Raw genomic sequence first — 461,373 nt, 5'->3', positions numbered from 1 at the left:
AGGCATTTGCACCCAAAACGTCATAGAGCCGGCCCCTGGAATGTAGGCATGACTTGCGGCGATGGTAAATTCAACTGCCCGCCCTGCAATAGCAAATGTGAGTACGTCACCGATGTTAAGTCCAAGATCTGTTAATACCTCCTGCTCAACAGAGACTTGTTGCCACTGCTGTGCGTCATCGCTCCACCACTGGCCGCTGATAACCTTATTGTTTGCAGGTAGGTTGTCTGTCCAATGTAGCCGTATTGCTTGTTTGAAGGTGGCTAAGCTCTCGCTTGGTCTGGTTGCAAAATCGTCTAGGCGCTGTTGGTTAATGCGAGTTAGTGTGGCGTATACAAAAGGCTTTCGTTGACGTAGTTGCGCGTCATGCGCGTTTGCCCATTGCATTACAGAATCCATCTGTTTTTCGTTCGCTTGCGAAATCACTAAGTTGCCATCGAACTGGCGGTTATATGAGTGCATCGTATTGCCAAGGTCACGCAGCAACATCAACGTAAACAACAGCAAAAATGCGCACAATCCCACACCCATAATTTGTGTAGATTTGCTAACCAACCGTTTTCTCATCATGAATGTCGTGAAGGGAATAAGACCTGAATATCGTTTTGTGATTACTTCGCCTAGTGCGAGGCTTAACCAGCTGACAATTGCGATAAGGAAAATACAGCTCGCCATAGAACCTAATACCATAGTGGTTAATAGGCCGTTGTCTGAGTATGAAAACGCAACAAAGGTAATGGCAACGAGAGTACACAGAACACCTAAAAAACTGCGCTTTTTAGTGGGAAGATTAAAAACAAGTTGTCTAACAGAGGCGTGTTTTAACGATAGCCAAACGGGTAGCTGAAATAATGCTACAAGTAACGCACAGCCTATAAAGGAAAAAACGGTTGTTGCGATATTAGGTTTCCAGAGTAAAGACGGCAACGAATCAGAGAGCCAACTTACCAACGCCCAATGACTCCACGTAGCGACAATTAACACTACTGGAAACAATAGAAGTAGGTGAAGTACCCACTTAACCAAAGATATATAAAAGCCTTGTGCTCGCGAAGCGCCTACGCTCATGCACACGGCGGCGAAGAATTGCTCTTTTTTTATTTGAAGGCGAGATATTTGAAAGATAGCGATAGACGCCATAAACAGTAATAGCACCGATGCTAAGCCTATGAAATTCTCGGTGCGTTGCCAAAAAAGGGCTAATGGATGCACGCCATTACGATGGCGTAACTGAGCACTTAATAAGGTGCTATTTTGATATGCGACAATACGTTTAAGCTGTGCATCGTTGGCATTCATCTGATAGCGATACTCAATATTGTCATCACTGAACCCCAGTTTATTAAAGTCGTCTTTGTGAAGTAGCGCACGCATATCCACATTGTGACCCTCTAAAAGTCTGTCGGGCTCATGCTGCACTATATGTGAAACGACTAACGACAACCGGCTGATGGATAAGCGTTCTCCAACGTCAACGCCTAGACTTGAAGCTAGACGAGAGTCAATCCATAGGGTTCCAGGCGTTGGAGGTGAAAGCGAAGGATAGGGGGCCTGAGCCAAAGCGTCAGATACTTGTAATTGCCCCTTAAGTGGATAGCTATTACCTACTGCTTTAAGCGTTACTGACTGCCAGCGCTCTTTATAGGTTAACGTTGTCTTTATACTTTGGGTGAAAATGAACGCATTGCTCTGTGCTTTCAACTGTTCAATGTGTGAATCTGGCAGTGCACCAAACGTTGATATGACTGCATCTGCACCAAGTAAGTTAGCCATGTTGAGTGACAAATGGTTTTGCACTGATTCACTGGCTAAGGTTAGGGTGATAATAAACACCATCATTATTGCTTGGGTCATCTGCAGCAAACGGTAATGCGATGATGCGATATCGTCTAAAAATAGGCGCCATGCTAGAGGAAAAGTGAGTTTACGCACAATGCTCTCCTTGTATTAAAGGATTTTTCCATGAGCATTTGCCTTCATTAAACTGCAGTTGATGCATAGCCTTATCGGCTAACTGCCCACTGTGCGTTACCAATATCAAGCTTGCGCCATTGTCTTTACAACACGCAAAGAGTAGATCTGCGATTTCCTTTGCACTTTGTGAGTCTAAGTTTCCTGTAGGCTCGTCAGCAAAAATAAATTTAGGCGAGAACGCTAACGCTCGCGCTATTGCAACACGCTGTTGCTCGCCACCACTCAGTTGAGAAGGCTTGTGAGTCGATCTGTGTGCTAGTCCTACTTTTTCCAGCCATTGTTTAGCAATGTCGGTTGCCGCTTTATTGCCTCTAAGTTTAAGCGGAAGGGCCACGTTTGTAAGCGCATCAAGTTCAGGAAGTAGGTGAAATTGTTGAAAAATAAAGCCAATTTCTGAACGCAGTTCATTTATGGAGTAGGTCTTGGTTTCACTGCAGCCTACCACGCTTCCTTTGGTAGGTGTCTCAAGTCCTGAAGCCAGCATCAACAAACTTGACTTTCCTGAACCTGATGGGCCGGTGATGGCATACGACTCGCCTTGTCGGATGCACAGATTTATATTTTTAAACAGAACAATGTTTCGCGATTCGGCGCGAAACGATTGTGAAACGTCTCGCAGTTCAATCCATGAGTTGTTGTGCTTTGACATAATATCTACCCCAATCAATTTTGACGTTAGGGTAAACGGGTAAGCGTGAAATGGATGTGAAAGCACACATACTGGCATTTCACATTTGCTTCACAGCTAAATTGGTAGCGTTAGGGCACGGTAACGAAATAAATGGTTATTATCATGTTCAATAAAACTAAACGCTCTATAGTTTGTATCGCACTGCTATGTTCCAGTCTCTCTGGCTGCCATGTTTTTAACTCACTTCGAATGATGCAGATTAACGACGATGTTGAACCTGTTTACACTGCACAGTCAAAAATTACGCTAGATGCAGAATATGCGGGGGAAAAACCTTACGTCTATGCAACTGTTAATGGAGAGAAGCTATTATTCTTGTTAGATACAGGCGCGCGCTTTCTTATCTTAATGGACACCCCAAAAGTTCAGCAGCTCAATTTGCCTCGCGGATTTGACCTGGCGCTTACTGGATGGGGCGAAGAAGGCAATAGTCAAGCTTATCAAACGGATATTGAGCGCATCGATTTAGGTGGGGTGTATTTCGATAATATGAAAGCGGCTATGATCCCCGTATCCCAGACACATTATTATCTGCGAGAGGATGAAGCCATTTACGATGGCGTGATAGGACACGATATGATGCGTCACTTCACGTGGGAATTTGATGCAAACGCAAATACTATTGTGTTGTCACAAGACGCTTACCAGCCCAGTGAAAAGGCGACTCGATTAGACATGAGCAGCTTTTTAAATAAGATTTCTGTAGATGGCGAGCTGGCATTTAATGACACTGTGAGGGTAAACGAGCCCTTCATCATAGATACTGGCAGCCGTCACTATGTAAAACTTAGTACCGCCTATGTTGAGTCTAACGACATCAGCATTACTTCAAGGCGCGTTCGAGCCGCTGATTTTGGCTTAAGTGGTAAGGTAGAACACGATAGAGTAACGTTACCGCAACTAGCGCTTGGCGATATCAAGATAGATAACGTTAAGGTGAACCTCATTCCAAGCGATGATGAAGATGACTGGTGGGTATTAGGTAATGCGCTAATGAACCAATTTAAAACAGTTATTGATTACAACAACAATGCGTTTTACTTAGAGCCACAAAAGCCATTTGTTACCGACTACAACTTACTAGGGTTAGAGTTACGAAAAATACGCAGTGGCGATTTTGTAGTGCGCTACGTGTTCCCAAATTTACCTGCCACTGAAACTGATTTGCAGGTAGGGGACATCGTAACCCATATTGATGAGAAAGCGGCTGCTTCAATTTCGCTTAGTGACTACAACGACCTTGCGTCGATGTCTGGTGCGCATCAGGTGTGTATTTCGCGCGATAGCGCTTGCTTTACTATTCACGCTAAATCTATTGCTGGTTACTCCACTGAGCATTAGTTTACCGTACAACCGAGCCTTAGCCAAATAAGAAAGCCCCTACAAAAGGGGCTTTCTAGGTTTCGTTCTATGCTTCTTAGTTACTCAGCAGGAGCTTCATCTTTTGATGTATTGCTGTTTAAGTGCATAGGCTCTGTGCTTACTGACTTAGGAGCAACCTTGGTGGTGCGAGTAATAATGTCACTCTTGCCGGTAACCAAGTCTTCCAATGTACCGTTTTCTGCATCAACCAAACCTACTTCGCGAAGCATGGAGTCAACTAAAGGCGCATTTGCGCGGTAGTTGAGGGCTGCTTGCGTAACTTGATCAGCAAGTCCCGTTCCTGCACTTGCAACGCTGTGCTCACCGTTAGCTGAGCCGCCAGTGCCATAGCCTTGCAGAATCTTGATACCTTCAATGTTTTCGATAGGTTTAACCGCTTGGGCCACAAGTTCAGGCAATACTTTAAGCATTGCCAATGCTTTTTGTAGCTCAATTTGCTCATTCTTAAGCGTATTTTCGGCTTCGTATAGCGCCTGTTTACCTTGTGCTTCAACGGCTAACACTTTTTCATCAGCTTCTGCTTGTAGCATTTTTGCATCAGCAGATGCTTTTGCTTCGGTCAAAATCGCCGCCGCAGAGTTTTCCGCCGCTTCTTTTTTCGCTTGTGCTTCAACCGTAATACCTACCGCTTCACGCTCAGCTTCTTTGCGGGCATCAATAACTTCAATTTGTTTTCTACGCTCTGCTTCTGCCACCGAGCGCGCTGTTTTAACCGCTTCTTCCTTTTCTACTTTTTGCTTTTCGGCATCAGCCGCTTTGGCGCGTGCAGCAGACTCTTCTTCTGACTTAACGGCAACGGCAATTTGTTTCACCTGTTCAGATACTTCAACTTCTTGCTGTTGGCGTATACGTGCTTGTTCTAGGGCCTGACGCTTCGCAATTTCTTGAGTTTCAATTTCACGAGATTTCTCAATTTCTGCCGCTTCGATAGCGCGGTTTTTCGCTATTTCAGCTTCGCGCTCTTCACGCTCTTTCATTTCACGCTGTTTCGCAATTTCTGCTTTCTGCTCTTGACGCTTAAATGCCAACACTTGTTCTTGCGTTAGGCGAGCTTCTTCTTCATCACGTTTCACTTCAAGCGACTGCTTTTCTGCAGCAAGATTACGTTGTTCAATCAGAATACGGTTTTCTTGTTGAATATCGTTGGTTTCTTTGCGCTTTTCTTCAATGATTTTAGCAAGACGCGCACGACCCTCTGCGTCGAATGCGTTGTTTTCATTGAAAAATTGTAGGTCTGTTTGGTCAAATCCAGTCAAGCTTACTGATTCAAGCTCCAAGCCGTTCTTTTCCAAATCGTTAGCGACACTTTGTTGTACTTTTTGCACAAAATCAGCACGCTGTTCGTGCATTTCTGTCATGCTCATTTCTGCTGCTACTGCACGTAGAACGTCAACGAACTTCGACTCCATCAGTTTTTTAACTTCCTCTGCGCGTGTAGTCCGCGTACCTAACGTTTGAGCGGCCATCGAAATACCATTGGTATTAGGCGCTACGCGCAGGTAAAAGTCCGCTTTTACATCAACGCGCATTCTGTCTTTGGTAATAAGCGCATCTTTTTGAATTTTCTCAACTTCAATACGCAAGGTATTCATGTTAACCGGAATAATTTCATGCACTACTGGCAGTACAAGTGCACCGCCATCTTTAATGACTTTCTCGCCGCCTAAACCCGTTCTTACAAAGGCAGTTTCCTTTGTTGCGCGTTTGTACAATTTGGCAAAAATAAGCCCAATAACAATAAGGCCTATTACAATGGCACCGGCAATAAAGAGTATTGACGGCAAGCTAGATGTTTGAAGAGTATCCATACTTTTATCTCTTTTTAGGTTATTGGTAGCGCGTTGCTAACCAGCTTCGTTCATTTTTTTGAACAAGAATGACACGCTCGCCTTGTGCAAAGAGCTCTTTTTCTTCAAAAGGCTCAACAAGCACAAAATGAGGCTGTGAATAGTTATCTGTAAATTTTGCTTCTGCGGGGTTTCCTCGTGAAGCGCGGCCAATGGTGATCTCGGCAACCGCGCCAACAAATTCGTCACTGCTAATTGCGCTCGATTCGATAGAAGGGAGGATGTGAGCAATAACTAACACGGTTTTTGATGTCACTAACAAGCTCAACACCAAAGATACTGGAACAGAAATAAACCCCGGTAACGCAGAGGATATGAGTAGTGACGTTACGCCATTTAGAATGAAGCCTACAAGGCTGAATAAGGTTAACAGTACAATTAACCACACCAGAAAAGGAACGCGGTTTATGTTCAGCCAACTTGCGAATTCAGAGCCAAGTACACTGTCGCTATCCATTTCGCCTAAATCGTCGCCCATACCTAATAAACTTATGCCAAAGAGCATACTGACAAGTTCGAGAAACAGGACGATAATCACTGCACACAGCGCAATACTGAACCAAAAGTTAGCAGGGGAAAGAAGGATATCTGTCATTTACACCGTCCGTGATGAGCAACATTGAAGCTCTTTTATACCACAGACAGATATTTTAGCCAGTGATAAACTTTAGAACTTTAGCATAGTATCCGCACACATCTTACCAACTGATTAGCCTTTAAAAAATAAAAAGCAGCAAGATTGAATGCTGCTTAATATTTAGATTTGTACCTGCAGGTTTTTGCATGCAAACACTACACTTACCAAGTGTGATTTGCCCGCTCACAATAAATTAATGAGTATGTGCTTCGCCGATAGCATGGCCATCCGTGTCGTAGTAGCCACTAGCTCCCGCTTCAATGAAACCTTGGTTTACCATATTTGTTAAAAATGGATCGGTGTGATCATCGCCAATGTCGGCATAGTCAGTTGACTGGTATGCGTCTCTTTTGGCAAAAAATGCAGCGGCATCGATGTTGTAATCCACTGTTTCTAATGACCATATTCGCGTGCTGCGCTGTGAGGCTACCGAAAAGTGCTTAATCAATTTTTGATGAGGTAACCATGATAGTGAATATACCGTTTGCCCTTGTTTAAGGGTGTAGTGTTGTACTGTGTCACAGCCTTTCTCGTCTGTTTTGGTTAGCGTCATTTTTTCTAAAAGGGTGTCGCTAATAAGCTGGTAGCGATATGAAAAGTCATTTTCTCGCACACCGTGAATGGTTTCACCGCTTTGATATTCAATGGCACGCTCGTGGGCATCAAAGAAGCGGGTTGGTTTTATTAACTTGTTGCGCACGAGTGTCCAAGACTCTGTAATTTTTGTCGCGGGGTACTCGTGTGCTACCTTGTTGTCATTACGCCACAGCTTCATGCTTGTTGTGCGAGGAGATTTATTTACTTGCTCAACGTTGATATTGTAAGTCGCCATGAGATTTTTCATGTCATTTTCACAAGACAATGATGTTGCGTTAGCAAATGATAGTGTTTGAATGGTTAAAAGCGCCAAAGAAACGAAAAGTGCTTTCATAGATTACTCCAAGGGAAAGGGGCAATTGGTATTGCCCCTTGGTCTTACTGTTGTGCGGCCTACTTGCCGCTAAAACACGTTGAGAATGTGTTTATTCCATTGCTTCTTCAGCTTTTGATACAAAGTCGCCGGCAAAATCCATAACATGGAAAATAACACTTTGCTCGTTCGTACCATTCACTAGGAATGCGCCAGGGCCTTTCGCATAAATACCAACGTCTTCTCCCGAGTGGGTTTCAGAACCTAGTGGTATAAGTGCTTCTTGGTGATAACCAGGTGTAGTGGTATCGACATCGGTGATGTCTTTACGACCAGTATCAGGGCCATCAAGATACGAGGCATCAGAGTTGGTAACATCACCTAGGTTTCTAAAGCCCAAGCCATTGGTATAACCCAACGTTGTATAAGGAGTGCCGTCTGCCGCCGTCGCTGCGTCATTTGCACCTACGTTAACGACTTTACCTAGAATTGGGTTACCGCGCTTAGGGTAGCCTGCAATAGTAAACACGTGACCGTGGTCAGCAGTAACAATAATCAGCGTATCTTCATCATTGGTGAGTGCGTCTGCCGCAGCAATTGCTTCAGCAAAAGCGATGGTATCGTGCAGCGCACCGTAGGCGTTACCGGCATGGTGTGCGTGGTCAATACGTCCAGACTCAACCATTAAGAAGAAGCCTTCATCGTTGTTATCAAGGATGTTAATAGCAGCACTTGTCATCTCTGCAATTGAAGGTTCACCTGCAATGTCGTTCTCACGGTCTGCAGCGTATTGCATGTGAGATTCGTTAAACAAAGCGAATACCCGTTCTGTGGTTTCTGTATCAATACCATCAAAACCACTTTGGTCGTAAACATAAACACCATTGGTGTACATTGCTTGCCACTCTGCCGTAAGGTCACGTCCATCAGTACGATCACCTTCAACAGTGCTTGCTGCATCAGGGCTATTAAATGCGGCATCTTTGGGTAAGAAGTGACGACGTCCACCACCCATAACAACTTCGATTCCGTCTACATCAAGGCCTTCAAAGTTTGATTCTAGATTCGCTTCAAAATTAACAAGCTGGTCTGCGATATCGGTGCAACCCGCAGTAACCGCAGCTTCCGGCATATCTGAAACGTCTTCCCAGTTACGATCTGCCGATTTCGCATAGGTTGCCGCAGGCGTCGCATGAGTGATACGTGCAGTTGAAATGATCCCAGTTGATTTGCCCGCGATTTCAGCCAATTCAAGTGCAGTAACTAGCTCGTTCCCTGCAACCGTGCTGCAATCGCCACGTTCAATATCTTCATCTACACCGATAACACCTACATCGGTTTTGATACCACTCATCATCGCGGTCATCGTGCCAGCAGAGTCAGGTGTTTGCGCATCAACATTGTAGGTTTTTGATAGTCCAGAGAATGGGAAGCGGTCAAAACTAAGTTGGTTTTCTTCACCCGCCAGACCCTTCATCTGACCATCTAAAATGCGTGCGGCAGTAACTGTTGAAACACCCATGCCGTCACCCACGAAAAGAATAACGTTTTTCGCTGTACCGCGAAGGTTTTCAACCATTGCGTTTAGTTCTTGTTGTGAACTTACCGTTGCTACCTCAACGTTTGACGAAGCCGATGCGCTACCTGAGGTTGCATTCATCCAAACTTGCTTATTGTTTTCAACTTCTGTTTGCGCCGCCACGAACCAATCGTTGTTCAAGCTGGTCAGTAGTTCACTGCTACTCACGCTGCTTACGCCCGGTACACATACATAGCTTGTTGCAGTGATTTCCGCTTCTGCCAATGTACCATCGCTATCTGAATCAACACCAGAATCAATGCGAAGGCCGCTGTTAGGGCAGTTGGCATCGCCAACAGCAAGTTCAGTTTGTACAGTTAGACTGGTTAAGCCGTTTGTACCGTCAACACCGTTTTGGCCATCTACGCCATCTTTACCGTCATCGCCTTCAAGAAAACAACCAGAAAGACCTGCTACCGCAACTGCAATTACACTTAATTTAAATACATTCATTGTTCTTCTCCACTTACTCGTTCACAAGGCCAAGCGCTTGATTAATTAAGTGGAAAACAACATTTTGCTCTACCACGCCTTGCGCAAGTTGGCTGCCAGGTCCTGTAGCATGTAACGCTATATCTTCACCCGAGTGGGTTTCTGAACTTAGCGGAATAAGTGCTTCTTGGTGATATCCTGGTGCGGTTGTATCAACATTTGTTAAATCTACGCGACCCGCTGCGTTGTCTAAACCATAGGTAACGTCTGAATTAGTTTCGTCGCCAAGATCACGAAAGCCCAAACCGTTGGTGTAACCTAGTGTTGTATAAGGTGTGCCATCAGATGCAGTAGCAGGTTCTTCTGAGCCCACATTCACCACTTTGCCTAAAATGGGGTTACCACGTTTTGGATAGCCAGCGATAGTGAATACGTGACCGTGGTCGGCGGTAACAAGAATTAAGGTTTCTGACGGATCTGTGTTTTCTACCGCAGCCATTACTGCTTGTTCAAACGCTAGGGTATCGGTAAGTGCGCCGGCAGCATTACCAGCGTGGTGCGCATGGTCAATACGGCCAGATTCAACCATAAGGAAAAAACCGTTTTCGTTGTTATCAAGAATGTTGATAGCGGCTTCGGTCATTTCGGCTACTGACGGTTCACCAGCAATGTCATTAGCGCGGTCAGCTTCGTATTGCATGTGAGATTCGTTAAACAAACCAAAGACACGCTCTGTGGTTTCAGTGTCAATTGCATCGAAACCGGCTTGGTCGTAGATATATACGCCGTTTTCGTACATGTCTTGCCATTCAGCTGTGAGGTCGCGAGAATCGGTACGATCGCCTTCTACATCGCTTTGTGCATCTGGACTGTTAAATGCTTCGTCTTTAGGAAGGAAGTGACGACGGCCTCCACCCATTACGACTTCTATGCCATCTACATCTACGCCTGTGTAACGCTGTTCAAGGTAGCTTTCAAAGTTCACTAGCTGGTCAGCAATGTCTTTACAGCCGCCAGTTACCGCTTCTTCAGGCATGTCTGAAACATCTTCCCAGTTACGATCAGCTGATTTTGCGTAAGTTGCAGCAGGTGTTGCGTGAGTTATACGTGCTGTAGAAACAACTCCCGTTGACAAGCCTTTAATTTCAGCAAGTTCTAGAGCTGTAATAACTTCGTTACCCGCAACGGTTGCGCAATTCCCGCGCTCAATGTCTTCATCAACACCAATTACGCCTACGTCAGTCTTAAGACCCGACATCATCGCAGTCATTGTGCCCGCTGAGTCTGGTGTTTGCGCATCTACGTTATAGGTTTTTACCAGAGCAGTGTGAGGGAAAGTTTCGAAGCTCAAGTAACCTTCTTCACCAGGGTTACCCGCAAGCTGACCTTTGTGAATTCGCGCTGAAGTAAGGGTTGAGATACCCATACCATCACCGACAAAAAGAATAACGTTTTTGGCTTTAAATTTATTATTGGTTGCTAATTTCTGCGTAATCTTTGTTTGCGCGTCTGTGAACCAAGCGCTATTGGTTTGATGCTCGGGTAACACTGAGGCTTGCAGCCCAGCTGATACCGCAAAAGCAACTGCGGTGCATGCCACTTTCCAGTTACGATTCATGATTGTTTCCTACACGTTTTTATTAAAATCGGATATGGGTATGTCTAGACGTAGGTTTCTAGCTAAGTGCATTCGTTATCCGTGAAGCCTCAACTACAAAACGACAGAGAGCGTAGGGAGATGTGGTGACACTTCTTTGACAGATATATTGCTAAACTGTCACAAATGTCACATAAGTGTAAAACTATAACGTGTTTTTATTGATTGCCTGTTCAATAAAGCTGTAAAATTAGGAACTTAGCGTTTTGCTGAGTGATAGAACGAACACAATCAATTGTCATAAAAAAGTGGTCTAACCTGTTGTAAGTGTCAGATTTTCTTACGTAAAATTGTGATGTTGTAACATAACTTCTGAGGGGGTGACCTTCAATACACTGCCTTGATCATACCAATCGCCTAATACAATACGAGACGCAGGCTTTCCATTGGCCGTGAGTGAATGAATATTTGGACGATGAGTATGTCCGTGGATCATGCGTTGAACCCCCCATTTTTCCATTACTTTAATTACTTCTTCTGGCGTAACATCCATAATCTCAGGCTTGAGGTTCTTTTGGTTGGCTTTACTTTCGGCGCGCCCATTATCGGCAACACGTTGTCGATACCATAAAGGTAGGGCTAGCATTAATCTAGGCCACCACCAACCACGGGACTTCTTGCGAAACTTTTGATAGGCCACATCTTTTGTGCACAATTCGTCACCGTGAGTAAGTAGTGTAGGCGTGCCATAAAGGTCGATAACTTCTTGCTCATTAAGTAACGTCATGCCTGCTTTATTCAGCCATGTTTCGCGTATCGCAAAATCGCGGTTACCGTGAATAAAGTAGATAGGGCAGTGGGCACTTACCTTCTTAAATGCAGCTGCAATTTCGGTGTTAAACGGTGTAACGTTGTCGTCTCCAATCCATACTTCAAATAAATCACCCAGTACATATAGTGCGTCACCATCAATGGCATCTTCACGTAAAAAACGCATTAAGCATTCGGTAATATCCGGGCGGTCAGCACTTAAATGTAAATCGGCGATAAAGTAAGTAAACGACATAGAAATTCTTTAACTGATCAGATTTTACTAAAGACGAAAAAGCCGTATCCATTGATACGGCTTGTATACTACGTATGGGCAGTGAATTATTCAGATACTGTTGCAGATTCGATTACAACAGGTTCTACCGGTACGTCTTGATGATAACCGTGGTTGCCAGTCTTCACTGCTTTAATTTTTTCTACAACGTCCATGCCTTCTACTACTTTACCAAATGCACAGTAGCCCCATCCGTTAACACTCTTGCTTGAATGGTTTAGGAAGTCGTTGTTATTTACGTTAATAAAGAACTGTGCCGTCGCTGAATGTGGATCCTGTGTACGTGCCATTGCAATAGTACCTACTTCATTAGCAACACCGTTGTCTGCTTCATTTTCAATAGGTGCTTTTGTGTCTTTTTGATCCATGTCAGGGGTGAAACCGCCACCTTGGATCATGAAGTTATTGATAACGCGATGGAAAATAGTGTTATCGAAAAAACCGTCTTCTACATAAGAGATAAAGTTCGCCACTGTTTTAGGCGCTTTATCTTCGAATAGCTCAAGTTTGATGTCACCAAAGTTTGTTTTTAGTGTAACCATTTTGGTTTGTCCTGTGTGTAAATGTAAAAGTATGCGTAATAGTATCGTAAAAAGTACTGTAAAGAGTAGCGCAAAAGCGAACATAGGGGTAAAAGGCTTGCCATTTGCAATACCATTTATATACCGACAGTGCTAAACTTTGCGCCCCAAAACGACATATACAGGAAATATAGACATGCTACATCTTTACAATACCCGAACCCGTGAAAAAGCGAAGTTTGTTCCGCTTGAAGAAGGGAAAGTGGGTTTGTATGTGTGTGGTATCACCGTATATGACGTGTGTCACATGGGTCATGCGAGAACGTATTTAAGCTTCGATACGCTAGTGCGTTACATGCGCCACTTAGGGCTGGACGTTAAGTACGTACGAAACATTACCGATATTGACGACAAAATTATTGCGCGTGCCAATGAAAATGGTGAAAGCTTTGAAGCATTAACTAAGCGCACCATTGCAATGATGCACGAAGACTTTGCAGCCATTAACTTGCTGGAGCCCGATGTTGAGCCAACAGTGAGTGGCCATATGGACGAAATTATCGCGGTTATTGAGCGTTTGGTTGATAAAGGCTATGCGTATCAAGCAAAAAGCGGCGATGTGCTTTTCGATGTAAGTAAGTTTGATGATTACGGAAAGTTGAGCAAGCAAGACCTTGAACAGCTAAATGCTGGCGCGCGCGTTGAAGTTGCTGCAGGCAAAGATGATCCATTAGATTTCGTATTGTGGAAATCGACGAAACCAGGTGAACCCGCGTGGGCATCACCATGGGGAGAAGGCCGTCCTGGCTGGCATATCGAATGTTCGGCGATGAATCACAAGCATTTGGGCGCGCACTTCGATATTCACGGTGGAGGGTCTGACCTTATCTTCCCACACCATGAAAATGAAGTTGCACAGTCATGCTGCGCGTATGACACGCCATATGTGAATGTATGGATGCACACAGGCATGGTGCAAGTTAACGACGAGAAAATGTCAAAGTCGTTAGGTAACTTTTTTACATTACGAGATGTGTTAAAAGAGCATGACTCAGAAACGTTGCGTTTCTTTTTGATGTCTGCACACTATCGCAGTCAGTTAAGTTACTCGCAAGACAACATTACGCAGGCGAAAGCTGCCCTAGAACGCTTGTATACGGCATTGCGTGGCGTAGACATTGATGACACGACTGATTTGTCTTATGGCGGTTATTTAGCGCGCTTCGAAGCGGCAATGAATGATGATCTGAACGTACCAGAAGCCTTTTCAGTGTTGTTTGAAGTGGCCCGTGAGCTTAATCGTCAGAAAGATAACCAGAGTGAAGCTGGCAAGTTAGCTGCTGTATTAAAAGGCTTGGGTGCAATTTTGGGCATGCTACAAAGCGACCCTGATGCGTTCTTGAAAGGCGGTGAAGGTAACGACGACGAAGTGGCAGAAATTGAAGCGCTTATCAAGCAGCGCAACGATGCACGTGCGGCAAAAGATTGGGCTGCTGCTGACGCTGCGCGTGATGCGCTAACAGCGAAAGGCGTTGTATTAGAAGACGGCCCAAGCGGAACAACGTGGCGAAAAGCGTAGCAATAGTTGTTGTATTTTGAGTCGAGAAAGCCCACTTATTGTGGGCTTTCTTATTTTATACTTTAAAGTTATTGGTTTACGATGTTCACACATTGTAATTAGTGCGGTACGGGCGTTTATGTTGAAGGTGAATGCCAGCCACCATGCAACGAACAGAGCCTCCTCCCATTTCAAGAGTAGGAACAGCGATGGGGAGTAGAGTAAGATCACCAGGTAGTAATGCTAATTGCGCTTCATTCAATGAATCGAAAGCAGTTTTTGACAGAAGTAATAAGCGTTTTCCACCGCTATTCAAAAGTTCTAAGCAATTTCCTGCAAAACTATTCACTTGTTCTTCGCTGATATCGATAACTATTTTACCTGTCTTCTTAAGCGCTGAAAGCACCATATCTTTGTCGCTTTCTTCTATCATGCTGGTAGCAACAATGGCAAAGTCGCTGCCCACACACATTATTACGTTGGTGTGGTAAACAGCCGTACCCAAAGTATCAAACGCTTTAAAACATATGGGCGTTAAGCCAATGGCTTCACAAGCCAATGTTACAGCTGTTTTATTGGCGCGCTGGGAGAGGCAAGCATAGGCTAGCGCGTTTACGTGATCGATAACCATCGCCCCTGTGCCCTCAACAATGTGTCCGTCTTTTTCAAGAAAAGACAAATCTACAGCTTGCTGCACGTTGTAGTGCTGTTGCAGATAACTGACAATATCGTCACGACGCTCTACTCTGCGGTTTTCACAGTGCATTGGATACGTAATTAATAAGCCATTGGGGTGAGTGCTAAGCCAGTTATTCGGAAATACCGAATCAGGCGTATTTTTTTCTTCGCTTTCAAAAACCTCTACGTTTATATCATTTCTACGTAAGGTGCTTACCATGTCGTCAAATTCTCGCTTCGCATCTTCTGAAATTTTAGACGTGTTCGCATTCACTATATCAAGAGGCGCCTGAAAGCTATTGTCTTTAGCCGTTTGCTCGTTGGGGCGGAAGGCGTTAGGGCGCACCATTAGTACAGTGTTCGGTATAATTGACTTGGTAGATACGGCGTAATTGGTTTGCATAAATTTCTAATGGCCTTAATAACTTGTCTACTACATAGCTTGGCTATTTTATGCTTTGCACTACGATTTCAACCATGGTCAACATGTTACAATCTGATATTTAAGTTGAGCATATTGTACAAATTGAATTACATTGTGCGTAGTTTATGGTTCTGTATTGTTAAGCATGTGTTTTCCATAGTGTGAGGTTAGTCGTGTTTGTTGATTTGGACGCAAAAGATAGAGAGCTACTTGATATATTAAAACGGGATGCTCGTACGCCTGTGACGGTGCTTGCTGAAGTATTATCTCTTTCGCGAAATACAGTACAAAAACGTATAGACAGGTTAGTTAATACGGGCGTGATCGAAGCATTCACAGTGCGTGTTAACGAGCAGTTGCAGCCTGACAAAATAAAAGCACTAATGTCGGTCGAACTAGAAGGGCTAAGCACCACTAAGCTCATTAGCAAGTTAAGAAAGTTAGATGGTGTAGAGCGTTTTCACACCACAAATGGCAATTGGGATGTGTTAATTGTAATTACCGCCGAAAGCCTGGCACACCTAGATAGTATTCTAAAACAAGTGCGTGACACTGGCGGCGTGTTAAACAGTGAAACCAGTATTATTCTGTCTACCACACAGAGATAGGCTACCTAATTAATATCAGGCTTATCTGTTGGAATTGCTGATTCTTTCTGCATAAGATGCGATTTCCAGCGCTGTTGGGCGACATGAGCTTTGACCAATTCCAAGCATTCATTCACCACGCTCAGCACTTCTTTATCTAGTGCATCCGCAGAAGGGGTGTAGTCACGCATACCCACTGAAATAAAGTGATCAATGCGTTCTGAGTCTAAATCGCTGAGTAAATTGACTAACGATGATGTCACTATGTCCGTTACCGATTCTTCCAGGGTGTTTTCAATAGTTCGCCCAATCACAGGAAGATAATTCAGCGTCGACACCTGTGCATTCGCACGTACCGCTTTGCCAACACTTTTTCTAACATGCTCTCTAATAGCTTCGCCATGCTCATCACTGCTTATCGAGTTGCCTAAGTGATTAACGACACCCGCAAGCCACTGTGTAATAACAGGGCGTCGTGGGGCGAGTACCTGTTCATTAATATCGTCTAGCAGAGGAGAGCCTGCTGAGATATCTTTTTGTGCATCGCTTAATACTTTCACTACAATCCGATCACTCAGTTCTTCTACAAATACATCGGCGTAGAAGGCGAAAAAGCGAAAAATCGCGGTTTGGTTAAGGTCGATAATCTTAAACTTATGCAGGCGATGCAGTATCGAAAATATACGTAGGAAACGAAATAGTCGGGTGGCACCTGTAGGTATTAGCCCGATAATGTCGTACCAATGTAAGAACGGAAAGAAATACCAGCGCAGGTGCTCTTTTCGTACGATGGCCACTATCCATCTGAAGCAAAACTCAGAGAAGAAAATGCCTATGAATACTAGGTCTACTAGCAGGAAATTGTGGTGAATGGGATCGTATGCGCTAATGAGGGCAGGGAAGTAAACTCCCAGCTGGCTATAAACAAAATCAGTGGCATACAGAGAATCAAAGATGAGCCATGCTAAGTTGACAAAAAGCACACCTAGCATGACTAAATCTAAAATTAACCAAGGGGTTTCATGGCTGTTGCGCAAATTTTCTCGGTTAATTTTTAGCATGTCCGTATCCAGTTTTAACGTTATGGTTGGCGTTTAGCCTGAAGAGTTTAAACGTGTTACATCAACGTAGAGCTTAAGCTTTTGACCCGGTTGTAAGTAACGCTTTGCATTCAAGCCATTCCACTTACTAATATCGGCGACCTTAATATTGAACTTGCTCGCAATGCGTGACAGTGAATCTCCGTTTCGAACGGTATAAGTTAACTGCTTTGTAATACCACCGTCAGATTTTCCTTCAAGCCATACTACCAGTGTTTTGCCCGGGTGCAGCATGTCACCTGGCGCCATGCCGTTCCATTTGGCCAGTTGCTTCGTACCGACTTTATATTTACGCGCAATATCCCAAAGCGTATCACCTGATTGAACCGTATGACGAACCTTTTGTTTTGACGATGAGCTATTTTGCAAGCTTGCCAAGCGTTGCTCTTGAGATAAAGAGTAGCTATCAAGTTCTTGCAGAGCCACAGGCACCATAATGGCTTGCCCAACACGGATCATCGAGCCATCGAGTTCATTGACTTGCTTAATCACCTTAACCGTGGTGTGGTATTGCTTTGCGATTTTTATAAGGCTATCGCCGGATTTCACAGTGTGACGAACCCAATTGAGACGTTCTTTTTGGTCTATTTTGGCAAGTGCCTGAGAGAACGCGTCAGCCTTATCAAGGGGCAGCACAAGACGGTGAGGGCCTTCTGGTGAGGTAGCCCAGCGGTTAAAACCAGGGTTCAAACCGTGAAGTTCTTTTAGCGAAAGGCCCGCTAGGTCAGCCGCAAATGCTAAGTCGACTTGTGAACCAATATCCACAACTTTAATAACGGCAACATTTTCAACTTCTGGCCATGCAAAAGCATATTCTTCTTTGTGCTTTAAAATATCGGCAAGCGCGAGCAACTTAGGAACGTAAGCGCGAGTTTCTCTTGGAAGGCTTAAGTTCCAAAAGTCAGTAGGCTTACCGGCACGCTTATTACTTTTAATCGCGCGCATAACTCGGCCTTCACCACTGTTATAGGCCGCTAAGGCATGTAACCAGTCGCCGTCAAACATCTTGTTAAGATAAGTGAGATAGTCAAGGGCACCTTGCGTAGATGCAATTACATCGCGTCTACCGTCATACCACCAGGTTTGATCCATACCAAAGCGCTTGCCTGTTGCGGGGACAAACTGCCACATACCTGCGGCTCGACCATGTGAATAGGCAAATGGATCGAATGCGCTTTCTACAATGGGTAGCAGTACCAACTCCATTGGCATGTCGCGTTTTTCAATTTCTTCAACAATGTAGTACAAAAATGGCTTGGCGCGTTTTACTACACGAGACATATATTCAGGGTGTTTCAAATACCACTTTTTCTGTGCTGTGACGCGAGCATCATCGGGAATAGTAAGTGCGAACTTTGCACTGGCACGCTCCCATACGTCTGTGATCACCACTTCAGTGATTATCTCGGGAGTTTCAGTGGCATCAGCCACGTCTTCTAATACGTCGTCGTTTGGATGGACGACATCAATAACGCCATCGCGTGCAACTTCACAATCGGCAATTGCATCTTCGGTGGTGTGGAGGACCGAACAGGCTTCTAGCGCCGCTTTTTCGTTGCTTTCTAATTGTGCGTTTTCAGCGTCATTGTTAGTTAGCTGACAACCCGTTAAACCTAACGCCAACAACAAAGGCGAAAGCGGAAAAAACTTCAACTGCATAAATGAAGAAACCTCTTGGAGCACTGCAAACCTGCCATATTACGGCAACTAGCTTGCTTTTGCATCAAAACTCATCTTTCCAGCGACGAACTGCAGCAAATACGGCAACATCATCAGCTAGGCTATTTTCGCAATACGCTTCGGCTGCTGTTTTTACAGAAAGTTCATGAGAACGCAAAAAAGGATTAATGGCCTTTTGTTCTTTAAGCGTTGAAGGAAGTGTGGGTTTGTTCTTGTCTCGGGTAGCTTGTACCCACTGGGCATAATTCACAAGTGCGCTATTATCTGGCTCTACCGCAAGCGCAAAACTCACGTTAGCTTGCGTGTATTCATGCGTGCAATACACCTTTGTGTTATCAGGAAGGCGTTTTAATTTATTGAGCGAATGCAGCATTTGTTCTGGCGAGCCTTCAAATAACCTGCCGCAGCCCGCTGAAAACAGCGTGTCGCCACAAAATACAAGGCCGTGACCAAAAAAGGCAATATGATCTAATGTATGCCCTGGGACTTCCATTACCTGTAGCGCCATTTTTAGCACCGGTAAAGTGACGGTATCACCCTGTGAAACCGACTTGGTTAAGCCGCGAATATGCCCGCCTCTTGGACCAATAACGGGGAGTTCTGGGTGTGCCGACACCAATTTGGCAATACCGCCAGTGTGGTCTCGATGATGGTGAGTAATAAGCACCGCAGACAGTGTTAACCCATTGGCTTTTACATATTCTAGCACTGGCTGTGCATCGCCCGGGTCAACCACCACAGCATTTGATTTATTGTGTATACACCAAATGTAATTGTCGGTAAAAGCGGGAATGGGGTGAATTGTTAAACCTGACGGTAAGGTGTCTTGGGTCATGATGTACCTGCTTGTGTAGGTAGAATTATGCGTTACTATAGGAGCTTGTGAACAGCAGAGCAACAAAAGAGCGCGCTAAGTGATTATCAAATCGGCGTTTAAAGCCAAGCCTTTGCGCTACCCAAATAGCTGGGGAGATTTTCCAGCAGGGGAGCATATACAACACGCCGTTAGCGCGGTGTGTAATGATTATGCTGAGCGCATTTTTGGGTATCACTTTGCCAAACTAGGTACGTTAAGCTCTGCCATTACGTTAGATAGAAGCCCCATCCGTCATCATATTAATCACGTCCCTACCTTGCCTGCGGATAAGGCAGGCATATCATCACATTCTAACCTTGTTGTGGGGCAGTCTCATTGCCTGCCATTTTCTGAGAACAGTATTGATGGCTTTTTGTTAGCAAATGAGTTGGATTTTGCACAAGATCCGCACGAAATATTGCGTGAAGTTGATAGAGTTATTACCCATAGTGGCTATGTCATTATCAGCGGATTTAACCCACTTAGTTTGGCTGGAATCGCAAAGTTTTTGCCGGTAAAAAGAGGCAATGTGTTGCACGATGCGCGTTTTTTTACCAGCTATCGAATAAAAGATTGGTTGCAGTTGTTGGGCTTTGAAATTGTAGAGCAGCGGCAAGTACTGTTTTCGACCCTATTTTTTCAGCAAAAATGGAAAGGTGCAGCAAAGTTACAGCAATACCTGTCTTCTTACCTTCCTTGGTGCAGTGCGGTTTACGTGATATTAGCGAAAAAACGTGTGTTTCCGATGACCGCTATCAAGCCTAAGCGAAAACTCAAGCCACAGTTCTCGGCCGTTGGCGCTAGCGCTCGAGCGTCGACACTAAGTCGGTATAGTAGTAAGTAGGCTAGCAATAATAAACGTGGCCAAATACTGACTGAAATGCGAGTTACTCACTGAAGCATACAAAAAAAGCCATGATAGGTTTCCCTGTCATGGCTTTTGCATTTTTTGCACTAATGATATGCGTGTTACTTAACGCGCATACCAGGCTTAGCACCTTCATGCGGCTCTAAAATATAAAGTTCATCACCACCAGGACCGGCGGCTAATACCATACCTTCACTCATGCCGAAACGCATTTTACGTGGCGCAAGGTTTGCTACCATTACGGTGTGTTTACCGATAAGTGCTTCAGGCGAATAGGCCGACTTGATACCAGCAAAAACTTGCTTGGTTTCGCCGCCTAAATCTAACTCTAGGCGTAAAAGCTTGTCAGCTTTCTCTACATGTTCAGCCTTTGCAATACGCGCAATACGTAAATCTACCTTAGCGAACTCGTCAAACGAGATAGTGTCGCTGATAGGATCTTTTGCAAGCGGGCTATCTGGGTCGATTGCCGGTTCAGTTGGCGCTAGGCTTTCTTTTGAATCTTCAACCATGGCGTCGATTTTCTCCATTTCTACACGCTGCATCATTGGCTTAAATTTGTTGATGGCGTGGCCTTTTAATAGGGTTTGCAGTGAATTCCAGTCGAACGTGTCATTTAAGAATTCTTCAGCTTTTACTGCAAGCACAGGAAGTACTGGCTTTAAGTAAATAACCAATAGACGGAACATGTTAATGCCCAGCGAGCACACATCGTGCGTGAACTGCTGTTTAGTTTCGTCTTTAATGGTTACCCAAGGTGCATTGTTGTCAATAAACTGGTTAGCTTTATCAGCAAGAGCCATAATTTCGCGCACAGCTTGGTGATACTTACGTTTCTCGAAAAGTGCAGCAATGCTGTCTGACGCATTTTGGAACTCAGCAATAAGCTCTGGCTCAATCACGTTGTCTGATAGCTTGCCGTCGAAACGCTTGGTAATAAAGCTTGCACAGCGGCTAGCGATGTTTACTACTTTACCCACTAGGTCTGAATTCACCTTTTGAGCGAAGTCAGTAAAGTTAAGATCGATATCTGTAACACCATCACCTAACTTAGACGCGAAGTAGTAACGTAGGTATTCTGGGTTCAGGTGGTCTAGGTATGTACGGCCTTTAATAAAGGTACCGCGCGACTTCGACATCTTCGCACCATTTACCGTTACAAAACCGTGAATGTTTACGCCAGTCGGCTTACGGTATCCCGCACCTTCTAGCATTGCAGGCCAGAATAGGCAGTGGAAGTACGTTATGTCTTTACCGATAAAGTGGTACAGCTCAGCCTCTGAGTCTGCTTTCCAGAAGTCGTCAAATTCAAGGTTGTTCTGGTCGCAGAAGTTTTTGAAACTTGCCATGTAGCCAACAGGTGCATCTACCCACACGTAGAAAAACTTGTTAGGTGCACCTGGAATTTCAAAACCAAAATATGGCGCGTCACGGCTGATGTCCCACTGTTGAAGACCTTCAGTGAACCACTCTTGTAGTTTGTTTGCCATTTCTTCTTGAAGAGCGCCAGAACGGATCCATTCTTTTAGCATGCCTTCAAACTTTGGCAGGTCGAAGAAGAAGTGCTCAGACTCTTTAAGTACCGGGGTTGCACCAGATACAACGCTGCGCGGGTTCTTTACTTCAGTCGGGCTATACGTAGCGCCACACACATCACAGCTATCGCCGTTTTGGTCTTCTGCGCCACAACTTGGGCATGTGCCTTTTACGAAACGATCTGGCAGGAACATTTCTTTTTCAGGGTCGAAAAGCTGATTGATAGTGCGCTTACTGATGTAACCGGCGTTATCTAAACGCGTGTAAATTTCTTCACACAGCGCCTTGTTTTCAGGTGAATGGGTTACATAGTAGTTGTCGTAATCAACGTGAAAATCAACAAGGTCTTGGTGATGTTCAGCGCGGGTTCTTGCCACCATTTCTTCTGGTGTAATGCCAAGCTCTTGAGCTTTAAGCATAACCGGCGTGCCGTGTGCATCATCGGCGCAAACACTGTAACATTCGTTTCCGCGAAGGCGCTGAAAACGAGTCCAGATGTCGGTTTGAATATGTTCTAGCAAATGCCCTAAATGAATAGAGCCATTTGCGTATGGCAACGCACTGGTTACCAGAATTCGGCGTTTTTCTGACATAATGACGTTATTGATTCTTTGCGTTTCAAAATGGGTGCAAATACTAGCGGAAAACCGCGTTTTTTGCATTACGTAATTCACACAATTGTACTACTAGTAAGGCTTTTTATGTTCTTTTCTCGCAAAGCAGAGCCGGTAACCCACAAAGTTGCTGCTATTTTGGCCACGTATTTTTCGCTCGATGTGGAAGATACCTTGCTTTGGTGTGCTTTTAGTCAGCCTGAAAACGAAGATGCGGGTGTGACGGTAACCTTACCATTTTGTATCGCCACGCAATTACCAGTGCTTAAAGAAGAAGTCATTAAACAACTAAAAGGTAAGCTTGATGATGCCACACTTACCTTTAAACAACATATTGCCAGCGGTGAAACTGAGGTTGCGCCCGTTACCAATATTAAAAATATTATTGCCGTTGCCTCAGGCAAAGGTGGGGTAGGTAAGTCTACTACTAGTATTAATCTTGCATTTGCACTTATGCAGGAAGGCGCCAAAGTGGGTATCTTAGATGCCGACATTTATGGGCCCTCTATTCCTATCATGTTGGGCAACCCTGACGCACACCCTGAAAGTGAAGACAACAAGCACATGCAGCCACTAAAAGCGCATGGCTTGGTGGCGAACTCCATTGGTTATCTAGTGCCTCAAGAAGATGCTGCAGTATGGCGTGGACCTATGGCGAGTAGGGCGCTTAAACAGCTATTAGACGAAACCTTATGGCCAGTGCTCGACTACCTTATTGTAGATATGCCGCCAGGGACAGGTGATATCCAGTTAACTATGGCACAGCAGGTGCCATTAACTGCGTCAATTGTGGTGACTACGCCGCAAGATTTAGCGCTAGCCGACGCGCAAAAAGGTATAAGCATGTTTGAAAAGGTCAATGTGCCTGTGCTTGGCCTAATCGAGAACATGAGCTATTACCAGTGCAGAGCCTGCGGTACTAAAGATTATGTGTTTGCCAAAGACGGTGGTGAAGCGCTTGCCGAACGTCATGGCTTACCGCTTTTAGGTCAACTGCCTCTTGATATTCATATACGCGAACATGGCGATGCAGGTACGCCGTTATTGCTGGAAACACCCGATAGTCCGCTGAGCGAAAGCTATCGAGAGGCTGCCCGCGCCCTTTCTATGCAATTAGCGTTGTCGGTTGCACCGCGAAAAGGAGGCGTTAGCCATATCAAAGGAGACCCCATTGGAATTGTTGGAAAGTCTGATTGATGCATTGCGCTGATAAATAGTTAACCACTTGTCCATAAATAAGGTGAAAAGCGCATAAAACCTTGCGTTACACAGTTGATTGGGACTACCGACATACGCATAATAGCGGCCTACAGAATAGAGGAATACACCATGCGTTTGTGCGATCGCGACATTTATCAATATTTACAAGACGGCAAAATCAATATCGACCCAGCTCCAAGTTATGACCAAATAAGCGGTGTTACGGTAGATATTCGTCTTGGTAACAAGTTTCGCGTGTTTGAAGATCACCAAGCGCCGTTTATCGACCTAAGTGGACCAAAGGCACAAGTGCAAGAGGCCCTTGACCATGTAATGAGCGATGAAATTGAACTGGAAGAGGGGAAAGCATTTTTCTTACACCCTGGCGAGCTTGCTCTGGCAATTACGCACGAATCAGTAACGCTGCCAGATAACATTGTTGGCTGGTTAGATGGACGTTCGTCTCTTGCGCGCCTTGGCCTTATGGTACACGTTACCGCGCACCGAATCGATCCAGGTTGGTCTGGCAACATCGTATTGGAATTTTACAACAGCGGTAAACTACCTTTAGCACTTCGCCCAAAAATGAAAATTGGGGCACTGAGCTTTGAGGTGTTATCGGCACCGGCTGAAAAACCCTACAACGCTCGCGTTGATGCTAAATACAAAGGCCAAGCTGGCGCAGTAGCCAGCCGTATTTCATCGGATGACGAGAACAAATAAATTTCCAATTGCCTAGTGCGTTTTCCCTTCATTACTGGTAGAAAATATAAGTTAAAACAATAACAACTTATAAACGCTATCAGTAAAGGGAAGCGCAATGCAATCACACCCTCAAACGCCTTCGGCTATGCCAAGCAAGCCACCAACACGCAAAAACAGCATTATTCTTTTCGCGTTTATTCTGTCGGTATTAAGTGGCCTAGCGCTTTGGGCTGTAGGACAACCCAGCGACATATTTTTTACCGCAGCCATAACGCTATGTGTTGCCATTTTGTGGGTAACCGAAGCTCTCCCTATACCCGCTACCTCACTTTTACCTTTTGCATTATTTCCCTTGTTCGGTGTGCTGTCGCACAGTGAAGCTGCGTCGTCGTTAGGTAGCCATGTCATTATTTTACTTATGGCCGCCTTTATGTTGTCGAAAGCGTTGGAAAGGGCCAATTTGCATAAACGATTTGCCATATACATGCTGCGGTTAACAGGGAGTGGAAGCCCCCTTAAGCTTGTGCTTGGCTTTATGTTAACTACCGCTGTTCTAAGTATGTGGATAAGCAATACCGCCACAATACTCATGATGTTACCCATGGCAATTGCCATTATTAATGCCGTAGATAACCCTCGATTTGGTGTTGCACTTATTCTTGGCATTGCATATTCAGCAAGTTTAGGAGGCGTTGGCACACCTATAGGCACACCGCCTAACATTATCTTTATGAGTGTTTATGAAGAAACACAAGGTGTTGAATACAGCTTTATTGAATGGATGAAAACGGGCGTACCTATAGTCATGATTGGCGTGCCGATAATGGCACTTTGGCTCGCCCGTGGTATTAAAGAAGTCGGTAATATTAATTTACCTGTACCTGGGGTGTGGAGCGTGGCTGAAAAGCGCGTATTGATGATTTTTGGTACCGTGGCAATGGCATGGATATTCCGCCCATTTTGGACCGCGTGGATTGGCGTGACTACCATCAGTGACAGTACTATTGCTGTTGCCGGCGTTGCAGCAATGTTTTTGACTAATAGCGGTAATGATAAGGGCCAAGTTGATGCCAAGGGCAATAACGACAAGCTCCTTGATTGGAAGACAGCCAATGATATTCCATGGGGCATGCTTTTGCTATTTGCTGGCGGTATATGTATTGCGAAAGCTTTCACTGCGTCGGGCCTAAGTGTATTAATGGGTACATGGCTAACAGGCCTTTCAACACTTCCTGTGATATTACTTGTGTTGGGTATTTGCTTGTTTGTTACTTTCTTAACGGAAATTACGTCGAACACCGCAACATCAACACTATTAATGCCTATTTTGGCTGCGGCAGGCTTGGCAGTAGGCGTAGATCCTAAACTACTAATGATACCTGCTGCAATCAGTGCCAGCTGTGCTTTCATGTTACCCGTTGCAACAGCGCCGAATGCTATAGCCTATTCAACAGAAAAGTTTGATATAAAAACCATGGCGAGAGAGGGCATTGTACTGAATGTACTGGTAGCGTTGGTGGTTACAAGTGTGTGTTATTTAACGTTAACGTAGTAAAAGTGCCGTTAAAACTTTAAGAACTGGTTAGCAATTAAGCGCTTAAGTAAGCTAATTGCTAATTCTCGTTGCAAAGTGAATAAATTTAAGTAGACTTACTCGCTCTTTCGGTCGGTGTGTAGCGCAGCCTGGTAGCGCACTGTCATGGGGTGTCAGGGGTCGGAGGTTCAAATCCTCTCACACCGACCAATCTATATCTATAGTAATCAGAAAGTTACAAATAATAACCCCAATATATGTAGCAAATGAAATTCTGATAATTTAAACCATGTAGCATATATGTAGCTTGGTTTACTCATACATAATTTCTCATTTAAAGCTTCCCTAAGCATCTGCTTAACGATAATACCCTGATTGTCAGCATACTTAACATTTAAGCAAATCTTTGTACTTCGCTACTGTCTGACGAGTTAGACCAGATTCCTTTGCTAGGTTGATTTGAGTAAGGCGCTCGCCTCGCTTTGTAAGACGAGATCTAGCTTCTAATATTTGTTGTATGGTTTTCTCTTGTCGCGTTCGGTGCGTGTAACGTGCACCTTCTTGCTGTGCCAGCTTTTGGGTAATCGCTTGGATGGGTAGGTTCCAAAGACCTGCTATGCCCCTATTATGTGGTGGGTTGTAGTTAAGCCAGGTCCATTTAGAAACACTTCGAACAATCGAAGAAAGCTCATTAAGGGACAATTGGTGCGTTTTACTAAGGTCTTTTCCGGTAAAATCATTAAAGTAAGTCGCGAGTTGAAGAAGGTGGTGTTCCCATTGCTCATAGCTCCAATTTATCCTTGCGAAAATTACTCTGCGGTAAGCTTCGAACCTTAGTTTATGGAACACCGTGCAGTTTCTTGAATCGGGAACATCATCCCAATCAAAGTCTCCACGTTTGTACATTTCTGGTCGCTCAAACCCATCGTTTAGTTCGTTTAAGTTATATTCGTGATCGTGTAGAAAACTTGTCTTCCAAAATGGATGAAGTGGGTTCTTGCAAAGTGGACCGGTGTAGGCATTATCGGCAATCAATTCGCAAGTCATCTTTCTTTTGATATCGCTTAGGAAATCTATAGGTTTTCGACGTGAATTCCGGCTAGTTGGAACATTTTGAATGGCGTAAAAAAGGTGTGCGGAGGTCTGTTTCAACTTAGCTTTAGGACCTTGACCACTTACGATTATGTTTGGTGGTGGTAGAAGTTTATCTTCCCATATAAATGGGTCTGTCCCGTCTAAATCAAATACCAGCCAGCATTTTGTGTTTGCTGGATTAACCTGGATGTGGAGATACTTTTGTAAGGCACTATATTTATACCGAAAAGAACTCTTTGTCACATCTTCTTGTGCGCAAAGAGTTTGTGGGGGAGTCGTGATTTCTAGCCGCTCGGTTAGCCTCTCTCGCGCACAAGCAGGCGCAGCCAAGGCTGGCTGAATTAATTCAGATAACATAAACTACCAATGTTGAAATTCAGTTCAACACGGCAGGCAGTGAGTTTGGTCGCTTATGCCTGCCGTATTCTCAGACTAAGCAACTTCGCCGTAGGTACGGAGCCAGCTTTCCAGCTTGGATTCTTCAAAGAGTAGTTTTCCACCAATTTTAATTGCTTCAGGCGCGAGCTTGTTAGCTAGAGTATTATCGCCTTCTTCAATGGCAGATTTACGTTTATTTCGTAAATTGTAAAGATGCTGAGGCGTACAATTTAAGTACGCTGCTGCTTGTTTCGTGGTAATAAATGCGGACATGAGCCCTCCTAACCGTAATACCTAAACCTGTTAAACATTTATGAAGTGATTGACCTGGGGAAGGTCCGTCCTTTTCCTCACTACGTGTAACAGGCAGCTGGTTAGAGCGCCTTTTTTTGCTGATGATTAAATCAGTGGAGCAACGTTATTACATAAGTAGATTTGAGTAAAGTGGATTTTATTGGCAATGTATATGAGAATCGATTTTTTAACGCTTTCTAAGCGTTTATTCTATCTGAGGTGTAAACTTGCATAACGACATAATATCCCCTGCATACTTTGGCTATCTGCACTTGCCCTCAATTTGGGTGGATGAAGCAATTGAAAGCGATCATTTCAGAAACGCTTCAAGTGAAAAAGTCTTTGAATTTGTGCATTCTTGCACCTTAAATTGTGGGATAACTGTTAAAGCTAGACGAGATGGTTTCTTTCTCTTTGATACTCACGAATGGGAGCCCGCTGCTGCTACATTGATTTCTCAGTGTAATAGTAATAATGGGACAAAACATCGTGACGTTAGTTCTTCAACGGAATTAGCTGAGCAACGATCACATGTGAGAGCTCAGCTTATTAATGCCTTTCAGTTGTGCGTGCATAAAGCTAGAAGAGAAATCTTGGGAATTCAGACTAGTTTAGGGCCCGAGGTAGGAGCTGAAGATGTTACGTATTTTTATTCCGATGCTATCCCACATAAACTTAATTTCCACTCTGAATCCTCGCCTTATCAATGTTTTCTAGCGGCTACACATGAGCAATTTTTCAAAAGAGAACCAAAGGCCATAGAGCGGAGGGGAACTTTAACAATAGAAGCTCTGGTTTACGCATATTCGGTATTAGAAAAGACAATTTCCAACAACTACAATGCTTCGCTAAGAGTTGTGGAGTTGATAGTTAGGTCTATCCACAGATATAGCCAGAACTCCATGGCCGAATCGTTAATTCAGAGTTGGACCGCGTGCGAATTAATGTTGAATTATCTCTGGGAGCTATATTTGAATAGTAAGAAAGGGCCAGCAGGTACATATGAGAGAATGAATCGAGGGCGAATAAAAAAGCTTACTGGTAGAGATTTTTCAGTATCTAGTGTAACCGAGCTTCTTGAATTGTCTGGTCAATTAGATTTTGATTTAATGAAGAATCTCCACGAAGTTCGAACAAATAGGAATGCTTGGTTACATTCACTAAAAGAGATAACTCCTCAAATTTGCGGACTATCTATCAAAAATGCTACTACTCTCTTTAAGTTGGTCAGTGATATTAGTTTTCACACCAGTTTAACTCGTACTTTACCTAGCACTGGAGGAGTGAGGGCGGACTTGTATCCGCGGCGCACAATGTAGAGATTTTCGATAGCTAATTGAAGGAAAGCTACGCAGCCGATGGCTGCGCATCCCAATGCAAAGTAAAAACCCAACACAAGAATTACAGTTGAGTGAAGCTCTGTCAAAGGTTCTAGTAGTAGAACTCACCGCGGTCGTGGGCATCACGCGCTTCTTGTTCTGAATAATCATCCCCGAAGAAATTTACATTTCCTGCGCCGTCATTGTGTTCATCAATAAACTTGTCTCTTTTTTTTGCATCTTCGCTTAGATCATCTAGCAGAACTTCTAACGCAACCAAGGCGGTTGTTTTTAATATCTTCGAAAGCATATTGCACTCCAATAAAACTAAGGATTCCTGAGTATCTATGACTCATTAAAGCTAAGAAACTCTTAGTTTTCAAGTTTTAGTTAGTTCCAAATATGAATAACGATGAGTCGCCTTTTCCCAGACGATTGAAGCAGGCTAGAAAAGATCGGGGATTGTCTCAAAAGCAACTCGGTATCCTGTCAGGAATGGACGAGTTTTCAGCTTCTGCTCGTATGAACCAATATGAAAAAGGAGTCCATTCGCCCGACTTTAAGACGGTAAAGGCGTTAGCGGAGGTGCTGAAAGTTCCTACAGCTTTTCTTTACTGTGAAGAGGATGACTTGGCGGAACAGATTGCCAGTTTTAAAAATGGCTAGTTCTCGCCGGTGTTACTCACTTGTTTTGACGCGAAGTGGAAATAGCCAGCGAAGAATGCAACCAAGCCAAGTATCATCAAATTGCTCACTATTAGCGGTGTCATAAGAACCTCCTCGATCGATGAGATTAAAGCGTAAGATAGTTTGCTGTTAACAGCAAGTTGAACGCAAAACCCAGCCCTCGCTATCGAGGCATCATGAGCATTATGCCTCTCTTTTTTCGGGCGCGTTGCCGCCCGCTATGTCGAAGCCGAAAATCGTCTTCAGCATAGCGGGCGTCTGGGTTTTGCTTTCTTACATGCAGCTATCTGTTTGCAGGCGTTATTTGCAGATTGAAAAAGATTTTTTCAGCAGGTAATCTCTAAATGTATAGCCCGTTCGGGCATCGAAAAAAGTCGGCGCATTCAGCTGCCGTTTACACGTAGTGAGGACCCTCACTTTTCATAGCTATATTCATGTCACGCCGCATTTTCAGGCGTTTTTAAAGTCGGCGCATTCAGCTGCCGTTTTCACGTATCTGAGGTTTTAAATTTTGGCGAGATCAGTCCGAGCCAAGCGTAGTAGCGCTAAACAGGGGCGAATAGGCTTTAGTGTCGCTGAGCCATATAAGGCCAGTCAATCTTACAATACGCAGGATGTGTCATGAATTTTAATGAAGTAAACGAAGTTGCTCAGCTAAAAGCTGAAACCAAACTAATTGCCAGGAAGAGAAAGAAAGCTTCAAAGCTCGATGTTTATCGGTATCAGTTATGTAAACTTTTTCATGCCGGTGCCACAAAAGCAGAGCTGCAAAGGTGGTTAATCAAGAAAAAGGGGATGCGTGTCGATTGGACAACAGTGAAACGATGGCTTGATAAAAATGCCTAAGTTTGCAAAAGCCAGTACGCAGGCTCATAACGTCATTAAGGCGCTAACAAAGGCCGAGAAAATACAATCTCTTGGAACAGCTAGAAACTACGAAGAAGCCCTGAAAAGGGTTTCTTTTTGGGTCAAGGAAAATAAGCTCAACGGCTTGCAATCTTTATCGTTAGAACAAGCACGGTTTTACCTTGAGTATCGCGCTGAGAGTGTAGGGCAAAAAACACTTGATATGGAACGTCAGGCCTTGCAAGTAATGATGCAGCTAAATGGTAAATTACCTGATAGCGGTAAGCTCTATATCGTCAAGTCAGAATTAGCAGAAGCAACACGGTCCAGGGCTTATACTAGCAACCAAGCCGAGGCCGTATCTCAGGGACAGTTGTATAAGCATAGTCTAGCAACACAAATCGCATACGCCGCTGGGCTACGTGCTCATGAGCTTTTGACGTTGGCCAGATGTGAAGAGCGTCAGCCAGATAGACGAAAAGCATTGAGTTCAAAATGGGATGGCCGCTCAGGCTCACTTTACACTGTTGTGGGGAAGGGTGGTTTAAAGCGGCACGTGCTTATTCCTGCAGCCTTAGTAAATCAACTCGAACAGCGTAGACTAAAAAGCCCTGTGACTGTCGTTGACCGTCAAATAAAGTACCTACAGCGCTATGATATCGGTGGTGGTAAAAAATGGTCCGATTCGTTTAACAAGGCTTCCAACCATAAGTTGTTTTTCTCAACTGGCGCACATGGCTTGCGTCATAGCTACGCGCAAGATCGTATGGTTGAGTTGAAGGCTCTAGGCTACAGCAGGGCAATAGCCTTAGAGACGGTTTCTCAGGAAATGGGGCACTTTAGGCCGGAGATAACTGAGATTTATTTGTAACATTAAAACCCAATGGCGACCAAATCAATTCACTATTTTTTTAAAAATGTAACAGATACAAAACTGCTGCAAGTAGAAGAGTTCAAAAAAATATTTGATGAACTCTTAATATAAATGAGTGCAACTGAATTAATCTTCTGGCATGTAAGTTTCTTTAATTTGAGATATTTTAGAAACAAAACTGTTAAATGACTCTAGATGTTCTGTAGAAGATATCCTTTTTATCAGTTCATCAAAGTATGTCTTAGACATTATTTCTTTAGGATTGCTCTTGCTATATTTTACACGCTTTTCAACAAGTGCCGCTCTAATATAGGCTTCGTGGAACTGGGAGTGTGTGAATTTATCCGAATAATTACCCATCTCTTCAGGGTCATTTAAAACTACATTGTAGTATTGCGAATATGTGCGCATTTTTTCAGTGTTAGGCTGCCTCGATATTACTTTTTTATTGCCAAGCAACGTAGTCTCGAAACATCGCTTCTGAACAATCACATGACATTCAGTGCTTTCATTTAAATTAGCACTTGTAACCTTTTCAATAACCTCTTTTTCTCGTTCTTCAACGCTACTTTCATCGCAATCTAATACAACAAAGAAAAAGTTAACGTCACCAGCATCATTTATATCCGACACTGAATTTGAAATATGGTTTAGTATGGAAGGGTAGCCTTGTCCGGAAAATAAAAAAAAGCCTTGTTCACTCTTTCTAAAATCATCGTAACTAAGGTGTTGTTCAATACCTGGGATTAAAATTTTCAGCCACTCAGGATAAACTTTTTTCTCAGTGCTATTCCCTTCTACTAAGAAATACATCTTCATTAATCTGCTCCGTGCAAATAAATGTCACTATTTATAAGTTGAAGGAACTTATCGTGCTTACTTGTAGATTCCGATATTGCTTCCGCATATTGAGTTGATATACATCCACCTTTTCTTGTGACTATTCTCCAAAACTTAGCAGGAATCTTATTAATGATTTTAGGGTGGTGAGTACTTAAAATAATTTGAGAGTCATTGTCCTGAATATAACTAAGTATTTCAGGAAGGCAATTTACACCTAAACTATTCTCGATTTCATCAATAACCAACACTTCATTTCCAGATGAAAATAAAAGTTCGGCTAAAATTGTCATTGTTTTAAACATGCCCGATGACATAGATGCTTGACTGACTTTTGTTCCACAAATAAGTTCAATTTCTATGTGAATTCCATTTTTATTTTTGTTTGGAACACCTCCTCGGATACTATCGAGTAGCGAAATTTTCACTTTTTTTACATTCGGAAATATATTGCTATAGATAAACTCGAACTCTTCAAACGCGCTCGGGTCATACTTACTTGCATAGTAAAGTTTCTCTCGGCAATTTAATTCTGGATACTTTTCAGTAAGGCCGATAATACCCTTTTTGCCGGTATTAATCAGATCGTTTATTGTTGAATCAGACTTAATATAAACCAGTGGAATTGAACGTAAATCAGTAAACTCACGAGAGTGGCTTGATGCAATTTTTATTGAAATCAGTGAAGAATAAACTTTTTCTATAAGGTTATCGTCTCTAAAGACATATAGTAAACTCTTGTGTTTCTCAATTTGTGGAAGCTTCTCGCCATTATAGGTGATTAGGTTGTCATTCCGTTTAAAGACCTCTTTACCGTCGATAGTAAGACTTTCACTCTCTACTTTTGCAACATCCTCATCATCATCTTCATAATTTTCGTCTGACTGTATTTGTTCCACTTCACTGGAAAATTTTCCCTGCCATCTAATATCTCGATGCTCATTGTCAAAAAATTTCAAGTCCCATTCATCACCTGGTGAAGAAAGGCCTTTCGCAATACCCACTACCGTGGCTAAAGAGTCCATTATTGTAGTTTTACCTGCTCCAGATGTACCTACAAAAATAGTAAGGTCTGAAAAAGAGGTTTCTTCAATACAAAGCCCGTTAATGTCGTCTTTAAAAAACAAGCTTTTGATTATCATTTCACTTAAAATCCTTTATTAATGTGGTTCGAATGACTCGAGCATTCATTAGAATGTTATGTTTTATCTAACTCTGTTGACTTACTAGTCTGCATCTTAATAGCCCATTGCTCAAGGACTATGAGTCGTTTATCCATATATTCCTGCAAATTGTAAACTTTTTGAACACCTTGTAGTTGATGGTTCAGTATTTTTTCAACAACTATTGGGTCGGCTCCGATATCAGAATCTCCTAGTCGTGTAGCTAGAGTTCGCCGCAAGTCATGAGGAACAAACTTCGGTACACCTATCTGTTTAAGTTTTCTGTCTATAGCTCGCGATAATGAGTGCCTGTCAATTGGTTGTTCGCCTGGGCCACGTTTGACACATGTAGTACTGGGGAATACGAATTCTGAGTTAAGGTAACAAAATGCTGAGCGCAACTCATCTAGCATTACAACCATATTTTGAGTCATAGGTACCTTGTGTATCCGGTCGCCGCCTTTTTTCTGCTTAACCCGTTCACAGGGTATGGTCCATAGCATCGCCTCGAAATCGAATTCAGACCAGCGCGCACCTGTTACCTCAATCGGTCTACAGCCTGTCAACGCTATAAACTTAAGAGCATAGATAACTTGTGGGCTTACTCCTAATTTAGGTAGTCGCTCAAATACCTGTACCAATTCACCGAAGGTAAGTGCTCTTGTTCTGGGTTTCTCAAAGCCGCCAATATTTTTCTTTTTTACTGTGCTAATGGGATTGCCCTGAAGTAGATCTCTGTCAACGCCGAAATCAAACATTTGTTTCAGTATCGAAAGCGTCTTGTTAGCCTGTGTGCCAGAACTTCGGTCAGTAATGGGGTCTAGTACTTTTTCAATAACATCTCGCCTAGTGATATCTTTCAGTTTCATTTCGCCAATGGTGGGCAGAACATCTTTCTCGAACATTCTGCGCACTTCTTTTGGGTCTTTTCGGTTTACATCCACATATCGCGTTAGAAATTCATTCGCTAGCTTTGAAAGGGTAGGGCTAGCGTCTTCAATGAATTGCTCTCTCTGAGCTACTCGCTTAGTTTCATAGACATCTTCACCGGTTGCTATGCGGCCTTTTAAGCTCTCGACCTCTTTACGAACTTCTTGGAGATCTCGCTCTCCATGATAGCCTAATAGATAATTACGTTGTTTACCTCCCGAGCCGCCAATTCGATAATTCAGGTACAACGCTATTTTTGACTTATTGTCTTCTGATACCTTGCCAATCCGAGCATGAAAACCACTGAGTTTAGAATCATTAATTCGTTTGATTTGTTGAGGGACTTTACTGAGCGAAGTATCACTGATGAGTAGTTTTACGGTAGACAAATGTAGCACCACAATGGTCGAAAAATATTTTGGTGTAGCATATGTGTAGCAGCTTGGTGATTCAACTACTTGGTTCTACTTAATTCTAATCATGCCATGCGAAATTGATAAAGTTTATACATAACAATTAGTTGAAAATGATTTTTGATCTAATTAAAACTAATTTTCACTAATCAAAGATAATGTTGCTTTTCATGGGGTGTCAGGGGTCGGAGGTTCAAATCCTCTCACACCGACCAACTTCTCTCTCACCCTTGAGTTTCCATCAGCTTCTAATCCCCAATTCTTTTGTTTAAATGTGCAAGTAAATAGTCTGCAAATATCTTTACCGATTTAGGTTGGCCTTTGCGCGAGGGCATCATCAAACTCAGTTGGGCTTTTCCTGTCGTCCAATCAGGCAACACCCTTACCAGTGAGCCTTCTGCAATTTCCTGACGGCATACGTAGGCTGGTAGGCTCACTAAACCGAGCCCTTCTATTGCCGCTTGTTTTAGCGAGCCCATATCGTCACTGCAATATTGGGGAGAGAAGGGAACCGTAGTTTTTACACCCTCTTTATTTTGCAAAGTCCAATGGCCTGTTGCAGGCTGCCAACCCACTTTCAAACTGCGTCGCTTAAACAGATCGTACGGCGACTTAGGAACTCCTGCCTTCGACAAATACGCTGGGCTTGCAAACAAGTGCCAAGAAACCTTGGCCAAATGTCTTTGAATGATGCTTGAGTCGGGTAAGGCGTCGATATGCCCCCTTATTGCTAAGTCGATGCCCGATGACACTAGGTCGATGGCTTCGTTAGTGACTTGTTGTATTACCTCAACGTTGGGGTTTTCATCTAAGAATTCGAGCATTAAATCTCTTATTGCAAACTGTGCAACACCTACAGAACAACTTAACGTAACCCGCCCACTTAACGATGCACTTCTTGTTTGAATAGCAGCTTCAGCCGCTTCCATTTCATCGATAAGTGCGCGCGCGTGCCGATAAAAAATTTGACCTGCTTCTGTGACGTTAAACTGACGTGACGTTCTTTGAATTAACTTTGTAGAAAGCCTTTCTTCTAACTTTGCAACATGACGGCTAAGGCGCGATTTCGGCATGTTGAGTGCCGCTGCAGCGGGTGAAAAACCACGTTTTTCGACCACGTGAACAAAGTAAAAGTAATCATTTAAATCAATCATACAACATCTATCTAAAGGCTTTATTGTTCTAATTATAGAACGCTGATTTCAAATTATGCCACTACAAGAGTTAATCGTTCTACTGCTAGTATCTAAATCGTGATAGCACAACACCAATCTGGAGATAGCGCAATGACCACACAGATGTCCACAGTAGTAACAGGCAATACGTTTAAAATTGGAAGTGCTTTTAGTGCATTAGCTTTTAGAGAAAAGGACTTCTTTGGCGCAATGGACCCACTTGTAATGGTTGATCATTACACGATGACACAGCCGACTTTTGGTGCTCACCCTCACGCAGGGCTATCAGCAGTATCTATTCTTTTTGAAGATAGTATGGGGGAGTTCCATAACCAAGACTCACTAGGAAACGATTTCGCGCTTATGCCAGGCGACCTGTATTGGTTGAATGCCGGTTCAGGTGTTGTACACGATGAAGCGCCACGCAATGGCGCGCGTATTCACGGGTTACAAGTGTTCGTTAATTTACCTGCGTCACTTAAAAGAAATGCCCCCTCAGCACTTCATGTTAAGTCAAGCACCATGCCCGTGTATGAAAATCGAGGTACACGAGTTCGTATTGTTCTAGGCGAAAGTAACGGCCTAAAGGGGCAAAGCGCACCTACATTACCAATGACAATACTGGATGGTAAGTTAGCGCAACAAAGTACTTTCTCTCATCAGTTAAACGAACGTGAAAGTGCGTGGGTGTATGCCATTAAAGGTGAGCTTACATTGAGTATCAATGACGAACAAATCACGCTTTCTGAAGGTCAAGCGATAGCAGTATCTCAGTTGAATAACAAAGCACTCAGCCAACTTTTGCTAACGAATACGTCCGCCAAGCCAGCACATTTTGCACTTTTCGCAGGTGAACCTGTAAAAGAGCCTTTTGTTCAAAAAGGGCCCTTTGTGATGAGTTCTCAAGCCGAGATCGAAAAAGTAGAAGCTGAATTTGCATCGGGCAAATTTGGAAGCCTTGAATAGTTTGCTATCCCCATTAATCGTTCAATCTAACCATTCGTAAGGAATAATCTATGAAAATTCTCGCCATTCCCGCAAGTAACAGTAAGAAGTCAATTAACAAAGCGCTCATTAACTACGCTGCTTCATTGCTTCCTCAGCATGATATTGAAGTGATAGATATTAATGATTATGAAATGCCTATTTACAGTGTCGATCTAGAAGAGGCTTACGGGGTACCTGACGCAGCGTCGCAGTTTTATCAAAAAATAGAGCAAGCTGACGCCCTAATTATCTCTTATGCTGAGCACAATGGTAACTACACCGTAGCTTACAAAAATCTTTTTGATTGGACTTCGCGGGTTAATATGAAAGTTTATCAGGGCAAGCCTGTTGTGATGTTGTCTACTTCACCTGGTCCGGGCGGCGCAGCAAGCGTATTGAAATTGGCGGTAGAGTCGGCCCACTTTTTCGATGGGCACGTAAAAGCGTCACTTTCAATACCGAGTTTTTATGACAATTTCGACCAAGAAAAAGGGGAGCTAAGCCACCCAGAATTGATCGCCAAGCTAAAAGCCGCCTTGTCAGAAATAGAAACCAATTAACCGATATTCACAACAAAGAGAAGTGCGAAGTATGACTATTGGCATACGCGAGCTTCTCTTAATTGCACAGCCTGCACAATATTTTGTACGTAGGGTCAAGCAACCACCGCGCTGGCGGTGATACCTTCTTTCCCCCGAATAACTATGTAGCAATTCACAGGTGTCGGGGTGAATGTTACTGGTCTAATGCTCACTACTAAGAGGTAAATTCATGGCGTTACTACGAGACAAGTCTGGTCTGTTAGAGGTCACGATTTTTGTGGTATTTGCACTTACAACTAAGGCTTTGGCGCTGCAATGGACCCCGAAATATGCTGGCCCCGTAACGTTACTTCTTACTTTGGCATTACTGACAGGCTATCTGCATCGGCAAGGCAAAACGTGGAAGCACTACGGACTAAAACCGTTAACGGGTTTAAAAGCAAAATTGCTCGTGTTGCCTCAAGCGATATTGGTTTCTATCTGTTTTGCTATATCGGTGGGGTCAGTAATAGCGTTGGCAAATGCCTTTGAAATAAGCGCGCTGCTACAGGTTTCAGAAGGTGTTGAATCGCGCTTTGGCGGGGTGAGGGGGAATTTACCTAACTTTATAATGTGGTTAGGTATTATTTGGGTCTCTGCTGCGTTTGGTGAAGAAATGTTTTTCCGTGGATATCTGGTTACAAGGCTACAAGAAGTTTTGCCCAGCACGCGACTAGCAACCGTTATGGCTGTGTTAATTCCCGCACTAATTTTCGGCTATGGGCACTACGACTATCAAGGAGTTAGAGGCCTTGTAATGACGGGAATGATTGGAATTGCCTTTGGCGTTTCGTACCTTTTATTGAAAAAAAGCCTGTGGCCAATCATTTTGGTGCATGGAGCGATGGACTCAATAGCATTCACGGCCTTGTATCTTGGGGCTGATTAGGCAAGATAAGTTATGCAGAGTGCGCTTATGATTCAGGTGTAGGCGGTAGCTAACCAACCTCTTTTGAGCTATCTTTTAGCCATCGACCTTTTGCAGTCTTGACACGAAAACGATTATGAAATGGATTTTAAGTCTACTATTTTTTGTTGTGTATGCGACGTCAGTATTCGCTAGCACGTCCGTTGATACTAGCGGAGCCCCCATGATTGAGCGTCACGTCTCGAGTAGGAGCGAAAGCAACCTAATTAGCGCAACTTCAATTAACAACGCTGAGCATAGAAACGCTTTTGAAGGCATGGATGGTGAGCGCGTAGAAAGAATAGAAGTGCTTGGTGCTAAACCTTTACGTTTTTTGTATAAAATACGTGAAGAAAAGCGATTCGCCTTTATGGAGGAGTTTAACAACGCAATCAAAGATACTGACTTGCATTTTAAGTGTAAAAACCAAACTGCCACGGGCTCTCATGTAAGAAAAAACGTGTGTAGAAATCAATTTGATTGGCGAATAATACAAGAAATCGTAGAGGATGAAGTTCGCCGAGGAAATATGGTGGGTGCTTATGCCATTGCTCTTATGGGAAATAAAGAGCAAAGAGATAGAAGAGAAGATTTATTGGAAACGATAAACCAGCTTATCGTAGAAAACGAAAGTTTCGCTGAACTGTATGGCGAGTTTAACGAAGCTAATACTGCTTACAAAAAGGCCCACGCTAAAAAGTTTGGTGTGTTCAGTCAGTACAAAGAGTAGTCGCCAAGTATTTCAATATTCGCTTTTTGCAACGAAGGTTGACAAAAATGCTGCAGGTTATATTTTAAGCTATAGGTCAAAATATAATCGGTTGGGATATGTTCTTAAAAAGGATTTTGGTTTTATTCTTGTTAGTTGTTTTCGTGCATTCGGCATACGCTCAAGTTTCCATAGAAATACCTGTGGATGCCTTTTCTGAGAACTATGCAGAGAATGTAGAGGTAAGCGGCTCAATTTTAGCTTCCTCTTCAGTAAAGGGAAGCTTGAAATTCGTCGCCCCTGAAATGCTCTTTGTCTTTGTGCCGCGTCCTACCTCCACTCTACAAATTGTACTGTCGAGCATTGATGGAAAATACAGTGCAGATGCTTCAATAGAATTAAGTGAAGACCAGGTTGGCTGGGTTCAGTTGAAAGTGCCTACCAAATATCAATCTGAGTTTATTAAATACCTTCCTAACCGATTAGTTGCGTTTGTGTTTGTCGACAGCCAAGATATGTTTGGTAACTATGTTCAAGAAGTCTACCCGACATCTTGGGGTGAACCCGTAGAAAACCAGATTAAATTGTTCGTAAACACTTCGGGTGGAAACCCTAATATTACTTACAAAATAGCTTCAGGTGATGTCGTGTCACGAGATTGTGCAGCGCTAGACGACAAATACACTCGCGTTTACAACCACAGGTGTGAATTTGGCAGCGATGACATTGCAAGTAATTTAATAGTAACTATTAGTCCAGAGTACGACAGTTTAGGGAAGAATTACGTTATTTGGACTCCAGATGAACAGTGAGCAAGAAAGCGTTTCGCTAACTGATAAAATACTAAAACACCTTACCGCTAAGCGTTTAGTTGGTCCTGCAATATTTTTAGGTTGTATAGCGTCACTCATATTCGTTCTCCTTTTGATAGCGCTAGCTCATGCGACACTCGCAAAACTGGATGCGAATACCGAGTATGCCATTAAAGCAACGACTCAAGTTGTCAGGTACCTACCTAATACGTCTTCGATACCCGTCGTAAATTTAGCAGAGTTTCATGTGGTGAGAGAGGTCAATAGTTGCCCACAATTGAAGCGTGCTAAATGGCAAAAACACGGTGAATTGAAGTTCTATGACAATGCTATTGTGACCACTCGGCTGATGGATAAGTCCCTAATTCAAATAAACATACAGCCAATTGTAAAAGAAAAGAGAGTTGCTGAATTTATATTTTCGGCAGGGCGCTGCGTGCTAAAAGAAAAAACAGTATTCAACATAAGACTGAGTGCCGACCATCCAGACTTCATGATGATTTTAGTGGGCGACGTAACAATTGGTAAACAGTTGAGTTACGACACTCGTACAATGCCACTACTACTTCAATCTGGGCAGATACGAATTAAAGATAAGAGCTTTTGGTTTGAAGATACTATTTCTTTGCCCGATGTTGAGCTAAGCATGGGAGATACGGTAATTATTCCGGCTGATGACTCAAATGCAACCAATGGACTGCTGACAGTAACGCTTGGTGATACTGCTTTTGACGGCGTTTTCTACAAAAAAGGGGGGCAGTTAAGAATCGTCAAACCTTTTGCTGATAACGACGGAGACCCGATTGAAATCAGCTTTTTTGAACGCCTATATAGCGACAATGCTTTAGCGATAGCAATAAGTGCAAGTTTCATAATTATTCAGCTACTGATGTATGTAGTTAACACATTAATCAGGTTGACACTAATTCCTAAACCGCCAGCTATTGGGGTTAGCGATTCATTAAGTCAAAAGAAAGAGCAAACTGAAAAACACTCAGCAATGCAGCCCGACGCGACGACTAAAAAGGATACTAACAATGCTTAATTTAAAAGGAATAACAGTAACGTTGCTTTGTGTTCTAGTGTGTAAATTTAGTAATGCGTCTGACGCCTACGTTAGAACTGTCCATCAGGAAGGACAGGGGATTCTTAGACCCATTGGTGAGTCGTGCTTTTTGTATACACCTGCACATGTGGTTACGAAGTCGCAAGGGGTGTTAGTAGAAACTCGCTTGAGAAAAAACTTAAGAGGGGAACTTATCAACACGTACCCGCAAGATCTCGCATTGGTGAAACTTGATGATAGCTCTGCATGTCAGGAAAGTAGTTGGAAAGATGGCGGTGAAAGAGTAGAGGCTATAATCAGTGTGATTTCTAGTGGTCGCATGAACTATAAGCATCAACAGGGCCGCACTGAAGTGTATGATGTCGAAATAACAGACAAGGCAGTAGACAGCACTTTTTCACTAAAATTGAAAGATGGAAAGAAATTCCGCAAAGGGATGAGCGGCTCAATCGTAACTGTTGGAGACTACCCAATAGGAATGCTGCTATCTGTTGAAGGTGACACAGGCACAGTACTAAGAATGGATACCATGGCCGACTTATCTAGGCGGGTAATTTTGCGATATGCCACAGATAAAGAACGCATTGAACTGGGCGATCTTAGCAATAGGGAAAGCCAAGTCTCGAATACTGAAGCGAACACTAAACCTTTATTGAAGACTAATGGCCCAGCGCCAAGTATTCAAAACACGAGTAATGAGTTCAAAGGCTCATTGTCCGAAGGAATGAGTGTAGACCACGTGTTTCTGGCGCGTGGTAACACTGCGTATCGAATAACTAGCGAGCCTCAGCGCGATAGAGTGCAGTATACATTAGGGATCTTTGACGATGCTGGAAATGAACTTTTTAGTACGCGCCGAACATGGTCAGATAAGAAATTGGACTGGGGAGTAGGAGTTACCCAACCTGGTGAGTATATCTTGAGGGTTTCCGGAGCAAGAGGAGCCGGGAAATATCAATTCACGATGAATACGTTAGCAACACCTGAAGAGCTTATCTCAAACAGTAATATAATCGGAACAAACGATACGTTTTCGGGCGGTCTGTCAAACGGAACTGTAGCAGAATACAAATTTTTAGCACGTGGTAACACCGCATATCGTATAACTAGCGAGCCCCAGCGAGAAAAAGTGCAATACTCACTGGGGATCTTTGATGATGCAGGAAATGAGCTTTTTAGTACGCGCCGAACGTGGTCAGATAAGCAATTAGACTGGGGAGTAGGTGTTACTCAACCTGGTGAATACACTCTGAAGATTTATGGAACAAGTGGTGCAGGCAGATATCAATTCACGATGAATACATTAGCAACGCCTGAGGAGTTAAACTCAAATAGCAATATAATTGGAACAAACGAAACATTTTCAGGTGGTCTATCTGACGGGACAGTAGCAGAGTACAAATTTTTAGCACGCGGTAACACCGCGTATCGTATAATGAGTGAACCCCAGCGAGATAAAGTGCAATATTCACTGGGAATATTTGACGGCGCAGGAAATGAGCTTTTTAGTACGCGACGAACGTGGTCAGATAAGGAACTGGACTGGGGGGTAGGTGTTACCCAATCTGGTGAATATAGTCTTAAAATATACGGAACAAGTGGTGCTGGGCAGTATAAATTCAAATTGAACACTATCGCTACGCCTGAAGAACTCGTTTCAAATAGTAATATTGTTGGTGTAAAAGACGCTATCGCGGGGGCATTGGCAAGTGGAACCTTTGCGGAATACAAAATGGTTGTGGAAGGAAACACTGCCTACCATATTGTTAGCGAACCTCAGCGTGATAAGGTCCAGTACAGCGCTAGTATTCATGATGAATCAGGCAACGAACTGTTTAAAACTCGACGTAAGTGGTCAAATAAAAAAATTGATTGGGGAATAGGTTTCCCTAAATCAGGTACATACATTCTAAGGATCAATGGCACCAATGGTGCTGGTATGTATCACTTTAAGCTTTTAGAAAAATAGCGCTCTCTGATAATAGTGTGATCACATTGGCATACTTTGTTGCGTTGAGCGCAACAATTTTATCTGTGGCAACAAACTGTACGTTAGAAGTTCAAAACTCTGCTTTTGATAGGTAACGTTTCCTAACAATTAAACCACTATCGACGTACTGATTTTGTGATATAACATGCTAAGAACATTGTTGTATTAACATTTTAGGAGTACGTAAATGGAATTAGAAACACTACTCGACTACGTGTTTTCGTATCAGATTATCCTGCTAGTGCTGATTGTTATTGGCCTTAAATCGTCTATTAAATTTGTTCCGCAAAACCGCGCATTCATTATTGAGCGCTTTGGCAAATACAATACAACCCTTGAAGCAGGTTTAAACTTTATAGTGCCGTTTATTGACACCGTTGCAGCGGATCGCTCTCTTAAAGAGCAAGCGGGTGACGTACCAGAACAATCTGCAATTACCAAAGACAATATTACGCTAAGCGTCGATGGCGTGTTGTACTTCAAAGTTGTCGACCCTTATAAAGCAACCTACGGTGTTGAAGATTACGTGTTTGCTGTTACACAACTAGCTCAAACCACCATGCGTTCTGAATTGGGTAAAATGGAGTTGGATAAAACCTTTGAAGAACGAGATTTGTTGAATACTAATATTGTGTCGGCATTAAACGAAGCGGCAGCGCCTTGGGGCGTGCAAGTATTACGTTACGAATTAAAGGATATTAATCCGCCTAACTCTGTTCTAGATGCGATGGAACAGCAAATGAAAGCGGAACGTTTGAAGCGTGCACAAATCCTAGAATCAGAAGGTGATCGTCAAGCGGCAATTAACCGTGCAGAGGGTGACAAACAAGCCATAGTACTGGCCGCTGAGGCAGATAGAGAGCAACAAATACTTAAAGCTGATGGTGAAGCCCAGGCCATTATTCGCGTTGCAAAAGCCGAAGCCGAAGCTATTGAAACAGTGGGTAAGGCAGCAGCGACCAGTGAAGGTCAAAAGGCTGTTCAGTTAGATTTAGCAAAAGGCGCTATTCAGGCTAAAGAGAAGATTGCAAAAGAATCTTCTGTGGTGTTGTTACCGGATAGCAGTACCGAAATTGGTAGTGTTGTTGCACAAGCAATGACCATCGCGAATACCATCGGCAAAAAGGGCTAGCTATGGATAATATGCTAACCAATCTACCTCATTTTTTACTTGGCGTGGGGTTGGTGCTCCTCATTCTTGAAGTGGTGATGGGGTTTACGACTATATTGCTGTTGACGCTGGGCATATCAATGATGATAACGTCGGGGCTGATGTATAGTGGCATTCTTGATGAGTCGTTACTGTCAGCATTTGTGGTAATTGCGGTTGTGGATGCACTACTTACCTTAATAGTGTGGCGACCGTTAAAAATGTTACAGCGAGACCGCTCACCAAAAGAAGTGAAGTCAGACTGGATAGGCACAACATTCGATGTTGAAACGGATATTACTCCAGGCACCCCCGGTTCTGCGCGTTTCTCAGGCGTAATGTGGAAGGTGAAGTCCACCACACCAATACCGCAAGGAACAACGGTGGAAGTGGTTAAAGTTGAGGTTGGTATTTTACATGTTCAACCTACTAACTAACCTTCCATGTAGAAGTTGGGTTTAAAAAGCACCTAGTTGGTGCTTTTTTGCCATATGTTTAGTGAAACAATACAAACGCTAAATTAAGCATTTGGCTTTGCTTATTTTGCTTTAAAATAGGTAAGCTCAAAGAGGGGTTCAAACCCTAAACTGCGATATAGCGGCAGGCCCATCTCAGACGCTTGTAACACCATGTATTCTGATTGCTGCTTTGCGCGGTTAAGCAGGAAATGCATAGTCTTTTTGGCTAGTCCTTGCCCTTGGAATGCCTTGCTAACCCCCATTTGATGGAGGCCCGTCACATTTCCCGTTTTGAAAAGCATAGCGCTAAGTGCAGGTTTACCATCCACTTTTCCAATGTAGATCTCGATTTCGGTATCATGTAGTAGTGGTGTAAACACCTTTTCATCTATGCTGTACTTAAATGCTTCGCTACTTATCACCAGCCAATCATTAAGCTGTACTGGATTAGTCACTCGCTCGATGACAAAGTTTGGATGTTGGGTATCAGGTTCCTGATAGGAAGAAAGAGGTATGCTCATGGCAGTTTGTTCAAACTCTACCAGCCAATGCTTTTTGAGTTGTTCTAGAGCTTCTGCGTTTTCGTTGTCTTTGGTAACTTCAAACCAAGTACACAAACGATGTGTTTGTGGTGTGTGCTTTAACTGGAGCTCAAGATTTGGTTTGCCCTCAACCCAAGCGCGATATGGCCAGCTTTTCGATGCCATTAAGCGACTATTTTTTTCACCTGCCACAACATCTGCGCCATATTTTTTCCACAACGAAGTAAGGTTATGAATGTTCAATTGATTAATGTGCATCTGCTGTGCCTCCGTTAATAAAAATGATACCCAATACCATGGCTAACAATCCAACTATTGTTTTCATCGTAATGGGTTTGATGGGCTGTTCAAACCAGCCAAAATGACCTGCAATTACCGCTAATATTAATTGCCCAGACAGGGCAAAAGACATCAGGCTGCCCACGCCCATTTTGGGAATGAGGTAGTAGTAACTGCCTACACCGAACGCACTTAATATTCCGCCAAACCAAAGATAGGTGGGCACTGCCTTGATATCGCTCGCGATGGGGAGTTGTCTATGCGTTGCCACCATAAATATCAGCGTAAAAATACACGCCATTAAAAAAGCGATGGCGGTAGCTAGCAGTGGATTTTTAAACAAGACACCAAGCCGCGCATTCATACCTGCTTGAAGTGTAATAGCAGCACCTGCAAAAACGGCAAGTATAGGAAAGGCCCACATGTTACTGCTCCATCACAAGGTGGTTCTTATCAAAACGGACTTTCTCGTAATGTCCATACTTATCGCTTGGATCTCGCCTACCAATAGGACAGATCACTGTTGTGGTGAGTTGTTGCGCTTTTAGTCCCAGTACGCGGTCGAATGCGTCTGGCTCAAAACCGCCAATAGGGCAGGTATCTATTTCCATCATAGCCGCACTGGTTAACATGTTCCCTAGCGCGACAAATGTTTGTTGTTGAGCCCACTGATCGCGTTGTGCTTTGGTCATGCCGTTTATTGCACTTTTGGCCATTTCAGCGTATCCGGCTAGCGAGTCAGGTGATGCTCCCTTCTTCGTTGAGGCAAGGGATACATACTCATCAACAAGCGAGGTATTGATATCAGTTCGTGTAGCAAAAACTAAAAGGTGTGAGCTCGATGATACCTGCTGTTGGCTAAAAGCGAACGGTACCAAACGTTCTCTTAAGGTTTGTGAGCTAATCACTAGAATTTTATAAGGTTGCAAGCCATAGGACGATGGGCTCAACCTCGTTGCCTCAAGCAGCTCATCTAACTGCCACTGACTTAACTTGTGGTCAGAGAACTGTTTTACTGAATAGCGCCAATTAAGTGCTTTAATGACATGCATAAATCTACCTCGATAGTTCGTGTTTGCCTTACGTTGGTTACAGATTATCGAGATGAAAGCGTCGCTTCCTTAACATAGGTTGATTTTCAAAAGAATCTTTGTCACGTTTTCAGGGTGTGGCGAGTTTTGCGCGTATTCGGCTTAGTTGTGTGGGTGTTATGCCAAGATGTGAAGCAATATGGTATAGGGGCAACCTATCAACTAGTAGGGGAAAATCTTTGGTGAATTGTTGGTAGCGCAGTGAGGCATCGTCTTGAACCAGCTCTATTTCTCTTGCATCTTTATGAAGCAACCAGTTCTTTTCTAAATAATGGATTTGGAACTTCATTAATTCGTGATTAGAAAATAACAATTTTCGAAAGCTGGCAAACTCTATTTCCACCAGTAACGTGTTTTCAATTGTTTCGAAGGCTAAGCGAGAAGGGGATGCGGTGAGTAGGGCGGTCATTGGACCTGGAAACTGTCCTTCACAGAAAAAATTCTTGTTGTACTCATGACCACTCTCATTGCAAGTAAACCCTCTTACTAGGCCCTGTACGATAAAAGAGAAACTGGTTGGCATTTCACCCAGTTCATATAAGTAGGTATTTTTTGGAATGTATCGTTGCGTGCAAAAGGGTAAAAACGCATTCCACGTTTCGTCGGAAAGCGGGAAATAAGTCGCCATAGTAGCCCTTAATGCAGAATAGCTATTTTCTTTATTTTCATTTTCCATTTTTTGCTTTCCGACAAAGTAGGCTATAGGGGCCTCTATTTATACACTAAATTAACACTGGCTTTTATAAGAGTTATAAGAGCCGATAGGGCAAATTATTGCCGTTTTATTCAACCGCGCCATATGGCCTGATTTTGTTACCCGATTATATTGTTCGAACCTGTCTGTTATTTACTAAACCACACGTCCTAATTTTCTAGAGCTATTTATTCTTATCTCTACGTCTGACATCGCCTTGGTCGTGCTCAGTACAAGCTTTCATAAAATTTCGTATGTAGATCAGTGCTATACCAATCGTCCATATTCTTCAATTTTCACGCTGATATGAGATGGAATGGTATATCAATTGTAATACAGGCATGAACCTTTATGAATGAACGCGCAATCTCACGGACTGCTTATGAATATTACAGCAATAACTCCTCTTACTTACTCAGCTCTTTACCCGGCTACATCCGGTAACGGACATGTACAGGCTACCCACGCTAATAATAAAGGCATCCCAATTAGCGAAGGAGAGAGTCTTATGCACTTGGTCGATTTACAGAACTCCAGAAAATTTGCTCCAGCTCCGTTAAAAGAACAGCTCCAACTCTCTTCGCCAGAAAGTATTCGAAAATTTCACGAAGAAAATGGCAACCAGCGAGACACAACCGCCATTGTATACCTTGATGATGCACCGATTATGCTTGTGGGGAAATTCACGACTACTCGCAATAGCCTTGGTGATATTGTGGCTCGTCATAACGGAGACGCACGACGCGCTATTTCTGAATTGGAAGCGCGCTATGGAAATAGAGTTCAGGTAGAGAGGTTCTCAGACAACAACCGTCCAACTAATGCAGAAGCTTATGAACTTTTTTACAAGAAATCTTACGCAGAATTTATCGCTGACAATTACGCTTCAATGGTTGCATCGCAAGCTCAGCAAGAAAGAGAATCCTTAGCCTTTAAACAGCAGCAATTAGCGTACGCGAATGCGCCAATTGAACATGTGTATAAAGTTGAAGGCAAGATTATAGCCAGTCAAGGCAGTGATGGGATCGCCGAGTTTCAATTGGGAAATTTGTTATCAACATTGGATAAGCTGAACATTAGTAGAGATGAGGCAAAATCCTTGTTTACCGAAACTGTTGGTAAATCGGTATCGCACGACGAATTTAACGCAATGCTTAAAGAGGTTGTTGGAGAGGGGGTTACCACTGATAGCTTTAGTGGCGATGAACGTCCAACAAGACAACATGTCTCGGCCACTGCACGTGTACAATATCAAGCTCACGCCAACTATTTGTAGCAACTCGCTTATTGTAGTTTCAGGCAATGAGCTTTAACGCCAATTGCTGTGGTCATCACAGTGACGTGAAGACCACAATAACGTGATGACCAAAGATTAATGGTAACTCATGATTGAAGGCGCAAGTCGTGTTGCACGGTTAAATCACTAACGTGATTAGAACCCCAAACCTTTTGCTATTCGATTCCAGCTGTTAATTTGCAATATAACCGTTGTTAAAGCCATAAAGCGCTGCTCGCCAAAGGCTCCTAGAGTGTCTTTGTATTCATCAGCCATATTTTTGCTTTCGTGCAAAAGGGTGAGGGATTTAGTCCATAAAAGCGCCTGTTTCTCTTGCTCAGTAAAAAGTAGGCAGCTTTCCCACGTGGGTAGCGCATCTATTCGTTGTTGAGTATCACCGTCTTTCAGCGCTTCCTGAATGTGCATGTTTTGGCAGAACTCACAGTTATTTATCTGTGATGCGAGTAATCTTACTAGGTGTATGAGCTTTGACGGGAGTGCGTCGCTGGTGTGTCCGCTCACCAAGCTTGTTAGGCTGGTTGGAATATTGGGGTAATGCTGGTACAAATAATTAGGTGTAAGTGTGTTAGTCATTGGGCTCTCCTTATTTCAGCTAAGAAAAGCGTAAATCAACACCCGCTAGCTTAATTGGAAATTTGCGACAATTTTCGTTTGCGGTACTGCTGTGGCGTTTCTAGCGTACTAGCGCTAAATGCATTGGTAAAATGTGATTGGTCGTAATAGCCGCATTGTTAAGCAATATCGCTTAGGCTATTGCTGCTTACAATAAGTAGCTTTCTTGCTGTGCTAATTTGAGAAAACTGCAAGAGCTGATGTGGCGTTACATCAAAGTATTTACGAATGTATCGTTCTAATGTCCGTCTACTCATGGTAGCGTCGTCAGCCATTTGTTGTGGCGATAATAAGCGCTGGTTTACTCGTTGTATAAGGGGTAACCACGATAAGCTGGTGTTGTCTGTTTGAGCGAATGTATTGACTAACCAGTACTGAATTTCACGTAGTTGTCTGTCGACGTTGTTTTCCAATTGTGTGCTTTCTGAAAACGGAATGTCAGCTATCATATCGCATAAATGGTTAAACGAGTCGTAGTGTAAAAAGTGCTGTTGTCGAAGGCTGAAAGGTACACATTCCTCACACTCTATAGTCTCTCCAAACAGCGCTTTTGCGGCACCGGGCTTTAACACAACACTGATATAGTTAGCATCTAACCGCCAGTGTTTACTTACAACGCGGCGATGTTGCAACATGCTGGCTGTGCAACCATTGTCACTAATGCGAAAGGTTAAACTGCAACCCGCATCAGGGTACAGTTTTTCGGTAAACTCGGTCAGGTTCGGCTTTTCATTTGTCATATACCAAATAGCCTGAACGTAAGGCTGCAATTCAGCTGTCACGGTGATAAAGCGAATATCAACATGGTCAAAGCTGGCCGCCGGAATGATGTTGCTGCGCTTAGCGAGTATGTCATTTTTATTGTCGACCCTTTGAGTATTCACAGCCAAACGTTCACATCTACTCATTGGCGCCACTTTCTCTTTCACAATGCGTATTTGTTTCCAAGTAGCGCTTCATTTCCACATAATAAGGCATGGCTTGCTCGGCAACCTGGTTTAATGCGTCGTTTAGTGTAGGTAAGGGTTTTTGCGGCGAAGCGGTAAGCCCCGTGCTTTTCCAAACCGACTCATACCAGTGCGGAGCCCATGCGCCATCGGCTACATTACCTCCAGCAGGCCACGACAACATACTAGGTTGAAAGTCGATACCTATTGCGCTGCATAGTTTGCGTAGCGCCTCTTCTGGGTTTTCAAGCAGTCGGTCGCTATCAACAACAATAGGCGTTTGCCCCAAGTTATCTCGCACATAACGCAATAGCCGTAGTTGTTGAATAAAACCTATATCCTCAAGAGTAGGGTTTTCTCGTTTGGCTTGATAACTCGCTACCACGCGCGCGGGGTGACGTATCAGAAATACGTTGGTCAGTTCACCCAGCCAATCAAGTTCAATGGTTTCAAGCATGTGATGAGTCATGTGCTTCTGATAAAAATGCGGCTTATTGTTAGGAGTGTCGCCCAAACACTGTTTGATAACATCCTTTGCATTGCAGGGCTGAGAATCTAATATGGCTTGCTGCATAGGATGAACAAGTCCGGTCTCAGTCAAATAGGTTGCATAAAAAGGCTCATCGATAACCGCACAATCGCTACGCGCGGAAAATGCGTACATCATCGCGGTAGACAAATTTCTGGGCCCAGACCACATTGCAATGCGCATTACAAATTCCTTGTTTGAACAGTTTGGTTAACGAGTTCGAAATACCACTGCCTTATTCGTGTGGTCATGGGGCCAGGGTGAGACGTGCCAATTTGTCGTCCGTCGATATGCGATACAGGTGTTTGCGCCCCAAAAGTTCCGGTCAAAAAGGCTTCATCGGCGCCATAGGTTTCTACTAGCGAATAATTTTTTTCTCGCACCGTTATGCCATTTGCTCTGCAAACCTCAATCACTTTTTGCCGTGTGATGCCATTCATGCAGTAATCGCCGGTCGACGTCCACACTTCATCATTTCGCACAATAAAGAAATTGCAGGCGTTAGTGGTATTTACAAACCCATTAATATCTAACATAAGCGCTTCGTCGGCACCGCACTTTTCTGCTGCGATACAGGCCAAAATACAATTTAACTTACTGTGGCTATTAAGTTTGGGATCTTGGGTCATTGGTAGCCCTCTTAGATGGGGCACGGTTGCAAGCTTTATTGGTCTTGAGATTGCGGCCTTTGAATGTTCGCAGATAATAACCAGTGTCGGGCCTTGTTGCGAAAGCGCAGGGTGTTGAAATGGCTTACTTTTCACGCCGCGCGTGAACATTAAACGTGCATGCACATTGTCATGCATGTCATTCGCTATACGAGTTTGCTCTAAGGCTGCTATCACGTCTTGTTTAGACATACCCAAGTCTAAATCAATGGCTAACGAGGCTTCAAATAACCGGTTAATGTGCTCATCTAAAAATGCCCATTTGCCATCGTATAAGCGCAGGCCTTCCCAAATGCCATCGCCTAACATAAAGCCGCTATCATATACCGATACCTTGGCGCTGTCGCGATGCACAATATCGCCGTTAACGTATATGAGGATATCGCTGTTTCGTGGGTCTTCAAGCGCAGTATGCGTACTTACGTCTTCCATAACCATCTCTTATTAATTGTTATTGTGTTAACACACCATGTGAACAGCTTGCTGTTGATAAAGTAAGCTGTCTGCATTGTTATGGCATTCGCTTGGGGATGTCAACTTACGCAGTAGTTTGGAATAAGCACCGATATACACGTACCTTTATTGACCTCTGATGACAAAGAAACATCACCTCTGAGTTTTTGTGTAACAAGGTTGTACAAAATATTAAGGCCTAGACCTGTTCCACCTTGCTCGCGTGCGGTTGTGAAGAAGGGTTCAAACACCTTTCGCTGCAAGTCTTTGGGGATCCCTCTACCGTTGTCTTTTACATTTAGCTGAATACCAGTTTCAACTCGCTTGCATTCAACGTTTACAGTGTTCTGTTTGTTATCTACACCATCACCGAATGCATGGCGCTGCGAATTAGAAATGAGGTTAGTTAATAGTTGTGCGATTATGCCGGGGCAGGTTTCAATACGTAAATGCGGCGTAATGTCCAATGTCAGTTCGATGTTTTCTTTGCGTAGCATAGGCTTAAGAGGGTTACAGATTCTAGGGATGTATTCATCCAGATCAAACTCTTCAACTTCCATCGTGGTTTGATCGGCCGATGTTCGCTTAAAATCTTGAATTAACTGTGCCGCGCGCGAGAGGCTTGATTCAGCTAGATGAAGTCCTTCAGCGCAAACATGGGTGAAGTCCTTGAAGCCTTGCTCGGTTAAACTTTGACTTTCGAAGTCTCGGTTTATCGCTTTCAGCTCTTCCTGACAATTACTTACCGAAGTCAAGGCGATGCCAAGAGGCGTATTCACTTCATGAGCAATACCTGCAACCAAGTTACCCAACGCCGCCATTTTCTCTGACTCGACGAGCTTTTCTTGGGCGGTTTTGAGTGTGCTAAGCGTTATTTCTAGCTCTTGAGTACGTTCTTGTACGTTTTGCTCTAATGTTTGATTTGCCTTTAGCAACTGAGCTTCATAATCGGCGCGCTCTTTCGCACTAACAGCCCGCCCGTATAAGTCGGCTAATGATGCAGCAAATACTATTTCATCACCAAGCCACTGCCTAGGGGCGCCTTGATGTTCACAGCAAATAATGCCAATCATTTTTCCTCTGTGGCGAATGGGAACATCTAGCATTGAGCTTATGCTTAATGGACGTAAATAAACATCGGTAAATTCGAATGTTGCGGGGTGAGTATGCGCATCATCCGCTGCAATACTGCGTTCTGTATCAAGGGCCTCAAAATAATGAGGAAAGTCTTTTCTACTAAGTTTCAGGCTTTCATCATCTAAATCATTACCTTTATCTATCAATAGCTTGCAGATAATAAGTGACTGGGTCTCATCATAAAGCCAAATACCAGCACGTGTAATCGCCAACCCTTCACATACTGAGTTAATGATAAGGCGCGATGCAATTGATAATTCGCCTTTATCAATATCGGCGCTTTGACTAACCCGCAGTAATATCAACTCTAGTGCATCTTTCATTCTTCACAGTCCGGAGCTTGATTGCGTAGTTCTAAAATACGGTCAAAGTTTTCTAGCATGATATGGGTGATAACGGGGTCAAATTGCTTTCCTGCATTCTCGCGCATGTAAGATTTGACCTCGTCAACCGTCCAAGGGGTCTTGTAACAACGTTTAGATAGCAATGCATCCACAACATCCACAATGGCCATGATCCTACCTTCAATAGGAATGTCATCACCTGCAAGGCCTTCAGGGTATCCTGAGCCATCCCATTTTTCATGGTGGGTTTTGGCAATAACGGAGCCCATTTTGGCAACAATACGGTCAGTCCCTGAAAGTAAGTCATAGCCCTTTTGGGCGTGCGTTTTCATGACTTCCCACTCATCCTCTGTAAGTTTACCTGGTTTGTGCAATATGGTTTCAGGAATACTAATTTTACCTACGTCGTGTAGTGCGGCTGCGTAGCGAATGGTTTCAATGAACTCTTGGCTCATAAAGAGCTTTTCTGACAAGAACTCAGTCATTAAAATGACGCGTTTTACGTGGCCACCCGTTTCTTTACTTCTCATTTCAATGGCGTCGCTAAGCACCATGATGAGCTCTTTTTGAGTCTGTTGAATGTCCTCTTTTTGCGTCAAGTTTTCAAAAATAACCGACACGTTTGACGCAAACATTTCCAATGTTTTGCGTTGTAAATCATCCAGCGGGCCGTCTAACTCAATGTACAAAATATTGTGACTTACTTTGCCTGTAGGGTAGTAACCAATGAAGCGATTTTCTGATTGATAATGAGCTTTGCTTTTAAGTACTTTTTTTACTTCATCTTCAATGGGTTTGGGTATCTCTGCTGAAATCCCCGGCGTGCAAAGCCCTACTAGGTCGCCGCTTGCTCCTAGTACGGTCATTTTGGTGTCACCGTAAAGGTCAGTATGTTGTGTGGAAAGATAAAGCACTGAGCTATTTAAATTCAGCAGTGTGAGTATTTGTTTAAGCACAGCTGAACCAAACTGCGCTAGAGACTGGCTTTCAAGCACAGAGGACGATGACTTCAATACGTCCTCCATTCCCTGTTTACTTTTCTCTATCGTTTTTATGTCTCGGTATGAGCGTATAGCGGTATAAACGCACGATTTGAGCTTCATGGAAGATAGCTCAGTTTTCGCTTTGTAATCGTTAATATCGTATTGCCTAATAACCTCTTCTTCGGGGGCTTGACCAGGCTGACCTGTACGAAGAATAAGTCGTGTACTGTGGTTGTTTAGCTCATTTCTAATTTGGTCTATGAGCTTTAGCCCCGCATCATCAGTTTCCATGACCACATCAACAAAAGCGAGGGCGATGTCAGTGTGTTCCTTAAAAAGCGCTAATCCTTCCTTTGCGCTATATGCTGAAACGAAGGTAACACCACGTCTTTCAAAATTAAATTTTCTTAGCGTGAGTATGGTGACATCGTGTACACCGCTTTCATCATCAATTATGGCAATCTTCCACGGCGCTAGATTTGACTGTGTTGTACTGCCATCTGACTTCTTAAAAAGTGACATAGAAAACAAATGCTAAATAAACAGGTTAATTAAAACGTATGCCACAAAACGAAAAGGCGCAAATTCAGGAGTCGAGATTTTTTGTTACCTAATGAAAAAGCCTTATTACCCACGCAATGGGCAATAAGGCTTCAATTGATGCCATTAGTCTGGATTAGTTATCTTCTATTGGCGTATTTTCCGTAATTGGAACTGTGTTTACATCTGTATCAAGAGACTCTACTGCGTTTCTCACACCTGCAGCATATTCCGAGGAAACTTTTTCCAAAACAGCGTACCATCTCTCTTTAACGCTATCTGAACATGGCCCCATAGCGGCTGCGTAGTTTTTATATAATCGTTGCTTTTGCTCGTCAGAAAAAAGATTAAATAACTTTCTTGGCTGAACATAATCAACGTCAGCGTCTTCTTGATTGTATCGGTCGGCATCGCCATCAATGCTTAGCGGAGGCTCTTTTACAGAAAAGTCGGCAACAGGCCCATTGTGCTGATTGGGCTCATAATAGGCATCAGGGTTTCCAAAATCATTGGTAAAGAAGCGCATTGCACCGTCTTTGTGGTAATGATTTACATCGCTTTTCTTTGGAGCATTAGCAGGCAGGGCTTCATAGTGAGTACCTAATCGATAGCGATGGGCATCTGCGTATGAAAATATACGCGCTTGCAACATCTTGTCAGGACTAAATCCAATACCCGGAACCACATTAGACGGGCTGAAAGCTGCGTTCTCTACCATTTGAAAGTAGTTGTCTGGATTGCAATTCATCTCTAGTTCGCCCACTTCTATTAGTGGGTAATCGTCATGAGGCCACACTTTAGTTAAATCAAAAGGGTTGTATTCTTGCTTTCCTGCTTCTTCTTCAGGCATAGCTTGAATATACATGGTCCACTTTGGGAAATTGCCTTCATCAATAGCACTGTAAAGCTCTTCTTGGTACTTCTCTCTGGTGCTACCGATGATTTTCTCAGACGTTTCGTTGGTGTAATTTTTGATACCTTGCTGCGTTTTAAAGTGAAATTTAACCCAATGACGCTTTCCGTCCTTATTCCACATACTAAACGTATGGCTGCCGTATCCATTCATGTGCATTGGCGAGACAGGAATGCCTCGGTCTGACATTAAGATAGTTACTTGATGTACACTCTCAGGTTGTGCGGCCCAAAAATCGAACATGGCTTCCGGTGAGCGTAGGTTAGTTTTTGGATGACGTTTTTGGGTACGGATAAAATCGGGGAACTTGTAGCCATCGCGAATGAAGAATATAGGCGTATTGTTACCAACCATATCCCAATTGCCTTGCTCTGTGTAGAACTTCAAACTAAACCCACGAACATCGCGTTCTGTATCCGCGGCTCCTGATTCACCCGCAACGGTTGACCAACGGCTGAGTACTTCTGTTTGCTTGCCCACTTCACTGAAAAGGTCTGCACACGTATATTGAGTAATGTCGTGTGTTACTGTAAATGTGCCTTGTGCACCCCAGCCTTTAGCATGTACAACGCGTTCTGGAATGCGTTCTCGGTTTTGGTGTGCGAGTTTCTCGATAAGTTGATAGTCTTGTAGCAGGGCTGGTCCTCGTTCACCCGCCGTTTTTGTGGTTTCGTTACTGACCAGTGGGGCACCTGCTGAGGTGGTTAGTTGTGGTTTCTTCGCCATTGTAAACTCCATTCGCGCGCTCTGAATTCAAGCCAAATTCCATTAACTACATGTGTGTTTGACTCATGTGTAGCCATTGCTACGGCAGCGGCAAGTAAAGGGTTTAGTTCGCGCTATACATATCTATAAAAACAAACAATCCTAATAGTACACGATGCACATTGCATCAAAGAAGGGGGCTGTTTACTCTACGTTAACAATTGAAGTTAAAAGACATTAGGAAAGGATATGAATTTTGCTGAGTTTGCCGCTTCGCGTAAAAGTGTTCGTGGATTTACCGACCAACCCGTTACAAAAGATACGGTAGAAGCCATCATCAATGCCGCAAAATGGGCACCGTCTTCATACAATACACAAACTTGGAAAATTCACGTTGTAACCGGAGATGTACTAGACAACATCAGAAAAGGGAACACTGAAAACACCCTAGCCGGTAAGCCACATGTTCGAGACTTCCCATATAAAGAAGATTATCAAGGTATACATCGTCAGCGCCAAATAGATGTGGCAATTCAGCTTTTTGACGTAATGGGAATAGGGCGAGAAGACAAAGAAAAACGCATGGATTGGATGATGCGAGGCTTTCGGCAATTCGATGCTCCGGTGTCACTTGTACTTACATACGATAAATCACTGGAACCTGCAGGCATCACACAGTTTGGGTTGGGCTCGCTTGCCTATGGCATAGTATTGGCTGCATGGGATTTAGGATTAGGTTGCGTAATTAATGGGCAAGGAATCATGCAGTCTGAGGTAGTACATAAATACGCAAATATTCCCGATGATGAAGCTATTATGATTTGTATTGCACTAGGTTATCCCGATCCTGAATTTCCCGCTAACGACGTTCGTTCAACACGCGCTGACAATAGTGAATTTGTTACTTATCACGGCTTTTAGCAGGCTGGTGGGTTAACGCGCTCTTTAATGAAGTTATTCACTATTAGCGATAAGTAGTGCTGCCATTTCGTCGCCAGGTATTGGTTTACTCCAGTAATAGCCTTGACCAATATGGCAGCCTAATTCAATCAGCTTGCTCAAAGCAGCCTCATTTTCGATACCTTCGGCCACGGTAACCATACCTAAGCTTTCGGCCATGTTAATAATGGCCGATACAAGGGGTTCCTCACTTTCATTTACGCCTAAAGTACTAACAAAGATACGGTCTATCTTCAGTTTTTTAGCGCTAAATGTACGCAGATAATTTAGGTTTGAATAACCAGTACCGAAATCATCAATGGCGAACTGTACTCCTAGCTGTTTGATCGCTTGTAATTGCTGTGCAACGTTATTTGTCGACTCTGCTAAGATGCTTTCGGTTAACTCTAACTCAAGGCATTCAGCCGCCAAGCCACTATTTTCTAGCGCCTGAGAGACCACTTCGGGCAAGCTCCCGTCTTTAAACTGTGCAAAAGATAAATTCACCGCAATACTTAAATCTGTATTGCCTAACCGATGTTGTTCTGCACAAAAATGACAAGCTTGGCGTAATACCCATTCTCCTAGCGGTGCGATAAGACCGCTGCTTTCCGCTATTGGAATAAACTTATTGGGAAAAATCATGCTGCCATCTGCTTGGGGCCAGCGCACAAGCGCTTCCATAGCGCAGATTTTTCCCGTGGTTAAATTCACGAGTGGTTGATAATAAACGTCCAACTTATTGTTATTGATGGCTGGTCGAAGCTGTTGAATAAGCTTGAATTTCTCATCGCTCTCTTCATCAAGTTTGGCATCGTAGTATTCAAAGCGATTACGCCCATTGCGTTTTGCCTCATACATTGCAATGTCAGCTTTTCGGCAAAGCTGCTTAAACTTAACACCATCAAAGGGAGCTTGGGCGATACCGATAGAACAAGACACGACTATTTTGGTCTGTAAAACTTCAAATTCTGAAGAGCACCATGTAATAAGGTTGTCACAAAGTTTATCTAACTGCTTTTTATCGTGTATTTCAGACGCCAATACAATGAACTCATCACCACCAAAGCGAATTAGATTCTCCTTAGCAGTTAGGTTGTCGGTAATAGTTTGCGAAATTTTCTGAAGAAAGCGATCGCCAGCTGCGTGGCCTAAAGCGTCGTTTACAGGTTTGAAGTTGTCCAAATCAATAAACAACAAAGCCAATTGAAGTCCTTTTTCTTCACACTCTTCGAGCTTTTGAACGAATAGTCTTTCTCCCAGTATTCGATTGGGCAAATTAGTAAGTGGGTCGTGATGAGCAAGGTGCTGGATGTGAATGCGGTTCTGTTCTACTTTGGCGTTTTCTTGCTGCAACGACTGCATCAAGCGGCGAATATCCTGCACCAGCACATACACACCAAATCCGGTAACGCAGAAAATCACCATAATAAAAACAAGATGAGTCCAGCTTAGATAGGGGCTTTTAGGTGCTATAGTGCCGCTCATGATTAACCACGTCATGAGTGCACATAGGGCTAATATTAAAGAGAGTACGCCTATAAATAGGCCACGTCCGCCAAGAAGAGCTGCGAAAATAATAATGCCGGGGTAGCCCAACATTGCCATGTCGAAGACACCCGCACCAGTAGCTGCTAGAGCGAACAACATGGAAGATAGTGAGCCCAGTAGTACGTAACTACTCAAGGCCATTACTTTCTTATGGGCCAGAAAAGCTGCAATGAGAATACAAAAAAGACTGATCGCGAAGATATCAAACGTTATGCCACGAGAAACAAACAAACACGCAATTAGACCTAAGCTCGTTACATTGCTTATTTGAAATATCCTCTTTCTACGCAATTCACTAAGCTCATCGCGTTTTGAAGAGGGAAGCACAGATTCACTATCCAGCATACGTTACTCTTACCGCAGTGTTTAGAAAACCATACCGCCACTTTGGAAAAAAGCAAGTTATCGCATTGAACTAAAAAAAACGACTTCATAGTGAAGTCGTTTTTCTAAAGTGTAACACCATCAGTAACTGTCGTTCATCGGATGCGTAAAACAACAGCGCTAATGTGCACATGTCACCGATTACTATTGCCCAAAATGGAAAAGTAATCGGCATTTAGCAACGGGGCTTATGCCGCGAGAGTCAGAATTTGGCGAGCTTTAGCGAGGTCAATATCGCCATGTTCGCCCAATGCAGTTAACCCATTGCGTTCCAAGTTGCCAATTAGGCCATCAATTTCAGACTTCTCGATACCGTGATCTGAAAGTCTTGTCTTCACTTGCATTGTTTCAAAGAAGTCTTGAACCGCTTTTATGGTCAAGTCGATTGCTTTTTCTTTGTCGCTCTCTGTGATACCAAAAACGCGCTCGCCAAGCTGAAGAATTTTCTCTTGCTTTTTGTCGCGTTGAACAAACATTAACGACGGCAATACGATAGCGAGTGTGACGGCATGATCGAGCCCATGCAAAGCAGTTAGCTCGTGCCCAATCATGTGTGTAGCCCAATCTTGCGGTACACCTTTACCAATTAGACCATTCAGTGCCATTGTCGCTGACCACATAACATTGGCGCGAACATCATAATCTTGTGGTGTCGCTAGCGCTTTTGGCCCTTCTTGAACTAGCGTTTGCAAAATACCTTCTGCAAAGCGGTCTTGCAGCGGCGCATTAACTGAATACGTTAGGTATTGTTCAATTACATGTACAAACGCATCTACTACACCATTTGATACTTGTCTTGGCGGTAGCGAGAACGTGAACTCTGGGTCCAGAACGGCAAAAACAGGCTGCACAGTTTCAGACGAGAATGCACGCTTCTGCTGCGTTTCTTTGCGATTTACTACTGAGTTACCATTGCTCTCCGAACCTGTTGCAGGAAGCGTTAGAACGGCACCAATAGGTAGCGGATTGCTAAATGCTGCTCCCTTGATAAGAATATCCCAAGGATCGCCCTCAAAATTAACCGCAGCAGCCACAAATTTGGCACCGTCAATTACGCTACCGCCGCCCACAGCAAGGATGAAGTTAACCTTATTGTTACGCGCTACTTCTACTGCTTTCATCAGCGTATCGAATTCAGGGTTTGGCTCCACACCTGAAAACTCGATCACATCTGCACCTTCTAGTGACGTTATGACTTTTTCGTAAATACCATTTTTCTTAATAGAGCCACCGCCATATAGAAACAGCACTTTCGCATCTTGGGGTAAGCGAGATGAGACTTCGCTTAGTTGGCCTTTACCAAATAAAATTTCGGTTTGGTTTTTAAACGTAAAATTAAGCATAGTTATTTCGCCTGTCCTTATTGAGTTATAGCGTTAAGTTGTTGAATCAATTTTTCTGCCAACAAGTCGTCTGAAAAAGGGTTCTGGCCCGTGATGAGCTCGCGATCCACTACTACATTGGGGGCCCACATCGCTTTGTACTGCATGTTGCCTCCGGCGCTAGCCATCGCATCTGCCGGAAAGTAGAGCAGTGTCGCATCATCAAGCGTACTCTCAAAATACTCTTCTTCTGGTGTTGAGAAGATGGTCATTCTATATCCATCATAAATCCATTCTTGTGATGTGGCTTTGTCACCGTTTTTCAATGCTAACTCAAAAGATTGTGGGTTGAGTTGAGCAGAAAGTAAGGCGATTGGGCCATGACATATCGCTGCCGTTGGTTTTACCGTCGCATCAAATTGTGCAAGCATCGTAAGGGATTTGGTTTGAAGGCAGAAGTCAGATAAGTTTGCATTAGTCATCAAAAATCTGATGGGTTGAAGAAATGTCCTACCTAACACAACTTAAAACATTCGTTGAGGTATATCGCAGCGGCAACATAACCCGCGCAGCCTCTCGACTTCATATGTCACAACCCGCGGTAACGTCGCATATCCAAGCGATGGAAGCTATTGTGGGTAAAGAACTCTTTGTAAGAAAGGCAAGAGGCGTTGAGCCCACACCGATTGCAGATGACCTAGCGTTGCAGGTAGCGGGTCACATTGATGTTTTAGAGCAAAAAGTCGCTTCAATTCGAAGTCGGGCGTCAACAGACCATGGCACTTTACATCTAGCGGGTCCTGCCGAATATTTGAGTGTTGTTGCTGGTCCTGCGTTGGCTAATTTACTGCAAGCAGATAAAGTGAATTTAGTTATGCATATAGGTAACAAGACAAGCACCTATAGTTTGCTAGAGGATGACGTTGTTGAACTTGCTATCACCGCATCAGAGCCTAGCGATGCACAATATGAATATTTAAAGTTAGATCGCGAGCGTCTTGTTTTAGTGATGAATAGAGTGCAGGGAAAACTTTTAGGCGAACGGGAAATTACTGCGCATTTGCTTAATCAATATAAGGTTGTTACATATGATGAGCAGCTGCCACTTATAAGGCGTTACTTCTCAGAAGTTTTCAATGCACCGTGCGAATCGCCAGTAGCTGCCGTGTGTCCAGATATTCGAGCCATTAGCACCATAATCAAAGCGGGAATAGGGTACTCGGTCTTGCCTGATTATTTATGTAAAGAGAGTATTGCAAAAGGCGAGCTAATTCCCTTAGGGCCACTAGGGCCTGAAAATGATATTTATTTAGTATGGAAAAAAGGCGCGCTGCGCAACCCTCGAGTGGACTTTGCCAAAGACGTAATCATGGCCTTTGCCAATCTCAATTATTTATCAGCACTGCCCGATTAATGCTTAAATAGAAAAGGAGGGCATAGGCCCTCCTTTCTATCCGGTAATTAATATGGCTAATTTGATTGCTTATCCATAGTTTTTAAAAGCTACCGACAACTTTTACTGAATCATTCACCAAACTTTCGTCTACAAACCCAATGGTATTGGGATTAGTGCCTACAAGTTTCACCATCTCCTCTTGAGAAGCTACCATTTCCGGTGGTGTACCACGTCCAGTAAAAACAAGTTTCGACCAAAACGCAGAGTATTGGCTTTCAGATTTACCTAAAACAGAATTATTAAAGGCTTCTCGCGTTCCATCTCCTTGTTCGTAAGTAAGAGGAAGTGCTTTACTGCCATCGGGAAACGCTTTTAACTTGCCAAGATATATACGCTGAATAGTATCCATATCAGTGGCAGACGCATTGTTAGCGTTGACGATAACAACATTGGCTGCGCTCACCGGCATTGCAAGTACAAGGCATAAAAGTGCTAGTTTTTTCATAATCATCACGCCTTAAAATACGAGGTCTAAAGAAATCGCCACAGCGGTAGCGTCAGTATCACCGTCTTGGTCTTCATCAATATAAACCGCTGCATCACCATCATCATTGAAATCAGTAATTTCAAATTTTAATGCTGTACGCGGATTTATATTGTATCGCACGCCTATGCCAATTGAATTATAGTCGTCATCTAGCGACCCTGTAGCACCATCTTCAAAGCCTGCTGATATACCGCCTGGCGCAATGAATCTGAATTCACCTTCGAAGTTCGAATAGAATACATAGGGTGTCCAATCACCAAATGTTTTGGCTAACGATGTAAACCACGATGTATAAATATTGTCGTACTCGTTCCATTCAGCAATAAAGAACCAATTGTCATAATCGATAGATGTAGACACATCGATAAATTGTGTGTCTACCCACTCGTTACCAAACAATGGTGTGGAAGGGTAATCGCCCTCTGCGTAAAACGTGAAGTTTTCTTTACCTTCCAGATATGAAAGGCGAAGGTTAAACCAATCAATTTGGGTGTCTACAACAATACCCTTCATGTCTTCGTAATCTTTGGTAGTTCGGATACCGCGCACGCCGCGAAAACCACCGTTCTCGTTATACAATTGCTCAGTTTTATATTGCTCAATGGTGGTAATTAGATCGTTTGGATCTGTGTCTTGTTGACCGCCATAAAGCAAGAAGTTAGTAGTACCTGCATCCCAATCGAGCATATAGCGTAAGCTAATGCCGTGATAATTAGTAACTGCAAGTGAATAAGCATCAGATGGGACACGCAACCACGGGTAAGCAATACCCACGTCCATATAATCTGAAAAGTGATAAACGGGCAGGCGCATGCGGCCAGCGTTAAGCTCTAAACTTGGGGTGATTTCATACGATGCGTAAAGCCACTCTAAAGTCGGTTCAAAATCGTTGATGCCTCTAAATATGGCTTGTGCCGTCAATGAGAGCTTGTCGCTAGCCTGATAACGCCCTTGTAAGCCTAGTCGCGACTCGGTCTGAAACTCTAAACCCGTGTCGTATTGACCCGCTGCCTCGGGAAGTCGCGCCCAGTAACCGTCTCCATCAATAACAGTGCCGCCAACCAGAGAAGCGAAACCTGAGATACGAAAATCATCATTTGCATGTACAAATGTAGGCAGACCGGTTAGCACAGCAGCCGCCGTACAATATGTTGCCAGTTTTTTCATGTGTGTTTCCTTAGACATTAATTACAATGAATGAGCTTTGTTGTAATAGTACTTTTGGTTAAGCTATTGCCCTTTAAAAGAAGTCGATGCATTAAAAATTGTCAAGATTTCAGGCATGTGACACTGATTAAATTTAATTTTTTTGAAAATTTTGTAAATCTCAGCAAGGAGTACTATGGCGAAGCCAAATGCCAAAGGGCCTGTCAAAACGGTACAGATTTTTTGTGCTAGATGTCGATGCCAACTTTACAAATACCGCAAAGGAGGCAAAGGGGCGCTGGTCAAATGCTTCAAGTCCCGAATTGTCGAAGATTACACTGATGAAGAAGGCATCTGCCCTTCATGCAATAGTCAGTTTGCGCGAAGCGCAATGATAAGGGGCGAACCTTCTTTAAAAATTGTGGGTGGAAAAGTGCATATGAAATAAGTACTAAAAGTTGCGCTTGTGTTTTTTTGACCTAAATTTATTGCTAAGGGATCCTCCACCTAATCACATGGCTGTGCTGGCGATATTACACTTGTTGAGTTAGTGAGTAGAGTACATGTCAATCCAGCGTAAATTTCTAATATCAGTGACCGCAGTTATTACGTTTTTTGCTGTAATAATCGCTGTCATTACTGTCTTTACAACCTCTTCATCTGTAAATGAAAAAATACAAACGCAGAAAAAAGAAACTGCTGACCGCCTTTCAAATATTCTCACTGTGACTGACGCCATTATGCTTGAAAGAGTAAAAAGTAGTATGGCTTTGCTAAAGCAACGAGGGGCAGAACTGGGCGCACCAAGTCAGGCTTCAAGCGTCATGGTCAAATCAACGCCAGCTACTCAGTTACTATTGGGAAATACACCGCAGGCTAATAATTTTACACTAGTAGATGGACTCACACAGGTAATGGGGGGCACCGCCACCTTATTTAGCAAGACAGGTGATGACTACATTCGCGTGAGTACCAACGTGATTAAAAATGGCGAAAGGGCCATAGGCACTAAATTAGCCCCCTCAGGTAAAGCCATTAAACAAATTCAAAATAAAAATGCCTATTACGGCGCCGTAGACATTCTGGGAAGCCCATACTTGACAGGGTACGAGCCCATGTTTGATTCATCTGGAAACGTTATTGGAATTTGGTATGTAGGGTATTCTGCAGACCTAAAGGTTCTTGAAGAAGCCATATTGCAAAGCCATTTACTAGAAGATGGTTTTGTCGCTCTTAGAGACGCGAAAGGGAATATTCGAATGCACTCTTCTCATGTGAGCGACGCCATTGTGCAAGAGGCGCTTGCCAATGACAAAGACTGGTTAGTGACCGTAACGCCATTCGCGCCATGGGGTTATGACATTATTTTAGCTGCATCTTCCTCTGAAAAGTCGGCGCTGATTGGTCAAGCGGTGTTCGCAGTATTTATAAAAATTGTGCTGGCAAGTGCAGGAATACTTTTAACTATTTGGTTGCTTGTTAAGCATATTGTTGGCAAACCATTAGATGAGTTTATAGGTGTTGTTAGTAACTTATCCTCAGGCGAAGGAGATTTAACGTTTCGGTTTGAAGCAGCAAGAAGTGACGAGTTCGGAACAATGGCGAAAGCATTCAATCGCCTTTTAGGACAGTTACAAGAAACATTGCAGTGCGTAGATGAAGCCACAGACAGAATGTTGGCCAAGTCTGAAACATTAAACACAACAGCAGGTAAATCTAAGGCGACCGTTGCTGAACTGGCGAAAGAAACTCAAAACATCGACGATGCAATTGTGCTGCTTCAACAAAACGCAGACACAGTGTCGGGCACTATTCAAAGTTCGAGTGAGGCGGCTAAGGTGGCAGACTCTGACACGCGAAACAGTGTGAATGTGTTAGCGCAAACTATTCACGATATTGAACTACAGGCCAACGATGTTGATACGTCTGTGAAAGTTATTTCAGAACTTGCGCAAGCCAGTGAAGAGATTAGCGGCGTAATGGAAGTTATTAGAACCATAGCTGAGCAAACGAATTTACTAGCACTTAACGCAGCCATCGAAGCTGCGCGCGCTGGCGAGCAGGGCAGAGGGTTTGCAGTGGTTGCCGATGAAGTCCGGTCGTTAGCCAGCCGGACACAATCGTCGACTGAAGAAATTAGAAATATGATTGAGCGTCTACAACACGGTAGCCGTGTAGCGTCTGAAAAAATGCAGCAAAATAAAGACACTGCCTTCAAGACGGTCGACATTACTCAGAAAGCGGGTGATTCACTTCATCAGGCTTTAAATGCTGTAGCGCGCATCACTACACTTAATCAAGATGCAGCCACTATGGCGGAAGGGCAAAAAGGCGTTGCCGATGGCGTTAAAAAAGGGCTGGCGACCATCCACGAAGTAGGCAAGGCCAATACAGATTACGCCAATAATGTCGCAATAAGTTGTGGAGCATTAGTAGAAGAGATTAAGCAAATGCAGATGCAACTTCGCCGATATCACTTCTGATTTTGTGTTTTTTATACGCGATAGGCTGATTTTGAAATGATTAGTAACAATTTGTGTGGGCGACAATTGCCCGCTTCATTGCCATAGCACGCAGACCTATTTATCCTTATCCGTGGATAAAAATAGGGATTATTTCCCACTCTACGGATAAAAAACACCATGAAACGACTTACTGCGCTCTATGGAGCGGTGGTGACGCTGTTTACCTTTGCGTCGCTGCTTGGCACATCTGCATACGCAGCAGATGTTGACTATCGATTACCTAAATCTGTTACACCGACTTTCCAAAAAATTCACCTTAACATCGATCCAGATAACCCTGCCTATTCAGGAACCACTGAAATAAACGTCACAGTAAACACAGAAACAAATAAAGTTGGGTTTTATCAGCAAGATTTGACCGTGACTTCAGCCGTGTTGATTGCTGGTGGTAATGAAATTGCTCTGGATGTAACCGTTGGTGAATATGATATCAATTGGGGCATGGCAAAAGAGGCTATTGAGCCGGGCAAGTACACGTTGCGGATCGCGTTTGAGGGCAAAGTGAATACCTCATCAGACGGCATGTATCTGTCACGCTTTGAAGACAGAAATTATATTTTTACGCAGTTTGAAGACATGCATGCTCGTAAGGCTTTTCCTAGCTTCGACGAACCCATTTTTAAAATCTCGTATCAGATGTCTATTAGCGCACCTGAGCATCAAGTTATTGTAGGTAACACGCCTGTTGAGAAGCAATCTGTAGAGGCGGGCGTAAAGACTGTTTTATTCGAAAAAACAAAACCTATGCCGACCTACTTGATCGCATACACAGTAGGACCATTTGATAGTGCAGAAATGACAGGCCTTCCTGTTCCTGGTCGCATCTATGTGCCAAAAGGGTACGCGGATAAAACCAAATTTGTTATCAAGCATACGCCAGAGATTTTGGCATCGCTTGAAAACTTCTTCGACATTAAATATCCATACAAAAAAATGGACTTTGTTGCTGTGCCAAACTTTACTCACGGCGCTATGGAAAATGTGGGGTTAATTACTTATCGCGACAGTTTGTTGTTACTTGAAGACAACCCTAGTGTGACAGAGCGTTCACGCCCATTAAATGTTATTGCGCACGAGCTTGCTCACCAATGGTTCGGAAACCTAGTTACTATGGCGTGGTGGGACGATTTATGGCTAAACGAAGCTTTTGCTTCTTGGGCAGCAAGTCATACTATGAAAGAGCTGTATCCTGAACTTAATTATGCAGATCGCATTGTGCAAGAAGGTGCGTTTGGCGCAGATGCAAGTCCTACAGTGAAGCCCGTTAAGAAAGTAGTAAAGAGCCAGCCTGACGTGATGGATGGTCTTGGACTTAATTACTCTAAAGGCGAGTCAATTTTGCAAATGATTGAGTCTTTAATTGGTACGGAAAAGTTCCGTGAAGGCGTGCGCAATTACATGAATAAGCACGCATGGGGAAATACTGTGGCTGACGATTTATGGGCTGCACTTGACGGCGTATCAGACTTCAACCTTAGTGCTATGATGAAAGCCTATTTAGAGCAGCCGGGCTATCCTCTAATTCACATTGGCAAAGATGGCAAAGTAACTCAGACTCGATTCCATTTGGCAGGTGCGGAAGTAGAGCAGCAAACGTGGGCAATACCACTTAAACTGACCTATCAAGTTAACGGGAAAATCAAAGATGACGTTGTCTTTATTGACAAGAAAACCACTTCACTACCGCAACTAGCAGAAGCACAGTGGGTATTCCCCAATGATAACGCAACAGGTTACTTCCGTTGGTCAATTGAGTCTGGGCAACTCAATGCATTGTTAAATAATATTGATGCGTTGAACAAACGTGAAAAGAAAAACTTACTATACAACTACCAAGCACTGCTTAATGCAAATGAGGTTGGCGTTGATAGCGTAATGAAAGTGTTGAATGCCTTGGCGAAAGATAATGACGCTGAAGTGATTCGCGCTGCTGTGGGTGTATTAGCTGAATTTGATTATTTGGTCAATGAGGGCAATAAAGCGCAATTTGCGGCATTGCTAAATCAAGATTATCTACCACTACTTAACAAGTTATCGCTTGAGCAAAGTGAGAGCGACTCGACCGACGTGATCCGCTTGCGTAACCAGTTGTACACGTTGTTAGGCATGCACGCTAATAACAGCACGCTTGTTGAGCAAAGTGAAGCCATTGCGAAGCGTTACATTAAAGATACTACTAGTGTGCCATCAGGCATAGCGGGGACCGCAATTGCAATAGCAACTAAAAATAGCCAAGGCGCAAACAATGCAAAATGGTTTGAAAGCTTAGAAAAAGCATTCAATGAAGCTCAGTTGCCAAACGTGAAAAATACGCTTATTTATTCAATGCATTTTAGCGATAAAGAGACGGTGTTTAAGATGCTTGATTTGGCGCTGACCGACAGCATTACGCCGGCTAACACGCTATATATGGTAGTGCGAGTAGCACGTAATTTAGACGACCATACAATGTTGTATGAGTGGCTGTCGAAAAACAAAACGGCTTTGATTGCAAAAATGCCTGATTATCATGTATCGCGCATGCCTGAGTTTGTCTCAGTAACCTGCTCAGCGGATAACCTCAAGTTAGCGACTAACTTCTACGCCCCTATAGCAGATGACCATCAGGGTATGCCTCGCGGCGTAGAAATAATGAAAGATGAGTCTATGCAATGTATGCGGTTGAAGGAGGCGTTTCAAGCTGACTTTGATGCGTTTTTAGCAAGCTATGCGCAATAACGCGCAATAAGGTACCGATTAGGTAAATAAAAAGAGCACCATTTGGTGCTCTTTTTTTGTGCAGAAGTAAATCGCTTAGCACCATCTTAGGTCGCTAAACACCTTCTATTTTTCTTCAAAACACAAGCAACCGCGCTATGTGACAACTCAACTTTCCCTGACCCGAAGTACAGTGGAGTTAATTAATAAATAAACTTATTTTAAAGCTGTAAGTTGCTGATTAATAAGAAATGTGACGTTTATATTATTATTTTCGTTAAGTGCTTGCTGTGTATGCGTATGTATAAGATTTTATACCTTCCTATAAATCGGAAGATTAAAATAATGACTATCCAGAATAACACACACAACCTCTCACTGAGAAAGACGGCAAAAGTCGTCAATGCGCTTCTCACCGGCGCTTTATCACTCAGTGTTCTCTCTTTTAACGCCGCGGCTACCACGCTATGGGAAGAAAACTTTGAAGCCGCTGAACTTCAGGGTAAAGGAGCAACAGGCCCAATTCCTGTGGGCCAAAATGTTGTAGTTGACGGTGTTGAACGTTGGTCAATTGACGTTAGCGGCGCACAAATTACCGCTACAAGCGATTGGTTCAAAGTAAACAACAATGCTATGCAGGCACGTGATGTTGACGGTGATGTTGTATGGCAAACCGAGACAATCGATATTAGTGGTCAGGGCGACATTACATTAGAAGTAGCGCTTTCTCAAAGTGGTACTTTTGAAAATGCTGATTACATCGACGTGTCGTACGCGATAGACGGTGGCGCTTTTGAATTAGTAACCTTAAACGAAGGCGACAGCAGAACAGTATTCGATGATTTTGGTAGTGCATTAGTAACTGCCAACATAGGTTCTGGCGCTTCACTCGTAATCAAAGTCGCTATGGCAAACAATGCTGGTAGCGAATATTCAAACCTAGACAGCGTTAAAGTAACAGCGTCAGGTTCAACTGGGGGCGATACTGGTGGTGATACGCCTGATGAGGGTGATAGCCCATCAAATGAGCTTCTTTTCTTGTCTGGCACGTGCTTCAATTGCCCCGATTTACAAGCAATTAATTTAGCCAGCGATTATGTTGAGTCAGACTATTATGCAGCGCTAGAAACTGCAATTGCTAATAATGAGAATGCGGTCACTCTTAAAGCAGCGGCTCACGATATTATTGAAAACGGTCATCGCACTCTTAGCTATTCTGAAGTGTGGACAGCACTTACTTATACCGATGAAGACCCTGCAAATACCGATAATGTTGTGTTGTTCTATAAGGGTGTTTCTCAAGCTAAGTCAACAAATGGAAGCGGTACACAAAGCTCAAATCCAGATAATTGGAACCGTGAACACGTGTGGGCGAAAAGCCATGGTTTCTCTAGCTCGAGCCTAACGGCGTACACAGATATTCTACATTTGCGTCCTACTGACATTTCGGTCAATAGTTCTCGTGGTAATCTCGATTTTGATTTTAGTGATAGTCCGTTAAGCGAAGCGCCAGCTAACCGCGTTGACAATGATTCTTTTGAACCTCGTGATGCGGTGAAAGGGGATGTTGCCCGTTCAATGCTTTATATGGATGTGCGCTATGACGGAAATACGGCTGGCGATACTGAGGAAGACCTCGTACTTCTAAACCGTTTGACTACGACGGAAGAAGCCGCTTTCGGTAAATTGTGCGTGTTACTGCAATGGCATGAAAGTGATCCGGTAGATGACTTTGAGCGACGTCGTAACGAGCGCGTTTTCGAATTCCAAGGAAACCGCAACCCATTTATTGACAAACCTGAGCTTGCATCGCTTATATATAATGAGAGCTGTGATGGCAGCGGTACTGATACAGGTGGCGACACTGGCGGCGACACAGGTGGCGATACTGGCGGTGACACAGGTGGCGATACTGGCGGTGACACAGGTGGCGATACTGGCGGCGACACAGGTGGCGATACTGGTGGAAATACACCGCCTTCATCTCACAGTGTTTACATTTCTGAGTACATCGAGGGAAGTAGTTTCAACAAAGCGATTGAACTGTTCAATAGCAGTGCTGAAGCTGTCGACCTTTCTGGTTACTCGTTAGTACTGTTTTCAAACGGCGCCTCAGGTGAAAATGACGGCAAAGTACTTGCCTTAGAAGGCTCAATTCCGTCAGGTGGCGTGGCGACATTTGCTAACAGCCAGGCTGATGCATCACTTACTTCTGGCTCGACCATTAGTGATTTTGTTATCAATTTTAACGGCGATGACTACATAGAGTTGACGTACAACGGCGACGTTGTGGACTCTCTAGGGACGTTTGGCGTTAGAACTAATTGGGGTAAAGACGTAACGTTAGTGCGTAAAAGCACTGTAACCGGCGGTAACACGTCGCGTAGTGGAAGCTTCGATGCAAGTGTTGAGTGGGACAGCTTCGCGCAAAATACATTTAGTAATTTTGGTGCCCATAACGGTAATGTTAGCGGTCCAACAGACCCAACAGACCCAACAGACCCAACAGACCCAACAGACCCAACGGACCCAACAGATCCTACTGACCCAGTACCTGAAGTAGTGCTTATCAGCGCTATCCAGGGAGCGTCTGCAGCGTCTGAGCTAGTTGGAAGCGACGTAGTTGTAGAGGCAGTAGTTACTAAAGTTGTACCAGGTATGGATGGCTTCTTTGTACAAGAAGAAGCCAGTGACTCTGATGACAATACCGCTACTTCAGAAGGTGTTTTCGTTTACGTCGGCGCATACAACGAGATGCCACAAGCTGGCGATGCAGTTCGCTTAAATGCGACAGTTGGCGAGCGCTATGGTGTTACTCAATTAACGCTTACTGCAAATGCCGAGGTACTGGGCGCTGGTGAAAGCGTGCTGTATTCAACGTTGTCATTGCCACTGAACGCAGAAGTAGATCTGGAAGCCTTTGAAGGTATGCAAGTTAGCTTCGAGCAAACTCTAAAGGTTTCAGATATATACAACTTAGGCCGTTACGGTCAATTCACTGTTTCATCGCAGCGTTTAATGATCCCAACAAACCAATATGAAGCAAATTCTGAAGCGGCGCTGGCATTGGCTGCGCAAAACGCAGTAGATTCACTTTTGGTTGACGATGGATACAGCTCGCAAAACCGCGATGGTCTTGAATTCCCGGTGGGGGGTCTTTCTCATACTAATTCGCTACGTTTAGGTGATAGCGTTGAAAGCTTAGAAGGCGTACTACACTACGCGTTCGGTGCTTATAATCTTATCCCTGTAGGTGATTTGCAGACCACCCGCACTAATCCAAGAACACGCGCGCCAATTTTACGTGCACAAGGCGACGTAAAAGTAGCAAGCTTTAACGTGCTTAACTACTTCAATGGCCCAGAGTTCCCAACGTCTCGCGGTGCTGACAGTGAGCTAGAGTTCAACCGTCAAAACGCGAAAACGGTTGCCGCTATTGTTGCTATGAACGCTGATGTTTTAGGTCTTGTTGAGATTGAAAACGACGGGTATGGCAATGACTCAGCGATAGCGACACTTGTCGATAGCGTAAATGCCGAGTTGGGTAGTGATGAATATGCTTATGTGGCACTTGATTCGCTATTAGGTGGTGATGCTATTGCGGTAGGCATGCTATACAAGCAAGCGGTCGTTACGCCTGTCGGTAATCCAATTACCTCAAATGCTGCGCCATTTGATTACGGCAACAGACAACCACTTATTCAAAACTTCAGCGTAAACAGTAACGGCGAAAGCTTTGCTTTTGCTATCAACCACTTTAAGTCGAAAGGAAGCTGTGGCAGCGCTACAGGTGACAACGCCGATTTAGGTGATGGTCAAGGTTGCTGGAATGCACTTCGTACCGAAGCAGCACAAGGTTTATTGGCACTTATTGAAGCAAACAGCGATGTGCTTTCAGACCGCGTACTGATTATGGGCGATTTAAATGCTTACGCGAAAGAGTCTCCAATTTTGGCATTGGAAGCAGCAGGTTATACCAACGTTGTTAATCAGTTTGTAGGCGCTAATGCTTACTCGTATAGCTTTGGCGGTGAAATGGGTTACCTAGACCATGCACTAACAAGCGGCACGCTAACTGAGTATGTCGTTGACACATCAGTGTGGCATATCAATGCTGATGAGCCTCGCGTATTTGACTACAACGTTGAATTTAAATCGGAAACGCAACTTGCTAGCTACTACGGCGCGGACGCTTATCGCTCTTCTGATCACGACCCTGTAGTGGTAGTGATGAACTTCCCTGAAGAGGTAGTAGTGGGTGATTTAGATGGTGATAACGACGTTGATTACAACGACATTATGGCGTTTTACCAAGCCTTCTTATCTGGTCAAGCGACTGATGCGAGCTACGATTTTAACGGCGACGGTATGGTTAACTTCTTTGATATTCAAGCGCTGATGGGCATGTGCTCGCGCGCTGGTTGTGCAATTTAATTTTTGGAAAAAACATAATGAAAAAACTTATTTTAGTATTTTTGGCAGCAATGACATTTAATGCAAACGCTGCACTTATCACACTGACTACTGACAAAACTGAATATAACGTGGGTGACACCATTAACGTGACAGTAAGTTTGACTGACCTATTTGAAAACGGAACGCAAACACTCTTTTCGTCATATGTAACGGCATTCAACTTTGATTCGAGTGTACTCAGCGCAGTTGAGCCAAGCCTAACTAGTTTAATGGCGTTTGGCCCTTCTATGGCGCCTGGTATATTTCCATCTGAACTATTTGCCGGTAGCGTTACAGGGAATATGGTATCAGGTTCTTCAATTGCTTCTCCGATGGCAAATCCGTTTTTCCAATCGGGTATGACAACGGTAGGCTTGTATACGTTACAGTTTATTGCTACTGCTGCGGGCGATAACATCGACGGGTTTAGTTTTACGCAAAGCGATTTTTTTGATGCTGCTTTGGGCTCTACTCAAACTGCTGATGTTGAAACTGCGCGCTTTACTGTAAGTCAGGTTCCTGCGCCAAGCACAGGAATACTGGCGCTGCTAGGTTTGGCTGCATTGGTGTATAGCCGTAAGCAAAATGCAAAATAAATAAACTTGCAGTGTAGTGGTAGCCCGGTGGCTTGATAACAAGCACCGGGCTTTTTTTTAAGCTGATAAACGCTAAGAAAATGTGCGCCAAGTTGAAAACCACTATTTACATGTGACTCAAAATAAACCACACTGAAGAAAAACAACCAGCGCTTTGTATGTTAGATTCAATTTCATTTTCACAACGCCAGCGTTTGGCGTATATCGATTTTTGCCTTTTGTTTAAAGGTGCTATCCATCGTCAGGATCTCATCAACCGGTTTCAAGTAGGGTTATCTGCGGGGTCGCGAGATTTCACACTATACAAAGAATTAGCACCGGATAACCTGATTTATGATCCGCGAGAGAAACGGTATTTTCAAACCGAGACTTACTCTCCCTTATTTGAACATGACGCTAGGCGTACGCTCGTTAAGCTGGCTAATGATATATCGGATGGTTTCGACGCTATCGGTGATATTCACTTTCCTGTGGAGAGCGCGTCGTCATTAAACGTACCAGACATTTTTGTTGTTGCTAAGGTTGTTCAAGCCATAGTTAATCAAAAGGCTATTAGCATTATCTATACGTCACTTTCCAGTGGTAGCGGCGCACGAGAGATAGTTCCTCACAGCATTGTTGATAACGGACAACGGTGGCATGTTAGAGCATTTGATAGAAAATCGCAGAGCTTTAGAGATTTTGTATTAACGCGCATCAGTAAAGTTACCGTTAAATCCGCGCCAGAGCCTCATGAATGTATTGACTGTGATGAGCAGTGGCAGCGCTTAATTCCACTAGAAATTGTACCGCACCCCAAGAATATAAAATTTCCTACGGCGATAGAATTAGATTATGCGATGGAAGAGGGGGTATTGACTTTGCAAGTACGTGCTGCAATGGCGGGATACCTATTACGCCGTTGGAATGTAGACTGTACCAAACACGCCAGCTTGAAAACGGGGGAGTATCAGCTGTGGTTGCGCAATCAGAGCTCGCTTGCTAACACAGATAATTTGGCCATTGCACCTGGCTATATCGGGCAACAGGTGCCGTTTCAATAAGAGTTTGCTATTGACTAGTGCTTGGTGTGCTTGTTAATACAAGCGAGTAAAGTTGCTTTGTCTAGTGGTTTGGTAAGGAAGTCATTCATGCCAGCGGCTAGACATTCCTCTTTATCTTCCAAAAAAGCATTGGCAGTAAGCGCAGCTATTGGAGTGTTAATACTCAGTGTATTTCTTAATATACTCGATGCTTCAAGGCCATCCATAATTGGCATATTGCAATCCATCAGGATGAGGTCAAAGGTATGTTGTTTACAGGCATCTACAGCGTCCTTTCCATTCTTTACGTGTAAGCATTTGTAACCTGCACTTTTCAGCATTGTTTTCACTACTTCAGCGTTAATCTCATTGTCTTCGGCCAGAAGAATACGCACATTGTCATTACGCGTGTGAGCAGTATCGTTTTTATTGTCTTGAACCTGAATGAGCGATGTTAAGTCGTTTTCTAGTTCGCGTCGATTTATGGGCTTAGCATGTGTTTTCCAAATCAAAGAAGAAACGTCGTCTTCGTATTCTAATCGCTCGAGTTCCGCAGATATGAGAATGACGCGAGGAAAGTTGATGGGCTCTTGGTTTTTTAGTTCCCGAAGCAACTGAGGCCCGCTCATTTCAGGCATAGCGATATCGAGAATAATAACATCGAATGAAAGTGGATCATCAGCGAGAAATGACTTAGCGCTGTAGTAGCACGCGCTTTCAATCTGTAAGGAAGAGACCACGTGATTGATATATTCTCTGCTAGTTTGTAGGTCATCTACAATTGCACACCGAATGCTGGAATTAGGTTTAACAGTTAATACTGGAAGCGTCGACTCTTCAACTTGAATGGAAAAAGTAAACGTGCTTCCTTTGCCATACGTTGATCGCACAGAAATGTCACCTTTCATAAGTTGGGCAAGTTGCTTGGCTATACTTAACCCCAATCCAGTACCACCATATGAACGGGTTGTTGAATTGTCTGCCTGCTCAAACTTGTTAAAAATATGCGCCAATTGCTTTTCTTCAATGCCAATTCCTGTATCGGTAATTTCAATAGAAAGCACATTGGATTTCGACTTGCGAAGGTACGACACTTGAAAGGTCACACTACCTTTTTCGGTAAACTTAATCGCATTGCTGAGTAAGTTATGTAACACCTGAGATAATCGAGTGATATCTCCGGTTATAACATGCGGTAAAGACGGATCTTTATAATAATGAAACGTTAGCCCTTTGCGCTGACATGCCACGCGCTGTAGCGACACCACGTCATCGAGAACTTGTAAAATATCCACAGGCGCTTGCTCAACAATTATTTTGCCAGCTTCAATTTTCGATATATCCAGAATATCGTTTATTAACACGAGGAGCTGGCGACCAGATGCCCGTGCTTTCTTTAGGTAAACATCGCTTTTACTTGGATTGTCTAGCGCCAATTCAATCATGCCAAACAAACCATTCATTGGGGTGCGTAGTTCATGACTCATGCTAGAAAGAAATTCGGACTTTGCCTTACTGGCTTTCTCAGCTTGCCGAGCTAATGCTTGTGCCTCGTTTCTGAGTATAATTTGCTTATCAAAAGCGGCTTTAATTGTTTTTTCCAGAGGCCAAAAAATAACAAAAGCTTCAATCGTCAGTAATAGCAAAGTGGCTAGCCAAATAAATATTTCAATTTGAGCGACATCACTAACACGCGTTGAAGCTTCTTGCTCGAAGAAATTAACGACATTGTCTAATGCAGTGAGTAAATTGGTGACTTGCTCAATAGACAAACTCAAACCCTTTTCGCACATTGGGCTTTCCAGTATATTTTGCGCTTCGTTGATGTAATTTTTTACGCGTTCGTCAAGTTGGCCATTACCAAAATAAGCGTCTTTCACATTAACAGGAAGGTTAGGGAGTGAGGTAAGTCTGTAATGATTTACTTTAAAGGTTTCTAGTGTTGCCTCTAGGTATGTCTCTTCTAATGAGCCTCTACACGCAGCGCCTGTAGAGCTCAATAACGCAATACGCTGCGAGAGCATGCGTTGTTGCCCTGCAATATTGATGATTTCTGCGTCGTATTTTTGCTCATCAATCAGACTGTAAATAATAAAAAAGGACAGTGTGACAAGCGTTGCTGTTAGCAATAACGCGACGATGTATCGAAAGCGTAATGACATATATGTGAGCATGAGTTAGCACTCATCTCAAGATAATAGATGCATCGGCGTAACGCAAACGCCTAAAGGTGTAATTGAAACATTTATTGCGGATTAAGCAATGGGTTCAAGAGCCCTTTTGGAAGTGGGTAAAATAGTGACTTCGTTCTGGGCAGTATGGTGAAACTTTTTGAAACGGGCACGCTTTTCTTTTGATGAGGATCGCATCTCTTCCTCTGAAGGAAGATGTTTTACATGCAGTCCCTGAGTTTCGAAGTCATTATTAATGTAGCCTAGTGCCGCATAGCGTTTTAGCACCGCGTTGCAAGGGTAGAATCCCCATTTGTGGTGAAATCGCTGCGCGTTAGAAACAAAATCCAACAAGTGATTTAGTGGACATCGGTAAGTGAGTCTTTCTGGTACAAAGGTGACTGTCTCTAGCTGCATAAGCTGCAGTCTGAGATGTCGACATGTGGTGAAAAAGTCTTCGTCGTTTAATCCGAAACCTGTGTAACTTTCATCGAAACCGCCGGTTTTTTCAAAGTCTGTCTTACGAATAAAAAACACTGTAGAACAAATACTATCGTTACTAAACTTTCCATAGTTAATTTCCTGATTTTGTTGATTGCCAATTACGTTTTCTAAGAATGTCATGTCATCATTGCTCGAGCGGTCGCCCGTTGATAGTGCAATATGGCTGCGCTTGAGCTGGTTGTACGAGCTTCGACATAAATCCTCAGGTACACATTTTACTGACGTAAAAACAATACTGTTTGATGCCAATTTACGTACACCATCACCCACTAACGTTGGCGCGATAATAGCCTCAACATTTACATACAAAATCGTGTCATATGTTGCGGCTAACATGCCTTTGTTTCTTGCTCTTGCAATGGGTAATGTCTGTTGCGTTGTGAACTTATGGACAATGTCGAAGTGATCACTTTTCATCAAAGAAAGTTCAGACGGTGGTGCCATCCAAACTACAATCAACTCCGAAGGCTTGTCGGTGCCTGCCTCTAATTGCGAAATAAGACGGCAAAGCTTATCGGTACGATTTTTGACAATAGTCACTACACTCACTGGCATGTGCATGAAGGCCTCCCTCGCATGTCGCTGTCTCAACATTCATTTGTACGACGCATGACTTTTGATAGCTATTAAGCAAAAAATAGTCCTAATTGATTAACTATCTGTTTAATAATGCTTTTTATTGTTTGGTGAACGAGGGTGACAGTGTGTGTCGTTGCTCATTGGGTAGATAGGCTATGACAGTGAGAAAGAGTTACACGCGTAGCCAAACGTTTCTACTATGCGCCAGGTTAGAGATTTGATATTCTTACCTTCAGTAATATAACTCTTTGTATTGTAAAGGTTCACATCGAGTGTTCTTCGGTGTTCCGCAATGTGAACTTTGGTCTAAAATGTGGATGAATTGCATGCCACACTCTGCAATATGTACTATGCTCGTTAATGTGAGTCCATGGCTTTACTTTAACCGTATAAGTTGTTGGTTATTAAATTTTCAAGTGGTGTAAAGGCTGTGTCAGTACAATCTTCAGTAGTCGTTCGTCAATATGACAAACAGTCGTTAAAAACAGTCGACGTTATCTCCGGTATCTCTCCAAACGCAATGAGGCGGGTATTTGGCGGCTGGATATTTTTCGCTGCAGTAGTGGGTATCATTGTGGCAGTAGCGCCAGACTTGAGCGCTCAGTTCATCGGATTAACGCTTTTTGTGTTGGTCGCGTTTACATTGGTAATGTTTGGCCAAAGCCGTATCTCGGAAGGTTGGCCAGCTATTATCTGCGACCAGAACTTCATTGGCGTTGTAAGAGATCCAGTTGCTCGAGAGTACATATGCGTCGACTCTTCATTAGTCGTCGATGCAAAGCCAACACTTATCAAACCCAATAAAAAAGCTGTTGAGATTCAATTGGACTATGAGAAGCTTTCAGAGCAAGACATAGCGCTACTCAAGCAAGCAGTTTGGCCGTACAGCGACAAATTGGTGGGGTTAGCCCATTTCAAAAAGCGCGAAGAGGCATGTGAGAGCGTTATGTGGTGCGTTCAGCATCGTTCATCTCATTAACTAGGGCGTATTAATCCCGGTTGGGTGGTGCAACAAGTGCTAATTGAGTGAAAAGAGGGTAATGGTCAGAGCCAATATCACTTAGTCTCTCAATACGTACTAATGAAAAGTGCTTCGAGTGAAATACGTGGTCAAGCGGCCACTTCACAAGTGGATAGTGTGCATGGAAGGTGTTAAAAAATCCTCGTCCCTCTCGCGGGTCAAGCAGGCCACTTATCTTTTTAAAATGGCGCGTGGTGGGTGACCAGGCAACATCATTTAGATCTCCTGCAACAATAACAGGGCCGCTTTGCTTCGAAATTTCCTTTCCAACCACATGTAGTTCAACATCTCTCGGTTTTGCATATTCGTTTTCGGTTGGACTTGGTGGTTTAGGGTGTAAAAAGTATAAGGTTACTTTTTGCCCATCAACATTAATCGTTGCTCTAATCGACGGTACGTCATCCTCAATCAAAAAGCGTAAGGTCACATTTTCAAAAGCATACTTGCTGTAAACATGCATGCCGTATAAGTTCTCTAATGGGCAAAATTTCTGATGGGGGTAATCTTTTTCAAGCTCACTGAGGTGATCTTGCCATTTTTTATTGGACTCAAGGGTAACTAAAAAATCAGGTTGGGTGGTATGCACATGGGATAGTAGCTTTTGATAACCGTCGTTCGGCATATAAACATTGCTTGATAGGATGCTCAATGTTTCTTTAGGCTCAGCCGCTACACGACGTACCTCGCGCTTGTAAAGTGGCGTGTAAGGGATAATCCACATGCATTGATAAAGCAAACTGACGGCAAGCCCTAGCACTAATACAACATCAAATGCTGATAAAGTGTAAGAGATTGCTTTCACTGTATAGGCCACAAGTAACACTGCAAGCAAAGTCGCTATTTGTAATCTAGGAAATTCCCATACTCTAATTGTCCAATGCGACGAGGGAAGTAATGGAATAAAAGATATCGCTATGAAGATTACAGAAAAAACCGACAACAATATTTCCATTTAGATAGCCTCCCTGAGCCATAGAACTCGCCATTAAGCCTAGCGAGCAGTTTTATTACGGTTACGCGGTTAAGAATTGTTAATGATTACGCCGGCGAGAAGAGAATAGTTTAGATTCAATGTAGATGTGCTAAATAAGAATTATTATTCTTTGGCGAGTAAAAATTGCTGCAAAGCAAGCAAACTTTTCATCTTAAACATTGCTTGTAGTGTGAAGTTTTTAATATTTTATACTTAAATCAGTACGTTATGCCGTTGGCATTATTTTGGCATTACCCCATTTGAGTTTCGACAAAGGAGAAATGTTATGAAACGCACACTACTTTCTATGATTGTTGCTACATCGTTGACTACTGCAGCTTATGCAGGTGATATGAACTCTGACAACAAGTGGGAAAAGGGCGCCAAAGACGCATGGATTGATGGCAAAGCTGAAGCTACGCTGTTGTTCAATGGCAACCTAGATTCATTCGATATTAACACCGATGTTTCAAACGGCAATGTTGTTCTTACTGGTAAGGTGGATAACTCTGTTGAGAAGAAGCTGGCTGAAGAGCTAGTGTCTAACATCGATGGCGTAAAGTCGGTAGACAACAAACTAACGGTTGTTGCAAAAGCTGACATGGATTCTGATATGTCAGAAGACATGGAAGAGACGTACGACGAAGGTACGAGTGAGTTAACTGACGCGAAAATCGCTACCGTAATTAAAACTCGCCTTCTCATGGATACGGATATCTCTGGTTTTGACATTGATGTCGATGTAGAAAACGGCAATGTAACCCTAACGGGCGATGTCGATTCTGATGCTGAGCGTGACCTTGCGATTGAGATTGCAAAAAATGCATCTGATGTAAAAGATGTCGAAGATAACTTACGTGTGGTGACTGAAACAGCAATGAACTAATTGCGTTTAATCACTGATAGAAAAAGGGGCCTCGAGCCCCTTTTTTGTTTTAATCGACAACTTGTTTTCAACCTCATTTCCCAAACTCTGCTCGACAAACACATCTTTGTTTTGTCGTAGCGTGAAATATTCAAAGCGCTGTGTACAAAATTCCCAACCTTCATTATCAATAAATAGCTAAAATTGCATATATCATTGTTTTATATGGATTTTATTGTTGGCTCGATAACTGCAATCTATCATTAACTAGACGCTTCAAGGAGAGTGGCATGAATATTTTACGCTGGGTTGTTTCGGGATTGGTTGTATCTTTTTTTGTAGTTATCGTTGGAATGGCGAGTAACGGTAGTACTTTTGTGAGTCAAGCGACAGCGGATGATCAAGAGCGTGAGCTTCATCCAGATATTGTGAAAATAGAAGGCACGTATTCGCAAGTTAAATTCGATTTAAGTAGAAAGTCTCATTTGCTACGCAAGATGCGTATGGACCATTACATTGCACAAGCAAAACAAGCTGACTTGCGTGGGTGGGACCATGAGCGCAAAGATTTGATTGAACGCGCTGAAAACATTTTGTCGCATCATTTAACCCAATATGCGGTTAGTGTTCAAAACGATGCAGAATCGTATTCTGTATCTTCAATCTAAATAAAAAAAGCGAAGCCTGACGTCAGGCTTCGCTTTTATTCTTTTAGCGCTCTATGCCATTCTTTAAATTATTAGTCTTACTCTACATCGACAATTTTAAGCGTATTGGTTGCACCTACTTTTTCCATCTCGTCACCGTAGGTCAAAATAATGCTGTCACCGCTTTTCACTAAGCCTTTCTCTTTAAGTGAAGCAATAACGTCATACTTCAAGCGACCTGGCTCACTTTGTGATGAGTCAAAGTAAACCGGCTTGACGCCGCGGCAAAGCGCCATCGTATTTAGTGTTGTTTCGTGACGTGACATTGCAATTATTGGCAACGATGTCGTGATGCGTGACATCAGCGTTGGCGTGCTTCCGCTTTCCGTCAAACCAACAATTGCCTTAACACTTGGCAGGTGGTTTGCCGCGTAAACTGCTGAAAGTGCAATTGACTCACTGGTAGACGAGAATTGTTCGTCCATGCGGTGCTTTGAAATTTTAACACTTGGATGTGTTTCTGCACCTTCACAAACGCGCGCCATAGCCGCAACCGTTTCAATAGGGTAGTTACCCGCGGCTGTTTCAGCAGACAACATCACCGCATCGGTACCGTCAAGCACTGCGTTAGCTACATCCATAACCTCTGCGCGCGTTGGCATTGGGCTATCAATCATCGACTCCATCATTTGCGTTGCGGTAATGACCACTTTGTTAAGCTGACGAGAGCGCGCGATAAGCTTCTTCTGTACACCTACAAGCTCGGCATCGCCAATTTCAACCCCTAAATCACCACGAGCAACCATTACGGCATCCGATGCACTAATGATATCTGTCATAGCTTCGTCAGTTGCAACGGTTTCAGCGCGTTCTACTTTGGCACAAATTTTTGCGTAGCAACCTGCTGCTTCAGCCAGTTCGCGAGCATAATTTAGATCTGCGCCGCTGCGTGGAAACGATACGGCAAGGTAATCTACGCCAATCTTAGCGGCTGTTTTGATATCTTCTTTGTCTTTTTCAGTCAACGCATCGGCAGAAAGGCCACCACCTTGGCGGTTGATGCCTTTATTGTTTGATAGCTTACCACCTACAGTTACTTCGGTGATGACTTTACGACCTTCTACACCAGTCACTTTAAGCTGAATACGGCCGTCGTCTAGCAATAAGATATCACCCGCAGAAACGTCGTCTGGCAGAGCTTTGTAGTCGATACCCACTTGCTGGTCGTTACCTTCGTCACGTCCAAGCTCTGCATCCAAAACGAATTTAGCGCCAATCTCTAGATGAACAGAACCTTGTGCAAAACGTGCAACGCGAATTTTAGGGCCTTGAAGATCGCCTAAAATTGCAACGTATTTGCCTAAGTTTTTGGCCGCCTGACGAACGCGTTTAGCGCGTTCAATATGGTCTTCTGCTTGACCGTGAGAAAAATTCATTCGTACTGTATTTGCGCCTGCGGCAATCAGTGCTTGAATTTTTTCTAATGAGTCGGTTGCTGGACCTAAGGTGGCAAGAATTTTCGTTCTTCTAGTCATGAGATTCCGTCGCTGTTTCTGTAGTTAGAAATGACAAAGAGTGTTAGGTGAATATTATTAAAATAGTCACCTGTAATCGCTTTACGTAATTTTATTACAGAATAGTAGTTGAATTTGACAAAAATGTGAATGAAAGAAAGAAAAAGTCATAACTGGCTCGACCAGTTAAGCGGCTTTAACTTACATTGTGAACAAATAATAGACTAAGTAAGGTGTGGTTGCTTAATAACAAACGCGGTTTTCTGGTACCGGGGTCAAACTATCAAGTGAAGGCAAGCGAATGATGAAATTTACTCGCTTGCCCTGTTGCAGCTGTTAGTCGTTGCGTTTCTCATACCGAGAACCGCGAAGGGTATCTTTAACGCGCTTCAGGTTTTCTCTGAATTTGTTTCCGCGGCGCAGTGTAAAGCCAGTAGCTAACACGTCTATAAGCGTAAGCTGTGCAATACGCGATGCCATTGGCATGTACATGTCGGTATCTTCAGGTACTTCAAGCGATAAAACGTAACTGCACTCTTGTGCCAACGGGCTATCTGCCGATGTTATTCCAACGACAGTAGCGTCATTCATTCGCGCTATTTGTGCAATCTCTACCAAGCTCTTTGTGCGACCGGTGTGGCTTATAAGCACTACAACGTCACCATCTGAGCAATTCATACAACTCATGCGTTGCATCAAGATGTCTTCAAAATAAACAACGGGTACGTTAAAACGGAAGAATTTATTTAGTGCATCGTGAGCGACCGACGCTGATGCGCCGAGTCCGAAAAATGAGATCTTCTGTGCTTGTGTAAGCAAATCTACCACGCGATTGACGACATTGACATCGACAGACTGTCGCGCAACCTCAAGTGACGCCATAGTAGATTCAAAAATTTTATTGGTGTATTCGTCTGGGCTATCGTTCTCGTCAACATGGCGATTAACGTATGGCGTACCATTGGCAAGGCTTTGCGCTAAATGTAATTTGAAATCGGGGAAGCCTTTGGTGTCTAGTCTTCTGCAGAAGCGGTTAACCGTTGGCTCACTTACATCCGACATTTTAGCAAGTGTTGCTATACTCGAATGAATGGCTGTTTGAGGGTTCGCAAGAATAACCTCTGCCACCTTTTTCTCAGATTTGCTAAACGCCGCTTTATTTTGTGTAATTTTTTCTAAAATGTTCATACAGATATAGCAATTAAATAACGCAAGTTGTTGTAAGGTACATCTGTAATAGTACCCAATGTGACGACTGTGACAAGAAAAATGTAATTTTTTGACATTTTTTATTGTTTTGGCGAGGTTAAATCAGGGTAAACTGAGGGAAACAACAAAGATTCAGATCCTGTAGTTGGTTCAAGTTGTAATTTTACTACATTTGGTGTTAACTATACGGTAAAAATAGTCGTTAGTGTTGTAAATAACTGTACAATACGCCGCGGACACATACATTTAAAAGGTCGACGAATATGGTATTGGATAATTCCTACGAACCCTGTGATTTTGTACTTTTCGGTACATTGGGTGATCTTTCACGACGCAAGTTATTGCCTTCATTATATCAGCTTGAAAAAGCAAACCTGATGCATCCAGACACCACTATTGTGGGTGTTGCGCGTCAGGAAATGTCTTTAGACGAGTACGTTGAAGAAGTTCACACAAACCTTATTAAATTTGGTGAAAAGAACTTATGTGAAGAAACATGGGCACGCATGAAAGCGCGTTTACATTATGCTTGTGTTGATATGAAAGACGTAGAGAGCTATTGCGTTCTTGATGACCATGTTGACCCTACGCGCACCATGGTGTGTTACCTTGCTACACCACCGGCGATTTACGGTGATATTTGTCGTGGTTTGCACAGCTGCAAGATTATCGACTCAAGCGTGCGTGTAGTGCTTGAAAAGCCAATCGGACACGATTTGGCATCGTCGAAAGTGATTAATGAGCAAGTTGCTGAATACTTCGACGAAAAACAAATTTATCGAATTGACCACTACCTTGGCAAAGAAACCGTACTTAACCTGGTTTCACTGCGTTTTGCGAACTCAATTTTTGCGACGAACTGGGATCATAATTGTATCGATCACGTTCAAATTTCAGTTGCTGAATCGGTTGGTATTGAAGGGCGCTGGGGTTATTTTGATGACGCAGGTCAAATGCGCGATATGGTGCAAAACCACTTGTTACAAATCCTTAGCTTGGTTGCAATGGAGCCGCCGACAACACTTGACGCTGACAGCATTCGCGATGAAAAACTGAAAGTACTTAAAGCGCTGCGTCCTATTAACTCATTCAACATCAACGATAGTACCGTGCGCGGTCAGTACACATCGGGATTTGTTAAAGGTGAAGAAGTGCCTGGTTACCTTGAAGAAGAGGGCGCTAATACACAAAGCAGAACGGAAACGTTTGTGGCTATCAAGGCTGAGATTGACAACTGGCGTTGGGCTGGTGTGCCATTCTACCTTCGTACAGGTAAGCGCATGCCAACAAAGGTCAGTGAGGTTGTTATTTACTTTAAGCGTCAACCTCACAACTTGTTTGGCGACAGCTTCAAGAACCTTCCACCTAATAAGCTAGTAATCCGCTTACAGCCTGATGAGGGCGTTGAAATCACGGTAATGAACAAAGTACCGGGTCTTACAAGTTCAGGTTCTATGGATTTGCAAAAATCTAAGCTTAACTTGAGTTTCTCTGAGGCATTTGCAGACGAGCGAATCCCTGATGCCTATGAAAAGCTATTACTAGAAGTCATGTTGGGTAACCAAGCGCTATTCGTTCGCCGCGATGAAATTGAACAGGCGTGGACGTGGGTAGACTCTATTCTTGAAGCGTGGAAGCAATCAAGTGAGCCACCAGAGCCGTATCAAGCTGGTACATGGGGACCTGTAGATTCAATTGGTTTACTAGCGCGTGAAAACCGTAGCTGGTATGAAAGCAAAACAGCGAAGAAGAAATAAGATGGCGTTAACAACACTTTCATTTGAAACTCCTGATGCGCTGACCAATGCGTTTGCAGAAGACTTAGTAAGTATCCTTAAAACGGGCATTAAAACCCGTGGTCGCGCTTCACTTGTGGTCAGTGGTGGACGTACTCCATTGGCGTTATTCAAGCAACTCAGCGAAACCGACCTAGAGTGGGATAAAGTTGATATTACATTAGCTGACGAGCGCTGGGTTGAAGAAAGCCATGAGGCGAGTAATACCAGCTTAGTAAAGCAGAACTTAATTCAAAATAAAGCCGCGGCAGCTCGTTTTATCGAGTTAAAAAGCGAAGCAGAAGATGCAAAAGACGGTGTGAGCATTGCAGAGAAAAACCTTGAAGCAATGTCTCAGCCTTTCGATGCGTTAATTCTAGGAATGGGTGAAGATGGCCACACGGCGTCACTTTTTCCATGCTCAGAGCAAGTGCTAGACGGCTTAAATATGGACAGCGGCAGAACGTGCATTGCTGTTCAACCTACAACAGCACCTCACCAACGTATTTCATTGACGCTACCAGCGTTGCTCAATAGCCGTAATATCTTTTTGCACCTTACTGGTGAAAAGAAGAAGCATGTTTTGCTAGACGCTATTGAAAATGCCACCGAAGCGCAAAAGCCCATCACTGCCGTTGTGAATAGAGCACCGGTAACTTTGATGTGGGCGCCATAGGAGACGATTATGAACCCCAAAATTGCTGAAGTTACGCAACGAATTATCGAGCGTAGCAAAGAAACCCGTAAGGCGTACCTAGAGAAAATTGAACATGCACGACGTCAAGGTCCGCACCGTGGCGCATTGTCATGCGGTAACTTAGCCCACGGCTTTGCTGCCTGTGGTACAAGTGAAAAAGCAGATCTTCGCTCTATGACAAAAGCCAACGTGGCGATTGTTTCTGCATATAACGACATGCTTTCAGCTCACCAGCCTTATGAAACTTATCCAGCGCTTATCAAAGAAGCGGTGAAAGAAGTTGGTAGTGTGGCACAGTTCGCTGGTGGTGTTCCGGCAATGTGTGATGGCGTAACGCAAGGTCAATCAGGTATGGATTTAAGCCTGATGAGCCGCGATAACATTGCGCAGGGCGCAGCTATTGCGTTGTCTCATAACATGTTTGATAGCGCGTTGATGTTGGGTATCTGTGACAAAATCGTACCCGGGCTACTAATTGGTTCTTTGACATTTGGCCACCTTCCAACAGTTTTCGTTCCAGCAGGCCCAATGCCTTCTGGTTTGCCGAACAAAGAGAAGGCACGCGTACGTCAGCAGTTTGCTGAAGGCAAAGTAGGTCGCGACGCATTGCTAGAAGCTGAGTCGCAATCTTATCATTCAGCGGGAACCTGTACGTTCTACGGTACAGCTAACTCTAACCAGTTAGTGGTAGAAATGATGGGCTTACACCTACCTGGCTCGTCGTTTGTAAACCCAGGCACGCCATTACGTGATGCATTAACAAAAGCCGCTGCAGTGCAAGCAACACGCTTAACTGATTTGGGTGATAATTACACGCCAATTGGCCACATTGTAGACGCGAAGGCGATTGTAAACGGACTCGTAGGCTTATTAGCTACAGGTGGTTCAACAAACCACACTATGCACTTGATTGCCGTTGCTCGTGCTGCTGGTTATATCGTGAACTGGGATGATTTTTCAGACATTTCAAACGCAGTGCCACTACTTACGCGCATTTACCCCAACGGGTCTGCTGATATCAACCACTTCGTTGCCGCAGGCGGTATGTCTCTCTTAATTAGACAACTACTTGATGCCGGTCTACTGCACAACGATGTGAAAACCATTTGTGGTGAAGGCTTAGACTTCTATACCAAAGAGCCAGTGCTTATTGATGGCGAGCTTGAGTGGCGTGATGGTCCTACTGAATCATTAGACAAAGAAGTATTGGCAACCGTGGAAGCGCCATTTAAACCAGACGGTGGTTTGAGCGTTCTTGACGGTAATTTAGGGCGTGGCGTAATTAAGACATCTGCACTTCGTACGCCTCACTGTACCCTCAAAGCGCCTGCAGTTGTATTTGAAGACCAGTTTGAACTTGACGAAGCATTTAAATCTGGTGCACTCGATAAAGATTGTATCGTAGTAGTTCGCTTCCAAGGGCCTTCTGCCATTGGTATGCCTGAGCTACACCGACTGACACCGCCTCTTGGTGTACTTCAAGACCGCGGCTTTAAAGTTGCATTGGTGACAGACGGCAGAATGTCTGGTGCATCGGGTAAAGTACCAGCTGCAATTCATGTTACGCCAGAAGCTTACAAAGGCGGTTTGCTTGCAAAAGTACACGACGGCGACCTAATCGAATTAAACACCGTGACTGGCGAATTAACACTACATGTTGATGATGCGACATTAGCGGCACGTGAAGCGCAACCTGCGAATCTTGCAAAGCATCATGTCGGTATGGGACGTGAAATGTTTGCAGGAATGCGCGCGATGCTAACGGGTGCAGAAGAAGGTGCATGTTCACTGTTCTACACACAGGAGCAAGCATAATGGGGCAGAAGTTTGTCGCAGATGTAGGCGGGACTAACATACGTCTAGCGCGCGTGACCGAATCTGGTGTGGCTGATATTAAAAAATACATGTGTAATGACTTTGCCAGTATCGATTTGGCAATAGCACAGTATTTTGCTGATATGCCCGAATATGCTTTTACCGAAGGGTGTATTGCTATCGCGTGCCCGGTACTTGGCGATCAGGTAGAAATGACCAACCACAGTTGGGCTTTTTCACAAAACGCGCTTCGTTCTCAATTAAAGTTGAACGCGCTGTATGTCATCAATGATTTTACTGCAGTGGCGCACTCATTGCCTGTGCTTGGTGACGAGCAAGTTGTCCAAATTGGTGAGGGTAACGCAAAACCTAACGGTAATATTGCGGTATTTGGCCCAGGTACAGGGCTTGGCGTTGAACATATCACAATGACAACGTCAGGTTGGCAAACCTTAGACGGTGAGGGCGGTCATGTGGACTTTGCCCCTGTTGATGAGACCGACATCATTGTTTGGCGCCATCTACAGACAACGTTTGGTCGAGCTTCTGCTGAAGAAGTTATGTCTGGGCGAGGCCTACATAATATCTATACTGCACTCGCTAAACATGCCGGTGAGCCGGTGACGTTCACCGAGCCTGCGCAAATCACTGAAGCGGCATTGTCGGGAAGCTGTAAATTAGCTGAAGCCACATTGACCCAATTTTGCCGCATTATGGGTAGTTTTGCGGGTAATCTGGCGTTGAACATGGCGACAACGGGCGGCATCTTTATTGGTGGCGGTATCGCAAATCGTTTCCCTGAGTTTATCCAAAACAGTGACTTTAGAGCACGTTTTGAAGCAAAAGGGCAAATGAAACATTACGTCAAAGACATTCCTACCTATTTGATAGCAGAGCCTGACCATGGTCTTCTTGGTGCTGCTGCTTATCTGAACCAAAATACAGCGAGCTAAATTATGACAACGAAATGGAAATACTCACCAGAGGAAATTTTTGCAGCCGGTCCTGTGGTACCTGTATTGGTTATCAACGATGTTGAAAAAGCTGTACCTTTGGCAAAAGCGCTAATGGAAGGTGGAATTAAAGTACTGGAAGTGACACTGCGTACGCCTGCTGCAATAGATGTGATTAAACGCATTGCACAAGAGGTGCCAGATTCACTTATCGGAGCAGGTACGGTAACCAATGCTCAGCAGTTGAAAGCAGTCGTAGAAGCAGGAGCGAAGTTTGCAATCAGCCCTGGTATGACAGCTGACTTATTGAAAGCGGGTATGGATGCTGAAATTCCGCTTATTCCAGGTATTTCATCTACGTCTGATCTAATGAAAGGCAAAGATGCAGGCTACACACATATGAAATTCTTCCCAGCAGAAGCGTCAGGTGGTGTGAAAGCCATAAAGTCAATCAGCGGTCCTTTCCCTGATGTGACATTCTGCCCAACGGGTGGAATTGGTCCAAACAACTACAACGACTACTTAGCACTAAATAACGTTAAGTGTGTGGGCGGTTCGTGGTTAGCACCAGATGATGCCATTGAAGCGGGTGATTGGGCACGTATAACGCAATTGGCAAAAGAAGCGGTTGCTGGCGCTGCTAAGTAATATCAGGTGTACTGATTTTCAAATAAAAAACCTGCCATTTGGCAGGTTTTTTTATTCCTATAAAAAGAGTGGATTTGCTTAGAGGGGAACGATAACTTGCGTCAGCGCGTGGCGCTCACCAGGGGCAAGCGTTTTTCCTTTTGTAATCGCCGATTCTACGCATAGCATATGCTTGTAACCAAATGGATCCATATCTGAGATAGAGGCTGCGCCTTGCCATGGATTCCATACCACGACAGAGTCATTACCTTGAGAATTTACCGACGTAAATGCTTGATTGCTCACTTCAATCGTTGCATTCTCAATCGCCTCTACATGGATACGATCTGTTTCCCCTGTAATTAGATAGGGCGAGGGCGTAGGTTTAAGCCCCCAATCATCCAACTTATCTTTAAATTCTCCATGCATACCTGTTAACTGAGTGTCCTGAATGTGGTCAACATGGAAATAAGTATGCAGTGCACAGTTGTAGTCAAAGGGCACTACACCTGTGTTCTGAGTTTCCAAAGAGACGCTTAGGGTGTCACCAACCTGTATAACAAGTTGTACCGCACAGTCATATTCAAAGCCTTCTGCACGTGAAAAACTTGGAGAAAGTGTAATTTCAGTACCTGATTCAGTATCTCTAGAATCAATTAATTTCCATACTTGTGTACGCAAGAAACCGTGAGCGGGCAGGGCGCCTTTTTCTCTACCGTGGTCGTCGCTAAACCATGGCCAGCAAACAGGAATACCGCCGCGAATCGGGCGCTCTCCATTCAAGTAAGCGTGAGGGCTCACCCATAAACGTTCTTTGTTGTCCTTTTTAGGTACATACGACAGCACATGACCGCCAAATAAACTAATTCGGGCTACAGCGTTACTATTTTCAATATCTAAAAAAGTCAGTCCGTTAGACTCACTAACGTTCACTGAATTAACGGGCGGCATAAACCCTCCTTGGACAAACGTTTTTAAAAACGAAGTGACAGAGCACAAGTGATTGTCACGGAAACAAAAGGCGCTAGCGTTACTTTATATTATAGAAAACTAATAAGTATTTAGCGCTCGGAAAACAAAAAAGGTGCAAGCTTATTGCTTACACCTTTTAGATTAACTCAACTTTACAACAAGTTAATTAAATATTTGTTCTAAATGATACTTTTTATTTAGAAATATGGGCAACTAGGTCTAATACCTTGTTTGAATAACCCCATTCGTTGTCGTACCACGATACTAATTTAACAAAAGTATCAGTTAGCGCGATACCAGCTGTTGCGTCGAATACCGATGTGCGAGCGTCACCAATAAAGTCATTAGAAACTACCGCATCTTCGGTGTAACCCATAATGCCCTTTAGTTCGCCTTCAGACGCTGCCTTCATCGCCGCACAGATATCTTCGTAGCTTGTCGGTGTTGCAAGGTTAACCGTTAGGTCTACCACTGAAACATTAGGCGTAGGTACGCGGAATGCCATACCCGTTAATTTACCATTAAGCGCTGGAATTACTTTGCCAACAGCTTTCGCTGCACCTGTTGAAGAAGGAATGATGTTTTGACCTGCACCGCGACCGCCGCGCCAATCTTTCATTGATGGACCATCAACGGTTTTTTGCGTTGCTGTTGTAGCGTGCACTGTTGTCATTAGGCCATCAACAATACCAAATTTGTCATTCAATACTTTTGCCAGTGGTGCAAGACAGTTCGTTGTGCACGACGCATTAGAAACAATTGTTTCGCCAGCGTAGCTATCTTGGTTAACACCCATAACAAACATTGGGGTGTCGTCTTTAGAAGGTGCTGACATAACAACTTTCTTGGCACCTGCTTCAATATGCTTAGCAGCCGATTCTTTGGTAAGGAACAAACCTGTAGATTCAACAACTACATCTACGTTCACTTCGTCCCATTTTAGTGCTGCTGGGTCTCTTTCAGACGTAATGCGGATAGTCTTGCCATTTACAACAAGGTTATTGTTGTCTACGGTTACATCACCGTTGAATAATCCGTGTGTCGAGTCGTACTTCAATAGATAAGCAATGTAGTCCGTGTCTAGTAAGTCGTTAATAGCTACAACTTCAATGTCCTGACGCTCTGCTGCTGCGCGCATTACTAAACGTCCAATACGGCCAAAACCATTGATACCGATGCGAATTGTCATAACGTACCCCGATTATTTAAATAAAATGAAAATAAATTACGTAAAGTATGGATCAAAATGCCATAATTAGCAAAATAAAAAGCTAAAGTGTTGCAAAATTACGAACAATGGCTTTTGCAATCGTATTCAGATTTCGCCAAAGCCTTGTTTCTAGAATAATGTTAAAAAATTGTTTGTAGACGCACTATGCTTTCTCTTTGATGCGTTTTTCACCGAATAACAGGAATGACACACAATGACACAACAACTTCTGCAGCAACTGGTTGAAATGCGGGGAATCGAAACCCAATATGTTGACGCATGGGGTAAACCTGCAACCATCGCAGAATCAAGCAAAGCTAAGTTGCTTAACGTATTAGGTTATGACACCTCAAGTGACGAACAAATTCAGTCTCAAATTGCCAAAGACATTCAATCAGTCTGGCTTTCTGTGCTTAATCCTGTTCAAGTCGTTCGTACTCACGAAGACATTAACCTTGCAGTTCGACTTCCAATTGAATTAGTTAATGACGAACATGTGCTTGTTGTGACTTGTGAAAACGGTGATGTACTTGAACATCGTTTTACGCCGGTTGACCAAGAAATGACGACAATGGCACACATAGACGACGTAGAGTTTCATGAATACGTTGTAACCCTGCCTTTGGATTTACCACTCGGTTACCACGATGTTGTGTTGATGGCTGAAGATGACCAGTTAGGGACATCACGCATAATTCGTGCACCACAAGCGTGTTACACCCCACAAGAAATTAAAGACGGCAAAAAAATTTGGGGCCTTAGCGTTCAGCTTTATTGTGTGCGTAGTGAGAAAAATTGGGGTATTGGTGATTTTTCTGACTTAGCATTGCTTATCGAAAAAGCAGCAAGCGTTGGTGCAGACTTTATTGGCCTTAATCCCATCCATGCATTGTATCCTGCTAACCCAAATGCCTGCTCACCTTATGGTCCAAGTTCACGCCGCTGGTTAAACTATTTGTATATCGATGTAACCGCAGTTGAAGGTTATGACGATAAATCGGTGCAGGATGTCGTGACAGGCGATGACTTTAACGCAACGCTTGCCCATGCTCGAAATGTTGAGCATGTTGACTACGAAGCCGTTGCTCAATTAAAACTTGCTGCACTTAAAGCAGTATTCGATGTTTATGATGCCAAATATCTACGCAAAAACACAAAGCAAAACAAAGCGTTTAAAGCGTTTGTTGAAGCAGGTGGCGAGAGCCTAGACATGTTGGCAGTGTACGACGCGCTGCAGTCTCACCTAAAAGCAGAAGGCAAAGAAAGTTGGGGTTGGCCAGTATTTCCAAAAGAATACAAAGACTACCACAACCCAGCGGTTGCTAAATTCAAGAAGGCCAACGAGCAAGACGTTAAATTTTATTTGTTCTTGCAATGGATTGCTGCACAGCAGCTCGAGGCTGCTAGCAACAAGGCTTCTGAAGCTGGCATGACTATTGGTCTGTACCGCGACCTTGCGGTAGGGGTAAGCGAAGGCAGCGCTGAAATTTGGGGCAATAAAGATTTGTATTGTACAGATGCAAGTGTTGGTGCACCGCCTGATATTCTTGGCCCTCTAGGTCAAAATTGGGGCCTACCTCCGATGGACCCTCGCAAGCTTTACGAGCAAGGCTATCAACCCATTATCGACCTCTTTGCTTCAAATATGGCATCGTCCGGATCACTTCGTATCGATCACGTAATGGCACTTTTGCGCTTGTGGTGGGTTGTGAAGGGCGACAACGCTAAAGACGGTGGCTATGTTTATTATCCGGTAGACGATCTTCTGGGAATTTTGGCGCTTGAAAGCGTGCGCAATGAAAGTTTAGTCATTGGAGAAGACCTCGGAACAGTACCAGAAGAGATTCGTAGTAAGCTGGCTGAAAACGGTGTTTACTCTTACCGTGTATTCTTTTTCGAACAAGCGGAAGATGGCGGTTTCTTCTCGCCAAGTCATTACCCAGTACAATCAATGTCTACATTGACCACGCATGACATGCCGACATTAATTGGGTATTGGCATTGCCTAGACTTAGAGTTAGGCAAAGAAATTGGGCTTTATCCAACAGAAGAAATTTTGCAGACACTTTACGCAGATCGACATGAAAACAAACAAGCCATTCTTGACACGCTTCATGGACACGGTTCTGTAGCAGAACATGTAGGTCGCGATGTGAATTACACCGGCATGAACCGAGAGCTTAATAACGGAATGCAAGTTCACATGGCGGGAGGTTCAAGTGCGCTGTTGAGTTTACAACTTGAAGATTGGCTTGAGATGGATAAGCCTGTAAATATTCCAGGTACGTTCGATGAGTATCCTAACTGGCGCAGAAAGCTTACTGAAAACATCGAATCGATGTTCAACAGAGATGACATTAACGATTTGGCATCTAAGCTTACACACGCTAGAAAGCAGGCGAGCGGCAACAAGTAGCGCGTCTTAAGGCCGGTAAAAATTAAGGAGTGACGAAAGACTTCTTAATCGAGTAAGATAAAGCGTCACTATTGACGCTTTACTAAAACAAACCCGCTTTAGTGCGGGTTTTTAATAGGAGTAGCGAATGCAATTAGCGCAGCAGTTAGAACAGGCATTATGTTCACAGCCGTTTTCTCAACTAGGTGTTTTAGAAGACAAAGGAGAGTACTTACTTCGCGTTTATCGTCCAGACGCAAAGTCGGTGACAGTCAAGTGGGAAAGTGCAGCGCTAGCAGACGTTACTCTGCAATCTAACGGTGGTGGTCTTTACGAAGGGCGTATTTCACAGCTACAAGCGAAGGCCCTGTATCGCGTTTTTGTCGACAGTGACAACGCGCAATTCGATTATGTCGATCCTTATCAATTTACTGACAATGCCTTTCATGCTGTTCATTATATCGATGCTAGTCCCGCAAACTTGTATCAACAAGCTGGTGCACAGCTAATCTCGCTTGGTGACGAACAGGGCACCACGGTAGCCGGTGTCAGATTTTGTGTGTTTGCGCCAAATGCCTCATCGGTATCTGTTATTGGTGACTTTAATGGCTGGGACGGGCGCTTACACCCAATGGAAAAAACCTCAATGGGTTACTGGGTTTTATGTGTTCCAGAGCTAGCTGAAGGTGAGCGGTATAAATACCAAATTAAGGATGCGAGGGGCCATGACCTACCGCACAAAGCTGACCCGTTAGGGTTTAGCGCTGAGCAGTATCCCTCACACGCGTCAAAAGTGTACAACCACAACAATTATGAGTGGGGTGACAGCACTTGGATGTCAAAGCGTAGCGTTAATAAGTACGAAACGCCAATGAGTGTTTATGAAGTGCATTTGGGGTCGTGGAAGCGTCCTGGTGATGACAGTGACGCGCGCTATCTCTCTTATCGCGAACTCGCTGACGATCTCATTGGTTATGTCAGTGATATGGGATATACCCATTTAGAATTACTCCCTATTTCTGAGTTCCCTTTTGACGGTTCTTGGGGCTACCAACCCGTGGGTATGTTTGCACCTACAAGTCGCTTCGGTAATCCAGACGAATTTAAGTACTTTGTTGACCGATGTCACCAAGCCGGTATCGGCGTTATCATAGATTGGGTGCCTGCGCATTTTCCAGAAGATGGTCACGGTCTTGCTCGCTTTGATGGTTCGTGTGTTTATGAGTATGAAGATCCTCGCAAGGGATGGCATCCCGATTGGAACTCGTGTATTTACGACTTTGGAAAAGACACCGTCCGTCAATTTCTAGTCGCTAATGCGCTGTATTGGTTGGATAAATTCCACGTAGATGGTTTGCGTGTCGACGCAGTCGCTTCAATGCTATATCTGGATTATTCACGTAATGACGGCGAGTGGATCCCGAATGTAGATGGCGGCAACGAAAACTACGAAGCGATTAGTTTACTTAAGTGGATGAATGAAGAAGTGTACAAGCATTTCCCTGATGCAATGACCATTGCGGAAGAGTCCACTTCTTTTCCTAAAGTATCCCGTCCTGTATTCGACGGTGGGTTAGGGTTCGGTTTCAAATGGAATATGGGGTGGATGCACGACTCCCTTCACTATATCGCCAAAGACCCTGCTTATCGCAACTATCATCATGGCGACATTACGTTCAGCATGGTGTATGCCTTTGACGAAAATTTTGTGCTGCCCATTTCTCACGATGAAGTCGTTCATGGAAAGGGGAGTATGTTGCGTAAAATGCCTGGTGACGAGTGGCAACAAGCCGCAAACCTTCGCTGCTACGCAGGCTTCATGTTCGGTCATCCAGGTAAAAAACTCAATTTCATGGGCAATGAGCTTGGACAATCACGCGAATGGAATCATGATGCGAGTTTAGATTGGCACTTACTTGACTTTGATAAGCACGCGGGAATACAAGCACTTTACAGAGCGCTAAATCATCTCTACAAAAATACTCCAGCGCTATATGAACAGGACCATAATCCTGCAGGGTTTGCGTGGATTGATCACAATAATGCAGAGCAGAGCGTAGTCTCTTTTGTCCGCTCTGCGAAAAACGGCCGTCAAAAGGTATACGTAGTATCGAATTTCACGCCGGTGCCACGCAACAATTTTAGAATTGGCGTGGATGATGCTTGCCGTTTGACGTTAGCACTTAATACTGATGATAGTGCTTATTGGGGGAGCGGTTACGCGGTTGTGGAACACGTAACATCGACACCAACACCGTGGAACGAAAGACAGCATTCAGTAGAGATTAATTTGCCGCCGCTTTCTACTGTGTTTTATGTCACAGACGCTCAATAAATTTCACACAATCACATAGTTTAAGAGAGACAAGTGAACGAACATCGCAAAAATTTGCTTGCTGCAGAACATAGTGTGGGTGAGGCGTTTCCTCTTGGGGCAACGCCGACACCTGATGGATGCAATTTTGCAGTTTATGCGCCCGATGCGAAGGCCGTTATACTGTGCTTTTTTAACAAAGATACTGAAGAAGCGACCGTTGAGCATGTACTGCCTGAGAAAACCGGTGACATCTGGCACGGCTATTTTAGCGGTGTAAAAGCAGGGCAATATTATGGGTATCGCGTAGAGCGTGGCGAGGGCGGTCTTCATGCTGCAAACACGCATAAACTGCTCATCGATCCTTATGCTAAAAAGCTTAGTCGCCCGATAAAGTGGGATGCCAGACAATACAAGCATGATTCTCAATTTATGATACCTAAGTGTATCGTTATTGATGATGAAAACTATGCCAAGCCAGTCATAACCTCACCTAAGGTACCCAAGCACAAGCGTATTGTTTATGAAGCGCATGTCAAAGGACTTACAAAGCTACACCCGGACGTACCAAAAGCGCACCAAGGCAAGTTTCTAGGCGCTGCTCATCCCAGTGTTATTAAGCACGTGAAGGCATTAGGTATAACAACAGTGCAGTTCATGCCACTTTGTTCGTTCATGCCTGAGCCCTTTATTACCGAGAAAGGATTAACCAACTACTGGGGATATAACCCAGTAAACTTCTTTGCTCCAGAGCCGCGCTATGGCGTCAGCGACGCATTAGCTGAATTGCAAGAGATGGTGGCAGCATATCACCGCGCTGGGCTAGAGGTTATTGTGGACGTTGTGTTTAATCACACCGCTGAAGCAGGGAAGGGAGGGCCGATACTGTCATACAAAGGCTTTTGCCCTTATCAAGCTTATCTCCTAGAGCAAACTAAAACGGGTGAGTTGGTTTATTCGAATCATTCAGGCTGTGGCAATACAATTAACACCGCACAACCTTTTATGATGGGACTGATTTTAGATGCAATGCGCCATTGGGTATCGGTTATAGGCGTAGACGGTTTTCGCTTTGACCTTGCTGTAAGCCTAGGGCGTGAACCTCAGCAATACAATAAAAAATCCGGACTATTGCGTGCTATTAGCAGTGACCCTGTGCTGAAAAATAAAGTGTTGTTGGCTGAGCCTTGGGATATTGGACCAGGTGGATACCAGGTTGGCAATTTCCCTTCTCCATGGCTTGAGGTGAATGATAAATATCGCGACACCGTGAGAGCGTTTTGGCGTGGTGACGACGGCGTAACAGCTGACTTTGCGACAAGGTTGATGGGGTCGCGGGATATCTTTCATAAAGGTCATCGCCATATCAGCACGTCAGTAAATAATATCTCGTACCATGATGGTTTTACACTTCACGACATGGTGACCTACGCAGAGCGTCATAACCTAGACAATTTGGAAGAAAATCGCGATGGGCACGGGCACAACCTGTCAGCCAATTATGGTGTTGAAGGGGAAACATCAAACCCAGACATTATTGCTATGCGCGAGAGACAGAAACGCAATTTGTTTGCCACACTGATTTTCTCTCAAGGTACGCCGCACGTACTTGGTGGGGATGAACTAAGTCGCACGCAAAAGGGTAACAACAATGCCTATTGCCAAGATAATCCCATTAGTTGGTTTAACTGGGAGCTTAATAAGCGAAAGCAAGATTTCTTGCGTTTTTGTCAGTATGTCATTCGATTGCGGCAATCGTCGTCTTTATTAAGCGAGCTCAAGTTACACGATGATACTTATCATTTGTCGCGAAACGTTAAGGAAATAAATTGGTATAAACCAGACGGTTCCGATAAGGCGTCAGAAGACTGGAATGCTTTGCACAACAAAGCGTTTGGCGTAGAGATTAAAGGGTGTGCTTCGGGAACACAAAAGCCAGAGCATTGGTTTTTATGCGTCAATGCGAGCGAAAATGATGTACGCTTTCACTTACCGTCTGTTTTACCACGAGGTGGATGGACGATGCATTTAGATACGCGTTATGCGTCACTTGAAGAGCAGCCTTCAATTTGTATCCAGAAAGTATTTCTTCAGGCGAGTTCGTCGTTGACATTGTTCAGTTTCGCCAGCTTTGACGCATAGCACCAAGCTTAATTACGCATCGTTTTAGGTATGACATACCTAAAAATAGTAAAAAACGTGGCGAATACATTTACCATTGGCGACAAATACGGCATACCGTACTAAATTGTTGATGTTTGGCTGTTCTTTATTAGTTCAGGTGGTATCATGCGCTCCCATCTGAAATGTGAGGGTGTTCCTATGCAAAATAAAGGTGGTAATTCGCACGATGATAATGCGTGCGACATTGGTTTTATCGGTTTGGGGGTGATGGGTAGCAACCTAACCATGAACCTCGTTGATCACGGATACCGCGTAGCGTGTTTCGATTTAGATCAAAACAAAGTTGAATCCATTCTAGCAAAAGACGCAAGTGAAAGAGGTGAAGACACTGAACCTCGCGTTGAAGGCTGCAGTTCTTACACCGAGCTTTTGAGCAAATTAAAAGCCCCTCATCTTATCATTATTTCTGTGCCAGCGGGCGACCCGGTAGATCATGTTTGCAACCACCTAATTGATGCGGGCATTCACGCTGATGACATTGTCGTAGATACCGGCAACAGCTTATGGACAGACTCTGTTGCACGTGAAGAGCAATATAAGGGTAAGTTTATTTTCTTCTCTACCGCTGTTTCGGGTGGCGAAGTAGGTGCACGTTTCGGTCCTTCATTAATGCCGTCGGGCAACCCGTATGCCTGGACACGCATTGAACCCGTTTTAAAGTCAATTGCCGCTAAAGTTGATCCTGAAACAGGCAAACCTTTAGAAAGTCACACACCAGGAAAGCCGGTGTTAGAAGGCGAGGCATGTGCAACATACATAGGGCCTGTTGGTGCGGGACACTATGTGAAAATGGTACACAACGGTATTGAATATGCTGACATGCAGCTTATTTGTGAAACGTACCACGTAATGCGCCAAGCATTACACATGGCGCCTGCTGAAATAGCTGAAGTTTTCCGTCGTTGGAATGAAGGCAAACTAAATAGCTACCTAATGGAAATTAGCGCCGAAGTTCTTGAGCAACTTGATCCAGAAACCAAGCAGCCCCTTGTTGATGTTATTCTCGATAGAGCCGGGCAGAAAGGCACAGGGCTGTGGACCGCAGTGAGTGCGCTTCAAGTTGGTAGCCCTGCGCAAACCATTACCTCTGCTGTATTTGCTCGTAGCATCTCAAGTTTAAAAGAGGAGCGCATAGCGGCAAGCAAAGTACTAGCTGGTCCTGATGCCCCAGTGTTCAATGATGAACAGAAAATGTCTATCATTAACAAGCTTGAACAAGCGTTATACTGCTCTAAAATTTGTGCCTATGCTCAAGGTTTCCAGCTTATGGCAATGGCAGGCAAAGAGCACGGCTGGACGTTGGAGTTTGGTGAAATCGCAAAAATTTGGCGCGCTGGTTGTATTATTCGCGCCGTATTTCTTCAGTCGATCTCTAAAGCGTACGAAAACAATGAAGACTTGGCCAACCTGCTTATGGATCCGTATTTTGCAGAGCAAATCACTCAATACCAAGCAGACTGGCGTGAATCAATAGCACAAGCAACGCTAGCTGGAGTGCCGTGCCCATCGATGATGTCGGCGTTGAGCTACTACGATTCATATCGTACTGCTGTGTTACCCGCTAATTTGCTGCAAGGGCAGCGTGATTATTTCGGCGCGCATACTTATCAACGTATAGACAAGCCAGCAGGTAAGAAGTATCACATCGAATGGAGTGATCCTTCACGTCCACAAACTGCTATTAAAAAATAGTACTCGAGCTTAAAACGAACAGCGCGCTTAGATAATTAATTTTAGGCGCAACAAAACTATTCAAAGGTGTATTTGGCAGCAAGTACACCTTTTTTCATTGTAAGAGGTAATGTATGTCAAGAACGAATACCCAATGGCGTGACACGCTCAGTGAAGAAGAATACCGCGTATGCAGAGAGGCGGGCACAGAGCGACCATTTACGGGCGCGCTGCTCGATGAAACGCGAAATGGCCTATATGTGTGTAAGTGTTGCGAGGCACCATTGTTTCCGTCGGATACCAAGTTTGATGCTGGTTGTGGTTGGCCATCTTTTTACAAACAGTTAGAAGATGGAAATGTTGATTATCGAGAGGACTTATCTCATGGCATGCGACGAGTAGAAATTTTCTGTAAGCAATGCGGTTCGCATTTAGGTCACGTTTTTCCGGACGGTCCTGAGCCAACGGGGCAACGTTACTGTGTGAATTCAGTTTCAATGACCTTTAAGGGTGAAAATAACACCGTAGTAAAAGGCTAGCGCCACGCAGCTTGACCTGAAATAAGGTAAACATCTGGTTAAAAAGTGAGCGCTTTTCGTAGTCACTTTCAAAATGATATAAAAAACCGCCTATAAAAGGCGGTTTTTTTGTTTTTAGTAATGAATTTTTGTGAAAGTAACTTTCAGAAATTAGAGTTTATTTAGCTTAAGTTTTTCGGCGTTGAACGTGTTGCTGTTTAACGCGCTTGTGATGTCATCAATAATGTTGTTCAGAATATCAACAGGGAGATCATAGGTTTTGCCTAGTTGTTCGCGCTGAATAGTCGGTAATGCATCATCAAACTCTTCTGCAACGCCATACCATACGTAAGCTAATCGATAGTTTTCGCTATCCATACCAATGCTTGCTAGTGAATGGTAAATACCAATATCAATATTGTCGCTGTCAGTGTATAGACCTAACGCTCGATACAGAGTTGTTAAGGCACGCTGTTGATCAGTTTTAATTTGCACAGAGGCAAGAGAAACTAATAGTTCGGGGTCGGTCACGCGGTCACTCGCGGCAAAGCGCTCAAAGCGATGAAACGCATCTTGGTCGTTATATCGTGTCCAGTGGTAATAAGAAAGGTAAGGGTCAAGGGAGGTTTTAGTCTCTCGGCTTAACCGTTTTATTTCGTTGCGCGCGGTAATTACGCCTTTTAAGCGTGTGGCTTCTTTACCTTTGCGTTTAACATGTTCTATATGCTGTACCTCTTCGACACATTCTAAATACTCTTCAAAATGCAATAACAGAGGATACTTATAGGCATCGTCTTTATTGTCTTGATTGTAATATCGAAGGCGAATGATATCGGCACGCTCAAAACGGCACCGTGCATCTAAGCTTAAGTCTAAGCATAGCTCACTGTGCGTTTCGCAAATCTCGCTGATCGTCGGTTCAAATAAATCACCGCACCCCGCTAAAAGGGGTACTGTTAAAATACCTGCCAACACCGTTCTTATTTTATTGCGCCAGTTTGTTGGAAACTTACTAAATAATGCAGCGTTCAACGCGCTTTTTATGGGCATTATGAAACTTATCAACAATTTGGTCATCCTTGTGTGTTTATTTAAGATACTGCTCGTCACCGTCAGACGAAACCTCACCTAGTGTACCCTAAAAATAATAAAAAGCTGACGTGCAACTAACGCAATTTTTTATCGATGAAGGCAGAAGCATGAATCAACAGTTTGAGCAGGAATTACAAAGCAGCTGGCAAGAGCGTCAGGAATACGCGGAAATGATGTTGCCCCTTATTGGTAAGTTATACCGAAATAAGGCAGTAGAAATTTCAGTTTATGGCCGCTCGCTACTTAACGCTAGTGCCATTGATGTTATTAAAGCGCATCGCAAAGTGCGCCTGCACGAAGGTATTAAACTACGTTTACGTGAAAGCTACCCAATTTTAGAAGCGTTAAGCAATATGCAACTTGCGCCAGCGCAAATTGATATTGGCAAATTAGCCTTCGATTTCCATTATGGTTCTGCGGTTGACAACAACGACCTTACGGCCTACCTCAACGAAAAACTAAATGACGTTGCCGGTAAAGAGGACGATCAGAAGCCTCAAGACGTTGTACTATATGGTTTTGGCCGTATAGGTCGTTTATTAGCGCGTTTGTTAATTGAGCGCCAGGGGAAAAATAATAAACTTCGTTTGCGCGCTATCGTAGTGCGCGGCGGTCGCGATGGCGATCTTGAAAAGCGTGCAAGTTTACTGCGTCGCGATTCTGTACATGGTCCATTCAACGGCAGCATCACTATTGATCACGAGCGCAACGCACTTAAAGCAAACGGCTCGTACATTCAGGTGATCTACGCTAACAGCCCTGATGAAGTAGACTACACGCAATATGGAATTGATAATGCAATCATTATTGATAATACAGGTATCTGGCGTGATCGCGATGGTCTAGGTCTTCACCTAAAAGCGAAAGGCGCTGCAAAAGCAATTTTGACAGCCCCGGGCAAAGGTGACATCAAAAACATCGTTCACGGTGTAAACGACGAAGAAGTTACAGCAGAAGACACCATTGTTTCTGCTGCGAGCTGTACAACCAATGCTATTACGCCAGTGCTTAAAGCGCTTGACGAAGAGTACGGTATAGACAACGGTCACGTTGAAACCGTGCACTCTTACACTAACGACCAAAACCTTATCGATAATTATCACAAAGGTGACCGTCGTGGTCGCAGTGCGCCATTAAACATGGTTATCACTGAAACAGGGGCGGCAAAAGCTGTGGCGAAAGCGTACCCTAAGTTGGCAGGAAAGCTAACGGGTAACGCAATTCGCGTACCTACCCCTAATGTGTCATTGGCTATCCTTAACTTGAACCTTAAGACATCGGTAGACCGCGTTGCAGTAAATGAGTTCTTGCGCGATACGGCGTTGTTCTCAAAACTTCAACACCAGATTGACTACACTGCAAGTAAAGAGATTGTATCAACAGACTTGGTTGGCTCTCGCGCTGCATCGGTAGTTGATTCTCAAGCTACAATCGCAGCAGATAACCGCCTTACACTTTACGTGTGGTATGACAATGAATTTGGTTATAGCTGTCAGGTACTGCGCGTTGTACGTGATATGGCTGGATTAAGCTTTCCTACGCTGCCACTTTAAGCAGCAAAAAGGTTCACCCAACGCGGTAGTTAACCACTAAATTGTTCAAAAAACCGACCCTCAAGGTCGGTTTTTTATTGGTGTAAACAATTTGTTTACTTTTAGTGTGATAAAACCCTCTTGTCCGCGTGGTATTTGTATTGGTGTCTATGCTAAATTAGCGCACAAATAATGAGGAAAACGACAGTCTATGCATATCTCAAGTCAATTCGACAGCGGCAACATTGAAGTTGTTAAGGCGCAATCACCAGAAGACATTCGTCTTGCTATTCCCAAAGACAATCAGTCAGAGTTTGCTCAGTGGTTCCATTTTCGTTTAGTCGGTGAAACCTTTGTTACTCACACAATGACAATCGAAAATCTAGCGAAATCTGCTTACCCTGAAGGTTGGAAGGGGTACAACGTTCTTGCATCTTACGACCGTCAAACATGGTTTAGAATTCCAAGTGATTTTGACGGCGACAATCTTTCATTCTCACTAACGTTAGAACAGCCTAGTGTGTACTTTGCGTATTTTATTCCGTATAGCTACGAGCGTCATTTGGACCTTGTGCACGATGCGCAAATGTCACTGTTGTGTGAACATCGATTCTTAGGTCTTACGCTCGATGGCCGCGACATGTCTTTGCTTGTGATTGGTGAAGAAACACCTGAAAAGAAAAAGGTGTGGATCACTGCGCGTCAGCATCCTGGTGAAACGATGGCTGAGTGGTGCGCAGAGGGCATTATTTATCGCTTGCTCGACGAGCAAGATGGTTTGGCGCGACAGTTGCTTGATAACGCTGTATTTTACATTGTGCCGAACATGAACCCTGATGGAAGCGCGCGAGGTCACCTTCGTACTAATGCTGTAGGAACTAATCTAAACCGTGAATGGGCAACGCCGAGTGCAGAAAAAAGCCCAGAAGTTCTTTATGTGCTAAATGCTATGTCTGAAATTGGTGTAGATATGTACCTAGATTTGCACGGTGATGAGGCATTGCCGTACAACTTTGTTGCGGGCAGCGAGGGGAACCCTAGTTACAACGACGATATTAAAGCGCTAGAAGACACCTTCAAATCAGCACTGTTAAATGCTACGCCTGAATTCCAAGATGAATTTGGTTATGACAAAGATGAGCCGGGTAAGGCAAATCTTACCGTGGCGTCAAATGCGGTTGGTGAAAAGTTCAAATGTATGGCATATACCGTTGAAATGCCATTTAAGGATAACGCTGATGTACCGGATGATGTCTACGGCTGGTCTGTTCAGCGCAGTCGACAGTTAGGTGAAGATTTACTTATTGGCGTTAATGCGGTAGTAAAAAAGCTGAAAGGCTAAGAAAGTATAGTTAGAAGCTTGAGCTTCTGTTAAAAAGGCCTCTTTAAGAGGCCTTTTAGTGCGTTCAAAGTCGCTTTTTGTATTGCAGTTGGGTTGCCCTAAACGCTCTCGAATCAAAAAGCTACGACAATAATCACAATAAATAAGTAATCATAATAAAAAAGGGGAAGTACCTTGGAAGGGTTATACGGTTTTCTAACGATGTTAGATGGCTTTCTAGGAGGCGCGTTTTGGTTTCCTTACGTGCTATTAGGCGTCGGTCTATTTTTCACTATCTATCTTAAGTTTCCACAAATTCGTTTCTTCAAGCACGCGTGGCAAGTTGTTACGGGTAAATTCGACAAAGAGAGCGATCCAGGTGATACCACGCATTTTCGTGCGCTAACCACGGCATTATCAGGCACGGTAGGAACCGGTAATATTTCTGGCGTAGCTTTCGCTATCTTTTTAGGTGGCCCAGCAGCATTATTCTGGATGTGGGTTACTGCATTTTTAGGTATGACGACCAAATTTGTTGAGGTTACGCTTTCCCATAAATATCGTGTGAAAACAGAAGATGGCACTATGGCTGGTGGCCCTATGTATTACATGGACCGTCGCTTAAACATGAAATGGCTAGCGGTTGCATTTGCCATCGCCACAGTTGTTAGCTCTTTTGGTACGGGTAACCTTCCTCAAAGTAATGGTATTGCGCAAAGTATTGAGGCGACATTTGGCTTTGAGCCTTGGATGGTAGGGAGCGTGCTAGGTATTCTACTGGCGCTGGTTATTCTTGGTGGTATTCAGCGTATTGCCGCGTTTACCGCGCGAGTTGTGCCTGTGATGGCAGTGATTTACCTGATTGGTGCGCTGGCCGTTATCTTAGCGAATTTAGAAAATATCGGTCCTTCGTTCGCAAGTGTAATTGGTGATGCGTTTACTGGGTCTGCAGCTGCGGGTGGCTTTTTGGGTGCGTCTCTTGCTTATGCTTTTAATCGTGGTGTAAACCGTGGTCTGTTTTCTAACGAAGCGGGTCAGGGTTCTGCGCCAATTGCTCACGCAGCCGCAAAAACCAAAGAGCCAGCCTCTGAAGGTATGGTGTCGTTGCTTGAGCCTTTCATCGATACGATTTTGATTTGTACTGTAACGGGCCTTGTTATTTTGTCTTCTGGCGTGTGGAAAGAAAAACACGAGAATGTCTTTGATCGCTCGGATATGTTGTTTGTAGCGGGTCAATATGATGACACCAAGCAGGCCGATGTCGATAAGCTATACGGTTACCTTAATGAAGTTGAGGGCAATGCAGTAGAAGCTTATACGGGTTCAATTACCGTGGTTAATGGCACAGCAGTAAGCGATGGCTTTACGTTGCTAAATTCTCGTTCAGTAGCTGAAGATGTAAAATATTCCGTTGGTAGTGAAGATCTTTTCACGGGTACGTTGAAGATTGTCGATGGAAAGCCAGTTAAAGAGAACTTAGAAGTAAGCGGTAAGTCTCTAGTGCATTCTGCTGCATTGACTACTATCGCGTTTACCCGCGGTTTCTTTGGAGATTTTGGGCAGTACATTGTGTCTATCGGCTTAATGTTGTTTGCGTTCTCAACGGCTATTGCTTGGTCTTATTACGGTGATCGCGCTATGACTTACCTACTAGGGCCGCGTTCAGTTATGCCTTATCGCGTCATTTATGTTGCCGGTTTCGTTTGGGCAGCGTTCTCTGATACTACTCTTGTGTGGGCGTTGTCTGCTGTTGCCATTGTGGTAATGACCCTACCGAACCTTTTTGGCATTATGCTACTTTGCAAAGAAATGAAAGAAACGGTAAACGATTACTGGAGCAGACATAAGAAGTAGATTGTCTATACAGTAAAGGGCATTTGCCCTTGCTAAATGCGTGTTCAAGCCTTCGATTCTGTTGTGCTTAACACGCATTTTTTGTTTTTAAAACGGTGTAATCGACTTCATTGTTGCCATTAAGTTAAGTATGATACTCGTCCGCGTAAAAACGAAGAGTGCTAGGCACAACGCGTTTATCTCTCGCACCTAACAAACAGGAGCAACATATGGCATTAGTTGACTGTCCTTCATGTAATAAGAAAACGTCTGATAAGGCGAAAACATGTCCTCAGTGTGGTTTTAAGATTGGTGATGCAACGTCTGAAGATATAGAGCGCAAACAAAGCTTACAGCGATTTCAGAAGTTACAAAGCATTCAAAACCAGTCGCTACTTGCAATGTTAATTTTTGTAGCGAGTTTCGGTTTTATGTATTGGGGTGGAACCCGCCCTGGTGATCTGCAACACAACCTAGCAATTTTAGGTGCGGTAGTGGGCTTTGTATGGTACCTCGTAAACCGCGCACGTATTGTTTACATTAAGCGTTTTTCCTAAATGAATATAGATGCATTATTAGCCAGCATGACGCCTGAGATTTTCGAGCGTTTGCGCAGTGCCGTGGAAACTGGAAAGTGGCCTGATGGCACGCCACTAAGTGAAGAGCAAAAAGCAAGCAGCATGCAAGCTGTCATGCTTTACCAGTCAAAAGTTGAGAAGTCTTCTGAGCATATGACCGTAGGTGAGAGTGGTGAAATTGTCCATAAAAGTAAGTCGGACTTTAAGCGCTCTTTAAATGAACCTCAAGATGATAAAAATACTATAGCGCGGTTTAAACAGGATGATATTTAGTCGACTATTTGCGCCTGCACATGCAAGCTCAAAGCCTGAGAAAAGGATTCAGGCCATAGAAAGCCTTTCACCAGAAAAGGCAACAGAGAAAACAATTCTTCATGAGTTGGCATTTAACGATGATAATGCCGACGTAAGTTTAGCAGCGCTTAACAAGCTAAATGTGTTTGCACTTTGGCTGAAAATGTCGCAAATCGCTAGATCACCAAAGGTAAAGCGAGTTTGTGAGCAAAAAGTGAACGACGCTATTTTGGGGCAAAGTGACATCGCCCTTCGAGCTGATGAAAAGGCCAGTTTCCTTACAGAGTCAGCCAATAGTGAACTTATTATTCAGATTGTACAGCGCGATCCCAGTTTGTTAGATGACGATGAATTGTCTAAACAACTGATGACAAAAATCAGTAAGCCTTCGTTCACGCAGTTCGTATTTTCAAACACGAGAAGCGAAGCACTTCGCCAACATATCGTTAACGAAGAATCTGATGTAAATGTGCTTCAAAAGCTAACCAAGAAAGTGCGCGACGAATCTATACGAGCGCACATAGATGCACGTATAGACGCTATCAGATTGGCTGATCAAAAACCTGTAGAGCTAAAAAAGCAGCTCACGTTATGCTTGTCCAAATATCAGGCGTTACTGGATAAACCTGATGTGCAATTTGTCATTGAACAACAGGCACATTTGGAGAGTGAACTCAAAGGCCTTATGTCTCAGTGTGATGTACTTGATACCCAAGACAAAGCGTTATTTGAAGAAAAGCAGGCACGCATTGCAGAGCAAGTCGAGCGCTATCTAGCGCGAATACGTCCAGCATGGGAAGAGCAACAAAAAGCGTTAGAGATAGCCAATACAAAAGCGTTATGTGACCAACAACTTGACTACGCCACGCAGCAAGTGAATTGGCTTTTCCAAGAGCGTTTATGTGATGCGACGTTAGCTGATGTGGCGACCGTAAACGAGAGCGTTCGTGGACTTGAGGCAACCATTGAGCAATTGGGACGCTTAATGGAGGGCGGCATTAGCGATAAACGCCTTCGTGCATACAGTGATGTTGTTGCAGGGCTCAATGAAAAGCTCGATTGCTTTTCAATGCAACAGCAATATGGACAAAAATTGCTAGTTCGCTTGCAAAGTTTAGAGGAACTTGCTTCGAAGATAGATGCACAAGACGGTGACGTTGAATCGACACTCTTGATTGAATTTAATGAATCCAAACAAGGTTATAACGAAGTAAAAAGTGCGCTTATACAACTGCCAAACACGTTTGCACAGCGTTTTAATACAGCGAATAAACGAGTAAACGCCAAAGCGAAAGCGTTTAAAGCAAAACAGGCATCGTCGATCAATGCCATTAAAAAGCAGCTAACACTTATCGATAACTTGATTGCGCAAGGCAAGTTTCGCGTTGCTATGGCAAAGTTCAACAAGTTAAAAGTGAGTTTTGAAACGTTGTCAGAAAGTGCAAAGGTGTCATTGGAGAAGCGTTATCAAAAAACCTGTGAAGATGTCTCTCGTTTAGCTGGTTGGCAAGATTACCTAGCAGCACCTAGGAAACCCGCTTTGGTTGAAGAAGCGAAAGCACTGGCTGAGGCACCTGCTGAGAACATCAAAGCCCGCAGTGATGCAATTAAGTATCTTCGCCAGCAATGGTTGTCGCTTACCAGCATTCAAAGCGAAAACAGTGAAGATGACACGCTTCAGCAAGCGTTTGATAATGCGCTAGAGCAAGCATTTGAACCGTGTCGTGCATACTATGCAGAGCTTGAAGCGAAGCGCAGTGAAGCACTAGAAACACGCCAACGTATAATTAAAGCGGCACAAGCTCTTGACGTTGAAATGCCAGTAGCGGAGCTTGCCAAAGCGTATGACAGATTATCAAAGCAGTGGCATTCGGCAGGACAAGTTGAGCGTACTGCGTATGAAAACCTAAAACACGAATGGAAAGCAGTTTCCTCAGCGTTGGTTGACAAGGTCAACGCGTGGCAGCGCGATAATCAACAGCAAAAGCGCGCGCTAATTTCAAGTGTAAAGATGCTGTTGGACAATGAAGACATGGCTAATGCAGCGACTGAAGCACAACAACTTCAGGCTCAGTGGAAGCAAGTTGGTCATGCGGGTAAACGCGAAGAGAGTAGGCTCTGGGCTGAGTTTAAAGCGGTTAATGATGCTGTTTTTGAAAAGTTGAAAACACAGCGACAATCACAAAGCAGTGCGTTTGATAAACAAGCCAGCGAATTGGATGCAGCCATTGCTGTAATTGACATCCACGCCTATGACTTTGACGAAAGAATTCATGCGTTGTTAGAAAGTGCGCAGTCGTTGCCTAAGGCGCTGCGTACTAAGCTAGAAAAGAAGATCGCACGCCTTGAGACTAATCGCGACGAAGCAGAGCTAAACAAGCAAGAGCAAGCACTCAAGCAAAAAGTGAATGCACTTGTCTCGTTGGTTCAATCGAAAGTGACTGATTTAAGTGAAGATGAAGCGTCACTTAAAGCCACGTTAGGTAAACGATGGACTTCCCTATTAGAACACTCTACTCAAGTGGATGACACATCGAACACTTTGCATGACAGGCAGTGGCTTACTGTTGCGTTAGAAGTGAGTACAGATATGCCTAGTCCTGAACAAGATGCCTCTATACGTTCGAGTGTACAGCTTCAGATGATGACAGCAAAACTTGAACAAGGTGTGTCTTCAACGGCGTCCGACATTTTAGCCGATTGGTTAACGGTGGCGACGATAACCGAATCTGATAAACCGTTTATACAACGATTGAGTGCTGTGCTGAATGCGCATCCAGAGGTGCTGGCATAAATGGAAAATACGGTAGAGTTTGAATTCGAAAGCGAAATGTCAGCGTACCGATTTCTCAATACTGCAAAGCATATTGATGCTGAAGGGTTAAAAGTGAAATTTGGTCGCAGCGATCATCACGTGAGTGTTAAGTATCGCTATATACTCGGGCAGTTTGATATTACGTTAAGCACCTTAGATGATCTCGCACGAGAATTAGGCGGTCAGGAAGTGTAGTGAAAGCTTGCTTTACAGACAGAAACAAAAAAGCCAGACAATGTCTGGCTTTTTCATCGGTGATTGTCTAGCAATCTTTATCTTCAGCGTCTACGCCTTCTTTCACATCTTCACAAGCGTCTTCTACTGCGTTACCTGCATCAGTAACAATTTCGTCTAGCTCTTCACCTGCGTCTTCTGCTTCACCATCACCACATGCGGCGAGTGAAAGAGCAAAAGCTGAAGCAACTAGTACCTTTGACAAATTTTTAAATGAAAACATATCCTTACTCCTTTTCCTTGAATTAAATCTTATCTAGACCTTAGGCGATCGACCACGTAGTGCATTTGCGATAAGTGAAATTACTAGCAGCGCGATAAACACAAAGAATAGAAACTGTGCGATACCTGTTGCTGCACCTGCGATGCCTCCAAAGCCAAAAACTGCTGCAATAATGGCGATAATAAAAAATGTAATTGCCCAACCTAACATAGCTAAATCCTCTTATTGCTTCCGTTACATTCACAATAGGTAATGCTAACTTTATGCCTCTTTGCTATCTATATGTTTTATATGTGAAAACTTGAATTTTTATTTTTTTAAGTACGTGTTGTTGTCTCCAAAGCTATTCGGCTTTACAGTATTTTTTGCACTTTTTACACAGCTCACTTAACGTAGTAGTTTTACAGGTGAACGTGGTAATAATAATCACGACAAGGAGCGCGCTATGGCAAATACACACTCAGCTTTTATTGGTTTGATGCAACGAGCGAAAAACGTAAAGCGTTGGCCGCTAATGGCGCAATTCCAAGACGAGATGCTTTCTACCCACATTTACGAGGCATCTGTCGTCGCGCATATGTTGGGCGCGATTGCGTGTGATGTGTTTGGCGAAGATATAAATCCTGATCGCGTGGCGGCGATGGCGATTTTTCATGAGGGAAGCGAGATTGCAGGAATGAGTGATATACCAAGCCCCGTCAAGTATCACGATCCAGAAACTACAGCTGCAATAAAAAAACTTGAGCGCCGTTTTGAAGCAATGTTAATAAAAACGTTACCCGAAGCATTACAGGCTAGATACACACCGCTAATTGAGCAAGACAAGGACGATGAGCATGTTGTACTTGCAAAAGCCGCTGATGTGCTTTGCGCTTATCTTAAATGTGATTATGAACTTGCAAAATCGAACTGTGAATTTTCCAATGCTATGCAAGAAATGGAAGTACAGTTAAAGGGCTATAGAGATCGGTTAAAAGCCGTAGATTACTTTTGCCAAATCTTCTTAGAAGATGCTAAGGGCACGCTCGACGAACAGACCAAAGATCTTGAGTGGATTGAACGGGCGAATACACTACATTTAGACAGTAATTAGCGCTGTTTTTTGTTACTGCTGGAACACCGCTATTTCACGATGTTCCAGCGGTCGTAACGTATCATGCTCAGATTCATTGCTCAGATTAATTTGAAGCGGGGTTGTAGGGTAAAGACGATTGGTGAGCAACGATACGCAAATCACCATCGCTGTCTTTCACATAAGCAAAGGTATACTCAACCTTAGTTTCACCGCCAGAGGTGTCAGTAAAAAAATAATTGCCCATGGCTACTGCCATACGACAGCTATTATTGATAATGCCCACATTATCAAACTTAACATTGGTATAGGGCTTAATTGCAAAACCTTTGTCTTCAGCATATGCATCGTTACCCCCAACAAAGTAAGAGAGTGCTGCGTCGAAACTAGAGCGGAACTGATCATTAGCTGCCAAAGTAGGTTTAAATAGCACGCTGCTTAGATCGTATCCGTACATGTCTTGAATAAAATCAGCGGCCTCTAGGGCATAATCCCCGTTGTTTGAATATACGCTACCGATCCTAACAATACCGTTGCCCCACATTTTTTGTGCATTAACGACTTCTCTTTCCGTAATACACTCATCCGAATAGAGAAGCGCATTATCTATTGCCTTTGCTTGTAAGGTCGCATTTTTGTTTACGTTGGAATCAGCTACCTGCGTATTAGCCACCGCACTGCATCCCGTTGTCACGCATATTGTTGTCATTACCAAAGCTATTTTCGTAAATTGTGTTGATAGTGTTTTCATCGCTGGACTCCTTAAGTCTGCAAATACGTAAAACCTAATTCACTACCAACTCTTTAAGAAAGGAAGAATCGTAGTGACATGCTTTAAGGATATACAGCGTTGATGACATGCGCTTTCATGCAAGATTAAAAGCAGATTAACAGCGCATGAACCCACTTTTAGCTAGAGCCTGTTAATCAGTGATAAAAAAGCGCGATTTCACAAGTGAAACGCGCTTTACAACATAAGAAATTGGTTTAATTTTACGGTGCTAGTTTTTTGGTTTGAGAGGCTTTGCAAGTAGCTCAGATACACTCAGTGCGTTTTTTTGAAGCTCATTGGGACTATTTGCCATTTCTATAGTAATTGTGTAGTAAATGTTATTTATCTGAGTCTTCACTACGTCGTTGGACGTTGCGCCAGCCATGGGCTGGGCGACGTTGTCACAGCCAGACATAGTGCATTGTTTGTCATTTGGTAAGACTACAGGTTTATCATTAGTAGCCACAATTTCTCTTGCGAGAACTGGTTTTTTGTCAACGTTAGTTTTTTGTACCGCAAGGAATGTAAACCCTTCTTGCTGGGCTATTTCTGCCGCGCGATGTAAGGCGTATTGCTGAACCAAGTCTGCCGGGGTTTTGTCTGTTGCTTTGAAGCGCACTTGATAGGTATTGCCTGAAATCTTCTCACTTGAATAGCCATAGCCGCCCTTAGTTGTCGAAGCTTTATAAGGGGTAGGGGCTGCCACTGGCGTTGATGAGCATGCTGCGAGTCCTCCCAATACAAAAACGCTCGCGCAAAGTGCGCAGGCTCGCTTAGTGAAATTACGTTTTCTAGTGACATTACTCATCAGACAAATTCCTTGTACTTCGTGCTGATTTTATTGAAATAGCGATAGTAGCGCCGTGCGGCTGATCGCCATAAGTGCTTGATTTCGTCTTGCTTTAGGTTTTGCATCGCTGGCGCCTTTGTATGCGCCAACACCCGCGATACCTAAGATTGTTTCGGGTTTACCCATTAATAGTTTACATTGCCTCTTTGCTTGGGTAAGTGCAACCTCGGCATTGTGTTTTTGTACAAAGTAAGTATGTTCCTTTTCGGCAATTTCGCGAATATTTGACTTGATAAAAACATTCATTTCTCACTCCTTACTATAGTTAAGCAGTTTATTTGGCCTTTTGTGCTTGCAGCACCAAAACATTACTTAGTGCCTACGACTCGCTCTAAAAGCTTTATAACACGAGAAAAACTTAAGTATCCGTATGCGTTCTTTGCTAAGCGAAATAGGCCCCAGGCGGTGACCGCATTAAGCAGCAGTAAAATAAGAGAACTAGCAATAAAGTGAATGCCGAGTTCGTGAAAAATAGCAGCTAGTGCAATGTTGAATATGAGCCAACAAACGGTTCCCACAGCAAATGCAGATAGTGCGGCAAAAACAGTGACGAAAAACGACTTTTTAACGAGCACAAGTTCGCTGTTGACAAGTTCACAAAAGGCAAAGTATTGAGACTTTTTCTGATTCAGGGCGTTTTGCAATGAATCGAAAACATCGTTAAACGTAGGGTCAGGATAGGGCTGATTGACCCTATCTTCAGTTTCCGCCTCTTTCTCTTCAGCGAAAAAGAGCGTGCTCGCCCTCGGAGCAGTTAACTGATATGGATTTGCCGGGCTCAATATAAATTGAGCCCGGCGGAAGTCAGGTGCGAAGGCCATGACTATTTTTTGCGTAGTAGAGACGTTACTAGCATACCTGCGGCAAATGCAATACCCGCAGTTGCTACTGGGTTTTCAATCGCATATGCACGGACCTTAGACGCATGCCACTTTTTCTCTGCAAGGCGTTTTCGCGCAGACATATTTTCAGCAGAAGACGCTGCGGTCTTGCGAATATTCTCTTCAGCGATACCTGCGCTGTCAGCTAATTTATCTACCGACGCATGTAGTGTCGCTTGTAGACTATCTGTCACCGGATGTGCAGGCTCTTTAATGCCATTTGTCTGCGCCGCACCGTTTGATTTACCTGCATGAGAGCGAGTAGAAGTTTGCGTAGCCATAATATTCTCCTTAAATTTTATGGGTTCACAGTAGGTGCTGCAACGCTTGTACCAAGCTTTTGTTATATTTAAGTGTTTGAATTATATGGGGTATGTTTTTTTCGCAAGGGGCGGGGAGGGCGTCGCTTTGAAACAGTCACACAGTTTCGTTTCATATCTCTGTAATATTTTCTCACTCTATAACGGCCCGCCAAGCATGAATAAAAACGGGCCCTAATGTGCTACTTTTATCTCCATTAGCATCTTTTTACTTCAATGCTGAAGCGAGGTCATCTTTTGTCACTGGTTTTAACAGTGCACTGTCAATGCCTATTGATTTCATACGGTCCTCATTAGCTTCATGACCGCTGACGATGGTGATTGTCGCCTGTGGCACCGCTTTTTTAATTAACCCAGCTAATTCATAGCCGTCATAATCTGGAAGTGTCAGGTCCATCAATACATGGTCAAACTGCTTATCGTCGATTAACTGCAGCGCATCAGCCCCGCAGTATTCAACGTGAACTTGATTTCCCAAGTGAGTTAGGAAGAGTTGGAGTAACTCAGCAGCATCTTCGTCGTCTTCAATGACAAGCACACTTTTCCCTTTATCGTTTACTACTTCTTTGCTTGATGGCGACGATTTAATTGGCGCTTTAGAGCGCTCAGTGAAGCGAACATCTTCAGGCGCAAAAGGTTTTTTCATCGGCATGTTACTTACATGCTTCTCTACATTAGAAAAGGTATCTGGATGGCTAGCTGACAGGTACTTACCTAAAAGCTTAGCTAACGCGAGCTTATCGATAGGTTTACCGATAACATCATTAAAGCCTTCTTCTATTAGTGAGTCTCTAAGTCCTTTACGACTAGCCGCTGTTACTGCGACCACGGGTAGCTTTTGACCGTGTCGGCGTAGCGCATGTAATGCTTCAATGCCATTCATTACCGGCATGTGTATATCCATCAGAACCAAGTCAAATGGCGTGTCACTTTCATCGGCTTGAAGTACTGCTTCTAACGCTTTTACACCATTTTCGGCGAAACTAATATCAGCTTGAGACTGACTAACCAGGTGTCCTGTAAGTCGGCGTATTTCTCGCAAATCATCTACAATGAGCACACGTCCGCTAAGTTGTAAATTGATATGTCCTGATTCAACAGGCGCGATTTGCCCCAAAATGAGTTCGACTTTCGGCTGTAATGAGATATCGCCTGGGTCTATATCAAACACAAAGGTGCTGCCTTCACCAAGCTTAGAGCTAACGGCTATGTCACCACCTAGTTTTGTGACAAGTTCCTTGCAGATAGCTAGCCCAAGTCCTGCGCCGCCGTGATTAGCTCTCATCACATCTTCAATTTGCTCAAATGGCTGGAAGATATTTCTAAGCTTATCTGGTGGCATGCCTATTCCCGTATCTGCAACCGAAAAGCGCAGCTTAGCGTTTGATTGTGCATCGCTTTCGTCTAATGAAACAGTCAGCGTAATACTCCCTTTATCAGTAAACTTAACTGCATTAGAGATTAGGTTTAGTAATACTTGACGCAAACGAGTAGGGTCTGTTTTTATAAATTCAGGGACAGTAGTATCTGAAACAAGGTCGAGAAAAACACCTTTGTCTTTGGCGTTGAGTCGCATGAGCGAGTGGATGTCGGTCAGAAATGCCGTTAAATTGACATCTTTTACATTTAGTTCCAATTTTTCGGCCATAATTCGCGACATGTCCAACAGGTCGTTTAACAAACTAAGTAGATGTTTGCCGTTGGAATGAATAATCGAGAGTTCTTGTTGTATCTCTTGATTTTTTGCGTCGTCTATCAGCAGTTCTGTATAACCAAGGATAGACGTGAGTGGAGTGCGCAATTCGTGGCCTAGATGGGCCAAAAACTTGTCTTTCGCTTTGTTCTTTTGCTCAATTTTATTGCGTTCAAGACGCTCGTTTTCAATATCTCTGCGCACCATGGCATAGCGAATAGTGCGCATAAATCGCGGAGTTTCAATTTCTGACTTCTGTAAATAGTCAGCAGCCCCTGCACGCATGACCATTTCGTCAACGGCGGTATCCGACTGGCCAGTTAATATAACAACGGGTAAATTAATTTGATTAGATTTTAACGCGCCAAGTACATCAATGGCATTTTCCGCACCTAGTAGGTAGTCTAACAAGCACAAATCGAAGCTGTGAGTCTTAAGCACGTCAAGTGCATCAGCGCTGTTTGTCACCCAAGTTAACTCAAACTTAGGCGACTCACAATTTGCTAGATAATCAGAGGTTAAGAAGTAATCATCTTCGTCATCCTCAACTAACAGAATTTTTATAACCTCTGCCATCTAGAACCTCTTTACTCGTGTGGCAACTCTACAAACTCTATCCAGTAACGTCCGAGCGCTCGCATCAATTCTACAAGGCCTTCGAAGTTAACTGGCTTAGTGATATATGATGCACAGCCCAAGTCATACCCTCTTAACATGTCTTCTTCTTCTTTAGACGTGGTAAGAATAACAACCGGAATACTGCGCAACTTAGGGTCGTTCTTTAACTCTTGCAACGCTTCGCGACCATCTTTTCTTGGCATATTTAAATCAAGTAAGATTAAAGAGGGGCGTGGTGCTGCCGCAGGATCAGTATATTTCCCTTCGTGTCTTAGAAACTCTAAAAGCTCGACACCGTCTTCAACACAAAAAAGGTTATTTAAAACGCGGCTTTCTTTTAGTGCATCAACTGTTAGTAGGCGATCATCCTCGTCATCATCAGCCATAAGAATATTTATTGGTTGGGTCTGTTTACGCGTCATTGTGCTTTTCTCCGTTATTATTAGAGCCAAAAGGCTCGCTGTCTTTTGGTACTAGGATGGTGAATGTCGCTCCTTCTCCTTGTACGCTCTGTGCGGTAATTTGGCCGTTATGTCTTTCTACTATGCGTCGACATACCGCTAAGCCAATACCCGTCCCTTTATATTCAGTTCTTCCGTGTAAGCGCTGAAATGGCGCGAATATTTTTTCAGCAAACGACTGGTCAAAACCAATGCCATTGTCAGCGACCTTAATCTTCACCCAGTCAAACTCATCTGACATGACAATCTCGGCCAGCTCTGCTTCATCAGGCACTGAGCACGTCACGTTTACCTCAGGCGCTACGCCTTCGGGCTGAAATTTGAGTGCGTTGGAAATTAAATTCAAAAATAATTGTTCTATCTGAGTTCGGTCGCCGCGAATGATTGGCAAATGGTCCATGTTGACCTTTGCTGACTTCTCATCAATGGCAATTTCCAAATCACTTAGCACGCTGCTAAGTGCCTTATTTAAATCAACGTCGCCAAAGTCTTTGCCTCTTGTCGATACGCGTGAAAATGCCAGTAGGTCTGAAATGAGCATAGACATTCGCTCTGCTGCGTTTAGCATCCGAGCTAGAAAATCTTTACCTCTTTCGTCAATAACATCGGCGTATCCCGACTCTAACCGATTGCCGAATGCGCGGATTTTTCGCAAAGGTTCTTGCAAATCGTGAGAGGCCACAAACGCGAAGTCTTCAAGCTCTCTATTACTGCGCGCCAATTCATCTGAATACATGCTGAGCTCTTGTGTGCGCGCTTCAATGCGAGACTCCAACTGCTCGTTGATGTTTTCTAAGTCCTCTTGATACTTTTCGTGCTCACGAGTATTGATTTTGAGTAGGAGAAACACGGTAATGATTAACAAGAGCGTCGTTGCTGATGAAATTATCAGTGTATTGACTGAGTCTCTGCGTAAACTCATCAAATTTGCTAAATGCGTACCCTGCATGTCTCGTTCAGAGTCATCGATTTGCCTAAACAAGGCTTCAAAGCGTTTGTAGAGCTTAAAGCCTTTATCACTATTAACTAGCGCCAGTGCTTGGGTGTTGGCACCGGACTTAGTCAATTCAACCGCTTCAATCATTTCATTGATTTTTAGTCGCGTAAGCTCAAGAAGTTCTGATATACGTGCAGGTTGTTCTTCAATATCGGATGAGAAGGCGCTAACCTCAACCTCATCAATAAGTTCGGTTAACACACTCAATGTTTCGGTGTAATCGGTTAGATAGTCTTCATTGTCCGTTAGCATATAGCCACGTTGGCCGGATTCCACTCGCAGAACGGCAACGTGTAATCTGTTAACGGCATTTATCACTCTGTTGGTAGTAAATAAGCGAGCTTCAAGTGCTGACAAGTCATTTAGCGTACTAACCACGTAAAACGAGTTTGCGGTCATTACAACAATCACAAGTACAACGATAATAATCCAACTGTACAAGGATGAGAGTAATTTGGTGATCATCCATTTATTCCGAAATATTCACACTCATCGCTGAAGTAAGTTCAGCAAGAGTGTGACTGCAGTCTTTCGCACTGCTTATAATTTTATCTAACGCGGCTAGCGCTTTTTCTGGCGGAACTTCGCCATTAAGTGCCATTTTTACAAGCTCTGCTTGCATAGAAATACGATTTAAGGGTTTACGCGCATCGTGTACGAAAACACTAAGTTGAGAAAGCTCGTCATTAGTCATACTGATTACCCCTTGGTAACGGTTAATGCTCTAATCATCTTTGCTTAAGTCGCCGTAGGCGTGTAAACGGTTGTACAACGTTTTAGTACTGATCCCTAGCATTTCTGCTGCCATGGTTTTGTTGCCGTTTACTTTATCGAGCGTCGCATAAATCAACTCTTTTTCAACGTCTTCAATAGTCCGTCCTGCTTGCAGTGCTGGTGTAGTGCTTTGCTTTTGTGCAAATGGTGACTCTATGGTTTTTGGCAGTTCTATGTTTTGCTTTTCCGGGTCACTCATGATGGCGGCACGGTGCACAAAATGGCGTAATTCCCGAACATTGCCTGGCCAATCGTAGGCTTGAAGTGTATCTAATTGAGACTCTTCCCATTTAAAATTGGCACCATTGTCTTTGTTAAACTCTTCGATAAAGGTTTTAGCTAGCAACGGGATATCTTCTTTGCGTTCTCGCAATGGTGGAATAGTGATAGGAAATACGGCAAGCCTGAAGTAAATATCTTCGCGTAGCACCTTACTTTGGGCAATTTCTTCCATTGTTCGGTTTGTCGCTGAAACGACCCTACAATTTACAGGGATAGTCTTTGTTCCACCCACGCGAATGACAACCTTGTTTTCTAACACTCGCAACAAGTTAGGCTGCATATCAATTGGCATTTCGGTGATTTCATCAAGAAACAGTGTGCCGCCTTCTGCTTGTTCAAACACGCCTTCTTTTCGACCGACTGCACCAGTAAAGGCGCCTTTTTCGTGCCCGAATAACTCGCTTCCAATCAGTTCTTTAGAGAATGCACCGCAATTGGTAGCAATATAAGGTCCCTCGCTTTCTGAAGCGCGATGGATGGCGGCTGCAACCACTTCTTTACCTACACCACTTTCACCTAATAGCATTACGTTTGCACTGGTTTTACTCACTCGAGAGATCAGTTTGTACAGTTCCTTCATAACTGGCGACTCACCAATTAGAAGGTCAAAATGCTTCTCTATTTTATCTTCTGGTTTTACTTGAGCTTTGGGTTTTTGGCTTAATACAGCTTCTATTTCTTCGCGCTGAATGGGTTTGACGAGATAATCGATATTCGGGCCGCACAACCCTTTTATCACACCTTTAACAGAAGGGTGGCCGGTGATTAGCGTTACGCGTGGTCGCTTCGGCAACGCGTCAAGTTCATTAAACAAGTGTGCGCCGCTACCATCGGGCAGCATAAAATCGAGCAGAATGTGGTCGAAGGTTTCTTTTTCTAACCAACTGCGCGCTTCTTCGAGCGTAGCAGCAGTCAGTACTTCGTGACCAAGAAATTCAATTATCGTGCATGCCACTTCAGTAAATTCAGCGTCATCATCAACGAGTAAGATAGTTAGCACTTGGATGTCCTTCTCTTTTTATTCCATATATAGAAAAAATTATGGAACAATATCAACAAATTATTCTTATCATACGCTAACACAATCCGGTGGGTTAACGTATTTTATATTTAGCGTTTGACATTCTTGCCTAGCGAAAGAAAGGTAATATAAACCACTTTTTTGCCTTGATATTACGATTGCTTGGCGCCAAAACGCGCTAGGCACTAGTTTTATTGTAGGCATTATTAGCCAGTAGTAGTTATTGCTATTAGCATTTTCCATTTCTAGACTTTAGCGATTACCTTTAGCAATTTAGCAATTACCATTCCTACTGTTATACCAAGGAGCAAATTAAGCATATGGCATATTTTTCGCACAATTAATTCCAATATTAATGAGTACCTGTTTAAAGGAAGCAATGAGATAAATACTCAAAATGGGGGAGGCTGTAGTGTCTTAAATGTCTCACCTAGTGCCATTTTACAGGTTTGACAATACTCAAAGGAATTGAATATGTGGGCGAAAACAGCAGTAAGATCAATGACATTGTACGAGATGCTTGGGAAAATGCAGCCTCGTCGTAAACAAGATGTTTTTGAGTTTGGCGAATTTTGGGACGTGATGGAAAAGCGTGGATTCGGTCCAATGCTTGCGCTGCCATCTTTTATCGCGTGTACACCTATTGGCGCCATCCCCGGTGTCCCGTCAATCGCAGGTGTGACAATCTTACTCATCTCTTTGCAAATATTACTTGGTCGGCGTCATCCATGGTTACCACAAAAAGTAATGGAGCTAGAGTGTGAGGCAGATCAATTGCGGGTTATTGTTGAAAAAGTAAAACCGTATGCCGTCAGAGTAGATAGATTCCTAGTTCCTCGGTGCTTTTTTATGCGTCAGACCGTTTTCCGCTCGCTAATTGCTTTATGCTGCGTAGGTTGTGGTTTAGTAATGATTCCTCTGGAACTCATTCCATTTATGGGGCTAATACCTGCATTTGCGGTATTTATAATGGCAATTGGTATGGCCGCAGATGACGGCGCGGTGGCCCTTATCGGTGTATCAATATCGCTATTTGGTTTCGTTTTGGGCGGCGAGCAGCTCTCTGCTATCATCGCATAGTGATTCAAGCGTGCCATATATACGTACGTTCATCTATTCAGTAATAAACCTAGAAGTCGCTAGTACGTGGTTATTGGTCGCCAGCTGGTATGCTCATGTGTCGTGAATGAAATCACTCGACGGAAGGTTCATGGTCTGATAACGAAGTTCACCCATAAATGCCCTTGCTGCGGGGCCTAGCGAGTCACCGTCTTCAAATGACAGGTACAGCAACGCTTTGCGCAGTGCCGCGTTATTGTCTAGGGGGAGGGGTAACAAGGTTCCGTTGTCCAACTCTTCTTGAATAATAGCGATAGGGAGCCAAGCAAATCCCAAGCCTTGTGCAATGATATCAAGAGACGTTCGAACATGGCCTACCGTCCAGCGTTGCTCGGCACCCAACCAGCCCACATCAGCTTTGCGTTCAGCAGACGAATCTCGAACTACAATTTGTCTGTGTGCTTTTAAATCTTCCAAAGTCAGTGTTCTATTGAGCTGGTGCAGTGGGTGGTCGACATGCGCGACAGCAACAAATTCTATTTCACACAAGTCTTCGCTAAACCCTGTGGGAAAAACAAATGGTGAGATCCCTAAGTCAACTTTGCCATCATTAAGCAGTGCATTTGCGCCACTTAACACAGTTTCTTCAATCTCAATTCTGAGCAAAGGAAATTCAGCTGATACCTTCGCTAGCACGTTATACAAAAGCTCAGAAGGGAAAATAATGTCAACTGCAATACGCAATGTTGTTTCAGTACCCGATTGCAGACTACTGGCAACTGCTTCAAGTTTTTGCGCTTCATTCAGTAAAAACGAGGCGCGGCGATACATGAGTTCGCCCTGAGGGGACAGTTTGACCTTTCTTCCTTCATTTTCAAACAGCACAACACCTATGGCGTTTTCTAGTTTTTGTACGGCATGGTGCACACTAGACTGGCTCTTGTGTACTTCTGCTGCAGCTTGGTTAAACCCTCCGGCATCAACCACTGCTTTGAACATGCGCCATTGCTCTAACGTTGACTTAAGCATGAATGACCTTTTTTCAATTTGCTATTATCGCACTACATTAATGGGTCTTATAGCACAGCCTTAAATCAAATGTCAGCTTGGTTGATGTCTGTGATAGGGCATGTCACAACACTTACATTCTCATAACCAATATTAATTAGTTGCTCTGCTGCCAGCTTAGCGCGCATACCCGATGCACAATGAAGATATATTGGTGTTGACGCTTCTTTGACTTGTTCTAGCATTTTCATTTCAAGCACGCCTCGAGGAATATTGATGGCAGCTGAAACTGGCTGGCTGCTGACTTCACCGGGTTCCCTCACATCTATCAATAGTCCTTTGTTTTGTTGTATTTCTTGCGAAGCTTGTTGTGCAGTGACCATTCTTAAGTCGTATTCAATGTTCTCAATACGTGATTTCAAATCTATTAGCATGTTGATTCCTTAATGGTTAGCATGAATATACATTAGTTCATCCTAATGTATATTTGAGACATTTCCAAAACAATATAAACTATGGTTTTTCGTCGTATATATTGGCAACTTAGCAGATTGTCTTATACTTTAGTATAATAAGTGGCTAAGTTGAGCTGAGTTCACACAAATTGAGAGTGATTATGTCCGAGGATAGGGTTATTGGTTCAGACAATATGATGGAGCATGCATCAGAAGCTGAGATTTTTCTTAAGCAATTCGCCAACAAAACACGTTTAATGGTGTTGTGCTCTTTGCTTAAGGAAGAAAAGTCGGTCACGGAGTTACTTGATGTGGTTAGCGTGTCTCAACCTGTCATCTCCCAGCACCTAGCATTGCTTCGTGAATCAAAAATGGTGGCGACCAGAAGAGACGGTCAAACCATCTACTACCGTTTAGCCGATGAGCGGGTTAAGCGTCTTATCGCACTTATGTATGAATTTTTCTGCGAATAAAAAGGAGAGTATCAACAACTCTCCTTTATTCTTGTCTCTTTTTACTGAGAGACAGTGCTTATCTCTTTGCACAGTGCATCAATATAACCTGTCTCTGCCAACCTATCTTGATCGATCTCTGGCCTTTCGAGTAGTTCGTCATGGGTAAGTGAAACAGAAACATGATGTGCAGCCCAGTCAATTTCGTTGATATCTTTCGGTAATAGTGCAAGGTGTTTACCACCGGGCAGCCAATTATTGGTATCAACTACAATAGCGACAATTTTCCAACTAGCGTTGTCAATAATGAAATTGCTTATGTGACCTACATTGTCGCTTTTGGTAGCCACCTCATAACCAACAACTTCGCCACATGCTCTTAGATGATTCTCTTGTTTTTCGCTCTGTTGCTGTTGTTCTTCAGCGTGTTGCAGTTCAACCAGTTCATTTGGATGAGCAAACTCTCCCCATGCGCCTGGGCCAATCCAATAATAGCCGTAACCAAAATACTTAAAGAGGTTTTCTTCATACTCTCTTGAAACGGGCTTATGCTCGTCGATAGAGGGACTATTCTTTAGCGTTTCTACTGTCATATCGATATACACACTATTGTTTTCTGTATCGAGATTGACAACTGATATTGGTGAGATAACAACTTTTCGGCTAAGGGGAAGCCAAGTGTTTGTATCTGCGACGAGATATCTTACGGTGTATGTTTCATCATCGAAAAGTATGTCGCGTACTCCGCCAATTTTGTCATCAGTGGCATGGATAGCGTAATGGGTAAGTTGTTTTGAACTGGTGATCATGCTGGCAGTCTCCTTTACGTGACTTTTCATACAAGAGAGTGATGCTCTATGACAAGACAGCCACTTATACTTCACTCAGGCAAACACAGTCGCGCGGAATATAAGTGATAAGCAAACACACTCTAAGTGTAGACTTTCCTTAAGTTTTCACCATTTTGTTCGTGTTAGTTTGTGATATAGATCATAATCCCACAAACAAAAACGCCCACAAAACTGTGGGCGTTTTTTTGAATTGTTGTCGTTGCAACGCATAGCTTCCGTTGCTTAAAACGGGGCGTCCAACGCTTGCTTTTTATTAATCAAGCCACATCAAACTCTTCATCTGTATAATCATCATCAAAATCAGACTGATTACTTGCGCTACTGTGAAGCGTGTAAAAATGCTTTTTGCCTCTAGCAAGGCGAACATACTTCGCCCATGCTTTTTCTACACTATTCTCAGCGGGGACTTTACCGCTTATAAAGTCGACGAAATGACTTTCGTCGTCGCTTTCAGGACTAAGTTCTCCACTTTCAAGGCCCAATAAGGTTTTTCCATATTTCGTTAGCAAGTCTGCTTCTGTAATACTAAAGTCACCAGACTTTCGAAAGCCATAAGGGAACTTAAGACGATCGATAAATGGTTTTACTGAGAGTCGAATAGCTAAACTTTTCATGATGTACCCAACGTGATTGAATGTTCAGCGCACTTTTAAGTGAAATCCCAACGAAGATAAAACAAAAGATTTTTCTCTTATCAATAAAAAATTTTTAACTGTTTAATTTCTATCAATATTGTGTAGTTAATCGCGTTGAGTTGACCGATGTGTAGGCATTTCGCTTGCTTGATAAGCGGTATGAATTTTTGCTCGAACACCACAATTAAAATTTCTTATCGCTACGATGATTAAAATTCGTTTTCTATTTTTTTCGTTAGGTCAATAATTGAGAGGTGTTTACAACCCTTACCAATTAGAGAAATCAATGAGCAAAGACTATCGTTACCAGCGTGATGAATGGGACTCGGTAGAAGAGGACGACCTCCACGCTAAAAAGCCTAATGCAAAGCGTCAAAGCAGTGTGAAGGCAAAGCAGAAAAGAGATTTGCAACGCCGTGATAAGCAGCGTCGTCTGCACCAAGAAGAGTACTAATTAGCCGACTTGGTGAAATTTTGATTAAGCGTACCGTTTATGACGGTGCGCTTCTGTGCTTTTGTGTTTACTTGCCGTATCATCTGTGTCACTTTAAAAGTACCTTGATTCGGTTGTTATACAAGCATGGATATACGCTTTCTCACCACCTTTATAGAGGTGGCTAAAACTCGTCATTTTGGCAAAGCCGCTGAAAATTTATATCTTACTCAATCTGCGGTAAGTGCAAGAATTAAACTTCTTGAAGAGTACTTTCATACTACGCTATTTATTCGACAGCGAAACAGTATTCAACTGACTCAGTCGGGTGAGAAGTTACTTCCTTATGCAAAACAACTTTGTTCGACATTAAATGAGGCAAAACAAGAGCTTCAAATTCAGTCGTCTGAATATGTGGTGTGTGGTGCTACACAATTAGCTAGTGAGTTGCTTCTTCCTAAAATGCTAAGCCACCTTCACAGTAGCTTTCCAGATTGGTCAGTCAAAGCTGAAGTACTCACGTTAGACTCCTTGTCTAGACAATTGCACGAGCGTGTAACTGATATTGCGTTTTCTAGTGAGCCGTTAAAATCCGAAGAAGTTAACAGCGAGGTCATGCTAGAAAAAACACTTGCGCTTTATCGAGTAGGCGAAGTATCGAGTGAAGTGGAAGCGCAAGATTTTGTCGCTATAGATTGGGGGACCAAAGCGCGTGATTGGCTCTTAACTGCCTATCCCCAGTTAAGAGATGCTAAGTTGCGCACTAACTCTTTAAACTTGGCTATCAATAACTTGACGAGTGAGGGCGGTGTAGCTGTGCTGCCGGTGGGGGTAGAGTCTCAATTTCCAAAAAATGCGAAAGTTACTTTACTGCAAACACTAGACAGCATTTCATTTAGTGTCTATGTACATACCATGAAACAAGTAAGGCGAGTTGGATTGCCTGAAATCATTGAAAGCGTTACCCAACATCATTAATAGGAATTCTATGTCTGATTTACACCCGTTGCTTGAAAAGAATGCGTTTCAGCGTTTGGAAGCGAGCTTGGCGACTATCAAAAAAGAACAAAAGTTATTTATCCTTAAAGACGAGCATGGCTGCGTCATGCTTACAACAGACGAAGAAGATGGTGTGCCGGTATGGCCAGATGCTGAACTGGCTCTACTATGGGCGACGGATGATTGGGAACATTGCGAGGCCATGGAGCTTTCTAGTGAGGAATTTCTTACTAAGTGGGTTCCCGGTATGACTCAAGACGAGCTTATGGTTATCGTCTGCCCAGTTCCTGCTGAAGAAGGTGAGGTGATAACCCCCGAAGAATTCGCAGAATATTTGTAAGGTGATCCCGATGACGTGGACGGCGTTTAAAACAAGGTCTACGTTATCGTTTAAACTAAACGGTAGACATTGAGAACCCGTTCAAAACGGAGCTGACTAGTGTTTACTGAGCCACCATCGATGAATAGTCTTTTTGCACTCAAACCCAAGCCGCATTCCTTAAGCAAGCCATTGACGAAGATGCTGATTGGGCCGAGATTATTGATCAACTTAATGCTCAACTGCATGCCGAATAAGTCACTACGATGTCGCACGTTTAATGATTTTGTGAAAATGGAGTAATTAAGGCTTGTTGTCCCCCAGCGCTGATGATTTGTGGTTTGTTCCACTTGGTGGAACAGGTGAGATTGGTATGAATCTCAATTTATACGGACATAACGACAGTTGGTTGATGGTGGATTGTGGCGTGTCATTTGACGAACCGCTAACACCTAAACGCACAAATGATAATGTGACCTCAAGCCATCAAAGTACAACGTCCAGTCAGGTCACGCATAGAGTAGTAGCACCCGATCCGAGTTTCATTGCCAATCAGAAAGACTCACTTGCTGGCATTGTTATTACCCATGCCCATGAAGACCACGTGGGGGCAATACCCTATTTGTGGCAGCGATTTCAAAAACCTATTTATACCACAGCGTTTACCGCTGAAGTGCTACGACGAAAGCTTGCGCGCAGTAAACTCGCCAACAAGATACCAATCGTTGAGGTGAGTGCCAACGAGACGGTTAATATAGGACCGTTTTCCGTTACATGGTTAGCCATTACCCACTCGTTACCAGAGCCATTTGCACTTAAGATCAACACGACGGCGGGTACGGTATTGCACACTGCTGATTGGAAAATTGATGCCAATCCCATTACCGGGGAGCCTTTTGATGCAACGCTCTATAAGCAACTTGGTAAAGAACGCATTTTAGCACTAGTCGGCGATTCTACTAACGCACCTAAGCCTGGCTTCTCTGTTTCTGAAGGTAGTTGCTATGATGGTCTGTTAAGTACTATATCAGCGAAAAAAGGAAGGGTAATTGTAGGCTGCTTTGCAAGTAATGTCGCAAGGCTTATTTCTCTAGCCCGCGTTGCACAAAAAACAAACCGGTACCTCGGTCTATATGGCCGCTCATTATTGAACATGTACGCAATAGCAAAGCTTCAGGGTATTTGGCCCGACGATCTTTCTATTGCCGATCCTCAACATCTTGGCTATTTACCCGCCAATGAAGTGCTTGGCGTGGCCACGGGGAGTCAGGGCGAAAAAAATGCCGCATTGGCACGATTAGCCAAGGATAACCACCCTCATTTGCAATTGGAAAAGGGCGATACGGTGATATTCTCATCAATTGTCATCCCGGGGAATGAGGAAACAGTGGGCCGTCTTACCGCGCTTCTTGAAACTAAGGGCGTTGAGGTGATTCACAGTGAAAACAGTACCTTGCCAATTCATGCAAGTGGTCACCCTTGTGCTGAAGAAATAAAGTTAATGTATCATTGGGTGAAACCTGAAATAGCGATACCCGTTCACGGAGAGCACGAGCACTTACAGGCGCATGCTAATATTGCTCGCGAATGCGGTATACAAAAACATTACGTAGGGCGTAACGGCGACCTTTACAGACTTGCTCCGCAACCCAGCATTCGAAGACAAGTAATTAAAACAGGAAGGATCCCTCTTGCCCAAGACTAAGTTGGGAACTTGCGAGTTTACGCGACAAGAGGGTAGGCGTTATTTACAATAAATCGCTAGCAATCATAGAGTTAAACTTACTATATGCTGCGTAATTTTGATTGCTTTCTTTTCTGCCCAAGTCAAAAACATTCTGTTACACTTGTACGCATAATAACAATTCAATTACGTCGACTTTTGGTATGAGCCGTTTTATCTACCTAATTCTTTTACTTTTTTTAGTTGTTCTTAGTGCTGAGGCATCGCCGCGGCTGTCAAACCCTGTCTTTCAATCTTTATCGACTAAAAACGGTTTGCCACAAGATGTGGTGAACGACATCGTGGTAGATGATGACGGCTTCGTTTGGATAGCGACGGAAGGAGGCGCTGTAAGATGGGATGGCGTTAGAACGAAAAGAATAAAAGGGCCTAATAATACGCTTATCGACTCATCTATTTATAAACTCACGTTGCAAGGTGACAAAGCGCTATGGTTTAGCGTTTACGGACAAGGTGTTTTTTACTTAGATCTTAAAACACAAGACATCGTTCAAATTGAACCTAAATCATACCAAGAACTAGAAGAGTTTATTCAGCACGCTGAGTTTTTTCATTGGCAAGATGAAAACAATCTCATCATTTCTTTGGGGGAAGAGGTCCAGCGTTTTAATACGAAAACTAAAACTGTCGAGACTATTGCAAAACTCAGCAGTACTGCCATTGAAAACTACCATAGCATCAGAGCAGCCATCACTCTCGACAATACATTATTAGTTGCTACTACAACGGGACTATTTAGTAACGACTTAACCAATCCAGATTTAACCTTAGTACCAGTAGAATATCTCAATGGTATTTCCCCAACATTGGATAATGAAAACGCTAAATTTCTGATGTTAGATAGCAGTGAGCGCGTGTGGCTTACTACCGTTGAAAACGTGTTTGTGGCTGATAAAAAAGCATTGCTTGAGCAAATTAATGAAGGTCAAAACAACGCATTTGAACTCGTTATCGATCAGCTGAACGTGTGGACGATGGAGCAAGCTAAAGACGACAGCTTTTGGCTTGGGACTAACAGGGGGCTATATTCACTTACCAAGACAGCGAGTGGATGGGCGCAAGTTCATATTTTAGAGCCACACAATGGTTCAACATCTATTTCAGATAAAAAGATTACGTCAATCGCAAAAGACGAGACAGGTAATATTTGGTTGAGTTCTATCTATGCTGGCGCGCTCTACTTTGGCGTAAAAAGCGCAGATATTTTTACTATTCAAAATGAGCGTCATGCAAAAGAGCAATTGCTAACCAGTCACGTTACTTGGGCGTTTGCGGAAACTGAGCCAAATAAATTGTGGATTGGTACCTCCAACGGTTTAAATCACTACGACTTCGCTACTGGCAAGTCAAAGCAATACTTAACGAGTGACTCTCCTTTAAGTTATATAGGGGAAGGCTCAGTTGAGCGAATTATCCCGACAACTGACGATAAGCTATTTTTACAAACTTATGACGGAATACGCCTGTTTGACCCTTCAACGGGCGAGTCGCAGCGCCCACAAGTGTTAAGTGGTGGCGAAGAAGAGGTTTTTGATGCTTACAGTGCGGGAACGACACTAGCAAGCGACGGAACTCTTTATTTTGTTGGTAACGAAGATTTTTTGGCCTACGACACAACGTTAAAGTCGTTGCGCGACATGGAGTTAGACCCTCGTGTTTTTGATATAAACTTTACACAGGGCTTTTTGGGCGAGTCAGTTTATCACGGCGGCAGATTGTTCTTATCAACCGAAGGGGGGTTGTGGCTTATTGATCCCAATACCTCTTCCCATGAACTCGTTTATCGTTTTCCTGAATCACAACGTGGGCGTGACCGCTCTATATCATCATGGGTAATTGATGACACTGGTGTATTGTGGCTTGCCTATAATAGCGTTGGATTGGTAGGACTTGATGTCGATACGTTTGAGCCGCTTTATAACCTAAACGATAGCAACCTTTTGTTATCCAACATTGTATATGGGTTACAAAAAGACGACGGTGGAAATATTTGGTTCAGTTCGCACAAAGGACTTCACAAATATGACCCTGCCACAGGTCAAATTAAGAACTTTATCTATGGTCGCGAACTCAGTGTGTCTGAGTTCAACCAAGGTGCGTCGCTTAAGCTGAACGATGGGCGTTTGGCGTATGGCTCAACCAGCGGTGTTGTGGTGTTTTCGCCTGCACAACTAGAAAACATTGAAGCCAGCCGAGGCCTTATTAATAAGCAAACCGCCATTACGCAAGTTTCGGTAGATAATCGAGAACTTAGGCAACCGCTATTGAATTTGAATGGACATCACTTCGACCTTGAACACGAAGATTTTGGGCTTACTATTCATTTCTCATCCCTTGCAATGTCGGGAATTGGAAAGGTAAAGTACTATTATAAATTGCTTAAAGATCAGCGGATTGTAACTGAAGGTATTACAGAAGACGCTAAAATTACATTTGCGAATATTGAACCAGGCGACTATGTCTTCTCAGTGTCACCGACACCGGGCAGTTTCGATTTTACCGTGCTTCCCGCCGAAATTTCAGTGTCTATGCCTTACGCACCGCTTCGTTCTCCTTTGGCATACGGAATTTATACCGCGCTATTAGTTGGGCTGTTCGTAGCGTATTTATTATCCCGTCAGCGTCAACTATTCAGACTTCACAAAGCCCAACATCAAGCCACATTATTTAGCGATGCGTTTAGGCAGACCCGAGATTGGGTGTTAATTTTCGATGCCGAGAAGCGTTTGGTTGCGGCTAACCCAGCATTCGAGCAAGTATTTGGTTTCAACAAAAAAGAGCCATTACCTAAACAACTTGCAAAACTCTATTTGCGATATCCTACGCTTAATCGCCAGTTATCAGCCAAGCTACCGGATTTACAAGGTGGCGACTTCTGGAAAGATGAAGGCGTCATCGATGGTGCAGATGGCAAGCGCTATGATGTATTAATTGATATCACCGCAGTAAGTGGTGAAAGTAATGTGCCAGAGCACTATTTAATTGTTATCTCGGATATTACTGAACAAAAGAATGCAGAGCGTAAGCTACTTAAAATAGCGACTTATGACAGTTTAACTGGATTGGTCAATCGTACTTTACTATTAGACCGGCTTGAACATGCTATCGCGCTGGCTCGCCATCACGAGCATCGCGTTGCGGTCATGTTTGTAGACTTAGATAGATTCAAGGGCATAAATGATTCTCTTGGTCACGATTATGGCGACAAATTACTGCGAATTGTGGCAAACCGAATGCGTAATTTAGTCGCTGACTCCGGTACCGTCGCGCGTTTAGGTGGCGACGAATTTGTTATCGTTATCGAAGAAGTAACCAACGAAGATGACTTGAGTTCTTTCGTTGGGCAAATTATAGAGTCAGTAGAGACACCTATTTCACTTGCTGAAGAGGTGCTGCGCGTATCTTGTAGTATTGGTGTTGCGTTTTACCCTGACGATGCATCTGAACCAGCAGAGCTGATTAAGCAGGCTGATGTGGCGATGTACACAGCCAAAAAAGATGCATTGAGTGGGTTTACTTACTTTACGCGAGATATGAATGAGCGTGCAAAAACACGTCTGCAGTTGGAAAATAAAGTAAAGCGCGCGTATTCAGACGATACTTTTTACAATCATTATCAGCCTATTGTCGATGCACGCACGAACAAAACGGTAGGGGTAGAACTTCTCTTACGGGGAAGGTTGGACGATGAGCCGTTGTTCCCTGACCAGTTTATTCCCGTGCTTGAAGAGCTAAAGTATATAATTGAAGTGACTCGCAAAGCCATGCGTCGTGCAGCCAGTGATTTATCACAGTGGTATTCAAGTGGTTTTGATGGGTATGTTTCAATCAATCTTTCGGCCATGCACTTCAAGACCGAGTTTGATTTAAATAGTGTCTTTGGATTGTTGCAGGAATTTGACTTACCTAAAGAAGCGTTTCGTTTTGAGATCACCGAAGGTGTATTGATGGATGACACTGACAATGCGCTTAGGCAAATCCAGCGTTTCGTTGATGAAGGATTTATATTGGCACTTGATGATTTTGGGACGGGATATTCCTCGTTGAGTTATCTCAAGCGCTATCCGCTTTCGGTACTAAAAATAGATAAAAGCTTCGTAAATGAAATGGCACCGGGTAATGCCAATGAAGCACTTGTAGCAACAACTATTTCGTTAGCGAGCAGTTTAAATATGAGTTGCGTAGCGGAAGGCGTTGAGTCGAAAGACCAAGTTGAGGCGCTTTTGCGTAAAGATTGTTACTTCCATCAGGGCTATTTTTATGCGAAACCCTGCTCGGCAGAAGACGTCACGCCTCTACTGTTTAAGCAGTGGACTTGAGTAAGCCACAAGGGTGAATCAAGTGATAAGACCATCATGAAACAAAAGCCGAAACTATAAAAAATTTAAATTCTAGCCGTTAAGCCACGTAATTCGTCGCATAGAATGTAAACGCTTGTTTAAAAAGCTTGTCATTCAAAGAAAAATAAGGCTTATTAGAAGTCTGTGAAATCATTGTAAAAATGAGCTACATTATAACAACAAATGAGTGACCTATGCCGCTAGATATGACAGCAAATGCCAACAGCACGGAAGTAATTAAATCGCCATTGACTATGTTGTACCACTGGGAACAAACCCGTGGTGACGACGTCTTCTTAACACAGCCCATAAAGGGCGAGTATCATGACTTTACATGGAAGCAGGTAGCAGAGCAGGCACGCACAGTCGCGGCACGTTTGCGTGAAATGGCATTTCCTGCTGGAAGCCGTATAGGGATTTTCTCGAAGAACTGCGCAGAGTGGTTCATTACTGACCTTGGTATCATGATGGCAGGTCACGTTTCTGTACCTATTTTCTCTACAGCCGGTCCTGACACAGTGCAATATGTGTTGAAACACGCTGACGTGAAATTATTGTTTGTGGGTAAATTAGATAACACTGCAGAACAAGTCGCTTCAATTCCATCTGAATATTTAACCGTTGCTTTCCCTTATCCGAATATTGCTACAAAGCAGCAGTGGGACGAGTTTATGGCTATCGCGCCTATCACTGACTCGCCGGTGCAAGATATGGATGACATCATGACCATTATCTACACCTCGGGCAGCACTGGTCAGCCTAAAGGTGTAGTCCATAGCTATAATACGGCATGTTGGGCAGCACGACGTTCGTTAGACCAACTGGGTATCAATGAAAACGACCGCACTATGAGTTATTTGCCGCTAGCGCATATTACCGAGCGTGTGTTGGTTGAACTGTCGAGTTACTACAGCGGCGGTAAAATCCATTTTGTAGAAGACTTGTCGACGTTCCAGCGTGATGTTGGTCATTGCCAGCCAACGCTATTTATTTCTGTACCGCGTTTATGGACGAAGTTCCAAATGGGTGTATTGGCGAAGATGCCACAGAAAAAATTAGATACGCTGCTTAAAATTCCATTTCTTAACAAGATTGTAGCGAAGAAAATTCGCAATGGGCTTGGGATTAACAATGCTCGCTTATGGGCAAGTGGTTCTGCGCCACTAGCGCCAGCGGTTATCGAGTGGTTTGCAAAAATCGGTATTAATATCTCAGAAGGGTGGGGTATGACTGAAAATAGCGCCTATGGTACCGGCAGCGTTCCGTTTAGACACGACAAAATAGGCTGCATTGGCAGACCTTATGACGGCGTTGATATTCGCACGTCTGAAGAGGGCGAAATTCAAGTTAAGTCTCCGTGTAACATGCTTGAGTATTACTTAGAGCCAGAAAAGACAGCAGAAGTCTTTACCGAAGATGGCTACCTTCGCACTGGGGATAAAGGTGTTATTGATGCTGACGGGTATGTGAAAATAACGGGTCGTCTTAAAGATATCTTTAAAACGGCAAAGGGCAAATATGTGACGCCAGCGCCTATCGAAGCTAAGTTTATGGAAAACCCAGTTGTTGAGCAGGTGTGTGTAACCGGTACTAACCTACCTCAGCCTGTCGCATTACTTGTGCTAAGTGAGGAAGCGCAGAAGAAGGACAAGGCTGAAATTGAAGCGAGCCTGAAGAAAACATTTGAGGCAATAAACGCTAAACTCGAAAGTCACCAAGTTATGGACCGCGTTGTGGTAATGAAAAATGAATGGAGCATTGAAAATGATCTACTCACTCCAACGCTTAAAGTTAAGCGACACGTGCTTGAAGAGCGCTTTGAAGACATTATTCAAGGAACATACAGCGACAAGTTAGTTTGGGTTGACGCCTAACACAGTACCTTGGTTAAAAAAGGCTCTACAAATGTAGAGCCTTTTTTTTTGACTAAGCACTTAGGGTTTAAGCAGAAGGGTAGCGAGACTTCAGCCCTTCGTAAACCAGGTCGCTAAATTCAGCCTTAGACAAGTCTAATTCATCCATCACTTCAACAAGGTGTTCGTTGTCCTCTCTGCCTTGCCAAACTTTAATATAACTTCCCTCTTTATAGCCGTTGTCTTGGCGGAAGAAGTTCAACACGTTTTTACCCACGTATTGACGATAAAGTTCGTCAGCAGACATGTCGCATTGACCAACGATAAACATAAAAAGAGGAACACTAAAACGTTTAGCAGCACACAAGCCAGTCATTAGCTCTAGGTTATCAAGTAACGATTGGTTCGATGCATCGTAGTCTTTACCATCAAACGTGACAGTGGTATTGCCACTTGCTAACTGGGCAGCAATGCTCTGTGCTGAAGCCGAAATGTCACCTTTGTATTCTATGATGCAAGCGCTTAATGCGAAATGCCAGATATCAACAAGTTCCATCTGAAGTTGTGGCAAATCTTTTTGCTGCGCCTTCCACCATTTCCAACCGTGATGTTCTATTGCTTCTACAGACTCCACCATTGCGGCACGCAGATACCCATATCCTGCGTTCAGCCAATCAGGATTGACTTTAGAATTCATTTTATCTTGTAGGTTTAACATTGTCGCAAGCTGTTGTGCGGTTAACATCGAAACTCCTGAGTTGATGGTTAGAGCAAATTAATAAGAGCGATTGTACTGTAATGGGCGCTTTGGCAAAAGCGCTTTGCCCAACCCATGTCGATTCCATGTTCAAAGAGTGCTTCTAAATGGTGCACTTGCACCAAAGCAAATGAGAAAAGGCTTTCTTTAAATAAAAGGGTGGATGTAAGTTATTGATAATTAATTCTTTTAATGTTGGCATTGTTACTGCAAAACCTTTTTTGTTAACTGTGCTGAGCAGTAGCGCTAACGTGAATGAGTGCCAGGCAACGCTTATTCACGTTGTTACTGGGCAGCCCGTAAACCTTACCCATACAGATTTTTCGTGTCCTGAGGTCTGTGTGGGTTTTTTTTTTGTCTGTATCCTAGAGCGTGATGATGTAACTGTGCCCGTCATTGCGATACACTCATAGTCCTATAACTGTGTCGATATAAAAGCTCGATTTATAAAGGATTTTGAGATTGCTTGCCCTTTACCCATCAAACAAACTAGAGCATTTAAGTTTTCTTCTTACCACATTGCTTCAGCAGCAACCCAATGGCGTGTTTACGCCTGAAACTATTTTGGTTGAAAGTCCTGGTATGCAGCACTGGGTTAGCATGCAGCTAGCCCATGCGCAGGGCGTGGCAATGAACATCGACTTTCCCTTACCAGTACGTTTTATGTGGAATACGGCTCGCACCGTACTCGGGAGTGATAAAGTCCCCAAGCAATCACCTTATCGTCGTGAAGTACTTACTTGGCGAATTGACAATTTGTTGCAAGACGCTTCGCTTATGGAAACAAGTGCATTTGAACAGGTTAACAAATACTGGCGTAGTGCTGGTAATGAGTTAGAGCAGGGCGCACAACGCTTGCAACTAGCTACCGCGCTTGCGGATGTATACGAACAGTACTTGCTTTATCGCCCTGACTGGCTGTTTGCTTGGGAGCAAAATCAGCGCGTCGTTTTTGATGATATGGAAATATGGCAAAGTGAAATTTGGCGGCTTTTGGTAAAAGAAGAGGCTCTTCACCCTGCAAGGTTGCATCAGCTTACGTTGCAAGCGCTGTCAGAAGGACAAAGTACAAGCGCTCTTCCTTCTCGAATTATCGTATTTGCCATTAACACTATGGCGCCGCAGTTGATATCGTTTTTCGATGCCCTCGCTGAGCATATCGATATTCACATATTTCATTTGAACCCCAGTGTGAATTACTGGGGCGACGCAAAAAGTGGTAGTGAGCAAGCTAAACAGTTGCGTATGGAGGGCCTTGAGAAATGGATGAGTCAGGAGCAACCAAACCCATTACTGGGAAATTTAGGTAAGCAGGGAAGAGAGCTATTTAACCTGCTAACCGAGCTTGATACCTTTGAAATAAGTGCATTTGATTCCCCAAAAATTCCAGACATAGCCTCAATAGATAGTGCTGAAAAGGCTGCTATGGATAGTGAGCAAAGCGCAGAAGAAACCTACTCTCTGCTCGATTACATTCATAACGATATTCTCAAAGCAGAAGCGCCGTCTACCCTTTGCAAACAAGGTGAGCACCACACAATTAAACGCGAAGATGACAGCGTTACTATTATGTGCACGCACTCGGCGCTGCGTGAAGTTCAGGTGTTGCACGACCATTTATTGCATTGGCTCTCGCAGGATAAAACCCGTACGCCTTCCGATATTCTGGTGATGTGTCCTGCTATCGAAAATTACGCGCCTTTTGTTGATGCTGTGTTTCATCGTGTGGGCACGAAAGCGATGATAGATAATGGACCTGTCAGGTTACCTTGCTCTATCGCAGATAGAAGTCCCATGGACGCTGAGCCACTCATAGCGGCGTATATGGCATTATTGCAACTACCAGATAGTCGCTTTGGTGTATCTGATATTATGGATTACCTGCAGCTGGATGCGGTGCAAAAGCGCTTTTCGGTAAGCCAGGATGATATTGACCAAATGGTTGTGTGGTTGAAACAGGCGCATATACATTGGGGACTTAATAGTACGCATAAAAATGTGGTGTCAGAAGGTGTTACAGACCAAGATACTTATAGTTGGTGGTGGGGTATTCGACGGCTATTAATGGGTATGTTAGCACCTGATCACGAGATAGTTGTTGACAACCTTCTCACTATTCCCGATGTGGAAGGGCAACGGGTACTTACCTTAGGCAAGCTCATTGAGGTCATTGAATTGCTGGGTAACTACGCTCGCGAGCTTACGCTACCAAGAACGCCTCAAGAATGGGCAAAGGACCTGATAGCACTTAGAGATGCGTGTTTTACGCCAACGCGAGATCAAGAGCACAGTTGGGATCTTATCGCTAAAGTCGCTGCAGATTTATCTGCGCGTTGTGATGAAGCCAACTATTCCCATGAACTGAGTTTGCGCCAGATAAGGGAGTTATTGCTCAACCGTTTTTCTTCCCCGGATGCTGGCAACCACTTTATGACAGGGCAAGTAACGGTGTGCTCTATGCTGCCAATGCGCAGTATTCCTTTTAAGAAGGTGTGTATTTTAGGCCTTAATGACAGTGAATTTCCACGTAAGTCGACACCGCTTGGACTCGATCTAATGGCTGGGCCTGAGCGGCGTATAGGTGATCGCTCTCGTCGTCTAGAAGACCGCTATTTATTTTTAGAAGCGATTATATCCACTCGTGAAAGCTTATATCTTAGCTATCAAGGGAATGACGTTACCAATAATAGTGAGCGGCAGCCAAGTCTAGTCCTCGCTGAGTTTATGGATATGCTGTCAGTGGGCTATGGTGTGCCACTTTCTGACTATGTTATACAGGCACCGCTTCACCCATTTAGCGAAAGCGGCTTTACTGGTATGTTGCCAAGTTATGAAACGGGATGGTTGAGACTTGCTGATGCATTAAGGCGCACGCGCATTGAAAACGCCAACGTTAGTGATGACGTTTCTAAAGACACGCAGACACAGTCACCGCACAATGAAGCCTTAACAATCGACATGCCCCGCTCACAAAATGGCACATCAGATGTGGCAGAAATGCGACTATCTGCCATGCAAGTTGCAAGGGCATTTAGCGATCCATTAGCCTTTTTCTCGATACAGCGCTTAGGTGTGAACTTAACCCAATCATTCACGCTGTTAGAAAATAGCGAACCGTTTGAAACTAACGCGCTTGTTCGCTATCAAGTGCTCGACGCTATTTTCTCGTCACCTGAAAGGGCTCAAGCAACAAACGATGAATTGAGCACCCAAGCTTATAGCCAACAAGTCATTGAATTTGCAGCGCTTAGAGGAGATATTCCCGATAACCCAGTCGCAAGAGAAGAGCTTGAAATGTGGAAGGCCGGTGCGCTAGCCTTAAATCAAGCCATGGGACCTCATGACGCCGAACCCAAAACAGCCAGTTTTAAGGGACGCCATCTTACGTTTACCGCCTCGGCTTTTGAAGCAAGTGGCGCGCTTGTTGAACTGTGTGCGGGGAAAATTAACGATATTCGTGCCCTTGGCTTTTTTATCTTGCAACTCGTTTTTTCCAGCAGTGATGAAGCGACAACGTATTCACAGTACCCATTGGATATTTTCTATTGCGATTGGGAAAAGGGCGAAACAACGCTGATGAAAAGGCGTTTTGCAGCGCTAGAAAAAGAAACCGCACAGCAGCTTCTGTTGTTCATTGAATCGCTGTTTGTCACTATTTACACAGCACCTACACCACTTTATGCAAGTTTGATTGCTGAACTAGTGCCAGGTAAACGCAAGTCAGATTCTGCCGCTATTGTTAGTCAGGCTAAGCCAGAATATTTCAACGAGATCGCCAGTGCGCTGTTAGCATGCGCTGAAGAATCAAGTTCAACGAGTGAGCATGTAACCAAACTCATTGTTGAGGCAACAAAGCTCTTTGATGGCCCTGAAGGCCAACGTGCGATAAGAAACTGGCAACAGTCTTCGGGCCCTTTTAGTGCCGATATGGCTAACAATCCTTATCTTAAATGGTTATTTCCGCAAGGTGTTTCTTGGCGTGATATGCCTAAAGTGCAAGGCCTTTTGTTGTTTTCGATGGTAGCCAATGCCAGTGTGGAGGAAAAACTATGACCACACAATTATTAGATGTCGTAGCCATGCCGCTTTATGGCAGGCATCTCATTGAAGCGAGTGCAGGTACAGGAAAGACGTTCAATATAACGCGTCTTTACCTACGGTTCTTACTTGAGAAAAAGCTTACTGTTAAAGATATTCTGGTAATGACCTTTACCAAGGCGGCAACCGAAGAAATTAAGGGCAGGGTAGCAAAAACGCTGCGGGAGGCTACGAAAATATGGCAACACGCTAAAGATAATGGCGGCGTAATTGCAGATGATTGCGATCCTGTCTACATCCACTTATTTAACAACAACGATGTCGATGAAAGTCTTGCACGTCTGAAAGCTGCGCAATTAGAGCTTGATGAAGCGTCGGTATTCACAATACATGGTTTTTGTCAGCACGTTATTGCTCAGCTGGCCTTTAATAGCGGATTTGCAATGTCATTGAATTTAGGCAATGACACCGGAGAACTTTACCTGCAAGCGGCCGAGGATTACATTCGAAAAGTCTCTGTGAACGAAGACGACTTTCTGCTACTCGCGCAGTCTGGATGGCATGTTCCTGAACGGTTGTTGTCAGAATTTAATACTAGCGTGAGAAGTACGCTAACGCCGTTATTGTTAGATGAAGACGCCATCGAAGACGCATTCATCAATACATTACAAGATAGTGATGAAACCGCGTTATCCCAATTTGCTTTTCATTTTCGTCAGATAGAAGACAATGAAGAACTACTGGTTGAGCAGTTAATAAAAACACCTGCCCATAAAAAAGAGCGACCACAAGAACTGGCCGCACTGAAAGCGTGGCTGCGTAGTGTTATTGACGAAAAGATTTATGTGGCAGCACCGCCCCAAGCGCAGGCGTTTTTGGATGGCAGGCGTTATGCGCGAAACAAGTCAGGGGTTAAAGAAATACTTAGTCCCATTAAGGATTTAGCCAAAGCGATTGACGAAGCGGTGGCTGACAAAGAAGCGGCCATTGCACTAATACCGGTTTTTCGCTTAATTGAAGACGCTATTGGTTTTATCAAAACACGTGTGGCACAACAGAAAAAGCAATTAGGTATTATCGACTTCGATGATTTAATCCGTATGTTAGCCGAAGAGGTGATCAAACCCAACAATACGCTGGTGCCTGAATTGCGAAGGCGCTTTCCTGTTGCCTTAATCGACGAGTTTCAAGACACTGACGCTAAACAATACGCAATCCTTGATGCGGTCTATCCAAACGCCAATGCAATGCAAGTAAACCTGGATGAAGGAGTAGAAAAAATTGAGGCGTCCGCGTCTTTAAAAGTCGATAGCGCGCTATTGATGATAGGCGACCCTAAACAGGCTATTTATCGCTTTCGAGGCGGTGACATATTCACCTACCTTAAAGCGGGAAGGCAAGCGGATTTTCGCTGGGTAATGAATACCAATTGGCGTTCGGTAGAGGGTATGGTTAAAGCGTATAATCGTCTGTTTTATGGTGCACCTGTGGCTACCGGTGAACCTAGTGATGTGTTTGGTTTTGGCATTAATTACAACCCAGTGGAATTCACACCTAAAGCAAGTGCAGCCGATACTCCGTTATTTGACCCTTTGAGTGACGGTAACTCACCACAAAGCGCGACGCGAAGTGCGATGAATTACGTCAGTATGCACATGGACGACAAGCAGGACGCCACCTCTATGCGTCGTAATATGGCCAGTTGGATAGCGCAAGAAATTTACCGCTTGCTAAACGAAGCGTATTTCGTAGAGGGGGCTTGTCAGCGCACAGTAAGACCAGCAGATATCGCCATTTTGGTGAAAGATAGAACAGAAGCAAATATTGTTAAGTATGTGCTCGGTCAAAAAGGGATCGCCAGTGTTTACCTCAGCGACAGAAGTAACTTATTTGCAACGCCAGAAGCCAAAGATGTCTTGCGCTTATTAAGTGGCATCTGGCACGCGACAGACAATAACAAAGTGGCTTCGAGTTTAGCGTCGCCATTATGGGGGTATAGTCCACAGACACTTATTGAACTGCTTTATCATGAGAACGATGCATTGTGGGATCGCGCGTTCGACAAGGTAATGACGCTGCGCGAGATGTGGCTGCAAAAAGGTTGTATGAGTGTGCTGCTGTATCTCATGCAATCTAGCTACCAGCCCTTTGGTAGTGATGTAGAGCGCGCACTTACCAATTATCAACATCTTGCCGAAGTGCTTGAAAAAGCCAGTACCACCCACCAACGTCCTGAACAGCTTTTAGATTGGTTGAATCATCAAATACACCAGCCTGATAGCGACGAAGAACTGACGCTGCGCTTAGAGAGCGATAGTCAGCTTATACGACTTATCACCCAGCACGGGTCCAAAGGGTTAGAGTATCCTATTGTATTTATTCCTTTCGCTACAGCGTATAAAGATGCCGCACGAAATGGTAAATCCATGTCGAACATCTTTACTTACTATGATGAGCAAAAAGAAGATTTGCAGTTGCAATTAGGGCAAACCAAACAGGCTATTTCACGGGTGCGCGCAGAAGGCGCGGCCGAAGATATGCGGCTAGCCTATGTGGCGGTAACCCGTGCTGCACATCGCTGTTACATGGGAATATTGCCATTAGATGGCAATGAAAAAAGTGCTTTGGCCCGAGCGATGAATATTGATAATGGGCCGCTGAACTGGGGAGATGCGCTTGAAGGTATTGCCATAGAAAATGAGGCGTTTGCTTGTCATATTAACGGTGATGAAACCGTGGATACCTACACAGCGGTCAATAATAATGACGTGGCACCTGAGCTGTATGCATTACAGTTTACTGGCACCAGTAGTGAAGAGTGGCGATTATATTCATTTTCAGCACTAAGCCGCTTAACAACCTATATCAATACCCAAGGTCAATATGCTAGCAACGTTGATAACGGCATAAGCATGCCAAGTATTCCCGTGATGCAAACGGTACGCGACGAAGAAATTGTTACAGAAAACACGCTATCCAGTTTTGATATTGACGTACATGAACCCGATACACTTTTAGATACAAATGCATTGCGATTTACGTTAGCTAAAGGAGCAAGTGCTGGTAACTTACTGCACGATTTACTCGAGCAAAATGATTTTAGTGAACCTCAGTGGGAAGAAACAGGCACAGAAATGATTGCGCGCTTTGGTCTAGATGAAGCGCAGACGCCGGCGCTTTATGAATGGCTTGATGAAGTTTTGCAGACGCCCTTATTTCCTAACGTGCAGCTTTCGCTGTGTGATTTGACCTTACAACAAACCTTGCGAGAGGCAGAATTTTATTTTCCATTGGCAAAGAGCCAATGGAGCGCGTTGCAAGATATCCTTACCCAGCATCGTCATTCAGTTTTTGAAAAAATAGGCGGGCAAGCGCACGCTGCCCCTTCACTAATTACTGAGCAACTCGAAGGCATGATGCATGGTTTTATCGATCTTATTTTCGAGCATGAAGGTAAATTTTATGTCGCTGATTATAAGTCAACATGGCTAGGCGACAGCGTCTCTCATTATAAACCTGAGGCGCTGTTCGAGAACAACCAACACCACTTGTACGACTTACAGTATCTTATCTATTGTCTTGCGCTGCACCGATACCTAGGTAATACCCTTAACAACTATGAACCAAGCGAACACTTTGGCGGCGTGTATTACCTCTATTTGCGTGGGATGCACCCCGGAAATAGCACGGGGGAGGGCGTCTTTTACTGCGAAATTAGTACTGAGCTATTACTGAGATTAGACGCCGTATTTGGTGCAGTTACCGATAGTGTCACAGACAAAAACGACACCAGTGCAGCGTTATTAGACGAACCAGTTCACTCTGCTCGCGACGAAAGTGCAAGCGAAACGGTGTCAGCTCAACAGCAATTTAGCTTCGACGATGATTGGGAGTAGTACATGAGTCATCTTCAAACGGTACAGGACGTGCTAGAACAACTCGCAGGTATCGAGGCAATTGATAAATTTATTGCAAGAGAGTTCGGTGTTATTGAAGGACTGGATGAAAGCGACGTAGAGGTTTGGACGGGGTTGTTGGTATGCCTTTCGTTTATGCAGCGCAATGGGCATAGCTGTGTATCTCTTGCTGATATTGCCAATCAACGACTATTTGAGCACGTATCTGCGACAGACGAAGAAAAGAAAGAGGGGCAAGATAAACATGGCATCCATTTTCCTTCGCTAACACCGCTGCTGCGCATAGTGAAAAAAGCATTTGAGAATGAGCGAGTTGCTCAGCTATTTGTTTATGATAATGGCCGTTTTTACAGTAAAAGGTATTTTGAGTTTGAACAAGAAATTGCCAAAAGTGTGGTTCAAAGAACCGCTTTTGACGCGCTTGATGAGCACGCAATAGCAAGAGTAAAGGCCATTTGGCCCGCTTTGTTTGATGTGCAATCTGTGCAAGAGCAAGATTGGCAGCAAGTGGCAGTGGCAAAAAGCCTGGTACAGCGGTTTGGTGTCATTAACGGCGGGCCGGGTACGGGTAAGACCTATACGGTGCTGCGCTTGTTACTTGCACTACAAGCGGTAGATAGCTCGCTAAATATTGTGTTAGCCGCGCCAACGGGTAAAGCTCAACAGCGAATGACAGAGTCAATTGCTAACAGCATTGAAGCACTTCGAAATAAGATTGACGATGAGATATTGTCACGGGTGCCAACGAATGCAGTGACGATTCACCGACTGTTGGGACTTAGAGAGTATACTGTAAGCACGCAATACCATAGACATCACCCATTAAATGCCGACGTACTTATTGTTGATGAAGCAAGTATGGTCGACTTAGCACTTATGGCTCGTATTATTCGAGCGCTCCCGCCTACAGCAAGGCTTTACTTTATTGGTGATGCTGACCAGTTACCTGCCGTGGAGTTAGGTAACGTGCTTGAACAACTTGTACAACGTGAACACACATTGAATGATGATACAACGACACTAGGGGCTGTGCCCACAATCATGCGGCAACATGTCGCTACCTTGTGTCCTCATCTACCGCTTTTACCACTTGATGAGAAAGCAAAATCTTGGGTTGCTACGCTACAAGCACCGCAGCGGTTTAAAGGGCAAGTGGCTGAGGTAGCAACAGCTATTAAATGTGGCGACGCTGATAAAGCAATACAGGCCATGGACACATATGCACTAGATGCAAGCGCGGATGGTAAGAATGAGAAAACCGGCTTCTTACAGGAAGGTGTTCATTTGCTTGATGCGCCTGTACTTCGCAAACAGGATGTGATCGCACTTGCTAAGGAGTGTTTTATACCGCTTTTAGAGGCATCTGATGTTGCCTCTGCTATGACTCAGTTAAACCATGTTCGGTGGCTAACGCCTATTCGAAAAGGTGACTTGGGCGTAGAAGGGCTCAATGAGCGAGTCTTTGATGCGATAAAGCATAAAATAAGGCGTAGAGAAGGGCGTTTTTATCAAGGTCAGCCCATTATGATCCTTAAAAACCATCACCCACAGCGTCTTTCTAATGGTGAAGTAGGCATTATTTGGCCCGATAGTACTGGTAAGCTTTACGCGTGGTTTGATTCGCAAGAAGGCGGGTATAGAAGTCTCGCATTATCACGTATTCCTCAGTTTGAAACCGTGTTTGCGATGACTATTCACAAATCTCAGGGCTCAGAGTTTTCTCAAGTTGTGCTGATCCTACCTAAACCTGAAAGCGAAAAGGCGGCAAACTTGTTTCACCGCGGATTGGTTTACACCGGCCTTACCAGGGCGAAATCAGGGTGTTTGATTATTTCTGATGTTCCCACGTTTAATGACATGGTTGGGAAGGTTGATAAACGTTTTTCTGGTTTATCGTCTGCAATAGATTACTTATCAAATTAGTAGGCGCTAAACCCTTCTTTTGAAGCATTTGTTCAATAGCAAATATTACAGCGGAGAGAAAAAACACAATCCATGCTTATGTATGTCAATTGGATTTCTCGCTATGAGGTAAATTCGTGTATCACTACACACACGTAAAATGCCACCATCGTTGTTCAAGAATTGAGAAGGCAGAAGTGTTGATGTGGCGACATCTGAGGAGTCAGTTGGGCCATTGCTCACGCAGAAATATGATAGGCCTCCATGATCTAGCCAACCAATAATGTTATCAGGTTTCGCAATAAAGCTAGCGTGGGTCAATACGCTCTCATGAAAGGTAATGTTGGCGCCAAATACAGGCTTAGTTTCTACCGCTATCTGTGTATCAGGCTTGATGTACAACCTATAAAGTCCGTGTTCTTCTGGATGAATGTCATCATTGGTATTGGTGTTGTTTACGAGGGTGAGCATACGCAAATTCATACACAAGTTTAGATGACTTTATTGTGGGCAAAGCCATGCCGGTATGCGTTGATGTGGATCAAGAGGTTTTTAGATAGTTATACCAATCCACATAGGAGTTTACCCTCCAAGAGTGGGTAAACTTCTGCGCAGTCTGGTTGTATTTCATGTCGTATTTGTAACGTTTTTTGTTATAGTAACACCATGAAATTATAATAAGTATAAGATAATTAATGATTTATGCTGCTCTGGTTGTTGTGCTGAGTCTGCTTGGCGCCTTCACGTTTTTTCCGCGATTCAAACCTACAATTGAACGCTATCAAACAGGGATAAATTTTTTTCTGACGTTGCTTGCTACCTTGATAGGCGTCATTCTGGCGATTTCTATTTCAGAATATGAGGCTAAGCAAACAGAGAAGGAAAAAGTGATAAAGTTGCTAAGTGCAGCAGTGTCGTCGGTACAACAAAGTCGTCAGTATACGTCTGAAATTATACGTTACTTTGATTCACTATCTGACGAAAAACCAGACGAAGAGACGTTTTATGAAAGAAATAGACCGCCTTTTCCTGAGTACCTCGATGTATTTGTGTCTTATGAAATAGTCAGTACAAACTTATCAGGCACAACGTTGAGTGATTTAAACGAAAACTTAATTAACTTAAAACGCAGTCAGTCAATAGATGCCCACGTCTATTTAGATGTGCTTGATAAAACCCAGCGTTTACTCTTATTGGAAATAGATTTTCAAAAAGGTGCAATTAGCGCGCTTAAATTAGAACGCGAGGCCGATAAGTTAACTGAGAGTATAAAAGCGGGTAAATAACGCTTACGCTGGAACCTAAAAAAGCATAAACGCACTTGCACGCCTAGCGCGTTTGATTAATGCAATTCCTTTAAGTTTTCAGCGACTTTATTAATATTCCTAGCTGCTTAATGGCGTCGCTTCGTTGCGCTGATGTACCGTCGATAAAATTAAACCTAAGGCAATGGCGATACTTTCCGGTTGCTGAGAATAGCTGCCCCGGCGCAATGAAAATGCCGTATGACTTTGCATTTTCTGCCAGCTTTACACAATCGTATTTTGCATTGAGCTCTACCCACAATACATAGCCTCCCTCGGGATAGCTAACACAGGTGTCTGCTGGAAAATACTGTTTGATATCTTTGAGGAGTGCATCCCGGGCTAGGCGATAATCTTGACGCATTGCACGCAAATGACGGTCGTATCCACCCTGTTCAATAAAATCTGCAATGGCAAGTTGGGGTAGTGTGGGGCACATTGAGCTTGTCACATATTTTACGTGTAGCACCTTGTTTCGAAAACTCCCTGGAGCAATCCATCCTACGCGAAAACCAGGCGCGAGAGTTTTTGAAAATGAAGAGCAAAGGAGTACGCGGCCATCTTCATCAAAAGATTTAATAGTGCGAGGCCGAGGATAGGAATAAGCAATGTCACCATAGATATCGTCTTCTATAATCGCGATGTCATATTCTCGGGCCAATGCATACAGCGCTTTTTTCTTTTCATCCGGCATTACAAAGCCCTGAGGATTGTTTACCGTAGGTGTGACAAGGATGGCTTTTACCGGCCACTGATCGACGGCAAGCTTCAACGCCTCTAAACTCAGTCCCGTATGTGAGTCGGTAGGTATTTCCAATGCTTTTAAGTTAGCGCCTTTAATCGCCTGCATCGCCCCATAAAACCCCGGTGACTCAACGGCAATGATATCGCCAGCCTCGGCAACTGCACGAAGGCACACTGACAATGCTTCTTGGCATCCTGATGTCACAACAAATTCATCAAAATGCAGATGGCAACCTGACGCTGCTACAACGCGGCTAAGTTGCTTTCTAAGTGACACATCGCCTTTAACATCGCCGTATATCATTCCGTCCAGAGCTCTATTCTTATTTAGCTCATAAAGGCGCTTAGTTAGCGGTTTCAGTGTTTTGGCATGCATGTTTGGCATAGCGTGTTGAAACTGACAACGAACGTCAATATCACTGTCTTTGGAAAACGTATTAAGTAGTATGTCTAAAACATCTTCCCATTGAGAGACATCCATAGGGCGCTGAGGTGGTTTGGTCATTTTAGGAAGGTTTTCACCCGGCATGGTAGCTGGCACAAAATAGCCCGATTTGGGCTTTGCTTGCGCATAAAGCTCGGCTTCTAATACGCGATAGGCCTCTTGTACCGTAGCAATGCTTACATTGTGCTCCTTAGACAACTGCCGGACTGAGGGTAACTTGTCGCCCGCGGTAAAACGTCCAAGATTGATCTGAGCTTTAAGGTGTTCTGCTAAGTCTATATATAACGCCATCAGTATTACGCCTGTCCTATTTAAGCGGGCTTTTTTGAGCGATTATATTCGCTGTTTAATGTGCCTTACACATGAGTATATCCTGCATTTTTTTGTTATGTAACCATACAGATGGGATGGTTTTTGACCATACAGTTGCAATTTCATGATAACTGTATGGGTTTATATTGTGCTTTGTGAGTATGTTTAATACAGATTGAGTGCGTTACCTTTATCTGTAATGTCATCATATTTTATTAAAGGGGGCTCAATCTTATGGAATTCTCGATTCTTTTGGCACTTTGTACGTTTGCGTTTATTAGCACAGTAACGCCTGGTCCAAACAACATGATGTTGTTGGCATCAGGTGCCCAGTATGGTTATGTGAGATCGTTGCCACACATGTTTGGAATAGTTATTGGAGTGGCGGGGCTAATGATCAGCACACTGCTTGGCATTGGTGCGCTATTTACCGTATTTCCAGCACTGTATACCGTACTAAAAGTATTAGGTATTGCTTATCTTCTATGGCTGGCGTTTAAAATAGCTACGGCGCCCGTTACTGAACTGGAAGTGCAACAAGCAAGTACAAAAGGCCCACTAGCGTGGTGGCAAGGTGCATTGTTTCAACTCGTCAACCCTAAAGCATGGATGATGGCCCTTGCCAGTGTAGGTACGTTTTCATCGCCCACAGAGCATTATTTTGAATCTGGCGTCGCCATTGTTGTCGCGTTTGCTGTAATAGGATTCCCATGCATTTCAATATGGGCAGCTGCAGGCGCAAAAATGCGTGTGTGGTTGAGCTCTCCATCGCGGCGCAAGACATTTAATTTAACCATGGGCGCGGCGACTGCTGCTACCTTATTTCTTATCGTGTAAAGCCAATCTGCCTTTATTGTTGATCTTTGCGGGAATTTTGCAAAAACAGTTTGCAGCAAAGGTCAACACGCGCCTAAAAGTGCGTTATTATTTTCAGCGCACTCATGCATGAAAGGAATCCTCGATGGAACTCAATCAAATTACGCTGCCGGTTGATAATATGGAAAAGGCGGTGTCGTTTTACCTCGCACTGGGGTTTACCCAAATTGTCGATACACCACATTACGCGCGTTTTAGTTGTCCGGTGGGAAATGCCACATTTTCACTTTCATTAGAAGATGAAAAGGTAAGTAATGGGTCTGTGATCTATTTTGAACACGAGGAGTTGGACTTACTGTATGACACTTTAGTGCAACAGGGAATTGAATTTGAACAAGCCCCTACACTTGAGCGCTACTTGTGGAAAGAAGCTATATTACGAGACCCTTCTGGCAATAAAATTAAGCTGTACTGGGCTGGAGAGAACAGGCTTAACCCTCCTTGGCGAGTAAATGTAACTAAAGCGTGTTGAGCTTCGCTGCAAAAACGTACAGCAAAGCTTAACGTGCTCTAAAGACAATTAATGTAAAAATAAGGCTTATTTGTAGTGAAAATGCCACAAGTAAAAGTCAGCTTTCGTTTGCTTAATTTAGATATGATGCAAGCTTATACACTGAAAAAAGAGATAGCTGGGGCAAGCTTCTATCCTAGCAATAATCAAGGTGTCTTTATCGGAGAAGTACCGCTTGAAGAGTCTTTATTCGACGAACTGAATGATTATTTCATTCGCCAGCAAATAAAATACGATGAGTGTGATATTTTTGTATGCGCGCATACTGATGGTGGCATTCAAGAGGTCTCAGTACCCAGAGTGGTCAATAAAATACTAAAGTACATCGATTGTAAACTTACCTATGCCTTTGATGTTAATTGAGACGAGGAATTTAAATTGGTTACCCTTCGTGCCTTTTCAATGGACGACATACCCCAACTGGTAAGTATACTGAACGACAGTGATGTGACTCGTTACTTGTCTACCAAAATACCCATGCCATACACCGAGATAGATGCAAAATGGTGGGTTGAAGAGGGCAGTCAGCAAGGGCTGGTGCGTGCTCTAGTTGTAAACAATCAGTGCGTTGGTTGTATAGGCGTGATGCCAGGGGAGTTCGAATATTCCCGTTCTGGCGAGATTGGCTATTGGTTGGCTAAATCAGCATGGCGTCAGGGTTTTATGGCAGAGGCTATCGAACAGTTATGTTGTGAAGTATTTGATACAACAGACATTGTGCGTATTCATGCCGCCGTGTTTTCGGGTAACGTTGCCTCTATGCGCCTATTAGAAAAGTGTGGCTTTTCACAAGAAGCTGTACTTAAGCGCGCTATCGTTAAAGCGGATGTGTTTTACGATAAATTTGTCTATGCGCTTTTAAAAAAAGACGAATAGAAGTGTACGCGTGCTAACTAATAGCACGCGTTACGCTTATGCCTAAGCGGTTCGCTAGGCGCGCTAAATTGGCTCTGTCTAAATTAAGTCGTTTGGCCGCTCGCGTCCAATTTCCTTGCTCTTCGGTTAATATTTGCCTGATGATATTGCGCTGAAAGTTATCTACCTCTTCTCTTAGTACAAGTTCACTTGCTAAACGAGACGGTTGCGAACTGCTTTCACTTTCATCATGCTTAGAGGTAGCTTGGCCCTCAGCAAGTGCCTCGCAGTCATCCAGTTTAATGGTGATGATATAACTGTTTTTCTCAGATGACGCCTTTATTGCGGCCCTGGTTAAAAAGTGCTCTAGCTCTCGAACGTTACCAGGCCAATTGTAGCGCTCCATACTCTCAAGCACCGGTTGTTCAACACGCAATTGCCTAAGCCCTAACTTGCGCCGAAGCTTTTCAATAAAAAATCCAGTGAGTAGTACAATATCACCGTTACGTTGTGAAAGGCGCGGGATCGCCAGCGGGTAAACATTTAGTCGGTGGAACAGGTCGGCGCGAAATTGGCCTGCTTCAACCTCTTTTTCTAACTGACGATTGGTCGCTGCGATGACGCGCACATTAACTTGCTCAATTTTGTCTTGCCCCAATGGTTGGATTTCTTGGCTTTGTAATACTCGAAGCAGCTTTGCTTGAGATGCCATAGGGAGTTCACCTATTTCATCAAGAAACAGCGTGCCGCCATCAGCAATTTTAAATTTACCCGCTCGGTAGCTTTGTGCACCAGTGAAAGCACCTTTGACGTGACCAAAGAGTTCACTCTCTATAAGATTTTCGGGTAGTGCAGCACAGTTGACGTAAATTAAAGGTTCAGCATTTCGGTTGGATAGCCTATGAATTTCATGGGCTACGAGCTCCTTCCCTGTACCACTTTCTCCAACGATAAGTACTGCAAAGTCAGTGGCCGCCACCATCGCTATCTCTTTTTTTAATGCCTGCATTTGGCGGCTTTGCCCTACGAACTCATTGACGTCTGTTAAGTTTTCGGGGCGACTTAGCGCTGCTTTAAGTTGTGCAGAATGCTTAACTTGAATTTTTAAAGTATGCAGCTGCATGTCAGCGATGAAAAACCCGGTTAATGCAGTAACCAAAATTTCAAGCAATCTTTCATCAATAGCGTCAAAAGCACCTTGGTTTAGGCTGTCAAAGGTTACGACACCAATTAAGGTTTCATTATGTCGAATGGCAAATCCCATACACGAATGCACGGGAAGATTGCCTTCTCGACCTAATAAAAGACCGTCGAATGGATCGGGCAATTCACATTCATCAGGAAACTTTACAAACGTCGAGGCATGGACGATTTGTGAAAAACGTGGGTGAGAGGAGATATGGAATTGACGGCCCATAGTATCAAGGCTCAGTCCTTTCATTGCTGCTGGTATTAATACATCTCCTTGGCGCTTTAGAAAAGCAATAGTGTGGCAGCTAAGTAATAACGATAATCGTTCTATACAGTCTTGATAACAGGCAGGCGTTCCTAAAAGAGCTGGTAACTCTGCACAGAAAGCGAGTAGGTCGCGTTGTGAAAGCGCCATAAAGAACTCTCCTTAATTCACAGTGTAAAAGCCACTGTAACGCAAGTTGGGTCATATTGCATGTAATGTGTCATAAAGACTCACTTTAAAGGTGAGTCATATTGACTCTCTTGTTCTTGATTTTTTCGTAAGATTCTGATTTTTATCAATATAAAAAGTGGCATTTAACTTGATTTGTCCAGTTGTAAACGTGGTCGCAACAAGGCGGTTAACGTTAATTAAAAGAAGGAGTCGCATCGTGTATCAACCTATCAATCAGACAGAAAACTGTAGCGTACTCACCGTCACTCAAGCCCATAAGTGTGTAACTGCTGGCAACATCTTGCTGGCGGTCAACTTAGTAATATTTTTGGGGTGCATAGTGTTGGCGTATGGCGTAGAAGAATACTTTTCGTTGTTCTATCAGGTGCTTGCACACATGCTAACCATTATTAGCGCGGGCTTTTTTAAAGTGGGCTATGTCGTGCGCTGTATCGGTATGCACAGCCTGGGCAAAGAGACGTTTTAAGCATACTCCCTTCTCTTAATTATCGCGCCGTATTTACGACATTCATTGCACATTACATCATTCTACAACTTTAAAAGGAGCACGTTATGCTTTCTCAGCAAGACATAACAATTGTGAAGAGCACTATCCCCGTTCTAAATGCTGCGGGCACTGCAGTTACCGAACATTTCTATGCACGTATGTTTAAACACAACCCAGAGTTAAAACATACATTTAATATGACCAATCAAAAAACAGGGAAGCAAAAAACAGCACTGTTTGACGCTATTGTGGCCTATGCAAATCACTTAGATAATGTTGCTGTTCTAGAGCATGCTGTTAACCGTATTTCAAATAAACACGCGAGTTTACATATTCAGCCCGGTGACTACGACATAGTGGGACATCATTTGATAGAGACATTTCGCGAGCTGCTAGGTGCTGACTTCACACCTGAAATTGAAAGTGCATGGGCCAACGCATACATCCAGTTAGCTAATTTGTTTGTTGATAAAGAAGCTACCTTGTATGAATCTACCGCGCAACAAGAAGGCGGTTGGAAAGGTAAACGCCCCTTTGTGGTATCAAGAAAGCAAGATGAATCATCGTTGGTCACAAGTTTTGAACTGTCACCGAAAGATGGATTGCCCATTATAGGTTATAAAGCGGGGCAATATATCGCTGTGGAAGTTGAGCCAAAAAATAATGAATACCGTGAAATTAGACAATACTCGCTTTCAGATGCTATGCGCACATCACACTATCGCATTTCAGTTAAGCGAGAGTCTGTCCCTTTTTGTGGCGTAGTATCGACTCACCTTCATGACAACGTTAGTGTAGGCGATACAGTAATGCTGTATGCACCAAGGGGAGACTTTTTCTTATCAGAAGATGATAAGCCAGTAGTGCTTATTTCTGCTGGTGTGGGAGTCACACCCATGATGGCAATGTTGGAAACACTGCATCTAAAGAACAATACTTGTGCTGTAACCTTTATACATGCCTGTGAAAACCGCTCTCAGCATTCGTTCGTTGAGCGTGTTTCCGCTATTTGTAATGAACATCAGTGGCCTAATTTCACTTGGTATCAACACAAAGAAAGCAATGACAGTGAACGGGTTAAAGCTGGCCTTGTTGACTTGAGCGCTATTGCACTACCGTTTGAAGAAGCGAATTTTTATATTTGTGGTCCAGTTGGATTTATGACTTTTATAAAGTCGCAACTGCATGCAAACGGCGTTTGCGATTCACGTATTCATTACGAAGTGTTCGGACCCCATGAAGGGCTCTAGCTAACGTGTATTGAAAGTATAAGAAGGGCATTTCTCAAAGAAGTGCCCCGTTATTGCGTGTTATTACGAACTCGTCTATTACTAATAGGTGTTAAAAAAACAATAATGATTAAGGATAATTGCGATGCGTAAATTCGTTCAGGTTACTTTGGTCTCATCACTGTTTATGTTTTTAAGTGCTGCGCTTGCCCATGAACACGGAGCTAAATCACCTCAGTACACACCCAAGTTTTCGCAGCTAGGAGAGGGAAGGTCAGTAGATTACAACGGCAGGCCCATTTACCACCACGTGTCTAATGATGATCTTCCTTCGAATGTGGCTCTTTTCGAAGAAGTGTTGCCTGCAAAGAGTTTAGGGGCACCACCTCATACACATGAAAATGAAGACGAAATATTTGTTGTTTTGGATGGTACGGTGCATTTCCTTAATGGAAAACAAGAGGTTGTGGCAAAAAGCGGTACAGTAGCGTCGCTACCACGTATGAACCAACATGGCTTTTGGAACCCTTATGATGAGCCTGCTCATCTACTTGTGTTCGTCGCACCAGGACATTTTAGTATGTTTTTTGAAGCAGTCCAAAATGCAGTAATGGATGCGAATGGAGCTACACCAGAAGAGGTGGGGGGGATTATCGCTCAAGAGGCTGAAAAACTTGGAGTGAAAATCGATATGAGTCAGCTACCAGCATCAGCACTTTCCTTACTCCAGCCGAACCCTTAGAAAATTAAAAGGGACAAGAAAAGCTTGTCCCTTTTGGTCTAGTTGGAACTTAGTTTTCAACTTTAAAGGTTAAACCTGCGTTGGCTTCTAAGCGACTTATTAATTTGTCGCCTAACGCCGAAGCAGGGGTGTAGAAACCGCCTTTTAAATCAACGTCTTTACATAAACACAGTGCTGACTCAGCAATCATTTTGCTGGTAGAGCCGTAGCCTGGATCTTTGTCGCCTTTTACCGATACTGATAACATCTCACCGTTGACCGCAGTGCCCACGAACACAACATCATAGAAACCCGCTTCTCGCTCTTCTTTGCTGGGGCCTTCACCAGGTTTTGGGCCATCATCGCTAGCAAGCGACTTGTCTTGTGCGACATGCTTGGCCATGGCTTCGCCTTTTTCGCCCGGACCTGTCATCATCATCTCATCATATTGGAACGACTTACCATAGGCGTATTGGCTCAAGTAGTTAGAGCGGTGCACATTTTTGGTATTAATAGCGGCCATGATGAAAGGCGCAACCCACGTACCAAGTTGCTCATCGAAATAGGGTTTGTTGCCATCGGGTTGAGGTTGAATTGCCTCGTTGCCCGCCAATGAAAATGGGTTGATAAGTGCAGCCATAATAGACTTGTCTTTGTGAGCGGCTGCCATTGTCGCTTTAAGGCTTGCCGCTGTACCGCCTGAAAAGGTGCCTTTCATTGCACGCACACGGCCTTTGACATAGTTAATCACGTCACCGGTTTTTGCCTTAGCATGCGATTGTAAAAAGTGAACACCTAAATCAAAAGGCACTGAGTCAAAACCACACGAAAAGACAATGTTGGCACCACTTACTTTTGCCTTGTCTTCGTACTTGTTAATCATCTGGTGCATCCAAGCAGGCTCACCACATAAATCAGTATAACCAGTGCCGTTGTCAACACAGGCGCTGAGTAATTTCTCGCCGTAAATTTGATAAGGGCCGACAGTAGTTAGTACGACTTGAGTACGCTTAGTCATGGCAGCTAACCCTTGGGCATCGTCGCCATCAACTACAATACTCGCTACACTATCACCTATGCCTAGTTCTTTTTTGACATCATTAAGCTTGCTTTCATTTCGCCCAGCGACTGCCCATTTTACGTTGTTATTATTGCCATACTGCGATTGAAAATATTCCGCCACTAACTTGCCGGTGAAGCCAGTCGCACCGAAAATAACGACATCAAATTCACGCTCATTACTCATTGTTTTGTCCTGTTTTTCTCAACGTTCTTTCAATATACGCACAAGCGCGTAGGTGTATCATTTTTTTAGGTAATGTTTGTGTATTCATGAAACCGTTTCAAGGCGACTGACAAACGCTGAGATTCTGCGCAATCCTTCGGTCAATTGGCATTCCTTTGTGGCAAAAGACAAGCGTACATAGCTATCGGCGCGGTGGTTGCCGAAATCATTGCCAGGGGTTAATGCTACGTGAAAATCTGCCAGTAATTGGTCACAAAAAGCGGTGGCCTTAAGGCCTGTTTTTTCGATATTAATATAGGCATAAAATGCACCTTCTGGTATGGCATCAATTGCTAAGCCCATGTTTTCAATAGCCGAAAACACCAGGCGAGCACGCGCATTAAGCGTCGCGCGATTTGCTTCACACTGAGCAAGAGCTTGCGGAGTAAAGCACGCGAGCGCCGCTTTTTGCGACAATGTAGATGGGCATATAAATAAATTCTGCGCTAATCGCTCCATTATTGGCAGCATAGCAGGCGGGACAACACACCAACCTAAACGCCACCCCGTCATGCCAAAGTATTTCGAGAAGCTGTTTACCACAATTACTGTGTCTCGAAAATCTGTGTGCTTAAGAATGGTTTGGAGACCTTCCTTAGGGGACGCATTAGTAACACTTCCCGACTGCTCAAATGCCAAATCAAGGTAGATTTCATCGACAATCAAAAAACCATTATGCTGTTGGCAGTAGCGCGCTATGGCCGCGAGTTCATCACTTTTAATTGCTGTGCCGGTTGGGTTTGCCGGGGTGGCAATGAGCACGCCTTTTGTGTTGGACTTCCAATATGATTGAACGTCTTTGAGAGTTAGTTGGAAATTATCCTCTGCGCGGGTGGGGACAAGGGTGACATCGCCACCAAATGCATTTAAAAAACGACGATTGCACGGATATGAGGGGTCGCCCAATAGAATATTGTCACCTTCTTCTACAAGGGCTGCACTGGCAAGGAGAAGCGCGCCCGACGCCCCCGCTGTTACCACAATAGTATCTGGGCAAACAGTGCATTGATGTTTCTCAAGATAAAAGTTACTGATCGCTTGACGGAGTTGTGGCAAGCCAAGCGCCGACGTATACGGATAGTCTGGTTTGTCCAACGATGTGCTTAAAGCGTCAAGTACTGCGTCTGGCGCACCAAAGTCAGGCTCGCCAAGATTAAGACGTATAACGTTATGACCTTGTTGTTCAAGCTCTGTTGCTTTCTCACCGTAGGCCATGGCGAGAAAGGGAGATATAGCAGTAGCGCGTGTTGCAAATTTCACGTTTATTCCTTAATGCGGAAAGTTAATCGCTACTGCACAGACTACCACGAGCCCGAGTCGTTATTTCAACTTTTGGTATAGCACGTCTTTTAGCGCGGCTCTGTCGTGTTTTAAGGCGTGAAGATGCTCATCGGTTGTTGGCGAGCCTAATTCTTCAAGCTGCCTGATTTCCTCATCTAACGCATGATAGCGTTTTGCCTGCTCAGCAAACTCATTATCTGTAGCATTAAGTTGATTAATGGTGTCTTTGTGCTGAGGAAAGTCGCACAAAAGAGAGTGGTTTTCGCCTAACATAATAAGCTCCTGAACTGTTGTAAATACATGAGTTAAGACCTTATTTAAACTAGCAGTTTATGATTTTTTGAAAATGATGATTGTGATTGATGGAGTTTCACTTTTTTATTGATAATCGTTGCGATGAATGGTCATAGGCAAATGGCATATCTTGGGTTAGGCTAAAGCAGGTGTTAATACAAACTGACTCAACTTGTTGTTTAACAATGTCAAATTGACGTTTTGAAAGAAGAGTGGAGTAGATGTACGTTAATGCTTTAGCGTTTAAAAAAAAACTATAAGGAACCTACTAATGCTGCATATAAAGCATGCTTTTAGTCCTACAAACCGCATGCTATTACCCATAAGGCGTCTGTTACAGCTATTTACGGTAATGCTGGTTTGTATGTTTTCTCTTCTACCTAAGGCGTATGCACAAACGCCAACTATCGCTGAATTCACTGAAGGCATGACTGAAAAAAGTGGGTTGATCCCCCTTTATTACAGTAGCAATGAAGACAAAATCTACCTAGCCGTGCCCAATAATAACGCGCAATTTCTTTTCCAAAGTAGTATGCCTTATGGTGTTGGGTCTAATGATATTGGATTAGATCGCGGACAGTTAGGGCAAACGCGGTTGATTAGCTTTGAGCGCTTTGGTAATAAAGTATTGCTCAAACAACACAACACGGAGTTTCGCGCAACGCGTGGTAGTGAGGCGGAAAAGCAAAGTATCGATGAAGCGTTTGCCGATTCAGTTATTGCCGGCTTTACGATAGTGGCTAAAAACGACTCTGCTAACTTGATTGATTACACGCCATTTTTACTAAGCGATATTCATGGCATCTCAAACCGTTTGGCAGGTACTAATCAAGGCAACTTTAGCGTGGATAAAACGCGCAGTGGCGTTTATTTGCCAAAGACGAAAGGTTTTGTAAAAAACACAGAGCTTGAAGCATTAGTCACCTTTGCTGGGAAGTCACCGGGTGATTATTTGCAGCAGGTAACGCCGGATGCAGAGAGTGTATCGGTGCACCTTCACCATTCTTTTGTGGCCTTGCCAGATGATAATTACACGCCGCGTGTATATCATCCTTACTCTGGTTATTGGAAGTTTAGGTACTTTGATTACTCAACACCTATTAGCGAACCTACTGAGCAGCGCTTTATTACTCGCCATCGTTTACACAAAAAGTCACCGCATGCGGCAATGAGCGAGGCCGTTGAGCCAATCGTGTACTACCTCGACCCAGGTATTCCCGAGCCGGTTATGTCGTCACTAAAAGAAGGCGCGAGTTGGTGGAATCAGGCTTTTGAAGCAGCAGGCTATAAAGATGCGTTCCAGGTAAAAGTTCTTCCTGAAGGTGCTGACCCAATGGATGTACGCTATAACGTGATTAATTGGGTGCACCGGGCGACGCGTGGCTGGTCATATGGCTCATCAGTAGTCGACCCTAGAACGGGGGAAATCATTAAAGGTCATGTCACATTGGGGTCGCTGCGAGTGCGGCAGGACTATCTAATTGCACTCGGTCTCACGAGTCCATTTAGCGACGGTAATACTGACACCTCAGCACAACAGGCCATGGCGCTTGATAGAATAAAGCAACTTTCTGCTCACGAAGTAGGGCATACATTAGGTATTGCACATAACTTTGCCGCCAGTGAAAACGACCGCGCATCTGTAATGGATTATCCCCATCCCAAAATTAGTTTAATTGACGGAAAAGTGTCACTTGTCGATGCCTATGATAAAGGCATAGGTGTATGGGATAAACATGCTGTTGCATATGGTTACCAAGACTTTGGAAGCAGCAACGCTCAGGATGCCGTTGAAGTTGAGGGTCTTGCAAAACTGATTGTACAAGCGCGAAATAAAGGACTTAAGTTTAAATCAGACTCTGATACTCGTAGTTCACGCCACGGTTCATCTAACGGACACATGTGGGAAAATGGCAGCGATCCATTAACGGCATTTGACGAAATTTCAGCTATTCGCCGCGTTGCATTGTCTAACTTGGGGCTTAATACCTTACCTGAAGGCAGCAGTCTTTCATCGCTAGAAAATGCTTTGGTACCTATCTATTTGCTCCATCGCTATCAATTAGAAGCTGTGGCAAAACAAGTGGGTGGTCTGCACTATGAATATGAAAGAAAAGGTGATTACACCACACCACAAGGGCAGCAGTTTGTAGCGCCTTCTGTGCAACAGCGTGCCATGGAACAACTTATTAACGCTTCGACATCGCAGTACTTGGAGTTGCCGCAATCGGTGTTAAACCTTATTCCACCTAGCGCCTACGGTGACGATATTACGCGTGAGCACTTTAAAGGCAAGATGGGGTTGATGCTAGATCCTGTGTCTGCAGCTGGTTCTGCGGCCAACTTTGCGCTTGAGTTACTGCTTCACCCAGAGCGATTAAATAGGCTGCAATGGCAAGCGCATAACAGTAAAGACCGTCGTCGAAAGGTGGACGTCACATTGTTGGTAAAACAAATTTTGACCGTTCACTGGTATAAGTCATCATCGGCGAGTCCGTTGGACGAACGTCTCAAATTAGTCGCGCTAAATGCAATAATGCGCGCGGTTGAAGATAAAGCGCTTGCCCCTGAAGTGAAGTTGGCTGCACAAGATGCACTAGTCGAGTTTACTCAGTGGCTCGAAAATGAAGCTGATGACGGGCGTTATGAAGTGATCTACGACCAATTTAAAACCTACTGGAAGTACGGAGAATACAATGGTGGGTTTGACGTAGAGCCATTACCACCGGGGTCGCCTATTTGATAAGCGTCATTCGGTTAGTGTACCAATCGTTATAAGAACATGCCGCTAGAGTTACTAGCGGCATGTTGCCATTGTCTATTCGTTAAAGCTCGACATAATTGGTGAACACTTTATACAGCTGTGTACCACTTAACACAGACGCTGAAGGGAAATGCAAAATGGGGATAAGATCGCAGGGGGCATACAATGTCCTACTGCCCTCATCTGTATCCAAGTCGTCTATGTTAAGCACTTGCGCTAACGGCTCGCCTTTTTTGACAATTTGACCTGGCTTGGCAATGTATTCAACCATGCCCCCCCAGTCAGTGAACATGGTTTTGTAATCTTTCAAGTAAACGCCTAACCGAGGCATGGGTTTAGGCGATATGTCACATTCGTGCAGCACCCCTTTAGCGTTTAAATAGCTAAGGATACTGGTGGCATCAATATCACCCTCTTTAAAATCGATGACTTCTTGGCTTCCCATTTCAAGGGTAAAGGCTTCAACGCTGAAATTAACGTCACGACCAAGGTTTTCACTAATGCAGTCTTGCAAAGTCCACCATGGACAGAAGGTGGCTTCATCTAACGCACCAGCAAAAACGTTTGGAATAAAAATGCAATGGGGAATATTAAACAGACTGGCGCTTTCTTTCGCATATTCAGGGATATAAACGTGTCTTGTCGAAACCGGACCATTGTGTAAGTCGAGCACATAATCGGCATTAACCGCCATTTGTTGCAACTTCAAGTTGAGCTGCTGTGCAAGACCTAGTCCCCACGGTTGCGCAAGCTTGTTGTCAATGGCGCGGCTTAAATGAGCACGGAAGCGTTGCTTAATACCATCGATTGACTCTTCTCGTGTCACCGTTTTAGCAAAATGTGCAACGGCCTCCTTGTCAAAAAAATAGCCGCGATTCCAATTTGTACCGTTTACTGGGTCGAAGCGACCGAGAGTATATTCACCCGCTTTGATGTTGGTCCCGATGGGATTACAGTTGGGGACCAATATTATTTCACCACAGATATCCATCTGCTTTAGGCGTTGTATCAAATGATAGATTACAACGTTGCCCTGAACTTCCGCTCCGTGAATAGAACTTTGAATATAAACCGTAGGGCCGGGCCTTGTACCTTTCATTCTGTAGATAGGTACGTTCATATTACGACCCGAGGCGTTTTGCGCCACGACCATGTGTTTTTTAACTACTTGCGTTGTCATGAATTAAACCTGAATTCTGTCGTTTTATTAAAATTCTGTTTACGCATTATTAGCGTGGCTTACATAGCTCGCATGATAAATTATCCGGTAACGTCCATTGTTGCCACTGGTGCTGCAAACCATCAAAGGTAATAAGTTGATTGATGGGAATATCCTCAAATTGCATGACAATTTGCATGGCGAGCATGGCTTGGTATGTACCTATGATATTCACAACTGGCGAGAAAATTCCGGCTTCTACACAGCTTAAATCTGGCGAAGCAAAGAGCGTGCGTAAGCAGCCGTAGCAACGGCTTTTACCCGGGATTGCAACAAACAGCTGCCCCTCAAAACGAATGGCTGAACCTGAAACTAATGGGGTATTGTGTCTAAAACACATCGTATTGATAAGATCTCGACTATCGGTGTTATCAGTACAATCTAATACAATGTCTGCATTTATAATGCAGTCTTGGTGTGCCTCAGAAAATGGTGATTCTACAGTGGTAATATTGCACTCACTGTTAAGTGACAATAAGCGGGCTTTGGCAGCAACCGCTTTATTCTCTCCCAAATTCGCTTCACTAAATAGCGTCTGACGGTGCAAATTGGTGTTTTCCACTTTATCAAAATCGATAAGAGTAATGTTGCCTATTCCACTTGCACATAAACTGGTTGCTGCGGCGGTGCCTAATCCGCCAACACCGACGATACAAACATGTGCATTTAGCAGTGCTTCTTGACCGTCTAAATCAATTTTAGGCAGAACAATGTGACGATTGTATCGCATTGCCTGATGATGAGATATTGCCTGTGACATAGGTTATGCCAACTTAAATGTTGAATTCATGGTATGCACCCCTATAAAGTGGTAACCAATAAGTATTTTGTGCGGGTACTTTAGCAAAACCTGTCAAAATGTCGCATATCAAATTAGGATTTTATATGTCAGTTGTTAGCCAACCTCTCAATATCGCTGTTCTTACTATTTCGGACACCCGAACGCTAGACACCGATAAATCAGGTGATTATCTGCAAAATGCTCTAGTGACAGCAGGTCACACGCTTAAAGATCGTGCATTAGTTAAAGACGACATATATCAGCAAAGAGCCGTTGTTTCGCAGTGGATTGCTGATAGCGAAGTTCACGCAATATTAATTACTGGCGGAACAGGTTTTACGCATCGCGACTCAACACCAGAAGCAATTAGTGTGCTTTTCGATAAGGAAGTGGATGGTTTTGGTGAGCTCTTTCGTCACATTAGCTTTCAAGAGATTGGAACGTCGACTATCCAGTCTCGTGCAATTGCTGGTTTTGCAAACAATACCGTTATATTTTGCCTGCCTGGTTCCACTGGCGCCTGCAAAACAGCGTGGGAGAAGATCATTGCCAGCCAGCTCGACGCTGACTTTAAGCCGTGTAATTTTGTAAAACATCTGGTGCAAGCATGAGTGCCTTTAGCCACTTGAATGCTGGCGGCGAGGCCAATATGGTTGACGTCAGTGATAAGGCTGTTACTAAACGAGAAGCAACTGCAGAAGGTTATTTGTATGTCAATGCGTCAGTAATTACGCAAATCAGCGAAGCGACAATTGCTAAAGGGGATGTGTTCGCCGTGGCTCGTGTTGCAGGCATTCAGGGGGCGAAGCGATGTAGCGATTTAATACCCTTGTGTCACCCTCTAGCGTTGTCGAAGGTCGATATCAATTTTGATGTGGATAGCCAAAATAGCCGTATAAAAGCGACTTGCTATTGCAAGTTAAGCGGCAAGACAGGTGTGGAAATGGAAGCGTTGACGGGGGTAAACGTGGCCTTGCTCACCTTGTTCGATATGTGCAAGGCGATTGACCCGTCGATGCATATGGAAGGCATTCGTGTACTAAACAAAAAAGGTGGCAAAACTGGTCACTGGACCAACGATCAATAGCGAACGAGTAGAACATGCACATTACCGTAAAAACCTTTGCACAAACTCGTGAAATAACCAACGAAGACAGCATTACGCTTTCGGTGGATAAGGGCGTTACCATTGGCGAACTCATTAAGATGTTGAGCCAACGAAGCGAAAAATGGGATTTAGCGTTATCTGGCAGCGTACTAACCGCACGAAACCAACAATTGTGCGATGCGAGTACTGTAATTGAAGATGGTGATGAAATTGCACTATTCCCACCGGTTACAGGAGGCTAGCAGTGTTTGCACGCGTTCAACAAGATAACTTCGCCTTTGACGAGCTGTACAATGAACTCGTTGAATATTCTCTCACAATTGCGCCTGGTAACACGGGAGCCATTGTTACCTTTACTGGTTTAGTGCGCGATTTTAACAATAGTGGCGATATTGAAGGCATTGAACTAGAACATTATCCAGGTATGACTGAAAAGGCATTGCTATCGCTTGTTGAACAAGCCTGTGAACGTTTTTCGTTAAACGGTGCAGGCGCGGTGCATAGGGTCGGACGTTTGTATAATAATGAACAGATTGTATGGGTAGGGGCTGCTGCACCGCATAGACAAGCCGCGTTTGAAGCGGCTAACTTTTTAATGGACATGCTCAAACAGTCGGTTCCACTGTGGAAAAAGGAGTTTAAAGGTGATTCTGCGACATGGGTTGAAGCCAAGGCGTCTGATGACAAAGCCGCGTTGAAATGGATGCGTGAAACCCCGCGAGCAAATGAAAAGTAATGAGTCGCTTTTTAACCGCAGCCATTTTTCTAACCGCTATTTTGGCAATGCTATTGCTGGGTAAGCCTGTTTTCTCAGCAGAAGAGCGTAGTGTTGATACACTCAATGTGGCGGTAGCTGCTAACTTCGCTAAGCCATTGCAGTTCTTTGCTAACCAGTTTTCACAGATAACGGGTATTGAAACGCGGATTACCGTGTCATCGAGTGGAACGCTATACGCACAACTGCAACACGGTGCACAGTTTGATGTTTTTTTATCTGCAGACAGGCAGCGCCCTATCGCTTTGGCTGAAAGTGGGGTGGTGCATACAGAAAATGTTGTTAATTACGCACAGGGGCAGCTTGCTTTTGTGTATCGAACGTCTGATTTTACACAAGTGCCAGATGCATTATCTGAGTTAGTATTGTCAGCCATGTCTATGGGAAAGGTGGCTATGGCTAACCCAAAACTTGCACCCTATGGCGATGCAGCAAAAGACGTGCTAGACACCCTGAATCTCTACAATGATATGCAAACGCACCGTGTAATAGGTAAAAATGTACTTCAAACTTATCAGTTTTTTACCACGAATAACGTAAGCGGGGCCTTTGTTGCATACTCGCTGACACCAGTCGTGATGCAGGAGCAAGATAAAAATATAGGTACATTTTTAGTACCGTCTTCATTGCACAAACCCATTGTGCAGTCATTAGCAATAAACAGTAGGGTAAAAGCACAACTTGTTCCGAATAGGTTTAACGAGCTACCTTTCAATAAAAGTGACGCGCTAATGAGAGTGTCTGCTAGTAATTTATTTGTTCAGTACCTTTTGTCTGACAAAGTACAAGCGCAGCTAAATGAATGGGGATATTTGCCCGCAAAGAAGACCGACATTGTAGGCCCTCCTGAAGTAGAGCTAGTACAAAAATGACTGAAGTATTGGACTATTTTACACCCTCAATGTTGGATGCTATCGCGTTAACGCTCAAGCTTGCATTAGTAACAAGTGTCATCTTGTTGCTTTTGACTTTGCCTATGGCTTGGTGGCTAGCCAACTGGCAAGGCCGAGTTAAACCATTGTTTATGGCAATTTTTGCCTTGCCTCTGGTGTTGCCACCCACAGTCCTTGGGTTCTATTTGTTGATTGCATTCTCACCTCAGGGTGGGCTTGGACAAACTTGGCAAGCATTAACTGGGCAAACCCTTGCATTTAGCTTTGAAGGCTTAGTGTTAGGCTCGCTTATTTACTCTTTACCTTTCGCTCTACAACCTTTGTATAGCGGATTTACTCAGTTAGATAAACGCTATTTGGAAGTAGCGACAACGATGGGTTTTTCTCCGCTATCATGTTTTATCAAAATTGTAGTGCCTATGTGTAAGACGCCAATATTGGTCGCCTTCGCATTAAGTTTTGCACACACCATTGGTGAATTTGGGGTGGTGTTGATGATTGGTGGCAACATACCGGGCGAAACTCAGGTTTTGTCAATTGCCTTGTATGAGCATGTGGAGTCGCTGGCGTATCAGCAGGCCCATGTGCTTTCGTTTAGTCTGTTAGTCTTTTCGTTTTTATTGCTCGCTGCTCTTTATCGCTTAAACGGCGACAAACTTGGTGGTTCCAATAATAACGCGCAATCGACGTCTCGGTATAAGCCTCGCTAGCATGGAATTTTCCGTAACACTACCTTCGCGAATTACTGCAGACGTCTCGTTTAATGAAACGGTACGTTTTGTTGGTATTACAGGACCCTCTGGCGCAGGAAAAAGTAGCTTGTTGCGCGCGCTAGCAGGTGTTGAGCCAAAGTCTAATGTTGTCGTAGATTGGGGCGGGCGTACTAGCAAAATAGGTATAGTATTCCAGCAGCCCATGCTGTTTCCCCACGTTAATGTTAGGGGGAATTTTGCGTTGGCAACGCGCTACGCCTCAGATAATGCTATGCAGATAACTGAAGCGCTAAAGGGTTGTTGTTGTGAGCATTTAATTGACAAAGATGTGTCAACGCTATCTGGTGGGGAAGCGCAACGAGTGGCCATAGCCCGCGCGCTTGTTAATGGGCCTGATGTCTTGTTGCTAGATGAATCGTTAAGTGCCATCGATGTCAACACTCGCCGGAAAATCTATCGTTTCCTTAAATCGCTTTGCGACAAGCAAGACTTGATCTGTATGGTCATTTCTCACGACCTCGATGATTTGGCCCTGTTTAGTGACGAAATGCTCTATGTTGCCGATGGTGCAATTGCTGCTCAAGGTAATATAAACGCGCTAATTGAACACAATGTGTCGAAAGGCGAAGTCGAGAGTTCTACTGCGATGTTATGTGGGGTGCTGGCCGACGACCTCTGTGATAATGCTACAAACGGCGCGTTTGATACTGGTATTGTAGGCGTTGAGATGGGTGACACAGTAGTTTACGTATGTCGCGACAATATTGCGCCTGAAAATGCGCTTGATCATCGAGAGAAGCCTAGTGACAAAAAGTGGCCCAGTGAAAAAAAGTGGGTTCGTTTTGCTGTTAAAGCCTGCGATGTGAGTGTTGATACTAATACGCAGGCAATCGACAAAAACACGACTTCCAGTATACTTAATGCGCTTAAATGCACTATCACCGCTATAACAGAAATGCCAAATGCTGAAGCGCCAAACGAAAGTGCAATGAAAAAGGGGAAGGTATTACTTACCTTGGCTATTGACGAAAATAGCCATCCCACTTCATATCACAGCGGCGTGACTCAGTTTATTTATGCAAGTATTAGCGTAATGTCTTTGAAGCGCCTAAATTTAGCTGTAGGCACGCAGGTAATCGCACGCTTTAAACTGGCTTAGGTCAAATAGCCTTAGAATACCGCGTCAGCACAGCATCTGTATTCAAATAAGCATCGAAGCGCGCGCAAATCGCACGTATGTAAATGCGAGCATGCTCGGGCACATAAATACATTCACTGCCTAATTCAATGAGTCCGTCTTTTTCTAAGGGTAATAGGTTTTCCAATGCGTCAGCAAAATAGTTATCAAAACTAATCGCATATTTGTCTTCGACAGCGCGCTTATTTAAAGCAAGATTGCACATTAAGCTTGAGATAATATCGCGGCGAATCAGGTCGTCTAGACTCAGTGTTAACCCTATGGTGGCAGCTGGTAGGTTGGCGTCTAAACGTTCATAATATTCTTTTAATGCTTTGGGGTTTTGAGCAAACGCATTACCTATTGTACTTATTGACGACACACCTATACCAAGTAAATCGCTGCCACCGTGGGTAGTGTATCCTTGAAAGTTTCTGTGCAGCTCCCCTTTATTTTTGGCTATTGCCAGGGTGTCGCTCGACTTTGCAAAGTGGTCTAGTCCAATCATCTCGTAGCCTACGCTTTTAAAGCTATCTACTGCAAAGTTGTACAGCTCTGCTTTCAGTTCTGCGCTTGGGAGTATTTCGTCACCAAATTTGCGTTGAGCTGCAAAACGTTCTGGTAAGTGCGCGTAGCTAAACAGCGATATCCTATCTGGCTGCATGGCTTTAGTTGCCGCAATGGTGGTTTTAAAGGTATCGCGGGTTTGGTTGGGCAAACCGTAAATTAAGTCGAGGTTTATGGACTTAAAACCGAGTGTTCGTGCTTCAAAGACTAAATCGGCAATATGAGCAGTACTTTGCACACGATTGATTGTATGTTGTACTTTGTAGTCAGTATCCTGCAAGCCAAAACTTAATCGCGTGTACCCAAGGTTTTTAAGTGTTTTTAGATAAGCGGCGTCTACGTTTCTAGGATCTAATTCAATAGAGAGTTCTGCGTCAGCGGAAAAAGCATAATGCTTTTTCAATATGTACATCAAAAACGTATGTTGTGTCGCGCTTAGAAAACTGGGGGAGCCGCCGCCGAGGTGAAGTGCAACCACCTTTTTGTTGGCAGAAATTACCTGTTTTGCGACCATTTCTTTTTCTAAATAAGCCAGATAGTCGTCAGCTTTTTCATTATGGCGAGTGACTAACTTATTACAGCCACAGTAATAGCAAAGCGTTTTACAAAAAGGGATATGAACATACAAACTTAATTCATTTGTGGTGCTTGAGTCACTTGCAAGTGTCAAAAGGTCACTGTCGATGGGCTCAAATTTTAATGCGGTAGGATATGAAGTATACCGTGGCGCATGTTGAGCATATTTCGTAATAAAAGATTGTGTATTGTCTTTGTGTTGTAGTGTTGTCATCTTAGTAATCTTTTTGCACTTGGTAATAGGGTAGGCGAGTCACAGGGTCAAACCTGTGAATAGTGTATACAAATAATGGAGAGGGGCTTTGATCTACTTCAACGTTTTGGTGCTAAACGCATTCATTTTACTGCTGATGCCAATTCTTGGGATACAAGCGATATGGGTGAGAAAAAAGGCGCTTCGTTTACCCGAACCTGAAGGACAGCGTGAGTATGATTTTAACACTGACTTGCTGCACTGCTCTGACTCAATGGCAAAGAGAACGTTGATGATAGTGGGCGATTCCGCAGCAGCCGGCGTAGGTGCAAAATCTCAAGATGAAGCGCTCAGTGGCCGTATTTCACATTTAGCGCCCAAAGGGCTGCTTTCACGCGTGTCATTACACGCAACCACTGGGCTCACCAGTGACGATGTCGTTAATTTGTTAACACAAATTCCAGCAAAGTCTTATTGCACAGCACTGGTGTCAATGGGCGTAAATGATGTGACTAAATTTGTCTCTTTAAACGCGTGGCGAATAAACATAGAACGTGTGGCATCGTTGCTTAAGCACAAGTTCAATTGCCAAAGTATTATTTTCACCGCTTTACCGCCGATGCATTTGTTTCCTGTTATTCCGCAACCTCTGCGCACAATATTAGGGATTCGTGCCTACCTTTTTAACAAAGTGTTACAACGCTATATTGCGAAAAGTGATAGCGCACAAATTTTGCGTATCAACATAATGGAACAAGGCTCGGCAGCAAGGTCGATGAAAGACAGTGGGTTGATGGCAGAAGACGGCTTCCATCCATCGAGTAAAGGTTACGCCGTTTGGGCAAATCAAGTGGTGCAGTTGATGATTAAAGATGAAAGTGGGGCGTAAAAGTAAATAAGGGTAAATTTGCCCCGTACTTTGTACTATTTGTCGCTGAATGCCTCGAAACACTTGAAGTTTCTTTTTGTAACCTTATGTTGTGATGTAGTACAGTTTGCGATGTTTAGCTTTTTCTAAAGCTGAGCAAACGCGGTGAATTCATACCACGTAAAATGCGTTGGTTTCCAATAAGTGAGTGAGCATGCAAAAAGTAACGGTTAATATGGTGTCGGATGTGGTATGCCCATGGTGTATCGTGGGTTATGAACGTCTGCAAAAGGCCATAAAACTTGTCGACGGCATAGAAGTAGACATCAAGTTTCATCCCTTTGAGTTAAACCCCAATATGGACCAAGCAGGGCAAAACTTGCGTGAACACATAATGGAAAAGTACGGCATCAGTGAGCAGCAAAGCGCAGACAACAGAGCAAGGTTAGTGCAAGCGGGTGAAGCATTGGGCTTTGCATTTAACTTTTCTGACGACAGTCGAATGCAAAACACGTTTAAAGCGCATCAACTTATTCATTTTGCGGCATCGCTAGGCGCCGAAGAGGCGATGAAACTGCGCTTGTTTAAAGCGTATTTTACCGAGGGTAAAAATATTAACGATATTGATGTGTTGGTTGAAGAAGCTACTCAAGTTGGGATAGAGCCAGCCAGCGCACGAGAAGTATTAATGTTAGAACAGTATGCACAACAAGTGCGACAAGAAGAGAATTTGTGGCTTCAACGCGGTGTGCAGAGCGTACCTACATTTGTTATTGGCAATCAAGGTGTAGCTGGCGCGCAAGAACCTGAAACGCTTGCTGCGTTTATTAAACAAGCGGCAAACGCACAGTAATATTTGACAGGGCGTGTATGAGTAATCACATAAATCACTTACTTAACCAGTGGGCTGCGCTTAAAGACAAGCATAAATGGGTGTTGGGCTTTATCTATAAAACAGAGGGCTCTTGCTATCGCAAAGCGGGCGCTATGATGTTATTTAGTGACGCTGGCCATCAGTTAGGAATACTAAGCGGCGGCTGCTTGGAAAGTGATATTGTAAAAAAAGCTCACCGTGTAATGACTGATGGCGTTAGCCGAACAGCAGTTTATGACGATGAAGATGAAGAGGATATTGCTTTTAAGCTTGGCGTTGGTTGCGGCGGTGTGGTCTATCTAGCACTTGTTCCGCTTAACGCATCAAATGGCTATCTTGCCTTGGATGAGGTTAATAAACGACTTTGTGCTGGTCTGCATTGTCAATGGCAAACGAATGTAGCGGGCACAAAAGGCGTATGTATTGCCTTTGAACAAGACAACGAATTGCCAAGTAAAGCGGTGTTGAATGACGAACACGTGTTGAGTGTGCCTATGCAACCGCCTGTTCACTTGTTAGTTATTGGTGGTGGGTATGACGCTACATTTATGGCACAACTTGCTAATCATCAAGGTTGGCTAGTGAGCTTATGGGATCCAAGGCCAGCACAGGCGCGAGTGGAACACTTCCCAACTGTGAACTATCTCATCGACGATACCAGTGCAGAGGGCTTGTCATTACATATGGCTGAGCACAATATTCAGGCCGCAGTGCTTATGTCGCATCACAGAGAAGTTGATGCTAAAGCACTCAAAGTATTGAGTGGGCATCAACTTACTTATGTGGCTATGCTCGGACCATTACACAGAAAACAAGAGATAATTGATCTCGCCGAGATAGAAAATACGGATTTTTGTCACCATTTCGCCAGCCCAGCAGGCTTTGATATTGGTGGTGAACTGCCCGAGCATATAGCGCTGTCGGTAGTGTCCCAATGCCATGCTGTGTTTCATGGTAAACCAGCGAATTTAATGAAGTCGTAAATGTGCCAACACCATTTCAGAAAGCGCGTTTAAAAGCGCTTTCTGAACGTGACACCAACACTTTTAGGTGCACCCGGATAAGCCATTATTTTTCCTGTTTGCACAGGCACATCAAATCCGCTTCTGGCGACATACTCTTCGTCAAACACGTTTCGTGCCCACGCAATAATTTCACTATCCCATTGTGGAATTTGCATGCTTAATCGAGCATTGAACAACCCATAAGAACCCGCATATTTGTATGGATCATTGGCATCGTCTAAAAACACATCGCCCGTATATTGATAATCAACACTTGCTACGAACAGTAAACTGTCATAGGAAAAATGGTGATTTAGCATAATGGTCAATGTATTTTCTGGTTCAAAACCCACGCGGTCGCCTTTGCGAGAACAGAAAGGAGCACTAGGGGTTTGACGACCCGGATCATCGATTTCAGTATGCCATGTATAAGCCACCCAACATGTACCTTTTTCAAATTCATCAAACCGTGCGAGGGTACGTGCCGCATTAATATGAAGCTCTGTATCGCTTGTAATAAGCCACGTAGTCTCAACTTCAAGACCTTTTATTACAATATCCCCCGCGTTTTGCAGATTAAAGCCACTCCCTGTGAACGTTGTCGCTTGAAAATCACTAATGCGCGTGTAGTGAGCGGCTGCATTTATGCGCAGACCATACTGCGGAAAATCGTGTTTTATGCCTATTTCAACACTACGCGATTTTTCCGCATCAAATAACGGGTCGAGCGATGGCAAAATACGGTCTGTATTTGTACCTCCCGCTTTGTAACCTGTCGCCACGCTTGTGTAGGTGAGTATGTTCTCATAAGGCGTGTAAGCAAGTTTGAGCGTACCGGTTAATTGATCATCTTCTATACGCGCATCCAGTGCAGGTCGAGGTAGCACCGCTGCAGATCCTAAAAAGAAATACCCCCATCCGGCTTGCTGAAAAGGTTCAATAGTTGATAATGCGTCGCTAGACGGTATGTTACCACTCAAGAGTGCGTTACCAATTGCGTCAAGGCCCTGTATTGCTAATGGTACGTTAGGCCACAGAGCAGGGTCTTGTGGTAGCCCATTTATTTCAGGGCCTTGCTCAAAGTACTCGCCGTCAATGCGCTTTTCTTCGTGCGTGAAGCGAAGCCCGGTAGTGAGTGTAAATGCATCTGTAATTGTCCAGTCTGTTTGGGCGAATAAAGCAATGCTATCTTGCTCTTGGTCAGCATTATGCCTAAATGCAGTATTCGCAGGTGCAGGCATAGCTGCCGGCGCAATTAAGCCACCACTTAAGTTACTTAATTGATTGATAGCGTTAGCTAACGGTAATAGTTCGTTGCCAACAGCATTAAAAAATGATGGGAAATCACTTTGGGTTGTAGTGTCGAAGGTGAGGTCGAGGTTTTGTGTAAAATAGTATGCGCCTAGTATTGCTTGTAAAGCGTCACTTTTAAAATGTAATCGCAATTCTTGAGAAAATGATTGTTGCCTCGCATCGTTCGTCGCGGTAAGTAAGTCGGCGTTAGAAAAATCAGTATCAACGGTATCTAGGCTATCAAAAGCCCGATAGGCAGAAATACTGACAACATCCCATTTTTCATCTAACTCAACATCAACTTGCAATGAAATGCCTTTGTCTTCCATTTTAGATAAAGGCGTTTGCGATAACGATGTTTTATAGTCAAAGAATTGGTTCTTACTGTAAATCGTTGCGTTAAACGGTGGTTGAGATAATAGGGCATCGGTGCCAAATTTGCCTGTGACATCGTTTGCTTGAAGGTTATTTTGATAAGTAAGCGCACCACAGCACCGCTCGTCTAACTCTCCATAATCAGCAATTAGCCGCATACTAATAGTGTTGCTAGGGGTATAAAGCACTTGGGCTTTAATAGCTGAACGGTTGCGATTATTGAGCGTTTGGCCAGATACCTCTTCTTGGATAAAACCGTCACTTTGGGTAGTAAAGCCTGAGAAACGCAGCGCCAACACATCGTCGACCAACGAAAACGACGAGGCAGCACTTAGTCTTAGCAAATCATCATTACCCAACATGACTTCCGCAAAGCCGTTGTGCCCATCATGGCTTGGAGCAACAGAGGTTACTGTCATAGCACCAGCAGCTGTGTTCTTGCCAAAGAGGGTGCCTTGTGGTCCCCTCAGTATCTCTACCGCACTTATGTCAACTAAGTCATTTATTAACGCATTTTGTCTTGAACGATACACCCCATCTACATAAAGTCCGACAGACGATTCAAAGCCGAAATTCTGCGCCGATGTTCCAATGCCGCGTATAGAGAAACCAGAATTAGTCACACTTTGGCTTTGAAAAGCGGCAAATGCTGGAACGTAATTTTGCAAGTCAAAAATGTCCCGAGATGCTGTTTGTACTAGGTCCTCGTTTGAGAGTGCGGTAACGGCCACGGGAATAGCTTGTAGATTTTGTGGCGTTTTCTGCGCTTGAACTACTATGCGTTCAAGCGTAGCGGTTTCATCGATATTTTGTTGTTGAGCTGCACTTGGTAGTGAGAGTAAGCAGCATGAAAGCGTGCCAAATATTACTGTAGGGTGAGTCGATAACTTCATTGTTTTTCTTTTTAATTTGCATAACCGTTCACGCCTTAGATTCGCGACCGAGTACGCCTTTTCCATAAGTAAAATCGTGGGAATTTCACGAAAACCAGTTTGTGTGCGCAGTAAATATACATTAGGCGCTATCCTTATTGCACGAATTTGACGCAAACATGTCAAATTTTGTACGTATCGTGTCGAATACAACAACAAGTAACCGATGAATCGCGACTTTCATAGTTTCACATGATGCACACCTATTCAAAATATCAATTAAACTTATATTTCAACTTTCCTTAGTATGGTTTTATTACTTAACAAATTGATAACATCAGGGCGTTGAATGACAGATATCTATTTGGTGCGCCACGGCCAAGCCTCTTTTGGAAAAGCAAATTACGACAAACTCAGTGAGTTAGGCGCTCAGCAAGCGCACTGGCTTGGCGACTATTTCAAACACCGTGATGTTACTTTTGATGCGGTGTTCATGGGGGACATGGTCCGACATCAAGAAACAAAAGAGGGGATAGCCGCAGGTATTGCTTCTGACTCTCATAAACTGCCAGAGGCAATCGTAAATAGTGGGTTGAATGAATTTAATTTTCAAGCAGTTGCAAAGGCATATTTGCATCGCTTTCCTGACGAAAAAGTGCCAGAAGGGGCTTCGTCTTCTGAATATTACCGTTTACTAAAAAAAGCAATGCTAGCGTGGTCTCAGGATGCCCTAGAACATGCCCACCTTGATGAAACATGGAAAGCATTTGAGCAGCGAGTAAGTAACGTATTAGGCGAACTTCAGCAGTTGGATGCGAAGCGTATATTGGTTGTCAGTTCCGGTGGCGCTATTGCCATGATGTTAAAACAAATATTGGGCTACAGCGATGCGAAAGTCGTTGATATGAATTTGCAGATCCGCAACGCCAGCTTTTCACAATGCTTCGCTAATCCGCGAGGTATACATTTAAATAACTTCAACAGTGTACCTCACTTAGATGTGATAGACAGGTTACACGCCATTACCTATAGCTAAATGGGGCCGTTATGAATTTTGAATACAACGACAAGACACAAGCGCTCTTAGAAAAATTGAGAGCTTTCATGGAGCAGGAAGTATATCCCATCGAAAAGGAATATATTCATGCGGTAGAGAGTGCCAGTGGCGATGCGCGCTGGAAAACACCTGAAATGATGCAAACGCTAAAGCAAAAAGCGAAAGATGCAGGGTTATGGAATTTATTCTTACCTGAAGAGTATAAGCCGTATGGCGCGGGTTTAACCAATGCTGAGTATGCGCCACTGTGTGAAGAAATGGGGCGTGTGTTGTTTAGTTCAGAAATTTTCAACTGTAGTGCACCAGATACCGGCAATATGGAAGTGCTTGCAAAATATGGTAGCGATGCACACAAAAAGCAGTGGCTAGAGCCTTTATTAAACGGCGAGATACGTTCAGCGTTTGCCATGACCGAGCCTGCTGTTGCGTCAAGCGATGCAACGAATATTGAAACGTCAATAAAGCGTGATGGTGATGAATACGTTATCAACGGGCGTAAATGGTATACCAGTGGTGCAATGAATGAGAACTGCAAAATCATGGTGGTGATGGGAAAAACTGACTTCGATGCACCCCGCCATCAGCAGCAATCTCAAATTTTAGTGCCCATGAATACAAAGGGAGTGACCATAGTACGACCTATGTCCGCGATGGGATACTACGATGAGCCTGTTGGGCATGCGGAAGTGTTGTTTGAAGATGTACGTGTGCCTGCTGAAAATCTACTGTTAGGTGAAGGCCGCGGTTTTGAGATTGCGCAGGGTCGTTTAGGACCGGGTCGTATTCATCACTGTATGCGTCTTATTGGCTGTGCGCAACGCGCGCTTGATATGGCGTGTGAACGCGTTGAACAACGCGTTGCCTTTGGTAAACCATTAAGCAAGCAGCAGTCTGTAAGAGAAAGCATTGCCAAAATGTATTGTGACATTGAGCAAGCAAGGCTACTTACGTTAAAAGCGGCAGATAAAATGGACCGCTATGGCAACAAGATATCTCGCGACTTAATTGCAGCCATTAAAATTGTTGCGCCCACCATGGCCTGCAATGTTATTGATGAAGCTATTCAAATGCATGGTGCAGCAGGTACAAGTCAGGACTTTGTATTATCGGCGATGTACGCCTATGCTCGTACCATAAAGCTGGCAGATGGCCCTGACCAAGTGCATATGATGCAGTTAGGCCGTAACCTGATTGCAGAAAAGAACGCATAAGGAGAAGGTGTGTCTAAGGAAACCGCAAAAGCGGCGCATGCCATTGATTTATCTGCGCTGAACGAATACTTATCAACGGCGTGCCCAGAGGTGGGGCACGCTACAGCCGCTGACAAATTTGCTGGCGGCCAGTCTAACCCTACGTTTAAGCTTACTACTGACAAGGGGGTGTTTGTTTTACGTCGCCAGCCGCCGGGCAAGTTGCTTAAGTCTGCTCATGCGGTTGATAGAGAGTTTCGTGTTATTAACGCGCTGCAGGGAAGTGATGTCCCGGTACCTAAAGCGTATCACTTGTGCGAAGACATCAATGTAATAGGCAGTATGTTTTATATTATGGCCTTTGTTGATGGGGCCATTTATTGGAATAGTGCGCTGCCGGAAATTGAATCAACACAGACGCGCACAGCGATGTACGATGAAATGAACCGGGTGTTGGCAGCACTTCACAGTGTGGATATAGAAAAGGCAGGACTGTCAGATTATGGTAAGCCAGGAAGCTACTTTGAACGTCAGTTAAGTCGTTGGACTAAGCAATATCGCGCTTCAGAACTTGAGCATATAGAAGAGATTGAATCGCTTATTACCTATCTAGAGAACAACTTGCCACAAGACGATGGTCAGGTGTCGTTGGTACATGGCGATTTCCGTCTAGACAATATGATGTTTGACATGAGCGATGCACTTCACCCGCATGTTGTTGCCGTACTCGACTGGGAGCTTTCTACGTTGGGTCACCCCTATGCCGACCTTGCTTATCAATGTATGCAGCTACGCTTGCCCAGTGATATTGCTCATGCCGCTGGGCTAGGTGGGTTAGACAGGGCTGCGTTAGGCATTCCAAGCGAAAAGGCGTATATCGAAAGTTATTGCCAGCGAAGAGGTATCGTTGGCATTGAAAATTGGACGTTTTATCTTGCCTTTAGCTTTTTCCGTTTAGCGGCTATTTTGCAGGGCGTGGTAAAGCGCGCCCATGACGGAAATGCATCGAGTGAAAAGGCAATGCAATTAGGTGCAATGGTGCGCCCACTGGCGCAAATAGCGAATCAAACCATACATCAAGATGCATAACAGAATATGAGCGCAATTAGCGCATTAAATTTGTAGGGAGAAAACATGAAAGCAATCGTATGTGAAGCCTTTGGCCCAATTGATGAACTTCAATGTAAAGATGTACCTGATCCGGTAGTTAAGAAAGGCCATGTTGTTGTTAACGTGCAAGCGGCAGGTGTTAACTTTCCCGATGGCCTTTTGGTACAAGGCTTGTATCAAATGCAGCCTGACTTCCCGTTTATACCCGGCAACGAAGTAGCCGGTACCATAGCTGAAGTAGGTGAAGGCGTCTCACATTTAGCAGAAGGGCAGCGAGTCATCGCGTTATCCAATCTAGGAGGATACGCACAAAAAGCATTAATTCCTGCTACACACGTAATGCCGTTACCCGATCCCATTGATGTTACTGAGGGCGCGGCGCTAGTTACTGCCCATGCAACTGCGCACCACGCGTTAAAGCAAAGAGCCAAGCTTCAGCCTGGCGAAACCTTAGTAGTTACTGGTGCCGCTGGTGGCACGGGTTTGGCTGCGGTGCAAATTGGTAAAATTATGGGAGCCAAGGTTATCGCGGTGTGTTCAACAGAAGAAAAGTTGGCTTTGGCGAAAGAACACGGCGCAGATATCCTAATTAACTACAAAGAGAAAGACTTAAAAGAGACGCTTAAGGAAGTGACTGGCGGTAAAGGTGCTGATGTGGTGTATGAGTGTGTGGGCGGTGACACGTTCCATGCATGTAGCCGCAGTATGGCATGGGAAGGACGTTTGCTGGTAGTGGGCTTTGCGGGTGGCGAAATACCTAAATTCCCTGTCAACCTAGCGCTAGTAAAAGGTTATTCGGTAATGGGTGTTTTTTGGGGTTCATTCACTCAACACGACCCCAAAGGGTTTGCCGACAATATGAAAGAACTGCTGACATGGTACGTGCAGGGCAAAGTGAAAGTTGTCGTTGACGAGGCACTACCTCTTGAACAAGCCACAAAAGCCATGGCTAAAGTCATGAACCGCGAAGTAAAAGGCAAGATGGTGATAGTGCCTTAAACTGGGCGTTATGCATGTTTATGTCATAGTAGTTTATGACATACTAATAGTTAGATGTTTGACGCATCCGTATGTTTTGCAGTAACGGAGCGTCAAGCTTTCAGGCAGTTGCTTTCACTCCAACAGTTTTTTTCCCAATCAATGAGAGTGGCTCAGGTTTGTGAAGATAGAAGCCTTGTGCATAGTCTACTTTGATGCCTTTTACTGATTCGAACGTGGCTTTGTCGGTAACGAATTCAGCGACAGTTTTCAAACCCATTGACCTGGCAACGTCACATATCGATTTGACTATTTGCAAGGAAACCTGATTTGAAGTGATGTCTCTTACAAATAACCCATCTATTTTTACGGTATCGACCGGTAATGTTTTCAAGTAGTTAAATGACGCTAATCCGGTACCAAAATCATCTAAAGAGAACGAAAAGCCGAGTTTTTTCAATGCAACAATGTTTTGTAACGTAGAATCTATGCTCATCATTGCTGTGGTTTCAGTAATCTCAAACGTGATTTGGGAAGGAGAGAACACATAGGTCTCTTGTAATTTCGTTATAAAATCCACAAATGAAGTGTTGGATATCGTTTGACCAGACAGGTTCACTGAGTAGACGATGTCGTTTTGCATCTGTTTAACGACTTCTTCAATGACGTAATAGTCTATCAATGGCATGATATGATAGCGTTCCGCTTGAGGGATAAATGCCGCGGGAGAAATTATTTCACCGTTGGCTCTTTCCAGACGAACGAGCACCTCGATGTAAGAAGCGCCAGCGAATTCGGTATGCTGAATTAGCTGGCCGTAAAGGATCATCGAACGCTTTTTAAGCGCATATTCTATTTCATCAATCCACTGTACATTTTCCAAATGTTCTTTAAATTCGCAGCTATTGCCATCAATGATGTGCAGCGTGTTTCTTCCCTCATTCTTAGCAATTTGGCATGCCGTATCTGCAACGCTCATCATTGAGCTGAAAGTGTCTGTTTCACACAATTTAAATGATGTAACGCCTACTGACACTGTAGTACGTATAACTTTATCTTTACTGTACAGTTCTATTCCCTCTATTTTTCTTATTATTCCCTGAATAATTTCTTCTGCTCTCGTCAAAGAACAGTTTTCAAAAAATAGTGCGAATTCGTCACCACCAATGCGTGCAAACAAATCACTAGTTCTTATTCTACTTTTAACAATCGATGCTATTTCTTTGAGAAGGTCATCGCCACAACTGTGTCCATATTTGTCATTGATGGATTTAAAGTTATCTACGTCTAAGAACGCAAAAATAGAGTCTCTATGATCTAGCTCGTGAGATCTTATGCGTTCGCATAGCAACTCTTCAAAATGTTGTCGGTTATATATTTGTGTAAGTGAGTCGTGGGTTGCTCTATGGATTAGTAAGCTCTCTTGGGTAATATCTCTAATGACTACTAAAACACCTCTTAACATTCTGCGACATTTCACATCGACTGACTTTCCCGAAATTGGTACTTCGGGTAAATCCAACATGTTTTTGCTACTGTGAAACATGTTTTCGTTTATGTCATTTTTTATAGATTTAAGATGTTCAAATAGAAAACCGAAGTCAATGTCCAAAAAGTCCTTAGCTTGTTTATCTGGCAAGCCTAATATGTCACAAGACTTTTGATTAATGGCCTCTATACTTCCGTTATCCGCTATGCAGACTATACCGTAGGGAATCGTCCCCAAAATGCCAGATAGAATTTGTCGTAGCGTTGACTCTTGTGAATAGTTACTGTCCATTTTTGCAAACCTTAGCGACCAACAGGGTCGCATCTTTGTCATCGACTGCGCATTTATTAAACAAAAAGCTGGCTAGCTCATACACATCTGCTTCGGTATCTATACCTTTATCTGGCAATGCAAGGAAATTTATTCCTGCACTTCCAATAGCAAATAAATGACAGCCTGATATAGATTGCGTTACACGCATTAGACCATCATTAGCGTTCACCCTAGTGCTTGATGACTTACCAAAACAGGCCGTCGTGAAATGTTTGGATGATTGGTAGGCAATCTCCGAGTCAGAAATGTTTAAAACGAACAAATCAAAGCCAGAAGGACAAAGTTGTTCTAAGAGCGTATCGATGTCGTTATAAACTTGCTCAACGCTCAAACGAAAGTTTGATTGAATATAGCATTCGACAGTATTTAGTCCTTCCATTTGTTTATCTTTTAGCGCGACCGACATTACAACTACCAATGCCTTAATTCCATCAAAATACTTTATGAAATATTTGTCGTTATTAAAGTGCTTATCAATCGCCGGAAAAGAGATGGCTCTAATAGCCAACGTTTTGCTTACGGGAGGCAGAAATACGGATAAGGAAATCGATACGCCTGTTTCATCGTTATAGTTAACGATAAACTCATCAGCACATCGCTTAGCTGTCGAGAGCCCAACACCTAGGCTTTGTTGGTCAAAGGTTGTATAACCGTCAGCAAAGGCTGCTTTAAGGTCAGGGATCCCATTACCACAATCAGAAATAGTTACTTTTATGCCGCCTTTGTTCTCTACAGACTCAATTATCGCTTTCGCATTAGTGCCATATCGAACAGCATTGATGGCTATTTCAGAAACGGCAATGGCAAAGGTACTTGCTTTGGTGTCAGTGACGCCCTTTTCGACGGCTATTCGCTTGCAGTATTGAGAAAACTGATATGCATCTGCAAACGAAACAATATCAAATCTTTCGCTAATACTATCTGCTAAGGCCGCAGTGTTCACTGCTTAACTCTCGCACGGAGATATCGTTAGACCAAGATGGTTCAACGCTTCTGAAATGGCTTCCTTAAGACGTTTTTTAACGGTGTAATGTCCTAATACTATGCCGGTTTTCACCATAGTGACGGCAACGCCGCCCCGAATACCGCAGAAAATGGTTCGAACACCAAGTAGTTTTAACGTATCAGCGGATTGAACGAATTGAGACGCTACCGACGAATCAATAGCGTCGACATTGGAAAGGTCTATGATGGCAACGGTATAGCTTGATGCCTCTATCATTTTGATGAGTTTGTCTGTGATAGCAGCCATACGCGCCGAGTCAATAGTGCCGAAGAAACCAGAATAAATGCAAGAATCAAATATTTCTGATGCGACGATGGGGGACTCACCACCGATTTGCTTCCTGCTAATGGCAACATTTTCCATGTGAAATCCCTCTCAGTTGTTGATATCAGAACCTCTGAATTCTTTTAACAGAGTAGTCCTCATTATTGGGATTTCCATATAAAGATGAAGAAATTTAGACTAAAGTATGCATGGTCGGACGAGTGGCTCAGTCAAGTATCAACATGATTGAGCCATGTTTTTGTTACGTTTTATTCCATTAGCCACATGCGCGCACTGCGCCCGGGAACATAAAATTTGTGCCATTGGCTGGTTATGGATTGCACGTCATTGCTTAGCGTGTCACGGTAGTTTCTGTACCACCACAGGTTATCAGTCGCCGTGTTAACCCATACGTCTTGTCCACTGCCGCATTTATTAATGCCTACCACACCTTTGTGATCGCGCTTGAACAAGATTAGACAGTCATTGTAATTAATGACCTGCATACCGCTTCCCTGTGTTCCATTATGAAACTTGATCATGCCTTTAATATCATCACGCTTATACAAATCGACCCAGCGGTTATCACCACTTTCATTGTTGTCAGAGTACATCAGAGGCACACCGCCATTTCGGCCAAGCACGTACGCATTGGCAAGAAACTCATCGGTTGGATCCATCAATTGATAACGGAAACCATCGTTTAAGGGGATGTCATGGGTGATGCTAAAAGTAATGGCTTTATCACCCGCGAGAGCTTGGCCGTATGCGCCAGGGTCGACCAATGAATTCATAGAGCCGCCGAAACTAAAGGCACTTCGGATTTGTGCAAACAACGGAAAGTCATACGCTGAGTGTCCAGTGTCAGAGAGGTAAGGAGCAAGAAAGTTATCGTATTCGCTGCTGCCAGCACCACCTGTTGTAATTATTTCGCCAAAAACATGGACACCGTTTTTGATGGTGCTGTCGAATACGGCATTAATGTGATAATTCGTCATGTGTTTTGCGGCGTCGACACGAAAACCAGTAACGCCCATATTTTTTAGCATCTGCAAATAAGCCTTCTGCTGACTTACTACCCAGTTGTTAGGGTCTAAATCAGGTAGGCCTGGATCAGGTGGTGCGCCGCAAAGACGATTGTATTGAACATCGCCTACGTCGCTGTAATTAATAATACACTTTGGTCCGCCTTGGTCGAATGTGCCATGAAAATCACCCCCACCGAACAGACCATTACTTACGTCACCAAATAAGGTAATGCTATCGTAGTATGTTTCGTTGGCGGCATATTGGGCCAACACTTCACTACCAGGATAGTTTAAGTCTGAACGTTTCCAGGCTTCATTTGCCATGTGGTTAAATACAATGTCAGCGTATGTTTCGACACCCACAGCGTTTAGTGCGTTGACCATATCGCGAAAATCATCCGTGTCACCCAATGGGTTGTCGATAACGCGGTAGTCTTGTGGCTGATACCGTGCCCACCATTGATCGCCTGTCGATTTATAAGCCGGTGAGACTAGAACTTTTTTATAGCCTAAGTCAGCAATTTCTTGGGCTCTTGCGGCAACATCATCATACTGCCAGTTAAAAGCGTGCAATATGACATCTGCACTGCTTTGGAAAGTTAGGGTGCTCATAAGCAAACTTGCAGCAAGTAAGCTTGGTGAGCGAGTTTTGATACGTTCAATGTTCATTGATGTGTCCTGTTGAAGTAAAAAATGCATCAACATTATGTTTACATTCTGTTATCAACTTTTAAACGTGATGCATACGTATTCAGTAAAATTGGTGAGCGGTGTCTGGTGCCTAGTTGATCAAAAGTGGGTGGTCTAACATACCCATACTGTGACTGACCACAGGCAAAGGGAAACAATGGTGAAAGACAGTAACAACTGCGTACGCGTAAGAGGTACCAAAGTACACAATTTAAAAAACCTCGACGTTGATATACCTCGCGATAAAATTGTCGCTTTTACAGGTATATCGGGTTCAGGGAAGTCTTCACTTGCTTTCGGAACGCTTTATGCCGAGGCGCAGCATCGGTATTTAGATTCAGTGTCTCCCTATGCGCGCCGCCTTATTGATCAAATAGAACAGCCTGAGGTTGAATCTATCGAAGGTTTACCTCCTGCCGTTGGTCTACACCAACAGAGAGGTACGCCCTCTATTCGTTCTTCTGTTGGCAGCATTACAACACTTTTCAATAGCGTAAGAATGCTGTTTTCACGAGCAGGAGACTATCCTGAGGGGCAAAGTATCATCTATGCGGATGCTTTTTCACCCAATACCCCGCAAGGTGCTTGTGAGCATTGTGATGGCATTGGCAAGGTGTTTGATGTGGATGAAAGCACATTGGTTCCTGATAAATTCTTATCTATTCGCGAAGGCGCGATAGCGGCATGGCCTGGGGCGTGGCAAGGGAAAAACCTCGTTAGGGTATTGCTGTCTCTGGATATTGACGTTGATGTACCTTGGCATGAGATACCAAAAAACACTCGTGACTGGATTTTATATACGGATGAAGCGCCACAGATGGGTGTTTACCGCAATTATAATTTAAAGCAAACCCGACAGGCATTAAGTGAGGGCGAGCCAACAAGTTATAAAGGCACCTTTGTGAGCGCACGTCGCCATGTGTTAGATACGTTTAAGTCATCACAAAAAGAAAAAGCGAAACAAAAAGTCACTCCTTTTTTATCTATTTCTACGTGTCCTGTCTGTGAAGGTAAGAAATTAAAAAAAGCATCTCTTTCAGTCAAAATTGCAGATATGGATATTGTGACGTTTTCTCGCTTGTCTTTAGAAAAAGTTGACCAGTGCATGTCAGACTTACTTAACGCGGTAGCAAATGAGAATAGTGAAAAAGCTAAGGTCATAACGCGTATTGCCAGCGATATTCGTTCACGGTTAGCGCCTATCATAAATTTAGGTCTCGGCTATTTGTCACTAGAACGAAGCACAACCACTATATCTCCTGGTGAGTTACAGCGTCTGCGACTAGCAACGCAAATAAAATCGACGCTCTTTGGCGTCGTTTATGTGATGGACGAACCTTCAGCGGGACTTCATCCTAAAGATGTCGAATCATTACTTGAGGCACTCAAAGCACTAGTAAATTCAGGTAATTCAGTGTTTGTTGTTGAGCACAACCCGCGTGTCATTCAGTTTTCGGATTGGGTGGTTGATGTGGGCCCAAAAGCAGGCATCAACGGTGGTGAACTCATTTACAGTGGCCCTCCTAGTGAGCTTCTAAATCAGTCATCGTCACTAACAGCGAAGTTTATTCAACGCGGTGTTGGCACGAAAGATAAAGAGGTTCGATGTCCCACTGGTTCTCTAAAGCTACGAAACGTGCATAAAAACAACCTAAAGGGTGTGGATTGTGATATTCCGCTTGGCGTTATGGTAACCGTTACTGGGGTATCTGGCTCTGGCAAGTCTAGCCTAGTGAGTCAAGCATTAGTAGGCTTAGTAAAGCGATATTTAGAACGTGATTTTAAACAGCCTAGAGAGATTGATACAAAGTCGCTAACAGCTCAGACGTTACTGGACAGCGAACCAATGGAAAACGTCAAAGGCTCGATAGAAATTGCAGGAAGTAGTGTTGAACGTCTGGTCGTAGTAAATCAATCACCTATAGGCCGAACTCCTCGTTCTAATTTGGCTACTTACACAGGTTTGTTTGACTCAGTAAGAAAATTGTTCGCAGCGACTGCTGATGCAAAAGCACGCCGCTTTGATGCAGGCCATTTTTCCTTCAACGTTGCTAAAGGTCGATGTCCTCATTGTGAGGGCGTTGGTTTTGTTTCAGTCGAATTACTCTTTATGCCAAGCGTATATTCCCCTTGCCCTGAGTGCGGTGGGAAGCGATACAAAGACCAAATATTAGAAGTAAAATACAAGGGGCTGAGCATTGCTGACGTACTTTCAGAAAGTGTAAGTGACGCAAGGGATATTTTTGTGGGGGAAAGTGCTGTGATGCGAGCACTTGATGCCCTAGAAAGTGTCGGTTTGGGATACATAACATTGGGTCAACCAGCAACAGAATTATCGGGTGGCGAGGCACAGCGGATAAAATTAGCCACTGAGCTTAAAAGAGCAGAAGGCAGCAATACACTTTATGTGTTAGATGAGCCTACAACTGGACTGCACCTCTCAGATACTTCATTACTTTTAACGCACCTAAATAGATTGGTTGAAAAGGGAAATTCAGTCATCATGGTTGAGCACAATATGCATGTGGCGGCCAACAGCGATTACATCATTGATATAGGGCCTAGCGCAGGGGAACAAGGTGGTCAGATTGTTTGCTCAGGCACGCCAAACCAAGTGTTTAGCAACGAAAAAAGTGCTACAGCTCCTTTTCTGCGCCAAGCTAGGCGTTGATTGTTGAGATACTTATTGTGCTGTAGCTTGTTCGCTTGGAAGAGAAGAATGAATAAGGCGCACTGTAGTAGCGTTATGTGACACTGAGGTCTGTGCCGCACGCTTGGAAACAACCAAAGAAGATAGTCTGTCGTTACGTGCTTTTTTGACTGTTTGCTTTGTTTGGAGCGTTTTTAAACCGGTATTTTGTTTAACTTCGCTGGCGTTAGCAACTGACATTGCAGTACCAAGCCCAAGACAGCATACCAATGCGCAAGCAAGTGTTTTTGCGTTTTTCATGCTTTCACCTCGGCCTAAGACTGTACTGATAAAGTAAAGATGATAGAGGCGGTTGCACTCGCCTCGTTCATCGGTTTTGTTTGTTCTCGTTAATTAAAACGTATTAAGAAAAAGAACAAAACATACGGTCTTATACATTGGTATGGTGGCTCATACTTAATGAGCTACCAGGCTGTTACTCCGCCATCTACAGCGATGGTTTGACCATTCATGTAGCTGTTTCCAGGGGATAGAAGCAGCATCATTGTATTGACGATTTCTTGTGGTTCACCCAATCGCTTCATTGGGCTTCCTTGTCCTAATTGCTCTCTCGCTTCTGGCGTATTGTAGCCATCCACGTTTAAAATGTTGGTGGGGCTGTAGAATGGACAAATCGCATTCACGCGAACATTTTTTCTGCCGTATTCCACAGCCGCAGTGCGAGTTATTCCCGACACCGCATGTTTTGCCGCAGCGTAAGCGCCACCCTTAGGTGCACCGCCTAACCCTGCGAGTGAACTAACGTTGAGAATATGACCTTGTTTTTGCGCCAGCATGACGGGTACTTGATACTTCATGCCGAACATAACGCCTTTTACGTTTACCGCAAATTGCGTATCCATTATCTCTTCTGTCATCTGGTGTACGGGAGCAGGGTTGTGGGCAATACCTGCATTATTTACGGCAATATCCAAACGGCCAAAGGTTTCTATTGCTAGCTCGACCAGTTTTTGATTGAGTGCTTCGCTAGCAATATTACCTGCAAGCGATACAACGTCAGTAAGGCTACTAACGTCATTTCTTGTTTCTTCTAGAGCTGATTCATTAATGTCAGTAATCACAAGCTTAGCCCCACGATTGGCAAGACCAAGTGAGAGTAGTCGCCCGAAGCCGCTTCCTGCTCCCGTTATTAAAACAACATTACCGGTAAAATCTAAAAGTGCGTCCATTTTATCGTCCTATAAATTATGCGTATTTTGGATAAATCGTTTGAGTAGTTCGGCGAGCTCTTCGCCTTTATCTTCTTGAATAAAATGGCCACCGCCTTTGATAGTGACATGCTCAATGCCTTGGCAGCCGGGAATGAGTTTTTGGAAAATGCGGTCTCCTCCTGCAGTTACAGGGTCGCTATCCCCAAAAGCAGTCATAAAGGGCGCGCCAAATTGCTTCAAACTTTCCCATGCGTTTCTGTTTGCCTGCGCTTCAGGGTTGTCAGAGCTCGCTGGAACCAATAAAGGGAAAATGCGTGCTCCTGCTTTGTACTCTTCTTCAGGAAAGGGCGCATCGTAAGCGTCTTGTGTCTGTTGCGATAACTCAGTAACTGTTGCGCCTTGTATGATGCTTGATGTTGGGAAAACTGGGACGTCCTGAGAAAACCGTCGCCATTTAATGAAAGCGTCGCTTGGAGTTTGATCCCCTGTCGGGAGGCCTGTGTTCGATACCATAACGCCAGCAAAACGTTCGGGCATATCTGCCACAAGTCGAAGGCCAAGCAGTCCCCCCCAATCTTGACAGAACAACGTAACTTGGCCTTTTACAACCTGATTAAACCATTCTTTTACCCAGATAACATGGCGCGCGTACGTATAGTCCTCACGTCTTGTCGGTTTATCAGAGCGTCCAAAGCCAATAAGGTCAGGAACCAATACATTAAATCCGGCTTCAGCCAAAATCGGCATCATCTTTCGGTACAAATAGGCCCAAGTGGGCTCTCCATGCATAAGTAAAATAGTATGACCATCTTTGGGGCCAGCTTGGTAGTAAGCCATGGCAATCTCACTACTCACCGTATCCGTAACTTGAACATATTGAGGCGAATAGGGGAAATCAACGATTTTGGAAAAAGCACTTTCAGGCGTTTTTAACACTTGCATAGCAAAATGTCCTTTGTAAGCAAAATGTAAATAAATATATGGATGCGTTAACAAAAACACTGGTTGGATTGACTGTCAAACATTCGTTAGCCAAGGGAGGGCGCAGTGTTCATACGAAAATGCGGTGTCGAAAGGCTTTGCGGTCAATATTAAATATTGTGATAAATGTCTATAACACCAATAAACTTGGATGATTGACAACACTGCAATAACATCCGATTAACGTGATAAACAGGACATGGTTATGACACAGACGGAAAATCAAGCAGTGGCGTACAGCGTACAACAAGGCGTAGCAACGCTGATGATGCAAAGCGCGCCAGTTAATGCCTTATCTCGCGCACTACGCGTCGGCCTTATTGATGGCATTGAGCAAGCGTTAAATGATGATAGCGTCAACGCTATTGTAATTTCATCATCATTACCCATTTTTTCAGGCGGGGCAGATATCAGTGAGTTCTCTGGCGGCGACCTATCGCCCATGCTCCCCGAAGTGTTAGAAAAAATTGAACACGCGACAAAGCCTGTTGTAGCTGTTCTTCCCGGTCCTGCGTTTGGTGGCGGCTTAGAAGTGGCATTAGCGTGCCATCACCGCATTACGTTTGCTGAAAACAAAGTGGGACTACCCGAAGTTAACCTAGGTATTTTGCCTGGTGCAGGTGGCACACAGCGTTTACCGCGACTAGCTGATGCACAAACGGCGCTTACCATGATCGCAAGTGGCAAGCCGACGTCGGTACTAAAGCTACCAAACGTTTTTGATAAGATTTCAGACAAGCCAGAGCACTTGCTTGACGACACCAAAACATATTTAGCGTCGCTGACGCCAAGTAATGCCATTAAACGCACGTGTGATATCACACTGTCTATGACCGATGAAGTTCAAGCGGTTTTTGACGCTGTCACAGCGCAAACGAAAAAAGCAGCAAAAGGCTTTTTTGCACCGCTTAAATGCATAGAAGCTGTTCATGGCGCTTACACGCTAGATTTCGATGCTGGCCTTAAAAACGAGGGTAAGCTGTTCATGGAATGCATGAACACCCCGCAAGCGCGCGCACAACAACATTTCTTCTTTGCCGAGCGCGCCGCAGGTCACGTAAGCGATTTCGACAAGTCAACGCCTGAACGTAGCATAGAGAAAGTAGCCATTATTGGTGCGGGCACCATGGGCGGTGGTATTGCCATGAATTTTGCCAACGCTGGCATTCCTGTCACTATGCTGGAGCTAAAAGAAGAGGCGCTTGAGAAAGGCTTAGCGCTTATTCGCAAAAATTACGAAAACTCAGCGAAGAAGGGAAAACTAACGCAAGATCAAGTAGAAGCGCGTATGTCGCTGTTAACAGGGACCACGTCGTATGACGATCTTGCTGATGTGGACTTGGTCATTGAAGCAGTGTTTGAAAAGATGGAAGTGAAAAAGACAGTCTTCTCAACGCTAGATAAAGTATGTAAACCGGGCGCTATTTTGGCGTCGAATACATCAACGCTAGATATCGACGAGATTGCCACGGCGACATCACGCCCTGAGGATGTCATTGGCCTACACTTCTTCTCACCTGCAAACGTCATGCGCTTGCTTGAAGTGGTAAAAGCGGACAAAACATCACCTGAAGTCATCAAGACATGCATGAAGATGGCGAAGCGAATCAAGAAAGTCGCAGTGCTTGTTGGCGTATGCTTTGGCTTCGTCGGTAATCGTATGATTGAGCCGTACGGCCGCGAGGCAAACAGGTTGCTACTTGAAGGTGCAACGCCAGAGCAGGTTGACAGAGTTCTCACTGAATTTGGTATGCCAATGGGGCCATTCACCATGGGTGATATGGCAGGCTTAGACATTGGTTACTATGTGCGCCAGTCCAGACAAGAGCACATCGCTCACGACCCTGCATATGGCGCGGTAGCAGACCGCCTTGTTGAGAAAGGGCGTAATGGTCTTAAGACGGGGCGTGGTGCATATAACTACGAGCCGGGCAGCCGTGTACCCATACCTGATCCTGAGGTACTTGAAATTGCTAAGCAAGAAGCTGAGCGATTAGGAGTAGTTCAACGGGATGACATTAGCGACGAAGAGATTTTGGTGCGCGTAATGTACTCACTTTTCAATGAAGGTGCAGCCATTCTTGAAGAAGGTATTGCCGCTAAATCAAGCGATATTGACGTCATTTATGTGTATGGCTATGGCTTCCCAGTGTATCGCGGCGGCCCAATGCAATATGCCGACGAAGTTGGATTGGGCACCATTTTAGACAAGCTGACGACTTATCGTGACCAGCTTGGAGACTACGGCAAAATGTGGTTAGAGCCGAGTGAGTTATTGGTGAAACTGGCGCAAGACGGCGGCAGCTTTAAACACTATAAGAAGTAAGCTAACGAAAAGGACAATCCCTATGCGTGATGCAGTTATTGTAAGTACCGCTAGAACGCCAATTGGCCGCGCTTATAAAGGCGCACTAAATAATTTACCCGCTCCATCATTAGGTGGTCATGCGATTGAGCATGCCGTAGCGCGTGCCGGTGTTGACCCAGCAAGTATTGATGACGTCATCATGGGCGCCGCACTAACGCAAGGTAGTGGCGGCATGAACATCGGTCGTCTTGCGGGGCTTGCGGGTGGTTTACCTGTGACTGTAGCGGGTATGACGCTAGATAGACAATGCAGTTCAGGTATGTACGCTATTGCCACCGCAGCTAACGCCATTAGAACTGGTGACACCAACATTATGGTTGCTGGCGGTTTAGATTCAATCTCGCTTGTTCAAAACAAAAACATGAATATGTTTCGTGCGGTAGACCCAGCTTTGGTTGCGAAGCATAAAGATATTTATATGCCTATGCTTCAAACTGCTGAGGTAGTCGGGAAGCGCTACAACATTAGCCGTGATGTGCAAGATGAATATGGCTACCAAAGCCAGATGCGCACGGCAGCCGCGCAACAAGCAGGCAAGTTCGATGATGAAATTGTGCCTATTACTGCCGTACAAGCTGTATTCAACAAAGAGACCGGCGAAACTAGCGAGCGCGAAGTAACCCTATCAAAAGACGAGGGTAACCGCCCCGAAACTACCTTGGAAGGGCTACAAGGCCTTAACCCAGTGATTGAGGGTGGTTGTATTACCGCGGGTAACGCAAGTCAACTCTCTGATGGCGCAAGCGCTACGGTAATCATGGATGAGCAATCAGCCGCGAAGGGCAGTGCGCAACCACTTGGTATTTATCGCGGTATTGCGGTAGCCGGCTGTGAACCAGATGAAATGGGCATTGGCCCTGTGTTCGCTATTCCTAAATTATTAAAACAACATGGATTGACTATGGACGATATAGGTCTGTGGGAACTCAATGAAGCGTTTGCAGTACAGGTACTGTACTGTCGCGATAAGTTGGGCATTCCAGATGAATTATTAAACGTAAACGGCGGGGCTATTTCAATTGGTCACCCCTATGGCATGAGCGGTGCTCGTATGGTGGGTCATGCACTCATCGAAGGTAAACGACGCGGTGCGAAATATGTAGTTTGCACCATGTGTATCGGTGGCGGTATGGGCGCTGCTGGTCTATTTGAAGTTATATAGTAGGTATTAGTATGGAAGGTTATAAAGCGCCTCAGCGTGACGCTATGTTCGTTACGCATGAGTTACTAGATTATCAAAGTCACTATCAAAAACTGGGCTTCGATGAAGCCTCTGAAGACTTAGTGACAGCAATTTTCGCAGAAGCCGCTAAGTTTTCTGAGAATACCTTAGCGCCAATTAACGCCTCTGGTGATGAAGAAGGCTGTAAGTGGGTAGATGGTGAAGTCACTACGCCCAAAGGCTTCAAAGAAGCATACCAGACGTACGTGGAAGGCGGCTGGCCTAGCATGTCTCATCCGGAAGACTTCGGTGGTCAAGCGCTCCCTTACTCGCTCTCGTCAATAATCGCTGAATGGTTCTCGGGTGCTAACCACTCGTGGGCAATGTATCCTGGCCTCAGCCAAGGTTGTATGGAAACGTTGAAAGCGCACGGTACTGAGCTTCAACAAAATATGTTTCTACCCAAGCTAATTAGCGGAGAGTGGACAGGTACAATGTGCTTAACTGAATCGCACTGTGGTTCAGACCTAGGTATGTTGAAATGCCGTGCAGAGCCTCAGGAAGATGGCAGCTATAGCCTAACCGGTACAAAGATTTTCATCTCTGCCGGTGAACACGATATGTCAGATAACATCGTCCACATTGTGCTTGCGCGTTTACCTGATGCGCCAGAGGGCACAAAAGGCATTTCCTTGTTTGTTGTACCTAAGTTTAACGTAAGTGAAGACGGCGAGAAGCAAGACAGAAATGCAGTAGCGTGCGGCAGCATTGAACACAAAATGGGTATCAAAGCGAGCGCGACGTGTGTAATCAATTTCGACGGCGCAAAAGGTTACTTGATTGGTCCTCCAAACCGCGGTCTTAACTGCATGTTCACGTTTATGAATACTGCGCGTATCGGAACTGGCCTTGAAGGTCTGGCGGCATCAGAAGCGTCTTTCCAAGGTGCCCTGCGCTATGCAAAAGATCGTATCCAGTTTCGCTCACTAACAGGTCGTAAAAATCCAGATGGTCCAGCTGACCCTATCATCGTACATCCTGATGTGCGCCGTATGCTACTTACACAAAAAGCGTTTGCAGAAGGTAACCGTGCGTTAGCCGCTTACTGTATGCAGCTTGTTGATGTAACGCTTTATGGTGACGATGCAGCAGAAAAGCAGCACGCGGAAGCCAAGCTTGCATTCCTGACACCCATTGTTAAAGCTTTCCTTACTGAGACTGCACAAGAGTCAACCAGCTATGGTATGCAGGTGTATGGTGGTCACGGCTTTATTAAAGAGTGGGGCATGGAGCAGTTGGCTCGCGATACCCGTATTTGTACTATGTATGAGGGCACAACAGGTATCCAAGCTGTTGATTTGCTTGGCCGTAAGGTAATGGGTTCTAACGGTGAACTACTTAACGTGTTTGTACAAGAAGTGCGTGATTATTGTAATTCACTTCGCGACAACGCGCAGTTTAGCGCTTGGACGAATGCATTGAGTTCTCATCTTGATGAGTGGCAACAGATAACAATGGATATCGGTAAGGCCGCCGCGTCTAACCCAGATGAAATTGGTGCAGCGTCTGTTGATTATTTGATGTACTCTGGCTACGTGACAGTGGCATACTTCTGGCTGAAAATGGCAGTTAAAGCGCAAGAGCAGTTAGATGCGGGAAGTACAGAAACTGAGTTCTATCAAAGCAAAATCTTGACAACAGGTTTTTATTTCGACCGCTTATTAACTCGCACTCGTTCACTTGTGTCTGCAATGCAATCAGGTGCTGACAACCTTATGTCAATGCCAGAGAGTATGTTTGCAATTGAGTAATTGCCAATTACACAAATAACGCACTTGTGTGAATAAGCGCGTGAATAAGCCGGGCTGCTGACGATATTTTGTCTTAAGGGCTCGGCTTTTTTGTATCTTGAATTTACTTGTTTCTGTAGTACGGAAACATTTATATGGGAAAGCGGCATATGGAAAAGCGAAAATTATACGATCATTTCATAGAAGTTCAGGGCCATAGTATTCATTATCTCAGTAATACCTATGAAAGTGCTGTCGACACAGAAAGTACGCGCCCCTTATTAGTTTTTTTACATGGCTTCCCCGAAAACGCACATGCTTGGGAGGGGCTTATTGCGCATCTTCCTAAGCGTTTCGACGTCGTTGCACCAGATTTACCTGGTTACTACAAATCTGAACCACTTTCCTCCATAGAAGACTATAGCGTTCCCATGCTGCTAACGCGCATTGCTGCTTTCGTTGAATTAGTTGGGCGTAAAAGACAAGTTGTGCTTGTAGGTCATGACTGGGGCGGCGCCATTGCATGGCCTCTAGCTGCTTTTCATTCACAGTTGTTTTCGAAACTTATCATTATGAATGCCGCGCACCCTTCTACATTTACATCACTTTTAAAAACAAGTAGAACGCAGCGACTAAAAAGCCAGTATATACACCAACTTATTGCTGATGATGCTCATGAAACACTAATACAGTCAGATTTTTCGTTGTTAAGAAACATGCTAGGCGATGCCTTGTTTTCGAGCGACAAACGTTATGCTGATACACTGGTATCTGGTTGGAAAGACAGCAATACGCTAAAAGCGATGCTGAATTATTACAAAAATATGCCGCAGGCTATTCCATTCACTGATGCAGATGACAATGAGCTTGCTGCTTTACGAGTTCCGAATATTAGAATTGTGATACCGACGCTGGTGTTGTGGGGCAAAAACGACGACGCATTCGATGTAAGCATTCTTGATGGTTTACCCAACTATGTGGAAGAACTTACTGTTCACCAACACAATGAAGCAACGCATTGGATCCATCGGGAGCAGGCACAGTGGGCTGCAGGTCATATTAATAAATTTGTTGTTTAGAGAAATGTACAAAGAAGGGGCGAGAAAGGTAGAAAAGGGAGAGGCCTCCGAAGAGGCCTCAGAGCGGCATCCTGCCGCTACCATGTTGAACTGGTGTATCACATGGCGTGACAATACATATACTATTTCTTAGATTCGGCCGTTAAGTTCTGCCGCAATCGGTGAGCCCTGTAGACCCTGCTCGTCAATCCACGCAGATAATGTTTTGCCATCTGCTTCAGGTGCTTGTAAATCTTTACTTGGCATCTTCTTAACCAAAAGTGTACCAACTTCTACTGCGTTGCTTGATAGCGCTGTGCGGATCAAGCTTTGACCGTTGCATGAAATGCCAGAGTAGTAATCGCGTAGTTTCATTTTATAGTCAGACTGTACGCTACGCATTTTCTTACGAAGCTCGCCTTTGTCATCTGCTTGAACGATGGTGCAGATATTTGCTAGTGCTTCGTTGATGTCATTGGCCTGCGCCGCGTTAGAAAAAGCTAAAGATGATGCTGCAATTACTAGAGAAGTTTTAACGATTTTCAACATGGTTAAATTCCTTCGGTTGTTAAGAGGTTGTGTTTGTTCGTTGAGATGCATTAAACACCAACCGAACAATGTGAAAAACATGCGTTAAGATAATGGGGTATGTGAACGAATACCTATTGCTGTGTAGGAGAGCTGCAGAGTTAAATTTAGGATGCATTGTTTTAGTATTAAGTTTTTGAAATAATTGCAAATAATTTGTATTTAATAATGTTTTACACTTTTGAGATAACGGAAAAAATAATCAATAGTAAGATAAGGATGATCACGAAAAAATCGCTTTTAATTGCAAATGCTGCAATAACATTTGAGAAACTTTGATTGAGAGTTGTCAGTCATCACGCGAAATAGAGTTTTCGTGTTGTAAATGAGTAAACGAGGATTGCATGAAGGGAAGATGTCATTGTAATGCAGTGAAGTTCACACTTTCAGAAAATATTAAGACCATTCTAAATTGCCACTGTGAGCTTTGTAGAAAGGCGAACGGAAGTGCATTTTCAACTTATGTCGTGGTCGCCAGCAATGAGTTTGTGAAGGAATGTGGTGATCTGAAAGCGATTCAGCTTTCTGATAATGCTAGTAAACACGTGTGCTTAAATTGTGCTACGCCAATTTTTAACGAAAATCCTAAATATGCTGGTCTTAAGATCGTTTATTTAGGTGCGTTGGATAACGCAAACCAATTAGTACCCTTAGTTGATACCTATTGCGAATCGCAACTCAAATGGCTAAGTGAGTTAGGAAGCTTGAGAAAAATGGAGAAGGGTTTCGGATAGCATTTTGTGGTGTTTTTCTGCTTACATATATAAGGCTGACAGTAAAGTGGAGCTGCAACACAAAATAGGTTTGCATACCGGTTTTATCCGTAAAAAAGAAAAAGGCCCCTAGAAGGGGCCTTTAGTGCAGCTTTCGCTGCCACCATGTTGAAAAGGTTCACATGGTTATGTGAATACGTTTTAGATACGCTCGTTCAGTTCCGCTGAAATTGGCGAAGACTGAAGTCCTTGCTCAGCAATCCAGGCTGATAATGTTTTGCCGTCAGCTTCAGGCGCTTGTAAATCTTTGCTCGGCATTTTCTTAACGAGAAGTGTGCCTACTTCAACCGCATTATTTGACAGCGCAGTTCTAATAAGGCTTTGGCCACCACACGAAATGCCTGAGTAGTAGTCGCGAAGTTTCAATTTAAAATCCGACTGTACGCTTCGCATTTTTTTGCGCAGTTCACCTTTGTCGTCTGCTTGTACGATAGTACAGATGTTAGCTAATGCTTCGTTAATGTCGTTAGCTTGCGCTGCGTTAGAGAAAGCTAAAGTAGATGCTGCAATTACTAGAGAAGTTTTAACGATTTTCAACATGGTTAAATTCCTTCGGTTAATTTGTTTGTCTGTTCGGGATGTATTTAAAAACAAAAATGCTGCGCGAAAAACATGCAGTGGAATAACAGCGTATCGGTTTTAATACTTTTAAGCCTTTCTAACCCAGTGGTATGGCTGGCTAGCCTTTATTAAACAAGGTGTTAGGCGAAGTTTTAGTGTTTTGATGGATAGGTATTATTTGTTTGTTTTATGAGTGAATTGATAAGAACTCTTCAGAGATGCGTTGTCCTTTGCACGTAATTTAACCCAAAAATAATGGCAATTTTTGTGCTTTTGAACATAAATAGATGGTGAGGGTTTCCTTTAATTGCGGTGGGGGAGTGATGTGATAGACCCGTTTACAGAATTAAGTATGACATTGGCTAATCCTGATGTTGCATTACCTGATTTTTTAAAAGCAGTATGTCTGGCGGTGAAAAAAGCGATCCCCAACGCTGACCGTGTTAGCCTTTGGCAATTCAACGAAGGAAACGAAAGTATTTCTTGTTTGGCCTTATTAAACGCTGGAGGCTTTTCTCAACCCACAAATTTAGTCTATCAGCGCAGCGATTATCCTGCTTATTTCGATGCAATTTTGGAAAAACTCTCTATTTTGGCACTTGATGCAAGAAACCATCCCGACACTTCTTGTTTCGCAGAGGGGTACTTTGAGGAAGAGTCAGTTCATTCAATGATGGACTATGTATTTGACAATGCCTTTTCTCCATTTGGCATAATATGTTGTGAGTCAACGGGGCAATGTGCATTGTGGGGCGATGAAGAGGTAAATGAGCTCAAACGTATAGCGCGTATTGTTTCCATCTTTTCAAACATTCGTCATTTAAGTAACTAAAATAAAAAAGCGACCCGTAGGTCGCTATTTGTCACTGCAGATTAACCTGCAACCATGTTGAATCAGCTCACATGGCTATGTGAATTTCGTTTTAGATTCGCTCGTCTAATTCAGCTGAAATTGGCGACGATTGTAAACCTTGCTCTGCAATCCACGCTTGTAGTGTTTTACCGTCAGATTCAGGCTCTTGAAGATCTTTGCTCGGCATTTTTTTAACAAGAAGCGTTCCTACTTCAACGGCATTGTTAGTTAATGCTGTTCTTATCAGGCTTTGACCGCCACATGAAATACCAGTGTAGTAATCGCGTAATTTCAACTTGAAGTCTGACTGTACACGACGCATTTTTTTGCGTAATTCACCTTTGTCGTCTGCTTGTACGATGGTGCAAATGTTTGCTAGTGCCTCGTTAATGTCATCAGCTTGTGCTGCATTAGAAAAAGCTAGAGTAGAAGCGGCGATTACTAGAGAAGTTTTAACGATTTTCAACATGGTTAAAGTTCCTTCGGTTGTGTTTAATTTGTCTGTTCGCAATTAATTAAAGAATAACTGATGTGTTTAAAAAACATGCTGAAGGATAACTGCGTATTTTATTTGATACGTTTTTGTGGGGTTAATATACAGTAGATTGTATTTAAGTTGTTGTTTTTATTGGTTTATTTAGGGCTTTTGCGGGTTCTTTGAAAGGTTGAAAAATAAGCAAATAAAGCGCAAAAAATGTGCTTTATTTGCTTCTGTTCAAGTTGTTTTCTTTTGAAAGTCTTTAGTTTTGTTGCCTTTCTTTGTCTTCCAGTTGCTCATTAATGCGTCAATAAATAGGTTATCTTTACCTGTTGAAGAGTAAACATAGAGGAAGAAATCGCTGTCGTCTTCTCGTACTATTTTTATAGTGGTGACTTCAAGCTTATCGTCGGAATAGTCTACCTCGATGTCTTTAATATCTTTGTAGGATGCAAATTCTGATACTAAGCCCACTTCGTCATCAATCCAGTAAGAAAAGACTTTTTTGTCGGTATAACCATTTCCATCTAGTTGATTTAGAAGTATTGCGTCACTATAAAAGTACTGAATTTGCTCTGTGCCCTCGATAAGATTTTCACGATACATAAAGGCGATATCGTGCGACCATAAATCACTTCCTTCAACAACATCGCCGGAAGGGAGAACATTTAATAATTGCCCTATGCTAAGCATAAGAAATGGAAAGCATATAGCGCTAATCAACACATGCCTAAAACCTATTTTGGCTCCGTTTTTACAGTCTTGGTTGTGTGATGCGTATACTTTGTTGATATAGCGAATATAAGGTACGAAAGGTAAGGGAAGCAGCATTGATAAAATGATACTGACGCTGAGTAGATCTGTCTCAAGTATAACCGCTCCAGCTGCGTCTATCGTATTTACTGTAAAATACATAACAAAATAGAGCGCCGCGGTAAGTATGCCAATATGAGTTGGAAACAATGATGGTGAATCTGACTCGTTATCAGCATGTTGTTTCAGTTTACAGTAAAGAGGATATAGCCAAAACGGTGCAAATATCCCTCGAGCAATTGGCCAGGTGCCTTTGTTATCTTGTTTTTCTATTAAAAACCAATTCCTATAAACCCAATAGTGACAATATAAGCCAAACGTAAATATGCCCATTAGCAAAAATTTGGGAAGTGGAACGACTTGAAACCGCAAGTGCTCACTGTCATTGCGAGATGTGGCTGCTAAACGCCAATCAATAAGCATTAAAATGAAAAGTACAATAAGCGCGATGGCGAGGTAGCCTAAGAATGTAAACTCATCAAAGGTGTTTGTGTTTTCAATGGTTGAAGAGGGCGCTGTGTCGGAAGAACTGTTACGCTTATACCAAATAATACTATAGCTTGAGTAGTCTCTAGCTCGGTCTCTCGCTGCGAGATATTCTTCTATTTCATCGGCAGGAACGTGGTCTTTTTTAGCACTGTACTGATACGAGAGCGTAAGGGTTTTATCTTTGTAAGTTGCACTGTATTGATAATTAAAGTACGGATTATCTTCAGAGAATTCCTCGTCATCAAATGCCCACGAGTCGTCATCGAATTGTAATTTTATCGTATTAGCAACGTCCATTGGAAATGAGCGAGCGTAGGGAGCGTTGCGGTTTATCACTTTAGGTTTAGTCAGTTGATTACGCACGTCGGTTGCGTAAAAATCCATTTCGAAACCATGTTCACTTTCTGTAAAAGCGTTTTCAATTACATAGTGCTCATTGAGCGTCGCCCTACCGTTTTCGGCGTTGACAACTAAAGAAAGTGGCGTTGCTACGGTTGCGTTAGGAAATGCACGTTGATAGTACTCAAGATATTGCTTTTCTAGGCTTGCTGCACCGTCTTCCTCATAATTAGAAAGAATGCGCTGCGCTTGCCTGCCTAAATACTGTGACTTTACATATAATTGTGCGTTCTCTTTGATGTCTTTTGGAATAACGTAGGTCTCTATAACATCAATATTTGAAATACTTGTGGCATTCATTTGTGTGAGTGATTTTTCATTTTCTCTCACTACCAATGCGTACCCAAAGTCAGGTTGATAGAGGTTATCTATTGGCCCGAATTGATCTGTCATTGTTGGGTCGAGCCAAAGTGATTTATCGTCAATAATTGCGTTGACAATAACATGGTCAAAGCGCGTCACTGCAGGGGGGAGCGTATCGAGGGACTTACCTATTTCGGTGTTAACCAATGCAGGGAATCCAGTAATACCAAGCTCACGCATAATGGCAAGAAGCAATACTGACTTGTCTTTGCAGTCGCCATATTTTAGACGTAATGTGTCCTTCGATGGTGTCGGTATGTGAGAATTTGCACCTATCTCTATTCCTACGTAGCGTATGTTGTTTTGAACGTAGCTCAGCGCTTTTGCTAATTGCGCTTCTGTGGATGCAGTCTGGTTTTTAATGTCTTGTGCGATTGCTCTGACAGAGTCGTCCACACCTAAATCTTGATACAAGGTCATGGCCCACTCGTTAACGGCTTGCCAGCTGGGCATCTCGGTATAATTTATTTGATGGCGCGGTAAAAACCAATCAGGTGACTGGTTGTCGAATTGCTGTGGAGGCACCATTTCGATATGTACGCTGTAATCGGTGAAACCGTCGCTTTGCGTTTTCGTAACTGGGGTCTGTCCGTTTCGCTGGCTTACGTAGAGAGGGGAGGATTTACCCCACAAAACACGATGGTATTGGTCTTCTACCGGAATATTCCATACTAGTGTGCGGCCAGTTGAAAAAATACCTCGATAGACGGGGTTACTGCCAATAATTGAATAGCTAAAGTCAACCGTATCGCCAACTAAAACATCGTCTAAAATTGCATTGTAAGTGATTGTGCCATCGTAGATGCGACGCTCAAAATCTTGCTCGCTGTTGAATAAAGAAATATCAGCACTTTCTAATCGACTAACACGTTCACCGTCTCTTACAACGCTAATTTCGTGGATCAAAAGTGATTCATAAGTGGGATCAAAGTGAATTTCAATCTGCGAACTGCCATCCAACCCTTTTGCGTTAGCGACTGTTTGTGCAATTCGCGTGTAGTATTGCTTTTCTCCCTCGCTTGTTACCTTTATTTGATCGTCAACCACACGATAGAAAACGCCGCTAGATATAAGGTCCACAGGAATTGGCGTGGTGGTGTCAAGCACGCGTTTTTTTACCCAGTATGGGGTAGGAGTATTGCGATAACCTTCACTTTCTGCGCTTAACGCCCCAAACGAGAATAAACCAACAACAATAACAACAAAGGTAAAGACTGATTTCATAAAATCCATTTCACACAGTAAATTCAACCAAGCAATATACCTAAAATATGACTTGAGTTTTAGTAATAATTAGTCGCAATGATTGGAGCAAATTAGGCATCATAACACAAAGAAAAAAGCGGCCCGTGGGCCGCTTCTTAAAGTGCAGATTGCTCTGCAACCATGTTGAACTGATTTCACATGGCGTGAATATGTTTATAGACGGTCGTTAATTACCGCTGCAATTGGGCTGTCTTGCAAGCCATTTTCAGCCACCCATGCTTGTAGTGTTTTGCCATCTGCTTCAGGTGCAGCTAGGTCGCTTTTAGGCATCTTTTTAACAAGCAGTTCACCTGCTTCTACTGCGTTGCTCAGTAGAGCCGTACGGATAAGGCTGTTACCTCCGCAGCTTACGCCTGAATAATAGTCTCGCAGCTTCAAACGATAGTCCGACTCTACAGCACGCATTTTTTTACGTAGTTCGCCTTTGTCGTCTGCTTGAACGATAGTGCAAATGTTGGCTAGTGCTTCGTTTACATCTGCTTGTGCCATACCTGACACACCTAGTGTTGCTGCAATAACAAGAGAAGTTTTAACAATTTTCAACATGGTTAAATTCCTTCAAAATTTGGTTAACGGATACTTACTCGACCCCTGTATTAAAGTAAAAGATTGGCCACAGAAAAACATAGAAGGTGATAACTGCGTATTCGATTTAATACGTTAAAGACGTTATGTATTTGATAGGTTGAAAAAAAACCGTCTTTTTGTTGATGCTATTTCAAGCTAAATGAGAAATTTGACAGAGTGAAAAAATAAAAAGCGACCCGAAGGTCGCTTCTTACCGTGCAGAGATACCCCTGCAACCATGTTGAATTGACTTCACATGGCGTGAAAATTATTACAGACGAGCGCTGATAACTGCCGCGATTGGACTATCTTGAAGACCATTCTCCACTACCCACGCTTGTAGCGTTTTGCCATCAGCTTCAGGTGCTTCTAAATCGCCTTTTGGCATCTTTTTAACAAGTAGTTCGCCCGTTTCAACTGCGTTACTCAACATCGCAGTGCGGATCAGACTATTGCCGCTACAACTGATACCTGAATAATAATCGCCCAGTTTTAAGCGATAGTCGGCTTCTACTGCACGCATCTTCTTGCGCAATTCGCCTTTGTCATCTGCTTGCACAATAGTACAAATATTTGCTAACGCTTCGCTTACATCGGCATGAGCAAAATTAGAAAGTGCTAATGCACCAACAACAACTGAAGTTTTTACGATTTTCAACATGGTCAATATCCTACAATCAGCATAAGAACGATTCTTTGCTTGATAAGAATTAAACGTTAAAATTCGAGGGTAGAAAATAATCAGGGTAATACACAGGTATTAAAGTGGATACTAATTGAGAGGTTTGTTTGCTGAAAAAGTTATAATAATCAAAGTATTGGTATGGTTGTTGGCGGTGTGCGCTATGACGGCGAAGCGATACTAAAAGGCGCCTTGTAGGGTGTGTCACTACAAGGCAACCGTTAACATTTTAGTGTGGCTTGAAGTTGCTGGCGACTTCCATAATTTGTTCACGCATCCACATATGCGCGTAGTCGTGGTCTGCACTTACGTGCCAGTATAGGAAGTACTCAACAGGTTGAAGGTCAAACGGCATCTCGTAGATTGCCAGGTCGTAGTGTTTCGCTAAATGAAACGGTAGGCAAGCGATAAGGTCAGTCTTTACTATAGTACTGGGAACCGTTAAGAAGTGTTGGCCTCGCATTACTTCTTTTCTACGTTTACCCATTTTATCTAAAGCGATATCGATTGGACCCGCTCCAGATTTACGTTGAGATACATTGATATGGCCTAACCGTAAAAAAGTGTCTAAGTCGAGGCCATTTTTAAGTGCTGGGTGATTTTTTCTTGCAAGGACAACAAATCGGTCTTGAGCAATTTTTTCTTTGCACAGGTGTGGGTCTGTGAACGTTGAGGCATCAGCAAAAAAGTCGAGGGTGCCAGCTGCCATTGCCGAAACCACCTGGCTCCTTGGAATTTCATAGTTGGTCAAAGCAATATTAGGTGCCAAGTTTTGCAGTCGCGCAACCAGACGCGGCATGATACTCGCTTCTAACAAATCTCGGCTTGCAAAATTAAATGACTTTTCAGCAGTAAGGGGGTCGAAAGTATGACTTTCTTGTACGCTTTTTCTCAAAAGCGCTAACGCTTGTCTAGCGGGTACGATAATGTTTTGCGCAACGGGTGTTGGCGTCATGCTATGCCCCGTGCGAACAAATAGCGGATCGTTGAGCATTTCTCTTAGTCTCGCTAACGAGTTACTTACCGCTGGCTGAGTAATACACAATACGTCAGCGGCTTTCGTGAGACTGCCTGCTGTATAAATAGCGTCAAATACCGCGAAGAGATTTAAATCGATTCTATTGAGATTCATAACTAATCCTTTAAGCGCGAGTGCTCTGAATAAGCCAATAGACACTGAAGCTTTGGCGCTCGCCTAAATGCTACATAGCTTCTACGAATAATTTACGTTAGTGTAACAAGAATATTTATAAATACCTATTATTAAAAGTTAATTGAAACATTCAAGCTAATAATAGTAGTTTTGTCTTAGATTAATGTTCATTGGACTGAAATATGAAAACTCTCATAGATTTAGCTGTAGGGGATGTGCTCACACAGCCCGACTGGTTAGAAGTAACGCAAAATATGATTAATCAATTTGCTGATGCGACAGGTGATCATCAGTGGATTCATCTCGATAGTGAGCGATGCAAAAGCGAAAGTCCATTTGGCACTACGATAGCGCATGGCTTTTTAACCGCTAGTCTTATGCCAAAAGCATTTGGCGAAGTTATCGCGCCAAGCGAAAAAGTCGCTTCTATGATCAACTATGGAATTGATAAACTCCGCTTTTTAGAGCCTGTCAAAAGTGGTGATGCAGTGAAATATACATTCACGCTAAGTGAGACTGTGGAAAAACGACAGGGGAAACTATTTAAAGTTGATGGCAAGTGTATATTGAAATCGTCGGGCAACGCTGCACTTGTGGGAAGTTTTCTAATGTTGGCAGTGCTTAGACCTTAAATTTATTATTCTGAGAAACTAAGAGACCAAAAGAAACGTGATGCCTCTTTTGGTCTTTAAAATGACGGCGATGAATGTGAAGTCTAAATTAATTAGAAGCTTCTTCTGCACCTTCTTCAATGGCTTCGCCTGCACTTTGTATGTCTTTTCCTGCACCTTCTACAGTAGCGCATCCGCCTAACCCACCAAGACCGCCAGCAAGTACCAACATAAAAAATACATTCTTTAGTTTTGACATCTTAATTAACTCCATGTGTTGCTCCTTTTATTACTCTATTGTTTAGTCATTCATTTGGTGCGAAAGCAGTTCTACATTCATGACATTCACACTTTTTATTCCTGCACAGTAGATGCTTTTCCACCGTTTCCATCTTGATGGGAGCGTTCTGCAGCAGAGGATTGCTTATTGCTATTGCTATTGCTCTTGCACTCAGAATCAGATGTTCTGTTTTCTGATTTAGCTAACATAGCATTGAGTTTGTCACCACCCTTGGCATTAAAGTCCAGCGTTCTGATGGGGAATGGGATTAATATGTCGTTCTCTTCCAGCACGTTTTTTACTGTATTGATTGCATCGTGGCGAACAAACATGAAGCCGGGATCACCGGGATAGCGGATCCAAAACCATAATAATAAGTTAATTGAAGAGTCTCCGAACGACTCAGCATATACCGCCGTTTCATCTTTCTTGATAACGTAATCTTTGTCGTTCATGGCATCTGTAATAACGCTTGCCGCAGTTTCGATGTCGTCAGCGTAGGAAATGCCAACCGGTATTTCTATTCTGCGATAACCTAAATACGAATAGTTGGTAAGGATATTTCTAAAAAGAATCTTGTTCGGAATAACTTCTAATTGACCATAGAAGGTTTCAACCAATGTATTACGCAGATTTATTTCTTTAACGTTACCAAATACGCCTTCAGCTTCAATAACATCTCCGATATCAAAGGGCTTGCGAATGCCCATAGCGACGCCGGCAATAAAATTTTCGGTCATGTCTTGGAAGGCAAAGCCAATTGCCAATCCCACAATACCTGCACCTGCTAATAAAGAGGTGACGGTTCCTTTAAGCCCAACAAAATCAAGCGCGATAAAAATACCCGCTACAATGATTATTGTTTTAATGATTGAGGTTAGTAGCCCCGCTATTTGCCGTGACTCAAAAGTACGTCGCATGAGTTTTCCAACGACATTGCCTATGATCTTAGCGAGTACGCCGAATACAATTGCAATCAAAAATGCGACAACAATATTCGGCAAGGTCGTTATTGCACTCTCTACCCAAGTTTCGAGTTTTTCACTCAACAGCTTGTAAATCTCATCAACTTTGGGAAATTCCATAAACACCTTAATGCAATGACTTATTCAATGAGTAAGGGTAATCAAGAACTATTCCTGCCTTTAATGAGTTTTAAGTTGCTGAAAATATTGTCTATTTATGTTTATTAAGTGCTTTGGTAAACCGACCGATGGGAAGATATTTCATGGTTTTGGCAACATATTCACAGTAACAAGCGTTACTGAACGCGTGTTTAGCATTACTTCACCATAAGTATGTCTGGTCTGACCATGTGTAAAATTGATGTAAACATATTATTCACAATAAATTTACAAACTTAAATTTCAAGCATAGTATCAATTGTGTAGGTCACCGATGAGCGGTGCCTCACACAATAACAACACGAAATCGAATAGCCTGTTACTAGCGGAGCGTGTGTGTAGTAAAGCCGGTAGTGATAAGCCCAGATTTGGAATCACACTATGAAATTGAAAACGCGTAAGACCGCAGTTGCTGCAATGGTTGGCACTGCACTGTTTTGTTCTCCTTTTCTTGCAACGGCTCAGGATGCTGATACAGAAAGCGAGAAAGAAGCGAAAAAGGATGTAGAGCTTATTCTCGTGACCGGCAGTTTCGTACGCCGTAGCGAAAACTTTGAATCTCCCTCACCACTTGCTGTGGTAGACAGCGTAGCGATTGATGCCATTGGTGCTAAAAATATCGCTGATATCACACAAACACTCACAATTAATACCGGTGCTGAGAATAACCCTGATGCGTTTACGCAAAACGCAACCGCTGGTACATCTAATATTAACCTAAGGGGCTTGGGTGTAGCATCAACGTTAGTACTGCTGAACAACAAACGCCAAGTAGTCAATGCACAACCGACTAATGAAGGCTTAAACTTTGTTGACACCAGTTCACTTGTGCCAATGATTGCCATTGACCGAATGGAAGTTGTTAAAGACGGCGCTTCAGCGCTGTATGGTTCAGATGCCGTTGCTGGTGTTGTTAACTTTATCACCAAGCGCAATTACGACGGTGCCATGGTTAGCGTTGATTATCAAGATGGCGCGCATGGCGATAACAAAGAGTACATTCTTCAAGGTCTTTGGGGAGCAACGGGAGACAAGGGGAACGTAATTGCTGCGATAAGCTACACAAACCGCTCACCGTTGTTTATAAATGATAGACGTTTAAGTCGTCCCCAGGACGACACGAGCGCACTAGGTAATCCAGCGAGCTTCTTTATTGCACCAGGCGTTCCCGTAATTGACCCATATGGATGTGAAGAATTTGGGGGCTATCCACAAGTGCTTGCGCCAGAGGGTACAGTTCCTGGTCTTGATGTTGGTTTGTGTGGATTTGATTTTGGTCCATATTATTCATATGTTCCTGACGAAAGTCGTATAAACGCGTATACACGTGCTGAATACGAATTTACCGACGATATTACGTGGACAACTGAAATAGGCATGGCAAGAAACCGTGCTGAGCGTGGTGGTGCACCAAGTTTTCCGATTCTTACTGCGCCTGTCGTACCTGATTATCACCCACAAAATCCATTTGGTCGTTCAGTAGCGTTTTTTGGACGTGCTGAAGGTAATGGTCAACCTGGTGATGCAGCAAATACCGAATCGGATACGTTCCGTTTTAGTACTAATTTGCAAGGTGTCACTGACTCAGGTTTCTGGGAAGTGAGCTACACCCGCGCGGTGAACGATTTCTTGTTCTCGGTACCTGATGTGCTTAACACTGAGTTCCAGTTAGCGTTACTAGGATTTGGCGGTTCAGACTGTAATCCGGTATTAGGTGCGCCTGGTCAAGGAAGCTGTGAATTCTTTAATCCTTTTGCAACCTCATATACAAGCGCGCCGAACTCTGACTATGTAATTAGTTCATTCACTGGTAAGCAAGTTATCGATTCGAAAGCCGATCTTGAAGTGTTCGAGGCGTTTACGTCATTCGATACGTTTGAAATGGGTGGGGGCTATGCAGCACTGGCACTTGGTATTCAGTATCGAGAAAATAAGTTGTCGCAAGATTACGACGAACTGTCTAACCAAGATAGTTTTACTTTTGTTATCGGTAACCCTGATTTAGATGGAAGCCAAGATGTATGGGCTGCTTTCGGTGAATTGGCGTTGCCAATAAACGATGAACTAGATGTGCAAGTTGCTGTTCGCTATGAAGATTATGGCGGCAATATTGGCAGCACAGTAGACCCTAAACTTGCGGTTTCTTGGCGCGCATCAGATGAATTCTCGCTACGTGGTTCAATATCAACGTCGTTTAGAGCGCCAACGGTATTCCTTGCACAAGGTGGAGCCACGTCATTACAGCAGGTGGTTGACCCTGTTCAGGGGGCACAAGCTTTTGTAGCGGTTCGCACGGTGGGTAATGAGGACCTGAAGCCAGAAGAGTCTACGGCATATAACATTGGCTTCTCTTACGAGCCATTTAGAGACTTGTCGGTAGAGGTTGACTATTGGAACTTTGAATTCGAAGATTTGATCATCCAAGAAAATGCACAAGCACTGCTTAACGCAGACCCAACAGATACCGACAGAATTGTTCGTGCTGGCGACCCAGTAAGTGGTCCTGTACTTCAAATTAACAATACTTATGTAAATGCAAGTTCACTTGAAACGTCAGGTATTGACTTTGTTACTAGCTACAAGATGGAAACAGAGTTAGGTAACTTTACGCCGTCAATACACGCAACGTACATCACTAAGTATGACTTGATGGATCCACAAGCGGGTAATGTTGACGGTGCTGGTCGCCGTAACTTCAATAACATCGGTGTATCGTCACCGGAGCTTCGAATGAACATTGGTTTGGCTTGGCAACATGATGTACACGCTGCAAATCTATTTGTACGATACATTTCTTCGTACGATGATGATCAAAACTGCGCAGATGGCACATCCAACACAGGCGGTTGCGCGAATGGTTTCTATGAAATCGACAGCATAGTTACCGTTGATGCGCAGTATAATATCGACTTGGGCAGTGTGTTTAATACTGAGCAAAGCTACGTATTAACTGTGGGCGGTATAAACTTGTTTGATGAAGAGCCTCCGCAAGTATTTACTAACAGTGGTTTTGACTCAAAAGTTCACGACCCTCGTGGACGCCAGATATACGCAAGACTGGCTGTAGAGTTCTAAAGCGCTTTCACTTTAGTGTTTGTAAGATAAAACCGACCTTAAGGCTAAGGTCGGTTTTTTTGTAAACTTTAATCACCACAGGATTTTTTGTTTTATTCTTTCTGCTGCTTTTAATCTTTTCCGTATCTATTAGAGTAACCACAAACAACAGTAATAGGGGATCTCTTATGCCAGATAAGTTGTCAAATGCAGAAATTCAAACCAAGCTTGAAGCATTGAACGCCATGATTAGTGATGACGTAAAATGGGAGCAAGACGGTGATGCTATTAAAAAGACGTTTACGTTCAAAAGTTTTATTAGGGCTTTCGGGTGGATGTCTCAAATTGCCATTTGGGCGGAAAAGCTTAAACATCATCCAGAATGGTTCAATGTGTATAATAAAGTAGAAGTTCGATTAACCACTCATGATGCTGATGGCCTTAGCGAATTGGATTTTTCCTTAGCAGAAAAGATGGAAAAATTTAAATAATTGGTTAGCCATATTTTGCTTTTCGTCACAATTAGGGGCTAATTCGTATTAACTTTGTACACATTGGTCAAATTAACCGCGAACAGTCAGAAATTTGAAATATTTCGGTGTTAGGCACTTGTGTTAGTAAAGTCCCTATGTATAATACGCACCACGTTGAAGCGAGGCACTAAACGAATCGCTTTGAGCGGTAATTTTCTGGCGCGGGATGGAGCAGTCTGGTAGCTCGTCGGGCTCATAACCCGAAGGTCGTAGGTTCAAATCCTGCTCCCGCAACCACAGAAAATTAGGTGAATTTTTTAAATGTGTAAACAACACGTTTAACCGTACAGACGCGGGATGGAGCAGTCTGGTAGCTCGTCGGGCTCATAACCCGAAGGTCGTAGGTTCAAATCCTGCTCCCGCAACCACATTAAGAACCCAGCATTTGCTGGGTTTTTTCTTTTCAGCGTGAAAATAAGCTTACGTATCTCATTACCCTCGAAGGTAGTATGTATTTACGAATATACTTCGTGCACTTCACAACACTCCACCACTTTGTAAGTATCGCACCACGCTTCGTATAGCTTTTGTATAGTTAAATCACATTGCAACTTGTGCTAATTTGGGTATATCGAAGTAATGATGTATACGATAAAGCGCAATATGCTTCGTCTATTATTGCGTGCCCAAAAGACAATAATTTATATGTTTGTGTGCAGTCTACTGAGTAACTAAGGCTTAAATATGGTGTCTCAATATTTTAATTTTGAAGAACAAGCTAGGCTCATAGAAGGATTCTATAACTTACCTCTGGTGCTTTTATCATTGATTGTCGCCATTTTTGCGTCATTCATGGCATTTAATGTGGCGGGGCAAGCCGCGGTAACTGAAGAGAAAAGTCGCAAAAACATTTTACTGGGTACGGGAAGTTTAGCCTTAGGCGGTGGTATTTGGTCGATGCACTTTCTGGGTATGACTGCCTTTGACCTATGCCTCCCCGTTGACTACAACGTTTCTATTACTGCACTGTCTGCCTTGCCCGGTATCGCTGCTGCGTGGGTAGCGTTAAATTTACTGATAAGAAGCAAAATAACAGTTCACGAAATTGTCATTGGAGGGATTCTGGTTGGTGCAGGTATAGGTACCATGCACTACAGCGGAATGGCCGCAATGGAAATGGCACCGCTATTGCGTTATGACCTCCCTATATTTTTATTGTCAATTGTTGTGGCGGTTGCGTTGGCCATGTTGTCGTTGTGGATAAAGTTTGGCATTACAGCAGCAACTAAATCAAAAGACCTGTTGGGTAAACACGTTGTTTTGGCCAGTGTTGTCATGGGCTTAGCTATTGCAGGAATGCATTATACGGGCATGGCAGCTGCACGTTTTGTATTACCTCCGGGCTTAGAAACTTCAAATCAGACGTCCGAAGTTGCGGCTGTTCTGGCAATTTCCATTGCAATTTTTACAGTAACGTTAATTGCCATTGTGTTGGGTATAACACTGCTCTTTAAATATAAAGATGTAATGTTGCGCGCGGTCGAAAGTGAGAGGATCCAAAGTGCTATTACCGACACCGCGGTGGATGCCATTCTTACAGTAGATAATAAAGGGATTGTACGCACGGCAAATCCTGCAGTTGCCGATATCTATGGATACACACAGAGCGAGATTATTGGTATGCATGCATCTGCTCTCGTTCCGCCCGAGCGTCGGCACATGTACAATGATGATTTTTTTAACCAGCGAGTCGTTCCGACTGAACAAATCATTGGTGCGGGAAGGGAAGTTGAAATATTACGCAAAGATGGAACGCGGATACCTGCTCGAGTCGGAATAGGGTATACAAAGGTAGATGATAAACCTGTTTTTGTTTCTTTTGCTTCAGATTTACGTGCGCGCAAAAAAATGGAAGACGCGCTTAGGGAAAGTGAAGCAAAATTTAGAAGCCTAATTGCTAACATTCCAGGTGCTGCTTATCGAGCGCTATGTAAAGACGGTTGGCCAATGGTATTTATTAGCAACGCCATTAAAGAGATAACCGGCTATCCTCCCGAAGATTTTGTATTGCCTAACCCTAAGCGACACTTTTCAGAACTTTATCACCCTGACGATGCGGCTGCATTAAGCGATGTATCGTCATTTCAAGACACCTTTACCATTGAATACCGTTTAATTGATAAAGCGGGAAATACTCGCTGGGTTATTGAACAAGGTACGTGCGTAAAAGCTGATGACGGTGAATTACTGTACATAGATGGCTTTATTACCGACATTACCAAGCGTCGTCAGATGGAAGAAGAGTTAAAAATCGCAAAAAATAATGCGGAGCAGGCAGCGGCAGCAAGAACGGCGTTTCTTGCCAATATGAGTCATGAGATCCGAACACCAATGAACGCCATTATTGGATTTAGTGATCTCATGCTTACAGAGGCACTTCGAGAGGAACAGAAGTCTCATCTCACAACGATTAATCGCTCAGCGCGCTCTTTATTGCATTTGCTCAATGATATCTTAGACAGCGCCAAATTAGACAAAGGTAAACTAGAACTAGATTATCGAGATTTTTGCTTACGAGAGGAACTGGATTTAGTTATTTCAACATTCTGGTTGGAAGCAAAACGCAAAAAAGTGACGCTATCTTTAGACGTTGATGAATCTGTTGCAAAGGGCTATCACGGTGTCCCGGAAAGGCTAAGGCAAGTCCTAAATAATTTAATCGGTAATGCCGTTAAATTCACTCATGAGGGTGAAGTGCAAGTGCGCGTGCACAGCGATGGTAAACAGGTTTATTTCGAAGTTTCTGATACAGGAATTGGCATGACGCCTGAACAGGTGGAAAAGGTGTTTGATCCATTTTCTCAAGCGGATGCGTCAATGAGCCGAAAATACGGTGGTACAGGGCTGGGGACGACTATATCCAAACAATTAGTTGAGTTAATGGGCGGAAATATTTTTGCCCAAAGCGTTATAAATCAAGGAACAACATTTACCTTTAGACTTCCACTTGAACCTGTTGAGTTGAAAAGTAGGAGTGAGGCTGAAAAAGTGCATCACAATGTAACATCGCTTTCGCCACTTCGCGTATTGGTGGTTGACGATGTACATCAAAATATCGAGTTGTTGTCATTGCTGCTGAAGCGAAATGGGCACAGTGTTGACAGCGCATCTGACGGTGAAATTGCATTACAGAAAATGCAAGATTACAGTTTCGACGTAGTGCTAATGGATTTGCAAATGCCGAAAATGGATGGCCTCGAAGCTGCAAAGCAAAGGCGTGCCTATGAAAAAGCTGAAGGCTTGTCTCCACTGCCGATAATTGCACTTACTGCAAGTGTACTCATACAAGACAAGCATGCTGCGCAAAATGCGGGAATGGAAGGATTTGCAAATAAGCCTGTAGATTTCCCCTCGTTAATGGAAGAAGTTGCCAGAGTGCTTGATATAAGTACTAGTGCAATAACGAGCAATGACCTTGCTGAAAAGGCTAACGTACTTGACGATAACGGAACAGACAATGACACAGCTGTTATACACGATTCCCATATCATTAATATGAAAAAAGCGGTTGCATTGTGGGGGAGTGAACTTGTTGTACTTCAAGAGATTGATAAGTTTGTCGTTGACAGTAAAGAAAAAATTGACGATTTAATGAGTGCACTTATCGCAGAAGACTATAATAAGGTAGTTGCTGTTACGCATAATTTGAAAGGTACGTCAGGTAACTTGTGTTTAACCGCATTCTTTAAAACGACGTTATTGCTTGAAGCCGACGCTATTAAAGAAGAAGTCGATATAGAACAAGTGAACCAATTGCGTAATGCTATTGAAGCGATAGAGCAGATGTTAAGTGAATCGCCACTGTATGGTGAACAAGCAATAAACGAAAGTATTGATAGCGACTTATTACTTGCGCACTTAAAACAAATGCTAAAAAGTGTCGAGCAGAATATGCTGGATGAAGAAGAATTGACATTCTTGCGTGACATTGGTTTAAGCAAGTTTAAGGATGATGTCGCCCAAATTCTGTTAGATATTGATGATTTTGAATTTGAATCTGCGCAGCACGGAATAAAAGCGCTGATAGATGAGTTGGAGCAAGTGCGAGCGTAGTCATGTTAGATAGTGAAGTAACAAAACCGACATTGTTATTGGTCGACGATGAACCTGTCAACTTACGCGTTTTAAAGCAGTTGCTCGCTGCTGATTATCAACTGATCTTCGCTAAAAATGGTGAAGAGGCCCTGAAATTAGCGCCCGCTAGAAAACCAAACCTGATTCTTTTGGATGTAATGATGCCCGGTATTACGGGGTTTGAAGTGTGTCGACAACTTAAAGGTTTGCCTGAAACAAAGCATATCCCTATTATTTTTGTGACTGCGCTAAATGATGATCACGATGAAGCGGAAGGTTTTGATGCCGGTGCCGTCGATTACATTATTAAACCCATATCACCCGCTGTAGTAAAAGCCAGGGTGAAAACGCATTTAAGTTTGGTGCAAGCCGATGAGTTGCTCGAAAGCCGATTACAAGTTGTGCAGCGTTTAGGGCGAGCAGCTGAGTACAAAGATAACGAAACGGGCATGCATGTAATGCGCATGAGCCATTATTCAAAGGTATTGGCAGTTGCATATGGGCTAACTGATAAACAGGCAGAAATATTACTGCATGCTGCTCCAATGCACGATATTGGTAAAATTGGAATTGCCGATAGCATTATGCTTAAACCCGGCAAACTAACCGACGAAGAGTTTGCGTTAATGAAGCATCACCCTGAAATTGGTGCTGAAATCATTGGTGATTGCGGCGACTCTTTGTTACTTAATGTGGCAAAGTCGGTGTCACTGACTCATCATGAGAAATGGGATGGCAGTGGCTACCCCCGTGGCTTGTCAGGGGAAGATATTCCTATCGAAGGGCGAATTTGTGCTATTGCCGATGTTTTTGATGCATTAACCAGTAAGCGACCATACAAAGAAGCTTGGAGTATAGAAAAAACAGTTGACTTCCTTAAAGAACAAAAGGGAAAACATTTCGAGCCCAAATTGGTTGATTTACTTATTGAGAATTTACCGCAAATATTAGAAATCAAAGCCACGTTTAAAGACGAAGAGTAATAGAATACACTCTCGCGGCTATTGGCTGTTGCTTAATGCACCGCCTATCAGTATAATGTGCGCATTCAATGATGAGCGCGGGCTCCCTCAGTGTTTAGGAAAGTAACGCACTCGTTGTTAGCAAGCTATCACCTTGTGGTGGTTTTACCCATAGGCTTGCAACTGCCCTTGTTGGCAGGTATGGGTTCAGAATTTTAATAAAAGCCCCGCTAGTCCGGGGCTTTTTGTTGTATTAAAACCTGGAGTCAGCCTCGCTGAGCCGGGTGATGACAGGTGGGCTTTAGGCCCTTTTTTCGTTTTTGGAGGTTTGCATTGGCAAAACTTGAAGAGAAACTAACCGAAATGCTAGAGCCAGGTGTTGAAGCACTTGGTTTTGAGTTGGTTGGCATCGAGTTTGTACGAGCGGGGAAACATTCGATTCTTCGCGTTTTTATTGATCATGAAAACGGTATTACCGTAGATGATTGTGCAGATGTAAGTCATCAGGTTAGCGCAATTTTGGACGTTGAAGATCCAATTAGCACTGAATACAACTTGGAAGTGTCATCACCAGGTATGGACAGACCGCTTTTCAAAGAAAAGCACTACATTGAGTCTGTGGGTGAAGTGGTTCAAATTCGTTTGTCTATGCCGATGGGCGACAGACGTAATTTTAAAGGCAAAGTACTCGCGTGCGAAAATGGCATGGTAAGTATTGAAGTGGATGGCCAGCAGTTCCAGTTAGCTGTGGCGAATATCGAAAAAGGTAACGTTGTTCCCACGTTCGATTAACGGAACAGCTCTGCTTTCATCGACGAAAGCAAAAGAGAGGCGAAAATGAATAAAGAAATTTTGTTAGTGGCGGAAGCCGTTTCAAATGAAAAACAAGTGCCTAGAGAGAAGATTTTTGAAGCGCTAGAGTTCGCAATTGCTAGTGCAACCAAAAAGAAAAACGAAGGCGAAATTGAAGTTCGTGTAAGCATCGACAGAACGTCGGGTGACTTTGATACATTCCGTCGCTGGCTAGTCATTCCTGACGATCAAGAGCAGGAGAATCCATTTGCTGAAATTACTTGGTCTGCGGCACAAGTTGACGAACCAGAGATTCAACTAGGCGATTATGTGGAAGAGCAGATTGAATCTATCAAATTCGACCGCATAACTACGCAAACCGCTAAGCAAGTTATCGTACAAAAAGTACGTGAAGCTGAGCGTCAGCAAATGATTGCTGAATACGAAGACAAAGTGGGTGAGCTGGTTACAGGTACAGTTAAGAAAGTTAACCGCGACAATATCATCATCGACTTAGGTAACAACGCAGAAGGCGTTATCTACCGCGACGATATGCTTCCTCGTGAAACTTTCCGTCCGGGCGATAGAGTACGTGGTCTTCTTTACGTTATCCGTCCAGAAGCGCGTGGCGCACAGCTATTTATTAGCCGTACTCACCCAGACATGCTCGTTGAGCTATTCCGTTTAGAAGTTCCAGAAATCGCGGAAGAAACACTAGAAATTAAATCTGCGGCTCGCGACCCAGGCTCACGCGCAAAGATTGCGGTTAAAACTAATGATAAACGCTTAGACCCAGTGGGTGCTTGTGTTGGTATGCGTGGTTCTCGCGTACAAGCAGTATCTGGTGAACTTGGCGGCGAGCGTGTTGATATCGTGCTTTGGGATGAAAACCCAGCGCAGTTCGTTATCAATGCAATGGCACCTGCTGAAGTTGCGTCAATCGTTGTTGATGAGGACAGCAACAGCATGGATGTAGCGGTTGAAGCTGACAACTTAGCACAAGCAATTGGCCGTAGTGGTCAAAACGTCCGCCTAGCTAGCCAGCTTACTGGCTGGGAACTTAACGTGATGACAGTTGACGACCTCAACAAGAAACACGAAGAAGAAAATGCGAAGGTACTTGATCTGTTTACTGCAGGTCTTGATATTGACGAAGAGTTTGCATCTGTACTTGTAGATGAAGGCTTCACCACACTTGAAGAAGTGGCATACGTGCCGGCAAGCGAACTTCTTGCGGTTGAAGGATTAGATGAAGAAACCGTAGAAGAGTTGCGCAACAGAGCGCGCGCTTATCTTACTACTCGAGCGTTAGCAAACGAAGAATCGCTTGAAGGTGCAGAACCTACAGAAGCCTTATTAAATCTTGAAGGTATGAGTAAGCACGTGGCGTATGTGTTGGCCAGCCGCGGTGTTACCGACCTTGAAGAATTAGCAGAACAAGGTACCGATGATATCAGTGATATCGATGAGCTGGACGAAGAAACTGCAGGCGCCCTTATTATGGCTGCCCGTAATATCGTTTGGTTCAGTGAAGAAGAGTAAGGTCAACAGGGGGAAAATTACGTAATGGCAGATGTATCTATTGAAAAGCTCGCCAGCGACATTGGTACGACCGTTGACCGATTGGTTGGCCAGTTTAAAGACGCGGGTATCACAAAGAGTGCCGGCGATCAGGTAAACGAAGACGAGAAACAAAAACTATTGGATCATTTAAGTAAGCAACACGGCAGTGCAGCCGAACCGACGCGTATGACACTTAAGCGCAAAACGACAAGCACACTAAGCGTGGGCAAGTCGAAAGAAGTTAAAGTAGAAGTACGTAAAAAACGCACTTACGTGAAGCGCAGCGATATTGAAGAACAGCAGCGTCAAGCGGAAGAAGAGGCGAAGCGTCTTGAAGAAGAAGCACGCCTTAAGCGCGAAGCGGAAGAAAAAGCAGCTGCAGAAGCGAAAAAAGCGGCTGAAGAAAAAGCGCGTAAAGCTGCAGAAGCGAAAAAAGCAGCTGACGAAGAACGTGCCCGTCGCGCTGAGCAAGCAAAGAAAGAAGCTGAAGCACGCAAAGCAGACGAGCCTGAAATGACAGAAGCTGAAAAAGCGGAAGCCGAAGCGGCGCGTCAAGAAGAAGAGCGTCTTCGTAAAGCGCAAGAAGAAGAAGCGCAGAAAAAGCTTGAAGAAGAAGCGAAAAAAGCAGCTGATGAAGCGCGCAAACTAGCTGAAGAAAACGAGCGTCGCTGGAAAGAAGAAGAAGAGCGTCGTAAGAAAGCGGAAGCGGAAGAAGTTCACTTGCACTCAAATCGTTATGCTCAAGAAGCAGAAGACGAAGAAGATATGCAGGTTGAGCGTTCATCGCGTCGTCGTCGCAAGTCGAAGAAAAACGCAGGCGAACACCTTAAGCAAGGCTTTAACAAGCCAGCTGCACCTGTAGAGCGTGTAGTTAAGCTTGGCGCAACTATCACTGTTGGCGAACTTGCAAGTAAGCTTGCAATTAAGTCTAACGAAGTTATCAAAACGATGATGAAGATGGGTGAAATGGCAACCATTAACCAAGTACTAGACCAAGATACTGCGGTACTAGTGATTGAAGAAATGGGCCATAAATACGAGCTTGTAAACGACAACGCACTAGAAGATGAGTTGTTGGCAGATGGTACTGGCGGTGAAAAAACTACGCGTGCGCCTGTTGTAACCATTATGGGTCACGTTGACCACGGTAAGACGTCATTGCTTGACTACATTCGCCGCGCGAAAGTAGCCGATGGTGAAGCCGGTGGTATTACCCAGCACATTGGTGCTTACAAAGTTCAAACAGATAACGGTGAAATCACGTTCCTAGATACACCTGGACACGCCGCGTTTACTGCAATGCGTGCTCGTGGTGCTACTGCAACGGATATCGTTATTCTTGTAGTTGCTGCAGATGACGGCGTAATGCCTCAAACGAAAGAAGCGGTACAGCATGCTCGCGCTGCTGGCGTACCTCTTATCGTTGCAGTGAACAAAATGGATAAAGAAACTGCAGACCCAGACCGCGTTAAAACTGAGCTATCTCAATTAGAAGTTATCTCAGAAGAGTGGGGCGGTGAACATCAATTCTGTAACGTGTCTGCGAAAACAGGTATGGGTGTAGACGAACTACTTGAAGCTATCGTTCTTCAAGCTGAAGTTCTTGACCTTAAAGCCGTTGCTGAAGGCCCGGGTCGTGGTATCGTTATTGAATCTCGCCTTGATAAAGGCCGCGGTCCAGTTGCTTCTGTACTTGTACAGGAAGGTGAACTGCGCGCTGGCGATATTCTACTTTGTGGTGAAGAGTACGGCCGTGTTCGTGCTATGCGCGACGAAAACGGTAAAGAAATGAAGGTTGCTGGACCTTCGACGCCTGTTGAAGTACTTGGTCTGTCTGGTGTTCCTGTAGCGGGTGAAGATGCTGCCGTGGTTAAAGACGAGCGTAAAGCGCGTGAAGTTGCCGCTAAGCGTCACCAGAAGAAACGTGAACTTAAACTTGCTCGTCAGCAAAAAGCGAAACTTGAAAACATGTTTGCTAACATGGAATCAGGCGACGTTAGCGAACTAAATATCGTACTTAAAGCTGACGTACAGGGCTCTGTAGAAGCGATTTCTGAGTCACTTGTTAAACTTTCAACGTCTGAAGTAAAAGTGAACATTGTAGGTAGTGGTGTAGGTGGTATCACTGAAACTGACGCAACCCTTGCGGCTGCATCAGGTGCTATCGTACTAGGCTTTAACGTTCGTGCCGATGCAACAGCACGTCGTGTATTGGAAGCAGAAGAAATTGATCTGCGTTACTACAGCGTAATCTATAACCTCATTGATGAAGTGAAAGCGGCCATGAGTGGTATGCTTGCACCTGAATTTAAACAGGAAATTATCGGTCTTGCAGAAGTTCGTGACGTGTTTAAGTCACCGAAACTGGGTGCAATTGCAGGCTGTATGGTTACTGAAGGTGTTGTTAAGCGTAGTAATCCAATCCGTGTTCTACGTGATAACGTAGTAATTTACGAAGGTGAGCTAGAATCACTGCGTCGCTTTAAAGACGACGTACAAGAAGTACGTAACGGTATGGAATGTGGTATTGGCGTTAAGAACTACAACGATGTGAAAGTAGGCGACCAAATCGAGGTCTTCGAAATCGTTGAGGTTAAGCGCGAAATTTAATTGCCTTAGTTAATTCGGCATGTGAAAAACGGGGGCCGAGTGCTCCCGTTTTTGTCTGTATTTAGTCAATAAAATTAAAACATGCTCGACGTTTAAATAAGGAAAGGAGAGTACAATGGCCCGTGAATTTTCACGTACCGACAGAGTCGCTCAGCAAGTTCATAAAGAAGTGGCGAGCATTCTGCAAAACGAATACAAGCATCGCGTTGGCGATATGCCTTTGATCACAGTGTCAGATGTAGATGTATCGCGAGATTTGGCGCATGCAAAAATCTTTGTGACCATATACAACAGCACCGAGGAAGAAGGCAAGTTACAGATTAAACAACTTGTGGAATACAAGAAGTTCATTCGTAGTATATTAGCGAAGCGCCTTCGTATGCGTTCAGTACCAGACCTTCACTTCTTTGAAGATAAGTCGATTGTCGAAGGTATGCGTATTTCTAATCTTGTGTCACAGACTATCGCTAAAGATGAGTCAAAGCGTGATAAAGACGACCCACAAGAGCAGGAGTAGATGGCAAGACGTCGTAAAGGCCGTGATGTAAACGGCATAGTGTTGCTTGATAAACCACTAGGTGGTTCATCAAATCAGCTATTGCAAAAAGTGCGTTGGCTGTATAAAGCAGCCAAAGCAGGCCATACAGGTGCACTTGACCCACTTGCAAGTGGCATGCTTCCACTTTGTTTGGGTGAAGCAACTAAGTTTTCTCAGTTTCTCCTTGATGCGGAAAAAACCTATGAGGTTACTGCAAAACTTGGTATTCGCACCACAACTTCTGACGCAGATGGTGAAGTTGTTGAGGAAAAACCGGTAGTAATTTCAATAGAACAAGTGCGCGAAGCCTGTCTTGCGTTTTTAGGGAAAAGTAAGCAAATTCCATCAATGTTTTCTGCTCTCAAACACCAAGGTAAACCGCTTTATCATTATGCCCGTCAAGGGATAGAGATTGAGCGAGAGCCCCGTGACATAGAAGTCTACGAGCTTGACGTGTTACGTATTGAACTTCCTTATGTCGATATGCGCATAAAGTGCAGTAAAGGAACTTATATTCGTTCTATTGTCGATGACTTAGGCCAGAATCTTGGGTGTGGTGCATATGTAACGCGCTTACATCGCACTGAGGTCGCCGACTACCCTACTGATAAAATGGTGTCTCTAGAAAGGTTAATTGAACTTCAAGAGTCGTTAGAAGAGGGAGACTTTGATGCCCTTGATGCACTGCTGATTCCAATGGACACTGCAGTGAGTCGCTTACCGTTTGTTACTATCAACGATGAGGAACGTAGTCGGTTTGACAATGGCCAATCGGTGAAAGGAACCTGCAATGTCGCATTAGAAACGGGTGTAGCGTATCGCGTTTATCATGGGACAGACACTTCTGGCCTATTTTTAGGCGTTGGGGAAGGCGTTCTTGATCCGAAAGATCAAGGTACACCTAAGAACGAAGTATTCTTGAACCCCAAAAGGCGAGTCGTTTACGCTTAACGCTTTACAAAGCTCGCTTGTACGTGTGAGCGAGCTTTTCATCTTTTACTATCTCTGATAATTTACGTTTCATTAATGGCTAATTGAAAAACGTGAGCCATTACGTGTACTGCTTAACTCATCACTCTCACTAAACGCTGTGTAAGCAAGGATGGTTACATGAAGAAACGTTATATTCCCCTTTGGTTAGTAAGCCTTTGCTTGGCATTTTTCCTCGGCATGTTGTTTAAAAACGACGGCACTGGTTTACAGATTTATCCTAGTAACACAGAAGTATTGCTTGAGCAGCAGGAGCACGAACGTGCCATTTCGCAAGATGACATACGCGAAAAGAATGGCGGGGGCGATTCAACGCAACATGTTGAAATAGACAAAGAGTCTGTCCAAGACCCAAAACAATGGCAGAGGTTGAGTTCACAACAGTTACGAGGTACTGAACAGCTTAGTGAGATGATTGCACTTATTGTAGATGCAGACACTACAACGTTAAAAAGCATAATCGATAATTGGAAAATGGAAGATAGCGACCTTATTGGGCAGATGATTGTTTTTGCTGCGGCGGTAAGGTTTTCAGAGATTGCTCCTGAATCCGCCCTTGAATACTTAAATAGAGGACAAGAAGACGATGGATATAAGTATTTTCTTTCCATTTCCGCACTTGAGAGCTGGGCAGCCCGAGAGCCCGATGCAGCTATTGATTGGTATTTGGCGCAAACAGAAAACGAAGAGAGTGAAGTCAATAGCTCTCACTACGTAACCCGGATTTTCGCGAGCTTGTCTCAAATAGGGGTAGATAAGGCGCTTGATGCACTCGTGCGTATAACGTCAGAAGACGACAGAGCAAGTGCTATTTTTCAAATTACGCAATCGCTCAATTCACCAGACGATTTTGAGCAAATGTTGTATGTCATAAATGCACAGAACAACACCAGCGTCGACCACACTTTTTTCGCTCACTGGGCAAATAAGGATTTAACAGCGGCATTAGATTGGTATGCCCTTTCTGCCGAAGGCGAGCGTAAGCAAAATGCCCGAAGCGCTATTTTCAATACCTATATTTACACCAACCCCGAACAAGCTGCCGTTTGGTATGTTGATGGTGCATCTGCTGAGAATTATGAGAGTGCTGTTAATGAAGTAGTTCAGCGCTGGGCAGGGCAAGATACCGAAGCAACTCTGCTATGGGTGAAAGGGCAAAGTGGTATCAATACCGATGAAGCGGTTTTTAGAACCTTAGAGCAAGGCGCTTTTCATTCGCCGGATTTTGTAGAACAACAATTGAGCACCATAATCAACCAAGAAAAGAAAGAGAAGTTGGCACTTCACGTGTACAGAGGCTACCTCATGAGCACGGAAGGTGATATTAGCGCACAAAAATTTCTAGAGCGCCTACCTTACAGTGATGCGATAGAAAAACGGTTGGCAGAGGAAGAAAATTATATCGATGATTTTTGCTATTAAAATACTTTGCAGAGATCCTTGCTAAGTACGCAAACGTCATTATAATACGCGGCTCATTCCGCTTTGCTGAATTAGTGATCGGCGAAGCATTAATTAAGGAGAATGATATGTCACTAACTAAAGCAGAAACCGCACAAATCATTGCTGAGTATGGCGTTAAAGAAGGCGACACTGGTTCACCAGAAGTTCAAGTTGCTTTGCTAACTCACAACATCAACAAGCTTCAAGGTCACTTTGCTGATCACAAGAAAGATCACCACTCACGTCGTGGTCTTCTACGTATGGTTAGCCAACGTCGTAAGCTTCTAGACTACCTTAAAGGCAAGAACGCTCAGCGTTACCTTGACCTTATCAAGCGTCTAGGTCTACGTCGCTAAGACTAGGTTTCAAGAAAAGCGCCCAATGGGCGCTTTTTTTATGCGCGAGATAGCGGTTAGCTTGGTTGCTATGTTATCTAACTTTTGCGCCTGACACGCCTTTATATTCAAACATTCTTTCGTCAGCTATACGAATGAGCTCATCTAAGTTTGACGCTTCATCTGGGTAGGACGCATAGCCTATACTTGTGCCAATATTTACGAAGCCGATACTGGTATAGATAGGTTGCTTTATGGTGTTTTGTGCTCTGTTCATAAGTTCAGAAAGCGAAAAATGCGCATCTACATCGGTCACGATAATAACAAATTCATCACCACCAACCCGCGCTGCTAGGTCAGATACTCTGCACAACTTCTTCAGTCGCCGTGCAACTTCAATTAATACTTCATCACCTACATTGTGACCATGCAAGTCGTTAATAGGTTTGAATTTATTCAAATCAAAGTATAGACAAACACACTTCATGAATGTGCGTTCTATACGCAGAAACTCTTGTCTTACGAAAGATGACAATGCATGTCTGTTTGCCAAGCCTGTAAGGGTATCGTGATTAGCCAGTTCGGTAATTCTTAACTCTGCTTCTACTTGCTCAGTGATGTCGACGTTAATGCCAAACATTTTATTGCCTTCTATGCGACCGTCAGCGCGAATATGCCTTACCACATCCATGGTTAACCTGATCCTAAATTGGGCATGAAACTCAGTGTGATTTTTTATGGCATAGTCTATTTTTGCTCGAACAGCAGCAAAGTCGTCTGGGTGCACTGTTTCAGCCCACACAGAGTAGTTATCCTCAAACTCATCTTTTGGGATACTGTATATCCTATGCATCCAGTCATCCCAAATTAGCTCATTAGTGTCTAAATTCCATTCCCACACACCAATGTGCGCGGCATCAGCAGCCATGGACATTCGCTTGTTTAGTGATTCTAGTTTATGTTGAGTTCGTCGTAGTTCCGTGACGTCTTCTGACAGTGATAATATATAGCGAGGTTCATCATTCGCATCGTTTATAACCACTTTCTTAGTTTGTAAATAACGCTCCTCACCATTAATTGCAAATTGATGCTCATCACAGCTTTCTTTCTTATCTTGGGTTAAAATGTTGAGATCAGAGGCGATAATTCTCTCTGCTTCATCGCGTTCAAAAATGTCAAAGTCGGTAAGTCCAACTAATTTTGATTTTGCGATTCCCAGTACTTTGCTACCCATGTCGTTCACGTGGGTAAACGAAAGATCTTTGGCATCTTTTACGAACAACATATCTGGCAATGTGTCGAAAACCGTTTGAGCAAACACTTCCTGATTGCGCACGTCAGAAAGGTCTTTTACAGTGCAGACGAACGCTTTGTGGTTACCAGGCAATTTGTTGACCAACAGAGATAGCGCAAATGTGGTCCCATCTTTTTTCAAGCCCTCTATGCGAATGGGAGAATTGCGTGGTTCACTCGAGTTTGTCGCTTTGATTACTTCATTGAGTAGAGTCGATAGACCATCTTTATTAGGGCTGACAAGTTCACTCGCGCGCTTGTCTTTTACTTCGGCTCTGCTATATCCAAACATTGCAAGTGCGGCTGGGTTAACAAATTCAAGTCGGCCATCAGTATCAAAGGTAAATACGCCTTCCTGTACGGTGTTAAGTACCGCTGTAAAGCGGTCAGAAGACAGTGTTCTCGCTCGTAACTCAAAGAGTAAAATAAAAATGATAGAGAAAAACGCTACCATAAATACGACGAGGTAAGCGAGGTCTTCATGATGCGGGTTATCAGAGTATACCGTAGAGGAAATAGGAAAAACATGCATGGACATCATACCGGTATAATGCATTCCAGCAATGGCACAGCCCATCGCGATGGCTGGAAGTAACTGTTTAGCAATACCGAGTTGTCTACGCATAACATCGTGATGTATATGTAGAGAAATGCCGGACAAGACTATGGCAACAATGACAGAAAGAAGAAAGAGCCAGCCGTTGTAAACCATCGCTGCTTCCATTTGCATAGCCATCATGCCTATATAGTGCATACTCCCTATTGCTAAGCCCATTAAAATACTATTTAACCAAAGCTTTTTTTGTTTTTTGGGGTGGTAAGCAATTACCACCAGGCTACCAAGAATAGCGGGTACAATAGAGAGAACGGTAATCGTAGGATCGTAGGTTACTTCAATAGGCAGCCGGTAGGCGAGCATCCCTACAAAATGCATTGCCCAAATACCAAAACCGAGAAAGCAGGAAGAGGCGATAGACCAAAATACGCGCTCATTTTTAAAGTCAGCTTTTGCGGTACGCGCAGACAGTGAAAAGGAGACGAGCGAAGCACCTACCGCAATCAAAATTGAGATGACGACAAAGGTTATCTCGTAAGAAGCCAGTACTTCTGTATTGGCATCGTAGTGCGATAGTGAAAATGAATGATAACTATGGTCCACAAGAAAAAGTGATAATGGTGGCTACATACTATAAATGTAGTCTATCGCTCCACTACCAACAAATAATCAGTGATTTTCAATGCACTCAAAGAGCAATGCGAGCCGCCATACAGCTCACATTCTCTGATAATCTAAGCGGTTTTGCTGGAGTGCCGAACGGCATTTTGCAATGTGGTAAGTTCTTTTTCCGTTAGATTGCGCCACTGGCCAGGCCGCAATCCACTCAATTCTAAGTGCATTATGCGCGTGCGCTTTAGTCTTGTGACTTCGTAACCCAAGAATTCACACATTCTGCGTATTTGTCTATTGAGACCTTGAGTCAAAATAATAGTAAATTTGTTTTTCCCGGTAGGTTTGACCACACACGGTTTAGTTACTGTACCAAGAATGGGAACACCGCGTGACATGCGCTTAACAAACCTCTCACTAATCGGCTGATTGACTGTTACTTCGTATTCTTTGTCATGGGCATTTTCTGCACGAAGTATCTTGTTAACGATATCACCATCACTAGTGAGAATAATGAGTCCTTCAGATGGTTTATCGAGTCTACCTACTGGAAATATGCGGGATTTATGAGCGATGGCATCTATGATATTGCCTTTTACATGACGCTCGGTAGTGCAAGTAATTCCTATGGGCTTGTTATAGACAATGTAAACGCGGTCCGATTTATCAGCGGCCACTGCACCGATAACTTTCCCGTCTACTTTTACTTTGTCATTGGGGCCTACTTTAGTGCCAAGCTCAGGGGCTTTGTCGTTGATGGTAACGCGGTTTTGCTCAATAAGTTTGTCAGCTTCTCGGCGAGAACAAAGGCCTGTGTCACTAATATATTTATTTAAACGCTTGAGCGTGTTTTCACTCATTGAGCAAAGTGTCCTTGGGAATTAAGAAAATTGTTGTGAGATGGTAACACGACAATAAGAAAGGGGCGATAAGCCCCTTTTTATTTAATTCGTTGTTTGTAGTTTCATATATAAACTACGGATTACTCACGGCTGAGGGCGATGAAGGCGTTGAGCCAGCGCCACTTGTACCTGAACTACGAGAGACGACCTTTGTTGCTATGTCGCGGATTTCATTTTCAAGGCTGGTAATTCTACCTGAAAGCGTTGTGTTGCGCTGTTCAAGAACCGACAATTTATCACTCAGGTTTCTTACGCTTTGCTGGGCATTCTGCTTGTCGTTAAGCGCTTGTTCAAGTTGAACGTTTACCGCAAGAAGTTCATCTGCGAGCGATGCTAACTGGTTTTTCAGCGAGCCAATCACAGCCGTTTGCGATTTCACATCATTGGCGACGGTATCAATATTCTTGTTGAGAGCCGTTTGGACATTACCTACGCGATCACCCAGGTCAGCAATTTCTTTTTGATTTCTGCGCCACGCTGAAGCCCATAGCTTATCCATTTGCTCCCACAACTCATTGGTTTTGTTGCTAAGTTCAGTCACTTTGACTTGCAAAGCAACAGTAGACTCACCAATTTCCTCGCCGGTGGCAGACAGTTTGTTTTCGAGTTGCAATATACGTTTGTCTGCTTCTTGAGCGATAACTTTTTGCTGCTCCAATAAGGTATACAGATAATAACAACCACCGCACGCGGTCAGGGCGACAAGCGCAACCAACGTTACCCAAATACCATTACCACTGCTGCTAGCGCTAGTGTTTGAGGTATGAGAAGTTTGTGAAGATGAAGAGGGAGGCGTGCTAGTTACAGACGCCTGCCTTTTTGTTTGATAGTCGCGACGGTCTTCTTCATCCAATCGAATGGTTGGGAACTCGTCGTTTTTTGAATTGTTTGCCATAGCTAATCGGTATTCTCGTTTGGTGGTTTTTCGCGTATTTCATGCACTTGTTTGCACGGTTCAATCAACGCTAGATGTCACTTACACCTGTGTCAGATACTAAGACGTTGCGGTAAGAAAAACCTTTTTTATTTTCGCGCAACGCCATGTTATCGCTAATTGGTAGCAAATGCCAAATGTAATCTATTCGACTAGCTATCTCCTAGCCATTCTACGCGATATAAGTCTCTTCTACGGTCGAGGTAATTTCTTACCGAACCTTCATTTTGCAATTTTGTGAGCTTGTCTAAGTCTAAATCGACAATGAGTGTCATTTCCGTATTTGGCGTGGTTTCAGACACGATGGCATCATGTGGAAACGCAAAATCACTTGGCGAGAAAACGGCTGTTTGGCCGTACTGAATATCGACATTGTCTACTTTGGGAAGATTGCCGACACTTCCGGCAATGGCGACATAACATTCGTTCTCGATGGCACGCGCCTGCGCGCAGCGTCGAACACGTAAGTAACCATTTTTGGTGTCAGTCCAAAACGGTACGAAAAGTATTTGCATCTCTTGGTCAGACAGCACGCGTGCAAGTTCAGGAAACTCGACATCGTAGCAAATTAGCACACCAATTTTTCCGAAGTCGGTATCAAAGACTTTTAAGCTGTTACCACCTTTCATGATCCAATCTTCTTTCTCGTGAGGGGTGGGGTGCAACTTGTACTGGCTTTCAATGGTGCCATCTCTGTTGCATATATAACTGACGTTAAACAGTTCTTCCCCTTCAACGACAGGCATTGAACCTGCGATAATGGTGATATTGTATGACACGGCTAGGTGCGATATCGAAGTAAGAATTTCATCGGTATAAGTGGCCAGATGCCAAATTGCATCGATTGATGAGTCAGACGGGCTCAACCCCATCAAGGGAGCATTAAAAAACTCAGGAAAAAGTGCTACATCACACGAATAATCTGAAAGTGCATCTACAAAGTATTCAACCTGTTGAAGTAGCTCTTCTACGTTGTTGAAATAACGCATTTGCCACTGAATACAGCCAATGCGAGCACTCGATTTGCGACTGGCAATAAGCGAAGGGGTGCCGGGCTCATAATAGATATTGTGCCACTGAAGCAACGTTGCGTAGCCTTTTGATGCTTCATCTTCTGGTAAATAGGCCGACATGACCTGCTTCACCTCAAATCCATTAGAGAGTTGGAACGTTAAGATAGGGTCGTATATATCTTTAGATTTTACTTGCTCAATATACTCGTATGGCGATATTTCTTCGGCATAATTTTTGTAGTTGGGAATACGTCCGCCAGCCATAATTGATTTTAGATTCAAATTACGACACAGTTCTTTGCGCGCTTCGTAAAGACGACGTCCTAGCCTAAGTCCTCGATATTCTGGCGAGACAATAACTTCAACACCGTACAAGACATCGCCATTTGGATCGTGAGTCGTGAGATACGCATCACCTGTAATTTCATCATAAGAATGTTTGTCACCAAATTGGTCATAATCAACAATTACTGAGATAGCAAAAGCGACGACCTTGCCTTTATCTTCAATACATATCTGGCCATCGGGAAATGTAGTCACTTGCGCTTTGTAGTTGGTATAGGGCCATGCGCCCCCTACATTCACGTAAACTTCGTCCATCAATGCTTTTACGTCGCTGTAATCGTCTAAGCGAAGGTTTCTCAAATCTAAATGGTGTTCGGTTTCTTCTATCTGTGTCTGATCTTGGCTCATGAATTACTCGCTACTTTATTTTTGTTTACGCTTGTTGCGGAACAAAGGTCACTTGTTTTTATAAAATTTACTGCTTATCACACACTTGCGCGTGATTACGTTGTTTTTAGATAAGTATAGTTAAGCAAAAAATATGCGACTTTTTCTGTGATGAATATTTTTTCTTATCTCGACAAAAAAATAGCGGTGATTGGAAAGCCTAAAGATATTGCGACTCCATACTTCAAACGGTATAACCCTTTCAAATTTTGTTAAAACCCAATTTTATCTAGGCACCACCTAATACAATGAATCGAGACCTCTTAGCTTTACATCAACCGCTGCATGTTTTTGACGAAGCATTATTTGAAAGTGTTGTGACTGATTTGGTAGAAAAAGGGTTTTCTATTCAAGAGAATGGCTTGCCTCAGTTCGTCGTCGACGCACTTATCACGTGCCAGAACACGCTGAATAGCCGTGAATATAAAACCGCAGGTATAGGAAGGGCTGACGATTTTCAACACGCTAAATCGGTTAGAGGAGATCAGATATGCTGGATTACTGGTTCATCTGAAGAAGGTGCATTGTGGCTTTCTTGGTGTGAAGCTATGCAGCAGTACGTAAATCGCTCACTTTTTATGGGGTTGTTTTCTTTTGAAAGTCACTTTGCATGTTACCAACCAGGTAAATTTTACAAACGCCATGTAGATGCGTTCAGAGGACAAAGTAATCGTGTTCTTTCTTTAGTTGCTTATTTAAATGACGAGTGGCAGCAATCTGAAGGGGGAGAACTCGTTTTATATCGTGATGAACTTGATAATGAGGGCATTTCAATACTGCCTAAAAAAGGGACGTTCGTGGTTTTTCTCAGTGAACAGTTTCCTCATGAAGTGCTTCCTGCAACGCGCGCTCGTCACTCAGTTGCAGGATGGTTTAGGGTCAACGGTAGTGTGAACGATCATATCGATCCTCCTAAGTAACCCTAGCGTTCTAAGGCGACTAAGTGCTACTATTTAAAAAGCAGGATTTAAAGTAATAATAAAAGTCGCCTGTATGCACGCTAGTATCAACTAACACCTTATCTGTAGCGGTGTGCTAGCCTTCCTTTAGCGTGCAGTTAAGCTTATGGGTTCTGAAATTTTCTGATTTCAGTAACAGAGGCTTCGGGAAGACGCATAAAGTGATTGGTAAATGTCGCAAAGAATACCTAGTCCCACTCCACGGGAAGACCTTCATGTATTGGTTATTGATAACCAAGGATTAGTGCATGAAGTGATAACATCAGCATTACATCAAATTGGCATAAAGCACGTTCGCAGTGCATTTAATGCATTTCATGCAAAAAGAATGTGTGAAGAACGTCAGTTTGACTTTGTACTTCTAGCGTTCAATGTCAGCCATGACAAAGATGGTTTTCATTTGTTTGAAGAACTCAAGCACCTCAACCACATTAGTGATACCACCACGGTTATTTTCTTAAGTGCTGAAACTTCGCCAGAACTGGTTAACTGTATTGTCGAATTGCAACCTGACGACTTCTGGGTTAAGCCTTTACAGCGAAACAAAATAGAAACGCGCTTTGAACACTTGCTTCAAATTCGATACAAGCTGCATAAAATGCTGTATTGCATGCAAACGTCTGATTATTCAACGGCAATGTACTATGCAGAACGACAACTAAAAGATATGTCGTTAGTAGAATATCATCCTCGCATAAAGCGTCTTATTGGCGACTGTTTACTGCAGTTACGAGACTACGAAACGGCAGAAAACTATTTTCGCGAGTTGCTACAATGCATGGATCACGCGTGGGTTCATATAGGTTTAACTAGAGCGTTGCTAAGGCAAGACGAGCTTGAGGAAGCGCAGCTACTCGTTGATGATTTGCTAAAGCGACATGATACGCGTTTTCCTACTTACGATTTGCTTGCACAATATTTTATTGAAAAAGAGCAGTTCGACGTGGCCTATGAGCAAATGAAAGAAGCAAGTAGGTTAGCGCCGCGTAACATAGAGCGCAACAAGCGTTTATGGGATTTGGCGCGCCTGAATCACGACAAAACAGGGCAATTAGCCGCCGTCCAAAATATGGCAAAATACGCCAAAAATTCTATACATGATTCTCCCCAGTTGGTACTCAATGTTATTCGTTCAACGATAGATCTGGCGACGAGTTTAGGTGGCGCCGAAGGCGAGAAATTTATTAAACGCGCCGAGTCGGACCTTGAAGAACTGCGTGTGCAGAAGGGTATTCAAGGCCAGTTAGATAGCCAAATGGATGTCATTAAAGCAAGAGTACTTTGCTTGAAGGATGATAAACGGGCAGCAGAAACGTTAATGAAAGCGCAGAAGGTGTCCATAGATGGTTTGTCATTAGAAGACAGCTTGGACAAAATGAAAGCATTTCACGAGCTTGGGATGCGTGAGCACTGCGTTAAAATTCTAGATAAACTTAGGATGCAAATTGAAGGTGATACGTTCACTTCTCAGGTGGTTAATGAGTACCTGAATCAAGAGTCAATTGAGCGTAGTGAGATTCAATTTACAACAAAAGAATTGAAGCATATGGCAACGGTAAATTACAAAGAAAACCGCTTGCTGCCCGCTTTTAATAACCTGCGTCAAGCATTCACATTGTCTCCAAAAGATAAGCAAATAGCGCTTAGCCTATTGAAAGTCGTAGCCCAAATACATCTAGCTGATGATCTAACCGATGATCAAATAGAATGCGCTCAACGCGCTGCAAAGGTATTGATGCAAAGTACTTTATCACCTACTCAAACGAGCAAACGCGACCAGTATATTAAACGAATTGGCATTGAAGTAGATGATTCTGACGTGTCTGACTTAGTAGGTGTGGTCGCCGCAAAAGCGTAAGCAATTCTGTGACCTTGCTCTAAAGTACAAAGGCCCACTCAAGATAATGCGTGGGCCTTTTGCTTACTACCTTTTTGTTATTAAGTCGCTAGATACTAGAGAAGTGCCTTGTTATCTTGCCCTACCTTATGTCTGTAGCAAGATATGATTAATTATTGTTACTACTTAAATGAAAAGTGGCTATGAACGGGTCATGATCTGAACTTCTATAGGGGCCAACCTCGGAAAAGGCGTATCCTTTTTCGTTACTAAAATAACGCAACGCTTGGTTGTATTGTAGCTGGTAAGCTTCAACCGAGTTAATGTTCCAATGTGTAGCATCTATAGCATGTTTTGCCATTGAGCTACTGACAAGAACGTGATCAAGGCTGCCTACTTGCTCTGAACCATAAAACCAATAAGAGAACCCATTTTTATCATACCTATCAGCGAGATTAATAAAGTGGTAAGCCTTGTTAATAGCTACTGCTTTACCTGAATTTAAGTGCGTATTTGTAGCGGTTTTTATTGGATACCCGCGAGTTTCGCTAGAATAGTCAGTAAGCACTGCAACTGGATCCTCAGCGCTATAAGCATTGAAATCGCCCATTATTATCTGCCGCAAGGGCAGAGTACTATCTCTCATTGCTTCGCCTAAAGTAACTGCGGCTGAATTACGCAGTGCATTGCAGCTACCTTGAATAATATCTTGCTGAGAAACCTGCAAAGATAAATCTTCGGCGCACTTTGACCCTTTCGACTTAAAGTGATTTACCGCAACGACAAAATCAATGTTCGAATCAATATGTGTAAAGCTTTGAAGTAGAGTGGGGCGCATACGCGCGAACTTTGTAGCATTAATCTGCTGTTCTGGCATGGCTAGCACTTGGGCTGTCCCCGAAGGCAGTACCACTGATTCTCTATAAAGTAGCCCCACGGTTATTGCATCCGTACCAACAGGTGTTCCGTCAGTTGTACTAATAAATCGATAGTGTTTGTCGCCATCTAGTTGTGCGTTAATTTCATGGGTCAGTGAGGCAATAGCACTATCGGCTGCAAATCCATCATTTTCAACTTCCATCAACCCTATTACATCAGCGTTCAATGCAATGATGGCGTTTACGATTCGGGCTTGTTGTAATAGAAACGCGCTATAGTCTTTCGCACCACGATTGCCGTCATAATTGAAATTAACATTGCCCTCTTGGTCTCGTTCACCGTTAAAATAATTCAGTACATTGAATGTTGCCAACGATAGGTTGCCCCGCTCAATAGTTGGCAGCGCTTCTCGTGTTGAGTTAATTTTAATTGGTTCAATCGGATTTATTCGAAAGCTTCCGTTAGCTTCGTTTACTGTCCCAACAACGTCGAGGGAATCACCAATACGAATTGGATTATCATAACTAAATGTTGGATAGAAACTTAAAGAGCTAGGGTGCTTAGCATCGCTGTTGTCTTCAATGATAATTATATTGTCAGCAGACTGTTGTTTTGCCGCGAGATAAGCTTCACTGAGTGGAATGGCTGTATCAGATGGCTGTCGTTTGAGAGTGTTACTCACAGCAAGCTCACCAAAGCGCCATAAGTTATTAGTACTCACCACAGTTGCACTCTTGATTTTGACTTTCATGCCCTCGACCGTCTCCAAATCGAGGGTCAAAGGCATATCCAAAAAGATAGGTTTAATGGAAATGCCAGTGCCGCAGTCTATGACATCATCTACACTCGACATAAGCGTAGTCATACCGCTTAGTTCATTTACCACTCCCTTAACCATGACTCGATGACCAATGGGAACTTTAAGTGGGGCAATGACAAATAACCCTTCGGAGGTCGTTGCGTCATTATCAATGGTACTTTCTGCTTGCTGAATGAAAAAGCCATTCTCACGTTGTGCAGTAACAATTGCATCGACGATATGTTGATTGCCAACCTCGGATGAGCGATTGCCGGTTCCTTGAATTTTGTTAATTGACGTTACATAAGCTTGACTGTTGTTACACGTTAAGCCTGGTGGCAATTTCTTATCATCGCTGGCAGTGCTTGTGATATCTCTAGCATCGCTGGTGTTTATTAGAAGGCTAGCGAGCAAAGTTGTCGCTAAAAGCGTAAAAATACCTTTCACGTTTGTCATTCCTTTATCTCGTTTGTTCATATCGCCATCAAACGATGTGTTTCAGTGCAGATTATCGCGAGATAATAAATCGCTTTTTATCGGATAGACATGACTTAACGCTATTCAGTATGTTTTAGTAATTATTTATATAAAACAATAGGATAGATTTTACAGGTAATGTTATTCATAGAGATAAGTCGCAAAAGATACATGCTTTATATATTTACTGATCACTACTTAGACTTAATTGTGTCGACAAACCAGTTGTAATCCTCAATAACTTGGTTTGCGTAGATGTTTGCGCTGTTTACTAAGCTGTTTTTGTTTCTATCTAGATAGTTAACGGATGCCGCCGCGAATCGCGTACTTCTTCTGTCGCCACGGCAATGAGCCAGTGCAAGTGTATAACCACAAAGTTCAGCGAAATAAACAAAGCCTCCAGCGACGGCTTTTTTTCCTGTCGCAATATCTTCTGGGTCAATCCCCACTTTCGCATGATGACGCGAACGAATAAGGTAGTGTGCATCCTCAAAGCGAGCTTCATCCAAGATAAGGTCAGGATTTCGCTGCATGCGTCGCTGACTGCGGGCGGTGAGGTGCGCTGCATTGAGTCTATTTACTGGGTTAAGCGATGGAAAATAGTGCAAGGGAGCCGCGTCACGTTGTTGTTTCACCTCAACAATATGGCAAGAAGCAAAGTGAGTTTCGTTGTGTGGCTTGGTTGGTCCAACTAGAAAGTAGTAACGCGCTAAATTAACCGAGCCAGTACCCGCATTGATGCGTTGAACGATGTCGACAACGTTGTCATCCATGTAGGGCGCAAACGCAGCATAGAGGTTTTTGTAGTTATCAGGCGAGGGGGGCGTAAATTTACTTCTATTTTCTCTAAACGCTAGCGTACCATCATTAAGCTGGACTGCTCTTGCCAGCGCACTCTTGGAAGTAAAAGCTGGGCCGCTTGCACTGCGCGCAACGGCTTTGTCAAAAAGTTTAGCTAGTTTGCTTGGCGTTTTATCGGGACGGGTATCCTGCGCTTCTCTGATAACTGATGGTGCTAATAGTACTCGACGACAAGTGTCTACATATTGGTCTAAAAATGCAGACTGTGCTTGTAAAACATCAGCGGTGTTGATCACAGGCTTCAAACGCACGTCCTCATCTACGTGACTAATGTTCTCGCTTGGCGTTTTGCAATGCTCGTACACTAGATGTAGCGACGTCATAAAACGTAGGATATCCCAGTAACTGCGTCCTACACAGGCATCGTCAAAATCGTTAGGAGCGAAAATTACCGTATCACCGTGAGAACCTTCTTCAGTGAGAAAGCCGAAGTTAGCAGCATGGCAATCGCCTACAATACTCGTTAACGGAATTTTATCTAGTTCACTAGGTGGCGTGATGACGCCATTTCTTAAATCGGCGTAAAATAATTGAGCTGTTCCGCGATAAAATACGAAAGGGCTCGTTGCCATTTTGGCGTGCTTACCCGTTGCGGAAAGCGGTGGTGTACCGTCAACTCTGGCTATTTCTGATGCTAATATATGTTCACGCATAAGTACCTCGATGATAAAAATTAATCGTTCGATTCAATAACCTGATTAAGCGATTCATTTTTACCAATTAGTTTTTTCTACAAGCCCACGCTATTCTTAATTCCAGTTTCAAGAGACGACAATTTTGCACGTGGTGATATCCGTCACCTAAATGTAAAACCAAGTCTTGATAATGACCGTACAGTTTATATTCGTATGCGTGCCGCTTGCGAATTTAATTTAAAAACCATAAATGGAGAATTAAACATGGCATTGATTAATACTGCTATCAAACCTTTTAAAGCAACAGCGTTTAAAGATGGCGAGTTTGTAGACGTAAGCAGCGAAGACATTAAAGGTAAATGGGCAGTTTTCGTATTCTATCCAGCTGATTTCACGTTTGTTTGCCCAACTGAGCTTGGCGATATTGCTGATAAGTACGAAGAACTTCAATCGCGCGGCGTAGAGGTATTTTCAGTATCTACAGACACGCACTTTACACATAAAGCATGGCACGATTCTTCAGACACAATCAACAAGATTAAGTTTGCAATGATCGGCGACCCTACAGGCGAAATTACACGCAACTTCGATTGCATGCGTGAGAACATGGGTCTTGCTGACCGTGCAACGTTTGTTGTTGACCCTGACGGTATCATCCAAGCGATGGAAATTACCTCTGAAGGTATTGGTCGTGACGCAGATGACTTAGTGCGTAAAGTTAAAGCTGCACAATATGTCGCGAACAACCCAGGCGAAGTATGCCCAGCTAAATGGAAAGAAGGCGAAGCAACGCTAGCGCCTTCACTTGACCTTGTAGGTAAAATCTAAGCGACAGGCTTAACATGCCTCACGCATAGTTTATCTCATTGTCGTGAGGCTTATTCCTTACTAGGAGCGGGTATCCGCTCCTTCATTAAATAATTCCAATTCCCGCTTTGTTGTTGACCATTATTAGGTTGGCGGGGATCGGCGTGTCGAAAATAAGGCAGAACAACCGTGTTAACTAAAGAAATTTTACAGGCATTGAAAGGTTATACCGAAACAATGCAAAAAAACGTGACCTTTGTCGTACAGACCGGTGAACATAGCAAGCGTGCTGAGCTTGTACAGTTTCTGTCCGACATCGCAGGTGTAAGCGACAAACTCAGCGTTGAAGAGCGTGAAACAAACGGCGAACTTCGCAGTGCAATTAGCTTTTTAATTGAAGCTGACGGCGAAGACACGGGTATCCGCTTTTCGGGTATTCCTGGTGGTCACGAATTCAACTCACTCATTTTATCAATGCTTCATAGTGCTGGCACTGAACTTAAACTTGATGACAGTGTAAAAGCCATGGTGAAAGCTGTTAATGAACCGCTTAATTTCGAAGTGTTCATTAGCTTGAGCTGCCATAACTGTCCTGAAGTTGTTCAGGCGTTGAACCAGTTTGCACTGCTTAATCCGAACATCAAAACAGAGATGATCGATGGCGGTCTGTATCAGAATTTGATTGCAGAACGAGACATCCAAGGTGTGCCAAGTGTTTATCTCAATGGCGAACTGTTCGCTAACGGTAAAGTGGACGCATCGGTACTTATCAATAAATTGCTAGAGCGCGATCCAAGTTTAAAAGCTGCCAATAAAGGTGATGCTTTACCCCTGCAAGATGTAACTGTCATCGGTGGTGGCCCAGCAGGTGTTGCGTCGGCTATTTACAGCGCGAGAAAGGGTTTGAAAGTCGCGATTGTAGCAGAGACATTTGGTGGTCAGGTTAAAGATACTATGGGTATTGAAAACCTAATTTCGGTGCCGAAAACCACTGGTCCAGAACTTGTTGGCAATCTGATGGAGCACGTTCGCGATTACGATATTACGCTAAAAGAACATGTTCGTGTCGATAGTATCGAAAAGGGTAACGTAAAAACCGTTACGTTATCATCAGGTGAACAAATTAAGACGCGTTCTATCATCGTTGCTACAGGTGCACGTTGGAGAGAACTTGGCGTTCCTGGTGAACGTGAGAACATCGGCAACGGCGTAGCGTACTGCCCACACTGTGATGGTCCTTTCTTTAAAGGAAAAGATGTAGCAGTTATCGGTGGTGGTAACTCAGGTATCGAAGCCGCGCTTGATTTGGCGGGGATCGTTAAGTCAGTTACAGTATTCGAGTTTATGCCAGAGCTCAAGGCTGACCAAGTGCTGATTGATCAAGCTGAAAAGCGCGACAACATCACCATTATCAAAAATGCTGCAACCCGTCAGATAACGGCCGAGAATGGCAAAGTAAATGCGATTGAATATCAAGACCGCGCCACTAACGAGATTCACACTCGCGAGTTGGCAGGTGTGTTTGTTCAAATCGGTTTAGTACCTAATAGCCAATTTATGAAAGATACTGTAGAAATGACACCTTATGGCGAAATTGTTATCGACAGCAAGTGTCATACGTCAGAGCCAGGCATCTTCGCTGCCGGCGACGTAACCACAGTGCCATACAAGCAGATTGTGATTTCAATGGGCGAGGGGGCTAAGGCATCACTGGCAGCTTTCGAATATCTGCTAAGTCACGATGTTGACGAAACTGAAAGTGAATCAGAAGCCGCGTAATAACCGCGATATCAAGAAAAGCCGAGTGTTTAACCGCACTCGGTTTTTTTATGTTTCTTTATTGCTAATCTTTAATTTTAGTGTCAGTAAAATTTACACACTGTTGAGAGTTTTATAAAAACTATAATTAAATCAATTTGTTAATTTTTGGCTAGATTTGTGCTTACGAATCACTCGAGAAATGAAAGGACTTAAGTCTCCGCTTAATTCATAAAGGGATATATAAATGAAACTAGCAAAGTTATTCATCACAGCATTCGCGTTGATAGCATCGGCTACAGCAAACGCGTCCATCATTACATTTCAAGGTTCAAGCGTTCAAAACAACGGCGTCACTATGACGTTGGCAGAAGCTCGCGCAGCGTGGGAAGCAGCCTTGTATTCTTTCACGGTAGACACTATTGACGGCGCCACAGGCACGGGCGCTACCGGAATTACCACCGCTGCAGGAAATACTTATTCAAATGTAGGTAACGGTAGTTCTATTAATATCAATTCTAACAATGTTCTTGGCGGAGCGCCGGCAATTGGTGGTAGCAGAAGTGGCGCGCCACTTATCAGCTTTGATGTCGACTTTGCATCACCTGTAAACGCAGTTGGCTTTGATGTTTACGATAATGATGGCGGCGGTATGCAGCTAATATTGACCAATGCGGATACTGGCGTTGAAACAACGTTTGATTTCAATTCATCAATTGGTTCGGGCCATGCAGAGTTTTTTGGCGTTGTATTTGACCCAACCGTGTTCGTTTCATCGTTGCGCGTTGGTGGCACTGATCCAGGTGGCATCACTACGTGGGATAACTTTTCTTTTGGTATAGGTCAGCAAGCAGTTGATGTATGTGTACAAGACCCTTCGCTTCCTCAGTGTAGCGCAATTCAAGCATCAGAACCGGCGTCACTTGGCGTGCTAAGCCTGCTTTTCGCTGGCTTGGTTGCGGGTCGTAGAGTAAAAAAGTAAACCAACACAATCACTACACTGTTAAATGAAAAAAAGTGGCAACTAGCCTTTCAGCTCTCAAACAAAACCCACTCCTTGTAGTGGGTTTTTTATTGTTTAGACTTAGCTTATAAAATACAAATGAAAACCTTTATCATTTGTATTGAGTTTTGTTAAGATGCTGGTCAATCTAGCAATGACAGACCATTAATTATCCTATATGAACACACAAGCATTAACGTTGCGAGCACTGACAAAAGCCATCTCCGCTACTTCATCTATAAAGGTGAACGAACAAGATGGCACAATCGAAGTAGAAAAAACTCCTATCGAAAAAGTAGGCATTGCCACAAGACACTCGCCTTTTGGTGTTAGGCGAACAGTCAATGCATCTTTGACCTACTCTTTTTAGGAGCCTTCATGCTTATTGTTTTAGCCAGTGTTTCAATTTTATTTGCCATTGCTTTGCTCTATAAAAGCTGGCGTGCTCAATCGACAACTTATCTTATAGTAGCCCTACTGATATGGATAGCATCAGGCGTAATGTGGTCTTATGCGCAAGGGTGGGAGTTTGGTGTATTTTACACCTTATGTTTACCTGGCATATTGGTATGGCCTTTCATTGCCAGAAATCAGGTTATATTGCCGGCACCGAGAAATATTCCTCTACCTAGGCCTATTAATTTAAACCTTCGAGGCACCGCAACTCATATTGGCCACACAGTAGTGGTGCTTGTGGTGTTGATGCTTGCGAGTGTCCTTGTAACCCTTGCCTTGTGTGCCATTTTGCCATTTTCCATTGCAGGCAAGTTAGGCCTTGGTGTTGTTCTTCTTCCCATGTTGTGGGGAGCAGCAATTTATCATTATCTGGCTACAGCGAATAAAGGCGTAGCGTTAGGCATTTATGCTCTCGCATCATGTCTTAGTGTGCCTGTTCTTTTTCTTTTACCCATGTAGGGCAAGGTGTAATAAAAATAATGGATAAGATGACTAAACAAAGCGCACTTCAAGCACACAGCTGGGCAGGCATATTTCTGAGTGTACTACTATTTCTCGTGTGTTTATCAGGCACCATTGCGGTATTCCACTTGGAATTCGAACGATGGGAGCAGCCGCATATTCAAGAGATGGAGAATGTAACTCCAAGCGCCATAGAAAAAGCGATGGACAGTTTCTTGGAAAACAATACGCAAGAGACTCATCACTTGTATGTCGTTTTTCCTACGTCGGATATTCCTCGTTTAGTGGTAGAGAACGATCATATAGCGTTTTTTGCAGATACAGAGGGAAACTTACTTGAGAAAGAAGATGTGGGATTTACCCAAATGTTGGTCGACCTTCACCTGTATCTTAATTTGCCGCATAGCTGGGGAATGATACTGGTGAGTGCGCTCGGCGCGGTGATTTGCGCGTTGATATTCTCAGGTATTGTGGCACACAAGCGGATAACGAAAGACGCTTTTAAATTGCGCCGCAAAGGTAACGGACAGCAGGCACAAATCGATTTACACAACCGCTTTGGGTTGTGGGCGGCACCCTTTCATTTGCTCATTGGTGTAACGGGTGCCTATTTCGGTATGGCAGGAATCATTCTTGTTACAGTCGCTACTATTAGTTATGAAGGAGACCGAGAAACAGTTATCGATCAGATATTTACGCCTGATCCAGTGTTATCACCCCAAGAAGGGAAGCCAGCCATTGGCAAAGCGTTTGCGCAAATGACGACGTTAGCACCTGAAAAGTCTCCTATATTTCTTACTGTGCACGAAGTCGGAGAGCCTGAACAGTTTATTGAAATATATGCAAAAGCGCCAAATAGAATGATTTATGCCGAAGGCTATCGGTTTGATACCGCAGGAAATTATATTGGCGTTGCGGGTTACGAGCATGGAGAGTGGGGTAAGCAACTAGCTTGGTCTATGTATCGACTTCATTTCGGTGACTTTGCAGGTCTTATCAGCAAATGGCTGTACTTTGTGCTTGGTGTAATGCTCACTATGCTTTGTGTCTCGGGAGTGGAAATATGGCTAGCTAAAAAAGCACATCCACTTTTAGCGTCGCGTTTGTGGTATGCCACCGTATGGGGAAGTGTGAGTGCATTGGCCTTTACTGCCATAGCCGATATGCTGTCTGCATCGTCTTTAATTGGCATATTCTGGGGGATAATGGTACTTAATGTTGTTCTGACAATCCTAATCAAAGGCTTATCGAAAGCCATATGGCTGCTATTGTCAGGCATTAGCGTTTTACTTTTGCTCATTACTTACGCCGTAGTGCATGCAGAAGCATTCTTCACCGTATCTTCGCTCCAGCTAAATGGTCCCATGGCCGTATTTGTATTGTGGAGTTTTTGGCGAGTCAATCGCTTGTTTAAAAATGAAGACACGGTGCGGCAACACAGCGACGCTACACAGCATAATGCGCCTCAACCAGTGACACAGGCTTAGTTACGCTTCTTTTGCTTCCAAGTACCACCATAAACATAGTTTCGGTGGTGCTTGGCATTGGATTGGCAAGACTTACACACAATTAGCCAGCCATCTCCTACATTTATTCGATATTGAACGGATGCCAACACGCCACAACTGTCACATGCTCTTGCTTCTTTAAGCCTTTCTTTCTTTCCCATACGCCTCGTTTGTATTTCTATCCAACGCCAAAACCTTATTACTGTTATAGGGTAAAAAGACTAAGCACCGCCACACGGCAAACAGAAGCTAAACAAAACGTAATGCAACGAAATCGATATATGGCAGGTCATAATTAAGAGTTCAACCAGCAATAAAGCGTTACGCTTCGCTCTTGCATAAACACATTTAGAAACATTTTAGCTAAAAGCTAAGTAGAAGCGTCAAATTCCCTGTGGCACTATCTGGCAAGATTTATGGTATTGACGAGTGTGTGTCATTCAGTAACAAAACATTAAGGACGTTTTCAAATGATAAAAGTGTGCAAGCTTTCTTCAGTCGCACTGGCGGTAACGGTTTCTCTTCTCGCGGGATGCGGAGGAGGCGGTGGCAGTAGTTCTACAACGCCTACCACTCCGACAACGCCAACCACTCCTACAACGCCAACCACACCCGAAACCGGTGAGTGGGAAGCAGGTGTTTACGAAAGCCAGTCAAACTTCATTGCAAAATGCGCGTCACCAAGAACTGGCATCGACCCGTTTTCTGGCGAACCATATCCTGATACTCAAGGCACAGCCATGGATGAAAAACTTTGGCTACGCTCGTGGACCAATGACACATATCTTTGGTATGACGAAGTTCCAGACAACAACCCTGAAAACTTCTCTGTACTTGGCTATTTTGACCAGTTAAAAACCACTGAGTTAACGCCAAGCAATACGCCAAAAGACAATTTCCATTTTTCTCAGGCTACTGACGAATATAATCAGCTGTCACAATCGGGCGTTTCTTCAGGTTATGGTTTTGACTGGGAATTTGTAAACAATACGCCACCGCGTGAGCTTGTAGTGAGATATACCGAAGATAATTCACCAGCAGCACAAGCTGGTGTGCCCCGCGGTGCCAAGTTAACGCGTGTTAATGGCGTTGATTTTGTGAACGATAATACCCAGTCTGGCGTGAACCTTATAAATGCTGGGTTGTTTCCTGAAAATGCTGGCACAACCGTAAGTTTCGAGTTTGAATTGCAAGACGGTTCGACCTTGTCTACTGATATTACATCAGGTGATATAGTGGTTTCTCCAGTACAAAACGTAAAAGTGCTGGATACCGCCTCAGGCAAAATGGGCTATTTTCAATTCAATACCTTTATTCGGACTGCACAAGAAGGGTTGATAGGGGCTTTCAATCAATTTGTTGATGAGAACGTAACAGAACTTGTCATTGACTTACGTTATAACGGTGGTGGTTTATTGGCTTTGGCATCTCAGATGTCGTATATGGTTGCAGGCCCTAGTCAAACCAATAACGCCACTTTTGAAACTTTAAGATTTAATGATAAGAATCCGACAAGAAACCCTGTGACAGGAAGCACTATTAGGCCCACACCTTTCTACTCAAACGAAATTGATTACGTGGAAGGCGTGTTAACTGATAACGTACTACCTAGTTTATCGTTAACTCGTGTTTATGTTATTACCACTGGCGCCACATGCTCTGCCAGTGAGGCGGTTATGAATGCGCTAAGTGGAATAGATGTTGAAGTGGTTCAAATTGGTTCAACGACCTGTGGTAAGCCCTACGGTTTCTATCCAACTGATAACTGTGGTGAAACCTACTTTACCATTCAGTTTCAGGGCGTGAATAATAAAGGCTTTGGCGACTATGCCGACGGCTTTATGCCCACAACTACGCCTAACTTTGGTTTTGAACTACCTGGATGTGAAGTGCAAGACGATTTCACTAAACGTTTAGGCGATCCTGAAGAGGGGATGTTATCTGCGGCGTTACAATACTCAGAAACGGGTACATGTCCAGTAGTGGCAACGTCGGTCCAGCCAATTGAAGAGCGTGCTTCAAGTCATTCTCAGGCAGAAAATTTATTGTCAATACAAACGCCTGATGAAAGAAAAGAAGCCTTGTTTTTACACAACAAAATTAACGAGCCAATTATTTCGGAGCCCAAGTAATGAGATACGCAGCATACGTTGGAGCATCGCTACTTACGTTATCGTTAATGGGAGGATGTATGCTGACGCAATCTGATGAGGCAACTCCTGCAACGCTTACCTCGGTTTCGTTATCGCAAAAGGCAGGTATCGCAGAGGTTATTAGCGCTTGGTATGGCGGTATTGATATCACACTTGCTGATAATGTCTTCACAGATTCCTCTGAACTTTCTATCGAACGAAAAGTGCATAAAGATGATAGGGGGCTGCCAATAAAAGGGCGTCACGATAATCCTGTGTTTACTTTTAGTTTGCTAAAACAGGGTGAAAAATGTGTTTTGCGCAATAACCAAACGGGTGAAACGCAAGTTATTGAAGGGCTTTCTTGTAAAAGCAGTGATGTTTGAGCGCGCCTTTTGATAAGCTGAAAACAACACCAAGCCCCATAAAAAAAAGCGCCTAACGGCGCTTTTTTTATCAAATGTTGGACTAGCCAAAGTAACGTTGGGGTTTTTCTAATGTTTGTTACTCGGCTGTTTTGGTCTTGAAGTGTTGCTTCTAGATGCAGAAGTCCCTGACCGGCCATTCTTATTGGCTTGCCCCGCACTATTGCGATTTTGTTTTGACCCGTTCCTGCCTTTATTCGTATTTTTGCGTTGAAACGACGGCGGAAGGCCAGTGTGTTTAGTTAGCGCACGTTCACCACGTCGACCTCGAGATGCTTTTTGGCGCTTCTCATCGGCTGTCTCTGGTGGCACAAGGTGTTGCGGGCCGCGGCCAATTAAGTCTTCACATCCCATTTTTATCAAAGCCTCACGTATTTGAGCGAAGTTTTTCGGGTCGTGATAACGCAGCATCGCCTTGTGTAGTCTTCGGTGAATTTCCCCTTTAGCAGAGGGCACTTCTTCGCTGTCTTTGGTGACCTTACGCAACGAGTTCACTTCGGTATGGTACATAGTAGTCGCAGTAGCCATAGGTGACGGATAGAAGTTCTGTACCTGATCTAGCTTGAATTTATTTTCTTTTAGCCAAATGGCCAGACTCAGCATATCTTCATCGGTTGTTCCCGGATGAGAAGCAATGAAGTAAGGAATAAGATACTGCTTTTTACCTGCTTCTTGTGAGTATTTATCAAACAACTCTTTAAAGCGATAGTAGCTGCCCATTCCAGGCTTCATCATCTTAGAAAGCGGCCCTTCTTCGGTATGTTCTGGTGCAATCTTCAAATAGCCGCCGACGTGATGAAGCGCAAGCTCTTTCACATATTCAGGGTCTTCCACGGCAAGGTCATAGCGTACACCCGATGCAATAAGTATTTTTTTAATACCTGGCAGGTTACGCGCTCGGCGATACAAGTCGATGGTAGGCTTGTGATCAGTATCCATATGCGCACAGATACTGGGGTAAACACAAGACGGGCGCCTGCAGGTTGCTTCGGCCTTCGGGCTCTTACAGCGCAGTCGATACATGTTTGCCGTTGGGCCACCTAAATCAGAGATAACACCAGTAAAACCAGGCACAGTGTCGCGAATTTGCTCAATCTCTCGAATAATAGAATCTTCAGAGCGGCTTTGAATAATACGACCTTCGTGCTCGGTAATAGAGCAGAATGTGCACCCGCCATAACAGCCACGCATAATATTGATACTAAAACGTATCATGTCGTAGGCAAGAATTTTTGCATCGCCATAGACAGGGTGAGGTACGCGTTGATAGGGTAAGTCAAACACCGCGTCCATTTCATCTGTTTCTAGTGGCATGGCCGGCGGGTTGATCCAAATATGTCTATCGCCGTGGCGCTGCATCAGGGCTCTTGCACAGCCAGGGTTGGTTTCTTGGTGTAAGATGCGCGATGTATGGGCGTAAAGTACCTTGTTATCTTTTACTGTCTCATAGGCTGGTAGTTTTACGTAGACGTTTTCCCACGGCTTGCGTTTCTCTTTTTCCTTTTGAGCAGGTTGAATGACAATAGGCGTGGCTTCTGGCGCTTCACTGCTTTTAGCGTCTTTGTCTTGAGAGTCGCATTCAGGTTCCATTTGATACGGACTAGGGATCGGATCTATTTTTCCGGGCCTATCTAATGATGTCGAATCAACTCCTTGCCACTCTGGCAGTGCTTCTTTTACGATAATGGCCGTGCCGCGAATGTCTCGTAAATCGGCAATATTTTCGCCTGCTGCTAATCGGTGTGTAACTTCAACAAGCGGGCGTTCGGCATTACCGAAAAATAGCATATCGGCCTTTGAATCAAATAACACTGAGCGGCGTACTTTCTCACTCCAATAGTCATAGTGAGCAATACGTCTGAGGCTTGCTTCTATACCGCCAACGATCACAGGTACGCCCTTAAATGCTTCCCGACAGCGTTGTGAGTAAACAGTTACCGCGCGGTCTGGTCGTTTACCGCCAACATTCCCCGGTGTGTAGGCGTCATCATGGCGCAACTTTTTATCTGATGTATAGCGGTTGATCATTGAGTCCATATTGCCCGCAGTGACACCGAAATACAGGTTGGGTTTACCCAACTTCATAAAGTCATCTTTACTGGTCCAGTCGGGCTGAGAGATGATGCCTACGCGAAAACCATGTGCCTCAAGTACCCGACCAATAACAGCCATTCCAAAGCTTGGATGGTCAACATACGCATCGCCGGTAACCAAAATTACGTCACAACTGTCCCAACCTAGGGCGTCCATCTCTTCCTTCGACATTGGTAAGAAAGGCGCTGTCCCGAGGCAGTGCGGCCAATATTTGGGGTAAGAAAACAGACCGCGGTCGGCTTTTATGGTGGCTTGCATAGTATTCACATCTAGATAAAACAGAAAATGGCTGAAATGCGCGTGAGCAGAATTCAGATTTGAGGGGTAATTATAACAGTCTTATTGGATAGACGGTATAGCACTGTCATTAAATTACAGCGCTTTGTTTGCCAGAATGCTTTCACATTTATGCTAGATTTTGTTTACCATAAACTCGTTTAGGAAGTGAATGAGGCGTGTGATTTGGTTATTCCAAATAAACACCGAGTAAAGTAGCATGTATCGTGTAGACCTACCATGTTGTTGAAACGTATCACAAAAGGTCGACATGCAATAAAAATTATAATGTCTTGAATGCACTCTAAGGCTGACAGAACGATTTTCGTTTAACACACATTTTATCACTGGGGCTATTATGGCTTATTGGTTATTCAAAACAGAACCTGACGCGTTTTCCATTGACGATTTGGCCAATAGAGAAAACCAGACCGAACCTTGGGACGGTGTGCGAAACTATCAAGCCAGAAACTTTTTACGCGATGATGTGGCGCTTGGTGATCGCGTGTTCATTTACCACTCTAGCTGTAAACACGTTGGTATTGCGGGTGTCGCTGAAGTTGTTAAAGCAGGTTATCCAGACGCCACGCAATTTGACCCTGAGTCTAATTATTACGATCCCAAATCACTGCCAGAATCACCACGCTGGTTTCGCGTAGATGTGAAATTTGTCGAAAAATTTCACAAGGTATTGCCTTTGGCAGAAATAAAGGCGATGCCTGCTATTGTTGAATTGCCGTTAGTTAAAAAAGGTGGCCGTTTAAGTATCATGCCGGTGAGCGAGAGCGAATGGCAGCAGCTCTATGCCGCTGCCAGATAGCGTAATCGCATTATTTTATTTTGAAAGTGTAAAGCGGGTATCAGCATCGCGAAGTAGATAAAGGGCAAAGCACGCACCCCACATCGGCCATGCAGCGAAAAATAACAAGTTATTGAATGCATCAATGTATTGTGGGAATGACGATAACGTAGACCCACCGTGAAGCAGAAATATAAGGCCGTAAGTGTAACGTTTAGCAACGCCTGCTAAAAATGCCAATACAAGGGCTAGCTGAAGTGCCCCCATAATGTAAACGGCCGTTTCAGCTAAACCACCAATGCCGTAAAAGTGTTCAAAGATTTTCATGCTATGAGCAGGGTTAACGAATTTGTCGAGTGTCCAGACAAACATGACAATGAAAATGGTGATGCGCAGTGACAGTAGCGCCCAGCCTAAACGATTAGAAATATCTGATTGAGTGTTTTGCATAATAGCTCCGAGTTTTAATTATGTGACACAATAGAACGAGTGTTCAAAAAAATAATTTCAAAAATTTTTTTGTTATTGAAAATAAATATGTGCTGAAATTTTTCAGAGTACGTATCGGTCTTGTCGAACAAGAAATAAAAAATTGGATTGGTAAATGAGAAAAGTAATTGGCGTAGCCGCTAGTGCATTAGCGCTTGCCGTTAGTCAGGGGATTGCGGCGCAACAAGTATCAGATATTGAAGTGGTTGAAGTAAAAGGTGATAAGCAATCACTTGATACCCTCTACCCAGGTGACAATACCTTAAAAGGGCTATTTGGCGATGGTTTAACCGCAGCAGAAACACCGCGCTCAGTGACTTCATTATCAGCAGAGACCATAGAAGCGCTCAACATCAACGACTTGCATGATATTGTGAAAGCTGCGCCAAATGCCTATGCTTCTAGCGGTTTTGGTACGCCGAGCTTGCCTAGTATCCGCGGACAGTTGGGAGAGCTATTTCAAGACGGAGTGCGTCGACAAGCGGGTAATAATGGTTTTGGTTTACCACTATCGTTTAACAGTGTTGAACAAATTGACGTTGTAAAAGGTCCTTCACCTGTGTTGTTTGGTAGCACGCAGCGCAACGGCGGCTTTGTTAATTTACAAACCAAGGTAGCGCCCACTGCAGAAAGTCAGGGCAAAGTAACGCTGCGCGCTGGACGCTGGGACCAATACTCTGCACAGGTTGATTATGGCACTGCCATAGAGGAAGGTAAAAGTGGGGTTCGCGTAAGTGCTGAGTACCTAGACCATGGTAGTTTCTATGACTTTGCAAATCGAGAAAGTACCAATGTGTTTGTAGCCTATCGCTATACGCCAAGTGACGTGCTGACGTGGGACGTTAGCGCAGAATATTATGACACTGATTACCCAGACAATGCTGGTATTAACCGTCCTACACAAGATTTAATCGATAACGGTATTTATATTACCGGGCAGGGCGTACAAGCCAACGGTAGTACTGTACCTGGTGCTGGCGCTATTATTTCACCTACCGGCGAAGTGGTTATCCCTAGAAATCGCGTTTTTACTAATCCAAACGATATCAATGGTGCTGAAACCACCATTTTGCGCAGTAACGTTGAGTATCAATATTCTGAGCAAATAGCAGTGCGTAATGTGTCATATTATCAGTATCTAGAGCGCGAAGAAATTGCACAAAATAGCTTTGTAGAGATTATTGATGGTGCGGACACTTTTGAAAACCGCACCGAAGTGGATGTTAAGTGGGATAATTCGCAACTTACTACATTTGGTTTGGCTATTCGCTACAACGATGTGCTTGGCTACAGTCAATTTACAACTGAAGCTGACAACCCGATTGATTTAACAGGGCCGCTTTCTAATCGTGTTATTGAGCTTACCGATGCGCAAAAAGCGCGTTTAGTAGAATTGCGTCCGGGCGTGTTTGTATCACCTGGTGCGCAATACGACCTTGATGGGGATGGGGCTGGCGATTTTAATCTTTCAGATACAACCGATTCCACAGCATGGCAAACAGGTTTAGCGTTGCAGCAACGCTCAACGTGGACCGACAGGTTCTCGACCATTGCTGGTGTTCGCATGGATTACTACGATGTTGAAGCACGTGATCCTCTAGCGCCAGAAGGGGTAGAGGCGGCGTCAGACAGCTATAGTGATACCCTTACTAGTTACCAAATAAGCGCATTATATAAGCTCAACAATGCCGTAAATGTTTATGCTGCTTTCTCAGAGAATGATGCTACGTCTAATAGTATGGCGGGCGGAACTGTGCTTGGCGGCAACAACGAGATAAATCCGTTGAACTTTGCTACTGAAAATACCCTGTACGAGGTTGGCATTAAATACGCCCCGAGTAACACTTGGTATGCCGAGGCGTCTGTTTTTGACCAAACACGTAGCTTGCGAAATCGTGACGGCAGTAATAGCGGCGTTAAAACACAAGGGGTAGAACTACAACTGTTCTATCAAGCAGATGATTATTGGGTTAATGCTGCGTATAGCTATCTTGATGCACGTTTTGATGATTCAGCGGCATTTCAAGGTACGTCACAAGTTGCCGATGCATTTGACAACAGTCGCCCTGATATCATTGAAGGCAATGCTGTCGGATCGCCGTCATTTACTGCATTCGCACCATCTAATTCACGTGTACAGGGAATTCCTCCGCAAATTATTTCTATCAATGCTGGGTGGCAGGTAAGTGATGACGTGCGTGTAGGAGCAAGTGCTTTGTATACCAAGTCATTCCCGCTTGATTTCTTACAAACTGTTAAAATACGCGACCAATATACAATAGACTTAAATGCAGACTATTTTGTGAACGACGATTTGCGCCTGCGTTTAGACATTATTAATGTCACTGACGAAGAGAACTGGCAACCATTGTTCGAAGGCGGCTATTTTGGCGCAACCTTGGTAATGCCGAATGTGCCAAGGCATGCACAAGTTACCATGCAGTATGCGTTTTAAGGAGTAAGAATCACAATGTTTAAAAAAATAGCGCTTTTGGCAGTGATCGCTGCCGCTATCACAGGCTTCTTCTATTTCGACTTTAATAGCTATTTAACCTTGGAAGGTATGAAGGGATCGCTGACTACTTTTCAACGTGAAATAGAAGCGAACCCTGTAGTCAGCATTGGCGTATTTTTCGCAGTTTACGTGGCTGTGACGGCGCTGTCTTTACCAGGAGCTGCTATTTTGACTCTTGCGGCTGGCGCACTGTTTGGCCTAGCGCAAGGGCTTGTCATTGTCTCATTTGCCTCAAGCATTGGTGCCACACTTGCTTTTCTGGTGTCGCGTTTCATATTGCGAGATACGGTGCGCAATAAGTTTAAAGACAAACTTAACAAGATTGATGAAGGCGTAGAAAAGCAAGGCGCTTTTTACTTATTTACGCTGCGCTTAGTGCCAGTATTTCCTTTCTTTCTTATCAACTTATTAATGGGTCTTACTTCACTTAAGACATGGACATTCTATTGGGTTAGCCAAGTGGGTATGCTCGCGGGGACCGCAGTGTATGTGAATGCCGGAACGCAGTTGGCGCAAATTGATAGCTTAGCCGGCATTGTATCTCCGGGTCTTATCTTTTCTTTCGTGTTGCTCGGTATTTTTCCCTGGATTGCGAAAGCTATTGTTGCGGTTGTAAATCGTCGTCGCGTTTATAAAGGCTACACAAAACCAAAGAGCTTCGATCGCAACTTGGTTGTGATTGGTGCAGGCGCGGGTGGCTTGGTAACAAGTTATATTGCAGCGGCAGTAAAAGCAAAAGTAACCCTTGTTGAAGCAGGCGAAATGGGCGGCGATTGCCTTAATTATGGCTGTGTACCAAGTAAAGCTATTATTAAATCTGCAAAAGTTGCTACTCAAATGCGACATGCTGACAGCTATGGTTTAGATTCGGTCACGCCCACGATGTCTTTTAAGAATATTATGGCTAGGGTCCACGACGTTATTGCTGCTATTGCGCCAAATGACAGTGTTGAGCGCTACACTAATCTGGGCGTCGATGTAGTCAAAGGCTACGCCAAAATTATCGACCCTTGGACGGTAGAAATTAAGAAAGATGATGGTGGAATTCAAACCCTAACAACGAAGAATATTGTTGTAGCTACGGGGGCCGCGCCTTTTGTACCTGATTTGCCGGGGATTAAAGACAGTGGGTATGTAACTTCTGACACTCTTTGGACAAAATTTGCTGACAAAGAAGATGCGCCCAAAAGGCTTATTGTGCTTGGCGGTGGGCCGATCGGTTGTGAATTAGCACAAGCATTTTCTCGTTTAGGAAGTGCAGTTACTCAGGTTGAGCTGGCACCACGATTGATGGGTCGAGAAGATGCTGACGTTGCCGAATATGCAGAGTCAGTGCTGCGAGAGAGCGGTGTAAATGTGCTTACATCACATAAAGCACTTCGATTTGAACACAAGGACGGTGTGAAGGTACTTATTGCTGAAAAAGAAGGGCAAGAACTGGCTATCGAATATGATGAAGTCATTGTGGCGGTAGGTCGCAAAGCAAGGCTCACGGGCTTTGGCCTTGAAGATTTAGGTATTCAGTTTGACCGTACCATAGAAACTGACGAGTACTTACAAACATTAATGCCAAATATTTTTGCAGCTGGTGACGTGGTAGGCCCTTATCAATTCACTCATGTTGCAGCGCACCAAGCATGGTATGCGGCGGTAAATGCTCTGTTTGGCACCTTTAAGAAGTTTAAAGTCGATTACCGCGTAATTCCATGGACAACGTTTATTGACCCTGAGGTGGCGCGCGTGGGTCTTAACGAACGTGAGGCTAAAGAACAAGGAATAGAGGTTGAAGTAACGCGCTATGAGTTTGCCGAATTAGATAGAGCGGTTGCCGAGAGTGCGCGCAAGGGCTTCATTAAAGTGCTCACGCCACCAGGTAAAGATAAAATTCTAGGTGTAACGATTGTCTCTGAACACGCTGGGGATTTACTTGCTGAGTTTGTCATTGCTATGAAATACGATCTGGGTCTTAATAAAATTCTTGGGACCATTCACGCGTATCCTACATGGGCTGAAGGCGCGAAATATGCAGCTGGCAATTGGAAGCGCGCTAACGCGCCGGAAAAGCTACTAAATTACGTAGAAAAGTTTCACACGTGGCGTCGCGGATAAGTCCTATGGTTTATTCCGCAGTTGGTTTGAGTTAATGGAAGTTCTCGTTAAAACTTGGCTAACTGCGGCTGCTGTGTGTTTTTTATATACGTGTAGCCCAAGTGTGGCGGCACAAGACACTAATCTTGTAACTCACTCATTAGCACGAAAAGTTAACAGCGTAAAACAAGATACCGAAACCGTGCACTTTTATGCATGGGGCGGTAGTGCTCAAGTAAATAGCTATTTGCAGTGGGTAAGCGAGCAAGTTTCGCAACAATACAACATTCGCTTTCAGCATGTGAAACTTGCCGATACAAGTGATGCAGTATCACGCGTATTGGCAGAAAAGGCCGCGGGAAATCATACAAACGGCAGTGTAGACCTTATTTGGATCAACGGTGAAAACTTTGCCGCTATGAAAGAGCATGGGTTATTAACCAAAAACTGGGTATCATCACTTAAATATTTCCCTTTGACCAACCCACACGAAAATACAGCGATGGTGACGGATTTCGGGGAGTCAACACTCGGAATGGAAGCGCCTTGGGGTAAAGCATCATTAGTTTTTTATTATCGCCAGCAACACTTACAACACTTAGCAATTCCACCGCCACAAACTATTCATGAGCTGCTTGAATTTGCGCAACAGTCCCCCGGACGATTTACTTATCCTGTACCCAGTGACTACCTTGGAATTACTTTTCTTAAATATGCCATCATTGCCCTAAACGAAGATAGACAAAAAGTGTTCTATCAACCTGTTAGTGAAAGTGCGCTTAATAGCGTACTTCCCGCACTTTGGCAGTACTTAGACGCGTTGCACCCTGTCATGTGGCGACGTGGTGAAACCATGCTAAGGCAAGCATCGCAGTTACAACGGTTAATGGGCACTGGCGAGTTGTCGATAGCATTTTCATTCACTGCAGCAGAGATCCCAAGTGCAGTAGAACGCTTTGATCTTCCTAAAGACATACGCACCTATGTTATGCATGACGGCAGTCTTGCCAACGTACATTTTGTAGGGTTGACTTACAACTCTTCAGTAAAAACCGCGGCGAAGACCGTAGTAGATTTTTTATTGTCACCCAAGGCACAAGCGCAAAAACAAAAACTAAAGGTGTGGGGGGATGAGTCTGTGCTTGATTTATCGCTACTTAGCCCAAGCGATAGGTCTTTGTTTGACCAAGAGGGGGGGCACCCTTCAGCTTTGGATAAATCACAGAAGGTTAAGCTGATAGCAGAGCCTCATTCAAGTTGGGCTGACGCTATTCGTAATGCTTGGTATAAGCGCTACGGAGTGCGCTACTGATGTTTACCTCTTTCACCGTTACCGCTAGGTGGCTTTTGTTATGTATTTTGTGCGTGCCGGTTGTGGGTGGCTTTGTGGGCGTTGTATTTCCAGCTTTAGGCTATTTCCCTGCAATAGGCGCAACGCAATTCAGCGCTCAACCGTTTGCAACCTTGTTCGCAACAAACGGTATTGCTAAAATGATGTTGCTATCGCTATTCACCGGCCTTGGCTCTACATTGTTAGCCTTTATTGGCGCGTGTTGTCTTCTCGCGTGGTGCTATCAAACTCGCTTTGTCGAAAAATTGCAGGCATTGCTAAGTCCATTTTTAGTCTTTCCTCATGCAGCTGCGGCCATTGCATTGCTTTTCGTGTTGAGTCCATCGGGCTTTTTCGCCCGTTTATTCACTACCGACACCGATATTTTGGTGACAACGTCAGCACATAGCTTTCCCCACGACCCTTATGGTTTAAGCGTGTTGTTTGCACTTGCACTTAAAGAATTACCGTTTATTTTGCTGATGGCGCTTGGGGTGATGTCTCAGCCGATTGTGGCCAAAAAAATATCTGGGTACAGCAACGTAGGCGCATCGCTAGGTTATACCAGCGTAGCGCGATTCTTTTTGTTGGTCCTGCCAACCATTTTCCCTCAAATTCGATTACCGTTGCTTGCGGTATTAGTATTTGCAACTTCAAATGTAGAAATTCCATTGATTTTGGGGCCGAATAATCCCAGCACGCTTGCCGTAGCCGTTCTACATTGGTTCAATCATATTGATTTGTCGATGCGATTGTTAGGTTCTGCGGGTGCTGTTCTGCAGGTCGGTATATCAAGCGCAGCACTGGGGCTATTTGTTGTTGGTGAGCGTATTGTAGCGGTACTGGGGCGAGCGCTTTTAGTAAATGGTAATCGCCGCTTTTTTGATAATGCCGTAGTGGTAACTGGTGTGTCTATATTCGCTGTTTATATGGTGCTAATAGGCACCATTATGTATAGCACTTTTGCTTATTCAGTGGCGTCCTACTGGGTATTTCCGAATTTATTCCCTGAAGATACGACATGGTTGCATTGGCAAACAGTAGTTAACGCTATTGAAAAGCCATTAAGCAACACACTCATTCTTGGAGGGCTAGTAAGTACTTCGTCTGTGTTATTAGTGTTGTTTGCACTGGAAAGCCAGGTACTAAAACCGACAAAGCGTGTAATGTCATTTGTCTTTTCCGTTTCAGTGTTTTTACCGCTGCTTGTTCCAGGCATTGCGTTTTTGTACGGGTTAGTATGGCTGCAGCAGTTAGTACTTCAATCTGCTATATGGTTTCATACGTATATAGCCCATATGGTTTACGTTGTGCCGTACGTCTATTTGTCGCTTGCGGTAGCGTATCGTAAATTTGACGCTCGCTATATTGTGGTGGCACAAAGCCTTGGTAAGTCACCGTGGCAAGTATTTGTGTATATCAAATTACCATTGATGCTGGGAGCTATCCTTATTGCGTGGGCTTTAGGCCTTGCTATCAGTTTCAGCCAATACTTACCAACATTATTGGCATCGGGGGGCGTTATTCCTACAGTAACTACTGAAGCAGTAGCATCGGCATCAGGCAGCAGTACACGTCTTAGCGCTGTTTACGTCATTATTCAAGCCACATTACCACTAATAGGGTTTGTACTAGCGTGGACCTTGCCTCGTTTCATGTTCAATCCCAAACAAGGTGTTTCATGAGTATCAACAATGATGGCCGCATAAAAAGGGTGAGCGATGTCAAAGGATAAAAACGTGCTTGACCTACAACAATTAGTTATCTCAAATGGTGACGCTGAATTAGTAAAGTTAAGTGCGCGCGTGAATGCAGGTGAAGTGTTGACAGTAATGGGGCCAAGTGGCTCTGGGAAATCAACGCTACTACAAGCCATAGCGGGGCAACTGTCTGCGCCGTTTGATTTTACTGGGCGTATCTTGCTTAGCGGCGAGGACATTACACACAAACCTGCACACCGTCGACACATCGGGGTGATGTTTCAGGATGCATTGTTATTTGAGCATATGACCGTTGAAGAGAATATTGCCTTTGCCATGCCAAAAGGTAGGTTTGCCAATAAACAAGCACGAATAAATGCTATTGAAGTTATGCTTGAAACCTTCGAGCTTAACGGCATGCAAAAAAGATCGGTGAGCGCTCTGTCGGGTGGTCAGCAGGCGAGGATATCGTTGTTGCGAACCCTAAGTTCACAACCAAAGGCAGTGCTGCTCGATGAGCCTTTTAGCAAATTAGATGCTAGCCTGCGTGAGCACATTCGTACATGGACGTTTGAGCAGTTAAAAATTCATAATATACCTGCGGTTTTGGTCACTCATGACAAAGAAGACGCTATTGCAGCAGGTGGCGAAATAATAGAGTTATCAAAATGCTAGACGCCAAAATTACGCCTTTTATTAAACCTATACTAAGGCCTTTAATTGTAGGCCTAGATAAAATTGGGGTAACGCCGAATCAAATAACTGTCGCGGGCTTCTTGATAGGCTTATGCGCCGTTCCCTTTATTATTCTTAACTGGTGGGGGGCCGCGCTGGGTTGCATTATAGGAAATAGGATTTTTGACGGTATTGATGGTGAACTTGCTCGTTATCAAAAAAGCAGTAGTAGCGCGGGTGGTTTCCTTGATATCTGCCTGGACTTTTTATTTTATGCCGCTATCCCTCTGGCATTCGGAATAGCAAACCCAGCGTTGTGGGGTGTGGCTGCAATGGTATTGCTGGCAACTTTTATAGGGACAGGTAGTAGTTTCTTGGCGTTTGCCATCGCAGCTGAGAAGTTTCAAATAGACCGACCTCAGTTTCAAAATAAGAGTTTTTACTATATGCAGGGGCTAACAGAGGGAAGCGAGACCATCGTTGTCTTCTTAGCATTTTGTATATGGCCAAGCTACTTTCCAGTATGGGCTTATTTGTTCGCAGCAGCGTGTTTAATTACGTTAGTTACTCGTATTGTTGGGGGCTTTTTCACACTTAAGCGGGTAGAGTCAGAAAACGGTAGTAGGTAACGTTTATCATGGATAATACGTCAATTATTAGACTAGGTGTGTTTTTAGGGGGTTTCACTGTTATGGCAGTGCTCGAAGCCTACAAACCTGCACGGCAGGCGGTGTTAAATAGAAAGACCCGCTGGGTAGGTAACCTTGCTATGGTGGTATTCGGTGCCCTCGTTGCAAGAGTGCTTTTACCTACTACATTAATAGGCGTATCAACATGGGCTCAAACCAATGAAATTGGCCTATTTAACGTTGTTAATACACTTCCTGCTACATTGGTAGTAGTGCTTTGCGTGGTTGTGCAAGATGTGATTATCTATTGGCAGCACAGACTGTTTCATACCATACCTTTGTTGTGGCGAGTACATAAAATGCATCATGCCGATAGCCATGTTGATACTACAACGGGCCTTCGTTTTCATCCTATCGAAATTGCAATTAGTTTGGGGGTAAAAGCCGCTGCGGTAGTGGCATTTGGCATACCTGCAATGGCGATTGTTATATTTGAGGTAGCGCTCAACGGCTTTGCGCTTTTTAATCACGCGAATATTCGTTTGCCACAAAAGTGGGATGACAGATTAGGGCTAATTCTTATCACACAGCGATTGCATCGCATTCATCATAGTCAGGCCAAGTCTGAGTCGAATTCTAATTTTGGCTTTAGTGTGAGTTGGTGGGACAGACTGTTTAACAGCTTCAAACTGCGCGCCGCGCACAGCGATGAAACCTTACCTATTGGGCAGCAAGATGTGCCTGCGCTAAAAGAAAATGCAAGTGTTATAGCATTATTGCGGCAACCTTTTAGGCGTGGTGGGTAAGACTACGCCATGGTAAGTACTTGATAGACTAGATAACCTGTTAGAATTTGAAATATTAGCCCTGCGAGAATAAATATTCCGTCTTTGTTTATCATTCCAACAGCCGTTAAGCTTAGTGCGAAAGCTGGTGCCGCAGCAGCAAATGGTAGTGCCTCTAGCGGAATCATACATAATGCGGCCACCCCACATATTGCTGCAACTAGGTTTTTAAGCGGTGGAGTTGATAATATTTCTACACGAGGTCGTAGTAGACGTTCGCTTTTTGTAACGTAGGGTTTCGCTTTTTCAACGGCGCTATCAATCTTGCCGGTACTTATCGTCTTTTTCGTAAGCGTGTTAGGTAACCAAGGGTGCTTCTTTCCATATGCAACCTGTATGCAAACCAAAAACAGAGTTATGCCACAAATGCTCGGAACTCCCGGGATCGCACCTGTTGGTAACAGCGCGATGAGTGAGGGTATCAATAGCAGCGGTCCAAACCCTCTACTTTCAAAGCGCGCAATGACATCTTTTAGAGACACTCTGTCTCCCTGATCTTCCGTAATGGTGTCGAGCAAATGTCCTATAGACTGGGTCATGGCATTACCTTGCAGATAGCGATTTAAAAAGCGTAAAGCACAAGGTAATTTACGTCTGCAATACGAAAAAGATTACATTTGTTTTAGGTTGGTGTAATTGCTCAACTAGATAAGACTAATCTAGCGTCAACACCAATTTGCCAGTGTGTTTTTTCAATTCGAAATCTTGCTGAGCCTGCTTTATCTCTTTCAATGGATACGTTGCAGCGACAATCGGCTTAATGCTTCCGCGCTCAATGTGTTTAACGAGACTGGCAAAAACGCCTTCTTGCAATACAGTACAACCTATCAGTTGTAAGTCCTTTAAGTACAACGTTCTAACATCTAATATAACGTCGTGCCCACCAATAGCGCCAGAGGTAGCGTATCGCCCAAATGTTGAGAGTAACTCTAGTAAGTCTGGCCAACGCGCGCCTGCGACCAGGTCAATCACAACATTGAACGGTTTGTTTTTATAAAGTGATTTCCAGTCTGCATCTCGGGTAACAGTTTCGTCAGCGCCCAAAGCGTTCACTTCGCCTTGCTTTTCTTTACTGGTTACCGCCACTACATACGCGCCGCGTGCCTTAGCTAGTTGTACTGCCGCTGAACCAACACCACCAGAAGCGCCTGTAATAAATACTCGTTCGCCTTTTTGAACATTTGCTCTATGCAAAAGGTTTTCCGCGGTCGAATAGGAGCATGGAAAAGAAGCAAGTTCAGTATCTGTATACGATGATTTTACGGCGTATGCATGCTTACTCGCTACTTTGGTGAATTGAGCAAACCCGCCGTCGCACTCACTACCCAAGTACCAGGGTGATGGTAGACGTTGGCTGTCCGCCTCAGTTAAGCATGGTTCTATAAGTACTCTTTCTCCAATTCGTGATGACGATACATTTTTTCCAACCGCGACAATGTAACCACAAACATCAGCACCTTGAATACGGGGAAATACCAGCGCAGAGCCTGCCCAGCTCGCATCATTGGCATTGTTTCCCTCTTTTGAATACCACCCTTTACGTGTATTTAAATCAGTATTGTTAACACCAGCCGCCGCAACTTTAACAAGTACATCATTGTCGGTGAGATAGGGCAGTGCGATCTGCTCATTAAAGACAAGGGAATCGATGTCGCCATGCTTGGTAAGTTGTACACCTTTCATGGTTTTGGGTAACTGATTCATTCTTACTCCTAGTTGGGTTTGTTTGTAAAGTAGCGTCATCACCTTTTCTAAGGTCAGTTGTAGGCCTACTTTTGGGTTAACTGCTCGACCAGTATGGAAATAGCTTGGTGTGCTGCTTTTAAAGCCGCGTGTTGAGAGCTAGGCCATGCGGACGCCATGCCTTCATGTAAAATAAAGATGGTTTCTACAAAGTCTTTTTGGGAAGCAGCAGTTGCCATTGTGAGATCGTTAAAATTTTCAGTCAGCCATTGTTTGACCTCTAATTTATGTGATTGAACTGCATTTTGGATTTTTTCATTATTGGGGTAGCAGGCGAGTGCTTGAAGAGACATACAACCCCGTGGTGCATAGGTTTCAAGCCATAGTGCTAGACGTGTGAAAATATGCAGCAACAATGTGTTTGCGTCGTGTACTGACGTGATTTTGTGATTTATAGGGCTATCTTGCTCTAAAAACGCGATGTACCGCTTATGTCGGTAGTGTAGTGCGCCTATGACCATGGCTTCTTTCGAAGGGAAATATTTGTAAAGCGTTTTTAGTGTTGTGCCTGAATGCTCTTTAAGCGTTGCCACGTTTGGCGTCGCAAACCCATATATAGCGAAGGCTTGTTCAAGTTTTTGTGCAATGGCGTCGTGGGTAGCACTAGGCGTAGCTGTCGAAGTTTTTACTAGCTCTTTGGTCACCAAAACCTCATTAATACCGTGGTAGAATAAATGTTCTACCTTGGGGTAGAGTAAATATTCTACCCTGACAAGTGCTTCGTGTGACTAGCATAGCTATACCTGCGTCAATACTTTCTATTTTGTTACTATTTTTAATCACATTTAGGAATGTGATTGTTTTTGGTATTATTTCGAATTGTGTGTATATTATGTAACTTATGCGGGTTATTGTAGGCAAGCGAATGCATTGAGTCATTGAGCATTGCATAGACTCAATATTGTGTGCGAGGAAGCAATTCATATGAGTAGACAAAGGGGAAACGTTGAAGAGTGCAATGCTGCTGTCATAACCGGTGACATTGTCAAATCACAGTCGTTATCGGATGAAGATTTTAGTCGCATTATCCAAGCGTTAAAGGCCCAGTTGACGACTTATGCACGTTCATATGACGGGCATTTCGACGTTTTTCGCGGTGATGCTTTTCAGTTTGTGACATCGCATTCGCAGAACGTAATGCACATAGCACTAGGCATTCGCTTGGCCTTAAAAGCGATGACTCCCAGTAGCGATATCAGAGTGAGCTGCGCAGTCGGTGAGGTAACCTTTAGACCGTCTGAGGTAAAAACCGGTACGGGGCAGGCATTCGTATTGTCAGGAAGAGGGCTTGATGAATTGAAAGGGCAATATGTGTCGTTTCAGTGTGAATATGGGTCATTGGCTCGACATACTTCTTTACTTACTCGATTTGCCGATTCACATATAGCAGGGTTAACTCAGACACAATCTGAAACCGTACTAGCCTACTTAGTTTCAGAAGATAAGAACCATGACGCTGTGGCGACATCTTTGGGCAAAACAAGAAGTAACGTGACGCGCATTTTGAACGCAAGCAATTACAGGTTGATAGCCGAGTACTTAGCGTTTATGGAGCAAGAAATAAGTACAGTACTAAGTAGAACTACTATTTAAGGAAAAACATGCAGGAACTTGTGTTTAAGGAAACCTTACTACTTGTCGCATTGTTGCTAGCGCATTTACTCGCAGATTTCTATTTTCAACCTTATTCGTGGGTGGAAAGTCGCAACAAACGGCACGTTCTAGCACCACATTTGTACCTACATGCGCTGCTGCACGGTTTACTTGCAGGCATTGCCATACTTGTTTTTGCTAGTGATCTTCAGGGCATGACGGTACTTTGTGGTAGCGCGATTATCGCTGTAACTCATTTTAAAATTGACGTTATTAAGTCTTATTGCCCGCAAACCACCACTTCTTTTATCGTTGATCAGTTGGCACATGTGCTGGTCATTATTGCTGTCTATCTTTTTATGACCAGCCAGTTCAATACATTTATAACTGTTTTAAAAGCAATTAATGTACAACACCTTGCTATTGTCTTAGCGTATTTAGCTGTTTTAAAGCCAAGTTCAATCATAATTAAGCAGCTACTTTCTCCGTGGAGTGCAGAAGTGACTTCTGAGCGCCCTAAACATTCCCATGCAAACGACGCGTTAACTCTTAGCCTAGAAGCCCAACAAACATTGGCGTTGGCAGGGCAGCGTATAGGCTACCTTGAGCGGACACTCATGCTCACTTTTGTGTTGCTTAACCAATTTGCTGCTATTGGCTTTTTGATTGCCGCGAAGTCTATTTTTAGATTTGGTGATTTGACCAAACATCAAGATAGAAAGCTTACCGAGTACGTCCTGCTAGGCACATTCTCAAGCGTTGTTATTACACTTATCATTGGATTAGCTTGCGCCTATTTATTGGGAGAGTTTCCTATTAAGCGTTAGTAAACTGCTTGGGCGTAAGCCCAACATGCTGTTTAAACACGCGATTAAAGTGAGACTGGTCGTTAAAACCCATTTGATGGGCTATATCACTAAGTGACAACGAACTCGTCAGCAATAACCGTTTGCTATGTTCAATACGATGATGGGTTATGTATTGATAAGGCGTTTCACCTACACTTTTTTTGAATTCTCTCAAAAAGTAATACTTGCTACAAAACACCAGGTCTGCCAAGGCTTCTATGGTAATGGCATTGCCGATATTGTGTTGTATGTAATCATCAATCTTTGCAAGATCCGATTGTCCAAATTTGGCATTAGCCGCTGTATTTCCTTTGACGTCTTCATAGTTTGAATAATTCTGAATGTAGTGGGCCGACAATGCCGACACTAAGTTTTGCAAATACGGTTTGCCGTTGCGCCCATTAGCTTGAGTCTCTAGCAGCAATAGCTCAATTAAGCCTTTGATGGTCTCATCTTCAACGTTGTAATTATTCAGAAATTCAAGTCGGGTTGCTTCAACCTTATAGGGGCAGGCATCAAAGAGAACATGTTCTTCAATGGCCAAAATAACGAAATAGCAAGGCTCAGATATATTATGAGTAAACGGAGTCTTTGGCGGATTTATCCAAATATTTCCTGGTGCAGTTTTTAAAGCAATCAGTTCGTTATCAGCTTTTACAGACCAACTGAGATCTTTGTCTAGCGCCAATGCGAAATAGAAGTAGGGCGTGTATACCTGTTTGGGGTAGAAATACTCAGAGGAGCCTTTTTCAAGAATGATGCCTTGCCAATTCAATGCTTCGTTTGAAAACGTAATATCGAGCACATTGCCACAACTTGACGGCTGATGCGTTTGATAGTCAAAAAAAGCCAGTCTTGATTTCACATCATTCCTTACATTTAAGCGTCATTGATCTCAGTAATTCAAAACAAAGGTAAGCGCAATTTCATACAATAAATACAGCAGTTATCTTCAATATTTTGATGCTGTTGCTCTCTATTATGTCCCTACTGACTTCAATTGGTAAAGGACAACATAACTATGCAAACACTTAAAGCGCTCAACGTAGCGATACCCCTAGTTTTTCCTTCATTAACCGTTTTAGCGACCCCAAACGACATAGATACGCTTAAAGCGGTTATGCCACAGTCAACGCAATCACCAAACTTTAATTATCAAATCGAGCAACAGCATGCAAAGGAGATCACTATGCAGTCTATGACATTAAATACACAGGTAGGTCCAATCGCGGCAAACCTTTATTTACCAAAAGGTAATAATCAGGCGCCTTTAATTGTCGTCACTGGCGCTTGGACATCGGTTAAAGAACAGATGCCCGCAGTCTATGCAAAAGCGTTTGCAGAAAAGGGTTATGCGGCGCTGACTTTTGACTTTAGAGGGTGGGGAGAGACCCAACGAATCCACAGTCAAACTCAGCCCTTTGTTGAAGACCCAGCTACTAAAACACAAGACATAATAGCGGTTTTACAAGCAGCAAATCGGCTTGAAGGCGTTGACGCCTCACGTATTGGAGGCCTTGCTATATGCGCTTCAGCAGGCTACATGCTTGATGCTGCCCTTGAATCATCACACTTGCAAAGTGTAGCTGTCGTCGCGCCATGGCTACATGATAAAGCGATGGCGGCAGAGATTTATGGTGGAGAAGAAAGCACATCGCGCTTAATAGCATTGGCGCGCGAAGCAAAACAGCAAAATGAGCCGCAACTTATAGAGGCCGCTAGCTTAGAAAATGATAATGCTCTGATGTATCAAGTGCCTTATTACACCGAAAATAATCGCGGTCTAGTGAAGGAATATGATAACCAATTCAATGTAGCTTCATGGGAGCAATGGCTTACCTACGACGCTCAACAAAGTGCCTTAAAACAAGAAAAGCCTGTGCTTATGGTAGCTTCGGAGGCGATGGCTTTACCGCAAGGTGCTCACCAATACTTATCAAACGCAGGTGACAATGTTAAAGCCATATGGCTTGAAGGCATCACCCAATTTGATTTTTACGACCAGTCAAAGGCCGTTAATACAGCAGTTCAAGCCGTTACCGAGCACTTCAATCATCACCTGTAAATGGAAAAGGGATATTGCTATGGGTAAAGCAGTAATTAAATTTTTTATTATTTTGGAGGTAATCGCCATGGTATCGCCCGTTATTGCTGAAGAAACGCATTCTATTCGTGATCAAAACATAGCAGCTATACACAGCAGTATTGCGAGCTTTTCTGCCTTAGCAGACAGAAACGCTTATGAGTACCTTGTCACGCTATTTGATAAGTCGGTGACTACCGATTATTCAGAATTATTTGAGGGGGCTAAGCAAACCGTTTCAAAAGAGACGCTTATGCAACAGTGGGCAGCTTTCTTACCAGGTTTTGACAGAACTTTTCATCGCCTGGAACGCCCTGTTATAACGATAGCGGCTGACATTGCGACTGCAAATGTTCCATTTACAGCGAGTCATTGGCTTGACGAAGACGGGTTTTGGCAAGTATCTGGCACCTATACTTTCACCTTTAAACGATATGGGCGGGACTGGTTAATAACTTCTGTCTATCTTCAAAAACTAGATGAAGAGGGTAGCCGCAGTATATTAGCTATTGCACCAATGCGCGCTGAGGGAAACTTAAAAAGATTAAAAGCTGAGCTAACAGTTCTATGATGGACTAATTGGATGTTTTTCAATTAAGAAGTCGATGAAGGCCCGCACTCGTTGGGCCTTTTGACTGTGCTGTTGAAAATAGAGGTAAAGGCCGGAATACGGATACCAGTGCGGCATTAAAACGGGCACTAACTCTTTAGAGGCAAAGTACTTATCCACCATAGGCGCGACAATACGCCCAATACCTAGGCCACGTTTTGCTGCATCAATCATCAGATCTGTATCATTAACAACAAGTGCGTGGGGCATTGAAACGCTTATCGATTCTCCTTTTTGCCATAGTGTAAGCGGCGCGAGTTTGTTTGACGTCATAAAGCGATATTGAATCAGCTTATGATTTTTAAGGCTCTCAATATTCTCGGGAATACCATAACGCTCGGCATATTCAGGTGAACAAAACAGACATTCGCGCGTAGGGGAGGTAAGTTGTTTCGCAACCATACCGTCTTCCACTCGATCACCAAATCTCACACCCACATCCATACCCTCGGTAACAAGGTTAACTGTTGCATCGTTAATCGAAATCTCAAGCTGAATGTCAGGGTAACGTTGACAAAACTCTTGGTAATAAGGGGATATTAGCTGTTGAAATGCGAATCGAGGTGTAGTCACTTTAACTACACCAGTAGGCATATGGCTTAATGCATTGACTTCCTCAAATGCAACATTCAGCGTGCCTATGGCTTCACGAGTTTGCCGCTGAAGTAATCGTCCCGCCTCGGTAAGTTCAACACGCCTAGTGGTTCTGCTGAAAAGCGGAACGTTCAATAACTGTTCTAATAACTTTAATGCGTGGCTCACCGACGGTGAGGTCATTTCCAGTTTTCTTGCTGCGCCGCTAATACTGCCTTCGTCAGCAATAGCATGAAAAACAATAAGTTGTTGGAACGAAGGCCCAGAAACGGACGAAGGTGATGCATTTTTCATATAACCAGTGCTTATTGTTAGTTTTAATCTAATAATTTATGAGAAAAGTGTGGTCTAAAACTAATTATCTATCAAGCGTAAAGTATCCGTGTTTTCTTAATAAACAACGCAAAGGTAGCAAAATGAGCAATGTACTTATTATTTCAGGCCATCCAAATCTAGACGAATCAAATGCTAATAGCACAATGTTAAAAAGCATTACTGAACGTTTGAAAAGTGTGTCAGTGCGCCGTTTAGATACACTTTATACCGCAAATCCTATTGATGTAGAGGCGGAACAAGCTGCACTACTTGAAGCTGATGTAATAGTGCTTCAATTTCCATTTTATTGGTATTCAGTGCCTGCGCTGCTTAAGCGTTGGATTGACCAAGCGTTTACCTACAACTTCGCATTTGGCCCTAAAGGCGATAAATTGGCTAACAAGCATTTCATCTTGTCTATTTCAGTGGGCGGCCCTCAAGAATCATATGGCCCACTGGGTTACAATCATTTTAGTGTTGAGGAGTTTCTTAGACCTCTTGAGCAACTAGCCTATTTGGCAAAAATGCAATATCACCCGCCTGTGTACACCCACAGAATGGTCTACATCGAAGGCGTTTATAATGAATTGTCAGACGTACAAGCGCGTGCTGAAGAACATGGAGAATGCGTAGCAAAGGCCATCGATGATTTGTTCGCATCGCCTGAGCTGAAGATAAAGCGGTTTGTTCAGGCATGGTTTGACCGCTTTGATGCAATGCCAGCGTCCAGCGATGGTTTTTTACCTCATTTAAGTGAGGAGGTCCTTTGGCAGTCGCCAGAGGGAGAGTTTCGCGGTCACGCGGGGTTTAACGACTGGTATGCATGGGCGCGCAAGACGTTTAAACCAGGTTGTGAGCACCGAATAGATCAAGTCGATATCACAGGTAGCGAACGTGGCTTTGAGGTTTCATTGCGTATAAACCTAAGAGCTGAGACGTTCAGAGATTCAGACTTTGTTGGTGAACACGTTGAAGTGCAAGTCAATGAACGCTGGCAGGTACACATTGACGCAACAGGCAACGTGGTTATCGATGAATATGTGATAATTCCGTTAGACAACTAACACGTATAACCTCAATAAAAGCGCAGCATTATTATGCTGCGCTTTTGTTTGACATGGTTACCACTGTTTATCGGATTTTAAGCGGTGCATTGGTGCGAACGTACAAGGTTACGTCACCGTCGCTGGAATTCTTGATGTGATGCACCGACGGCGTGTCCGACTCAATATAACTGCCAGGTAGTAGCGATTTTACGCCGTCACGCTTCGCTTTCAGCGACACTTCACCTTGAATAACCACGCTGCGAAACTCATTGCCGGTGCTTTCAAGTACACCATCAAAACCTTCTGGTAGTTTTATCATAGTGCCGTATTTAGCTTGCGTGTCACCCCAAAGATATACGGCTTTCACACCGTCACTCTCAACGTTTATGAGATCGGTGTTGTGAAGCCAAACCAGGTTGTCTCGGTGCAAGTTGATTGGGCGTTCACCGTTATCAAAGTGTTCCGAAGACGGCTTTACCAAGTAAGGTCCTTCATCTATTTCAAGGTAAATCATATTGGCTTTTTGATTAGCCGCGGTAATGTGCACTTCACCTGCCGGCTGTGTCCAATACGAATTTACTGGCATCCACATGGCTTTGGCATCGGGGTCATCGTTATGCATTTCACCATCGATAACAATACCACGATATGTGATGTTATGAATATGTGGTGGCGAAGAAAAGCCTTCTTTGAAGCGCACGAGCATGCCGGTAGCCGTGCTTTTAGTGCGGTCTCCCCATAGGTCTGCAGCACCAGGGCTCTTATCGCCTCGCGCTGGATTTAAATACCCCCAGTTTACTTCATCAGCGGTAATGACTTTGGTTGCCGCCTGAAGACTAAATGATGATGAGACAAATGACAGGGCGATTAAACCAAGAAACGTTGAATGCGTGTACTTCTTTAAAGCCATAGTGGCTGGCGCTCCTTTTCTACAATGCTTGACCATTCATATACATCATGGCGCGTACTGTAGCGCTAGCATATGACATTTGTCTTTAGTCTATAGAGGGCAGGGGAGTTTAAAAAGCACAGCGCCGTTGAGACTCTTTATAGAAAATATTGATAATAAAAAGGCTCGCAACGTAAAAGAAAATTGAAGGTGTTGAGAAAAGACAGGACACAAAAAAGCCGCTTGCGCGGCTTTCAGGCTTAGTACAGATTATTCGTCAGAATCAGTCATTGAAATACTTTTAAATTTCGAGTATTCAACGCGAGAGATAAGCTCATCATCGTTCATATCAATTTTGTCGAAGTCTTCAGTGACGCCGCTTCGAGATGCTTCTGCCTTGGTTAACGCACCGTCATTGTTCATATCCATTAGATCGAACTTACTCTTTGCGATAACCGTTTTTTCAGTTTTTACTTTTACTTCCTTCTCAACCACTTTTTCGCTGGTTTGCGCGTTTGCCTTTGCATGGAGCTCGTGCGTTAGCTTTTTATCTTTTACTGGCACTGCAGTAGTGTCTTGAGGCTCACTCATGCTGTGCTGCATTGACTTAACTGAAGCAACCACATCTCCGTCAAAATGCTGCGGGTATTTAGTTACATGGTCATTGAACTCTTTGATTGACAGACGCATATCTGAATTCACGTCAATTTTAGAGAAATGCGCAAATACCTCATCATCGTCAGCTTCTTCACGTGAAATGTAACCATTGTCATCGTTATCTAAATCGGCGAATGTCGTATCAATTTTCTCTAAACCTTCGCTTGCAAATGCACTTGCTGATAGAGCTGTACCAATTAACGATGCTAAAAATAACTTTTTCATATCAAACTCCTTGATGTGTATACCTCTGTACAACCTTTAACAGAGGTGTGGATTCACAACTACCTTTACATTTCACATGCCATTGTTTAAAAGTCTACTATTTACAAATGTTTAAGTGTTTTTTGTGAATATGGACAAGAAGCGAGATGTGAGTTATCTATAGAAAAATATGCAAATGTTACGCAATATTTTTAGCTATGCTTAGACAAAGGAATAATTATTTGATGCGCTTTTTTATCGCTTTAGCTGCTATAGCAGACTCTTCAGCCACTGCTTTTTGATTGGGAAAGTGTGGGTGGTGCGCAAGTTCGCACATTAACTTTGGGATATCTGCTAATGGCAAAACATGAGAGGGGTGATCTTTCATTAGGGCCATTAAAGGCAAATGGGGCTCGTATGCGTCGTCTGGCGATTGAGCTACTGTAATGCCGCCTTGATGGCTGGTTTCTATCATACCTTCCACGCCGTCTTCTAATTTTCCAGTTAAAAGAATAGATATTGCACGGTCTTTATATTCGCGCGCGCCAGATTTAAACAGAAAGTTAATTGATGGTCGCCATAAGTCATCATCGGGTAAATCTGAAACAATGATGTGATTGTCGTCTATACCGATGTTCAAATTTTCAGGGGGAAGGTAAATGCAGCCAGAGCGAACCAAATCACCATCGCTCGCTATTTTAACTGGCAAGTTGGATTTAGCTTCAAGCAGCGATAGCATACCTTTTGATTTTACAGGGCTATTCCTTAGCCTGTGAAGCAGAAAAAAAATGGGGGCAGGGAAATCCTCGGGCAGAGCGGTGGCAAGTGCTGAAAAAGCACTGACGCCACCTGCGGAAGCACCAATGAAAAAAACAGGGTTAATTTCAGGGTAACGCGTGGATGCAGACGCCACTTTATCTTCCTATGTATTTTTTCAATAACTGAAATAACGATTTAATTTCTACAGGTTTTGGCAAAAAATCGATCATGCCCGCTTCTTTGCACCGAGTAATAATATCGTTATGGACATGAGCCGAAACAGCAATTACCTCAGTCGCTTTATGGCTTCCTTTCGCTTGAATTTGCTTAAACCGATCATAAAATTCAAAACCATCAATATCATCCATTTGCAAATCTAGCAGAATAAGGGTGTATTGATTTTTTTCTAACATCTCTAGTGCTTGCTTTCCACTTTCTGCAACGTCATGTGGTATCGAAAACTCTGATAGATAAGATGAAAGTATGAAAATATTGGTTTCGTTGTCTTCAACAATGAGAATGTTTTCATTGTCTAGGTTTTCCAAAGTGTATGTTTCGTTATGTTCATACTCCAATGGTTCACTTATGTATTTTGGAGCACGAAGAGGTAAGGTAACCTTGAACAAAGAACCTTTATTTTCTTCACTGGTTACTTCTATTGTACCGCCTATCAGTTTAATTAACTCTTTTATAATTGATAAACCCAGCCCTGAGCCACCGAACCGGCGAGCAATACTTGAGTTAGCCTGAGTAAATTTATCAAATATCAGATTCACACTTTCTTGTGACATACCAATACCAGTGTCCTCTACTTCAATCACCAAATAGTAGATCGTTTGTTTCCAATTCCCGTGCGCTCTCACTTTTACCGAACCTGAGTCTGTAAACTTAATCGCGTTAGAAAGTAGGTTGGTAACTATTTGTTGGACACGCAATGGATCACCGATGAGCTGTTCTGGTAGGTTTTTGTCAAGCGATGCTGATATAGCTACATCTTTTTTATTTTTTTCTACAGAATAGAGGTCAATTAAATCGCGTATTATTTCTTGAATTGAGAACTCGGTGTACTCAAGCGTAAGTTGTCCGGTTTCGAGTTTTGCGAAATCTAATAAGTCATTGAGCAACGCTTTTAGTTTGCCCGTTGCATTGTTTAATATATGAAGTAAGCGCTCTCGCTTACTATCATCAGAAACACTCAACCGAAAAACTTCGTTCACGCCGACAATCGCATTAAGCGGTGTTCGTATTTCGTGGCTTACATTAGCCAAAAACTCTGTTTTTGCTTGGCTCGCTTGATAAGCTAGTTGGCGCTTTTCTTCCAGCTCTTTTTTTTGCAGCATTATATTTGTGTTATCAATAAAGCTTAAAATGGCGCCTTCGACACTTTGGTTTGTTGAGATAAAGGGAACAACATGCACGTCAAAGTGTTTGTCATCGCCGACAACGTGAGCAACTTCCTCTTTTTCAGTTCTAATAACTTTTTCAACCAGCTCGACAATGTCGTCAGACTTAAATACGCTCTGCAGGCGAGTTTTAAAATTTCCCAAATTATCTTGTAGCGAAAAAAACGTCCTGGCTGCAATGTTTGCCCTTACCGCATTAAGATTGTTGTCGATATAGACTAAGGGGAACTGAAGTGAATTCTTTAAGTTCACAAGCTGATTTGAAACGTGTTCGAGAGCAGTGGTTTTTTCGTTAAGTTGATCATTCATTGTGACCAACTCTTCATTGGTCGACTGAAGTTCTTCGTTTGTGGTTTCAAGCTCTTCATTTGAAGACTGCAATTCTTCATTGGAGGATTGAAGCTCTTCGTTCATTGATTGAAGTTCTTCGTTTGATGTTTCTAGTTCTTCAATAACGGTTTGAATATGCTCTCTCGCCATAGAGAGTTCATCTTCTAACTCTTTTATGCGTTGTGAATTTACGTCGGCAGGAGTCTGTTCGGCATTGGTTAATTCGCCAACTCGGTTAAAGCATACTAACAAAAATGTTTCTGACGCTTCCTCGACCGATACGGGGTACACAGACATTTTGACCTGAAATGCTTTACCTTCAACGATTAACCTACGAGCTTGCCCTTCGGACAATGCTTTTGTTCGCGTCGCTTTGTAAACAAGAGGGCGTATTTCGTGCCTGAATACTTCAATGATTGTTTCGCTAAGATTTAAAGAAGGCTTACCCTTGGAGAACTTTACATACGTTGAACTTTTTCCGTAGGTATGTTCTATATCAAGATTATCATTTACTAAGATACAGGCATCACCTAGTTGCTCGATAAGCGCTTCGGGCAAATTTGGCGCTGACGAGGCTTCCACAGGAGGTCGAGCATCATTTATTACGTTACCTGAAGTCTTTCCACTTAAGTAAAAACGTTGCGGATTAAAAGCCGTTACACTGCGCTTTTGGAAAATGCGTTCTTGTGCGTGAATGGTTCTGAATATATCCGTCACTTGAGACGTACTTTCAGATTTACCCAAGAACATATAGCCGCGCTCGCGCAATGAGTAATGGAAAATACGATAAACTTTCTTTTGTAGTTCCTGCTCAAAATAAATTAGCAAGTTACGGCACGTAATTAAATCTATTCGTAAGAAAGGGGGATCGTCTACGATGTTGTGCCCTGAGAATAGGATCACACGCTTAAGTTCGTCGATTACCTCAAAGCCATTACTTTTCTTTTTAAAATATTTTTCCCTAAATGCAGGGGGAACGTCAGCCATCGACGCTTCGCTATAAATCCCACGTCTGGCGATGGTAAGTGCATTCGCGTCAACATCTGTGGCAAATATTTGATGGTCGCCAGATGCAAGTTCATCCAACCCGCCAACCGCTTCTGCAAGCATTATTGCTAAGCTATATGCTTCTTCACCAGTAGCACACCCAACAACCCATAGACGAAGTGGGTCTCCTTCGTTTTTATTTGAAACGATGTCAGTTAAAACCGGCGCTAGTTGTTTAAATGTGGATGGGTCGCGGAAAAAATTAGTTACCGATATAAGGATGTCTTTGTAAAGCAAATCGACTTCGTCAGGTTCCCGCCTTAACAGATCAACGTAAGAATTGAAGTCACTCAAACGGCGTGCAAGCATGCGTCGCTCAATACGGCGTTGAAGTGTTGCTTTTTTGTATTGTTTAAACGACACGCCGCACTGCTTTCTCACAATATTGATAAGCTCTGCAAACCGGTCTTTAACCTCACTTGCATCTAGCTTAGCACGTAATGCTTTTGGCAATTTCGAACTTAAATCGTTCAAGTGTTTACCAATATCTTCAGCTTCAAGTACAAAGTCTATACAATCAGTATCAATCGCTGCATTTGGCATACCATCGTAGCCTGCTGATTTAGGCTCTTGAGCATATGTACAACCGCCAGAGGCCCTTATCACTTTAACGCCGTGCGCGCCATCGGAACCAGTTCCTGATAATACTACGCCAATAGATCTTTCGCCTTTTTGCTCTGCAAGTGATTTAAAAAGCGTATTAACGGAAGGTTTGGCGAGAGCCTTAGACTCTGGCACTGCCAAATGAATAGTGTTGTTTACAACAAATACATCGTTGTTAGGAGGCGTTATATAGATAACATTAGGTTGCGCTTCAACACCATCCATAATAGTTTGAACTTTTAAGGATGTGACCCGCTGAATGAGTTCTGTTAGCTTACTCTCGTGCTTAGGGGATAGATGCAAAGCAATGATATAAATCATATTTGCGTCACTAGGCAATTCTTTGCATAACGATTGGATTGCGTCTAAGCCTCCTGCTGACGCTCCCACGCCAACCCAAAAATATGGCTGTTCAGTTACTGGCATGTCCATCTAACTATCTCAATATTTTCAAATATCTAAAGTACCATAGTAACGTGAGCACACAACGAAAGCTATTGATGATTCAACACTAAAACTCTTTGCCATCCCACTTAAAAGAACTAAGCACAGCTGACAGTTTTCTGGGATAGTTTTACTGAAGGGTATAGTAGACTAAACATAAATGCTCAAATCTATACGCAACCACTACGTATAGGTAATGGTTATGTGCGAGAATAATACTTTTACCGTTGTGACGGATCACCCGTGATTTCTTTAATGATGTTTTTAGTGTTTGCGTCTTTGACGGTAAACATTGCAGTAGGTTGTTATTTTTTTGCACTTGCCAAGAGTCAAATTGAAAGCCGTGTATTTTCTCTTTGGGCGGCATCCTGCTTCATATACAGCTTGGGAATGGCCTTTAATGTAACAGGCCTATTATCTGATATAGCGAGCCTGTTTTATTTCGTTGCCAGCTTTCTACTGCTAGACGGTTTTCTTTTACTTAATGATAGTGCCATTGCTGCGCGATTGAAGGTAATGAGTCGTTATGCACTGGGTGTAGGCACAGTCGCCATTGTGCTGGCGATACTTTTTTCTCGACACCATCAGGCGGTAGCGTCTTTCGCTATTTCTACAATGTTTCTATTGTCATCAGTTAGCTTTAGCGTGCAGCAAGGACAGACATTACACTCGGTTCGCAGGTTTTTTAAAGCGCTACTGCTAGTTCACGCCATCGTCATGGTATGTCAATCTGGATTGCTTGCTTTTGGTGAAAGGGTCGTTATAGAAAGTACTCTTCATGAAATTACCGGGGTTGGTATTGCAGCGCACGTTGCGCTTTGCATTATAACGTCAGTGCTTCTGCCGTTTATTGTTGTGTTGCAACAAAAAGAAAAGTGGCAGAACTTAGCCAACTACGACGGTTTGACAGGCCTATATGGTAGACGAGCATTCATTAGGCAAGCACTTGAACCACTAGCACAGCGAGATGAAAGCCCCTGTACGCTTATGGTCATTGATGTTGACCACTTCAAAACAATTAATGACAAATACGGTCATCCTACAGGTGATAGGGTGCTGAAGGTTATTGCTACTGAATTAAGAAATGAAGTGGAAGACACGCATATTATTGGTCGGCTAGGGGGGGAGGAGTTCGCCATATTGGTTTCAAATGTATCGAAGCTCGAAACATTTAAGCTGGCCGATGTGTTACGGAGAAAGGTTGAAGCGCTGGAAATAGCAGCAGATAACGAAATTATAACGGTAACTATTAGTATAGGTATGACGTTTTCAAGTAATGTAGAGGAAACATGGCATACCTTATTTAACCGCGCAGACACTGAGTTGTACAACGCTAAGGCCCGCGGGAGAAACCAGATATCCCCTAGGCTTCAAGTGGTGGCATAAAGAAAAACCCCATACCTTGCGGTACGGGGTTCTTAAGGAATTGGTGGAGCTGGCGGGATTTGAACCCGCGTCCAGAAAATGTCTACCTTTGGTACTACATGCTTAGTTTGTCATTTATTTAACTGCTTGGAACTCCGACAAACAGGATTTCCTTGCAGCTGGCCTGATACTGTTTCGCGGTTCACCCTCAGACAAGGTTCCCTCGCTATCCTACTTGGATGACCTTCCGAATCCCCGCTAGCAGGAGAAGACTAGGGTGGAAGGGCCTATACCGGTTATTAAGCGGCTAGTGCGTAAGTTTCGTCGTTTGCGACTATTTAAATGCGGCTTTTTAAAGAGGCAAACCGCACCTCTGCATGCACCTCCGGCTTCCTAGATCCTGTCGAATCCTAATCAGCCCCGAGTGTGAGAGCGGATTATACCACAACTCTTTATTTGTTAAACGTTTCTTTTATATTTTGCTTTCAAAAGATGCATTTATGCGCAATAACGATTAAAGTACACGCCATCATGAATAGGCTTGTTGTGTAAATGTCTTCAGATTCCATTTTGTATTCTCCTTATACCTTGCCGTGTGGCGTAACTGTGCGTAATCGCTTAGTGAAAGCTGCTATGGAAGAAAATATGTCTAGTCTTGGGAACGTTCCAGGCGAGTCACTGTATTCTCTATACCGGTATTGGGCACATGGTAACTTGGGCATGATCATTACAGGTAACGTAATGGTTGATAAAGGCGCCATGACAGGGCCCGGTGGCGTGGCACTTGAAAAGGGCACAGACTTAGCTCCTTTTAAAAAATGGGCGAAAATCATCAAATCAAATGGTGCGCTTGGAATTTTGCAAATAAACCACCCGGGAAGGCAGGTGTTTAAAGCCATGCAGGGCAAAGCGATTGCTCCTTCAGCAGTGCCTTTAGATATGGGGAGGCACTCAAAGCTGTTTGCTCAACCAAGAGAAATGACGTGTCAGGACATCCACGATGTATGCAAGCGCTTTGTAGAAACCGCCAAGCAAGCAGAGTTGGCAGGGTTTGATGGCGTGGAAGTTCACGCGGCTCACGGTTATTTGCTTACTCAGTTTCTATCGCCGTTAACTAACCAACGTCAAGACGAGTGGGGCGGCTCTATAATTAATCGCGCACGTTTGTTAATCAATATCGTCAGCCAAATACGAGCAGTTTGTGCCAAAGACTTTATTGTTATGGTGAAGCTAAACTCAGCAGATTTTCAAAAGAATGGCTTTTCATTTGATGATGCGTGTGAAGTGGTCAATAGGCTGGAAGCACTGGGTGTGGATGTGGTTGAACTGTCAGGCGGTAGTTATGAAGCGCCCGCTATGCAAGGGCAAACACGTGATAACACTACGCTTGCGCGTGAGGCTTATTTTCTTGAGTTTGCTAATGTACTTGAAAGTAAAACCGACATTCCACTGATGACAACCGGTGGCATAAAGCGTGCAGAAGTGGCAGAACGGGTTATTAAACAAGGCTGCGTTCTAGTGGGACTTGCTAGTGCACTGGCGGTTACTCCAGATCTCGCGAAGAAATGGCAACAAGAATGGACTTACTCAGGTATTATCCCGCATTGTACTTGGAAAGATAAATCGTTGGCGAGTCTGGCCAATATGGCAATGGTTAGAAGGCAACTACGCCGATTGGGCAATAATTTAACGACGCTGCGTAATCCGTCGCCATTGTGGAGTCTACTTTTAGATATGATGCACCGCAGTAAAATGACAAAGCGGGATGTGGGTTAAAAACACAGCGCTACACGCTGTGTTTCATCATTCTTTCTTTCTGGCGCTGCCAATCTTTGTCTTTCAAGGAATCACGCTTATCGTGGGCGTGTTTACCCTTAGCTAAGTGAATTTCAAGTTTTACCCAGCATTTTTTCCAATACATCGACGTAGCCACAATAGAGTAACCTTGACGGTCTCTTGCACCCATTAGCCTGTCTATTTCGCGTTTATTTAGTAACAATTTACGCGCACGTTCAGGCGCAGCAATAACATGCGTAGATGCTTGATTCAGCGGGCTTATGCGACAACCTACCAAATACGCTTCGGCATTTTGAATAATAATGTACGCATCGGTAATGTTTACTTTACCAGCGCGAATACTTTTAATTTCCCACCCCTGAAGCTCAAGGCCCGCTTCGAACTTGTCTTCTAAGAAATAGTCGTGACGCGCTTTTTTGTTTTGCGCGATATTTCCCGAGGTGTTTTTGTTTGCTTTATTCTTTTTCATACTCGCTATTATACTGATAGTGTGGAGAAATGTCTTTATGCGCATCGCACAATTTCGCACTTCGTCGGTGCTTTTTGTTAATAGCACTAATATGTGGGCGAATTAGAAAAAGCGAATAGAAGCGAGCTAAATTTTCTGTGTTACAATGCACAGTAAGAGTAATTGTTATAGTGGAATAAATGCCAAGTATTCATCGAAGTGCGCTTGTCGCTCACAGTGCAGAAGCCATGTTTAACTTAGTCAACGATGTTGCATCTTATCCAGAGTTTTTACCTGGCTGTACCGACAGTAAAATTCTTGATTCTTCAGCGCAAAGCATGAAAGCGTCATTGCTGGTAGCGAAAGCGGGTATCAAGCAGTGGTTTACAACGCACAATGCGCTGATCCCCGGTCAGCGTATTGATATGCAATTAGTCGATGGCCCATTTCGCTCTTTAACTGGCGGGTGGACATTTTCGGCGTTGTCTGAAGATGCGTGTAAGATTGAGCTTAATTTAGAATTTGAGTTTACTAACAAGCTAGCTGAAATGGCATTTGGGAAAGTATTTAATAGTTTGGCAAGCAGCATGGTAGCAGCGTTTACAGAGCGAGCCAGGAGTGTATACGCATGAGTGGAAAACTCATTAATATTGAAGTTGCCTATGCACTACCCACCAAGCAAACCATCGTTGATATTGCGATAAAAGAAGGGACGACGGTTGAAGATGCAATTAAGGCATCTAATATTTTAGAGCAATTTCCCGACATAGATTTGAATTCAACCAAAGTGGGTATATGGAGTCGTGTGGTTAAATTGCGCGATACGCTTAACGATGGTGATCGTATAGAAATTTATCGTCCACTTATTGCCGATCCGAAAGAAATTAGAAAACGTCGAGCGGAAAAAGCCAAAGAAGAAGGTCGGGCCGATAAGATAACGGGTGGTAAGCCAAATCCGTTGAAAGCGAAAGAGTGACTACACAAGCGTATTTAGAAAATAGAAACTCGCATTAACAATAAAAAACGGCCTGTGAAATGGCCGTTTTTTATTTAAAGGTTTGTACAGGCTTTCAACACAACCCAAAACAACTTTATATGTTTTTGTCAGAGATACTACCTAACTCTAAAAAGGGTGAAGCGTCGATATCTTCAGCATCCATCATACTAGCGATACGTTGCACTGTAGCAACCATTTGACTTTGTTCCCATTCCTTTAGTTGAGAAAAGCGCTCAACAAAATGCTCTTGTAAAGGTCTAGGAGCATCAACCACTGCTTCTTTGCCGCGTTCAGTAAGAAATACACCTACTTTACGCTTGTCTTGAGTACTTCGAATTCGCGTCGCTAGGTCGCGAGATTCAAGACGGTCAAGAATATTGGTGACGGTAGCGGGGCTCAAATTAATGTTCTCTGCGATTTCTCGCACCATTATACCCGGGCGCTCTTCAATATTTTGCATAACCAACAATTGCGGGCCAGTGAGGCCCACATGTTTGCTAAGTTGCTTGCTGCGTAGGTCTACGGCGCGAATAACGCGTCGCAATGCCACTAATAGTTCTTCTTCTTTTCGCATTCTTATTCCAACAAACGCGTAACGCGTACGCTATTTAAGCAAATGAATAAAATGTTGGTGTTTGTGATAGTGATCTATCACGTCATTAATCACCGAAATTTTAGACCAGCCCATAATATCATAGTTTTGACCACCTTCACTGAGGTGCACTTCGGCGCGATAGTACGTGGCCTTTTCGTTTTCGTCCAGTGCTTGTGTTTCACTTGGGCCAAATTCTGGTTGTTCCGTTGGCATCGGGTACACTGCATATACAAAATCAGGATCGTTCCCCATGCCCACCGTAAGTATTAATGCTTCATTTTCTTCATTAATGTCAACATCAAACTGTTGTGCTTTGAACTCTTCACCCACTTCGGTTACTGCAGCTTTTACCACTTTGCCAATGTATCGCTTAACGGCGTTCTCATCGGGAAAGGTCACTATGTTCTCAAGGCGTTCTTTCCAATTTTTGTCAGAGTCGTTGTGCTGAGGCGTGCCAGCAAGCACTTGAAGGCTCTCGCGTTTGTATGCTTCTACACGCAATGCCTTTAGCAGGCCCGATATTGCAATAAGTAACACAATTGCAAAAGGCAGCGCAGCAGCAATTGTCATGGTTTGAAGTGCGCCAAGCCCCCCTGCATAAAGCAGAACTGAACTTACAACGCCGACACCCACTGCCCAATATACCCGTTGCCAAAGCGGCGTATCATTATTACCGTGTGAACACAGCATATCTACCACCATGGCACCTGAATCACAAGAAGTCACAAAAAATACGATAACCATCAGCACAGCAATAAAACTCAGTACTGAAGAAAAGGGAAATTGCTCTAAGAAAACAAATAGCGCTACGGAGGTGTCTTCATTCACCATATTGGCAAGTACATCTTTTCCTTGCACTAATACTTGGTCAATCGCACCATTTCCGAATACCGTCATCCAGAAAAGTGTAAACGCTGAAGGAATAAGCAGCACGCCTAGTACGAATTCACGAATTGTTCGCCCATATGATATACGAGCGATGAAAAGGCCGACAAAAGGTGCCCACGCTAGCCACCAGCCCCAGTAGAAAATTGTCCACCCACCAATCCAGTCGGTTTTTTCATAGGCAAAAAGGTTGAACGTGTTGCGCACTAAATCAGACAAATAAGCGCCTGTATTTTGCATAAATGCTTGAAGCAAGAAAACGGTAGGGCCAAGTACTAGCACAATAAGTAGTAATAGTACTGCCAGTATCATATTGGTTTCAGATAAACGTCGAATGCCTTTTTCTAGCCCAGTAGTGACCGATATCACGGCTAGACCTACCACACCAGCCATAATGGCAATTTGTACACCGGTGTTTGACGGTAGACTGAATAAGTAATTAAAACCAGCGTTTACCTGCGAAGCACCAAATCCCAATGAGGTAGACACGCCAAAAACGGTAGACGTTACCGCAAAAATATCGACTACGTGCCCAGGCCACCCATAAATCTTGTCACCAATAAGTGGGTATAGAGCTGAGCGCAAGGTTAATGGAAGATTTTGTCTATAAGCAAAGTAGCCAAGAATAAGTGCCACTACTGCGTAAATTGCCCAAGCGTGAACGCCCCAGTGGAAAAACGTGGTTTTCATTGCTTCGCGAACCGCGTCGATGCTTTCAGCCTGTGCAGTGGGTGGTGCTAAAAAGTGCATCAGTGGTTCAGCAACACCAAAAAACATAAGCCCAATACCCATACCTGCCGCAAATAGCATGCTAAGCCACGTGGTAAAGGTAAATTCAGGCGATGCGTGGTCCGGCCCAAGCTTTATCTCGCCATAGCGAGACATGCCTAAAAACACCACAAAGACAACAATAACAGCAACGGTAAACACGTAGAACCAACTGCCGTTGGTTACGATTGCGCTTTGGAGCTTCTGAAAAATAGCATCAGCGGTTTCGGGAACACCGGCCGCGAAAATAAGTAAGCACAGAATTAAAGCTGATGATGTGTAAAACACCGGTTTATTCAAAGGTGACGAATTTTGACTTTCACTCACGCAGTTGACTTCCTTTCACTAAATTGAACAGGTTTTGATACGTAGAAATATACCTTATGGAGCATTTTTTATAAACATCAGCTGAAATAATTAGAAATGTTTGTGGTTGTTGTGAGTTTGGGGTGGTTTATATATTTTTGAAGTCTCAATTGTGTTGATTCTATTGGTGTTGTCAGTTTGTTTTAATTCTTTTGTTTAATAGTTAATCGTTAGAGTAGAAATTATTTATTCATGGTGTATCGTTATATATGATCCTTTTGATATGTATATTGAGTAAATACTGTCCAAAGAATAAAAAACCAAATAAAGGAAACACACAAAATGCGAAAAACTCAGCTTAGCTGTGCGATTGTCGCTGCATTGGCGTCTTCTTCTTTGATCGCGCAGGAAAACGACACTCCCGCGAAATTTGAAAATATCGAAGTTACTGCCACCAAACGTGCTGAATCAATTCAAGATGTACCTGTTGCCGTAACGGCGCTAAATGGTAAAGCACTTGAAAACCTTGGTATTGATAACTTCCAAGACTATGTAGAATTCCTTCCAAATGTAGTATTCCAAGGTACTGGTCCTGGCCAAAACGAAATTTATATTCGCGGTGCTGCGACAACGCAATCGAACATCATGCTTTCGTCAGTTCAAGCACTGCAGCCATCTGTTGCCTTTTATTTAGATGAGATGCCAGTATCTATGGCGGGGCGTAACTTAGATGTATACGCCACAGATGTTCAACGCGTGGAAGTACTACCTGGACCACAAGGTACGTTGTTTGGTGCAAGTTCTCAGGCGGGTACCATTCGTTTAATTACCAATAAACCAGAGCACCTTAGTTTTGCTGCTGGATTCGATACCAATATTGGCTTCACTAAAGATGGTGAGATGAGTAATGCGGTAGAAGCCTATTTCAATATGCCGCTTTCAGACAGCCTTGCAGTGCGCGTTGCAGCATACAATGATAAGCAAGGCGGCTGGATAGACAACGTCATGAATGTACCTGGCGAAGGTGGCTATATCGGTAGTGCGGTTGTTATTGACAGGATATCAGGAGGCCCACTTGCCGATCCTGTCGCGATGGACGCAAATCGCATCACAAACCCGAATATATCTTCTAATACAGATGCGGCGGTGGTTTCACCTCAAAATGATGCGTTGGTTGAAGAAGATTTTAACGATGCTACATACACGGGTGCCCGTTTTGGCTTGTCTTATTTGATTAATGACGATTGGGAATTACTTGTACAGCATACTCAGCAAACGCTAGACACAGAAGGTGTTTTTGCTTATGACCCTACCTTAGACGGTGAAAGTTCAGCACTGCGTTTTCAACAAGAAGAAAACAAAGACGAATTCGGTCTGACAACTTGGACTATTGAAGGGCGTCTTGAAAAGCTCGATGTTGTTTACACCGGCGGTTACCTAGACCGCGAGATTGATACTCTGGCCGATTATACCGGGTATACGAACGGTGGCTTGTTTTCAGCGTATTACGTGTGTAACCACTACGACACACCAGATAATGCAGCCGATGAACGCTGTCTAGATCCTACTAAATATTACAAAGAAGATACCTCAACCACCCGTAATACTCACGAGATACGATTCAACACAACTATGGATACACCGTGGCGAGTTACTGCAGGATTGTTTTACGACGAGCAAGAGGTGTCTACAGTAGGTCAGTTCAAAATCGCTAACACCGAAATGACAACGTTTGGATTTGATAATCTTCAGCGTACGCTTGTGGGTAACGAAGGTATAAACAGTGACGGTGGGCCATTCCCATCAGAAGTGAGTTTTATTAACGATATTACCCACACCATCGAACAGATTGCAGTATTCGGGCAATTCGAATACGACATTACCGACACGCTAACAGCTAGCATTGGTGCTCGTTGGTATGAAATTGACGATATTTACGTTGGTTCAACATCGACGGTAGATGTTACAAGGCGTATTCGCGCATTCGGTACCCAGGATCCTGACGAACTTGCTGCTGTAGGTCTAGATCCCGATGCGGTTGCTGCTGCCATTCAAAGCGGTCAGCTTGAAGTCGACTTGCTAGACGACAATGGCGTGTTAACCGTAGACGATACCATTTTCAAATTCTCAATTGATTGGAAAGTTACCGACGATGTATTGCTGTTTGCGAATTATTCCGAAGGTTTCCGTCCGCCGGTTACTAACCGTGTAGGTGGTGGCTTGGCGACTAACCAATCAGGTAAATTTGAAAACTTCCGTATTCCAGTGTACTCAACGACAGATACGTTGGATAACTACGAGTTCGGCTTGAAGGGGGATTTCTTTGATGGTCAGGTGCGCGTTAATGCAACCGCCTATTATTCTGAAATAGAAGAGTTACAAACATCGCGATTTGACCCAACGAATATCTCATTCTTGGTGTTCACTGATAACGTTGGTGACGCAGAAATAAAAGGTGTTGATGCAGACCTAACATGGCTAGCAACTGACGATCTTGTCATCAACGCTGCCTTTAGTGTTTTAGATACTGAACTAACGCGAATTAATTCAGAACTAGAAGGTATTGCGGCAGGTGTTGGCTCTGAGCTTCCTTATTCTGCTGAGTTTTCAGGTAATGTTAACGCACGTTATTTCTTCGAGCTTGAAGGTGATAAGCGCGGTTATGTGAACGGCTCAGTAAGTTACACAGGTGACCGATTTGCAGGTATGATCATGGATGCCTACGTGATGGAAGATGCCACACAGCTTATTTACGGTACGGGCTCAGGTTTGAAAATTGAGCAAGAGGCCGCCGTGTATGAAGGTGTGACATATACCGATTCGAATGGTGATACATTCCGTGGTGGTCGTTACGTACAAGAGTCTTACGTATTGGCTAATTTAGCGGTGGGTGTGACTAACGATGTGTGGAAAGCTGAGCTGTATATTGATAACGTATTTGATGAGCGCGCAACGCTTAACATTGATACACAGCAGTTTACGCCTAAAGTTGTGACAAACAGGCCTCGTACAATCGGCTTCCGTTTCTCATACGACTATTATTAACACTAGACGGCTTCTCGGTTTTTCCGAGCTTATTGTTTAGTTAAGAAAACGGCGAACTCGCAGGGTTTGCCGTTTTTTATGCCTTATGTAGTAACAAGTAATTAATAGATGAATTCACAAGTACAACAGCAGCTTCAAAATGCAAAACAGTTACTGATGCAATCGCAGCATCAAGCGGCTATTAGCCAATGTAACGAGATAATTGACGCACTTAATGAGCAGCAGGGGAATTCAGAAATAGGGCGGGAGGCGCAGTACTTAAAAGCGGTTGCCTATCGACTTAAAGGTGATCCTGTTCAAGCGATTGGCGTGCTTAATGCTTTGCTTAGCCAGTTCCCAGATTATGCCCGTGGGTATCAGGAGTTAGGTTATTGCTACGCTGATACCGATAAACAAAAATCTGCGCACAATTTTTATCAGGCTACACGTTTCAATCCAGCGTTATTGAGTGCTTGGCAACAATTAGAGCGCGTGTACAAACTAGATGACCAACACCAAGCACTTGCACTTTGCCAGCAGCAATTAACCTTTTTACGCTCATTACCGAAGCCCATATTAGGTGCAACAGATTTAATGCATGAGGGCCATTTGCACAAAGCTGAGCAAATCTGTCGGCAGTTTCTTGCTAACAACAAACATCATCCGGAAGGAATGATGCTGTTGGCTGAAATTGGCGTTCAACTTAAAGTTTATAGCGACGCGGAATTTCTATTAGAAAGTTGCGTTGCACTCTATCCAGATAACGATCGCGCCGCTGCTTCCTATCAAAGCTTATTGGCCAAATTAGGCAAATTTCCTCGGGCTGTTGAGGTAGCAAAGCAAAGGCTTAGTCATAACCCTGACAATTTTACTGTGAGGGTAGGGTTAGCACATGCATTAGTGGGCGTTGGTGATTTGGATGATGCTATTCGCATTTACAAAGATTTGCTGGAAGAAAATGAAGATAGGCCCGCCATTTGGGTTGCCTTGGGGCACGCATTGAAAGCCAAGGGAGATACTAATGATGCTGTTTCGGCATACAAAAAAGCGACGTATTTCTCGCCAGATTTTGGTGATGCTTATTGGAGTTTGGCTAATACAAAAACTCATCGATTCGAAGATAGCATGCTCGCTACCATGCAGAAGTATGCTGACTTAAGCACAACAAAATTAGAAGACATAATTCACCTTTGTTTTGCATTAGGAAAAGGCTTTGAAGATAAGGGTGAAGCAGATACAGCGTTTAAGTATTATCAAAAAGGCAACAAATTAAAAAAACAAACCCTAAAATTTGATATCGCGCGCACTGAAACCGCATTAAAGGCACAACAAACCGCTTTTACACAGTCTAGCTTCGACAGAGCGAAAGGGTGCCAAGCACCAGATCCTATTTTTATCGTCGGTTTACCTCGTGCGGGTTCTACGCTACTTGAGCAAATACTGGCATCACACTCACAAGTAGATGGCACGATGGAGCTCCACGATATTTTGGGGATAGCGTCGTCATTAAGTCATGCAAAAACGGCTTATCCATTTAACGTGGACAAATTGGACGACAGTGCATTATTGGCACTTGGTGAGCAATACTTATCGCAAACTGCGGCCTACCGCCAAGGTGCGCCGTATTTTATCGATAAAATGCCTAATAATTTTATTCACATCGGCTTAATTAAAAAGATATTACCCAACGCAAAGATTATAGATGCACGTCGAGCTCCGCTGGATTGTTGCTTCAGCGGCTACAAGCAATTATTTGGTGAAGGGCAAGAGTTCAGTTACGGTCTAGCTGATATAGGTCGCTACTATAACGCCTATGTTGAATTAATGTCGCATTGGCACAGTGTGTTGCCAGGTGAAATTCTCACTGTGCAGCATGAAGATGTATTAGACGACTTGGAAGGGCAAGTCAGGCGAATACTTGCCTTTTGTGGACTTCCCTTTGAAGCGCAGTGTCTTAATTTTCATCAAACAAAGCGTGTAATAAAAACGCCTAGCTCTGAACAAGTAAGGCAACCTATTTACAAAACGGGTATGGCCCAATGGAAACCGTTTGAAGCGCACTTAGATGAGCTTAAAGCGATAGTTGCTCAGCATCGGTAAAATCTGTTGTCGTGTTGCTAATTTAACTATTCGGCTAATAGCGACTTACGCTAGCAATAGGGTATACTCCACCGCAAACCGTCATTATTGCTTAAAATTACAAAAAAGATGCAATACGCTTTGCTTAAAATGCCGTGGATTTGGCTTTTTCTTACATTGTTATCAGCACGTGCTTATAGCACTGATTTTGATACATTGTGCAACCAAAATCCCACCTCTTGCCTAACGCTATTAGATGAAGAGCAAAGTCAGCTTGCTGTTGGCTCTGATGCGTGGTGGCAGTTAGAAACGGTTCGACTTACTTGGCTTTTCGAATTTCATCGAGTCGATGATTTATATGCTGCGCTTCGTCCTTGGGTTAACAATCCAACGGTGCCTTCGGCGCACCAGCCGTTTATTGCCATGCTTCATGGAAAGTGGCTGATTATCAAAGGACGTACCGAAGAAGCAAAGACGGCATTTAATCTTGCCTTTGAAGGGTATCTCGCTGCCTATTCAAAGTCGCCAACGAAATACACGGCCCTTAAGGTATTAAACCTTTTAGTTGCGCTTAATCAGCTTGAACCTGCCGAAGACTTCGTCGAACAATTGGTAGAGCAGGATTACGATGACCCTGCGTTCTACCGAGAAGTGTACGCAGAATTAGGTCATATAGCGCATAGAACTGATGACCATATTAAGCATGTAGAATATCGGTTGGCCTCGCTCAATTGGGCAAAGCAAGTTGATGATGAACAGCAAATTGGTGTGGCGCTGAATAATTACGGTGTTGCGTTACGTAACAGTGGGAATTACAAAAAGGCACGTGAAGCCTTTCTTAACGGGTTAGAACGCGCTGAAATTGCATCTGATACTGTGAGAATTCATCTACTTCATTTGCGACTGGCCGAGGTGGCCTTCAAAGAAGGTGATTTAGAGCAAACCTTTAGCTGGTTGAACAAAACCGATATTAATCAACTTCCCGCTGCCGAGTTTAAGCGCTTGCGGTCGCTAACTGATAGTGTCAGACAAGCAAAACAAGACTCAGGAACAAGTAAATAGCGCGTTAAATACATTGCTGTTCTGGTTGCCAGTTTCTGGAACCAAAACAGCAACGCGTTACATAATTAGTATTTACGACGTTTCAAACCGGTTTCAGCTAAGATCTTCGCTGATATTTCTTCAATTGAATATTTTGTGCTGTTTAAAAAAGGTATCTTTTCTTTTCGATAAAGATTTTCTACTTCTCTTAGTTCCATTCTACATTGAGGTAAAGACGCATATTTACTATTAGCACGACGTTCAGAGCGAATCTGGTGTAACCGGTCTGCGGCGATGGTTAAGCCAAACAATTTGTTTTTGTAACGTCGAAGTGCTGGGGGAAGTTTTAGCATGTCACCCATGTCTTCTTCAGTAAATGGGTAATTGGCCGCTTTTATACCGTATTGAAGAGCAAGATAAAGACTGGTTGGTGTTTTACCTGAGCGCGACACACCCGTAAGAATGATATCGGCTTCATCATAGTCTTTTAAATTCGAACCGTCGTCATTGGCAAGTGCATAGTTCACCGCTTCGATACGAATATCGTAAGTGGTTTCATGGATACTATGTGTGCGATGCTTTTCTGGTTTAGACGGTACACCCAATACTTTTTCAAGTGGTGCCACGAATTGGTCGAGAAAATTGTAATTAATGCCGACCGATTTAGAGATAATTTTGCGAATATCTACATTCACAATTGTATAAAAAACGAGCGGCCTCTCTCCTGTGTCTTGAAAACTTTCAGAAATTTGCTCTAGAACTCGGTGTGCTTGTTCCTCAGTTTCAACAAACGGAATTGTGTTGTGATTGAAAGAAACGGGGAACAAGGAAAGCAGGGCGTGGCCAAACACCTCTGCAGTGATGGCTGTACCATCTGAAATATAAAAAGCTGTACGCACAACATATCCTTAACATTGTTGTAATTTTATTACAAAAGTAATAAAGAGTTTACTTTCTGAATTTCCCCATTCTAAGATGATTTCGTCGAAAAGCTATACGGTTCTTGTGATTGGCAGTAATTAGCTATACTTAGCTGTCAAACGTAATGGACAACAATGAAAGTGGTAACGTCCACAAATCGACATAAATTTGATGTGTTTCAGGTAATAATTAGCACAAACCTGAAACGTACCTCATACCCTACACATAAAAAAAGCTGGAGGCTTGGGCTGTGCAAGAATACGTACTTTGGTATCAAGAACTGGGCATGCATGATGTGGGTCGCGTAGGCGGCAAAAATGCATCATTAGGCGAGATGATTTCAAACCTGGCTAACGCCGGTGTGCAGGTGCCAGGTGGTTTTGCTACCACCGCCGAAGCATTTAACGAATTTTTAGAGCAAAGTGGGCTAGAAGCTAAAATACATGACGTATTAGATTTTTTGGACGTTGATGATGTAAATGCACTTGCCGAAGCGGGCAAGGATATTCGTCAATGGATCATCGATACGCCTTTTCAACCGCAACTAGAAGACGCTATCAAAGAGGCGTTTGTTACCTTACAGGGTGATGCAGGTGAAGAAGCGTCTTTTGCAGTACGTTCATCGGCAACAGCAGAAGACATGCCTGATGCTTCGTTTGCAGGTCAACAAGAAACATTTCTTAACGTTAAAGGCTACGATGCGGTATTGATAGCCATTAAACACGTATTCGCTTCATTATTTAACGACCGCGCCATTTCATATCGTGTACACCAAGGTTATGACCACAAAGGTGTAGCCTTGTCTGCAGGTATTCAGCGCATGGTACGCAGTGACATCGCGTCTTCAGGTGTTATGTTCACTATCGACACCGAGTCAGGTTTTGAAGACGTTGTGTTTATTACCAGCTCGTACGGTTTGGGTGAAATGGTTGTTCAAGGGGCAGTAAACCCTGATGAATTCTATGTACACAAGCCAACGCTTGACAAGGGCCTACCGGCTATCGTGCGCCGCAACTTAGGCAGCAAGCTAACTAAAATGGTGTACTCAGACGATGAGTCACATGGCAAGCAAGTGTCAATTGTGGATATTGATGTGGCTGACAGCAAAACTTTCTCGTTAACTGACGAGGAGGTAATGGAGTTAGCAAAACAAGCGCAAATTATCGAAAATCACTACAAGCGTCCGATGGACATTGAGTGGGCGAAAGATGGCGCTGACGGTAAACTTTATATCGTGCAAGCACGTCCTGAGACCGTGCGCAGCCGTGAAGACTCGCAAAGCATCGAGCGTTTCCAGTTGAAGGGGCAGAGCAACATTGTGTGTGAAGGTCGCGCAATTGGTCACAAGATTGGTGCTGGAGTTGCAAAAGTACTTGGCTCAATTGAAGAAATGGACAAGATCCAAGCAGGGGATGTACTGGTAACAGACATGACTGACCCTGATTGGGAGCCTATCATGAAAAAGGCTTCTGCGATTGTAACTAATCGTGGCGGTCGTACTTGTCACGCAGCGATTATTGCTCGCGAGCTGGGTATTCCTGCAGTGGTTGGCTGTGGTAATGCAACAGACAGCATTGCGACTGGCGACAAGATTACCGTTTCTTGTGCCGAAGGCGACACGGGTTATATCTACGGTGACGAGCTAGAATTTGACGTAGTGACGTCGCGTATTGATTCTATGCCTGATCTTCCACTAAAAGTAATGATGAACGTGGGTAATCCAGATCGCGCTTTCGACTTTGCTCGACTGCCTAATGCTGGTGTGGGTCTTGCCCGCCTTGAGTTTATCATCAACCGCATGATTGGTGTTCACCCTAAAGCATTGCTTAACTTTGATAGTCAGCCTGAAGAGTTGAAAGAAGAAATCAGCGATATGATTGCTGGTTACGAGTCGCCAACTGAGTTTTATATTGAAAAATTAGTCGAAGGCATTTCAACAATTGGGTCTGCTTTCTCTCCAGAGAAAGTAATTGTTCGTATGTCTGACTTTAAATCTAACGAGTACTTCAACCTCGTTGGTGGCTATCAATATGAACCTGATGAAGAAAACCCAATGTTAGGTTTCCGTGGTGCTAGCCGTTATATTTCTGAAGATTTCCGTGACTGTTTTGCCCTTGAATGTGAAGCTATTAAACGTGTACGAAACAAAATGGGCTTAACCAATGTTGAAATCATGATCCCATTTGTACGTACCCTTGAAGAAGGCCGTAAAGTCATTGAGTTGCTAGAAGAGCAGGGCCTTAAGAAAGGTGAAAACGGTCTACGTATCATTATGATGTGTGAGCTACCGTCTAATGCATTGCTTGCCGATCAGTTCCTCGACATTTTCGATGGCTTCTCAATTGGTTCGAACGACCTTACTCAGCTTACCCTAGGTCTTGATCGTGACAGTGGCCTAATTGCGCACTTGTTTGACGAGCGCGATGAAGCAGTAAAAGCGCTGTTGTCGATGGCTATTCAAGCCGCTAAGAAGCGAGGGAAGTACGTAGGAATATGCGGACAAGGCCCGTCTGATCACGAGGACTTTGCAGCGTGGTTAGTTGCTGAAGGTATTGATTCAGTGTCGCTTAACCCTGACACGGTAGTTGAAACCTGGCTATACCTTGCTGAGAAACACGGCTAACTGATAGTTTGTTTTTCACTTAATTGGTAAAAAGAGACCTAAAAGGTCTCTTTTTTTGTTTATAACAGTTATGTGATTAAACCGTAAAAAAGTAACTCTGTGTATTGTCTACAATATTTGCCAAATACATAGCGATTATTGAGCGTATGAAATGACTTTGTGTAATTAAAAGTGTAATATTACAGGGTAGGTTACAAAATGATTTCATTACTCACGACTAGCACGGTTGAATTATTATGGCACATAACGATAATACTGTTTCGGTAAATACTAGCGAAGAAAATACACTTCAGCAGCGCTCTGTGGCAGAGCAGCTGGCGGATGCGCAAAAAGAGATACTTGATCTTAAAATGAAGTTGATGTGGATGGAACGCAATTACGAATAGTAAAACATAATGCGCGACGCTTTTTGTAAATAGTAATATTGGCGTTTTTAATTTGTAATATTACAAAGTGACTTTCAAATTGTCGTGTTAGTTTATAGATAAAAAAGGGAGGCCTCTAAGCCTCCCTTTTCATTTCATCCAACAGCTATTTGCTCTCAGTCTGTTAGCGCCTTGTACACCATTATGCTTTGAGCTGATTGCCAATGGGTAGCTGTCTAATACGCTTACCACATGCGGCAAAAATGGCATTACACAACGCCGGCGCGTACACCGGGGTGGCGGGCTCACCAACACCCGCAGGGGGCGCATCGCTTTTAATTATTTCCACATCCACCTCTAACGGAGAGTCACTCATTCTTGGTACGCGGTAGTTGTGAAAGTTACTTTGTTGAACACGGCCTTTATCAAAGGTAATGCCGTCGCTAATCGCTGTGGTAATACCGTAAACCGAACCACCTTGGGTTTGATTTTTTACCGTGTCAGTATTAACAACGGTTCCTGCATCAATAGCAACCCATGACTTAATGACGTCTAAATCGCCTGTTTCAGATACTTCAACTTCAACTACTGTGGCCACATAAGTTAAGAAACTGCGGTGAGCCGCTATCCCTAAACCTCGACCTTTTGGCATACTGCGACCCCAGTTTGCCATTTTGGCTACCGTCTCAATAGTATTGCGCAAACGTCCAGTATCGAGTGGGTACACCGCTTTGTCTCCCCAGTAATTCAAATACTCAGCATTTTGCTCCGTTACATCAACAATGCGATCTGGACCAATGACTTCAAGCAAGTAGTCTTTACTGTCTTTGCCTGCCTTGTGAGCAGCTTCATTAATAAATGACTGAACTGCAAACGCGTGGAAAATATTCGATACCGAGCGCATCCAGCCAATACGCGCCCTGGCTGGCGCTTCTCCGCGCTCTAATTTCATATTGGGTGTTAATATTGGATTGTCCGTAAAGCCTAAATCTAGTTCAAAGCTAAACGGTGCATTAGCACCTTCTTGGAATGTTGAGGCAATTGGAGAAAAGGCTGTTCTGTGGAGATACGCATCAATTTTGCCATCATCACCCAATGCCGCTTCAACATGCTGCGCGGATACTGCGTGATAAAAACCGTGTTGAATATCGTCTTCTCGTGTCCACTGAACGCGAATGGGTTCGCCTGTCTTTATTGAAAGAAAAGCTGCTTCGGCAGAAAAGTCTGGTTTTGATTTTCGTCCAAAAGCACCGCCTAACATCGTAACGTGAACATTGATGTTGGCTTTATCCATGCCAACCATAGCACCCACTGTTTCCATGTCGGCTTGCGGATTTTGCGTCGCTGCCCATACGTCTACACGGTCGGGGTAGTACATTGCTGTTGCGCAGGGGGGCTCCATTGGTGCCTGTGCTAAATGGGGAACATAATAATCAGCCACAAGCTTATCGGTAGCCTTTGAAAGCGCCGCTATGGCGTCGCCTTTTTCACGCACATGAGCTTGTGGTGCGTTTACCGTAGCAATCAACTGCGCTTTAAATTCTTCGGAATTGTAACTGGCATTTGCGCCGTCATCCCAAGTGACATTAAGCGCTTTTCTACCTTGCCACGCAGCCCACGTGTTCTTAGCAATAACTGCAACGCCACCTTTAGGCTGAAACTGCGGAGCACCTTTAGGCGATGGAATTTCTATAACGTCAACAACACCTTTTATGGCCTTTGCTGCAGTTGCGTCAACACTTTTAACTTTTCCACCTACAACTGGAGGGCGCTCAATAATGGCAATTAGTGCTTTGGGTTCACGAACATCAGCGGCGAATGTGGCTTTTCCAGTTACTATGTCTTTAAGGTCGACATGGGCCATACCTGTATTGATGTATCGCCACTCGCTACGGGCTTTGAGCGATAACTCAGCAGCCGGTGGGGGTGTTATGCTCAGTGCATCTGAGATTAGGTCTTTGTAGTCTAATGTTTTTCCAGAGCTATGTGTGACAACATGTTGCTTGGCAACGCAAGTGTCGGCATCTACGCCCCAGCGTTTTGCAGCGGCATGTTGCATCATATAGCGCACGCTCGCACCCATTTCTCTAAGGCGTTGCATGTTAAATCGGATACTGCGAGAACCGTCGGTATTCTGATCTCCATAAGCAGGATCACCTTTGCCTTGGATGACAATAACCTTGTCCCATGCTGCTTCCATTTCATCTGCAACAATTTGTGCGATGGCAGTACGAATTTGTTGTCCCATTTCTGAGCGGTGGCAGGTTATTTCAACCATACCATCAGGACGCAAGGCAACAAACAGGTTTGCTCGCACAGCATTGTCAGATGGCTTAGTTAATACACCCGCCATAGCCCGCGATGTGCTGCCCATAAAGTAAGTGCCCAACACAAGCGCGCCAGCCGCCGCACTAGACTTTAAAAAGCCACGACGATTCATGTCAAAGTAAGCGGTGGTAGTCTTCATACTTCTTCTCCCGAACGTTGTGGAGTGAAGTAGTTAACTCCTGCGTTCGCAGACATAGATTTAGCTGCCGATTTTATCGCTTTATGGATACGCGGATAGGTACCGCAGCGGCAAATATTACCCGACATGTTCTGCACAATTTCTTTGTCGGTTGGGTTTGGATTTGACGCTAGTAGACTTGCGGCTTGCATTATTTGGCCGCATTGACAAAAACCACATTGAGGAACTTGATGTTCTATCCATGCTTGTTGAACAGGGTGGTCACCGTCTTCGCTTAACCCTTCAATCGTAGTAATGTTTCTGCCTTGAACCGCAGAAACGGGTAATACACAGGAGCGTTGGGCCACGCCGTCAATATGCACGGTACATGCGCCGCACTGGGCCATACCGCATCCAAACTTGGGGCCTGTTAAATTGAGTTCGTCGCGCAGGTACCACAATACTGGTGTGGACGAATCACCAGAAAACTCGTGTTTGATGCCATTTACGGTAAACGTGATCATGGTCTTGTCTCCATAGGTAATCGATAGTTCATGACCTACTCAAGCTGCACAACAATATTGTGCGCCATGCGCTAAAGACTACATTTGCCTGTTTTATGCTTGATGCACTGATGGTGCATGAGCCACTATTATTGTTATTTAAGGCTTCACATTAACTAAAGCGTGTTAACCGTTGTTTTAAAAAGCGTATCGCAAAGGTCAACACAGTTTAGCGTGTGTTTACGTTAACACGTGAAACAGCCATGTGCATTGACTTAAGCTTAAATGCTTAACAGTTGCGACGGTTTTTGATTTAACGCTTAGTGCGATGATGATGGAGTATTATTGGTGTGAGTTTATTGTGCTGGAACTAATTCCAATAGAGCTATGTTTGAATTGAAGTGCAGGACCTGTAACAACAAGGCCTTTGGAATTAGCGTAGTTTTCTCATCAATAAGAAACGGTCTAATTTTCGTGCGCCTGTTGTCATCGTTCGTTGGCTATACTTGAGCCAAGTGCGGGCTCTTGGCCAATCGTAACTAAGCAGTACTAGGCCGCTAATGACCAGTAAAATTGAGCCGGGAAGCAGTGTTAAAACAATACCGCTAACGAGCAAAAGTGCACCTAATGTTAGTCTAATTGTTCGCATTGTTATCTTGCCTCTTATACTGTTGGTTTTGGCTGAAACGTCTTTACTTACGAGCAAGACCCTCTAAGTATAATGGTTGAATGTTGCGATAAAACCAACTTTTAAAATGTAAAAATTTGTCTAAGCATGCTGTTTTCGATGCAATCGTGTTGCAACGAGGTAATAAAGCAAAGTATTTAACCTCGCACTTTTTTGACTATCAGCGTATTGATGAATAATTGTGCATTCGGCGTGTGTAATCTCCGTCTTTTCTGTTTATCGCTAGATCAGCACTTCGAAATGAAGTACAAAGACAGTAAGAAAATTTAGCGTAGATATATCGATTCTGTTCAAGAATATCGAAAGAAATAGCGCTATCTAAAATATAGAGCGATTGCTCAAATGTATAACTATAAGAAAGAGAGTGAACATGGCAGAACCTCAAAACCAACAAATTAGCGAAGAGCAACGTGCCGAGTGGGTGAGAGAGCAGTTTCAGCGTGCTAACAAACACCTCGCCGAAAATGGCGTTTTATTTGATACTGTTGTGGCCTCTGAAAGTCGCTACCTTGTTCCTTACGTAGCGGTATGGAAAATTAAAGCACAAGACAACAAAAAGTATTGGGTAATGAGCGGCGATCTGCCGGCGGACTTTACGCAAGAGGGCAATGCGCCAAACGCTCGAGAAGCCATTAAGTACTTCTCTATGATGTGGCAAATGAAAGCCGCTAACTTACGCGCAAGTTCTCCTACAGATAAAGCGGCGAATGATCTGGCGTCAATGCTAGAAACCCGCGCTGAAGGCCTTTATCGTATTCAAAGCTACGATGAGTTATGGGCTGCTCAAGAGCAGGTTTAGTTCGCTTTTTTTAAGCGTCAGTGAAGTTGTGTTACGTCGGGTAAAGGAAAACGCTCGGCGGAACACTTTAAACGCTGGCGTGGCACGCCAGCGTCCATAAATACTTGTCCGTCTGGGATAAACCCGATGGAACGGTGGTAAGAAACGCTATCTAAGTTACAAATGACTTTTATGATAGGGACATCATTTTGTTTGGCAGCGCTAAGAAGTGCGGCGAATAAGGCGCGGTAGACGGGAAGCGTTCTGTGATTGCGTTTTACTGCAATTCGTCCCAGTTCGCCTTTTTTGGTCAAGCGACCTGTAGCAATGGGTTCATCGTTATCACTTAAAATGAGAATGTGACAAGCAGAATCATCCTGCTCGTCAAACTCGCTGGCCTCAGGCACTCGCCATTCTAAGACGAAAACATGCTCCCTCAGTGCTTTAAGTCGATGTTTATCCTTTTCCCAGTCGACACTTATGACCGTGAACGCCATAGGCTATAACTATTCCTCAAACCATTCCCAATAACCGTTATTTATGAGTGTAGTCAAGGTTTCTAAAAATGTAAAAGAGGGGGCTTCTTCGCAAACGGTTGCGTTCAACACGTCACCACTTGCAAGCGCTTCAAACCACTCTCGATCTGCACTGGAAAAGTCAAACTGCGTACCATTTACAAATAATGCCTTTGGCATGCCTTGCTTACCATAGCTCACTAATGCCCTTACTCCTGCAGCAGGCACAAAGCTAATGCCGGCAGCAAATTCATTAGATACTTGTTCAAGAGATACTTCTGGCTCTAGCGGATATTCGGGTATACCTTGCTCGCTCATTGCTTCTAGCAAGCTTCTCGTAAAGCCTTCGCTATTAATTGCTTCAATGAGTTGCAGCTTTAGCGCAGCCACATCGTGAGGTGACACAACGAAAGGTGCTGATTGCGTTGCTCGATTTGGATCAGAAAAGCGAATGTTATGCTCACCTTTATCCAACATCATCGCCAAGCTTTCGGCGAGTTGCAGGTTATCAGGTGCGCGATAGCCTACAGAATAGGTCAAACTGTCTTCAATGGTTTGTCCGTCATGAGGCCAGCCTGGTGGTATATAAACGACATCGCCTGGCTCAACAACAACATCGATAATAGGATCGAAACCCTCAATTTGGCGCAATTTAGGATGAGGAAACACTTCTTCATAATTGCCGGGCTTACCCACGCGCCAGCGTCGCTTACCCTTACCTTGTACTAAAAATACATCGTATTGATCAATATGGGCACCAACGCCAGCGCCTTCTGTCGCATAGCTCACCATTAAATCGTCTAGTCGCCAGTGAGGAATAAAAGAAAAGGGCGTGAGAATTGGTGCTACGTCTTGTATGTATTTATCAACGCCTTGTACCAGAAGCGTCCATTTCCCTTTGCATAGGCGCTCAAAGTCATCTATCGGACCCTGTTCTACGTGCCAGTTCCCACTAATGTTGTTCACAATACGAGAATCAACATCGGCTTCTTGGGCTAAACCCGCTAGGTCATTTTCATCGATCGGATCTTCAAACGCCTCAAAGAATCGTTTTAGTACTACAGGCTTTTGCTGCCAGTACTCTGCAAGAAAACGCTCTGCGTTGAAATGGTCAAGGTAATATTCGTTCATGTAGTCTCAAAGGTGGGCTCGATAAGCGATGTATTATCAGTGATACACGCGGTATTTTCCAGTCATGCAAGGTCTACATGTAGTGGTTGAGTCATTGGCTGCTTTACCTAAGATGTTTTTTATATCAATGTTTGAGGGAGAGGGGGCTTTAACGTGTTGGTAGCAGTAGGCTGTTACTGTGCCAATCTTGGTGTTTAGCGGAGTTTCATTAAGCTCAACAGATTGTACGCAGGGTAGCGATGCCATCGCGCGCTTATCTAAAGCCGTTGAATTTACTTGAGTATGCCGCTCCAACATAGCGGCACGATTAACCGTATTTCCCCATATGTCTATAGCGCCTGCATTAAGTAAACTTTCACTCAGTAATACATTGCCTTGGGCGATGCCTATTCTTAAACCGCAATTTAGATTGGTTAAATGAACATGCTCGCTTGAAATGGACAGCATTGATTTTGCAAATAATAGCGCGCGTTCACTTCCTTTTTGTTTTTGCTCAATTTCTGGCTGTGTAATGAACGGACCTTCAGCGAACGAGTTTAAGCAAAGCCCAATGAATTGATCGCCGTTGGTCTTAACTGGGTGAACATGGTAGAAACGAGCAATGCGTTCAAATTTTGAAAATAAGGTTGTGACAATAGTAAACGTGCTTTCGTCGCCATAGCGTAAATTCAGCCCCTGAAAACCTGATATATCGCAAAAGATGACGACGGCATTACTGAGGTGAAAATAGCGTTTGTGTGACTGCTCTGTATTCCTTGTTCCTTGCCATACCATAACCCATTTCCTTTTGCGCTAAATCCATGATTTGTTCTTCACCTGTTCTGGTGCAACACCTTCTGCACATATAAAAAAACGCGGCACAATGACCGCGTTTTTAATGTACTAATATTACGTTGGCTTTATAACTGATCTACCAGCCTAATTGCATCGCCAATGTAGCTTGCTGGTGTAAGCGCTTTAAGCTCTGCCTTTGCCGCTTCAGGCATATCAAGATTATCGATAAACTCAGCAACGATTTCTGCGTTTACTTTTTTACCACGCGTCAATTCTTTCAGTTTTTCGTATGGCTTTTCAATTCCATAACGACGCATAACGGTTTGAATTGGCTCTGCAAGCAGCTCCCAGTTGTTATCTAGCTCGTCTAGAAGGCTCTTTTCATTAACTTCAAGCTTGCTAATACCTTTTAATGTAGCTTGATACGCGATTACCGCATAACCAACACCTACGCCCAAATTGCGCAGTACGGTCGAATCGGTAAGGTCACGCTGCCAGCGAGAAACCGGTAGTTTTGCCGCAAGGTGGTCAAATATGGCATTAGCCAGTCCCAAGTTGCCTTCAGAGTTTTCAAAGTCAATCGGGTTAACCTTGTGTGGCATGGTTGAAGAACCAATTTCGCCAGCAACGGTTTTTTGCTTGAAGTGACCAAGCGCAATATAACCCCATACATCGCGATCAAAGTCGATTAGAATGGTGTTGAAGCGCGCGATGGCATCAAACATTTCGGCAATATAATCGTGCGGCTCAATTTGTGTGGTAAACGGGTTCCACGTTAGGCCTAGTGAGGTGACAAAACGCTCTGAAACGCCGTGCCAGTCAATATCTTTATAAGCAGATAGATGGGCATTATAGTTACCGACTGCACCGTTAATTTTACCAAGTAGTTCAACATTAGCAATTTGACTGCGCTGACGCTTAAGGCGAATAGCCACGTTAGCCATTTCCTTACCCATTGTGGTAGGCGAAGCTGGCTGGCCGTGGGTACGCGCCATCATAGGCACGTTTTGATAACGCTTCGCAAGTTCAATCAATGCATCAATCAGCTTGTCACAGTATGGTAGAATTACTGTTTCACGTGCTTCTCGAAGCATTAATCCGTGTGAAAGGTTGTTAATATCTTCAGACGTACATGCGAAATGAATAAATTCGTTTACCGCTGACAGTTCGCTGTTATCAGATACTTTTTCTTTAAGGAAATATTCTACGGCTTTAACGTCGTGGTTAGTTGTACGCTCAATTTCTTTGATGCGCATTGCATCGTCGACGCTGAACTCACTTACAATGCTGTCTAATAGCGCATTTGAGGTATCAGAAAAGGCAGGAACTTCTTCAATTTGTGGGTTAGTAGAGAGCATTTGTAACCAACGTACTTCTACTTCTACACGGTATTTAAGTAAGCCGTACTCGCTGAAAATGCTACGTAATTCTACGCTCTTGCCAGCATATCGACCATCGACAGGGGAAATTGCAGTTAACTGACTCAGTTCCACCTTAAAGCTCCTCACTAGTTTATTAATCGTAGCGCCTTAACGGCACTGTTTAGAATGTGTTTGCGTTTAAAAAGAATATTTCTTCGTTTGCCGCCCATTTGACGCCACATCACCGCCGCTCTTACGCCAGCTAAAAGTATAGCGCGTACTTTGTGTTGCATTGCGGGTTGGCTGAGATAGTCAGGATTACCTGCTACCTGAATGCGAGGGGCAAGAGGACTAATAATGTCGCTGTAAATACTTGCAAGAGATGACACTATTTGTGGGTTTTGAAAATCGATATGGGCGAGTTGGCGTTGTACATGCGAGATGCGTTCAGCGAGTTCTTGCATGGCCTTTGGCTTTTTCGCTAATTTTCGTTCTAACCCCAATATGCTTGCGACATACCGAGTAAGCTCGGTATCTTTTGTTGCTTGCTTGTCAGATAGTTGCGTGGCAAGGGTAGTGTACCCAAGTTTAAGATTATCCAGTTTACCAAAGACTTGCTGAGGTGTTTCAGGGTCGGTTACAAGAATGCTCGACAGGCTAGCTTCTATTGCTTCGTTATCTGCACTACCTCGACGCGCAAGCTGCTGAACTAAAGCAGCAGCTTGGCATACACCAGCAAGTGCTAAATTGTTTTCAATGTCTGCGTCTAACATTAACGGATATAGCTCTCTATGATACCGCCACCTAGGCAAACTTCATCTGCATAAAATACTGCAGATTGCCCTGGGGTTACTGCTTTTTGAGGCTCGTCGAAAATCACTTCGATTGTGTCTTCGCCAGTTGGCGAAATAGTACACGGAATATCAGCCTGACGGTAACGGGTTTTAACAACGGCACGCATTGGTTCAGTAATGGTTTGTCTGTCGACCCAGTGCAGTTGTTTTGCCACCAAGCCTTTTGAGTATAAGCGGGGGTGGTCAGCACCTTGACCTACGATAAGTACATTTCGCGCAACGTCTTTATCAACCACATACCATGGCTCGTCACCAAATTTAGCAAGGCCACCAATGTGCAATCCTTTACGTTGTCCCAGCGTGTGGTACATAAGGCCTTCGTGTTGACCAATTTCTTCGCCTTCCGCTGTTTCAATTACTCCCGGCTGAGCAGGAAGATAACGGGCTAAAAAGTCTTTAAACTTACGTTCACCGATAAAACAGATACCTGTTGAGTCTTTCTTATCGTGGGTGATTAGACCTTGCTCTTCAGCAATTTTACGTACTAGTGGTTTTTCGATATCACCCACGGGGAATAGCGTTTTAGCAACATGCTCTTCACCCAGCGTATACAAGAAATAGCTTTGGTCTTTGTTGTTATCTAAACCACGTAGCATTTGCCATTTGCCATCTACTTCACGACGACGTACATAGTGACCCGTCGCAATGTAGTCAGCGCCTAAATCTTCGGCAGCAAATTCTAAAAATGCCTTAAATTTAATTTCTTTATTACACATGATATCTGGGTTTGGCGTGCGTCCGGCTTTATACTCTTCTAAGAAGTATTCGAACACGTTGTCCCAGTATTCTGCGGCAAAATTAATAGTGTGTAGCTCGATACCAAGCTTGTCGGCAACGGCTTGAGCATCTTTTAAATCTTCCGCAGCAGCACAGTATTCATCATTGTCGTCTTCTTCCCAGTTTTTCATGAAAAGACCTTCAACCTGGTAACCCTGTTGTTGTAACAGATAGGCTGAAACAGACGAATCGACGCCGCCGGACATACCGACGATTACTTTCTTGCTTGCGTTAGAATCAATATCACTCACTACGTATTGCACACTCATTAAATTAAAAGGAATTGAGAAGTAAGGGCCAAACTAGCATTTTCAAGTCACAAAAAAGCCTACTAACGATTAACGTTTTAAGTGTTTTGGCTAGCGCCCGTTTTGAGGTCGCGGATTTTAACAGATTACGCGGGGTAATTCACATGTTATCTCTTTACTTAAAAAGAAATGTATTTTCCATTTTCAATTCCGTCGATCGTCCAGTTTCCTACGCGGTAGCGAATCAAACGCAAAGTGGGGTAGCCCACGTGCGCGGTCATTCTGCGTACTTGCCTATTTCGACCTTCGCTTATTGTGATGGAAAGCCAGCTTGTAGGAATTGACTGTCTAAATCTTACTGGAGGATTTCGCTCCCAAACGGCGGGTTCGTCCATGCGTTTAACTTTGGCTGGGCGGGTCATACCGTCTTTGAGTTCAACACCATTTCTAAGGGCGTTTATTGCCGCATCATCAGCAATGCCCTCGACTTGAACCCAGTAAGTCTTGCTCGTTTTCGCTTTCGGGTGGGCCAACTTGTGCTGAAGTTTACCGTCATTAGTTAAAACCAACAGGCCCTCAGAATCTCTGTCTAACCGTCCAGCAGCATATACATCAGGCACATCAATGTAGTCTTTCAACGTTTCTCTGCCGTCTGCATCGGTGAACTGAGAGAGCACTTGAAAAGGCTTATTAAACAAAATTACTGTGGAAGGTGAAGCCATTTAAATTACCGAATATTAACCAAGAACGTACCTATTTTAACATGCACTCATGAGTTTTTGCGCACAGAAATCTGACGGCTTGCAGAAGTCGCAAAATGCAGAGTTTGTCTATAAATTCGGTGATCTTATATGTTAAGACAATGGTATGACTTGTAACTGAAACTTTCGACCCTATACTAATGGACGCAGTCGATACTATAAGGCTGAGCATTCGTACGTTTATTAAGCAGTTATCGGTAGGGAACCACGTTTCACGCGCCAGAATTGGCACACATGAGACGTGAAGCAGCGATAGAATGGAGCGTAGTAAAGTACGACGACGAAAACAGCAAGTGGCTAGGTACTGAGGGTTTTAACACCAAAGGTATTTAGTGGAAAGCATCAATTACGTATCGCAATGACTATGGGCGCAATATAAATATATTGCGAGTTGTTGCGACCCAATGGACTAAAAACGGTAGTACGCTGCCGACAAAATTGAGGTATATAATGACCAAGTCTAAGATCATCTACACGAAGACTGATGAAGCGCCAATGCTGGCGACTTATTCATTGCTTCCTATTATCCAGAAGTTTGCTGCAGCCGCAGATATCGACGTTGAACTAAGTGATATCTCGCTAGCTGCACGTGTATTGGCAAATTTCCCTGAGTATCTTTCTGAAGAACAAAGAGTGCCAGACGCGCTAGCTGAACTGGGTGAGATGACCCAAGACCCAAATGCTAACATCATCAAGCTTCCAAACATCAGTGCCTCAATTCCACAGCTTCGCGCAACGATAAAAGAACTTAACGCAAAAGGCTTTAACGTTCCTGCGTTCCCTGATTCACCAAAAACTGCTGAAGAAGAAGATATTCGCGAACGTTACGGCAAGGTACTAGGTAGTGCGGTTAACCCTGTACTGCGTGAAGGTAACTCGGACCGTCGTGCACCGACAGCGGTTAAGAATTATGCTCGTAAGCACCCGCATTCAATGGGTGAGTGGTCTCAAGCGTCTCGTTCGCACGTAGCGCACATGCGCGGTGGCGATTTCTACTCTGGTGAAAAATCTGTGACGGTCGAGAAAGACGGTCACGTTAGCATCGAATTTACGGGCAAAGATGGAAGCAAGAAAACCCTTAAACCGCGTGTAGATTTGCTCGCTGGCGAAGTTATCGACGGCATGTTCATGAGCAAAAAAGCGCTTTGCGAATTCTTCGAAGAGCAAATCGAAGATGCGAAGAACACCGGCGTTCTATTCTCATTACACGTAAAAGCGACCATGATGAAGGTGTCTCACCCAATCGTATTCGGTCACTGTGTAAAAGTATTCTATAAAGACCTATTCAACAAATGGGGTGACCTGTTTGAAGAGCTTGGTGTTAATCCAAACAATGGTCTTGGCAGTGTTTACGACAAAATCGCAAGTCTGCCTGAAAGTCAGCGTTCTGAAATTCAAAAAGATATCAACGCATGTTATGCAGACCGTCCGCCAATTGCGATGGTTAACTCTGACAAAGGTATCTCTAACCTTCACGTACCAAGTGACGTAATTGTTGATGCATCTATGCCAGCAATGATCCGTAACTCTGGTCAGATGTGGGGACCAGATGGTAAGGCGCACGATACTAAAGCGGTAATTCCTGAAAGTACGTATGCAACCATTTATCAAGAAGTTATCAACTTCTGTAAAACACACGGTGCGTTCGATCCAACGACTATGGGTACAGTACCTAACGTTGGTCTAATGGCGCAAAAAGCAGAAGAGTACGGCTCGCATGACAAAACGTTTGAGCTAGAAGCAGACGGTACAGTGTCAATTGTTGACCAAGACGGCAACGTACTTATTTCTCACGATGTTGAAGAAGGTGATATCTGGCGTATGTGTCAGGTGAAAGACGCACCTATTCAAGATTGGGTTAAGCTTGCTGTAACGCGTTCACGCCAATCTGGCATGCCTGCAGTATTCTGGCTAGACGATGAGCGTGCTCACGATGCGCAACTTATCAAGAAAGTTGAAAAGTACCTACAAGACCACGATACAAATGGTCTAGACATTCAAATTATGTCTCCTGTTCGCGCTATTCGTTACAGCATGGAACGTGCAATTCGCGGCCTAGATACTATTTCAGTAACTGGTAACGTACTTCGCGACTACCTGACTGACTTGTTCCCAATTCTAGAGCTTGGTACAAGCGCTAAAATGCTGTCAATTGTTCCATTGATGGCGGGCGGCGGCCTTTATGAAACGGGTGCAGGCGGTAGTGCTCCTAAGCACGTTCAGCAATTTGTTGAGGAAGGTCACCTGCGTTGGGATTCACTGGGTGAATTCCTTGCACTAGCGGTATCGCTTGAAGATGTTGCTATTAAACACAGCAATACAAAAGCAGAAGTGATTGCTACAGCGCTTGATAAAGCTACAGAAAAACTGCTTAACAACGGTAAATCGCCGCTTCGTAAAGCGGGCCAGCTAGATAACCGTGGCAGCCACGTTTACCTAGGTTTATATTGGGCTGAAGAAGTCGCCAACCAAACAGAAGATGCAGACTTAGCTGCGCAATTTAAGCCTATGTATGATGAGTTATCATCGAAGGTTGATGACATCTTGGCTGAGATTGATGCAACACAAGGTAGTGCGCAAGAAATTGGCGGTTACTACTACCCAGATGAAGACAAGCTTTTCGCTACTATGTCTCCAAGCAAGACATTAAAAGCTATTCTTGAAGCCTAATGGCTACTGAGTTCATGGCTACCTTAACGTAGTCATGCTCATTGCAAAGTAGCTATTGCAAAGTATTGCGAAAAAAACTATGAAAACCCTGCGGTTGAAAAACTGCAGGGTTTTTTATTTCCAGCAAAAACCTTTGATAACTTATATAAAAATATACGCACACGTGATTTGAACGTACTGTAATTGCAGTAAACGCTTTATCTAACGTTGCTTATTTTAGTTGAGTTGCGTACTTTTTTTGAGCGACATTAGGTAGCAATAAACAACTTTGTGCCATTAAATTAAATTTAATAACTACCGAAATGGGCATCGATGCAGATAATGCTGATAGGGAAATTTAGAACAAACAAAACCTATGGCACTTAAAAACGCCATAAATAGAGTGACAGAAAAGCAAAAGCCCGGCTTAGAAAGCCAGGCCTTTAAAATTCTTTCTTAACGCTCAGGTTCTTCTTTGAAGCCAATGTTCTCAGCGTGCAGCCCTTTAGGGCCTTGCTGTACTTCGAACGTTACTTCCTGACCTGCTTTCAACGAACGGTAACCGTCCATTTGAATCGTTGAGTAATGAGCAAAAATATCTTCACCACCGTCCTCTGGTACGATAAACCCAAAACCTTTCGCGTTGTTAAACCATTTAACTTTGCCAACCGCCATACTTCGACTTCCTCTTAATCCTTGAACTCACACGTATATGCCCCCATTATAGATCCAGAGACACAGTGGCCAGACCGTTTATGAAAATTCATACTCAAGGCCACTATCAAAATGTAGATTTTTTAACCATATTATGTCAAGGACAAATGTGAATAAATTTATTCAAAAGTTTGTACACATATCTGTCATGAAACCACTATTATTAAGTTATGAGTAAAGACAACGCTATTAGTATCGAAAAGGAAAAACAGAAAGACGCGCAGCGACAAAAGCCGCAGCCGCCTCCCATGTATAAAGTGTTGTTGAACAATGACGACTATACACCAATGGATTTTGTCATTGAGGTACTCATGCAGTTTTTCAATATGGACGCTGAGAAAGCCAACCAACTTATGCTGACCGTTCATTATCAAGGAAAAGCCGTGTGCGGCATTTTCACTGCTGAGATAGCAGAGACGAAAGTAATGCAGGTAAATCAATATGCACGCAAGCATCAGCACCCGCTGATGTGTACGATGGAGCAGGCATAAGGTATTTTGTAGAGGGCGAGCAATATGTTAAATAAAGAATTAGAACAAACGCTAAATAGTGCGTTTGTATTTGCCAGAGAGCACCGTCATGAGTTTATGACGGTTGAGCACTTGTTGTTGGCACTGCTTGATAACTCAGCTGCTCGTGATGCACTCAAAGCTTGTGGTGCGGATATAGAAGCGATTAAAAGTGAGCTTCTCTCTTTCGTGAAAGATACCACGCCACTGATTCTAGATGACCAGATTAACGAGCGTGAAACACAGCCAACGTTAGGTTTTCAGCGCGTACTTCAGCGTGCTGTATTCCATGTACAGTCGTCAGGTAAAGATGAAGTAACGGGTGCTAACGTACTTGTTGCTATCTTTAGTGAGCAAGAATCGCAAGCGGTATACATTCTCAAAAAAGCGGATGTTACTCGTTTGGATGTTGTTAATTTTATTAGCCACGGTGTAAGTAAAGCCGACGATGATGAACCTGTAAATCCAGAAGCCTCTGAAGAGGGCGAAGCTGGCGAAGAAAGTGGTTCAGCGCTTAGCAAATACGCCACTGACCTTAATCGACATGCTAAAGATGGAAAAATTGATCCGCTTATTGGCAGAGATTCCGAAGTGGAGCGCACTATCCAAATTTTATGTCGCCGACGGAAAAATAACCCGCTATTGGTGGGTGAAGCCGGTGTAGGTAAAACGGCTATCGCCGAAGGGTTAGCGTATCGTATCGTCAATGACGATGTGCCAGAAGTTATTGCAGAAAGTACAGTGTACTCACTGGACTTGGGCGGTCTGTTAGCGGGTACAAAATATCGCGGTGACTTTGAGAAACGCCTTAAAGCTATTTTGAAAGAGTTGGGCAAAGACAAAAACGCTATTTTGTTTATTGATGAAATCCATACCATCATTGGTGCTGGTGCCGCATCGGGCGGTGTAATGGACGCATCGAACTTGCTTAAACCGAAACTTTCCAGTGGCGAATTGCGCTGTATTGGTTCAACGACTTATCAAGAGTATCAAGGTATATTTGAGAAAGATCGCGCACTCGCTCGTCGCTTCCAAAAAGTGGACGTGACTGAGCCAAGTGTTAGCGATACCACGAAAATTTTGTTAGGACTAAAAAGTCGCTACGAAGAGCACCATAATGTTCGTTTCACACAAAAGGCGATTCAGGCTGCTGCTGAATTGTCAGCTAAATACATCAATGAGCGTCACCTCCCTGATAAAGCAATAGATGTTATGGATGAAGCGGGTGCTAGTCAGCGCTTGTTGCCGCCGTCAAAGCGCAAAAAGACAATTGGTGTAGGCGACATTGAGCAGATCATTGCGAAAATGGCGAGAATTCCAGAGAAGTCTGTATCGGCGTCTGACAAAGAAGTACTTAAGAACCTAGGGCGTAACCTTAAAATGGTGGTATTTGGCCAAGACAAGGCCATTGAGACCCTTAACGATGCAATCTTATTGTCTCGCTCTGGTCTTGGTACAGAAACTAAGCCTATAGGTAGCTTCTTGTTTGCAGGTCCAACGGGTGTGGGTAAAACCGAGGTCACACAGCAGCTCGCTAAAATCATGGGCGTGGAGCTCGTTCGCTTTGATATGTCTGAGTACATGGAGCGTCATGCGGTGAGCCGCCTAATAGGCGCGCCTCCTGGCTACGTAGGATTTGATCAAGGTGGTTTGTTGACGGATGCAGTTATTAAAAACCCGTATTCTGTGGTGCTCTTAGACGAAATTGAAAAAGCGCATAGCGATATTTACAATATTCTTCTTCAAGTTATGGACCATGGTACGTTAACCGACAATAACGGCCGAAAAGTGGACTTCAGAAACGTAGTGCTTGTTATGACTACCAATGCTGGTGTTCAGGAAACCGTACGCAAGTCTATTGGCTTTAAACAACAAGATCATAGCCACGATGCAATGAGCGAAATCAACAAGGTATTTACCCCTGAGTTCAGGAACCGTTTGGACGGTATTATTTGGTTTAATCACCTTGACTCAGAGGTTATCCTGCAGGTTGTAGATAAGTTCATTATTGAGCTACAGGCGCAGTTAGATGCTAAAGGCGTGTCGTTTGAAGTAAGCAGTGCAGCAAGAGCTTACCTTGCTGAAAAAGGCTACGACAAAGCGATGGGCGCAAGACCTATGGCGCGTCTAATTAAAGATGAGCTTAAGAAGGAACTGGCCAACGAGTTATTGTTTGGTGAACTGGCGAAAGGCGGAAACGTTAAAGTTGATTGTGTAGAAGACAAACTGACGTTTGAATACGCAGGTGTGGATGCTACTTCAGAAGAACCTGAGCCGAGTTAATCGCCACAGCAATGCAAATTACAAAGCAATGTATAAAAGGGGCTAGCGTTTGCTAGCCCCTTTTTTGTGCATTTCACTATGCACAAAAAAGCCCGGCAATAGACCGGGCTTTTAACAATGCGTTACCGCTTCAATGGCTCATTATCTTGCGCGATAAACGATACGACCTTTGGTCAAATCGTAAGGAGTCATCTCAACGGTGACCTTATCGCCAGTAAGAATTCGGATATAGTTCTTACGCATTTTACCAGAGATGTGCGCAGTCACTACGTGACCGTTTTCTAGTTCAACGCGGAACATAGTGTTAGGTAGTGTGTCTAACACAGTACCTTCCATTTCAATACAATCTTCTTTTGCCATGTAAAGCAGTTACCTCAGTAATTCAAAATTTTTGCCGCGCAGACCTTACCCAATCTTGGGTTCAGTGTAAAGTAATTAATGTATTTTCAGCTAAATAGTTTAGAAAAGCACACTAATCCGCGCTTGGTCAGGGTTATGGGTTTGTTGTTGAAATAAGCTGCCATTGATTATCAACAAATTGCTCAAATGGCAGAAACTTGTGTTTGTACGACATTTTTTGGCAACCTTCCACATAATATCCTAGATAAAGATACTGATGCCCCAACAATTGCGCCTGTTCAATTTGCTGCAATATCATCCAGGTACCTAACGAATGTCGCTCGTAATCAGGGTCGAAAAATGTGTACAGTGCCGATAATGCCAGTAGTTGATTGTTTTCGTCGATAACGTCGGTCACAGCAACGGCAATAAGCTTGTCTCCATCATACGCTTCTAGAAAGTGCGTCTTCATCCAATCACACAACACGAAATTGTCGAACTGGTCCTGCGAAGGAGGGTACATACTTCCGTCAGCGTGACGCTCGCTAATATAGCGTTCATACAGCGGATAATATGATGCTGCTGGTGTGTTGGCGAACTTAACCGAAAATGCTTTGTTGCTTTTCAGTATGCGCTTTTGACTGCGAGAGGGGGTAAATGCATCTACTGGAATACGCACTGATTTGCATGCTTTGCAGCTAGGGCAATGTGGCCGGTAAATTTGTTCACCGCTGCGTCTAAAACCCGCTTGAATAAGTTGAGCATAACGCCACGCTTGAAAATCATTGTTTTCAGCATACACAAGTAATTGTTCTTGCTCTTCAGGCAAGTAACTACACGTAAATGAATGTGTAATACCGAACTTCATGGCGTAATAACCTTTGGTTGCCACCTTGCTAGGTAATCAGGCGATAGTGCGCCTTCTTCATTTAAAGTGTGGTTGTTCTTCTGCAGTTTTTCAACAAACTGACCCCGCGAAACACTTTTTGCACCCAAAGACATCAAATGCTCCGTTGGCAACTGACAATCTATAAATGCCATGTTCTGCTGTTTCATATGTTCAACTAAGGCTAGCATGGCCAACTTAGACGTATTGCTCTTTGTATGGAACATTGACTCACCACAAAAGACTTTGCCTATTCCTACGCCATATAAGCCACCGACCAGATCATCGCCATCCCATACTTCTACAGAATGCGCTAAACCCAGAGTGTGTAAATGCTTATACGCATCCACCATATCCTCTGTAATCCACGTGTCGGTTGATAATCCATCATTATTAGGGCTTTTGCGTGGAATAGACGAACACGCTTCAATCACTTCTTCGAAAGCATGGTTGAGCGTCACAGGATATTGTTGCTTGCGAGCCAGTTTTCGCAGACTCTTACTAGCAATGAAATCATCTAAGTCGATTATTGCCCTTGGATCGGGCGACCACCACAAAAGTGGTTCATCATCGCTAAACCAAGGAAATATGCCTTGAGAGTATGCTGAAAACAACCGAGGGGGACTAAGGTCCGCACCAAACGCTAGCAAGCCATTTGGATCGCTCAAAGCAGTGTCTACAGGAGGGAAGGGAGCACCTTCTTCAATATAATGTAAAGCGATCATAAGTCGGTAGGGGCCCTGCAAACTACAGGGCCAAATTACAGTGTTTAGCCTTGTTCTGGCATAAATCCATCAAGGAATTTTTCTGCGTCAAGGGCGGCCATACAGCCCGTTCCCGCAGAAGTGATTGCCTGGCGGTAAATGTGATCACTCACGTCACCAGCGGCAAATACGCCCTCTACACTGGTTTGCGTTGCATTACCGTTTGTACCGCTATTAACCACGATATAACCGTCTTTCATCTCAAGCTGACCATCGAAAATGTCGGTGTTAGGCTTGTGACCAATCGCAATGAAAAGACCCATTACATCAAGTTCTTCAGTGGCATCGCTGTTTGTGTCTTTAATGCGGATCTTGGTTACGCCCATTTCATCACCAAGTACTTCGTCAAGGGTGCGATTTAGGTGTAAAACAACGTTACCGTTCTCAGCTTTGTCACGAAGACGCTGCTCAAGAATTTTCTCACTTCTAAAGCTATCTCTTCTGTGGATCACATGAACTTCAGAGGCAATGTTCGATAAATAAAGCGCTTCTTCTACCGCTGTATTACCACCGCCCACAACGGCTACTTTTTGATTGCGATAGAAGAATCCATCACACGTTGCACATGCAGACACACCTTTGCCCATGAACGCTTGCTCTGACTCCATACCAAGGTATTTCGCCGAAGCACCTGTTGCGATGATAAGCGCATCACACGTATACGTACCACTGTCACCATACAAGGTGAATGGACGTTTGGTTAGGTCAGTCTTGTTAATGTGGTCAAAAATGATTTCGGTATCAAATTTTTCGGCGTGCTTTTGCATACGCACCATTAGGTCTGGACCAGTAAGTCCTTCCGGGTCGCCTGGCCAGTTCTCCACTTCAGTAGTGGTAGTAAGCTGTCCGCCTTGTTGAATACCAGTTAGAAGTACAGGTTCTAAGTTAGCGCGTGCCGCGTAAACTGCAGCTGAATAACCCGCGGGGCCTGAACCCAAGATAAGTAGACGGACGTGTCTGCTTTCTGCCATTTTCGTCTCCAAATAATTCACCCAAGCGGGCTACTTTATTAAATCTCTTAGAACGCTAGGTAAGGGCAATCATGATTAAATCAACCTTATCACTACGTTTCTTTTTGTTGTTATACATTAAAGGCAGCTATGATGCCTTTTAGCGATGAAAATGTCACTCAAAGAGTAGTTTCTCTTTTAGAGCAACTTAGTCTTTGATGTATGCTTTTTTGCTAAAACAATAACCATTACCCTTATTTTTGCGACGAACAAACGGCGTAAAATGATACGCTCACCAATGAAATTAAACTTCTGTTAGGTTTCTGTGTCTTAAGATAAGTAGACGTATAAAACCCACAAACAGTCTTGTATTAGCCCAAAAGACGATTACAATTTGTCTTAGGAATGGTGATAATAAATTACGCATTCTTTTTGGCTATGCATGATTTTAGGCGCAGAGGTGAAGCATGTCTCAATCGGTGATGACGTTGTTAAAAGATGGGCAGCAATACATGAAGACATGGCCTGTAAAGAAGGAGCTATACGCTTACTTCCCTGAGTGTCGAGTGATTGCAGCAACCAGGTTTGCCATTAAAACCATGCCGCCGGTTGCCATTGTGTCCTGTGCGTTACTATTGCAAAATCTTGGTGTGGAGTATTTGCCGCAGACAATCGCGATTGGTGCTTTTTTTCTAAGTCTTCCCATGCAAGGATTGTTGTGGCTTGGACACCGTTCCGACCAGTATCTACCGCCCCAACTTAAAAGTTGGTATCAGGATATTCATTCCAAAATGCGATCTCAGGGATGTAATGTTGCCTCAATTAAGTCTAAGCCAAAGTATAAAGAGCTGGCTCACCTGCTAAAAACGGCGTTTAACGACTTAGACAGTGTATTCACTAAACACTGGTTCAACTAAAGCGCTCAACAAACACCAATATGGTTAATTGTGTGTCGTTTTAAATACGCGTTTATCAGGCGCTCGTGCGCTTAAGTATACCGCTGCATTTTTTACAACGATAAAGAGTACCCTTAAGAATCTTATTATGCCTTCTAATAGTAAGCGCGTAGTTATCGCATAAGCAGTGGTATTTTACTGTATTGGTTGTGTTTCCTATATCAAAACTATGCGTCGTATTTGGCATGCACCCGAAAACCTGCTTCATGATAGCTTGCCACTCGATGCCGTGAGGTTTAACTTTTCCATATAATTGCCAAGTTAATAAATGGCTTACTTCGTGAGGAACGACATCGCGCAAAAAAGCGCTAGTATTGTCTTTGTAAAGTAGTGGGTGAAAGTTAATTCTGTTTTGCTGTAAAAACGCGGTACCTGCGTTCTTTCCAGAACGTCGATAGCTAATCGATGGGCGAGGGAAGTGTTTGTCAAAGAATCGTTCTGCACGCTCGTAACAAACAAAAACAGCGTCTTGTATATCTTGACGCTGCTCTGGTGATAAATCATGTGTTGCGATGTTTTTTTACTCTACAGATTAGGCCTATTGGGTAACCGCTAGCTGATAAAAGCTCAGCGGTTACACTTTTTAAGGCGCTATTTTACATCGCAAGGTAAGCAAAGCACATAGGTACCTTTCGGATCGTTTAATTTGGTCACTGTGCTTACTTCATTGAGAACGCGTTTTAGTTCATTGACCAACGCAGTGTCTGTATTTGCAAACTGCCATTTACCGACTACTGCCATTGCTTGTCCGAAAAATTCTTTCCAGAATATTTCCTGAGCAGAAAGAGTACGCTGTACATAGAAAGTATCGAAGTTTTCAAGTTCAGCCATTTCTGCAGCGGCGGTAACGGCATCATCTAGGGTGCCCAGTTGATCGACAAGTCCTAACTCAATGGCATCACTACCAATCCATACGCGGCCTTGTGCTACCTTATCGACCTCTTCAACAGGCATATTACGTGCGTTTGATACCAATGATAAGAAATTGCCATAGGTGTTTTCGACATTACGCTGAAGTATTTGACCAAACTCTGGCGCAAGGGGGCGGGCCGCAGAAAAACCGGTAAGTTCTGTAGAGCCTACGCCATCACTGTGAATACCTAAGTAATCAAGTGAATTTTCGTAAGTCATAAACATACCAAATACACCAATTGATCCGGTAATAGTGCTAGGGCTTGCGATAATACGATCGGCACTTGCTGCAATCCAGTAACCACCTGATGCAGCGTAGGTGCTCATTGAAGCAATAACCGGTTTACCAGCACGCTGAAGCTCAAGTACTTCCTGACGTATAATCTCAGAAGCAAACGCGCTGCCTCCCGGCGAATCGATTTGTAGTACGACAGCCTTAACATTGTCGTCAAAACGCGCTTTGCGCAATAACTTCGCCGTGCTGTCACCACCTACCGTGCCCGCTTTTTGGTTACCATCTAAAATAGTACCTTTGGCGACGACAATCGCGACTTTATCGATATCGTTGTTAACCACTGGCATCGGTGGGTTGACCACCTTCAAGTACGTGTTGAAAGCGGTGTAGTTAATACCAAGTTGATTTTCATCCTTGCCAACTAACTCAACAAGCTCTTGGCGTACTTCTTCACGGGTTTTAAGTGCATCTACCCAGTTGTATTCAAGCGCATACTGAGCAAAGTCACCGCCAGCCGCTTCGAATTTATCCAACAAGCCTTGTAGCGTTTCGTCAAAGTTAGCTTCGTCGATACCACGAGCGTTTGCAACGTCTGCTTTATACTGTGCCCAGTAGCCATCTAGCCACTGCTTTTCGGCACGCTTAGCGTCTTCTGACATGTCGTTACGCATAATTGGCTCTACTGCCGACTTATAAGTTCCTACACGGAAAATGTGTGTAGTAACCTTGAGCTTTTCCAGCATATCTTTGAAATACATGCCATAACGACCGTAGCCTTCAAACATGAGGCCACCCATAGGATTTAAATAGATGTGGTCGGCATGGGCAGCAAGATAGTATTGGTCCTGAGAGAAGTAATCACCAATTGCATACACTGGTTTCTCAGACGTTTTAAATTCATCGATAGCGTTGGCAACAGTGCGCAATTTATCTAAACCACCGCCACGAAGACCCTGAAGGTCAAGCACTAACGCTTTAATACGGCGGTCTTTCTGTGCATTTTCTAGTACTTTTACTACATCGCGTACGAGTACTTCCGGGTTTTCAGGTTGGTCACCCAACGACTCTTGAATGAATTGCTCGAAAGGGTCAACGCTTTCTTTTTCAATTACCAATTGGCCATTGAGTGTTAGAAATAGCGCGCTGTTTGATTTCACGGTGAGTTGATCACCATCTTGGCTAGTAATGGCGATGATAAGACCAACAAAAATAACCAAAAAGATGATGTTAAAAAACAGTTTGCGGGTAAAGTTTAGCACCGTCCACAAGCCAATAAACAAGGATTTCGTCCAACTTCCTTTGGCTGCCATAAATCACTACCTTTTCTAAATTTAATCAATGAACTCTTGCTGCTTTGGCGCAACGCGTTCAGCGTATAAACGTATATAAGCCTATTATGTTACCGAAAACGAGTAAGATCGCGAATTTAATTGTAACTTTTTATTTGGCGCTATTACTTTTCTCGCTTTTATCCTCAATCCATTTGGCGATGAGTTGTGCAATACGTTTGTGGTCGTTTTCGCTTAGCGTTAACAATAGGTTACCTGATGTTTTTTTATATCCTGTTTTTTTGTGACCTTTTTGCATTATTCGCAAAAACGGTGAATGCTTATCGTTTTGAGATGAAAGATTTTTCATAAACCACCGTTCTTTTAAAGTATAAATACTTATAAGGATAACAATAATGATAGGCCTATATACACGAGTAGTTAAAAGTTTACGACACGCAGACGGTATACCACTCCTTTTGTTGCGACTTTATTTAGCACCAGTAATGATTCAAGCGGGTTGGAATAAAGCTTCAAGCTTTGAAAGTATTGTAGAGTGGTTCGGCAATGAGGACTATGGTTTGGGCCTGCCTTTTCCAATGGTGTTAGCATTTTTGGCCACAGCTGCTGAACTTGTAGGTGGCGTGCTAATTTTATTTGGTGCATTAACACGATTAGTCTCTATCCCTTTAATGATAACGATGGTTGTTGCCATGGTGAGTGTGCACGCAGAAAACGGCTGGTTAGCAATTGCTGATGCGTCGTCGTGGCTTGCTGACGGTACCATTCTTCACAGCGAAAGTATTTTATCTGCACCCGAAAAACTCGCGGCGGCCAAGTCATTGCTTCAAGAATACGGAAATTATGACTGGCTGACTTCCAGTGGTAACTTTGTAGTGCTAAATAACGGGATTGAGTTTGCTGCAACATATTTTGTCATGCTGCTTGTTTTGTTTTTCTACGGTGGCGGTAGGTACGTTAGTGTTGATTACTTTTTTACACCACCTAATAGCGAACGCTTCGAATAGATAAACCTTGATAAAGACCGGAAATTTCTGGTCTTTTTTATTGTGCAGTCGTAGGATCATTACAGCTAGCGCGAGTAAACCTTTGCGGTACGTCCTTAATGCAAAGCTCAACACTCGCGAATTTAAATTACACTATTTTACAGCTGGAGGTTGCACGTGGATGCATTAACCCTACTACTTAACAGAAGCTCTCAGCCCAGATTGTCAGCACCAGCACCAAGCGGTGATGAACTTGAAAATATTATGCAGGCAGCGCTTAGAGCGCCTGATCATGCGTGCTTAACGCCGTGGCGATTTATTGTCTGTGAAGGAAAAGGGCTAGACAAGTTAGGGGCGCTCTACGAGCAATCTGCTATTGAAAACGGAAAGTCACAAAAAGAAATTGATAGGGCTGTTCAGTTACCTCATCGTGCACCTATGGTGATAGTGGCTATTGCTAAGTATCACGAGCATGAAAAAGTACCTCGCGTCGAGCAGATAGCATCGGCCAGTTGCAGCGTAATGGCAATGCAAATGGCAGCAGTAGCACAAGGTTTTAATGGCATGTGGCGCACAGGTAGCTACGCGCAATGCGATACCGTAAAGAACGGTTTTGGTTTGGCAGAAGACGATGAAATAGTTGGGTTTTTATACCTAGGTACGCCAGCATTTGAGCCTGCCCCTAAGCCACAACGAAATACACAAGACTATTTTGAATATTGGCGTTAAGTTTTTTACATGTAGTTTTAGTTGCAAAGTGCGCCGCTCTTAAGCGGCGTGTTTTTTACTGTCACGTTCTATTAAGAAATTTTCTTAAATCGACTCGGCATAATGGCGTAAATGACCGAACATATTGTTATTACAATGAACGAATGAATAATAAGGCCTACTGAATTTAACGCGTCAGGCTCACATTGTGTTTTAAGGACAGAGCAGAAAAGAAACTCCACAGTAAACGTAGACATGATAGCTAATCCGACTATCGCTAAGTAGCTGAACAACTCTCTTAATTTTAGGGTCACGATGACTAATAAAATGACTATTACTGGCACACCCATAATTAATAATGTTTGCATCTTCTTTCCTTAGCTTGTTATTTCACCGGCATTCCATAAGCTTTTGATATTAACTTTTTATATTCTTCCAATGAAGGTAGCCCAACTTCGGCTCTTCTACTGTCTACGTTATCAATATCGTAAATTGGGTCAAACACTAACTCACCATTTTCAATATTTAACTGAGTGCCATACATTTGTTGTTTGTCTTGATGAACCAAAACTCGGTCTGTTAAAAGCGCAAGCTCTTGACCTGAAATGCCTTCACCATTTAAGTATGAACGTTTTATCAGAGGGAGCATTTCTTCTTGAAAAGCATAATCAGGCGAGTGTTGAACAATCAAAAAAGCAGCGTTAACGCCATCTTTGCCTACTGATTTCTCAGTTACCCATGAGTGCTTTTTAACGATAACTTTTAGTCTTGCGGTGTTTTTGCTGTCAACTGAGCGCATCTTTTCGAGTAGCTCAAAAGGTGCATTTTCCCACCCTATGCGAGTTATCTCGTTCCTCACTGTTTGATCTGCTCTGGCCATGGATTGAAGTTCTTTTTGTAATGGAACATTCAATGCACCTAAACAATTAAATGAGAAAAAAAGAGTGAGAAGAAAGATACGCATTGCTAAAGTCCTTTTTTAGTACGTCGTTAATCGGTCGGCTACACAATGCACAAAAGAAAGAAGAAAGGGAAACTTTGTTTAGTCGTACAATCAAAAAGCGAGGTAATGGCGGTCACATAAAACCTCGCTTTTCTCGTTAGCATGTTAGCGTAGCGTTGTAGCCAGCAAACTTTCTAATGTTAATAACTCTATCGTTATCAAGTAGCCAGTATTGGCCTTTTATGCCTTTTAATACACCTGAAAAGCTTGGATCTTTGTCCAGGTTAAGTGATTTAATTTTTACCGGATAATCATTAACAGGGTAGTGAATATCATGGGTAGTGGTTGTCACTTCGCTAACAGCTTGTAAACCTTTCTCTTGCTTTAGTGCGTCTAAATTGGTAGCAATTTTTTCAAGTAATTCTTGTTTTACTTGCAGCAAATCTACATCTTCAGGCTTGCCTTTTAGCATTGTTCGCCAGTTTGTTTTATCTGCAATATGTTCTTTACACAGCGTCTCAACAAGCCCGCTGGTTAATCTGTCAGGTACGCGCAACATTACTGTTGCCTGTGTTGCGCCTTGGTCCATCCAGCGGGTCGATACGCCATCGGTGATTTGTCGCGTAATACCCACTTTAACCGTGCCAGTATTCGCCAAATAGACAAAATGCTCGTTAAAACAGTGTGCTTCGCCCCATTCAGGTTCACGGCATGTTCCTTCATGATAGTGGCATTTCTCAGGCTTGATGATGCAACTGTCGCATTGTGCGAGTGAAATTAGGCAAGGGTAACAATAGCCTTGGTTGAAGCTTTTTTTGGTCTTACGGTTGCAATGTACACAGTTTATTTCGCCGTTGTACGTGAGTGATATTTCATTGCCTATTAGCGCATTAATATCAACATTCTCATCGCCTATGGGCAGTGTATAGTGCACGTTATTATTATCGTCTGCGTGAGTGCGCATTTTACGCAATACGCCAGTATATGTTGTTGTCACGGTATTACCTTTGTTATTCGCTTAGCTCGCCGCGCAAGTTTTGCGTGAGCTTTTCACTGATTTCTTCAAAAGACAAGCCTTTGCTGAGTAAGTAATGCAGCTTCGCCAATGCTGCCTCGGGTGTCATATCGCTGCCTGACAATACGCCGACTTCTTGTAATCCATGACCCGTAGCATATCCCCCCATATTTACGCGACCACGCATACATTGGGTGCAGTTAAGTACAGGTATTTCGCGCGCTTTTGCATACTTTAGCTGTGCAATCAACTCAGGGTTTTGTGGTGCATTACCAACACCATAACTCAGTAAAATGAGTGCATTGACAGGTTGCTGCAGCGTATTTTTAATTACCTCTGGAGCAATGCCCGGGTAAAGACTTACCATTCCAATCGGTTGTGCTTTAACGTTAGACACCGTGAGTGAATTGGATGGGGTAGTGGCTAGCTTTCCCGATTTAATACGAATGTTAATGCCAGCCTCGAGCAATGGCGGGAAGTTAGGTGAGTCAAATGCGCTAAACCCGTCGGCGTCGACCTTTCTGCTGCGGTTTCCGCGTAGTAAACGATTGTTAAAAAATAGACCGACCTCAGCAATAGGGTAGTTCGCTGCGACATAAAGCGCGTTTAATAAATTAACCTGACCATCTGAACGCAATTCGGCAAGTGGTATTTGCGAGCCTGTCACAATAACCGGTTTTGAAAGGTCTTCTAGCATGAAACTGAGCGCCGATGCGGTATACGCCATGGTGTCAGTACCATGCAAAATGATAAAGCCGTCATAGGCATCATAGTTTTGTGCTATGTCATCGGCAATACGCTGCCAATCGGACGGGTTCATGTCAGACGAGTCTATGAGATTGTCATACTCATGAAGCGTAAACAACGGCATTTCTGGGCGATGGAATTCAGGCATGTTCTTAAGAGTATCTGCCAAAAAGCCAGCAGCAGGGACGTACCCTTGCTTCGAAGGCTTCATACCGATGGTTCCGCCAGTATAAGCAATGTATATATGTTTGCGCATTGAATGCCCTTAGCGTTAACGAGGGAATAAACTTTTAAGACGGGCATTCTAACAACCCGAATGTGTTTGTCACGCTAATAGCGTTAATTTCGACAATCGAAGTAATCCGGTTTAAAGACACAAAAAAAGCGGTGATAGCACCGCTTCTTTATTAGACACGTACCGCAAAGGCAATCATAGTAAAGAAAATGACTTACTTAACTTCTTTACCTGCTGCTTGTTGGTCTGCATGATAACTTGAACGAACCATTGGGCCACATGCTGCATGGGTAAAACCAATTTCTTTCGCATAGTCACCTAGTGCGTCAAACTCTTTCGGGTGCACATAACGCTTCACAGGATAATGGTGACGGCTTGGCTGAAGGTATTGACCAAGGGTTAACATGTCTACGTCATGTGCACGTAGGTCACGAAGTACGCCTTCAATTTCTTCATTTTCTTCGCCCATACCCATCATTAGACCTGATTTAGTCATCACATCCGGGTGTTGCGCTTTAAACTTCTTAAGTAAATCTAGCGACCACTGATAATTAGCCCCTGGACGACATTCACGGTACAAACGTGGAATGGTTTCAAGGTTGTGATTGAACACATCAGGAACACCATTTTTGAAAATCTCTAGCGCACGGTCCATACGACCGCGGAAATCAGGCACTAGCACCTCAATGGTGGTCGATGGACTATGTTCACGAATAGCGTTAATACAATCAACAAAGTGTTGAGCACCGCCATCGCGTAAATCATCGCGGTCCACAGAAGTGATAACCACGTAACGAAGATTCATTTCAGCAATCGTTTTAGCGAGTTTTTCAGGCTCTTCTGCACTTGGTGGTAATGGTTTACCGTGGGCTACATCGCAAAATGGGCAGCGGCGAGTACAAATGTCACCTAAAATCATGAAGGTTGCAGTGCCGTGATTAAAGCATTCTGCTAGGTTAGGGCAGCTTGCTTCTTCACATACTGAATGCAGATTGTTTTTGCGAAGTGTTTTCTTGATGTGATCAATTTTTTCAGTTGTTCGAGGCAACTTAATTTTGATCCACTCCGGTTTACGCAGCATTTCTTCCTTTTCAGTAGGAATAATGGTGACGGGAATATGTTTTACTTTTTCATCATCACGGAGCTTGACCCCCGCTTGTGGTCGTGCGTTACTCATCAAAACCTTCTTTGTAAGTTGTTTGGGTAATGGACAGCGCTTCTAACAATAAGTCAGTCAGCTCACTACCCGCTATTTCAAGCGACGTGGGGCCGTTTAGACGTGCAGTATCAATCATTTCCATACCTGCATATCCACACGGATTAATTCGCTGAAACGGCGTTAAATCCATATTAACATTTAACGCCAAGCCATGAAATGAGCAGCCATTACGTATTCTTAAGCCAAGGGAGCAAACTTTTTTCTCATCCACGTACACGCCAGGTGCGTCGGGCTTCGGGTAAGCTTTTACACCATATTTTGCAAGTAATCCGACCACTGCTTCTTCCATCGCAGTGACTAAATGACGTACACCTAACTTTCTGCGTTTGATGTTTAGCATTAAATAAATAACTTGCTGACCTGGGCCGTGATAAGTTACCTGACCACCGCGGTCCACTTGAACTACTGGAATATCACCGGGCATAAGAATATGTTCAGCTTTTCCCGCTTGTCCTTGGGTGAATACAGCGTCGTGTTCCACTAGCCAAATTTCATCTTCAGTGTCAGCGGTTCGCTCATCGGTGAAGCGTTGCATAGCCTTAAAGATAGGCTCATATGATTGTCGGCCTAACTGACGAATAATCACGTTGTCATCACTGCTGATAGTTGACTGCTCGTTCACTTATAGTACAACCCTAACTAGCTCAAGCTTTGCCAGTTCTGTATAAATGGTTTCCATATGCTCTTTGCTGGTAACACGCACGCTAACAGAGATAGAGTGATAGCTACCTTTGCTGCTTGGTTTAACCGTTGGCGAGTAGTCGCCAGGGGCATGTTGTTGTAGACACGTTACCACTTGCTCAGGCAAGTCTTCATGAGCAACGCCCATTACCTTAAACGTTTGGTGTGTCGGAAAATCAAGTAATTCGTCGAAACGGGTATCCATGCGATATCCTCGGTACAGTAAATCTCATATAAAAAAACGGCCAGATTGTAACAAATCTGGCCGCTTCACCACTAGGTTTTTGACGTATTTTATACGTCGCTACTCATCATCAAAGCCTAGCTGAAGCATTATGTAGTCTTTCATGCGGTTGAAGAAGCTGCCTTCTTTCACTTCCTGAAGTGTCACAAGTGGGTAACTCGCTACATCTTCTCCTTCAAGTTGAAGATAAAGTTTACCAACTACTTGGCCCTTCGCCAGTGGTGCCTCAAGCTTTTTGTCTAGCTCAAAGTTAGCTTCTAGGTTCGCCGCTTGACCGCGTGGAATAGTAATGGGGGTAGATTGGTTAATTCCAAGGTCTACTGTTTCTCTGTCACCCATGTAAATACGGTGAGCAACAAAGCTGTGTCCTGCTTCATAAGGAGTCAGTGTTTCGTAGAAGCGGAAGCCATATTTTAACAACTTCTTGTTTTCTACTTTTCGTGCGCGTTCGCTGTCTGTACCCATCACTACCGAGATTAAGCGCATGCCTCCTTGTTCTGCTGAAGTAATTAAGCTGTAACCCGCATCAGACGTGTGGCCAGTCTTAATACCGTCAACGTTTAGGCTCTTGTCCCACAACAGACTATTGCGGTTGTACTGCTTAATACCGTTGTAGGTGAATTCTTTTTCGCTGTAAATCTTGTACATTTCAGGCGTCTCTGAAATAAGTGCGCGAGAAAGCGTGGCCATATCACGTGGAGTGGTGTAATGGTCTGGGTCGTGTAAACCATGTGCATTCACCCAATGAGAGCCAGTTAAACCAAGCGAAGCTGAATGCGCGTTCATCATGCTAGCAAACGCAGATTCTGAACCTGCAACGTGTTCGGCCATTGCTACACAAGCGTCATTACCCGATTGCACAACAATGCCGCGTAGAAGGTCGCGTACTGATACTTGAGTGCCAACTTCAATAAACATTTTTGAAGAGTCAGGAAACTTCTTAGCCCACGCATTTTCTGAAATGGTCACTTCGTCGTCTAAGCTAATATTACCAGCTTGCAACTCTTTGCCGATAACATAGATGGTCATGATTTTGGTCAAACTTGCTGGCGCAAGCTGCATGTCTTCGTTTTTAGACGCGATAATATGACCGGTTTCAAAGTCGGTAAGAAGAAAGCCTTCTGCCGCAACGGTTGGCGCTGGTGGTGTTACCACTGCAGCGTTAGCCATTTGCATTAATGCGCCAAGCATTAGAAAGGCAAAGGTGAGGAATGACGGTTTAGCGCGTTTAATTGTTTTTAGCATGGTTCTAATTTCTTTGACCGTTGTGTCCGTGTATTTGTGAAGCTTACTCTAAAAAGTATTGAACTACCTAAAGAGCGACCCAATTTTAGCTTTTCTGTTCAACACCGTTTTTTTAGTGTTGATACTGTTATTATGATCCTATCGAAAGGCTTAGTAGAAAGCTAGCGATATAAGAATTCTAGCGATTTGCATTCATCGCTCAGCGATAAGACTAGGTTTTATCAAAAAAGTTTAGTGAAGAGTAGGGACAAGGCGAAGAAATACGGATATTGCCTGTTGAATGGCACATTGTTGCCACATTTGCGCTGGTTAAATCACCAATATATGTCGTGCTACCTACAAAGTTTGAGTAACCGTGTATGCGTTGGGATAGCCATTTTGTTTTAACTGCTCAAGTACTTCTGCTGCAACTGCTTCTTCAAAGATAGGACCTAATTGCAATTTGTAGATATTGTTCGACATAGGTAAGTGGGCTGGAATTTGATAAAGCGCCGACAATACATTCGAAATAGACTTGGCTTTCTGTGCGTCAGAAAGTGCTGCAACTTGGATATAAATGCCATTTGCATCACTCGCCGTTGTTTTGGCTAGTTGTTTATCTTCGCCCAATTCTTCTGCCTCAAGATGCTCACTGTGCGGGGGACTTGCTATTTGCGGGGAAGGTACAACTGCGATACCAAGATACTCATCGTATGACACCGTTGGTTTATTACCCACTGTCACGTTGTTGTTTTCATCAAAGTGAATAACTTCGAGTTTTACTTTAGCTGTCCCTTTGCTGTGATAACCCAGTTTTACCGCTGCGGCATACGATAAATCAATTATGCGATTGTCGTGGAAAGGCCCTCTATCATTTACTCGCACAATAGCTTGTTTGTTATTTTCAAGGTTTGTCACGCGCACATATGACGGCAATGGTAGGGTTTTATGTGCAGCACTCATCGCGAACATATTGTACGTTTCGCCATTTGACGTTAAGTGCCCATGAAATTTTTGACCGTACCAGCTAGCGTAGCCTTCTTCTTCGTAGCCTTTGCCCGTGCTCATAGGGGTGTAGTGCTTGCCTAATACCTTGTAAGGTCTACTGTTAAACATGCGGTAGGCCTCGTATTTTGGCACTGCATCTAACGTTTCAGGCGTTTTGGCAACATGACGCGGGGCAGAGTCTTGTTTTTGTGTATAGCGGCTTGGTGCAGTGCTACTACAGCTAAACAAACACAAAGTAACCAGCGCGGCTAATAGCGTGTTTAAATACGTCTTTGACAAAGACGCAATGTGTGCAGGCTTCTTAATTAGACCATAGCGCATAGTGTTACCGGGACATCAGTCTTTTCTGTGTAGCAATTGACATAAGAATGCCAAAACCTGCCATCAAAGTCACCATAGAGGTGCCACCATAACTTACAAGAGGTAAAGGTACGCCTACTACGGGTAACAAGCCAGACACCATTCCCATGTTTACAAAGACGTATACAAAAAAGGTTAGGGTAATACTGCCACCTAATAATTTGGCGTAAGCATCCTGTGCGCGGCTAGAAATAATTAAGCCACGTAAAATGATAAAAACGTAGATAGCGAGAAGACCAACAACGCCAGTTAACCCAAATTCTTCACTGAAGACCGAAAAGATAAAATCGGTATGACGTTCGGGTAAAAACTCTAATTGTGACTGGGTTCCCTGAAGCCATCCTTTTCCGTCTACGCCGCCCGAGCCGATGGCTATTTTAGATTGAATGATGTGGTAGCCAGACCCAAGCGGGTCGCTTTCTGGATTTAAAAACGTTAACACACGCTGTTTTTGATAATCCTTCATAAGGAAAAACCACATTACCGGCGCAAAAGCGCCCACCATAGCGCCTACAATTGAAATTAACCGCCAACTCATCCCGGCAAGAAAAATGGCAAAAATTCCTGAGCTTGCAATAAGCAAAGACGTACCTAAATCGGGCTGTTTGGCAATAAGAATAGTGGGCACAACAACAAGAGCGAAACCCACTACAATATGTGTTGTGTTGGGCGGCATGGTGTACTTGCTGATGTACCAGGCTACCATCATAGGTACAGCAAGTTTCATTAGTTCAGAAGGTTGAAAGCGCACAAATCCCAAGTCTAACCAACGCTGGGCACCTTTACCCATGTCACCAAAAAGCAGTACTGCTACCAGCATCAGCAAGCCTACTACATAAGCATAAGTGGAAAGGCGTCGATAGAATCCAGGAGGGAGTTGGGCTAGCACTAACATAACAAAAAAGCTTAAGCCCAAGCGGATAAACTGGCGTTGCATTTGCCCCATATCTTGCCCTGACGCAGAATATAGCGTGAATAGACCAACGCCACTTAGTACCAGTAGGCCAACCAACAGCCATCCGTCAATGTGAATGCGCTGAAGAAAGCTTATTTTGTTTGGGTTTAGCGTGGTCCGTTTCATGGTTGGGTCGTATTTACCTGATTTTGTGCTATGTCGGTATCGTTAGTCACCGTCTCGAAGACGCGATCTCTAAAGTAGAAGTCCATAATTTGTCTGGCAACAGGGGCGGCATTTTTACTACCGCCACCCACGTTTTCAAGCACTACCGTTACCGATATTTCAGGGTCGTTAAATGGAGCAAAACCTACGTACATAGCATTGTCACGTAAACGCTCGTCAATTTTAGTGGCGTCGTATTTTTCGTTTTGCCCAACAGAGAACAACTGCGCCGTACCTGTCTTACCTGCTGAATCGTAATTTGTATCAGCAAATGCGTGTCGCGCACCACCTTCTTCACCGCTCACCACATCGTGCATAGCGTTTAAAATAACGTCTAAGTTCTCTTCGTTTTTAATTTCAATGGGACGTAACGATTTAAGGGGAATAAGATCTACTGAGCTATCTACATTCATGTAACCTCGAATAATTTGAGGTATATAGCGTTCACCACGGTTAATCAGTGCATTCACTGAATGATTTAACTGAATAGGGGTAGTTGTCCAAAAGCTTTGACCGATTCCTACAGGAATTGTATCTCCGATATACCACGGCTGATTAAAGCGAGCTCGTTTCCATCCACGACTGGGCATGTTGGCATCAGACTCTTCATACAAATCTATTCCCGTAAAGTCACCAAAACCGAATTCGTACATGGCTTCACTGATTTTGTCGATTCCTAATTTGTAAGCCAGTTCGTAATAAAACGTGTCGCACGATACTTCGATAGCCTTAGATACGTTAACTTTACCATGGCCCCAACTGCGCCAGTCGCGCCATACGTGATTAACATTGGGCAACCGGTAGCGACCCGTATCATTAATGGTATAGTCGGCAGTTATTGTGCCTTCTTCAAGACCAAGTAAGCCCAAATGAGGCTTGACCGTTGACGCGGGCGGATATTGCCCTTGTGTTGCTCTGTTGATAAGTGGTCTGTCAGGAGAATTTAATAGGGCAGAATAATTCTTACTACTTATACCGTGAACAAACAAATTGGGGTCGTAACTTGGATTTGAATACAGGGCTAATACGCCACCTGTTTTTACATCGGTGACCACAATGGCGCCCCGAATGCCTTCTATAATACGTTGAGCTTCAAGCTGTAACTCAAGGTCAAGGTTTAAAACAATGTCTTTGCCCGGCGTTGGTGGTTCAACGTTGAGAACGCGTATTATTCGCCCCTGATTATTTACTTCTACTTGTTGGTAACCTACTTTACCGTGCAGTATTTCTTCGTGGTATTTCTCAATACCTAGCTTACCAATGTCATGAGTTGCAGCGTAATTGTCTTCAAGGCCTGCTTCTACTAACTTTTGTAGGTCTCGCTTATTAATGCGAGCAACATAACCTAACGCGTGGGTAAGGGTTTCTTTATAAGGGTAATAGCGAGCAAGACGCGCTTCTATTTGAACGCCTGGGAATTTGTGTTTACTGGCAGAGAAAAGCGCAACGTCTTCTTCGCTTAACTGTGTACGTAGTGCTACAGGCTTAAAACGACGAGTGCCTTTCAAGGTTGATTGGAAGCGTTCAATCTCGTCACTTGTTATACCCATTAACTGCGTGAGTTGCGCTAATGTGGCGTCAATGTCTTCAACCTGTTCTGGGATAATCTCAAGACTAAACACAGGACGATTTTCGGCCAGTAAAATACCGTTTCTGTCGTAAATTAAGCCGCGATTGGGCGCAACCGGTAGCACTTTGATGCGGTTGCCATTGCTGCGGGTTTGATAGTCTTCATATTGTGTCACCTGCAATGAATGCAGGTTGTTGAGCACTATACCCAGCATGGCAATTACAATGATAAACGCAATTGTTGCTCTTCGAGCAAACAAGTTCGCTTCAGCAGAGTGGTCGCGAATTGCTTGGCGTTTTCGGTGCATTGACGTTCTTTGCATAGTCCAGTTTACGCGCTATTCGCGATGGTATGGATGATTTTGGGTAACAGACCACGCGCGGTATAAACTCTCGGTGAGAATAATACGCACAAGTGGGTGAGGTAATGTTAAAGCGGAAAGCGACCATTTTTGTTCAGAAGCAGCAATGCATTCTGGGGCTAGGCCTTCTGGACCGCCGATAAGTAAACTAACGTCTCGTCCGTCCATCTTCCAATTGTCTAGCTGTTTGGCAAGAGTAGGGGTATCCCACGCCTTCCCTGTAACTTCTAACGTTACAATTCGGTTCCCTTTTGGAATTGCCGCCAGCATCAGCTCGCCTTCTTTTTCTAAAATACGCTTGATATCAGCGTTTTTGCCGCGTTTCCCTGCTGGTATTTCGGTAAAGCTTACTGGCATGTCGCTTGGAAAGCGTCGAATAAATTCGTCGACTCCCGTATTAACCCAAGCGGGCATCTTAGTACCAACGGCGACAATTTGTATACGCACTGCGCTTTCCCTTACTGCTTATTCACTTTTAAACGGCTGAATATCTTGCGATATCCAGCCGTTTAAAGACGTTACAAAAATATTTACTCGTTGGCTATTAAGACCACAACTTTTCTAGTTGGTAGAAGTCACGTGTTTCATCTTGCATAACATGCAAAATAACATCACCGAAATCAACCAATACCCATTCACCGGTCTCTTTACCTTCCACACTGCTTGGAGCGTGCCCCGCATTCTTTGCTTCAACCATTACATTCTCAGCAATAGATGAAACATGGCGCTTTGAGTTACCAGAGCAAATGATCATAGTATCAGTGATGGTAGATTTGCCGCGAACATCTAATTCAATGACGTCGCGTGCTTTCATATCGTCAATTTTGTCTTTAACAAACTGTTTGAGCTGTTGACTCTCCAAGAGTTTTCCTCGCTTACTTAACTTTTATATAACTGGTTCGCATTGATGTAGTCTAGCACCCGACGAGGAACCCATTCATTAATCATGGACATGGCATGCGTCGAGTCGCTGCTTTTTCTTACACACAATGCGTTACGAATATCAGTGGATGAAACGGGATAGAGTGGGGTGTTTATCAGTATTACTGCACCGTGAGACTGCTTGTGAATTACACTCATGTCTTGAGTAACATGTTTGTTCAGCCAATTCCTTATTTCACTACCTGGCGTAAAGTTTTCGCCATCGCGTCGCATTACCACAAGGTGGCAGTAGTTTAACAGTTGGTCCCACTCGAACCATTTGTTGAGATTATACAGGGAATCCGCACCAATGAAAAAACAGATTGTGTGTGCTGATTTTTCTTTAAGCTCGCTAAGTGTTTTGACCGTGTACGATGGAGAAGGCAGTGACAATTCTATGAGCTCTGGTACAAGACGAGATTGTCCCTCACAACAAAGCTCTATCATGCGTACGCGATGGTCTTCTGATACTTCAACAGGCTTATGCGGTGGCACTTTACTTGGCATAAGATGTACGGTTTCAATCCCTAATTCACTTGCTGCATTAAGTGCTGCATTAATATGCCCCATATGAGGTGGATTGAACGTGCCGCCTAAAATAGCTTTAATGGGAGTGCAACGGGCTGAACTCGGCACTGCTAGGCTTCCAAATAGGGCACAGCGCGAAGATCAATTCCCATAAACATCATGCACAAATGGCAAAGTTCAATGTAAGGCCGTGCAATCACATTTTGTTTAAAAGCGTGGTCAGCCTTAGTCAGTGCGTGCTGGATTTCTTCTAATTGCTCAAGACTTAGTCGGTTTAATGCGGCTTGATAAAAACCTTGTCTATTGCGCCATATCCCAAACTTTTGCCACTGAATGGGCTCGCGATTGACAAGCGCCGACTTCAACTTCCATAGTTGTTCCCACTCGCGTATTAGAGCCCAAATTACGATGTTGGGTTCTAACCCTTCACTTTCTAGTCGATATAGCATCTTGATACAGCGCGTGCTCTCACCGTTTAGCATAACGTCAACTAACTGGAACACGTTATAGCGGGATTGATCCACCATGGCTTGCTCAATCTGCGCCTCAGAGACTGATTGATTGGGGTACAACAGCGCTAACTTATCAATCTCTTGTTTTGCGGCGAGCATATTGCCCTCGCAAAAATCAGAAATCATTTTAACACCACCAGGTGTGACGCTTAATTGATGAGACTGGAGTTGTTGGTTTATCCACGTATTTAGCTGCTTACCTTCTAGAGGATAGCAGAGCACGGATACACCTAGGTCGTCGAGAACTTTAAACCACTTTCCACGTTGAACATCTTTGCCAATTTTAGGGCCGTGGACCAACAGCAATATGTCGGGGTTGAGTGATGCGGCAACTTCTTGAAGCATTTTGCTACCTTCCGTGCCGGGTTTTCCTGTTGGTAGTTCTAGTTCAATAAATTGTTGGCTAGAGAACAACGACATGCTTTGCGTTGCTTCAATTAACTGATTCCAAGAAAATCCAGTTTCTGCAACAAGTACAGTGCGCTCTTCAAATCCATTGGCTTTTGCTGTTGCACGAATTTGCTCAATTACATCAAACTTTTGTTGAGGCTCGTCTCCAAAAACCAAGTAGCAAGGACGTAAGCCCTTTTTGATATCTTGAGAAAACTGATTGGGATAGATTTGCATAGCCGTTCTACTGAGCGTCTTTTGCCGCTACAGCTTGGCTTGAAAGTCGTCTTACTATGATATCAGCCGCTTCGTTACGCATTTCATCAAGCATCAATTCGAGCTCCCGCGATTTAGCGAGTACTTGGTCTGGGTCGTCTTGATAATCGCGCACCACTTCAAACTGTGCCATCAGCGGCTCTTTATCTGGGAATTGGACACGGTAGCGCACGATATAGATAAGCTCGTATTCGGCAACTTGTCCAGAAGGGTAGACTGATAGTAGCTGGCGCTCTAATTGCTCGGGCAACAGATAAATATGGATATTTTGACCCGAATCACGAGTGCCTTGTGAGACACCTTTTAAGCCGTAAACATTAAGGCTGTCATTCAGCGCACGCGCCAGCGGCGCGTGTGCTCTCGCACTTTCAATAGCAACCGTGTTGATGTCGTTAGGCAAGCTTGGGCCACTACGCAAGTGAAAGCCACAGCTTGCAACTAACAGCGGGCCAATCAAAACAATCGCTATTTGAAAGTACTTTTTCATGCCGTTTTACCTAGTTCGCTACAATATTAACAAGCTTGCCAGGTACAACGATTACCTTGCGGATCGTTTTCCCATCAATAAATTGTTGTACATTTTGTTGGCCTTTTGCCGCTTCCTCAATCGCTTCTTTTGAGGCATCCGCTGCAATAGTCATTTTTGCACGAACCTTGCCATTCACTTGTACAATAATGAGTTTTTCATCTTCTACTAGCGCAGCTTTGTCAGCCGTTGGCCAAGGTGCAACATCAATGTCTTGTTCATGGCCAAGCACTTTCCACAGCTCATGGGCAATGTGAGGAGTAATTGGGTTAAGAAGCAACAATACTGACTCTACGGCTTCACGCATAATTGCGACGTCTTGCTCGTTTTCTTGTGGCGCTTTTTGAAGATGGTTCAATAACTCCATAATTGCGGCTACTGCAGTATTGAAAGTTTGGCGACGACCAAGGTCATCTGACACTTTCTCAATAGTCTTGTGTACTTCTCGACGTAATGCTTGCTGGTCTTTTGACAGCGCTTTAACGTCAAGCGCAACAGGCGCGCCTTTTTCAACATGTTCAGTAACAAGTTTCCAAATACGACGCAAGAAGCGGTTTGCACCTTCAACGCCTGAGTCAACCCACTCAAGCGTTTGCTCTGGTGGCGCTGCAAACATTGTAAACAGACGTACTGTATCGGCACCGTATTGGTCGATAACTTCTTGTGGGTCAATACCGTTATTCTTTGACTTAGACATTTTTGTCATACCGCCGTGAATAACTTCTTCACCGTCGGCAGTTAGCCACGCTTTTACAATGCGACCTTTGTCATCTTTTTCAGTACTAACTTCGGTCGGTGAGTACCATGTTTTCTTACCAGAAGCGTCTTCACGATAATACGAATCTGCTAATACCATGCCTTGACACAATAAGCGCTTAAATGGCTCATCTGAGTTCACTAGGCCTTCATCGCGAAGTAGTTTGTGGAAGAAACGCGAATACAACAAGTGCAAAATAGCGTGCTCAATACCGCCAATATATTGGTCAACCGGCAACCAATAGTTAGCCGATTTCGGGTCAAGCATCGCGTCGTTATTTGTTGCGCAGGCATAGCGCGCATAATACCAAGACGACTCCATGAATGTATCGAAGGTATCAGTTTCGCGAAGCGCAGCTTCACCGTTGTACGTGGTTTTTGCCCACTCAGGGTCAGCTTTAATAGGCGAAGTAACGCCGTCCATCTCCACGTCTTCTGGTAACACAACAGGTAGTTGATCTGCCGGAACAGGTACAGATTCACCGTTTTCCAAATTAAGCATTGGAATAGGTGCGCCCCAGTAACGCTGACGGCTTACACCCCAGTCGCGTAAGCGATAGTTCACTTTACGCTTACCACAACCTTTACCTTCAAGCTCGTCGGCGATACCGTTGAATGCCGCATCAAAATCTGCGCCATCAAACTTATCAGAGTTAATTAGGCTACCTTTTTCCGTATAGGCAGAAGACGTTAGATCACACTTGTCTTCGTCACCCGGTACAGGTGCAATAACTTGTTTAATAGGTAAATCGTACTTTGTCGCAAATTCCCAGTCGCGTTGGTCGTGTCCAGGAACAGCCATAACTGCACCAGAGCCATAATCCATTAGTACGAAGTTAGCTACCCAGATAGGCAGAGTTTCGCCAGTAAGCGGGTGAACTACTTCAAAACCAGTCGCGCAGCCTTTTTTCTCCATTGTTGCTAGTTCAGCTTCTGCAACTTTGGTGTTTTTGCATTCGTCGATAAATGCAGCAAGCTCTGGATTCGACTGCGCCGCAAATTCAGCAAGAGGGTGCTGTGCAGCAACCGCCACATAGGTAACACCATAGAAGGTATCTGGGCGAGTGGTGTATACCGTCAAGTCGTTGATGTCATTGACCGGCGATGAAAGGTTAAAAGTAATTTCTACACCTTCAGAACGACCAATCCAATTTGCCTGCATGGCACGCACTTGATCAGGCCACTCTTCAAGCTGTTCTAAGTCTTTTAACAGCTCTTCAGCATAGTCAGTGATTTTGATAAACCATTGCGGAATTTCTTTCTGTTCAACTAAGGCACCCGAGCGCCAACCACGACCGTCGATAACCTGTTCGTTTGCAAGTACAGTTTGGTCAACAGGATCCCAGTTAACCGTAGAATTTTTCTTGTAAACGAGACCTTTCTCGTACAAACGGGTGAAGAACCATTGTTCCCAGCGGTAGTAGTCTGATTTACAGGTAGTAACCTCACGGTCCCAATCATAACCAAAGCCCAATGAACGAAGCTGGTTCTTCATGTAATCAATATTTGAATACGTCCATTTGGCCGGTGCAGTATTGTTATTAATTGCAGCATTTTCTGCCGGTAGGCCAAAAGCATCCCAACCCATAGGTTGCATCACGTTTTTACCCTGCATGCGCTGGAAACGGCTAATTACATCGCCGATAGTGTAGTTGCGCACGTGACCCATATGGAGACGGCCACTTGGGTAAGGGAACATCGACAGGCAATAAAATTTCTCTTTGCCTTCTTCATCATTTGCTTTGAAAGATTGATTGTCTTCCCAGTATTGCTGAACGCGTTGTTCTATATCTTTAGGGTTGTACTGATTATCGGCCATGAAACTTAGGCTTCCGCATTAAGAGTTAAAACGTTTTTATATCGATGGTCTTTAAGCACTTTGCAGCATTTTATGCTGAAATGTTGGCGCAATGACTCGATTGAACATATACATAGCCCATTAGAATACCCCAGCGCGAAGCCATGCCTCAATAGCTTAACACTAGGTTAGGACATTTTTATTGTTAGTTGCTGGAAAAGTAACCATGTTTGCGTGTGTCGGCTTAGTTTTTGTCACTAAATGACGTTAAGGCGCTGAGTTGTTGTGCCTGGACTTGGTCTACAACCTTTACCAAACCCTTTGCTTCGTCTAATGATGCGGGTTTGCCGTTAAAATGAATATGCCCTGACGCGGTGTATGTGAGAGTCACTTTTGTTCCTTCACCGTTTTCTTGCTCATCGAACTGCCAAGTCAGCGCGCCGAACATGCCCATTTCCTGAAGTGGGCCCAGTCCCCCGGTCAAAACCACTTTTTTGTTGGGTTCTATGTAGCTTACCTGCATGTGCTGGGCACTCGCGTTGTCTTTCGTTTCACAAAAGCAGCCGCCTGCGCGCTCATCAATGCTCAGTGTACCTTTCCACCAGGTATGATCTTTAGGCCACCACATGTCAATGTGCTGCACAAAATGTGAATACACCGCCTCAATAGGCGCGCTGCTCTCGCTCACATTAGTGATTGAGAAACCTGTTTCAGTAGCAAATTTGACGTCAGCATGGACATTACTACTACAAGCTAGGAATAATGAACCTACCAGTACCGAGCGTAAAACGGCCGATTTTAAGAATGTTGGACTGCAAGGGGCACGGCGCGCGATGAGTTGAGAAGTAAAGTCTGCTGTTGTCATAGTTTGCAATCCTTTTTTTGTTGTTAGTGAGTTATTCGTAAAACGTTGCTTTTCCATACTAGTGGGATTTAACGCTAATCACCATAGCGCTTCGGCCTTTAGTAACAAGTTGTGCTCGATTCTTGCGCAGTTGAGTGCAATAAAGGGGGATATGAAGGATAAGCGTTTGACACAATTGTTAATTAGGGGTTCACTTACTTTAAAGCAACAACGATAGAAAAGCATGTCTGTAGACACTACCTTGTACGCGTTAGACGTTGACGCATTAACGCCTACCATAAATCGCCGAGCCATCAACAGTGCGTTGAAAGACAACGAAGCACTGAATGCCACTTTTATTGGACAAGAGCGCGCGCGCGAGGCGCTAACCTTTGGCTTAGGTATTAATACAAAAGGTTACAACCTTTATGTGATGGGCGAACCCGCCACAGGTCGATTCACGCTAGTAAAAGATTATATTGAGCGTCAAGTGGCTCAATTGCCGGCACCGGACGATTGGTGCTACATCAATAATTTTGATGAAGAACGCGAGCCGATTGTGTTGCGTTTCCCGCCGGGCGGTGGCAAGGCATTTCATAAAGATATGGCAGCATTGATTGATGATGTGTTGGACTCCTTACCCATTGCTTTTGATAATCCGGGTTACCAGCGCAGACGCACATCGATTTCTCGAGAGTTTGAACAAAAATACGATGCTGCTATCGATGCTGTAGAGCGTTATGCGCAAGCAAATAATGTGGCGCTGTATGAGGAAGGTGGCTCAATCACGTTTTCGCCAATTGTTGACGGTAAACCAATAAGCGATAACGATTTTGCCAGTTTAAGCGATAGTGAACGAGAAGGTTTCTATGCGCTGATAGATGAACTTGAAAACAGGCTTAGCGAAAATTTGTTGAGCTTACCTACGTGGAAACGTGAAAATTCAGAGAGGCTACGTGAATTAGACAAAACAACGGCAGAGCAGGGTATAAAGCCGCTTATCAAGGTACTCGAGCACAAGTATTCGTCAGACCTTGGTGTGATGAAATTCTTAAAGCAACTAAAAACAGCTTTAGTCAATGCCGTGTTAGTTATCCATAGTGAAGAGCAAAAAGAAGAAAAAAGCGACGACTTCGATAAAAAGATCTTCCTAGAAGAACAATTTCTTCCGAACGTGCTTGTATCAAACAAACTTGATGATGCTGCGCCTGTTATTTATGAGCCTAACCCTACTTACCAAAATCTGTTTGGCAAAATTGAGTACACCAATATTCACGGCAGCGTTTTCACTAACTATCGCATGATTCAAGCTGGGGCATTGCACCGTGCTAATGGTGGCTATTTGCTGCTTGATGTTGACCAACTTATAGAACAACCGTATGTATGGGACGCCCTAAAGCTGGCGATAAAGTCTACGCGCTTACGCATGGATTTGCCTCAACAAGACGTGGGTATGGTGAATAACATTACGCTGAACCCGCAACCTATCGATTTAAATGTGAAGATAGTGCTGCTTGGATCGCGAGACTTGTATTACACGCTACAAGACTACGATGATGAATTTGATGAGCTTTTTCGGGTATTGGTTGATTTTGATTTAGAAATTCCGGTGACGAGACAGGCGTTATTTGATTTTGTGGGCAAAGTCAGAGCGCATCTGCATACGTTGGGCCTAGAGGGCATAACCGCAAATGCCATGTGTCGTTTAGTAGAATACTCATTAAGAATGGCAGAGCACAAAGAAAAACTGTCTGCGCATTTTGCTGAAGTCATTGAACTGGTGAACGAGGCCTTTTACTTTTGCCAGAAATCCAATGCGCAAATGTTAGAACTCGACCATCTTAAAACCGCGCTAAGCGCGAAGAAGCGTCGCACGGGCAGGGTAAGTCAGACGTTACTTAACGATATTAAAGAAGGTCATGTGCTTATTGCCACTGAAGGGAAAGCGGTCGGTAAAGTAAATGGTCTAACGGTATTAGATATTGGTGATACAGCCTTTGGTACACCTGCACGTATCACATCCACCGTGTTCGCTGGCGCGAGCGGTGTTGTGGATATTGAACGCGAGGTAGAACTTGGCCAGCCAATTCACTCAAAGGGCGTTATGTTGCTAAACGGGTATTTGGGCAACAAGTATGCGCAACACTTTCCACTTACGCTTTCAGCAAACATTGCCCTTGAACAGTCGTACGGACACATCGATGGTGATAGTGCGTCGTTAGGTGAATTGGTCGCACTCATCTCAGCACTTACCGAAATTCCTTGCCTACAAACACTGGCTATCACTGGATCGATAAACCAATACGGCGAGGTTCAAGCTGTTGGAGGCGTAAACGAAAAAATAGAGGGCTTTTTTGACCTTTGTCAGCATCGCGGATTAACCGGTACGCAAGGGGTCATTATTCCCAAATCAAATGCGATCAATTTAGTGCTAGATACAACCGTAGTCGATGCCGTTAAGAAAGGACTGTTTCATATCTACACCGTTGAAACGGTTGACGATGCGTTAACTATTTTGATGGAACAGGAAGCGGGTAAAATTAGCTCTAAGGGGCGCTACCCTAAAAACTCTATCAATTACCATGCAGTAAATCGCTTATATAACATTGCGTTAATTGTTAATGGTGGCGATGGCGAATAGCTAAGCCGTAAAACTCAAAGTGCGCATTATTGCACAATGTAAGGTGTGCAAAAGTAAGAATAATTTTCTGCTTTGATAATTTCTTAATTTTAGCTTTATGGCGTAAGTGATTGATTTTTAAGGACGGCATTGGGTTTGCATTAAACATTGTTGAATGGATAACAAATATGCCTTTAAGGAGGTCACAATGTTTAACGCTAAACAAACAATTACGGCAACAATGGTTTCAGTAGCAATGATGGGGTCATCGGCGGTAGCGCATACCACAGTTGACGGCCACAAGGTGGCTAAGATGCAAGCATCATCTAAGTCAGTGCAGCCAACTTCTCGAACTTCGCTTCCGGGTAATACATGGATAACGCTGACGGGAGAAGTAACCGCTGTAGATTCTCAATTCTTTACGCTCGACTACGGCGATGGGCAAATTTTTGTTGAGCTAAGAGACACTGATCTGGATACGAAAGCGTATGCTGAAATGGATGGTGAAGATGTGATGGTGACAGCACGTCTAGGTGAAGGCATGTTTTCTAACGAGAGATTAGTAGCGCAGAGCGTGATTGTGGAAGATATGGACACCGTATATTTAGCAGATTCTGTTGACCAAGCATCTGCAGATTTATATTTGAGTACGGCAAGCAACATCGAATTTGATGACGAAGAAATGGTGCTAGTTGGTACAGTGAAATCAATCGGTAAAGAAGCGTTACAAATTGAAGTTGGCGACGCCACGCTGACAGTCGAACTTGACGAGCTAGAGAATGCACCTGTTGATGAAGACGGTTATCTTTCGCTTATGAAGGGCGAGCGTGTTCGCATTACCGGTGAATTAGAAGATGACTTCTTCAACCGCTTTACGGTAGAAGCTGACACATTGATGAAGATGAAAAGCTAAAGTCAATCTAGATTAATTACGTAAAACCCGCCAAAAGGCGGGTTTTTTTATGCGATGTCGCGAGTCTCGTGAAAAATCAAATTTCGACATTATTTAGGCGGCATACGCAGGCCACCGTCTAAACGAATGGTTTCGCCATTTAAATAGCTGTTGTTGGCCATGTGAATAACGAGTTTCGCAAATTCTTCAGGGAAGCCTAAGCGTTTTGGAAATTGAACATTGGCAGACAGTGCATCTTGCACTTTTTCTGGCATCGCTAATAGCATAGGCGTGCCCATTACCCCAGGTGCTATCGTGTTCACTCTAATACCAAGGGGCGCTAGATCGCGTGCCATGGGAAGCGTAAGACCGATTATTCCACCTTTACTTGCCGCATACGCAGTTTGACCAATTTGCCCTTCGTATCCCGCAACTGATGCCGTATTGATAATAAGACCGCGCTCACCTTCGTCGTTAATGGGTGATTGCTTAGCCATTGTTGCTGCAACTAAACGGGCTACGTTGAAGCTACCAACTAAATTAATATCGATGGTTTTTTGAAAGTCGCCAAGTGGGGCAGGGTTGCCTTCACGATCTAATAAACGCTTGGCGGGCGCTATACCGGCACAGTTGACAACCAATGAGATTGTGCCAAATGCCTCTGTTGTAGCGTCGATTGCGTTTTGAACTTGTTGTTCGTCGCGCACATCAACTTTTGTGAAAAGTGTGTGGTCTTTGCCTAGTTCTTCAACGCGCTGTGCGCCTAGCTCTTCATTCAAATCAAAAAGACTCACCTTGGCGCCTGCATCGCGAAGTGCAATTGCAGTGGCATGACCAAGTCCAGAGCATCCGCCTGTTACAATAGCGGTAAGATTGGTTAGCGTCATAGTTAATTCTTACTCCCGTAGTATTCACTTTATTAATGTGATGTTAACGGGAAGTAAGAAGAAACACTACGGTGCCGCAGGTTATCGACACCTAATGAGTAGCTATTTTGGCAACTGAATTTTACAGTCTTCGCTTTGACGATAGATTATTAGCGTGTGGCCGATAACCTGAAGCTTAACTGAGTTTGTTTCACGAACAATGGCATCCATGATTAGCGCTTTCTCTTCGCGATCATCGGTTGGCACCTTAACTTTAATTAATTCGTGATGGTTAAGGGCGTTGTCAATTTCTGCTACTACCCCTTCTGTAAGGCCGTTTGCGCCTAGTTGCACAACGGGTTTCAGTGGGTGTGCAAGGCCTTTAAGAAATTGTTTCTGTTTATTTGAAAGTTTCATGAAGTAATAATTCTTACAATTAATCTGTTAGTTTATGCTTGAAATAACGTATTCTAACGCCATCTCGTCTACAATCCTAATGACATTGTATTGGAATGACAAAAAAGAAACACTCTGCCAGTAGTAAACGCTGGTTACAAGAACACGTCAGCGACCATTATGTGCAAAAAGCACAGAAGGAAGGTTGGCGCTCGCGAGCTATCTACAAACTGGAAGAAATCCAGAAAAAAGATAAGCTTATAAAACCCGGGATGACACTTGTGGACCTTGGGGCTGCGCCTGGTGGCTGGTCTCAGTTGGCTGCACAACTGGTTGGTGACAATGGTCAAGTTATCGCATGCGATATATTGCCCATGGACCCTATAGTTGGCGTAGACTTTCTGCAAGGTGATTTTCGAGAAGATGCCGTTCTCGAAGCACTATTGAACAGAATTGGTGGGAACACCGTAGATATAGTGTTGTCTGATATGGCACCAAATTTAGCGGGTAATGCTTCTGTTGACCAATCGCGCTCGATGTATCTCTGTGAACTCGCGCTCGATATGTGTCATCAAGTATTAAAACCAGGAGGGGCTTTTGTTATAAAAGTCTTTCAAGGGGAAGGTTTTGTTGAGTACATGAACGCACTTAAACAATCTTTCACCACCATAAAGACACGCAAGCCAGACTCGTCCAGATCACGTTCTCGTGAGGTGTATTTGGTGGCTTGTGGGTATAAAGTGTAGTAGGCTTTGGGATAAGCGGTTTTCGTTGCGAACGAGTTTGGTTGTTCAATAATCAAAGTGTTGAATATCCCAGCAGTTCGGGTTTATAGAGGTTAGTAGCATTGAGCGATATGGCAAAAAATTTAATCTTATGGTTAGTCATCGCCGTTGTTTTAATGTCGGTTTTTCAGAGCTTTTCACCTAGTGAATCAGCTCGTTCACAAACCGACTACACAACGTTTTTGAGAGAAGCAGAACAGGGAAATATTCGTGAAGTTCGCATCAATAATAATGGCGAAATTCGCGGTACAAAGCGTTCAGGCGACACTTTTCAAACTTTCGTACCTTACTTCGACGACAAGTTGATTTCTGACTTGGTTAAGAATGACGTAAGAGTGTACGGCGAGCCACCTGAAGAGCAGTCTCTTCTTACATCTATTTTTATTTCATGGTTCCCCATGTTGTTGCTTATTGGTGTGTGGATTTTCTTCATGCGTCAAATGCAAGGCGGTGGTGGCCGTGGTGCAATGTCATTTGGTAAGAGCAAAGCGCGCTTACTGGGTGAAGATCAAATTAAGACAACATTTGCTGATGTCGCTGGTTGTGACGAAGCGAAAGAAGACGTGTCTGAACTGGTAGATTTCTTGCGCGACCCATCCAAGTTCCAAAAACTTGGCGGTAAGATCCCGAAAGGCGTTTTAATGGTGGGGCCTCCTGGTACAGGTAAAACCCTACTCGCAAAAGCAATTGCTGGTGAAGCAAAAGTGCCTTTCTTTACCATCTCAGGTTCTGACTTTGTTGAAATGTTTGTTGGTGTTGGTGCATCGCGTGTGCGTGACATGTTCGAACAAGCAAAGAAAGCAGCTCCATGTATCATTTTCATCGATGAGATTGACGCAGTAGGCCGTCAGCGTGGCGCAGGTTTAGGTGGTGGTCACGATGAGCGTGAGCAAACCCTTAACCAAATGCTAGTTGAAATGGATGGCTTTGAAGGCCACGAAGGCATTATCGTGATTGCTGCAACAAACCGTCCAGATGTGCTTGACCCTGCATTGCTTCGTCCGGGCCGTTTTGACCGTCAGGTAGTAGTAGGTTTGCCAGACATTCGCGGTCGTGAACAAATCCTTAAGGTACACATTCGCAAGGTGCCAGTGGCTGAAAACGTAGAACCTTCAGTTATTGCCCGTGGTACACCAGGTTTCTCTGGTGCAGACTTAGCGAACCTTGTAAACGAGGCTGCATTGTTCGCTGCTCGCGGTAACAAACGTCTTGTTTCTATGGAAGAGTTTGAAAAAGCCAAAGACAAAATCATGATGGGCTCTGAGCGCAAGTCTATGGTTATGTCTGAGCCTGAAAAAGAAATGACAGCGTATCACGAAGCGGGTCACGCTATTGTGGGTCGTTTAGTGCCAGAGCATGATCCTGTATATAAGGTATCTATTATCCCTCGTGGTCGCGCGTTAGGTGTTACCATGTATTTGCCTGAGCAGGACCGCGTAAGCCATTCTAAACAGCACTTAGAAAGTATGATCTCTAGTTTGTTTGGTGGCCGTATTGCTGAAGCCATTATTTATGGTGACGATAAAGTAACCACTGGTGCGTCTAACGATATTGAACGTGCAACTGAAATTGCGCGCAAGATGGTAACGCAGTGGGGCTTATCGAGCAAAATGGGTCCAATGCTTTACGCTGAAGATGAAGGTGAAGTTTTCCTTGGTAAATCTATGTCAAAGGCAACAAATATGTCTGATGACACAGCGCGTGCCATTGATGCGGAAATTAAGTCTTTAATTGACCGTAACTATGACCGTGCTCAGAAGATCCTTGAAGAAAACATCGATATCTTGCACTCAATGAAAGACGCACTGATGAAGTACGAAACCATTGATGCCAAACAAATCGACGATTTAATGAATCGTACTGACGTACGTCCTCCTGCAGATTGGGACGACAGCAGACCTTCTGACGGCGGTAAACCAAGTGGTGGTGCACCTGTTCGCGAAGGCGAGATTAAAAATGATGGCGTTGATAAGCCGTCTGTAGGTAAGCCTGGAGATATTCCAAGCTAACCACACCTAAATAGTGAAAAACGCCAGTTTATCTGGCGTTTTTTATTTGTACTGAATTAGGTAGACTACACCTAGTGAAACCACGTTCTTTGACTTTCTTAGTTTGAACATCGGTATTCTACCTGAGCCACTTTTTTAACGATGAGCCTATCATGCAGTTCGGTAATCATTTTATTAGTCTTTCTCAGCCCCACGTAATGGGCATATTGAATGTCACTCCTGACTCATTTTCAGATGGTGGTAAACACGCTTCTGTTGAAAAAGCGCTGAAGCACGCGCTTGAAATGGTTGAACAGGGCGCAACTTTCATCGACATTGGTGGTGAGTCTACGCGACCGGGTGCGCCAGGCGTTTCGTTGCAAGAAGAGTTAGATAGAACAATTCCCGTTATTGAAGCCGTAGCCCGCAATAGCGATTGCGTAATTTCTATTGATACAAGCAAAGCTCAAGTGATGACTGAAGCGGTAAAAGCGGGGGCGGGCCTGATAAACGACGTTCGTGCACTTCAAGAACCTAATGCACTTGAAGCCGCAGCAAATGCGAAAGTGCCTGTATGTTTGATGCACATGCAAGGTCAGCCACGCACAATGCAACACAATCCAAGTTACAATGATGTTGTAGCAGATGTAAGCGCCTTTTTAAGTGAACGCGTTAAAGCGTGTGAAGCTAAAGGGATTGCAAAAGAACAGGTGTTACTTGACCCGGGTTATGGCTTTGGTAAGTCACTTGAGCACAATTATGCATTAGTAAAACATTTGCCAGAAATTATGGAACTGGGCTATCCGGTGTTAGTCGGCATGTCACGAAAGTCTATGATCGGCAATCTTCTTAACAGAAAAGTAGATGAGCGCTTGGCTGGAAGCATAAGCCTCGCTACAATTGTTGCCCAAATGGGCGCACATATCATTCGCGTACACGATGTTGCCGAGACTGCTGATGCAGTAAACATCGTAAAAATGCTGAATACAATCGAATAAGGAATAATAATGACTCAGCGCAAATACTTCGGTACGGATGGCATCCGCGGTAAAGTTGGTGAAAGTAACATCAACCCTGAATTTGTCACCAAGCTTGGTTGGGCCGCAGGTAAAGTACTTGCAGGAAGAGGAACGAACAAGGTACTTATTGGGAAAGATACACGTATATCGGGGTATATGCTTGAATCGTGTCTTGAAGCAGGATTGTCTGCAGCGGGTATCGACATTGGTTTACTTGGACCAATGCCAACACCGGCGATTGCTTACCTTACCAAAACCTTCCGTTCAGAAGCGGGTATTGTGATTAGTGCATCACACAACCCGTTTTACGACAATGGTATAAAGTTCTTTTCTGCTCAAGGTTTTAAGTTAGATGATGACATTGAGCTTGCTATTGAAGATATGCTTGACCGACCTATGACCTGTGTTGCGTCAGACAAACTGGGTAAAGCGGTACGTATTAATGACGCGGCTGGGCGTTATATTGAGTTTTGTAAGGGCACATTCCCATCTGAGCTTTCACTAACTGGCCTGAAGATTGTTGTTGATTGCGCACATGGCGCGACTTATCACATTGCGCCAAACGTACTGCGTGAGCTAGGTGCGACCGTAATAGAATTGGGTACGGCACCTAATGGCTTGAACATCAATGAAGGGGTAGGCGCTACCTCGATGGACAGTATTGTTGAAAAAGTAAAAGAAACGGGCGCTGATTTAGGCTTTGCATTAGATGGTGACGGTGACCGCATTATGATGGTTGACCATTTAGGCAATGTGCTAGATGGAGACCAAATTGTTTACATCATTGCTCGCGACGCCTTAAAAAATGGCAAAATGCAAGGTGGTGTTGTTGGCACACTAATGAGTAACTTGGGGCTTGAAAATGCATTAAGTAAGCTTGGTGTTCCTTTCGCACGCAGCAATGTTGGTGATCGCTATGTAATGGAATTACTTCAACAAAAAGGTTGGAGTATTGGTGGCGAAAACTCAGGTCACGTACTTAACCTAAACATGTGCTCGACAGGTGACGGTATTGTTGCTGGGTTACAAGTGCTTGTAGCTATGTTGCGCTCTGATATGGATCTCAACAAGTTGGCAAGTGGCTTTGAAATGTATCCGCAAACGCTAGTAAATGTTCGTTACGCCAATCAAGATGAAGATTATCTCGCGCATGAGCAAGTGCAGGCCGCTAAGCTTGAAGCTGAAGCTGGTCTAGGCAAAAACGGGCGTGTTCTTCTGAGAAAAAGTGGTACAGAGCCTTTAATCCGTGTGATGGTTGAGTCTAACGATGAGCAGCAATCAGCGAAATGGGCAGAGCACATCGCTGAAACTGTTCGTAAACTCGCCAATTAGTTGGCGTAGCAGGATTTTTCACTTTTTGTGCTTGTATCTTACCGATTAAATAGTTAATATCACGCCCGCTTGAAAGACAGGGCTAAGGTCTGCGTTGTGAGTAAAATAGAAAGACAGCCATTTGTGGCTGGAAATTGGAAAATGAACGGAAGTTTGTCGCTTGTAGCAGACTTCAACAAAAAGCTCGCTGAAGTAAAGTGTGATGCACAAGTCGTTGTTTGTGCGCCATCAGTTCTACTTCACGGATTTGAAAAAGTTGGTTTTTCAATTGGTGCTCAAAACGTCAGCCATCTTGATAACGGCGCTCATACTGGTGAACTATCAGTAGAGATGTTAAAAGAAGCAGGGTGTGATTATGTAATTGTAGGTCACTCTGAACGTCGTGAAGATCAAGGTGAGTCGAATGCTTTGGTTGCGCAAAAAGCGCAAAAAAGCATAGTGGCAGGTCTTACTCCCATTATCTGCGTAGGCGAATCGCTTGACGTTAGAGAAGCTGGGAACGTAGAGTCTTTTGTTGCTGAGCAGTTAAATGCGCTAACATCGCTAATGACAGTTGATGAGCTTAAGCGAAGTGTTATTGCCTACGAGCCAATTTGGGCTATCGGAACAGGTAAAACAGCAAGCCCTGAACAGGCACAAGAAGTTCACGAATTTATCCGCGGTTACTTTAGTAAAGTAGACGCAGAATTGGCGCAAGGCCTTCGTATATTGTACGGTGGTAGTGTTAAGCCTGATAATGCGGCAACCTTGTTTTCGCAGCAAGATGTCGATGGTGGCTTAATTGGCGGTGCCAGTTTAAAAGCTGAAGATTTTATTTCAATTTGCCAAGCGGCAAACTGACGAGGTATTTATGATTTACGAAGTGCTATTAGTAGCATACCTTATCGTTGCACTTTTATTGATTGGATTTGTACTTATCCAACAAGGTAAAGGCGCAGACATGGGCGCTTCATTTGGCTCAGGTGGTTCAAACACTGTGTTTGGATCAACAGGTTCAGGTAACTTTATGACGCGTACAACTGCTATTTTGGCAGGTTTGTTCTTCTTTATTAGCCTTATGCTAGGTGCAATGTCTGCAAACCGTGAAAGTGCGGAAGACGAGTGGAACAACCTTGAGGTACCTGCGGCAGTTGAAGCGCCTGTAGAACTACCTGCTGACCAAGATGTTCCAGTAGCAGATGACGCTAGTCAGTCGGATGTACCTGATACAGACGGCAGCAACTAAATAATCTAATTCGCGGAAGTGGTGGAATTGGTAGACACGCCATCTTGAGGGGGTGGTGAGCATAGCTCGTGCGGGTTCAAGTCCCGCTTTCCGCACCAATTAAAAAACCGTAGCTCATGTTACGGTTTTTTTTTGGTTGTTGATAAGCTAGCATTACAACAATACTTCACCGCTGTTGTCACTTTAGTTTCGCTTCTACTTCTACTTCTACTTCTACTTCTGCTTCTACTTCTACTTCTGCTTGTGCTTCTTCTTTTCCGATATTCCCACACTAACGATTTGAGGGCTCACGCCCAAAGTCCTAAGCCTAACCTAAAGTGCGACTAAATAGTTACCATACACAGTATAATAGGAGCGTGTGATTGACCTTATTGCGTGTGAACTTTAAGCAACGTGCAGAGTATATTGTGCTGCTATGAAGAAGGTAGTTACAAAGCCACTACTTTTTAAATAGGGTCGCTCTGTTTCTTCCATTTCGCTTAGACTCGTAAAGCGCCAGATCTGCGTTAGCTAAGTGTTTAGAAAGTTGAAGCGATGTAGAGCCTGCTGTCGCACCAAAACTCGCTGTAAACGTAATAGTGTGGCTGCCGTGTTTTACGTTGACGCGTTCTACTTCACGGCGCGCTTTTTCAACTAGCGCCATACAGTTTTGAGCGGTTATTTCAGGGATAAGTAATACAAATTCCTCTCCGCCCCAGCGACATACTGTATCTCCGTTGCGAAGTATATTAGTCAAAACGTTTGCTGCAGTGCGCAGTACTTCATCGCCTGCACCGTGACCGTATTGGTCGTTAATCTGTTTAAAATGGTCTAGGTCTACCATGACAATACAAATGTTAGAGGAACGTTTTCTTAACTGCTGATAACGACGTTGCAAATAGCTACGATTGGCAAGCCCTGTAAGCGCATCTGTTTCCATACGCTTTTCTAGTTTGCGCTTATAGCTAATAAATACAGCGAAAATACCAGATATAACAATGATGATAACCGATGAAGCAAGTAATGCGTTCATCGCAAAGGTTTTTGTTAATTGTGCTTGCCTTGTCTCTAATGGCGTTAGAAGTAACAAGCGCCAATTAAGTTGTGGAATACTTATTTCTGAAATTAATACTTCTTTGTCATCGTTCTCTACAATGACATTGCTTAAATCGGTGAGGTTTACAGCGGCATCGTCGAACCATGGCAAGCTTTTAAGATCAGGTACGTAATCATCGGTTACTACATAATCTGGCACAGATGACAGAAGAACTTGATTGCGCTCATTAACAAATAGAAAATCGTAACCGTATTGCGCTTTGTATTTGTTAAGTGACTCAATAAAAGATTTGATGGGCTTGCCGACGCCGACAAATCCTAAAAATTCGTCGTTATCGCTGTATATTTTTACATCAAAAAAGAGATGGACATTACCCACTTGGCCTAGGTCAGCAAGGATACGTTCTTTGGTGTCTAGCGCTTCAAAATACCAGTAAACTTCACCCTCAATCAGATCGAAACTGCGTCCATCTGACATCAGCTGTCTACGTTGTTTTTCTAACGCGACAAAAAAAATTAAGCCTAGCCTTTCTTCCATTCTCGCCAATTGCGCAAGGAGAAACGATTCATCAACGTCGTTTTTGAGAATTTGTTCAAACGTAATTGTTTCCGCGAAGGTCTCTGCAATATGAAGGGGTTTTAGCAACTCGCGATTAACGAGTGAGTAGACGGGGCTGACGGCTTGTTGTTGAATGCGACTTTGTTCTGAGACAATATTGTTAATGGCGACATAACCTGTAACCGCGAACACGGATAACAGAGTAATGAGTATTAATATAAGCAAACTTTGATAATGCTTGCCCACTAACGCCTTGAACATTAATACCTCTTTACAGCCCGAACGGTCATTGGATGCGAATAGTACCAGATATTATTGCGTATTTGTTTAACTATTGCAGGTATCAATTCGGCTATATTAGGTTCTTATAAATTTTAAGCTGACCGTTTGAGTCTCTAAGGCTAATTTGTAACAAACATTTAAATTTGTGGAAATACAGCGTGTTACTACTGTCAGAAAAAGTAAGAATCAGCTATTCTTTAGTCGAAAGGTAGTAGTGGTTGTGTTAGCGAAATACAATAAGATGCATCGAGAGGCGCTATAGTGCAGAAAACGCTAAGTCAGAGCTTGTTCCAAACCCTGTTTTTGGGAATTGTAATAGCATCATTGTTAATTATTGGCGCCGTTTGGAAATCTGCTAATTCGTTAGTCGTCGAGAGCATTGACAAAGATATTGCATTAGCAGAAAAAGTGTTTGATAAAGTCGTAGATGACCGCCAAGAAGTCATACGCAGCGTTTCAAATGTTTTATCTCGCTCTTTTGATTTTAGAAGGGCAGTGGGCACAGAAGATCTTCCTTCCATAAATGCGGCATTCACCAGCTACGCCCAACGACTTAACACTAATATAATCGCGCTAGTCGGTCTCGATCATACCGTTGTCGTGTCTCACTCATCCTTATTTGAAGAAGGGCAACAACTCGACAGTACACTTCAGTTAGCGGCAAAAGGCGTAGATAGCGGTTTTTTCGTTGTTGATGGAAAGCTAGTGCAGTTAAATCTGTATCGTGTAGAAATTCCCACACTACGCTACTACATGATTATCGGTATCGAATTCGACCAAACGTTGTTAGATGAATTAAAAACACTTGTTGATGCTGAAATCATAATCTCTGAAAAGCAGTCAAAACAGGTGTTGACCACAACGCTTGATGAACCTGTTGCTAATTCTATCTTAGCGCTCGAAGATGACCCTTCATGGTTAGAAGTGACATTTGGCAGTGAACACCACTATTTCGCTCGCAAAGTGAATATCTCATCTGAGACTAGCTTGCCCGTTAATATAACCTTAGCGTTGGACACCTCTGACTCGTTTAATGCGTTTACGAGTATTCAAATAACAATTCTTGCCTTTACCGTAATCGCAATCTTTATTGCACTAGCGCTTTCTATGTTGCTGTCACGTAATGTAAGCCAACCCGTTTCTAATTTGGTTGCGGCGGTGAATAAAGTGGCGTCGGGTAATTACGGTGCCACCCTTGAAAAACCTTCGAAACTTAAAGAAATTTCTGAACTCGCCAATGCCGTTGATAGCATGCAAGCCAGTATTAAAAGTCGTGAAGAGCACATTCGTTATCAGGCACAGCACGACGTACTGACCGGATTGTACAATCGCAATTTCGTAGAAGATTATTTTGAAAATCAAATGGCCGAGAAGAAATCTGTTCAGGTTATTGCTATCACGGTGCTAGGTTTTCGAACGATCAATGATTTGTACGGCTATTCAAATGGGGATAATACGCTTAAAACATTGGCTGTTAGATTGCAGCGTTGGCCAGGTACTTCAGCGCGTTTGGCAGGCGGCGAGATCTTGTATATCTCTGAACAGCACCTAACCGAAGACCAGCTAAACACACTAAGACATATTTTAGAACAGCCGGTTGAAAGTAACCTTATTGCAATTCCAGTCAAGGTAGCGATGGCTATTATCAATTGTCCGCAAGATGCCTCTACCTCTGAAGAATTGTTCAGAAAGATGAACATTGTTACTGACGAAGCGATTCATTCGGGGAATTGGTGTGTTAATTATCGCGCTGAGCTTGAGGACAAATACTCAAGAAGGCTTTCGATAACGACGGAACTTAAACGCGCGCTTTCAAGCCAACAAGATGAACTTTCGATGGTGTATCAGCCTAAAGTTGACCTAGCTAGCATGAAAGTTTCCAGTATGGAAGCGCTGATAAGATGGAACAATAGTGTACTGGGATTTGTGCCCCCAGATGAGTTTATTACTATTGCAGAGCAAGCCGGACTTATTGAACAGGTTACGACATGGGTAATGCAACAAACTATCACCGACTTGGCGTACTTTAGGAGTAAAGGATATCACTTTACTGTTGCAATGAATCTTTCGACTCAAGATATTCAAAACAAAGTTTTGCTGAATAAATTGGTTCAGAAGCTCAATGATGAAGGCTTGTCTCCAGAAGCCCTTGAGCTTGAAATAACAGAAAGCGACTTAGTTGCAGATGCGTCGTTGGCTATTGAAAACTTGTCTGAGCTCACTGCGCGAGGGTTTCATTTTGCAATCGACGATTTTGGAACAGGATATTCCTCACTTGCCTACCTCAAGAACTTACCTGTTAAAACCATTAAAATTGATAAGAGCTTTATATTATCGCTGGCAAGTGACGAAAACGATCAACAGATCGTCCATACTGTACTGCGCTTAGCCAGTGCGTTTCATCTAAAGGTAGTGGCAGAAGGTGTAGAAGACAAAGCCTCACTAGAAATTTTGAAAGAGTGGGGATGTGATGTGGTTCAAGGTTACTTTATTAGTCGCCCGCTAAATAAAAATGATTTGGAAGCGTGGTTGCAACACACGCCGTTTGGCGCCTAGTCATTTTTGTTGATACCCGAGTGTATTACATTTACGAATAAAAAGTAGTAAGTTCATGGTTGTATGTTCGTTTTCAGTTTTCTTTGTCGACATAAGTGGCACTTAATGTGCAGTAAAAACAGCGTAATCAACAAAGACGTGAATTGTGCCACTAGATGCACTACATAATCACTAAAGTGTGACAATTTTGCTCACTAGATAGTGAAAATAATTCAACAACAAGGAATTTACTATGGATATTATTCGTATTTTATTGTCGATTTTGCTTCCGCCGCTCGGTGTATTTTTGCAGGTAGGAATTGGTGCTCACTTTTGGATAAATATTCTTTTAACGATCTTAGGATATTTTCCTGGTGTAATTCATGCGGTATACATCATCGCTAAAAAGTAGGTGAACATTACGGGCGTTGTATTTCTTTACTGCAAAAACGCAGTGTCGAAGTCGACGCCTTTTACGATTTTGATTATAAAAAATGCCAGTGTTTAGCTGGCATTTTTGTATTCAATTCGCGCAGTGCCACCTTTTTGGGGCTAGGGTTAATTGACGTTCCGTGTATTGTTTGCCGACTCACCATTAAGCGGCAGTGGTTGCTGATTCCACCGCTAGTTTCATTTCTTCACGGTATTCATCGGCAAGCTTTGATTTCTGGCGGTCATTAAGTACTTTACCCGCTACTTGAAAGAACTCCTGTTCTTCATCTGCAAGGTGATGCTCTACTTTATCTTGTAGGTTTTTTAGGTGACGTAACCAACCTGGAGAACTCATGTCGGTTTCGTCCAGTTTTTCCAGTAGTTCATCAATTTCATGATGTTCCGCTATGCCATGTCGAGTTAAATCCACAGTGGCATCTTTCTCAAGTAACTGTGAATAGAAATGACGTTCTTCAGCTACTGCGTGACTTTCTAGCTGTACTTTCAATTCTTCATAGTACTCTCGTCTTGCTGCAGTGTTTCCACTGGTTTCAGCAAGGATCTTCAATAGTAGACGTTGTTTTTCATGATCTTGACGTAGTGCTTCGAAAATTTGCATATTATCTTCCTCAGGTAGTTTCGAACGCTTTTACTAATGCGAGAACTATTCCAATCGGGAAAGCAATGCTTACTCTATGTTTTTATGGGCTTTTTTTGTCTATGTCATGCGAGGGTGTTAGAGGTAAATATAAAGCGAAGAAAAAATTACATAACTCTTGGAAAAATAGTGCTCACCCTTGTGGTGCAAGGTGCTAAACACCTTGCGCCACTATTGCGTCAGCGAGCTTTCTAAAAGCGGCTACATTAGCGCCTTTCATGTAGTTGATGTAAGTTTCGCCGTCGTGCTTACCTTCGGTAACACAAAGGTTGTGAATATGGTTCATAATGGTTTGTAACTGCTCATCTAAAGTGTCTGCGTTACGTTGACTAAACATTGCATTTTGCGACATCTCAAGACCAGAGAGCGCGACTCCACCTGCATTAGATGCCTTTCCTGGAACGTAAGTCACTTTGGCATCAAAAAATACTTTTTGTGCTTTGTCAGTACAGGGCATATTTGCACCTTCTAAAATCATAGTGCAGCCGTTCTCTATGAGCTTGCGAGCATCGCTCTCGTCTAACTCATTTTGCGTAGCGCAGGGCAGAGCAATATCGCACTTGATATGCCATGGGGTTGCATCGGGTTGCCATTTACCCATCCCTTCATCTGCCATATCAAGTAAAATGTTATCGCGCTGGTTATGATTTTCGATGGCCCAAGTTATGTCGGCTTCGCTTAGACCTTGCTCGTTATACAAAAGGCCACGACTATTAGAAAGCGTCACTACTTTAGCGCCTTTTTCACTGGCCTTAAGTGCAGCGTGAAGCGCGACATTACCAGCGCCAGAAATAATTACGGTCTTACCTTCAACAAAGCTATCCTGAGCGCGGCAAACAGCCTCTAAAAAATAGATGAGACCAAAGCCCGTGGCTTCGGTTCTTACGTAACTGCCACCGAATTCTAGCCCTTTACCCGTTAGTACGCCTTCAAACCTATTATTAAGTCGTCGGTATTCACCATAGAGATAACCTATTTCTCTTGCTCCTACGTTAATGTCTCCTGCTGGCACATCAGTATTTGCTCCAATATGGCGTTGGAGCTCTCGCATGAAAGCTTGGCAAAAAAGCATGATATCTCTATCACTTCTTCCTTTGGGGTTAAAATCCGCACCTCCTTTACCTCCTCCCATGGGGAGGCCAGTAAGGGCATTTTTAAAGCACTGTTCAAAGGCAAGAAATTTTAGTACTGATAAATTCACAGTTGGGTGAAACCTCAAGCCGCCTTTATAGGGCCCCATTGCTGAGTTGTGTTGAACCCGCCAACCTTGGTTTACCTCGATATCACCATCACTGTTCATCCATGAAATTGTGAAGTAGATAATGCGCTCAGGCATACAAAGCCGCCGTATTACGTCCAAAGATTTGTATGCTTCGTTAGCATTGTAGATAGGCACTATATCTTGAAGCACTTCATGTACGGCCTGAAGATACTCTTTTTCATTCTCAAAGCGCTTATGCAAAAATTGATATATTTCATCAAAGTTACTAAGTTGTGGCATTCGCTTAACGCTCCTTTTTTTCGAAATTGGTCAGTACCGTCAAACTGCGAGGACGGGATGTGATCACAAGTTTGTCACTTTCATAAATCTCACCGTCGACGGCGTAGGGGGTAACACTGTCGAAGTGCAGTGTTATTTCGCTACCTTGCTTATGCTGTATCGAGTCACTTTGCTTTTTTGCCTGTGCGGGGCTAAGCACGAGCTCTGCAAGCGAAAGAAATTGTCTATCAGCATTTGTCTGCGGTGTTAGCCATGTTAAATCGAGCTTTCCGTCAGTGATATCGGGGGGCTCTGAACCCTGGGCAAGTGCTGTTGTCATCGGCGCGGCATTGGCAATAACTAAACTTGGGGTTTCTAATGTCGTTTGCTTTTCATCGTCAATAGTCATAGAGAAAGCCATATTTTCGTTGTTGGATATGGCATTCCAAAGGCCTTTTAGGTAGGCAAACTGACCGCCCATATTCTTTTGTTCACGGTCTGCTGCAGAAATCATTTTTTCTTCGAAGCCTACAGCAGCAACCAGTAACATGACGTGGTCGTTACATGTTGCTGTATCGATAGCCATGGTATCGCCCGCTATAATCACATCACACGCAGTACTGATAGGCATTACTTTGCTCAAGTAACCATGTAGCACTTGGCTTAGCGCATTTGCGGTACCGAAGGGAATTATCCCCATCACCACATTACTATTTACCAATGCACTTGCAACTTCAGTTAGCGTGCCGTCTCCGCCACACGCTACAACAATTTTTGCCCCTTTATTACGCGCTTCTTCGGCAAGTGTTTTACCATTGATATCTGGCGTGGTTTCTTTCACTGTAACGCTAAACTTTTCATTTAGCCTTGAAAGTACTTCGTCTCTATATTCATCCCACTTTCCACCGCCTGCCACAGGGTTCACAATGAGGGTTAATTTTTGTTGCAAAGACAGTAGCCCACCTTCTTTTACTTTCTCAAGTGCCGCCAATTGGCGCTTGTTGAGTCTAGCGGTTTGGCGAATATCATTAATTTGAGAAAGTGCTTCATTTACTGAAAGGCTAGGGTTTTTCGCGAGTAAAAATGCGGCCACGACTAACACAGAACGCCCACGCCCCAACGCGCAATGCACAACAACATTCTTGTTTTCGTCTATTTGCTGTTGTAGCCAGTTTATTGCCATTACAAGTTGCTCTGGCGTGGGACTGGTGTGGTCAAGCACAGGAATATTCAGATAGCGGAAGTCTTCTTGGTAAGCGGTCCAATCTAGACCGTCAAATTCGGCCGTGACATCTAAAATGGCATCAATATTATTGTCGTTTAATATCTCTACGTGCTTAGATGACATGCGACATGCCAGAAAAAGCTGAGGCTCAATTTGTTGAAGAGGAGGGACTTTATCAGTTCTTCTTGCATACTCGTTATATAACCAAGAGCCCAACAAAAAAGGAATAAAAATCCACCGAATGTAAAAAGGAATTGACCCATCTTCGCGTTTGCGAAATAAGCTTGGATAGTTCAGCAGATAAGCACTGCTTACAGCAATTAAAGAAAATGCGGTCCATGCAAAAAGCACCGCTAATAGCATATTAGGTGCCCACACCGTAAGCAGTAGAGCAATAATAGCGCCAAGCACGTAGTATTTAACCATTTTCACGTAAAACATATCCTTTGCTACTTTCTATATGCTTCTATACGTGTTGTCCTTCATTTCGATTACTTTCATACCTGTCGCACCGCATCAGTGGGAATGTTTCTTAAAATGAACTTACTTAAAATTGGAGACGTACTCCAATTGTATAAACGCGTGCAACATGTTGATTTAAGAATATGTGTATCTGCACGTATTGCTGTTTAAAAGAGTAGGGCTGATGAACCGAAGTACCGTTATTAAAGTAGGCAATTTCGTCTGGTTTCAAACTATCTGGTGGCTAGTTATTCTTTTTCAGAATGATGCGGTAGTGCCCGTTATGTTATTGATTATGGCATGGATAGCGGTGTCTCCTAAGCGCTTTGAAGATGCGAAACTGATGGGTACGTTATTCTTACTGGGAACAATAGTCGATGCTGCTTTGACAAACGTTGGGCTTTTTATCTTCAATGAAACAGAAGTCTTATTGCCTGGTTGGCCCATACCTATCTGGCTCAGTCTGCTGTGGGCAGCGTTTGCAGGTACTGTTTATCACAGCATGACGATGTTTCAAGGCCGGGTATTGTTGGCAGCGGCGGGTGGGGCAATCTTTGCGCCGCTAAGTTATATAGCTGGTGCTAAGTTTGGCGCCGTTGAACTAGGTCTAAGTATGACGTGGGCGTACGCGGCGATAGCAGTAGTTTGGAGCGTAGTATTTCCGTTTAGCTTTTTCTTATCGACAAAACTTGATCGACAGCCAATATAAACGTACTTGCAAGGAGTGTTAATACAATGACAAAAAATGTCTTAGTAACAGGTGGAAATCGTGGTATCGGCTTAGAGGTAGTAAAGGGCCTTTTGCAAGAGGGTTATAAAGTCTTGTTGGCTTGTAGAAACGAAGAGTCTGGTTTAGAGGCCAAAAAGGATATTGTTGGTGGCGACCTTCACGTTATAGAAATGCCGCTAGATAACGAAACCGCGATTGTTGATGCGCTTGTGAGAGCGGAAGCGGTTTTTGGGCCAATAGATATCTTGGTGAATAATGCTGGCGTGCTTGATGATACATACTGGCGTGATGTCAGTGCAGAACAATTTGCCAAATCGATGCAAGTAAACGTGAATGCACCGCTTACGTTGATACAGCAAGCACTACCGCAAATGATCGAGCGCAAATTTGGGCGAATAATTAATGTGAGTTCCAGTTACGGAAGCTTTAATGATCAGTTACAAGGGCCATTGTGCTACGCCATCTCCAAAGCTGCGTTAAACGCATTAACGGTGAAAATGGCCGCTGTGGTAGACGAAGCTGCAAAAGACGATGATATTGACGTGATGGTAAATAGTATGACGCCAGGTTGGGTTCATACTCGTATGGGTGGTGCTGATGCACCGAAAACACCAGAAGAGGGGGCCGATACCATTATTTGGTTAGCTATGCACAAAAAAGGAGGCCCCAATGGAAAGTTCTTCAAAGACAGAAAAGCAATTAATTGGTAATTTTACAGTGAAAAGCGCTCTCTAAGGAAACGTGCAATGCCATCTTCATCATGATGACCGATAACTGATGTTGCGGCTTCTTTAATCATTTGCTTCGCGTTAGATGGCGCATAAGCTTCATCAGCAAACTGAAACATGCTGATATCATTGTCGCTATCGCCGAAGCATATAATATTAGTAGCACCCAATTGAGATTTTAGAATTTCAACCGCACTGCCTTTATTCGCTAACTTATGGTGCACATCCATCCAGCGATACTCTTCGCCTTCTATTGCAGGCCCTGAATAAGCGATAAGGCCTTCTGTAGCGTTTAGCTGCTGATACATCTCATAAATTACTTTGGCATCTCCAATCATGCTTATGTTGGTAATGTGAGCATGAAGGGGGAGACGCTCTGCACTTTCTAGTACCGCCTTAGTACGCGAAAAATATTTGTCGATGAGTTCACGCTCGACGCGATGCATTGGTGCAGAATGGTAAATAACGTGTTCGTGATTATCGCTCGCCAGATCAACTGTGTTGATGAAAGGCGTGATATTATTTTCCTTTGCACAGGATAAAATAGTATTTACTTCGCTCGGAGCCAGCAAATTTTCGAGAGTAAGTGCCTTGCCAGTTGGGTCCCAAATGGCAACACCATTATTATAGATGTGAGGCAATACAAACGGCGTATCTTGAATAACATGCTGAGCAGAGTGCATGGTTCTACCTGTTGCAACGGTATACGCAATATCATTTTCAGCAAGTAGCCCAAGGGTGTCTTTTGTGTATGACGAAATTTGCGAAGACTTATTAAGTAATGTTCCGTCTAAGTCGAAAAATATAAGGTCCATGATGTGCCCAACCAACTTCAAAAAAAGGGCCAATAGAAACGGCCAGAAAATAAAACGGCAATAAAGCATAATACGCAATTATTGCCGTTTTGTTTACATTCCTTTTATGATGTCCTACCAGAACCAAGCTTTATAATCAGTAGTACCGAAAAATGCTCGGTAGATTACTTTTATCTAACCGACTCAACAACATTGCCGGCATGTCTATCTAATACAGTGATCACTTCATCAGATGATTGTGATTTGCGCATATTGATAACCATAGCGACTTTGCCGTAGCGTATCGCATGTTTGACTGACTGAATGAGATGGTCTCTATCAGGGCGCAACCCCATCAACCCTGCAATAAATAGCCCTACAAATATTCCTGGACTGATAAGTGCGATATAAGTGAAGAGGACATTTTGCTGCGTAAGTGCAGGGCCAAACTGCGTAAGAAAGAATGCGGCAAACATTCCAACAATTAAACCAACGCTACCAAGCAACAAATGTGAAGACCACAAACTGCGCCCAATTTTATTGCTGCTTTTTTCAAGTTTTTCGCTAAAGTAAGGATCACCCGCATCAATCAATTCGATTTGCGACGGCTCAACCTCAGTATTATCGCGAACAATCTCAACCATTTGTTGAGCACGTTGTTTTGACTCGAAAATAGCAGCCACTTGTAGCTTGTTACTTGAAATAACCGCCCCTCGCAAATTTTTGTGATTTGAAAATGTAGTAGACATCTTAGCACCCTAAATATCCATGTTTGACTCAACGAGAAATACGTTTCTCTAATCTATGGTAAAAGTGTATTCAAGTTACGTTCCGACCCCATTTGGGCACTACAGAATTTGGAAGTATGGCGTATCCCAAGCTCGTTATTTTATTCTTATATTATTGAATTTTATAGAGTAATGGCGGTCATTACACCTGTTTAATCTTCTTTCAACCACGAGCTATTATTCAAAAAGAGGTAATATTTAAAACGACCTTAGTAATAGCAGCTACCCCCGGACTTACATGGTGTGTGTAATTTACGCATACCTTTCGAAAGCCTTACAGACCCTGCTTTGTATCAGTAATGGTGATCATTGTTGAGGTGTTGTCTGTAATCAATAACGAATGAAAACGCGATAATGGAGTGTTGCAGTGGAGAAAGTGGGGTTGTGTTATCACTACGGCGACGACAAGCACCTGTCAATAAGCAGAATAAAGTGCGGTAAAAAACGCTTTTATTACCGCTATGCAAGTGGCAGAAAAGTAAATAGTAAGCGAGTGCTTAATCGTATCAAGGGTTTGGCCGTGCCGCCAAACTGGCGTGATACGAAAATTAGTAAAGACAGTAAAGCGAGTATTCAAGCAATTGGAATAGATGAAAAGGGACGAAAGCAATACATCTATCATCAACGCTGGCATGAGCATCAGCAAGCGGTAAAGTTTTCTCGCTTGTTGGAATTTGGAAAACAGCTTCCTCAGTTTCGGCAGCGCTGCTTGGAGATGGTCGAAAAAGAGGCATGGAACTACGAGAGGGCTTGCGCGCTGGTTTGTCTGTTACTCGACTACACAGGTGCACGTGTAGGTAATGTACAGTACAGCAAGCAGAATAATACGTTTGGACTTACAACCCTGCGCCGTAAACATCTTCAGAACTTTTGTGAAGAAGAGGTGGCGCTTTCTTACATTGGTAAGCATGGTAAAACGCGCAACCTAAGTATTGACGACCCCGAACTTGCTAAGCTTATATGCGAAAGTGCGCAGCAACAAGGCTACAGCCTATTTCGATACAAAGATGAGTCATCACGATGGCACGATATAACCAGTGAAGACGTTAATGCGTTTATTCACGACAAAATGAGTGAAGACTTTAGTTGCAAAGATTTTCGAACATGGGCAGCAAGTCGCTTTGCGTTAATGTGCTTAGGTGATACATACCGCGAATTACAAGAGTCAACAAATAAGAAATGGCAGAGCACATTAAGTAAACGCGTTGCTGCTGAAATAGGAAACACGCCCAGCGTCTGTCGCCAGTATTACATTCACCCGAAGCTATTATGTTTGGATGACGCCCCTCAACAGCTTCAAGATACGCTTTCCAAAATCGACTCATTTTCTCTTGATGCCGAATACAACCTTGAGGCTCTTTCACCTGTTGAAAAGGTTCTTATGGACATTATTTCGCCTCAATGAGTTAAATAATGCTTTCTTTTTCAAAATGATTTTAAAAACACTTACTTTGCATAAAATATAGTTCTTTGTACCGTTTTAATTGTGTTTCACGAATCTTTTGGTTGTGCCTTTGTTATTGATATAAAAATAAAATATTTTAATTTAAACGCCGTTTCTTCGTGTGAAACAAGAATGGGTAATAATTCGTATTAAAGCGGTTTAAGACCTGTTTGAACAATAATTGAACTTGAAATAAATTATAAAACCTTTATATTGTTAGAGCTCTAATGATTATTGCTCTACTTAAATAGTGCTTATTATATGAAGTTCTGTGAAGAGATAAGAGCTTGCATGACGGATTCGTGAGATCAGTCGTGTGTACATTTAAGAACGCTTGAATGTCGAGAACAGTAATCGTTACTACTATGAGCAAAAGAGGATTAGTTCTACGTTATGCCATTAGAAAGTTACTTGTCGCTATCGGTTTATTTTATAGCGATGCTTGGGATAGGCCTTTTCGCCTACCGCCAGTCCACAAGTGATATTTCGGGTTATATTTTGGGTGGCCGACAAGTAAGTCCGCACGTCACCGCGCTATCAGCTGGCGCGTCAGATATGTCTGGTTGGATGTTGATGGGGCTACCAGGTGCAATGTTCGTATCGGGCTTTGATGCAGTATACATTGCGATAGGGTTAGTGGCTGGTGCCCTTGCCAATTACTTATTAGTAGCGCCAAAACTGCGTGTTTACACTGAAATCGCAGATGACGCACTTACGGTACCTGAATTTTTTGCAAAACGATTCAATACGCCAAATGCTAGTTTACGCATAGTGTCAGCTGCCATCATCGTTATGTTTTTCACGCTGTATACATCTGCAGGGCTGGTAGCAGGCGGGAAGTTGTTTGAAAGCGCATTTTCAGTTGATTACCAGTTGGGGCTTTTCATCACACTCGGTGTAGTTGTTTCTTATACCTTGTTAGGTGGCTTTCTTGCGGTAAGTCTTACTGATTTTGTACAAGGCTGCATTATGTTTATCGCGCTTGTTCTGGTTCCTATCGTTGCCTTCAGTGAGTTCGATAGTGTGACCCAAATGACGTCGGCAGCGTATAAATCAGTGCCGAGTTTTTCAGAATCGTTAGAAACACTAACGTTAGTCGGTTTACTGTCGAGTTTGGGGTGGGGCCTTGGGTATTTTGGTCAGCCGCACATTATTGTTCGATTTATGGCAATACGTTCAGTAAATGCTGTCAGCACGGCCCGAAATATCGGTATGTCGTGGATGACTGTGACTATTATCGGCGCGTTAGCGACAGGCTTTGTTGGTATTGCATACGCTAATCAATTTAATTTGGCAGTGGATGATCCAGAAACAATATTTATTGTTTTTTCACAATTATTGTTTCACCCACTCATTAGCGGTTTTCTAATGGCAGCTATTTTGGCAGCCATAATGAGTACGATTTCGTCACAATTGTTAGTGAGTGCGAGTTCACTTACGGAAGACATTTATCGTGTAGTGACGAAGAAAGAAGTAAGCGAAAAGCAAACAGTGACCATCGGTCGTTACGGCGTAGCAGGCGTTGCAATTGTGGCTCTGCTACTGGCGTTGGATGCCTCTAACACGATTTTGTCACTGGTCAGTAATGCGTGGGCTGGATTTGGCGCAGCATTCGGGCCGCTAGTACTCTTTTGTTTATATAAGAAGGATCTTACCGCAAAAGCGGCACTTGCAGGGATGATGGGCGGTGCAATCACCGTTTTATTTTGGATTTACGCTCCGGTGCTTGATGGCGGTGAAACGTTGAGCAGCGTGGTATATGAAATTATTCCTGGTTTTGCAGTAAGCACATTGTTGCTTTATGGGGTAAGTCGATTAGATGAAAGCCCTTCATTAAGTGTTCAACAAACATTTATGCAGGCCAGTAAAGAATTAGCGAATCAACAATCTTAAGGTTTAAAAGTTTATTATGAGTAACCCTAATTGGAAACGTGTAGTGATAAAGGTAGGTAGTGCACTGATATCGCCCAATCAACAAGGGTGCAGTAGTCATTATCTATTGAGTATTGCTCAATTTATCGTACGTTGCAGAGCGAATGGTACCCAAGTGGTGTTAGTTTCTTCTGGTTCGGTAGCTGCAGGCGCACATCTGTTTCCAGAGCAAGAAAAATCAGACATAGCGGTTAAAAAAGCAATGGCTGCCGCAGGTCAGACTGAAATGATAGCGACGTGGGATAGACTGTTTGATTTTCCTTCGGCGCAGATGCTACTTACACACGCGGACTTGCGTGATCGTGAGCGTTACGTAAGTATTCGCGAAACAATTTTCAGTCTGTTGGATAACAATATCCTACCTATCGTGAATGAGAACGATACGGTAACAACCGATAAATTAAAGGTTGGAGACAACGATAACTTGTCTGCAATGGTGGCATCGGCCGCAGAAGCAGACGCACTGATTATCTGTTCAGACATCGATGGACTGTACGACAAGAATCCGCATGAACACGATGATGCGACCTTGCTGAAAACAGTAGATCACATTGATGAGTCTGTATATGCCATGGCAGGTGGTGCAGTGAAAGGTGGTGTGGGTACTGGTGGTATGCGCACTAAAATAGAAGCGGCTGAGAAAGCTGTTTCGCATGGTATAGACACATATATTATTAACGGCTTTACTGAGCTGTCGTTTAATATGCTGCTAAATGGTGAAAACCCGGGCACGCACTTCAAGCCCCACGCGAAACCGATGCAAGAAAATGTGCATTGGATGCGACATACGTCGAACGCGCAGGGCGAGGTAATTGTAGAAGGTGACTTCGATGCCTCACTCGACAGCAATGCAGACCAACTTACCAGTAGCGAGATCGTTGACGTAAAAGGTGAGTTTTCGGTAGGCGATACCATTTTGGTTCGTAAAGAAGATGGAACCAAGTTAGTGAAAGCTAAATCGAATTACAGTAGCTGTTTATTGAATTTTATTGCTAATCAGGAAAATGAAGAGTTCGCCAACGAATTCGAAGAGAAAACAGGACCGATTATTTCTGATCAGCACATAGCAAATCTGGAGAAAGAATGAGTATTATTACAGAGTTAGCACAACAGGCAAAACAAGCTGCACGTACATTGGCTATTTTAAGTGAAAGCCAAAAAAACGCGGTGTTAACTGACATGGCGGCAGCTATTCGCGCCAACAAAGACAAAATTATTGCGGTTAATGAGAAAGAAGTAGCACGAGCAAAAGAAAATCACCTTGATGCTGCCATGGTAGACCGCTTAATTTTGAACGACGAGCGCATTGAATCAATGGCCGAAGGTATCGAAGTTATTGTTGAACTCGACGATCCGGTTGGTAAAGAGCGTGTTATCGGCACTCGCCCTAATGGCATAGAAATTAAGAAGATGCGTATTCCATTAGGGGTTGTGTGTATGATTTATGAAGCACGACCTAATGTTACCGCAGACGCTGGCGCGCTGTGTTTCAAGTCTGGTAATGCGGTGATTTTACGTGGTGGTAAAGAAGCGTTAGACACAAGTTTAGCGATTGCTGAGCTTATGCAGGATGTGCTTGAAAAACACAATCTACCAAAAGCATTGGTCACTGTAGTGCCAAATCCAGATCGCTCACTAATGCAAGAGCTTATGGAGCAGCGCGATTACATTGACGTAATTATTCCGCGTGGTGGCGAAGGGTTAATTAACTACGTTACCGATAACGCGAAAGTGCCGGTTATCCAGCACTTTAAAGGTGTGTGTCACTTGTATGTAGACCAAGACGCTGACCTTGATAAGGCAATGGGTTTATTACTTAACGGTAAAACGCAACGCACAGGTGTATGTAACGCCCTTGAAGGGTTAGTGGTTCATTCTGCTGTTGCAGGTGATTTCCTTCCTAAAGTAGCTGAAGCGTTCAAAGAGAAGGGCGTTAAGGTACATGTAAATGAAAAGGGCAGTGCTTATTTCACTGATGCAGACATCATCGCGGAAGACGCTTACGGTGAAGAGTATCTAGGGCTTGAAATTGCTATTCGCGTTGTTGATGACTTCGATGCCGCAATCGATCATATTGCGCAATTTGGTAGTAACCATACCGAAGTTATCTGTACCGAAGATGCCGAGAAAGGTAAGTTGTTTCAACGTGCTGTCGACGCGAGTGTGGTAATGGTTAACGCGTCATCGCGTTTTTCTGATGGTAGCCAACTTGGACTCGGTGCTGAAATTGGTATTGCCACAACCAAGTTACATGCATATGGCCCAATGGGACTCGAGTCGCTGACATCTGAGAAATATTTAGTCAATGGCGAAGGTCAAATTCGCGAATAACGTGATTGGCTTATAAATGAGACTGCACAGTATTTACCCGGTCTAACTGGTCGGGATTGTGCCTCAAGTCTTCATGCTTCATAATGCAAAGCGCTGACAGTAGTCGGCGCTTTTTTATGTTTTATCATAAGTTTATTGTTACGCACCACTAACAATAACTGCACTTCGCAACAAGATGGAGCCGACATGGAGATAGTGATAGACCCAGCGCAGTTGTGGCAACAACTCATTGCATTTGCCAATGAGTATAAGCTGCTCACATCTTTGGTGCTTTTGGTGATTCTTCACTACATCAAGAAAGGCATTTTGCGCCTAATCAAACGGCGAAGTTCTCGTCGCGGTGAAGATCGCCGCAATCAAATAAATATCCTCGAACAGCTCGGCAACGCATTCATTATTATTCTGTTAATGATGGTGTGGTCGTCAGAAATTCAAACCTTAGCTATCTCTATTGCGGCGTTCATGGTAGCAATTGTACTGGCTACCAGAGAATTTATTCAGTGCTTTATGGGGTTCATTTACTATTTGGGGGCAAGGCCGTTTAGGGTAGGTGATTGGATCCAAATGAACAACGTAATTGGTGAAGTGGTTGAAATGGATTGGGCCAAAACTGCGTTGCTAGAAGTTGATGCAGAGACATTCAATTACACGGGTAAGCACGTTTATGTGCCAAATAGCCAATTGGTGACCCAGACCGTAAGAAACTTAAACTTTATGCGTCGCTACCGATTACATTCGTTTGAAATTGTGAACGAGCCAACCGTTAATGCTTATAGCTTGTTACCTGCCTTCCATGCAAGAGCACAAGCCCATTGTGAGTATTTTCGTGATGTGGCAGAGCGCTATAAAGGCTTGATAGAACGCCACTTAGAACAAGAATTTATCAGAATTGATCCTGAAGTTGAAATAAAGACCAACGAACTTGCCAAAGTGGTAGTTAAAGTTAGTCTGTTTTGCCCAACTGCTGAGGCTCACGAGTTAGAGCACAAAATGTGTTCCGATTGGCTAAGTTTATGGTTTAAAGCCATGAAAGAAGAGCAAAAGCAGATTGAATTGCAACAGGGTGATCAATCAGCAGCACAACTTCCACAAAGTGTTACAACCAGCAATAGTGCCCTTTAAACATTGCAGGCCCAGCGGCGATTGCTGGTAAAGTGACTTTGTAAAAATGCCATTTGATCAGCCAGTATTCGCCTGTTCATAAGGTAAAAGCGTTCATAAACGTTGGGTCTAAATGGTACGGCAAGCAAAGGCATGTTTGCTTCTTCTGGGGTTTTCGCGCCTTTGGCGTGATTACAGCGCTGACAAGCCGTTGCTACATTCGTCCACGTATCTTTGCCACCTCGAGAGCGGGGAATAATGTGGTCGCGAGTAAGTTGTTTGGGAGTGAATTGTTGGCCACAGTACAAACAAAGGTAACTGTCTCTTCGAAACAGATATCGATTGGTAAGTGCCACTTTGCCAGAAAGGTCAGTTACCTTGCCGTCGCATGCGATTATGCTAGACAGTGTAAGTTGGCTTTGAAGGCCCTGATGATTCCAGCCACCTTTTAAGGTAATTGCATCACTGCCTAGCTCAAATAATACCTTATCTTGGCTGTAGAGCTTTGCAGCTTGTTCAACATCTATCCACTCTTGTGGCATGCCTGCTTTATTTAATCGAAGTACCAACATGGTAACCCCCTTAGCACACTTATTTTTAGACGTTCTTTTTGAATTGTTTTCGCTTTTGTTTACTTGTGAAAAGTGAAGACGACTTGTTTCCTTTTTGTTCTAGCATACGCTTTTTTGTGTCAGTATGATGAAAATATAGTCAATAATTGAAATTTCACAGATATTTCATATAGTCATGGTGCGATAGAGCATTACGATAAAACACCCAATAACACGACAAATTCTTCGCGGGGCTGCATTTGACCATGGTATTAATTCCACTTCATGGCTATACTATGCGCCGCGTTTAAAAGCGATAAATAAAGATTGAAATTAAAGGACAAATAGTGACTCCTATTACTAAATCATTTCAGTATGGACAGCATACTGTAACTCTAGAGACGGGTGTAATTGCTCGTCAGGCAACAGCTGCGGTTCTTGCGAGCATGGACGACACGTCTGTACTGGTAACAGTAGTTGGTAAAAAAGAAGCCAAAGCAGACCAAGACTTCTTCCCACTAACTGTTAACTACCAAGAAAAAGCGTACGCAGCGGGTAAAATCCCAGGTGGTTTTTTCAAGCGTGAAGGTCGTCCATCTGAAGGCGAAACCTTGATTGCACGTCTTATCGACCGTCCAATCCGCCCATTATTCCCAGAAGGTTTCAAAAACGAAGTACAGGTTGTTGTTACTGTAATGTCTGCTAACCCAGATATCCCTACAGACATCATCTCTATGATTGGTACTTCTGCAGCCCTCGCTATCTCTGGTATTCCATTTAACGGCCCAATTGGTGCGGCACGTGTTGGTTTCAGCAACGGCGAATACATTCTAAATACACGCAACGAAGAGCAAGCTGAAAGCGAACTTGATCTTGTTGTTGCGGGTACAGAAGGCGCAGTATTAATGGTTGAATCAGAAGCTAGCGTGCTTTCTGAAGATACTATGCTAGGTGCGGTTATGTTCGGTCACGAGCAAATGCAAACAGTAGTTAACGCGGTTAACGAATTTGCGGCCGAAGTTGGCACTGAGAAGTGGGACTGGGCACCAGAAGCAGAAAACACTGCACTTAAAGACAAAGTTAAAGCACTAGCTGAAGCAGAAATGACTGCGGCTTACCAGATTTCTGACAAGTTAGAGCGTAAAGACGCGGTAACTGCAGCAACTGAAAAAGCACTTGAAGCTATCCTTGCTGAAGACGAAGAACAAGACAAGAAAGAAGTTCTAGACCTTCTTCACGAACTTGAGTCTGACGTTGTACGTTCACGCATTCTATCTGGCGCGCCACGTATTGATGGTCGTGACCCAGCAATGATTCGTGCACTAGACGTAGCGACAGGTATTCTTCCGCGTACTCACGGTTCTGCACTATTCACTCGTGGTGAAACGCAGGCACTTGTAGCTGCTACGCTTGGTACAGAGCGTGACGCACAAATGATTGACGAGCTTCAAGGTAAGCGCGACAGCCGTTTCATGCTTCACTACAACTTCCCTCCATACTGTGTTGGTGAAACCGGTATGATTGGTTCACCTAAGCGTCGTGAAATTGGTCACGGTCGTCTAGCGAAGCGTGGTATTCAAGCAGTAATGCCAAGTGAAGAAGAATTCCCGTATGTAGTTCGCGTGGTTTCTGAAATCACAGAATCAAACGGTTCATCATCAATGGCCTCTGTTTGTGGTACTTCACTAGCGCTTATGGATGCAGGTGTACCAATTAAAGCGTCTGTTGCGGGTATCGCAATGGGTCTTGTTAAGAGCGACGACAATTTTGTTGTACTTTCAGACATCCTTGGTGACGAAGATCACCTTGGCGACATGGACTTTAAAGTAGCAGGTACTACCGAAGGTATTACTGCACTTCAAATGGACATTAAGATTGAAGGTATTACTAAAGAAATCATGCAAATTGCGCTTAAACAAGCAAAAGAAGCACGTTTGCACATTCTTAAGACCATGGACGAAGCGATTGGCGGTCACCGTGAAGAGCTAAGTGAATTTGCTCCACGCATCTACACAATGAAGATTGACCAAGACAAGATCCGTGATGTTATCGGTAAAGGCGGCGCAATGATCCGTCAAATTACTGAAGAGTCTGACACTAACATTGAGATTGAAGACGACGGTACTATCAAAATCTTCGCGACAGAGCGTGCGAAAGCAGACATCGCTATTAGCAAGATTGAGCAAGTAACGGCTGAAATTGAAGTAGGTAAGACTTACAACGGTAAGATTACACGTATTGTAGACTTCGGTGCGTTTGTAGAAGTACTTCCAGGTAAAGAAGGTCTTGTTCACATTTCACAAATCGCTCACGAGCGTGTGAACAAAGTAACCGACTACCTAGAAGAAGGCCAAATGGTTGACGTTAAGGTTATGGAAATTGATCGCCAAAACCGTGTACGTCTAAGCATTAAAGAGCTTCTAGAAAAGCCTGCGCCTAAGTCTGAAGACGCAGAATAGTAGCCATTAGGTTTCAAACCTAATTAGTTATGTTTAAGTAAAAAGGGAGCTTAGCTCCCTTTTTTCGTTTTTGGGTTTAAAGAAATAATAACGGGTTGGGTTTTACCCGTTTACCCACACATTTAAGCCATAACGAAAGCGCTTTTTAGAGGTAATTGATAATGGATAAGCAAACGCAAACTGAAGTAGAAGCAGCGGTATTCCGCCGATTAGTAGAGCACTTAGACGCGAACAAAGACGTTCAGAACATTGACCTGATGATTTTGGCCGACTTCTGCCGTAACTGCTTGGCCAAATGGTATTCAGCAGCTGCAAGCGAGCAGGGCGCTGACATTGACTACGAAGCGGCACGCGAAGTGGTATACAAAATGCCGTATTCAGAATGGAAAGAAAAGCACCAGCTTCCTGCCACAGACGAGCAGCTTGAAAAGCTTGCTGCCAGACAGAAAAAGTAACAGTTGCTATGTGTTTAAGAAGCCAGCGAAAGCTGGCTTTTTTGTGTTTGGCTGCGTGAAATACACCAAAATCACCTGCACACCGATTTGGTGTTTTTAAAATATGAGCGAAAAACGACAACACGGTTTTTTCTTTATTTCTCTTTTGGTTGTGGTTTAAAGTAGTGAGCAATAAAGTGAACAAATACCCTAAAGTGGTGTGGATTAGCATGACGGTTTGGGGACGAGTAAGTTGTTATATGCCATGGAAAAATTAGAATTAAGGCCTCTTTTTGGGTTTGGTCAAATCAAGCTCGGTGTCCAAAGAAATGATATCCATGAATTACTAGGGCCACCGAATGATTTCAATGAAAATACTGACTATTACTCAAATTCTTCAATTCAAATACATTATTCAGAGAATGGATTAGTAGAATTCATAGAGCTGGCTTCGGACCAAAATGTGGTTTGGGATGGCATAAGTATTTTTTCTACTCCGGTGGAAGAACTAGTCAAAGAGTTGTCAAAGAAAACCAAACAGTCAACAAACGAATCCGAGCTCGGATACACTTTTACTTATCCAGAATATGAGCTCTGTTTTTGGCGGCCAACACAACCAGACAAGGAAGAGCCAAATGAAGGGAAATATTTTGAGTCAGTTGGTCTTGGTAGCAAAGGTTATTTCAGCAGTGGCATATAACAAAAAAATAAAGTCACTCACTTCGTTCGCTGGGACGCATACACGTGGGCTGCTTCGCATTATAGCCCACGCGTCTGCGCCCCTTATTTAAAAGTTATGCGTCAAGGACACTTCTATGAGTAACCATGCTCAATATGGATTTATAGCCATCCTTCTAGGTTTATTAATGTGTTTCGCGTACCTTTCTTTTATGCCAAAAGAAAAAGCACTCGTAGTGAATACAGTTAATCATGACCGGGTTATTTGTGGATTAGCCACATGTGGTCACCATGCGATTATTTTAAAATCTAACACAGTGGTTAATTTAAACGGCGAAGACATTTTACTAAGCGAATTCATTTCTCGCTTGGGTAAAGGACTGGACCAATGTGAGGCTAGAACGCTATTTATAACAGCAAATCCGGACTTAGACAGCGGGTTGGTAAGCGAGCTCTCAAACTTAATCACCGCTAAGATTCCAGACATCAAAATTGGCTGGGGCAGCAATGACGCATAACAAACAAATAAAGTCACTCGCTGTCGCTCGTTGGGACGCTAACACGCAGGGCCGCTTCGCTATTATGCCCTACGTGCCAGCGCCCCTTATTTAAAAGTTATATGCCATTATGAATCAGCATTTTGAAAACGGCCTTTCAAAGGAAGTTCACCCGTTAGTTAAAGTGACAGTGTCTATTGTTTTATGTGCACTTGGTTGTCTGTGTTCGATTCTATGGATCATCACTAATAACCCTATATTAGGGCTCGTCGGCCTGCTATCCGGCATACCGTGCATCATCATGGGAGTTGCGCTGTTATTAGGTCGGGTAAAACAAACTAAGTTATCTCCTAATGGCTTAAGAGTATTCGGGCTTATTCTATTTATTGGTGGCGTAATCGGTGTTTATAAGCATCAACCATATGCTTCTATACTTATTGTACTTGCCATAAGCTGTTTTAAAATCGCAAAGCAACCAGCGAGTGTAAATGGCATATAACAAAAAAATTAAGTCACTCACTGCGCTCGCTGGGACGCATACACGTGGGCTGCTTCGCATTTTAGCCCACATGTCTGCGCCCCTTATTTAAAAGTTATACACCACCCATTTTTTAGTAAAAATCAGGCCAAAGTTCAGCGCTTTTTTACAACGGCTTTAGGGGTTCGTTTTAGTTTTTGGTTAGCATCAAAGGTAACTTGAAAGCCCTGCTTTTCAACTCAAGCCGCCCTCTTCTTTGGCAGCAAGTAAAAGCTAAAAACGTTGGTTGTTTTATTCAGTACTTTTACTCTATTTTCTTCAACATGCTGGCAGTTAAGAAACGGTTTGTGTATAACAAAAAAATTAAGTCGTGCGCTGGCGCGCACTGGGACGCATACACGTGGGCGGCTTCGCCATTATCGCCCACGCGTATGCGCCCCTTATTTAAAAGTTATATTTCACGAAACATAGGTAATAAACTTGAGCCTTAAAGGTTATAAAGTAGCTGCTGGATTAGTATCGATAATTTTGATATTTGTATTATTGATAGCGCCTATTTTTATCTATGCGTTTCTCATGGGTTTAACTTGGGATGACAATTCACCTCTGCCAGACTGGTTAATGTGGTTTATCATACTGGGTGGTGTTGCTGGGACAGCGTTACTTGTTCCTATTCATCGTTTCATTATTTGTAAAGTCGGAGGTTACCCAAAGCATTCCGCCAAGATAAATTGGTAAACTATGCAGGTGAAATATAACAAACAAATTATGTCACTCGCTGCCGCTCGCTGGGACGCAAACATGTGCGCGGCTTCGCCATTTTTGCACACATGTCTGCGCCCCATATTTGGAAGTTATATGCCAAAGGAATACGGACATTATCTGGTTTAAAAAACTCAAAAGCCCTCACGTGCCTTTAGGCATTCCAATAGAAGATGGATTGGCTATATTAAAAAAGATTGGCAGCCCCGTCTTTTTTGAGTCCGAAGAGGAAAGGCAATATAAATTTTCAAATGCAGCTTACAATGTAGCTATTTATGAAACGGATGGCATTGTTTCAAGTGCTTGGTACGACGATCCCATTGGAAGGTCTTGGAACCTTGGGAGACAGAAAAAAGTAAATCTATACCTTTCTCGCTACGACAATATCAGTAACTGGGAAGCTAGGCTCAATAATGGATATATTCAGTTCTATTTTAACGATACGCTTGGATTGAGCATGTCTTATGGATTACACAAAGATGTCATCAGGTTTAATAAACAAGGCATATAACAACCCAATAAACTCACTCACTACGTTCGCTGGGGCGCATACACGTGGGGCGGCTGCGCCATTATGCCCCACATGTCTGCGCCCGTTATTGGAAAGTTATACGCCATGAAAAAGATAGTGCTACTTTCAAATAAAAAGTATTCAGCAGAAAGTGAGGATTTTCTACTTTCTTTAATAAACCAGGGTTGTGAGTTAATTTGCTTCGTAGGTTTAGATTGTGAAAGTTGGGAAGAAGCCATGGATGAGTTGGCAATTGGAGATGGGAGTAATCCCAAGTATATTACAACAACAAGTCATCCAGCAGAGTCATTAGATGAAGTCATAAATATGGCAGAACACATGAAAACTGGTGGCTCTAACAATATTAATGTGGTTGAGGTGTAAGCGTATAACAAGCGCATTAACCACTCGCTGCGCTCGCTGGGGACAAAAACACGTAGGCTCAGTCGCTTCGCTCCAATTTTAGCCTACGTATTTTTGCCCGTTATGCGGGTGTTATACGTCGAACAGGCATCAAGGATGATTTTTAATAAATTTATGAGAGTATTCAAAGAAACGAAAGGGATGCCAAAGTTATTCCGGTTTCAGCATATGCTCAACTCAATTACATACTCACTAATGGTGTTATTTGCTTTTTGGCCTTGGCCAAACGGAGAGTATTCGTTGAATGGACGCAGCCTTACTTACCAAGAATTTTGGTTAACAGGTATGGCGCCCGGCTTTCTGCTATTTAGCATATTAATCATTGCAATTTGCTTCGCTTCAGTGAATAGACACTGGGCTGGCCGCGTTGGTACTTTTTTATATTGGGCATCTATTATTGCCTTCATGTCTTTTTATTCTTTAATTGGGGTTGTAATAGGCGGGGCAATTATTGCTGTTTGGGCTTACTATGTGTTCTATAGCACTGGCATGAGGCAGTTTTTTGTTCAGTCAAACGTATAACAAACAAATTATGGCACTCGCTGCCGCTCGCTGGGACACAAACACGTGCGCGGCTTCGCCATTATTGCACACGTGTTTGCGCCCCATATTTGGAAGTTAGCTTCCAAGGAGGACATAGAGAATATGAAGTTTTCACTATACACATTCATTGCCATAGCTCTATGCTGTAACAGCGCTTTAGCGAAAACAAGTCAGCTGTTTTTCCTCCAGCAATTGGAGCCTGGCCACATTGTCTACGCATCTCTTATGTCCAATGGTGAATCTGCAATTGCTAATATTGCAGGATTGGGTGCCTCGAATATTAAAAAAGATATTGAGATTGATCAGGTCTTATTTAGTAAATTATGGAACATCGCCTCTTCGAAGGAATTCTCTGGCTATTTATATGAGAAAGGTAGTGTTGACGATTTAGCTAACCCAAGTTTCTACACAATCAGCCTGCGAGTTGATAGCTCTGATAAAACTTATTTTAGAATACCTATAAATGATACTTCTGAATCTGCGAGAATCTTGGTATCTGCAATACAAGGACTAATTGGGTCAGGAAGCTAACAAACCAAGTAAGCGGGACAATTACACGTGGGCTCCCGTCACTTCGTTCCGTATTATAGCCCTCGTGTAATTGCCCCTTCTTGGGGTGTTATGTATCGTGCAAAAAAATGAACATCGTTACTAATACAGACAAAAAGATAGTCCATTTTATTGTTAGGATATGGCTACTCTTGGGCTATGTTTTTGTTGGACATGGGCTTTACAGAGCTTATTCAGAGGGTTTTGTAATAACCAAATCAGGTCGCGCTTATTTGACTGATGACCCCGTTACGTTTTGGCTAATTGTTGGCCTACAAATCGTTTTAATCTTGGGGTTTACATTTTATTTTTTCAGAAAGCCAGACCTCGAGGCAATGGGCAAAGATTGATGTATCAGACATCGATACATAACAAGCCAATCAACACACTCACTGCGTTCGCTGGGACGCATACACGCGGGGCGGCTTCGCCATTATGCCCCACATGTCTGCGCCCGTTATTGGAAAGTTATGCACTCAAGGATTCCTTACATAGTGAAACCCGAAATTGCTATTTTTCTTTTCGTCTTTTCTAGCTTATCTTGTGCTACAGAGGTTATTTGGAGCGAAGATAAAAAGGCTTTAGCCTTCTGTGATAAAAAGGAAAATAAGACTCAATGCTTCGTAGTTTGCAACAATCAAGCTACAAACGTTAGCGATGTTGAGCTTAGTAATTTAGGTAAAATTGGCAAATACAATTACGAGAGAGTAATTACTCTTCCATACAAATGGGAATCAAATGATACTACTAGCTGCATGTTTTTATTTGAGACCCAAGCTTGGTTTAACAATCAACGACTCTCAGCAAAAGAGCCTGTATGGGTTAGCGATGGCAGTTATCGTGGTAGGTAACGTGCATAACAAAACGCTGTTGGCGCTCCCTTCGGTCACTGGGACGCTAACACGGGGCCGCTTCGCGATTATAGCCCCATGTTAGCGCCCCAAAGCTTAGCGTTATGTGCCAAGTTTTTTGTTTAGCCACTTAAATAGAAAGTTCTTATTGTTTATTACAAGGAAAGTAACATGCGAAAGATAGTCAATGTTTCAAAGAAAAAGAGCTGGTTCTCTGCCGAGCCTGATTTGGAGCTCTTAAATCAACAGATTGAAGAAATTGAGAAAGAGGGATGGAAAGTAATTTCTATCGCAACTAACTGTAATTTATTTGGCGCTATAAGTTCTTATTCACTTCTTTTGGAATATTCGGCTTGATGGCACATAACAAACAAATAAAGTCGTTCCCGTTGGTCACTGGGACGCATACATGTGGGCTGCTTCGCATTCTAGCCCACGCGTATGCGCCCCTTATTTAAAAGTTATGCGTCAAGGACACTTCTATGAGTAACCATGCTCAATATGGATTTATAGCCATCCTTCTAGGTTTATTAATGTGTTTCGCGTACCTTTCTTTTATGCCAAAAGAAAAAGCACTCGTAGTGAATACAGTTAATCATGACCGGGTTATTTGTGGATTAGCCACATGTGGTCACCATGCGATTATTTTAAAATCTAACACAGTGGTTAATTTAAACGGCGAAGACATTTTACTAAGCGAATTCATTTCTCGCTTGGGTAAAGGACTGGACCAATGTGAGGCTAGAACGCTATTTATAGCAGCAAATCCGGACTTAGACAGCGGGTTGGTAATCGAGCTCTCAAACTTAATCACCGCTAAGATTCCAGACATCAAGATTGGCTGGGGCAGCAATGACGCATAACAAACAAATAAAGTCACTCGCTGTCGCTCGTTGGGACGCTAACACGCAGGGCCGCTTCGCTATTATGCCCTACGCGCCAGCGCCCCTTATTTAAAAGTTATATGCTTCTAGGAAATTGAAAAAGGAATTTTAATGAATAAACAAAGCAACGCCTTTCATCCAGTCACTAAGGCATTCGCACTGCTAGGTGCGTTTATTTGTGGCTTTTTTGCAGTGACACAATTTATTTCAAGCTTATTTGCGTTACCAGACATAATTGCTGTATTGCTTGGCTGTGCTAAAGCAGTTTTAATTGCACTACTCGCTTTGGTTTTTTGGAATGCAGGCAAACATAGTAAAAACCCTTTTCAAATAAACCCATTCAATGGGCCAAAATAACGGGCACTGAATTCAAGCTTGTTTATGCACGCATATAACAAACAAATAAAGTCACTCGCTGTCGCTCGTTGGGACGCATACACGTGGGCTGCTTCGCATTATAGCCCACATGTCTGCGCCCCTTATTTAAAAGTTATACACCACCCATTATTTAGTAATAATCAGGCTAAAGTTCAGCACTTTTTTACAACAGCTTTAGGGGTTCGTTTTAGTTTTTGGTCAGCATCGAAGGAAGCTTGAAAACTCCGCTTTTCAACTCAAGCCGCCCTCTTCTTTGGCAGCAAGTAAAAGTCATAAACGGAGGTTGTTCTGTTCGGTTCTTTTACCCTATTTTCTTCAACATGCTGGCAGTTAAGAAACGGTTTGTGTATAACAAAAAAATTAAGTCGCCTGCTAGCGCAGGCTGGGACGCATACACGTGGGCTGCTTCGCATTATAGCCCACGCGTCTGCGCCCCTTATTTAAAAGTTATGTGCTAAAGGGATTCTTACACCATGAGTTTTAAAAGCTGGAAAACAGGTTTTTGGATTTGCTTAGGCCTATTGTTGTTTTCAAATGGCTATTGGTTCTTGGCGGTTGTTGACCAAGCAATAACTAATAAATATACATCAATGGAACTCTACTCTCAGGAAAAAGCTGTAACTGAGCTAGGAAAACTCATTGTCACTGGAATAGAGTCCAAGTCTAAAAAGGATGTTATTTTCCTTTTGCGTCAAGCAAATCCAGACGCATTTATCGTGGACGGCGAGGATGTTATCAGCTACCAAAATATAAGTTTTTACTTTAAAAATGATAAGCTTGTAAGTATTGGTGAGCCACGCACATAACAAACAACTGTAGCCGTTCGCTGGCGCTCACTGGGACAATAACACGCAGGCTCAGTCGCTTCGCTCCGATTTTAGCCTGCGTGTTATTGCCCCTAAGTTGGGCGTTATATGCTAATTTGAAACGATGAGATATTTCTTCCTTTCATTACTGAATTTTGTAGTCTTGTGCCTTTCGGTAGCAGGTTTGCTCTCGACGTGTATGTGGGGGTGCCCAAACACCGGAATTCAACTCCAGTTTAAATTAGCTACACTTCTACTTTTTATCAGTCAAATGGGCATTGCCGTTTTATGGCTTATGCGTAAAGCAGAGAACAAGGAAGTAAAAACATAGGGCTTATCATGCACGCATATAACAAACAAATTATGGCACTCGCTGTCGCTCGCTGGGACGCAAACACGTGCGCGGCTTCGCCATTATTGCACACGTGTTTGCGCCCCATATTTGGAAGTTATATGCCATGGAAAAATTAGAATTAAGGCCTCTTTTTGGGTTTGGTCAAATCAAGCTCGGTATCCAAAGAAATGATATCCATGAGTTACTAGGGCCACCGAATGATTTCAATGAGAATACTGACTATTACTCAAATTCTTCAATTCAAATACATTATTCAGAGAATGGAGTAGTAGAATTCATAGAGCTGGCTTCGGACCAAAATGTGGTTTGGGATGGCATAAGTATTTTTTCTACTCCGGTTGTAGAACTAGTCAAAGAGTTGTCAAAGAAAACCAAACAGTCAACAAACGAATCCGAGCTCGGATACACTTTTACTTATCCAGAATATGAGCTCTGTTTTTGGCGGCCAACACAACCAGACGAGGAAGATCCAAATGAAGGGAAATATTTTGAGTCAGTTGGTCTTGGTAGCAAAGGTTATTTCAGCAGTGGCATATAACAAAAAAATAAAGTCACTCACTTCGTTCGCTGGGACGCATACACGTGGGCTGCTTCGCATTATAGCCCACATGCCTGCGCCCCTTATTTAAAAGTTATACGCTTCGGTAATCTTATGCTTTGGTTTTGTTATCTGTATACCCTCTTTTTGATGTTCGCCGTCTACCATGGAATCAAGGATGAAATCGAGTCCAAAAGAAAACACATCGCAGTTGCCTGCCTTACTTCCGGAATAATAGCGATCTACAGCGTTATTACCTTTTCCAAGGTTGTGCCCCAAATATTTAACATGCATTTCTTTTTCGCAATATTAACACTTGGCTTTATTATCGACTTCTTTACCCTCCACGCTGACATGTCTAGAGCTAAATCAAATCCAGACCCAGAATTAACCGATTCTCAGAACAAGCTAGCTCGATACTTTGGCCTAATGGTTGGGTCCCTTACATTTATTCCTGCTTATGCCATGGGTTACAGTTCTTTCTTTTAATCAACTTAACGCGTATAACAAAACACTAAAGGCACTCGCGTTGCTCGCTGGGACGCTAACACATGGGCTGCGTCACTTCGTTCCTTATTTTAGCCCATGTGTTATCGCCCCTTAGTGGGGTGTTATGTTCAATCAAGGATGACTTAAATTCAGAATATGAAAAAGATAGCCTTAAATTTTGTGATATTGGCCTTAAGCGTTCTGCTTGCATACTTCTGCCTTGAATCCACTGGAAATAATGAAGAGTATTTTTCAAGACGTAACTCTCCGACAACCATACTCATCATTTCGTTGGTAGCAGCCAGTTGGTCCGCATTTAGCGTGGCAACAAATCTGTTTAGTGTATTTCTGCCCGAGTCAAATTGGTTAAACACAGAGCTTGCAGAGTTACTAAGACTATCAAAAGGTCGGCAGCCGTATTTGAAAGCAGTAGGATATGTTTTTCTTGGCGCATTTATTATCTTTGCTTCGGCTCCATTTATGGACGATAGCGACTCATTGTTTACAAATCAGTATTTGGCTCTGGCCGGCGTCCTGATGGTTGGAGTAGTTTGCTTTATCTGGGGTTTGCTAATAGCCTTTTTAACGTCAATAAGGTTACCCGATGAAGATTGAACATAACAAACAAATTATGTCGCCCGCCAGGGCGGGCTGGGACGCAAACACGCAGGCAGCTTCGCCATTATCGCCTGCGCGCCCGCACCCCATATTTGGGTGTTATGTTGCAGGAGTAACATGGAAAGCAAATTAGTTGTTTCATCAATATGGGAAGATGAGGATTTATTCGAGATCAGAATTTCAGGAAGTAATGGCACTTTTGCTGGTAAAGCCGATTGCTATACAAATCGCAATGAAATTGAAAAGCTAGGGATGGTTATGGAAAGATTTCCCTCATCTGTATCGGATACCTTCGAATACACAACAAGTCCAAAACCTGATATTTCCTATTTTTCTGTTTCGGGATTTTGTGTTGATAGCGCAGGCCATACGCTTCTTTCAGTTACCATCGCCCATATCGAAATGTTTACGAACACAAGAAATGAAGACTATAGGGTTAACTTTGATTTAAAAGTGGAGCCTCACGCAATAAATATGTTCGGTAAGCAGTTACAACGCATCGCAACGGAACCATTGGCAAAATCTGAGGCGATTTTAAGAAATGCAACATAACAAAGCGCTTAAATCGCAATTGCCTGCGGCAATCGCTGGGACGCAAACGCAATGCGGCTTCGCCATTTTCGCATTGCATTTACGCCCCTTAGCTTAGTTACATGGACTCCCCCTTTGTCAAGCAAATACAATAATTCACAACAGTGGATCTAACAGCAGCTCTACATTCGGCGATTACTAGTTTTGTTGCACTATCGCCCTGATGATGTTCGCATAGATATCGATCTCATTCGTTAGCCGATCTATTTGATCAAAAAGCTAATCAGATTCTTGATATCTCCGGTTTGACCGTATTGTCATCTATTGCCTTTGCTGAGACTCGGCAGGTTAACCTCTTTAATAGTTTACTTGATAGTCTTTTCCAGACGTTAAAAGTGCCCAGACTAAACGTGCATTCTTTGCAGCCAAAGCGACACAAGCTCGACCAAAACCCCGTCGTTCAACCAAATCTTTAACCCATAGACTGGTTTTATCCGTTTTGTTTTTACTTGCAGCGATTACTGAACGAGCACCATGAATAAGTAAGGTTCGTAAATATTTATCTCCGCGCTTGGATATCCGGCCTAATCGTATATGACCACCTGTTGTATATTGCCTAGGTACAAGGCCCAGCCACGCACTAAATTGTCGTGCATTATTGAATTGTTTTGCGTCACTTACGCTAGCTACAATGGCGGTAGAACTCAATTCACCAATACCCGGTATCGTCATAATGCGCTTTGCTTCTGTAGAGTGGTTTGCCAGTTTATATAAACGGCGGTCATAGCTGAGTATTTCGTCGTTCAAACTGACAATGCTTTCCCATACTTGCGCTATCAGTTCACGTACTAAGTCGGGCAATCCATTTTCGCCATCTTCCAAAATACCTTGGATGGCTTTTTGACCTGGATAGCGCCCTTTTGGAGTTGCCAGCCCAAATTCTTCAAGTAAGCCTCGGATTCGGTTTAGTCGAGCTGTTCGGTCTTTAATGAGCCCTTGTCGGATGCGATGAATGCACAGAACAGCCTGTTGTTCTTCACACTTGATTGTGACAAAGCGCGTTTTAGGTCGGGTTACCGCTTCGCAAATAGCTTCTGCATCGTTGGCGTCATTTTTTTCATTTTGACGATAAGGAGAGACAAATTTAGGCGCCATGATTCGAACAGTATGGCCTAGCTTGCTCATTTCCCGTGCCCAATAATGCGCACCTGAGCAGGCCTCAACACCAATGATGCAAGGTGGTAAAACGGCGATGGTTTGCAATAACTTATGTCGTTTTACTGTTTTTTTGAAGACAGGCTTGTCATGGTTATCCACGCCATGGATACTAAAACTATATTTGGCTAAATCAATGCCAAGGACTTTAATAGACATATGGACTCTCCACTTATACTTTGAAATCTTGCAATTTCACTATGGCACATCGATGCCGATTTAGGGTGGGGAGTCCATATCATTCGTTAGGCGCACATGAAAACAATTGTTAATCCTTTGACTCCTGGTGACGTTATAAGAACCCATCCGCAAAAAGGTTTTTGGGGATGTGCTGTTGTTTTAACTGCTCGGGATAGTACTGAAGATCTTCATCCTTGTTGTCATATTGCAACTTTGGAGCTTATACGCAAGCGAAAATATTCATGGAAAAGTGTAACACCTGCCGACTTGAAAATTGTAAATTTAACTCGAAGTGTCAGAGTCGCACCCCATGAGTACATTGAAAAGCGGACATTACATTTAAGTATCGGGATTTATACTCTCAAGAAGCTTGATGGATTGGATATTATTGCTCGCATTGACCCTCAACAAGTTTACTCTAAACCGCTTACGTTTGAGGTTGGGGATGGAAGTAACGGTACATTTCCATTATGTGGCCCTGTTAAAGGGTTCACGGGTAATGATGCAGTAGTTAACTGGCGCAAACTCTATGATCGAGACAAGTTTGAACTTGAAGCAATAGAAAGTAAGCAACAGTTTGAAGTTATGGAGCATAAAAGGCTTTCAGCTCAAAGAGAAAAACGTAAATCGAGCAAGTGCACCCAACAAACGCCTAAACCACAGTACGCAAAACAGTAGGCTTGCGCTTCTTCGTCGCTTTTTTTCCCAACTATTTTTCGCCGTTTATTAAGGCGTTAGGCATAAAAACATGGCATCACCTGAGAAAAAGCACCTCGAAAATGTTTTGAAGCCTTATATGAAAGAAAAGGGTTTCAAAAAGAAAGGCGGTACATGGTGTAAAGATGTTGGCGATTTCCTACAAGTGGTAAATATCCAAGGGTCTCCATATTCAAAAATGTTTTACATTAACCTTGCTGTTTATATAAAAGCACTCGGCAATAACGTTTGGCCAGCAGAACACGATTGCCACATCCGAATTCGGCTAAATTCGTTTTGCTTAGAGCAAGGTGTAACTGAGCTATTGAATTACGAGGATTACGGGTTTGATGGTCAGCCCCGTGAAAAATTGTTAGAAATATTGGAAAGTGATGGTCTGCCTTGGCTTGATAAATGCTCAAGCTTCAAAGGGGCAAAAAGAGAATACGTTTTACCCAACAGGGTTATGACTAAACATAAACGAGAGGCATTGGATGAATACTTTAACTAACAAAGCCAATATTCAACATCACATTTTTCTAAACTCACTCTTTTATACAGCAATATCTTTAACATCTGGCATTTCGCACAGGGTTGTTTTATCTTAAATTCAATAATTTAAACAAGCTGACTAATTGGCTAGCGGTGGCAGCAAAGCTGCGTACTTTCAGTTGTACGCCTAAAAAAACGCTGTTGGCACTCCCTTCGGTCGCTGGGACGCTTCGCGATTATAACCCCATGTTAGCGCCCCAAAGCTTAGCGTTATGCGCTAGAAGGATATTTATGCAAATAGAATCGGCTGACTCAGCTTCATGGAACATAGCAGAGGGACAACGAAATGAACAACCAATTCTAGTTCGCTACAGGCCGGATTTGGATTACTTATTCGGTAACGAGAAATATACTAAGCGATTGACCATTTTCTGGGATTACACCCAACAAGACTCAAGCGGGCTTCCAAGTTCGAGCCAAATGGATAGTATGCGAGACTTTGAAGATACTGTTGTGAATACTCTCGATTATGATCGTTTAGCAATTTTCGTTTTCAGTTATACACATTCTGGTACGCGTGAATGGCATTTCTATGTTTCTGACATCGCAGTGGTTGGTTCAAGAATAAATGAGGCACTATCTTCATTTTCTATGCTGCCCATCGAGCTGCAAGTTGTTGACGACCCTTCTTGGGAAAAGTTAAATGAGGTATACGCGTACTGTATGCAAGAACGCGCATAACAAAAAACTGTTGGCGCTCGCTGGCGCTCAGTGGGGTTTTAGGTGTTTCTACGACCATGGACCAGATAGATTTAAAGGAATCATTAAAAAAGCATTTGTTGCTGTTCGATCGTCCTCTGTTTTTTATATCAGAGGATATGCTGATGTTTTTTTTATTTAAGGTGTTATCAATATATTGGGCTTTTTCATTAGTTTTGCTCGTTGTTGCATATTTTGATTTGGTGGCCGATACACACGTTTGGAATGCCACCAATTTAATTCTATCTATTGGACTAACGCTCTATTTAGTGTTCACAGAACTGAGATTAGAGAAATCCTCATTGACAGTATCCGAAGTATCAGACGAATACTTTCATCTGCTGCTTGAATCTAAAGGATGGCGCTTGGAACATGAGGGTGATTTTGTGTACGCGCAACTACCTTATGGCAGATTAGCTCATCACCTTTACGTTCTAATTAAAGGCGATAAAGTATTTATTAATGTTCTTTGTAGTGGGCCTTTTCTCTTAGATAAATTGCAGAAAAACAAAATACTTAAGGTTATAAAAGGCTATATGGATTTTGTGAGGAGATATGATGAAACGCCGCGTAATTCAGAAAACAGCTTAAAAGATGTTTAACACGTTCCCTTCGGTCACTGTCACAGTAACGCAGCGGTGCTTCGCGATTATGCCGCTACTTAACTGCCGCTACTTGACTGCCGTTAGTTTAGCGTAAGGCATCGTTTTGAAATCACTTATCCTTTTCTTTCCTATTTTACTCGCTGGTTGCTCTAAGCAAGTCTTACCTTCGGGTTCATATGAGTTAAACTTTGTATCTTCCGTGTGGAAACAATCAGAATCTGCCAAATGGAGAGAAGGAAAAGAATCAGTCAGACAACAGATGCTTGGAAGCCTTATAAATGAAAATCTAGCCGGCAAAAGCAGAGAGCAAATAATTAATTTGCTAGGTTCGCCCTCTACAAAAATGGACCCTGACGGAGAAGGTCCGAGTTTGTCCTACCCAACGGGCCCGCAAAGAGATAGTTACTTTGGTGTTGACTACGAATGGCTAATAATTCAATTTGATTCTAAAAATAACTATAAAAGCTATTATCTGGCATCTGATTAAGATGCCGAACGATACGCTTGAGTCGCAAACCGTTGGTGCGACTTGCTTGGACACAAGTATTCAGGCTGCTTCGCATTTTAGCCTACATGTTTCTGCCCCTGTTATTGGAAAGTTATATGCCTGTGCAAAGATTACTTCTTCTTTTTATCTTGGCGTGCTCGTCGTACTTTACACAAGCAGATCAAGTTATCTATGAGCTTGGTTCTTATCGGGATAAATCGCTACTTACTTATTCTGAAAGCTCGCTAAAACTCACTACTATCAAAGATGGAAGTGAATCAGTTCTTTGTTCTAGTGTAATTTCAGAAGATACGCTTGCTCACTCATCAGAGTTTTTCAAAGAGGCGGGTATCATTAGCTGGGAACCAACGTATTTTTCGGAAAGTAAAATGGATGGCGTAGTATTTAAACTATCGGTCGAAATTAATAACGTTAGTATTTCAAGTATGGGGCATTTAGACAGTGCCCCAAAAAAACACTGGCAACTAGTGCGGTATTTTAATCAATTATTGGTTGTAAATAGCTGCTCAAAAAGCATATAACAATCAAAATAAGTCTTGCGCCAGAGCGCACTGGACCACAATCACGCGGGCGGCTTCGCAATTTTCGTCCACGTGTCTGCGCCCCTTAAATTGACGTTAGCTGCCTTCTTCGAGTAAACAAGAGTGGTAGCGTTCTACATTGGGCTATGGCAGCCCTTATGAATACGAAACGGCGTACGCTTAACGTGAATATCCACTTTTAGTGGGGAAGACCAATTTCTCGAAAAGTATGCGTAAAATTTTAGTTGGAATTTTATTATCAATAAGCTGGAATACTATGGCTTCTTATAGTCTATATATTGAGCGCGATAACCAGATTTCTGTAAGTGAATGGTTAACGATTTGCGAAAGCGATTCTTCATTAACAGTGCAGCACGTTGCTAAAGCAATGAACCCGGAAACGGGTAAAACGCTTGAAATCCAAACTCCAAATGGTTGCGTTTGGACTAGTCCAATTTTACGTAAAAAATATTATTTCACTTTCTCAAACGGCAGCATTACTTTAGGTAGCGATAAGGCCCAAATAGGGAAAGCCAAAAAGTTAGCTAAATTACTTGGGGCCAGACTTGTAGGGGATGAGGGTGAAGAGTATTAGAAACATAATAAGCCAAGCAAGAGGGACATTTACATGTGGGCTATTTACTGGCGTTTCCTGCTCGCGGTCATTATTGTATTTTTGCTAACAGCTTCAGCAGTTAATTTTCTGCCGATTTTACAGTCAGTGCCCAATCCTCGTTTTCATCCATCTGTTTTCTGGTTGGTAGCTAGTGCAATCGCAATGGCAAGTTCCCAGCTCACTTCACACGGGTTAATCTTCGTATTTTTCGGTAAGCGCATGGAGATGAGTCCGGTGTTCTGGGGGCGTTTGACCAGCTATTTCTTTGGTTTGTTCGCGTCTCTTGCAGCATTGACACTGTTTGCTCAAGCTGTATTACCCCCGATATTTTGGGCAGCCTACAAGCTATATTTTCAGCCTATAGTGTTGATTTTAGCCTCGTTAGTAGCTGGTAGTTTTATACTACATCAGGTAAAACATAATAATCTGATGTAGTCGCTCGCTGGGACGCAAATACATGGGCTGCGTCACTTCGTTACTAATTCTAGCCCATGTGTTATCGCCCCTAAACAGGGCTTTGTGTAGCCAAATGAATCCGAGAATATTTGTAGATAATTTAAAAAATGCTTGTTCTGATATTGATCCACAATGGCAGGAGCATTTGGATTTCTGGGAAGGTGAAGAACCTGGCTACTACAACGAAATCAGTGTCATCGTTCATTATATTGTGAGCAAACACAAAGCTTCTGATTTTCGCGATTTTGAAGATATAGCAAAGATTATTGATTTAGGTTTGAAATCTAAAAATGATGAAACTTCTGAACTTGCATTAATTGGTGTCCTTGAGGGTATATTGTTCGTTGGGTCTCATGATGATATTAGACCTGAACACCACAAAAACTGGTTGAGTCAATTAGCTTACAAAGAACTTGTTGAACTTGATAATGCATTTGAAAAACTGCACGAAAAGCTACTTAAAAAGTCAATGTGGAAATGGACTTTTATACGTTGGCTTTCCTCACTGCGTTCGAAATTTTAGCCAACTTTTAAAAGCCTATAATTGAGGCGTTATAAGAAACGGAACATATGAAGCAAATTTTCATTATTTTAATCTTTCCAATATTGACTAGCTGCCAAGTAATTGGAACTGGAACCCAAGTAATTACGGGCAGTATTGGGTGTAGTGTTAACAGTGATTCAGCAGCATCTTTAGATATTGGGTCTGTTAAAAATATTTCGATCGAATTTTCTTTAATTGACGATGGCAACACAATCGATTTAAGTGACACAGCTTCTTGTAGGTATCAGGGCAATATGTGTGCAGGAGGTCAATGGTATCAAGTGTGGTATGGTGATCAATCCATTCAACCGCGTGAGTTTAAGCTATCAGACGGAAACAAAATCACATATTGGCCTCATGGCTTTTGCATTGATATAGATAACTTCGAAAAAAACTGTGCAAATGGTGACTGTGACCCAAATAATCATTTTTCTCTTAACTTAAAGTTTAATAATGAAGTGGCCGAGATACGTAGAAAGCAAGACTTAGACTGGACTAAGGGTGAATTCAGCGACTTTGACAAAGTTAATGGAGAAGAATTAGTTCAATACGGCTACGATGTTCGTAACTATTTCATCAAATACGGTGATGTTGTTTATAACAACTAAATAAACAAGGACTAAAAACAGTTGGCTTTTGCTCATTTGTCGCTAATTGTAGCCGACAATTTTACCTCTTAACGAGGCGTTACACTTTGAAGGACTATTATGTTTAAGAAGCTTTTAAAAGGAATTGGAGTAGTACTCCTTAGTCTAGTAGGCATCATTATTGTTATTGCAGCTTGGTCTGGTTACAAATCATCGCAATACGAAGGCACTGCTATTCCGTATATGGACAAAGCTATTCCCGAGTTATCTAAGTGGGAATTAGATAATTTCAAGAAATACCTAACCCCTTCAGTGATGGAAGAGCTCAACGAGAAAGATTTAAAAACGCTAATCAAAGGCTTATCAAAAATGGGAGAGCTTGTAGAGGTGGGTGACTATCAATTTAACACTGTTACCTCTAGAGCACTAACTTCAGGCGGATCGGGAACGTTTGTCACTTACATCGTGCCTGCAAAGTATGAAAACGGAGAAGCCACTTTAACAATCACGTTGAAAGAAGAGGGAGAATCATTTTCCGTTTATCATTTCAATCTAAACTCGTTAGCGTTGTTTGAATAACGTGTACAACAAATCGCTCAAGTCACTCCCTCCGGTCGTTGGCAGCAAAGCATATGGCGCCTTCGGTATTTAGCTTAAAGTTATGCAATAAGGAAAGTTATGAAATATTTGTTGTTTTTAGCGGGGATGATTGCTGCGTTATCAAGTTGCTCGTCAACGACTAACGTACCAACTTATTCTCAAGACGAATTAATTGTGGGTGTATGGCACCTAAAAGACTATGGAACCGGAAATTATAGTTATAGCCAACTTGGTTTCACTACTAATGGGCGTAAATGTGTAATAGCAGTGACAATGAACAACCTTGGCGAAGCTAAATTCGACTATTACGACAACACATGGAAAATTCAAGATGGTGTATTACTGAGCAAAGTTGGCAATAGTCCTTCAAGTTCTTTACCCAAAGGGTATCTAATCAAAGATAACATCAAACTCCTAAATCAAAATGAGTTTATTGTAAAAATGGAAAGCGAGTATGGTTTTGAATCCCCACTAGAAAAACATCAAAAGTTGCATGGCGTTTCGCCAGAGAGAATTTGTGAAATTGTAGACAACTATGCGCGCTTTATAAGTAATAATACTTAACAAGGCCCTTAACACAATCGTCAGCATTCTTCATTGGGCTATGTCAGCCTATATGAATACGAAACGGCGTACGCTTAACATGGATGTCCACTTTTTTGGGGTAAGACCAGTCTGTATGATTCAGTTTGTAGTTTTTTGGATATGGATTTTTTTACTAACTATTCTCGGTTCGTGGTTATTCGAACTGTCATTTGCTGTAAGTTTTGCATTTGTGACAATATTAATTTTCTTCGGTCATCTGGTAACACTAGATGAGGATTTAAAGGGAGGTTGGAGCAATCCTGACGGTGATACAAAGATTAGGAATACTTCGCTAACTGAACTGGCTGCAAAGTTAATTTTTTCGATAGTTGTATGGTATGTAGTAATCGCTTTTCCAGAGCTTTCGGTGTATGGCATATAACAAGGCGCTCTCCTCGCTCGTTGTGACGCATATACAAGGACTACTTCGCCATTTTAGCCCACGTGTCTGCGCTCCTCATTTAAACGTTAAGTGTACCTATGACATCATGCCCTCATTGCAATAAAAAAATGAAGATGCTAGATATACTGGGCATGGATAATTGGAAGCCTACAGCTTGCAGTTATTGCAATAAACTCAGTATGGCCACTGATAAATCTCTTATTTTATGGTTTATCATATTTTTGGCATCGATCGGTTCGGTTTTTTATTCGTTATCAGCGTTTGTAGAAATAGACATAATTCTAGCAGTGCCGGTAGTACTGTTAGTTTGGCCTTTAACATTTTCATTGATAGTCAAAGCAAAAAAGTATCGCAAGAGAAGGTATTGGTTGCCCAAAAGTAGGCTACTAGGGTATTTCGTTTATCTTGGTGTGCCTATATTTGTAATTATTTTGGCGCTCGCGATGGCTATACATTTTGAGTTTGGTATGTGAAACCATTTACAAACCACTCAAGGCTCTCGCTATGCTCGCTGGGCTACTAAAACAATGGGCTGTGTCACTTTTTTCAAATTTTAGTCCATGTATTATCGCCTCTTCGCGAGCAATTAGCTGCCACCCGACCATTGCACAATTTATTGTACAACTCTAAATATTTAACTATACTTGTTCAATATATTGTACATATAGGTGATTAATGAAAGTTGTATCATTTACTGAAGCGAGAAATGGTCTTAAGAGTGTTCTGGATAGCGTAGTTAATGACGCGGATACTACCGTAATTACCAGACGTGATTCCGAAGACGCAGTTGTAATGTCGTTAGACTACTACAACAGCCTTATGGAGACCGTTCATCTATTGCGCTCACCAGCCAATGCTGAACATTTAAACCACTCAATATCTCAATACAAACAGGGTCAATTAAAAACGAGAGAACTCTTAGATGACTGAACGCTTACTTTCCTGGACGGATGCAGCGTGGAGTGATTACGTTTATTGGCAAACTCAAGATAAGAAAACTCTTAAACGGATAAACAAATTAATTGTGGAGACTAAGCGTTCACCATTCGAGGGGATAGGCAAACCTGAAGCATTGAAAGAGAATTTGAGTGGTTTCTGGTCACGTAGAATAGATGTAACTAATCGTCTGGTTTATGCAGTTGACGACAACGCTTTAATAATTATTTCATGCCGCTACCACTACTAAACACTATACGTTTAATGGCAGAGAGCAAGGTCCTTAAGTCGCAATCCTCTGTGTGGCAGCTAGAACAAAAACACAATGCGGCGTTACCATCACACGCATTGTAATCTTGCGCTTAGCTTAGAGTTAGCTTCACTCAAGGAATTTTTAAACAATGAAGTTTCTATTTACTATATTTACTTTTCTTGCCGCATCATTTGCCGTAGCAGATAGCTGGCCATTACCAAGTGAAATGGCGTCAGCAAGTCCAAACTCAAAATATGTGGTGCGAGTTGTCCCTCCGGAGTTGAATTCAGGAAAAGAGCCTGTTGCTGTGTTGTATACGTTTGATGGTATAAGTTACTTAGAGTCATCGAGCTTTTCTCTGAAGAATGAAATTGCTCCAGTGTTTATTCTCATTACAAACAAAGGATATCTTTTCACTTTCGATAACTGGCATGAAATGGGGCATGGTGAACACGTTGTAGCTATTTATTCTCCAAATGGCGAACTTGAGAAAACCTATACGCTCAAACAACTATATAGTGACTCAGATTATGAAAAAGTTATTTTAAATAGAAGTGTATCTTCTATTAGATGGCGCTGTTCTAATTCTCGGCCATGGACTCACTATAATTCAGTATTTGTGCGAGACACAATTGGTGGTAGTTTCGTTTTTAATTTAAAGGGCAGCTTTTCATATAGCAGCGAAGGTGGTTGTGAAAAACGGTAACGCTAACAAATTTGGAAATCTTACTTCCTCCGGTTGTAATATAGGGTACACGCAGAGCGGTTTCGTTATCTTGCGCAATGCATCCCTCATGTAGAAGCTAGGTCTCAATGTCAAAACTTAAAATCTCAGTCCTAATACTTATTTGTGGCCTAGCGGGGTCTATCTGGATTCAAATTCAAATTGATGCTGAGGTTCCTAGATTAGAAGAGTATTCAGTAGTCTCAAGTTATAAACCTGTGACGTACAAAACTTGGCAAAATGGCGGTAAGCCTAGTTACGAAATAACGTCCTTCACCATATCGAACGTAGAGTTTGTCATTACAGACAACAACCCATTCTATAGTCGTGTTTTATCAGCATTGAACGCTGGAGGTAACCTCCGCGTTTGGTTCAAACCTACAAATGATTCAACAATAATTTATCAACTCTCACAAAATAACAAAATAGTGGCACCATTTGATAAATTGGTTCATATCAATGGATATTCTGGTGGTGGAGTGTCGGTAATTCCAATTTTACTTGCAATAGTATTTGTATTTTCGTGGTATCGTAAAAGTGGCCTTTAAAAATTAAGACCGCCCGCTACGCTGGCTTAGACAAATATACGTAGGCTCTACTCGCTTCACTCAGTATTTTAGCCCACGTACATTAGCCTGTTATGCGTGAAGAACCCTTCCAAGGAGGTAAGTTTGGCAATAGATAGAGATGCATGGATATTTGGTTTGGCCGTTGCAGCAATTGCTGTTTTATTTAGTCTTACATCACTTACTAAACAAGGAAGTATTGCCGCGTATTTTTTGGTGTTCTTCATGTGTGGCACTCCTGCTGGTGTTGGCTTTTTTATTGGACAACGATCACACAAAAAAAACTTAAAAACTCAGCACATTTTGGTTGCTGCTTTTATTACATACTTCATTACCGACAATAGTGTAAGGCTTATCGGCCTTACTCAAGAGTATTGGTATCTTACTTTTGCCATATTGTTTGTATTATCAGGGCTTGTTAGCTGGCGTTCGCCAAAGTTGTTTAACAAGAGTGGCAGCTAACAAATAAACTGTGTTGCTCGCCAGGGGTTGCTGGCACACAAACAATAGGGCGACTTCGATAGTTTAGCCTGACTGTTTCGTTATTTTGCTCCGCGTGCAAGCGCCCTGTAGCTTAGCGTTAGCTTTACAAGGAAAGTTATGAGAAATCTGATATTACTTCTAATCATTTGTTTTTCGGCACAAGCATTATGTGGTGAAGAGTTTCACTGGCGGATGAGTGACGGCTCGAAAGCGCCGAACACAAAAAACCAGAAAAGCATTTCTGGATTTGGGGGTTGGTTGCTTGTTACGCCAGATAAAGATTGGGAAGATAAATGGAACACGCCAAAAGATCATATCCCTCACTTTTCCGAAGCAGAAGAGGTAGAACTCGGAGATGAGTTAACCATTCTGCCGTTTTTTGCGAACCCTAAGCTGGATGCAAATAAAAATTTTAGTATTTTATGTGATATAAAAATTATCAAGCCAGATGGCACCTTCTCAATCAACGAGACTGATATTCCCTGTGCTCAAGGCGCACTAAACACTGATCCTATGTCAATATTTCTATCGCAAACAGTGATCAAATATGTCGGTGAGGCTGGAGATCCTTTTGGTGAGTGGACAGTATTTTTTAACTTAAAAGATGCCGTAGGAAACATCGAAATTCCTCTGGAAACTTCATTTAAGTTGGTTAAAAGGAAGACTAACAAGTCAATTCAACCGACCGCTAACGCGTTGGTTGATTGAAGCGTCGGCTACACAACATGTTGCGGCATATATCAAACTATAAGGATATTAAAATGAATAAAATGACTAGATTAAGCTTACTTATAACATGTTCGCTTGTTTCAACAGTGTCTTTGGCCAACCAGCTATCTTCTGATTTTCTAAAAAATGAAATTGAATTAGCCCACACTCAATACCTAAACGGCTCGCCCGAAAGTGGGCTTTACGCACTTCAAGCCTTAGCAAGAATGCTTGAGTCAGATAGTTCTAGCTCCAGTCTAGGCCCAAATAATTTGTCATTTACTTACCTAAGAATAGGTTTGCTATACGAACAGGCAGGTAGCCAAGCTAAAGCAAAAGTATATTTCAACAAAGCGTTAAGCGCTTATAACGGTGAAGATATTGAAATTGCTCACTTGAAAGAAGCTGTTTCCAAATTAGACGAAAAGCGTAGCTAACAAGTTTCTCAAGTTAGTTCGCAAACTCACAGGATTAATTAACAGCGGGCTAGGTGCTTCGCACAAGTATATCCAACTGCAATTTGCCCCCTTGATATAACTTATTAACACCGATGATGGCTCATGAGGAAGCTTTATGAATGAAGCAGAGATTAAGATTATGGAAAACATTTCAACGTACGGTTGCCATGTCACCTCTGTGTTTGACCCTAAAGAACAAGACCCTAACTTCACATATACCACCGGTATCAATAGGCAGGAAAGTCGTCCAGAATTGATCATTGTTGGACTAAGAAGTGAATTATCTTCGTTGATAGCAAATGAATATAATCGTCGTATCCAAGAAGGTGAAGTTTTAATGGAAGATGGTTTTTATGAAGGGTTTCTCGATGGGTTTGAAGTTTGCTTTAAACCTGTAGCAAATAGATTTAAAGAAGAGTTTATGCTTTCTTGCAATTGGTTATATGAGGGAACCACTTACCCAGCGCTGCAGCTAGTCTATCCCACAGTAGATGGCATCTGGCCATGGGAAGCAAAAGCATCAGATAGCTTCAAACTATTACAACCAAGTTTTCAGGAAACGTCGGCATGGTAAGCTCCAACAAAGCGCCGGTAGCGTCAATGAATATTTAAATGGTGTTTTAATTTTGAACAACTCACAAAACTTTACAGGTCCTTGGTCCCTTTCACCAAAAAGTACGGTTGTTATTCAGGCAAACAAGTTATGAAGAAAATATCAACATCTCCATTCTTTTTCAAAACACTCTTTCCCACATTTTGGTTCGGTTTTCTAGCCATATTTTTGTAATTGGCGTTTCGTTTGGCGCATATGAGCAGTCCATAATGTTTTTAATCATGCCAATAATAATGATTGTTTTTGGTTTCTTCTTATTCAAAAACTTCGCATGGGATTTGGCCGATGAGGTTTTGGATAATGGAAATGAATTATTGGTTACCCGAAACAATCAGAATATTCGGATTGAATTAAAAGATATAGTAAACATAAATCATCAAAAATCATCGCCGGAACGAGTTGTTTTAACAATACGAAACAAAGATGTTTGGGGTGGGGAAATAGCTTTTATTCCGCCGTTTAGGTTTAACGTGTTATCAAAGAATAAGTATGTAGAGGACTTAATTGAGCGAGTGGACAAAGCAAGGAACACTTGACAAAACGTTGTGTTACTAGCTGGGGATTAAACACGTCGGTGGCTTTGGCGTTAGTGCAGTATTATTTGCGCTGCATATTTATAGTTTTAATCCTTATTGTCGCGCGCTTTTGTGCTCTATTAAAAATCAAGGAAAATAGATGAATAAAATTATATGCGGATTACTATTTTTGATATTGGCAGGCCACAGTAATAGTTGGGCGCTATCAGGGTTACCCATCGCACAAGAACTGGCGATCGATAGTACTGTGCTCGGTGAAAAGCGTGATTTAGTTATTTACTTGCCTGCTGGGTATAAATCTAGTCAGGCTCATTATCCGGTTTTGTATCTCACCGATGGTGATATTCAGGGGCCTCATACCGCTGGCACAATAGATTATCTGGCTAAGTTTGAGCAGATGCCGCAAATGATTGTCGTCGGTATTGTAAACCCAACAAAAACACGTGTTAGAGATTTAACAATTACCCCACTAGAGAAGCTAATCCCAAATCAACATGAAAATGCGGATAGATTTTTAGACTTTGTTGAGAATGAAGTTATTCCCCTTGTGAAAAAGCGCTACCGTACTCTGGACTATCAAGTTCTATCTGGCACGTCGCATGGAGGGCAGTTTGCTATTAACGCCATGGTCAAACGCCCAAACTTGTTTGAGGGAATCATCGCCATCAGCCCGTCGTTATATTGGAACAACAAGCAACTGTTGGCATTAGCCAAGCAGGCTTTAGAAAGTAAACAGTTACAAGGGCATTTGTATGTGTCTATTGCTAACGAAGAGCCAACTATGACAGACGCGTATCAAGAATTTCTAGATTTGCTTTCTGGGTATTCAGTTAACGGACTAGTGGTCAAGTCTGAGACCTTTAGTAATGAAACACACAACACAACTGTGCTTCAAGGGCAGTATGCTGGTTTGAAAAGCTTGTTTTCCGAATGGCCTATTCCAGAAGGTGAACCTAAAACTTTAGGCGACTTGCAGGCGAAATTTGCCAGTCGCTCGGCTTTACTTAATACAGAAATGAAAATTCCGGAAGATAAAGCAAACGGATACGCACAGTGGTTACAATATTTGAATCGTCAAGATGACGCGCTTGATCTACTCAAATGGAACCGAGAAAATTATCCTCAATCTTTAAGTGCTCATTCCGCATTAATCAAAGCCTATATGAATTTCAATATGGAAGAAGAAGCACAGTCAGCGCTTCAATACGCACTGAGGTCAATTGACAAGCTTACCCCACAACAAAAAACACAGCTAAAAAGCTTGTTTATATAGCTACTACATACGCTAAAAATAAACTCAAGCTAAATTAAAATAAAAAGACGGGGAAACAAACATGGAAGTCACCAAGGCAAGTCTGCAACGAGCAGTATCAAGCGGCATAATTTCTCAACATCAAGCAGAGTCTCTTCACCACTTTCTTCAATCCGACATTTCTCAAACACCTAAATTTAGTTTCACTCATATTCTTTATTACCTAGGTGGGCTCATTGCGATAGGGGCCATGACATTGTTTATGACATTAGGATGGGAAGAGTTTGGCGGTGCGGGTATCGTGTTAATTGCTTGTATTTATGCAATTGTGGGTATCATGCTAGCCAATAGAATGGCTAATAAAAACTTACCGATCCCCGCAGGTATTTGTGCCACGTTTGTCATATGCATTACACCCATTGCAACCTACGGCATTCAGCAATGGCTGGGTGTGTGGCCTGACGAGGAGGTGGTGTATAAGCAATATCATTTATATGTGAAGTGGCATTGGTTGTACATAGAACTGGCAACATTGGCGGTTGGTGTAGTGCTGGCGTGGTTGTATCGTTACCCGTTCATGGTAATGCCTATTGCAGTGACGTTGTGGTATCTCACAATGGACTTAACGTCAGTGTTAGAACCGAACGGCTACACGTGGGAGCTTCGCTCACTTGTCTCTATGTATTTGGGCTTGCTAATGACGCTGCTTGCGTTTTGGACTGATATACGTTCTAGAACATCAGCTGATTATGCATTCTGGCTTTATCTATTTGGGGTTATAGCGTTTTGGGGTGGGCTCTCTAGCCAAGACTCAGACAGTGAATGGTCAAAGTTCATGTATTTCACTGTTAACATGGTAATGATAGGTGTTGGCGCGTTATTAGTGCGACGAGTATTTGTTATCTTCGGCGGTATTGGATGCTGTATTTATTTGGGGCACTTAGCTTCAAATGTATTTAAGGACAGTTGGTTGTTTCCAATTGCACTTACCGCGATAGGGCTATTAGTCGTATACCTTGGCATTCTGTGGCAAAAGCATGAGTCTGTTATTACGCGAAAAGCGAGGTCAATTATGCCGACTGCGTTACGTGAATTGCTGGATGCCAAACAATAGTGTTTGAACGATTGTGCTTTCTTTATATACATCAAAATGTGGGGCGGTAAATGTTAACACTACGTAAGGCGAAAGAAGACGATGTGTCGTTCCTGGTTGAACTTCGGCTGTCTACTATGGATGAACACATGATTAATGCCGGTTTAGTGCTATCTGTCGATGAGCACAAAGAGCGCGTGCTTTATCAATATGAGTGTTTCCATTTAGTGCTTGATAACAAGAATGTCATTGGCGCTGTGAAGTTTGAAGATACAGACTCGTGCCTTTACATACATCAGATACAAGTTATGCCTACGCAGCAAGGCAAAGGTTATGGAAGACAAATAATTAGCCAATTGATACAAAGAACCGCGCAAGCCAAGGTCGAACTTAAAGTGCTTAAACAAAACCCCGCTTTTAGACTCTATACTGCCATAGGTTTTGAAGTAATAGACGAGGACGAGTTTGAATATCACTTACGTAAAGTGATTTGTTAAGCACATAAATGAAGTGGAACAAGAGGTTGCGGTAAGTTGTACCTAAGTGATCGGTTTTAAGTACCTTGATGGTATAAATCATAGTGCTATGGATGTATATATGTGCAACGCAACGTAAAGGACTTGATATGAATTTCTTATTTAATGTTTTGATGTGGGTCGGCGTGGTGATTTTCGTTATTTTTATCGTGGGTTTCATGGCCGCAGCCAAAATGAATAAGCGACAAGACAGCGCGCGCGACAAAAAATAAATTTTTCATTTTATTTCACCCCTTTTGTATTTTTCCCTCGTTTAGTAGAAAAACGGGAGAAAAAACATGCAAACCATATTAATTACAAACCCGCTACTTCACAGCCAAACGTCATCGCAGTGGTTAACACCAGTAAAAAAAGCAGGGAAGGCCACCTTGTTGCTTGGAGCTGGTGCCATAGTAACTTCAAGTTTGTTTGTTATGATGGCAGAACTGATAAAGCAGGACCAAGTTCAGGTTGCTAGCACGCCAGTGGTTACAATAGACCCAATTATTTACCAAGGTGAAGAAGAGAAAACCATTGTAAGGCCTAAGATCAAGCCGATTGAAAAAGTGATTAAAACGCCACCGACTAAGGTTGAGCCGCTTGAACCAAACAATAATAGTACGGGAAATGAATACACGTTTAATACAACCGTACCTTCGAACGAATTAAATGTAGAGATTAATCTGAACTCAACCCAAGGCGATATGCAAGCAACGCCACAATTTAGAGTAGACCCAACATATCCAGTGGAAGCAAGCAGAGACGGCATAGAAGGGTGGGTTAAACTAGGGTTCAGTGTTACTGCTAGTGGGTCAGTGACTGACATTAGCATTATTGATTCAAAGCCTTCGAATGTGTTCAACCGAGCAGCTCGCAGAGCATTGAAAAAGTGGAAGTACAAGCCGCAAATAGTGGATGGCAAGCCTGTTGCTCAAACTAACATGGTTGTAGTATTAGATTTCAAGCTAGAACAATAAGGAATAGCCTATGAGTATAGGCGCAAGCTTACAGGGTATTTTTCGACGTTCGATAAGAAGCGTTAATAACAAAGAAAAAAGCGCATCGAATAACGTAGTTAATGTCGATTGTAGTAGTGAACAAAATCAAATTGGTTTAAGCGAGCGTCTTATGCTTCAGTATCGCGATACGGCGAGTGATCAGGCGCTCTCCTCACTGTTTGATTTGCACAGCACAAAGCTGTATTACTTTTTAATGGTAATGTCAGATAAACAAACTGCTGAAGATATCGCGCAGCGAACCTGGATATTGGTTATCGAGAAAAGAGCCAGTTTTACTCATGCAAATAATTTCCAGGCGTGGTTGTTTACTATAGGACGCAGAGCGCTTATTGACGAGTTTAGACGTACTTCAAAAATGACTTATGACAGTGAAGCGATAGACAATACCGCTACCTGTGATAATTCCAGTCAGCAACGAGACTATGATGAAGAGGATTTGGGGCGTCTGTTGTGCCAGTTACCGTACAAGCAAAAAGAAGCACTTTCACTTCAGCTTGAAGGGTTCTCGTTAATGCAAATTAGTGAAATTTGTCGAGTGCCACAGGAAACGGTAAAAACGCGACTGCGCTATGCCCGTGATAACCTTATATCATTAGTGGAGCGTGCATAATATGTCTATGTCAGATAAAGAGCTGCAAGACGCCTACAAGCAAAGCCAGCAGCGTCATGCGTTAAATAGCGATATGAAAAAGCGTATTTTACAGCACAACGCTTTACACAAAACCCAAAGCGATTGGGGCAAAAGTATCGAGAAATTTATAGCGTTGTTTGACTCGTCTGCGTTTAAGTTTAGTGCCGTTGCTTTTGCACTGATCGTTATGTTTAGCGTTTACAACGTGGGTAAATGGCAAACACAGCGCATGGATACGCAAGGCACAGGAGACTTGGTGGTAAGTATTGTCAATTATCACGGCTTTGAAGGAGAGGGAGCGCAATACCGCACTGATAGGCATCGCGCTAAGTTTAATACCTACACCCAGAACTACTACGCCAGTCGCAGTTTGGCGCAAGCGGTAAGCGTGCAAGGTGCAACACTTTATGCCGATAATGGCAATTGGTTACTGATAAATTGTAAAGACGAGCAGGTGGTTGTTTCCGAAGGTCTTTTGGCGTCATTAAATACGCTAAAACGTATTGAAGGGGATATAAAAATTGGAACGCAAGTCGCTTTAGCGTTTGACGCTCAAGGCAAAATACTGGGTATTCGCCCGGCAACTAAGTCATTGATGTGTTGAAGATAAGAAAAGGAAAAACAAGGTGATAGCAAATATCACCTTGTTTCTCTTAAGCTAAGACCGTATTTGGCTAAGGCTGTATTTGGTCAACCGCTTTTTTTAAATTCGCGACTTGTTGGGCTACAGCCTTTTTGTTTAAGAAGTAACTTGCCAACTGCTGGCGCTTTCGCTGCCAAAAGCGGCCAGATTTTTCTACCTTTCTATCAGCTATAGTGCTTTGATACGACAAGTCTTGTGCTACCGGATAGGGAAGTAGCGACAATACATTGACTCCGGTCTCCCAAAAATGCTGTATATCAACGTCAACCGGTCTACCGAAAGACTCAGATGACTGCAGCAATTTTTTGGCCGCCTCTTTTGTAATAGCAGATGCAGCACAACCCGTCATTGGCTTAGTGTGAACCGTTAGGTTAAATCCGTGGCTAACCTTGACACTAAAGGCTTCTTTTCGTTTTCGATCTTTATAAGCCGATAATTTAATAACGTCCCAATCAATGGGTAAATTATTAAGTGTGTCTATAGCAAGGTTTAAGTCACCAATCAGTTTAATGTCATCTTCTAACACAATGCCATAAGGAGCATCGCCCGATGCAATTTTCTCCCACGCTTTACGGTGACTTAAATAGCAGCCTATCTCGCAATCAGACAGTGCGTGATGGTACTGCTCTTGGTTTAACGATGTACTGTAATGTTTTTGTTTTTCCGCTTCAGATAAATCATTACCATACACTGCTGAGAGACGCGTAAGTGTTAGATTTTGTTCGTTTAATCGACTTGTGCAGTTGTTTAAACGTTCTGTGCATTTATCCAAATTGATAAGGAAAATTGGCGGTTGTGAATTGATTTCACTCATATAAATTCCGTTTTTATTATTGTAATACTCAAAGTTATCGTTCATGGAAAAGTGTGTTTCGCTGCTTCAGCCGATGTACTATTTTTCTAAATCATGGGCTCTAAATGCATTGGGCAGTAGTTCCCCAATGGTGGTTTCGTGAATTTCACCACTTTGAGTAACCATGGTTACTTGCGTTTCATCGGGGGCAAATTCTGCTATTTTTTGTCGGCAACCACCACAAGGAAAGCAAAAATCTTCATTTGGGCTTGCAATTACAATGTGACTAATGCGTTTGTGACCATTGCTAACCATATTTCCAATAGCTGTTGCTTCGGCACACTGACCTAATGGGAACGCTGCGCTTTCTACATTACAGCCGGAAAAAACGTCGCCCGTTGGGGTAATAAGCGCTGCACCAACTTTAAAGTTAGAGTAGGGCGAGTGGGAGTTTTTTTGGGCTTCAAATGCGAGTAGAGAAAGTGTTTTGATATTATTTTTTGTCATAGCTACCTTGTGAACCACCTATTACGCTTTACTTTTATCATTAAATGCGAGAAGGTTGGCGGCATTCGAGCCGCGACACGCGTATACTTTGTAGTCAGGCGGTTTTTCTTTTTCTATAGAATACATTTTTTACCATGTGCAGAAACGTTAGTCTCATCTTTTTTTCCTTATTTGTTGCTATTTTGACCGGTTGTGCGCAAACACCGTCAATTGCCGAGCGTCCCCAAATGGGGAATTTGCTTTTAGCTGAACCAGCACCCATAAACCCCCGTTCAGAAATGGCAATTGCGCGCTACAATCAGGTATTGATGAGCCCAGCGCTTTCAGATACAGACAAGGCTGAACTGCATTTTCAACGAGGTATGCTTTATGACAGTGTAGGGCTCTCTGGATTGGCTCAGTTCGATTACACCCAAGCAATCAATCTTAAGCCTGATTTAGCAGAAGCGTATAATTCGATAGGCATACATTACATTCAGCAAAATGACTTTATTCAGGCGTACGAAGCGTTTGACTCTACCTTAGAAATTAATCCAGATTACGACTTTGCCTTTTTAAATCGCGGTATTGCGTTGTATTACGGCGGTCGCTCTGAACTGGCAACTTCTGATCTAGACACGTTTTTTTCCAAAGATGAAACCGACCCGTTTAGGGCACTATGGGCTTACTTTGCGCATCACGACATGTCAGATGAAATGGGAATGACATACCTTGCTACGGTTCGTCCTTCTCTTGATAACGAACATTGGGCAACCAGTATTGTGGATTTGTTCTTAGGTACTGTTGATGAAAATACGGTATTAAACTCGCTGCTTGATGGGGTCAGAAGTCAAAAAGGGCTAACAGACAGGTTGTGCGAAGCCTATTTCTATTTGGGCAAATATCATTCTCAAATGGGTAACAGAGGGATCGCGTCTAACTACTTCAAATTGGCCCTCAGCACTAACGTGTATGACTATGTTGAACATCGCTATGCCAGATTAGAGCTTAATCGTCTTCGTGAGCAAGCTAACGACGTGTCTAGCGACGACGAGTAAGCTTTAAGTCTTATGCGTGGTTTAGTATTGGCAGTTTTAGCACTGCTCATTGTTGCGGGGGATAGCGGTCGCTATGCCCCGCAATTAGTTTCTAATGGCTTAAGTGTTTTTGAGCCCCATGATGCTATTGAAAGCAGCACACTCAAACATAGCGCTGGTCATGTCAATGCCGCCTTATCGCTATTGTGGGACGCATCTAATCAGGGAAATGAAAACGCCCAACAAGCCTTCCTTAATTTATTCACCAACGCATTCGAAAGCGATTTCTCAAACGGCACGGTAGAAAAAGATACCGCGACATATTGGCTTGAAAAGCTAGTAAAAATTGAAAATGCCGATGCGGCGTGGTTGTTGTATCAGATTTTGGGTGAAGAAGGTGCGTCGGAGCGTTTTATGCGCCTGGCGGCGATTGGTGACGTAGCGGAAGCGCAGCTCGCATTCGCAATGTCGAGCGAATCACCCGTAAAGCGTGAAAAATGGCTGGTGCGTGCAGCGTCGCAAGGTTATGTCCCTGCACAGGCGGCACTGGCCGACTGGTATTTACTGCACGGCCAGCAAGAGCTAGCTAAACCGTTACTTGAAGCTACTGCTACGCTCGATATGCAAAGCGCGTTTAAATACGGTCGCTTGTTGTGGGGTGAAGGTGCATACGCCGAGGCTAAAGTGCATATAACGCGCGCCGCAACACTTGGTCATGCTCAAGCTAAACGAGCCGTGCATGTAATAGAAAAGTACAAACCCATATCTACAGATGAAGCAACCCGATATTCTTGGCAGCGAGCGAGCGCCAGTTCTAAGGCTTGCTTACAGCGAATACAGCCGTTTGCGACGAGTTTAGCCACGATTATTCGCGCAGACTCGATATATGCAGATTTCACGAAAGACAACAGGCTAGACAACTTATCGTTGTGCGTGGCACCGCCTATCTGGTTAGCGCAAAACGTACTCGATTGCGACAAAAACTATAAAAGCAGTGGTGTATTAGGTTGTGATATCACGCCTTTGGCAACCATGGCGAAAACGCGAGAATTCAGTCACGCGGTGGTTTTTGCAGAGCAAGGTAAAGCCAATGTACAAAATGGTGTTATGTATCTTGATATTAGTGATGCTTACTCGGTGTTTGTTCATGAGTTAGCGCATTTTGCGGGCTTTGCTGATGAATACCCAATGGGTAGACGCATGGCTAATCGTTTGTGTGACGCACGTCAGATTGAGGATTTTGCGCCGCCAAATGTCGTTGTTGATAGCGAGTATTGGTATGCACCGCATAACACCGTGGCTAATTGGCTTGAGATCGATCCTGCTACTATCATAGCACCAGCCAAAACATGTCTAGTTAGTGGTAAACAGGCTTACAAGCCTAGCCGACGTATTACGTTTATGGAGCACCACGACAGTGGAGTAATACCACCGCTATATATTGTGCTTTGGGAGCAACAACTCAAAAAGCAAAATGTGCAGCGTCCCATCTCGATGAACTTCTTTCAAGCGTTCCACAAAAGTGGCAATCAAGTGGAAGCGGCGCATTGGCTTTCAGAGTATGAAGCATACGTAAATGGTAGCCAAGCGGCCGATGAGACGGCAGATGCTGACTGAGATGAGGCTCTTTAGGCATCCTTAAACAACGGACTCAATACACTGATTGAGTCCGCTTGAGGCTGTTGACCAAGGTCTTCTACATGTAAGTGTGCAGTACTAAATGCTTTTACAGAAACCATCAAAAGTTAGCGCTGCTGATGTAATGTTGGTTTTAATGCGTTTACCCACATCGCCGTTGCGCCGCATATGGCGACCGGCATCACAATGAAATTCACCACCGGGATAAGTGAAAAAACATTTACCATCATCCCAAATGTCATCGCCTTACCTTTGTGCTGGCCAAGGTGTAAGCGCATTTTAGTGAAATCAACCTTATGATTGTCATAGGGGTAATCGCAGTATTGTATTGCCATCATCCATGCGTTAAAAAGAAACCACAGTATCTGGCCAATAACAGGCAAAAAGAAAAATAACAGTAAAAAGCCAATTGCCCGTGGCAAATACCAAACGAGTTTGGTGAGCTCTCTGCCAATGGTTCTGGGAATATCTTTCACCAGCGCCATCACTCCCTCGTCACCTAAATCTTGGCCTGTAAGGTGCCTCTCTACTTTTTCTGAAAGCACACCATTGAATGGGGCTGCTATCCAATTGGCTAGCGTGCCAAATATTAGCGCGAAAATGAGTAATACACTGATGACAGCAAGGGGCCAAAGGAAGAAACTGATGGCGGTTTTTACCCAACCCAACCATTCAGGCACAAGATCTATCACGTAGGCGATAGCTAATTCAATTTGACCAAACAGAAAATAAAACGCTAACGAAAACAGGATCAGGTTGATGGCAAGCGGCACAAAAACAAAACGCTTCAGGCCTTTTGTCTTAATCAATGAAAAGCCTTCGAAAAAATAATGTACACCACCTTGACTCATGCGCTCTCCCTACAAAGAATTGGTTAGTTATTGGGTGCTTTTTATCCCATTTTACGTTGACTGCGTCAGACACTGAAATGGTAATTGTTACAAGCTGTTAGATTTGGTACAGTCAAACGCATAATAACAAAAGAATAACCCCCGTGATTGTATCATTTTCAATTCGTTACCGAACACGCAGAAAAGCAAATGCTTATTTGTTAAGGCGGGTTTGTGCGACTTAAAAAGATCAAATTGGCTGGCTTTAAATCCTTCGTCGAGCCAACTTCAATTCCTTTTCCTAGTGAAATGACCGCTATTGTCGGCCCAAATGGCTGTGGCAAGTCCAATGTGATCGATGCTGTGCGTTGGGTACTTGGTGAGAGTTCTGCAAAGAATTTGCGCGGCGATGCGATGACAGACGTTATTTTTAATGGCTCATCTTCTCGCAAACCGGTTGGACAGTGCAGTGTGGAGTTGGTATTTGATAATAGCGCTGGGCGAATAGCCGGTGAGTTTGCCAATTATAATGAATTGTCGGTGAAGCGTCTTGTTACACGCGACGCGCAATCTACTTATTTCCTAAATGGCACAAAATGTCGTCGTCGTGATGTGACCGATTTGTTTTTAGGTACGGGCCTTGGCCCTCGTTCTTATGCCATCATAGAACAGGGCATGATATCGCGTCTTATAGAGTCTAAACCGCAAGAATTACGCGTGTTCATTGAAGAAGCGGCGGGTATTTCAAAGTATAAAGAACGGCGTCGCGAGACTGAGAATCGCATAAAGCATACCCATGACAACTTAGAGCGTTTAAACGATGTTCGCGATGAACTTGGTAAACAATTAGAGAAACTTCAGCGTCAAGCTGCAGCAGCAACTCGGTATAAAACGCTGCGTGCTCAGGCCAGAGAGCTTAAGGGACAATTAGCGGCTATTCGTTTTTTGAAAAACAGCGAACATATAGAGGCGCTACAAAAGCAGCAAAGCGCACTTCAGTTAGAAGTCGATGGGTTAGTGGCCCGCTTACAGGGTGATGAAGCTGGGTTAGAAGAATATAAAACCAAGCAAGTTGAAACTAAGCAAGCCATCGATGATCTGCAACAACAGTTGTTCAATACTGGTACCGCAATCACTCGCTTAGAGCAAAATGCACTGCATGCAAAGCAACGCAAAAGCCAGATTGAACAAGAATTAGCAAGAGTTGATGAACAGCAGCAACTACTTAATGACTCTCTTAAGGAAGCGACAGAGGCGTTGGCGGTATCGCGTGCTGAGTTAGACAACATTGAGCCGGAACTGGAATTAAAGACTGCTGAACTTGAGCATGCAAGAGAGCGGTTTGAGGATGCAGAGCAAGAACTTCGAGAGTTCAACAGTCAAGCCCGCGACCAAGAGCAGGCGTATCATCAGCTAAAAAGTAACGTGCTACAATGCCATAGCCAAATTCAATCAACCATGAGCATGCAGCTACGTACATCTCAGCGAATAGGTGAGTTACAAGAAGAGCGCAATCAGCTAAATGAAGAAGATATCGAAGGCGACATTGAGCTTCTCGAAGAACAGTTCAATGAAGCTGAGTCGCAGGTTTTGGCGCAACAGGAAGCCGTCAATAAGATAACAGATTCCCTTGCGTTACAGACCGAACGGGTTAAATCGCTTGAGAAAAACGCATTGGCCACACAGGGTGAATATCAGACCGCTCAATCCACCATTAAGGCCTTAAAAGCTCTGCAACTTGATGCAGCACAACAAGACGATGTGCGCTTAGATAATGTAGAAAGGCTATGGCAAAGTATTAATTCACCGTCGCATCTCGCACCTTGTGTTGAAGCAATTCTTACACATTTACATCAACCTTATGTGAGTGCGGTTCATTCGGCAGGTGATTTACTTTCGCATCTAACTGCTATGCCAAGTGGAAGTCGTGTTTATGCGCAAAGCGCTTTTATCACTGAAGCACAGCCAGAAACCCTTGCGCATGCGCTACTAGAACATAATGCGTCTGTCCCTGCATTTTTTGATGAAATTGCCCTTTGTGAAAATGATGAAGCACTTACTCAAGTCATCGAAGGAGAACTTGAAAATACAAGTAGTTCCGGCGCGTCAACATGTAAAAGCGCGATTTCGTTTACCGGGCTTTGGGCAAGTACACAGTGGGTAGTAAGACCGGGTGCACTGAATGACGGTGTACTTCAGCGTAGCAATAAAATTTCCTTGCTTGAGTCTGAATTAGCAGAGTTAGAAACGCAAAAAGAAGACATTGAACAACATCTTGATAGTGCAAAAGATGCGCTTAAGCAATGTGAAGAGCAAAGAGGGGCTGTTCTACGTGCACTTAGTGATGCTGAGAGCGGGCGCGATCAACTTCGAAACAAGCTTTCGCTTTTACAGATGCAGCGACAACAGCAATCTCAACGAGCGCATAAAATTGATGAGGAACTCGAAAAGCAAAACGCACTTTTAGCCAAAGAAGAAACGCAACTTGCACAACTTTCAGAAAAGCTTGAACTTCAGGAAGCGCAAATATTAGAGCACGAAGTACACATTGACGAAGTCAATGATAAGCGTGAATACAAAGAGCGCCAGGTCGGTGAATTACGTGCTTTGGTAGAATCATTAACCAATAAAAATCATGAGCTTGCACTTAAAAAGCAACAGTTAGAAAACCACCAAAATCTTTATGGTCAGCAGGTTACGCGTAACAGGCAGCAGCAGGAAGAATACGCCAATGCCAAGATTCGTCTTACACAAGAACTTGCACAAATAACTTCACCGCAAGAAATGCAGGATGCTGAGTTACAAGCAATGCTAGAAACTAAAGCTAAGCTTGAACAACGTAAAAGCGAGCAGCAAATTGTGCTTGAAGATATTGAGCAATGGCTTAGAGAGGCAGAGAAAGGCCATCAATCATTAGGTAAAGATATACAAGCAAGACAAACCAATATCGACAAACTCAATATTGATATTGAAGGTTACCGCGTTAGAGCGAATACCATTTTAGAGCAGCTAGATGAAACGCAGCAGTCGCTTAAGTCAATTTTAGAAACACTGCCCGAACATGCAGAAGAAAAACAGTGGCAAGAAGATTTAGAAAAGACACAATCAAGTTTGCAACGTTTAGGTGCAGTAAACCTAGCTGCAGTGGAAGAGTTTGAAACGCAATCAGAGCGCAAGTCTCATCTTGATACGCAACACAACGATTTAACTGAGGCACTTGAAACGCTTCAATCGGCTATACGCAAAATAGATAAAGAAACGCGCACGCGGTTTTCAAGTACATTTGAACAGGTGAATGAAGACCTAAAAGCGTTGTTTCCAAAAGTATTTGGTGGTGGTTCTGCGTATTTAGCGTTAACCGATGATGACTTGTTAGAAACAGGTGTTACCATCATGGCAAGACCACCTGGTAAGAAAAATAGCACTATTCACCTTTTAAGCGGTGGAGAAAAAGCATTAACCGCTTTATCATTGGTATTTGCTATTTTTAGATTAAATCCAGCGCCATTTTGTCTGTTGGATGAAGTAGATGCACCATTGGATGATGCAAATGTAGGGCGCTTTTGTAACTTGGTGTCAGAAATGTCACAAACAGTGCAGTTTATTTATATCACCCACAATAAAATAGCGATGGAGATGGCAAGCCATCTGACCGGTGTCACAATGGCGGAACCTGGCGTTTCGCGCATGGTCGCGGTAGATGTCGACGAGGCTGTAGCCTTCGCAGAAGCATAACAAAGGGCGAAAGAAATTAAATGGAAGATGAATTACGTCTATTTTTACTCCTTGGCGGTACCGTTTTTATCATTGGTGTTCTCGCCCACGGTATTTGGAAAATTCGCAAAAACAGCAAACCAGAAGAAAAAACACGTTTAGAGCCTAGGCAATGGCAAGAAGATGACGTGTCTTCTGAGCAAGGTAATAGCGAAGGATTTGATGAGTTAGGCCTTGGTGAAGTACGTGTTGTAAATCGCACACCTGCAAGTGAAGTGTCGTATGACAACGACGAGCTTGTAGAAAGTGATATCGAAAATGTTGAGAAAGACAGCGATAATGCAACGATAAAAGAAGGGGCAGAAGGGCAAGCCGTTTCAAAAAACAGCGGCGGCGATGATAGCCAATTGCAACGTGCGGATAAAAGCGATGTGCAGGCGAAACCCACTCCTGAACCAAGCCCTGAACCTAAATTGTACGGTTCTGTCGTATCTAACCCCAAGCCACATATGGCGGGTAACGCACGAAGCGTAAACGATGCGGGGTCTTCTTCTAGTAATGTTGCAGAATTTCCAGAGCCGCCAGGGTTCCTGCTAAAAGAAGGTGTTGACGAAGAGACACAAGAATCTCGTAGTGCTGGCGCCCCAGATGAGGGTGATTCGCGTCAAGAGCCCAAACTTTATGTAGATCCAACATCGCAGGCAAGCGTTGACGAACAGAGCGATGCACAAGTACGCGAAGTTGCCGACTTTAGCTTAGATGCACCACAGCAACCAGAACGTGTTGAGTTAGAAACACCTGATAGCCATCAAAAGCGTTTTTCTCGAACAAAGCGCACCAAGCCTGCATCGCGTAAGCGTGAAGAGCCTAATTTCGGCGACGATCAAATGCGCATCGATTTCGATGAAAGCGGTGAGGATGCGTTTAGTGCAAGCGATGATACAGGTTCGAATAAATCACCTCAGGCTAACATCGAACCAGAGGTGTTAGTGTTGAATGTGCGTGCGCCAGAAGATGCGCCAATTGCCGGAGCAGCGTTGTTACCAATGCTTTTAACACTTGGGTTTAAATTTGGCGATCAAGATATCTTCCATCGACATGTAAACTCAAATGGCAAAGGCCCCGTTTTGTTTAGCTTAGCTAATATGTTTAAGCCGGGTGTATTTGATATCGACAACTTGGAGAATTTTGAAACTCAAGGTGTGTCGTTATTTATGATTTTGCCTATTGAGGGTGATCCACACCAAGTGTTCAACATGATGCATAACGCTGCCCGTAAACTCGCAGACGAGTTTAATGCACAAGTACTTGATGGGCGCCGCAGTGTACTTACCAAGCAAGGGCTTCAACAGTACGTTGAAAAAATACGTGAATTTGAACGCAAGCGGATGATTGCGCGTAGTTAACCCTATAGGTAAACACGCTCAAACAGTAACGAACCTTTTTGTTAGCAGCGCGTTATCCTTTTATCATCAAAAGGGACGTAGCACGATACCGAACGGAGGACTTGGCTTAGCCAGGTCCTTTTTAGTTTACTAACGACCACAGTAAACTGAAGAAAGTGAAGCGCTTGTGTGACCAACGTATTCACTATTTATTTTATCTTTAAAAACCAATTAGCGTGAAAGAGACTCCATGTCTGATAATTTAGAACAAGCTAAGCAGCAAGTAGCTGCGCTACGCAAAACCATTAATGACTACAACTATCAGTACTATGTGCTGGATGACCCAACAGTGCCTGATGCGGTTTATGACCGCGATATGCAAACGTTAATTGCGCTTGAAAAACAGTATCCAGAACTTCAAAGCCCCAATTCACCCAGTCAGAAGGTTGGCGGCGAGGCACTTTCGGCGTTCGAGCAAGTGTCGCATGAAGTGCCGATGCTATCGTTAGACAATGCGTTTAATGAAGTATCATTATTAGCGTTTGAAAAAAGGGTAAAAGATAGATTAAACGACACATCTACGCTCACGTTTGGTTGTGAACCCAAACTAGACGGTCTCGCGGTAAGTATTTTATACGAAGATGGAGAGTTAGTGCGCGCAGCCACGCGTGGTGACGGTCAGGTTGGCGAGAACATTACGGCTAATGTTAGAACAATAATGAATGTACCGCTTACGCTTCGCGGCGATAGCTACCCTCAGCGTGTTGAGGTACGTGGTGAAGTCTTTATGCCTCGTGAAGGGTTTGAAAAGCTTAATGCGTATCAGCGAGAAAATGGCGGCAAAGTATTTGCGAATCCGAGGAATGCCGCTGCAGGAAGTCTTCGTCAACTCGACTCTAAAATTACTGCCAAAAGACCGTTAATGTTCTATGCCTATTCTCTTGGTGTGGTGCAACCAGAGTCTTTTGATTTACCAGAAACCCACAGTGAACGTCTTGCACAACTCGGTGAATGGGGATTGCCACTGTGTCCAGAAATGGATATTGCGCAAGGCGGTGAGGGATGTCTGGCTTACTACAACCGCATTTTAGACGTTCGCGATAACTTACCTTATGACATCGATGGCGTTGTGTTTAAAGTTAATCGCATTGACCTACAACGTCGACTTGGTTTTGTTGCACGTGCACCACGCTGGGCGATAGCTCAAAAATTTCCTGCTCAGGAAGAAGTTACTCGGTTACTAGATGTCGAGTTTCAAGTCGGTCGTACTGGTGCTATTACCCCTGTTGCTCGATTGGAGCCGGTGTTTGTTGGTGGTGTTACTGTCTCAAACGCAACCCTTCACAACCAGGATGAGATAAACCGACTAGGTGTGAAAGTGGGCGATACTGTCGTCATTCGTCGTGCGGGTGATGTGATCCCACAAGTTGTATCAGTGGTTGAAGCAAACCGTACGGGCGATGAGACCCAGATAGTATTTCCGGTTCAATGTCCGGTTTGTGGCTCACAGGTAGAGAAATTAGAAGATGAAGCTGTAGCGCGCTGCACAGGTGGACTCATTTGCGCAGCTCAGCGTAAACAAGCGCTCAAGCACTTCGCATCACGTAAAGCATTCGATATTGATGGCTTGGGCGATAAACTGGTCGATCAACTGGTTGATGCAGACTTAGTGCATAGTCCGGCAGATTTCTTTACCTTATCGTTAGGTGAACTCATTGGCCTTGAACGAATGGCTGAGAAGTCAGCCAGTAAGTTGTTGGCATCACTAGAAAGTGCCAAAACCACAACGTTAGCCAAGTTTCTCTATGCTTTAGGTATTAGGGAAGTGGGAGAGGCAACCGCTGCTAATCTTGCCGCGCATTTTGAAACGCTCGATGCCATTCGCGAAGCTTCATTAGAGTCATTAGTCGATGTACAAGATGTGGGTGAGGTCGTTGCTGCTCATATTTTCAATTTCTTCAATGAAAGCCATAATACGGATGTGATAGACGCATTACTTCGAGAAGGTGTGAATTGGCCAGCCATTGAAAAACCGAATGCTGACAATTTACCACTAGAAGGCAAAACCTGTGTTATCACAGGTACACTCAGTGAAATGGGCCGCTCTGATGCAAAAGCGCGCTTGCAATTGCTGGGTGCGAAAGTCGCAGGCTCGGTAAGTAAGAATACCGATTTTTTAGTGGCAGGTGAAAAAGCAGGCTCTAAGCTGACCAAAGCACAAGAATTAGACGTAGAAGTGTGGGATGAAGCGGCGTTATTGGCCTTTCTTTCAGAACATGAGCGTTAATTAGGTTCGCTATTTAGGGCGAGCCAGCTTAATCAAAAAAAAGCGTATCATTTTAAATGGTACGCTTTTTTTATTTCCGTTTTTATATTTTTATTTATTGGGCTGTTTTCATGCGCAGTTGTCTTCTGCGTTCCCACGCCTTTCTTACTTGGAATCGCCACACCCAGTTAAGTGAAAAATAGCCTAATAGACCAAAAAATACTGAGCAAATTCCACACCCGACAAGAAATGCTGGGCCGATGGTGTTAATGCTCTCTACCACCCACTGCCAACTGAATTGGAATTCAAAGTGTTCAGGTTTGGTCCCAAGTACAGTAGTGCCGACCTTGTAGGCCCCATAGAATATTGGAGGAATAGTAAAGGGGTTTGTTACCCACACGGTTGCAACAGATAAGGGTAAATTAACGCGAAATGGAATTGCCATACCTGCTGACAGCCACATTTGAAAAGGTACCGGCCAAAAGGCAAAAAATAGTCCAATACCAAAGGCGCCAGCTGCCGAACGACGATTGAGATGCCATAAATTGGGTTCGTGGAGTACGCTTCCGAAAATCTTTAAGGCTTTGTTTTGCTTAATGCTTTGGTGATCTGGCAAAAAGCGGCGAATAAATTTTTTAGGCATAAATCTCAATGCATATCGACGATAAAAACAAAAAGGCATTCAACACAATTCCTGTGTTTCTGCCCACATAATTACCTATTGCTACGTAACAACATGAGTAATCGTATCACAATTTGGCTTACTTGTTTTTGCGCTAGCGCAATCAGTGCAGTGTTTTGGCCGTCATTGCCCAGTCAAGCGAGTATGGCCGTTTTGCTGGCGATAATCGTGATCCTTAGTGCAATATTAATATGTAAAACACGCTGCAACTACCTGTCTGGATATCTACACCGGCTTCCGTTGCCACACGTAATAGCGCACGGGGTGTTGGCAGGAGTGCTATGGCTGGCGAGTGTAGGGCATTTACACTACGCTTGGCAACTGCCAACAAGTAAAATTCAACAAGATGTCACAATTTTTGCGCGGGTATTGAGCGGTGGCTGCATACTAAATACCAATGGCAAAGCGAATGCATTATCACCTGAACATAAAACTCACACTTACACAGTCGAATTAATACGTATAGAGCGTCAGTCACCAATTCAATTTATTTTTGGTGGTAAGGCTCCATATACAGTTGAGCAATTTACAACACCAAGGGCTCGCTTAACCCAATCTTTTGTTACTTACGATGGCGACGCGCATACTATAGACACTGTTAAGTGCCTACAAGACAACGATGTATTTTCTGCTCGGGTTAAACTAAAACCCGCCTATGGGGTGTTAAACCCAGTGGGATTTAACCAGCAACAAATGCTCGTGAGTCAGAACATTCATTTCACTGGCTATATAAAAAAGGGCAGTGTTGAGGGAGTCGTGTCTTCCCCTTCAATTAGAAGTGCGTTTGCAAACGCGCTAGTGTCACTAGAGCTTGTGAACACCAAATGGTGGTTAGCACTATTACTAGGAATAAGAAACGAGTTACTGCCTGAAGATTGGACTATGCTTCAACACACAGGAACAGGGCACTTATTTAGTATTTCGGGTATGCATTTAGGCGTTATTGCCGCCAGTACATTTTTACTCTGTCATGTTGCCGTATTTTTGCTTAAATGGCTTCACACGACCATTACTAACCTGCTGCGTCGAAGCATTGATGTTGGTGAGTTAAATCTGACTTCACATCTCATTGCAACAGAAAAGACCAACAAAGTAAGCCACGTGGTTGCGCCTATTCGAATCGTTGTTATTTTTATCGTTCTATTTTGCGCGTTTGGGTATACGTGCTTAAGTGGGATGTCACTACCTGTTGTCAGGGCGTTCGTATTGGTCTGTATTGTTGCGGCATTTTCCACGTTTAAATGGTCTGTACGGCCCGTTCATGTCGGACTTGTCATGGTGGCAATGTCTATTGTGCTTTTCCCTTTGAGCATATTAAGCGCAAGTTTTTACTTAAGCATCTTTGCTGTATTGGTTATTTGGTATGTGGTCGTACGGTTTAATCTTTCCGCAAAGCCGCGATATGTTGCAGCTTTTCAACTGCAGTTTATTTTATCCATAGTGATGGTGCCGCTTACAATATTGTGGTTTGAAAGTGCGAGTATTATCAGCATAGTGGCAAACTTGGTCGCTGTGCCTGTTATTACATGCTTGCTACCGCTTTGTCTTTTAGCGCTTATTGCAGTGGCAGTCACCCAATACACTCACCCCAGTATTATTGATCTAGCCCAGCAGATTTTATTGTATGCTGACCAGTGTCTATCTTACTTGCTTGAACTATTACGTTGGCTATCAGCACAACACTTTGCATTTGTTATCGTCACCTTTTCGACGCCACAAGCATGGTGTTGTGTGTTATTGATAGCGTTAGTCTTAGCGCCACGCTTTCGTTTTAAAACTGTCTACGTTGTTGTTCTTGCTTTTTCGCTGTTGTCTCGTTTTTTTCCCACACACCCATCCATGTGGCAGCTACATGTACTTGATGCTGGACAGGCCTCGGCAATAGTAATAACAAAGGGCAAAAGGGCGGTAGTGATAGACTCTGGTGCATCTTTTAATGGCAATGCAAGAACGGCTGAAAATGTACTTTTACCATTACTTGATCAATACAACATTGATGCAATCGATCATGTAGTGCATACCCACAGTGACAACGATCATGCCGGAGGACAGCAAGTTATTGAACGTGCGCCTGTCGCAAGAAATGCCATATACTACTCGCCGCGTACGGGGTGTGAGCGAGGAAAAGTTATTTATTGGCAATCGCTAACAATAAGGTTTTTATGGCCGCTACCCGGTAATCAAGAAGACTCTAATGCTCAGTCATGTGTGGTGCGTATCAGTGATAACCGCAATCATGTGTTGATCGCAGGTGATATAGAGCGCGCATCAGAATACGCGCTTTTAACCCTGCATAAAGCATCACAGACTTTGCCATTACTTGAGGCCAACGTACTCGTTGCTCCTCATCACGGTAGCAACACATCTTCTACCGATGTATTTATAAAAGCTGTGTCACCAAAGGTGGTTATTTTTACTCAAGGCTATGAAAATAGATGGGCATTCCCGGATGAAAACGTAGTGACGCGCTACCACGATAATGATGTATCACAGTACTTAACCAGTACGCATGGGTATTTAAACGTTGAATTTGATAGCCGCGATAGTGTGCTATGTCAAAGCGAGAGCAATAACGTTCATTGTGTCAGTAGATGGGCCATAGAAACCCAAAGAATGCACAGACTAAAGCGATGGTATTTACCTGCTTATCATCCTAGTCACCTTTCTTTGTTGTCTTTAAAATTAGATTAAGTGACCCCACTTACTCACATCGGCAATTTATTCTTTCAACTAGCTACATAATTCAGACTCGCTTACATAATAATTAGCGAGCGGATATTACTGCGCTGGTGTTCATTGACGAAAGATATCGGTGCCATGGTGAAACTATAAGCAATTTTGTTGCTATATTAGTGAATTAGCGTTTTTACGAGTACAATAACCGTGTACTGCTTGTTGTCATTTTGTTTTACGAATGGTTACTAACAATGACAGCGGGCCACACGCACCACGTGGTCGTGCACAAGATTAAACAGGTTAAAAATTCATGCAGCAAGCCGACAATTCGGACTTACAAATTAAACGCTTTTTAGAATATCTAAAAGCGTACAAGATGCCTTTCTTATGTGCCATTATCGGCATGATCGGCTATTCAGCAGTTGATACTTTTGTGTTTGCACAGTTGCAACCGATGATTGATGAATCGTTAGGTAAGAATGACCACGAATACCTGCGTCTTGCAGCCTATGCCATTGTGCCGTTATTTCTACTACGCGGCTTTTTTAATTTTATGGGAAGTTACACCCTTAGCTGGATTGGTGCGCAGGTAGTGATGCGTATGCGTCAGCAATTATTTGATAAATACATTCACTTGCCAGTTGCGTTTCACGACAACCACGCAGTGGGTGGATTAATTAGTAAAGTGACTTACGACACCGAACAAGTGGCAAACGCCTCTGGAAAGGCGCTATTGACCTTGGTACGAGAAGGCGCATTAGTGATCGGACTTTTGTGTGTTATGTTTTATTACTCGTGGCAACTGTCATTGATCTTTCTTTTAATCGGACCTCTTGTCGCAATTATTGTTTCCTTTGTTAGCAAACGATTTCGCGTTGTTAGCAAAAACATTCAGCAATCTATGGGCAACCTGACTTCATCTGTCGAGCAAGCGGTGAAAGGCCATAAAGTCGTCATTATGTTTGGTGGCCAAGAGATTGAACGTGAGCGCTTTAAACAAAAGAATAATCACAATCGCCAGCAGACTATGAAGCTGAATGTCACCTCTATCTTAAGTGTTTCTTCTATCCAAGTTATTGCCTCTATTGCGCTAGCTGTAGTGCTTTATATCGCAAGTACGCCAGGTATGCTTGAAGAACTGACGGCGGGTGTGTTCATAAACGTTGTGTTTTGTATGGTTATGCTACTAAAACCGCTAAAACAATTGACGACTATCAACAATCAGTTCCAAAAAGGCATGGCAGCATGTGCGAGTATTTTTGAGATACTCGATGAGCACGATGAAGAGGATAAAGGTCAACAGACCTTTACGCGTGCCAAAGGTCATATTGAGTTTGATGATGTTACCTTTTCATACCCGGGTAAACAGACTCCAGCGTTAAGCAACGTTACCTTTAATGCCAAACCGGGCCAATCGATCGCATTGGTAGGCCGCTCTGGTAGCGGCAAGTCGACAATTTCGTCGTTGTTAACGCGCTTTTATGTGCCGCAGCAGGGGGAAATTCGACTTGATGGCGCTGCGCTGAATAGCATAGATCTTAAATCGTTAAGAGCACAGTTTGCTGTAGTGTCTCAAAATGTCACTTTGTTTAACGATAGCATTGCAAATAATATCGCCTACGGTGCCAAACAACATGTTTCAAGAGAACAAATCGAAGAGGCGGCTAAAATGGCACACGTGGAAGAGTTCTTAGCCAATCTTCCCGACGGCCTAGATACGGTAATTGGCGAGAACGGCCTTATGTTATCGGGTGGTCAGCGCCAACGTATAGCTATTGCACGCGCTATTTTGGCACAGGCGCCAATACTCATTCTGGATGAAGCCACATCTGCCCTTGATACGGAGTCGGAGCGACTCATTCAAGATGCCCTAGAGACACTACAAAAGCGTTGTACCAGTATTGTCGTTGCGCACCGCTTATCGACTATTGAAAATGCTGATTGCATTATGGTGGTTGAACAGGGGCGAATTATTGAACAGGGCAAACATGGCGAGTTACTTGAAAAAGGTGGCCATTACGCACAGTTACACGCGTTACAATTTGGTGAGGCTAAGTGACAGACAAGCGCGAACAAACCGTTCACGATAAATGGTACAACGGTCATGCGCTAGTGTGGTTGCTAGCGCCATTGGCGCTGCTGTTTTTCTTTTTGTCTGGCGTGCGTCGACTACTTTTTAAAAGCGGTATTAAAAAGCGCTTCAAGGCATCTGTACCTGTCATTGTGGTAGGTAACATTTCAGTTGGTGGTAATGGGAAAACGCCGGTAGTACTTGCACTGGCTGAGTACTACAAAAGTCGCGGTTTGAAAGTAGGGATTTTAAGTCGAGGTTATGGTGCTAAATCGCCGCAGTACCCTCGTGTGGTAACACATAACGACCCTGCTGATGAGGTGGGTGACGAGCCTCGTTTACTCGCAGGCCGCAGTGGTTGTATTGTTGTTATCGATCCGGTTCGTTCGCGCGGTGCAGCAATGTTACAAAATGAATGTGGCTGCGACCTGATAATATGCGATGACGGGCTGCAACATTACGCATTACATCGTGATGTAGAGCTAGTGGTAATGGATGAACGGCTAGTGGGTAGTGGTTATTTGCTACCTATGGGCCCGCTACGAGAAGGGCAGTGGCGTCTCGCTAAGGTTGATGCCATTGTGCACAATGCCCGTACTCTGCCTTCATTTGACCAGTCGGTATCGCCACAGTTTTTAATGTCACTTGAACCAAGTGATTTTGTGAACGTTGCCGATAGTGATAAAACAGCGACCAGAAACGAAATAAGTACACAAACCTGCAAGGCGATGGCGGGAATAGGGGACCCAAAGCGATTCTTCAATCAGTTAAAAGCAATGGGGATTACGTTAAACGAAGAACGTGCATTAGCCGACCATTTTGCTTTTTCAAGGAGTGACATACCATCAGGTAGAGTGCTTATGACTGAAAAAGATGCGGTTAAAGCAAGGGCGTTTGCTCATGATAATTGCTGGTATTTGCCAGTTACAGCCCGATTGTCTCCCGACTTTTACCAATTAGTAGACGCAAAACTGTTACGCGCAGGTTTAGCGTTAGACAATAACCAATAAGGAATAATAATGGCTTTTGATAAAAAGTTGCTAGAGGTATTGGCGTGCCCTGTATGTAAGGGAAAGCTGGTTCTAGACGATAATAACAACACATTGATCTGCCGATTTGACCGTTTAGCCTATGATATTAAAGATGGTATTCCGGTATTAATTGAAAGCAAAGCCAGCACGTTGTCTTTAGATGACGTAGATGCTACTCGATAGGTACAACTATGTCATTTACTGTTGTCATTCCCGCACGATTTGGCTCAAGTCGTTTCCCAGGTAAGCCATTAGCCATGATTAATGGCAAACCCATGATACAGCATGTGGTAGAAAGGGCTGAAGAAGCGGGTGCCGATAAGATTATAGTCGCCACTGATGATTCGCGTATTCAGAATGCTGTAAGCGAGTTTGCAAGTGTGTGTATGACATCACCTGATCATCAATCAGGTACAGAGCGCATTGCCGAAGTGTTGCAAAAAGAAAAGGTGGCGCCGACGAGTATCGTCGTTAATGTGCAAGGAGATGAACCTTTTATTCCCGCTCAAAACATCAAACAAGTGGCTGATAATTTGGCGAGAGCATCTCAGTGCCAAATGGCAACGCTATCGACGCCGATAAATGACGCACAGGACGTATTTAATCCTAATATTGTTAAGGTAGTTGTAAACAGCCTTGGTGAGTCTATTTATTTTTCACGTTCGCCAATACCTTTTGAGCGAGATAGAATGATGGCTGAGCCGTCGTCGGCAAATACAGCGTTATATCAACGACATATTGGCATTTATGCGTATCGCGCTCAGTATGTGCAGCAATATGTTGACTACGCACCCAGTGCATTGGAACAAATAGAGTCATTGGAGCAGCTACGCGCTATTTGGTATGGCGATAAAATTCATTGTGAAACTGCGATAGCGCCACCTCCAATTGGAATTGATACACCTGAAGATCTAGAACGTCTTCTCAGCACTATAAATTAACAAAGCGTAATGTTGGTTTTTGGCCATTTTTTAAAAGGGTAAAGACCGGCTTAAACGAGTAACAAGGGAATCGTTATGAATGTTGTTATTACTGGCGGTAATCGCGGAATTGGTTTAGCACTAACCAAGCAATACAAAACGCGTGGGGCAAAAGTTTTTGCTACGTGTCGAAATAGCTGTGATGAGCTTAACAGTGCCGGTGTCACTATTGTGAAGGGGGTTGATGTATCACAGCCTGATACGCTCGCTGAAAAGTTAGCGCCCTTAATGGACATTAATATTGATTTACTCATCAATAATGCAGGTGTGCTGGGCAGAGAGAATATAGAAGACTGGGATCCTAACACTATAGACTATCAGTTCCGTGTGAATGCACTTGGACCTCTATTGGTGACACAAACACTATTACCTAGACTGGCCGATCAGAGTAAAGTTGCATTGATTTCAAGCCGTATGGGCTCGATGGAAGATAATGGGTCGGGGGGCTATTACGGATACCGAATGTCAAAAGCAGCACTAAACGCAGCAGGGGTATCAATGGCGAACGATTTAAGGCCTAAAGGTATCGCGGTAGGTGTTTTTCACCCGGGCTTTGTTCAAACTGAAATGGTCAATGGCGCGGGCGACATTGACGCCGATACATGCGCTGAACGTTTAGTGGCACGTATAGACGAGTTGAATATTGAAAATGCTGGGCGCTTTATTCATTCCAACGGTGATGTCTTACCGTGGTAGACAGTTTGCGCAATTATGATAAAAAAGAGGCGCTTTCTAGCGCCTCTTTCCGTTTACTATTGTTGTTCTTCGTCGTCTTGATCTTCAGATAATACGGCCCATACGTCATGCTCGTTTGCATGAATGACTTCGGCCCAAACACGATCTCCCGGTTTTACATCATAAACACCATTTAAGTGCACCACACCATCGACTTCTGGCGCATCTGCATAAGTGCGTCCAACAGCGCCTTCGGCATCAACTGAGTCGATTACTACCTGATACTCATTTCCTATACGGGCTTTCAAACGTGCTGCACTAATTTCACCTTGTACTTCCATGAAGCGTGCTAAACGCGCTTGTTTAATATCTTCTGGTACTGGATCTGGCAGTTCATTGGCTTTTGCACCTTCAACTGGCGAATAGGCAAATGCACCTACGCGATCGAGTTGTGCTTCACGCAAGAAGTCGAGGAGTTCTTCGAATTCTTCTTCAGTTTCACCCGGGAATCCGACAATAAAAGTAGAACGGATCACCAGTGATGGACACTGCTCACGCCATTTCTTAACACGCTCAAGAACACGCTCTGATGAGCCTGGACGTTTCATTAATCGCAATATACGCTTACTGGCATGTTGGAACGGAATATCCAGATAAGGTAGGATTTTCCCCTCATTCATTAATGGAATGAGGTCATCCACATGTGGGTAAGGGTATACATAATGTAGGCGCACCCAAATTCCCATTTCGCCCAACTTTTCACACAGTTGTTGCATGTGTGTTTTAACTGGCATGCCATTCCAAAAACCTGTTCTATGTTTAAGGTCGACGCCATAGGCGCTGGTATCTTGAGAAATGACGAGTAACTCTTTCACGCCCGCGTCTTTTAATCGTTTGGCCTCATCCAATACATTGCCTACAGGGCGGCTTACTAAATCACCACGCATCGATGGAATAATGCAGAACGTGCAGCGGTGATTACAGCCCTCTGATATTTTCAGGTAGGCATAGTGTCTAGGTGTAAGTTTGACGCCATGATCAGGAATAAGATCTTCAAAGGGATTGTGGCTAGGCTTAGGAAGATGGTCGTGAACTTGTTCAACAACGGTTTCATAGGCATGAGGCCCAGTGATAGCAAGTACATTCGGGTGAAGTTCACGAATTTCGTCTTCTTTAACCCCAAGGCAACCGGTGACGATAACTTTGCCATTTTCCTTGAGTGCTTCACCAATTGTGTCTAGTGATTCTTCGACGGCGGCATCAATAAAGCCACAGGTATTAACAATAACTAAGTCTGCGTCATTATAGGTGGGTACTACATCGTAACCTTCAGTGCGCAGTTGAGTTAAAATACGCTCAGAATCCACAAGGTTTTTGGGACAGCCCAAGCTAACAAAGCCAATTCTATTTCCATTACTGGTGCTTGCATTTTGGTTCTCGCTAAGCACTTTCACTGGCGTTTCTAAGGTAGTCGTTTTGTTGGCTACTTTCTTTGGATCAAAGGTTTCAACTGTCATCTAAAATATCACCCGTAAATGACTGTGCATAAAATGGCCGCGGATTATACAGTAACTCGAGATATTTCGCAGTAGTTTACTTTAAGTATTTATCGAATAGAAATGTGAGGGTCGCAGGGGCACCACCTATTTCTCGAACAAGATTTTGCACACTCTCTATCTTTATTCGCTAGTATATTGGATGAAATTTCATCATACTTTTATGTTGTTGCTCTCTGATGTCGTTTTAACTATCACTGTAGGTCAATGAAATTTTTCTCTTTAGCCCTTTTAATACGCTTTGTTAAGTGGTGCTTACTAAGCGCTGTAGTAATGTTATCTGGCTGTGGGAATACCAGTCGTTACTTTGATGCCATCCCAAATAGCTTGACGTTATCAGTGAACCAGTCTCCTCAGTTTGTCACAGATTTTTCTCACAAATCTACGGATGACCTTTATAACTACTGCTTAGGTGTGGTTCCACAAAGCACAGAGCGACTTGTAAATAGTATAGTGTGTACACATGCGCTGTTGGCGCGCGACGACGTTTCACTTTCACAACGCCAATTTGCTCTGGGAAGACATCGCAATGCATTGATGCGATTGCTTATTTTAAAGCTTGAAGGGTTGGAGGATCGTGCACACCTTCATACTGGATTAGACTTAAATGTCCCCATCATCTTTGCTTCCCGAATAAAAGCGCGAGAACCTTCACTACAGCCAAAAGTGTTGGGTGACTATGGTATTGCGGTAGTAGTACGTGAAAATGATCTTCATCAACAAGTAGACTCAACAGACAATACCTTAAAGGGCTATTATCCGCAGGAAGGGGAGTTCCGTAGTTACACATTGATGTTCGATGGTATAAAAGTTGATGGCAAAGAAGTACTCATAAAAATCAGCAAACAGCCAATTAATGAAAGGACCACCATAAGGGTGGGGCGCAACGCTTACCTTGCACGTTACTCACCTTCAGCTGCTTATGTAGCGCTACTTAATAACTCCACTATTGATGCGATGAGTTGGAAAGGCTTTGTTGGATCTGACCTTGCCGAGGAAAGGCGAGGTGTATACGCAATTGGTCCGCTTTCAGATACCAAAATACCACTTATCATGATCCATGGTTTGAATTCTGACCCGCTTGTTTGGCGCTATTTGTCAGTAGCTATTTTAAATGACGAGTGGTTGAACGAGCGATATCAACTTTGGCATGTGCTTTACCCTACAGGCCAACCACCTTTTTATAATGCAATGAAAGTGCGCCGCGAATTAAACGAATTGCTCGATAGATTGGAGAATCCACTGTTAAAAAGGGAAGCGGTTTACATAGGGCATAGTATGGGGGGACTAATCTCTAAGCTTCTGACCACCGAATCGGGAAGTGATTTTTGGCAGGCAACCTTTGCGGTATCTAAATCAGACTATGAACGATATAGCACGGCAGATATTGATGAGTTGTTTTTCTTCTCGCCATTATTTGAGCGAAACACGGTATTTTTTCTTGATACTCCACATAAAGGTTCCGCGTTGGCTACCTCTACGATAGGTTATATTGGCAACAAGTTAGTTAGCTTGCCAGTATCATTGACCCACCTTTTTGATGGTATAGTCAGCGCTCTTGGCAACGACATTTTCACTCCCAGTATGCGCCCCTACATTGAAAACACGCGCTTTAAAAGTTTAGATGTACTCGCGCCAGGACATCCACTTATGGATGTTCTTTACAATAAACGCGTTCAAGGAGATGCCTATGCTGTTATAGGGTCAAGCTCTGAAATAGAATGCGACACACCAACGCTTTGTTCACTTATCAATGATGGTGTTGTTAACTATGACAGTGCATTTACACCTGATGCGTTAGAGACCATTATTGTCAATTCTCGCCACAATTCTTTTAAATCACCTCAAGCGGTAGATTTTATTGTGGAGCATCTTCGCAATTAATACCTTTAAAACGGTTTAATTGCCCCCACACTAACAGACCTTAATACGATTAAAACTTAGAACGCCATGTTAAAGCTGCCGCTTAAATACTACGATGAATCGGGTCGAATACTTCCCCCAAGTTGGTTATACAGCTTGCTCATCTTGCTTTGTATTGACTGGCTTGCGTTTATATTTTCACTAGCCTCACGAAGTCAAACCGACGCTTTGTTGCACTTTTTTTACCCTCAAAAAGAGAGTTTGGGATTGGGCTTAGCAGCAAGCCTACCCTTAATGGCGAGTTTGTTACTGGTTAGCCAGCGTGAACGTTTGTGGAAAAGAGAACTTATTGTATGGCGAAAGTCGGTTATCCCACTTTCTCAGCTTGGCATTATCTCACTGCTAGCCGTTCAGTTGTTCTATGCAATGCATCATCATTGGGGATTTGAATATGTGACAGGGGTGAAACTACTGATTTACAGCATTTCGCTGTATGCAATAACACGCAGTCGTCACCTTAAATGGATGATAGAGGATTGGGCAAATCCTCACCCCAAAGATGACGATGTGTCGTCTTAATTGGCGTTAATGTTGTAACGATTTATGGTTATTGAGCGCTTGTTCATAATAGGCAAAGACGCTTACTTGACTATCGTTGACTAGACGTTCATAACAAATGCCTGCAAAGGCATAAGTGTTTTCACCTACCTTCAGAAACACCGTTGGTGCGTTAGGGTTAGATTGGTCGTACACCCATTCCCCCCCAATTTGTGTTTTAAGTACTTCACCGATATACGCGCCAAAGATGTTACAAATGGTGAATACGGCTTCGTCTTCAAGTGCTTGGTCGTGATATTTATCAATAAAACTCAGTAAAATGTCATCGACTAAGCGCACACTGTCAGGAGAATTGTCTAAGGTAATATCAAATTCCGTTGAAGAAGCGACTACAGCATCTTTAGCGCAATCGGACATGAGTTTATTTAGCTCTTCAGGTGACATTGTTCTTCTCCTTTTTCACCGTTGTTGGGTGTATCGAAATACTGCGAAAAAAGTATGCCAATACAGCTTGTTATCTTATTGTGCGCAACTTATTGGCTGATGTCTATTTTTGTCCGGTTAATCGGTTGATAACACTGGCGGCTGCAAACATACCAAAGGTGGCAGTTACGGTAACAACGGCACCAAAACCACCGGCACAATCTAACCTTGTTCCGCCTTCCATAGCTGATTTATTGTAACAAACAGAGCCGTCTGGCTGAGGGTAACGCAATTGCTCAGTAGAATAGATACATTCAACACCGAAACGTCGCTTCGGGTTTTTGCTGAAGTTATAATTGCGTCTTAACTCACTGCGCAGTTTAGCTGCTAGCGGGTCTTGTGTAGTTTTCGCTAAGTCGCCTTTTGTGACTTGGGTAGGGTCAATTTGACCACCCGCTCCACCGACAGTAACAATTGGAATTTTATTGCGCTTGCAGTGTGCGATCATTGCAGCTTTGGCGCGAATACTGTCAGTTGCGTCTACCACAGCGCTATGTTGCGAAGTAAAAAGTTCTGTTACGTTGTCCGGTGTAACAAAATCTTCAACGCAATGTACAGTACAGTTGGGGTTAATAAGTGCAATTCGCTTGGCGATGGCATCAACTTTGGCTTCGCCGATGGTATCTGACAACGCGTGTATTTGTCGGTTGGTGTTAGTAACGCAAACGTCATCTAAATCAATAAGCGTTAATGTGCCAACACCTGAACGAGCAAGCGCTTCAGCAGTCCAGCTACCCACACCACCAATACCAGCAATTACAACATGGCTATTGGCGAGGTTATTGGTTTGTTCAGCACCATACAAGCGTACAATGCCCCCTAAACGCGGATCATCTGACATGTGATATTCAATACTCTTAAGCTAAATCGGTTTATGCAGGATACAACTGCGAGTTTGCGGCGCATGATCGCAAAAATCGCTAATAATGCAAGTTTTACTGTTGTAGTCTACAACGCTAGATGTGAGGGATAGTGTTTATAGTTAACAAATTGGGGCATTAATGCGAAAACATTATGATTTGGTGATAGTGGGCGCGGGAATAGTAGGGGCCGCCACGCTTAAGCATTTTGTGCAAGTCAATCCAACAAAAACGGTGTTGATGATAGAGAAAGAAGCACACAGCGCACAACATCAGACTGGTAGAAACTCAGGCGTGATCCACGCCGGTGTGTATTACCCTCCGAATTCGCTAAAAGCCCAATATTGTGTGGCAGGCTTACATGACACAATAGCGTGGTGTGAAAAAGCCAAGTTACCCTTTGAACAATGCGGAAAACTCATTGTGGCAACCAAAGAGAGTGAGCTTGAGCGATTGGAAACACTGTTTCACAATTGCACCCAGAATGGGCTTTCACCAGAGCGGGTGAATCAAGCGACACTACATCGCCTTGAGCCAAACATCGTTGGTAAAGAAGCCATTTGGGTCAAGCTAACAGGAATAACCGATTACACGGCGGTATGCCGCAGCTTTATAAACGCAGCATTAGAAACCAACAATGTGGATGTTCACTATTCTACACGTGTTGCTCATATCAACGAAACACCCAACAACGTGCAAGTTGGCCTTGCCCAGTGTGCTGACAAGAATTCTGAGCGCGTTACGCGATACGATGTCAGTTGTGATCAGTTGGTGTGTTGTGCGGGTGCTTACGCTGATACGCTAATTCGTGCTCAGGGCTTAACGCCTGATTTCAAGATTATGCCTTTTAAAGGTGTTTACTATCGCCTAAGTGAACAGTTCAACAATATAAGCGAGCGCCTGATTTACCCCGTACCAAATCCTGAAATGCCATTTCTTGGCGTTCACTTAACGAAAATGATAGGGGGATATACCACAGTTGGTCCTAATGCAGTATTAGCATTAGGGAGAGAGGCGTATACAGGTTTACCTTCGTTTTCTGAAATGTACCGCACGCTATCTTATCGCGGTTTGCATAAGCTACTTTGGCAGTATCGCAAAAGTGTCATTGATGAGATTCAAACCTCTGTAAGTAAAAAGCGTTATGCAAAACTAGTTAAGCAGTATTGTCCAGATGTATCACACGAACACTTTAGCTTTTATCGGCCGGGTATTCGTGCGCAAGCAGTAACGGACGATGGCAAGTTATTGCATGACTTTAAATTCGTACAAACTGATCGTGTATTACACGTGGGCAATGCTCCCTCGCCAGCGGCTACCAGTGCTATGCCTATAGCTCGCGCAATCGTTGAACAACTTTAGCCTAAGGCGCTACTAGTTTTATAGATTTTATAGATTTTATAGAATGGTAAATCCGTTTAAAAGCAACATACGTTCTAGTTACTACATGCTTTAATTAACCGAGTAAATTTTAGTGAAAGGTAAGAGGAATAGCGGACATGGGCTTACTAGTAGACGGAAAATGGCAAGATAAATGGTACGACACCAGTAAAAACGGCGGAAAGTTTGAACGGCAAGCTTCACAATTTCGCTCAACTATTTCAACAAAGCAAGGTGCCGAGTTCCCTGTAGAGTCTGGGCGATATCACCTCTACGTTTCATTGGCGTGTCCATGGGCCCATCGCGCGCTAATTTTTAGAAAATTAAAAGGGTTAGAGTCACATATCGACGTGTCAGTGGTGTCTCCTGACATGCTGGACAAGGGCTGGGAATTTGATGAATACCCCGGCGCGACGGGCGATAAACTTTATGGGTTCGATTACGCGCATCAGTTGTACACCAAAGTAAAGCCTGACATTACCTCACGGGTTACTGTGCCAATTTTGTGGGATAAAAAAACGCAGTCGATTGTTAATAACGAGTCAGCTGAAATTATTCGCATTTTCAACACAAGCTTCAATGAACTAACGCGAAATGACGATGACTATTATCCAGAGGCATTACGTGAAGAAATTGACGCGATTAATGACATGGTTTACCACAACATCAACAATGGAGTGTACAAATCAGGTTTTGCTACCACGCAAGACGCGTATGAAGAAGCAGTAGAAGCGCTTTTTAACGCGTTAGATACAATAGAAGAACGATTGGGTAAGCAGCGTTACCTTGTAGGAAGTACACTAACCGAAGCTGACTGGCGGCTATTCACTACACTTATCAGATTTGACCCTGTTTACCATGGCCATTTTAAGTGCAATATAAAGCAAATTGCAGACTATCCGAATTTATTCGGTTACATGAAAGAGTTGTATCAACACCCGGGTATTGCACAAACGGTCAACTTTGATCACATCAAACGCCATTACTATTACAGTCACACAATGATCAACCCTACGCAGGTTGTGCCTGTTGGGCCGCAACAGGACTTAATGTCTCCTCACGGCAGAGACAAACAGTACTAAGGGGAAATGATAATGAGCGCAAACGTAGTTAACAAAACACTGAGCAAAAAAGTAAAAGGTATCGCAACAAGTGATGGGGCAGGTGTGTCGCTGACACGCATCATCGGACAACCCGCTTTACCGCGCTTAGATCCATTCCTCATGCTCGATTTTTTTGGCTCTGATAAGCCGGGTGAATATATTGCTGGTTTTCCCGCTCACCCACACCGAGGCTTTCAAACGGTAACTTATATGCTCGCAGGGAAAATGCGTCATAAAGACTCGGTGGGTAACGAGGGTGTTATTGAAGCGGGTGGTATTCAATGGATGAATGCAGGTAAGGGCATAATTCATGAGGAAATGCCTGAACAACAAGAAGGGCTGTTACAAGGTTTTCAGTTATGGGTAAATCTACCCGCAGCTGAAAAAATGTCGAGTCCAAATTATCAAGACATACCACCGGCTACGGTTCCGACAGTGAATGTGGGTGATGCATCGATAAAAGTATTAGCCGGTGTATTAGGTGACACAGTAGGGCCCGTTAAAACCACAGCAGTTGCACCTACATTTATTGATGTAACCTTACATAAAGGTAGTGTCACTATACCCATACAACAAAGTCACGTAGGTTTTATTTACGTGTATGAGGGAGCGATAGTGCTTAATTATGGAGAGAACAAAACCGCATTAGGAGCCTTAGAACTTGGCGTGCTAAGTAGTGAAGGCGAATTACTCGATATTACGGCTAGCGACAACGCAAAGTTTATTGTTGTGACAGGTAAGCCCATAAACGAGCCTATTGTGCAATACGGGCCATTTGTAATGAATACACAGTCAGAAATTGTTCAAGCATTTAATGATTATCAAAATGGAATGTTAACCGCGTAACATTGTTGATATTAGTTGGTGAAAGACAGTGCAATGGTGTCGTGCTACCATTTAGTAACGCATCCTAAGGAAAGGCATGGCACCTATGCACTTTGAACGCATTGACCCAAAGCACGTACTTTCGCTTTTAGATTTTGAAAATCGTAACAGGCATTTTTTCGAAACTTACATTGCTCCGCGTGATAACGCATTCTATTCCCTTGATGGTGTAGGAAACCATATCAGCGAACTTCAATACCTTGCCAAGTGCAACCGCGCACTAAGTTTTGTCTTGATTGAAAATAATCGTATTGTCGCACGCGCAAATCTTAAAAATATAGAGAGTAAATGCGCTGAAATTGGCTATCGCGTGTCTGAAGAGGCAACTGGTAAAGGGGTGGCGTCTTTATGCGTTGAATTCCTTATTAGTGAAGCTAAGCGTAACGGTATCATAAGCATTAAAGCTGAGGTCATGGACAATAATCGAGCTTCAGACAAAGTCCTGTTGAAAAACAACTTCGTACCTACGCTTTGCTACTTAAAAAAGTACCTTCACAATAATATTCCTATTAACAGCGTACTTTACGAATTTTATGTAGAGTAATGTGTAGAGTAAAAAGAACAAAACGCCTTATTCGCTTATTTAGCGCCTTTGCTTGCGCGTCTTCGCACTATATTCCTGTGCTATGTTCATGTCTTATTTTGTTGTGTTTAGTGAAGGGCGAATTAACAACACGCCCTTTCTATTCGATTAACAAGTTTTAATGTTTGTTATATTAAAATCAATTACTTGGTATGGTTATGCGTAACTTTTAGATGGGTTTATTAGCTTGAAATCAGCCATATCATCCAAGCATGTGTAGCCACAACAACAGTGGTAAGTGCCATACGCAGACTTATGTAGCTGACAATCTGATCTTTTGACATGCTGAGCGTGAATTTATCGTAGAGCAGAATCCCAACATAACTTAACGATAAGATACCTAACACTTTTGCATCGTAGGCGAAGACTAAACATAACCAACCAATAATCGTTGGTAACATCGCTATGTACATTTGCTTGTCATAACGTTGGTTACTTATCGCATCCCACCAATGAATACCACCAAAAAACGATAACAAGACTGCTGAGTATTGGACGAAATACGCGACACTTTGGGCAAGTGACATTAGGTCTAACTTATACGCTATAGGCAGCCCAACAAATGGGATAAGACCCGCTACTCCTAAAATAACGACTGAATAGGGCATTGATACTCCTCAAACAAAAATAGCGCCAGTCAGGCGCTATTTTTACTACCAATAATAATACTTAGTTCAGTATTACTTAATCGGGCTATATTTACGCTGGTTATGACCAGTGTAAAGCTGACGAGGACGACCGATTTTTTGCTTCGGATCGCTCATCATTTCATGCCAATGTGAAATCCAGCCTACTGTACGAGACAGTGCGAAGATACACGTGAACATGTTGGTAGGAATACCAATCGCTTTAAGTACGATACCAGAGTAGAAGTCAACGTTCGGGAACAGTTTCTTCTCTGCGAAGTATGGGTCGCTCAGCGCGATTTTTTCTAGTTCCATTGCGACTTCAAGAAGTGGATCTTTAACGTTTAGTTCGCTAAGCACTTCATGGCAGCTTTCACGCATTACTGTAGCACGTGGATCGTGGTTCTTGTAAACGCGGTGACCGAAGCCCATAAGACGGAATGGGTCGCTCTTGTCTTTAGCACGTGCAATAAACTCAGGAATACGGTCAACTGTGCCGATTTCTTCAAGCATATTTAGGCATGCTTCGTTTGCACCACCGTGCGCTGGGCCCCAAAGTGACGCTACACCCGCTGCGATACACGCATAAGGGTTAGCACCTGAAGAGCCTGCTAGACGTACTGTAGACGTTGATGCGTTTTGCTCATGGTCAGCGTGAAGCGTAAAGATGCGGTCCATAGCGCGTTCAACAGCAGGGCTGATTTGATATTCTTCTGCAGGAACAGAGAACATCATGTTCAGGAAGTTAGCTGCATAGCTTAGGTCGTTTCTTGGATATACAAACGGCTGACCGATGTTGTATTTGTAGCACATAGCAACAAGCGTTGGCATTTTCGCAATTAAGCGATGTGCGCTGCGAATGCGTTGTTCTTCGTTTGATACGTCAAGATCGCTATGATAGAAAGACGACATTGCGCCCACAGTACCGCAAAGCATCGCCATAGGGTGGGCGTCGTTGCGGAAACCATGGAAGAACATGTTAATTTGCTCATGTACCATGGTGTGACGTGTGATAGTGTCTTTAAATTCTGCGTACTGCTCTTTCGTTGGTGCGTCACCGTGAAGTAGCATGTGGCATACTTCTAAGTAGTCAGCGTCGCGTGCAAGTTCTTCAATAGGGAACCCGCGGTGTAGAAGTACACCTTGTGCGCCATCGATATAGGTAATTGCTGACTCGCAAGATCCTGTCGCCATAAAACCTGGGTCGTACGTGAAATAGCCGTGTTGGCCAAGCGTACGAACATCAATTACATCTTGTCCTTCGGTGCCAGACAAGATAGGAAGCTCGATTTCCTTACCGCCGGCTTTAAGAATGGCTTTCTGATCTGCCATAAAATGCTCTCCTCAGAATGGTTCTGTTTGCAGCGAAAACGGACGAAAATATCCGCTTCGTTGGGAAAAGTGGGCGTATTTGTACTTTATTATGCACTAACAAGTCAATTTAATTGCATATTTGCACAATAAATATTCCGAATTGCTGAAAAAAATAATTAGCAATCGGATAACGATTTTTTAACGCGTTGGGAATTCACTTTGCCCGATACGGTGCAATTATCAATGGCTTTTCGACAAAGGTAAACCACCGAACGATAATTATATTAGCACCTCAGTTTAAAAAGTAACCTTTTGATGTGGAATAATTACCCATCCAGATTAAAAGTCGTTAATTTCTGATGTATTCGCATAGTTATTAGTTTTGCGTACTGGTAAACTGCGCCCACTGTTTACACTGTCGAATACGTGAGATGTAGGCAATATTGATCTCTTTTTAGTCAATATTATTACAATATTGTGTTTACTGAGACTAAAGTCTTACTACGGCACAAAAAATTGTAATTATATACTACGCTGGATATACTCAGCGGTGCTTTGAATACGGAATAATTATTCTGTTAGAGGCATTAAAGAATAATTCACAAATTGTTAACAACTCAATGGATGAGGCAATTAACAGGTTAAAAATCGAATTGACTTACTCAGGACATAATAAGGTAAGAAATTCATTATCCCCTACGGATTAAACAGGCATACATTGTGAAAAAGCAAAGACCAGTAAATTTAGAACTCAATACTATTAAATTTCCGCCCTCTGCTATTTCGTCAATTCTCCACCGTGTTACCGGTGTTGCTATGTTCTTCGCGCTACTTTTTGTAATTTGGGCTTGGGCAGTATCTGTTCACTCGCCTGAAGGTTTCGCGAACGTGCAAGCAATCATGGACGGTTTCCTTGGAAAATTTGTCGCAATTGGCACAGCTTCAGCGCTGACATATCACATTCTAGGCGGCCTAAGACACGTTGTTATGGATTTAGGTCACTGGGAAGAATTAGAGTCAGGTAACACAAGTGCAAAAGCAGTAATCGCACTTTGGGTTGTTCTGACCGTAGTATTGGGAGTTGCACTATGGTAACCAACCAAGCAAGCATTAAGCGCGATGGCGTTCAAGATTACGTTTCATTACGCGCTACCGCAGCAATTATTTTCGCGTACTCGGTTTTCATGGCGTGGTTTTTCATTACCACCGATAACCTAACCTTTATCGAATGGCGAGGGTTGTTCTCTGGCCTGGCTATGAAAGTTTTCACATTGGCAGCACTTATTGCAGTGATGATCCACGTACGTATCGGCCTATGGCAGGTACTAACAGACTACGTTAAAGCGGCAGGTCTACGTGCAGTATTACAATATGTTCTAAATATCATCGCGTTTGGCTACGTTGCTGTCGGCCTATTCGTATTGTGGGGAGTGTAAGATGAGTTTACCCGTTCACGAGTTTGATGCAGTAGTAATTGGTGCTGGTGGTGCAGGTATGCGCGCCGCACTACAGATTTCACAATCTGGTAAATCATGTGCACTACTATCAAAAGTTTTTCCAACCCGTTCTCATACTGTGTCTGCACAGGGTGGTATTACCGTAGCTCTTGGTAATTCGCACGAAGATAACTGGGAATGGCACATGTACGATACCGTTAAGGGTTCTGATTACATCGGTGACCAAGACGCTATCGAGTATATGTGTAAAACCGGTCCTGAAGCGATCATTGAAATGGAAAACATGGGTCTTCCTTTCTCTCGTTTCGAAAACGGTAAAATATACCAGCGTCCTTTCGGTGGCCAGTCAAAGAACTTTGGTGGCGAGCAGGGCGCTCGTACGGCAGCGGCTGCTGACCGTACAGGTCATGCACTTTTGCACCTTCTTTATCAACAAAACGTAAAGAACAAAACAAAGGTTTTCTCTGAGTGGTACGCACTCGATTTAGTGAAGAACCAAGACGGTGACGTTGTGGGTTGTACAGCAATCGACATCGAAACTGGCGAAGTAGTTTACTTCAAATCACGCGCTGTTGTTCTTGCAACAGGTGGTGCAGGCCGTATCTATGCATCTACAACTAACGCTCACATCAACACAGGTGACGGCGTTGGTATGGCACTACGTGCCGGCGTTGCGGTTCAAGATATGGAAATGTGGCAGTTCCACCCAACGGGTATTGCTGGCGCAGGTACCTTGGTAACAGAAGGTTGCCGTGGTGAAGGTGGTTACCTTCTAAACAAAGACGGCGAGCGTTTCATGGAGCGCTATGCACCTAACGCTAAAGACCTAGCAGGTCGTGACGTTGTTGCACGTTCAATGATGACGGAAATTCGTGAAGGTCGTGGTTGTGAAGGCCCATGGGGTACTCACATTAAGCTTAAGCTTGACCACCTTGGTAAAGACGTACTTGAATCACGTCTTCCGGGCATCCTTGAGCTTTCACGTACATTTGCACACGTTGACCCAGTGAAAGAGCCAATTCCAGTAATTCCTACTTGTCACTATATGATGGGTGGTATTCCTACAAATGTTGATGGCCAATGTCTAACCGTTGATGAAAACGGTAATGACAAGGTAGTTAACGGTTTATTTGCTTGTGGTGAGATTGCGTGTGTATCGGTACACGGTGCGAACCGTCTTGGCGGTAACTCACTACTTGACCTTGTTGTATTCGGTCGTGCGACTGGTTTACACCTTGGTAAGACATTGTCTGAAATGGCACCAACACGTGACGCATCAGAATCTGATCTTGAAGCTTCAATGACGCGTTTCAATCGTTGGGAAAATTCAGAGAAAGGTAAGGGCGAAGACCCAGTACAAATTAAGAAAGACTTGCAGAAATGCATGCAGCTTAACTTCTCAGTATTCCGTGAAGGTGAAGCAATGGCAGAAGGGCTTAAAGAACTTAGCGAGATTCGCGAGCGTCTTAAGCATGCACGCCTTGACGACAAGAGCGCAGACTTCAATACCCAGCGTATTGAGTGTTTAGAGCTAGATAACCTTATGGAAACCGCGTACAGCACAGCAGTAGCAGCGAACTTCAGAACGGAAAGCCGTGGCGCGCACAGCCGCTTCGACTTCCCAGATCGTGATGATGAGAACTGGTTATGCCACAGCATCTACGATCCAAACACTGATAAAATGCTTAAACGTGAAGTGAATATGGCGCCAAAGCTTAGGGAAGCATTCCCACCTAAAGTGCGTTCATATTAAGAGAGGCAACGATCATGCAATTAACTTTTTCGATTTATCGTTACAACCCTGAAGTAGACGCAAAGCCTCGCATGCAAGACTACACTCTAGAAGTAGAGGAAGGTCAAGACATGATGGTGCTAGACGCGCTACTTGCACTTAAAGAGCAGGATCCGACGCTTTCTTTCCGTCGCTCGTGCCGTGAAGGTGTATGTGGTTCAGACGGTGTGAACATGAATGGTAAAAATGGCCTAGCATGTATTACTCCGCTTTCTGCACTGGGCAAAGGTAAAATAGTAGTTCGTCCACTTCCAGGTTTGCCAGTAGTGCGTGACCTTGTAGTAGACATGACACAGTTCTACACACAGTACGAGAAGATTAAGCCATTCTTAATCAACGACAGCAAACAGCCGCCAGCACGCGAGCACCTTCAGTCACCTGAAGAGCGCGCGAAATTAGACGGTTTGTACGAATGTATTCTGTGTGCGTGTTGTTCTACATCATGTCCGTCGTTCTGGTGGAATCCAGACAAGTTTATCGGTCCTGCAGGTCTACTTCACGCTTATCGTTTCCTTATCGATAGCCGTGACACTGCAACAGAAGAGCGTCTTAACGACCTTGATGATGCGTTCAGCGTATTCCGCTGTCACGGTATCATGAACTGTGTAAGTGTTTGTCCTAAGGGCTTGAACCCAACGAAAGCGATTGGCCAAATTAAGTCAATGCTTTTACAACGGGCTGTTTAGTACTATATTCTGATAACTTCTTTTAGTTACAGATAGCGATGCTCTAAATAGCCATCCAACAGGATGGCTATTTTTTTATATATTCGTTGTTATAACACTTGGTTATGCTGAGAATAACCTTATAATACATCTTGATTGTTAACTAGATTTTATAAAACGTAGCAAGGCAAATTAAATGCAAGAAAGCGTGATGAAAGCGTGGTGGGATTCCTCGCACATGGCAGGTGCCAACGCTGCCTATGTTGAAGAGTTGTATGAAGCATATTTAGAAGACCCTCAAAGTGTCTCTGAAACTTGGCGACAAATCTTCGATAACCTCCCCAAAGTCGATGGCGTAGAGTTAGAAACCAATCATACAGCAATTAAAAATCAGTTTAGGCAACTTGCTGCGTTAGGGCCTACTGCCCGTATGTCTAGTCCATCAGTGCCTTCAGCAAATGTTTCTGATGACAGGCAAGTTAAAGTTCTTCAGTTAATCAATGCTTTCCGTTTCCGCGGTCATCAAAATGCTAACCTTGATCCATTAGGTCTTTGGAAGCAAGAGCGTGTTCGTGACATTGAACTATCTCACCACAACCTTTCTGAGCAAGATTTCGATTCAGTATTTAACGTAGGTTCTTATGCCATCGGCAAAGACTCTATGTCTCTAGGAGAGTTGTTTAAGTCGCTTAATAGAACATATTGTGGGTCAATCGGTGCTGAGTATATGCACATCACCGATACTGACCAAAAGCGTTGGTTACAACAAAAAATTGAATCAGTGCAGGCAAAACCTGAAATCTCACGTGATGAGAAGCTAAGCATTTTGAAAGGTTTGACTGCTGCTGATGGCATGGAAAAATACTTGGGTTCTAAGTTCCCAGGTGCAAAGCGTTTCTCACTAGAAGGTGGTGATGCGTTAATTCCAATGCTTAAAGGTTTGATTACCAAAGCCGGAACCGCAGGTACGAAAGAGGTGGTTATCGGTATGGCCCACCGTGGTCGTTTGAACGTGTTAGTTAACGTTCTGGGTAAAAACCCGTCAGTGCTATTTGATGAGTTCTCTGGTAAGCACGACGACTCGCTGGGCGCGGGTGACGTGAAATACCACGCAGGCTTCTCGTCAGACTTCGCGACGCCAGGTGGTAATGTTCACCTAGCGCTAGCATTTAACCCGTCTCACCTTGAAATTGTAAATCCAGTGGTGATGGGGTCAGTACGTGCCCGTCTAGCTAGACGTAATAACGACACCAATACTGTGTTACCAATTACCATTCACGGTGACTCGGCAATCGCTGGTCAAGGCGTGGTACAGGAAACCTTCAATATGTCACAAACTCGCGGCTTTGCTGTGGGTGGTACCGTACGTATCGTGGTAAACAACCAAGTTGGTTTTACTACATCTAAGACAGAAGACACACGCTCAACGCAATACTGTACTGACATTGCGAAAATGGTGCAGGCACCTATTTTCCACGTTAACTCTGACGACCCAGAAGCAGTTGCATTCGTTACTCAGCTTGCGCTTGAATATCGCAACAAGTTCAAAAAGGATGTGGTAATCGACCTAGTCTGTTACCGCCGACACGGTCACAACGAAGCTGATGAGCCAAACGCAACTCAGCCGTTGATGTACCAAAAAATTAAAAAACACCCAGTACCTCGCGCTATCTATGCTGACCAACTTATTGCGGAAGGCGTAATAGAGCAGCGTGATGCTGACCGCTATATTGAAGAGTATCGCGCAGCGCTTGATCACGGTGCATGTGTGGTAGAAGAATGGCGTCCAATGACTGAGCACAGTGTTGACTGGTCTCCGTACCTTGGTCACGACTGGGATACACCATATGATGGTGCTGTTAGCGTTGAAAAACTAAAAGCACTCGGTGAGTCAATTACAACAATTCCTGAAGAGCACAAGCTTCAATCACGCGTTAACAAGCTTTATCAAGATCGTAAAGCAATGGTTGCTGGCGAGAAGCTACTCGATTGGGGTATGGCTGAAAACTTAGCCTATGCCACTATTGTTGATGCTGGCGATGACATTCGTATTACTGGCCAAGACTCTGGCCGTGGTACTTTCTTCCACCGTCACGCTGTACTGCATAACCAAAAAGATGCTTCTACTTATATGCCGCTTCAACACATTCGTGAAGGGCAGGGTGAAATTGAAATATATGACTCTGTACTTTCAGAAGAAGCGGTTATGGCATTTGAATACGGTTTCGCAACGGCAGAGCCAACGTGCTTAACTATTTGGGAAGCACAATTTGGTGACTTCGCTAACGGTGCGCAAGTAGTATTCGACCAATTCTTAAGCTCAGGTGAAGCAAAGTGGGGCCGTTTGTGTGGTCTTACCGTTTTACTTCCACACGGTTACGAAGGTCAAGGTCCAGAGCACAGCTCTGCACGTCTTGAGCGTTTCCTTCAAATGTGTGCTGATCACAACTGGCAAGTGTGTGTACCATCAACACCTGCACAGGTTTACAACATGCTTCGTCGCCAGGTTGTGCGTCCAATGCGTAAACCTCTTATTGTGATGTCACCTAAGTCATTGTTACGTCACCCGCTTGCTGTATCTTCAATGGAAGAATTGGCGGAAGGTAAATTCCACAATGTTATCGGTGAAATTGACGATATTGATCCGAAGAACGTTAAGCGTGTGGTGATGTGCTCAGGTAAGGTTTACTACGATTTGTTAGATCAGCGCCGTAAAAATGAGCAAACAGACGTTGCAATCATACGTTTAGAGCAACTTTATCCATTCCCACAAGAAGAATGCGCTAAAGTTGTGGCACAATACAGCCATGTTAAAGATTGGGTTTGGTGCCAAGAAGAGCCTCAAAACCAAGGTGCTTGGTATTGTAGCCAACACCACTTCTGGCAAGCAATTCCAGATGGTGCAAAATTAACATATGCGGGCCGTGATGCATCCTCGTCGCCTGCAGTAGGTTATGTTTCCGTTCACAACCAGCAACAGAAAGCCCTGGTTGAAGACGCACTCACAATTAAATAAGGAACAGTAATGACAATTGAGATAAAAGTTCCGGTTCTACCTGAGTCAGTTGCCGATGCCACCATTGCAACCTGGCACGTTAAAGCCGGTGACGCAGTTAAACGAGACCAGAACCTGGTTGATATTGAAACTGATAAAGTGGTTTTAGAAGTTGTGGCACCAGCGGACGGTACAATGGGTGAAATCTTAAATGAAGAGGGTGCGACTGTTTTAGGCGAGCAAGTCATTGCTAAGTTAGAAGAGGGTAGCGCTGCTGCTCCTGCTGCGTCTAAATCTGACGAGTCAAAAGAAGAATCAAAAGCTTCTGCACCGGCTGCATCAGGTAAAGCGTCTGACGTAAAAGTGCCTGTACTTCCAGAGTCGGTTGCTGACGCTACTATTGCTACATGGCATGTTGCGGTAGGCGAAGCAGTATCACGCGACCAAAACTTAGTAGATATCGAGACAGACAAAGTTGTTCTTGAAGTTGTAGCGCCTGCTGACGGTTCACTAAGCGAAATCATTGCAGAAGAAGGTGCAACGGTAACGGCTGAAGAAGTGATTGCAAAGTTTGTTGAAGGCGCAGCAAGCGGTGCATCTGCACCTGCGGCATCTGCCGAGTCTGACGATAGCGACGACAGCAGCGATGCACTAAGCCCTTCAGTACGTCGTCTACTTGCTGAAAAAGGCGTAGATGCGGCGAAAGTGAAAGGCACAGGTAAAAATGGCCGCATCACTAAAGAAGACGTAGAAAAGTATCTTAAAGGCGGCGACAGCTCAGCTAAGGCAGCGCCTGCAGCAGCTGAAGCACCAGTGGCAGACTTGCCAACGGGTAACCGTACTGAAAAGCGTGTTCCTATGACACGTCTTCGTAAGACTATTGCAAACCGTCTTCTTGAAGCGAAAAACTCTACTGCAATGCTAACTACGTTTAACGAAGTTAACATGAAGCCTATCATGGACCTTCGTAAGCAGTATCAAGAGAGCTTCGAAAAACGTCACGGCATTCGCTTAGGCTTTATGTCGTTCTACGTTAAAGCGGTTACTGAAGCACTTAAGCGCTTCCCAGAAGTTAACGCGTCAATCGACGGTGATGACATTGTTTATCACAACTACTTCGACGTATCGATTGCCGTTTCTACACCACGTGGTCTTGTGACGCCAGTACTTAAAGATACTGACACGCTCGGCATGGCAGGTGTTGAAAAAGGAATTAAGGAACTAGCACTTAAAGGTCGTGACGGAAAACTGTCATTGGCTGAACTACAAGGTGGTAACTTCACAATCACCAACGGTGGTGTGTTTGGTTCACTAATGTCTACACCAATCATTAACCCGCCACAAAGCGCTATCTTGGGCATGCACAAAATCCAAGATCGTCCAATGGCAGTTAATGGCAAAGTAGAAATTCTACCAATGATGTACCTAGCACTTTCTTATGACCACCGCATTATCGATGGTAAAGAGTCAGTTGGGTTCTTGGTAACAGTTAAAGAGATGCTAGAAGATCCAACACGTTTACTACTAGACGTATAAGACTTTCGTCTCACTTAATTGTGGTTGGGCGCTTAGCTTGTGTTATCTTGCTTAGCGCCTAACGCAACGCTGATATTTACCCTATAATATCAGTCTAAATAATCAAGTCGCATACGCGGCTTTTGTCTTACTAAAAATCGGATAGAAACACCATGAATTTGCATGAATACCAAGGTAAGCAGCTATTCAAAGAATACGGTTTGCCTGTTTCTGAAGGATACGCAGCAGACACTGCTCAAGGTGCTGTAGAAGCCGCTGACCGAATCGGCGGAGAAGAGTGGGTAGTTAAGTGTCAGGTACACGCGGGCGGTCGCGGTAAAGCTGGCGGTGTAAAGCTAGTTAAAAACAAAGACGACATTCGCGCTTTCGCTGAAAACTGGCTTGGCAAAAATTTGGTGACTTTCCAGACTGACGAAAATGGTCAGCCTGTGAGCAAAATCCTTGTTGAATCTTGCACAGATATCGCTAACGAGCTTTACCTTGGTGCAGTAGTTGACCGTACAACCCGTCGCGTTGTATTTATGGCATCTACTGAAGGTGGCGTTGAGATTGAAACTGTTGCAGAAGAGACTCCAGAAAAAATTCTTAAAGCTGAAATCGACCCAATTGTAGGTCCTCAGCCTTACCAAGCACGCGAAATGGCGTTTGCTCTTGGTCTTTCTGGCGTTCAAATTAAGCAATTTACTCAAATCTTCCTTGGCCTAGCTAAGATGTTTGAAGAGCTTGACGTTGCGCTTATCGAAATTAACCCGCTAGTAATCAAAACTGACGGTAACCTACACTGCCTAGACGCAAAAGTAGGTATCGACGGTAACGCACTATATCGTCAGCCTAAGCTGAAAGATATGCAAGATCCTTCACAAGAAGACGCGCGTGAAGCACACGCGGCTCAGTGGGAGCTTAACTATGTTGCACTAGACGGTAACGTAGGTTGTATGGTTAACGGTGCAGGCCTAGCAATGGGTACAATGGACATCGTAAACCTACACGGCGGCAAGCCAGCTAACTTCCTAGATGTTGGTGGCGGCGCGACTAAAGAGCGTGTAGCTGAAGCATTCAAGATCATCCTTTCTGATGACAATGTTAAAGCGGTATTGGTTAACATCTTCGGTGGTATCGTACGCTGTGACATGATTGCAGAAGGTATTATCGGTGCGGTTAAAGAAGTAGGCGTAGAAGTACCAGTAGTTGTACGTCTAGAAGGTACCAATGCAGAGCTTGGCCGTGACGTTCTAGCGAACTCTGGTCTTGATATCATCGCTGCTGAATCGCTAACTGATGCAGCACAGAAAGTTGTTGCTGCAGCGGAGGGCAAATAATGTCTGTATTAATTAATAAAGATACTAAAGTAATTTGTCAGGGTTTCACTGGCGGTCAGGGTACATTTCACTCTGAACAAGCAATTGCTTACGGTACGCAAATGGTTGGTGGTGTTACACCAGGCAAAGGCGGTACTGAGCACCTAGGTCTTCCAGTATTCAATACTGTACGTGAAGCGGTAGAAGCAACTGGCGCAACTGCAACAGTTATCTACGTACCAGCACCTTTCTGTAAAGATTCAATTGTTGAAGCTGCAGATGCGGGTATCGAGCTAATCGTATGTATCACTGAAGGTATCCCAACGCTTGATATGCTTTACGTTAAAGAATACGTAGAAGCAAAAGGCGTTCGCATGATTGGTCCAAACTGCCCAGGTGTTATCACTCCTGGAGAGTGTAAAATTGGTATCATGCCTGGTCACATTCACAAGCCTGGTAAAGTAGGTATTGTTTCTCGCTCTGGTACACTTACGTACGAAGCGGTTAAGCAAACTACTGACGAAGGTTTCGGCCAGTCTACCTGTGTTGGTATCGGTGGCGACCCAATTCCTGGTTCAAACTTCATCGACATCCTTCAGATGTTCCAAGACGACCCACAAACAGAAGCTATCGTTATGATCGGTGAGATCGGCGGTACTGCAGAAGAAGAAGCGGCTGCATTCATCAAAGCGAATGTAACTAAGCCTGTTGTTTCTTACATTGCAGGTGTAACGGCTCCTCCAGGTAAGCGTATGGGTCACGCTGGTGCAATCATCGCAGGCGGTAAAGGTACTGCTGATGAGAAATTTAAAGCACTAGAAGACGCAGGCGTTAAGACTGTACGTTCGCTAGCTGACATCGGTAAAGCACTACGCGAAACTACCGGTTGGTAATAAGCGCTAGCAAGCAAGATGTTAAAAGCCCGCTTTAAGCGGGCTTTTTTGTGCACGTAATCGCTAGTAGGCATAGTGATGTCATATGCAAACGTATTCAGTTTGTAAAGGAAAGGTTTGTAAGTAACATGACATTAAAATTTTTCGTTAAAAAAGTATAAAGACAATGATAAAGAAAACAGCCGTTGCTTGCTTTGCCTCTTTTATTGCCTGTGCATCATTTGCCGATGAATACTTAACCTTTTTCATGGCTGGCCAATCAAATATGGATGGGTATGGCTACGTATCAGACTTACCAAAAGCACTTAATGGTCAGCAAGATGTCATGATATTTCATGGAAATGGCGTTTTTGATAACCAATCTGGCGGCGGTGAAGGTGTTTGGGATTTACTTTCCCCTGGTCACGGTACGGGCTTTTCATCAAATGGTAAGGACAACACGCTTTCCAATAGGTTTGGCTCTGAGCTGTCATTTGCTCAACGAATTCAGGCGTTATATCCAAACAAGAAAATCGCGATAATAAAGTACGCGGTGGGAGGTACTGGATTGGCGCCTAATACTGGTTATAGCAATTGGTATCCAAACTTCAATGAGGGCAAAGGCCTAAATCAATATGACTTTGCCCTTCGAACTATTACAAATGCCTATGCTCATCACGATATCAATAATGATGGTAATCCAGATACATTGAAACCTATGGGTATTATTTGGATGCAAGGTGAAGCTGACGCGCATGCCAGTCCAGAATCTGCAGATTCTTATCTTAATAACTTAACGGCTTTAATGAACCTATTTCGCGCAGCGCTTAGAGTTGATGACTTACCTGTCGTTATTGGAAAAATTACTGACTCTGAACTCGGTGAAGAGGATATTATGCCTTACATAAGTAGAGTGCACCTCGCACAACAACTCTTTGTAGGCAAAGACACCTGTGCATTTTATATGACTAACTCTGACAGTTATACCTACGGTGATGATCCATGGCACTACACGAGTAAGAGCTTTATTGAAATGGGTAACGACTTTGCAAATGCTTATCACACACTAGCAAAACAGTGCAGTGTGGAAGGTAAGTAATATGTCTAAGAAAACCACTACATCGTATTTACTCATACCAGTATTAAGCCTTTTTGTAGCATTTTCGAGCTTTGCGTCTAAAGAGGTCCCTTATCAAAACGATTGGTTAAAAGCGCATTACCAGCACCGATTAGCGCTTTTCTCGACGCAGCCGGTAAATGAAGGCGATATTGTTTTTATTGGTGATAGCCTTACGGAGTTAGGTGCAAATTGGGCAGTCCGATTCGAGAACTTGAAAGTTCGTAATAGAGGAATACGTGGTGATACGACTTATGGTGTTTTAGCGAGATTGGATGAGTTAAAACAAAGCAAGCCGTCAGCTGTTTTCCTGTTGATCGGCATAAATGATATTTTCAATATAGTTTATGAAAATCAAATTGAGAAGTTATCGGATACTGCAACAAACATTAATAAAATAGCTAAGCAGTTGAAATCGTCCCTCCCTAACACTCAAATCTTCGTACTTGGCCTGCTTCCTGACCACCGCGACTTTATTACTGTGATGGCGAAAGAAGGAAATAATCAACTATCTTCACAGGAAAGTGAAAATTTCACCTTTATCAACTTTCATGATTTACTTTCCGTTGATGGGACAATGAATGCAAAACTAACGACAGACGGAACTCACCTAAACGAGGAAGGTTACAAAATTTGGAAGAAAGCACTTCAGCCTTATTTGGATAGTTTAAAATGAAAGCTCACACAGTTTTGTTCATTGCATTGGCTTCATGTTTTCAAGAAGCCGGAGCCGACGTAACTTATCCAGATGGAAGTAAAAAGGCGGTAATTTTTAGTTTTGACGATGGGCTAGAACAAGACAAAAGGTTAGTAGAACTACTTAATCAATATGGCCTTGTAGGAACATTTAATTTGAGTTCTGGGTTGTTTTCCCAAAACGCGCTCTGGTTAACAGATTTCCTCGGTGAAACTAGTCGGTATGTTGCCCGTGAAAACGTCGCATCATTGTATGTAAAACATGAGATTGCTAGCCATAGCCATACTCATCCTGTCCTTCCAAACCTAAAACATAGCGATGCAAAATATCAGGTTACGAAAGACAAGACGTTATTGTCTGAATTAGCTTCGTATCCAGTCGTTTCCTTTGCATACCCGCTAGGTGCTTATGATGACGCTACTATTGAAGTTATTAAAGCCGCCGGATTTACAAATGCTCGAACGGTACAGAGTACAAACAGCTTTACTTTGCCAAGTAATTTATTCGAGTGGCATCCGACCGTTCACCACAGTGAAGCACTATCATTTGCAAAAGAGTATGTTGAATTGAATGAGGACGAGCTCACGGTTTTTATGGTGTGGGGGCATTCTTGGGAGTTTGATCAAAACCTACCAAAAAATAATTGGGATTACTTCGAAACTGTTTTACAAACGCTAGCCGGCAAGGACGATATTTGGTATACCACGGCAGGAGAGTTTGCTCTGTTTTACAATGCCAATTAGAGACTAGATACGAAGTTGGCCCTATAAACTTGCTAACACTTCTGTAACCTTCCTTCCTATATTTGTCAAAAATGTTACTCATCATTTATGTAATAAAATTTCATAAATGCGTGTGTTTAGTGGGGTTTTGCACTTATTTTGTAAATTTCATTCAATTTAAAAGATCGGATTGTTAAATTGGTGTTGCATAAAATTTATTGAATACGTATGCAGGCAATTGTGCAAAAGGTAGGTCCTCTATAGCATTATCCCGACGAGATGTATTGTCATTTAATTGTCATAAGAACAACAAAAAGACAACAACTATAACCGTATGGGACACCCGTTTTATGAAACAATTTAAACCCAACTTAATTAAAGCTGCGCTTATTTCAGGCGGTGTAGCACTTGCTTCTACACCTGCTTTTGCACAAGAAGCAAATACTGATGCAGTTGATGAAGAAAACCTTGAAGTTATTCAAGTGAGTGGTATTCGTGGCAGCTTACAACGCGCCCAGGCGATCAAAATGGACAACACGTCTATTGTTGAAGCGCTTTCTGCAGAAGACATTGGTAAGTTACCAGATACAAGTATCGCAGAGTCAATTGCTCGTCTTCCTGGTCTAGCCGGTGAGCGTCGTAATGGCCGTACTAGTGGACTTTCAGTTCGTGGTTTCAATGAAAACTACGTTGGTACAACACTAAACGGTCGCGAATTATTAGGTATGGGCGATAACCGTGGGGTTGAGTTTGATCTTTATCCAACGGAAATTGTTTCTAACATTCTAGTTTATAAAACGCCTGAAGCGGGTCTTATGACTCAAGGCATCGGTGGTACTGTTGACATTCAAACGGTAAGCCCTCTAAGTGCTCAGAAAACCGTTGCTATTAACGGTTCATACGAAAAGAACCAAGAAGACTCAGGCAACCCTGACTTCGATAATAATGGTCACCGCCTTTCATTTAACTATGTTGATCAGTTTGCTGATGACAAGATTGGTGTAGCGCTAGCGATTGCTGATATGGAATCGCCTCGTCAGGCTCAACATTTCCGCGGTTGGGGTTATGCGAATGCTAATCCAGCTAATGCTGCTGAGGGCGTTGAAGTACCAGAAGGCACAGTTATTCTTGGTGGTCACGATTCATTCACACGTTCAGCTATGCTAGAGCGTACGTCGATTGCCGGTGTTATTGAATATGCACCATCTGATAATCTCAAAGTTCAATTTGATGCTTTGTACATCGACTTCGAAGAAAACGACGTTCGTCGTGGTGTTGAAGAAGGTGGTGCAGAGTGGGGTACTGGTGCCTACACAATCACTGGCGTAGAAGACGGCCTTGTAACCTCTGGTTACTACGATGGCTTTTTATCAGTAATTCGTAACGATTCTCGTCAACAAAAAGCAGAATTGACCACTTTTGGTCTTAACGTTGAATATGTAATCAACGACAACTGGACAGCGACGTTAGATGTGTCGACGGGTGAAGTTGATAAAACAATCACTGATATCGAAAGTTATTCAGGTGTGGGTCGAGCAGGTATTGATGGTCGTCCACTTACGCCACGCGCTTGGACAATGACGTCTACTGGTGCGGTGTATAGCGATCACCCTTCGCTAGATAGTGTTGATCTTGGCGACCCTAATTCAATCTATCTTGCAGGCCCACAAGCATGGGGTGGTTCACTTACTCCAGTAGAGCGCTTCCAAGGCGTAGAAGGTTTCGGTCCTGACACTGCACAAGATGGTTTCGTTAACGAACCTATTTTTGACGAGTCATTAGATGCTATTCGTCTAGACCTAGAAGGTTTTGTTGAGTGGGGTATCTTCACTAAACTAACTGCTGGTGTTAACTATCAAGAACGTGAAAAAACTAAGGACAACAATGGTGCTTACCTAACTGCACCTACTTGGCCTGACCAAGAGCTAGTGCCAAACCCAATTGGTACAGCTGATTTGAGCTTTATTGGTATTGACGGCGTAATTGCTTACGATGGTCTTGGTCTATATCAAAGTGGCTATTATATTGAAACGCCTGCTGAATTATTTGAAAACGGTCGTTTCGGTGACTCATATACCATTAAAGAAGATATTTTAACTGCGTTTGCAAAATTAGATATCGAAACTGAAATTGGTGATGTTTTAGTGTTTGGTAACCTTGGTCTACAAGTTGTTAATGTTGACCAAACTGGCTCTGGTTTTAACACCACGACTGGACCTACTGGTTTTACCGCAGTTACGCCAATCTCTGATGGTGATTCTTATACTGACGTACTACCAACACTTAACTTAAGCTTTGAAATTGCTGAAAACCAGTTTATTCGTACTGCATTAGGTAAAGTGATTAGCCGCCCACGTATGGACGATATGCGTCCAAACAATACGGTAAGCTTTACGTTTAACGACCAGCAAATCATCTCTAGCGATATTGCAAATGGCCCTTGGTCAGCGAGCTCGGGTAATGCGCGTCTTAAGCCTTTAGAAGCCAATCAGTTTGATATTGCTTACGAAAACTATTTCGCAGATTCTGGATACTTTGCTGTTAGCTTCTTCTACAAAGATTTAACTAACTGGCACGTAGCGGGTCAAACAGTAGGTGACTTTAGTGATTCTTATATTGAAGGTTTCCACCAGACTTCAGGTCAAACCGACATCAACGGTGATGGTGTACTAGATGCTAACGACATCGTACCGCCGGCAACGTTTAACGGTGTAGTAAGCTTCCGTGAAGACGGTCTTGAAGGGTTCGTTCGTGGTTGGGAGCTACAAGGTAGCCTACCATTTGACATGATTCACGAGTCGCTAGAAGGCTTCGGTATGTTCGCAAGTGCAACGTTCCTTGATGGTCAACTAGATAACGGTGATGCAGTACCAGGTCTTTCTGAAGAGACCTACTCACTAACTGCTTTCTATGAAAGCAACGGTTTCGAGTTCCGTATTTCAGGTACTAAACGTGATGCATTCGCTACTGAGACCCGTGCTATCAGTCTTTCACTAGCTCAAATTCAAGATTTGGGTGTGAAGCAAGTTGACGCACAGATTGGTTACGATTTTGATGAGTCGGGTATTGAAGCGCTTAAAGGCCTTCGCGTAACCCTTCAAGGTCAAAACCTAACTGATGAGCCTACAATTCAAGCGAACCCTGGCGATGGCCGTCAGATCACGCAATACGAAACGTACGGACGTAACTTCCTTCTAGGTTTCAACTACACATTCTAATAAGTGCTTTCGGCTTGGTGAAATCAAGCGTTAGTTTAAGAATGTTGTAACAGAAACACTAGTAAACATTATGTAGTATCAAAGCCCCAAGACAGTAAAACGTATTGGGGCTTTTTTGTTGTATAGCAATTCAGGTCATGTTATCTAAGTGTAGTAAGTCAGCCGTATAAAGTGATGACAAAAATATGAAAAACAAAACGGTAAAAAATGTAGTAATCGTTGGTGGTGGCACTGCTGGATGGATTTCAGCGGCAGTAATTAAGCGACTCATTGGTCATGGCGTAAATGTAAACCTTATAGAGTCTGAAGAGATTGGTACAGTAGGGGTAGGTGAAGCAACTATTCCTCCCATCATTACCCTCAACAATGTGTTAGGCCTCGACGAAAAAGAGTTCATTCGTGAAACCAACGCTACCATGAAGCTTGCCATTAAGTTTGAAAATTGGCGGGTAGATGGAGAAAGTTACTTTCATACCTTCGGTGCGCCGGGAAAAAGCTACGCGTTTTGCCATTTTCATCATTACTTTAAACGCGCTCAAGAATTAGGTGTAAAAGATTCCATTTGGGATTATGACCTTAATTATTTAGCTTGTCAGGCTGGCAAGTTTGCGCATATCAAATCACCCGATCCAATCATTGAAATGCCTTATGCCTATCATTTTGATGCATCGCTTTATGCACGTTTTCTACGAAAAAAGTGTGAAGAAATGGGCGTGGTGCGCACAGAAGGTATGATCACCAGTGTTCAACAAAATCAAGAAGATGGTTTCATTAGCGGTGTAACACTAAGCGATGGCCGCGAAATAAAAGGCGATTTGTTTATAGATTGTTCGGGCTTTAAAGGCTTGTTAACACAGCAAACATTGAATACGGGGTATGAAGATTGGTCCCATTGGCTACCGTGTGATCGCGCTGTTGCTATGCCCTCTGAGCGTTTAGAAAACACATTGCCGTATACGCGTTCAATAGCGCATTCTGCGGGTTGGCAATGGCGTATTCCTTTGCAACACCGCAATGGTAATGGGTTAGTGTATAGCAGCAATTATTATTCCGATGATCAGGCGCTCGATATCCTTGCTTCTAATTTAGATACAAAACCGTTAGCTGAACCAAATTTCATCAAATTTAGAACCGGGCGAAGACGCAAGCAGTGGAATAAAAATGTGATTGCAGTAGGGCTATCTAGTGGTTTTCTAGAACCATTAGAATCCACCAGTATTCACCTTATACAGTCTGCGGTGGTAAGGTTGATTCATCTATTTCCTCATGAAGGCATCAAGCAAAAACAAGTTGACGAGTACAACAAGCAATCACAACTTGAGTTTGAACAGATCCGCGACTTCATTATTCTTCATTATCATGTGAATGAACGTGATGATTCACATTTCTGGAAAGATCTAAGAGAAATGGATGTGCCTGAAAGTTTAACTCATAAAATTGAACTGTTTAGAGAATCAGGCAATTTATTCAGAGAGCAAAATGATTTGTTTCTGGAAAGTTCGTGGTTGCAGGTGTTGATGGGCCAAGGTGTAACGCAGCGCGACTATCATCCGTTGGCCAAGTCGCTATCTGAGCAAAAAATACTAGACTTAATGCACAATATAAAACGCATTAAAAATGAACCCATTGGCAAAATTTCCAGTCATGATGACTTCTTAAAGCAGTATTGTGGTAATTAACACATTATGGATAAACCAAAGCACATTGTGATTGCCGGCGGTGGTACTGCTGGATGGATGGCGGCGAACTACTTTGCGCACAAATGGCAAAGTGACGTTGTAAAAGTAACGTTAGTTGAATCGCCTGATATTGGCATCATTGGTGTAGGTGAGGGCTCTACACCTACACTTAAGCGTTTTTTTCACGAACTAGGTATTCACGATAGCGACTGGATGGTGCGTTGCAACGCTACCTATAAGGTCAGCATTCAATTTAACGATTGGAGCCCTGCCTCAGGTGTAGACAGTTATCGTCATCCGTTCATTTCACAAACCGATACCTTTACGCAACGGGCGTTTGAAGTAAATTGTCGTACACGCAGATTAGGTTTAGACACGCACGTTAAGGGAGAAGACTTCTTAATAAACGGTGTGCTGGCCCAGCAAAACAAAGCGCCACTTACCCCCGATAATTTTCCTTTCAGAATGGAGTATGGCTATCATTTTGATAGTGCACTACTGGGTAGTTATCTGCGCGATCTTGCCGTAAGTCGAAACGTTAACCACGTTAGTGCAAACATCACTGATGTTGTATTACACGAAAACGGTGATATCCAGCAACTTATCACTGACAAGGGCAATATTGAGGGCGACTTTTTTATAGACTGCACCGGGTTCTCTTCAAAGCTTTTGCAGCAAACGCTTGGCGTACGCTTTAATAGCTACAGCGATAATTTGTTCAATGATTCTGCGGTTGTTCTTCCTACCGACGTTCAGTCAACGATATCTGTAGAAACACAATCTACAGCACTTCGCAATGGTTGGTGCTGGACAATACCACTTCAAAGCCGCACTGGTAACGGGTATGTTTATAGCTCCGCACATTGCAGCAGTGATGAAGCAGAAGTGGAACTTCGCCAATTCTTAGGGCTTACAAACTCAGATGTTGATGCTAGACATCTAAAAATGAAAGTGGGTCAGGTTGAAAAGCATTGGTATAGGAATTGTCTTGCACTGGGGCTATCTCAAGGCTTTATTGAGCCATTGGAGGCAACAGCGCTGCATCTTGTACAAATTTGTATTGAGCACTTTGCTGATCTCTATGAAAAAGGGCAGTTCACTAACGCGCAGCAGCATGATTTCAATACCTTCGCTAAAGAGCGCTTTGACCGGGTGCGCGATTATATTGTAGCGCACTACAAATTAAATACTCGCGATGATAGTGAGTATTGGCGCGATAATAGAAACAACACTAACTTGTCGCCATCACTGATGAAAATACTGCAATGTTGGTTTAATAGGGAAGATCTTAGCGAAGAGATAAAGCGGCAAAATATAGGAATGCACTGGGATTCTGTTTCTTGGCACTGCTTGTTAGCAGGCTATGGTGCATTTCCCGCGCTAGCGGCAAATCAACCAGGAAAGGGGGATCTTTATACCGAGCAAAATGTCGCGCAGTTTGTTCAAGGATGTGCACTTAATTTTAAAACACATGAAGATGTACTCAAACGGTGATCGTGCATTTCTAAGCCATTTTATACAGCGTATTTAACGATATGAATACGCTGGTTTTTCTCTTAGCAACGCCAATGGTTTTAACGTTGCTAATGCTCTCCTCGTCAGGCTTCCCACTTACTTAGTTAGCCTTCTCTTTATCAAATTCAAAACGACATTTTGTTATATTTATGTTTACATAATGTTAATGAATACGTATGCAGTGCGTTGCTCTCTTTTTGTACAAAACTGTACTATTTGGTGTGAAACAAAAGTGACATTTTTGGGTGTGGTATTCCTGAAAGTGTTGATAATAAACAAAAAGTGGGACACCAATGAAAACATTCAAACCCAGCACTATCATGGCAGCGCTTGTCAGTAGTGGAGTGGCGTTCGCACCATTCTCGCTGTATGCGCAAGAATCTCCCGAGATAACCGTCGACGAAGTAGAAGTTGACAATATCGAGCAAGACGCGGTTGAACGTATTGAAGTAAGAGGTTTCAGTACGAGCTTAATTCAGTCGTTAAATCAAAAACGCTTTTCAGATACGGTCTCTGAACAGATATCCGCCGATGACCTAGGTGGGTTACCAGATGTGTCGATGGCCGACGCACTTACTCGGCTACCAGGCATATCAGCCGTACGCACTGGCGGTCAAGCTGCGCAAATTAACATTCGTGGTTTGTCGGGAGACTTTGTGTTCTCTACGCTAAATGGGCGGGAACAGGTATCAACCAGTGGCAGTCGTGCCATAGAGTTTGACCAGTATCCTTCTGAATTAATAAGCGAGGCTGCGGTGTATAAATCACCCAAAGCGTCACTTATTGAAGGTGGTATCGCGGGTACCGTTGAGCTAAGAACGGCATCGCCACTTGCTATTGAAGAGCAGCACAAGTTTAGTGCCAATGTACGCGGAATGTACAATGACAGGGCGTCAGAGATTAGTGACGCCAAAGAATATGGTCATCGAATCAGTTTTTCATACCAAGGTAAGTTTCTCGACGACACGCTAGGTGTTTCCCTTGGTTATGCGCGTTTGTTTCAACCAAGTGTGTCAACGCAGTTCATTGGCTTAGCGTATAACGGCTTAGTTGATGTTGATGGCGTTGAAGGTGATGTTCAAGGTCCTGAGTCTTGCCCTGAGTGTGAGTACATTTCTGAAGGTTTCGAAATGCAGCATAAAGGCGGTGAAGAGACCCGTGATGGTTATGTTGCGGCGTTTGAATGGGCCCCTATAGAGACCTTCACACTTAAAGCTGATGCCTTCATATCTAAATTTGACTCTGAAGCATTTGCACGTGGTTTCCGCGTAAAGCTCGGAGGAATTAACGCAGGTATCACTAACCCTGTAGTTGTTAACAACAGCGTAATAGGCGGTACCTTCTCGCGTACGGATAACAGCTTTACCCGCGTTGAACTCGTTAACGATGATAACCAAGACTTCGACAGCGTAACTAATGTTGGTGTTAATGCGCACTGGGAAATTACACCTGATTTGGCTGTTCAATTTGATGTTTCACGTTCTAGCGCTGAGAGTGACTTTCGCAATGGGCTTCTTTGGTCTTTAGTTGGAGATGATGCCAACGCAGCCAACCCTGTATTTGATGAGAATGTGCAAATTTCTTATCTATTAAATGGCTTGGATCTGCCTGATCTTGGTTTCAATCAAATGGCTGCCTTTACTGACCTAGACCGTGTAATGGTGAGTAAATACGGTATTTACCCTTATGAAAATAAAGATGAATTAGACGCCTATCGCGTAGATTTTCAATACTACGTCGATACACCTATTATTTCGGGTTTTGAGTTTGGTTATCGCTACTCTGATAGAGAGTACAACAATGACCGTTCTGTTTTTGAGTACGGAAACGATAGCGCGTTTTCAGTTAGCCAGCCTCCACTTAGACTCACAGAGGACATGGTGGAACAAATCGACTGGTCAGGCGATTTTGCGTACTTCCCAAGCTATTTATCTATCGATTTAAACAGTGCTTTAAATGCGTGGTTTCCCGATGGCCGACCTATGCCGGTTCAAACATGGGGGCCTGGTGCAGCTGGTGTAATAAATGGTCCAGGTACTGGGCCCGCAACAGCATGGACACTTCAAGAAAGTGGCGATGTATTTGAAACAGTTAATTCAGCCTATTTGATGGCCAATATTAATACTGAAATTGGCGATCTCCCTATTACAGGTAATATTGGTGTTCGTTATGTTAAGAGCAAACAGAGTTCTACGACATTACAGCGTGCTACTCAACTCATTACTGACCCCGAGTCGGGTGTTACCGTTGAGCTCAGTGACCCAACTGCAGGTGCTCAAAACATTGCTGATGAAGTTGGGCTTATCAACAATTTTTATCGCCCGACGGTCATAAGTCACGAATACAACGATGTTTTGCCATCAATAAACTTAAACTTCAAATTGACCGATGACACACAACTTCGTGTGGCAGCGGCGAAAGTTATGGGGCGTGCTCCAATAAATCGTTTTGCGGCGAATGCATCAACAAATGTTGAAGTGGTAACAGCATTTCAAGATAGAGACTCTGGCGAAATTACGCTTTCAACACCTACCGCAAGAGTAAACGGAAGTGCCAGGAATAGCCCTTATCTAGAGCCGTTTTACGCGACGCAGTATGACGTCTCATGGGAATACTACTTTTCAGAAACCGAAGGTGCTTTGGTTATTGCAGGGTTTTACAAAGACATAGAGTCCTTTGTAGAAGACATTGAAATAGACCCTTACGATTTTGAAGCAAATGGCATTGTTACGCCTGACTCTGTTCAAGTGCCTGTATTTCTAACGCCTGAGTTCTCAGGACAAGAAGCTGAGTTAGCAAGGGATGAAAATGGCGATCCAATCTTTGTTACCGTACCAACGGAAAATGGAAGCTACAGCACCGCTGTTAATAATGCTGAGGGTGGCTATATTCGGGGTTTAGAAATTGCGTATACCCAAATATATAGCATGTTGCCAGGCATGCTCTCTGGATTAGGTGTTAGCGCAAGCTATTCCTATACAGAGAGTGAAATACAGCGAACGTTGGGTAATGGTGTTTACGCCGCTAACTTACCTGGCTTGTCGGAAAACGTGGCAACTCTCACCGTTTTCTGGGAATACGAAGGGTTTGAAACCCGTGTATCGAGTCGCTATCGCGATGCTTTTGTATCTCAACAAGTTGCGGTTAATGACCAAGTGGTTAATTTCGATTCTGAGTTAGTTATCGACTATCAGGCGTCTTACGAAATTAACGATAACTGGAGTGTACTTTTTCAAGTCAATAACCTGACCGACGAACCAACTAAAAGCTATTTCTCATCGCCAGAGCAGACCGGCACCATCCAATACTTCGGTACGCAATACTTCTTGGGGATGACATATCAACTATGAAAAATCTTACCTTAAGAACAAAGCGCAATGGCGAATGTACCGAATTTAGCAGTTTTAGTCTGGAGAATACTATGTTTACTAAAATGAGACTTTGGCGGGCAGCCTTTCTCGTAGTAGGCGGTTTAACACTAGCAGGTTGTGGTGGTTCTGGCGTTGAGTCTGGAACTAACGAACTGCTTACCTGTGATGTACCTAACGTACCAAATGAGTCGGGTACGGCTTGTGTTCCACCACCACCCATTCAGTGTGATGCACCAACCGTACCTAATGAAACGAATGATGCGTGTGTAGTGGGTGCAGACCCAGCCCTGCCAGCCCCTGTTTTTACACCATCTGACAACCAAGCGGTCTTATATTATAACCGCGCATCAGTTGATGCAGATAATTCAAGTGGCGACCCAGCTTATGAAGGATGGCGCCTACACACCTGGAATAATGATACCTGTGATGCTTATGCTGACCCAGATACTGACTGGGCGAATGGTCGTGTGCATACAGGCGTTGATCCGAACTATGGCGCTTACTGGGTACTAGACTTAAAAGACGGATACGGTGATTGTCATAACTTTATTATTCATAAAGGTACTGATGATGCGGGCAAAGAGATGGGAGGTGGTGACTTTAAAGGTTCATTAATACAGGACGATGAGACCTTTACGCGCATGAACTTCACGTTGTCAGGCGAACCCACTGTCTTTGAATTTCCCATTCTTTCATTGGGTCCACAAGCAGTCGATATTGAGGGCTTTGGTGCACATTGGTTAGATAGCAATACGATTTTATGGAATGTTCCTGAGTCAGTGGTGGACGTTAAACTTCACTATTCTGCGCAGGCAGACCTAGAAACGTCGCTCGATGATGGTATCAATGGCACATCAATAGGGCTTGTTGAAACGAGCTTAAGTGAAGCTCAAGCAGCGAGTGCGCCGCATTTAAGCGCAATGACTGCCTGGCAAGGTGACTGGTCAACAGATGATGCGAAGACAGTATTGACTACGCAAGCCGTCGTTGGCGGTTATGACGCAGAGGGTACTCTTGTTGCGGCCACTGGAATACAGATAGCGAATGCGTTAGATGCATTGTATACAAGTGGTGACAATGATGCCGATGAAGCCATGTTTGGCGCGATTTATTCTGATAGTGGCATTACTGTAGCGCTATGGGCACCCACAGCATCAAACGTTGACTTATTATTGTATAACGCAAGTAAAAGTCTAACCGATCGTCTTGAAATGACGCGAGATGATGCGTCAGGTGTATGGCGTTATGAAGGGGACATGTCCCTTGATAGACAGCTCTATCGCTATGAGATAACCGTTTATCACCCGGTTACCGGAAACATTGAAACGCTTTTAGTTACTGACCCTTATTCAGTTTCGCTAAGTACCAATGGCCGTTTTTCACGATTTGTCAATCTTGCTGATGAGGACTTAAAGCCTGAAGGGTGGGACACGCACGATATACCCACTATCGAAAACCCAGAAGATGCTGTTATTTATGAAGGACACATTCGCGATTTCAGCGTAAGAGATATGTCAACAAGCGAGGCAAACCGCGGTAAATATTTAGCGTTTACAGAAGAGGGGACGGCACCTGTAGCACATCTTCAGAAACTTGTTGATGCGGGTCTCAATTACTTTCACATATTGCCTGCTAATGACATTGCGACCATCGATGAAAGCCCAAGTAATACCATAGACTTGTACGATACCGTTGGAGCGCTTTGTCGATTAAATAGTAGTGCCGCTGTTTGTGAAGAAGAAAATGCCTCTACGTTACTTATTGATGTTTACAATTCTTACGACCCATTAGCACAAGCTGCGAAAGCACAGGCGTTAACCAATGATCTTCGCGGTGTAGATACGTTCAACTGGGGTTACGATCCTCACCATTTCAATGCGCCAGAGGGAAGTTACGCATCGAGCGCGGAAGGGGTTGAAAGAATCATCGAAATGAGAGCAATGATTCAAGCTTTGCACGAAATGGGTCTTCGTGTCGCACTAGATGTCGTATACAACCATACTAATGCGTCGGGTGTATTTTCAAAGTCGGTATTAGATAAAGTAGTACCTGGGTATTATCACCGCTATGAAACAGACACAGGTGCTATTGTAAGAGAGACCTGCTGTGACGATACAGAGCCGCGCAACATCATGATGGAAAAGTTCATGGAAGATTCGCTGCTTATCTGGACTGAGCATTACAAGTATGACGCCTTCAGGTTCGACATCATGAGCCAAGCAACAAAAGATACGATGATTCGCTTACGCGACGCTGTACAAATGCTTGATGAAGATAATTATTTCTATGGCGAAGGCTGGACGAAGATTGATCGTGGTTACGAGCAAGCTAATCAGCTAAACATGGCTGGCACTGAAATTGGGACGTTTAACGACCGCATTCGTGAAGCAATTCGTCAAGGCAATATCTTTAACCCTGAATCTGATTCGCTGCTTTACGACCAAGACCGCGTAAAAATGGGAATGATAGGCACTCTAAAAGACTACGTGCTAGAAACTTCATCAGGTAGTGCCGGTGCAACAAGTAATCTCGGCGGCTACGCCGAAGACCCCGCTGATATTATTAATTATGTATCTAAGCATGATAATGAAACCTTGTGGGATCAGCTCAATTATACCTTACCTCAAGACATAAGCTTGCAAGAACGCGTTCGAGCGCAAAACGTTGCAATGGGTATCAACTTAGTGTCACAAGGTATCCCGTTCTTACAGATGGGGGGGGACATGCTGCGTTCTAAGTCAATGGATCGCAACACGTACGACTCTGGCGACTGGTTCAACTACGTTGATTTTACTTACCAGACCAATAACTGGAATGTAGGGCTCCCGTTAGCACAAGACAACGAAGGTCGTTGGGCTGAGATGGGAGAGTTTATCTACGACCCAGAACGTGCAGCGAGTATGGCAGACATTACGTTTGCTTCAGACGTTTTTGCAGAATTGCTCGCTATTCGTATGTCTAGCCCGCTTTTCAGGTTGACCAGCAGTGAACAAATTATTGACCGCATCGGGTTTCACAATATTGGCGCACGCCAACAGCGTGGACTGATAGCCATGAGCATTGACGATGGTTTAGCTTCAGAGGGAGAAACACCTCGTGAAGACTTAGACATGCTGAATGACGCAGTAATGGTTCTGGTTAATACTGGCTATGAAGAAAAATCCATCACGGTAAATACTGCAACAGGTTTTACGCTTCACGCTATGCAGGTGAGTTCTGTTGATGAAGTTGTTCGCAGCGCTTCCTTTACTGAAGGCGAAGACGGAAACGGGATTTTTACTGTTCCTGCTATGACTATAGCTGTTTTTGTTAAACCTCAAACTGGTGCACAAGGTTACGGCTTATCAGCATTTGCAACATCAGGTGCACCAGATGTTGTGCCATATGGTGATACCACTGCGTATTTGCGCGGCGACATGAATGGCTGGTCGACTAACGATGCATTTACCTACCGCGGCAATGGTATTTATCAAGTTGCAGTAACACTTGAAGCAAGTACCACATATGCATTTAAGTTCGCATCTGAAAACTGGGATACCATTAACTTTGGTGCGGCTGACGGCGACAGTGGAGTGGTCGTTGAGAACGAAGAGAAAGTGTTAGCGCGCACCAATACTAACCTTTCATTCACACCAAGCATTAGTGCAACCTACTTGTTTATAGTAGACGCATCAGATAATGAAGCGCCTATTTTAACCATTGAAAACGAAGAGCCCTATGTTGGTACGTCTGTGTTCCTTCGCGGTGCAATGAATGGATGGGGCACTGACGAAGAGTTTGTGTATCAAGGGACTCGTGTATACACCTTTGCGCGTGTTTTATCTCCAGGCACTTACGAGTTTAAAGTAGCGTCAGAGGACTGGAGCACGGTCAATTTTGGAGCACTTTCAAACGATGATGCAGACCGAAACATTGCGCCAGGACAAACACTCTCATTAGGTCGTACTAATGACAATATGGTGTTAACTATTGAAGAAGAAGACCGCTATGTATTTGTCTTCGATGTTGATGACCCTGATTCACCAACAATAGGCGTATTTAAAGAAGCTTATTGGGGCGACACTGATGTATATGTTCGAGGTGGCATGAACGGTTGGGGCGCTGTAGATAGGTTTAGTTATCAGGGGGACGGTATTTATACTGCTGAACTGGAGCTTAGTGCCGGAAGCGTTGAATTCAAAGTTGCTTCAGAAGATTGGTCGACTGTTAATTTAGGTAACCCAAATGATGCTGACTCTAATGTTGTCACCATTGGCGAAACTAAGATATTGGGCGCTAGCAACAATAACTTGATGCTTGAAGTCGCTGAAGCGGGCCTGTATGAATTTAAGGTAACAGGCCCCGATGGTAATTCTCCAATGTTGTCAGTGACCAAGCAGTAATATGTGCTATTAATACTGACTATAAAAACCGCGGTCTTTACCGCGGTTTTTTTGGTATGTAATTTGATTGCGTTTTTAATTTGATTGTTAATTTTATTCGATTGTGCAATTTGATTATGTAATGAGTCAGTAAGATTAAAGCAACTTAAGGAGAAGTTATGAAAAAGGCACTGGTAGTGGAAGGAGGGGCGATGCGTGGTATTTTTGCTGCGGGTGTGCTTGATAAGCTTATGGAAGACGAAATCTATGACTTTGATTTTGCGATCGGCGTTTCAGCGGGGGCTACAAACCTCTCCACTTATGTTTCTCGTATGCCGGGTCTGAGTAAAACAATCATTACTCAGTTTGCAACAAAACGTGAATTTTTTAGCCCTTTGCGATTTATTAAAGGCGGCCACATGACGGATGTGCACTGGTTGTGGCACTACGGAAAAAAGGCACTTTCGATACCCAGAATCAATGATCAGCAAACCATCCCTCTATTTGTGGGGGTTACTAATATAGCCAGTGGTGAATGTGAATATTATCGCGCTACAGCAGATAATGTTGACGAACTCATGGTAGCGTCTTGTGCTATTCCAACAGCATACCGAGAGTCCTCTTTAGTGAATGGTGTAGCCTATGTGGATGGTGGTGTAGCAGATCCGATACCTGTCAAAAAGGCTTACGACATGGGGGCAAGAGAAATTACCGTTATTCTCTCGCAGCCTTACGGATTTACTAAGCCTGAACTTAAATCTACGTGGTTACTAGAGAAGATGTACGCAAATACACCAGCACTTTTGGATAAAATGCTTAAGCGAGCACAAACATACAATGAAACCCTTTCCTTTATAACTAACCCGCCAGAAGATTGTGAGATTAAGCTAATAGCGCCAAACAATGCGTTTGACGTGAAGCGACTAACCATGAATAAAAGAAAGCTACTAAAAGGGTATGCGCAAGGAAAACGAATGGGCAGACGATATACCAAGTTTTCTAAACAGGTGTCGATACAAAAAAGCGCATAGTGAAGTGCGTCGCAACGTATGTAACTGCGGGTGTAGCGATACGGCAACAAAACACGTTTACCGACATTTATTTACAGTTAATCGAGCCGGTCATTTAAAAAATGCAATTATTTCAAGTGCATGCAGTGTTTCAAATCGCAGACGGTTAATTCCTCTGACGACGTTGTTATACATCGGAGATGCAGAATAAATTTAAAGCATGGTTACGTGTAACTGATTTGTCTTTATTTGGAGATTATGGATAAAGAGATATTGATAATAGTGTTTTGATTGTAACTTATTGTATCTGATGGATTTATATTGTCTCATTAACCTTTCTTATCGTCTCCCGTGTAAAAAAGGCATATCATCATCAATGTCGTGAAAATTTTACACAACGTTGGCCCTTTCTTTGCACAGTGTCTTCCCTAGCAATCAGTGCTTTTGGTAAATGCGCCGAAAAACAAAATTCTAGCGTTCGAACACCGCTATTGTGTTGCTCAACTAGAGACGTGCGAAGAGCCTGAAGCAGAATTATAAAAGTTAATAAAACTATCTGACTGCTATCCGATATTAAAAAAGTGCAAGGAAAGCAATAAAACCTTGCCGCAATGGTAGATACAGATGTCATTAAATGGCAATATCGCTAACCATTATAAAAAGCATACATTCATTTACGTGCAAATTTTGAATCAGAGAGTATCAATAGGCTTAGTTAACCCTAAAAATCCGGTTAATGTGGCGTCAATTCTTCGTGCTGCAGGGTGCTATGGTGTCGCCAGTGTATTTTACACAGGTCAACGTTATCGTTTTGCTAAAGACTTTAACGCTGATACAAAGGCGTTTCATAAAAAAATACCGACAATTGGCGTAGATAGTTTGAAAGATGTGATACCGAAAGGAGCATCTGTTGTAGCAGTTGAATTGGTTGAGGGTGCGACACCGTTGCCTGAGTTTAGTCACCCAGCCAACGCGTTCTATATGCTTGGACCAGAAGATGGCAGTATATCTGAAGAAATACTGCAATGGTGTGATCATGTAGTTTATGTACCCACATATTCCTGCATGAATTTAGCCGCTACGGCGAACGTATTGCTGTACGATAGGTTGTGTAAATCGGATTTTCAAAAGGGCGATGCGCTAATTAGAAGTAGCCGTGATAATAATAACAAAACAACAATTAAATCGAACTAAGGTGTTATTCAGACTAGGAAGTTACCCAAACGCCTAAAAATAATTAAATCAGGGGAACTTACATTGAAGCATAGAACAATAAGCGCTATCAAAGTGCTAAATAGTGTCGTGTCTAAAAAACTAAAAGAGTTACCATCTGGGTTTTCACCATTTAAAAAGAAGTTGTCGTTAGATCAGGCAATTACTCGGTTTTTCTTCAGCCGATATGAGTTGGTAGTAGCTAATGATAACGCTGATAAAGCAGTGAGCTACAAAACGCGTCATAAAGTTTATTGTGAGGAAATGAAGTTTGAGCAAGAAAACCCTCAAGCTATCGAAAAAGACAAATTCGATGACCGCGCAATTAACTGCTACATAAAACATCTTCCGACAGGCGAATGTGCGGGTACCATACGGTTGGTTTTGCCCACAGAGCAGGGTTTGCTATTACCACTTGAAGAAAAATGTAGCGATGCCATCAAAGATGATGGATTACTACCTTCTAATTTAGTGCCAGACAGTGTATGTGAAATATCCCGCTTGGCGATTCCTCGTGAATTTAGGGAACGTCAGTTGCGTACTAGCGTTTTTAAATTAAACAAGACTCCTTCGAAGTTCAAAGGCAGAACAAAATCGTCAAGTATGGAGCAGCTGCCATATCTTTCTGTTGCGCTTTATTTAATGGCGCTAAGCCTTTGCTTGAAACTAGATATTAAGCACGCATATGTTCTTATGGAGCCCAAATTGGCCAGAAGACTAAGGTCGTTTGGTATCAACTTCACGTCTGTTGGCGATGAAGTTGAGTTTAATGGAAAGCGAGTTCCCTACAGAATATCTGCGTCAAAATTAGTTGATAGTCTGACCAAGCCTCTAAACGGTTTCTATCGCGAAATAGACAATGAGTTACAAAAAGTTGCCGACTCAATTAGGGTTCCAAAAGCGCCAGCAAGAAATAACGTAGTGAAGATTGCTAAAGCCGCATAAGGGGCGTAAAAACAACAATTTGTAGCCTTTAGATTTTGTTACAAAAAATTTATTTTTTGTTCATAAAAGGCGCAATGCCCTGAAAACAAAGGGGCAAATTTACAATTCTTTACACTTTGCTAGCAATTAATTGAATTAAAAAGTGTTAAGGGATTGAATGCTTAAAAACATAGGGTTATCTTTTCTTAGCTTACACTCGTAAGCGAAAAATAATAAAAGGGAAACCACATGTTTAATAAAAGCTTAGTCAATACAGCTGTCCGAAATGCAACGCTTTTCGGATTAGTTGGTACTCTTGCTTTCCCGGTAATGGCACAACAGCCAACTGAATCCGAGGAAGAAGCGGTAGAAAAAATTCAGGTCACTGGCTCTCGTATTAAGAGATCAGAGCTTTCTACTCCGGCACCAATCGTTTCTGTAAGCGCAGAAGAAATCCAACGTTTTGGTACGCCTGACCTAGGTAGTATTCTTGCTGAGTTACCTGCTATTGCAGCGGGCTCAACGCTAATTGGTAACAACAACAGCAATGCCAATGCAGGTTTGAGTTCTCCTGACCTACGTTCACTTGGTGAAAACCGTACACTGACCCTAGTTAACGGTAAGCGCCACGTTGCAGGTTCTCCATTCTCTAATGCAGTAGATACGGGTTCAATCCCAGCTGCAATGATTGAGCGAATTGAAGTAATCACAGGTGGTGCATCTGCGATTTACGGTTCTGACGCTGTTTCTGGTGTAATCAACGTAATTCTTCGCGATGACTATGAAGGCGTTGAATTGAACTTTGACGGTTCTGCAGATCTTGAAGATGTGGGTGCGCGTTCAAACAACTACAGTGCATTGGTTGGTGCAAGTACTGAAGATGGCCGTGGTAACGTGACCTTCTTCGCAGAAATGAACAACATCGCAGAAGTAATGGAGCCTGATCTTCAACAAGCAGAAGCGTGGGGCACTATCGTAAACCCAGATAACACGGGTGAAGATGATGGTATTCCAGACCGTCTTCGTCGTCGCTATGTTGGTTCAGAAATGATCAATGGCTTTGGTGTAATTAACCCATTTGGTGGTGGTCCGCGTATTACCTTTACGCCTGACGGCACGCCAATTGACCAAGTAGAGCGTATCGGTACAAACAGCTTCGCGTTTGGTAATTTCGATCAGCGCTACGACACGGTATTCTTTGGTGAAGATTATCGTAACTATGTGCCTGACCAAGAAACATTGACGTTAGCCAGTACTTTCCGCTACGACATTACTGATAACATCCGCTTCTATGGTGATATCAAGTACGTAGACAAGAAAATTGAACAGCAATTCCAGCCTTCGTTCCGTTTTGGTAACGTTTCAATCAACGTAGAAGACAATGCTTACCTTGATGACGTTACACGTGCACGTCTTCTTGACGGTGGTCAGTCTGTAGTTGGTTTCTCTCGTTTCTTCGACGACATTGGTAACCGTTCTGCATCGAACGACCGTAAACTATGGCGCTTTGTTGGTGGTTTCCAAGGTTTCTTCACACTTAGTGATACAGACTTTGATTACGACTTGTATTACACCCGTGGTGAGGTTTCTAACAAACGTCGTACGTTAAACGACTTGATCCCAACCAACTTTGTAGCTGCGCTTGATTCTGTTATCGACCCAGCAACAGGTGAAGCTGCATGTCGTAGTCAAGTGCCTGATGCACAGGGCGATGATTACGAAGATCCAGCAGCAGTAAACGGTCAAAATTGTGTACCGTTTAACCCGTTTGGTTTTGGTCAAGCGAGTGCTGAAGCAGTAGATTTCGTATCTGGTGATGTTCAGCGCGAAGACGAAATCACACAACAAATGTTCGGTGGTACTGTTTCATTCGACTCTACAGAGTGGTTCGAGCTACCTGGTGGTCCAGTAGGTATCGCATTGGGTTACGAATACCGTGAAGAAGACGTAGTCACAACTACCGATGAATTCACTAAGCAAGGTTTCTTCACTAACGCGGCGACACCTGATTCATTCGGTGGTTACGACGTAGAAGAATTCTTCATCGAATTACGTCTACCGCTACTTGCTGATGTAGCATTTGCAAAAGAGCTATCAATTGACGCTGCATACCGTGCTGCTGACTATTCACACGCGGGTAGTGCTGATGCATGGCAAGTAGGCTTCATGTGGGCACCAATTGAAGACTTGAGAATTCGTGGTACGGTTGGCGAAGCGGTACGTGCGCCTAACGTAGATGAAGCTTTCTCGCCATTGTCTCCTGGTTTTGCTCGCGTAAGCGATCCATGTGACGCTGATAACATTGATGATGATCCGGATCGTCGCGCTAACTGTGCTGCGTTGGGTATCCCAGAAGGTTTTGAAGCGAACGATAACGTAAGTATCGAGATCCTGTCTGGTGGTAACCCTGACCTATTCTCTGAAACAAGTGAATCGAGAACAGTGGGCGTAGTGTGGACTCCTGAGTTCATTGAAAATCTATCGGTTACTGTCGATTTCTATGACATTGAAATCGAAGACGCAATCACAGAAGTTACTGCGCAAGATATTGCAGATAACTGTGTTGATGCGACAGGTGGTCCAGATGCGGGCTTCTGTGCGCAAATCGACCGTGGTGCTGATTTTGATATCGACCTAGTTCGTTCTGGCTTTATCAACGCGTCAGCAATCAATACAGCGGGTGTGGAATTCCAAATCCGTTACACAACTGAACTAACAGAGTTTGACCTTCCTGGTGAAATTCGCTTGAACCTACAAGGTAACAAAGTGAATGAGCTTGAAGTGTTTGAATTCCAAGACCGTCCAGATGAAATCAACGTTGAAGTAGGTGAGCTTGGCGACCCTGAGTACCAGTTCCGTACTATTGTTGATTACCGTATTGATGAGTGGAACTTTAACTACACTAGCCGTTATATCGACCGTGTAGCAACGTTTGACGTTTCACCAGGTGGTGGTTCTCCAGAAGATACTGATCCAGGTTTCGTAGGAAGCATCTGGACTCACGACTTCAGTGTTGAATATATGTATAGCGAAAACGTAGACATGTATGTTGGTCTTCGTAACGCGTTCAACAAACTGCCTCCAGGTTACACATTCGACCCACTTTACGACTTGTTGGGTAGACGTGTTACTGCTGGTGTAACAGTACGTTTTGACTAAGTCCATTCTCCCCGGACACAGCCACCTCATATGAGGTGGCTTTTTTGTTTCTTGAATACGTATGCATGTTTTTTAACAATCGTTTAACTCGTATCCTGTTAAAACCTTGAATTAACAAAATGTATCCATGCGTACACTAAAGCATTCTTTTCGGTTTAAACCACTTACGCTTGCTATGCTATCTATAGGATTATTAGCATGCACCGACTCTTCAACTATGAACACCAACAAAGCTGAATCTGCGCCAGTAGCACAAAGCGTTGAACTAACCAATGACGATACTGTGCAGCACATAAGCGATGAAAGAATTGGTAAGCCTGTTGTGTATCAGGTGTTTACGAGGCTATTTGGTAACACCAATACGACCAACAAAGCATGGGGCACACTAGAAGAAAACGGCGTGGGTAAATTTGAAGATTTTACCCCACAAGCTCTTGCCGCTATTAAAGCGCTAGGTACAAGTCACATTTGGTACACTGGTGTTCCACATCATGCATTAGTAACAGACTATACTGAGTATGGTATTTCACAAGATGATCCTGATGTAATTAAGGGCAGGGCTGGCTCTCCCTATGCTGTAAAAGACTATTACAACGTCAACCCTGACCTAGCAATTGACCCAGCAAGGCGTTTAGAGGAGTTTGAAGCGCTTATCAAGCGTACTCATGACGCGGGTATGAAAGTTATTATCGATATAGTGCCAAACCACGTCGCTAGAGACTATCGTTCGCTTTCAGCACCAGAAGGTGTCGTCGATTTCGGTGAAAACGACGATACGTCTGTGGAGTATGCTAAGAATAACAATTTTTATTATGTCGTTGGCGAAGGTTTTAAAGTACCTACATCTGAAAGCTATAAAGTGTTGGGGGGCGAGCCACACCCGTTAAGTGATCAAAAATTTGATGAGTTCCCTGCAAAATGGACGGGAAATGGCGCGCGAGCTGCCAAGCCCGATATCAATGATTGGTATGAAACCGTAAAGGTAAATTATGGTGTAAGGCCAGACGGCACTTATGATTTTCCGTTATTACCAGCGAATTATGCTAACCAAGGTATCGAACAGCACGCTCAATTTTGGGAAGAAAAAGCACTACCAGATTCTTGGTATAAGTTTAGAGATATTGCGCACTATTGGTTAGATAAAGGTGTTGACGGTTTTCGCTACGATATGGCTGAAATGGTGCCTGTTGAATTTTGGTCATTCTTAAATAGCAGCATTAAACAAAAAAATCCTGATGCATTCCTATTAGCTGAAGTGTATCAGCCTGACAAATATCGAGATTACATTCATAAAGGGAAGATGGACTATCTTTACGATAAAGTAGGCTTTTACGATACGTTAAAGAAGATAATGCAAGGAAAGGGGAAAGTTAGTGAGTTGGTCTCGATTCACTCTGAGGTCAGTGACATTGCGCCTCATATGCTACATTTTCTTGAAAATCACGACGAACAGCGCATCGCGAGCCCAGATTTTGCTGGAACTGCAGAAAAAGGCAAGCCGGCACTAGCGGTAAGTGCACTTATAAGTGCATCACCTACGCTACTGTATTTTGGTCAAGATGTTGGTGAAGATGGCAGTGAAGAGACCGGCTTTGGTGATCCTACTAGAACATCTATTTTTGACTATGTAGGTGTTCCTGCCCATCAACGTTTTATGAATAACGGAAAGTTTGATGGCGGTGGCTCTTCCAAAGACGAGTTGGCGCTACGTGAGTTTTACGAAGACGTTATGGCTATCGTTTCTTCTAACTCAGCAATAAAAGGGGACTTCGTTAACCTTCACGACCTAAACCTTAGTGTTGAAGGTTCAGCTTACAGCGAACAGCAGTTTGCGTTTGCGCGAATAAACGAGCAAAAAGGGTTTGTGGTTGTTGCTAATTTCGATGAGAGCGAGGTTGATAACATTACATTATCTATTCCTAAAACCCTAATCTCTGAGTCGGCGCCCTCGCAAGTGCTAACAGCATTACTTCGCCACGAAGACGTTGTTATAAACGATAGCGGTGAGCACTTTACTGCTGAGCTAACCCTTAAAGGGCTTGAAACTAAGGTGTTTGCGTTTTAACACCACTTTCACTTTTTAAATGATTCGGTCAAGGCCAGGTAATTACCTGGCCTTTTCAATGAAGCCGTATAAATTCTACTCGCTGTGACTATAGGCTTGCTGCTTAGCACCGTGAATACGTATGCAGTGCATTGGTCTTACTTGAGAACAAAGGTAGTATCAACGTACCTTCATCTGCTTAACGTATTTTTAACAAGAGGTCACAGTGGCAGCCATAAATTTCAAAAAAACTAACTTAACAAGTCGAGAGAATCGTTTTTCCTCATCGGCGTGTTTATTGGTGATGACAAGTTTAGCGTTTCCCACGCTTGCCAATGAACTCACAGTTTCGCCGCCAAACTGGTGGGTAGATATGGCAGCTAGTGACGTAGAGTTGATGGTTTATGGCGATGATATAGCAGACGATACCGTAACGGTTTCAAAAGGCGCTGTAAGTATTACGAAAACCCAAGCACTAGATAGCGAAAACTATTTATTTTTAACGTTAAATACCGAAAAAGCCAAAGCAGGCGAAGTCATATTAACCTTTACCGACAGTGATGGAACGGTTCGCGAAAAAT

At 43.5% G+C, this 461,373-nt stretch carries 410 protein-coding genes, 4 tRNA genes, 1 other RNA gene and 1 pseudogene (2 of these 416 only partly in view); 249 read left to right on the top strand and 167 right to left on the bottom strand.

What is annotated here, in order from left to right:
* Window positions 1-1,932, bottom strand: the 5' portion of a protein-coding gene (locus OZ660_RS12380) for an ABC transporter permease (RefSeq protein WP_274741116.1). Its footprint begins 549 nt before the window's first position; the window shows 1,932 of its 2,481 coding nt (coding positions 1-1,932); the start codon lies at window positions 1,930-1,932; the stop codon falls past the left edge of the window.
* Window positions 1,925-2,623, bottom strand: coding sequence for an ABC transporter ATP-binding protein (locus OZ660_RS12375; protein ID WP_202261854.1), 699 nt, complete (start codon window positions 2,621-2,623; stop codon window positions 1,925-1,927). The genes OZ660_RS12380 and OZ660_RS12375 overlap by 8 nt, the downstream gene beginning before the upstream one ends.
* A 144-nt stretch (window positions 2,624-2,767) precedes the next feature.
* On the opposite strand from OZ660_RS12375, the gene OZ660_RS12370 reads away from it, so the two are divergent.
* Window positions 2,768-4,006: an aspartyl protease family protein gene (locus OZ660_RS12370; protein WP_274741115.1), complete on the top strand. Its 1,239-nt coding sequence runs from the start codon at window positions 2,768-2,770 to the stop codon at window positions 4,004-4,006.
* 80 nt (window positions 4,007-4,086) lie between these two features.
* Here the strand turns inward: OZ660_RS12370 and OZ660_RS12365 are convergent, their stop codons facing one another.
* The 7 genes from OZ660_RS12365 to OZ660_RS12335 all read right to left on the bottom strand — a co-directional run bounded on the left by OZ660_RS12365 (window position 4,087) and on the right by OZ660_RS12335 (window position 12,697).
* Window positions 4,087-5,856: a flotillin family protein gene (locus OZ660_RS12365; protein ID WP_274741114.1), complete on the bottom strand. Its 1,770-nt coding sequence runs from the start codon at window positions 5,854-5,856 to the stop codon at window positions 4,087-4,089.
* Window positions 5,857-5,875: 19 nt separating this feature from the next.
* A complete protein-coding gene (locus OZ660_RS12360; RefSeq protein ID WP_274741113.1) occupies window positions 5,876-6,490 on the bottom strand; it encodes an OB-fold-containig protein in 615 nt (204 codons plus the stop codon).
* A 235-nt stretch (window positions 6,491-6,725) separates the two neighbouring features.
* Window positions 6,726-7,463, bottom strand: a complete 738-nt coding sequence (locus OZ660_RS12355; protein WP_274741112.1) for a hypothetical protein — start codon at window positions 7,461-7,463, stop codon at window positions 6,726-6,728.
* A 91-nt stretch (window positions 7,464-7,554) separates the two neighbouring features.
* Window positions 7,555-9,474 (bottom strand): alkaline phosphatase, encoded by a 1,920-nt coding sequence (locus OZ660_RS12350; protein ID WP_274741111.1) that lies wholly within the window; start codon window positions 9,472-9,474, stop codon window positions 7,555-7,557.
* Between the two features lie 13 nt (window positions 9,475-9,487).
* Entirely contained in the window at window positions 9,488-11,071 is a 1,584-nt protein-coding gene (locus OZ660_RS12345) for an alkaline phosphatase (RefSeq protein WP_274741110.1), read from the bottom strand.
* 319 nt (window positions 11,072-11,390) lie between these two features.
* Window positions 11,391-12,116, bottom strand: a complete 726-nt coding sequence (lpxH, locus tag OZ660_RS12340) for a UDP-2,3-diacylglucosamine diphosphatase (RefSeq protein WP_274741109.1) — start codon at window positions 12,114-12,116, stop codon at window positions 11,391-11,393.
* 86 nt (window positions 12,117-12,202) lie between these two features.
* Complete coding sequence (locus OZ660_RS12335; protein WP_202261847.1) at window positions 12,203-12,697, bottom strand: peptidylprolyl isomerase; 495 nt, start codon at window positions 12,695-12,697, stop codon at window positions 12,203-12,205.
* A gap of 175 nt (window positions 12,698-12,872) precedes the next feature.
* Here OZ660_RS12335 and cysS point away from each other — a divergent pair, with 175 nt between their 5' ends.
* Complete coding sequence (gene cysS, locus OZ660_RS12330) at window positions 12,873-14,255, top strand: cysteine--tRNA ligase (protein ID WP_202261846.1); 1,383 nt, start codon at window positions 12,873-12,875, stop codon at window positions 14,253-14,255.
* An 85-nt stretch (window positions 14,256-14,340) separates the two neighbouring features.
* Here the strand turns inward: cysS and ctlX are convergent, their stop codons facing one another.
* On the bottom strand, window positions 14,341-15,315 hold the full coding sequence (ctlX, locus tag OZ660_RS12325; RefSeq protein WP_274741108.1) for a citrulline utilization hydrolase CtlX: 975 nt from the start codon (window positions 15,313-15,315) through the stop codon (window positions 14,341-14,343).
* Between the two features lie 194 nt (window positions 15,316-15,509).
* On the opposite strand from ctlX, the gene OZ660_RS12320 reads away from it, so the two are divergent.
* Entirely contained in the window at window positions 15,510-15,944 is a 435-nt protein-coding gene (locus tag OZ660_RS12320) for an Lrp/AsnC family transcriptional regulator (protein ID WP_226432610.1), read from the top strand.
* 5 nt (window positions 15,945-15,949) lie between these two features.
* On the opposite strand, the gene OZ660_RS12315 is transcribed toward OZ660_RS12320, so the two are convergent.
* From OZ660_RS12315 to gloB, 3 genes are all read right to left on the bottom strand, one after another.
* Window positions 15,950-16,984, bottom strand: coding sequence for an ion transporter (locus OZ660_RS12315; protein WP_274741107.1), 1,035 nt, complete (start codon window positions 16,982-16,984; stop codon window positions 15,950-15,952).
* Between the two features lie 33 nt (window positions 16,985-17,017).
* Window positions 17,018-18,682 carry a lytic transglycosylase gene (locus tag OZ660_RS12310; RefSeq protein WP_202261842.1) on the bottom strand — a complete coding sequence of 555 codons (1,665 nt, stop codon included), beginning with the start codon at window positions 18,680-18,682 and terminating at the stop codon, window positions 17,018-17,020.
* Window positions 18,683-18,746: 64 nt separating this feature from the next.
* On the bottom strand, window positions 18,747-19,538 hold the full coding sequence (gene gloB / locus OZ660_RS12305; protein ID WP_202261841.1) for a hydroxyacylglutathione hydrolase: 792 nt from the start codon (window positions 19,536-19,538) through the stop codon (window positions 18,747-18,749).
* Window positions 19,539-19,623: 85 nt separating this feature from the next.
* Here gloB and OZ660_RS12300 point away from each other — a divergent pair, with 85 nt between their 5' ends.
* Window positions 19,624-20,403, top strand: a complete 780-nt coding sequence (locus OZ660_RS12300) for a class I SAM-dependent methyltransferase (protein WP_342455372.1) — start codon at window positions 19,624-19,626, stop codon at window positions 20,401-20,403.
* A 125-nt stretch (window positions 20,404-20,528) separates the two neighbouring features.
* Here the strand turns inward: OZ660_RS12300 and metG are convergent, their stop codons facing one another.
* Entirely contained in the window at window positions 20,529-22,556 is a 2,028-nt protein-coding gene (gene metG / locus OZ660_RS12295) for a methionine--tRNA ligase (protein ID WP_274741105.1), read from the bottom strand.
* Between the two features lie 108 nt (window positions 22,557-22,664).
* On the opposite strand from metG, the gene apbC reads away from it, so the two are divergent.
* The 4 genes from apbC (at window position 22,665) to OZ660_RS12275 (ending at window position 26,226) form a co-directional block, all read left to right on the top strand.
* Window positions 22,665-23,774: an iron-sulfur cluster carrier protein ApbC gene (gene apbC / locus OZ660_RS12290; protein WP_274741104.1), complete on the top strand. Its 1,110-nt coding sequence runs from the start codon at window positions 22,665-22,667 to the stop codon at window positions 23,772-23,774.
* A gap of 132 nt (window positions 23,775-23,906) precedes the next feature.
* Complete coding sequence (gene dcd / locus OZ660_RS12285) at window positions 23,907-24,500, top strand: dCTP deaminase (RefSeq protein WP_159626125.1); 594 nt, start codon at window positions 23,907-23,909, stop codon at window positions 24,498-24,500.
* 97 nt (window positions 24,501-24,597) lie between these two features.
* Window positions 24,598-26,034, top strand: a complete 1,437-nt coding sequence (locus OZ660_RS12280) for an SLC13 family permease (RefSeq protein ID WP_274741103.1) — start codon at window positions 24,598-24,600, stop codon at window positions 26,032-26,034.
* Between the two features lie 115 nt (window positions 26,035-26,149).
* Window positions 26,150-26,226 (top strand) — tRNA-Pro (locus OZ660_RS12275).
* 177 nt (window positions 26,227-26,403) lie between these two features.
* Here OZ660_RS12275 and OZ660_RS12270 read toward each other — a convergent pair.
* Entirely contained in the window at window positions 26,404-27,468 is a 1,065-nt protein-coding gene (locus OZ660_RS12270) for a replication initiation protein (protein WP_274741102.1), read from the bottom strand.
* A gap of 75 nt (window positions 27,469-27,543) precedes the next feature.
* Entirely contained in the window at window positions 27,544-27,762 is a 219-nt protein-coding gene (locus OZ660_RS12265; protein WP_274741101.1) for a helix-turn-helix domain-containing protein, read from the bottom strand.
* A gap of 248 nt (window positions 27,763-28,010) precedes the next feature.
* Here OZ660_RS12265 and OZ660_RS12260 point away from each other — a divergent pair, with 248 nt between their 5' ends.
* The gene (locus OZ660_RS12260; protein WP_274741100.1) at window positions 28,011-29,102 is read left to right on the top strand and encodes a hypothetical protein; all 1,092 of its coding nucleotides are present in this window, start codon (window positions 28,011-28,013) and stop codon (window positions 29,100-29,102) included.
* 112 nt (window positions 29,103-29,214) lie between these two features.
* Here OZ660_RS12260 and OZ660_RS12255 read toward each other — a convergent pair whose 3' ends face one another.
* Window positions 29,215-29,412, bottom strand: coding sequence for a hypothetical protein (locus OZ660_RS12255; protein ID WP_274741099.1), 198 nt, complete (start codon window positions 29,410-29,412; stop codon window positions 29,215-29,217).
* Window positions 29,413-29,504: 92 nt separating this feature from the next.
* Between OZ660_RS12255 and OZ660_RS12250 the strand changes: the two genes are divergently transcribed.
* The 3 genes from OZ660_RS12250 (at window position 29,505) to OZ660_RS12240 (ending at window position 31,506) form a co-directional block, all read left to right on the top strand.
* Window positions 29,505-29,768 (top strand): helix-turn-helix domain-containing protein, encoded by a 264-nt coding sequence (locus tag OZ660_RS12250; RefSeq protein ID WP_274741098.1) that lies wholly within the window; start codon window positions 29,505-29,507, stop codon window positions 29,766-29,768.
* 642 nt (window positions 29,769-30,410) lie between these two features.
* On the top strand, window positions 30,411-30,635 hold the full coding sequence (locus OZ660_RS12245; RefSeq protein WP_274741097.1) for a hypothetical protein: 225 nt from the start codon (window positions 30,411-30,413) through the stop codon (window positions 30,633-30,635).
* Window positions 30,628-31,506 (top strand): site-specific integrase, encoded by an 879-nt coding sequence (locus OZ660_RS12240; RefSeq protein ID WP_274741096.1) that lies wholly within the window; start codon window positions 30,628-30,630, stop codon window positions 31,504-31,506. The genes OZ660_RS12245 and OZ660_RS12240 overlap by 8 nt, the downstream gene beginning before the upstream one ends.
* Before the next feature lie 129 nt (window positions 31,507-31,635).
* Here the strand turns inward: OZ660_RS12240 and OZ660_RS12235 are convergent, their stop codons facing one another.
* The 4 genes from OZ660_RS12235 to OZ660_RS12220 form a co-directional block, all read right to left on the bottom strand.
* Window positions 31,636-32,328, bottom strand: coding sequence for a hypothetical protein (locus OZ660_RS12235; protein WP_274741095.1), 693 nt, complete (start codon window positions 32,326-32,328; stop codon window positions 31,636-31,638).
* Window positions 32,328-33,491 carry an AAA family ATPase gene (locus OZ660_RS12230; RefSeq protein WP_274741094.1) on the bottom strand — a complete coding sequence of 388 codons (1,164 nt, stop codon included), beginning with the start codon at window positions 33,489-33,491 and terminating at the stop codon, window positions 32,328-32,330. Before OZ660_RS12230 ends, OZ660_RS12235 begins: the two co-directional genes overlap by 1 nt.
* Window positions 33,492-33,547: 56 nt before the next feature.
* Window positions 33,548-34,831: a tyrosine-type recombinase/integrase gene (locus tag OZ660_RS12225; RefSeq protein WP_274741093.1), complete on the bottom strand. Its 1,284-nt coding sequence runs from the start codon at window positions 34,829-34,831 to the stop codon at window positions 33,548-33,550.
* Between the two features lie 272 nt (window positions 34,832-35,103).
* Complete coding sequence (locus tag OZ660_RS12220; protein WP_274741092.1) at window positions 35,104-36,009, bottom strand: LysR substrate-binding domain-containing protein; 906 nt, start codon at window positions 36,007-36,009, stop codon at window positions 35,104-35,106.
* Between the two features lie 132 nt (window positions 36,010-36,141).
* Here OZ660_RS12220 and OZ660_RS12215 point away from each other — a divergent pair, with 132 nt between their 5' ends.
* The 9 genes from OZ660_RS12215 to OZ660_RS12175 all read left to right on the top strand — a co-directional run bounded on the left by OZ660_RS12215 (window position 36,142) and on the right by OZ660_RS12175 (window position 44,669).
* Window positions 36,142-36,996: a pirin family protein gene (locus tag OZ660_RS12215; RefSeq protein WP_274741091.1), complete on the top strand. Its 855-nt coding sequence runs from the start codon at window positions 36,142-36,144 to the stop codon at window positions 36,994-36,996.
* A gap of 50 nt (window positions 36,997-37,046) precedes the next feature.
* Window positions 37,047-37,577, top strand: coding sequence for an NADPH-dependent FMN reductase (locus tag OZ660_RS12210; protein ID WP_202261834.1), 531 nt, complete (start codon window positions 37,047-37,049; stop codon window positions 37,575-37,577).
* Between the two features lie 211 nt (window positions 37,578-37,788).
* A complete protein-coding gene (locus OZ660_RS12205; RefSeq protein ID WP_274741090.1) occupies window positions 37,789-38,487 on the top strand; it encodes a CPBP family intramembrane glutamic endopeptidase in 699 nt (232 codons plus the stop codon).
* A 115-nt stretch (window positions 38,488-38,602) separates the two neighbouring features.
* Entirely contained in the window at window positions 38,603-39,235 is a 633-nt protein-coding gene (locus tag OZ660_RS12200) for a hypothetical protein (protein ID WP_226432621.1), read from the top strand.
* A gap of 143 nt (window positions 39,236-39,378) precedes the next feature.
* Window positions 39,379-40,026, top strand: a complete 648-nt coding sequence (locus tag OZ660_RS12195; RefSeq protein WP_202261831.1) for a hypothetical protein — start codon at window positions 39,379-39,381, stop codon at window positions 40,024-40,026.
* Window positions 40,016-41,071, top strand: coding sequence for a hypothetical protein (locus OZ660_RS12190; RefSeq protein ID WP_274741089.1), 1,056 nt, complete (start codon window positions 40,016-40,018; stop codon window positions 41,069-41,071). Before OZ660_RS12195 ends, OZ660_RS12190 begins: the two co-directional genes overlap by 11 nt.
* A complete protein-coding gene (locus OZ660_RS12185) occupies window positions 41,064-43,061 on the top strand; it encodes a hypothetical protein (protein ID WP_274741087.1) in 1,998 nt (665 codons plus the stop codon). The genes OZ660_RS12190 and OZ660_RS12185 overlap by 8 nt, the downstream gene beginning before the upstream one ends.
* A gap of 208 nt (window positions 43,062-43,269) precedes the next feature.
* On the top strand, window positions 43,270-44,214 hold the full coding sequence (locus OZ660_RS12180) for an SPFH domain-containing protein (RefSeq protein ID WP_226432625.1): 945 nt from the start codon (window positions 43,270-43,272) through the stop codon (window positions 44,212-44,214).
* Window positions 44,215-44,216: 2 nt separating this feature from the next.
* Window positions 44,217-44,669: an NfeD family protein gene (locus OZ660_RS12175; RefSeq protein WP_274741086.1), complete on the top strand. Its 453-nt coding sequence runs from the start codon at window positions 44,217-44,219 to the stop codon at window positions 44,667-44,669.
* A 101-nt stretch (window positions 44,670-44,770) separates the two neighbouring features.
* Here OZ660_RS12175 and OZ660_RS12170 read toward each other — a convergent pair whose 3' ends face one another.
* The 4 genes from OZ660_RS12170 to OZ660_RS12155 form a co-directional block, all read right to left on the bottom strand.
* Entirely contained in the window at window positions 44,771-45,490 is a 720-nt protein-coding gene (locus OZ660_RS12170; RefSeq protein ID WP_274741085.1) for a GNAT family N-acetyltransferase, read from the bottom strand.
* Window positions 45,480-45,935 (bottom strand): DMT family transporter, encoded by a 456-nt coding sequence (locus OZ660_RS12165; RefSeq protein WP_274741084.1) that lies wholly within the window; start codon window positions 45,933-45,935, stop codon window positions 45,480-45,482. The genes OZ660_RS12170 and OZ660_RS12165 overlap by 11 nt, the downstream gene beginning before the upstream one ends.
* Before the next feature lies 1 nt (window position 45,936).
* The gene (locus tag OZ660_RS12160) at window positions 45,937-46,563 is read right to left on the bottom strand and encodes an NAD(P)H-dependent oxidoreductase (RefSeq protein ID WP_274741083.1); all 627 of its coding nucleotides are present in this window, start codon (window positions 46,561-46,563) and stop codon (window positions 45,937-45,939) included.
* Window positions 46,564-46,672: 109 nt separating this feature from the next.
* Window positions 46,673-47,278, bottom strand: a complete 606-nt coding sequence (locus OZ660_RS12155; RefSeq protein WP_274741082.1) for a Crp/Fnr family transcriptional regulator — start codon at window positions 47,276-47,278, stop codon at window positions 46,673-46,675.
* A 400-nt stretch (window positions 47,279-47,678) separates the two neighbouring features.
* Here OZ660_RS12155 and OZ660_RS12150 point away from each other — a divergent pair, with 400 nt between their 5' ends.
* Complete coding sequence (locus tag OZ660_RS12150; protein ID WP_274741081.1) at window positions 47,679-48,572, top strand: hypothetical protein; 894 nt, start codon at window positions 47,679-47,681, stop codon at window positions 48,570-48,572.
* A gap of 156 nt (window positions 48,573-48,728) precedes the next feature.
* Here the strand turns inward: OZ660_RS12150 and OZ660_RS12145 are convergent, their stop codons facing one another.
* From OZ660_RS12145 to OZ660_RS12115, 7 genes are all read right to left on the bottom strand, one after another.
* On the bottom strand, window positions 48,729-49,166 hold the full coding sequence (locus OZ660_RS12145) for a carboxymuconolactone decarboxylase family protein (protein ID WP_274741080.1): 438 nt from the start codon (window positions 49,164-49,166) through the stop codon (window positions 48,729-48,731).
* A 158-nt stretch (window positions 49,167-49,324) separates the two neighbouring features.
* Window positions 49,325-50,113 carry a DUF6597 domain-containing transcriptional factor gene (locus OZ660_RS12140; protein ID WP_274741079.1) on the bottom strand — a complete coding sequence of 263 codons (789 nt, stop codon included), beginning with the start codon at window positions 50,111-50,113 and terminating at the stop codon, window positions 49,325-49,327.
* Window positions 50,106-50,864: a sulfotransferase-like domain-containing protein gene (locus tag OZ660_RS12135; protein WP_274741078.1), complete on the bottom strand. Its 759-nt coding sequence runs from the start codon at window positions 50,862-50,864 to the stop codon at window positions 50,106-50,108. The genes OZ660_RS12140 and OZ660_RS12135 overlap by 8 nt, the downstream gene beginning before the upstream one ends.
* Entirely contained in the window at window positions 50,864-51,781 is a 918-nt protein-coding gene (locus tag OZ660_RS12130) for an aminotransferase class IV (RefSeq protein WP_274741077.1), read from the bottom strand. Before OZ660_RS12130 ends, OZ660_RS12135 begins: the two co-directional genes overlap by 1 nt.
* A gap of 101 nt (window positions 51,782-51,882) precedes the next feature.
* Window positions 51,883-53,262, bottom strand: a complete 1,380-nt coding sequence (locus OZ660_RS12125) for a sensor histidine kinase (protein WP_274741076.1) — start codon at window positions 53,260-53,262, stop codon at window positions 51,883-51,885.
* Window positions 53,259-54,788, bottom strand: coding sequence for a DUF3369 domain-containing protein (locus OZ660_RS12120; protein WP_274741075.1), 1,530 nt, complete (start codon window positions 54,786-54,788; stop codon window positions 53,259-53,261). Before OZ660_RS12120 ends, OZ660_RS12125 begins: the two co-directional genes overlap by 4 nt.
* Window positions 54,789-54,942: 154 nt before the next feature.
* The gene (locus tag OZ660_RS12115; RefSeq protein WP_274741074.1) at window positions 54,943-56,445 is read right to left on the bottom strand and encodes a catalase; all 1,503 of its coding nucleotides are present in this window, start codon (window positions 56,443-56,445) and stop codon (window positions 54,943-54,945) included.
* A gap of 228 nt (window positions 56,446-56,673) precedes the next feature.
* Between OZ660_RS12115 and OZ660_RS12110 the strand changes: the two genes are divergently transcribed.
* Window positions 56,674-57,345, top strand: coding sequence for a nitroreductase (locus OZ660_RS12110; protein WP_159626098.1), 672 nt, complete (start codon window positions 56,674-56,676; stop codon window positions 57,343-57,345).
* A 33-nt stretch (window positions 57,346-57,378) separates the two neighbouring features.
* Here OZ660_RS12110 and OZ660_RS12105 read toward each other — a convergent pair whose 3' ends face one another.
* The 3 genes from OZ660_RS12105 to OZ660_RS12095 form a co-directional block, all read right to left on the bottom strand.
* Window positions 57,379-59,259, bottom strand: coding sequence for a putative bifunctional diguanylate cyclase/phosphodiesterase (locus OZ660_RS12105; RefSeq protein ID WP_274741073.1), 1,881 nt, complete (start codon window positions 59,257-59,259; stop codon window positions 57,379-57,381).
* Between the two features lie 227 nt (window positions 59,260-59,486).
* Complete coding sequence (locus OZ660_RS12100) at window positions 59,487-60,641, bottom strand: iron-containing alcohol dehydrogenase (RefSeq protein ID WP_274741072.1); 1,155 nt, start codon at window positions 60,639-60,641, stop codon at window positions 59,487-59,489.
* 17 nt (window positions 60,642-60,658) lie between these two features.
* Entirely contained in the window at window positions 60,659-61,102 is a 444-nt protein-coding gene (locus OZ660_RS12095; protein WP_274741071.1) for a hypothetical protein, read from the bottom strand.
* 23 nt (window positions 61,103-61,125) lie between these two features.
* Here OZ660_RS12095 and OZ660_RS12090 point away from each other — a divergent pair, with 23 nt between their 5' ends.
* Window positions 61,126-62,034, top strand: coding sequence for a LysR family transcriptional regulator (locus OZ660_RS12090; RefSeq protein WP_202261812.1), 909 nt, complete (start codon window positions 61,126-61,128; stop codon window positions 62,032-62,034).
* An 82-nt stretch (window positions 62,035-62,116) separates the two neighbouring features.
* Here OZ660_RS12090 and OZ660_RS12085 read toward each other — a convergent pair whose 3' ends face one another.
* Window positions 62,117-62,521 (bottom strand): phosphate ABC transporter substrate-binding protein, encoded by a 405-nt coding sequence (locus OZ660_RS12085; protein ID WP_202261811.1) that lies wholly within the window; start codon window positions 62,519-62,521, stop codon window positions 62,117-62,119.
* Window positions 62,522-62,533: 12 nt separating this feature from the next.
* On the bottom strand, window positions 62,534-63,730 hold the full coding sequence (locus tag OZ660_RS12080) for a porin (RefSeq protein WP_202261810.1): 1,197 nt from the start codon (window positions 63,728-63,730) through the stop codon (window positions 62,534-62,536).
* Between the two features lie 175 nt (window positions 63,731-63,905).
* Between OZ660_RS12080 and OZ660_RS12075 the strand changes: the two genes are divergently transcribed.
* The 6 genes from OZ660_RS12075 to OZ660_RS12050 all read left to right on the top strand — a co-directional run bounded on the left by OZ660_RS12075 (window position 63,906) and on the right by OZ660_RS12050 (window position 75,025).
* Window positions 63,906-64,157: a hypothetical protein gene (locus OZ660_RS12075; RefSeq protein WP_202261809.1), complete on the top strand. Its 252-nt coding sequence runs from the start codon at window positions 63,906-63,908 to the stop codon at window positions 64,155-64,157.
* 115 nt (window positions 64,158-64,272) lie between these two features.
* Window positions 64,273-66,192 (top strand): methyl-accepting chemotaxis protein, encoded by a 1,920-nt coding sequence (locus tag OZ660_RS12070; protein ID WP_202261808.1) that lies wholly within the window; start codon window positions 64,273-64,275, stop codon window positions 66,190-66,192.
* 159 nt (window positions 66,193-66,351) lie between these two features.
* Window positions 66,352-68,952 carry a M1 family metallopeptidase gene (locus OZ660_RS12065; protein ID WP_274741070.1) on the top strand — a complete coding sequence of 867 codons (2,601 nt, stop codon included), beginning with the start codon at window positions 66,352-66,354 and terminating at the stop codon, window positions 68,950-68,952.
* 324 nt (window positions 68,953-69,276) lie between these two features.
* Window positions 69,277-73,365 carry an ExeM/NucH family extracellular endonuclease gene (locus tag OZ660_RS12060; protein WP_274741069.1) on the top strand — a complete coding sequence of 1,363 codons (4,089 nt, stop codon included), beginning with the start codon at window positions 69,277-69,279 and terminating at the stop codon, window positions 73,363-73,365.
* Window positions 73,366-73,382: 17 nt separating this feature from the next.
* Window positions 73,383-73,982, top strand: a complete 600-nt coding sequence (locus OZ660_RS12055) for a hypothetical protein (RefSeq protein ID WP_274741068.1) — start codon at window positions 73,383-73,385, stop codon at window positions 73,980-73,982.
* Window positions 73,983-74,140: 158 nt separating this feature from the next.
* A complete protein-coding gene (locus OZ660_RS12050; RefSeq protein ID WP_202261804.1) occupies window positions 74,141-75,025 on the top strand; it encodes a WYL domain-containing protein in 885 nt (294 codons plus the stop codon).
* 14 nt (window positions 75,026-75,039) lie between these two features.
* Here the strand turns inward: OZ660_RS12050 and OZ660_RS12045 are convergent, their stop codons facing one another.
* A complete protein-coding gene (locus OZ660_RS12045) occupies window positions 75,040-77,166 on the bottom strand; it encodes a response regulator (protein ID WP_274741066.1) in 2,127 nt (708 codons plus the stop codon).
* A 93-nt stretch (window positions 77,167-77,259) separates the two neighbouring features.
* Complete coding sequence (locus OZ660_RS12040) at window positions 77,260-78,240, bottom strand: glycosyltransferase family 2 protein (protein ID WP_274741065.1); 981 nt, start codon at window positions 78,238-78,240, stop codon at window positions 77,260-77,262.
* 448 nt (window positions 78,241-78,688) lie between these two features.
* Here OZ660_RS12040 and OZ660_RS12035 point away from each other — a divergent pair, with 448 nt between their 5' ends.
* Entirely contained in the window at window positions 78,689-79,237 is a 549-nt protein-coding gene (locus tag OZ660_RS12035) for a hypothetical protein (RefSeq protein ID WP_202261802.1), read from the top strand.
* A 10-nt stretch (window positions 79,238-79,247) separates the two neighbouring features.
* Here OZ660_RS12035 and OZ660_RS12030 read toward each other — a convergent pair whose 3' ends face one another.
* The gene (locus tag OZ660_RS12030; protein WP_274741064.1) at window positions 79,248-80,231 is read right to left on the bottom strand and encodes an endonuclease/exonuclease/phosphatase family protein; all 984 of its coding nucleotides are present in this window, start codon (window positions 80,229-80,231) and stop codon (window positions 79,248-79,250) included.
* A gap of 307 nt (window positions 80,232-80,538) precedes the next feature.
* Between OZ660_RS12030 and OZ660_RS12025 the strand changes: the two genes are divergently transcribed.
* Both OZ660_RS12025 and OZ660_RS12020 read left to right on the top strand, forming a co-directional pair.
* Window positions 80,539-81,138, top strand: coding sequence for a BON domain-containing protein (locus OZ660_RS12025; RefSeq protein WP_226432645.1), 600 nt, complete (start codon window positions 80,539-80,541; stop codon window positions 81,136-81,138).
* Window positions 81,139-81,407: 269 nt separating this feature from the next.
* Window positions 81,408-81,785 (top strand): hypothetical protein, encoded by a 378-nt coding sequence (locus tag OZ660_RS12020; protein WP_202261799.1) that lies wholly within the window; start codon window positions 81,408-81,410, stop codon window positions 81,783-81,785.
* A 77-nt stretch (window positions 81,786-81,862) separates the two neighbouring features.
* On the opposite strand, the gene pyk is transcribed toward OZ660_RS12020, so the two are convergent.
* Window positions 81,863-83,299: a pyruvate kinase gene (gene pyk / locus OZ660_RS12015; protein ID WP_202261798.1), complete on the bottom strand. Its 1,437-nt coding sequence runs from the start codon at window positions 83,297-83,299 to the stop codon at window positions 81,863-81,865.
* Between the two features lie 315 nt (window positions 83,300-83,614).
* Window positions 83,615-84,466, bottom strand: a complete 852-nt coding sequence (locus OZ660_RS12010; protein ID WP_159626062.1) for a MurR/RpiR family transcriptional regulator — start codon at window positions 84,464-84,466, stop codon at window positions 83,615-83,617.
* Window positions 84,467-84,750: 284 nt separating this feature from the next.
* Between OZ660_RS12010 and zwf the strand changes: the two genes are divergently transcribed.
* Genes zwf through OZ660_RS11985 form a run of 5 tightly spaced genes read left to right on the top strand, consistent with a single transcriptional unit; the run spans window position 84,751 to window position 90,375 of the window.
* Window positions 84,751-86,244: a glucose-6-phosphate dehydrogenase gene (gene zwf / locus OZ660_RS12005; RefSeq protein ID WP_226432647.1), complete on the top strand. Its 1,494-nt coding sequence runs from the start codon at window positions 84,751-84,753 to the stop codon at window positions 86,242-86,244.
* Window position 86,245: 1 nt separating this feature from the next.
* The gene (gene pgl / locus OZ660_RS12000; RefSeq protein ID WP_202261796.1) at window positions 86,246-86,938 is read left to right on the top strand and encodes a 6-phosphogluconolactonase; all 693 of its coding nucleotides are present in this window, start codon (window positions 86,246-86,248) and stop codon (window positions 86,936-86,938) included.
* 9 nt (window positions 86,939-86,947) lie between these two features.
* On the top strand, window positions 86,948-88,774 hold the full coding sequence (gene edd, locus OZ660_RS11995; protein ID WP_226432648.1) for a phosphogluconate dehydratase: 1,827 nt from the start codon (window positions 86,948-86,950) through the stop codon (window positions 88,772-88,774).
* Window positions 88,774-89,727, top strand: a complete 954-nt coding sequence (locus OZ660_RS11990) for a glucokinase (RefSeq protein WP_274741062.1) — start codon at window positions 88,774-88,776, stop codon at window positions 89,725-89,727. The genes edd and OZ660_RS11990 overlap by 1 nt, the downstream gene beginning before the upstream one ends.
* A gap of 3 nt (window positions 89,728-89,730) precedes the next feature.
* A complete protein-coding gene (locus OZ660_RS11985) occupies window positions 89,731-90,375 on the top strand; it encodes a bifunctional 4-hydroxy-2-oxoglutarate aldolase/2-dehydro-3-deoxy-phosphogluconate aldolase (protein ID WP_159626052.1) in 645 nt (214 codons plus the stop codon).
* A gap of 78 nt (window positions 90,376-90,453) precedes the next feature.
* On the opposite strand, the gene OZ660_RS11980 is transcribed toward OZ660_RS11985, so the two are convergent.
* Both OZ660_RS11980 and gap read right to left on the bottom strand, forming a co-directional pair.
* A complete protein-coding gene (locus OZ660_RS11980; RefSeq protein WP_202261794.1) occupies window positions 90,454-91,305 on the bottom strand; it encodes a D-hexose-6-phosphate mutarotase in 852 nt (283 codons plus the stop codon).
* A 214-nt stretch (window positions 91,306-91,519) separates the two neighbouring features.
* Window positions 91,520-92,515 (bottom strand): type I glyceraldehyde-3-phosphate dehydrogenase, encoded by a 996-nt coding sequence (gap, locus tag OZ660_RS11975; RefSeq protein WP_274741061.1) that lies wholly within the window; start codon window positions 92,513-92,515, stop codon window positions 91,520-91,522.
* Window positions 92,516-92,750: 235 nt separating this feature from the next.
* Here gap and malQ point away from each other — a divergent pair, with 235 nt between their 5' ends.
* The 5 genes from malQ (at window position 92,751) to msrB (ending at window position 101,639) form a co-directional block, all read left to right on the top strand.
* A complete protein-coding gene (gene malQ / locus OZ660_RS11970; RefSeq protein WP_274741060.1) occupies window positions 92,751-94,952 on the top strand; it encodes a 4-alpha-glucanotransferase in 2,202 nt (733 codons plus the stop codon).
* A gap of 127 nt (window positions 94,953-95,079) precedes the next feature.
* The gene (gene glgB, locus OZ660_RS11965) at window positions 95,080-97,266 is read left to right on the top strand and encodes a 1,4-alpha-glucan branching protein GlgB (protein ID WP_274741059.1); all 2,187 of its coding nucleotides are present in this window, start codon (window positions 95,080-95,082) and stop codon (window positions 97,264-97,266) included.
* 33 nt (window positions 97,267-97,299) lie between these two features.
* Entirely contained in the window at window positions 97,300-99,387 is a 2,088-nt protein-coding gene (gene glgX / locus OZ660_RS11960) for a glycogen debranching protein GlgX (protein WP_274741058.1), read from the top strand.
* A gap of 180 nt (window positions 99,388-99,567) precedes the next feature.
* A complete protein-coding gene (gene gndA, locus OZ660_RS11955; protein ID WP_202261791.1) occupies window positions 99,568-101,121 on the top strand; it encodes an NADP-dependent phosphogluconate dehydrogenase in 1,554 nt (517 codons plus the stop codon).
* Window positions 101,122-101,234: 113 nt separating this feature from the next.
* A complete protein-coding gene (gene msrB, locus OZ660_RS11950; RefSeq protein WP_274741057.1) occupies window positions 101,235-101,639 on the top strand; it encodes a peptide-methionine (R)-S-oxide reductase MsrB in 405 nt (134 codons plus the stop codon).
* A gap of 150 nt (window positions 101,640-101,789) precedes the next feature.
* Here the strand turns inward: msrB and OZ660_RS11945 are convergent, their stop codons facing one another.
* A complete protein-coding gene (locus OZ660_RS11945) occupies window positions 101,790-102,668 on the bottom strand; it encodes a DUF2989 domain-containing protein (protein WP_274741056.1) in 879 nt (292 codons plus the stop codon).
* 149 nt (window positions 102,669-102,817) lie between these two features.
* On the opposite strand from OZ660_RS11945, the gene OZ660_RS11940 reads away from it, so the two are divergent.
* From OZ660_RS11940 to OZ660_RS11910, 7 genes are all read left to right on the top strand, one after another.
* A complete protein-coding gene (locus OZ660_RS11940) occupies window positions 102,818-104,263 on the top strand; it encodes a glyceraldehyde-3-phosphate dehydrogenase (protein ID WP_159626034.1) in 1,446 nt (481 codons plus the stop codon).
* A gap of 190 nt (window positions 104,264-104,453) precedes the next feature.
* Complete coding sequence (locus OZ660_RS11935; protein ID WP_202261790.1) at window positions 104,454-105,584, top strand: M14 family metallopeptidase; 1,131 nt, start codon at window positions 104,454-104,456, stop codon at window positions 105,582-105,584.
* 174 nt (window positions 105,585-105,758) lie between these two features.
* Window positions 105,759-107,417 carry an alanine/glycine:cation symporter family protein gene (locus OZ660_RS11930; RefSeq protein ID WP_274741055.1) on the top strand — a complete coding sequence of 553 codons (1,659 nt, stop codon included), beginning with the start codon at window positions 105,759-105,761 and terminating at the stop codon, window positions 107,415-107,417.
* 209 nt (window positions 107,418-107,626) lie between these two features.
* The gene (locus OZ660_RS11925) at window positions 107,627-107,953 is read left to right on the top strand and encodes a zinc-ribbon domain-containing protein (RefSeq protein WP_159626028.1); all 327 of its coding nucleotides are present in this window, start codon (window positions 107,627-107,629) and stop codon (window positions 107,951-107,953) included.
* A complete protein-coding gene (locus OZ660_RS11920) occupies window positions 107,954-108,247 on the top strand; it encodes a YeaC family protein (protein ID WP_159626026.1) in 294 nt (97 codons plus the stop codon).
* A complete protein-coding gene (locus tag OZ660_RS11915; protein ID WP_274741054.1) occupies window positions 108,237-111,062 on the top strand; it encodes a DUF349 domain-containing protein in 2,826 nt (941 codons plus the stop codon). Before OZ660_RS11920 ends, OZ660_RS11915 begins: the two co-directional genes overlap by 11 nt.
* The gene (locus OZ660_RS11910; protein WP_274741053.1) at window positions 111,063-111,278 is read left to right on the top strand and encodes a hypothetical protein; all 216 of its coding nucleotides are present in this window, start codon (window positions 111,063-111,065) and stop codon (window positions 111,276-111,278) included. It begins immediately after the preceding gene.
* 67 nt (window positions 111,279-111,345) lie between these two features.
* Here OZ660_RS11910 and OZ660_RS11905 read toward each other — a convergent pair whose 3' ends face one another.
* Both OZ660_RS11905 and OZ660_RS11900 read right to left on the bottom strand, forming a co-directional pair.
* The gene (locus tag OZ660_RS11905) at window positions 111,346-111,540 is read right to left on the bottom strand and encodes a hypothetical protein (protein ID WP_014949833.1); all 195 of its coding nucleotides are present in this window, start codon (window positions 111,538-111,540) and stop codon (window positions 111,346-111,348) included.
* A gap of 33 nt (window positions 111,541-111,573) precedes the next feature.
* Window positions 111,574-111,750, bottom strand: coding sequence for a DUF1328 domain-containing protein (locus OZ660_RS11900; protein ID WP_159626020.1), 177 nt, complete (start codon window positions 111,748-111,750; stop codon window positions 111,574-111,576).
* Window positions 111,751-111,985: 235 nt separating this feature from the next.
* On the opposite strand from OZ660_RS11900, the gene yfbR reads away from it, so the two are divergent.
* A complete protein-coding gene (gene yfbR / locus OZ660_RS11895) occupies window positions 111,986-112,633 on the top strand; it encodes a 5'-deoxynucleotidase (RefSeq protein ID WP_159626018.1) in 648 nt (215 codons plus the stop codon).
* A gap of 85 nt (window positions 112,634-112,718) precedes the next feature.
* Here the strand turns inward: yfbR and OZ660_RS11890 are convergent, their stop codons facing one another.
* The 10 genes from OZ660_RS11890 to OZ660_RS11845 form a co-directional block, all read right to left on the bottom strand.
* Entirely contained in the window at window positions 112,719-113,363 is a 645-nt protein-coding gene (locus OZ660_RS11890) for a phosphoribosyl-AMP cyclohydrolase (protein WP_274741052.1), read from the bottom strand.
* 250 nt (window positions 113,364-113,613) lie between these two features.
* Complete coding sequence (locus OZ660_RS11885; protein WP_274741051.1) at window positions 113,614-114,192, bottom strand: CC0125/CC1285 family lipoprotein; 579 nt, start codon at window positions 114,190-114,192, stop codon at window positions 113,614-113,616.
* 30 nt (window positions 114,193-114,222) lie between these two features.
* Window positions 114,223-114,480 carry a hypothetical protein gene (locus tag OZ660_RS11880; RefSeq protein ID WP_274741050.1) on the bottom strand — a complete coding sequence of 86 codons (258 nt, stop codon included), beginning with the start codon at window positions 114,478-114,480 and terminating at the stop codon, window positions 114,223-114,225.
* 62 nt (window positions 114,481-114,542) lie between these two features.
* Entirely contained in the window at window positions 114,543-115,055 is a 513-nt protein-coding gene (locus OZ660_RS11875; RefSeq protein ID WP_274741049.1) for a hypothetical protein, read from the bottom strand.
* Window positions 115,056-115,057: 2 nt separating this feature from the next.
* A complete protein-coding gene (locus tag OZ660_RS11870) occupies window positions 115,058-115,396 on the bottom strand; it encodes a DUF883 domain-containing protein (RefSeq protein WP_159626010.1) in 339 nt (112 codons plus the stop codon).
* Between the two features lie 247 nt (window positions 115,397-115,643).
* Window positions 115,644-117,704 carry a response regulator gene (locus OZ660_RS11865; RefSeq protein WP_274741048.1) on the bottom strand — a complete coding sequence of 687 codons (2,061 nt, stop codon included), beginning with the start codon at window positions 117,702-117,704 and terminating at the stop codon, window positions 115,644-115,646.
* 11 nt (window positions 117,705-117,715) lie between these two features.
* Entirely contained in the window at window positions 117,716-118,168 is a 453-nt protein-coding gene (locus OZ660_RS11860; protein ID WP_226432662.1) for a response regulator, read from the bottom strand.
* Window positions 118,158-119,669 (bottom strand): sensor histidine kinase, encoded by a 1,512-nt coding sequence (locus OZ660_RS11855; RefSeq protein ID WP_274741047.1) that lies wholly within the window; start codon window positions 119,667-119,669, stop codon window positions 118,158-118,160. The genes OZ660_RS11860 and OZ660_RS11855 overlap by 11 nt, the downstream gene beginning before the upstream one ends.
* Window positions 119,670-119,673: 4 nt before the next feature.
* On the bottom strand, window positions 119,674-119,898 hold the full coding sequence (locus tag OZ660_RS11850; protein WP_159626005.1) for a hypothetical protein: 225 nt from the start codon (window positions 119,896-119,898) through the stop codon (window positions 119,674-119,676).
* A 30-nt stretch (window positions 119,899-119,928) separates the two neighbouring features.
* Window positions 119,929-121,260 carry a sigma-54-dependent transcriptional regulator gene (locus tag OZ660_RS11845; protein WP_226432665.1) on the bottom strand — a complete coding sequence of 444 codons (1,332 nt, stop codon included), beginning with the start codon at window positions 121,258-121,260 and terminating at the stop codon, window positions 119,929-119,931.
* A 495-nt stretch (window positions 121,261-121,755) separates the two neighbouring features.
* Between OZ660_RS11845 and OZ660_RS11840 the strand changes: the two genes are divergently transcribed.
* On the top strand, window positions 121,756-122,361 hold the full coding sequence (locus OZ660_RS11840; RefSeq protein ID WP_226432666.1) for an exopolysaccharide biosynthesis protein: 606 nt from the start codon (window positions 121,756-121,758) through the stop codon (window positions 122,359-122,361).
* A 93-nt stretch (window positions 122,362-122,454) separates the two neighbouring features.
* Here the strand turns inward: OZ660_RS11840 and OZ660_RS11835 are convergent, their stop codons facing one another.
* Both OZ660_RS11835 and OZ660_RS11830 read right to left on the bottom strand, forming a co-directional pair.
* Entirely contained in the window at window positions 122,455-123,369 is a 915-nt protein-coding gene (locus tag OZ660_RS11835) for a LysR family transcriptional regulator (protein ID WP_159626002.1), read from the bottom strand.
* A gap of 65 nt (window positions 123,370-123,434) precedes the next feature.
* A complete protein-coding gene (locus tag OZ660_RS11830; RefSeq protein ID WP_202261775.1) occupies window positions 123,435-123,782 on the bottom strand; it encodes a rhodanese-like domain-containing protein in 348 nt (115 codons plus the stop codon).
* 182 nt (window positions 123,783-123,964) lie between these two features.
* On the opposite strand from OZ660_RS11830, the gene OZ660_RS11825 reads away from it, so the two are divergent.
* On the top strand, window positions 123,965-124,276 hold the full coding sequence (locus OZ660_RS11825; RefSeq protein WP_202261774.1) for an ArsR/SmtB family transcription factor: 312 nt from the start codon (window positions 123,965-123,967) through the stop codon (window positions 124,274-124,276).
* A 41-nt stretch (window positions 124,277-124,317) separates the two neighbouring features.
* Here the strand turns inward: OZ660_RS11825 and OZ660_RS11820 are convergent, their stop codons facing one another.
* Both OZ660_RS11820 and maoP read right to left on the bottom strand, forming a co-directional pair.
* Window positions 124,318-125,064, bottom strand: a complete 747-nt coding sequence (locus tag OZ660_RS11820) for a PRC-barrel domain-containing protein (protein WP_274741046.1) — start codon at window positions 125,062-125,064, stop codon at window positions 124,318-124,320.
* 299 nt (window positions 125,065-125,363) lie between these two features.
* Entirely contained in the window at window positions 125,364-125,720 is a 357-nt protein-coding gene (gene maoP / locus OZ660_RS11815) for a DUF413 domain-containing protein (RefSeq protein ID WP_274741045.1), read from the bottom strand.
* Between the two features lie 307 nt (window positions 125,721-126,027).
* Here maoP and OZ660_RS11810 point away from each other — a divergent pair, with 307 nt between their 5' ends.
* From OZ660_RS11810 to OZ660_RS11780, 7 genes and pseudogenes are all read left to right on the top strand, one after another.
* On the top strand, window positions 126,028-126,195 hold the full coding sequence (locus OZ660_RS11810; protein ID WP_202261771.1) for a hypothetical protein: 168 nt from the start codon (window positions 126,028-126,030) through the stop codon (window positions 126,193-126,195).
* A 126-nt stretch (window positions 126,196-126,321) separates the two neighbouring features.
* On the top strand, window positions 126,322-127,152 hold the full coding sequence (locus tag OZ660_RS11805; protein WP_274741044.1) for a LysR family transcriptional regulator: 831 nt from the start codon (window positions 126,322-126,324) through the stop codon (window positions 127,150-127,152).
* 10 nt (window positions 127,153-127,162) lie between these two features.
* A complete protein-coding gene (locus tag OZ660_RS11800; RefSeq protein ID WP_202261769.1) occupies window positions 127,163-127,513 on the top strand; it encodes a DUF2750 domain-containing protein in 351 nt (116 codons plus the stop codon).
* 131 nt (window positions 127,514-127,644) lie between these two features.
* Window positions 127,645-127,749: pseudogene (locus OZ660_RS11795) on the top strand (DUF2789 family protein); the annotation flags it as partial.
* Between the two features lie 53 nt (window positions 127,750-127,802).
* A complete protein-coding gene (locus OZ660_RS11790; RefSeq protein WP_274741043.1) occupies window positions 127,803-129,197 on the top strand; it encodes a ribonuclease J in 1,395 nt (464 codons plus the stop codon).
* A gap of 182 nt (window positions 129,198-129,379) precedes the next feature.
* Window positions 129,380-133,555: an EAL domain-containing protein gene (locus tag OZ660_RS11785; protein ID WP_274741042.1), complete on the top strand. Its 4,176-nt coding sequence runs from the start codon at window positions 129,380-129,382 to the stop codon at window positions 133,553-133,555.
* A gap of 215 nt (window positions 133,556-133,770) precedes the next feature.
* Window positions 133,771-135,450, top strand: a complete 1,680-nt coding sequence (locus tag OZ660_RS11780; RefSeq protein WP_274741041.1) for an AMP-binding protein — start codon at window positions 133,771-133,773, stop codon at window positions 135,448-135,450.
* A gap of 67 nt (window positions 135,451-135,517) precedes the next feature.
* Here OZ660_RS11780 and OZ660_RS11775 read toward each other — a convergent pair whose 3' ends face one another.
* Window positions 135,518-136,174 (bottom strand): dUTP diphosphatase, encoded by a 657-nt coding sequence (locus OZ660_RS11775; protein WP_274741040.1) that lies wholly within the window; start codon window positions 136,172-136,174, stop codon window positions 135,518-135,520.
* A 474-nt stretch (window positions 136,175-136,648) separates the two neighbouring features.
* Here OZ660_RS11775 and recC point away from each other — a divergent pair, with 474 nt between their 5' ends.
* Genes recC through recD form a run of 3 tightly spaced genes read left to right on the top strand, consistent with a single transcriptional unit; the run spans window position 136,649 to window position 146,064 of the window.
* Window positions 136,649-140,239: an exodeoxyribonuclease V subunit gamma gene (gene recC, locus OZ660_RS11770; RefSeq protein ID WP_274741039.1), complete on the top strand. Its 3,591-nt coding sequence runs from the start codon at window positions 136,649-136,651 to the stop codon at window positions 140,237-140,239.
* Window positions 140,236-144,120 carry an exodeoxyribonuclease V subunit beta gene (recB, locus tag OZ660_RS11765; protein WP_274741038.1) on the top strand — a complete coding sequence of 1,295 codons (3,885 nt, stop codon included), beginning with the start codon at window positions 140,236-140,238 and terminating at the stop codon, window positions 144,118-144,120. Before recC ends, recB begins: the two co-directional genes overlap by 4 nt.
* Before the next feature lie 3 nt (window positions 144,121-144,123).
* Window positions 144,124-146,064: an exodeoxyribonuclease V subunit alpha gene (gene recD / locus OZ660_RS11760; protein ID WP_274741037.1), complete on the top strand. Its 1,941-nt coding sequence runs from the start codon at window positions 144,124-144,126 to the stop codon at window positions 146,062-146,064.
* A gap of 45 nt (window positions 146,065-146,109) precedes the next feature.
* Here the strand turns inward: recD and OZ660_RS11755 are convergent, their stop codons facing one another.
* On the bottom strand, window positions 146,110-146,514 hold the full coding sequence (locus tag OZ660_RS11755) for a hypothetical protein (protein ID WP_202261761.1): 405 nt from the start codon (window positions 146,512-146,514) through the stop codon (window positions 146,110-146,112).
* Between the two features lie 224 nt (window positions 146,515-146,738).
* Here OZ660_RS11755 and OZ660_RS11750 point away from each other — a divergent pair, with 224 nt between their 5' ends.
* On the top strand, window positions 146,739-147,329 hold the full coding sequence (locus OZ660_RS11750; RefSeq protein ID WP_202261760.1) for a hypothetical protein: 591 nt from the start codon (window positions 146,739-146,741) through the stop codon (window positions 147,327-147,329).
* Window positions 147,330-147,399: 70 nt separating this feature from the next.
* Here OZ660_RS11750 and OZ660_RS11745 read toward each other — a convergent pair whose 3' ends face one another.
* Complete coding sequence (locus tag OZ660_RS11745; protein ID WP_274741036.1) at window positions 147,400-148,827, bottom strand: aminotransferase-like domain-containing protein; 1,428 nt, start codon at window positions 148,825-148,827, stop codon at window positions 147,400-147,402.
* A gap of 255 nt (window positions 148,828-149,082) precedes the next feature.
* Here OZ660_RS11745 and OZ660_RS11740 point away from each other — a divergent pair, with 255 nt between their 5' ends.
* The 4 genes from OZ660_RS11740 to OZ660_RS11725 all read left to right on the top strand — a co-directional run bounded on the left by OZ660_RS11740 (window position 149,083) and on the right by OZ660_RS11725 (window position 151,111).
* A complete protein-coding gene (locus tag OZ660_RS11740) occupies window positions 149,083-149,685 on the top strand; it encodes a LysE family translocator (protein ID WP_274741035.1) in 603 nt (200 codons plus the stop codon).
* 124 nt (window positions 149,686-149,809) lie between these two features.
* Complete coding sequence (locus OZ660_RS11735; protein ID WP_202261757.1) at window positions 149,810-150,196, top strand: VOC family protein; 387 nt, start codon at window positions 149,810-149,812, stop codon at window positions 150,194-150,196.
* A gap of 81 nt (window positions 150,197-150,277) precedes the next feature.
* Window positions 150,278-150,598 (top strand): hypothetical protein, encoded by a 321-nt coding sequence (locus tag OZ660_RS11730; RefSeq protein WP_274743454.1) that lies wholly within the window; start codon window positions 150,278-150,280, stop codon window positions 150,596-150,598.
* 15 nt (window positions 150,599-150,613) lie between these two features.
* A complete protein-coding gene (locus OZ660_RS11725) occupies window positions 150,614-151,111 on the top strand; it encodes a GNAT family N-acetyltransferase (RefSeq protein WP_274741034.1) in 498 nt (165 codons plus the stop codon).
* A gap of 13 nt (window positions 151,112-151,124) precedes the next feature.
* Here OZ660_RS11725 and norR read toward each other — a convergent pair whose 3' ends face one another.
* Window positions 151,125-152,696 (bottom strand): nitric oxide reductase transcriptional regulator NorR, encoded by a 1,572-nt coding sequence (gene norR / locus OZ660_RS11720; protein WP_274741033.1) that lies wholly within the window; start codon window positions 152,694-152,696, stop codon window positions 151,125-151,127.
* 238 nt (window positions 152,697-152,934) lie between these two features.
* Here norR and OZ660_RS11715 point away from each other — a divergent pair, with 238 nt between their 5' ends.
* From OZ660_RS11715 to OZ660_RS11705, 3 genes are all read left to right on the top strand, one after another.
* Window positions 152,935-153,204, top strand: coding sequence for a hypothetical protein (locus tag OZ660_RS11715; RefSeq protein WP_274741032.1), 270 nt, complete (start codon window positions 152,935-152,937; stop codon window positions 153,202-153,204).
* A gap of 86 nt (window positions 153,205-153,290) precedes the next feature.
* Window positions 153,291-154,475, top strand: coding sequence for an NO-inducible flavohemoprotein (hmpA, locus tag OZ660_RS11710; RefSeq protein ID WP_274741031.1), 1,185 nt, complete (start codon window positions 153,291-153,293; stop codon window positions 154,473-154,475).
* Window positions 154,476-154,599: 124 nt separating this feature from the next.
* Window positions 154,600-155,196 carry a cupin domain-containing protein gene (locus OZ660_RS11705; protein WP_274741030.1) on the top strand — a complete coding sequence of 199 codons (597 nt, stop codon included), beginning with the start codon at window positions 154,600-154,602 and terminating at the stop codon, window positions 155,194-155,196.
* A gap of 49 nt (window positions 155,197-155,245) precedes the next feature.
* Here the strand turns inward: OZ660_RS11705 and OZ660_RS11700 are convergent, their stop codons facing one another.
* The 3 genes from OZ660_RS11700 to OZ660_RS11690 all read right to left on the bottom strand — a co-directional run bounded on the left by OZ660_RS11700 (window position 155,246) and on the right by OZ660_RS11690 (window position 158,014).
* Window positions 155,246-156,421, bottom strand: a complete 1,176-nt coding sequence (locus OZ660_RS11700) for a saccharopine dehydrogenase family protein (protein ID WP_274741029.1) — start codon at window positions 156,419-156,421, stop codon at window positions 155,246-155,248.
* 84 nt (window positions 156,422-156,505) lie between these two features.
* Complete coding sequence (locus OZ660_RS11695; RefSeq protein ID WP_274741028.1) at window positions 156,506-157,720, bottom strand: aminotransferase class I/II-fold pyridoxal phosphate-dependent enzyme; 1,215 nt, start codon at window positions 157,718-157,720, stop codon at window positions 156,506-156,508.
* Window positions 157,721-157,780: 60 nt separating this feature from the next.
* A complete protein-coding gene (locus OZ660_RS11690) occupies window positions 157,781-158,014 on the bottom strand; it encodes a YdcH family protein (RefSeq protein WP_274741027.1) in 234 nt (77 codons plus the stop codon).
* 373 nt (window positions 158,015-158,387) lie between these two features.
* Here OZ660_RS11690 and OZ660_RS11685 point away from each other — a divergent pair, with 373 nt between their 5' ends.
* Window positions 158,388-160,778 (top strand): zinc-dependent metalloprotease, encoded by a 2,391-nt coding sequence (locus tag OZ660_RS11685; RefSeq protein ID WP_446698982.1) that lies wholly within the window; start codon window positions 158,388-158,390, stop codon window positions 160,776-160,778.
* Window positions 160,779-160,860: 82 nt separating this feature from the next.
* Here the strand turns inward: OZ660_RS11685 and OZ660_RS11680 are convergent, their stop codons facing one another.
* Together OZ660_RS11680 and OZ660_RS11675 are read right to left on the bottom strand one after the other, a co-directional pair.
* Complete coding sequence (locus OZ660_RS11680) at window positions 160,861-161,979, bottom strand: succinylglutamate desuccinylase/aspartoacylase domain-containing protein (RefSeq protein WP_202261748.1); 1,119 nt, start codon at window positions 161,977-161,979, stop codon at window positions 160,861-160,863.
* A gap of 49 nt (window positions 161,980-162,028) precedes the next feature.
* On the bottom strand, window positions 162,029-162,778 hold the full coding sequence (locus OZ660_RS11675) for a HesA/MoeB/ThiF family protein (RefSeq protein WP_274741026.1): 750 nt from the start codon (window positions 162,776-162,778) through the stop codon (window positions 162,029-162,031).
* 125 nt (window positions 162,779-162,903) lie between these two features.
* On the opposite strand from OZ660_RS11675, the gene moaB reads away from it, so the two are divergent.
* From moaB to OZ660_RS11640, 7 genes are read left to right on the top strand one after another with little or no spacing between them, the layout of a single operon-like run.
* Window positions 162,904-163,410, top strand: coding sequence for a molybdenum cofactor biosynthesis protein B (gene moaB / locus OZ660_RS11670; protein ID WP_274741025.1), 507 nt, complete (start codon window positions 162,904-162,906; stop codon window positions 163,408-163,410).
* Window positions 163,407-163,886 carry a cyclic pyranopterin monophosphate synthase MoaC gene (gene moaC / locus OZ660_RS11665; RefSeq protein ID WP_274741024.1) on the top strand — a complete coding sequence of 160 codons (480 nt, stop codon included), beginning with the start codon at window positions 163,407-163,409 and terminating at the stop codon, window positions 163,884-163,886. The genes moaB and moaC overlap by 4 nt, the downstream gene beginning before the upstream one ends.
* Before the next feature lie 14 nt (window positions 163,887-163,900).
* Window positions 163,901-164,149: a MoaD/ThiS family protein gene (locus OZ660_RS11660; protein WP_274741023.1), complete on the top strand. Its 249-nt coding sequence runs from the start codon at window positions 163,901-163,903 to the stop codon at window positions 164,147-164,149.
* A 2-nt stretch (window positions 164,150-164,151) separates the two neighbouring features.
* On the top strand, window positions 164,152-164,643 hold the full coding sequence (locus OZ660_RS11655) for a molybdenum cofactor biosynthesis protein MoaE (protein ID WP_274741022.1): 492 nt from the start codon (window positions 164,152-164,154) through the stop codon (window positions 164,641-164,643).
* Window positions 164,643-165,554, top strand: a complete 912-nt coding sequence (gene modA / locus OZ660_RS11650) for a molybdate ABC transporter substrate-binding protein (protein WP_274741021.1) — start codon at window positions 164,643-164,645, stop codon at window positions 165,552-165,554. The genes OZ660_RS11655 and modA overlap by 1 nt, the downstream gene beginning before the upstream one ends.
* Window positions 165,551-166,285: a molybdate ABC transporter permease subunit gene (modB, locus tag OZ660_RS11645; RefSeq protein ID WP_274741019.1), complete on the top strand. Its 735-nt coding sequence runs from the start codon at window positions 165,551-165,553 to the stop codon at window positions 166,283-166,285. Before modA ends, modB begins: the two co-directional genes overlap by 4 nt.
* 1 nt (window position 166,286) lies before the next feature.
* A complete protein-coding gene (locus OZ660_RS11640) occupies window positions 166,287-167,447 on the top strand; it encodes an ATP-binding cassette domain-containing protein (RefSeq protein ID WP_274741018.1) in 1,161 nt (386 codons plus the stop codon).
* A 1-nt stretch (window position 167,448) separates the two neighbouring features.
* Here the strand turns inward: OZ660_RS11640 and hemN are convergent, their stop codons facing one another.
* Window positions 167,449-168,822: an oxygen-independent coproporphyrinogen III oxidase gene (gene hemN / locus OZ660_RS11635; RefSeq protein WP_274741017.1), complete on the bottom strand. Its 1,374-nt coding sequence runs from the start codon at window positions 168,820-168,822 to the stop codon at window positions 167,449-167,451.
* A gap of 88 nt (window positions 168,823-168,910) precedes the next feature.
* Between hemN and OZ660_RS11630 the strand changes: the two genes are divergently transcribed.
* The 3 genes from OZ660_RS11630 to OZ660_RS11620 all read left to right on the top strand — a co-directional run bounded on the left by OZ660_RS11630 (window position 168,911) and on the right by OZ660_RS11620 (window position 171,526).
* Entirely contained in the window at window positions 168,911-169,690 is a 780-nt protein-coding gene (locus OZ660_RS11630) for an SGNH/GDSL hydrolase family protein (RefSeq protein ID WP_274741016.1), read from the top strand.
* A gap of 193 nt (window positions 169,691-169,883) precedes the next feature.
* Entirely contained in the window at window positions 169,884-170,522 is a 639-nt protein-coding gene (locus OZ660_RS11625; protein WP_202261738.1) for a DsbA family oxidoreductase, read from the top strand.
* Between the two features lie 17 nt (window positions 170,523-170,539).
* The gene (locus OZ660_RS11620) at window positions 170,540-171,526 is read left to right on the top strand and encodes an XdhC family protein (RefSeq protein WP_274741015.1); all 987 of its coding nucleotides are present in this window, start codon (window positions 170,540-170,542) and stop codon (window positions 171,524-171,526) included.
* 29 nt (window positions 171,527-171,555) lie between these two features.
* On the opposite strand, the gene OZ660_RS11615 is transcribed toward OZ660_RS11620, so the two are convergent.
* On the bottom strand, window positions 171,556-174,108 hold the full coding sequence (locus OZ660_RS11615; RefSeq protein WP_274741014.1) for a TonB-dependent receptor: 2,553 nt from the start codon (window positions 174,106-174,108) through the stop codon (window positions 171,556-171,558).
* Window positions 174,109-174,436: 328 nt separating this feature from the next.
* On the opposite strand from OZ660_RS11615, the gene OZ660_RS11610 reads away from it, so the two are divergent.
* Genes OZ660_RS11610 through OZ660_RS11595 form a run of 4 tightly spaced genes read left to right on the top strand, consistent with a single transcriptional unit; the run spans window position 174,437 to window position 178,443 of the window.
* A complete protein-coding gene (locus tag OZ660_RS11610) occupies window positions 174,437-175,123 on the top strand; it encodes a histidine phosphatase family protein (protein WP_226432702.1) in 687 nt (228 codons plus the stop codon).
* A gap of 11 nt (window positions 175,124-175,134) precedes the next feature.
* Complete coding sequence (locus OZ660_RS11605; RefSeq protein ID WP_274741013.1) at window positions 175,135-176,355, top strand: acyl-CoA dehydrogenase family protein; 1,221 nt, start codon at window positions 175,135-175,137, stop codon at window positions 176,353-176,355.
* Window positions 176,356-176,364: 9 nt separating this feature from the next.
* The gene (locus OZ660_RS11600; RefSeq protein WP_274741012.1) at window positions 176,365-177,423 is read left to right on the top strand and encodes a phosphotransferase family protein; all 1,059 of its coding nucleotides are present in this window, start codon (window positions 176,365-176,367) and stop codon (window positions 177,421-177,423) included.
* 45 nt (window positions 177,424-177,468) lie between these two features.
* On the top strand, window positions 177,469-178,443 hold the full coding sequence (locus tag OZ660_RS11595) for an NADPH:quinone oxidoreductase family protein (protein WP_226432704.1): 975 nt from the start codon (window positions 177,469-177,471) through the stop codon (window positions 178,441-178,443).
* A 100-nt stretch (window positions 178,444-178,543) separates the two neighbouring features.
* Here OZ660_RS11595 and OZ660_RS11590 read toward each other — a convergent pair whose 3' ends face one another.
* From OZ660_RS11590 to OZ660_RS11575, 4 genes are all read right to left on the bottom strand, one after another.
* Window positions 178,544-180,202, bottom strand: coding sequence for an EAL domain-containing protein (locus OZ660_RS11590; protein WP_274741011.1), 1,659 nt, complete (start codon window positions 180,200-180,202; stop codon window positions 178,544-178,546).
* Window positions 180,192-181,187 carry an ATP-binding protein gene (locus OZ660_RS11585; protein WP_274741010.1) on the bottom strand — a complete coding sequence of 332 codons (996 nt, stop codon included), beginning with the start codon at window positions 181,185-181,187 and terminating at the stop codon, window positions 180,192-180,194. Before OZ660_RS11585 ends, OZ660_RS11590 begins: the two co-directional genes overlap by 11 nt.
* Window positions 181,188-181,190: 3 nt before the next feature.
* Window positions 181,191-181,613 (bottom strand): STAS domain-containing protein, encoded by a 423-nt coding sequence (locus tag OZ660_RS11580; protein ID WP_274741009.1) that lies wholly within the window; start codon window positions 181,611-181,613, stop codon window positions 181,191-181,193.
* Between the two features lie 170 nt (window positions 181,614-181,783).
* Window positions 181,784-183,211 (bottom strand): alpha-amylase family protein, encoded by a 1,428-nt coding sequence (locus OZ660_RS11575; RefSeq protein WP_274741008.1) that lies wholly within the window; start codon window positions 183,209-183,211, stop codon window positions 181,784-181,786.
* A gap of 178 nt (window positions 183,212-183,389) precedes the next feature.
* On the opposite strand from OZ660_RS11575, the gene OZ660_RS11570 reads away from it, so the two are divergent.
* Window positions 183,390-185,903, top strand: a complete 2,514-nt coding sequence (locus tag OZ660_RS11570; RefSeq protein WP_274741007.1) for an excinuclease ABC subunit UvrA — start codon at window positions 183,390-183,392, stop codon at window positions 185,901-185,903.
* Window positions 185,904-185,915: 12 nt separating this feature from the next.
* Here OZ660_RS11570 and OZ660_RS11565 read toward each other — a convergent pair whose 3' ends face one another.
* The 3 genes from OZ660_RS11565 to OZ660_RS11555 form a co-directional block, all read right to left on the bottom strand.
* Complete coding sequence (locus OZ660_RS11565; RefSeq protein WP_274741006.1) at window positions 185,916-186,182, bottom strand: hypothetical protein; 267 nt, start codon at window positions 186,180-186,182, stop codon at window positions 185,916-185,918.
* A 164-nt stretch (window positions 186,183-186,346) separates the two neighbouring features.
* Window positions 186,347-187,111, bottom strand: a complete 765-nt coding sequence (locus OZ660_RS11560; RefSeq protein ID WP_274741005.1) for an SDR family NAD(P)-dependent oxidoreductase — start codon at window positions 187,109-187,111, stop codon at window positions 186,347-186,349.
* Between the two features lie 9 nt (window positions 187,112-187,120).
* Window positions 187,121-188,035 (bottom strand): haloalkane dehalogenase, encoded by a 915-nt coding sequence (locus OZ660_RS11555; protein ID WP_274741004.1) that lies wholly within the window; start codon window positions 188,033-188,035, stop codon window positions 187,121-187,123.
* A 244-nt stretch (window positions 188,036-188,279) separates the two neighbouring features.
* Between OZ660_RS11555 and OZ660_RS11550 the strand changes: the two genes are divergently transcribed.
* From OZ660_RS11550 to OZ660_RS11535, 4 genes are all read left to right on the top strand, one after another.
* On the top strand, window positions 188,280-190,400 hold the full coding sequence (locus OZ660_RS11550) for a 3-hydroxyacyl-CoA dehydrogenase NAD-binding domain-containing protein (protein WP_274741003.1): 2,121 nt from the start codon (window positions 188,280-188,282) through the stop codon (window positions 190,398-190,400).
* Window positions 190,401-190,422: 22 nt separating this feature from the next.
* Complete coding sequence (locus OZ660_RS11545; RefSeq protein ID WP_226432710.1) at window positions 190,423-191,604, top strand: acetyl-CoA C-acyltransferase; 1,182 nt, start codon at window positions 190,423-190,425, stop codon at window positions 191,602-191,604.
* 11 nt (window positions 191,605-191,615) lie between these two features.
* The gene (locus OZ660_RS11540; protein WP_274741002.1) at window positions 191,616-193,415 is read left to right on the top strand and encodes an acyl-CoA dehydrogenase C-terminal domain-containing protein; all 1,800 of its coding nucleotides are present in this window, start codon (window positions 191,616-191,618) and stop codon (window positions 193,413-193,415) included.
* A gap of 149 nt (window positions 193,416-193,564) precedes the next feature.
* A complete protein-coding gene (locus OZ660_RS11535; protein WP_274741001.1) occupies window positions 193,565-194,473 on the top strand; it encodes an alpha/beta fold hydrolase in 909 nt (302 codons plus the stop codon).
* Between the two features lie 129 nt (window positions 194,474-194,602).
* On the opposite strand, the gene OZ660_RS11530 is transcribed toward OZ660_RS11535, so the two are convergent.
* Window positions 194,603-195,001 carry a DUF3718 domain-containing protein gene (locus OZ660_RS11530; protein WP_159625947.1) on the bottom strand — a complete coding sequence of 133 codons (399 nt, stop codon included), beginning with the start codon at window positions 194,999-195,001 and terminating at the stop codon, window positions 194,603-194,605.
* A 383-nt stretch (window positions 195,002-195,384) separates the two neighbouring features.
* Between OZ660_RS11530 and OZ660_RS11525 the strand changes: the two genes are divergently transcribed.
* A complete protein-coding gene (locus OZ660_RS11525) occupies window positions 195,385-195,774 on the top strand; it encodes a GFA family protein (RefSeq protein WP_446698931.1) in 390 nt (129 codons plus the stop codon).
* A gap of 180 nt (window positions 195,775-195,954) precedes the next feature.
* Here the strand turns inward: OZ660_RS11525 and OZ660_RS11520 are convergent, their stop codons facing one another.
* Window positions 195,955-196,353 (bottom strand): DUF3718 domain-containing protein, encoded by a 399-nt coding sequence (locus tag OZ660_RS11520; RefSeq protein ID WP_159625945.1) that lies wholly within the window; start codon window positions 196,351-196,353, stop codon window positions 195,955-195,957.
* Window positions 196,354-196,699: 346 nt separating this feature from the next.
* Between OZ660_RS11520 and OZ660_RS11515 the strand changes: the two genes are divergently transcribed.
* Window positions 196,700-197,206, top strand: a complete 507-nt coding sequence (locus OZ660_RS11515; RefSeq protein ID WP_202261719.1) for a GAF domain-containing protein — start codon at window positions 196,700-196,702, stop codon at window positions 197,204-197,206.
* A gap of 91 nt (window positions 197,207-197,297) precedes the next feature.
* On the opposite strand, the gene OZ660_RS11510 is transcribed toward OZ660_RS11515, so the two are convergent.
* The 5 genes from OZ660_RS11510 to OZ660_RS11490 all read right to left on the bottom strand — a co-directional run bounded on the left by OZ660_RS11510 (window position 197,298) and on the right by OZ660_RS11490 (window position 203,416).
* The gene (locus OZ660_RS11510; RefSeq protein ID WP_274740998.1) at window positions 197,298-197,696 is read right to left on the bottom strand and encodes a DUF3718 domain-containing protein; all 399 of its coding nucleotides are present in this window, start codon (window positions 197,694-197,696) and stop codon (window positions 197,298-197,300) included.
* Window positions 197,697-197,942: 246 nt separating this feature from the next.
* Window positions 197,943-200,993, bottom strand: coding sequence for a DUF3857 domain-containing transglutaminase family protein (locus tag OZ660_RS11505; RefSeq protein WP_274740997.1), 3,051 nt, complete (start codon window positions 200,991-200,993; stop codon window positions 197,943-197,945).
* Between the two features lie 195 nt (window positions 200,994-201,188).
* Entirely contained in the window at window positions 201,189-201,581 is a 393-nt protein-coding gene (locus OZ660_RS11500) for a DUF3718 domain-containing protein (RefSeq protein ID WP_159625939.1), read from the bottom strand.
* Window positions 201,582-201,873: 292 nt separating this feature from the next.
* The gene (locus OZ660_RS11495; RefSeq protein WP_202261716.1) at window positions 201,874-202,263 is read right to left on the bottom strand and encodes a DUF3718 domain-containing protein; all 390 of its coding nucleotides are present in this window, start codon (window positions 202,261-202,263) and stop codon (window positions 201,874-201,876) included.
* 250 nt (window positions 202,264-202,513) lie between these two features.
* Window positions 202,514-203,416 (bottom strand): LysR family transcriptional regulator, encoded by a 903-nt coding sequence (locus OZ660_RS11490; protein ID WP_159625935.1) that lies wholly within the window; start codon window positions 203,414-203,416, stop codon window positions 202,514-202,516.
* 203 nt (window positions 203,417-203,619) lie between these two features.
* On the opposite strand from OZ660_RS11490, the gene OZ660_RS11485 reads away from it, so the two are divergent.
* Window positions 203,620-204,069 (top strand): MaoC family dehydratase, encoded by a 450-nt coding sequence (locus tag OZ660_RS11485; protein WP_274740996.1) that lies wholly within the window; start codon window positions 203,620-203,622, stop codon window positions 204,067-204,069.
* 88 nt (window positions 204,070-204,157) lie between these two features.
* Here OZ660_RS11485 and OZ660_RS11480 read toward each other — a convergent pair whose 3' ends face one another.
* Both OZ660_RS11480 and OZ660_RS11475 read right to left on the bottom strand, forming a co-directional pair.
* Window positions 204,158-204,280, bottom strand: coding sequence for an entericidin A/B family lipoprotein (locus OZ660_RS11480; protein WP_446698981.1), 123 nt, complete (start codon window positions 204,278-204,280; stop codon window positions 204,158-204,160).
* A gap of 122 nt (window positions 204,281-204,402) precedes the next feature.
* The gene (locus tag OZ660_RS11475; RefSeq protein WP_274740994.1) at window positions 204,403-205,413 is read right to left on the bottom strand and encodes a mechanosensitive ion channel family protein; all 1,011 of its coding nucleotides are present in this window, start codon (window positions 205,411-205,413) and stop codon (window positions 204,403-204,405) included.
* Between the two features lie 420 nt (window positions 205,414-205,833).
* Between OZ660_RS11475 and OZ660_RS11470 the strand changes: the two genes are divergently transcribed.
* The 13 genes from OZ660_RS11470 to rpsO all read left to right on the top strand — a co-directional run bounded on the left by OZ660_RS11470 (window position 205,834) and on the right by rpsO (window position 222,367).
* Window positions 205,834-208,527 carry a TonB-dependent receptor plug domain-containing protein gene (locus tag OZ660_RS11470; RefSeq protein ID WP_202261713.1) on the top strand — a complete coding sequence of 898 codons (2,694 nt, stop codon included), beginning with the start codon at window positions 205,834-205,836 and terminating at the stop codon, window positions 208,525-208,527.
* Window positions 208,528-208,694: 167 nt separating this feature from the next.
* The gene (locus tag OZ660_RS11465; protein WP_226433570.1) at window positions 208,695-208,997 is read left to right on the top strand and encodes a 4a-hydroxytetrahydrobiopterin dehydratase; all 303 of its coding nucleotides are present in this window, start codon (window positions 208,695-208,697) and stop codon (window positions 208,995-208,997) included.
* 202 nt (window positions 208,998-209,199) lie between these two features.
* A tRNA-Met gene (locus OZ660_RS11460) sits at window positions 209,200-209,276 on the top strand.
* A 54-nt stretch (window positions 209,277-209,330) separates the two neighbouring features.
* A tRNA-Met gene (locus tag OZ660_RS11455) sits at window positions 209,331-209,407 on the top strand.
* A 316-nt stretch (window positions 209,408-209,723) separates the two neighbouring features.
* Complete coding sequence (locus OZ660_RS11450; RefSeq protein WP_274740993.1) at window positions 209,724-213,092, top strand: MHYT domain-containing protein; 3,369 nt, start codon at window positions 209,724-209,726, stop codon at window positions 213,090-213,092.
* 2 nt (window positions 213,093-213,094) lie between these two features.
* Window positions 213,095-214,096, top strand: a complete 1,002-nt coding sequence (locus OZ660_RS11445) for a response regulator (RefSeq protein WP_274740992.1) — start codon at window positions 213,095-213,097, stop codon at window positions 214,094-214,096.
* 312 nt (window positions 214,097-214,408) lie between these two features.
* Window positions 214,409-214,867, top strand: coding sequence for a ribosome maturation factor RimP (rimP, locus tag OZ660_RS11440; protein ID WP_159625919.1), 459 nt, complete (start codon window positions 214,409-214,411; stop codon window positions 214,865-214,867).
* A gap of 45 nt (window positions 214,868-214,912) precedes the next feature.
* On the top strand, window positions 214,913-216,409 hold the full coding sequence (nusA, locus tag OZ660_RS11435) for a transcription termination factor NusA (RefSeq protein ID WP_202261703.1): 1,497 nt from the start codon (window positions 214,913-214,915) through the stop codon (window positions 216,407-216,409).
* A gap of 24 nt (window positions 216,410-216,433) precedes the next feature.
* On the top strand, window positions 216,434-219,040 hold the full coding sequence (infB, locus tag OZ660_RS11430) for a translation initiation factor IF-2 (RefSeq protein WP_274740991.1): 2,607 nt from the start codon (window positions 216,434-216,436) through the stop codon (window positions 219,038-219,040).
* Between the two features lie 115 nt (window positions 219,041-219,155).
* Window positions 219,156-219,557, top strand: a complete 402-nt coding sequence (rbfA, locus tag OZ660_RS11425) for a 30S ribosome-binding factor RbfA (RefSeq protein WP_159625913.1) — start codon at window positions 219,156-219,158, stop codon at window positions 219,555-219,557.
* A complete protein-coding gene (gene truB / locus OZ660_RS11420; protein ID WP_274740989.1) occupies window positions 219,558-220,529 on the top strand; it encodes a tRNA pseudouridine(55) synthase TruB in 972 nt (323 codons plus the stop codon).
* 159 nt (window positions 220,530-220,688) lie between these two features.
* Window positions 220,689-221,990, top strand: a complete 1,302-nt coding sequence (locus tag OZ660_RS11415) for a hypothetical protein (RefSeq protein WP_274740988.1) — start codon at window positions 220,689-220,691, stop codon at window positions 221,988-221,990.
* Between the two features lie 107 nt (window positions 221,991-222,097).
* Window positions 222,098-222,367, top strand: coding sequence for a 30S ribosomal protein S15 (gene rpsO, locus OZ660_RS11410; protein ID WP_202261699.1), 270 nt, complete (start codon window positions 222,098-222,100; stop codon window positions 222,365-222,367).
* 73 nt (window positions 222,368-222,440) lie between these two features.
* Here the strand turns inward: rpsO and OZ660_RS11405 are convergent, their stop codons facing one another.
* The 4 genes from OZ660_RS11405 to OZ660_RS11390 form a co-directional block, all read right to left on the bottom strand.
* Window positions 222,441-224,798: an MHYT domain-containing protein gene (locus OZ660_RS11405; protein WP_274740987.1), complete on the bottom strand. Its 2,358-nt coding sequence runs from the start codon at window positions 224,796-224,798 to the stop codon at window positions 222,441-222,443.
* Between the two features lie 131 nt (window positions 224,799-224,929).
* A complete protein-coding gene (gene rluF / locus OZ660_RS11400; protein ID WP_274740986.1) occupies window positions 224,930-225,667 on the bottom strand; it encodes a 23S rRNA pseudouridine(2604) synthase RluF in 738 nt (245 codons plus the stop codon).
* Between the two features lie 115 nt (window positions 225,668-225,782).
* Window positions 225,783-226,604, bottom strand: coding sequence for a hypothetical protein (locus OZ660_RS11395; RefSeq protein ID WP_274740985.1), 822 nt, complete (start codon window positions 226,602-226,604; stop codon window positions 225,783-225,785).
* 191 nt (window positions 226,605-226,795) lie between these two features.
* Complete coding sequence (locus tag OZ660_RS11390; protein WP_202261696.1) at window positions 226,796-228,349, bottom strand: bifunctional GNAT family N-acetyltransferase/carbon-nitrogen hydrolase family protein; 1,554 nt, start codon at window positions 228,347-228,349, stop codon at window positions 226,796-226,798.
* Between the two features lie 287 nt (window positions 228,350-228,636).
* Here OZ660_RS11390 and OZ660_RS11385 point away from each other — a divergent pair, with 287 nt between their 5' ends.
* Entirely contained in the window at window positions 228,637-229,308 is a 672-nt protein-coding gene (locus tag OZ660_RS11385; protein ID WP_274740984.1) for a 2OG-Fe(II) oxygenase, read from the top strand.
* Between the two features lie 211 nt (window positions 229,309-229,519).
* Complete coding sequence (locus OZ660_RS11380; protein WP_274740983.1) at window positions 229,520-231,205, top strand: response regulator; 1,686 nt, start codon at window positions 229,520-229,522, stop codon at window positions 231,203-231,205.
* 148 nt (window positions 231,206-231,353) lie between these two features.
* Here the strand turns inward: OZ660_RS11380 and OZ660_RS11375 are convergent, their stop codons facing one another.
* Together OZ660_RS11375 and OZ660_RS11370 are read right to left on the bottom strand one after the other, a co-directional pair.
* A complete protein-coding gene (locus tag OZ660_RS11375) occupies window positions 231,354-233,318 on the bottom strand; it encodes an ExeM/NucH family extracellular endonuclease (protein ID WP_274740982.1) in 1,965 nt (654 codons plus the stop codon).
* Between the two features lie 215 nt (window positions 233,319-233,533).
* Window positions 233,534-234,853: a DUF2252 family protein gene (locus OZ660_RS11370; protein ID WP_274740981.1), complete on the bottom strand. Its 1,320-nt coding sequence runs from the start codon at window positions 234,851-234,853 to the stop codon at window positions 233,534-233,536.
* 252 nt (window positions 234,854-235,105) lie between these two features.
* Here OZ660_RS11370 and ahpC point away from each other — a divergent pair, with 252 nt between their 5' ends.
* The 5 genes from ahpC to OZ660_RS11345 all read left to right on the top strand — a co-directional run bounded on the left by ahpC (window position 235,106) and on the right by OZ660_RS11345 (window position 240,808).
* Window positions 235,106-235,663, top strand: coding sequence for an alkyl hydroperoxide reductase subunit C (gene ahpC / locus OZ660_RS11365; RefSeq protein ID WP_446698980.1), 558 nt, complete (start codon window positions 235,106-235,108; stop codon window positions 235,661-235,663).
* Between the two features lie 168 nt (window positions 235,664-235,831).
* Entirely contained in the window at window positions 235,832-237,421 is a 1,590-nt protein-coding gene (gene ahpF / locus OZ660_RS11360; protein ID WP_274740979.1) for an alkyl hydroperoxide reductase subunit F, read from the top strand.
* A 226-nt stretch (window positions 237,422-237,647) separates the two neighbouring features.
* Window positions 237,648-238,382, top strand: coding sequence for a hypothetical protein (locus OZ660_RS11355; RefSeq protein WP_274740978.1), 735 nt, complete (start codon window positions 237,648-237,650; stop codon window positions 238,380-238,382).
* A 399-nt stretch (window positions 238,383-238,781) separates the two neighbouring features.
* Window positions 238,782-239,318 (top strand): hypothetical protein, encoded by a 537-nt coding sequence (locus tag OZ660_RS11350; protein ID WP_274740977.1) that lies wholly within the window; start codon window positions 238,782-238,784, stop codon window positions 239,316-239,318.
* 20 nt (window positions 239,319-239,338) lie between these two features.
* Window positions 239,339-240,808: a PepSY-associated TM helix domain-containing protein gene (locus OZ660_RS11345; protein ID WP_274740976.1), complete on the top strand. Its 1,470-nt coding sequence runs from the start codon at window positions 239,339-239,341 to the stop codon at window positions 240,806-240,808.
* Here the strand turns inward: OZ660_RS11345 and OZ660_RS11340 are convergent.
* Window positions 240,805-240,990, bottom strand: coding sequence for a hypothetical protein (locus OZ660_RS11340; RefSeq protein ID WP_226433587.1), 186 nt, complete (start codon window positions 240,988-240,990; stop codon window positions 240,805-240,807). The genes OZ660_RS11345 and OZ660_RS11340 overlap by 4 nt on opposite strands.
* Window positions 240,991-241,299: 309 nt before the next feature.
* Between OZ660_RS11340 and OZ660_RS11335 the strand changes: the two genes are divergently transcribed.
* A complete protein-coding gene (locus OZ660_RS11335) occupies window positions 241,300-242,961 on the top strand; it encodes a S41 family peptidase (protein ID WP_274740975.1) in 1,662 nt (553 codons plus the stop codon).
* Window positions 242,961-243,347, top strand: a complete 387-nt coding sequence (locus tag OZ660_RS11330) for a hypothetical protein (RefSeq protein ID WP_274740974.1) — start codon at window positions 242,961-242,963, stop codon at window positions 243,345-243,347. Before OZ660_RS11335 ends, OZ660_RS11330 begins: the two co-directional genes overlap by 1 nt.
* Window positions 243,348-243,455: 108 nt before the next feature.
* On the opposite strand, the gene OZ660_RS11325 is transcribed toward OZ660_RS11330, so the two are convergent.
* Window positions 243,456-245,738, bottom strand: a complete 2,283-nt coding sequence (locus OZ660_RS11325) for a YgiQ family radical SAM protein (RefSeq protein WP_274740973.1) — start codon at window positions 245,736-245,738, stop codon at window positions 243,456-243,458.
* A gap of 376 nt (window positions 245,739-246,114) precedes the next feature.
* Here OZ660_RS11325 and OZ660_RS11320 point away from each other — a divergent pair, with 376 nt between their 5' ends.
* Window positions 246,115-246,576, top strand: coding sequence for an EVE domain-containing protein (locus tag OZ660_RS11320; RefSeq protein ID WP_274740972.1), 462 nt, complete (start codon window positions 246,115-246,117; stop codon window positions 246,574-246,576).
* A 15-nt stretch (window positions 246,577-246,591) separates the two neighbouring features.
* On the opposite strand, the gene OZ660_RS11315 is transcribed toward OZ660_RS11320, so the two are convergent.
* Window positions 246,592-247,005, bottom strand: coding sequence for a hypothetical protein (locus OZ660_RS11315; RefSeq protein ID WP_202261681.1), 414 nt, complete (start codon window positions 247,003-247,005; stop codon window positions 246,592-246,594).
* A 154-nt stretch (window positions 247,006-247,159) separates the two neighbouring features.
* On the opposite strand from OZ660_RS11315, the gene OZ660_RS11310 reads away from it, so the two are divergent.
* The 7 genes from OZ660_RS11310 to OZ660_RS11280 are packed head-to-tail and all read left to right on the top strand — an operon-like array spanning window position 247,160 to window position 256,787.
* A complete protein-coding gene (locus tag OZ660_RS11310; RefSeq protein WP_274740971.1) occupies window positions 247,160-249,499 on the top strand; it encodes a TonB-dependent receptor in 2,340 nt (779 codons plus the stop codon).
* Window positions 249,500-249,514: 15 nt separating this feature from the next.
* Window positions 249,515-251,668, top strand: coding sequence for an FAD-dependent oxidoreductase (locus OZ660_RS11305; protein WP_274740970.1), 2,154 nt, complete (start codon window positions 249,515-249,517; stop codon window positions 251,666-251,668).
* Window positions 251,669-251,702: 34 nt separating this feature from the next.
* Window positions 251,703-252,959: an ABC transporter substrate-binding protein gene (locus tag OZ660_RS11300; RefSeq protein ID WP_274740969.1), complete on the top strand. Its 1,257-nt coding sequence runs from the start codon at window positions 251,703-251,705 to the stop codon at window positions 252,957-252,959.
* Entirely contained in the window at window positions 252,959-254,662 is a 1,704-nt protein-coding gene (locus tag OZ660_RS11295; RefSeq protein WP_274740968.1) for an ABC transporter permease, read from the top strand. Before OZ660_RS11300 ends, OZ660_RS11295 begins: the two co-directional genes overlap by 1 nt.
* A gap of 36 nt (window positions 254,663-254,698) precedes the next feature.
* Complete coding sequence (locus OZ660_RS11290; RefSeq protein ID WP_274740967.1) at window positions 254,699-255,352, top strand: ATP-binding cassette domain-containing protein; 654 nt, start codon at window positions 254,699-254,701, stop codon at window positions 255,350-255,352.
* A complete protein-coding gene (locus tag OZ660_RS11285) occupies window positions 255,346-255,981 on the top strand; it encodes a CDP-alcohol phosphatidyltransferase family protein (RefSeq protein WP_274740966.1) in 636 nt (211 codons plus the stop codon). Before OZ660_RS11290 ends, OZ660_RS11285 begins: the two co-directional genes overlap by 7 nt.
* 8 nt (window positions 255,982-255,989) lie before the next feature.
* Window positions 255,990-256,787 (top strand): sterol desaturase family protein, encoded by a 798-nt coding sequence (locus OZ660_RS11280; protein WP_274740965.1) that lies wholly within the window; start codon window positions 255,990-255,992, stop codon window positions 256,785-256,787.
* Between the two features lie 2 nt (window positions 256,788-256,789).
* Here the strand turns inward: OZ660_RS11280 and OZ660_RS11275 are convergent, their stop codons facing one another.
* From OZ660_RS11275 to OZ660_RS11265, 3 genes are all read right to left on the bottom strand, one after another.
* Window positions 256,790-257,365, bottom strand: a complete 576-nt coding sequence (locus OZ660_RS11275; RefSeq protein ID WP_274740964.1) for an exopolysaccharide biosynthesis protein — start codon at window positions 257,363-257,365, stop codon at window positions 256,790-256,792.
* Window positions 257,366-257,480: 115 nt separating this feature from the next.
* On the bottom strand, window positions 257,481-258,530 hold the full coding sequence (locus tag OZ660_RS11270; protein WP_274740963.1) for an alcohol dehydrogenase family protein: 1,050 nt from the start codon (window positions 258,528-258,530) through the stop codon (window positions 257,481-257,483).
* A 65-nt stretch (window positions 258,531-258,595) separates the two neighbouring features.
* Window positions 258,596-259,213, bottom strand: coding sequence for a TetR/AcrR family transcriptional regulator (locus OZ660_RS11265; protein WP_274740962.1), 618 nt, complete (start codon window positions 259,211-259,213; stop codon window positions 258,596-258,598).
* Between the two features lie 280 nt (window positions 259,214-259,493).
* On the opposite strand from OZ660_RS11265, the gene OZ660_RS11260 reads away from it, so the two are divergent.
* Both OZ660_RS11260 and OZ660_RS11255 read left to right on the top strand, forming a co-directional pair.
* Entirely contained in the window at window positions 259,494-260,162 is a 669-nt protein-coding gene (locus OZ660_RS11260) for a hypothetical protein (RefSeq protein WP_274740961.1), read from the top strand.
* An 8-nt stretch (window positions 260,163-260,170) separates the two neighbouring features.
* On the top strand, window positions 260,171-260,989 hold the full coding sequence (locus tag OZ660_RS11255; RefSeq protein ID WP_274740960.1) for a DUF3307 domain-containing protein: 819 nt from the start codon (window positions 260,171-260,173) through the stop codon (window positions 260,987-260,989).
* Here OZ660_RS11255 and OZ660_RS11250 read toward each other — a convergent pair.
* Window positions 260,979-261,875, bottom strand: coding sequence for a helix-turn-helix transcriptional regulator (locus tag OZ660_RS11250; RefSeq protein WP_274740959.1), 897 nt, complete (start codon window positions 261,873-261,875; stop codon window positions 260,979-260,981). The two genes, OZ660_RS11255 and OZ660_RS11250, sit on opposite strands and share 11 nt — an antisense overlap.
* 156 nt (window positions 261,876-262,031) lie before the next feature.
* On the opposite strand from OZ660_RS11250, the gene OZ660_RS11245 reads away from it, so the two are divergent.
* Together OZ660_RS11245 and OZ660_RS11240 are read left to right on the top strand one after the other, a co-directional pair.
* On the top strand, window positions 262,032-263,075 hold the full coding sequence (locus tag OZ660_RS11245) for an alpha/beta hydrolase (RefSeq protein ID WP_274740958.1): 1,044 nt from the start codon (window positions 262,032-262,034) through the stop codon (window positions 263,073-263,075).
* A gap of 19 nt (window positions 263,076-263,094) precedes the next feature.
* Window positions 263,095-263,664: a nuclear transport factor 2 family protein gene (locus tag OZ660_RS11240; RefSeq protein WP_274740957.1), complete on the top strand. Its 570-nt coding sequence runs from the start codon at window positions 263,095-263,097 to the stop codon at window positions 263,662-263,664.
* Here OZ660_RS11240 and OZ660_RS11235 read toward each other — a convergent pair.
* Window positions 263,659-264,591, bottom strand: coding sequence for a LysR family transcriptional regulator (locus tag OZ660_RS11235; protein ID WP_274740956.1), 933 nt, complete (start codon window positions 264,589-264,591; stop codon window positions 263,659-263,661). The two genes, OZ660_RS11240 and OZ660_RS11235, sit on opposite strands and share 6 nt — an antisense overlap.
* Before the next feature lie 122 nt (window positions 264,592-264,713).
* Here OZ660_RS11235 and OZ660_RS11230 point away from each other — a divergent pair, with 122 nt between their 5' ends.
* The gene (locus OZ660_RS11230) at window positions 264,714-265,676 is read left to right on the top strand and encodes an NAD(P)H-dependent oxidoreductase (RefSeq protein WP_274740955.1); all 963 of its coding nucleotides are present in this window, start codon (window positions 264,714-264,716) and stop codon (window positions 265,674-265,676) included.
* 67 nt (window positions 265,677-265,743) lie between these two features.
* Here OZ660_RS11230 and OZ660_RS11225 read toward each other — a convergent pair whose 3' ends face one another.
* The 4 genes from OZ660_RS11225 to OZ660_RS11210 all read right to left on the bottom strand — a co-directional run bounded on the left by OZ660_RS11225 (window position 265,744) and on the right by OZ660_RS11210 (window position 271,982).
* On the bottom strand, window positions 265,744-266,568 hold the full coding sequence (locus tag OZ660_RS11225) for a DUF4437 domain-containing protein (RefSeq protein ID WP_274740954.1): 825 nt from the start codon (window positions 266,566-266,568) through the stop codon (window positions 265,744-265,746).
* A 249-nt stretch (window positions 266,569-266,817) separates the two neighbouring features.
* Window positions 266,818-267,429, bottom strand: a complete 612-nt coding sequence (locus OZ660_RS11220; RefSeq protein WP_274740953.1) for an EF-hand domain-containing protein — start codon at window positions 267,427-267,429, stop codon at window positions 266,818-266,820.
* A 217-nt stretch (window positions 267,430-267,646) separates the two neighbouring features.
* Complete coding sequence (locus tag OZ660_RS11215; RefSeq protein ID WP_274740952.1) at window positions 267,647-268,321, bottom strand: chemotaxis protein CheB; 675 nt, start codon at window positions 268,319-268,321, stop codon at window positions 267,647-267,649.
* Between the two features lies 1 nt (window position 268,322).
* Complete coding sequence (locus OZ660_RS11210) at window positions 268,323-271,982, bottom strand: CheR family methyltransferase (RefSeq protein ID WP_274740951.1); 3,660 nt, start codon at window positions 271,980-271,982, stop codon at window positions 268,323-268,325.
* A 255-nt stretch (window positions 271,983-272,237) separates the two neighbouring features.
* Between OZ660_RS11210 and OZ660_RS11205 the strand changes: the two genes are divergently transcribed.
* Window positions 272,238-273,380 (top strand): GGDEF domain-containing protein, encoded by a 1,143-nt coding sequence (locus OZ660_RS11205; RefSeq protein WP_274740950.1) that lies wholly within the window; start codon window positions 272,238-272,240, stop codon window positions 273,378-273,380.
* A 41-nt stretch (window positions 273,381-273,421) separates the two neighbouring features.
* On the opposite strand, the gene ssrA is transcribed toward OZ660_RS11205, so the two are convergent.
* Window positions 273,422-273,781: a transfer-messenger RNA gene (gene ssrA, locus OZ660_RS11200) on the bottom strand.
* Window positions 273,782-273,911: 130 nt separating this feature from the next.
* Between ssrA and OZ660_RS11195 the strand changes: the two genes are divergently transcribed.
* On the top strand, window positions 273,912-275,135 hold the full coding sequence (locus tag OZ660_RS11195; RefSeq protein ID WP_274740949.1) for an NADH:flavin oxidoreductase/NADH oxidase family protein: 1,224 nt from the start codon (window positions 273,912-273,914) through the stop codon (window positions 275,133-275,135).
* Window positions 275,136-275,145: 10 nt separating this feature from the next.
* Here the strand turns inward: OZ660_RS11195 and smpB are convergent, their stop codons facing one another.
* A complete protein-coding gene (gene smpB / locus OZ660_RS11190; RefSeq protein WP_274740948.1) occupies window positions 275,146-275,625 on the bottom strand; it encodes an SsrA-binding protein SmpB in 480 nt (159 codons plus the stop codon).
* 179 nt (window positions 275,626-275,804) lie between these two features.
* On the opposite strand from smpB, the gene OZ660_RS11185 reads away from it, so the two are divergent.
* Together OZ660_RS11185 and OZ660_RS11180 are read left to right on the top strand one after the other, a co-directional pair.
* Complete coding sequence (locus OZ660_RS11185; protein ID WP_159625843.1) at window positions 275,805-276,236, top strand: type II toxin-antitoxin system RatA family toxin; 432 nt, start codon at window positions 275,805-275,807, stop codon at window positions 276,234-276,236.
* Window positions 276,233-276,580 (top strand): RnfH family protein, encoded by a 348-nt coding sequence (locus OZ660_RS11180; RefSeq protein WP_274740947.1) that lies wholly within the window; start codon window positions 276,233-276,235, stop codon window positions 276,578-276,580. The genes OZ660_RS11185 and OZ660_RS11180 overlap by 4 nt, the downstream gene beginning before the upstream one ends.
* A 115-nt stretch (window positions 276,581-276,695) precedes the next feature.
* On the opposite strand, the gene OZ660_RS11175 is transcribed toward OZ660_RS11180, so the two are convergent.
* Together OZ660_RS11175 and OZ660_RS11170 are read right to left on the bottom strand one after the other, a co-directional pair.
* Entirely contained in the window at window positions 276,696-277,175 is a 480-nt protein-coding gene (locus tag OZ660_RS11175) for a MarR family winged helix-turn-helix transcriptional regulator (protein ID WP_159625839.1), read from the bottom strand.
* A 30-nt stretch (window positions 277,176-277,205) separates the two neighbouring features.
* Window positions 277,206-279,176, bottom strand: coding sequence for a BCCT family transporter (locus OZ660_RS11170; protein ID WP_274740946.1), 1,971 nt, complete (start codon window positions 279,174-279,176; stop codon window positions 277,206-277,208).
* A gap of 321 nt (window positions 279,177-279,497) precedes the next feature.
* Between OZ660_RS11170 and OZ660_RS11165 the strand changes: the two genes are divergently transcribed.
* The 3 genes from OZ660_RS11165 to OZ660_RS11155 all read left to right on the top strand — a co-directional run bounded on the left by OZ660_RS11165 (window position 279,498) and on the right by OZ660_RS11155 (window position 285,320).
* On the top strand, window positions 279,498-282,200 hold the full coding sequence (locus OZ660_RS11165; RefSeq protein WP_274740945.1) for a TonB-dependent receptor: 2,703 nt from the start codon (window positions 279,498-279,500) through the stop codon (window positions 282,198-282,200).
* A 108-nt stretch (window positions 282,201-282,308) separates the two neighbouring features.
* The gene (locus OZ660_RS11160) at window positions 282,309-284,279 is read left to right on the top strand and encodes a tetratricopeptide repeat-containing sulfotransferase family protein (RefSeq protein WP_274740944.1); all 1,971 of its coding nucleotides are present in this window, start codon (window positions 282,309-282,311) and stop codon (window positions 284,277-284,279) included.
* Between the two features lie 108 nt (window positions 284,280-284,387).
* Window positions 284,388-285,320 carry a hypothetical protein gene (locus tag OZ660_RS11155; protein WP_274740943.1) on the top strand — a complete coding sequence of 311 codons (933 nt, stop codon included), beginning with the start codon at window positions 284,388-284,390 and terminating at the stop codon, window positions 285,318-285,320.
* 65 nt (window positions 285,321-285,385) lie between these two features.
* Here the strand turns inward: OZ660_RS11155 and ppsR are convergent, their stop codons facing one another.
* Entirely contained in the window at window positions 285,386-286,198 is an 813-nt protein-coding gene (ppsR, locus tag OZ660_RS11150) for a posphoenolpyruvate synthetase regulatory kinase/phosphorylase PpsR (RefSeq protein ID WP_159625830.1), read from the bottom strand.
* 272 nt (window positions 286,199-286,470) lie between these two features.
* Between ppsR and ppsA the strand changes: the two genes are divergently transcribed.
* Together ppsA and OZ660_RS11140 are read left to right on the top strand one after the other, a co-directional pair.
* Entirely contained in the window at window positions 286,471-288,843 is a 2,373-nt protein-coding gene (gene ppsA / locus OZ660_RS11145; RefSeq protein ID WP_274740942.1) for a phosphoenolpyruvate synthase, read from the top strand.
* Between the two features lie 236 nt (window positions 288,844-289,079).
* Window positions 289,080-289,229 carry a hypothetical protein gene (locus tag OZ660_RS11140; RefSeq protein ID WP_274740941.1) on the top strand — a complete coding sequence of 50 codons (150 nt, stop codon included), beginning with the start codon at window positions 289,080-289,082 and terminating at the stop codon, window positions 289,227-289,229.
* 181 nt (window positions 289,230-289,410) lie between these two features.
* On the opposite strand, the gene OZ660_RS11135 is transcribed toward OZ660_RS11140, so the two are convergent.
* The 3 genes from OZ660_RS11135 to OZ660_RS11125 form a co-directional block, all read right to left on the bottom strand.
* Complete coding sequence (locus OZ660_RS11135; protein WP_274740940.1) at window positions 289,411-291,675, bottom strand: xanthine dehydrogenase family protein molybdopterin-binding subunit; 2,265 nt, start codon at window positions 291,673-291,675, stop codon at window positions 289,411-289,413.
* Window positions 291,672-292,178: a (2Fe-2S)-binding protein gene (locus OZ660_RS11130; RefSeq protein ID WP_274740939.1), complete on the bottom strand. Its 507-nt coding sequence runs from the start codon at window positions 292,176-292,178 to the stop codon at window positions 291,672-291,674. The genes OZ660_RS11135 and OZ660_RS11130 overlap by 4 nt, the downstream gene beginning before the upstream one ends.
* Window positions 292,179-292,590: 412 nt before the next feature.
* Window positions 292,591-292,806: a PGPGW domain-containing protein gene (locus OZ660_RS11125; protein WP_159625820.1), complete on the bottom strand. Its 216-nt coding sequence runs from the start codon at window positions 292,804-292,806 to the stop codon at window positions 292,591-292,593.
* A gap of 409 nt (window positions 292,807-293,215) precedes the next feature.
* Here OZ660_RS11125 and OZ660_RS11120 point away from each other — a divergent pair, with 409 nt between their 5' ends.
* Window positions 293,216-293,644: a DUF4826 family protein gene (locus OZ660_RS11120; RefSeq protein ID WP_226433757.1), complete on the top strand. Its 429-nt coding sequence runs from the start codon at window positions 293,216-293,218 to the stop codon at window positions 293,642-293,644.
* 17 nt (window positions 293,645-293,661) lie between these two features.
* Here the strand turns inward: OZ660_RS11120 and OZ660_RS11115 are convergent, their stop codons facing one another.
* From OZ660_RS11115 to OZ660_RS11085, 7 genes are all read right to left on the bottom strand, one after another.
* Entirely contained in the window at window positions 293,662-294,120 is a 459-nt protein-coding gene (locus OZ660_RS11115) for a GNAT family N-acetyltransferase (RefSeq protein ID WP_226433756.1), read from the bottom strand.
* A 9-nt stretch (window positions 294,121-294,129) separates the two neighbouring features.
* Window positions 294,130-295,269, bottom strand: coding sequence for a JmjC domain-containing protein (locus tag OZ660_RS11110; RefSeq protein ID WP_274740938.1), 1,140 nt, complete (start codon window positions 295,267-295,269; stop codon window positions 294,130-294,132).
* Between the two features lie 36 nt (window positions 295,270-295,305).
* Window positions 295,306-296,043 carry an adenylate/guanylate cyclase domain-containing protein gene (locus OZ660_RS11105; RefSeq protein WP_274740937.1) on the bottom strand — a complete coding sequence of 246 codons (738 nt, stop codon included), beginning with the start codon at window positions 296,041-296,043 and terminating at the stop codon, window positions 295,306-295,308.
* Window positions 296,044-296,168: 125 nt separating this feature from the next.
* Window positions 296,169-297,536: an adenylosuccinate lyase gene (gene purB / locus OZ660_RS11100; RefSeq protein WP_274740936.1), complete on the bottom strand. Its 1,368-nt coding sequence runs from the start codon at window positions 297,534-297,536 to the stop codon at window positions 296,169-296,171.
* 14 nt (window positions 297,537-297,550) lie between these two features.
* Complete coding sequence (gene hflD / locus OZ660_RS11095) at window positions 297,551-298,177, bottom strand: high frequency lysogenization protein HflD (protein ID WP_159625808.1); 627 nt, start codon at window positions 298,175-298,177, stop codon at window positions 297,551-297,553.
* Window positions 298,177-299,286: a tRNA 2-thiouridine(34) synthase MnmA gene (mnmA, locus tag OZ660_RS11090; protein ID WP_274740935.1), complete on the bottom strand. Its 1,110-nt coding sequence runs from the start codon at window positions 299,284-299,286 to the stop codon at window positions 298,177-298,179. Before mnmA ends, hflD begins: the two co-directional genes overlap by 1 nt.
* A gap of 176 nt (window positions 299,287-299,462) precedes the next feature.
* Window positions 299,463-300,005, bottom strand: coding sequence for an rRNA large subunit pseudouridine synthase E (locus tag OZ660_RS11085; RefSeq protein ID WP_202261646.1), 543 nt, complete (start codon window positions 300,003-300,005; stop codon window positions 299,463-299,465).
* 489 nt (window positions 300,006-300,494) lie between these two features.
* Between OZ660_RS11085 and OZ660_RS11080 the strand changes: the two genes are divergently transcribed.
* Window positions 300,495-302,714 carry an NADP-dependent isocitrate dehydrogenase gene (locus OZ660_RS11080; protein WP_274740934.1) on the top strand — a complete coding sequence of 740 codons (2,220 nt, stop codon included), beginning with the start codon at window positions 300,495-300,497 and terminating at the stop codon, window positions 302,712-302,714.
* A gap of 435 nt (window positions 302,715-303,149) precedes the next feature.
* On the opposite strand, the gene cspD is transcribed toward OZ660_RS11080, so the two are convergent.
* Window positions 303,150-303,368, bottom strand: a complete 219-nt coding sequence (cspD, locus tag OZ660_RS11075) for a cold shock domain-containing protein CspD (RefSeq protein ID WP_274740933.1) — start codon at window positions 303,366-303,368, stop codon at window positions 303,150-303,152.
* Window positions 303,369-303,577: 209 nt separating this feature from the next.
* On the opposite strand from cspD, the gene clpS reads away from it, so the two are divergent.
* Together clpS and clpA are read left to right on the top strand one after the other, a co-directional pair.
* Window positions 303,578-303,898 (top strand): ATP-dependent Clp protease adapter ClpS, encoded by a 321-nt coding sequence (gene clpS / locus OZ660_RS11070; RefSeq protein WP_014949331.1) that lies wholly within the window; start codon window positions 303,578-303,580, stop codon window positions 303,896-303,898.
* Window positions 303,899-303,922: 24 nt separating this feature from the next.
* Window positions 303,923-306,199 (top strand): ATP-dependent Clp protease ATP-binding subunit ClpA, encoded by a 2,277-nt coding sequence (clpA, locus tag OZ660_RS11065; RefSeq protein WP_274740932.1) that lies wholly within the window; start codon window positions 303,923-303,925, stop codon window positions 306,197-306,199.
* Between the two features lie 141 nt (window positions 306,200-306,340).
* Here clpA and infA read toward each other — a convergent pair whose 3' ends face one another.
* From infA to trxB, 4 genes are all read right to left on the bottom strand, one after another.
* Complete coding sequence (gene infA, locus OZ660_RS11060; protein WP_014949333.1) at window positions 306,341-306,559, bottom strand: translation initiation factor IF-1; 219 nt, start codon at window positions 306,557-306,559, stop codon at window positions 306,341-306,343.
* Between the two features lie 133 nt (window positions 306,560-306,692).
* Window positions 306,693-307,406 carry an arginyltransferase gene (locus OZ660_RS11055; RefSeq protein WP_274740931.1) on the bottom strand — a complete coding sequence of 238 codons (714 nt, stop codon included), beginning with the start codon at window positions 307,404-307,406 and terminating at the stop codon, window positions 306,693-306,695.
* Entirely contained in the window at window positions 307,403-308,149 is a 747-nt protein-coding gene (gene aat, locus OZ660_RS11050; protein WP_274740930.1) for a leucyl/phenylalanyl-tRNA--protein transferase, read from the bottom strand. Before aat ends, OZ660_RS11055 begins: the two co-directional genes overlap by 4 nt.
* Window positions 308,150-308,193: 44 nt before the next feature.
* A complete protein-coding gene (gene trxB, locus OZ660_RS11045; RefSeq protein ID WP_159625795.1) occupies window positions 308,194-309,159 on the bottom strand; it encodes a thioredoxin-disulfide reductase in 966 nt (321 codons plus the stop codon).
* A gap of 446 nt (window positions 309,160-309,605) precedes the next feature.
* Here trxB and yfbV point away from each other — a divergent pair, with 446 nt between their 5' ends.
* On the top strand, window positions 309,606-310,055 hold the full coding sequence (yfbV, locus tag OZ660_RS11040) for a terminus macrodomain insulation protein YfbV (protein ID WP_274740929.1): 450 nt from the start codon (window positions 309,606-309,608) through the stop codon (window positions 310,053-310,055).
* A 55-nt stretch (window positions 310,056-310,110) separates the two neighbouring features.
* Here the strand turns inward: yfbV and OZ660_RS11035 are convergent, their stop codons facing one another.
* From OZ660_RS11035 to OZ660_RS11025, 3 genes are all read right to left on the bottom strand, one after another.
* Complete coding sequence (locus OZ660_RS11035; protein WP_274743452.1) at window positions 310,111-310,569, bottom strand: SprT family zinc-dependent metalloprotease; 459 nt, start codon at window positions 310,567-310,569, stop codon at window positions 310,111-310,113.
* 116 nt (window positions 310,570-310,685) lie between these two features.
* Complete coding sequence (gene sppA / locus OZ660_RS11030; RefSeq protein ID WP_274740928.1) at window positions 310,686-312,551, bottom strand: signal peptide peptidase SppA; 1,866 nt, start codon at window positions 312,549-312,551, stop codon at window positions 310,686-310,688.
* A 130-nt stretch (window positions 312,552-312,681) separates the two neighbouring features.
* Window positions 312,682-312,879, bottom strand: coding sequence for a hypothetical protein (locus OZ660_RS11025; RefSeq protein ID WP_274740927.1), 198 nt, complete (start codon window positions 312,877-312,879; stop codon window positions 312,682-312,684).
* Window positions 312,880-312,925: 46 nt separating this feature from the next.
* Here OZ660_RS11025 and OZ660_RS11020 point away from each other — a divergent pair, with 46 nt between their 5' ends.
* Both OZ660_RS11020 and OZ660_RS11015 read left to right on the top strand, forming a co-directional pair.
* Window positions 312,926-313,537 (top strand): HvfX family Cu-binding RiPP maturation protein, encoded by a 612-nt coding sequence (locus OZ660_RS11020; RefSeq protein WP_202261638.1) that lies wholly within the window; start codon window positions 312,926-312,928, stop codon window positions 313,535-313,537.
* A gap of 156 nt (window positions 313,538-313,693) precedes the next feature.
* Window positions 313,694-314,245 (top strand): NAD(P)H nitroreductase, encoded by a 552-nt coding sequence (locus OZ660_RS11015; RefSeq protein ID WP_202261637.1) that lies wholly within the window; start codon window positions 313,694-313,696, stop codon window positions 314,243-314,245.
* Window positions 314,246-314,316: 71 nt separating this feature from the next.
* Here OZ660_RS11015 and OZ660_RS11010 read toward each other — a convergent pair whose 3' ends face one another.
* The 18 genes from OZ660_RS11010 to OZ660_RS10925 all read right to left on the bottom strand — a co-directional run bounded on the left by OZ660_RS11010 (window position 314,317) and on the right by OZ660_RS10925 (window position 331,523).
* Window positions 314,317-314,592 carry a hypothetical protein gene (locus OZ660_RS11010; protein WP_202261636.1) on the bottom strand — a complete coding sequence of 92 codons (276 nt, stop codon included), beginning with the start codon at window positions 314,590-314,592 and terminating at the stop codon, window positions 314,317-314,319.
* 17 nt (window positions 314,593-314,609) lie between these two features.
* On the bottom strand, window positions 314,610-315,188 hold the full coding sequence (locus OZ660_RS11005; protein ID WP_274740926.1) for a DUF6624 domain-containing protein: 579 nt from the start codon (window positions 315,186-315,188) through the stop codon (window positions 314,610-314,612).
* Window positions 315,189-315,324: 136 nt separating this feature from the next.
* Window positions 315,325-316,164, bottom strand: coding sequence for a DUF2797 domain-containing protein (locus OZ660_RS11000; protein WP_159625783.1), 840 nt, complete (start codon window positions 316,162-316,164; stop codon window positions 315,325-315,327).
* Between the two features lie 13 nt (window positions 316,165-316,177).
* Window positions 316,178-317,185: an asparaginase gene (gene ansA, locus OZ660_RS10995; RefSeq protein ID WP_159625781.1), complete on the bottom strand. Its 1,008-nt coding sequence runs from the start codon at window positions 317,183-317,185 to the stop codon at window positions 316,178-316,180.
* 193 nt (window positions 317,186-317,378) lie between these two features.
* On the bottom strand, window positions 317,379-318,341 hold the full coding sequence (gene lipA, locus OZ660_RS10990; RefSeq protein WP_202261632.1) for a lipoyl synthase: 963 nt from the start codon (window positions 318,339-318,341) through the stop codon (window positions 317,379-317,381).
* Window positions 318,334-319,005 (bottom strand): lipoyl(octanoyl) transferase LipB, encoded by a 672-nt coding sequence (gene lipB / locus OZ660_RS10985; RefSeq protein ID WP_274740925.1) that lies wholly within the window; start codon window positions 319,003-319,005, stop codon window positions 318,334-318,336. Before lipB ends, lipA begins: the two co-directional genes overlap by 8 nt.
* Window positions 319,006-319,269 (bottom strand): DUF493 family protein YbeD, encoded by a 264-nt coding sequence (ybeD, locus tag OZ660_RS10980; RefSeq protein ID WP_159625775.1) that lies wholly within the window; start codon window positions 319,267-319,269, stop codon window positions 319,006-319,008.
* Window positions 319,270-319,368: 99 nt separating this feature from the next.
* Complete coding sequence (locus OZ660_RS10975; RefSeq protein WP_274740924.1) at window positions 319,369-320,553, bottom strand: D-alanyl-D-alanine carboxypeptidase family protein; 1,185 nt, start codon at window positions 320,551-320,553, stop codon at window positions 319,369-319,371.
* Window positions 320,554-320,889: 336 nt separating this feature from the next.
* The gene (locus tag OZ660_RS10970) at window positions 320,890-321,861 is read right to left on the bottom strand and encodes a septal ring lytic transglycosylase RlpA family protein (RefSeq protein WP_274740923.1); all 972 of its coding nucleotides are present in this window, start codon (window positions 321,859-321,861) and stop codon (window positions 320,890-320,892) included.
* A gap of 4 nt (window positions 321,862-321,865) precedes the next feature.
* Complete coding sequence (rodA, locus tag OZ660_RS10965) at window positions 321,866-322,981, bottom strand: rod shape-determining protein RodA (RefSeq protein ID WP_202261628.1); 1,116 nt, start codon at window positions 322,979-322,981, stop codon at window positions 321,866-321,868.
* Window positions 322,978-324,897 (bottom strand): penicillin-binding protein 2, encoded by a 1,920-nt coding sequence (gene mrdA / locus OZ660_RS10960; RefSeq protein WP_226433735.1) that lies wholly within the window; start codon window positions 324,895-324,897, stop codon window positions 322,978-322,980. Before mrdA ends, rodA begins: the two co-directional genes overlap by 4 nt.
* Before the next feature lie 30 nt (window positions 324,898-324,927).
* A complete protein-coding gene (gene rlmH, locus OZ660_RS10955; protein ID WP_202261626.1) occupies window positions 324,928-325,398 on the bottom strand; it encodes a 23S rRNA (pseudouridine(1915)-N(3))-methyltransferase RlmH in 471 nt (156 codons plus the stop codon).
* A 97-nt stretch (window positions 325,399-325,495) separates the two neighbouring features.
* Window positions 325,496-325,813 carry a ribosome silencing factor gene (gene rsfS, locus OZ660_RS10950; RefSeq protein ID WP_159625763.1) on the bottom strand — a complete coding sequence of 106 codons (318 nt, stop codon included), beginning with the start codon at window positions 325,811-325,813 and terminating at the stop codon, window positions 325,496-325,498.
* Between the two features lie 17 nt (window positions 325,814-325,830).
* The gene (gene nadD / locus OZ660_RS10945; protein WP_274740922.1) at window positions 325,831-326,508 is read right to left on the bottom strand and encodes a nicotinate (nicotinamide) nucleotide adenylyltransferase; all 678 of its coding nucleotides are present in this window, start codon (window positions 326,506-326,508) and stop codon (window positions 325,831-325,833) included.
* A gap of 2 nt (window positions 326,509-326,510) precedes the next feature.
* Window positions 326,511-327,539: a DNA polymerase III subunit delta gene (gene holA, locus OZ660_RS10940; RefSeq protein ID WP_274740921.1), complete on the bottom strand. Its 1,029-nt coding sequence runs from the start codon at window positions 327,537-327,539 to the stop codon at window positions 326,511-326,513.
* A 7-nt stretch (window positions 327,540-327,546) separates the two neighbouring features.
* Window positions 327,547-328,065, bottom strand: coding sequence for an LPS-assembly lipoprotein LptE (locus tag OZ660_RS10935; RefSeq protein ID WP_274740920.1), 519 nt, complete (start codon window positions 328,063-328,065; stop codon window positions 327,547-327,549).
* Between the two features lie 10 nt (window positions 328,066-328,075).
* A complete protein-coding gene (gene leuS, locus OZ660_RS10930; RefSeq protein WP_274740919.1) occupies window positions 328,076-330,679 on the bottom strand; it encodes a leucine--tRNA ligase in 2,604 nt (867 codons plus the stop codon).
* Window positions 330,680-330,902: 223 nt separating this feature from the next.
* A complete protein-coding gene (locus OZ660_RS10925; RefSeq protein WP_274740918.1) occupies window positions 330,903-331,523 on the bottom strand; it encodes an SRPBCC family protein in 621 nt (206 codons plus the stop codon).
* A 223-nt stretch (window positions 331,524-331,746) separates the two neighbouring features.
* Here OZ660_RS10925 and OZ660_RS10920 point away from each other — a divergent pair, with 223 nt between their 5' ends.
* Window positions 331,747-334,143, top strand: a complete 2,397-nt coding sequence (locus tag OZ660_RS10920; protein WP_274740917.1) for a Lon protease family protein — start codon at window positions 331,747-331,749, stop codon at window positions 334,141-334,143.
* Window positions 334,144-334,330: 187 nt separating this feature from the next.
* On the top strand, window positions 334,331-335,035 hold the full coding sequence (locus OZ660_RS10915) for a hypothetical protein (RefSeq protein WP_274740916.1): 705 nt from the start codon (window positions 334,331-334,333) through the stop codon (window positions 335,033-335,035).
* Between the two features lie 89 nt (window positions 335,036-335,124).
* Here the strand turns inward: OZ660_RS10915 and OZ660_RS10910 are convergent, their stop codons facing one another.
* Complete coding sequence (locus OZ660_RS10910; RefSeq protein WP_274740915.1) at window positions 335,125-335,901, bottom strand: 3-hydroxyacyl-CoA dehydrogenase; 777 nt, start codon at window positions 335,899-335,901, stop codon at window positions 335,125-335,127.
* Window positions 335,902-336,003: 102 nt separating this feature from the next.
* Entirely contained in the window at window positions 336,004-336,297 is a 294-nt protein-coding gene (yhbY, locus tag OZ660_RS10905) for a ribosome assembly RNA-binding protein YhbY (RefSeq protein WP_159625746.1), read from the bottom strand.
* A gap of 95 nt (window positions 336,298-336,392) precedes the next feature.
* Here yhbY and rlmE point away from each other — a divergent pair, with 95 nt between their 5' ends.
* The 7 genes from rlmE to OZ660_RS10870 all read left to right on the top strand — a co-directional run bounded on the left by rlmE (window position 336,393) and on the right by OZ660_RS10870 (window position 342,723).
* Window positions 336,393-337,022 (top strand): 23S rRNA (uridine(2552)-2'-O)-methyltransferase RlmE, encoded by a 630-nt coding sequence (gene rlmE, locus OZ660_RS10900; RefSeq protein WP_202261618.1) that lies wholly within the window; start codon window positions 336,393-336,395, stop codon window positions 337,020-337,022.
* Window positions 337,023-337,123: 101 nt separating this feature from the next.
* A complete protein-coding gene (ftsH, locus tag OZ660_RS10895; protein ID WP_159625742.1) occupies window positions 337,124-339,070 on the top strand; it encodes an ATP-dependent zinc metalloprotease FtsH in 1,947 nt (648 codons plus the stop codon).
* Window positions 339,071-339,222: 152 nt separating this feature from the next.
* Entirely contained in the window at window positions 339,223-340,047 is an 825-nt protein-coding gene (gene folP / locus OZ660_RS10890; RefSeq protein ID WP_274740914.1) for a dihydropteroate synthase, read from the top strand.
* A gap of 9 nt (window positions 340,048-340,056) precedes the next feature.
* Window positions 340,057-341,400, top strand: coding sequence for a phosphoglucosamine mutase (gene glmM, locus OZ660_RS10885; RefSeq protein ID WP_274740913.1), 1,344 nt, complete (start codon window positions 340,057-340,059; stop codon window positions 341,398-341,400).
* A gap of 96 nt (window positions 341,401-341,496) precedes the next feature.
* Complete coding sequence (gene tpiA / locus OZ660_RS10880) at window positions 341,497-342,240, top strand: triose-phosphate isomerase (protein ID WP_274740912.1); 744 nt, start codon at window positions 341,497-341,499, stop codon at window positions 342,238-342,240.
* Window positions 342,241-342,250: 10 nt separating this feature from the next.
* Window positions 342,251-342,625 carry a preprotein translocase subunit SecG gene (gene secG / locus OZ660_RS10875; RefSeq protein ID WP_274740911.1) on the top strand — a complete coding sequence of 125 codons (375 nt, stop codon included), beginning with the start codon at window positions 342,251-342,253 and terminating at the stop codon, window positions 342,623-342,625.
* Window positions 342,626-342,637: 12 nt separating this feature from the next.
* Window positions 342,638-342,723 (top strand) — tRNA-Leu (locus OZ660_RS10870).
* A gap of 341 nt (window positions 342,724-343,064) precedes the next feature.
* Here the strand turns inward: OZ660_RS10870 and OZ660_RS10865 are convergent.
* Window positions 343,065-344,480 (bottom strand): sensor domain-containing diguanylate cyclase, encoded by a 1,416-nt coding sequence (locus tag OZ660_RS10865; protein ID WP_274740910.1) that lies wholly within the window; start codon window positions 344,478-344,480, stop codon window positions 343,065-343,067.
* A gap of 282 nt (window positions 344,481-344,762) precedes the next feature.
* Here OZ660_RS10865 and OZ660_RS10860 point away from each other — a divergent pair, with 282 nt between their 5' ends.
* Both OZ660_RS10860 and OZ660_RS10855 read left to right on the top strand, forming a co-directional pair.
* Window positions 344,763-347,057 (top strand): GGDEF domain-containing phosphodiesterase, encoded by a 2,295-nt coding sequence (locus OZ660_RS10860; protein ID WP_274740909.1) that lies wholly within the window; start codon window positions 344,763-344,765, stop codon window positions 347,055-347,057.
* A 232-nt stretch (window positions 347,058-347,289) separates the two neighbouring features.
* The gene (locus tag OZ660_RS10855) at window positions 347,290-347,448 is read left to right on the top strand and encodes a YqaE/Pmp3 family membrane protein (protein WP_014949371.1); all 159 of its coding nucleotides are present in this window, start codon (window positions 347,290-347,292) and stop codon (window positions 347,446-347,448) included.
* A 183-nt stretch (window positions 347,449-347,631) separates the two neighbouring features.
* Here the strand turns inward: OZ660_RS10855 and OZ660_RS10850 are convergent, their stop codons facing one another.
* From OZ660_RS10850 to OZ660_RS10840, 3 genes are all read right to left on the bottom strand, one after another.
* Window positions 347,632-348,087, bottom strand: a complete 456-nt coding sequence (locus OZ660_RS10850) for a hemerythrin domain-containing protein (protein WP_159625729.1) — start codon at window positions 348,085-348,087, stop codon at window positions 347,632-347,634.
* Window positions 348,088-348,280: 193 nt separating this feature from the next.
* Window positions 348,281-349,627, bottom strand: coding sequence for an NADP-specific glutamate dehydrogenase (gene gdhA, locus OZ660_RS10845; RefSeq protein ID WP_274740908.1), 1,347 nt, complete (start codon window positions 349,625-349,627; stop codon window positions 348,281-348,283).
* Between the two features lie 4 nt (window positions 349,628-349,631).
* The gene (locus tag OZ660_RS10840; RefSeq protein ID WP_274740907.1) at window positions 349,632-351,263 is read right to left on the bottom strand and encodes a diacylglycerol kinase family protein; all 1,632 of its coding nucleotides are present in this window, start codon (window positions 351,261-351,263) and stop codon (window positions 349,632-349,634) included.
* A 214-nt stretch (window positions 351,264-351,477) separates the two neighbouring features.
* Between OZ660_RS10840 and OZ660_RS10835 the strand changes: the two genes are divergently transcribed.
* Both OZ660_RS10835 and OZ660_RS10830 read left to right on the top strand, forming a co-directional pair.
* A complete protein-coding gene (locus tag OZ660_RS10835; protein WP_274740906.1) occupies window positions 351,478-352,002 on the top strand; it encodes a DUF2878 domain-containing protein in 525 nt (174 codons plus the stop codon).
* Between the two features lie 26 nt (window positions 352,003-352,028).
* The gene (locus OZ660_RS10830; RefSeq protein WP_274740905.1) at window positions 352,029-352,733 is read left to right on the top strand and encodes an SDR family NAD(P)-dependent oxidoreductase; all 705 of its coding nucleotides are present in this window, start codon (window positions 352,029-352,031) and stop codon (window positions 352,731-352,733) included.
* A gap of 2 nt (window positions 352,734-352,735) precedes the next feature.
* Here OZ660_RS10830 and OZ660_RS10825 read toward each other — a convergent pair whose 3' ends face one another.
* Together OZ660_RS10825 and OZ660_RS10820 are read right to left on the bottom strand one after the other, a co-directional pair.
* Window positions 352,736-353,566: an HAD family hydrolase gene (locus OZ660_RS10825; protein ID WP_274740904.1), complete on the bottom strand. Its 831-nt coding sequence runs from the start codon at window positions 353,564-353,566 to the stop codon at window positions 352,736-352,738.
* Window positions 353,567-353,736: 170 nt separating this feature from the next.
* Window positions 353,737-354,294, bottom strand: a complete 558-nt coding sequence (locus OZ660_RS10820) for a hypothetical protein (RefSeq protein ID WP_274740903.1) — start codon at window positions 354,292-354,294, stop codon at window positions 353,737-353,739.
* A 406-nt stretch (window positions 354,295-354,700) separates the two neighbouring features.
* Between OZ660_RS10820 and OZ660_RS10815 the strand changes: the two genes are divergently transcribed.
* The 5 genes from OZ660_RS10815 to OZ660_RS10795 all read left to right on the top strand — a co-directional run bounded on the left by OZ660_RS10815 (window position 354,701) and on the right by OZ660_RS10795 (window position 361,162).
* The gene (locus tag OZ660_RS10815) at window positions 354,701-355,738 is read left to right on the top strand and encodes a DNA topoisomerase IB (protein ID WP_274740902.1); all 1,038 of its coding nucleotides are present in this window, start codon (window positions 354,701-354,703) and stop codon (window positions 355,736-355,738) included.
* A gap of 432 nt (window positions 355,739-356,170) precedes the next feature.
* The gene (gene putP / locus OZ660_RS10810) at window positions 356,171-357,670 is read left to right on the top strand and encodes a sodium/proline symporter PutP (protein WP_274740901.1); all 1,500 of its coding nucleotides are present in this window, start codon (window positions 356,171-356,173) and stop codon (window positions 357,668-357,670) included.
* Window positions 357,671-357,686: 16 nt separating this feature from the next.
* On the top strand, window positions 357,687-358,796 hold the full coding sequence (gene proB, locus OZ660_RS10805; protein ID WP_274740900.1) for a glutamate 5-kinase: 1,110 nt from the start codon (window positions 357,687-357,689) through the stop codon (window positions 358,794-358,796).
* Complete coding sequence (locus tag OZ660_RS10800) at window positions 358,793-360,040, top strand: glutamate-5-semialdehyde dehydrogenase (protein WP_274740899.1); 1,248 nt, start codon at window positions 358,793-358,795, stop codon at window positions 360,038-360,040. The genes proB and OZ660_RS10800 overlap by 4 nt, the downstream gene beginning before the upstream one ends.
* A 186-nt stretch (window positions 360,041-360,226) precedes the next feature.
* Window positions 360,227-361,162, top strand: a complete 936-nt coding sequence (locus tag OZ660_RS10795) for a mechanosensitive ion channel family protein (RefSeq protein ID WP_226433709.1) — start codon at window positions 360,227-360,229, stop codon at window positions 361,160-361,162.
* Here the strand turns inward: OZ660_RS10795 and OZ660_RS10790 are convergent.
* Window positions 361,159-361,713 carry an HNH endonuclease gene (locus OZ660_RS10790; protein WP_274740897.1) on the bottom strand — a complete coding sequence of 185 codons (555 nt, stop codon included), beginning with the start codon at window positions 361,711-361,713 and terminating at the stop codon, window positions 361,159-361,161. The genes OZ660_RS10795 and OZ660_RS10790 overlap by 4 nt on opposite strands.
* 326 nt (window positions 361,714-362,039) lie before the next feature.
* Here OZ660_RS10790 and pnp point away from each other — a divergent pair, with 326 nt between their 5' ends.
* The 15 genes from pnp (at window position 362,040) to OZ660_RS10715 (ending at window position 372,838) form a co-directional block, all read left to right on the top strand.
* Entirely contained in the window at window positions 362,040-364,151 is a 2,112-nt protein-coding gene (gene pnp / locus OZ660_RS10785) for a polyribonucleotide nucleotidyltransferase (RefSeq protein ID WP_274740895.1), read from the top strand.
* 161 nt (window positions 364,152-364,312) lie between these two features.
* Window positions 364,313-364,606 (top strand): DUF1244 domain-containing protein, encoded by a 294-nt coding sequence (locus OZ660_RS10780; protein WP_061485818.1) that lies wholly within the window; start codon window positions 364,313-364,315, stop codon window positions 364,604-364,606.
* 244 nt (window positions 364,607-364,850) lie between these two features.
* Window positions 364,851-365,285 (top strand): hypothetical protein, encoded by a 435-nt coding sequence (locus tag OZ660_RS10775; RefSeq protein ID WP_274740894.1) that lies wholly within the window; start codon window positions 364,851-364,853, stop codon window positions 365,283-365,285.
* Between the two features lie 115 nt (window positions 365,286-365,400).
* Window positions 365,401-365,781 carry a hypothetical protein gene (locus tag OZ660_RS10770; protein WP_274740893.1) on the top strand — a complete coding sequence of 127 codons (381 nt, stop codon included), beginning with the start codon at window positions 365,401-365,403 and terminating at the stop codon, window positions 365,779-365,781.
* Window positions 365,782-365,890: 109 nt separating this feature from the next.
* Window positions 365,891-366,259, top strand: coding sequence for a hypothetical protein (locus OZ660_RS10765; RefSeq protein WP_274740892.1), 369 nt, complete (start codon window positions 365,891-365,893; stop codon window positions 366,257-366,259).
* An 889-nt stretch (window positions 366,260-367,148) separates the two neighbouring features.
* Window positions 367,149-367,511: a hypothetical protein gene (locus OZ660_RS10760; protein ID WP_274740891.1), complete on the top strand. Its 363-nt coding sequence runs from the start codon at window positions 367,149-367,151 to the stop codon at window positions 367,509-367,511.
* 105 nt (window positions 367,512-367,616) lie between these two features.
* Window positions 367,617-367,895 carry a DUF7684 family protein gene (locus OZ660_RS10755; protein WP_274740890.1) on the top strand — a complete coding sequence of 93 codons (279 nt, stop codon included), beginning with the start codon at window positions 367,617-367,619 and terminating at the stop codon, window positions 367,893-367,895.
* Between the two features lie 135 nt (window positions 367,896-368,030).
* Window positions 368,031-368,456, top strand: a complete 426-nt coding sequence (locus OZ660_RS10750; RefSeq protein WP_274740889.1) for a hypothetical protein — start codon at window positions 368,031-368,033, stop codon at window positions 368,454-368,456.
* Between the two features lie 123 nt (window positions 368,457-368,579).
* Window positions 368,580-369,008 carry a hypothetical protein gene (locus tag OZ660_RS10745; protein ID WP_274740888.1) on the top strand — a complete coding sequence of 143 codons (429 nt, stop codon included), beginning with the start codon at window positions 368,580-368,582 and terminating at the stop codon, window positions 369,006-369,008.
* A 512-nt stretch (window positions 369,009-369,520) separates the two neighbouring features.
* Window positions 369,521-369,877 (top strand): hypothetical protein, encoded by a 357-nt coding sequence (locus tag OZ660_RS10740; RefSeq protein ID WP_274740887.1) that lies wholly within the window; start codon window positions 369,521-369,523, stop codon window positions 369,875-369,877.
* A gap of 171 nt (window positions 369,878-370,048) precedes the next feature.
* Window positions 370,049-370,234, top strand: coding sequence for a hypothetical protein (locus OZ660_RS10735; protein WP_274740886.1), 186 nt, complete (start codon window positions 370,049-370,051; stop codon window positions 370,232-370,234).
* 125 nt (window positions 370,235-370,359) lie between these two features.
* Entirely contained in the window at window positions 370,360-370,740 is a 381-nt protein-coding gene (locus tag OZ660_RS10730; protein WP_274740885.1) for a hypothetical protein, read from the top strand.
* Between the two features lie 132 nt (window positions 370,741-370,872).
* The gene (locus OZ660_RS10725; RefSeq protein WP_274740884.1) at window positions 370,873-371,118 is read left to right on the top strand and encodes a hypothetical protein; all 246 of its coding nucleotides are present in this window, start codon (window positions 370,873-370,875) and stop codon (window positions 371,116-371,118) included.
* Window positions 371,119-371,612: 494 nt separating this feature from the next.
* Window positions 371,613-371,945, top strand: a complete 333-nt coding sequence (locus tag OZ660_RS10720; protein ID WP_274740883.1) for an Imm58 family immunity protein — start codon at window positions 371,613-371,615, stop codon at window positions 371,943-371,945.
* A 458-nt stretch (window positions 371,946-372,403) separates the two neighbouring features.
* Complete coding sequence (locus OZ660_RS10715) at window positions 372,404-372,838, top strand: hypothetical protein (RefSeq protein WP_274740882.1); 435 nt, start codon at window positions 372,404-372,406, stop codon at window positions 372,836-372,838.
* Window positions 372,839-372,925: 87 nt separating this feature from the next.
* Here the strand turns inward: OZ660_RS10715 and OZ660_RS10710 are convergent, their stop codons facing one another.
* Window positions 372,926-373,132 (bottom strand): hypothetical protein, encoded by a 207-nt coding sequence (locus tag OZ660_RS10710; RefSeq protein ID WP_274740881.1) that lies wholly within the window; start codon window positions 373,130-373,132, stop codon window positions 372,926-372,928.
* Here OZ660_RS10710 and OZ660_RS10705 point away from each other — a divergent pair.
* The 3 genes from OZ660_RS10705 to OZ660_RS10695 all read left to right on the top strand — a co-directional run bounded on the left by OZ660_RS10705 (window position 373,127) and on the right by OZ660_RS10695 (window position 374,497).
* On the top strand, window positions 373,127-373,327 hold the full coding sequence (locus tag OZ660_RS10705; RefSeq protein ID WP_274740880.1) for a hypothetical protein: 201 nt from the start codon (window positions 373,127-373,129) through the stop codon (window positions 373,325-373,327). The genes OZ660_RS10710 and OZ660_RS10705 overlap by 6 nt on opposite strands.
* 156 nt (window positions 373,328-373,483) lie before the next feature.
* Entirely contained in the window at window positions 373,484-373,942 is a 459-nt protein-coding gene (locus OZ660_RS10700; RefSeq protein ID WP_274740879.1) for a hypothetical protein, read from the top strand.
* 120 nt (window positions 373,943-374,062) lie between these two features.
* Window positions 374,063-374,497, top strand: coding sequence for a hypothetical protein (locus OZ660_RS10695; protein ID WP_274740878.1), 435 nt, complete (start codon window positions 374,063-374,065; stop codon window positions 374,495-374,497).
* A 336-nt stretch (window positions 374,498-374,833) separates the two neighbouring features.
* On the opposite strand, the gene OZ660_RS10690 is transcribed toward OZ660_RS10695, so the two are convergent.
* Window positions 374,834-375,850 (bottom strand): IS110 family transposase, encoded by a 1,017-nt coding sequence (locus OZ660_RS10690; protein WP_274740877.1) that lies wholly within the window; start codon window positions 375,848-375,850, stop codon window positions 374,834-374,836.
* 96 nt (window positions 375,851-375,946) lie between these two features.
* On the opposite strand from OZ660_RS10690, the gene OZ660_RS10685 reads away from it, so the two are divergent.
* From OZ660_RS10685 to OZ660_RS10545, 29 genes are all read left to right on the top strand, one after another.
* Window positions 375,947-376,549: a hypothetical protein gene (locus OZ660_RS10685; RefSeq protein ID WP_274740876.1), complete on the top strand. Its 603-nt coding sequence runs from the start codon at window positions 375,947-375,949 to the stop codon at window positions 376,547-376,549.
* Between the two features lie 70 nt (window positions 376,550-376,619).
* Window positions 376,620-377,078, top strand: a complete 459-nt coding sequence (locus tag OZ660_RS10680; RefSeq protein ID WP_274740875.1) for a DUF4304 domain-containing protein — start codon at window positions 376,620-376,622, stop codon at window positions 377,076-377,078.
* Window positions 377,079-377,350: 272 nt separating this feature from the next.
* Window positions 377,351-377,800, top strand: coding sequence for a DUF695 domain-containing protein (locus tag OZ660_RS10675; RefSeq protein WP_274740874.1), 450 nt, complete (start codon window positions 377,351-377,353; stop codon window positions 377,798-377,800).
* 56 nt (window positions 377,801-377,856) lie between these two features.
* The gene (locus OZ660_RS10670) at window positions 377,857-378,420 is read left to right on the top strand and encodes a hypothetical protein (protein WP_274740873.1); all 564 of its coding nucleotides are present in this window, start codon (window positions 377,857-377,859) and stop codon (window positions 378,418-378,420) included.
* Between the two features lie 106 nt (window positions 378,421-378,526).
* Window positions 378,527-378,910, top strand: a complete 384-nt coding sequence (locus tag OZ660_RS10665; RefSeq protein ID WP_274740872.1) for a hypothetical protein — start codon at window positions 378,527-378,529, stop codon at window positions 378,908-378,910.
* Window positions 378,911-379,026: 116 nt separating this feature from the next.
* Window positions 379,027-379,452, top strand: coding sequence for a hypothetical protein (locus tag OZ660_RS10660; protein ID WP_274740871.1), 426 nt, complete (start codon window positions 379,027-379,029; stop codon window positions 379,450-379,452).
* A 229-nt stretch (window positions 379,453-379,681) separates the two neighbouring features.
* A complete protein-coding gene (locus OZ660_RS10655) occupies window positions 379,682-380,047 on the top strand; it encodes a hypothetical protein (protein WP_274740870.1) in 366 nt (121 codons plus the stop codon).
* A gap of 33 nt (window positions 380,048-380,080) precedes the next feature.
* Window positions 380,081-380,503 carry a septation protein IspZ gene (locus tag OZ660_RS10650; RefSeq protein ID WP_274740869.1) on the top strand — a complete coding sequence of 141 codons (423 nt, stop codon included), beginning with the start codon at window positions 380,081-380,083 and terminating at the stop codon, window positions 380,501-380,503.
* A gap of 94 nt (window positions 380,504-380,597) precedes the next feature.
* On the top strand, window positions 380,598-381,047 hold the full coding sequence (locus OZ660_RS10645; protein ID WP_274740868.1) for a DUF7674 family protein: 450 nt from the start codon (window positions 380,598-380,600) through the stop codon (window positions 381,045-381,047).
* A gap of 47 nt (window positions 381,048-381,094) precedes the next feature.
* The gene (locus OZ660_RS10640; RefSeq protein WP_274740867.1) at window positions 381,095-381,676 is read left to right on the top strand and encodes a hypothetical protein; all 582 of its coding nucleotides are present in this window, start codon (window positions 381,095-381,097) and stop codon (window positions 381,674-381,676) included.
* Window positions 381,677-381,775: 99 nt separating this feature from the next.
* Window positions 381,776-382,234, top strand: coding sequence for a DUF3887 domain-containing protein (locus OZ660_RS10635; protein WP_274740866.1), 459 nt, complete (start codon window positions 381,776-381,778; stop codon window positions 382,232-382,234).
* A gap of 99 nt (window positions 382,235-382,333) precedes the next feature.
* Complete coding sequence (locus OZ660_RS10630) at window positions 382,334-382,819, top strand: hypothetical protein (RefSeq protein ID WP_274740865.1); 486 nt, start codon at window positions 382,334-382,336, stop codon at window positions 382,817-382,819.
* Between the two features lie 115 nt (window positions 382,820-382,934).
* A complete protein-coding gene (locus OZ660_RS10625) occupies window positions 382,935-383,222 on the top strand; it encodes a hypothetical protein (RefSeq protein ID WP_274740864.1) in 288 nt (95 codons plus the stop codon).
* A 696-nt stretch (window positions 383,223-383,918) separates the two neighbouring features.
* The gene (locus tag OZ660_RS10620) at window positions 383,919-384,173 is read left to right on the top strand and encodes a type II toxin-antitoxin system Phd/YefM family antitoxin (protein ID WP_274740863.1); all 255 of its coding nucleotides are present in this window, start codon (window positions 383,919-383,921) and stop codon (window positions 384,171-384,173) included.
* Complete coding sequence (locus OZ660_RS10615; RefSeq protein ID WP_274740862.1) at window positions 384,166-384,429, top strand: Txe/YoeB family addiction module toxin; 264 nt, start codon at window positions 384,166-384,168, stop codon at window positions 384,427-384,429. Before OZ660_RS10620 ends, OZ660_RS10615 begins: the two co-directional genes overlap by 8 nt.
* 151 nt (window positions 384,430-384,580) lie before the next feature.
* Complete coding sequence (locus OZ660_RS10610) at window positions 384,581-385,138, top strand: hypothetical protein (RefSeq protein ID WP_274740861.1); 558 nt, start codon at window positions 384,581-384,583, stop codon at window positions 385,136-385,138.
* A gap of 107 nt (window positions 385,139-385,245) precedes the next feature.
* The gene (locus tag OZ660_RS10605) at window positions 385,246-385,704 is read left to right on the top strand and encodes a hypothetical protein (protein ID WP_274740860.1); all 459 of its coding nucleotides are present in this window, start codon (window positions 385,246-385,248) and stop codon (window positions 385,702-385,704) included.
* A gap of 123 nt (window positions 385,705-385,827) precedes the next feature.
* Window positions 385,828-386,184, top strand: coding sequence for a hypothetical protein (locus OZ660_RS10600; RefSeq protein WP_274740859.1), 357 nt, complete (start codon window positions 385,828-385,830; stop codon window positions 386,182-386,184).
* A gap of 138 nt (window positions 386,185-386,322) precedes the next feature.
* The gene (locus OZ660_RS10595) at window positions 386,323-386,913 is read left to right on the top strand and encodes a hypothetical protein (RefSeq protein WP_274740858.1); all 591 of its coding nucleotides are present in this window, start codon (window positions 386,323-386,325) and stop codon (window positions 386,911-386,913) included.
* A gap of 53 nt (window positions 386,914-386,966) precedes the next feature.
* A complete protein-coding gene (locus OZ660_RS10590; RefSeq protein ID WP_274740857.1) occupies window positions 386,967-387,350 on the top strand; it encodes a hypothetical protein in 384 nt (127 codons plus the stop codon).
* A 136-nt stretch (window positions 387,351-387,486) separates the two neighbouring features.
* Window positions 387,487-387,945, top strand: a complete 459-nt coding sequence (locus OZ660_RS10585) for a DUF4262 domain-containing protein (protein WP_274740856.1) — start codon at window positions 387,487-387,489, stop codon at window positions 387,943-387,945.
* 248 nt (window positions 387,946-388,193) lie between these two features.
* A complete protein-coding gene (locus OZ660_RS10580; RefSeq protein ID WP_274740855.1) occupies window positions 388,194-388,520 on the top strand; it encodes a hypothetical protein in 327 nt (108 codons plus the stop codon).
* A 139-nt stretch (window positions 388,521-388,659) separates the two neighbouring features.
* Complete coding sequence (locus OZ660_RS10575) at window positions 388,660-389,793, top strand: alpha/beta hydrolase (protein ID WP_274740854.1); 1,134 nt, start codon at window positions 388,660-388,662, stop codon at window positions 389,791-389,793.
* 61 nt (window positions 389,794-389,854) lie between these two features.
* Window positions 389,855-390,886 (top strand): DUF2157 domain-containing protein, encoded by a 1,032-nt coding sequence (locus tag OZ660_RS10570; RefSeq protein ID WP_274740853.1) that lies wholly within the window; start codon window positions 389,855-389,857, stop codon window positions 390,884-390,886.
* 50 nt (window positions 390,887-390,936) lie between these two features.
* A complete protein-coding gene (locus OZ660_RS10565) occupies window positions 390,937-391,362 on the top strand; it encodes a GNAT family N-acetyltransferase (protein ID WP_274740852.1) in 426 nt (141 codons plus the stop codon).
* A 128-nt stretch (window positions 391,363-391,490) separates the two neighbouring features.
* Window positions 391,491-391,613: a hypothetical protein gene (locus tag OZ660_RS10560; protein ID WP_264180978.1), complete on the top strand. Its 123-nt coding sequence runs from the start codon at window positions 391,491-391,493 to the stop codon at window positions 391,611-391,613.
* Between the two features lie 66 nt (window positions 391,614-391,679).
* Window positions 391,680-392,357: a TonB family protein gene (locus OZ660_RS10555; protein ID WP_274740851.1), complete on the top strand. Its 678-nt coding sequence runs from the start codon at window positions 391,680-391,682 to the stop codon at window positions 392,355-392,357.
* A gap of 10 nt (window positions 392,358-392,367) precedes the next feature.
* Window positions 392,368-393,009: an RNA polymerase sigma factor gene (locus OZ660_RS10550; protein WP_274740850.1), complete on the top strand. Its 642-nt coding sequence runs from the start codon at window positions 392,368-392,370 to the stop codon at window positions 393,007-393,009.
* A gap of 1 nt (window position 393,010) precedes the next feature.
* Entirely contained in the window at window positions 393,011-393,634 is a 624-nt protein-coding gene (locus tag OZ660_RS10545) for a hypothetical protein (RefSeq protein WP_274740849.1), read from the top strand.
* A gap of 70 nt (window positions 393,635-393,704) precedes the next feature.
* Here the strand turns inward: OZ660_RS10545 and OZ660_RS10540 are convergent, their stop codons facing one another.
* Window positions 393,705-394,487, bottom strand: coding sequence for a glycosyltransferase family 25 protein (locus OZ660_RS10540; RefSeq protein ID WP_274740848.1), 783 nt, complete (start codon window positions 394,485-394,487; stop codon window positions 393,705-393,707).
* A 78-nt stretch (window positions 394,488-394,565) separates the two neighbouring features.
* On the bottom strand, window positions 394,566-394,973 hold the full coding sequence (cdd, locus tag OZ660_RS10535; RefSeq protein ID WP_274740847.1) for a cytidine deaminase: 408 nt from the start codon (window positions 394,971-394,973) through the stop codon (window positions 394,566-394,568).
* A 134-nt stretch (window positions 394,974-395,107) separates the two neighbouring features.
* Between cdd and nlpI the strand changes: the two genes are divergently transcribed.
* Window positions 395,108-396,010 (top strand): lipoprotein NlpI, encoded by a 903-nt coding sequence (gene nlpI / locus OZ660_RS10530; protein ID WP_274740846.1) that lies wholly within the window; start codon window positions 395,108-395,110, stop codon window positions 396,008-396,010.
* A gap of 12 nt (window positions 396,011-396,022) precedes the next feature.
* Entirely contained in the window at window positions 396,023-397,606 is a 1,584-nt protein-coding gene (locus OZ660_RS10525; RefSeq protein WP_274740845.1) for a sel1 repeat family protein, read from the top strand.
* Between the two features lie 128 nt (window positions 397,607-397,734).
* Here OZ660_RS10525 and cysZ read toward each other — a convergent pair whose 3' ends face one another.
* Entirely contained in the window at window positions 397,735-398,478 is a 744-nt protein-coding gene (cysZ, locus tag OZ660_RS10520; RefSeq protein WP_274740844.1) for a sulfate transporter CysZ, read from the bottom strand.
* 213 nt (window positions 398,479-398,691) lie between these two features.
* Here cysZ and smc point away from each other — a divergent pair, with 213 nt between their 5' ends.
* The 3 genes from smc to ligA all read left to right on the top strand — a co-directional run bounded on the left by smc (window position 398,692) and on the right by ligA (window position 405,843).
* Complete coding sequence (smc, locus tag OZ660_RS10515) at window positions 398,692-402,192, top strand: chromosome segregation protein SMC (RefSeq protein ID WP_274740843.1); 3,501 nt, start codon at window positions 398,692-398,694, stop codon at window positions 402,190-402,192.
* Between the two features lie 20 nt (window positions 402,193-402,212).
* Entirely contained in the window at window positions 402,213-403,577 is a 1,365-nt protein-coding gene (gene zipA / locus OZ660_RS10510) for a cell division protein ZipA (RefSeq protein ID WP_274740842.1), read from the top strand.
* 229 nt (window positions 403,578-403,806) lie between these two features.
* Window positions 403,807-405,843: an NAD-dependent DNA ligase LigA gene (gene ligA, locus OZ660_RS10505; protein WP_274740841.1), complete on the top strand. Its 2,037-nt coding sequence runs from the start codon at window positions 403,807-403,809 to the stop codon at window positions 405,841-405,843.
* A gap of 94 nt (window positions 405,844-405,937) precedes the next feature.
* On the opposite strand, the gene OZ660_RS10500 is transcribed toward ligA, so the two are convergent.
* Window positions 405,938-406,465 carry a DUF2062 domain-containing protein gene (locus tag OZ660_RS10500; RefSeq protein ID WP_159624292.1) on the bottom strand — a complete coding sequence of 176 codons (528 nt, stop codon included), beginning with the start codon at window positions 406,463-406,465 and terminating at the stop codon, window positions 405,938-405,940.
* A 93-nt stretch (window positions 406,466-406,558) separates the two neighbouring features.
* On the opposite strand from OZ660_RS10500, the gene OZ660_RS10495 reads away from it, so the two are divergent.
* The 6 genes from OZ660_RS10495 to OZ660_RS10470 all read left to right on the top strand — a co-directional run bounded on the left by OZ660_RS10495 (window position 406,559) and on the right by OZ660_RS10470 (window position 413,958).
* A complete protein-coding gene (locus tag OZ660_RS10495) occupies window positions 406,559-409,195 on the top strand; it encodes a DNA internalization-related competence protein ComEC/Rec2 (RefSeq protein ID WP_274740840.1) in 2,637 nt (878 codons plus the stop codon).
* Between the two features lie 295 nt (window positions 409,196-409,490).
* Complete coding sequence (msbA, locus tag OZ660_RS10490) at window positions 409,491-411,239, top strand: lipid A export permease/ATP-binding protein MsbA (protein ID WP_274740839.1); 1,749 nt, start codon at window positions 409,491-409,493, stop codon at window positions 411,237-411,239.
* Window positions 411,236-412,261, top strand: coding sequence for a tetraacyldisaccharide 4'-kinase (gene lpxK / locus OZ660_RS10485; RefSeq protein ID WP_274740838.1), 1,026 nt, complete (start codon window positions 411,236-411,238; stop codon window positions 412,259-412,261). Before msbA ends, lpxK begins: the two co-directional genes overlap by 4 nt.
* 9 nt (window positions 412,262-412,270) lie before the next feature.
* Entirely contained in the window at window positions 412,271-412,465 is a 195-nt protein-coding gene (locus tag OZ660_RS10480; protein ID WP_159624300.1) for a Trm112 family protein, read from the top strand.
* 8 nt (window positions 412,466-412,473) lie between these two features.
* Window positions 412,474-413,223: a 3-deoxy-manno-octulosonate cytidylyltransferase gene (gene kdsB, locus OZ660_RS10475; protein WP_274740837.1), complete on the top strand. Its 750-nt coding sequence runs from the start codon at window positions 412,474-412,476 to the stop codon at window positions 413,221-413,223.
* Window positions 413,224-413,298: 75 nt separating this feature from the next.
* The gene (locus tag OZ660_RS10470) at window positions 413,299-413,958 is read left to right on the top strand and encodes an SDR family oxidoreductase (protein WP_274740836.1); all 660 of its coding nucleotides are present in this window, start codon (window positions 413,299-413,301) and stop codon (window positions 413,956-413,958) included.
* 56 nt (window positions 413,959-414,014) lie between these two features.
* On the opposite strand, the gene rimO is transcribed toward OZ660_RS10470, so the two are convergent.
* On the bottom strand, window positions 414,015-415,454 hold the full coding sequence (gene rimO / locus OZ660_RS10465) for a 30S ribosomal protein S12 methylthiotransferase RimO (RefSeq protein ID WP_159624306.1): 1,440 nt from the start codon (window positions 415,452-415,454) through the stop codon (window positions 414,015-414,017).
* 246 nt (window positions 415,455-415,700) lie between these two features.
* Here rimO and OZ660_RS10460 point away from each other — a divergent pair, with 246 nt between their 5' ends.
* A complete protein-coding gene (locus OZ660_RS10460; protein WP_274740835.1) occupies window positions 415,701-417,377 on the top strand; it encodes an esterase/lipase family protein in 1,677 nt (558 codons plus the stop codon).
* A gap of 66 nt (window positions 417,378-417,443) precedes the next feature.
* Entirely contained in the window at window positions 417,444-417,935 is a 492-nt protein-coding gene (locus tag OZ660_RS10455) for a DUF2919 family protein (RefSeq protein ID WP_274740834.1), read from the top strand.
* Between the two features lie 6 nt (window positions 417,936-417,941).
* On the opposite strand, the gene OZ660_RS10450 is transcribed toward OZ660_RS10455, so the two are convergent.
* Entirely contained in the window at window positions 417,942-418,358 is a 417-nt protein-coding gene (locus tag OZ660_RS10450) for a hypothetical protein (RefSeq protein WP_159624312.1), read from the bottom strand.
* Window positions 418,359-418,461: 103 nt separating this feature from the next.
* Entirely contained in the window at window positions 418,462-419,238 is a 777-nt protein-coding gene (tcdA, locus tag OZ660_RS10445; protein ID WP_202261556.1) for a tRNA cyclic N6-threonylcarbamoyladenosine(37) synthase TcdA, read from the bottom strand.
* A gap of 160 nt (window positions 419,239-419,398) precedes the next feature.
* On the opposite strand from tcdA, the gene lhgO reads away from it, so the two are divergent.
* The 4 genes from lhgO to OZ660_RS10425 all read left to right on the top strand — a co-directional run bounded on the left by lhgO (window position 419,399) and on the right by OZ660_RS10425 (window position 423,169).
* On the top strand, window positions 419,399-420,619 hold the full coding sequence (lhgO, locus tag OZ660_RS10440) for an L-2-hydroxyglutarate oxidase (RefSeq protein WP_274740833.1): 1,221 nt from the start codon (window positions 419,399-419,401) through the stop codon (window positions 420,617-420,619).
* 137 nt (window positions 420,620-420,756) lie between these two features.
* Complete coding sequence (locus tag OZ660_RS10435) at window positions 420,757-421,719, top strand: glutathione S-transferase family protein (protein ID WP_274740832.1); 963 nt, start codon at window positions 420,757-420,759, stop codon at window positions 421,717-421,719.
* 12 nt (window positions 421,720-421,731) lie between these two features.
* Window positions 421,732-422,586, top strand: coding sequence for a pirin family protein (locus tag OZ660_RS10430; RefSeq protein ID WP_274740831.1), 855 nt, complete (start codon window positions 421,732-421,734; stop codon window positions 422,584-422,586).
* Between the two features lie 76 nt (window positions 422,587-422,662).
* Window positions 422,663-423,169, top strand: a complete 507-nt coding sequence (locus OZ660_RS10425; RefSeq protein WP_274740830.1) for a GNAT family N-acetyltransferase — start codon at window positions 422,663-422,665, stop codon at window positions 423,167-423,169.
* 221 nt (window positions 423,170-423,390) lie between these two features.
* Here OZ660_RS10425 and OZ660_RS10420 read toward each other — a convergent pair whose 3' ends face one another.
* Entirely contained in the window at window positions 423,391-423,816 is a 426-nt protein-coding gene (locus OZ660_RS10420) for a DUF3429 domain-containing protein (RefSeq protein ID WP_202261552.1), read from the bottom strand.
* Window positions 423,817-423,888: 72 nt separating this feature from the next.
* Window positions 423,889-425,166 carry a citrate synthase gene (locus OZ660_RS10415; RefSeq protein WP_159624323.1) on the bottom strand — a complete coding sequence of 426 codons (1,278 nt, stop codon included), beginning with the start codon at window positions 425,164-425,166 and terminating at the stop codon, window positions 423,889-423,891.
* 702 nt (window positions 425,167-425,868) lie between these two features.
* On the opposite strand from OZ660_RS10415, the gene sdhC reads away from it, so the two are divergent.
* The 22 genes from sdhC to OZ660_RS10305 form a co-directional block, all read left to right on the top strand.
* Window positions 425,869-426,243, top strand: a complete 375-nt coding sequence (sdhC, locus tag OZ660_RS10410; RefSeq protein WP_071814724.1) for a succinate dehydrogenase, cytochrome b556 subunit — start codon at window positions 425,869-425,871, stop codon at window positions 426,241-426,243.
* A complete protein-coding gene (gene sdhD, locus OZ660_RS10405) occupies window positions 426,237-426,584 on the top strand; it encodes a succinate dehydrogenase, hydrophobic membrane anchor protein (RefSeq protein WP_159624325.1) in 348 nt (115 codons plus the stop codon). The genes sdhC and sdhD overlap by 7 nt, the downstream gene beginning before the upstream one ends.
* Before the next feature lies 1 nt (window position 426,585).
* Window positions 426,586-428,358: a succinate dehydrogenase flavoprotein subunit gene (sdhA, locus tag OZ660_RS10400; protein WP_159624327.1), complete on the top strand. Its 1,773-nt coding sequence runs from the start codon at window positions 426,586-426,588 to the stop codon at window positions 428,356-428,358.
* Window positions 428,359-428,372: 14 nt separating this feature from the next.
* A complete protein-coding gene (locus tag OZ660_RS10395) occupies window positions 428,373-429,083 on the top strand; it encodes a succinate dehydrogenase iron-sulfur subunit (RefSeq protein ID WP_012518362.1) in 711 nt (236 codons plus the stop codon).
* Window positions 429,084-429,258: 175 nt separating this feature from the next.
* Complete coding sequence (gene sucA, locus OZ660_RS10390; protein WP_274740829.1) at window positions 429,259-432,078, top strand: 2-oxoglutarate dehydrogenase E1 component; 2,820 nt, start codon at window positions 429,259-429,261, stop codon at window positions 432,076-432,078.
* A gap of 9 nt (window positions 432,079-432,087) precedes the next feature.
* A complete protein-coding gene (odhB, locus tag OZ660_RS10385) occupies window positions 432,088-433,593 on the top strand; it encodes a 2-oxoglutarate dehydrogenase complex dihydrolipoyllysine-residue succinyltransferase (RefSeq protein WP_274740828.1) in 1,506 nt (501 codons plus the stop codon).
* Window positions 433,594-433,745: 152 nt separating this feature from the next.
* A complete protein-coding gene (gene sucC / locus OZ660_RS10380) occupies window positions 433,746-434,912 on the top strand; it encodes an ADP-forming succinate--CoA ligase subunit beta (protein WP_025255208.1) in 1,167 nt (388 codons plus the stop codon).
* On the top strand, window positions 434,912-435,784 hold the full coding sequence (gene sucD, locus OZ660_RS10375) for a succinate--CoA ligase subunit alpha (protein WP_014998326.1): 873 nt from the start codon (window positions 434,912-434,914) through the stop codon (window positions 435,782-435,784). The genes sucC and sucD overlap by 1 nt, the downstream gene beginning before the upstream one ends.
* 166 nt (window positions 435,785-435,950) lie before the next feature.
* Window positions 435,951-436,862, top strand: coding sequence for a sialate O-acetylesterase (locus OZ660_RS10370; protein ID WP_274740827.1), 912 nt, complete (start codon window positions 435,951-435,953; stop codon window positions 436,860-436,862).
* Window position 436,863: 1 nt separating this feature from the next.
* A complete protein-coding gene (locus tag OZ660_RS10365) occupies window positions 436,864-437,556 on the top strand; it encodes a GDSL-type esterase/lipase family protein (protein WP_274740826.1) in 693 nt (230 codons plus the stop codon).
* Window positions 437,553-438,320, top strand: a complete 768-nt coding sequence (locus OZ660_RS10360) for a polysaccharide deacetylase family protein (RefSeq protein ID WP_274740825.1) — start codon at window positions 437,553-437,555, stop codon at window positions 438,318-438,320. Before OZ660_RS10365 ends, OZ660_RS10360 begins: the two co-directional genes overlap by 4 nt.
* Before the next feature lie 329 nt (window positions 438,321-438,649).
* On the top strand, window positions 438,650-441,517 hold the full coding sequence (locus OZ660_RS10355; RefSeq protein ID WP_274740824.1) for a TonB-dependent receptor: 2,868 nt from the start codon (window positions 438,650-438,652) through the stop codon (window positions 441,515-441,517).
* 185 nt (window positions 441,518-441,702) lie between these two features.
* Entirely contained in the window at window positions 441,703-443,196 is a 1,494-nt protein-coding gene (locus OZ660_RS10350; protein ID WP_274740823.1) for a tryptophan halogenase family protein, read from the top strand.
* A 6-nt stretch (window positions 443,197-443,202) separates the two neighbouring features.
* Entirely contained in the window at window positions 443,203-444,690 is a 1,488-nt protein-coding gene (locus tag OZ660_RS10345; RefSeq protein WP_274740822.1) for a tryptophan halogenase family protein, read from the top strand.
* Between the two features lie 314 nt (window positions 444,691-445,004).
* The gene (locus OZ660_RS10340) at window positions 445,005-448,061 is read left to right on the top strand and encodes a TonB-dependent receptor (protein WP_274740821.1); all 3,057 of its coding nucleotides are present in this window, start codon (window positions 445,005-445,007) and stop codon (window positions 448,059-448,061) included.
* Window positions 448,062-448,132: 71 nt separating this feature from the next.
* Window positions 448,133-452,464, top strand: coding sequence for an alpha-1,6-glucosidase domain-containing protein (locus tag OZ660_RS10335; RefSeq protein WP_274740820.1), 4,332 nt, complete (start codon window positions 448,133-448,135; stop codon window positions 452,462-452,464).
* A gap of 158 nt (window positions 452,465-452,622) precedes the next feature.
* Entirely contained in the window at window positions 452,623-453,474 is an 852-nt protein-coding gene (locus tag OZ660_RS10330) for a patatin-like phospholipase family protein (protein ID WP_274740819.1), read from the top strand.
* A gap of 657 nt (window positions 453,475-454,131) precedes the next feature.
* Window positions 454,132-454,647, top strand: a complete 516-nt coding sequence (locus tag OZ660_RS10325; RefSeq protein WP_274743451.1) for an RNA methyltransferase — start codon at window positions 454,132-454,134, stop codon at window positions 454,645-454,647.
* A 63-nt stretch (window positions 454,648-454,710) separates the two neighbouring features.
* Window positions 454,711-455,610, top strand: coding sequence for a PEP-CTERM/exosortase system-associated acyltransferase (locus OZ660_RS10320; protein WP_274740818.1), 900 nt, complete (start codon window positions 454,711-454,713; stop codon window positions 455,608-455,610).
* A gap of 228 nt (window positions 455,611-455,838) precedes the next feature.
* A complete protein-coding gene (locus OZ660_RS10315; protein ID WP_202261539.1) occupies window positions 455,839-458,748 on the top strand; it encodes a TonB-dependent receptor plug domain-containing protein in 2,910 nt (969 codons plus the stop codon).
* Window positions 458,749-458,875: 127 nt separating this feature from the next.
* Window positions 458,876-460,813, top strand: coding sequence for an alpha-amylase family protein (locus OZ660_RS10310; RefSeq protein WP_274740817.1), 1,938 nt, complete (start codon window positions 458,876-458,878; stop codon window positions 460,811-460,813).
* Window positions 460,814-461,096: 283 nt separating this feature from the next.
* Window positions 461,097-461,373 carry the beginning of a glycoside hydrolase family 13 protein gene (locus OZ660_RS10305; protein WP_274743450.1) on the top strand. The gene runs 1,538 nt beyond the window's last position, so 277 of the gene's 1,815 nt are visible here — the first part of the coding sequence; it begins with the start codon at window positions 461,097-461,099; its stop codon lies beyond the right edge, outside the window.

It is taken from the genome of Alteromonas sp. 009811495, from assembly GCF_028865455.1.
Taxonomy (GTDB): domain Bacteria; phylum Pseudomonadota; class Gammaproteobacteria; order Enterobacterales; family Alteromonadaceae; genus Alteromonas.
Note: the sequence above shows the minus strand (reverse complement) of the source record. Positions and strands in the feature narration are given on the sequence as shown.

What these genes read in the sequence shown, in the direction of transcription:
- OZ660_RS12375 (WP_202261854.1), bottom strand. Translation starts at nt 2,623, where the DNA reads ATGTCAAAGCACAACAACTCATGGATTGAACTGCGAGACGTTTCACAA.
- OZ660_RS12370 (WP_274741115.1), top strand. Translation starts at nt 2,768, where the DNA reads ATGTTCAATAAAACTAAACGCTCTATAGTTTGTATCGCACTGCTATGT.
- OZ660_RS12365 (WP_274741114.1), bottom strand. Translation starts at nt 5,856, where the DNA reads ATGGATACTCTTCAAACATCTAGCTTGCCGTCAATACTCTTTATTGCC.
- OZ660_RS12360 (WP_274741113.1), bottom strand. Translation starts at nt 6,490, where the DNA reads ATGACAGATATCCTTCTTTCCCCTGCTAACTTTTGGTTCAGTATTGCG.
- OZ660_RS12355 (WP_274741112.1), bottom strand. Translation starts at nt 7,463, where the DNA reads ATGAAAGCACTTTTCGTTTCTTTGGCGCTTTTAACCATTCAAACACTA.
- OZ660_RS12350 (WP_274741111.1), bottom strand. Translation starts at nt 9,474, where the DNA reads ATGAATGTATTTAAATTAAGTGTAATTGCAGTTGCGGTAGCAGGTCTT.
- OZ660_RS12345 (WP_274741110.1), bottom strand. Translation starts at nt 11,071, where the DNA reads ATGAATCGTAACTGGAAAGTGGCATGCACCGCAGTTGCTTTTGCGGTA.
- lpxH (WP_274741109.1), bottom strand. Translation starts at nt 12,116, where the DNA reads ATGTCGTTTACTTACTTTATCGCCGATTTACATTTAAGTGCTGACCGC.
- OZ660_RS12335 (WP_202261847.1), bottom strand. Translation starts at nt 12,697, where the DNA reads ATGGTTACACTAAAAACAAACTTTGGTGACATCAAACTTGAGCTATTC.
- cysS (WP_202261846.1), top strand. Translation starts at nt 12,873, where the DNA reads ATGCTACATCTTTACAATACCCGAACCCGTGAAAAAGCGAAGTTTGTT.
- ctlX (WP_274741108.1), bottom strand. Translation starts at nt 15,315, where the DNA reads ATGCAAACCAATTACGCCGTATCTACCAAGTCAATTATACCGAACACT.
- OZ660_RS12315 (WP_274741107.1), bottom strand. Translation starts at nt 16,984, where the DNA reads ATGCTAAAAATTAACCGAGAAAATTTGCGCAACAGCCATGAAACCCCT.
- OZ660_RS12310 (WP_202261842.1), bottom strand. Translation starts at nt 18,682, where the DNA reads ATGCAGTTGAAGTTTTTTCCGCTTTCGCCTTTGTTGTTGGCGTTAGGT.
- gloB (WP_202261841.1), bottom strand. Translation starts at nt 19,538, where the DNA reads ATGACCCAAGACACCTTACCGTCAGGTTTAACAATTCACCCCATTCCC.
- metG (WP_274741105.1), bottom strand. Translation starts at nt 22,556, where the DNA reads ATGTCAGAAAAACGCCGAATTCTGGTAACCAGTGCGTTGCCATACGCA.
- apbC (WP_274741104.1), top strand. Translation starts at nt 22,665, where the DNA reads ATGTTCTTTTCTCGCAAAGCAGAGCCGGTAACCCACAAAGTTGCTGCT.
- dcd (WP_159626125.1), top strand. Translation starts at nt 23,907, where the DNA reads ATGCGTTTGTGCGATCGCGACATTTATCAATATTTACAAGACGGCAAA.
- OZ660_RS12280 (WP_274741103.1), top strand. Translation starts at nt 24,598, where the DNA reads ATGCAATCACACCCTCAAACGCCTTCGGCTATGCCAAGCAAGCCACCA.
- OZ660_RS12270 (WP_274741102.1), bottom strand. Translation starts at nt 27,468, where the DNA reads ATGTTATCTGAATTAATTCAGCCAGCCTTGGCTGCGCCTGCTTGTGCG.
- OZ660_RS12265 (WP_274741101.1), bottom strand. Translation starts at nt 27,762, where the DNA reads ATGTCCGCATTTATTACCACGAAACAAGCAGCAGCGTACTTAAATTGT.
- OZ660_RS12255 (WP_274741099.1), bottom strand. Translation starts at nt 29,412, where the DNA reads ATGCTTTCGAAGATATTAAAAACAACCGCCTTGGTTGCGTTAGAAGTT.
- OZ660_RS12250 (WP_274741098.1), top strand. Translation starts at nt 29,505, where the DNA reads ATGAATAACGATGAGTCGCCTTTTCCCAGACGATTGAAGCAGGCTAGA.
- OZ660_RS12245 (WP_274741097.1), top strand. Translation starts at nt 30,411, where the DNA reads ATGAATTTTAATGAAGTAAACGAAGTTGCTCAGCTAAAAGCTGAAACC.
- OZ660_RS12240 (WP_274741096.1), top strand. Translation starts at nt 30,628, where the DNA reads ATGCCTAAGTTTGCAAAAGCCAGTACGCAGGCTCATAACGTCATTAAG.
- OZ660_RS12235 (WP_274741095.1), bottom strand. Translation starts at nt 32,328, where the DNA reads ATGAAGATGTATTTCTTAGTAGAAGGGAATAGCACTGAGAAAAAAGTT.
- OZ660_RS12230 (WP_274741094.1), bottom strand. Translation starts at nt 33,491, where the DNA reads ATGATAATCAAAAGCTTGTTTTTTAAAGACGACATTAACGGGCTTTGT.
- OZ660_RS12220 (WP_274741092.1), bottom strand. Translation starts at nt 36,009, where the DNA reads ATGATTGATTTAAATGATTACTTTTACTTTGTTCACGTGGTCGAAAAA.
- OZ660_RS12215 (WP_274741091.1), top strand. Translation starts at nt 36,142, where the DNA reads ATGACCACACAGATGTCCACAGTAGTAACAGGCAATACGTTTAAAATT.
- OZ660_RS12210 (WP_202261834.1), top strand. Translation starts at nt 37,047, where the DNA reads ATGAAAATTCTCGCCATTCCCGCAAGTAACAGTAAGAAGTCAATTAAC.
- OZ660_RS12205 (WP_274741090.1), top strand. Translation starts at nt 37,789, where the DNA reads ATGGCGTTACTACGAGACAAGTCTGGTCTGTTAGAGGTCACGATTTTT.
- OZ660_RS12200 (WP_226432621.1), top strand. Translation starts at nt 38,603, where the DNA reads ATGAAATGGATTTTAAGTCTACTATTTTTTGTTGTGTATGCGACGTCA.
- OZ660_RS12190 (WP_274741089.1), top strand. Translation starts at nt 40,016, where the DNA reads ATGAACAGTGAGCAAGAAAGCGTTTCGCTAACTGATAAAATACTAAAA.
- OZ660_RS12185 (WP_274741087.1), top strand. Translation starts at nt 41,064, where the DNA reads ATGCTTAATTTAAAAGGAATAACAGTAACGTTGCTTTGTGTTCTAGTG.
- OZ660_RS12180 (WP_226432625.1), top strand. Translation starts at nt 43,270, where the DNA reads ATGGAATTAGAAACACTACTCGACTACGTGTTTTCGTATCAGATTATC.
- OZ660_RS12175 (WP_274741086.1), top strand. Translation starts at nt 44,217, where the DNA reads ATGGATAATATGCTAACCAATCTACCTCATTTTTTACTTGGCGTGGGG.
- OZ660_RS12170 (WP_274741085.1), bottom strand. Translation starts at nt 45,490, where the DNA reads ATGCACATTAATCAATTGAACATTCATAACCTTACTTCGTTGTGGAAA.
- OZ660_RS12165 (WP_274741084.1), bottom strand. Translation starts at nt 45,935, where the DNA reads ATGTGGGCCTTTCCTATACTTGCCGTTTTTGCAGGTGCTGCTATTACA.
- OZ660_RS12160 (WP_274741083.1), bottom strand. Translation starts at nt 46,563, where the DNA reads ATGCATGTCATTAAAGCACTTAATTGGCGCTATTCAGTAAAACAGTTC.
- OZ660_RS12155 (WP_274741082.1), bottom strand. Translation starts at nt 47,278, where the DNA reads ATGGAAAATGAAAATAAAGAAAATAGCTATTCTGCATTAAGGGCTACT.
- OZ660_RS12150 (WP_274741081.1), top strand. Translation starts at nt 47,679, where the DNA reads ATGAATATTACAGCAATAACTCCTCTTACTTACTCAGCTCTTTACCCG.
- OZ660_RS12145 (WP_274741080.1), bottom strand. Translation starts at nt 49,166, where the DNA reads ATGACTAACACACTTACACCTAATTATTTGTACCAGCATTACCCCAAT.
- OZ660_RS12140 (WP_274741079.1), bottom strand. Translation starts at nt 50,113, where the DNA reads ATGAGTAGATGTGAACGTTTGGCTGTGAATACTCAAAGGGTCGACAAT.
- OZ660_RS12135 (WP_274741078.1), bottom strand. Translation starts at nt 50,864, where the DNA reads ATGCGCATTGCAATGTGGTCTGGGCCCAGAAATTTGTCTACCGCGATG.
- OZ660_RS12130 (WP_274741077.1), bottom strand. Translation starts at nt 51,781, where the DNA reads ATGGAAGACGTAAGTACGCATACTGCGCTTGAAGACCCACGAAACAGC.
- OZ660_RS12125 (WP_274741076.1), bottom strand. Translation starts at nt 53,262, where the DNA reads ATGAAAGATGCACTAGAGTTGATATTACTGCGGGTTAGTCAAAGCGCC.
- OZ660_RS12120 (WP_274741075.1), bottom strand. Translation starts at nt 54,788, where the DNA reads ATGTCACTTTTTAAGAAGTCAGATGGCAGTACAACACAGTCAAATCTA.
- OZ660_RS12115 (WP_274741074.1), bottom strand. Translation starts at nt 56,445, where the DNA reads ATGGCGAAGAAACCACAACTAACCACCTCAGCAGGTGCCCCACTGGTC.
- OZ660_RS12110 (WP_159626098.1), top strand. Translation starts at nt 56,674, where the DNA reads ATGAATTTTGCTGAGTTTGCCGCTTCGCGTAAAAGTGTTCGTGGATTT.
- OZ660_RS12105 (WP_274741073.1), bottom strand. Translation starts at nt 59,259, where the DNA reads ATGCTGGATAGTGAATCTGTGCTTCCCTCTTCAAAACGCGATGAGCTT.
- OZ660_RS12100 (WP_274741072.1), bottom strand. Translation starts at nt 60,641, where the DNA reads ATGCTTAATTTTACGTTTAAAAACCAAACCGAAATTTTATTTGGTAAA.
- OZ660_RS12095 (WP_274741071.1), bottom strand. Translation starts at nt 61,102, where the DNA reads ATGACTAATGCAAACTTATCTGACTTCTGCCTTCAAACCAAATCCCTT.
- OZ660_RS12090 (WP_202261812.1), top strand. Translation starts at nt 61,126, where the DNA reads ATGTCCTACCTAACACAACTTAAAACATTCGTTGAGGTATATCGCAGC.
- OZ660_RS12085 (WP_202261811.1), bottom strand. Translation starts at nt 62,521, where the DNA reads ATGAAAAAACTAGCACTTTTATGCCTTGTACTTGCAATGCCGGTGAGC.
- OZ660_RS12080 (WP_202261810.1), bottom strand. Translation starts at nt 63,730, where the DNA reads ATGAAAAAACTGGCAACATATTGTACGGCGGCTGCTGTGCTAACCGGT.
- OZ660_RS12075 (WP_202261809.1), top strand. Translation starts at nt 63,906, where the DNA reads ATGGCGAAGCCAAATGCCAAAGGGCCTGTCAAAACGGTACAGATTTTT.
- OZ660_RS12070 (WP_202261808.1), top strand. Translation starts at nt 64,273, where the DNA reads ATGTCAATCCAGCGTAAATTTCTAATATCAGTGACCGCAGTTATTACG.
- OZ660_RS12065 (WP_274741070.1), top strand. Translation starts at nt 66,352, where the DNA reads ATGAAACGACTTACTGCGCTCTATGGAGCGGTGGTGACGCTGTTTACC.
- OZ660_RS12060 (WP_274741069.1), top strand. Translation starts at nt 69,277, where the DNA reads ATGACTATCCAGAATAACACACACAACCTCTCACTGAGAAAGACGGCA.
- OZ660_RS12055 (WP_274741068.1), top strand. Translation starts at nt 73,383, where the DNA reads ATGAAAAAACTTATTTTAGTATTTTTGGCAGCAATGACATTTAATGCA.
- OZ660_RS12050 (WP_202261804.1), top strand. Translation starts at nt 74,141, where the DNA reads ATGTTAGATTCAATTTCATTTTCACAACGCCAGCGTTTGGCGTATATC.
- OZ660_RS12045 (WP_274741066.1), bottom strand. Translation starts at nt 77,166, where the DNA reads ATGTCATTACGCTTTCGATACATCGTCGCGTTATTGCTAACAGCAACG.
- OZ660_RS12040 (WP_274741065.1), bottom strand. Translation starts at nt 78,240, where the DNA reads ATGCACATGCCAGTGAGTGTAGTGACTATTGTCAAAAATCGTACCGAT.
- OZ660_RS12030 (WP_274741064.1), bottom strand. Translation starts at nt 80,231, where the DNA reads ATGGAAATATTGTTGTCGGTTTTTTCTGTAATCTTCATAGCGATATCT.
- OZ660_RS12025 (WP_226432645.1), top strand. Translation starts at nt 80,539, where the DNA reads ATGAAACGCACACTACTTTCTATGATTGTTGCTACATCGTTGACTACT.
- OZ660_RS12020 (WP_202261799.1), top strand. Translation starts at nt 81,408, where the DNA reads ATGAATATTTTACGCTGGGTTGTTTCGGGATTGGTTGTATCTTTTTTT.
- pyk (WP_202261798.1), bottom strand. Translation starts at nt 83,299, where the DNA reads ATGACTAGAAGAACGAAAATTCTTGCCACCTTAGGTCCAGCAACCGAC.
- OZ660_RS12010 (WP_159626062.1), bottom strand. Translation starts at nt 84,466, where the DNA reads ATGAACATTTTAGAAAAAATTACACAAAATAAAGCGGCGTTTAGCAAA.
- zwf (WP_226432647.1), top strand. Translation starts at nt 84,751, where the DNA reads ATGGTATTGGATAATTCCTACGAACCCTGTGATTTTGTACTTTTCGGT.
- pgl (WP_202261796.1), top strand. Translation starts at nt 86,246, where the DNA reads ATGGCGTTAACAACACTTTCATTTGAAACTCCTGATGCGCTGACCAAT.
- edd (WP_226432648.1), top strand. Translation starts at nt 86,948, where the DNA reads ATGAACCCCAAAATTGCTGAAGTTACGCAACGAATTATCGAGCGTAGC.
- OZ660_RS11990 (WP_274741062.1), top strand. Translation starts at nt 88,774, where the DNA reads ATGGGGCAGAAGTTTGTCGCAGATGTAGGCGGGACTAACATACGTCTA.
- OZ660_RS11985 (WP_159626052.1), top strand. Translation starts at nt 89,731, where the DNA reads ATGACAACGAAATGGAAATACTCACCAGAGGAAATTTTTGCAGCCGGT.
- OZ660_RS11980 (WP_202261794.1), bottom strand. Translation starts at nt 91,305, where the DNA reads ATGCCGCCCGTTAATTCAGTGAACGTTAGTGAGTCTAACGGACTGACT.
- gap (WP_274741061.1), bottom strand. Translation starts at nt 92,515, where the DNA reads ATGACAATTCGCATCGGTATCAATGGTTTTGGCCGTATTGGACGTTTA.
- malQ (WP_274741060.1), top strand. Translation starts at nt 92,751, where the DNA reads ATGACACAACAACTTCTGCAGCAACTGGTTGAAATGCGGGGAATCGAA.
- glgB (WP_274741059.1), top strand. Translation starts at nt 95,080, where the DNA reads ATGCAATTAGCGCAGCAGTTAGAACAGGCATTATGTTCACAGCCGTTT.
- gndA (WP_202261791.1), top strand. Translation starts at nt 99,568, where the DNA reads ATGCAAAATAAAGGTGGTAATTCGCACGATGATAATGCGTGCGACATT.
- msrB (WP_274741057.1), top strand. Translation starts at nt 101,235, where the DNA reads ATGTCAAGAACGAATACCCAATGGCGTGACACGCTCAGTGAAGAAGAA.
- OZ660_RS11945 (WP_274741056.1), bottom strand. Translation starts at nt 102,668, where the DNA reads ATGCCCATAAAAAGCGCGTTGAACGCTGCATTATTTAGTAAGTTTCCA.
- OZ660_RS11940 (WP_159626034.1), top strand. Translation starts at nt 102,818, where the DNA reads ATGAATCAACAGTTTGAGCAGGAATTACAAAGCAGCTGGCAAGAGCGT.
- OZ660_RS11935 (WP_202261790.1), top strand. Translation starts at nt 104,454, where the DNA reads ATGCATATCTCAAGTCAATTCGACAGCGGCAACATTGAAGTTGTTAAG.
- OZ660_RS11925 (WP_159626028.1), top strand. Translation starts at nt 107,627, where the DNA reads ATGGCATTAGTTGACTGTCCTTCATGTAATAAGAAAACGTCTGATAAG.
- OZ660_RS11920 (WP_159626026.1), top strand. Translation starts at nt 107,954, where the DNA reads ATGAATATAGATGCATTATTAGCCAGCATGACGCCTGAGATTTTCGAG.
- OZ660_RS11915 (WP_274741054.1), top strand. Translation starts at nt 108,237, where the DNA reads ATGATATTTAGTCGACTATTTGCGCCTGCACATGCAAGCTCAAAGCCT.
- OZ660_RS11910 (WP_274741053.1), top strand. Translation starts at nt 111,063, where the DNA reads ATGGAAAATACGGTAGAGTTTGAATTCGAAAGCGAAATGTCAGCGTAC.
- OZ660_RS11905 (WP_014949833.1), bottom strand. Translation starts at nt 111,540, where the DNA reads ATGTTTTCATTTAAAAATTTGTCAAAGGTACTAGTTGCTTCAGCTTTT.
- OZ660_RS11900 (WP_159626020.1), bottom strand. Translation starts at nt 111,750, where the DNA reads ATGTTAGGTTGGGCAATTACATTTTTTATTATCGCCATTATTGCAGCA.
- yfbR (WP_159626018.1), top strand. Translation starts at nt 111,986, where the DNA reads ATGGCAAATACACACTCAGCTTTTATTGGTTTGATGCAACGAGCGAAA.
- OZ660_RS11890 (WP_274741052.1), bottom strand. Translation starts at nt 113,363, where the DNA reads ATGAAAACACTATCAACACAATTTACGAAAATAGCTTTGGTAATGACA.
- OZ660_RS11885 (WP_274741051.1), bottom strand. Translation starts at nt 114,192, where the DNA reads ATGAGTAATGTCACTAGAAAACGTAATTTCACTAAGCGAGCCTGCGCA.
- OZ660_RS11880 (WP_274741050.1), bottom strand. Translation starts at nt 114,480, where the DNA reads ATGAATGTTTTTATCAAGTCAAATATTCGCGAAATTGCCGAAAAGGAA.
- OZ660_RS11875 (WP_274741049.1), bottom strand. Translation starts at nt 115,055, where the DNA reads ATGGCCTTCGCACCTGACTTCCGCCGGGCTCAATTTATATTGAGCCCG.
- OZ660_RS11870 (WP_159626010.1), bottom strand. Translation starts at nt 115,396, where the DNA reads ATGGCTACGCAAACTTCTACTCGCTCTCATGCAGGTAAATCAAACGGT.
- OZ660_RS11865 (WP_274741048.1), bottom strand. Translation starts at nt 117,704, where the DNA reads ATGGCAGAGGTTATAAAAATTCTGTTAGTTGAGGATGACGAAGATGAT.
- OZ660_RS11860 (WP_226432662.1), bottom strand. Translation starts at nt 118,168, where the DNA reads ATGACGCGTAAACAGACCCAACCAATAAATATTCTTATGGCTGATGAT.
- OZ660_RS11855 (WP_274741047.1), bottom strand. Translation starts at nt 119,669, where the DNA reads ATGATCACCAAATTACTCTCATCCTTGTACAGTTGGATTATTATCGTT.
- OZ660_RS11850 (WP_159626005.1), bottom strand. Translation starts at nt 119,898, where the DNA reads ATGACTAATGACGAGCTTTCTCAACTTAGTGTTTTCGTACACGATGCG.
- OZ660_RS11840 (WP_226432666.1), top strand. Translation starts at nt 121,756, where the DNA reads ATGTGGGCGAAAACAGCAGTAAGATCAATGACATTGTACGAGATGCTT.
- OZ660_RS11835 (WP_159626002.1), bottom strand. Translation starts at nt 123,369, where the DNA reads ATGCTTAAGTCAACGTTAGAGCAATGGCGCATGTTCAAAGCAGTGGTT.
- OZ660_RS11830 (WP_202261775.1), bottom strand. Translation starts at nt 123,782, where the DNA reads ATGCTAATAGATTTGAAATCACGTATTGAGAACATTGAATACGACTTA.
- OZ660_RS11825 (WP_202261774.1), top strand. Translation starts at nt 123,965, where the DNA reads ATGTCCGAGGATAGGGTTATTGGTTCAGACAATATGATGGAGCATGCA.
- OZ660_RS11820 (WP_274741046.1), bottom strand. Translation starts at nt 125,064, where the DNA reads ATGATCACCAGTTCAAAACAACTTACCCATTACGCTATCCATGCCACT.
- maoP (WP_274741045.1), bottom strand. Translation starts at nt 125,720, where the DNA reads ATGAAAAGTTTAGCTATTCGACTCTCAGTAAAACCATTTATCGATCGT.
- OZ660_RS11810 (WP_202261771.1), top strand. Translation starts at nt 126,028, where the DNA reads ATGAGCAAAGACTATCGTTACCAGCGTGATGAATGGGACTCGGTAGAA.
- OZ660_RS11805 (WP_274741044.1), top strand. Translation starts at nt 126,322, where the DNA reads ATGGATATACGCTTTCTCACCACCTTTATAGAGGTGGCTAAAACTCGT.
- OZ660_RS11800 (WP_202261769.1), top strand. Translation starts at nt 127,163, where the DNA reads ATGTCTGATTTACACCCGTTGCTTGAAAAGAATGCGTTTCAGCGTTTG.
- OZ660_RS11785 (WP_274741042.1), top strand. Translation starts at nt 129,380, where the DNA reads ATGAGCCGTTTTATCTACCTAATTCTTTTACTTTTTTTAGTTGTTCTT.
- OZ660_RS11780 (WP_274741041.1), top strand. Translation starts at nt 133,771, where the DNA reads ATGCCGCTAGATATGACAGCAAATGCCAACAGCACGGAAGTAATTAAA.
- OZ660_RS11775 (WP_274741040.1), bottom strand. Translation starts at nt 136,174, where the DNA reads ATGTTAACCGCACAACAGCTTGCGACAATGTTAAACCTACAAGATAAA.
- recB (WP_274741038.1), top strand. Translation starts at nt 140,236, where the DNA reads ATGACCACACAATTATTAGATGTCGTAGCCATGCCGCTTTATGGCAGG.
- recD (WP_274741037.1), top strand. Translation starts at nt 144,124, where the DNA reads ATGAGTCATCTTCAAACGGTACAGGACGTGCTAGAACAACTCGCAGGT.
- OZ660_RS11755 (WP_202261761.1), bottom strand. Translation starts at nt 146,514, where the DNA reads ATGCTCACCCTCGTAAACAACACCAATACCAATGATGACATTCATCCA.
- OZ660_RS11750 (WP_202261760.1), top strand. Translation starts at nt 146,739, where the DNA reads ATGATTTATGCTGCTCTGGTTGTTGTGCTGAGTCTGCTTGGCGCCTTC.
- OZ660_RS11745 (WP_274741036.1), bottom strand. Translation starts at nt 148,827, where the DNA reads ATGGCGTTATATATAGACTTAGCAGAACACCTTAAAGCTCAGATCAAT.
- OZ660_RS11740 (WP_274741035.1), top strand. Translation starts at nt 149,083, where the DNA reads ATGGAATTCTCGATTCTTTTGGCACTTTGTACGTTTGCGTTTATTAGC.
- OZ660_RS11735 (WP_202261757.1), top strand. Translation starts at nt 149,810, where the DNA reads ATGGAACTCAATCAAATTACGCTGCCGGTTGATAATATGGAAAAGGCG.
- OZ660_RS11730 (WP_274743454.1), top strand. Translation starts at nt 150,278, where the DNA reads ATGCCACAAGTAAAAGTCAGCTTTCGTTTGCTTAATTTAGATATGATG.
- norR (WP_274741033.1), bottom strand. Translation starts at nt 152,696, where the DNA reads ATGGCGCTTTCACAACGCGACCTACTCGCTTTCTGTGCAGAGTTACCA.
- hmpA (WP_274741031.1), top strand. Translation starts at nt 153,291, where the DNA reads ATGCTTTCTCAGCAAGACATAACAATTGTGAAGAGCACTATCCCCGTT.
- OZ660_RS11705 (WP_274741030.1), top strand. Translation starts at nt 154,600, where the DNA reads ATGCGTAAATTCGTTCAGGTTACTTTGGTCTCATCACTGTTTATGTTT.
- OZ660_RS11700 (WP_274741029.1), bottom strand. Translation starts at nt 156,421, where the DNA reads ATGAGTAATGAGCGTGAATTTGATGTCGTTATTTTCGGTGCGACTGGC.
- OZ660_RS11690 (WP_274741027.1), bottom strand. Translation starts at nt 158,014, where the DNA reads ATGTTAGGCGAAAACCACTCTCTTTTGTGCGACTTTCCTCAGCACAAA.
- OZ660_RS11685 (WP_446698982.1), top strand. Translation starts at nt 158,388, where the DNA reads ATGCTGGTTTGTATGTTTTCTCTTCTACCTAAGGCGTATGCACAAACG.
- OZ660_RS11680 (WP_202261748.1), bottom strand. Translation starts at nt 161,979, where the DNA reads ATGACAACGCAAGTAGTTAAAAAACACATGGTCGTGGCGCAAAACGCC.
- OZ660_RS11675 (WP_274741026.1), bottom strand. Translation starts at nt 162,778, where the DNA reads ATGTCACAGGCAATATCTCATCATCAGGCAATGCGATACAATCGTCAC.
- moaB (WP_274741025.1), top strand. Translation starts at nt 162,904, where the DNA reads ATGTCAGTTGTTAGCCAACCTCTCAATATCGCTGTTCTTACTATTTCG.
- moaC (WP_274741024.1), top strand. Translation starts at nt 163,407, where the DNA reads ATGAGTGCCTTTAGCCACTTGAATGCTGGCGGCGAGGCCAATATGGTT.
- OZ660_RS11660 (WP_274741023.1), top strand. Translation starts at nt 163,901, where the DNA reads ATGCACATTACCGTAAAAACCTTTGCACAAACTCGTGAAATAACCAAC.
- modA (WP_274741021.1), top strand. Translation starts at nt 164,643, where the DNA reads ATGAGTCGCTTTTTAACCGCAGCCATTTTTCTAACCGCTATTTTGGCA.
- modB (WP_274741019.1), top strand. Translation starts at nt 165,551, where the DNA reads ATGACTGAAGTATTGGACTATTTTACACCCTCAATGTTGGATGCTATC.
- OZ660_RS11640 (WP_274741018.1), top strand. Translation starts at nt 166,287, where the DNA reads ATGGAATTTTCCGTAACACTACCTTCGCGAATTACTGCAGACGTCTCG.
- hemN (WP_274741017.1), bottom strand. Translation starts at nt 168,822, where the DNA reads ATGACAACACTACAACACAAAGACAATACACAATCTTTTATTACGAAA.
- OZ660_RS11625 (WP_202261738.1), top strand. Translation starts at nt 169,884, where the DNA reads ATGCAAAAAGTAACGGTTAATATGGTGTCGGATGTGGTATGCCCATGG.
- OZ660_RS11620 (WP_274741015.1), top strand. Translation starts at nt 170,540, where the DNA reads ATGAGTAATCACATAAATCACTTACTTAACCAGTGGGCTGCGCTTAAA.
- OZ660_RS11615 (WP_274741014.1), bottom strand. Translation starts at nt 174,108, where the DNA reads ATGAAGTTATCGACTCACCCTACAGTAATATTTGGCACGCTTTCATGC.
- OZ660_RS11610 (WP_226432702.1), top strand. Translation starts at nt 174,437, where the DNA reads ATGACAGATATCTATTTGGTGCGCCACGGCCAAGCCTCTTTTGGAAAA.
- OZ660_RS11605 (WP_274741013.1), top strand. Translation starts at nt 175,135, where the DNA reads ATGAATTTTGAATACAACGACAAGACACAAGCGCTCTTAGAAAAATTG.
- OZ660_RS11595 (WP_226432704.1), top strand. Translation starts at nt 177,469, where the DNA reads ATGAAAGCAATCGTATGTGAAGCCTTTGGCCCAATTGATGAACTTCAA.
- OZ660_RS11590 (WP_274741011.1), bottom strand. Translation starts at nt 180,202, where the DNA reads ATGGACAGTAACTATTCACAAGAGTCAACGCTACGACAAATTCTATCT.
- OZ660_RS11580 (WP_274741009.1), bottom strand. Translation starts at nt 181,613, where the DNA reads ATGGAAAATGTTGCCATTAGCAGGAAGCAAATCGGTGGTGAGTCCCCC.
- OZ660_RS11575 (WP_274741008.1), bottom strand. Translation starts at nt 183,211, where the DNA reads ATGAACATTGAACGTATCAAAACTCGCTCACCAAGCTTACTTGCTGCA.
- OZ660_RS11570 (WP_274741007.1), top strand. Translation starts at nt 183,390, where the DNA reads ATGGTGAAAGACAGTAACAACTGCGTACGCGTAAGAGGTACCAAAGTA.
- OZ660_RS11565 (WP_274741006.1), bottom strand. Translation starts at nt 186,182, where the DNA reads ATGAAAAACGCAAAAACACTTGCTTGCGCATTGGTATGCTGTCTTGGG.
- OZ660_RS11560 (WP_274741005.1), bottom strand. Translation starts at nt 187,111, where the DNA reads ATGGACGCACTTTTAGATTTTACCGGTAATGTTGTTTTAATAACGGGA.
- OZ660_RS11555 (WP_274741004.1), bottom strand. Translation starts at nt 188,035, where the DNA reads ATGCAAGTGTTAAAAACGCCTGAAAGTGCTTTTTCCAAAATCGTTGAT.
- OZ660_RS11550 (WP_274741003.1), top strand. Translation starts at nt 188,280, where the DNA reads ATGACACAGACGGAAAATCAAGCAGTGGCGTACAGCGTACAACAAGGC.
- OZ660_RS11545 (WP_226432710.1), top strand. Translation starts at nt 190,423, where the DNA reads ATGCGTGATGCAGTTATTGTAAGTACCGCTAGAACGCCAATTGGCCGC.
- OZ660_RS11540 (WP_274741002.1), top strand. Translation starts at nt 191,616, where the DNA reads ATGGAAGGTTATAAAGCGCCTCAGCGTGACGCTATGTTCGTTACGCAT.
- OZ660_RS11535 (WP_274741001.1), top strand. Translation starts at nt 193,565, where the DNA reads ATGGAAAAGCGAAAATTATACGATCATTTCATAGAAGTTCAGGGCCAT.
- OZ660_RS11530 (WP_159625947.1), bottom strand. Translation starts at nt 195,001, where the DNA reads ATGTTGAAAATCGTTAAAACTTCTCTAGTAATTGCAGCATCATCTTTA.
- OZ660_RS11525 (WP_446698931.1), top strand. Translation starts at nt 195,385, where the DNA reads ATGAAGGGAAGATGTCATTGTAATGCAGTGAAGTTCACACTTTCAGAA.
- OZ660_RS11520 (WP_159625945.1), bottom strand. Translation starts at nt 196,353, where the DNA reads ATGTTGAAAATCGTTAAAACTTCTCTAGTAATTGCAGCATCTACTTTA.
- OZ660_RS11510 (WP_274740998.1), bottom strand. Translation starts at nt 197,696, where the DNA reads ATGTTGAAAATCGTTAAAACTTCTCTAGTAATCGCCGCTTCTACTCTA.
- OZ660_RS11505 (WP_274740997.1), bottom strand. Translation starts at nt 200,993, where the DNA reads ATGAAATCAGTCTTTACCTTTGTTGTTATTGTTGTTGGTTTATTCTCG.
- OZ660_RS11500 (WP_159625939.1), bottom strand. Translation starts at nt 201,581, where the DNA reads ATGTTGAAAATTGTTAAAACTTCTCTTGTTATTGCAGCAACACTAGGT.
- OZ660_RS11495 (WP_202261716.1), bottom strand. Translation starts at nt 202,263, where the DNA reads ATGTTGAAAATCGTAAAAACTTCAGTTGTTGTTGGTGCATTAGCACTT.
- OZ660_RS11490 (WP_159625935.1), bottom strand. Translation starts at nt 203,416, where the DNA reads ATGAATCTCAATAGAATCGATTTAAATCTCTTCGCGGTATTTGACGCT.
- OZ660_RS11485 (WP_274740996.1), top strand. Translation starts at nt 203,620, where the DNA reads ATGAAAACTCTCATAGATTTAGCTGTAGGGGATGTGCTCACACAGCCC.
- OZ660_RS11480 (WP_446698981.1), bottom strand. Translation starts at nt 204,280, where the DNA reads ATGTTGGTACTTGCTGGCGGTCTTGGTGGGTTAGGCGGATGCGCTACT.
- OZ660_RS11475 (WP_274740994.1), bottom strand. Translation starts at nt 205,413, where the DNA reads ATGGAATTTCCCAAAGTTGATGAGATTTACAAGCTGTTGAGTGAAAAA.
- OZ660_RS11470 (WP_202261713.1), top strand. Translation starts at nt 205,834, where the DNA reads ATGAAATTGAAAACGCGTAAGACCGCAGTTGCTGCAATGGTTGGCACT.
- OZ660_RS11465 (WP_226433570.1), top strand. Translation starts at nt 208,695, where the DNA reads ATGCCAGATAAGTTGTCAAATGCAGAAATTCAAACCAAGCTTGAAGCA.
- OZ660_RS11450 (WP_274740993.1), top strand. Translation starts at nt 209,724, where the DNA reads ATGGTGTCTCAATATTTTAATTTTGAAGAACAAGCTAGGCTCATAGAA.
- OZ660_RS11445 (WP_274740992.1), top strand. Translation starts at nt 213,095, where the DNA reads ATGTTAGATAGTGAAGTAACAAAACCGACATTGTTATTGGTCGACGAT.
- nusA (WP_202261703.1), top strand. Translation starts at nt 214,913, where the DNA reads ATGAATAAAGAAATTTTGTTAGTGGCGGAAGCCGTTTCAAATGAAAAA.
- infB (WP_274740991.1), top strand. Translation starts at nt 216,434, where the DNA reads ATGGCAGATGTATCTATTGAAAAGCTCGCCAGCGACATTGGTACGACC.
- rbfA (WP_159625913.1), top strand. Translation starts at nt 219,156, where the DNA reads ATGGCCCGTGAATTTTCACGTACCGACAGAGTCGCTCAGCAAGTTCAT.
- truB (WP_274740989.1), top strand. Translation starts at nt 219,558, where the DNA reads ATGGCAAGACGTCGTAAAGGCCGTGATGTAAACGGCATAGTGTTGCTT.
- OZ660_RS11415 (WP_274740988.1), top strand. Translation starts at nt 220,689, where the DNA reads ATGAAGAAACGTTATATTCCCCTTTGGTTAGTAAGCCTTTGCTTGGCA.
- rpsO (WP_202261699.1), top strand. Translation starts at nt 222,098, where the DNA reads ATGTCACTAACTAAAGCAGAAACCGCACAAATCATTGCTGAGTATGGC.
- rluF (WP_274740986.1), bottom strand. Translation starts at nt 225,667, where the DNA reads ATGAGTGAAAACACGCTCAAGCGTTTAAATAAATATATTAGTGACACA.
- OZ660_RS11395 (WP_274740985.1), bottom strand. Translation starts at nt 226,604, where the DNA reads ATGGCAAACAATTCAAAAAACGACGAGTTCCCAACCATTCGATTGGAT.
- OZ660_RS11390 (WP_202261696.1), bottom strand. Translation starts at nt 228,349, where the DNA reads ATGAGCCAAGATCAGACACAGATAGAAGAAACCGAACACCATTTAGAT.
- OZ660_RS11385 (WP_274740984.1), top strand. Translation starts at nt 228,637, where the DNA reads ATGAATCGAGACCTCTTAGCTTTACATCAACCGCTGCATGTTTTTGAC.
- OZ660_RS11380 (WP_274740983.1), top strand. Translation starts at nt 229,520, where the DNA reads ATGTCGCAAAGAATACCTAGTCCCACTCCACGGGAAGACCTTCATGTA.
- OZ660_RS11375 (WP_274740982.1), bottom strand. Translation starts at nt 233,318, where the DNA reads ATGACAAACGTGAAAGGTATTTTTACGCTTTTAGCGACAACTTTGCTC.
- OZ660_RS11370 (WP_274740981.1), bottom strand. Translation starts at nt 234,853, where the DNA reads ATGCGTGAACATATATTAGCATCAGAAATAGCCAGAGTTGACGGTACA.
- OZ660_RS11355 (WP_274740978.1), top strand. Translation starts at nt 237,648, where the DNA reads ATGAAACTAGCAAAGTTATTCATCACAGCATTCGCGTTGATAGCATCG.
- OZ660_RS11350 (WP_274740977.1), top strand. Translation starts at nt 238,782, where the DNA reads ATGCTTATTGTTTTAGCCAGTGTTTCAATTTTATTTGCCATTGCTTTG.
- OZ660_RS11345 (WP_274740976.1), top strand. Translation starts at nt 239,339, where the DNA reads ATGGATAAGATGACTAAACAAAGCGCACTTCAAGCACACAGCTGGGCA.
- OZ660_RS11340 (WP_226433587.1), bottom strand. Translation starts at nt 240,990, where the DNA reads ATGGGAAAGAAAGAAAGGCTTAAAGAAGCAAGAGCATGTGACAGTTGT.
- OZ660_RS11335 (WP_274740975.1), top strand. Translation starts at nt 241,300, where the DNA reads ATGATAAAAGTGTGCAAGCTTTCTTCAGTCGCACTGGCGGTAACGGTT.
- OZ660_RS11330 (WP_274740974.1), top strand. Translation starts at nt 242,961, where the DNA reads ATGAGATACGCAGCATACGTTGGAGCATCGCTACTTACGTTATCGTTA.
- OZ660_RS11325 (WP_274740973.1), bottom strand. Translation starts at nt 245,738, where the DNA reads ATGCAAGCCACCATAAAAGCCGACCGCGGTCTGTTTTCTTACCCCAAA.
- OZ660_RS11320 (WP_274740972.1), top strand. Translation starts at nt 246,115, where the DNA reads ATGGCTTATTGGTTATTCAAAACAGAACCTGACGCGTTTTCCATTGAC.
- OZ660_RS11315 (WP_202261681.1), bottom strand. Translation starts at nt 247,005, where the DNA reads ATGCAAAACACTCAATCAGATATTTCTAATCGTTTAGGCTGGGCGCTA.
- OZ660_RS11310 (WP_274740971.1), top strand. Translation starts at nt 247,160, where the DNA reads ATGAGAAAAGTAATTGGCGTAGCCGCTAGTGCATTAGCGCTTGCCGTT.
- OZ660_RS11305 (WP_274740970.1), top strand. Translation starts at nt 249,515, where the DNA reads ATGTTTAAAAAAATAGCGCTTTTGGCAGTGATCGCTGCCGCTATCACA.
- OZ660_RS11300 (WP_274740969.1), top strand. Translation starts at nt 251,703, where the DNA reads ATGGAAGTTCTCGTTAAAACTTGGCTAACTGCGGCTGCTGTGTGTTTT.
- OZ660_RS11295 (WP_274740968.1), top strand. Translation starts at nt 252,959, where the DNA reads ATGTTTACCTCTTTCACCGTTACCGCTAGGTGGCTTTTGTTATGTATT.
- OZ660_RS11290 (WP_274740967.1), top strand. Translation starts at nt 254,699, where the DNA reads ATGTCAAAGGATAAAAACGTGCTTGACCTACAACAATTAGTTATCTCA.
- OZ660_RS11285 (WP_274740966.1), top strand. Translation starts at nt 255,346, where the DNA reads ATGCTAGACGCCAAAATTACGCCTTTTATTAAACCTATACTAAGGCCT.
- OZ660_RS11280 (WP_274740965.1), top strand. Translation starts at nt 255,990, where the DNA reads ATGGATAATACGTCAATTATTAGACTAGGTGTGTTTTTAGGGGGTTTC.
- OZ660_RS11275 (WP_274740964.1), bottom strand. Translation starts at nt 257,365, where the DNA reads ATGACCCAGTCTATAGGACATTTGCTCGACACCATTACGGAAGATCAG.
- OZ660_RS11270 (WP_274740963.1), bottom strand. Translation starts at nt 258,530, where the DNA reads ATGAATCAGTTACCCAAAACCATGAAAGGTGTACAACTTACCAAGCAT.
- OZ660_RS11260 (WP_274740961.1), top strand. Translation starts at nt 259,494, where the DNA reads ATGAGTAGACAAAGGGGAAACGTTGAAGAGTGCAATGCTGCTGTCATA.
- OZ660_RS11255 (WP_274740960.1), top strand. Translation starts at nt 260,171, where the DNA reads ATGCAGGAACTTGTGTTTAAGGAAACCTTACTACTTGTCGCATTGTTG.
- OZ660_RS11245 (WP_274740958.1), top strand. Translation starts at nt 262,032, where the DNA reads ATGCAAACACTTAAAGCGCTCAACGTAGCGATACCCCTAGTTTTTCCT.
- OZ660_RS11240 (WP_274740957.1), top strand. Translation starts at nt 263,095, where the DNA reads ATGGGTAAAGCAGTAATTAAATTTTTTATTATTTTGGAGGTAATCGCC.
- OZ660_RS11235 (WP_274740956.1), bottom strand. Translation starts at nt 264,591, where the DNA reads ATGAAAAATGCATCACCTTCGTCCGTTTCTGGGCCTTCGTTCCAACAA.
- OZ660_RS11230 (WP_274740955.1), top strand. Translation starts at nt 264,714, where the DNA reads ATGAGCAATGTACTTATTATTTCAGGCCATCCAAATCTAGACGAATCA.
- OZ660_RS11225 (WP_274740954.1), bottom strand. Translation starts at nt 266,568, where the DNA reads ATGGCTTTAAAGAAGTACACGCATTCAACGTTTCTTGGTTTAATCGCC.
- OZ660_RS11220 (WP_274740953.1), bottom strand. Translation starts at nt 267,429, where the DNA reads ATGAAAAAGTTATTTTTAGCATCGTTAATTGGTACAGCTCTATCAGCA.
- OZ660_RS11210 (WP_274740951.1), bottom strand. Translation starts at nt 271,982, where the DNA reads ATGGACATGCCAGTAACTGAACAGCCATATTTTTGGGTTGGCGTGGGA.
- OZ660_RS11195 (WP_274740949.1), top strand. Translation starts at nt 273,912, where the DNA reads ATGTCTTCAGATTCCATTTTGTATTCTCCTTATACCTTGCCGTGTGGC.
- smpB (WP_274740948.1), bottom strand. Translation starts at nt 275,625, where the DNA reads ATGAAAAAGAATAAAGCAAACAAAAACACCTCGGGAAATATCGCGCAA.
- OZ660_RS11185 (WP_159625843.1), top strand. Translation starts at nt 275,805, where the DNA reads ATGCCAAGTATTCATCGAAGTGCGCTTGTCGCTCACAGTGCAGAAGCC.
- OZ660_RS11180 (WP_274740947.1), top strand. Translation starts at nt 276,233, where the DNA reads ATGAGTGGAAAACTCATTAATATTGAAGTTGCCTATGCACTACCCACC.
- OZ660_RS11175 (WP_159625839.1), bottom strand. Translation starts at nt 277,175, where the DNA reads ATGCGAAAAGAAGAAGAACTATTAGTGGCATTGCGACGCGTTATTCGC.
- OZ660_RS11165 (WP_274740945.1), top strand. Translation starts at nt 279,498, where the DNA reads ATGCGAAAAACTCAGCTTAGCTGTGCGATTGTCGCTGCATTGGCGTCT.
- OZ660_RS11160 (WP_274740944.1), top strand. Translation starts at nt 282,309, where the DNA reads ATGAATTCACAAGTACAACAGCAGCTTCAAAATGCAAAACAGTTACTG.
- OZ660_RS11155 (WP_274740943.1), top strand. Translation starts at nt 284,388, where the DNA reads ATGCAATACGCTTTGCTTAAAATGCCGTGGATTTGGCTTTTTCTTACA.
- OZ660_RS11140 (WP_274740941.1), top strand. Translation starts at nt 289,080, where the DNA reads ATGGCACATAACGATAATACTGTTTCGGTAAATACTAGCGAAGAAAAT.
- OZ660_RS11135 (WP_274740940.1), bottom strand. Translation starts at nt 291,675, where the DNA reads ATGAAGACTACCACCGCTTACTTTGACATGAATCGTCGTGGCTTTTTA.
- OZ660_RS11130 (WP_274740939.1), bottom strand. Translation starts at nt 292,178, where the DNA reads ATGATCACGTTTACCGTAAATGGCATCAAACACGAGTTTTCTGGTGAT.
- OZ660_RS11125 (WP_159625820.1), bottom strand. Translation starts at nt 292,806, where the DNA reads ATGCGAACAATTAGACTAACATTAGGTGCACTTTTGCTCGTTAGCGGT.
- OZ660_RS11120 (WP_226433757.1), top strand. Translation starts at nt 293,216, where the DNA reads ATGGCAGAACCTCAAAACCAACAAATTAGCGAAGAGCAACGTGCCGAG.
- OZ660_RS11115 (WP_226433756.1), bottom strand. Translation starts at nt 294,120, where the DNA reads ATGGCGTTCACGGTCATAAGTGTCGACTGGGAAAAGGATAAACATCGA.
- OZ660_RS11110 (WP_274740938.1), bottom strand. Translation starts at nt 295,269, where the DNA reads ATGAACGAATATTACCTTGACCATTTCAACGCAGAGCGTTTTCTTGCA.
- OZ660_RS11105 (WP_274740937.1), bottom strand. Translation starts at nt 296,043, where the DNA reads ATGGTATGGCAAGGAACAAGGAATACAGAGCAGTCACACAAACGCTAT.
- hflD (WP_159625808.1), bottom strand. Translation starts at nt 298,177, where the DNA reads ATGTTAGACGCAGACATTGAAAACAATTTAGCACTTGCTGGTGTATGC.
- OZ660_RS11085 (WP_202261646.1), bottom strand. Translation starts at nt 300,005, where the DNA reads ATGGCTTCACCTTCCACAGTAATTTTGTTTAATAAGCCTTTTCAAGTG.
- OZ660_RS11080 (WP_274740934.1), top strand. Translation starts at nt 300,495, where the DNA reads ATGACCAAGTCTAAGATCATCTACACGAAGACTGATGAAGCGCCAATG.
- cspD (WP_274740933.1), bottom strand. Translation starts at nt 303,368, where the DNA reads ATGGCGGTTGGCAAAGTTAAATGGTTTAACAACGCGAAAGGTTTTGGG.
- clpS (WP_014949331.1), top strand. Translation starts at nt 303,578, where the DNA reads ATGAGTAAAGACAACGCTATTAGTATCGAAAAGGAAAAACAGAAAGAC.
- clpA (WP_274740932.1), top strand. Translation starts at nt 303,923, where the DNA reads ATGTTAAATAAAGAATTAGAACAAACGCTAAATAGTGCGTTTGTATTT.
- infA (WP_014949333.1), bottom strand. Translation starts at nt 306,559, where the DNA reads ATGGCAAAAGAAGATTGTATTGAAATGGAAGGTACTGTGTTAGACACA.
- OZ660_RS11055 (WP_274740931.1), bottom strand. Translation starts at nt 307,406, where the DNA reads ATGAAGTTCGGTATTACACATTCATTTACGTGTAGTTACTTGCCTGAA.
- aat (WP_274740930.1), bottom strand. Translation starts at nt 308,149, where the DNA reads ATGATCGCTTTACATTATATTGAAGAAGGTGCTCCCTTCCCTCCTGTA.
- trxB (WP_159625795.1), bottom strand. Translation starts at nt 309,159, where the DNA reads ATGGCAGAAAGCAGACACGTCCGTCTACTTATCTTGGGTTCAGGCCCC.
- yfbV (WP_274740929.1), top strand. Translation starts at nt 309,606, where the DNA reads ATGTCTCAATCGGTGATGACGTTGTTAAAAGATGGGCAGCAATACATG.
- sppA (WP_274740928.1), bottom strand. Translation starts at nt 312,551, where the DNA reads ATGGCAGCCAAAGGAAGTTGGACGAAATCCTTGTTTATTGGCTTGTGG.
- OZ660_RS11025 (WP_274740927.1), bottom strand. Translation starts at nt 312,879, where the DNA reads ATGAAAAATCTTTCATCTCAAAACGATAAGCATTCACCGTTTTTGCGA.
- OZ660_RS11020 (WP_202261638.1), top strand. Translation starts at nt 312,926, where the DNA reads ATGATAGGCCTATATACACGAGTAGTTAAAAGTTTACGACACGCAGAC.
- OZ660_RS11010 (WP_202261636.1), bottom strand. Translation starts at nt 314,592, where the DNA reads ATGCAAACATTATTAATTATGGGTGTGCCAGTAATAGTCATTTTATTA.
- OZ660_RS11005 (WP_274740926.1), bottom strand. Translation starts at nt 315,188, where the DNA reads ATGCGTATCTTTCTTCTCACTCTTTTTTTCTCATTTAATTGTTTAGGT.
- ansA (WP_159625781.1), bottom strand. Translation starts at nt 317,185, where the DNA reads ATGCGCAAACATATATACATTGCTTATACTGGCGGAACCATCGGTATG.
- lipA (WP_202261632.1), bottom strand. Translation starts at nt 318,341, where the DNA reads ATGAGTAACGCACGACCACAAGCGGGGGTCAAGCTCCGTGATGATGAA.
- ybeD (WP_159625775.1), bottom strand. Translation starts at nt 319,269, where the DNA reads ATGGATACCCGTTTCGACGAATTACTTGATTTTCCGACACACCAAACG.
- OZ660_RS10975 (WP_274740924.1), bottom strand. Translation starts at nt 320,553, where the DNA reads ATGCTAAAAACAATTAAACGCGCTAAACCGTCATTCCTCACCTTTGCC.
- OZ660_RS10970 (WP_274740923.1), bottom strand. Translation starts at nt 321,861, where the DNA reads ATGCGCTATGGTCTAATTAAGAAGCCTGCACACATTGCGTCTTTGTCA.
- rodA (WP_202261628.1), bottom strand. Translation starts at nt 322,981, where the DNA reads ATGAAACGGACCACGCTAAACCCAAACAAAATAAGCTTTCTTCAGCGC.
- mrdA (WP_226433735.1), bottom strand. Translation starts at nt 324,897, where the DNA reads ATGCACCGAAAACGCCAAGCAATTCGCGACCACTCTGCTGAAGCGAAC.
- holA (WP_274740921.1), bottom strand. Translation starts at nt 327,539, where the DNA reads ATGCAAATCTATCCCAATCAGTTTTCTCAAGATATCAAAAAGGGCTTA.
- OZ660_RS10935 (WP_274740920.1), bottom strand. Translation starts at nt 328,065, where the DNA reads ATGAAAAAGTACTTTCAAATAGCGATTGTTTTGATTGGCCCGCTGTTA.
- leuS (WP_274740919.1), bottom strand. Translation starts at nt 330,679, where the DNA reads ATGGCCGATAATCAGTACAACCCTAAAGATATAGAACAACGCGTTCAG.
- OZ660_RS10925 (WP_274740918.1), bottom strand. Translation starts at nt 331,523, where the DNA reads ATGACAACAGCAGACTTTACTTCTCAACTCATCGCGCGCCGTGCCCCT.
- OZ660_RS10920 (WP_274740917.1), top strand. Translation starts at nt 331,747, where the DNA reads ATGTCTGTAGACACTACCTTGTACGCGTTAGACGTTGACGCATTAACG.
- OZ660_RS10915 (WP_274740916.1), top strand. Translation starts at nt 334,331, where the DNA reads ATGTTTAACGCTAAACAAACAATTACGGCAACAATGGTTTCAGTAGCA.
- OZ660_RS10910 (WP_274740915.1), bottom strand. Translation starts at nt 335,901, where the DNA reads ATGACGCTAACCAATCTTACCGCTATTGTAACAGGCGGATGCTCTGGA.
- yhbY (WP_159625746.1), bottom strand. Translation starts at nt 336,297, where the DNA reads ATGAAACTTTCAAATAAACAGAAACAATTTCTTAAAGGCCTTGCACAC.
- rlmE (WP_202261618.1), top strand. Translation starts at nt 336,393, where the DNA reads ATGACAAAAAAGAAACACTCTGCCAGTAGTAAACGCTGGTTACAAGAA.
- folP (WP_274740914.1), top strand. Translation starts at nt 339,223, where the DNA reads ATGCAGTTCGGTAATCATTTTATTAGTCTTTCTCAGCCCCACGTAATG.
- glmM (WP_274740913.1), top strand. Translation starts at nt 340,057, where the DNA reads ATGACTCAGCGCAAATACTTCGGTACGGATGGCATCCGCGGTAAAGTT.
- secG (WP_274740911.1), top strand. Translation starts at nt 342,251, where the DNA reads ATGATTTACGAAGTGCTATTAGTAGCATACCTTATCGTTGCACTTTTA.
- OZ660_RS10865 (WP_274740910.1), bottom strand. Translation starts at nt 344,480, where the DNA reads ATGTTCAAGGCGTTAGTGGGCAAGCATTATCAAAGTTTGCTTATATTA.
- OZ660_RS10855 (WP_014949371.1), top strand. Translation starts at nt 347,290, where the DNA reads ATGGATATTATTCGTATTTTATTGTCGATTTTGCTTCCGCCGCTCGGT.
- OZ660_RS10850 (WP_159625729.1), bottom strand. Translation starts at nt 348,087, where the DNA reads ATGCAAATTTTCGAAGCACTACGTCAAGATCATGAAAAACAACGTCTA.
- gdhA (WP_274740908.1), bottom strand. Translation starts at nt 349,627, where the DNA reads ATGCCACAACTTAGTAACTTTGATGAAATATATCAATTTTTGCATAAG.
- OZ660_RS10835 (WP_274740906.1), top strand. Translation starts at nt 351,478, where the DNA reads ATGAACCGAAGTACCGTTATTAAAGTAGGCAATTTCGTCTGGTTTCAA.
- OZ660_RS10830 (WP_274740905.1), top strand. Translation starts at nt 352,029, where the DNA reads ATGACAAAAAATGTCTTAGTAACAGGTGGAAATCGTGGTATCGGCTTA.
- OZ660_RS10825 (WP_274740904.1), bottom strand. Translation starts at nt 353,566, where the DNA reads ATGGACCTTATATTTTTCGACTTAGACGGAACATTACTTAATAAGTCT.
- OZ660_RS10820 (WP_274740903.1), bottom strand. Translation starts at nt 354,294, where the DNA reads ATGTCTACTACATTTTCAAATCACAAAAATTTGCGAGGGGCGGTTATT.
- putP (WP_274740901.1), top strand. Translation starts at nt 356,171, where the DNA reads ATGCCATTAGAAAGTTACTTGTCGCTATCGGTTTATTTTATAGCGATG.
- proB (WP_274740900.1), top strand. Translation starts at nt 357,687, where the DNA reads ATGAGTAACCCTAATTGGAAACGTGTAGTGATAAAGGTAGGTAGTGCA.
- OZ660_RS10800 (WP_274740899.1), top strand. Translation starts at nt 358,793, where the DNA reads ATGAGTATTATTACAGAGTTAGCACAACAGGCAAAACAAGCTGCACGT.
- OZ660_RS10795 (WP_226433709.1), top strand. Translation starts at nt 360,227, where the DNA reads ATGGAGATAGTGATAGACCCAGCGCAGTTGTGGCAACAACTCATTGCA.
- OZ660_RS10790 (WP_274740897.1), bottom strand. Translation starts at nt 361,713, where the DNA reads ATGTTGGTACTTCGATTAAATAAAGCAGGCATGCCACAAGAGTGGATA.
- OZ660_RS10780 (WP_061485818.1), top strand. Translation starts at nt 364,313, where the DNA reads ATGGATAAGCAAACGCAAACTGAAGTAGAAGCAGCGGTATTCCGCCGA.
- OZ660_RS10775 (WP_274740894.1), top strand. Translation starts at nt 364,851, where the DNA reads ATGGAAAAATTAGAATTAAGGCCTCTTTTTGGGTTTGGTCAAATCAAG.
- OZ660_RS10770 (WP_274740893.1), top strand. Translation starts at nt 365,401, where the DNA reads ATGAGTAACCATGCTCAATATGGATTTATAGCCATCCTTCTAGGTTTA.
- OZ660_RS10765 (WP_274740892.1), top strand. Translation starts at nt 365,891, where the DNA reads ATGAATCAGCATTTTGAAAACGGCCTTTCAAAGGAAGTTCACCCGTTA.
- OZ660_RS10755 (WP_274740890.1), top strand. Translation starts at nt 367,617, where the DNA reads ATGAAAAAGATAGTGCTACTTTCAAATAAAAAGTATTCAGCAGAAAGT.
- OZ660_RS10750 (WP_274740889.1), top strand. Translation starts at nt 368,031, where the DNA reads ATGATTTTTAATAAATTTATGAGAGTATTCAAAGAAACGAAAGGGATG.
- OZ660_RS10745 (WP_274740888.1), top strand. Translation starts at nt 368,580, where the DNA reads ATGAAGTTTTCACTATACACATTCATTGCCATAGCTCTATGCTGTAAC.
- OZ660_RS10735 (WP_274740886.1), top strand. Translation starts at nt 370,049, where the DNA reads ATGCGAAAGATAGTCAATGTTTCAAAGAAAAAGAGCTGGTTCTCTGCC.
- OZ660_RS10730 (WP_274740885.1), top strand. Translation starts at nt 370,360, where the DNA reads ATGAGTAACCATGCTCAATATGGATTTATAGCCATCCTTCTAGGTTTA.
- OZ660_RS10725 (WP_274740884.1), top strand. Translation starts at nt 370,873, where the DNA reads ATGAATAAACAAAGCAACGCCTTTCATCCAGTCACTAAGGCATTCGCA.
- OZ660_RS10720 (WP_274740883.1), top strand. Translation starts at nt 371,613, where the DNA reads ATGAGTTTTAAAAGCTGGAAAACAGGTTTTTGGATTTGCTTAGGCCTA.
- OZ660_RS10715 (WP_274740882.1), top strand. Translation starts at nt 372,404, where the DNA reads ATGGAAAAATTAGAATTAAGGCCTCTTTTTGGGTTTGGTCAAATCAAG.
- OZ660_RS10705 (WP_274740880.1), top strand. Translation starts at nt 373,127, where the DNA reads ATGCATTTCTTTTTCGCAATATTAACACTTGGCTTTATTATCGACTTC.
- OZ660_RS10710 (WP_274740881.1), bottom strand. Translation starts at nt 373,132, where the DNA reads ATGCATGTTAAATATTTGGGGCACAACCTTGGAAAAGGTAATAACGCT.
- OZ660_RS10700 (WP_274740879.1), top strand. Translation starts at nt 373,484, where the DNA reads ATGAAAAAGATAGCCTTAAATTTTGTGATATTGGCCTTAAGCGTTCTG.
- OZ660_RS10695 (WP_274740878.1), top strand. Translation starts at nt 374,063, where the DNA reads ATGGAAAGCAAATTAGTTGTTTCATCAATATGGGAAGATGAGGATTTA.
- OZ660_RS10690 (WP_274740877.1), bottom strand. Translation starts at nt 375,850, where the DNA reads ATGTCTATTAAAGTCCTTGGCATTGATTTAGCCAAATATAGTTTTAGT.
- OZ660_RS10685 (WP_274740876.1), top strand. Translation starts at nt 375,947, where the DNA reads ATGAAAACAATTGTTAATCCTTTGACTCCTGGTGACGTTATAAGAACC.
- OZ660_RS10680 (WP_274740875.1), top strand. Translation starts at nt 376,620, where the DNA reads ATGGCATCACCTGAGAAAAAGCACCTCGAAAATGTTTTGAAGCCTTAT.
- OZ660_RS10675 (WP_274740874.1), top strand. Translation starts at nt 377,351, where the DNA reads ATGCAAATAGAATCGGCTGACTCAGCTTCATGGAACATAGCAGAGGGA.
- OZ660_RS10670 (WP_274740873.1), top strand. Translation starts at nt 377,857, where the DNA reads ATGGACCAGATAGATTTAAAGGAATCATTAAAAAAGCATTTGTTGCTG.
- OZ660_RS10660 (WP_274740871.1), top strand. Translation starts at nt 379,027, where the DNA reads ATGCCTGTGCAAAGATTACTTCTTCTTTTTATCTTGGCGTGCTCGTCG.
- OZ660_RS10655 (WP_274740870.1), top strand. Translation starts at nt 379,682, where the DNA reads ATGCGTAAAATTTTAGTTGGAATTTTATTATCAATAAGCTGGAATACT.
- OZ660_RS10650 (WP_274740869.1), top strand. Translation starts at nt 380,081, where the DNA reads ATGTGGGCTATTTACTGGCGTTTCCTGCTCGCGGTCATTATTGTATTT.
- OZ660_RS10645 (WP_274740868.1), top strand. Translation starts at nt 380,598, where the DNA reads ATGAATCCGAGAATATTTGTAGATAATTTAAAAAATGCTTGTTCTGAT.
- OZ660_RS10640 (WP_274740867.1), top strand. Translation starts at nt 381,095, where the DNA reads ATGAAGCAAATTTTCATTATTTTAATCTTTCCAATATTGACTAGCTGC.
- OZ660_RS10635 (WP_274740866.1), top strand. Translation starts at nt 381,776, where the DNA reads ATGTTTAAGAAGCTTTTAAAAGGAATTGGAGTAGTACTCCTTAGTCTA.
- OZ660_RS10630 (WP_274740865.1), top strand. Translation starts at nt 382,334, where the DNA reads ATGAAATATTTGTTGTTTTTAGCGGGGATGATTGCTGCGTTATCAAGT.
- OZ660_RS10625 (WP_274740864.1), top strand. Translation starts at nt 382,935, where the DNA reads ATGATTCAGTTTGTAGTTTTTTGGATATGGATTTTTTTACTAACTATT.
- OZ660_RS10620 (WP_274740863.1), top strand. Translation starts at nt 383,919, where the DNA reads ATGAAAGTTGTATCATTTACTGAAGCGAGAAATGGTCTTAAGAGTGTT.
- OZ660_RS10615 (WP_274740862.1), top strand. Translation starts at nt 384,166, where the DNA reads ATGACTGAACGCTTACTTTCCTGGACGGATGCAGCGTGGAGTGATTAC.
- OZ660_RS10610 (WP_274740861.1), top strand. Translation starts at nt 384,581, where the DNA reads ATGAAGTTTCTATTTACTATATTTACTTTTCTTGCCGCATCATTTGCC.
- OZ660_RS10605 (WP_274740860.1), top strand. Translation starts at nt 385,246, where the DNA reads ATGTCAAAACTTAAAATCTCAGTCCTAATACTTATTTGTGGCCTAGCG.
- OZ660_RS10595 (WP_274740858.1), top strand. Translation starts at nt 386,323, where the DNA reads ATGAGAAATCTGATATTACTTCTAATCATTTGTTTTTCGGCACAAGCA.
- OZ660_RS10590 (WP_274740857.1), top strand. Translation starts at nt 386,967, where the DNA reads ATGAATAAAATGACTAGATTAAGCTTACTTATAACATGTTCGCTTGTT.
- OZ660_RS10585 (WP_274740856.1), top strand. Translation starts at nt 387,487, where the DNA reads ATGAATGAAGCAGAGATTAAGATTATGGAAAACATTTCAACGTACGGT.
- OZ660_RS10580 (WP_274740855.1), top strand. Translation starts at nt 388,194, where the DNA reads ATGTTTTTAATCATGCCAATAATAATGATTGTTTTTGGTTTCTTCTTA.
- OZ660_RS10575 (WP_274740854.1), top strand. Translation starts at nt 388,660, where the DNA reads ATGAATAAAATTATATGCGGATTACTATTTTTGATATTGGCAGGCCAC.
- OZ660_RS10570 (WP_274740853.1), top strand. Translation starts at nt 389,855, where the DNA reads ATGGAAGTCACCAAGGCAAGTCTGCAACGAGCAGTATCAAGCGGCATA.
- OZ660_RS10565 (WP_274740852.1), top strand. Translation starts at nt 390,937, where the DNA reads ATGTTAACACTACGTAAGGCGAAAGAAGACGATGTGTCGTTCCTGGTT.
- OZ660_RS10560 (WP_264180978.1), top strand. Translation starts at nt 391,491, where the DNA reads ATGAATTTCTTATTTAATGTTTTGATGTGGGTCGGCGTGGTGATTTTC.
- OZ660_RS10555 (WP_274740851.1), top strand. Translation starts at nt 391,680, where the DNA reads ATGCAAACCATATTAATTACAAACCCGCTACTTCACAGCCAAACGTCA.
- OZ660_RS10550 (WP_274740850.1), top strand. Translation starts at nt 392,368, where the DNA reads ATGAGTATAGGCGCAAGCTTACAGGGTATTTTTCGACGTTCGATAAGA.
- OZ660_RS10545 (WP_274740849.1), top strand. Translation starts at nt 393,011, where the DNA reads ATGTCTATGTCAGATAAAGAGCTGCAAGACGCCTACAAGCAAAGCCAG.
- OZ660_RS10540 (WP_274740848.1), bottom strand. Translation starts at nt 394,487, where the DNA reads ATGAGTGAAATCAATTCACAACCGCCAATTTTCCTTATCAATTTGGAT.
- cdd (WP_274740847.1), bottom strand. Translation starts at nt 394,973, where the DNA reads ATGACAAAAAATAATATCAAAACACTTTCTCTACTCGCATTTGAAGCC.
- nlpI (WP_274740846.1), top strand. Translation starts at nt 395,108, where the DNA reads ATGTGCAGAAACGTTAGTCTCATCTTTTTTTCCTTATTTGTTGCTATT.
- OZ660_RS10525 (WP_274740845.1), top strand. Translation starts at nt 396,023, where the DNA reads ATGCGTGGTTTAGTATTGGCAGTTTTAGCACTGCTCATTGTTGCGGGG.
- cysZ (WP_274740844.1), bottom strand. Translation starts at nt 398,478, where the DNA reads ATGAGTCAAGGTGGTGTACATTATTTTTTCGAAGGCTTTTCATTGATT.
- zipA (WP_274740842.1), top strand. Translation starts at nt 402,213, where the DNA reads ATGGAAGATGAATTACGTCTATTTTTACTCCTTGGCGGTACCGTTTTT.
- ligA (WP_274740841.1), top strand. Translation starts at nt 403,807, where the DNA reads ATGTCTGATAATTTAGAACAAGCTAAGCAGCAAGTAGCTGCGCTACGC.
- OZ660_RS10500 (WP_159624292.1), bottom strand. Translation starts at nt 406,465, where the DNA reads ATGCCTAAAAAATTTATTCGCCGCTTTTTGCCAGATCACCAAAGCATT.
- OZ660_RS10495 (WP_274740840.1), top strand. Translation starts at nt 406,559, where the DNA reads ATGAGTAATCGTATCACAATTTGGCTTACTTGTTTTTGCGCTAGCGCA.
- msbA (WP_274740839.1), top strand. Translation starts at nt 409,491, where the DNA reads ATGCAGCAAGCCGACAATTCGGACTTACAAATTAAACGCTTTTTAGAA.
- OZ660_RS10480 (WP_159624300.1), top strand. Translation starts at nt 412,271, where the DNA reads ATGGCTTTTGATAAAAAGTTGCTAGAGGTATTGGCGTGCCCTGTATGT.
- kdsB (WP_274740837.1), top strand. Translation starts at nt 412,474, where the DNA reads ATGTCATTTACTGTTGTCATTCCCGCACGATTTGGCTCAAGTCGTTTC.
- OZ660_RS10470 (WP_274740836.1), top strand. Translation starts at nt 413,299, where the DNA reads ATGAATGTTGTTATTACTGGCGGTAATCGCGGAATTGGTTTAGCACTA.
- rimO (WP_159624306.1), bottom strand. Translation starts at nt 415,454, where the DNA reads ATGACAGTTGAAACCTTTGATCCAAAGAAAGTAGCCAACAAAACGACT.
- OZ660_RS10460 (WP_274740835.1), top strand. Translation starts at nt 415,701, where the DNA reads ATGAAATTTTTCTCTTTAGCCCTTTTAATACGCTTTGTTAAGTGGTGC.
- OZ660_RS10455 (WP_274740834.1), top strand. Translation starts at nt 417,444, where the DNA reads ATGTTAAAGCTGCCGCTTAAATACTACGATGAATCGGGTCGAATACTT.
- OZ660_RS10450 (WP_159624312.1), bottom strand. Translation starts at nt 418,358, where the DNA reads ATGTCACCTGAAGAGCTAAATAAACTCATGTCCGATTGCGCTAAAGAT.
- tcdA (WP_202261556.1), bottom strand. Translation starts at nt 419,238, where the DNA reads ATGTCAGATGATCCGCGTTTAGGGGGCATTGTACGCTTGTATGGTGCT.
- lhgO (WP_274740833.1), top strand. Translation starts at nt 419,399, where the DNA reads ATGCGAAAACATTATGATTTGGTGATAGTGGGCGCGGGAATAGTAGGG.
- OZ660_RS10435 (WP_274740832.1), top strand. Translation starts at nt 420,757, where the DNA reads ATGGGCTTACTAGTAGACGGAAAATGGCAAGATAAATGGTACGACACC.
- OZ660_RS10430 (WP_274740831.1), top strand. Translation starts at nt 421,732, where the DNA reads ATGAGCGCAAACGTAGTTAACAAAACACTGAGCAAAAAAGTAAAAGGT.
- OZ660_RS10425 (WP_274740830.1), top strand. Translation starts at nt 422,663, where the DNA reads ATGGCACCTATGCACTTTGAACGCATTGACCCAAAGCACGTACTTTCG.
- OZ660_RS10420 (WP_202261552.1), bottom strand. Translation starts at nt 423,816, where the DNA reads ATGCCCTATTCAGTCGTTATTTTAGGAGTAGCGGGTCTTATCCCATTT.
- OZ660_RS10415 (WP_159624323.1), bottom strand. Translation starts at nt 425,166, where the DNA reads ATGGCAGATCAGAAAGCCATTCTTAAAGCCGGCGGTAAGGAAATCGAG.
- sdhD (WP_159624325.1), top strand. Translation starts at nt 426,237, where the DNA reads ATGGTAACCAACCAAGCAAGCATTAAGCGCGATGGCGTTCAAGATTAC.
- sdhA (WP_159624327.1), top strand. Translation starts at nt 426,586, where the DNA reads ATGAGTTTACCCGTTCACGAGTTTGATGCAGTAGTAATTGGTGCTGGT.
- OZ660_RS10395 (WP_012518362.1), top strand. Translation starts at nt 428,373, where the DNA reads ATGCAATTAACTTTTTCGATTTATCGTTACAACCCTGAAGTAGACGCA.
- sucA (WP_274740829.1), top strand. Translation starts at nt 429,259, where the DNA reads ATGCAAGAAAGCGTGATGAAAGCGTGGTGGGATTCCTCGCACATGGCA.
- odhB (WP_274740828.1), top strand. Translation starts at nt 432,088, where the DNA reads ATGACAATTGAGATAAAAGTTCCGGTTCTACCTGAGTCAGTTGCCGAT.
- sucC (WP_025255208.1), top strand. Translation starts at nt 433,746, where the DNA reads ATGAATTTGCATGAATACCAAGGTAAGCAGCTATTCAAAGAATACGGT.
- sucD (WP_014998326.1), top strand. Translation starts at nt 434,912, where the DNA reads ATGTCTGTATTAATTAATAAAGATACTAAAGTAATTTGTCAGGGTTTC.
- OZ660_RS10370 (WP_274740827.1), top strand. Translation starts at nt 435,951, where the DNA reads ATGATAAAGAAAACAGCCGTTGCTTGCTTTGCCTCTTTTATTGCCTGT.
- OZ660_RS10365 (WP_274740826.1), top strand. Translation starts at nt 436,864, where the DNA reads ATGTCTAAGAAAACCACTACATCGTATTTACTCATACCAGTATTAAGC.
- OZ660_RS10360 (WP_274740825.1), top strand. Translation starts at nt 437,553, where the DNA reads ATGAAAGCTCACACAGTTTTGTTCATTGCATTGGCTTCATGTTTTCAA.
- OZ660_RS10355 (WP_274740824.1), top strand. Translation starts at nt 438,650, where the DNA reads ATGAAACAATTTAAACCCAACTTAATTAAAGCTGCGCTTATTTCAGGC.
- OZ660_RS10350 (WP_274740823.1), top strand. Translation starts at nt 441,703, where the DNA reads ATGAAAAACAAAACGGTAAAAAATGTAGTAATCGTTGGTGGTGGCACT.
- OZ660_RS10345 (WP_274740822.1), top strand. Translation starts at nt 443,203, where the DNA reads ATGGATAAACCAAAGCACATTGTGATTGCCGGCGGTGGTACTGCTGGA.
- OZ660_RS10340 (WP_274740821.1), top strand. Translation starts at nt 445,005, where the DNA reads ATGAAAACATTCAAACCCAGCACTATCATGGCAGCGCTTGTCAGTAGT.
- OZ660_RS10335 (WP_274740820.1), top strand. Translation starts at nt 448,133, where the DNA reads ATGTTTACTAAAATGAGACTTTGGCGGGCAGCCTTTCTCGTAGTAGGC.
- OZ660_RS10330 (WP_274740819.1), top strand. Translation starts at nt 452,623, where the DNA reads ATGAAAAAGGCACTGGTAGTGGAAGGAGGGGCGATGCGTGGTATTTTT.
- OZ660_RS10315 (WP_202261539.1), top strand. Translation starts at nt 455,839, where the DNA reads ATGTTTAATAAAAGCTTAGTCAATACAGCTGTCCGAAATGCAACGCTT.
- OZ660_RS10310 (WP_274740817.1), top strand. Translation starts at nt 458,876, where the DNA reads ATGCGTACACTAAAGCATTCTTTTCGGTTTAAACCACTTACGCTTGCT.